The organism is Ensifer sesbaniae (assembly GCF_013283665.1).
GTDB classification, from domain to species: Bacteria; Pseudomonadota; Alphaproteobacteria; order Rhizobiales; family Rhizobiaceae; genus Ensifer; species Ensifer sesbaniae.
Genome location: NZ_JABEKU010000001.1, coordinates 618,512 through 1,066,109, shown reverse-complemented (window position 1 = coordinate 1,066,109; position 447,598 = coordinate 618,512). Strand labels below are relative to the sequence as shown.

417 protein-coding genes, 8 tRNA genes, 6 pseudogenes and 1 riboswitch (2 of these 432 cut by a window edge) are annotated in these 447,598 nt (G+C 62.5%); of the genes and pseudogenes, 154 read left to right on the top strand and 277 right to left on the bottom strand.

Translation table 11 applies throughout. From position 1 onward, the window contains the following. The 3 genes from BHMPCIPO_RS05095 to BHMPCIPO_RS05085 all read right to left on the bottom strand — a co-directional run. Nucleotides 1–865, bottom strand: partial view of a potassium transporter Kup gene (locus tag BHMPCIPO_RS05095; RefSeq protein WP_173515761.1) — the beginning only. The gene continues 1,034 nt to the left of window position 1, outside the view; the window shows 865 of its 1,899 coding nt (coding positions 1–865); the start codon lies at nt 863–865; its stop codon lies beyond the left edge, outside the window. Nucleotides 866–881: 16 nt separating this feature from the next. Then, the gene (locus BHMPCIPO_RS05090; RefSeq protein ID WP_173515760.1) at nt 882–1,859 is read right to left on the bottom strand and encodes a magnesium transporter CorA family protein; all 978 of its coding nucleotides are present in this window, start codon (nt 1,857–1,859) and stop codon (nt 882–884) included. Between the two features lie 548 nt (nt 1,860–2,407). Beyond that, the gene (locus BHMPCIPO_RS05085; RefSeq protein ID WP_173515759.1) at nt 2,408–3,571 is read right to left on the bottom strand and encodes an Mrp/NBP35 family ATP-binding protein; all 1,164 of its coding nucleotides are present in this window, start codon (nt 3,569–3,571) and stop codon (nt 2,408–2,410) included. A gap of 209 nt (nt 3,572–3,780) precedes the next feature. On the opposite strand from BHMPCIPO_RS05085, the gene BHMPCIPO_RS05080 reads away from it, so the two are divergent. Beyond that, complete coding sequence (locus tag BHMPCIPO_RS05080; RefSeq protein ID WP_173515758.1) at nt 3,781–4,137, top strand: hypothetical protein; 357 nt, start codon at nt 3,781–3,783, stop codon at nt 4,135–4,137. On the opposite strand, the gene BHMPCIPO_RS05075 is transcribed toward BHMPCIPO_RS05080, so the two are convergent. The 3 genes from BHMPCIPO_RS05075 to BHMPCIPO_RS05065 all read right to left on the bottom strand — a co-directional run bounded on the left by BHMPCIPO_RS05075 (nt 4,134) and on the right by BHMPCIPO_RS05065 (nt 6,797). Next, nucleotides 4,134–4,907 (bottom strand): LuxR family transcriptional regulator, encoded by a 774-nt coding sequence (locus BHMPCIPO_RS05075; RefSeq protein WP_376741619.1) that lies wholly within the window; start codon nt 4,905–4,907, stop codon nt 4,134–4,136. The genes BHMPCIPO_RS05080 and BHMPCIPO_RS05075 overlap by 4 nt on opposite strands. Nucleotides 4,908–5,049: 142 nt before the next feature. Then, nucleotides 5,050–5,790, bottom strand: a complete 741-nt coding sequence (locus BHMPCIPO_RS05070; protein WP_173515756.1) for a LuxR family transcriptional regulator — start codon at nt 5,788–5,790, stop codon at nt 5,050–5,052. Between the two features lie 191 nt (nt 5,791–5,981). Further along, nucleotides 5,982–6,797 carry an IclR family transcriptional regulator gene (locus BHMPCIPO_RS05065; protein WP_173518086.1) on the bottom strand — a complete coding sequence of 272 codons (816 nt, stop codon included), beginning with the start codon at nt 6,795–6,797 and terminating at the stop codon, nt 5,982–5,984. Between the two features lie 145 nt (nt 6,798–6,942). Between BHMPCIPO_RS05065 and BHMPCIPO_RS05060 the strand changes: the two genes are divergently transcribed. The 6 genes from BHMPCIPO_RS05060 to BHMPCIPO_RS05035 all read left to right on the top strand — a co-directional run bounded on the left by BHMPCIPO_RS05060 (nt 6,943) and on the right by BHMPCIPO_RS05035 (nt 13,202). Then, a complete protein-coding gene (locus tag BHMPCIPO_RS05060; RefSeq protein ID WP_173515755.1) occupies nt 6,943–7,713 on the top strand; it encodes an SDR family NAD(P)-dependent oxidoreductase in 771 nt (256 codons plus the stop codon). Further along, nucleotides 7,713–8,630, top strand: a complete 918-nt coding sequence (locus tag BHMPCIPO_RS05055) for a 2-dehydro-3-deoxygalactonokinase (RefSeq protein ID WP_173515754.1) — start codon at nt 7,713–7,715, stop codon at nt 8,628–8,630. Before BHMPCIPO_RS05060 ends, BHMPCIPO_RS05055 begins: the two co-directional genes overlap by 1 nt. A 15-nt stretch (nt 8,631–8,645) precedes the next feature. Then, entirely contained in the window at nt 8,646–9,281 is a 636-nt protein-coding gene (locus BHMPCIPO_RS05050) for a 2-dehydro-3-deoxy-6-phosphogalactonate aldolase (protein WP_173515753.1), read from the top strand. After that, nucleotides 9,281–10,165: an SMP-30/gluconolactonase/LRE family protein gene (locus tag BHMPCIPO_RS05045; protein WP_173515752.1), complete on the top strand. Its 885-nt coding sequence runs from the start codon at nt 9,281–9,283 to the stop codon at nt 10,163–10,165. Before BHMPCIPO_RS05050 ends, BHMPCIPO_RS05045 begins: the two co-directional genes overlap by 1 nt. A gap of 81 nt (nt 10,166–10,246) precedes the next feature. Then, the gene (locus BHMPCIPO_RS05040) at nt 10,247–11,971 is read left to right on the top strand and encodes an IlvD/Edd family dehydratase (protein WP_173515751.1); all 1,725 of its coding nucleotides are present in this window, start codon (nt 10,247–10,249) and stop codon (nt 11,969–11,971) included. 613 nt (nt 11,972–12,584) lie between these two features. Further along, complete coding sequence (locus BHMPCIPO_RS05035; protein WP_173515750.1) at nt 12,585–13,202, top strand: PRC-barrel domain-containing protein; 618 nt, start codon at nt 12,585–12,587, stop codon at nt 13,200–13,202. 69 nt (nt 13,203–13,271) lie between these two features. On the opposite strand, the gene BHMPCIPO_RS05030 is transcribed toward BHMPCIPO_RS05035, so the two are convergent. After that, nucleotides 13,272–15,317, bottom strand: coding sequence for an oxidoreductase (locus tag BHMPCIPO_RS05030; RefSeq protein ID WP_312033041.1), 2,046 nt, complete (start codon nt 15,315–15,317; stop codon nt 13,272–13,274). Nucleotides 15,318–15,359: 42 nt separating this feature from the next. Further along, the gene (locus BHMPCIPO_RS05025) at nt 15,360–16,907 is read right to left on the bottom strand and encodes a trimethylamine methyltransferase family protein (protein WP_173515748.1); all 1,548 of its coding nucleotides are present in this window, start codon (nt 16,905–16,907) and stop codon (nt 15,360–15,362) included. 91 nt (nt 16,908–16,998) lie between these two features. Between BHMPCIPO_RS05025 and BHMPCIPO_RS05020 the strand changes: the two genes are divergently transcribed. Next, nucleotides 16,999–17,934, top strand: coding sequence for a LysR substrate-binding domain-containing protein (locus BHMPCIPO_RS05020; protein ID WP_173515747.1), 936 nt, complete (start codon nt 16,999–17,001; stop codon nt 17,932–17,934). Nucleotides 17,935–17,944: 10 nt separating this feature from the next. Here the strand turns inward: BHMPCIPO_RS05020 and BHMPCIPO_RS05015 are convergent, their stop codons facing one another. Together BHMPCIPO_RS05015 and BHMPCIPO_RS05010 are read right to left on the bottom strand one after the other, a co-directional pair. Continuing rightward, the gene (locus BHMPCIPO_RS05015; protein ID WP_173515746.1) at nt 17,945–19,294 is read right to left on the bottom strand and encodes a putative bifunctional diguanylate cyclase/phosphodiesterase; all 1,350 of its coding nucleotides are present in this window, start codon (nt 19,292–19,294) and stop codon (nt 17,945–17,947) included. A 266-nt stretch (nt 19,295–19,560) separates the two neighbouring features. Next, complete coding sequence (locus BHMPCIPO_RS05010; protein WP_173515745.1) at nt 19,561–21,285, bottom strand: response regulator; 1,725 nt, start codon at nt 21,283–21,285, stop codon at nt 19,561–19,563. Between the two features lie 376 nt (nt 21,286–21,661). Here BHMPCIPO_RS05010 and mutL point away from each other — a divergent pair, with 376 nt between their 5' ends. Both mutL and BHMPCIPO_RS05000 read left to right on the top strand, forming a co-directional pair. Next, nucleotides 21,662–23,476 (top strand): DNA mismatch repair endonuclease MutL, encoded by a 1,815-nt coding sequence (mutL, locus tag BHMPCIPO_RS05005; RefSeq protein WP_173515744.1) that lies wholly within the window; start codon nt 21,662–21,664, stop codon nt 23,474–23,476. 89 nt (nt 23,477–23,565) lie between these two features. Continuing rightward, nucleotides 23,566–23,799, top strand: coding sequence for a DUF2093 domain-containing protein (locus BHMPCIPO_RS05000; RefSeq protein ID WP_173515743.1), 234 nt, complete (start codon nt 23,566–23,568; stop codon nt 23,797–23,799). 40 nt (nt 23,800–23,839) lie between these two features. Here BHMPCIPO_RS05000 and lpxK read toward each other — a convergent pair whose 3' ends face one another. The 7 genes from lpxK to BHMPCIPO_RS04965 form a co-directional block, all read right to left on the bottom strand. Then, nucleotides 23,840–24,880 carry a tetraacyldisaccharide 4'-kinase gene (gene lpxK / locus BHMPCIPO_RS04995; RefSeq protein ID WP_173515742.1) on the bottom strand — a complete coding sequence of 347 codons (1,041 nt, stop codon included), beginning with the start codon at nt 24,878–24,880 and terminating at the stop codon, nt 23,840–23,842. Between the two features lie 177 nt (nt 24,881–25,057). Continuing rightward, nucleotides 25,058–25,762 carry an HAD family hydrolase gene (locus tag BHMPCIPO_RS04990; RefSeq protein ID WP_173515741.1) on the bottom strand — a complete coding sequence of 235 codons (705 nt, stop codon included), beginning with the start codon at nt 25,760–25,762 and terminating at the stop codon, nt 25,058–25,060. Between the two features lie 25 nt (nt 25,763–25,787). Continuing rightward, a complete protein-coding gene (gene waaA, locus BHMPCIPO_RS04985; protein WP_173515740.1) occupies nt 25,788–27,101 on the bottom strand; it encodes a lipid IV(A) 3-deoxy-D-manno-octulosonic acid transferase in 1,314 nt (437 codons plus the stop codon). Nucleotides 27,102–27,192: 91 nt separating this feature from the next. After that, on the bottom strand, nt 27,193–27,429 hold the full coding sequence (locus tag BHMPCIPO_RS04980; RefSeq protein ID WP_173515739.1) for a DUF4170 domain-containing protein: 237 nt from the start codon (nt 27,427–27,429) through the stop codon (nt 27,193–27,195). Between the two features lie 61 nt (nt 27,430–27,490). After that, complete coding sequence (locus BHMPCIPO_RS04975; RefSeq protein WP_173515738.1) at nt 27,491–28,306, bottom strand: 3'(2'),5'-bisphosphate nucleotidase CysQ; 816 nt, start codon at nt 28,304–28,306, stop codon at nt 27,491–27,493. Nucleotides 28,307–28,450: 144 nt separating this feature from the next. Beyond that, nucleotides 28,451–29,572 carry an IS630 family transposase gene (locus BHMPCIPO_RS04970; protein ID WP_173515064.1) on the bottom strand — a complete coding sequence of 374 codons (1,122 nt, stop codon included), beginning with the start codon at nt 29,570–29,572 and terminating at the stop codon, nt 28,451–28,453. A 56-nt stretch (nt 29,573–29,628) separates the two neighbouring features. Continuing rightward, the gene (locus BHMPCIPO_RS04965) at nt 29,629–30,975 is read right to left on the bottom strand and encodes a TldD/PmbA family protein (protein ID WP_173515737.1); all 1,347 of its coding nucleotides are present in this window, start codon (nt 30,973–30,975) and stop codon (nt 29,629–29,631) included. A 148-nt stretch (nt 30,976–31,123) separates the two neighbouring features. Between BHMPCIPO_RS04965 and BHMPCIPO_RS04960 the strand changes: the two genes are divergently transcribed. Further along, nucleotides 31,124–32,962 (top strand): monovalent cation:proton antiporter-2 (CPA2) family protein, encoded by a 1,839-nt coding sequence (locus tag BHMPCIPO_RS04960; RefSeq protein ID WP_173515736.1) that lies wholly within the window; start codon nt 31,124–31,126, stop codon nt 32,960–32,962. Nucleotides 32,963–33,002: 40 nt separating this feature from the next. Here BHMPCIPO_RS04960 and BHMPCIPO_RS04955 read toward each other — a convergent pair whose 3' ends face one another. The 3 genes from BHMPCIPO_RS04955 to BHMPCIPO_RS04945 all read right to left on the bottom strand — a co-directional run bounded on the left by BHMPCIPO_RS04955 (nt 33,003) and on the right by BHMPCIPO_RS04945 (nt 36,580). Beyond that, nucleotides 33,003–33,881, bottom strand: coding sequence for a patatin-like phospholipase family protein (locus BHMPCIPO_RS04955; RefSeq protein ID WP_173515735.1), 879 nt, complete (start codon nt 33,879–33,881; stop codon nt 33,003–33,005). Nucleotides 33,882–34,069: 188 nt separating this feature from the next. After that, complete coding sequence (gene rsmD / locus BHMPCIPO_RS04950; protein WP_173515734.1) at nt 34,070–34,630, bottom strand: 16S rRNA (guanine(966)-N(2))-methyltransferase RsmD; 561 nt, start codon at nt 34,628–34,630, stop codon at nt 34,070–34,072. A 6-nt stretch (nt 34,631–34,636) separates the two neighbouring features. Continuing rightward, complete coding sequence (locus BHMPCIPO_RS04945; RefSeq protein WP_173515733.1) at nt 34,637–36,580, bottom strand: pseudouridine synthase; 1,944 nt, start codon at nt 36,578–36,580, stop codon at nt 34,637–34,639. A gap of 73 nt (nt 36,581–36,653) precedes the next feature. Here BHMPCIPO_RS04945 and BHMPCIPO_RS04940 point away from each other — a divergent pair, with 73 nt between their 5' ends. Next, nucleotides 36,654–37,103 (top strand): nucleoside deaminase, encoded by a 450-nt coding sequence (locus tag BHMPCIPO_RS04940; RefSeq protein ID WP_173515732.1) that lies wholly within the window; start codon nt 36,654–36,656, stop codon nt 37,101–37,103. A 51-nt stretch (nt 37,104–37,154) separates the two neighbouring features. On the opposite strand, the gene BHMPCIPO_RS04935 is transcribed toward BHMPCIPO_RS04940, so the two are convergent. From BHMPCIPO_RS04935 to BHMPCIPO_RS04915, 5 genes are all read right to left on the bottom strand, one after another. Further along, nucleotides 37,155–37,634, bottom strand: a complete 480-nt coding sequence (locus BHMPCIPO_RS04935) for a GNAT family N-acetyltransferase (protein ID WP_173515731.1) — start codon at nt 37,632–37,634, stop codon at nt 37,155–37,157. A 14-nt stretch (nt 37,635–37,648) separates the two neighbouring features. Then, nucleotides 37,649–38,269, bottom strand: a complete 621-nt coding sequence (locus BHMPCIPO_RS04930) for a hypothetical protein (RefSeq protein ID WP_173515730.1) — start codon at nt 38,267–38,269, stop codon at nt 37,649–37,651. A 127-nt stretch (nt 38,270–38,396) separates the two neighbouring features. Then, nucleotides 38,397–41,306, bottom strand: a complete 2,910-nt coding sequence (ileS, locus tag BHMPCIPO_RS04925) for an isoleucine--tRNA ligase (protein WP_173515729.1) — start codon at nt 41,304–41,306, stop codon at nt 38,397–38,399. A 241-nt stretch (nt 41,307–41,547) separates the two neighbouring features. Continuing rightward, nucleotides 41,548–42,534, bottom strand: a complete 987-nt coding sequence (locus tag BHMPCIPO_RS04920) for a bifunctional riboflavin kinase/FAD synthetase (RefSeq protein WP_173515728.1) — start codon at nt 42,532–42,534, stop codon at nt 41,548–41,550. Between the two features lie 13 nt (nt 42,535–42,547). Next, a complete protein-coding gene (locus tag BHMPCIPO_RS04915; protein WP_173515727.1) occupies nt 42,548–43,396 on the bottom strand; it encodes a TIGR01459 family HAD-type hydrolase in 849 nt (282 codons plus the stop codon). Between the two features lie 237 nt (nt 43,397–43,633). On the opposite strand from BHMPCIPO_RS04915, the gene groES reads away from it, so the two are divergent. The 3 genes from groES (at nt 43,634) to BHMPCIPO_RS04900 (ending at nt 46,725) form a co-directional block, all read left to right on the top strand. Continuing rightward, nucleotides 43,634–43,930: a co-chaperone GroES gene (gene groES, locus BHMPCIPO_RS04910; protein ID WP_012706990.1), complete on the top strand. Its 297-nt coding sequence runs from the start codon at nt 43,634–43,636 to the stop codon at nt 43,928–43,930. Nucleotides 43,931–44,011: 81 nt separating this feature from the next. After that, nucleotides 44,012–45,649, top strand: coding sequence for a chaperonin GroEL (groL, locus tag BHMPCIPO_RS04905; protein WP_066875142.1), 1,638 nt, complete (start codon nt 44,012–44,014; stop codon nt 45,647–45,649). Between the two features lie 626 nt (nt 45,650–46,275). Beyond that, on the top strand, nt 46,276–46,725 hold the full coding sequence (locus tag BHMPCIPO_RS04900) for a hypothetical protein (RefSeq protein ID WP_173515726.1): 450 nt from the start codon (nt 46,276–46,278) through the stop codon (nt 46,723–46,725). A gap of 111 nt (nt 46,726–46,836) precedes the next feature. Here the strand turns inward: BHMPCIPO_RS04900 and BHMPCIPO_RS04895 are convergent, their stop codons facing one another. From BHMPCIPO_RS04895 to hisS, 6 genes are all read right to left on the bottom strand, one after another. Next, nucleotides 46,837–49,635, bottom strand: a complete 2,799-nt coding sequence (locus tag BHMPCIPO_RS04895; protein ID WP_173515725.1) for a bifunctional diguanylate cyclase/phosphodiesterase — start codon at nt 49,633–49,635, stop codon at nt 46,837–46,839. Between the two features lie 208 nt (nt 49,636–49,843). Next, a complete protein-coding gene (locus BHMPCIPO_RS04890) occupies nt 49,844–51,067 on the bottom strand; it encodes an NAD(P)/FAD-dependent oxidoreductase (RefSeq protein ID WP_173515724.1) in 1,224 nt (407 codons plus the stop codon). Nucleotides 51,068–51,156: 89 nt separating this feature from the next. After that, nucleotides 51,157–51,864 (bottom strand): glutathione binding-like protein, encoded by a 708-nt coding sequence (locus tag BHMPCIPO_RS04885; protein WP_173515723.1) that lies wholly within the window; start codon nt 51,862–51,864, stop codon nt 51,157–51,159. A 158-nt stretch (nt 51,865–52,022) separates the two neighbouring features. After that, a complete protein-coding gene (gene hisG, locus BHMPCIPO_RS04880; RefSeq protein ID WP_173515722.1) occupies nt 52,023–52,718 on the bottom strand; it encodes an ATP phosphoribosyltransferase in 696 nt (231 codons plus the stop codon). Further along, nucleotides 52,715–53,857, bottom strand: coding sequence for an ATP phosphoribosyltransferase regulatory subunit (locus BHMPCIPO_RS04875; protein WP_173515721.1), 1,143 nt, complete (start codon nt 53,855–53,857; stop codon nt 52,715–52,717). Before BHMPCIPO_RS04875 ends, hisG begins: the two co-directional genes overlap by 4 nt. 5 nt (nt 53,858–53,862) lie before the next feature. After that, complete coding sequence (gene hisS, locus BHMPCIPO_RS04870; RefSeq protein WP_173515720.1) at nt 53,863–55,374, bottom strand: histidine--tRNA ligase; 1,512 nt, start codon at nt 55,372–55,374, stop codon at nt 53,863–53,865. A gap of 170 nt (nt 55,375–55,544) precedes the next feature. Here hisS and BHMPCIPO_RS04865 point away from each other — a divergent pair, with 170 nt between their 5' ends. Together BHMPCIPO_RS04865 and copM are read left to right on the top strand one after the other, a co-directional pair. Then, complete coding sequence (locus tag BHMPCIPO_RS04865; RefSeq protein WP_173515719.1) at nt 55,545–55,973, top strand: hypothetical protein; 429 nt, start codon at nt 55,545–55,547, stop codon at nt 55,971–55,973. Between the two features lie 212 nt (nt 55,974–56,185). Further along, nucleotides 56,186–56,572 carry a CopM family metallochaperone gene (gene copM, locus BHMPCIPO_RS04860; RefSeq protein WP_173515718.1) on the top strand — a complete coding sequence of 129 codons (387 nt, stop codon included), beginning with the start codon at nt 56,186–56,188 and terminating at the stop codon, nt 56,570–56,572. 73 nt (nt 56,573–56,645) lie between these two features. Here the strand turns inward: copM and BHMPCIPO_RS04855 are convergent, their stop codons facing one another. After that, a complete protein-coding gene (locus tag BHMPCIPO_RS04855) occupies nt 56,646–57,290 on the bottom strand; it encodes a DNA-3-methyladenine glycosylase I (protein WP_173515717.1) in 645 nt (214 codons plus the stop codon). Nucleotides 57,291–57,536: 246 nt separating this feature from the next. Here BHMPCIPO_RS04855 and BHMPCIPO_RS04850 point away from each other — a divergent pair, with 246 nt between their 5' ends. After that, nucleotides 57,537–58,304 (top strand): L,D-transpeptidase, encoded by a 768-nt coding sequence (locus tag BHMPCIPO_RS04850; protein ID WP_173515716.1) that lies wholly within the window; start codon nt 57,537–57,539, stop codon nt 58,302–58,304. 285 nt (nt 58,305–58,589) lie between these two features. After that, nucleotides 58,590–59,285 carry a L,D-transpeptidase gene (locus BHMPCIPO_RS04845; RefSeq protein ID WP_173515715.1) on the top strand — a complete coding sequence of 232 codons (696 nt, stop codon included), beginning with the start codon at nt 58,590–58,592 and terminating at the stop codon, nt 59,283–59,285. Between the two features lie 60 nt (nt 59,286–59,345). Here the strand turns inward: BHMPCIPO_RS04845 and glcF are convergent, their stop codons facing one another. The 4 genes from glcF to BHMPCIPO_RS04825 all read right to left on the bottom strand — a co-directional run bounded on the left by glcF (nt 59,346) and on the right by BHMPCIPO_RS04825 (nt 63,815). Continuing rightward, nucleotides 59,346–60,641, bottom strand: a complete 1,296-nt coding sequence (gene glcF / locus BHMPCIPO_RS04840) for a glycolate oxidase subunit GlcF (protein ID WP_246304265.1) — start codon at nt 60,639–60,641, stop codon at nt 59,346–59,348. A 116-nt stretch (nt 60,642–60,757) separates the two neighbouring features. After that, nucleotides 60,758–61,138: a DUF4870 family protein gene (locus tag BHMPCIPO_RS04835; protein WP_173515713.1), complete on the bottom strand. Its 381-nt coding sequence runs from the start codon at nt 61,136–61,138 to the stop codon at nt 60,758–60,760. Further along, nucleotides 61,138–62,379 carry a glycolate oxidase subunit GlcE gene (gene glcE / locus BHMPCIPO_RS04830; RefSeq protein WP_173515712.1) on the bottom strand — a complete coding sequence of 414 codons (1,242 nt, stop codon included), beginning with the start codon at nt 62,377–62,379 and terminating at the stop codon, nt 61,138–61,140. The genes BHMPCIPO_RS04835 and glcE overlap by 1 nt, the downstream gene beginning before the upstream one ends. Next, nucleotides 62,376–63,815 (bottom strand): FAD-binding oxidoreductase, encoded by a 1,440-nt coding sequence (locus tag BHMPCIPO_RS04825; RefSeq protein WP_173515711.1) that lies wholly within the window; start codon nt 63,813–63,815, stop codon nt 62,376–62,378. Before BHMPCIPO_RS04825 ends, glcE begins: the two co-directional genes overlap by 4 nt. Before the next feature lie 105 nt (nt 63,816–63,920). Between BHMPCIPO_RS04825 and BHMPCIPO_RS04820 the strand changes: the two genes are divergently transcribed. Beyond that, entirely contained in the window at nt 63,921–64,817 is an 897-nt protein-coding gene (locus BHMPCIPO_RS04820; protein ID WP_173515710.1) for a LysR family transcriptional regulator, read from the top strand. Between the two features lie 118 nt (nt 64,818–64,935). Here BHMPCIPO_RS04820 and BHMPCIPO_RS04815 read toward each other — a convergent pair whose 3' ends face one another. Next, nucleotides 64,936–66,210, bottom strand: a complete 1,275-nt coding sequence (locus tag BHMPCIPO_RS04815) for a DUF3422 family protein (protein ID WP_173515709.1) — start codon at nt 66,208–66,210, stop codon at nt 64,936–64,938. A 274-nt stretch (nt 66,211–66,484) separates the two neighbouring features. Here BHMPCIPO_RS04815 and BHMPCIPO_RS04810 point away from each other — a divergent pair, with 274 nt between their 5' ends. The 6 genes from BHMPCIPO_RS04810 (at nt 66,485) to BHMPCIPO_RS04785 (ending at nt 73,039) form a co-directional block, all read left to right on the top strand. Then, entirely contained in the window at nt 66,485–67,273 is a 789-nt protein-coding gene (locus BHMPCIPO_RS04810) for a FadR/GntR family transcriptional regulator (protein ID WP_173515708.1), read from the top strand. 206 nt (nt 67,274–67,479) lie between these two features. Continuing rightward, entirely contained in the window at nt 67,480–67,986 is a 507-nt protein-coding gene (locus BHMPCIPO_RS04805; RefSeq protein ID WP_173515707.1) for an NUDIX hydrolase, read from the top strand. A gap of 238 nt (nt 67,987–68,224) precedes the next feature. After that, a complete protein-coding gene (locus tag BHMPCIPO_RS04800; RefSeq protein ID WP_173515706.1) occupies nt 68,225–69,730 on the top strand; it encodes an inorganic phosphate transporter in 1,506 nt (501 codons plus the stop codon). Nucleotides 69,731–69,741: 11 nt separating this feature from the next. Then, nucleotides 69,742–70,479: a 16S rRNA (uracil(1498)-N(3))-methyltransferase gene (locus BHMPCIPO_RS04795; protein WP_173515705.1), complete on the top strand. Its 738-nt coding sequence runs from the start codon at nt 69,742–69,744 to the stop codon at nt 70,477–70,479. 245 nt (nt 70,480–70,724) lie between these two features. Continuing rightward, nucleotides 70,725–72,098 carry a glutamate--cysteine ligase gene (locus BHMPCIPO_RS04790; RefSeq protein WP_173515704.1) on the top strand — a complete coding sequence of 458 codons (1,374 nt, stop codon included), beginning with the start codon at nt 70,725–70,727 and terminating at the stop codon, nt 72,096–72,098. 113 nt (nt 72,099–72,211) lie between these two features. After that, complete coding sequence (locus BHMPCIPO_RS04785) at nt 72,212–73,039, top strand: DUF937 domain-containing protein (RefSeq protein ID WP_173515703.1); 828 nt, start codon at nt 72,212–72,214, stop codon at nt 73,037–73,039. Between the two features lie 333 nt (nt 73,040–73,372). Here the strand turns inward: BHMPCIPO_RS04785 and BHMPCIPO_RS04780 are convergent, their stop codons facing one another. Then, entirely contained in the window at nt 73,373–73,666 is a 294-nt protein-coding gene (locus BHMPCIPO_RS04780; RefSeq protein WP_173515702.1) for a DUF1127 domain-containing protein, read from the bottom strand. Nucleotides 73,667–73,875: 209 nt separating this feature from the next. Here BHMPCIPO_RS04780 and BHMPCIPO_RS04775 point away from each other — a divergent pair, with 209 nt between their 5' ends. Together BHMPCIPO_RS04775 and BHMPCIPO_RS04770 are read left to right on the top strand one after the other, a co-directional pair. Continuing rightward, entirely contained in the window at nt 73,876–74,826 is a 951-nt protein-coding gene (locus tag BHMPCIPO_RS04775; protein WP_173515701.1) for a LysR substrate-binding domain-containing protein, read from the top strand. Between the two features lie 226 nt (nt 74,827–75,052). Beyond that, a complete protein-coding gene (locus tag BHMPCIPO_RS04770) occupies nt 75,053–75,964 on the top strand; it encodes a hydrogen peroxide-inducible genes activator (protein ID WP_173515700.1) in 912 nt (303 codons plus the stop codon). A gap of 13 nt (nt 75,965–75,977) precedes the next feature. Here the strand turns inward: BHMPCIPO_RS04770 and BHMPCIPO_RS04765 are convergent, their stop codons facing one another. From BHMPCIPO_RS04765 to BHMPCIPO_RS04745, 5 genes and pseudogenes are all read right to left on the bottom strand, one after another. Then, nucleotides 75,978–76,853: a dienelactone hydrolase family protein gene (locus BHMPCIPO_RS04765; RefSeq protein ID WP_173515699.1), complete on the bottom strand. Its 876-nt coding sequence runs from the start codon at nt 76,851–76,853 to the stop codon at nt 75,978–75,980. 113 nt (nt 76,854–76,966) lie between these two features. Next, nucleotides 76,967–77,995, bottom strand: a complete 1,029-nt coding sequence (gene adhP / locus BHMPCIPO_RS04760) for an alcohol dehydrogenase AdhP (RefSeq protein WP_173515698.1) — start codon at nt 77,993–77,995, stop codon at nt 76,967–76,969. Between the two features lie 138 nt (nt 77,996–78,133). Beyond that, nucleotides 78,134–78,550 (bottom strand): MAPEG family protein, encoded by a 417-nt coding sequence (locus tag BHMPCIPO_RS04755; RefSeq protein WP_173515697.1) that lies wholly within the window; start codon nt 78,548–78,550, stop codon nt 78,134–78,136. A gap of 95 nt (nt 78,551–78,645) precedes the next feature. After that, nucleotides 78,646–80,148, bottom strand: coding sequence for an IMP dehydrogenase (guaB, locus tag BHMPCIPO_RS04750; RefSeq protein ID WP_173515696.1), 1,503 nt, complete (start codon nt 80,146–80,148; stop codon nt 78,646–78,648). Between the two features lie 204 nt (nt 80,149–80,352). Then, a pseudogene (locus tag BHMPCIPO_RS04745) lies at nt 80,353–80,601 on the bottom strand (MBL fold metallo-hydrolase); the annotation flags it as partial. Nucleotides 80,602–80,751: 150 nt separating this feature from the next. Between BHMPCIPO_RS04745 and BHMPCIPO_RS04740 the strand changes: the two are divergent. Continuing rightward, a complete protein-coding gene (locus BHMPCIPO_RS04740; RefSeq protein ID WP_173515695.1) occupies nt 80,752–82,161 on the top strand; it encodes a DHA2 family efflux MFS transporter permease subunit in 1,410 nt (469 codons plus the stop codon). 58 nt (nt 82,162–82,219) lie between these two features. Here the strand turns inward: BHMPCIPO_RS04740 and BHMPCIPO_RS04735 are convergent, their stop codons facing one another. Genes BHMPCIPO_RS04735 through BHMPCIPO_RS04725 form a run of 3 tightly spaced genes read right to left on the bottom strand, consistent with a single transcriptional unit; the run spans nt 82,220 to nt 84,919 of the window. Further along, nucleotides 82,220–82,600: a VOC family protein gene (locus tag BHMPCIPO_RS04735; protein ID WP_173515694.1), complete on the bottom strand. Its 381-nt coding sequence runs from the start codon at nt 82,598–82,600 to the stop codon at nt 82,220–82,222. 1 nt (nt 82,601) lies between these two features. Further along, nucleotides 82,602–83,339 carry an RlmE family RNA methyltransferase gene (locus tag BHMPCIPO_RS04730; RefSeq protein WP_173515693.1) on the bottom strand — a complete coding sequence of 246 codons (738 nt, stop codon included), beginning with the start codon at nt 83,337–83,339 and terminating at the stop codon, nt 82,602–82,604. Beyond that, nucleotides 83,336–84,919 carry a Ppx/GppA phosphatase family protein gene (locus BHMPCIPO_RS04725; protein ID WP_173515692.1) on the bottom strand — a complete coding sequence of 528 codons (1,584 nt, stop codon included), beginning with the start codon at nt 84,917–84,919 and terminating at the stop codon, nt 83,336–83,338. The genes BHMPCIPO_RS04730 and BHMPCIPO_RS04725 overlap by 4 nt, the downstream gene beginning before the upstream one ends. A 371-nt stretch (nt 84,920–85,290) precedes the next feature. On the opposite strand from BHMPCIPO_RS04725, the gene BHMPCIPO_RS04720 reads away from it, so the two are divergent. After that, nucleotides 85,291–85,364, top strand: a tRNA-Gln gene (locus BHMPCIPO_RS04720). A gap of 532 nt (nt 85,365–85,896) precedes the next feature. Here BHMPCIPO_RS04720 and BHMPCIPO_RS04715 read toward each other — a convergent pair. From BHMPCIPO_RS04715 to BHMPCIPO_RS04690, 6 genes and pseudogenes are all read right to left on the bottom strand, one after another. Next, nucleotides 85,897–86,688, bottom strand: coding sequence for a hypothetical protein (locus BHMPCIPO_RS04715; protein WP_173515691.1), 792 nt, complete (start codon nt 86,686–86,688; stop codon nt 85,897–85,899). A gap of 117 nt (nt 86,689–86,805) precedes the next feature. Next, on the bottom strand, nt 86,806–88,110 hold the full coding sequence (locus BHMPCIPO_RS04710; RefSeq protein ID WP_173515690.1) for an alpha/beta hydrolase: 1,305 nt from the start codon (nt 88,108–88,110) through the stop codon (nt 86,806–86,808). 182 nt (nt 88,111–88,292) lie between these two features. Then, complete coding sequence (locus BHMPCIPO_RS04705; RefSeq protein ID WP_210266407.1) at nt 88,293–88,874, bottom strand: hypothetical protein; 582 nt, start codon at nt 88,872–88,874, stop codon at nt 88,293–88,295. A 16-nt stretch (nt 88,875–88,890) separates the two neighbouring features. Beyond that, nucleotides 88,891–89,286 carry a hypothetical protein gene (locus BHMPCIPO_RS04700; protein ID WP_173515688.1) on the bottom strand — a complete coding sequence of 132 codons (396 nt, stop codon included), beginning with the start codon at nt 89,284–89,286 and terminating at the stop codon, nt 88,891–88,893. Between the two features lie 31 nt (nt 89,287–89,317). After that, nucleotides 89,318–90,817: a DUF1254 domain-containing protein gene (locus BHMPCIPO_RS04695; protein ID WP_173515687.1), complete on the bottom strand. Its 1,500-nt coding sequence runs from the start codon at nt 90,815–90,817 to the stop codon at nt 89,318–89,320. A gap of 21 nt (nt 90,818–90,838) precedes the next feature. After that, nucleotides 90,839–93,037, bottom strand: a pseudogene (locus tag BHMPCIPO_RS04690) (arylsulfatase); the annotation flags it as partial. Between the two features lies 1 nt (nt 93,038). Here BHMPCIPO_RS04690 and BHMPCIPO_RS04685 point away from each other — a divergent pair. Further along, a pseudogene (locus BHMPCIPO_RS04685) lies at nt 93,039–94,466 on the top strand (alkaline phosphatase family protein); the annotation flags it as partial. Between the two features lie 279 nt (nt 94,467–94,745). Next, a complete protein-coding gene (locus BHMPCIPO_RS04680; RefSeq protein WP_173515686.1) occupies nt 94,746–97,196 on the top strand; it encodes a tetratricopeptide repeat protein in 2,451 nt (816 codons plus the stop codon). 196 nt (nt 97,197–97,392) lie between these two features. Here BHMPCIPO_RS04680 and ggt read toward each other — a convergent pair whose 3' ends face one another. Further along, on the bottom strand, nt 97,393–98,997 hold the full coding sequence (gene ggt, locus BHMPCIPO_RS04675; RefSeq protein ID WP_173515685.1) for a gamma-glutamyltransferase: 1,605 nt from the start codon (nt 98,995–98,997) through the stop codon (nt 97,393–97,395). 215 nt (nt 98,998–99,212) lie between these two features. On the opposite strand from ggt, the gene BHMPCIPO_RS04670 reads away from it, so the two are divergent. Continuing rightward, nucleotides 99,213–99,461, top strand: a complete 249-nt coding sequence (locus tag BHMPCIPO_RS04670) for a hypothetical protein (RefSeq protein ID WP_173515684.1) — start codon at nt 99,213–99,215, stop codon at nt 99,459–99,461. 43 nt (nt 99,462–99,504) lie between these two features. Here BHMPCIPO_RS04670 and BHMPCIPO_RS04665 read toward each other — a convergent pair whose 3' ends face one another. Then, entirely contained in the window at nt 99,505–100,644 is a 1,140-nt protein-coding gene (locus BHMPCIPO_RS04665) for a fumarylacetoacetate hydrolase family protein (protein WP_173515683.1), read from the bottom strand. Between the two features lie 254 nt (nt 100,645–100,898). Between BHMPCIPO_RS04665 and BHMPCIPO_RS04660 the strand changes: the two genes are divergently transcribed. After that, nucleotides 100,899–101,342, top strand: coding sequence for a hypothetical protein (locus tag BHMPCIPO_RS04660; protein ID WP_246304263.1), 444 nt, complete (start codon nt 100,899–100,901; stop codon nt 101,340–101,342). Between the two features lie 82 nt (nt 101,343–101,424). Here the strand turns inward: BHMPCIPO_RS04660 and BHMPCIPO_RS04655 are convergent, their stop codons facing one another. Then, nucleotides 101,425–102,045 carry a TetR/AcrR family transcriptional regulator gene (locus tag BHMPCIPO_RS04655; protein WP_173515681.1) on the bottom strand — a complete coding sequence of 207 codons (621 nt, stop codon included), beginning with the start codon at nt 102,043–102,045 and terminating at the stop codon, nt 101,425–101,427. A 105-nt stretch (nt 102,046–102,150) separates the two neighbouring features. Between BHMPCIPO_RS04655 and BHMPCIPO_RS04650 the strand changes: the two genes are divergently transcribed. Then, a complete protein-coding gene (locus BHMPCIPO_RS04650) occupies nt 102,151–102,891 on the top strand; it encodes an SDR family NAD(P)-dependent oxidoreductase (RefSeq protein WP_312032951.1) in 741 nt (246 codons plus the stop codon). 131 nt (nt 102,892–103,022) lie between these two features. Here the strand turns inward: BHMPCIPO_RS04650 and BHMPCIPO_RS04645 are convergent, their stop codons facing one another. Then, entirely contained in the window at nt 103,023–104,276 is a 1,254-nt protein-coding gene (locus BHMPCIPO_RS04645; RefSeq protein WP_173515679.1) for an NAD(P)/FAD-dependent oxidoreductase, read from the bottom strand. Between the two features lie 310 nt (nt 104,277–104,586). Next, nucleotides 104,587–104,751: a DUF1328 domain-containing protein gene (locus tag BHMPCIPO_RS04640; protein ID WP_173515678.1), complete on the bottom strand. Its 165-nt coding sequence runs from the start codon at nt 104,749–104,751 to the stop codon at nt 104,587–104,589. Nucleotides 104,752–104,978: 227 nt separating this feature from the next. Here BHMPCIPO_RS04640 and BHMPCIPO_RS04635 point away from each other — a divergent pair, with 227 nt between their 5' ends. Then, complete coding sequence (locus BHMPCIPO_RS04635; protein WP_173515677.1) at nt 104,979–105,176, top strand: hypothetical protein; 198 nt, start codon at nt 104,979–104,981, stop codon at nt 105,174–105,176. 235 nt (nt 105,177–105,411) lie between these two features. Here the strand turns inward: BHMPCIPO_RS04635 and BHMPCIPO_RS04630 are convergent, their stop codons facing one another. Both BHMPCIPO_RS04630 and BHMPCIPO_RS04625 read right to left on the bottom strand, forming a co-directional pair. Continuing rightward, on the bottom strand, nt 105,412–105,660 hold the full coding sequence (locus BHMPCIPO_RS04630; protein WP_312032950.1) for a CsbD family protein: 249 nt from the start codon (nt 105,658–105,660) through the stop codon (nt 105,412–105,414). Further along, nucleotides 105,657–105,980, bottom strand: a complete 324-nt coding sequence (locus BHMPCIPO_RS04625; protein ID WP_173515676.1) for a hypothetical protein — start codon at nt 105,978–105,980, stop codon at nt 105,657–105,659. The genes BHMPCIPO_RS04630 and BHMPCIPO_RS04625 overlap by 4 nt, the downstream gene beginning before the upstream one ends. 496 nt (nt 105,981–106,476) lie before the next feature. Between BHMPCIPO_RS04625 and BHMPCIPO_RS04620 the strand changes: the two genes are divergently transcribed. Then, nucleotides 106,477–106,725, top strand: coding sequence for a YMGG-like glycine zipper-containing protein (locus BHMPCIPO_RS04620; protein WP_173515675.1), 249 nt, complete (start codon nt 106,477–106,479; stop codon nt 106,723–106,725). Between the two features lie 51 nt (nt 106,726–106,776). On the opposite strand, the gene BHMPCIPO_RS04615 is transcribed toward BHMPCIPO_RS04620, so the two are convergent. Then, nucleotides 106,777–106,977 carry a NepR family anti-sigma factor gene (locus BHMPCIPO_RS04615; protein ID WP_173515674.1) on the bottom strand — a complete coding sequence of 67 codons (201 nt, stop codon included), beginning with the start codon at nt 106,975–106,977 and terminating at the stop codon, nt 106,777–106,779. A gap of 288 nt (nt 106,978–107,265) precedes the next feature. Here BHMPCIPO_RS04615 and BHMPCIPO_RS04610 point away from each other — a divergent pair, with 288 nt between their 5' ends. Beyond that, nucleotides 107,266–108,063 carry a response regulator gene (locus BHMPCIPO_RS04610; RefSeq protein ID WP_173515673.1) on the top strand — a complete coding sequence of 266 codons (798 nt, stop codon included), beginning with the start codon at nt 107,266–107,268 and terminating at the stop codon, nt 108,061–108,063. 109 nt (nt 108,064–108,172) lie between these two features. On the opposite strand, the gene BHMPCIPO_RS04605 is transcribed toward BHMPCIPO_RS04610, so the two are convergent. The 8 genes from BHMPCIPO_RS04605 to BHMPCIPO_RS04570 form a co-directional block, all read right to left on the bottom strand. Further along, complete coding sequence (locus BHMPCIPO_RS04605) at nt 108,173–109,303, bottom strand: AI-2E family transporter (protein ID WP_376741648.1); 1,131 nt, start codon at nt 109,301–109,303, stop codon at nt 108,173–108,175. 137 nt (nt 109,304–109,440) lie between these two features. Next, entirely contained in the window at nt 109,441–109,611 is a 171-nt protein-coding gene (locus BHMPCIPO_RS04600) for a hypothetical protein (protein WP_173515672.1), read from the bottom strand. 172 nt (nt 109,612–109,783) lie between these two features. After that, entirely contained in the window at nt 109,784–110,131 is a 348-nt protein-coding gene (locus tag BHMPCIPO_RS04595; protein WP_060516475.1) for a RidA family protein, read from the bottom strand. 171 nt (nt 110,132–110,302) lie between these two features. Next, nucleotides 110,303–111,130, bottom strand: a complete 828-nt coding sequence (locus tag BHMPCIPO_RS04590; protein ID WP_173515671.1) for an ABC transporter ATP-binding protein — start codon at nt 111,128–111,130, stop codon at nt 110,303–110,305. Next, on the bottom strand, nt 111,127–111,969 hold the full coding sequence (locus tag BHMPCIPO_RS04585) for an ABC transporter ATP-binding protein (protein ID WP_173515670.1): 843 nt from the start codon (nt 111,967–111,969) through the stop codon (nt 111,127–111,129). Before BHMPCIPO_RS04585 ends, BHMPCIPO_RS04590 begins: the two co-directional genes overlap by 4 nt. A gap of 2 nt (nt 111,970–111,971) precedes the next feature. After that, on the bottom strand, nt 111,972–112,880 hold the full coding sequence (locus BHMPCIPO_RS04580; RefSeq protein WP_173515669.1) for an ABC transporter permease subunit: 909 nt from the start codon (nt 112,878–112,880) through the stop codon (nt 111,972–111,974). Between the two features lie 10 nt (nt 112,881–112,890). Beyond that, entirely contained in the window at nt 112,891–113,895 is a 1,005-nt protein-coding gene (locus BHMPCIPO_RS04575; protein ID WP_173515668.1) for an ABC transporter permease subunit, read from the bottom strand. Between the two features lie 216 nt (nt 113,896–114,111). Further along, entirely contained in the window at nt 114,112–115,707 is a 1,596-nt protein-coding gene (locus tag BHMPCIPO_RS04570) for an ABC transporter substrate-binding protein (protein WP_173515667.1), read from the bottom strand. Nucleotides 115,708–116,354: 647 nt separating this feature from the next. Between BHMPCIPO_RS04570 and BHMPCIPO_RS04565 the strand changes: the two genes are divergently transcribed. Together BHMPCIPO_RS04565 and BHMPCIPO_RS04560 are read left to right on the top strand one after the other, a co-directional pair. Next, nucleotides 116,355–117,068, top strand: coding sequence for a helix-turn-helix transcriptional regulator (locus BHMPCIPO_RS04565; RefSeq protein WP_173515666.1), 714 nt, complete (start codon nt 116,355–116,357; stop codon nt 117,066–117,068). A 73-nt stretch (nt 117,069–117,141) separates the two neighbouring features. Then, a complete protein-coding gene (locus BHMPCIPO_RS04560; RefSeq protein WP_173515665.1) occupies nt 117,142–117,531 on the top strand; it encodes a response regulator in 390 nt (129 codons plus the stop codon). Between the two features lie 91 nt (nt 117,532–117,622). Here the strand turns inward: BHMPCIPO_RS04560 and rirA are convergent, their stop codons facing one another. Then, on the bottom strand, nt 117,623–118,087 hold the full coding sequence (gene rirA, locus BHMPCIPO_RS04555; protein ID WP_173515664.1) for an iron-responsive transcriptional regulator RirA: 465 nt from the start codon (nt 118,085–118,087) through the stop codon (nt 117,623–117,625). A 214-nt stretch (nt 118,088–118,301) separates the two neighbouring features. Between rirA and BHMPCIPO_RS04550 the strand changes: the two genes are divergently transcribed. Further along, nucleotides 118,302–119,321, top strand: coding sequence for a Fe(3+) ABC transporter substrate-binding protein (locus tag BHMPCIPO_RS04550; protein ID WP_376741647.1), 1,020 nt, complete (start codon nt 118,302–118,304; stop codon nt 119,319–119,321). Nucleotides 119,322–119,487: 166 nt separating this feature from the next. Here the strand turns inward: BHMPCIPO_RS04550 and BHMPCIPO_RS04545 are convergent, their stop codons facing one another. Next, complete coding sequence (locus tag BHMPCIPO_RS04545; protein ID WP_173515662.1) at nt 119,488–120,984, bottom strand: CoA-acylating methylmalonate-semialdehyde dehydrogenase; 1,497 nt, start codon at nt 120,982–120,984, stop codon at nt 119,488–119,490. 127 nt (nt 120,985–121,111) lie between these two features. Between BHMPCIPO_RS04545 and BHMPCIPO_RS04540 the strand changes: the two genes are divergently transcribed. Continuing rightward, nucleotides 121,112–121,993 (top strand): LysR family transcriptional regulator, encoded by an 882-nt coding sequence (locus tag BHMPCIPO_RS04540; protein WP_173515661.1) that lies wholly within the window; start codon nt 121,112–121,114, stop codon nt 121,991–121,993. Between the two features lie 176 nt (nt 121,994–122,169). Here the strand turns inward: BHMPCIPO_RS04540 and BHMPCIPO_RS04535 are convergent, their stop codons facing one another. Continuing rightward, complete coding sequence (locus BHMPCIPO_RS04535) at nt 122,170–122,850, bottom strand: peroxiredoxin-like family protein (RefSeq protein ID WP_173518083.1); 681 nt, start codon at nt 122,848–122,850, stop codon at nt 122,170–122,172. Between the two features lie 322 nt (nt 122,851–123,172). Next, nucleotides 123,173–124,933 carry an adenylate/guanylate cyclase domain-containing protein gene (locus BHMPCIPO_RS04530; RefSeq protein WP_173515660.1) on the bottom strand — a complete coding sequence of 587 codons (1,761 nt, stop codon included), beginning with the start codon at nt 124,931–124,933 and terminating at the stop codon, nt 123,173–123,175. A gap of 356 nt (nt 124,934–125,289) precedes the next feature. On the opposite strand from BHMPCIPO_RS04530, the gene BHMPCIPO_RS04525 reads away from it, so the two are divergent. Continuing rightward, complete coding sequence (locus BHMPCIPO_RS04525) at nt 125,290–125,490, top strand: hypothetical protein (protein WP_173514874.1); 201 nt, start codon at nt 125,290–125,292, stop codon at nt 125,488–125,490. Between the two features lie 64 nt (nt 125,491–125,554). Here BHMPCIPO_RS04525 and BHMPCIPO_RS04520 read toward each other — a convergent pair. Further along, nucleotides 125,555–125,631 (bottom strand) — tRNA-His (locus BHMPCIPO_RS04520). Nucleotides 125,632–125,823: 192 nt separating this feature from the next. Further along, nucleotides 125,824–126,273 carry a phasin gene (locus BHMPCIPO_RS04515; protein ID WP_173515659.1) on the bottom strand — a complete coding sequence of 150 codons (450 nt, stop codon included), beginning with the start codon at nt 126,271–126,273 and terminating at the stop codon, nt 125,824–125,826. A 229-nt stretch (nt 126,274–126,502) separates the two neighbouring features. On the opposite strand from BHMPCIPO_RS04515, the gene BHMPCIPO_RS04510 reads away from it, so the two are divergent. Both BHMPCIPO_RS04510 and BHMPCIPO_RS04505 read left to right on the top strand, forming a co-directional pair. Further along, nucleotides 126,503–130,120: a PAS domain S-box protein gene (locus BHMPCIPO_RS04510; protein ID WP_173515658.1), complete on the top strand. Its 3,618-nt coding sequence runs from the start codon at nt 126,503–126,505 to the stop codon at nt 130,118–130,120. Nucleotides 130,121–130,212: 92 nt separating this feature from the next. After that, nucleotides 130,213–131,895 (top strand): ABC transporter permease, encoded by a 1,683-nt coding sequence (locus BHMPCIPO_RS04505; RefSeq protein WP_173515657.1) that lies wholly within the window; start codon nt 130,213–130,215, stop codon nt 131,893–131,895. 299 nt (nt 131,896–132,194) lie between these two features. Here the strand turns inward: BHMPCIPO_RS04505 and BHMPCIPO_RS04500 are convergent, their stop codons facing one another. After that, the gene (locus BHMPCIPO_RS04500; protein WP_173515656.1) at nt 132,195–134,147 is read right to left on the bottom strand and encodes an acetoacetate--CoA ligase; all 1,953 of its coding nucleotides are present in this window, start codon (nt 134,145–134,147) and stop codon (nt 132,195–132,197) included. A gap of 186 nt (nt 134,148–134,333) precedes the next feature. Between BHMPCIPO_RS04500 and BHMPCIPO_RS04495 the strand changes: the two genes are divergently transcribed. Further along, nucleotides 134,334–136,157: an AsmA family protein gene (locus tag BHMPCIPO_RS04495; protein WP_173518082.1), complete on the top strand. Its 1,824-nt coding sequence runs from the start codon at nt 134,334–134,336 to the stop codon at nt 136,155–136,157. Between the two features lie 83 nt (nt 136,158–136,240). On the opposite strand, the gene BHMPCIPO_RS04490 is transcribed toward BHMPCIPO_RS04495, so the two are convergent. From BHMPCIPO_RS04490 to BHMPCIPO_RS04475, 4 genes are all read right to left on the bottom strand, one after another. Beyond that, complete coding sequence (locus BHMPCIPO_RS04490; protein WP_173515655.1) at nt 136,241–137,059, bottom strand: ABC transporter permease subunit; 819 nt, start codon at nt 137,057–137,059, stop codon at nt 136,241–136,243. A gap of 3 nt (nt 137,060–137,062) precedes the next feature. Then, a complete protein-coding gene (locus BHMPCIPO_RS04485) occupies nt 137,063–137,974 on the bottom strand; it encodes an ABC transporter permease subunit (RefSeq protein ID WP_173515654.1) in 912 nt (303 codons plus the stop codon). A 4-nt stretch (nt 137,975–137,978) separates the two neighbouring features. Continuing rightward, a complete protein-coding gene (locus tag BHMPCIPO_RS04480) occupies nt 137,979–139,121 on the bottom strand; it encodes an ABC transporter ATP-binding protein (RefSeq protein ID WP_173515653.1) in 1,143 nt (380 codons plus the stop codon). Between the two features lie 104 nt (nt 139,122–139,225). Beyond that, the gene (locus tag BHMPCIPO_RS04475; RefSeq protein WP_173515652.1) at nt 139,226–140,320 is read right to left on the bottom strand and encodes a polyamine ABC transporter substrate-binding protein; all 1,095 of its coding nucleotides are present in this window, start codon (nt 140,318–140,320) and stop codon (nt 139,226–139,228) included. A 336-nt stretch (nt 140,321–140,656) separates the two neighbouring features. Here BHMPCIPO_RS04475 and BHMPCIPO_RS04470 point away from each other — a divergent pair, with 336 nt between their 5' ends. Beyond that, nucleotides 140,657–141,640: a fatty acid desaturase family protein gene (locus tag BHMPCIPO_RS04470; RefSeq protein WP_173515651.1), complete on the top strand. Its 984-nt coding sequence runs from the start codon at nt 140,657–140,659 to the stop codon at nt 141,638–141,640. Here BHMPCIPO_RS04470 and BHMPCIPO_RS04465 read toward each other — a convergent pair. Further along, nucleotides 141,634–143,043, bottom strand: a complete 1,410-nt coding sequence (locus BHMPCIPO_RS04465) for a helix-turn-helix domain-containing protein (protein ID WP_173515650.1) — start codon at nt 143,041–143,043, stop codon at nt 141,634–141,636. The two genes, BHMPCIPO_RS04470 and BHMPCIPO_RS04465, sit on opposite strands and share 7 nt — an antisense overlap. A 227-nt stretch (nt 143,044–143,270) precedes the next feature. On the opposite strand from BHMPCIPO_RS04465, the gene aceA reads away from it, so the two are divergent. The 3 genes from aceA (at nt 143,271) to BHMPCIPO_RS04450 (ending at nt 146,269) form a co-directional block, all read left to right on the top strand. Beyond that, nucleotides 143,271–144,560, top strand: coding sequence for an isocitrate lyase (aceA, locus tag BHMPCIPO_RS04460; RefSeq protein ID WP_173515649.1), 1,290 nt, complete (start codon nt 143,271–143,273; stop codon nt 144,558–144,560). Between the two features lie 82 nt (nt 144,561–144,642). Then, nucleotides 144,643–144,882, top strand: a complete 240-nt coding sequence (locus BHMPCIPO_RS04455; RefSeq protein ID WP_173515648.1) for an SMc00767 family acetate metabolism repressor — start codon at nt 144,643–144,645, stop codon at nt 144,880–144,882. A 277-nt stretch (nt 144,883–145,159) separates the two neighbouring features. After that, the gene (locus BHMPCIPO_RS04450) at nt 145,160–146,269 is read left to right on the top strand and encodes a LuxR C-terminal-related transcriptional regulator (protein ID WP_173515647.1); all 1,110 of its coding nucleotides are present in this window, start codon (nt 145,160–145,162) and stop codon (nt 146,267–146,269) included. A 67-nt stretch (nt 146,270–146,336) separates the two neighbouring features. On the opposite strand, the gene BHMPCIPO_RS04445 is transcribed toward BHMPCIPO_RS04450, so the two are convergent. Beyond that, nucleotides 146,337–147,206, bottom strand: a complete 870-nt coding sequence (locus tag BHMPCIPO_RS04445; protein WP_173515646.1) for a LysR family transcriptional regulator — start codon at nt 147,204–147,206, stop codon at nt 146,337–146,339. Between the two features lie 104 nt (nt 147,207–147,310). On the opposite strand from BHMPCIPO_RS04445, the gene BHMPCIPO_RS04440 reads away from it, so the two are divergent. Beyond that, the gene (locus BHMPCIPO_RS04440; protein WP_173515645.1) at nt 147,311–147,499 is read left to right on the top strand and encodes a hypothetical protein; all 189 of its coding nucleotides are present in this window, start codon (nt 147,311–147,313) and stop codon (nt 147,497–147,499) included. Nucleotides 147,500–147,593: 94 nt separating this feature from the next. Here the strand turns inward: BHMPCIPO_RS04440 and BHMPCIPO_RS04435 are convergent, their stop codons facing one another. From BHMPCIPO_RS04435 to BHMPCIPO_RS04425, 3 genes are all read right to left on the bottom strand, one after another. Then, entirely contained in the window at nt 147,594–150,116 is a 2,523-nt protein-coding gene (locus BHMPCIPO_RS04435; RefSeq protein ID WP_173515644.1) for a methyl-accepting chemotaxis protein, read from the bottom strand. 454 nt (nt 150,117–150,570) lie between these two features. Then, a complete protein-coding gene (locus tag BHMPCIPO_RS04430) occupies nt 150,571–150,717 on the bottom strand; it encodes a hypothetical protein (RefSeq protein WP_173515643.1) in 147 nt (48 codons plus the stop codon). 235 nt (nt 150,718–150,952) lie between these two features. Then, the gene (locus BHMPCIPO_RS04425; protein WP_173515642.1) at nt 150,953–152,137 is read right to left on the bottom strand and encodes a BaiN/RdsA family NAD(P)/FAD-dependent oxidoreductase; all 1,185 of its coding nucleotides are present in this window, start codon (nt 152,135–152,137) and stop codon (nt 150,953–150,955) included. A gap of 124 nt (nt 152,138–152,261) precedes the next feature. Between BHMPCIPO_RS04425 and BHMPCIPO_RS04420 the strand changes: the two genes are divergently transcribed. The 5 genes from BHMPCIPO_RS04420 (at nt 152,262) to edd (ending at nt 159,291) form a co-directional block, all read left to right on the top strand. Beyond that, nucleotides 152,262–153,698, top strand: a complete 1,437-nt coding sequence (locus tag BHMPCIPO_RS04420) for a glutamine synthetase family protein (protein ID WP_173515641.1) — start codon at nt 152,262–152,264, stop codon at nt 153,696–153,698. A 15-nt stretch (nt 153,699–153,713) separates the two neighbouring features. Continuing rightward, nucleotides 153,714–155,000, top strand: a complete 1,287-nt coding sequence (locus tag BHMPCIPO_RS04415; protein WP_173515640.1) for an NAD(P)/FAD-dependent oxidoreductase — start codon at nt 153,714–153,716, stop codon at nt 154,998–155,000. Nucleotides 155,001–155,095: 95 nt separating this feature from the next. Next, nucleotides 155,096–156,571: a glucose-6-phosphate dehydrogenase gene (gene zwf / locus BHMPCIPO_RS04410; protein ID WP_173515639.1), complete on the top strand. Its 1,476-nt coding sequence runs from the start codon at nt 155,096–155,098 to the stop codon at nt 156,569–156,571. Between the two features lie 7 nt (nt 156,572–156,578). Beyond that, the gene (pgl, locus tag BHMPCIPO_RS04405; RefSeq protein WP_173515638.1) at nt 156,579–157,277 is read left to right on the top strand and encodes a 6-phosphogluconolactonase; all 699 of its coding nucleotides are present in this window, start codon (nt 156,579–156,581) and stop codon (nt 157,275–157,277) included. Between the two features lie 193 nt (nt 157,278–157,470). Next, nucleotides 157,471–159,291: a phosphogluconate dehydratase gene (gene edd, locus BHMPCIPO_RS04400; RefSeq protein ID WP_173515637.1), complete on the top strand. Its 1,821-nt coding sequence runs from the start codon at nt 157,471–157,473 to the stop codon at nt 159,289–159,291. 144 nt (nt 159,292–159,435) lie between these two features. Here the strand turns inward: edd and BHMPCIPO_RS04395 are convergent, their stop codons facing one another. From BHMPCIPO_RS04395 to BHMPCIPO_RS04370, 6 genes are all read right to left on the bottom strand, one after another. After that, nucleotides 159,436–159,846, bottom strand: a complete 411-nt coding sequence (locus tag BHMPCIPO_RS04395; RefSeq protein ID WP_173515636.1) for a hypothetical protein — start codon at nt 159,844–159,846, stop codon at nt 159,436–159,438. A gap of 135 nt (nt 159,847–159,981) precedes the next feature. Then, entirely contained in the window at nt 159,982–161,070 is a 1,089-nt protein-coding gene (locus BHMPCIPO_RS04390) for an ABC transporter ATP-binding protein (RefSeq protein ID WP_173515635.1), read from the bottom strand. Between the two features lie 53 nt (nt 161,071–161,123). Then, nucleotides 161,124–162,776, bottom strand: a complete 1,653-nt coding sequence (bglA, locus tag BHMPCIPO_RS04385) for a beta-galactosidase BglA (protein WP_376741646.1) — start codon at nt 162,774–162,776, stop codon at nt 161,124–161,126. A 27-nt stretch (nt 162,777–162,803) separates the two neighbouring features. Next, complete coding sequence (locus BHMPCIPO_RS04380; protein ID WP_173515633.1) at nt 162,804–163,949, bottom strand: carbohydrate ABC transporter permease; 1,146 nt, start codon at nt 163,947–163,949, stop codon at nt 162,804–162,806. Nucleotide 163,950: 1 nt separating this feature from the next. Further along, on the bottom strand, nt 163,951–164,964 hold the full coding sequence (locus BHMPCIPO_RS04375; RefSeq protein WP_376741617.1) for a carbohydrate ABC transporter permease: 1,014 nt from the start codon (nt 164,962–164,964) through the stop codon (nt 163,951–163,953). Nucleotides 164,965–165,153: 189 nt separating this feature from the next. Next, on the bottom strand, nt 165,154–166,512 hold the full coding sequence (locus BHMPCIPO_RS04370; RefSeq protein WP_173515632.1) for an ABC transporter substrate-binding protein: 1,359 nt from the start codon (nt 166,510–166,512) through the stop codon (nt 165,154–165,156). A gap of 293 nt (nt 166,513–166,805) precedes the next feature. Here BHMPCIPO_RS04370 and BHMPCIPO_RS04365 point away from each other — a divergent pair, with 293 nt between their 5' ends. Further along, complete coding sequence (locus tag BHMPCIPO_RS04365; RefSeq protein WP_173515631.1) at nt 166,806–167,837, top strand: LacI family DNA-binding transcriptional regulator; 1,032 nt, start codon at nt 166,806–166,808, stop codon at nt 167,835–167,837. A gap of 48 nt (nt 167,838–167,885) precedes the next feature. Here BHMPCIPO_RS04365 and folD read toward each other — a convergent pair whose 3' ends face one another. Beyond that, entirely contained in the window at nt 167,886–168,785 is a 900-nt protein-coding gene (gene folD, locus BHMPCIPO_RS04360; RefSeq protein WP_173515630.1) for a bifunctional methylenetetrahydrofolate dehydrogenase/methenyltetrahydrofolate cyclohydrolase FolD, read from the bottom strand. Between the two features lie 250 nt (nt 168,786–169,035). Continuing rightward, nucleotides 169,036–171,039 carry a GumC family protein gene (locus tag BHMPCIPO_RS04355; RefSeq protein WP_173515629.1) on the bottom strand — a complete coding sequence of 668 codons (2,004 nt, stop codon included), beginning with the start codon at nt 171,037–171,039 and terminating at the stop codon, nt 169,036–169,038. Nucleotides 171,040–171,303: 264 nt separating this feature from the next. On the opposite strand from BHMPCIPO_RS04355, the gene BHMPCIPO_RS04350 reads away from it, so the two are divergent. Then, complete coding sequence (locus tag BHMPCIPO_RS04350; RefSeq protein ID WP_173515628.1) at nt 171,304–172,569, top strand: lipopolysaccharide biosynthesis protein; 1,266 nt, start codon at nt 171,304–171,306, stop codon at nt 172,567–172,569. Nucleotides 172,570–172,581: 12 nt separating this feature from the next. Here BHMPCIPO_RS04350 and BHMPCIPO_RS04345 read toward each other — a convergent pair whose 3' ends face one another. From BHMPCIPO_RS04345 to BHMPCIPO_RS04335, 3 genes are read right to left on the bottom strand one after another with little or no spacing between them, the layout of a single operon-like run. Further along, nucleotides 172,582–173,475, bottom strand: a complete 894-nt coding sequence (locus tag BHMPCIPO_RS04345; protein ID WP_312032949.1) for a DUF6492 family protein — start codon at nt 173,473–173,475, stop codon at nt 172,582–172,584. Next, complete coding sequence (locus BHMPCIPO_RS04340) at nt 173,472–174,287, bottom strand: WecB/TagA/CpsF family glycosyltransferase (RefSeq protein WP_312032948.1); 816 nt, start codon at nt 174,285–174,287, stop codon at nt 173,472–173,474. Before BHMPCIPO_RS04340 ends, BHMPCIPO_RS04345 begins: the two co-directional genes overlap by 4 nt. Next, nucleotides 174,284–175,522, bottom strand: a complete 1,239-nt coding sequence (locus tag BHMPCIPO_RS04335; protein WP_173515627.1) for a glycosyltransferase family 4 protein — start codon at nt 175,520–175,522, stop codon at nt 174,284–174,286. Before BHMPCIPO_RS04335 ends, BHMPCIPO_RS04340 begins: the two co-directional genes overlap by 4 nt. A 155-nt stretch (nt 175,523–175,677) precedes the next feature. Here BHMPCIPO_RS04335 and BHMPCIPO_RS04330 point away from each other — a divergent pair, with 155 nt between their 5' ends. Continuing rightward, nucleotides 175,678–176,667, top strand: coding sequence for a glycosyltransferase family 2 protein (locus BHMPCIPO_RS04330; protein ID WP_173515626.1), 990 nt, complete (start codon nt 175,678–175,680; stop codon nt 176,665–176,667). Between the two features lie 124 nt (nt 176,668–176,791). Here BHMPCIPO_RS04330 and BHMPCIPO_RS04325 read toward each other — a convergent pair whose 3' ends face one another. The 23 genes from BHMPCIPO_RS04325 to BHMPCIPO_RS04215 form a co-directional block, all read right to left on the bottom strand. After that, nucleotides 176,792–177,358 (bottom strand): hypothetical protein, encoded by a 567-nt coding sequence (locus BHMPCIPO_RS04325; protein ID WP_173515625.1) that lies wholly within the window; start codon nt 177,356–177,358, stop codon nt 176,792–176,794. Further along, complete coding sequence (locus BHMPCIPO_RS04320; RefSeq protein WP_173515624.1) at nt 177,358–177,726, bottom strand: hypothetical protein; 369 nt, start codon at nt 177,724–177,726, stop codon at nt 177,358–177,360. The genes BHMPCIPO_RS04325 and BHMPCIPO_RS04320 overlap by 1 nt, the downstream gene beginning before the upstream one ends. A gap of 125 nt (nt 177,727–177,851) precedes the next feature. Further along, on the bottom strand, nt 177,852–178,400 hold the full coding sequence (locus BHMPCIPO_RS04315) for a rod-binding protein (protein ID WP_173515623.1): 549 nt from the start codon (nt 178,398–178,400) through the stop codon (nt 177,852–177,854). Nucleotides 178,401–178,502: 102 nt separating this feature from the next. After that, the gene (locus BHMPCIPO_RS04310; protein ID WP_173515622.1) at nt 178,503–178,916 is read right to left on the bottom strand and encodes a hypothetical protein; all 414 of its coding nucleotides are present in this window, start codon (nt 178,914–178,916) and stop codon (nt 178,503–178,505) included. 3 nt (nt 178,917–178,919) lie between these two features. After that, nucleotides 178,920–179,672, bottom strand: a complete 753-nt coding sequence (fliR, locus tag BHMPCIPO_RS04305) for a flagellar biosynthetic protein FliR (protein WP_173515621.1) — start codon at nt 179,670–179,672, stop codon at nt 178,920–178,922. After that, complete coding sequence (flhA, locus tag BHMPCIPO_RS04300) at nt 179,669–181,756, bottom strand: flagellar biosynthesis protein FlhA (RefSeq protein ID WP_173515620.1); 2,088 nt, start codon at nt 181,754–181,756, stop codon at nt 179,669–179,671. Before flhA ends, fliR begins: the two co-directional genes overlap by 4 nt. Before the next feature lie 134 nt (nt 181,757–181,890). Next, nucleotides 181,891–182,157, bottom strand: coding sequence for a flagellar biosynthesis protein FliQ (gene fliQ, locus BHMPCIPO_RS04295; protein ID WP_043624946.1), 267 nt, complete (start codon nt 182,155–182,157; stop codon nt 181,891–181,893). Between the two features lie 7 nt (nt 182,158–182,164). Next, nucleotides 182,165–182,575 (bottom strand): flagellar hook assembly protein FlgD, encoded by a 411-nt coding sequence (gene flgD, locus BHMPCIPO_RS04290; RefSeq protein ID WP_173515619.1) that lies wholly within the window; start codon nt 182,573–182,575, stop codon nt 182,165–182,167. Continuing rightward, entirely contained in the window at nt 182,566–183,015 is a 450-nt protein-coding gene (gene flbT / locus BHMPCIPO_RS04285; RefSeq protein WP_173515618.1) for a flagellar biosynthesis repressor FlbT, read from the bottom strand. Before flbT ends, flgD begins: the two co-directional genes overlap by 10 nt. Next, the gene (flaF, locus tag BHMPCIPO_RS04280; protein ID WP_034800744.1) at nt 183,012–183,359 is read right to left on the bottom strand and encodes a flagellar biosynthesis regulator FlaF; all 348 of its coding nucleotides are present in this window, start codon (nt 183,357–183,359) and stop codon (nt 183,012–183,014) included. Before flaF ends, flbT begins: the two co-directional genes overlap by 4 nt. A 34-nt stretch (nt 183,360–183,393) precedes the next feature. Further along, a complete protein-coding gene (locus tag BHMPCIPO_RS04275; RefSeq protein WP_173515617.1) occupies nt 183,394–184,452 on the bottom strand; it encodes a flagellar hook-associated family protein in 1,059 nt (352 codons plus the stop codon). Nucleotides 184,453–184,454: 2 nt separating this feature from the next. Continuing rightward, a complete protein-coding gene (gene flgK, locus BHMPCIPO_RS04270) occupies nt 184,455–185,903 on the bottom strand; it encodes a flagellar hook-associated protein FlgK (RefSeq protein ID WP_173515616.1) in 1,449 nt (482 codons plus the stop codon). A gap of 23 nt (nt 185,904–185,926) precedes the next feature. Continuing rightward, nucleotides 185,927–187,159, bottom strand: coding sequence for a flagellar hook protein FlgE (locus BHMPCIPO_RS04265; protein WP_173515615.1), 1,233 nt, complete (start codon nt 187,157–187,159; stop codon nt 185,927–185,929). A 91-nt stretch (nt 187,160–187,250) separates the two neighbouring features. After that, complete coding sequence (rem, locus tag BHMPCIPO_RS04260; protein ID WP_173515614.1) at nt 187,251–187,922, bottom strand: transcriptional activator Rem; 672 nt, start codon at nt 187,920–187,922, stop codon at nt 187,251–187,253. A gap of 270 nt (nt 187,923–188,192) precedes the next feature. Further along, nucleotides 188,193–188,744, bottom strand: a complete 552-nt coding sequence (locus BHMPCIPO_RS04255) for a transglycosylase SLT domain-containing protein (RefSeq protein ID WP_173518078.1) — start codon at nt 188,742–188,744, stop codon at nt 188,193–188,195. Next, entirely contained in the window at nt 188,695–190,143 is a 1,449-nt protein-coding gene (gene fliK / locus BHMPCIPO_RS04250) for a flagellar hook-length control protein FliK (RefSeq protein WP_173515613.1), read from the bottom strand. Before fliK ends, BHMPCIPO_RS04255 begins: the two co-directional genes overlap by 50 nt. Then, nucleotides 190,140–191,441 (bottom strand): chemotaxis protein MotC, encoded by a 1,302-nt coding sequence (gene motC, locus BHMPCIPO_RS04245; protein ID WP_173515612.1) that lies wholly within the window; start codon nt 191,439–191,441, stop codon nt 190,140–190,142. Before motC ends, fliK begins: the two co-directional genes overlap by 4 nt. A 5-nt stretch (nt 191,442–191,446) precedes the next feature. Then, nucleotides 191,447–192,679 (bottom strand): MotB family protein, encoded by a 1,233-nt coding sequence (locus tag BHMPCIPO_RS04240; protein ID WP_173515611.1) that lies wholly within the window; start codon nt 192,677–192,679, stop codon nt 191,447–191,449. Beyond that, a complete protein-coding gene (locus BHMPCIPO_RS04235) occupies nt 192,676–193,329 on the bottom strand; it encodes a hypothetical protein (protein ID WP_173515610.1) in 654 nt (217 codons plus the stop codon). The genes BHMPCIPO_RS04240 and BHMPCIPO_RS04235 overlap by 4 nt, the downstream gene beginning before the upstream one ends. Before the next feature lie 442 nt (nt 193,330–193,771). After that, complete coding sequence (locus BHMPCIPO_RS04230; protein ID WP_173515609.1) at nt 193,772–194,734, bottom strand: flagellin N-terminal helical domain-containing protein; 963 nt, start codon at nt 194,732–194,734, stop codon at nt 193,772–193,774. Nucleotides 194,735–195,090: 356 nt separating this feature from the next. Then, complete coding sequence (locus BHMPCIPO_RS04225; protein WP_173515608.1) at nt 195,091–196,032, bottom strand: flagellin N-terminal helical domain-containing protein; 942 nt, start codon at nt 196,030–196,032, stop codon at nt 195,091–195,093. Nucleotides 196,033–196,305: 273 nt separating this feature from the next. Further along, nucleotides 196,306–197,247: a flagellin N-terminal helical domain-containing protein gene (locus BHMPCIPO_RS04220; RefSeq protein ID WP_173515607.1), complete on the bottom strand. Its 942-nt coding sequence runs from the start codon at nt 197,245–197,247 to the stop codon at nt 196,306–196,308. 290 nt (nt 197,248–197,537) lie between these two features. Beyond that, nucleotides 197,538–198,479 carry a flagellin N-terminal helical domain-containing protein gene (locus BHMPCIPO_RS04215; protein ID WP_173515606.1) on the bottom strand — a complete coding sequence of 314 codons (942 nt, stop codon included), beginning with the start codon at nt 198,477–198,479 and terminating at the stop codon, nt 197,538–197,540. 404 nt (nt 198,480–198,883) lie between these two features. On the opposite strand from BHMPCIPO_RS04215, the gene BHMPCIPO_RS04210 reads away from it, so the two are divergent. Continuing rightward, nucleotides 198,884–200,797 carry an O-linked N-acetylglucosamine transferase, SPINDLY family protein gene (locus BHMPCIPO_RS04210; protein WP_247958109.1) on the top strand — a complete coding sequence of 638 codons (1,914 nt, stop codon included), beginning with the start codon at nt 198,884–198,886 and terminating at the stop codon, nt 200,795–200,797. Nucleotides 200,798–200,900: 103 nt separating this feature from the next. On the opposite strand, the gene fliP is transcribed toward BHMPCIPO_RS04210, so the two are convergent. The 14 genes from fliP to BHMPCIPO_RS04140 form a co-directional block, all read right to left on the bottom strand. Further along, the gene (gene fliP / locus BHMPCIPO_RS04205; protein WP_173515604.1) at nt 200,901–201,638 is read right to left on the bottom strand and encodes a flagellar type III secretion system pore protein FliP; all 738 of its coding nucleotides are present in this window, start codon (nt 201,636–201,638) and stop codon (nt 200,901–200,903) included. A gap of 8 nt (nt 201,639–201,646) precedes the next feature. Beyond that, nucleotides 201,647–202,144, bottom strand: a complete 498-nt coding sequence (locus BHMPCIPO_RS04200; protein ID WP_173515603.1) for a flagellar basal body-associated FliL family protein — start codon at nt 202,142–202,144, stop codon at nt 201,647–201,649. Nucleotides 202,145–202,162: 18 nt separating this feature from the next. Further along, entirely contained in the window at nt 202,163–202,873 is a 711-nt protein-coding gene (gene flgH / locus BHMPCIPO_RS04195) for a flagellar basal body L-ring protein FlgH (RefSeq protein WP_173515602.1), read from the bottom strand. After that, entirely contained in the window at nt 202,870–203,409 is a 540-nt protein-coding gene (locus BHMPCIPO_RS04190; RefSeq protein ID WP_173515601.1) for a MotE family protein, read from the bottom strand. The genes flgH and BHMPCIPO_RS04190 overlap by 4 nt, the downstream gene beginning before the upstream one ends. Beyond that, entirely contained in the window at nt 203,406–204,521 is a 1,116-nt protein-coding gene (locus BHMPCIPO_RS04185; protein ID WP_173515600.1) for a flagellar basal body P-ring protein FlgI, read from the bottom strand. Before BHMPCIPO_RS04185 ends, BHMPCIPO_RS04190 begins: the two co-directional genes overlap by 4 nt. Next, nucleotides 204,518–204,976: a flagellar basal body P-ring formation chaperone FlgA gene (gene flgA, locus BHMPCIPO_RS04180; RefSeq protein WP_246304370.1), complete on the bottom strand. Its 459-nt coding sequence runs from the start codon at nt 204,974–204,976 to the stop codon at nt 204,518–204,520. The genes BHMPCIPO_RS04185 and flgA overlap by 4 nt, the downstream gene beginning before the upstream one ends. Nucleotides 204,977–205,047: 71 nt before the next feature. Continuing rightward, nucleotides 205,048–205,836, bottom strand: a complete 789-nt coding sequence (gene flgG, locus BHMPCIPO_RS04175) for a flagellar basal-body rod protein FlgG (protein WP_173515598.1) — start codon at nt 205,834–205,836, stop codon at nt 205,048–205,050. Nucleotides 205,837–205,847: 11 nt separating this feature from the next. Continuing rightward, on the bottom strand, nt 205,848–206,189 hold the full coding sequence (fliE, locus tag BHMPCIPO_RS04170; protein WP_173515597.1) for a flagellar hook-basal body complex protein FliE: 342 nt from the start codon (nt 206,187–206,189) through the stop codon (nt 205,848–205,850). Continuing rightward, complete coding sequence (gene flgC / locus BHMPCIPO_RS04165; protein ID WP_173515596.1) at nt 206,189–206,608, bottom strand: flagellar basal body rod protein FlgC; 420 nt, start codon at nt 206,606–206,608, stop codon at nt 206,189–206,191. Before flgC ends, fliE begins: the two co-directional genes overlap by 1 nt. Before the next feature lie 5 nt (nt 206,609–206,613). Beyond that, nucleotides 206,614–206,994 carry a flagellar basal body rod protein FlgB gene (gene flgB, locus BHMPCIPO_RS04160; RefSeq protein ID WP_173518077.1) on the bottom strand — a complete coding sequence of 127 codons (381 nt, stop codon included), beginning with the start codon at nt 206,992–206,994 and terminating at the stop codon, nt 206,614–206,616. A 170-nt stretch (nt 206,995–207,164) separates the two neighbouring features. Beyond that, nucleotides 207,165–207,722 carry a flagellar protein gene (locus tag BHMPCIPO_RS04155; protein ID WP_173515595.1) on the bottom strand — a complete coding sequence of 186 codons (558 nt, stop codon included), beginning with the start codon at nt 207,720–207,722 and terminating at the stop codon, nt 207,165–207,167. After that, nucleotides 207,722–209,113: a flagellar protein export ATPase FliI gene (gene fliI / locus BHMPCIPO_RS04150; RefSeq protein WP_173515594.1), complete on the bottom strand. Its 1,392-nt coding sequence runs from the start codon at nt 209,111–209,113 to the stop codon at nt 207,722–207,724. Before fliI ends, BHMPCIPO_RS04155 begins: the two co-directional genes overlap by 1 nt. A gap of 18 nt (nt 209,114–209,131) precedes the next feature. Continuing rightward, nucleotides 209,132–209,857 (bottom strand): flagellar basal-body rod protein FlgF, encoded by a 726-nt coding sequence (gene flgF / locus BHMPCIPO_RS04145; protein ID WP_173515593.1) that lies wholly within the window; start codon nt 209,855–209,857, stop codon nt 209,132–209,134. Between the two features lie 2 nt (nt 209,858–209,859). Beyond that, the gene (locus BHMPCIPO_RS04140; RefSeq protein ID WP_173518076.1) at nt 209,860–210,639 is read right to left on the bottom strand and encodes a DUF1217 domain-containing protein; all 780 of its coding nucleotides are present in this window, start codon (nt 210,637–210,639) and stop codon (nt 209,860–209,862) included. 183 nt (nt 210,640–210,822) lie between these two features. Between BHMPCIPO_RS04140 and motA the strand changes: the two genes are divergently transcribed. From motA to BHMPCIPO_RS04110, 6 genes are all read left to right on the top strand, one after another. Beyond that, entirely contained in the window at nt 210,823–211,701 is an 879-nt protein-coding gene (gene motA / locus BHMPCIPO_RS04135; protein ID WP_173515592.1) for a flagellar motor stator protein MotA, read from the top strand. A gap of 4 nt (nt 211,702–211,705) precedes the next feature. Beyond that, nucleotides 211,706–212,641: a FliM/FliN family flagellar motor switch protein gene (locus BHMPCIPO_RS04130; RefSeq protein ID WP_173515591.1), complete on the top strand. Its 936-nt coding sequence runs from the start codon at nt 211,706–211,708 to the stop codon at nt 212,639–212,641. Nucleotides 212,642–212,701: 60 nt separating this feature from the next. Next, nucleotides 212,702–213,307 carry a flagellar motor switch protein FliN gene (gene fliN / locus BHMPCIPO_RS04125; RefSeq protein ID WP_173515590.1) on the top strand — a complete coding sequence of 202 codons (606 nt, stop codon included), beginning with the start codon at nt 212,702–212,704 and terminating at the stop codon, nt 213,305–213,307. Nucleotides 213,308–213,449: 142 nt separating this feature from the next. Next, on the top strand, nt 213,450–214,481 hold the full coding sequence (gene fliG / locus BHMPCIPO_RS04120; protein ID WP_173515589.1) for a flagellar motor switch protein FliG: 1,032 nt from the start codon (nt 213,450–213,452) through the stop codon (nt 214,479–214,481). 259 nt (nt 214,482–214,740) lie between these two features. Then, complete coding sequence (gene flhB / locus BHMPCIPO_RS04115) at nt 214,741–215,817, top strand: flagellar biosynthesis protein FlhB (RefSeq protein ID WP_173515588.1); 1,077 nt, start codon at nt 214,741–214,743, stop codon at nt 215,815–215,817. A 5-nt stretch (nt 215,818–215,822) separates the two neighbouring features. After that, on the top strand, nt 215,823–216,263 hold the full coding sequence (locus BHMPCIPO_RS04110; protein ID WP_173515587.1) for a BspJ family T4SS effector nucleomodulin: 441 nt from the start codon (nt 215,823–215,825) through the stop codon (nt 216,261–216,263). A gap of 91 nt (nt 216,264–216,354) precedes the next feature. On the opposite strand, the gene visR is transcribed toward BHMPCIPO_RS04110, so the two are convergent. The 20 genes from visR to BHMPCIPO_RS04010 form a co-directional block, all read right to left on the bottom strand. After that, the gene (gene visR / locus BHMPCIPO_RS04105) at nt 216,355–217,095 is read right to left on the bottom strand and encodes a transcriptional regulator VisR (protein WP_173515586.1); all 741 of its coding nucleotides are present in this window, start codon (nt 217,093–217,095) and stop codon (nt 216,355–216,357) included. A 12-nt stretch (nt 217,096–217,107) separates the two neighbouring features. Continuing rightward, nucleotides 217,108–217,848: a transcriptional regulator VisN gene (gene visN, locus BHMPCIPO_RS04100; protein WP_173515585.1), complete on the bottom strand. Its 741-nt coding sequence runs from the start codon at nt 217,846–217,848 to the stop codon at nt 217,108–217,110. An 827-nt stretch (nt 217,849–218,675) separates the two neighbouring features. Next, nucleotides 218,676–220,346, bottom strand: coding sequence for a flagellar basal-body MS-ring/collar protein FliF (fliF, locus tag BHMPCIPO_RS04095; RefSeq protein WP_173515584.1), 1,671 nt, complete (start codon nt 220,344–220,346; stop codon nt 218,676–218,678). A gap of 361 nt (nt 220,347–220,707) precedes the next feature. Then, on the bottom strand, nt 220,708–221,100 hold the full coding sequence (cheT, locus tag BHMPCIPO_RS04090) for a chemotaxis protein CheT (RefSeq protein ID WP_173515583.1): 393 nt from the start codon (nt 221,098–221,100) through the stop codon (nt 220,708–220,710). 74 nt (nt 221,101–221,174) lie between these two features. After that, nucleotides 221,175–221,729 (bottom strand): chemoreceptor glutamine deamidase CheD, encoded by a 555-nt coding sequence (gene cheD / locus BHMPCIPO_RS04085; protein ID WP_173515582.1) that lies wholly within the window; start codon nt 221,727–221,729, stop codon nt 221,175–221,177. Then, nucleotides 221,726–222,115: a response regulator gene (locus BHMPCIPO_RS04080; protein ID WP_034851752.1), complete on the bottom strand. Its 390-nt coding sequence runs from the start codon at nt 222,113–222,115 to the stop codon at nt 221,726–221,728. The genes cheD and BHMPCIPO_RS04080 overlap by 4 nt, the downstream gene beginning before the upstream one ends. Next, complete coding sequence (locus BHMPCIPO_RS04075; RefSeq protein WP_173515581.1) at nt 222,115–223,176, bottom strand: protein-glutamate methylesterase/protein-glutamine glutaminase; 1,062 nt, start codon at nt 223,174–223,176, stop codon at nt 222,115–222,117. The genes BHMPCIPO_RS04080 and BHMPCIPO_RS04075 overlap by 1 nt, the downstream gene beginning before the upstream one ends. Continuing rightward, nucleotides 223,173–224,081, bottom strand: a complete 909-nt coding sequence (gene cheR / locus BHMPCIPO_RS04070) for a protein-glutamate O-methyltransferase CheR (RefSeq protein ID WP_173515580.1) — start codon at nt 224,079–224,081, stop codon at nt 223,173–223,175. Before cheR ends, BHMPCIPO_RS04075 begins: the two co-directional genes overlap by 4 nt. Then, nucleotides 224,078–224,548: a chemotaxis protein CheW gene (locus BHMPCIPO_RS04065; RefSeq protein ID WP_173515579.1), complete on the bottom strand. Its 471-nt coding sequence runs from the start codon at nt 224,546–224,548 to the stop codon at nt 224,078–224,080. Before BHMPCIPO_RS04065 ends, cheR begins: the two co-directional genes overlap by 4 nt. 5 nt (nt 224,549–224,553) lie before the next feature. Further along, nucleotides 224,554–226,842, bottom strand: coding sequence for a chemotaxis protein CheA (locus BHMPCIPO_RS04060; RefSeq protein ID WP_173515578.1), 2,289 nt, complete (start codon nt 226,840–226,842; stop codon nt 224,554–224,556). Nucleotides 226,843–226,861: 19 nt separating this feature from the next. Next, complete coding sequence (locus BHMPCIPO_RS04055; protein ID WP_025425897.1) at nt 226,862–227,227, bottom strand: response regulator; 366 nt, start codon at nt 227,225–227,227, stop codon at nt 226,862–226,864. Between the two features lie 3 nt (nt 227,228–227,230). Continuing rightward, nucleotides 227,231–227,524: an STAS domain-containing protein gene (locus BHMPCIPO_RS04050; protein ID WP_173515577.1), complete on the bottom strand. Its 294-nt coding sequence runs from the start codon at nt 227,522–227,524 to the stop codon at nt 227,231–227,233. Nucleotides 227,525–227,565: 41 nt separating this feature from the next. Beyond that, entirely contained in the window at nt 227,566–229,179 is a 1,614-nt protein-coding gene (locus BHMPCIPO_RS04045; RefSeq protein ID WP_173515576.1) for a globin-coupled sensor protein, read from the bottom strand. Between the two features lie 689 nt (nt 229,180–229,868). Further along, nucleotides 229,869–231,257 carry an FGGY-family carbohydrate kinase gene (locus BHMPCIPO_RS04040; RefSeq protein ID WP_173515575.1) on the bottom strand — a complete coding sequence of 463 codons (1,389 nt, stop codon included), beginning with the start codon at nt 231,255–231,257 and terminating at the stop codon, nt 229,869–229,871. Nucleotides 231,258–231,261: 4 nt separating this feature from the next. Beyond that, entirely contained in the window at nt 231,262–231,576 is a 315-nt protein-coding gene (rhaM, locus tag BHMPCIPO_RS04035) for an L-rhamnose mutarotase (protein ID WP_173515574.1), read from the bottom strand. A 7-nt stretch (nt 231,577–231,583) separates the two neighbouring features. After that, on the bottom strand, nt 231,584–232,588 hold the full coding sequence (locus BHMPCIPO_RS04030) for an ABC transporter permease (RefSeq protein WP_173515573.1): 1,005 nt from the start codon (nt 232,586–232,588) through the stop codon (nt 231,584–231,586). Continuing rightward, nucleotides 232,588–233,568, bottom strand: coding sequence for an ABC transporter permease (locus tag BHMPCIPO_RS04025; RefSeq protein WP_173515572.1), 981 nt, complete (start codon nt 233,566–233,568; stop codon nt 232,588–232,590). The genes BHMPCIPO_RS04030 and BHMPCIPO_RS04025 overlap by 1 nt, the downstream gene beginning before the upstream one ends. Continuing rightward, entirely contained in the window at nt 233,565–235,061 is a 1,497-nt protein-coding gene (locus tag BHMPCIPO_RS04020) for a sugar ABC transporter ATP-binding protein (protein ID WP_173518075.1), read from the bottom strand. The genes BHMPCIPO_RS04025 and BHMPCIPO_RS04020 overlap by 4 nt, the downstream gene beginning before the upstream one ends. 283 nt (nt 235,062–235,344) lie before the next feature. Continuing rightward, nucleotides 235,345–236,334: a rhamnose ABC transporter substrate-binding protein gene (rhaS, locus tag BHMPCIPO_RS04015; protein ID WP_173515571.1), complete on the bottom strand. Its 990-nt coding sequence runs from the start codon at nt 236,332–236,334 to the stop codon at nt 235,345–235,347. A gap of 118 nt (nt 236,335–236,452) precedes the next feature. Continuing rightward, a complete protein-coding gene (locus BHMPCIPO_RS04010) occupies nt 236,453–237,265 on the bottom strand; it encodes a DeoR/GlpR family DNA-binding transcription regulator (RefSeq protein WP_173515570.1) in 813 nt (270 codons plus the stop codon). A 202-nt stretch (nt 237,266–237,467) separates the two neighbouring features. Between BHMPCIPO_RS04010 and BHMPCIPO_RS04005 the strand changes: the two genes are divergently transcribed. From BHMPCIPO_RS04005 to BHMPCIPO_RS03975, 7 genes are all read left to right on the top strand, one after another. Continuing rightward, complete coding sequence (locus BHMPCIPO_RS04005; protein ID WP_173515569.1) at nt 237,468–239,567, top strand: bifunctional rhamnulose-1-phosphate aldolase/short-chain dehydrogenase; 2,100 nt, start codon at nt 237,468–237,470, stop codon at nt 239,565–239,567. 14 nt (nt 239,568–239,581) lie between these two features. After that, nucleotides 239,582–240,877: an L-rhamnose catabolism isomerase gene (gene rhaI / locus BHMPCIPO_RS04000; protein WP_173515568.1), complete on the top strand. Its 1,296-nt coding sequence runs from the start codon at nt 239,582–239,584 to the stop codon at nt 240,875–240,877. 150 nt (nt 240,878–241,027) lie between these two features. After that, entirely contained in the window at nt 241,028–241,282 is a 255-nt protein-coding gene (locus tag BHMPCIPO_RS03995) for a GlsB/YeaQ/YmgE family stress response membrane protein (RefSeq protein ID WP_173515567.1), read from the top strand. Between the two features lie 125 nt (nt 241,283–241,407). Beyond that, entirely contained in the window at nt 241,408–241,596 is a 189-nt protein-coding gene (locus tag BHMPCIPO_RS03990; RefSeq protein WP_173515566.1) for a hypothetical protein, read from the top strand. Between the two features lie 85 nt (nt 241,597–241,681). Then, complete coding sequence (locus BHMPCIPO_RS03985; RefSeq protein ID WP_173515565.1) at nt 241,682–242,143, top strand: YbaK/EbsC family protein; 462 nt, start codon at nt 241,682–241,684, stop codon at nt 242,141–242,143. A 10-nt stretch (nt 242,144–242,153) separates the two neighbouring features. Then, nucleotides 242,154–242,351, top strand: a complete 198-nt coding sequence (locus BHMPCIPO_RS33785) for a DUF930 domain-containing protein (RefSeq protein ID WP_173515564.1) — start codon at nt 242,154–242,156, stop codon at nt 242,349–242,351. A 549-nt stretch (nt 242,352–242,900) separates the two neighbouring features. Further along, the gene (locus BHMPCIPO_RS03975) at nt 242,901–244,148 is read left to right on the top strand and encodes a glycosyltransferase family 2 protein (RefSeq protein WP_173515563.1); all 1,248 of its coding nucleotides are present in this window, start codon (nt 242,901–242,903) and stop codon (nt 244,146–244,148) included. 831 nt (nt 244,149–244,979) lie between these two features. Here BHMPCIPO_RS03975 and BHMPCIPO_RS03970 read toward each other — a convergent pair. The 10 genes from BHMPCIPO_RS03970 to BHMPCIPO_RS03925 form a co-directional block, all read right to left on the bottom strand. Then, nucleotides 244,980–245,055 (bottom strand) — tRNA-Phe (locus BHMPCIPO_RS03970). Nucleotides 245,056–245,396: 341 nt separating this feature from the next. Beyond that, nucleotides 245,397–245,606 (bottom strand): DNA gyrase inhibitor YacG, encoded by a 210-nt coding sequence (gene yacG, locus BHMPCIPO_RS03965; protein WP_173515562.1) that lies wholly within the window; start codon nt 245,604–245,606, stop codon nt 245,397–245,399. A 5-nt stretch (nt 245,607–245,611) separates the two neighbouring features. Beyond that, nucleotides 245,612–246,232, bottom strand: coding sequence for a Maf-like protein (locus BHMPCIPO_RS03960; RefSeq protein WP_173515561.1), 621 nt, complete (start codon nt 246,230–246,232; stop codon nt 245,612–245,614). A gap of 150 nt (nt 246,233–246,382) precedes the next feature. Beyond that, nucleotides 246,383–246,601, bottom strand: a complete 219-nt coding sequence (infA, locus tag BHMPCIPO_RS03955) for a translation initiation factor IF-1 (protein ID WP_004435948.1) — start codon at nt 246,599–246,601, stop codon at nt 246,383–246,385. A gap of 271 nt (nt 246,602–246,872) precedes the next feature. Then, a complete protein-coding gene (locus tag BHMPCIPO_RS03950) occupies nt 246,873–247,340 on the bottom strand; it encodes an arsenate-mycothiol transferase ArsC (protein WP_173515560.1) in 468 nt (155 codons plus the stop codon). Nucleotides 247,341–247,354: 14 nt separating this feature from the next. Beyond that, a complete protein-coding gene (locus BHMPCIPO_RS03945) occupies nt 247,355–247,831 on the bottom strand; it encodes a UPF0262 family protein (protein ID WP_173515559.1) in 477 nt (158 codons plus the stop codon). Then, nucleotides 247,828–249,132, bottom strand: coding sequence for a histidinol dehydrogenase (gene hisD / locus BHMPCIPO_RS03940; RefSeq protein ID WP_173515558.1), 1,305 nt, complete (start codon nt 249,130–249,132; stop codon nt 247,828–247,830). Before hisD ends, BHMPCIPO_RS03945 begins: the two co-directional genes overlap by 4 nt. Before the next feature lie 148 nt (nt 249,133–249,280). After that, on the bottom strand, nt 249,281–249,721 hold the full coding sequence (locus BHMPCIPO_RS03935) for a DUF2948 family protein (RefSeq protein ID WP_173515557.1): 441 nt from the start codon (nt 249,719–249,721) through the stop codon (nt 249,281–249,283). A 105-nt stretch (nt 249,722–249,826) separates the two neighbouring features. Then, a complete protein-coding gene (murA, locus tag BHMPCIPO_RS03930; protein WP_173515556.1) occupies nt 249,827–251,119 on the bottom strand; it encodes a UDP-N-acetylglucosamine 1-carboxyvinyltransferase in 1,293 nt (430 codons plus the stop codon). Between the two features lie 252 nt (nt 251,120–251,371). Continuing rightward, a complete protein-coding gene (locus tag BHMPCIPO_RS03925; RefSeq protein WP_376741616.1) occupies nt 251,372–251,623 on the bottom strand; it encodes a hypothetical protein in 252 nt (83 codons plus the stop codon). Between the two features lie 151 nt (nt 251,624–251,774). Between BHMPCIPO_RS03925 and BHMPCIPO_RS03920 the strand changes: the two genes are divergently transcribed. Further along, nucleotides 251,775–251,849: transfer RNA gene (locus BHMPCIPO_RS03920), tRNA-Thr, on the top strand. Nucleotides 251,850–252,341: 492 nt separating this feature from the next. Here BHMPCIPO_RS03920 and pncB read toward each other — a convergent pair. From pncB to BHMPCIPO_RS03905, 3 genes are all read right to left on the bottom strand, one after another. Continuing rightward, nucleotides 252,342–253,646, bottom strand: coding sequence for a nicotinate phosphoribosyltransferase (gene pncB, locus BHMPCIPO_RS03915; protein ID WP_173515555.1), 1,305 nt, complete (start codon nt 253,644–253,646; stop codon nt 252,342–252,344). Between the two features lie 37 nt (nt 253,647–253,683). Next, entirely contained in the window at nt 253,684–254,283 is a 600-nt protein-coding gene (gene pncA, locus BHMPCIPO_RS03910; RefSeq protein WP_173515554.1) for a bifunctional nicotinamidase/pyrazinamidase, read from the bottom strand. A gap of 176 nt (nt 254,284–254,459) precedes the next feature. Beyond that, nucleotides 254,460–255,641 carry a polysaccharide biosynthesis/export family protein gene (locus BHMPCIPO_RS03905; RefSeq protein ID WP_173515553.1) on the bottom strand — a complete coding sequence of 394 codons (1,182 nt, stop codon included), beginning with the start codon at nt 255,639–255,641 and terminating at the stop codon, nt 254,460–254,462. Between the two features lie 407 nt (nt 255,642–256,048). On the opposite strand from BHMPCIPO_RS03905, the gene BHMPCIPO_RS03900 reads away from it, so the two are divergent. From BHMPCIPO_RS03900 to BHMPCIPO_RS03880, 5 genes are all read left to right on the top strand, one after another. Then, nucleotides 256,049–263,557, top strand: a complete 7,509-nt coding sequence (locus tag BHMPCIPO_RS03900; RefSeq protein ID WP_173515552.1) for a type I polyketide synthase — start codon at nt 256,049–256,051, stop codon at nt 263,555–263,557. Next, entirely contained in the window at nt 263,554–264,969 is a 1,416-nt protein-coding gene (locus BHMPCIPO_RS03895; protein WP_173515551.1) for an aminotransferase class I/II-fold pyridoxal phosphate-dependent enzyme, read from the top strand. Before BHMPCIPO_RS03900 ends, BHMPCIPO_RS03895 begins: the two co-directional genes overlap by 4 nt. A gap of 95 nt (nt 264,970–265,064) precedes the next feature. Next, nucleotides 265,065–265,904, top strand: a complete 840-nt coding sequence (locus BHMPCIPO_RS03890) for an SDR family oxidoreductase (protein ID WP_173515550.1) — start codon at nt 265,065–265,067, stop codon at nt 265,902–265,904. A gap of 97 nt (nt 265,905–266,001) precedes the next feature. After that, nucleotides 266,002–267,594, top strand: coding sequence for an LTA synthase family protein (locus BHMPCIPO_RS03885; RefSeq protein ID WP_173515549.1), 1,593 nt, complete (start codon nt 266,002–266,004; stop codon nt 267,592–267,594). Nucleotides 267,595–267,625: 31 nt separating this feature from the next. Further along, nucleotides 267,626–268,936 carry a capsule polysaccharide biogenesis protein gene (locus BHMPCIPO_RS03880; RefSeq protein ID WP_173515548.1) on the top strand — a complete coding sequence of 437 codons (1,311 nt, stop codon included), beginning with the start codon at nt 267,626–267,628 and terminating at the stop codon, nt 268,934–268,936. Here the strand turns inward: BHMPCIPO_RS03880 and BHMPCIPO_RS03875 are convergent. Further along, nucleotides 268,920–270,104: an MFS transporter gene (locus BHMPCIPO_RS03875; RefSeq protein ID WP_173515547.1), complete on the bottom strand. Its 1,185-nt coding sequence runs from the start codon at nt 270,102–270,104 to the stop codon at nt 268,920–268,922. The genes BHMPCIPO_RS03880 and BHMPCIPO_RS03875 overlap by 17 nt on opposite strands. A gap of 48 nt (nt 270,105–270,152) precedes the next feature. On the opposite strand from BHMPCIPO_RS03875, the gene BHMPCIPO_RS03870 reads away from it, so the two are divergent. Further along, on the top strand, nt 270,153–270,677 hold the full coding sequence (locus BHMPCIPO_RS03870; RefSeq protein WP_173515546.1) for an Lrp/AsnC family transcriptional regulator: 525 nt from the start codon (nt 270,153–270,155) through the stop codon (nt 270,675–270,677). Between the two features lie 52 nt (nt 270,678–270,729). On the opposite strand, the gene BHMPCIPO_RS03865 is transcribed toward BHMPCIPO_RS03870, so the two are convergent. The 8 genes from BHMPCIPO_RS03865 to BHMPCIPO_RS03830 form a co-directional block, all read right to left on the bottom strand. Continuing rightward, complete coding sequence (locus tag BHMPCIPO_RS03865; RefSeq protein ID WP_173515545.1) at nt 270,730–271,740, bottom strand: KpsF/GutQ family sugar-phosphate isomerase; 1,011 nt, start codon at nt 271,738–271,740, stop codon at nt 270,730–270,732. A 145-nt stretch (nt 271,741–271,885) separates the two neighbouring features. Next, entirely contained in the window at nt 271,886–272,341 is a 456-nt protein-coding gene (locus BHMPCIPO_RS03860) for an RrF2 family transcriptional regulator (protein WP_173515544.1), read from the bottom strand. A gap of 237 nt (nt 272,342–272,578) precedes the next feature. Then, entirely contained in the window at nt 272,579–272,791 is a 213-nt protein-coding gene (locus BHMPCIPO_RS03855; protein WP_173515543.1) for a hypothetical protein, read from the bottom strand. A 548-nt stretch (nt 272,792–273,339) separates the two neighbouring features. Beyond that, entirely contained in the window at nt 273,340–275,880 is a 2,541-nt protein-coding gene (gene secD / locus BHMPCIPO_RS03850) for a protein translocase subunit SecD (protein ID WP_173515542.1), read from the bottom strand. 110 nt (nt 275,881–275,990) lie between these two features. Further along, entirely contained in the window at nt 275,991–276,398 is a 408-nt protein-coding gene (locus BHMPCIPO_RS32755) for a hypothetical protein (protein WP_246304262.1), read from the bottom strand. 165 nt (nt 276,399–276,563) lie between these two features. Further along, nucleotides 276,564–278,171: a 5-guanidino-2-oxopentanoate decarboxylase gene (locus tag BHMPCIPO_RS03840; protein WP_173515541.1), complete on the bottom strand. Its 1,608-nt coding sequence runs from the start codon at nt 278,169–278,171 to the stop codon at nt 276,564–276,566. Then, on the bottom strand, nt 278,168–279,358 hold the full coding sequence (locus tag BHMPCIPO_RS03835) for a pyridoxal phosphate-dependent aminotransferase (RefSeq protein WP_173515540.1): 1,191 nt from the start codon (nt 279,356–279,358) through the stop codon (nt 278,168–278,170). The genes BHMPCIPO_RS03840 and BHMPCIPO_RS03835 overlap by 4 nt, the downstream gene beginning before the upstream one ends. A gap of 17 nt (nt 279,359–279,375) precedes the next feature. Further along, nucleotides 279,376–279,999: a TetR/AcrR family transcriptional regulator gene (locus BHMPCIPO_RS03830; RefSeq protein WP_173515539.1), complete on the bottom strand. Its 624-nt coding sequence runs from the start codon at nt 279,997–279,999 to the stop codon at nt 279,376–279,378. Nucleotides 280,000–280,273: 274 nt separating this feature from the next. Here BHMPCIPO_RS03830 and BHMPCIPO_RS03825 point away from each other — a divergent pair, with 274 nt between their 5' ends. The 8 genes from BHMPCIPO_RS03825 to BHMPCIPO_RS03790 all read left to right on the top strand — a co-directional run bounded on the left by BHMPCIPO_RS03825 (nt 280,274) and on the right by BHMPCIPO_RS03790 (nt 288,134). Then, nucleotides 280,274–281,047, top strand: coding sequence for an ABC transporter ATP-binding protein (locus tag BHMPCIPO_RS03825; protein WP_173515538.1), 774 nt, complete (start codon nt 280,274–280,276; stop codon nt 281,045–281,047). Between the two features lie 36 nt (nt 281,048–281,083). After that, nucleotides 281,084–281,866, top strand: a complete 783-nt coding sequence (locus BHMPCIPO_RS03820) for a transporter substrate-binding domain-containing protein (RefSeq protein ID WP_173515537.1) — start codon at nt 281,084–281,086, stop codon at nt 281,864–281,866. A gap of 101 nt (nt 281,867–281,967) precedes the next feature. Next, nucleotides 281,968–282,693, top strand: a complete 726-nt coding sequence (locus BHMPCIPO_RS03815) for an ABC transporter permease (RefSeq protein WP_173515536.1) — start codon at nt 281,968–281,970, stop codon at nt 282,691–282,693. Continuing rightward, the gene (locus BHMPCIPO_RS03810) at nt 282,690–283,514 is read left to right on the top strand and encodes an ABC transporter permease (protein WP_173515535.1); all 825 of its coding nucleotides are present in this window, start codon (nt 282,690–282,692) and stop codon (nt 283,512–283,514) included. Before BHMPCIPO_RS03815 ends, BHMPCIPO_RS03810 begins: the two co-directional genes overlap by 4 nt. Before the next feature lies 1 nt (nt 283,515). Next, nucleotides 283,516–284,685: a M20 aminoacylase family protein gene (locus BHMPCIPO_RS03805; protein ID WP_173515534.1), complete on the top strand. Its 1,170-nt coding sequence runs from the start codon at nt 283,516–283,518 to the stop codon at nt 284,683–284,685. A gap of 269 nt (nt 284,686–284,954) precedes the next feature. Next, nucleotides 284,955–286,385 (top strand): cytochrome ubiquinol oxidase subunit I, encoded by a 1,431-nt coding sequence (locus tag BHMPCIPO_RS03800; protein ID WP_173515533.1) that lies wholly within the window; start codon nt 284,955–284,957, stop codon nt 286,383–286,385. Then, nucleotides 286,375–287,379 carry a cytochrome d ubiquinol oxidase subunit II gene (cydB, locus tag BHMPCIPO_RS03795; protein ID WP_173515532.1) on the top strand — a complete coding sequence of 335 codons (1,005 nt, stop codon included), beginning with the start codon at nt 286,375–286,377 and terminating at the stop codon, nt 287,377–287,379. Before BHMPCIPO_RS03800 ends, cydB begins: the two co-directional genes overlap by 11 nt. Nucleotides 287,380–287,825: 446 nt before the next feature. Further along, entirely contained in the window at nt 287,826–288,134 is a 309-nt protein-coding gene (locus BHMPCIPO_RS03790; protein WP_173515531.1) for a chorismate mutase family protein, read from the top strand. A gap of 32 nt (nt 288,135–288,166) precedes the next feature. Here the strand turns inward: BHMPCIPO_RS03790 and BHMPCIPO_RS03785 are convergent, their stop codons facing one another. Both BHMPCIPO_RS03785 and mscL read right to left on the bottom strand, forming a co-directional pair. Next, nucleotides 288,167–289,333, bottom strand: a complete 1,167-nt coding sequence (locus BHMPCIPO_RS03785; RefSeq protein ID WP_173515530.1) for a pyridoxal phosphate-dependent aminotransferase — start codon at nt 289,331–289,333, stop codon at nt 288,167–288,169. A 208-nt stretch (nt 289,334–289,541) separates the two neighbouring features. Next, nucleotides 289,542–289,970, bottom strand: coding sequence for a large conductance mechanosensitive channel protein MscL (gene mscL / locus BHMPCIPO_RS03780; RefSeq protein WP_173515529.1), 429 nt, complete (start codon nt 289,968–289,970; stop codon nt 289,542–289,544). A gap of 262 nt (nt 289,971–290,232) precedes the next feature. Between mscL and BHMPCIPO_RS03775 the strand changes: the two genes are divergently transcribed. Continuing rightward, nucleotides 290,233–293,736 carry a PAS domain-containing hybrid sensor histidine kinase/response regulator gene (locus BHMPCIPO_RS03775; RefSeq protein ID WP_173515528.1) on the top strand — a complete coding sequence of 1,168 codons (3,504 nt, stop codon included), beginning with the start codon at nt 290,233–290,235 and terminating at the stop codon, nt 293,734–293,736. A gap of 62 nt (nt 293,737–293,798) precedes the next feature. On the opposite strand, the gene BHMPCIPO_RS03770 is transcribed toward BHMPCIPO_RS03775, so the two are convergent. Both BHMPCIPO_RS03770 and BHMPCIPO_RS03765 read right to left on the bottom strand, forming a co-directional pair. After that, nucleotides 293,799–294,452 carry a response regulator transcription factor gene (locus BHMPCIPO_RS03770; protein WP_173515527.1) on the bottom strand — a complete coding sequence of 218 codons (654 nt, stop codon included), beginning with the start codon at nt 294,450–294,452 and terminating at the stop codon, nt 293,799–293,801. 81 nt (nt 294,453–294,533) lie between these two features. Then, a complete protein-coding gene (locus BHMPCIPO_RS03765) occupies nt 294,534–294,953 on the bottom strand; it encodes a hypothetical protein (protein WP_173515526.1) in 420 nt (139 codons plus the stop codon). A 161-nt stretch (nt 294,954–295,114) separates the two neighbouring features. Here BHMPCIPO_RS03765 and BHMPCIPO_RS03760 point away from each other — a divergent pair, with 161 nt between their 5' ends. Together BHMPCIPO_RS03760 and BHMPCIPO_RS03755 are read left to right on the top strand one after the other, a co-directional pair. Further along, entirely contained in the window at nt 295,115–295,462 is a 348-nt protein-coding gene (locus tag BHMPCIPO_RS03760; protein ID WP_173515525.1) for a DUF952 domain-containing protein, read from the top strand. Further along, the gene (locus tag BHMPCIPO_RS03755; RefSeq protein ID WP_173515524.1) at nt 295,459–296,544 is read left to right on the top strand and encodes a quinone-dependent dihydroorotate dehydrogenase; all 1,086 of its coding nucleotides are present in this window, start codon (nt 295,459–295,461) and stop codon (nt 296,542–296,544) included. The genes BHMPCIPO_RS03760 and BHMPCIPO_RS03755 overlap by 4 nt, the downstream gene beginning before the upstream one ends. On the opposite strand, the gene BHMPCIPO_RS03750 is transcribed toward BHMPCIPO_RS03755, so the two are convergent. The 3 genes from BHMPCIPO_RS03750 to BHMPCIPO_RS03740 form a co-directional block, all read right to left on the bottom strand. Then, nucleotides 296,520–297,875: an MATE family efflux transporter gene (locus BHMPCIPO_RS03750; RefSeq protein ID WP_173515523.1), complete on the bottom strand. Its 1,356-nt coding sequence runs from the start codon at nt 297,873–297,875 to the stop codon at nt 296,520–296,522. The two genes, BHMPCIPO_RS03755 and BHMPCIPO_RS03750, sit on opposite strands and share 25 nt — an antisense overlap. A 319-nt stretch (nt 297,876–298,194) precedes the next feature. Beyond that, nucleotides 298,195–298,698: a CAP domain-containing protein gene (locus BHMPCIPO_RS03745; RefSeq protein ID WP_173515522.1), complete on the bottom strand. Its 504-nt coding sequence runs from the start codon at nt 298,696–298,698 to the stop codon at nt 298,195–298,197. 2 nt (nt 298,699–298,700) lie between these two features. Next, entirely contained in the window at nt 298,701–298,967 is a 267-nt protein-coding gene (locus tag BHMPCIPO_RS03740; RefSeq protein ID WP_173515521.1) for a DUF6460 domain-containing protein, read from the bottom strand. Between the two features lie 162 nt (nt 298,968–299,129). Between BHMPCIPO_RS03740 and BHMPCIPO_RS03735 the strand changes: the two genes are divergently transcribed. Together BHMPCIPO_RS03735 and BHMPCIPO_RS03730 are read left to right on the top strand one after the other, a co-directional pair. Next, nucleotides 299,130–300,068 carry a class I SAM-dependent methyltransferase gene (locus tag BHMPCIPO_RS03735; RefSeq protein ID WP_173518073.1) on the top strand — a complete coding sequence of 313 codons (939 nt, stop codon included), beginning with the start codon at nt 299,130–299,132 and terminating at the stop codon, nt 300,066–300,068. Between the two features lie 106 nt (nt 300,069–300,174). Then, nucleotides 300,175–300,810, top strand: a complete 636-nt coding sequence (locus BHMPCIPO_RS03730) for a YitT family protein (protein ID WP_173515520.1) — start codon at nt 300,175–300,177, stop codon at nt 300,808–300,810. A 14-nt stretch (nt 300,811–300,824) separates the two neighbouring features. Here the strand turns inward: BHMPCIPO_RS03730 and BHMPCIPO_RS03725 are convergent, their stop codons facing one another. Beyond that, nucleotides 300,825–301,292, bottom strand: a complete 468-nt coding sequence (locus tag BHMPCIPO_RS03725; RefSeq protein WP_173515519.1) for a carboxymuconolactone decarboxylase family protein — start codon at nt 301,290–301,292, stop codon at nt 300,825–300,827. A gap of 41 nt (nt 301,293–301,333) precedes the next feature. Next, nucleotides 301,334–301,489, bottom strand: a pseudogene (locus tag BHMPCIPO_RS03720) (transcriptional regulator); the annotation flags it as partial. A gap of 71 nt (nt 301,490–301,560) precedes the next feature. On the opposite strand from BHMPCIPO_RS03720, the gene BHMPCIPO_RS03715 reads away from it, so the two are divergent. Together BHMPCIPO_RS03715 and pdeM are read left to right on the top strand one after the other, a co-directional pair. Further along, a complete protein-coding gene (locus tag BHMPCIPO_RS03715) occupies nt 301,561–304,113 on the top strand; it encodes a ligase-associated DNA damage response DEXH box helicase (RefSeq protein ID WP_173515518.1) in 2,553 nt (850 codons plus the stop codon). Between the two features lie 291 nt (nt 304,114–304,404). Then, nucleotides 304,405–305,130, top strand: coding sequence for a ligase-associated DNA damage response endonuclease PdeM (gene pdeM, locus BHMPCIPO_RS03710; RefSeq protein ID WP_173515517.1), 726 nt, complete (start codon nt 304,405–304,407; stop codon nt 305,128–305,130). Between the two features lie 48 nt (nt 305,131–305,178). Here the strand turns inward: pdeM and BHMPCIPO_RS03705 are convergent, their stop codons facing one another. The 4 genes from BHMPCIPO_RS03705 to BHMPCIPO_RS03690 all read right to left on the bottom strand — a co-directional run bounded on the left by BHMPCIPO_RS03705 (nt 305,179) and on the right by BHMPCIPO_RS03690 (nt 311,503). Beyond that, on the bottom strand, nt 305,179–305,415 hold the full coding sequence (locus tag BHMPCIPO_RS03705; protein ID WP_065774359.1) for an Lrp/AsnC ligand binding domain-containing protein: 237 nt from the start codon (nt 305,413–305,415) through the stop codon (nt 305,179–305,181). 198 nt (nt 305,416–305,613) lie between these two features. Then, nucleotides 305,614–306,414, bottom strand: coding sequence for a TIGR02186 family protein (locus tag BHMPCIPO_RS03700; protein WP_173515516.1), 801 nt, complete (start codon nt 306,412–306,414; stop codon nt 305,614–305,616). Further along, entirely contained in the window at nt 306,414–307,340 is a 927-nt protein-coding gene (locus BHMPCIPO_RS03695; protein ID WP_173515515.1) for a sulfite exporter TauE/SafE family protein, read from the bottom strand. Before BHMPCIPO_RS03695 ends, BHMPCIPO_RS03700 begins: the two co-directional genes overlap by 1 nt. 338 nt (nt 307,341–307,678) lie before the next feature. Continuing rightward, nucleotides 307,679–311,503 (bottom strand): peptidoglycan-binding protein, encoded by a 3,825-nt coding sequence (locus BHMPCIPO_RS03690; protein ID WP_173515514.1) that lies wholly within the window; start codon nt 311,501–311,503, stop codon nt 307,679–307,681. Nucleotides 311,504–312,025: 522 nt separating this feature from the next. Between BHMPCIPO_RS03690 and BHMPCIPO_RS03685 the strand changes: the two genes are divergently transcribed. From BHMPCIPO_RS03685 to BHMPCIPO_RS03670, 4 genes are all read left to right on the top strand, one after another. Then, on the top strand, nt 312,026–313,822 hold the full coding sequence (locus tag BHMPCIPO_RS03685) for an acyl-CoA dehydrogenase C-terminal domain-containing protein (RefSeq protein ID WP_173515513.1): 1,797 nt from the start codon (nt 312,026–312,028) through the stop codon (nt 313,820–313,822). Nucleotides 313,823–313,893: 71 nt separating this feature from the next. Next, a complete protein-coding gene (locus BHMPCIPO_RS03680) occupies nt 313,894–315,102 on the top strand; it encodes an acetyl-CoA C-acetyltransferase (protein ID WP_173515512.1) in 1,209 nt (402 codons plus the stop codon). A 2-nt stretch (nt 315,103–315,104) separates the two neighbouring features. Then, the gene (locus BHMPCIPO_RS03675) at nt 315,105–315,518 is read left to right on the top strand and encodes a YbaY family lipoprotein (RefSeq protein ID WP_173515511.1); all 414 of its coding nucleotides are present in this window, start codon (nt 315,105–315,107) and stop codon (nt 315,516–315,518) included. Nucleotides 315,519–315,529: 11 nt separating this feature from the next. Then, nucleotides 315,530–317,746: an FAD-dependent oxidoreductase gene (locus BHMPCIPO_RS03670; protein WP_173515510.1), complete on the top strand. Its 2,217-nt coding sequence runs from the start codon at nt 315,530–315,532 to the stop codon at nt 317,744–317,746. Nucleotides 317,747–317,886: 140 nt separating this feature from the next. Here BHMPCIPO_RS03670 and BHMPCIPO_RS03665 read toward each other — a convergent pair whose 3' ends face one another. Then, nucleotides 317,887–318,810: a DMT family transporter gene (locus BHMPCIPO_RS03665; RefSeq protein WP_173515509.1), complete on the bottom strand. Its 924-nt coding sequence runs from the start codon at nt 318,808–318,810 to the stop codon at nt 317,887–317,889. Nucleotides 318,811–319,025: 215 nt separating this feature from the next. Between BHMPCIPO_RS03665 and BHMPCIPO_RS03660 the strand changes: the two genes are divergently transcribed. After that, a complete protein-coding gene (locus BHMPCIPO_RS03660) occupies nt 319,026–319,607 on the top strand; it encodes a LysE family translocator (RefSeq protein ID WP_173515508.1) in 582 nt (193 codons plus the stop codon). A 67-nt stretch (nt 319,608–319,674) separates the two neighbouring features. On the opposite strand, the gene BHMPCIPO_RS03655 is transcribed toward BHMPCIPO_RS03660, so the two are convergent. Next, the gene (locus BHMPCIPO_RS03655; protein ID WP_173515507.1) at nt 319,675–320,148 is read right to left on the bottom strand and encodes an SRPBCC family protein; all 474 of its coding nucleotides are present in this window, start codon (nt 320,146–320,148) and stop codon (nt 319,675–319,677) included. Nucleotides 320,149–320,282: 134 nt separating this feature from the next. Here BHMPCIPO_RS03655 and BHMPCIPO_RS03650 point away from each other — a divergent pair, with 134 nt between their 5' ends. The 4 genes from BHMPCIPO_RS03650 to BHMPCIPO_RS03635 all read left to right on the top strand — a co-directional run bounded on the left by BHMPCIPO_RS03650 (nt 320,283) and on the right by BHMPCIPO_RS03635 (nt 323,091). Beyond that, on the top strand, nt 320,283–320,792 hold the full coding sequence (locus BHMPCIPO_RS03650; protein WP_173515506.1) for a winged helix-turn-helix transcriptional regulator: 510 nt from the start codon (nt 320,283–320,285) through the stop codon (nt 320,790–320,792). 226 nt (nt 320,793–321,018) lie between these two features. Further along, complete coding sequence (locus tag BHMPCIPO_RS03645) at nt 321,019–321,672, top strand: S24 family peptidase (RefSeq protein WP_173515505.1); 654 nt, start codon at nt 321,019–321,021, stop codon at nt 321,670–321,672. A gap of 13 nt (nt 321,673–321,685) precedes the next feature. Beyond that, entirely contained in the window at nt 321,686–322,540 is an 855-nt protein-coding gene (locus BHMPCIPO_RS03640) for a thermonuclease family protein (RefSeq protein ID WP_173515504.1), read from the top strand. Between the two features lie 140 nt (nt 322,541–322,680). Next, nucleotides 322,681–323,091, top strand: coding sequence for a tellurite resistance TerB family protein (locus BHMPCIPO_RS03635; RefSeq protein WP_173515503.1), 411 nt, complete (start codon nt 322,681–322,683; stop codon nt 323,089–323,091). A gap of 41 nt (nt 323,092–323,132) precedes the next feature. On the opposite strand, the gene BHMPCIPO_RS03630 is transcribed toward BHMPCIPO_RS03635, so the two are convergent. From BHMPCIPO_RS03630 to BHMPCIPO_RS03620, 3 genes are all read right to left on the bottom strand, one after another. After that, nucleotides 323,133–323,966, bottom strand: coding sequence for a transporter substrate-binding domain-containing protein (locus BHMPCIPO_RS03630; protein WP_173515502.1), 834 nt, complete (start codon nt 323,964–323,966; stop codon nt 323,133–323,135). Between the two features lie 141 nt (nt 323,967–324,107). Continuing rightward, nucleotides 324,108–324,182: transfer RNA gene (locus BHMPCIPO_RS03625), tRNA-Gly, on the bottom strand. A gap of 81 nt (nt 324,183–324,263) precedes the next feature. Further along, complete coding sequence (locus tag BHMPCIPO_RS03620; protein ID WP_173515501.1) at nt 324,264–325,361, bottom strand: 2'-deoxycytidine 5'-triphosphate deaminase; 1,098 nt, start codon at nt 325,359–325,361, stop codon at nt 324,264–324,266. 74 nt (nt 325,362–325,435) lie between these two features. Continuing rightward, a riboswitch (SAM riboswitch) is annotated at nt 325,436–325,514 on the top strand. A gap of 44 nt (nt 325,515–325,558) precedes the next feature. Between BHMPCIPO_RS03620 and BHMPCIPO_RS03615 the strand changes: the two genes are divergently transcribed. After that, nucleotides 325,559–326,743 (top strand): O-succinylhomoserine sulfhydrylase, encoded by a 1,185-nt coding sequence (locus BHMPCIPO_RS03615; RefSeq protein WP_173515500.1) that lies wholly within the window; start codon nt 325,559–325,561, stop codon nt 326,741–326,743. Between the two features lie 223 nt (nt 326,744–326,966). Next, nucleotides 326,967–327,359, top strand: coding sequence for a Co2+/Mg2+ efflux facilitator ApaG/CorD (apaG, locus tag BHMPCIPO_RS03610; RefSeq protein WP_065773477.1), 393 nt, complete (start codon nt 326,967–326,969; stop codon nt 327,357–327,359). A gap of 109 nt (nt 327,360–327,468) precedes the next feature. Here the strand turns inward: apaG and BHMPCIPO_RS03605 are convergent, their stop codons facing one another. The 3 genes from BHMPCIPO_RS03605 to BHMPCIPO_RS03595 all read right to left on the bottom strand — a co-directional run bounded on the left by BHMPCIPO_RS03605 (nt 327,469) and on the right by BHMPCIPO_RS03595 (nt 330,973). Next, on the bottom strand, nt 327,469–328,467 hold the full coding sequence (locus BHMPCIPO_RS03605) for an Hsp33 family molecular chaperone (protein WP_173515499.1): 999 nt from the start codon (nt 328,465–328,467) through the stop codon (nt 327,469–327,471). A gap of 285 nt (nt 328,468–328,752) precedes the next feature. Continuing rightward, on the bottom strand, nt 328,753–329,670 hold the full coding sequence (gene argF / locus BHMPCIPO_RS03600; protein ID WP_173515498.1) for an ornithine carbamoyltransferase: 918 nt from the start codon (nt 329,668–329,670) through the stop codon (nt 328,753–328,755). Between the two features lie 103 nt (nt 329,671–329,773). After that, nucleotides 329,774–330,973 (bottom strand): aspartate aminotransferase family protein, encoded by a 1,200-nt coding sequence (locus BHMPCIPO_RS03595; RefSeq protein WP_173515497.1) that lies wholly within the window; start codon nt 330,971–330,973, stop codon nt 329,774–329,776. 421 nt (nt 330,974–331,394) lie between these two features. On the opposite strand from BHMPCIPO_RS03595, the gene BHMPCIPO_RS03590 reads away from it, so the two are divergent. Further along, nucleotides 331,395–331,916, top strand: a complete 522-nt coding sequence (locus BHMPCIPO_RS03590; protein WP_173515496.1) for a GcrA family cell cycle regulator — start codon at nt 331,395–331,397, stop codon at nt 331,914–331,916. Between the two features lie 66 nt (nt 331,917–331,982). Here BHMPCIPO_RS03590 and phoB read toward each other — a convergent pair whose 3' ends face one another. The 7 genes from phoB to phoR all read right to left on the bottom strand — a co-directional run bounded on the left by phoB (nt 331,983) and on the right by phoR (nt 339,907). Further along, a complete protein-coding gene (gene phoB / locus BHMPCIPO_RS03585; protein ID WP_057248102.1) occupies nt 331,983–332,666 on the bottom strand; it encodes a phosphate regulon transcriptional regulator PhoB in 684 nt (227 codons plus the stop codon). Nucleotides 332,667–332,866: 200 nt separating this feature from the next. Then, on the bottom strand, nt 332,867–333,580 hold the full coding sequence (phoU, locus tag BHMPCIPO_RS03580; protein WP_173518072.1) for a phosphate signaling complex protein PhoU: 714 nt from the start codon (nt 333,578–333,580) through the stop codon (nt 332,867–332,869). A gap of 50 nt (nt 333,581–333,630) precedes the next feature. Next, nucleotides 333,631–334,446, bottom strand: coding sequence for a phosphate ABC transporter ATP-binding protein PstB (gene pstB, locus BHMPCIPO_RS03575; RefSeq protein WP_104662739.1), 816 nt, complete (start codon nt 334,444–334,446; stop codon nt 333,631–333,633). A gap of 13 nt (nt 334,447–334,459) precedes the next feature. After that, nucleotides 334,460–335,782: a phosphate ABC transporter permease PstA gene (gene pstA / locus BHMPCIPO_RS03570; RefSeq protein WP_173515495.1), complete on the bottom strand. Its 1,323-nt coding sequence runs from the start codon at nt 335,780–335,782 to the stop codon at nt 334,460–334,462. Continuing rightward, the gene (gene pstC, locus BHMPCIPO_RS03565) at nt 335,779–337,263 is read right to left on the bottom strand and encodes a phosphate ABC transporter permease subunit PstC (protein WP_173515494.1); all 1,485 of its coding nucleotides are present in this window, start codon (nt 337,261–337,263) and stop codon (nt 335,779–335,781) included. The genes pstA and pstC overlap by 4 nt, the downstream gene beginning before the upstream one ends. Nucleotides 337,264–337,360: 97 nt before the next feature. Further along, the gene (locus tag BHMPCIPO_RS03560; RefSeq protein WP_173515493.1) at nt 337,361–338,395 is read right to left on the bottom strand and encodes a substrate-binding domain-containing protein; all 1,035 of its coding nucleotides are present in this window, start codon (nt 338,393–338,395) and stop codon (nt 337,361–337,363) included. A gap of 195 nt (nt 338,396–338,590) precedes the next feature. After that, complete coding sequence (gene phoR / locus BHMPCIPO_RS03555) at nt 338,591–339,907, bottom strand: phosphate regulon sensor histidine kinase PhoR (RefSeq protein ID WP_210266399.1); 1,317 nt, start codon at nt 339,905–339,907, stop codon at nt 338,591–338,593. Between the two features lie 184 nt (nt 339,908–340,091). Between phoR and ppk2 the strand changes: the two genes are divergently transcribed. Then, a complete protein-coding gene (ppk2, locus tag BHMPCIPO_RS03550; protein WP_173515491.1) occupies nt 340,092–340,985 on the top strand; it encodes a polyphosphate kinase 2 in 894 nt (297 codons plus the stop codon). Nucleotides 340,986–341,093: 108 nt separating this feature from the next. Here the strand turns inward: ppk2 and BHMPCIPO_RS03545 are convergent, their stop codons facing one another. After that, complete coding sequence (locus BHMPCIPO_RS03545) at nt 341,094–342,296, bottom strand: biotin transporter BioY (protein ID WP_173515490.1); 1,203 nt, start codon at nt 342,294–342,296, stop codon at nt 341,094–341,096. 341 nt (nt 342,297–342,637) lie between these two features. On the opposite strand from BHMPCIPO_RS03545, the gene BHMPCIPO_RS03540 reads away from it, so the two are divergent. Further along, nucleotides 342,638–343,648, top strand: coding sequence for an NAD(P)H-dependent flavin oxidoreductase (locus BHMPCIPO_RS03540; RefSeq protein ID WP_173515489.1), 1,011 nt, complete (start codon nt 342,638–342,640; stop codon nt 343,646–343,648). A 76-nt stretch (nt 343,649–343,724) separates the two neighbouring features. Further along, nucleotides 343,725–343,800 (top strand) — tRNA-Thr (locus BHMPCIPO_RS03535). Between the two features lie 138 nt (nt 343,801–343,938). On the opposite strand, the gene BHMPCIPO_RS03530 is transcribed toward BHMPCIPO_RS03535, so the two are convergent. From BHMPCIPO_RS03530 to BHMPCIPO_RS03515, 4 genes are all read right to left on the bottom strand, one after another. Further along, nucleotides 343,939–344,190 (bottom strand): hypothetical protein, encoded by a 252-nt coding sequence (locus tag BHMPCIPO_RS03530; protein WP_173515488.1) that lies wholly within the window; start codon nt 344,188–344,190, stop codon nt 343,939–343,941. After that, entirely contained in the window at nt 344,187–344,603 is a 417-nt protein-coding gene (locus BHMPCIPO_RS03525) for a hypothetical protein (protein ID WP_173515487.1), read from the bottom strand. Before BHMPCIPO_RS03525 ends, BHMPCIPO_RS03530 begins: the two co-directional genes overlap by 4 nt. A 775-nt stretch (nt 344,604–345,378) precedes the next feature. Continuing rightward, nucleotides 345,379–345,966 (bottom strand): hypothetical protein, encoded by a 588-nt coding sequence (locus tag BHMPCIPO_RS03520; RefSeq protein ID WP_173515486.1) that lies wholly within the window; start codon nt 345,964–345,966, stop codon nt 345,379–345,381. Between the two features lie 7 nt (nt 345,967–345,973). Beyond that, the gene (locus BHMPCIPO_RS03515) at nt 345,974–346,192 is read right to left on the bottom strand and encodes a hypothetical protein (RefSeq protein WP_173515485.1); all 219 of its coding nucleotides are present in this window, start codon (nt 346,190–346,192) and stop codon (nt 345,974–345,976) included. Between the two features lie 113 nt (nt 346,193–346,305). On the opposite strand from BHMPCIPO_RS03515, the gene BHMPCIPO_RS03510 reads away from it, so the two are divergent. From BHMPCIPO_RS03510 to BHMPCIPO_RS03495, 4 genes are all read left to right on the top strand, one after another. After that, nucleotides 346,306–346,584 (top strand): hypothetical protein, encoded by a 279-nt coding sequence (locus BHMPCIPO_RS03510; RefSeq protein ID WP_173515484.1) that lies wholly within the window; start codon nt 346,306–346,308, stop codon nt 346,582–346,584. Nucleotides 346,585–346,688: 104 nt separating this feature from the next. Beyond that, nucleotides 346,689–346,979: a hypothetical protein gene (locus tag BHMPCIPO_RS03505; RefSeq protein ID WP_173515483.1), complete on the top strand. Its 291-nt coding sequence runs from the start codon at nt 346,689–346,691 to the stop codon at nt 346,977–346,979. 17 nt (nt 346,980–346,996) lie between these two features. Further along, nucleotides 346,997–347,635, top strand: a complete 639-nt coding sequence (locus BHMPCIPO_RS03500; protein WP_173515482.1) for a hypothetical protein — start codon at nt 346,997–346,999, stop codon at nt 347,633–347,635. Between the two features lie 159 nt (nt 347,636–347,794). After that, complete coding sequence (locus BHMPCIPO_RS03495; RefSeq protein WP_312032943.1) at nt 347,795–348,238, top strand: ribonuclease E inhibitor RraB; 444 nt, start codon at nt 347,795–347,797, stop codon at nt 348,236–348,238. 2 nt (nt 348,239–348,240) lie between these two features. Here the strand turns inward: BHMPCIPO_RS03495 and BHMPCIPO_RS03490 are convergent, their stop codons facing one another. From BHMPCIPO_RS03490 to BHMPCIPO_RS03480, 3 genes are all read right to left on the bottom strand, one after another. Continuing rightward, complete coding sequence (locus BHMPCIPO_RS03490; protein WP_312033040.1) at nt 348,241–348,393, bottom strand: ATP dependent DNA ligase; 153 nt, start codon at nt 348,391–348,393, stop codon at nt 348,241–348,243. Continuing rightward, on the bottom strand, nt 348,384–348,809 hold the full coding sequence (locus BHMPCIPO_RS33780; protein ID WP_173518070.1) for a thermonuclease family protein: 426 nt from the start codon (nt 348,807–348,809) through the stop codon (nt 348,384–348,386). Before BHMPCIPO_RS33780 ends, BHMPCIPO_RS03490 begins: the two co-directional genes overlap by 10 nt. An 859-nt stretch (nt 348,810–349,668) precedes the next feature. Beyond that, nucleotides 349,669–349,857, bottom strand: a complete 189-nt coding sequence (locus tag BHMPCIPO_RS03480) for a DUF1059 domain-containing protein (protein ID WP_173515480.1) — start codon at nt 349,855–349,857, stop codon at nt 349,669–349,671. A gap of 77 nt (nt 349,858–349,934) precedes the next feature. Between BHMPCIPO_RS03480 and BHMPCIPO_RS33775 the strand changes: the two genes are divergently transcribed. From BHMPCIPO_RS33775 to BHMPCIPO_RS03465, 3 genes are all read left to right on the top strand, one after another. Further along, nucleotides 349,935–350,561 (top strand): hypothetical protein, encoded by a 627-nt coding sequence (locus BHMPCIPO_RS33775; RefSeq protein ID WP_173515479.1) that lies wholly within the window; start codon nt 349,935–349,937, stop codon nt 350,559–350,561. A gap of 421 nt (nt 350,562–350,982) precedes the next feature. After that, a complete protein-coding gene (locus BHMPCIPO_RS03470; protein WP_173515478.1) occupies nt 350,983–351,321 on the top strand; it encodes a hypothetical protein in 339 nt (112 codons plus the stop codon). A gap of 815 nt (nt 351,322–352,136) precedes the next feature. Continuing rightward, nucleotides 352,137–352,409: a DUF5334 family protein gene (locus tag BHMPCIPO_RS03465; RefSeq protein ID WP_246304258.1), complete on the top strand. Its 273-nt coding sequence runs from the start codon at nt 352,137–352,139 to the stop codon at nt 352,407–352,409. 96 nt (nt 352,410–352,505) lie between these two features. On the opposite strand, the gene nadS is transcribed toward BHMPCIPO_RS03465, so the two are convergent. Together nadS and BHMPCIPO_RS03455 are read right to left on the bottom strand one after the other, a co-directional pair. Next, nucleotides 352,506–352,799, bottom strand: coding sequence for a NadS family protein (nadS, locus tag BHMPCIPO_RS03460; RefSeq protein ID WP_173515477.1), 294 nt, complete (start codon nt 352,797–352,799; stop codon nt 352,506–352,508). A 12-nt stretch (nt 352,800–352,811) separates the two neighbouring features. Then, complete coding sequence (locus BHMPCIPO_RS03455; RefSeq protein WP_173515476.1) at nt 352,812–353,282, bottom strand: type II toxin-antitoxin system RelE/ParE family toxin; 471 nt, start codon at nt 353,280–353,282, stop codon at nt 352,812–352,814. 436 nt (nt 353,283–353,718) lie between these two features. On the opposite strand from BHMPCIPO_RS03455, the gene BHMPCIPO_RS03450 reads away from it, so the two are divergent. Continuing rightward, complete coding sequence (locus BHMPCIPO_RS03450; RefSeq protein ID WP_173515475.1) at nt 353,719–354,024, top strand: DUF982 domain-containing protein; 306 nt, start codon at nt 353,719–353,721, stop codon at nt 354,022–354,024. Nucleotides 354,025–354,051: 27 nt separating this feature from the next. On the opposite strand, the gene BHMPCIPO_RS03445 is transcribed toward BHMPCIPO_RS03450, so the two are convergent. The 7 genes from BHMPCIPO_RS03445 to BHMPCIPO_RS03415 all read right to left on the bottom strand — a co-directional run bounded on the left by BHMPCIPO_RS03445 (nt 354,052) and on the right by BHMPCIPO_RS03415 (nt 358,203). Beyond that, complete coding sequence (locus BHMPCIPO_RS03445) at nt 354,052–354,390, bottom strand: DUF1515 family protein (protein WP_173515474.1); 339 nt, start codon at nt 354,388–354,390, stop codon at nt 354,052–354,054. A gap of 80 nt (nt 354,391–354,470) precedes the next feature. Next, the gene (locus BHMPCIPO_RS03440) at nt 354,471–354,644 is read right to left on the bottom strand and encodes a hypothetical protein (RefSeq protein WP_173515473.1); all 174 of its coding nucleotides are present in this window, start codon (nt 354,642–354,644) and stop codon (nt 354,471–354,473) included. Continuing rightward, nucleotides 354,645–354,956, bottom strand: a complete 312-nt coding sequence (locus BHMPCIPO_RS03435) for a cell wall anchor protein (RefSeq protein ID WP_173515472.1) — start codon at nt 354,954–354,956, stop codon at nt 354,645–354,647. A 28-nt stretch (nt 354,957–354,984) separates the two neighbouring features. Further along, nucleotides 354,985–355,509, bottom strand: a complete 525-nt coding sequence (locus BHMPCIPO_RS03430; protein WP_173515471.1) for a peptidoglycan recognition protein family protein — start codon at nt 355,507–355,509, stop codon at nt 354,985–354,987. Nucleotides 355,510–355,886: 377 nt separating this feature from the next. Next, nucleotides 355,887–356,090, bottom strand: coding sequence for a hypothetical protein (locus BHMPCIPO_RS03425; RefSeq protein ID WP_173515470.1), 204 nt, complete (start codon nt 356,088–356,090; stop codon nt 355,887–355,889). Between the two features lie 59 nt (nt 356,091–356,149). After that, nucleotides 356,150–356,629: a hypothetical protein gene (locus BHMPCIPO_RS03420; RefSeq protein ID WP_173515469.1), complete on the bottom strand. Its 480-nt coding sequence runs from the start codon at nt 356,627–356,629 to the stop codon at nt 356,150–356,152. After that, on the bottom strand, nt 356,629–358,203 hold the full coding sequence (locus tag BHMPCIPO_RS03415; RefSeq protein ID WP_173515468.1) for a hypothetical protein: 1,575 nt from the start codon (nt 358,201–358,203) through the stop codon (nt 356,629–356,631). The genes BHMPCIPO_RS03420 and BHMPCIPO_RS03415 overlap by 1 nt, the downstream gene beginning before the upstream one ends. A gap of 128 nt (nt 358,204–358,331) precedes the next feature. Here BHMPCIPO_RS03415 and BHMPCIPO_RS03410 point away from each other — a divergent pair, with 128 nt between their 5' ends. The 3 genes from BHMPCIPO_RS03410 (at nt 358,332) to BHMPCIPO_RS03400 (ending at nt 359,506) form a co-directional block, all read left to right on the top strand. Next, the gene (locus BHMPCIPO_RS03410) at nt 358,332–358,796 is read left to right on the top strand and encodes a hypothetical protein (protein ID WP_173515467.1); all 465 of its coding nucleotides are present in this window, start codon (nt 358,332–358,334) and stop codon (nt 358,794–358,796) included. Next, on the top strand, nt 358,780–358,935 hold the full coding sequence (locus BHMPCIPO_RS03405) for a hypothetical protein (protein ID WP_173515466.1): 156 nt from the start codon (nt 358,780–358,782) through the stop codon (nt 358,933–358,935). The genes BHMPCIPO_RS03410 and BHMPCIPO_RS03405 overlap by 17 nt, the downstream gene beginning before the upstream one ends. A 202-nt stretch (nt 358,936–359,137) precedes the next feature. Continuing rightward, complete coding sequence (locus BHMPCIPO_RS03400; protein WP_173515465.1) at nt 359,138–359,506, top strand: hypothetical protein; 369 nt, start codon at nt 359,138–359,140, stop codon at nt 359,504–359,506. Here the strand turns inward: BHMPCIPO_RS03400 and BHMPCIPO_RS03395 are convergent. The 17 genes from BHMPCIPO_RS03395 to BHMPCIPO_RS03315 all read right to left on the bottom strand — a co-directional run bounded on the left by BHMPCIPO_RS03395 (nt 359,471) and on the right by BHMPCIPO_RS03315 (nt 375,858). After that, nucleotides 359,471–361,495 (bottom strand): hypothetical protein, encoded by a 2,025-nt coding sequence (locus tag BHMPCIPO_RS03395; protein ID WP_173515464.1) that lies wholly within the window; start codon nt 361,493–361,495, stop codon nt 359,471–359,473. The two genes, BHMPCIPO_RS03400 and BHMPCIPO_RS03395, sit on opposite strands and share 36 nt — an antisense overlap. A 3-nt stretch (nt 361,496–361,498) precedes the next feature. Then, nucleotides 361,499–363,793, bottom strand: coding sequence for a hypothetical protein (locus BHMPCIPO_RS03390; protein ID WP_173515463.1), 2,295 nt, complete (start codon nt 363,791–363,793; stop codon nt 361,499–361,501). A gap of 137 nt (nt 363,794–363,930) precedes the next feature. Next, nucleotides 363,931–364,203, bottom strand: coding sequence for a hypothetical protein (locus tag BHMPCIPO_RS03385; RefSeq protein WP_246304256.1), 273 nt, complete (start codon nt 364,201–364,203; stop codon nt 363,931–363,933). Further along, on the bottom strand, nt 364,200–365,792 hold the full coding sequence (locus BHMPCIPO_RS03380) for a tail fiber domain-containing protein (protein WP_173515462.1): 1,593 nt from the start codon (nt 365,790–365,792) through the stop codon (nt 364,200–364,202). Before BHMPCIPO_RS03380 ends, BHMPCIPO_RS03385 begins: the two co-directional genes overlap by 4 nt. A 3-nt stretch (nt 365,793–365,795) precedes the next feature. Beyond that, complete coding sequence (locus BHMPCIPO_RS03375) at nt 365,796–366,092, bottom strand: GNAT family N-acetyltransferase (protein ID WP_376741615.1); 297 nt, start codon at nt 366,090–366,092, stop codon at nt 365,796–365,798. Between the two features lie 143 nt (nt 366,093–366,235). Continuing rightward, on the bottom strand, nt 366,236–367,852 hold the full coding sequence (locus tag BHMPCIPO_RS03370) for a hypothetical protein (RefSeq protein WP_173515460.1): 1,617 nt from the start codon (nt 367,850–367,852) through the stop codon (nt 366,236–366,238). Continuing rightward, nucleotides 367,852–368,451, bottom strand: coding sequence for a phage adaptor protein (locus tag BHMPCIPO_RS03365; RefSeq protein WP_173515459.1), 600 nt, complete (start codon nt 368,449–368,451; stop codon nt 367,852–367,854). Before BHMPCIPO_RS03365 ends, BHMPCIPO_RS03370 begins: the two co-directional genes overlap by 1 nt. After that, complete coding sequence (locus tag BHMPCIPO_RS03360; RefSeq protein ID WP_173515458.1) at nt 368,448–369,050, bottom strand: phage adaptor protein; 603 nt, start codon at nt 369,048–369,050, stop codon at nt 368,448–368,450. Before BHMPCIPO_RS03360 ends, BHMPCIPO_RS03365 begins: the two co-directional genes overlap by 4 nt. Then, nucleotides 369,047–369,220, bottom strand: coding sequence for a hypothetical protein (locus BHMPCIPO_RS03355; RefSeq protein ID WP_173515457.1), 174 nt, complete (start codon nt 369,218–369,220; stop codon nt 369,047–369,049). Before BHMPCIPO_RS03355 ends, BHMPCIPO_RS03360 begins: the two co-directional genes overlap by 4 nt. After that, complete coding sequence (locus BHMPCIPO_RS03350; protein ID WP_173515456.1) at nt 369,217–369,540, bottom strand: hypothetical protein; 324 nt, start codon at nt 369,538–369,540, stop codon at nt 369,217–369,219. Before BHMPCIPO_RS03350 ends, BHMPCIPO_RS03355 begins: the two co-directional genes overlap by 4 nt. Then, nucleotides 369,537–369,737, bottom strand: coding sequence for a hypothetical protein (locus BHMPCIPO_RS03345; protein WP_173515455.1), 201 nt, complete (start codon nt 369,735–369,737; stop codon nt 369,537–369,539). Before BHMPCIPO_RS03345 ends, BHMPCIPO_RS03350 begins: the two co-directional genes overlap by 4 nt. Before the next feature lie 73 nt (nt 369,738–369,810). Next, nucleotides 369,811–370,806, bottom strand: a complete 996-nt coding sequence (locus BHMPCIPO_RS03340) for a DUF5309 domain-containing protein (RefSeq protein WP_173515454.1) — start codon at nt 370,804–370,806, stop codon at nt 369,811–369,813. Between the two features lie 24 nt (nt 370,807–370,830). Then, entirely contained in the window at nt 370,831–371,802 is a 972-nt protein-coding gene (locus BHMPCIPO_RS03335) for a hypothetical protein (protein ID WP_173515453.1), read from the bottom strand. Between the two features lie 34 nt (nt 371,803–371,836). After that, nucleotides 371,837–372,076, bottom strand: coding sequence for a hypothetical protein (locus BHMPCIPO_RS03330; protein WP_173515452.1), 240 nt, complete (start codon nt 372,074–372,076; stop codon nt 371,837–371,839). Beyond that, nucleotides 372,073–374,130, bottom strand: a complete 2,058-nt coding sequence (locus tag BHMPCIPO_RS03325) for a portal protein (RefSeq protein WP_173515451.1) — start codon at nt 374,128–374,130, stop codon at nt 372,073–372,075. The genes BHMPCIPO_RS03330 and BHMPCIPO_RS03325 overlap by 4 nt, the downstream gene beginning before the upstream one ends. Further along, nucleotides 374,130–375,581 carry a terminase large subunit domain-containing protein gene (locus BHMPCIPO_RS03320; RefSeq protein ID WP_173515450.1) on the bottom strand — a complete coding sequence of 484 codons (1,452 nt, stop codon included), beginning with the start codon at nt 375,579–375,581 and terminating at the stop codon, nt 374,130–374,132. The genes BHMPCIPO_RS03325 and BHMPCIPO_RS03320 overlap by 1 nt, the downstream gene beginning before the upstream one ends. After that, a complete protein-coding gene (locus tag BHMPCIPO_RS03315; RefSeq protein WP_173515449.1) occupies nt 375,469–375,858 on the bottom strand; it encodes a hypothetical protein in 390 nt (129 codons plus the stop codon). The genes BHMPCIPO_RS03320 and BHMPCIPO_RS03315 overlap by 113 nt, the downstream gene beginning before the upstream one ends. Before the next feature lie 341 nt (nt 375,859–376,199). Between BHMPCIPO_RS03315 and BHMPCIPO_RS33770 the strand changes: the two genes are divergently transcribed. The 3 genes from BHMPCIPO_RS33770 (at nt 376,200) to BHMPCIPO_RS03300 (ending at nt 378,111) form a co-directional block, all read left to right on the top strand. Further along, entirely contained in the window at nt 376,200–376,334 is a 135-nt protein-coding gene (locus BHMPCIPO_RS33770; RefSeq protein ID WP_210266398.1) for a YHYH domain-containing protein, read from the top strand. A 122-nt stretch (nt 376,335–376,456) separates the two neighbouring features. Continuing rightward, complete coding sequence (locus BHMPCIPO_RS03305) at nt 376,457–376,699, top strand: hypothetical protein (RefSeq protein WP_173515448.1); 243 nt, start codon at nt 376,457–376,459, stop codon at nt 376,697–376,699. A gap of 530 nt (nt 376,700–377,229) precedes the next feature. Beyond that, entirely contained in the window at nt 377,230–378,111 is an 882-nt protein-coding gene (locus BHMPCIPO_RS03300; RefSeq protein WP_173515447.1) for a hypothetical protein, read from the top strand. A 147-nt stretch (nt 378,112–378,258) separates the two neighbouring features. Here the strand turns inward: BHMPCIPO_RS03300 and BHMPCIPO_RS03295 are convergent, their stop codons facing one another. The 8 genes and pseudogenes from BHMPCIPO_RS03295 to BHMPCIPO_RS03265 all read right to left on the bottom strand — a co-directional run bounded on the left by BHMPCIPO_RS03295 (nt 378,259) and on the right by BHMPCIPO_RS03265 (nt 381,474). Then, nucleotides 378,259–378,579 (bottom strand): hypothetical protein, encoded by a 321-nt coding sequence (locus tag BHMPCIPO_RS03295; RefSeq protein WP_173515446.1) that lies wholly within the window; start codon nt 378,577–378,579, stop codon nt 378,259–378,261. A 175-nt stretch (nt 378,580–378,754) separates the two neighbouring features. After that, nucleotides 378,755–379,357, bottom strand: a complete 603-nt coding sequence (locus tag BHMPCIPO_RS03290; RefSeq protein WP_173515445.1) for a ribonuclease H family protein — start codon at nt 379,355–379,357, stop codon at nt 378,755–378,757. Next, nucleotides 379,350–379,643 (bottom strand): hypothetical protein, encoded by a 294-nt coding sequence (locus BHMPCIPO_RS03285; RefSeq protein ID WP_173515444.1) that lies wholly within the window; start codon nt 379,641–379,643, stop codon nt 379,350–379,352. The genes BHMPCIPO_RS03290 and BHMPCIPO_RS03285 overlap by 8 nt, the downstream gene beginning before the upstream one ends. After that, nucleotides 379,640–379,792 (bottom strand): DUF6074 family protein, encoded by a 153-nt coding sequence (locus BHMPCIPO_RS32740; RefSeq protein WP_246304449.1) that lies wholly within the window; start codon nt 379,790–379,792, stop codon nt 379,640–379,642. The genes BHMPCIPO_RS03285 and BHMPCIPO_RS32740 overlap by 4 nt, the downstream gene beginning before the upstream one ends. Nucleotides 379,793–379,833: 41 nt before the next feature. Beyond that, nucleotides 379,834–379,887 (bottom strand): annotated as a pseudogene (locus BHMPCIPO_RS32735) (DUF6074 family protein); the annotation flags it as partial. Beyond that, nucleotides 379,884–380,669 (bottom strand): hypothetical protein, encoded by a 786-nt coding sequence (locus tag BHMPCIPO_RS03275; protein WP_173515443.1) that lies wholly within the window; start codon nt 380,667–380,669, stop codon nt 379,884–379,886. The gene BHMPCIPO_RS03275 and the pseudogene BHMPCIPO_RS32735, both read right to left, overlap by 4 nt. A 169-nt stretch (nt 380,670–380,838) precedes the next feature. Further along, nucleotides 380,839–381,159, bottom strand: coding sequence for a winged helix domain-containing protein (locus BHMPCIPO_RS03270; RefSeq protein WP_173515442.1), 321 nt, complete (start codon nt 381,157–381,159; stop codon nt 380,839–380,841). Nucleotides 381,160–381,270: 111 nt separating this feature from the next. After that, nucleotides 381,271–381,474 (bottom strand): DNA-binding protein, encoded by a 204-nt coding sequence (locus tag BHMPCIPO_RS03265; RefSeq protein ID WP_173515441.1) that lies wholly within the window; start codon nt 381,472–381,474, stop codon nt 381,271–381,273. A 164-nt stretch (nt 381,475–381,638) separates the two neighbouring features. Here BHMPCIPO_RS03265 and BHMPCIPO_RS03260 point away from each other — a divergent pair, with 164 nt between their 5' ends. After that, nucleotides 381,639–382,367 carry a hypothetical protein gene (locus BHMPCIPO_RS03260; RefSeq protein WP_173515440.1) on the top strand — a complete coding sequence of 243 codons (729 nt, stop codon included), beginning with the start codon at nt 381,639–381,641 and terminating at the stop codon, nt 382,365–382,367. Nucleotides 382,368–382,379: 12 nt separating this feature from the next. On the opposite strand, the gene BHMPCIPO_RS03255 is transcribed toward BHMPCIPO_RS03260, so the two are convergent. Continuing rightward, a complete protein-coding gene (locus BHMPCIPO_RS03255) occupies nt 382,380–383,660 on the bottom strand; it encodes a tyrosine-type recombinase/integrase (protein WP_173515439.1) in 1,281 nt (426 codons plus the stop codon). Nucleotides 383,661–383,791: 131 nt separating this feature from the next. On the opposite strand from BHMPCIPO_RS03255, the gene BHMPCIPO_RS03250 reads away from it, so the two are divergent. Beyond that, a tRNA-Ser gene (locus tag BHMPCIPO_RS03250) sits at nt 383,792–383,871 on the top strand. A gap of 67 nt (nt 383,872–383,938) precedes the next feature. Here BHMPCIPO_RS03250 and BHMPCIPO_RS03245 read toward each other — a convergent pair. From BHMPCIPO_RS03245 to BHMPCIPO_RS32730, 3 genes are all read right to left on the bottom strand, one after another. Next, entirely contained in the window at nt 383,939–384,466 is a 528-nt protein-coding gene (locus BHMPCIPO_RS03245) for a hypothetical protein (RefSeq protein ID WP_173515438.1), read from the bottom strand. 462 nt (nt 384,467–384,928) lie between these two features. Next, nucleotides 384,929–385,174 carry a hypothetical protein gene (locus BHMPCIPO_RS03240; protein WP_173515437.1) on the bottom strand — a complete coding sequence of 82 codons (246 nt, stop codon included), beginning with the start codon at nt 385,172–385,174 and terminating at the stop codon, nt 384,929–384,931. A 43-nt stretch (nt 385,175–385,217) separates the two neighbouring features. Further along, on the bottom strand, nt 385,218–385,952 hold the full coding sequence (locus tag BHMPCIPO_RS32730; protein ID WP_246304255.1) for a thermonuclease family protein: 735 nt from the start codon (nt 385,950–385,952) through the stop codon (nt 385,218–385,220). 355 nt (nt 385,953–386,307) lie between these two features. On the opposite strand from BHMPCIPO_RS32730, the gene BHMPCIPO_RS03230 reads away from it, so the two are divergent. Beyond that, a complete protein-coding gene (locus BHMPCIPO_RS03230; RefSeq protein WP_173515436.1) occupies nt 386,308–387,000 on the top strand; it encodes a class I SAM-dependent methyltransferase in 693 nt (230 codons plus the stop codon). A 118-nt stretch (nt 387,001–387,118) separates the two neighbouring features. On the opposite strand, the gene BHMPCIPO_RS03225 is transcribed toward BHMPCIPO_RS03230, so the two are convergent. Together BHMPCIPO_RS03225 and BHMPCIPO_RS03220 are read right to left on the bottom strand one after the other, a co-directional pair. Further along, nucleotides 387,119–387,469 carry an EF-hand domain-containing protein gene (locus BHMPCIPO_RS03225; RefSeq protein ID WP_173515435.1) on the bottom strand — a complete coding sequence of 117 codons (351 nt, stop codon included), beginning with the start codon at nt 387,467–387,469 and terminating at the stop codon, nt 387,119–387,121. Between the two features lie 17 nt (nt 387,470–387,486). Continuing rightward, complete coding sequence (locus BHMPCIPO_RS03220) at nt 387,487–387,738, bottom strand: YMGG-like glycine zipper-containing protein (RefSeq protein WP_065372299.1); 252 nt, start codon at nt 387,736–387,738, stop codon at nt 387,487–387,489. A 521-nt stretch (nt 387,739–388,259) separates the two neighbouring features. Here BHMPCIPO_RS03220 and ampC point away from each other — a divergent pair. Then, complete coding sequence (gene ampC, locus BHMPCIPO_RS03215; protein WP_173515434.1) at nt 388,260–389,432, top strand: class C beta-lactamase; 1,173 nt, start codon at nt 388,260–388,262, stop codon at nt 389,430–389,432. Nucleotides 389,433–389,619: 187 nt separating this feature from the next. Next, nucleotides 389,620–390,897: an alpha/beta hydrolase gene (locus tag BHMPCIPO_RS03210; protein WP_173515433.1), complete on the top strand. Its 1,278-nt coding sequence runs from the start codon at nt 389,620–389,622 to the stop codon at nt 390,895–390,897. A gap of 33 nt (nt 390,898–390,930) precedes the next feature. On the opposite strand, the gene BHMPCIPO_RS03205 is transcribed toward BHMPCIPO_RS03210, so the two are convergent. From BHMPCIPO_RS03205 to BHMPCIPO_RS03170, 8 genes are all read right to left on the bottom strand, one after another. After that, complete coding sequence (locus tag BHMPCIPO_RS03205; RefSeq protein ID WP_173515432.1) at nt 390,931–391,623, bottom strand: response regulator; 693 nt, start codon at nt 391,621–391,623, stop codon at nt 390,931–390,933. Continuing rightward, nucleotides 391,620–394,316, bottom strand: a complete 2,697-nt coding sequence (locus tag BHMPCIPO_RS03200) for a DUF4118 domain-containing protein (protein ID WP_173515431.1) — start codon at nt 394,314–394,316, stop codon at nt 391,620–391,622. The genes BHMPCIPO_RS03205 and BHMPCIPO_RS03200 overlap by 4 nt, the downstream gene beginning before the upstream one ends. A gap of 35 nt (nt 394,317–394,351) precedes the next feature. Beyond that, nucleotides 394,352–394,921 (bottom strand): potassium-transporting ATPase subunit KdpC, encoded by a 570-nt coding sequence (gene kdpC, locus BHMPCIPO_RS03195; protein WP_173515430.1) that lies wholly within the window; start codon nt 394,919–394,921, stop codon nt 394,352–394,354. A 2-nt stretch (nt 394,922–394,923) separates the two neighbouring features. Next, complete coding sequence (gene kdpB, locus BHMPCIPO_RS03190) at nt 394,924–397,041, bottom strand: potassium-transporting ATPase subunit KdpB (protein WP_173515429.1); 2,118 nt, start codon at nt 397,039–397,041, stop codon at nt 394,924–394,926. A gap of 13 nt (nt 397,042–397,054) precedes the next feature. Then, a complete protein-coding gene (gene kdpA / locus BHMPCIPO_RS03185; RefSeq protein WP_173515428.1) occupies nt 397,055–398,764 on the bottom strand; it encodes a potassium-transporting ATPase subunit KdpA in 1,710 nt (569 codons plus the stop codon). Nucleotides 398,765–398,848: 84 nt separating this feature from the next. Then, nucleotides 398,849–398,935: a K(+)-transporting ATPase subunit F gene (gene kdpF, locus BHMPCIPO_RS03180; RefSeq protein ID WP_057248082.1), complete on the bottom strand. Its 87-nt coding sequence runs from the start codon at nt 398,933–398,935 to the stop codon at nt 398,849–398,851. A 340-nt stretch (nt 398,936–399,275) separates the two neighbouring features. Next, nucleotides 399,276–400,436 (bottom strand): AI-2E family transporter, encoded by a 1,161-nt coding sequence (locus BHMPCIPO_RS03175; protein WP_173515427.1) that lies wholly within the window; start codon nt 400,434–400,436, stop codon nt 399,276–399,278. A 290-nt stretch (nt 400,437–400,726) separates the two neighbouring features. Next, nucleotides 400,727–401,950 (bottom strand): MFS transporter, encoded by a 1,224-nt coding sequence (locus BHMPCIPO_RS03170; protein WP_173515426.1) that lies wholly within the window; start codon nt 401,948–401,950, stop codon nt 400,727–400,729. 338 nt (nt 401,951–402,288) lie between these two features. On the opposite strand from BHMPCIPO_RS03170, the gene BHMPCIPO_RS03165 reads away from it, so the two are divergent. The 4 genes from BHMPCIPO_RS03165 (at nt 402,289) to BHMPCIPO_RS03150 (ending at nt 406,743) form a co-directional block, all read left to right on the top strand. Beyond that, a complete protein-coding gene (locus BHMPCIPO_RS03165; RefSeq protein ID WP_173515425.1) occupies nt 402,289–403,989 on the top strand; it encodes a long-chain fatty acid--CoA ligase in 1,701 nt (566 codons plus the stop codon). A 139-nt stretch (nt 403,990–404,128) separates the two neighbouring features. Then, nucleotides 404,129–405,754, top strand: coding sequence for a glucose-6-phosphate isomerase (gene pgi / locus BHMPCIPO_RS03160; protein WP_173515424.1), 1,626 nt, complete (start codon nt 404,129–404,131; stop codon nt 405,752–405,754). Nucleotides 405,755–405,969: 215 nt separating this feature from the next. After that, nucleotides 405,970–406,524, top strand: a complete 555-nt coding sequence (locus BHMPCIPO_RS03155; RefSeq protein ID WP_173515423.1) for a DUF2975 domain-containing protein — start codon at nt 405,970–405,972, stop codon at nt 406,522–406,524. 3 nt (nt 406,525–406,527) lie between these two features. Then, nucleotides 406,528–406,743 (top strand): helix-turn-helix domain-containing protein, encoded by a 216-nt coding sequence (locus BHMPCIPO_RS03150; protein ID WP_173515422.1) that lies wholly within the window; start codon nt 406,528–406,530, stop codon nt 406,741–406,743. A 6-nt stretch (nt 406,744–406,749) separates the two neighbouring features. Here the strand turns inward: BHMPCIPO_RS03150 and BHMPCIPO_RS03145 are convergent, their stop codons facing one another. From BHMPCIPO_RS03145 to BHMPCIPO_RS03115, 7 genes are all read right to left on the bottom strand, one after another. Further along, nucleotides 406,750–407,676, bottom strand: coding sequence for a carbohydrate kinase family protein (locus tag BHMPCIPO_RS03145; RefSeq protein ID WP_173515421.1), 927 nt, complete (start codon nt 407,674–407,676; stop codon nt 406,750–406,752). Between the two features lie 89 nt (nt 407,677–407,765). Further along, nucleotides 407,766–408,458, bottom strand: coding sequence for an orotate phosphoribosyltransferase (locus tag BHMPCIPO_RS03140; RefSeq protein WP_173515420.1), 693 nt, complete (start codon nt 408,456–408,458; stop codon nt 407,766–407,768). A 26-nt stretch (nt 408,459–408,484) separates the two neighbouring features. Next, nucleotides 408,485–409,522: a dihydroorotase gene (gene pyrC, locus BHMPCIPO_RS03135; protein WP_173515419.1), complete on the bottom strand. Its 1,038-nt coding sequence runs from the start codon at nt 409,520–409,522 to the stop codon at nt 408,485–408,487. Between the two features lie 183 nt (nt 409,523–409,705). Beyond that, nucleotides 409,706–410,326: a nucleoside triphosphate hydrolase gene (locus BHMPCIPO_RS03130; RefSeq protein WP_173515418.1), complete on the bottom strand. Its 621-nt coding sequence runs from the start codon at nt 410,324–410,326 to the stop codon at nt 409,706–409,708. Then, nucleotides 410,323–411,105 carry an ATP-binding cassette domain-containing protein gene (locus BHMPCIPO_RS03125; RefSeq protein WP_173515417.1) on the bottom strand — a complete coding sequence of 261 codons (783 nt, stop codon included), beginning with the start codon at nt 411,103–411,105 and terminating at the stop codon, nt 410,323–410,325. The genes BHMPCIPO_RS03130 and BHMPCIPO_RS03125 overlap by 4 nt, the downstream gene beginning before the upstream one ends. Beyond that, nucleotides 411,105–412,190, bottom strand: coding sequence for an ABC transporter permease (locus BHMPCIPO_RS03120; RefSeq protein ID WP_173515416.1), 1,086 nt, complete (start codon nt 412,188–412,190; stop codon nt 411,105–411,107). Before BHMPCIPO_RS03120 ends, BHMPCIPO_RS03125 begins: the two co-directional genes overlap by 1 nt. A gap of 247 nt (nt 412,191–412,437) precedes the next feature. After that, entirely contained in the window at nt 412,438–413,463 is a 1,026-nt protein-coding gene (locus BHMPCIPO_RS03115) for a sugar ABC transporter substrate-binding protein (RefSeq protein WP_173515415.1), read from the bottom strand. Nucleotides 413,464–413,815: 352 nt separating this feature from the next. On the opposite strand from BHMPCIPO_RS03115, the gene BHMPCIPO_RS03110 reads away from it, so the two are divergent. Both BHMPCIPO_RS03110 and BHMPCIPO_RS03105 read left to right on the top strand, forming a co-directional pair. Next, entirely contained in the window at nt 413,816–415,048 is a 1,233-nt protein-coding gene (locus tag BHMPCIPO_RS03110; protein WP_173515414.1) for an ROK family transcriptional regulator, read from the top strand. Continuing rightward, nucleotides 415,048–415,476 carry an RbsD/FucU family protein gene (locus BHMPCIPO_RS03105; protein WP_173515413.1) on the top strand — a complete coding sequence of 143 codons (429 nt, stop codon included), beginning with the start codon at nt 415,048–415,050 and terminating at the stop codon, nt 415,474–415,476. Before BHMPCIPO_RS03110 ends, BHMPCIPO_RS03105 begins: the two co-directional genes overlap by 1 nt. Nucleotides 415,477–415,534: 58 nt before the next feature. On the opposite strand, the gene BHMPCIPO_RS03100 is transcribed toward BHMPCIPO_RS03105, so the two are convergent. Beyond that, nucleotides 415,535–415,957 carry a DoxX family protein gene (locus BHMPCIPO_RS03100; protein WP_246304254.1) on the bottom strand — a complete coding sequence of 141 codons (423 nt, stop codon included), beginning with the start codon at nt 415,955–415,957 and terminating at the stop codon, nt 415,535–415,537. Between the two features lie 263 nt (nt 415,958–416,220). Between BHMPCIPO_RS03100 and BHMPCIPO_RS03095 the strand changes: the two genes are divergently transcribed. Both BHMPCIPO_RS03095 and BHMPCIPO_RS03090 read left to right on the top strand, forming a co-directional pair. Further along, on the top strand, nt 416,221–416,925 hold the full coding sequence (locus tag BHMPCIPO_RS03095) for a Crp/Fnr family transcriptional regulator (RefSeq protein WP_173515411.1): 705 nt from the start codon (nt 416,221–416,223) through the stop codon (nt 416,923–416,925). 5 nt (nt 416,926–416,930) lie between these two features. Then, the gene (locus BHMPCIPO_RS03090) at nt 416,931–418,784 is read left to right on the top strand and encodes a CHASE2 domain-containing protein (protein WP_173515410.1); all 1,854 of its coding nucleotides are present in this window, start codon (nt 416,931–416,933) and stop codon (nt 418,782–418,784) included. Nucleotides 418,785–418,853: 69 nt separating this feature from the next. Here the strand turns inward: BHMPCIPO_RS03090 and BHMPCIPO_RS03085 are convergent, their stop codons facing one another. Beyond that, nucleotides 418,854–419,477 carry a FecR family protein gene (locus BHMPCIPO_RS03085; protein WP_173518065.1) on the bottom strand — a complete coding sequence of 208 codons (624 nt, stop codon included), beginning with the start codon at nt 419,475–419,477 and terminating at the stop codon, nt 418,854–418,856. 214 nt (nt 419,478–419,691) lie between these two features. Here BHMPCIPO_RS03085 and BHMPCIPO_RS33620 point away from each other — a divergent pair. Then, nucleotides 419,692–420,237: pseudogene (locus tag BHMPCIPO_RS33620) on the top strand (SEL1-like repeat protein); the annotation flags it as partial. Continuing rightward, nucleotides 420,214–420,552 (top strand): tetratricopeptide repeat protein, encoded by a 339-nt coding sequence (locus BHMPCIPO_RS33615; protein ID WP_312033039.1) that lies wholly within the window; start codon nt 420,214–420,216, stop codon nt 420,550–420,552. The pseudogene BHMPCIPO_RS33620 and the gene BHMPCIPO_RS33615, both read left to right, overlap by 24 nt. 87 nt (nt 420,553–420,639) lie before the next feature. Here BHMPCIPO_RS33615 and BHMPCIPO_RS03075 read toward each other — a convergent pair whose 3' ends face one another. After that, the gene (locus tag BHMPCIPO_RS03075) at nt 420,640–421,674 is read right to left on the bottom strand and encodes a proline racemase family protein (protein ID WP_173515408.1); all 1,035 of its coding nucleotides are present in this window, start codon (nt 421,672–421,674) and stop codon (nt 420,640–420,642) included. A gap of 197 nt (nt 421,675–421,871) precedes the next feature. On the opposite strand from BHMPCIPO_RS03075, the gene spdA reads away from it, so the two are divergent. The 6 genes from spdA to BHMPCIPO_RS03045 all read left to right on the top strand — a co-directional run bounded on the left by spdA (nt 421,872) and on the right by BHMPCIPO_RS03045 (nt 429,485). Further along, entirely contained in the window at nt 421,872–422,678 is an 807-nt protein-coding gene (gene spdA, locus BHMPCIPO_RS03070; RefSeq protein WP_173515407.1) for a 2', 3'cyclic nucleotide phosphodiesterase SpdA, read from the top strand. Between the two features lie 39 nt (nt 422,679–422,717). Beyond that, nucleotides 422,718–423,026 (top strand): YkgJ family cysteine cluster protein, encoded by a 309-nt coding sequence (locus BHMPCIPO_RS03065; RefSeq protein ID WP_173515406.1) that lies wholly within the window; start codon nt 422,718–422,720, stop codon nt 423,024–423,026. Nucleotides 423,027–423,318: 292 nt separating this feature from the next. After that, the gene (gene putA, locus BHMPCIPO_RS03060) at nt 423,319–427,026 is read left to right on the top strand and encodes a trifunctional transcriptional regulator/proline dehydrogenase/L-glutamate gamma-semialdehyde dehydrogenase (RefSeq protein ID WP_173515405.1); all 3,708 of its coding nucleotides are present in this window, start codon (nt 423,319–423,321) and stop codon (nt 427,024–427,026) included. A gap of 155 nt (nt 427,027–427,181) precedes the next feature. Beyond that, a complete protein-coding gene (locus tag BHMPCIPO_RS03055) occupies nt 427,182–427,766 on the top strand; it encodes an IMPACT family protein (RefSeq protein WP_173515404.1) in 585 nt (194 codons plus the stop codon). A gap of 261 nt (nt 427,767–428,027) precedes the next feature. After that, nucleotides 428,028–429,014 carry an aldo/keto reductase gene (locus BHMPCIPO_RS03050; protein ID WP_173515403.1) on the top strand — a complete coding sequence of 329 codons (987 nt, stop codon included), beginning with the start codon at nt 428,028–428,030 and terminating at the stop codon, nt 429,012–429,014. 39 nt (nt 429,015–429,053) lie between these two features. Continuing rightward, entirely contained in the window at nt 429,054–429,485 is a 432-nt protein-coding gene (locus BHMPCIPO_RS03045; RefSeq protein ID WP_173515402.1) for a DUF1810 domain-containing protein, read from the top strand. Nucleotides 429,486–430,066: 581 nt separating this feature from the next. Here BHMPCIPO_RS03045 and BHMPCIPO_RS03040 read toward each other — a convergent pair. From BHMPCIPO_RS03040 to BHMPCIPO_RS03030, 3 genes are all read right to left on the bottom strand, one after another. After that, nucleotides 430,067–430,143: transfer RNA gene (locus tag BHMPCIPO_RS03040), tRNA-Arg, on the bottom strand. Nucleotides 430,144–430,480: 337 nt separating this feature from the next. Next, complete coding sequence (locus tag BHMPCIPO_RS03035; protein ID WP_173515401.1) at nt 430,481–431,962, bottom strand: sensor histidine kinase; 1,482 nt, start codon at nt 431,960–431,962, stop codon at nt 430,481–430,483. Nucleotides 431,963–432,415: 453 nt separating this feature from the next. After that, the gene (locus BHMPCIPO_RS03030) at nt 432,416–434,416 is read right to left on the bottom strand and encodes a methyl-accepting chemotaxis protein (RefSeq protein WP_173515400.1); all 2,001 of its coding nucleotides are present in this window, start codon (nt 434,414–434,416) and stop codon (nt 432,416–432,418) included. Between the two features lie 395 nt (nt 434,417–434,811). Between BHMPCIPO_RS03030 and rpmH the strand changes: the two genes are divergently transcribed. The 6 genes from rpmH (at nt 434,812) to BHMPCIPO_RS03000 (ending at nt 439,651) form a co-directional block, all read left to right on the top strand. After that, nucleotides 434,812–434,946 (top strand): 50S ribosomal protein L34, encoded by a 135-nt coding sequence (gene rpmH / locus BHMPCIPO_RS03025; RefSeq protein ID WP_077962533.1) that lies wholly within the window; start codon nt 434,812–434,814, stop codon nt 434,944–434,946. Nucleotides 434,947–434,966: 20 nt separating this feature from the next. Further along, complete coding sequence (rnpA, locus tag BHMPCIPO_RS03020) at nt 434,967–435,365, top strand: ribonuclease P protein component (protein WP_173515399.1); 399 nt, start codon at nt 434,967–434,969, stop codon at nt 435,363–435,365. Then, entirely contained in the window at nt 435,365–437,152 is a 1,788-nt protein-coding gene (gene yidC / locus BHMPCIPO_RS03015; protein ID WP_173515398.1) for a membrane protein insertase YidC, read from the top strand. Before rnpA ends, yidC begins: the two co-directional genes overlap by 1 nt. A gap of 157 nt (nt 437,153–437,309) precedes the next feature. Then, on the top strand, nt 437,310–438,242 hold the full coding sequence (locus BHMPCIPO_RS03010; RefSeq protein WP_173515397.1) for a DMT family transporter: 933 nt from the start codon (nt 437,310–437,312) through the stop codon (nt 438,240–438,242). A 56-nt stretch (nt 438,243–438,298) separates the two neighbouring features. Beyond that, a complete protein-coding gene (gene yihA / locus BHMPCIPO_RS03005) occupies nt 438,299–438,952 on the top strand; it encodes a ribosome biogenesis GTP-binding protein YihA/YsxC (RefSeq protein WP_173515396.1) in 654 nt (217 codons plus the stop codon). 159 nt (nt 438,953–439,111) lie between these two features. Then, a complete protein-coding gene (locus BHMPCIPO_RS03000; protein ID WP_173515395.1) occupies nt 439,112–439,651 on the top strand; it encodes a DUF1269 domain-containing protein in 540 nt (179 codons plus the stop codon). 33 nt (nt 439,652–439,684) lie between these two features. Here BHMPCIPO_RS03000 and msrB read toward each other — a convergent pair whose 3' ends face one another. Both msrB and BHMPCIPO_RS02990 read right to left on the bottom strand, forming a co-directional pair. Continuing rightward, nucleotides 439,685–440,188, bottom strand: coding sequence for a peptide-methionine (R)-S-oxide reductase MsrB (gene msrB / locus BHMPCIPO_RS02995; RefSeq protein WP_173515394.1), 504 nt, complete (start codon nt 440,186–440,188; stop codon nt 439,685–439,687). Between the two features lie 28 nt (nt 440,189–440,216). Beyond that, a complete protein-coding gene (locus tag BHMPCIPO_RS02990) occupies nt 440,217–440,939 on the bottom strand; it encodes an anti-sigma factor (RefSeq protein ID WP_173515393.1) in 723 nt (240 codons plus the stop codon). A gap of 383 nt (nt 440,940–441,322) precedes the next feature. Here BHMPCIPO_RS02990 and argB point away from each other — a divergent pair, with 383 nt between their 5' ends. Continuing rightward, nucleotides 441,323–442,210, top strand: a complete 888-nt coding sequence (argB, locus tag BHMPCIPO_RS02985; protein ID WP_173515392.1) for an acetylglutamate kinase — start codon at nt 441,323–441,325, stop codon at nt 442,208–442,210. Nucleotides 442,211–442,296: 86 nt separating this feature from the next. Here the strand turns inward: argB and BHMPCIPO_RS02980 are convergent, their stop codons facing one another. The 4 genes from BHMPCIPO_RS02980 to BHMPCIPO_RS02965 all read right to left on the bottom strand — a co-directional run bounded on the left by BHMPCIPO_RS02980 (nt 442,297) and on the right by BHMPCIPO_RS02965 (nt 446,136). After that, a complete protein-coding gene (locus tag BHMPCIPO_RS02980) occupies nt 442,297–443,064 on the bottom strand; it encodes an isocitrate lyase/PEP mutase family protein (RefSeq protein ID WP_173515391.1) in 768 nt (255 codons plus the stop codon). Nucleotides 443,065–443,143: 79 nt separating this feature from the next. After that, a complete protein-coding gene (locus tag BHMPCIPO_RS02975) occupies nt 443,144–444,199 on the bottom strand; it encodes a bifunctional transcriptional activator/DNA repair enzyme AdaA (RefSeq protein WP_173515390.1) in 1,056 nt (351 codons plus the stop codon). Nucleotides 444,200–444,275: 76 nt separating this feature from the next. Next, the gene (locus BHMPCIPO_RS02970) at nt 444,276–445,190 is read right to left on the bottom strand and encodes an EamA family transporter (protein ID WP_173515389.1); all 915 of its coding nucleotides are present in this window, start codon (nt 445,188–445,190) and stop codon (nt 444,276–444,278) included. A gap of 154 nt (nt 445,191–445,344) precedes the next feature. After that, on the bottom strand, nt 445,345–446,136 hold the full coding sequence (locus tag BHMPCIPO_RS02965) for a sterol desaturase family protein (protein ID WP_173515388.1): 792 nt from the start codon (nt 446,134–446,136) through the stop codon (nt 445,345–445,347). A gap of 154 nt (nt 446,137–446,290) precedes the next feature. Here BHMPCIPO_RS02965 and BHMPCIPO_RS02960 point away from each other — a divergent pair, with 154 nt between their 5' ends. Beyond that, nucleotides 446,291–447,004, top strand: a complete 714-nt coding sequence (locus tag BHMPCIPO_RS02960; protein WP_173515387.1) for a pyrimidine 5'-nucleotidase — start codon at nt 446,291–446,293, stop codon at nt 447,002–447,004. Between the two features lie 185 nt (nt 447,005–447,189). Continuing rightward, nucleotides 447,190–447,598: the 5' portion of an EF-hand domain-containing protein gene (locus BHMPCIPO_RS02955; RefSeq protein WP_173515386.1), read on the top strand. Its footprint extends 113 nt past the window's final position; the window shows 409 of its 522 coding nt (coding positions 1–409); it begins with the start codon at nt 447,190–447,192; its stop codon lies beyond the right edge, outside the window.

The window sequence follows — 447,598 nt, the reverse complement described above, 5'->3', positions numbered from 1 at the left end:
GGAACATCAGGAAGAACGGGTCGGACATGCCTTCGGGGTTCTTGAGTACGAAGGCACCCTGGCCAAGGTAGTTGAGGGTCAGCGCCGGGAAGACGATGACGAACCACGCCCACTGGATCGGGCGGCGACCGAAATGCCCGAGGTCGGCGTAGAGCGCCTCGGCACCCGTCACCGTCAGGAAAACGGCGCCCAGAACGATGATGCCGACATAGCCCTCGGTGAGCATGAAGCTCACGGCATAGTAGGGATTGAACGCCTTGAAGATCGACATGTCATCGGCGATGTGGAGCAGTCCGACAGCACCCATGGCCAGGAACCAGACGAGGGTGATCGGCCCGAAGAAGTTGGAGACCGCCGCAGTCCCCTTGGACTGCACGGCGAAGAGCAGCAGCAGGATGACCACCGCAATCGGAACCACGTATTCCGATAGCGCCGGCGTCACCAGCTTCAGACCTTCGACGGCCGAAAGAACCGACAGGGCCGGCGTGATCATCGCATCGCCGATGAAGAGCGCTGCGCCGGCAATTCCCATGAAGAAGAGGATCGACGCGTGGCCGCTGGCGGACTTCATCAGAAGGGCGAGCAGCGACAGCGTGCCGCCCTCGCCCTGGTTGTCGGCGCGCAGCAGGAACAGCACGTATTTGATCGTGACGATGATCGTCAGCGTCCAGATCATCAGCGAGATCAGGCCGATGATCTCCACGTCGGTCACGCCGTCGTGGGAAACCGGGCGCAGCGCTTCGCGAAAGGCATAGAGCGGGCTGGTGCCGATATCGCCATAGACGACACCGATCGAGCCAAGCCCGAGGATCAGCAAGCGACGCAGATCCTTCGGCTCGTGGGAGGGGGCATGCGGTTGGGTCATGCAAACCTACTGGCCATCAAAGCCAGCCTTTCCAGCGGAAAAAGAAGAAGGGGATCACAGCCGATACTACCATTGCTGCAAGCGCCCAGGGATAGCCGAGCTGCCACTCCAGTTCGGGCATGACACGGAAGTTCATGCCGTAGACCGAGGCGACCAGGGTCGGCGGCAAGAGGACGACCGATGCGATCGAGAAAATCTTGATGATGGCGTTCTGCTCGACGTTGATCAGGCCCAGCGACGCATCGAGCAGGAAGGTGATATTGCCGGAAATGAAACTTGCGTGTTCGGAAAGCGACTGGATATCGCGTGAGATCGAACGGCAGAGTTCGCGCGTGTCCTTGTCTTCCTGCACGACGGGAACGGTGTAGACGAAGGTCAGCAAGCGCGAGAGCGAGGCGAGGCTGTCGCGAGTCTTGGCGACAAGGCGATGATGGCCGGCGACATCGCGCAAGCGCGCTTCGAGATAATGCGGCGGCCGGCGCTTGCCTGCCGCCTTGTCGCTGAAGACGTCGATCGACAGGTCGTCGATCTTCGTGACCGCCTGTTCGAGAATCTCGGCGGTCCGGTCGGCGATCGTTTCCAGAAGCCGGGTCAGGACGACCGCTCCGTCGCGGCAACCGCCCGGGAAGCGATGCATCGATGTCTTGAAGAGGGTAAAGGACCGGGGCTCGGCGTAGCGGATGGTCACAAGCCGGCCACCGGACAGGATGAAGCCGACATCCGTCAGGCCAGGCACCTCCGTATCCGAACGGAACACCAGCGACGCCGTCATGAACACGGCATCGTCTTCGACATAGAGGCGGCTCGAAGGTTCGATATCCTTCAGATCGTCGCGCGTCGGAATGGAAATGCCGAGAAGCTTCTCCATCATCAGGTCTTCTGCCTTGCTGGGCTCGAACAGATCCAGCCAGATGATATCGGGACGCAATTTCTCGGGTGGTTCTGCCGACGCCAGGACGACGGTAGTCCCATCGGCGCAATAGCCGGTGATCATGCGACCGTCCTCGTGATGCGAACCTGACAGCGCCGCCCGTCAGCCAACATGCTCAAACGTCGCCGTAGCACAGTGAGCGGCGTCAAATTTTCATCCTTGAATCCATTCCGATTTGAGGATTCATGCAGTGTGCCGAACCGCGAAGGCGAAAGGTCGTGCGCCACAAAATACCCACAATAGAGATCCATCGGATGGAGAGTTCCGCCAGTCAGGACAAAGTCTTCAACTCAGTCATCGCGCGAGGCCAAAATCTCCGGCGAGAGGGCGACAAGTTGGGCACCTTCGCAAGTGCGGCAAGGCATATGGCGCAACGCAAACGCAAAATCAATGCCCCCTTGCAATCCGGCACACGGGGCGTGTGCCGCCATATCGGCTCCACCCTACCGCATGTTTGCTTAAATCAAAATCGAATCAAGGGCAAAACGATTCGGCGCCCGGCGTGACGTCATGGCTGACATGCAAAGTCGCAGTAGCACCTTGAATTGCGGCCCGCGCCGAGCCCGAGAGAACCGCGGTCGGGAAGGACCGGCCGACCTCGCCGCAATCCGTCACTCGAAGACGATGGTCGGCGCTGCGCGGCTCTTGTCCTGCTGCGTGGCGGATATCTGGTCCCAGACCTTGGTCGCGATATCGCGATAGATGCGAGCGACTTCGCCGGTCGGGTCGGACGCGACGAGCGGCGTCCCGGCATCCGATGTTTCGCGAATTCCCATGGTCAGCGGCACTTCGCCAAGGAATGGGACGCCGATGCGCTCGGCTTCCTTGCGGGCACCGCCATGGCCGAAGATATCGTAGCGTTTGCCGGTGTCGGGCGCGATGAAATAGCTCATGTTCTCGACGATGCCGAGAACCGGAACCTCCACCTTGCGGAACATGGTAAGGCCCTTGCGGGCATCGACCAGCGCCAGGTCCTGCGGCGTCGAGACGATGACGGCGCCGGCGAGCGGCACCTGCTGCGCCATGGTGAGCTGGGCGTCCCCGGTGCCAGGCGGCATGTCGACGACCAGCACATCCAGATCGCCCCAGGCGACTTCGCGCAGCATCTGCAGCAGGGCCGACTGGATCATCGGCCCGCGCCAGATCATCGCCACTTCCTCGTCGACGAGGAAGCCCATCGACATGACCTTGAGGCCATAGTTCTCCATCGGACGGATGAGGCGTCCTTCGATCTGCTGCGGCCTTCCGGAAATCTTCAGGAGGCGCGGCATCGAGGGGCCATAGATGTCGGCGTCGAGCAGGCCAACCTTGAGGCCGTTCGCCTTCAGCGCCAGCGCCAGATTGACCGAGGTCGTCGACTTGCCGACGCCGCCCTTGCCGGAGGCAACCGCAATGATGGCGCCGACACCCGGGATGCCGGCCTTGGCCGGCGGGCCACCGGCGGGACGTTGCGCATGGGAATGGCCGGCATGAGGCGCTGCCGAGGGCTGCGGACGCTGCACCGGCGCACCGGCAGGCGCCGCCTTGCGGTCGGCGGTCAACGCCACCATTGCCGCCGTGATCCCCGGGATGTCGCGCACGACGCGTTCGGCTGCGGCCCGCATCGGCTCCAATTCCTTGGCGCGGTCGGCCGGCACGGTGATCGAGAAATAGGCCTTGCCATCGGAGATGAAGACATCAGACACGAGCCCGAGATCGACGATGTTGCCTTCCATGTCCGGGCCACGCACCGTGCGCAGCTTCTCAAGCACCACTTCTTTCGTGACTTCCGGCATCGCGCCCTCTCATTCTTTTGTTATCCCTTAGATAGTCGAGGCGGGGCGCTTCGCCAATGCGACATAACGGAAAAAGGAAGGGCCACCACCCGCCCCGGTGTCCGTACATCCGGGATCACCTTGAGGCGGGCAGTGGCCCTTTCGGTCGCGACCTTCGTGGGCGCTGTCTTCTTTTTAGTCCCCTCTGGACACGCCAATAGAAAAGCAGGATGCGTGCCAGATTCACATCAGACGAAAACAGCGATAAATTTCAAATAGATGAGCGAATTTCCGACGAAGGAGGCGGCCAGGGCATCTGCTCAGTTTCTGAGCAACCGGCTGCAGATCGTCCACGGATGAAGCAGGTCGGCGGCGATCGCAGAAGGCTTAGGGCGCATCGCGCTCTTTCCGATGCGCTCCTTGCACTTCAAGCTCTTGATGTTTTTCGCGCCGCTATCGCAAATCCGCTGCGCACTTCTGCGCAACAGGCTGCGGAATTTCAGCGGCTACGATGGACGATCCCCTTCGTGAACGCGGGACAGGGAGCGCACGAGAAAAGGAGCGGCCTTCGGCACCGGCAGGGTTAGCTGATATAGCCCTTCTTCATCGCCTTCACGACCGCCTGCGTGCGGTTCACGGCGTCGAGCTTCTTCGTCACGTGATTGAGATAGTGATTGACCGTGTGTTCGGAGAGCCCGAGGATGCCGGCGATCTCAGAGCTGGTCTTTCCGGCGGCGGTCCAACTCAGGCACTGGATCTCGCGCTCCGACAGCGCCGCGCCGCTGCTCTTCCACACAGAGCCGATCTCGGCGAGGCGATTGTAGACATGGATCGCAATCATCTGCAGTTCCATGGTCACCGTCATCGGCAATTCGACCAGCGGCCCCATCAGGATGACCGCGCCGCGGCCGCCCTCGGCGTCATGAACCGGGAAATAGCTCGCCTGGAAGATGCCGTTCTCGCGCAGCATCGTGATGTATTCGGACGCGGTTTCCGGTTTTCCGCTCTCGCCTTCCCAGGCTTCGAGCGTCACCTGGAACGGCGTCGTCGTCTCGCGCAGGCGACGCACGCCGGTACTGAAGCGCAGCATCGACAGGCTGTCATATTTGTTCAGCAGTTCCGCCGGCATGTTGGAGATGACGGTGCTCGCGGCCAGGCGCTCCACATCGATCGAGGGGATCGAGCAGATCAGAAAGGTCTTGAAGCCGAAGACCTGCGTAATCCGCCGCATATAGCGGATGATATCGAACTGGGTCTCAAGCGTTGCGATCTCGGACGCGAAATCGCCGCCCCGGGGCAGATCTGCGTCAGTCATCCCGGCCGTCATCGTATCCTGCATTCGCGCGTTCCATGGCATTCATCAATTATCAAATAGACCGAGCGGCCCGCCAATGCCAACAGATGATCGAGAATCGCTGCCTCCCCGGCCCAAAAGTCTGTGTATTTCCTTCGCGAAGCGCAGACGGGCCGTCCGCTTCAGGGGCGGCCGGCACCGATCATCAATTGATGAGACCGGCGCGCATGGCCTTCGCGACGGTCTGGACGCGGTTGACCGAGTCCAGCTTGCGCGTCGCGCGGTTGAGGTAGTGGTTGACGGTATACTCGGACAGCGCCAGGATTTTCGCCATCTCGCTGGTGGTCTTGCCGGCGGCCGCCCAACGCAGGCACTCCACCTCGCGGCGCGAGAGGCTGCCCGCCCCGCGGCGATCGCGCTCACGAATTTCGATGTACTTGCTGTAGAGCACGCCGGCCCACAGATTGAGCTCCTGCAACTCGTCGTTCGAGACGACGGGGCGATCGCCGCCGAAGGCGATCGCCGCGCGATGACCGTTCGCGTCATGCACCGGCAGATAGAGGCCGCGCGGCATGTTCGCCTGCTCGAAAACGCAAATGGCGGCATCGCCCTTGCCATCTGAGCGGCGACGCGCCAGTTGATGCGCGTCATAGGTGAAGGGAATGGTGCTGCGGCGCAGGCGCTGGATCACCGGACTGCCATTGATCAGGCCGGCGCTGTCATAGCCCTGCAGAAACGCTGTCGGATAATTGGTCATAAGTGCGTTGGCCGATAGGCTGCTGGAGCCCGTGTCCGGGACCGCAAGCACCAGAAAGCCCCGGAAACCGTAAGCATCCGCGACCTGGGCGATCACTCGCCGAAAGTCCTCTTCGCAACAGATCGGCCCCCGGATGCTCCGCCCATCAGGAAGCGTCAACGACGACAAATTCGCGCTGAAATCGATCATCTTCCGCCCTTCTCCGCATCCGGCGGCCAGAAAGGGGCCGCTGACGCCGCATGAAGATTATGTCAAAAATTCTACAAGTACCAAAACCACACCAGACTAAGACCATCCACGAACCCGAGTCTGATATATTAAAGTTATCGAGCTTGACGCGTCGCGTCCAGTCGATGTTTCTAATTTACCGTAAAGTGAATTCAAGGTCCACTGCGCCCGGGTCCGAGCCGGATCGCAGCCTCTTCGGCGATCGCCCGAGCCGCTTCACGCACAGGTGTTGCCCAGGCCACCAGTTGCTCCATGCTGACCCGGTAGGCCGGCCCCGTCACCGAAATTCCGGCGGCAAGTTCACTACCGGGAATAGCGATGGGTGCAGCCACGCAACGAATCTCTGCTTCATGCTCTTCGCGATCGAAGGCATGCCCGTCGCGCCGGATTTCTTCGACTTCCGCGAGCAGTGTCGCCGCCGAACGATGCGTGTGCGAGGTGAAGGGGTGAAACTCGGTCCTCGCCAGCAAATGCTCCAGTTCCGGCTGCCCCAGCAAGGACAACGCCGCCTTGCCGATGCCGGTACAATAGGCCGGTGAGGCCTTGCCGATCTGCGAGCTCATGCGTACCGTCTGCCGGCTCTCGACCTTGTCGACATAGACGATCTCCGTTTCGCGCAGGATGCCGAGATGCACGGTCTCGCCGGTCAATTCGTGCAGGCGCTGCAGATGCGGTTCGGCGACGTCGCGAAAGCGGTTGGTAGACCAGGAACGATAGGCAAGCGTCAGCAGCCGAAGGCCGGGCTCGTAGGACAGATCGCGGCGCTGAATCAGCAGCCCTTCTTCGACGAGGTGGCTGAGCAGCCGATGCAATGTGCCACGCGGCTGGCCGGACCGGGCAAGAATATCGGTAAAGCGCTGCGGGCCGTCTGCGGTAACCACTGCTTCCAGCACCGCGATCGCCTTGCCGAGCGTGCCCGTGCCGGCCTCCCCACGCCCCTCAGGCGCTGCCATCGTCTCGTTTGTCATCGTCATTCGCTTGTCTCACGTGGCTGCCGCCGTCGCGCGCCTGATCTTGACAAGATAGACGCTTCGACACGATAATTCCATATACTAAAATCAAGTTCCGAATAATGGAACTACTATAATCGACCTTCACGGGGGAATGCGGGACATGCCGGCACCCAAGGTACAGTTTCACGACTTGCATGACCGCTGCGTGCTGGTAACCGGCGGCGGCTCGGGTATCGGCGCCGCCCTGGTCGAGGGTTTCGTGCGCCAGGGTGCGCAGGTCGCCTTCGTCGATATCGACGAGCGGGCAGGCGCCGATCTCTGCGAACGGCTCGACGATCAAACCGGCTACAAGCCGCATTTCATTCCCGGTGACCTGCGCGATATCGAAGCGGTGCGCCATACGGCGGAAGCGGCGGCAGAATCGCTCGGTGCAATCCATGTGCTCGTCAACAATGCGGCGCGCGATGATCGCCAGGCATTGGAAGCCGTAACCGAAGAGAGCTGGGACGAAAGCCAGGCGGTCAACCTCAGGCACTTCTTCTTCATGAGCCAGGCGGTGGCGCCGCACATGCGGCAAGCCGGCGGCGGCTCGATCGTCAATTTCTCGTCGATCGCCTTTCTGCTCAACATGGGCGAAATTCCAGCCTATGCGACGGCGAAGGCCGGCATCGTCGGCCTGACCAAATCGCTCGCCGGCAGGCTCGGGCCCGACAATGTCCGCGTCAACGCAATCCTGCCCGGCATGATCGTCACCGAACGGCAGAAGCGGCTGTGGCTCAGCGACGTGGCAATCGCCAAGATGCAGGAAAGGCAGTGCCTGAAGCGCAGCCTGACCGCCGACGATCTCGTCGGGCCCTGCCTTTACCTCGCGTCGGACTGCTCCTCGGGCATGACCGCACAAACAATGATCATCGATGGAGGCGCACTTTGATGACGGCAGCCTATTATGCCGCAGTCGACTGGGGAACCACGAGTTTCCGGCTGTGGATCATCGGCGAGGACGGCTCTGTGCTTGCCGAACGCCGCAGCGGCGAAGGCATGACGACCGCCAACAAGAGCGGTTTCCACGCCGTCCTGGAACGGCACCTTGCTGCAGTCGACGCGCCCGGCCACCTGCCCGCGATCATCTGCGGCATGGCCGGCGCCAAACAGGGCTGGGTCGAGGCCGGCTATCTCGATACCCCGGCGGCCCTTACCGACATCGCCGCCCATGCGGTGGCGGTGCCGGATCTAGATCGGGACATCCGCATCCTGCCGGGTCTCGCGCAACGCGACAGGCGGCACCCGGACGTCATGCGCGGCGAGGAAACGCAATTGCTCGGCGCCGCCAGCGAACTCGGCCGCGGCCGCCACCTCGTCTGCATGCCGGGGACGCACAGCAAATGGGTTCGCCTCGAAGACGGCGCAGTTAGCGGCTTTTCCACCTTCATGACCGGCGAATTGTTCGACGTGATCTCGAAACATTCGATCCTCAGCCACTCGATCGCCGACGCGCATGCCTTTTCTGGTGATCATCCCGCTTTCGCGGCGGCAGTCGCGGAGGCCCGCACTAATCCCGCGCTTGCGACCAGCCTGATCTTCGGCGCGCGTGCCGGACAATTGCTGCACGGTGCCAGTGCGACCGACGCCAAGGCGTTGCTGTCGGGCACGCTGATCGGCCTCGAGATCGCCGGCGCACTGGCCTCAGCCGAGACGATCGACGGCATCTGCCTCGTCGCCTCCGGTTCACTCGGTACACTTTATCAAGCCGCGCTCGAAAGCCTCGACCGCCCGCTCAGGGTCGTCGATGCCGACACGGCGGTCCGCGCCGGCCTCTCGACCGCCGCCCAGGCGATCTGGCCCCTCTGAACGAAAGACAAGCTCATGAACCGCATTCCCTTTCCGCCGATGAAATATCCGCTGATCGCGATCCTGCGTGGCCTCAAGCCCGAGGAAACCGAAGGCGTCGTCGGCGCGCTGATCGAAACCGGCTTCACCGCAATCGAGATCCCGCTGAACTCCCCCGATCCGTTCCACTCGATCGAAACTGCGGTGAAAATGGCGCCGGAGAATTGCCTGATCGGCGCCGGCACGGTGCTGACGACGACGCAGGTGGAGCAGCTTGCCGATGTCGGCGGGCGGCTGATGGTGAGCCCGAACGTCGAGCCAGCGGTCATTTCCCTTGCGGCAGAAAAGGGCATGGTGACCATGCCCGGCGTACTCACCCCGACCGAAGCGCTTTCGGCGGCGGCAGCCGGCGCGACCGGCCTCAAGTTCTTCCCGGCAAGCGTGCTCGGGCCATCGGGCATTACCGCGATCCGCGCGATCCTGCCGCCCGACCTCGAGATTGCCGCCGTCGGTGGCGTTTCCGACGCGAATTTCGGGGACTACGCCAAGGCCGGCATCCGCAGCTTCGGCCTCGGCTCCAGCCTTTACAAGCCGGGCATGAACGCCGCCAACGTCCGCGAACGCGCCGTCGCAACCATCAAGGCCTATGACACCGTCTATGGAGCACGCTGATGAGCGATACCATTCCTTTTTCCGGCAGCATCCTTTGCGAGGCGACTTCGATCCTCGGCGAAGGCCCAACCTACGACCCGGCCAGCGGAACCGCCTGGTGGTTCAACATCAAGGGCCAGGAACTGCACGAACTGCATCTCGAAACCGGCCGCAAGGCCGTGCACGACCTGCCATTCCTCGGCAGCGTGCTTGCCGTCATCGATCCGTCGCGGCAACTGATCGCCTCCGACCAGGGCCTGTTCGTCAGGGACACGAAGACCGGCGTCCTCAGCTTGCTCACCACGCTTGAGGACAAGCCCGGCAATCGCTCGAACGACGGCCGCGTCCATGTTTCCGGTTCGCTGTGGATCGGCACCATGGGACGCAGCGCCGAGAAGGGCGCCGGCGCGATCTATCACGTGGCCGGTACGACGGTGACGAAGCTCTACGACCGGATCACCATTCCGAACAGCATCTGCTTTTCGCCCGATGGAACCGTCGCTTATTTCGTCGACACCGACGTCAACCACCTGATGCGCGTCGATATCGACGCGGAGACCGGACTGCCGAAGGGGGAACCCAGCCTGCTTGTCGACAGCAGCGGCGAAGCCGGTGGCATTGACGGCTCCGTGTGCGATGCCGACGGCCTGATATGGAACGCCCGCTGGGGCAGCGGCACGGTCGACGTCTACCGGCCCGACGGTGCGCGGTTCGCGCGTTATGCGGTGCCGACGGCGCAGCCGAGTTGCACGGCCTTTATCGGGTCGAGGGCCGATCGCATGCTGGTGACATCCGCCTGGCAGGACATGGACGACGCCACGCGCGCCATCGACCCCCATGCCGGCAAGACCTTCGATCTCGGCATCAGCGTCAAGGGTCGGTTTGAACCGTCCTTCCGACTCTGAACGGAACCTCTTGGCGAAGCGCCAATAAAAAGTCATACAATTCAGCCACGCGTTTCATCGCATGGTGAGGAGGGAGCTCGCATGAGCGACAAGAAGAAAGAACTGCGCAGCCGCCACTGGTACGGCGGCACCCACAAGGATGGCTTCATCCATCGTTCCTGGATGAAGAACCAGGGATTTCCGGACCATGTTTTCGACGGCCGCCCGATCATCGGCATCTGCAATACCTGGTCGGAACTGACGCCCTGCAACAGCCACCTGCGCATTTTGGCAGAGGGTGTGAAACGCGGCGTCTGGGAGGCCGGCGGCTTTCCGGTCGAGTTCCCGGTGTCCTCGCTCGGCGAGACGCAGATGCGGCCGACCGCGATGCTCTTCCGCAACCTGCTCGCCATGGACGTCGAAGAAGCGATCCGCGCCTACGGCATCGACGGCGTGGTGCTGCTCGGCGGCTGCGACAAGACCACGCCCGGCCAGCTGATGGGGGCAGCCTCCGTCGACCTGCCGACGATCGTCGTCTCCTCTGGTCCGATGCTGAACGGCAAGTGGAAGGGCAAGGACATCGGCTCCGGCACGGATGTGTGGAAATTCTCCGAGGCCGTACGCGCCGGTGAAATGAGCATGCAGGAATTCATGGCGGCCGAAAGCGGCATGTCGCGCTCGCCGGGCGTCTGCATGACCATGGGCACGGCCACCACCATGGCCTCGGTCGTCGAGGCGATGGGCCTGTCGTTGCCGACCAATGCGGCGCTGCCCGCCGTCGACGCCCGCCGCATGGCGCTGTCGCACATGACGGGAAAACGCATCGTCGAGATGGTGCATGAGGATTTGCGCCTGTCGAAGGTGCTGACCAAGAAGAATTTCGAGAACGGCATCGTCGCCAACGCCGCTGTCGGTGGATCGACCAATGCCGTCGTTCACATGCTGGCGATTGCCGGCCGTGCCGGCGTCGATCTCTGTCTCGAGGACTTCGACCGCGTCGGAAGCCAGGTGCCGTGCATCGTCAATTGCATGCCGTCGGGCAAGTATCTGATCGAGGATCTCGCCTATGCGGGCGGCCTGCCGGCAGTCATGAACCGCATCCAGCATCTGCTGCATGCCGATGCGCCGACGGTCTTCGGCGTTCCGATCAGCAAGTATTGGGAAGACGCCGAGGTCTATAACGACGACGTCATCCGTCCGCTCGACAATCCGCTCAGGGCCGCTGCCGGCATCCGCGTGCTCAAGGGTAACCTCGCGCCGAACGGTGCCGTCATCAAGCCATCGGCTGCGAGCGAGCATCTGCTCGTGCACGAGGGCCCTGCCTATGTCTTCGAGACCATTGAGGACCTGAAGGCAAAGATCGACGATCCGGATCTGCCGGTGACCGAGGACACTATCCTCGTGCTCAAGGGCTGCGGACCGAAAGGCTATCCGGGAATGGCCGAAGTCGGCAACATGCCGATCCCGCGGCGACTGGTGGAAAAAGGCGTGCGCGACATGGTGCGCGTTTCGGACGCTCGCATGTCCGGCACCGCCTTCGGCACCGTCGTCCTGCACGTCAGTCCGGAATCGAACGCGGGCGGGCCGCTCGCCATCGTCAAGACCGGCGACCGTATCCGCCTCGACGCAATGAAGGGCGAGCTCAACCTGATGATCAGCGACGAGGAGTTTGCGACGCGCATGGCCGCCTGGCAGGCGCCGTCGCAGAAGTGGACGCGCGGCTATTACAAGCTTTACCAGGACACGGTGCTGCAGGCTGACAAGGGCGCGGACCTGGATTTCCTCGTCGGTGGCAGCGGCAGCGAGGTCCTGCGCGAAAGCCACTGACCGAAATGCGTCAAAAGGACCATTGTTCAGATACCCCGCCGCTCCGGCGGGGTATTGTTATCCGGCAACCGGATGGGAGTTTCCTTGTATTCCGTCGGGTCCAGAGTCGAACGAGCTGCCAAAATAAACAGCTCTGAAGGGCAACAATCAGAACGGCGCCAGCCGTCAGCACGACGAACGCGCCAAGGCCCGCCTTCAATGACCAGGACAGACAGGAGGGAGACCGAAAGAAAGCGCCGCGGCAGCAACATGGTGACTTTCGCCCAGAATCCCCAGCACGAAGCAGCTGCGCTCCCTATCCTGTCGTCCCCGAAGTATCCGCAAGAACAATCAAGAATCAACGAACGAACAGAAGATCATCATAAACTTCTAAAATACATTTATGCTGAGTATAGGATCCCCTTCCCTGCAAAAACATCCGGTATTCCCCCATCAAGCTCCAAGGGATATGGAAGATTGATCGCAAGTTCTGCCTTACCCGGTGGGACTTGGACTGTTTTTCCGGAACCGTTTGGGCACTTAGGCGTTGAAGTCGTATCACCGGTGCGGTGGAACTGGCGGCAGCGGCCAGGCCCGTGCCTTGATCGGAAACGTCAAGGAAAGGCAGTTTGACATGACTAAGAAACTCGTAACAACCGTCGCGGCTGGCGCGCTCTTCGCGGGTCTTGCTGTCGCCCCGGTAGCTTACACCCAGGATACGACACAGCCTCAGCCCGACCAGACGCAGACCATGAAGCCCAAACAGCCGGCACCGACTACGGAAGCTCCGGCTAACGAGGCTCAGACGACGATGCCTCCGGCATCAGGTGAAAAACCTGCCGACGTCGCGAAGTCCGATACCACCTACCTGACGGAGCAGGCGAGCGACCAGATCGCAGCCAGCACCTATATCGGTCAGAGCGTTTACAACGCCGCTGACGAAAGCATCGGCGAGATCAACGACCTGATCATCAAGAAGGATGGTGGCGTTGAGGCAGCCGTCATCGGTGTCGGCGGCTTCCTGGGGCTCGGTGAAAAGGACGTAGCGGTTCCCTTCGATCGCATTGCGATTGCGGAACAGCCGAATACGGACGCCCTGAAGCTGACGACAACGGAAACCGCAGATACGTTGAAGGCGGCCCCGGAGTTCAAGAGCAAGGCGCAGAAGATCGCCGAGCAGAACGCCAACCAGCCGCTTGACACCTCGACGACCTCTTCGACGGGCACGACACCGGCTCAGCCGCAGCAGTAAAGAGTATCAGGCTGTTCGATGCGCCTATAGTAGAGGGGGCGGCGGTTAGCGCCGCCGCTCTGTCTGCAGTCAGACGAGCACCCCATAGCGAAGGGCGTCATAGATGCCCGCGTGAATATTGCGACTGGAAACGGCGTCGCCGATCCGGAACATGTCGAAGCCGGCTTGCGGATTTCGCAGCGGGATCGGGTTCTCGCCGCGAAGCAACGCCTTGTAGTCGACTGCGCCCAGATTGCGCGAGAGCGGCTTCAGCTCGCGATAAAGTTCATCCATCGGCATTGTGCCGTGCTCGACCACGACCTGGGCCACGTGCCTTTCGACGGCTGCCCTCCCCGAGAAATCCGACCCAAGCGTCGCAATCAACCCGTTGCCATCGCGCCGGACGGACTTCAGCCGCGTGTTGATCGTCACCCGGACATTGTGCTCGGCGAAAGCCGCCGCATAGGGGACATGGTTCATGCCGCCGATCTCCGGCGCGAACATGCGTTCGGGCGAAACGATTTCGAGCTCGACACCGGCGCGCGCGATAAGTTCAGCGGCGGTCATGCCACTATGGGCGCCGTTGTCGTCATAAAGCAAAACCGGCCCTTCCGGCTTCACCACACCGGCAATGATATCCCAGCTCGACACGACGAGATCGTCGCCCGCGTCCAGCACGGGATTTTGCGCAATGCCGCCGGTCGCAACCACAACGAGATCAGGGCCACGCTGCTCTATATCGTCCACCCCGGCAAAGACGTTGTAGTGGATCGGAACGCCGAGCCGCTCCAATTCGGCCAGCCGCCAGTCGACGATGCCGATCAGTTCGCGGCGCCGCGGATTGCGCTGCGCCAGCAGTATCTGCCCGCCGGCTTCTCCCGTCGCCTCCAGCACCTCGACCTGATGGCCACGCTCGGCAAGCACCCGGGCGGCTTCGAGCCCGGCCGGACCGGCACCGACAACGACCGCCTTGCGCTTCGGTCCGTCGCTCTTCCTGATGACGTGCGGTACGATCGCCTCGCGACCCGTCGCGGCATTGTGGATGCAGAGCGCCCCGCCGCCCTCATAGATGCGATCGAGACAGTAGGTTGCACCGACGCAGGGACGGATCTCCGCCTCCCTGCCCTCTTCAATCTTCCTGACGATATGCGGATCCGCGATATGCGCACGGGTCATGCCGACCATGTCGAGTTTGCCTTCGGCGATCGCGTGGCGGGCGGTCGCGACGTCGGCGATCCGGGCAGCATGGAAAACCGGAAACTTCGTCGCGGCGCGAACTTCGCCGGCGAAATCGAGATGCGGCGAAGCGGCCATGCCCTGGATCGGGATGACCTTGGTCAGCGGCGCATCATGATCGATATGGCCGCGGATGATGTTGAGGAAATCAACCTTGCCGGAAGCCGCGAGCCGCCGGGCGATCTCCACGCCCTCCTCCTTCGAAAGCCCCTTCTCCCAATCCTCGTCCGCAACCATGCGGATGCCGACGATGAAATCCGCCCCGACAGAAGCGCGAATGGCGTCGAGCACCATGTCGGTGAAGCGCAGGCGGTTGTCGAGCGAACCGCCGAACTCATCCTCGCGGTGGTTCGTGGCTGGCGACCAGAAGCCGTCGATCAGGTGGCCATAGGCCTCGAGCTCGATGCCGTCGAGACCGGCGGCCTGCATGCGAGCGGCGGCGGTCGCATAGTCGCCGACGATGCGCTCGATATCCCAGTCCTCGATTTCCTTGGGAAAGGAACGATGCGCCGCCTCGCGTACCGGCGATGCGGAAAGCACCGGCAGCCAGTCACCCTTGTTCCAGCCGGTGCGGCGTCCAAGATGGGTGAGCTGGATCATCACGGCGCAATCATGCTCATGACATTCGTCGGCGATCTTCTTCAGCCACGGCACGATCTCATCCGAATAGGCATGGAGATTGCCGAAGGCCGGCGGGGAATCCTCCGAGACGATCGCCGAGCCCGCGGTCATCGTCAGCGCCAAGCCGCCCTTGGCCTTTTCCAGGTGATAAAGCCGGTAGCGGTCCTTTGGCATGCCATCTTCGGAATAGGCCGGCTCATGGGCCGTCGACATGATCCGGTTCTTGAGCGTCAGATGCTTGAGGCGATAGGGCTGCAGCAGCGGGTCTTTCGACGATATCATTTCCTGTTCCTTGAAGGGCGTCCGAGCATGCCGGCTGCATCAATACCAGGCATCCGCCATGCTCTGCTTGCGGCGCGTGACATAGTCGTTCAGCGCCTCGTCGAGCGCCACGTCCAGCGGCGGCGCTTCGTATTCGGCGAGCGTCTTCTTCCAGGCGCGGTTCGCGCGCGTCGCCATGTCCGTCTCGCCTTGCTCGACCCATTTCTCGAACGGTTCGTTGTCGGAGAGCGCCGAATCCCAGAAGGCGGTCTGGTAGTTGCGCATGGTGTGGTCGCAGCCGAGGAAGTGACTGCCGGGACCGACCTGCAGGAAGGCGTCCATGGCCAGCGTGTTATCGTCGACGACCACGCCTGCGAGATAGGAATGCAGCGCGCCGCAGAAGTCCGTGTCCATGACGAACTTCTCGTAGGACATCGCCAGCAGGCCATCGACGAAGCCAGCCGAATGCAGGATGAAGTTCGCGCCGCAATGCACCGCCGACAGCATCGACATCGCGCCTTCCTGCATCGCCTGCGCGTCGGGCAGCTTGGAGTTAGAGAAGTTGCCGGCGCATCGCAGCGGCAGGCCCAGCCGGCGTGCGAGCTGACCAACGACCATGCTGCCGATCGCCGGCTCTGGCGTGCCAAAGGTCGGCGAACCCGAGCGCAGCGACATCGATGACAGGAAATTGCCGAAAATGACGGGCGCGCCCTTGCGTTCGAGCTGGGTCAGCGCGCAGCCGGCGAGCGTCTCGGCATAGGACTGGGCGATGGCGCCGGCATTGGTGACGGGCCCCATGGCGCCGCCGAGAATAAAGGGCACGATGACCGCAGCCTGGTTTGCACGCGCATAGGCGCGCAGCGACTTCGTCATCGTCCCATCCCAGACCAGCGGCGAATTGACGTTGACGTTGCCGAGGATGACGCAGTTCCGGTCGACGAAATCACGGCCGAAGAGAATGCGCGCCATTTCGATCGAATCCTCGGCCCGCTCTTCCGCAGTGATCGAGCCCATGAAGGCGCGGTCGGAATATTTGATGTGGCTGTAGACCATGTCGAGATGGCGCTTGTTGACCGGCACATCGACCGGCTCGCAGATCGTGCCGCCGGAGTGGTGCAGCCAGGGGCTCGACTGCGCCAGCTTGATCAAGTTGCGGAAGTCCTCGATCGTGCCGTAGCGCCGGCCCTTGTCGAGATCCATGACGAAAGGCGACCCATAGGCCGGCGAGAAGACGACGTTGTTGCCGCCGATCTCGACATTGCGGGCGGGATTGCGGGCGTGCTGGGTGAACTGCCTCGGTGCGGAGGCGACGATCTCCTTGAGCATGCCCGGCTCGAAGATGACCCGCACGCCATCAACCGTTGCACCAGCGCGCTTCCAATGGACGAGTGCGTCAGGGTCGTCGCGGAACTCGATGCCGACTTCGGCCAGGATGCGATCGGCGATCGCCTCGATCCTGACGAGGCTCTCTTCGCCAAGGATATCGTAGGTCGGAATATTCCGGACGATATAGGGAACGCCGAGACTCTGGCCTGCGCCCTCGCGTCGTTGCCTCGAACCCCGGTTCCGTCTCGGTGCCGCCTCGCCTGCTGCCGGTGCCGTATCCATTTTGCATCCTCCCATCACTTGAGGTGATGCTATTGGCGAAAAATTCCGTTGTAACGCTGGAAAAATTCGAGCCATGCGATAAGCATGATTTATGGAAAACCTACGCCGCCTGCTTCCCTCCGCCGCCAGCCTCATCGTTTTCGAGGCGGCCGGCCGTCATCAGAACTTCACCCGTGCCGCAAACGAACTCGGCATGACCCAGGCCGCGGTGTCCTATGCCATTCGCGGCCTCGAGGAACAGTTGGGCGTGCCGCTCTTCCATCGCGTGCATCGGGCTGTCGAACTGACCGAGGCCGGCGAGAAGTTTCACGCCGATGTGTCCGTCGGCCTGTCGCGCATCCAGAAGTCGGCCGAGGACATCCGCGCCAAGGGCCGCGAAACCAACGTGACGCTTGCAGCTTCTACCGCCTTTGCCTCGATGTGGATGCTGCCGCGCCTCAACCGCATGCGCGAGGACCTGCCGGAGATCGATCTCAGAATCCAGACCAGCGTGCGCGATCTCGATCTCGAGGAAGAGCCGATCCCGCTCGGCATTCGCGGCGGCGACCCCGGCCACTGGCCGCGCTATCATGTCGCCCAGCTCGCCGAAGAGGTGGTCAACGCCGTCGCAACGCCCGCCTATATCGAGGAGCACGGGCTGCCGAAGACGGCAGCCGACCTGCAGCGGCACAACCTCATTCATCTCGAGGAGCCGGTGCGGCGCGCCTGCGACTGGACCGAATGGTTCGCGAGCGCCGGCCTCACCTATCCCAAGCAGGCACGCCGCCTGACGATCAACGACTATGTTCTGGTCATTCAGGCCGTGCTCGCCGGCGAAGGTGTGGCGCTCGGCTGGGAACACCTGATCAACCCGCAGATCCGTTCCGGCGCGCTGATGCCGGTCGCCGGACACGTGCTCAAGACCGGCCTCGCCTTCTATGTCGTCTGGCCGCGGTCGCGCGAGCTCAACGCTCAAGCGAAACGGGTCCGCGACTGGTTATTGGAAGAAGGGCGGCGGGACCGCGCGGCATCGGGAGCCGGTGAATAAATAGAGCGGTTCAGGCCTGGGCCGAAACGTCGCGATAACGATCGGAAAGGTACCGCATCGTCGCCACGGCATCGGCCGGTTTTCCATAAAAATAGCCCTGCCCGAGACCGCAACCGAGCGCCTTCAGCTTCAGTGCCTCGGAAAAGTCCTCGATGCCTTCGGCGACGACCTCCAGCTCCAGGCCCTCACACATCGCGACGATCGCCTTGATGATGTGCTCCGAGGCGCGGTCGGCGGAAATGCGCGAGACGAAGGCGCGATCGATCTTGACCTTGTCGAAGGAAAAATCGCGCAAGCGGCCCAGGCTCGATTGCCCGGTGCCGAAGTCGTCGAGCGAGACGCGCACGCCGGTGGCACGCAGTTCCGCAACGATCTTCTGGGCGATGTCGGCATCGGCCATGACAGCCGTCTCCGTGATCTCCAATTCAAGTCGCCGCGGGTCGAGGCCGATCTGATGGATGATCGAAAGCAATCGGTGACTGGTCGCCGGGTCCATGAGTTGCGCCGAGGAGAGATTGAAGGAAAGGAAGAGCTCCTTCGGCCAGGAGAGGGCCGCATGCGCCGCCTTGCGCAACAGCACTTCTGCCAGAGATTCGATAAAGCCGCGCTCCTCGGCCAACGGCACGAACACCGCCGGCGAAACATAGCCGAGGTCGGCATCGCACCAGCGCGCCAGCGCTTCGAACCCGACGACCGCGTCGTTGCGCAGATCGACGATCGGCTGGAAATGCACGTCGACCTCATTGGCGATGATGGCATTGCGCAGCGCCTGCTCGAGCTGCGTCGCGCGTTTCATCTCCTGGGCGATTTCCTGCGAATAGACGGTGATCTGGCCGCGGCCGCGACGCTTCGAACGATAGAGCGCAGTATCGGCGCTCTTCAACAGATCCTCGAACACTTCCCCGGCAAAGGGATAGACCGCAAAGCCGAAGGACGCGGAGAGACGCACGTGGCGGTCGCCGAGATCGAAGGGCGCCGACAGCACCTCCTTCAACATCTGCCCGACCTTCTCCGCCCCCTTGCGCTCGAAGACGAGCGGCAGGACGAAGGCGAATTCGTCGCTTTCCGAACGGGTGATCGTCGCCCCCTCGGGTGCGCAGGCTTTCAGCCGATAGGCCACCTGGCAGAGGATCTCGTCACCGGCCGCCGGTCCGAACAGATCGTTGATCGGCTTGAAGCCATCGATATTGGCAAGACCAATGGTGAAGGGCGCGGGATCGCTGGCGCGCTCCCTGGCGAGATCAAGTACGGTCTGGCGCAGGCACCGGGCATTGCCGAGCCCCGTCAGCAGATCGATGTTGCCCGTCACGGCGGGCGTCTCGATACCGATGCGGTGATAGGGTGTCTCGACGGCCGTCATAACCGCGTCTCCGCAGCCCGATCGGCGGACTGCACCCGATGCTTCGCGACCCGCGAAGACCCACGCCACGGCGCGAACCGGCCATGTCGTTCCGACACGGTCCGGACATGTGCAACGGGATGGGCGCAATGCATTCGGGCGAGGCTCTACACTTTAACGGCAATTCGGCGCAGACGATCGCAATCGGCGGTTAACAATCCGATATCGCCCTGCTCCCAGATCTGCCATTAGCCTCCCCAATTCTAGCGAATTGACACGTCTTTCTTTCAACCTGCCGTTCGCATCGCCTTTGCCGGCATGAATTTTCTAAGCACCGCCTCGATCATGTCCGGGCTCACCGGCTTCATGATGTGGTCGTCCATGCCCGACGCCTTGCATTGCTGCAGGTCGATATCCAGCGCCTGCGCCGTGACCCCGATGATCGGCGTTTTCTGCCCCCTGGTACTTTCAGCCGACCTTATCGCGACCGTGGCGTCGAAGCCGTTCATGACCGGCATCGAGACATCCATCAGCACCAGAGCGGGCTGCAGTTCGTGCCAGAGTTCGACGGCTTCGCGGCCGTTGGTGGCGATCCGATGCGAGACGCCGAGGCCCTCCAGGATCTGCGTGAATACGAACTGGTTGATCTGGTTGTCTTCGGCAACGAGCACGTCGACTTGCGGTGCCGGCGGGGGCGCGGCGATCCCCTCGCCCTCAAACGACAGCGACCAATCCGGCTGCGGCGTCGGAGAAACCGCCGTCCGCTCGGAGCAGACGCGGAAGATTTCCGCCAGCACCGCGGCACCGTCCTGCTCAGCCGAAAGCGGGAGGATCGGGCAGTGACGCCAGGCCGCAGCGATTTGCGGTTTCTCGGAAAATGCCAGGTCGAGCAGCAGGACATCGAGCTTGATTCCGGCGTCCTCGACCGCACGGGCGAAGGCGCTGAGCTCATCGGCATCGCGAACGGCGCAGGCGTCGAGCCCCGAGCCGCGCAGGCGCGCGACGAGCCGGTCTTCCATTGCCCGATCGGCCGTGGCGACCAGGACACGAAGGCCGCGGGCGGGCAAGGTCTCGATCATCGACCCTGCTTCCACAAGCTGCTGGACGTTCAGCGCCCGGAAGGGATCATAGAAATTCTGTGCCGCTGCGAAGATGCTGTAGTCGCGGATCTGCAGGCCGACCTCGGCCCGGGGCTCATCGCTGCTCTGATGCAGGACGGCGATATCGGTCACGTCGTTCATGCACGTGACGACGAAGTGGCGGCCGGGCATGCCGACACGGTACTTGCGCGTCAACACCCAGAGATCACTGCCATCGGCGCGCACGATGTGCTCGGCCTGCGAGTAAGGCTTGCCGGTTTCGAGCACCATGCGGTCCGACTGTTCGAAACGTTCGGCAAGCTCGCTTTCGACCAGATCCCAGGCGGAACGGCCGAGGATGGCATCCTGCTGCAGATCATGGATCAGGCAGAAGGCTTTGTTGACGGCGATATAGTTGAGATTGCGGTCCTTGACGCAGATCGGATTGGGCTGGGCGTCGAGGATCTGTTCGGTCAGCTCGACACGCTCCAAATCCGTCTGGAGCTGTTCGTCGCGTTTCTTCTGATCGGAAACGTCGCTGATCGACAGGATGCCGATGCCGCTCGACAGGCGGCGCTTGCGCATCGAAACCCAGCGCGTCCGGCCGGCGCGCTCGACGCTCTCGTAGCGTTCGCGCCAGTGCAGCGCCATATGCTCGGCGATCCAGTCCTCGCGATTGGTGCGCCGACGGCTGCTTTCCGGAACGGTTCCGGGTCGGACGCCGGTATCGTAGACGGCACCGAGAAAATCTCGAAGGCGCGTGCCGGGCATCAGGATTTCCGCCGGCACCGGAAAATATTGCAGCATCGTGCGGCTGGCAAAGAGAATGGTGTCGTCCCGGCTGCAGACAAGCACGGCGATGCCGAGCGCGTCGCAACTCGACTCCAGAATGATCCGGTTGATGTCCGCGCCGTTCGACGCCCCATCGCTCATTGCGCTGTCCTCACTCGCCCACCGCACGCTTCAATCGCCTTCGATCTGAGGAAACATGCAGCCATTCACAGTGCTACAGCGACCTCGGCGCACCCAAGGGGCGCGCGGCGCTGTAGCGGCGGTTTCATTTCGGGACATGCTGGGTGGCCTTGGCAGGCGTCTCTTCGCGCGGAGGGAGTACGGCGTCCAGCTACGCCGCAATGCTCGAAAGACAAAACCCGTGATCATTCAGGTTGTTGTGGAAAATCGCAGCAGAGTGTTAAGGGGCGATTAAACCCTCACTCATTTTTCCGGGGCGACGATCGCGTGCGTTCGGGGCCGGGGAGGAGGTGCCATTCCCCCTTCCGTTTCCCGAGCGAATCCGGGAAAATGGGACATGGTCATCAAGCAGCTTTCAGAAACTCTCATCAACCAGATCGCCGCCGGCGAAGTGATCGAACGCCCAGCCAGCGCCGCCAAGGAGCTGATCGAGAACGCGCTCGACGCGGGCGCCACGCGCATCGAAATCGCGACCGCCGGCGGCGGCAAGACGCTGTTGCGCGTGACCGACAATGGCTCGGGCATGACGCCGAACGACCTCGAACTTGCGGTCCGCCGGCACTGTACGTCGAAGCTCGACGACAGCCTGTTCGACATCCGCACGCTCGGCTTTCGCGGCGAGGCGCTGCCTTCGATCGGCTCGGTCGCCCGCCTGTCGATCACGACGCGCACGGCCGGCGCCAGCGAAGGCGCGGTCATCGCCGTCACCGGCGGCAAGACCGAGCCGGTTCGCCCTTCGCCGGCCAATACCGGCACGGTCGTGGAGGTCCGCGACCTCTTCTTCGCGACGCCGGCGCGACTGAAGTTCATGAAGTCCGAGAAGGCGGAAGCGGCCGCGATCTCCGAGATCGTACGCCGCATGGCGATCGCCTTCCCGGCGGTCCGCTTCGTGCTCTCGGGCAGCGACCGCTCGACGCTCGAATTCCCGGCGACCGGCGACGATCGCCTGGCGCGCATGGCCCAGGTGCTCGGCAAGGATTTCCGCGACAACGCGATCGAAATCGATGCCGAGCGCGAAGATGTCGGGCTCACCGGTTTTGCCGGCGTGCCGACCTACAATCGCGGCAACTCGCTGCAGCAATATGTCTTCGTCAATGGCCGCCCGGTGCAGGACAAGCTGCTGCTGTCGGCGATCCGCGCCGCCTATTCCGAGACGATCCCGAGCGGCCGCTACCCCGTCGCGGTACTGTCGATCACGCTCGATCCGGCGCTGGTCGACGTCAACGTGCATCCGGCCAAATCCGATGTGCGCTTCCGCGACCCCGGCCTCATCCGCGGGCTGATCATCGGCGCGATCCGCGAGGCACTGACGCGCGAAGGCGACCGGGCGGCAACCACCGGGGCACGCGGCATGATGCAGGCTTTCCGCGCCGGGACCTATCGCCCGCAACCCTGGACCCCCGAGACGTCCCCGTCCCGACCGGCACAATTCGATGCCATGCTGCGTGGCCTCGGCGAAGCGCCGCAGGCGAGCTTCGCCGCCTTTGCGGCGCCATCTGCACGAACGGCCGCCCCACCTGAGCATGAGGTGCCGGCATCGCAACAGGATACGCCGGCACCGACGCCGCAATCCTTCCCGCTCGGCGCGGTACGGGCGCAGCTCCACGAAAACTACATCGTCGCCCAGACGAATGACGGTCTCGTCATCGTCGACCAGCATGCCGCCCATGAGCGGCTGGTGTTCGAGGCGATGCGAACCGCGCTGCATTCGCGGCCCGTCGCGGCACAGGCCCTGCTGATCCCGGAAATCGTCGATCTGGCCGAAGACGATTGCGACCGGCTGATGGCCCATGCGGCGGAGTTTGCCCGCCTTGGTCTTGCCATCGAGCGCTTCGGCCCCGGGGCAATCGCCGTGCGCGAGACGCCGGCGATGCTCGGCGAAATGGACGCCGTCGGCCTGGTACGCCAGCTTGCCGACGAGCTTGCCGAATGGGACACTGCCAACGGGCTTACAAGCCGGCTCGAATATCTTGCGGCGACGATGGCCTGCCATGGATCGGTCCGCTCCGGCCGACGCATGCGTACCGAGGAAATGAACGCCTTGCTGCGGCAGATGGAGGCGACGCCCGGCTCCGGTCAATGCAACCATGGGCGGCCGACCTACATCGAGCTCAAGCTTTCCGATATTGAACGGCTGTTCGGCCGAAGCTGATCGCGCACGGCCGCGAAATGCGGCTGGCATTTTGCCTGATGGCGAGCTAGACCAGAGAACAGACCACAAGGACGTTACAGGCAACGAACATGATGAACCGGTTTGAAGGAAGCACGTCGCGCGAGGCGAAGATCCGTTATCTCGACGGCGACTTTCAGATCGTCCTCGCTGGCTCGCATGTGATCTGCGCGATGACCGGCAGAACCATTCCCGTCGACGAGTTGCGCTACTGGAGCGTCGCCCGGCAGGAAGCCTATGTCGATGCGGAAGCCTCCGTCGAGGCGGAAAAACGCGCCGGCGCATTGCCGAACCAGCGCCGCTAAGGCGACGTCGTCAGGTCTCTTCCCCGGATACGAATAGCCGTTACTTGACTGCGCCTTCGCGCAGCTTGCGGGCGCGCGCGGCGGAAAGCGCCGTCTCGATGATTTTTGACGGCGCCATGGGATCATCGAAACGCACGTCGATCTCGATCACCCGGCTGGCCGCGGCCAGCTCGGCGGCGCGGCCATGGCCGGGCTCGAGCCGAACCATGTCCTTGGCGGTGGTGACCAGCGTGCAGCCCAAAGCCGCCGCCCGATCGAGCAGATCGGCAATCTCGTCGTCGGAAAAATGATGGTGATCCGGAAAGCTGCGGGTTTCCTCGACGACGGCCCCGGTCTCACGCACCGTGCGATAGAATTTCTCCGGATCGGCGATACCGGCCCAGGCGAGGACCTTGACGCCCTTCAGCGACCCGTCGTCGAGCCTCACCACATCGGCCTCGTAGATCTGCTTGCCGGCGCGGGCTGCACGGCGGATCAGGGCATCGGCCTCCGTGCCGTCGCCGATTTTCAGGAGTGCCGTCGCATGGCGCAACTGGATGGGAAGCGGCGCCCGCACGGGGCCGGCCGGCACCAGATAGCCGTTGCCGATGCCGCGGCGCGAGTCGATCACCAGAAGCGCGAAGTCGAAAGCGAGACGCGCGCTCTGAAAACCGTCGTCCATGATGATGATGTCGGCACCTTCCTTCACCAGGCGGCGAGCCCCATCGACACGGCGGCGGCAGACGACGGTCAACGCCTCGCGCGCCAGAAGCAAGGGTTCATCGCCAACGTCGCGGGCGCGGTGATGCTCAATATCGACGATCGTGGTCACGTCGAGAGAGCCGCCGTAGCCGCGGCTCAAGAAGCCGGGCTTCAACCCTTTCTGACGGATGACGCGGGCAAGGGCGATCGCCGTCGGCGTCTTGCCGGCGCCGCCGACAGTGAAGTTGCCGATGCAGATGATCGGCACGGGAACCGATGCACGGCGCGCGCGGTCCATGCGCATGCCGGCAATCCGCCCGTAGAGCCATGAAAACGGCCACAAGGCGCGGGCACGCCAATCCGCCTTGGTCCACCAGAATGGCGGCGCTTCCGATACCATCTTCTTTCCGTGGCCCCCAGCCGGTGTCGTCCATCCGCTTTGGGAGGACGCATGTCTTCTTGCCGTCGCAAGCCGACGGATTGCCCCAAAAAACGTCAGAATGTGAAAAAACGCAAGCTATGGATGGGATGCAGCCGGCTTCAGCCGGCCCGCCTCATGCGTTTGCTGGCATTTCGGCTAGAGCACGGCCTCAAGCTCGGTGATGTCGGCGAGGCAATGGTCCGAGGCTGCGGCGAGCGATTGGCGTGAACCGGTTCCGGTCAGCACCGCGACCGTCATGCCGACGCTGGCACTGCGGCCCATGTGCATGTCGTGATTGTTGTCGCCGACGACAACGACCTGATGCGGCTCAAGGCCCGTTGCGGCGCAAAAACCGAGCACCATGCCGGGCTCCGGCTTGACGCCGTAGCCGCTGTCATAACCCGCCACATAATGCAGGTATCCATCAAAGCCGAAGCGCCTTGCGGTCTCGCGGATCGATTTTTCGTTGTCGCTGGAGGCGACTCCAAGACGATAGCCCTTGGCATGCAGACCGGCGAAGAAGGTGCCAAGATCAGTGACGGGGACGGCATATTCCGCCGAGCGCGCGAACAGGCTGTCGAACAGGGTTGTGAGATCCTCCACCGTGAAAGGCGCGCCCGCGCCCACGAAACCGGTCGCGATCTCGACCGTGTTGCCGGCCGCAAGCAGGCTGTCGGGCAGCACATGGCCGGTATCGGCATCCATGCCGCCCGCTTTCAGCAACGTGCGAGCCAGCGCCTCGTCACCCTTTGCCGCAATCCGCGCCAGCTCATAGTTCACCGGCACCCAGCTCTTGGCGTAGTCGAGCAGGGTTCCATCCTTGTCGAACAGGATACCGGCGATGGCTTTGGATGCGGTCATGATGAGAGGTCGCCTCCTGCTTGTGTCAGCTTTCGGTCGGGGGATTGAGCCGCGCCTTGACGATGAGCGGATTGATGTAGGGCTCTAGCCCCTTCATCGTCGCCGACAGGGCACCACGCATCTCTTGCACGGTTTCGAGGCCGGCATCGATCATCGAGCGACGCATGTCGTCGTTGGCGAGCAGATAGTTGACGCCCTTCGCCAGCATCTCGACGTCGCGCACGATCTTGGCGCTGCCGTTCTTCGCCAGCGTCTGATAGGTCTCGCGAAAATTCTGGACGTTGCCGCCGGACAGGATCGCACAGCCGAGCATCGCCGGCTCCAGCGGGTTCTGGCCGCCTTCGGCAAAGAGCGAGCGGCCGACAAAGGCGACTTCGGTCAGGCGAAGGTAGAGGCCCATTTCGCCGATGGTGTCACCGAGGAAGATGTCGACATCCGGCGTCAGCGGATCGCGCCGCGTGCGGCGGGCGACCTTCAGGCCCTTGGCCGTCAGCGCCGCCTCGATCGCATCGCTACGCTCGGGATGGCGCGGCACGACGATCGTCAGGAGGCCGGTCCGTTCCTTCAGCGCGCGATGCACGACGCCGGCAGCGTTCTCCTCGCCGTCGAAGGTCGAGATCGCGGCCCAGGTCTTGCGCGTGCCAATCTGCTGCTCGTATTCGCGGAGCGCCTGCGGATCATGCGGCGGGGCATCGGTGTCGACTTTCAGGTTGCCGGAGACCATGACCGGCAGGGCGCCGAGCGTGCGGAAGCGCTCCGCATCGACGTCGGATTGGGCGATCACCAGCGCCAGGTTTTCAAACAGCGCGTCAGCCAGCCCCGGCCGCCGCTTCCACCGGGTGAAGGTGCGATCGGACAGGCGACCGTTCACCAGAACCTGCGGAATGTGGCGCCGGCCCAGCTCCAGGATGGTCATCGGCCAGATTTCGGACTCGGCGATGATTGCGAGATCCGGCTCCCAATAGTTCAGGAAACGGCTGACCGCCGGCTTGAAATCGAGCGGCACATATTGGTGGATGACGCTCGTTCCCAGGCGCTGGGCGACGACACGTGCCGAGGTCATCGTTCCCGTCGTCAGTACGACGTTGATGCCGCGCCGACGGATTTCCTTGATCAGCGGGATGACCGCATTGGTCTCGCCGACGCTGGCGGCGTGAAACCAGACGAGCGGGCCCTGCGGTCGTGGTGCGCTGGCATGGCCGTAGCGCTCGCGACGGCGCGCCGGGTCCTCCTTGCCCTTCGCCGCGCGAATGGCAAGGTAGGACCAAACGAGGGGATAGATCGCCGAGCCGATCCAGCGGTAGCTGGAGAGCGCCAGGCGCGCGCGAAAGCTGCTCATGACGAGACACCTTCCTCAGCCGTCTCGGCCGGGAGAAACTCAGGGGCGACTGGCATGCAGGTTTGCGCCGCGCATCCCCACCTCATCGGCATCAGCCGTTTTCCGGGTCGAGCAGACGATGCATGTGGACGATGAAATAACGCATGTGAGCGTTGTCGACGGTCATCTGCGCCTTGGATTTCCAGGCGGCAAGCGCGCTTTCATAGTCCGGATAGATGCCGACGATATCGAGCTTGTCCAGGTCACGGAAGTGGACGTCCGTCAGCGTGGTGAGTTCACCGCCAAAGACGAGGTGCAGACGTTGTTTCTTCTCGGATTCGTGAGCCATCGGAATTCCATTTTTTCTTTTTTGGGTGTGGGCGTTGATTTGAGGCATTCGGCCCCAAAGGTCAATGGGGCTCCATCGATCGCGATGCGGCGATCAGGCCCGGCAAGAGCGGCTTTGCCGCCGCGCAAAGCACCCCGTGAACGACGGTGGAGCGGTTGTAGGACAAGGGCTGGTCGTCGAGATCGACGAGCGCGCCGCCGGCCCGGGCAAGGATGAGATCGGCCGCAGCCAGATCCCAATCATGGGAATTCTTCTTCACCAGCGTACCGTCGATCCGACCGTCGGCAACCATGGCCAGCCGATAGGCAAGCGACGGCACATGCGGCACGCGCGCGACGGTCTTGCGGTAGAGGGGCGGAAGCTTGCCGACCGTGTCTTCGGCCGCCGCCAGATGCAGCATTTCCCCGGACTTTGCCTCACGCACCGAGATCGCGGCACCGTTCTTCAGCGCGCTACCGCCGGCGACAGCCTCGAAGAGTTCGTCAAGCGCCGGGGCATAGAGGACGCCGGCGACGGGCTGTCCCCGATGGACCACGGCGACACTGACGCACCAAAGCTCCTTGCCGGCGATGAAGGCACGCGTGCCGTCGATCGGATCGACGACGAAGACCGTTTCGCGGATCAGGCGGCTGGCGTCATCGTCGGTCTCTTCCGACAGCCAGCCGTAGCCGGGCCTCGCCGCAAGCAGCCGCGTCTTCAGTACGTCGTTGGCCGCGAGATCCGCTTCGCTGACCGGCGAGCGGCCTTCGTTCTTCCACCGGACATCGGGAGCTTTGCCAAAATAACCGAGTGCCGTTTCGCCGGCGACGACCGCGGCGGCGCGGATCAACTCGAGATCCGGCTTCCAGTCCGCGCCCGATGGTGCTGTGTCAGACATTCAAGACCCCGTCAGCCCGCCTCTCCATACCATGAGGCGGGATCGGCGCGGAGCACCCGCACCGTTTTTCCTTCGGCTTCCAGATCAGTTCAGTGAACCAATGTGCTGATCCAGCCATTTGAAATGACGCAATCGCACGGCGCTCTAGTGTCCTGATTCAGAAGTTTCTGCCGATTTGTTTTGCACATCGGCGATTTGCAGGGTTGCCAGGCAAAAGCGTTTGATGGTGGCGAGGATATCGTCTGCCGATTTGGTCCATCGGAACGGTTTGGGATCGGTGTTGACGGCGTCGATATAGGCGGTGATTGCCGCCTCCAATTCAGCGGTGGAGCGGTGCACGCCGCGCCGGATTTGCTTTTCGGTCAGGTTGGCAAAGAAGCGCTCGACCTGGTTGAGCCATGACGCCGCCGTCGGGGTGAAATGAATGTGCCAGCGGGGCCGCTTGAGAAAGAAGCTGCGGATGGCGCTGGTCTTGTGGGTGGCGTAGTTGTCCATGACGATGTGGATATCAAGGTCTGGCGGCACGTTGGCTTCGATTTCGCGCAGGAATCTCAGGAATTCCTGCGCGCGGTGACGCTTGAAGCAGCGACCGATGATCTTGCCGGTGGCAGCGTCGAGCGCGGCGAAGAGCGAAAGTGTTCCATGCCGGGTGTAGTCGTGGCTGCGCCGCTCGATCTGGCCGGGCCGCATCGGCAACACCGGCTGGCTGCGATCGAGTGCCTGGATCTGGCTCTTCTCATCGACGCAGAGCACCAGCGCCCGCTCGGGCGGGTTGAGATAAAGGCCGACAATGTCGCGCACCTTCTCGACGAATAGCGCATCCGAAGACAGCTTGAAACTTTCGGCGCGATGCGGCTGCAGCCCGAAGGCCGTCCAGATGCGATGGATCGTCGAGGGCGCATGTCCGACCGCCCGTGCCATCGAACGCAGGCTCCAGTGGGTGGCGTCCGGCGGTGTCGTCTCCAGCGTCAACCGGATCGTCTCGGCGATCTCTTCGTCGCCGATCTGGCGCGGCGCGCCGGGACGCGGCTCGTCGTAAAGCCCATCGAGCCGCTGCTCGGCGAAACGCCGTCGCCATTTGGCCACCGTGTTCGGCATCGTGCCAAGCCGCGTGGCAATCTCCTTGTTCTCAACGCCGTCCGCGGCCATCAGCACGATCTGGGCCCGCCGCGCCAGGCCCTGCGCCGTGCCGCGGCGGCGAACCAATGTCTCCAGTTCACCGCGCTCCTCACCCGTCAAGACAATCGCAACCGCCGCTTTGCCCATCGATCATCCCCTTCTCAAACAGGGAAAATGATCGCACAAATTTATCGATCAGGACACTAGAGACCCGCAAGCGTCATGCCCTCGATGGCAAGCGTCGGCGCCGCAACACCGAATTTGCGATCGATGTCGTCTGCGGGCGTCAACGCCATGAACATGTCCTTGAGATTGGACGCGATCGTGACCTCGGAGACGGCATACGAGAGTTCGCCGTTCTCGATCCAGAAGCCGGAGGCGCCGCGGCTGTATTCGCCGGTCACCATGTTCACGCCCTGGCCGATCAGTTCGGTGACGTAGAAGCCGGTGCCGACATCGCGGATCAGATCCTCACGCGAGATCGAACCCGGCTCGAGCGCCAGGTTGGTCGAGGCCGGATTGACCGTCGGGCCGCCGCGCACACCGCGGCCGTTGGTCTTGAGGCCGAGTTCGGCGGCGGCCGATGTCGACAGGAACCAGTGCTTCAGCACGCCATCTTCGACCATCGCGAGCTTCGAGCCGCTGACGCCCTCGCCGTCGAAGGGGCGCGAGGAGGCGCCGCGCACGATCAGCGGATCGTCGGTGACGGAAAGGCCCGCCTTCATGATCTGCTTGCCCATCCGGTCACGCAGGAAGCTCGTCTTGCGGGCGACCGATGCGCCGTTGATGGCGCCTGCCAGATGGCCGACGAAGCCCCGCGCCATGCGCGGATCGAAGACGACGGTGACATTCTTGGCCGTCGGCACTTGGCGCGGATTGAGGCGTGCCACCGCGCGCTCGCCGGCAAGGCGGCCAATCTCCTCGGCCGGCCGCAGATCGCCAACATAGAGGCGGCTGTCGAAATCGTAGTCGCGCTCCATCTTCGTGCCTTCGCCGGCAATCGCACTGACGGAGCAACCGAAACGCGTCGCCATGTAGGAACCGGAGAAACCATGCGAGGTGACGAGCACCAGACCGCCCATGCCGGCCGAGGCGCCGGCGCCGCTGGAATTGGTGACGCCCGAGACCGAAAGTGCCGCCTCTTCGGCGGCCAATGCCGCCTCCGTCAATGATTCCGTGGAAACCGCGGTCGGGTCGAAGAGATCGAGGTCCGGATAGGACTTTGCCAATTGGTCCGCATCGGCGAGCGAGGCGAAAGGATCCTCCGGCGAGGCCTTGGCCATGGCGACGGCGCGCTCGGCGAGCAGCTTCAGATCGAAGCCCGGATTGGCCGAGACGCTGGCGACGCGCCGCCCGACGAAAACGCGAAGGGAGAAATCATCGCTTTCGGAGGCTTCGGTCGCTTCGACCTTGCCGAGGCGTACGGAGACGGAGCGGGAGCGCCCGCGTACCACCACCGCATCCGCCGCATCCGCGCCGGCCTTGCGGGCGAGGTCCACGAGTTCCGAGGCGCGTTTTTCGAGGTCGGCAGAATCGATCGTGTCTGACATGATGTAGCCTTTCATTCCTGCCCCATTTATTGTGCAGTGACGCAGGCATCAAGGGCATCGGCCCGATTCCCGCCCATACACCGCAAATGACCGCTCTCGAAAGCTCCCCCGTCGGGGGCCGGGTGCTCCAATAGTGAAAGCCGCAGGCATGGCAACGACACCGATCATCTACTCTCAAGCGCTGATGCTGCTTGGCGGCGCAGTGTTGGCCGCACCAATCTTCAAGCGGCTCGGCCTCGGCACCATCCTCGGCTATCTCTGCGCCGGCGTGCTCATCGGTCCGGTCGCCCAGAGCATCACCGAGGGCGAGCAGATCATCCTGCATGTCTCGGAACTCGGCGTCGTGTTCCTGTTGTTCATCATCGGCCTCGAACTGAAACCGTCGCGCCTCTGGCAGATGCGGCGCGATATCTTCGGCCTCGGCACGGCGCAGGTGGTGCTGACCGGCATCGTGCTCTCGTCCATCATCTATGCCTTCGGGCTCCTCGGCCAGGGCGGCAGCATCATTGCCGGCTTCGGCCTGGCCCTGTCGTCGACCGCCTTTGCGATGCAGATCCTCGACGAAGGCAACGACCGCAACACGCGCTACGGTCAGCGATCATTCTCCATTCTTCTGCTGCAGGATCTGGCGATCGTGCCGCTGCTGGCGCTGATCCCGCTTCTGGCGGCGCAGGCGCCCGAGGATACGACGCCGCCGCTCGAGGATTTCGCAATCGCCACAACCGCGATCATCGTTCTCTTCGCTGCCGGCCGCTACCTCGTGAATCCCCTGTTCCAGATCATCGGCCGCACGGGCGCCCGCGACGTCATGATCGCGGCCGCCCTGCTCGTCGTCATGGGCGCGGCGACCATGATGCAGCTCGCCGGACTTTCGATGGCCATGGGAGCCTTCCTCGCGGGCGTGCTCTTGGCGGAATCCTCCTATCGCCATGAACTCGAAGCGGATATCGAACCGTTTCGCGGTATCCTGCAGGCACTCTTTTTCATGGCGGTCGGCCTGTCGCTGGAACTCGGCGTCATCGTCGAGCGCTACCAGTTGATCATCGCTGCGGTGCCGCTCTTGATGGCGTTGAAGAGCCTCGTGCTCTACTGGCTCTGCCGGCTCACCGGAGCGCACCACAACGACGCGGTGCGCATCAGCCTGCTCCTGCCGCAGGGCGGCGAATTCGGCTTCGTGCTGTTCACGGCAGCAGCCAGCGCCGGTGTCTTCTCCGATGGCGACGCCTCGCTGCTCGTCGCGATCGTGACGCTGTCGATGGCGCTGACGCCGCTGGCTTCGATGCTGGCGCCGAAGCTGATGCGCGAGCAGGACGAACTGGACGAGGAGATCGACGAAGACTTCGAGGGCGCCGGCGCCGACGTGTTGATGATCGGCTTCTCCCGCTTCGGCCAGATCGCCGCGCAGATCCTGCTCGCCGGCGGCCGCGACGTGACGATCATCGACCATTCCGCCGCCCGCGTGCGCCAGGCCGCGACCTTCGGCTTCCGCATTTACTTCGGCGACGGCACCCGGCTCGACGTGCTGCGCGCCGCTGGCATCGAGCGGGCAAAGATCGTCGCCGTCTGCACGCAGAAGAAGGAAACGACCGACCACATCATCGACCTCGTGCAGTCGGAGTATCCGAACGCCCGCATCTTCGCCCGCTCCTACGACCGGCTGCATACGCTGGAGCTGCGCGCCAAAGGCGTCGACTACGAACTGCGCGAAACCTTCGAGTCCGGCCTGCTGTTCGGCCGCAAGTCGCTGGAGGCGCTGGGAGTCGGTGACGACGAGGCGATCGCGATCATGGACGATATCCGCAAGCGCGACGAAGCACGTCTCGTGCTGCAGGAGGCCGAAGGCATTACCGCCGGTCGCGACATGCTGCATTCGCGTCCCGTCAGGCCAGAACCGCTGGTCAAGCCGAAGCGCGAGGTCGATCACTCCCAGGAGACGGGCGAACGGATCCTGCCGGGGCTTCCTGCGGACGAGCGCGAGAGCGCGTAGTCGCGCCTGTACCGACCGTGCGGCCGTCAATGGTCGGAGCTCAGCCGAGCTTCGGTGCTCGCATCCGTTCGTCGAGGGCCCGCTTCAACTGATCCTTGATCGCGACGGTTCCGTTCAGCACGTCCTTGGCCCGCAGGAAATCCATTACCCGGTAGCGGCCGACATCCGGGCGCAGCAGGATATCCGGCGCGCCCTCCTTGAGCTTCATCGCGATGATCGATTGCATCATCAGCTGGCTCGCGCCGAACAGGCTGTCGATGCGGCTCGGGATCGTCTTGCCATCGCCATCAGGACCACCGACGACATCGACGGCGATGACGATGTCGGCCAGGCCGCGCAAATGATCGAAGGGGATGGGGTTGTAGATACCGCCGTCGATCATCACGCGCCCGCCGATCTTCACCGGGATGAAGATCGCAGGCAGGGCCGCGGAGGCCGCCAGCGCCTGCCACAGATCACCCCTTTCGCAGACATGCTCGGTCTGGCCGTAATAGTCGGTGGCGACCACCTTGAGCGGAATGCCGAGATCCGAGAACTTCGGCGGAATGGCCTCCGGCAGAAACGCCCTGAGAACGCGCTCGACATTGAATTGCCCGAAGCGAAAACCGTTCGCAACCGCCTCGGAAAGGCTCGACGGCCGCAACTGCCAGAGCCGATTGACGACCTCGCGGCGATGGCCGACGGTCGAAAGCGTGTGGGCCCTGATCTCTTCACCGCGCATGCCGGCGGCCATGCCGGCGCCCATGATCGCACCGATGGAGGAGCCGGCGATCGCTACCGGGCGAATGCCCAGTTCATCCAGGGTTTCGATGACGTGAATATGCGCAAGCCCCCGTGCGCCACCGCCACCCAGCGCCAGCGCGACCGTCGGCTGGCTGGCCGCCTGCGCCGCCCCCTTCATCGAAAGATCCTGCTTCATCGGCATGTTCTCCGCTTCTGCATCTTTTCCTAAGTCGAAATCGATTTGAGGGCAAAATTATGCAGCAGACCGAAACCTTACAGCGACCATGGGTGCGTCACAGAAGACGCGCGGCGCTATAAGCGGGATAAGGAAGCTTGCATGGTCGGCGACAGCCTATCTTCGCAAGGAAATCGAAAATATGACGGTCAGGCGCCGCGGAAGCGATAGAAATGCATGCGGGTATCGCCGAAGACTCTGACGTCGAGACGCTCGAAAACGGCCGCAGGCGCCGGCTGGACGTCCGCCCGCTCTTCGAGGATCACCAGTGCATCGGGGACGAGCCAGTTGCCGACGGCGGCAGATTCCAGCGCCTTCTCGCCGAGGCCCTTCGCATAGGGCGGATCGGCGAAGACGAGATGGAACGGCTCCATCGTGCCGACGGCGCCGAGGTTCGTCGCGTCACGCCGGAAAACCTTCGCCCGTCCTTGCAGGCCGAGCGTCTCGATGTTCGTCTGCAGCAGTCCCCTGCCCTCGACGCCCTGTTCGACGAAGAGTGCCTGACGGCACCCCCGTGAAAGGGCCTCGAAGCCAACAGCGCCAGTGCCCGCGAAAAGGTCGAGCACACGGGTGCCGTCGAGCGCTTCCGGATAGGAATGGCTCAGGATGTTGAACAGGCTTTCGCGCGTCCGGTCCGTGGTCGGGCGGATATCGTTGGACTTGGGCGTGGCCAGGCTGCGGCCACGAAACTCTCCACCGACGATACGCACGACCCGTTAGTTCCCCTTGCCGCGCGGCTTGCCACCGCCAGGACGGGCGCCACCAGGCCGACCGCCGGGCTTGCCCCCAGGCTTGCCGCCGCGGGGTGCGCCAGACCGTGCGCCGAAGGACTTGCCACCTGCCGGCTTACCACCGGAGGGTTTTCCCCCAAACGGCTTTCCACGCGGCTTGTCGCCGAAGGGACGATCGCCCTCGGCACGCGGTGCGCGCGGCCGGTCGGAACGAACGCGTTCACCACCTTCTGCCCGGGCCGGACGGTCGCCACGCGGCGAGCGCGGCTTGTCGAAGCGGCTGCGCTCACCACCTTCGGCTCTGGCCGGACGGTCGCCGCGCGGCCGATCACCACCCTCGCGGCGCGGCGGGCGATCGCCGTGATCGCGCGAATTGCGCTCGCCGCCTTCGACCGAACGGCGGCGACCGAAGCCGCCATCCCTGCCCTCATCGCGATGACGAACCGGTTCTGCGGCGCTGATCCACTCGCCGTCCTCGTCGCGGCTCTTGACGAATGGGCGGGCCGGCTTGTCGGCGCGTGCAAAATCCCTGGCGCCGCCCTTGCGGTCGGGATCGAATTTGCTCGTTGTCTTCGTTGCCAGTCCGTCCTTGTTGCGGCCATAGCGCTTGGTCTTCGGCGCGCCTTCCGGACGCTCGCGACGGACGGGCTTCTCGGTGGCTTCGCCGTCAACGGATTTCGGCTTCTTCTCGGCCAGCGGACGGGCGCCAGGCGCCATCCAGACATTGGCGGTGCGCGCACGCGTAGCCGGCGCACGTTTCGGCCGATCTTCGAACTTGCTGTCACGGTCGTCACGATCACGGCCGCCACGCTTGCCGTCACGGCGATCGTCGCGGCGCGTGTCGAGCCGTGCCAGAGCACGTTCGCGCTTGTCCTCCGGTTTTTCCCAACGGCTGCTCTTGCGCTGCTCGGGTTCGTCCTCTTCGTGCAGGTCCCGCGCGGTCGTGGCCGCCTGGTCGTTGTAGAGCGGCGCGTCGAAATTCGCCTTGGCATCCTCGATCAGGCGCGGTCCAAGCTGGTCACGCAACGTGCGGCCACGGATTTCCTGGACATGTCCCTCCGGCAATTCGCCGAGCTGGAAGGGGCCATAGGAAATGCGGATGAGGCGGTTGACGTCGAGACCGAGTGCGCCAAGCACGTTCTTGATTTCGCGGTTCTTGCCCTCGCGCAGCCCCATTGTGATCCAGACGTTCGAACCCTGGACCCGGTCCAGCGTCGCCTCGATCGCGCCGTAGAGCACACCGTCGACGGCGATGCCGTCCTTCAACCGGTCAAGCGCCGCCTGATCGACGTCGCCGTGGGCGCGCACGCGATAGCGGCGCAGCCATCCCGTCGAAGGCAGCTCGAGCACGCGGGCCAGACCACCGTCGTTGGTCAAGAGCAACAGGCCTTCGGTGTTGATGTCGAGGCGGCCGATCGACAGGACGCGCGGCAGCTCGTCGGGCAGGTTGTCGAATACGGTCGGGCGTCCTTCCGGATCGGCATTGGTGGTCACCAGGCCGGCCGGCTTGTGATAGAGCCAGAGGCGGGTGCGCTCGATGCCGCGGATCGGCTGGCCATCGACTTCGATCGCATCGGCAAGCGTCGCGTTGACGACCGGCGTGTCGAGAATGACGCCGTTGAGCTTGATGCGACCTTCCATGATCATGCGCTCGACATCGCGGCGCGAGGCGACACCGGCACGTGCCAGGATCTTGGAGATGCGCTGCGGTTCGTCGATACCTGGAGCAGCCGCGTTCGGGCGCTCCCTGGCCGGACGCGAAGCGCCAGACTTGGCGCCGGAAGCCTTCGGCCCGGAGGTCTTGGCGCCAAACGTCTTCGAGCCGGCAACCTTTTTCGGTGCTCCAGCCTTCTTGTCGGCGAAATGCGGTTTCTTGTCCCGGCCGGCGGACTTGCCGCCAGGCCGCGTGGGCTTGTCTTTGGATGTCATTTGTGTTGCCTGCCTTTTGCGGCTGTCCTATCAGGTCGCGGCCCGTGGGTTAAGAGAAATTATTGTTTGAGCGATGACTGATACGACACGCTTCATGGATGCGGCCCTTGAGGAGGCCAGGAAGGCGGCGGAGCGCGGCGAGGTGCCGATCGGCGCCGTGGTCGTTTTCGATGGTCAGATCATCTCCCGCGCCGGCAATCGCACCCGCGAATTCAACGACGTGACCGCACATGCAGAGATCGTCGCCATCCGCGAGGCCGCAGCAGTGCTCAAGGACGAGCGGCTGACGGGCGCCGATCTCTACGTCACCCTCGAACCCTGCACCATGTGCGCCGCGGCGATTTCGTTCGCCCGCATCCGCCGCCTCTACTACGGCGCGGACGACCCGAAGGGCGGCGCGGTCGACAGCGGCGTGCGCTTCTTCGGTTCGCCCACCTGCCATCACGTGCCTGACGTCTATTCGGGCCTCGCCGAGCGCCAGGCTGCCGAGATCCTCAGGGACTTCTTCGCCGGCAAGCGGTGAGACCAGTCCGGGCTCTCACGAGTTCGCGTTTTCAGTTTTTTTGAAATCGCCTCAGTCGGCCGCGAAGCTTTCGAGGGCCGCGCCGGCCAGCCGGTAACGCGTCCATTCGGACATCGGCTCGGCGCCAACCGATTCGTAGACCCGGATCGCCGGCTCGTTCCAGTCGAGCACGCTCCATTCGAAGCGGCCGCAGCCTTCCTCGACGGCAATTTTCGCGAGGTGCTTCAGCAGCATCTTGCCGGCACCCGAGCCGCGGCAATCCGGCGTGACGTAGAGGTCCTCGAGGTAGAGGCCCTTGCGCGCCTGCCAGGTCGAGTAATTGTAGAACCACATGGCGAAGCCTGCGGGCTTGCCGTCCTTCTCGCAGATCACGGCACGGGTGATGGCGCCCGGGCCGAAGAGCGAGGCCTGCAGCATCTCGACTGTCGCCTCGACGGCGTCAGGCTCCTTCTCGTAGACGGCAAGTTCGGTGATGAAGCGCAGGATGGTCTCCGCGTCTTCCGGGCGAGCATCGCGAATGGTGATCGTCATGGCTTATGCGCAGCTTAGAAGGGCCAGTACCACTTGGTACCAGAATTCTTGATCTGCGCCTCCTTCTTGCGGCGGCGCTCCTTGTCCTTCTCCGGCTCGCCGAGATCGGTCTCGGTGCCCTCCGGCAGGCGGCGGTATTCTAGCGGCGGATCGCTCAGGAAACGGCGCTTGTCGGAATAGGCGCCCATCTCGATCTTGCGCGCCTCACGATAGGCCTCCTGCTGCTCCTTGGCCGAGAGCCGGCGGCCGTTGGCGCTGGCCTTGGCGAGCGGCGAAACGTAGTTCGGGTTGTTCTTGTTCGCGTCGGCTTCTTCGCGCAGACGATTGCGAACTTCCTCCGGAGACTCGACCCATTCCGGGTTGGCCTCACGGCTGGCGAGAGACTTCTGCGGCTCGACGAGAGCGGTCTGCTGCGCCGACGGCGGCAGAACGAGACCTGGGCGCGGCTGATACTTGACCGGATCACGCTTCGGCGGGCCGAAGCTGGCGACGCTGCCGAGGTCGTCCATGAGTTGTTCGCCAGCGGTCTTGTCCGTGCCGTAGGTGGGGCCGCCGATGCAGCCCGAAAGCACGAGGCCGCTCGTCAAAATGGCGGCCACGCTGGCAAACACTCGCAACTCTCGCGTCATTTCCATGAGATTCCTTCCAGCCGGCCACCGGTCCGCGCGGCCACTCAAGCGCCCATGGCGGAGAAATCCGCCAAATTTCGGGCAGGTTTTACCGGATGAACGCAACGAGTGCAATTCATCCGGTAACAATGCGTTAAGCCTTGAAACCAAGTTCACGCAGGGCCGCGGCGTCACGGGCCGACACGTCCGGGTAGAGCGGGTCGGAACCGACATCGGTCGTGATCCGCCAGGAACGGGCGCATTTCTGACCTTCGGCGAGCTTCGGCACGACGCTCACCTTGGCCACGTCGGCGAGGCGGAATGCATCCGCAGGGCCTTCGGTGGCTTCGATCACGATGGCCGAGGTGATGCAGATCTCGGCGAAGTCCTGACCTTCCAGCGCCTTCAAAAGCTCCGGATCGGCGACGTGGACGACCGGTGCCGCTTCCAGCGACGAACCGATGCGCTTGTCCTTGCGCTCGATCTCGAGCGCGCCGGTGACGACGGTGCGGACCGCACGGATCTTGTCCCACTTGGCTTCGAGCGCATCGTTCTTCCATTCCGCCGGGATCGCCGGGAACTGTTCGAGGTGCACCGAAACCGCATCGGGCTTGCGCGACAGCCAGGCTTCTTCCGTGGTGAAGGGCAGCATCGGCGCCAGCCACAGCACGAGGCAGTCGAAGAGCTTGCGGATGACCGCGAGCGCCGACCGACGACGCAGGCTCGACGGCGCGTCGCAATAGAGCGCGTCCTTGCGAACGTCGAAGTAGAAGGCCGAGAGTTCGACGTTCGAGAAATCGATCAGCGCGCGAGCGATCTTCTTGAAGTCGAAAGCATCGTAGCCTTCGCGCACGAGCTGATCGAGCTCCGCCAGGCGATGTAGCATCAACCTTTCGAGTTCCGGCATTTCGGCATAGGCGATCTCCTCGCCCTTGTCGTGGGCGAGCGTGCCGAGCATCCAGCGGATCGTGTTGCGCAGCTTGCGATAGGCGTCGATGTTGGTCTGGATGATCGTCTTGCCGAGACGCTGATCTTCCCAATAGTCCGTCGTCATCACCCACAAGCGCAGGATGTCGGCGCCGGCATCCTTCATCACCTCCTGCGGCGTGACGGTGTTGCCCTTGGACTTCGACATCTTCTCGCCCTTCTCATCCATGGTGAAACCATGGGTGACGACGGCGTTGTAGGGCGCGCGGCCGCGCGTCGCACAGGCCTCGAGCAGCGAGGAATGGAACCAGCCGCGATGCTGGTCCGACCCTTCGAGATAGACGTCGGCCGGCCACTTCAGGTCCGGGCGGTCTTCGAGCGTGAAGGTATGGGTCGAACCGGAATCGAACCACACGTCGAGGATGTCCATGACCTGGTGCCACTTGGCGTGGTCGTGATCCTTGCCCAGGAAGCGGTCCTTGGCGCCCTCGGCAAACCAGGCATCGGCACCTTCCTTCTCGAAGGCTTCGAGGATGCGGGCGTTGACGGCCTCGTCGATCAGGATCTCGCCCTGGTCGTCAGCGAAGATCGCGATCGGCACGCCCCAGGCGCGCTGGCGCGAGAGAACCCAGTCCGGGCGTCCCTCGATCATCGCGCGCAGGCGGTTCTGGCCGGCGCCGGGAACGAAACGGGTATCGTCGATCGCCGAGAGCGCACGCGAGCGCAGCGTCGTGCCATCGCCGAACGCCTTGTCCATGTAGACGAACCATTGCGGCGTGTTGCGGAAAATAACCGGCTTCTTCGAACGCCAGGAATGCGGATAGGAGTGCTTCAGACGACCGCGCGCGAACAGCGCGTGACGGGCGATCAGCGCCTTGATGACGCGATCGTTGGCGTCGCCCTTCTTGCCCTTGTCGTCGATGACGCGGCCGGCGCCGCCTTCGGCGTCGGGGCCGAAGCCATGGGCGTCCGCGGTGAAGTAGCCGGCGTCGTCGACCGTGAACGGGATCGCCGAGGAAATGCCGCGGGCTTCGAGCGCACGGGCGCTGTCCATCCAGGCGTCAAAGTCCTCGCGGCCGTGGCCCGGGGCCGTGTGCACGAAACCGGTGCCGGCATCGTCGGTGACGTGGTCGCCGTCGAGCAGCGGCACCTTGAAGGCGTAGCCGCCGCCGAGACCATGCAGCGGATGGGCGCAGGTCACGGACGACAGTTCATCGGCTTCGAGATCGCGAACGAAATTGAAGGTGAGCTTCGCCTTGGCCGCGGATTCGTCCGCAAGGCGCTTGGCGAAGATCAGCTTCTCGCCCGGCTGTGGGCCGAAGTCGTTCTCGGCGGTCGCGACTTCATAGAGGCCGTAGGCGTAGCGCGAGGAATAGGCAATGGCGCGGTTGCCCGGGATGGTCCAGGGCGTGGTCGTCCAGATCACGACGAAGGCGCCGGAGAGCGCGTCCGGACCTTCGGTGACCGGGAACTTCACCCAGATCATGTCGCTTTCGACATCGGCATATTCGACTTCGGCTTCGGCAAGCGCGGTGCGCTCGACGACCGACCACATGACCGGCTTCGAGCCGCGATAGAGCTGGCCGAGCTTGGCGATCTTCATCAGTTCGCCGGCGATGCGCGCTTCGGCGTGGAAGTTCATCGTCGTGTAGGGATTGTCGAAGTCGCCCTCGATGCCGAGGCGCTTGAACTCCTCGGCCTGGACCTGGATCCAACCGGAGGCGAAGTCACGGCATTCCTTGCGGAACTCGTTGACCGGGACCTCGTCCTTGTTCTGGCCCTTCTCGCGGTACTTCTCTTCGATCTTCCACTCGATCGGCAGACCGTGGCAGTCCCAGCCGGGCACGTAGTTGGCGTCGAAGCCGCGCATCTGGAACGAGCGGTTGATGACGTCCTTGAGGATCTTGTTGAGTGCGTGGCCGATATGGATGTTGCCGTTGGCATAGGGAGGGCCGTCGTGCAGCACGAACTTGTCGCGGCCGGCGGCCGAGGCGCGCAGCTTCTTGTAGAGGCCCATCTTCTGCCAGCGGGCCACCGTTTCCGGCTCCTTCTGCGGCAGGCCAGCGCGCATCGGGAACTCCGTCTGCGGCAGGTAGAGGGTCGAGGAATAGTCGATCTTTTCAGCGGTGTCGGTCATGGTCTTTGCAATCGCTTCTTCGCGCGAAGGGTCGCGCATACGCAATGGGCTCGGTATCGAGAGATGACTGGGGCGTCGGAAACGCCGAAATCCCGGACCTTCCGGCTGACTAAAGCGCGCGGAAGGCCGGGCCAATAATTCGCTGATCGATGATCAATCGACGGTGCCGGGTCATAGTGGCCGGTTGTTTAAGGCGTTTTCCGCCTTTTGAAAAGGTCCGCCACGACACCAATGCCGAAATTTATCGGGCGAAGTTGAGCCTGCGGTCGATGTCGCCGAGCGGCTGCACACCGGAGAGCAGCGCGCGCGCCTCGGCCTCGTCCTGACGGATCTGCGCCACCAGCGGATCGAGCCCGTCGAACTTCAGCTCGTCGCGCAGGTGGCCGAAGAAGGTGACCGTACAGATCTCGCCATAGAGATCGCCCGAAAAGTCGAAGACGAAGGTTTCGAGCAAGGGCTCGCCATCGCTGTCGACCGTCGGGCGGCGCCCGAAGCTTGCGACACCGTCATAGAGCGAACCGTCGGCCCGGCGGAAGCGCACCGCGTAGATGCCCGGCCTGAGTTCCACCTCGGGCGCGAGCCGCATATTGGCGGTGGGAAAGCCAAGATCGCGGCCGAGCTTCTTGCCGCCGATCACTTCCGCCTCGACGAGGTAGCGATAGCCGAGCATGCCGGCAGCCTGCGAGACATCGCCTTCGCCGAGCAGCGAGCGGATATAGCTCGACGAGATGACTGATGCATTTTCGTCGCGGAAGGCATCGACGAGCGTCACGCCAAAACCGTTGTCACCGCCGGCGGCCATCAGGAAGGCGGGGCCGCCCTCGCGACCCTTGCCGAAATGGAAGTCGAAGCCGGTGACGACATGCGAGGCGTGCAGCCATTCGAGCAGGATGCGGTGAATGAAATCCGATGCCGAAAGCTGAGAGAAGGTGCGATCGAACGGATATTCGATGACGGCGCCGAACCCCATGCCTTCGAGGATACGGGCCTTCAACGGCGCCGGCGTCAGCCGGAAGACCGGGGTTTCCGGACGGAACACGGTCCGCGGATGCGGCTCGAAGGTCAGGACCAGCGCCGGCACACCGCGCGCTTTCGCCTCTTCCAGTGCTCGATTGAGCACCGACTGATGACCGCGGTGCACGCCGTCGAAGTTACCGATCGCGACGACGCCGCCGCGCAGATGCTCCGGAAGCGGATCACGGGTCTCGTTGCGATGAAAAACCGTCATCTCCGTCTTCCCGTCAGGCGAGCCGCGGCATCCAATACTTCGGCGAGGCGCCCTCCTTCTTCAGGAAGGCGGCGAGCTTCGCCTCGTCGGTCCGGCTTTCGTTCATGTATTCCTGGGCGTGGATGCCGGCGCTGATGTAGAGCAGATCGAAGCCAGCATCCTGGGCACCCTTGACGTCCGTCGGCATGCCGTCGCCAATGGCGATCACGCGCGACAGGTCAAGCGCGCCGCGCACGGCCTTCGCCTCGGTCAGCGCCGCACGGTAGATGGCGATATAGGGCTTGCCGGCGATCCGGGCCTCGCCGCCCAACTCCTCATAGAGCTTGGCGATTGCGCCGGCGCAAGGGATCAGCCTGTGGCCGCGCTCGACGACGAGATCGGGATTGGCACAGATGAACGGGATCTTGCGCTTGGCGAGGCCCGTCAGCGTCGCACGGTAATGCTCCGGCGTTTCGGTCTCGTCGTCATAGAAGCCGGCGCAGACGACCGTCTCAGCGTCTTCCGACGACACGATCTGCGTTCCGAGACCTTCGAGCAGCGGCAAGTCGCGCTCGGCGCCGATGAAGAAGATCTTCTTGTCGGCGGCGGCGATCAGCGCCCGCGTCACGTCACCCGAGGTCACGATCCGGTCATAGGCTTCGTCGGGAACGCCGAGACCGCGGATCTGGATTTTCACACCCGGATGCGGACGGGGCGAATTGGTGATCAGCACCACCGTCAGGCCGGCGGCGCGCGCCTCGGCCAACGCCTCGCAGGCGGAAGCGAAGGCCTGCACGCCATTGTGAAGAACACCCCAGACATCGCACAGCACGACGTCGTAGCGTCCGGCGATTTCCCGAAAACTGTTGATCCTTGCGGCCATCCTGGCTTCCTGCAAACACGGTTTCCGGCTTGCATGGCAAGGAAGGCACAAGAATACAAGTGTCGCCGTTGGAAAAAGGGAACCCTTCCCGGGCAAAAAATCTAAGGGCCAATCCTTGACTCGTTCCAGACCGAGCCTTATCTCGGCGTCGCTGGCACTCGACAAAAGAGAGTGCTAACACTCATCCGTCGGATCGGTCAGCGATCCGTAATGTCATTTGATCGAGGGATTAGACTAATGGCAAGCACCAATTTCCGCCCGCTGCACGACCGCGTCGTCGTTCGTCGCGTCGAGTCTGAAGAGAAGACCAAGGGCGGCATCATCATTCCGGACACCGCCAAGGAAAAGCCCCAAGAAGGCGAAATCGTGGCAGTCGGCTCGGGTGCTCGTGACGAAAGCGGCAAGGTTGTTCCGCTCGACGTCAAGGCTGGCGACCGTGTCCTGTTCGGCAAGTGGTCGGGCACCGAAGTCAAGATCAACGGCGAAGACCTTCTGATCATGAAGGAAGCCGACATCATGGGCATCATCGGCTGATCGGCCGATACCCGCCTTCCCAATTCTTCCCCCGTTTGAAACCGGGCCTTGCCCGGAATTTCGACAACAGGAGCTTTCAAAATGGCAGCTAAAGAAGTCAAGTTCGGCCGCACCGCGCGTGAAAAGATGCTGCGCGGCGTCGACATCCTCGCCGACGCAGTGAAGGTAACGCTCGGCCCGAAGGGTCGTAACGTCGTTATCGACAAGTCCTTCGGCGCACCGCGCATCACCAAGGACGGCGTTTCGGTCGCCAAGGAAATCGAACTCGAAGACAAGTTCGAGAACATGGGCGCCCAGATGGTCCGCGAAGTCGCTTCGAAGACCAACGACATCGCAGGCGACGGCACCACCACCGCTACCGTTCTCGCCCAGGCAATCGTTCGCGAAGGCGCCAAGGCCGTTGCCGCCGGCATGAACCCGATGGACCTGAAGCGCGGCATCGACCTCGCCGTTGCAGAAGTCGTCAAGGACCTGCTCGCCAAGGCCAAGAAGATCAACACCTCGGACGAAGTTGCCCAGGTCGGCACGATCTCCGCAAACGGTGAAAAGCAGATCGGTCTCGACATTGCCGAAGCAATGCAGAAGGTCGGCAACGAAGGCGTCATCACGGTTGAAGAAGCCAAGACCGCCGAAACCGAACTCGAAGTCGTCGAAGGCATGCAGTTCGACCGCGGCTACCTGTCGCCCTACTTCGTCACCAACCCGGAAAAGATGGTCGCCGACCTCGAAGACGCCTTCATTCTCCTCCACGAGAAGAAGCTCTCGAACCTCCAGGCCATGCTCCCGGTTCTCGAAGCCGTCGTTCAGACCGGCAAGCCGCTCCTCATCATCGCTGAAGACGTCGAAGGCGAAGCTCTCGCAACGCTCGTCGTCAACAAGCTGCGCGGCGGCCTGAAGATCGCTGCCGTCAAGGCTCCGGGCTTCGGCGATCGCCGCAAGGCCATGCTCGAAGACATCGCCATCCTGACGGGCGGCACGGTCATCTCCGAAGACCTCGGCATCAAGCTCGAAAACGTCACGCTCGACATGCTCGGCCGTGCGAAGAAGGTTTCGATCTCCAAGGAAAACACGACGATCGTCGACGGCGCCGGCCAGAAGGCCGACATCGAAGGCCGCGTTGCCCAGATCAAGGCCCAGATCGAAGAAACCACTTCCGACTACGACCGCGAGAAGCTGCAGGAGCGTCTTGCCAAGCTCGCTGGCGGCGTTGCCGTCATCCGCGTCGGCGGTGCAACGGAAGTCGAAGTCAAGGAAAAGAAGGACCGCATCGACGACGCCCTCAACGCGACGCGCGCTGCCGTTCAGGAAGGCATCGTACCGGGCGGCGGCGTTGCCCTACTGCGCTCTTCCGTCAAGATCACGGCCAAGGGCGAAAACGACGACCAGGAAGCTGGTGTCAACATCGTTCGCCGCGCTCTCCAGGCTCCGGCTCGCCAGATCGCTGAAAATGCTGGTGACGAAGCTTCGATCGTTGTCGGCAAGATCCTTGAGAAGAACACCGACGACTTCGGCTACAACGCTCAGACCGGTGAATATGGCGACATGATTGCCATGGGCATCATCGACCCGGTCAAGGTCGTTCGCACCGCTCTGCAGGACGCAGCTTCGGTTGCCTCGCTGCTGATCACCACCGAAGCCATGATCGCCGAGCTGCCTAAGAAGGACGCTCCGGCAATGCCGGGCGGCATGGGCGGCATGGGCGGCATGGACATGATGTGATAAGGCGTAAGCCTTTCACAGCATCGTCCATAAAGCTTCGCCCATGCACTTAAAGCGGTTCAGCGCGTCAAGCGCGCTGAACGGGCGGCATGGACATGATGTGATAAAGGCGTAAGCCTTTCACGGCATTGATCCATCTGGATCGGAAAGGCGGCCCTCGGGTCGCCTTTCTTGTTTTTTATCAATACCATTGTTCGGCGAAGAACCCTTCAGCCGAGCTGCGGGCACAAAAACTCTACCGGTTGTAGTCGGGCTTCAAAAAACCGTTGAAGTCGAAAAAAAACGAACTATAACAGCGCCCCAAGTGAACGGAGATTCACAGGAGACTGGATAGCGGATCAAGGCGGGCGGCCAATCGCTTAAGCTTTTTCGTATTAACCGTGTATCCGGAATCTCTTCGAGAAAATCACGATTAGCATAAGTATTTAATCGCAAATTTAGCCGCCCTCTCCAGCGAAATCACTTCGTCGGAGAGCTTCATACTATCTCGCGACCTTCGAGTGGTGAAGCGCCCACGGTCAGTGGCGTGCGCTTCCCTATTGGTCGATGGCGGGCGTGATTTGCACAATGGGACGTGTTTTCTTGAGGCGTCGATGAGGCGCTCAAGAATGCTGCTGGGGTAGACCGTGTTCAAGATCACGAGAGCAAATTCCGTTCCCCTCGGCTCTCCGGGACGGCCGGACCTCGATCTGCCGCACCATGAGTTCCTGCAACAGTTCTGCGCGTCGGAGGGATGGTCGGGCGACTTGTCCACCGGCCTGTTCCGGCTTGGTGAAAAGGCTGCCGCCATCCACGGCCTTCGCGACGGCGAATGCGGCCTGCTCAACTTCGTGCGCTGCTACGATCCGGCCGACCGCAACCACGTGCTCGAGCTTTTCGAGCAGGCGGCGACAAGCTGCTCCTCCTTCTGCTTTTCGACAACGATCGCGCTCGAAGAACACGGCCAGAAACAGCCCCTGTTCTGCATCGGCGAATCCTCAGGCCTCGAACAGCGTTATTCCGGCACGATCACGGGCATCTTCTTCTTCCCGCGCTTTCTGGTGGAAGGTGCCGGCCGGACCTTGCTGCGGCAATAGCGCAGGCCTTGGCCCTGCCGACGGTTGGCGTCGACAAGGCGTGAAATCCCCGCAAAATCGGTGCGCGATCAGCGCTCGCCGCAGGCGCGACCTTGGCGATGTGCCGCCCGATCAGGCGGCGGCCGCCTCGTCGTCGCCGCTGAACAGAAGCGTTATCGGGGCCGGGCGTCCGAGCAGGTAACCCTGTGCCTCGTCGCAGCCTTCCGCCTGCAGGATATCGAGCTGCTTCTGCGTCTCGACACCCTCGGCAAGAACCGGCACGGACAGGCTCTGACCGAGCGCCAGGATGGCGCGAACGATCGCCTTGGCCTGCGGACTGCCCTCAACCTCCCACATGAAGCTCTTGTCGAGCTTGATCTTGTCGAAGGGGAACGACCGCAACGTTTCGAGCGAGGAGTATCCAGTGCCGAAATCGTCGATCGCGATCGTGACGCCGAGCTCCTTGATCTGACGCAGCGTCAGCAGCGCGCGCTCCTTGTCGTCGATGATCGTCGATTCCGTGATTTCGAGCTCCAGCCGGTTCGGGTCGAGCCCGGTTTCGGCAAGCACGTCCTGCACCAGGCTGACGATGTCGCCATTGGCGAGTTGGACCGGCGACAGGTTGACGGCAATCTTGTGGATGCTCGCCCAGCCCGCGGCCTCGCGGCAGGCTTCACGCAGCACCCATTCGCCGATCGGCAGGATCGCGCCGCACTCCTCTGCGAGCGGGATGAACTCGTTCGGCGGTACCATTCCGCGTTCGGGATGATGCCAGCGGAGCAGCACTTCGTAGCCGATGACGGTGCCGGTCATCACCGACTTCTGCACCTGGTAGTGCAAGGCAAGCTGCTTCTTGTCGACGGCATCCCAGAGATCGTTGGCGAGCGCACGGCGCTGGCGCGCAGCCTCGTCCATCGAGACCTCGTAGAAGCAGACCGTCTGGTTGAGCGCGGCCTTCGCCCGGTACATCGCAAGGTCGGCATTGTTGATCAGCGTATCTGCCGTCTCCGCATCCTGAGGATAGATGGCGACACCCATGCTGCCGCCGGACTTCAGCTCGAAATCGCCGAAGCGCATTTCCTCGTGCAGGCTCTTTTCGATACGGCGCAGGAAGTCGTTGAGCTCGGCCAGTTCCTCGAAACGCTTCACCGCAGCGAACTCGTCGCCGCCGAGGCGCGCTACGAACTCGCCCTCCTGCAGCAGCCCCTTCACGCGCTGGGCAATCGTCACCAGAACGAAATCGCCGGCGGCATGGCCATGCAGGTCGTTGACTTCCTTGAACTTGTTGAGGTCGATGCCGATGACGGCAACCTGGCGGTTGAACCAGGCCGCCGCATCCAGCTCTTCTTCGAGGTAGCTGTTGAACTGGAGCCGGTTCGGCAAGCCGGTCAGGCTATCGTGACGGGCGAGGAAGGTGATCTGCTCTTCGGTGTCCAACCGCTCGGTGATGTCCTCGTAGGTACTGACCCAGCCGCCATCGGGAAGGGTGCGATGCTTGGTCAGGATCGAGCGGCCGTTCGCCAGCTTTTCGACGATGTCGCCCCCGCCCTTGCCGACCATTTCGATCCGGTGCTTCTGATAGACTTCCTCGGCCTTGGCCCGCGCAATTTCGGGCTCGGCGTAAATGCGGGCGAAGACGATGTCGAGAATCTCGCGGAAGGTAAGCCCTTTGCCGGCGAGCGTCTCGGAAAAGCCGAAGATCTCGCGGCAGCGCCGGTTCGATAGCAGCAGCCGATCACCATTGTCGAACAGGCAGATACCTTGCGACATGTTTTCGAGTGCGACATCGAGGTTGTTGCTGACCTCGGCGATGCGATCGGCATCGGCCTTCGCCTTGGTGGTGTCCTTGACGATCTTGATGAAGCCGGCATGCTTGCCGTCTTCGTCAAGGAACGGGTCGATCACTACATGGGCCCAGAAGCGTGAGCCGTCCTTGCGATAGCGCCAGCCCTCGCTCTCAAACTTGCCCTCGGCCACCGCAGCCTCGAGCGCGCGGCGCGGCAGGCCGTTGCGCTGATCGCCTTCGGAATAGAAGCAGGCGAAATTCTTGCCGATGATGTCCTCGGCCGCATAGCCCTTGTTGGCCTCGGCACCGGCATTCCAGCTCGCCACACGGCCATCGACGTCGAGCATATAGATGGCGTAGTCCTTCACGCTGCGGACGAAGCGCGTGAATTCCCGTTCGGCGGCGGCGGCGGAGAGCTCGGCATGATGGGCAAAGCCGGCCGCAACCAGCACCAGGGACAGAAGGAAGAAGGCGGTTCCGGCAATGACGAAGGCGAGCAGATGCGGCTGGATCATGCCTTCAAGGGGCGTAGTGATAAGACCGACTTCGATCGTCACGGCGCCCATGGCGGTGAAATGCAAAGCGACGATGCCGAGCGTCATCAGGAGCGTCGCGGTGATCTTCGCCTTCTGCGGCTTGCGGACACAGGCAATCGTCCGCAACGCACCGATGTCGAACAGCGAGCCGAGCATGATCGAAGCGACAACGAGCGTGGCGTCCCAGCGCAGGTTGCCGGGCACGTCGAGGGCCGCCATGCCGAGGAAATGCATGCAGGCAACGCCGGCGCCGAGCACCAGACCACCGGCAATCCAGGCCAGTCGATCCTGTAGACGGGTCGCGATCAGTAGCGCCGTCGTGGTCAGCACGATCGCGATAGCCAACGACAGGGCGGTCAGATCCATCTGATAGCCGAGGACGACACCGGGATCGTAGGCCAGCATGGCGATGAAATGCGTGGCCCAGATACCGAAGCCGCTGGCAATGCCTGCCGCCACCGCCCAGATCGTCCGCGCCTTGCCGGATGATCCCCGGGCGCGCTGCAACAGCGTCACCGCACCGTAGCTGGACAGGAAGCATATGAGCGCCGCCAACGCGACCAGCTTCGGATTATGCTCCACAACGAGGCATGTAAGGACCTTGAACATCGCAATCGCCTAAATCAAAAACCGCTGGGGAAACGAGACCTCCCGCCTCCCGTTAAGCGACCTCTGTTGGCGTCTGGTGACTTAAGGAATTGATAAATCGCAAGTCGGCCCCGCAATTGCGAGGAAAAACAGTCCTTTCGTCGTTAACGAAAACTGAACTGGACCGCCTCAAGGCTGTTCCGGATGCGGACCGCCGCCAAGCGTGGCCCTACGCCTGAGACAGCAGCGCCTTGAGGTCCGATTGTGGGTCGGCAATGACGGCCCGATCAGGGTTGATGCCGGCTTCAAGCAGCTTCTTGCCGGTCACATAGGCCTTGGCGTCATTGATCGCGTCGACCGCGATCAAGCGCCCCTGCTTGAAGTACCAGACCGACACGCTGCCCTCGCGCTGACCGGGTCTGACGATCGTTTCGTCATGGCCGAGACCGAGGCCGGCGATCTGCAGCTTGACGTCGTACTGATCCGACCAGAACCACGGCTTGGGGTCATAGGGGTGTTCGCTGCCGGCGAGGATTGCCGCCACGGCTTCCGCCTGGTCGACAGCATTCTGCACCGATTCCAAGCGGATACGCTGGCCGTCCCAGGGCATGACGGCGCAATCGCCCATGGCGAAAATCGCCGGGTCGGCGGTTCGCCCGAAGGCGTCGACGACGATGCCGCCCGCAGTCTCGAGCCCGGCGTCGTGTGCCAGGCGATCATTGGCAGTGACGCCAATGCCGACGATGACGACATCGACCGGCAAGACCGATCCGTCGGAGAGTTCCGCCGCGGTCACCCGGCCATTTTTTCCGACGAGGCGATTGAGGCCGGTTCCCTCGCGAACATCGACGCCGCGCGAGCGGTGGATTTCGCGGACGATGCCCGAGGTCGCGGAGGAAGCGACGCGCTGTAGGATGCGGTCGGCCATTTCGATGACCGTGACTTCGAGCCCTGAGGTTCGGGCGACGGCCGCCGCCTCGAGACCGATGTAACCGCCGCCGACGACGAGGGCACGCCGGCCGGGCGTCATCTCCTCGGCAAGGCGATCCGCATCCTTGAAGTCGCGCACGACGAACACGCCTTCGAGATCGCCGCCGACCGAAGCCGGCAGCCGGCGCGGCGTCGCGCCGGTGGCAAAGGCCAGCACCTCGTATTCGAGCGAGGTCCCGTCGCTGAGCGTCACGAGCTTGCCGGCACGATCGAGTCTGGTCACGGTCGTTTCGAGGCGGATGTCGACATTGTGTTCGCCGTACCAGGCCTCCGGCCGGTAGAGCAGCCGGTCGAGGCTCAATTCGCGCAGCAGATACTTCTTGGAAAGCGGCGGACGTTGGTAGGGCAGGCTCGCTTCGGCGGCGACGATGGTGATCGGCCGCTCGTCCTTCAGGGCACGCAGCTTGGCAACCAGGGCAAAGGCGGCCTGACCGCCACCGACAACAACAAGCCTTCCCGACACGCTTCTCACCTGCTTCTTATTCGTCTGTACAGCAAGGCCTAGCCCTGCGCCCGAGCTTCGTCAACTCGAGCACAAGGCGATGGTTGTTGTTATTCCTTGCGCGGCACTTCCATGCCCTTCAGAGCCGCCGGGCGCGACAGGCCGCGCTCGACCCAGGCCATCACGTTCGGAAAGCTCTTGTAATCGAGAACCTCGGCACCGCCATAGAACCTGCGTGCGCCTTCGACCCACGGGTAGGTGGCGATGTCGGCGATCGTGTAATCGTCACCCATCAGCCATTGCCGTCTCTCAAGGCGCGCTTCGAGCACGCCGAGAAGACGCTTCGATTCGTCGCGGTAGCGCTCGACGGGATAGGAATTGTTGGCGACCTTGTCGGCGGCAAACTTGAAGAAATGGCCGAACTGGCCGAGCATCGGGCCGATGCCACCCATCTGGAACATCACCCAGCAGATGGTCTCGTAACGACCGGCCGCATCGGCCGGCAGCAGCTTGCCGGTCTTTTCCGCCAGATAGATCAGGATCGCGCCGGACTCGAAGAGGCCGATCGGCTTTCCGTCCGGACCATTGGGATCAATGATCGCCGGGATGCGACCATTCGGGTTGAGCGAGACGAACTCCGGCGATTTCTGCTCGTTGGCATCGAAGGCGATCCGGTGCGGCTCATAGGCGAGGCCCAACTCTTCGAGCGCGATCGAGACTTTCACGCCATTCGGCGTCGGCAGCGAATAAAGCTGGATGATATCGGGGTTTTTCGCCGGCCAGCGCTTGGTGATCGGGAAGGCGGAAAGATCGGCCATGAAGGTCTCCTGGAACGGAATGGCGGGAGGAACGGCGGAGATGCCGTCGGCGCGACTTACATAGGAACGGAGGGGGCGCTTTTTGAGGACCCTACTTTAATGCACGTTTTTCGAGCCCAGGAAGATTGCGGTGGGTCCGCCCTGCCCCGTTCGCAGCGTCAGAGCACGCCGCGAACCGCCGCAATAACCCGTGCCACGACCGGGTCTCCGTCATGGCCGGCCTTGCGCGCCCGCACTAGGCAGGCCTCGGAACGCAGGATCACGCCGTCAGTCAGGATCTTCAGATGGTTCGCCTTCAGCGTCGAGCCCGTCGAGGTGATATCGACGATGATGTCGGCCGAACCCGACGCCGGCGCGCCTTCGGTGGCGCCGAGGCTTTCGACGATGCGATAGAGCTGGATACCGTGGCTTCCCGAAAAATGGTTCTGCGTCAGCCGCCAGTATTTGGTGGCGATCGCTAGGCGGCGGCCATGGCGCGCGCGGAAGTCCGCAGCAACGTCGCCGAGATCGGCCATGGTGTCGACGTCGTACCAGATCTCCGGCACCGCGACGACGACATCGGCATGACCGAAGCCGAGGCGGGCACAGAACTCGACGCGGGCGTCGGCATTGGCGAGCCCTTCGCGCACGAGATCCTCGCCGGTGACGCCGAAATCGATCGAGCCGCTGCCGAGTTCGCGGGATATTTCGGAGGCCGAGAGGAACGCGATCTCCACATCGTCCGCGCCCTCGACCCGGCCGCGATAGGAGCGATCATTGCCGACGGCGACGATCTTCATGCCGGCCCGTTCGAAGATCGCCGAGGCGTCATCCTTCATCCGCCCCTTGGACGGCAGCGCGATGGTGATGGTCATTGTGCGCCTCCCTCAGAGGCAATCGCCTTTTCGATGCGGTCGAGCCAGAGCGAGAAACCGACGGCCGGAATGTGTTCACGGGCGCCGAGCAGCGTCAGCAGCCGGTCGAAGCGGCCTCCGCCGGCCAGCACCGCCTGGATACCGTCGACTTCCACCTCGAAGACGAGACCGGTGTAATAATCGAGCGGGCGACCGAAGGCGGCGCGATAGCGGATCGCGCCGATGTCGGCACCGGTCTTGGAAAGCGCGGCGACACGGGCATCAAAGCGGACGAGCGCCTCATCGAGCTTGAGGCCGGATTTCTTGGCGAAGGCGAAGAGCGCGGCCGGAGCATCGGCGAGCGGCACGTCGAGCGCCAGGAACGCGCCGACCTGATCCAGCGTCTTGCGATCGAGCTGCGTGTTCGCCAGTTCCATCTTCTCCTTCAGCCGCCGGGCGATGTCCTCGGGCGAGCGGCTGGCATTGGTGGAGTAGCCGGTCGCTTCCATCGTCTCGCCGATATGGGCGACGAGGCGGGCTTCATCTTCAAGCAGTCCGTCCATCGACAGGCGTACCACTTCAGGACCGAAGACACCGACTGTCCGGGGATGGGCGAGCTCCGTGAGCAGCTTCTGCAGATGCTTCTGGTCGCCGAAGGCATGGATCAGCCGCTTCTGCCAGCCGGCCGGCAGGCCGCAGGCGCCGACGACGGCTTCGAACACCGCCTGGTCGCCCAGCGTCACGTTGAGGCGCCGTCCCGGCAAGCGGTTGGCGACGACACGCATCGCATCACCGACAGCGCGCGCATCGGCGGCAGCGGTATCGGTGTCGCCGAGATCCTCGATGCCGGCCTGGTAGAATTCGTTGCCGCCCTCGCGGCGCTGGCGGAAGACCTCGCCGAGATAGGCGTAGCGCTTCGGCGTGCCGGTCACCGCCTCGATGTGGCGCAGGCAGACGGGAATGGTGAATTCCGGGCGCAGGCAGAGGCTTTCGCCAGTCTCGCTCTCGGTCATGAAGATGCGACGCCGCAGATCCTCGCCGGCCATGGCGAGGAATGGCTCGGCCGGCTGGATCACCGGTGTGTCGACACGCAGCGTGCCGAGGCTCTCGAATTCGGCAAGCAGCGCGTCGGCGAAGGCGGGCAGGTTGATCAGGGCCATGACCGTCAGCCTCTTGCCCGATCCTCGGCCTGCGCCGCCAGCATCTCGCGCACCTTTCCTACCAGTTCGGCGGTCGGAACGGAAACCTGGGCCACGCGCGCTTCGCGCCAGGCCGCATTGTCCTCGATCTCACCCGACAGGCGCTTGCCTTCGATCAGATCCTTGATCTGTACCAGACCGGCGGCGCGCTCGTCGCCCCCCTGGATGATCGCCAGCGGCGAGCCGCGACGGTCGGCATATTTCAGCTGATCGCCAAAATTCTTCTTGTTGCCCTGGTACATTTCAGCGCGGATGCCGGCGTGGCGAAGCTGCTGCACGAAGCGCTGGTAGTGGCCCATGCTCTCTATGTCGCGGTCCATGACGCAGACGACGACCGGGGCGAGCACTTCCGATGCGCCGAGCTTGCCAAGGTTCTTGAGCGCCGTCATCAGGCGGGAAACGCCGATCGAGAAGCCGGTCGCCGGAACGGGCTGGCCCATGAAGCGCGAGACGAGGCCATCATAACGACCGCCGCCGCCAACCGAACCGAAGACGACCTTCTCGCCCTTCTCGTTGGTGACTGCAAACTGCAGCTCGGCCTCGAAGACCGGGCCGGTGTAATATTCGAGACCGCGCACGACCGAGGGATCGATCTTGATGCGGTCGGCCTCATAGCCGGCGCTTAAGACCAGGCTGCGGATCGTGTTCAGTTCCTCGACGCCTTCGCCGCCCTTTGACGTACCCGCAACGAGATCCGCGAGTTCGGCAGCACTTTCGGCATAGTCCTTGATGCCGACGAAGAAGAGCACCTTGTCGATCTGTTCGGCATTGAGGCCGGCACCCTTGGTGAAGTCGCCGCTTTCATCCTTGCGGCCTTCGCCGAGCAGGAGCCGCACACCTTCCGTCCCGAACTTGTCGAGCTTGTCGATGGCGCGCAGCACCGTCAGGCGGGCATTGGCCTTGTCGTCGCCGCCAAGACCGATCGCCTCCATGACGCCATCGAGCACCTTGCGATTGTTGACGCGGATCACGTAGTCGCCGCGCGCGATGCCGAGCGCTTCCATGGTGTCGGCCATCATCATGCACATTTCGGCATCCGCCTGGACGCCGGCGGCACCAACCGTATCGGCGTCGAACTGCATGAACTGGCGGAAGCGGCCGGGGCCCGGCTTCTCGTTGCGGAAGACGTAACCGGCACGGTAGGTGCGGAACGGCAGCTGAATCTCGTTGAAGTTCTCGGCAACGTGGCGGGCGAGCGGCGCCGTCAGGTCGTAGCGCAGCGACATCCACTGGTCGTCATCGTCCGTCAGCGAGAAGACGCCTTCGTTCGGACGATCGCTGTCCGGCAGGAACTTGCCGAGCGCGTCGGTGTATTCGAACAGCGGCGTTTCGACCGGATCGAAACCATAATGCTCGTAGACCGCGCGGATCTTGCCGATCATTTCGTCGGTCGCGCGGATATCGGCGGCGGAGCGATCGACGAAGCCTCGCGGCAGGCGCGCCTTGAGCTTCTGCGGTTTCTTCTGTTTCTCGGTCATGGGAGCATTCCGGACTGTCAGTGTGTTGGCTGCTTTCCCTATCGGATCAAGGCAGGGGCGGCAAGGGTTTGGACCGCGCAAAGCGCGCGCCGTTCCGGTCGCAGCGGGCTATGCGGAGCACACGGTGGGAGACGTGGCGCGGGGCAGAGCGAAGAGAGGAAATGGGTATCATGTTGAGATTCATGACACCTGGTTGCGGGGCTATCCGGCCCGGACATCTGGGCGCACATGACATTTGGATACGGCACCTCGACGAAGGGACCTACCTCAAGGAAGCCTGGCGCTGCGATCTCGCGACCGGCATTTTCCAGCTTGGCCAGCGCACCGCCGCCTTACTCGGCACCTCCGCTCCTTCCTGCGGCGTCATCGATATGGTGCGCGCCTATGACCGAAAGGATCGCCCAACCGTGCTCAACATCCTCGAACAGGCGACCGCCTCGTCATCCTCGTTCTGCTTTACCGCCATGGTGCGGGCGCCGACGTCGCAAGCGGCGCAGCTCTTCTGCGTCGGCCGGTCCGTGCTCGACACACCAGGCGGCGAGGATCTGCTGCAAGGCGTCTTCGCCTTTCCGCGTGAGCGCGTGATGCTCTGCGCTTGAGCGCAGAGCCTGAAAGCGCTGACACCCCTTCCCCACGGCGCCGCGCGTCCTATCAGACGCGCAAAAGTCGCTGTAGGACTTTGATTTGCATGTCTTCGTCCTCAAATCGAGGTCGATTTAAGGAGACATGCAGTAGGTTGAAAATGGCTCCAAGGATCACGCCTCGGCGGCGCTCCCCAAAGGCCGATCGATTGCAGAAGGAAGGAAACACCATGTCGCTGAAACCGTTGACGATGGCCCTCGCGCTCACCGCCTGCCTCGCCTTCCCGGCGGCGGCCGAAGACACGAGCCACGGCAGCATTCATCACGGCTCCACGGAATCCCAGAGCCTGGCGGGCGATGCCTCACCTTCGAGCAAGGCCTTTGCCCAAGCCAATGCCCGCATGCACAAGGATATGGACATCGCCTATACCGGCAAGACGGATATCGACTTCGTGCGCGGCATGATCGCCCACCACCAGGGTGCCATCGACATGGCCAAGATCGAGCTCGAATACGGCAAGGATGAAACGATCCGCAAACTGGCGGAAGAGATCATCAAGGCGCAGGAAGGCGAGATCAAGTTGATGAAGGAATGGCTCGCAAAGAACGGCGGCTGAGCGACAACGCCAGCCGGGTTTTAACACCAGTCAGCCGGGTTCGGGTTACCGGGGTCGGGTCGCGCCCCGCCCCTTACGCCACCCGGCCCAGAGGCCTGACAAGCTTGGCTCGCATCTCCTCCACGACCGCGCGGCAATGACAGCCCTCGATGTGGTCGTTGACGAGGCCCATGGCCTGCATGAAGGCGTAGATCGTCGTCGGGCCGACGAAGGTCCAGCCGCGCTTCTTCAGGTCCTTCGAGACCCGGATCGAGGCCGCCGTCGTCGGATTGGCGACGATCGCCTCATAGGTCACCTTTGCCGGGCGCTCGGCTGCCGGTGGTTCGTGTGACCAGAAATAGCCCGCGAGCGAACCAAATTCCTGCCTGAGATCCTGGGCGCGACGGGCATTGTTGATGGTCGAAACGATCTTGCCACGATGGCGCACGATACCGGTGTCGGCGAGGCAGCGTTCGATATCCGTCTCATCGAATGTCGCGACCTTGTCGAAATCGAAGCCGGCAAAGGCCGCGCGGAATGCCTCGCGCTTGCGCAGGATCGTGAGCCACGACAGGCCGGACTGGAAGCCTTCGAGGCAGATCTTCTCGAACAGGCGACGATCGTCGAGGACCGGGCGTCCCCATTCGTCGTCGTGGTAGCGACGATAGTCGTCGAGGTTGCCCTGCCAGGCGCAGCGCTGAAGTCCATCCTCACCGATCACTATGCCTTTGGCCGTCATGCCCGCTCCATCCTGTTCATTTCCCTGCCTTTTACCATTTGCAAACCAGATTCCTAAAGCGACGGATAACCCTACCCAAAGCTTTATCGGCACCTTCGCCTTTTAATGAAGCGCCGTTTACCATTCGGTGGCTCCCCGGTGACACGATCGCGCCATTGCCAAGGCGCATAGCCCGCTCGAGCGTCCGGTTCTTCGGCTGTCTGCGCCCCTTTGATGAATTTCGGCGAAAGGTAGCGAGTCCGTCCGATGTTGAAAAACCTTCTTATAGCCGCCTCCGTTCTGACCCTTTTTGCCGGCCCGGCCGCGGCCCAGGACCGGTACCAGAACCGGCCTCCGGTCGTCGTCAGCCCCGATCTCACCGCCCCCTGGGTGATGCAGCTCGGCGGGCAACAGGCCCGCACGCGGCAGGTCATGTACCGGCAGCAGATTCCGGCGGCCACCCGAAAACAGTATTATCAGGGACAACTCGCGCGGCCGCAGGCCAAGCGCCGCGTCGTCAACCCGCTGATCCAGCCGGCCAATGCCATGCGCGCCCAGCGCCCGGTCAAGCCGAAGTTCGACCCGCAATTCCTGCCGCAGACGGTCTCCTATGAGACCAAGGAAAAGCCGGGCACGATCGTCATCGATACCAACAACCGCTTTCTCTATCTGGTGACCGGCAACGGCGAGGCACGGCGCTATGGCGTCGGCGTCGGCAAGCCGGGCTTCGAATGGGCCGGCGCTCACAAGGTCAGCCGCAAGGCGGAATGGCCGAGCTGGACACCGCCGCAGGAGATGATCACCCGCGAAGCGGCCAAGGGCCACTACCTGCCGGCGCGCATGGACGGCGGCCCGGAAAACCCGCTTGGCGCGCGCGCCATGTATCTCGGCTCGACGCTCTACCGGATCCACGGCACCAATGCGCCCTGGACGATCGGCTATGCCGTTTCCTCCGGCTGCATCCGCATGCGCAACGAAGACGTCGTCGACCTCTACGAGCGCGTGAAGGTGGGCACGAAGGTTATCGTCATATAGTTGAAGCATAGCATAGAATATTTCTCGACCCTCGCACGTGTTGCTGTTGCCTGCTGCATGTTTCCTTAAATCGTCTCCGATTTGAGGACATAAACATGCAGCAACTTAAAAGTGCTGCAGCGACCTTTGCGCGTCCAATACGACGCGCGGCGCTGCACGCGTGATTTTCAGGCAACAGCAGCATGAACAGATATAAGTCCGGCGATCCGCCGGCTGTATCGCAGGCTTGAACTTCGCCGCATTTTGCATAGCCTGCCTGCAACGAGGGTTCAGAGGGAATCGTATATGAAGCGTCTTGCCAGCAAAGCGGTCGCGATCGCTATCGCGACCAGCACTATTCTTGCCGCCACCAGCGCCTCGGCTTTCACGCCGACGCCAGCCACAGGTCCCAAGGTCAAGTCATCCGACGTTGTACTCGTGGCCACGCCCAAAAGGCCGGCAAAACAATACTGGCGCACCAAGGTTCGCTTCCGCACCGACGAGGCCCCCGGCACGATCATCGTCGATACCAACAACAAATACCTTTACTACATCGACGGCCCGAACCGCGCGACGCGCTATGGCATCGGCGTCGGCCGCGACGGCTTCGGCTGGTCGGGTGTCGTGAAGGTCGGCCGCAAGGCCGAATGGCCGACCTGGACGCCGCCGGCCGAAATGCGTCGTCGCGAAGCCGCCAAGGGCCGTATCCTGCCGATCACCCAGGAAGGCGGCATCGACAACCCGCTCGGCGCCCGCGCCATGTATCTCTACAAGGGCGGCCGCGACACGATCTTCCGCATCCATGGCACCAACCAACCCTGGACGATCGGCCAGAACATGTCGTCGGGCTGCATCCGCATGATGAACGAGGACGTGGAGCACCTCTACGACCGTGCCGACATCGGCACCAAGGTCATCGTCATCGGTCCCGGCAGCAAGCCGGGCGACACCTATTTCGACGATCGCGGCGTGGATATCTTCCGCCAGATCTTCGGCGGCTGATAGCTATTCGGGCACCCATCAAAAGGCCGGTTCCTCGCGGAGCCGGCCTTTTCTTTTGCCTTAGAGCCCTTGTGGCTTTGCCCCGCCATAGGCCCAGTCGAGCAGTTCGACCGTATGCAGGATGGGGATCGCGGTCCCGCTGGCGATCTGGGTGATGCAGCCGATATTGCCGGTGGCAATCGCATCCGGCTTCGTCGCCTCAATGTTCTTGACCTTGCGCGCCTTCAGCTTCGCCGAGATTTCCGGCTGCAGGATGTTGTAGGTGCCGGCCGAGCCGCAGCAGAGGTGCCCTTCGGCCGGATCGCGAACGACGAAGCCGGCGCGCTTCAAAAGCTGCTTCGGCACAATGGTGATCTTCTGGCCGTGCTGCATCGAGCAGGCGGAATGATAGGCAAGCGTCATGCCCCTCGCATCCTGTTCCGGCAGGTCGAGGGTAGACAGATACTCGGTGATGTCCTTGGCCAGCGCCGAGACCCGGGCCGCCTTTTCCGCATAGTCAGGATCGAGCCGCAGCATGTGGCCGTAGTCCTTGATCGTCGTCCCGCAGCCCGAAGCGGTAATGACGATGGCATCGAGCCCGCCCTCGTCGGCGACCTTCAGCCAGGCGTCGACGTTGCGGCGCGCCGCCGCGAGCGCCTGGTTCTCGCGGCCCATGTGGTGCACTAGGGCGCCACAACAGCCTTCGCCGGCCGAGACAACCACTTCGACGCCAAAGCGCGTCAGCAGCCTGATCGTCGCCTCGTTGATCTCAGGCTTCAGCACCGGCTGGGCGCAGCCGGACAACAGCGCGACCCGACCGATACGCTTGCCCTTCGGTGCGTGGGTGCCGGGCACGGCCGAAGCGGAAGGCTCAGGCACGGCCCCCGGCGCCAGATCCAGCATAACGCCAAAGGTTTTCAGCAAGGGCGTGCGCTTCATGAGAGCCGCAAACGGCCGGGCAAGGCCGGCCGCCTTCAGCGACAGGCGGAAGCGCTGAGGATAAGGCAGCACCGCCGCAAGCACGGAACGCGCCAGCCTATCCCTGAACGGGCGGCGATAGGTGTTCTCGATATGAACGCGCGCGTGGTCGACGAGATGCATGTAGTCGACGCCGGAGGGACAAGTGGTCGTGCAGGCGAGACAGGAGAGACAGCGGTCGATGTGGGTGACCGTTTCCTTGTCGGCTGCCCGACCGTTCTCCAGCATGTCCTTGATGAGGTAGATACGCCCGCGCGGGCTATCGAGTTCGTCGCCCAGCGTCACATAGGTCGGACAGGTGGCGGTGCAGAAGCCGCAATGCACGCATTTGCGCAGGATGGCTTCGGATTCGGCCACATGCGGGTCGGTAAGCTGCGCGGGTGTAAAATTGGTCTGCAAACGCGAACTCCACTCTGCGGTTCTGCAGGACCGCACAAGATGCGTGCTTCGGTCACCGCAGCATTCTGATTTCAGCATCCTTCGACCGGATCCGGTCTCAGGGATTGCGCCGTGGCCTACACCATCCAGCTTTCGGGATTGGTGATCGGCTCCTGGCGCGCCGCCCGTTGCAGGCCGACGACGCAGCGCACGACGATCCAGACGGCGGTGGCGATGAAGCCGAGAATACCAACCAACAGCGCCGTCAGCAGCAACGAGATCAACCCGAACAAGAGAGCGATCCAGAAGGTTCGGATCGCCCATTCATAATGCGTCTGGACCCAGGACATGCCCTTGCCGCGATTGAGATAAGCCATCACCACGCCGATGATCGGGGTGATCCCGACCGCAAAACCCACGAGATAAAGGACGTAAATCACCTGGACGTTGATCTTGCCCGGCTCCAGCCAGCGATCGGTTTCCCGGGAAAACGGTGTCTGCGGACCATTGTCGCTCATCATTTCCTCCCATGTTCCATCGTCGCTGTCTCAGACACCGCAGCCATGCGGCCGGGATTGAAAATCCGGTGCGGGTCGAAGCTCGCGCGGACGCGCTCGCTCAATTGTGCCACGGCCAAGGGTTGTGGTTCAAACGCCGGGATGGCGGCACGGTAGCCGTCTTCGGCCCTGACGAGCGTTGCATGGCCGCCACCAAGAACCTTGATGTAACGGCGCACCAGTTCCGCTTCGGGGTCGGCCTCCATGCGCAGCCAGACGAGACCGCCCTGCCAGTCATAGAAGGCATCGACGCCGGTCTGCAGCCTGAGCGCCGCCACCAGTTGATGGCCGAGCGACGGGGCGACGGACACACGCCAGAGCGGCTTCTTCGTGCCGTCGGCATAGGGTTTGACGTCGCGGATCTCCGCCCAGAGCTTCGATGTCTGCGGCCCGTCGAGCCGCGTCACCGCGCCGAAGCGCCCGACCGCGTTCGCCAGCTTTTCGGCCCGGAGCGCGACCGATGCCTCCAGTCCTTCGAGCCTGAGCACCGTCGCGGCACCGTCCGGAAGGCCACCTTCGAGGAACCGCCCGCGCACGCTCTCCGGCAGATGCGCGGCACCGGAGACCTCGACCGTTTGCGCCATCGCCTCGGCCATGACCGCAGCGGCTTCGGCATCGTTGAGACCGGAGACGACGATGGTCTCGGACGCCGGCGGCAGCGGCAGGACGCGGAAGGTCACTTCGGTCAGGATGCCGAGCGTGCCGTGCGAACCCGCTTGCAGCTTGACCAGATCCAGGCCGGTGACGTTCTTCATCACCCGGCCGCCGGCCTTGATCGCCTCGCCGCGGCCGTTGACGAAGCGAACGCCGAGCAGGCTGTCGCGGGCGGCACCGGCGACATAGCGCCTGGGACCCGACACGTTGGCGGCAAAGACCCCGCCGATCGTCGGCTCTCCCGACGAAGCAAAGATCGGCCGATGATCCACCGGTTCGAAGGCGAGCATCTGTCGGTTTTCCGCCAGCGCCTCTTCGATTTCGCGCATCGGCGTTCCCGCAAGCGCAGTGATCGTCATCTCGGCCGGATTGTAGCTGACAATGCCGGAAAGGCGGCGCGTCGACAGCACCCGGTCGGCACGCACGGGATTGCCGAGACCCGAGCGCGTGTTGCCGCCGATGACTGCGAGCGAAGCCTTGTCGGCCGCCACCGCCCGGACGACGGTCGCAATCCCCTCTTCGCTTGCCGGTTCGAAATGCACGATCATGCGGCGGGACGCCCTTCGAGCGGGAAGACCTTGGACGGGTTCAGGATCCAATGCGGATCGAAGGCGGCCCGCGCCGCCATCTGCTGGTCGAGGTCGGCCTGGTTGTACTGGTGCAGCATGAGGTCCCGTTTTTCGATGCCGACGCCGTGCTCGCCCGTCAGGCAGCCACCGGCGTCAACGCAGAGCTTGAGGATATCGTTGCCGGCGGCTTCGGCGCGCGCCGCATCCTCCGGGTCGTTGATGTTATAGAGGATCAGCGGGTGCATGTTGCCGTCGCCGGCGTGGAAGACATTGGCGACCCGCAGGCCGTAGCGCGCGACGATCTCGCCGGTGCGGGCGAGCACATGCGAGAGCTGGCTGAGCGGCACGGTGCCGTCCATGCAGATATAGTCGGCGATGCGACCGGTGGCGCCGAAGGCGGATTTCCGCCCCTTCCAGATCGCTGCCGCTTCCATTGCCGACTGGCACTCCTTGATCGTCGCGACGCCATGACGGCGTGCGACCGCGACGATGCTGGCGAGCATCGCATCCATTTCCGGCTCGGAACCTTCGACCTCGATGATCAGCAGCGCTTCGACGTCGAGCGGGTAGCCGGCATGGGCGAAGGCTTCGCAGATCTCGATCGCCGGCTTATCCATGAACTCGATCGCAACCGGGATGATGCCGGAGCCGATGACGTCGGCGACACAGGCGCCGGCCGCTTCCGACGAGGCGAAACCGAAGAGCACGGGACGGGCGCCTTCCGGCTTGGCGATCAGCCGCACCGTCGCCTCGGTGACGATGCCGAGTTGGCCCTCCGAGCCGCAGACGAGGCCGAGCAGATCGTAGCCGGCCGCATCCAGCGCCTTGCCGCCGAGCTCGATGACGGTGCCATCGAACAGCACCATCCTCACACCGAGCAGATTGTTGGTGGTGACGCCGTATTTCAGGCAATGGGCACCGCCGGAATTCATGCCGATATTGCCGCCGATCGTGCAGGCAAGCTGCGAACTCGGGTCGGGCGCATAGAAGAAACCGTCGGCGGAGACGGCCTCGGAGATATTGAGATTGGTGACGCCCGCCTGGATGGTGGCGGTGCGGTTGAAGAGGTCGATATCGAGAATGCGCGACATCTTGGACAGACCGATGACGACCGCATCCTCCTGCGGGATGGCGCCGCCCGAAAGCGAGGTGCCGGCGCCGCGCGGCACGACCGGAATGCCGTAGCGGCTGCAATATTTGAGAAGGGCTGCGACCTGCTCCGTCGTCTCCGGCAGCGCAACGGCGAGCGGCATGCGACGATAGGCGATGAAGGCGTCGGTCTCGAAGGGCTTCAGCCCGCGCTCGTCACTGATCAGACAGCCCTCGGGCAAGAGATCGGCGAGGTCGGCGACGATCTCGCGACGCCGAGTGATAACAGCCTGTTTCGGTTGCAGAAAACCGATCGTCTCCGCCATCAGCTCCTCCGGCCGCTTATCAATTGGTTCATTTTCTTTACCACTAGGAGAGAACCCTCGCAAATGCTATGAGCTTTTCCGTTTTGGAAACAATGGCAACGATTGATGACGAATTTAGGCGATCTTGAGATTTTTGCACGGGTCGTTTCCACAGGCAGCATGTCGGCTGCCGGGAGGGTGCTGGGCTTTTCCCCAGCGGTCATCTCGAAGCGCATCAAGAGGCTCGAGGATCGGCTCGGCACACGGCTTTTGCAGCGCACGACGCGCCAGATCTCGCTGACGGAAGCAGGCCAGGGATTCTACGACCGGGTACTCGGCATTCTCTCGGGCATCGAGGAGGCCGAGGCCTATGCCTCCGGGCGTTCGTCGCATGCGCTCGGCGTGCTCCGGATTTCGGCGCCGACCTCCTTCGGCCGGATGCACATCGCGCCGCATCTGACGAAGTTCATGAAGGATCATCCGGACCTGAAGCTGCACATCGTGCTGACGGACGAATTCACGGATATCGTCGCCGAAGGCTTCGACATGGCAGTCAGGATCGGCGAGCTGGTGGATTCATCCCTGGTGGCAAGGAAGCTTGCGCCGGTGCGTCGGCTGCTCTGCGCCTCGCCGGAATACATCGCCCGCAACGGCGCGCCGAAGGAGATCGGCGATCTCGCCAACCATCTCTGCCTGCCGGCGCACAACAACGACAACTGGAAGCTCGAAGGACCGGAGGGGGCGTTAGTCTGGCACCCGGAGGGGCCGCTCGTGACAAACTCCTCCGAGATCGTGCGCGCCGCCGTCATCGCCGGCGCCGGCATTGCGCTCCGCTCCACCTGGGATATCGGCCCGGAATTGCGCAGCGGGCAATTGGTGCAGGTGCTGCCGCAATGGGAAGGCTCGAAGCACCTGACGCTCTCGGCCGTCTATCCGAGCCGCCAGTTCCTGCCAGCCAAGGTGCGGCTGTTCATCGACTACCTGGCCGGACTTTACGGGCCGATCCCCTATTGGGAGCAATAGTTCCTGGGCTGGTTTTTGCTTCTCGCAATTCCAGCAAAACCGCGGCACACTTTTGCTGGAATTGCTTTTTTCTCGCAATTCCGAACGCAAAACCGCGGCACACTTTTGCTGGAATTGCTTACTTGTGCTCGCTGTCCTCGTGATGGCGGCGGATGCGGCGCACAATCAGCCAGACGCCGGCAACGGCGAAGGGAACGGCAAGGCCGGTGAGCAGGCCCGGATCGATCGGCAGCTCGTGGCTGACGGCCTTGGCGAGATAACCGAACAGCCCGACGACGTAGTAGGAAATGGCGGCGACCGACAGGCCTTCGACCGTTTGCTGCAGGCGCAGCTGCAGCTTGGCGCGCCGGTCCATCGAATTCAGCAGTGCGCTGTTCTGCCGCTCGAGTTCGACATCGACCCAGCTTCTGAGAAGAGCCGTGGCGCGGGCAAGCTTGCGCGACAGGTTGGCCTGGCGCTCTTCGACCGACTGACAGGTGCGCATCGCCGGCGCCAAGCGCCGTTCGAGGAAGGTGCCGATCGTCTCGTAGCCCGGCACCGGGGTCTCGGCGAGCGTGCGAATACGCTCCTGCACGATGCCGTAATAGGCGCGGCTGGCGCCGAAGCGGTAGAGGCTGAGTGCCGCACCCGCCTCGAGATCGGCGGCAAGCCGGGTGATCTCGGCCAGCATGTCGTCGGCCTCCTCGCGCACATTTTCCTTCATGCGCTGGGTGATCCCGGTCAAGCCGTCCTCGGTCCGGCGGATCTCCGGCGACAGCGACTGGGCGAGCGGCAGGCCCATCATCGCCAGAGTTCGGTAGGTCTCGATGTCGAGCAGGCGCTGGACGAGCGCGCCGGTGCCCGCCTCCGTCATGCCGCGGTCGATGACCAGGATCTGGGTCAGGCCGTCGCCGTTCTGGCGGAAATCGGTGACGATCACCGCCTGGCCGTTCTTGGTTTCGCTGTAGCAGAGGCTCGTCGGATCGAAGAGCCCGATCGCCTCGCGGCTCTCCGGCGTATCCGGCCGGATTTCCAGCCGGATACCCGAGATCAGCGAGCCAGGCGGCGAAAATCCGTCGCCAAACGGGTGGATCGGCACCTCGCCGCCAAACTTCTCCGGCGGCGGTGCATCCCAGAAATAGGTGGAGAATTCCGTGTGCCGCTCCCAGCGCAGCGTGCCCTGCCCCCAGGATATCGCATGATGGTTCGCGTCCCGCCCCGGCGGCGCAATCCCGCGTGCCCGCGACAACTCCGAGAGCACGGCGTGATCGACGATCGAGCCGCCATCGGTCAGGAAGGCGAGTTGGAAGATCACCCGCGGCGTGGTTACCAGCGCATAGGGGCGCGAATGGACCTCACCCAAGGCCAAGGCGCGCATCGGCGCCACCGGAAATGCAAAACTACCCTTTGCCATGAAGCGCTCTTGTCCCCCTCACGCGTTCATCACGACTTTCTTATCAATCGAACGAGCAAAAGAAAAAGGACGCATTGCCGCAGTTTGACTTTTGTCAGCCGCACAAAGTGGACAAGCAAATTGACCACTTGGTGCCAGCTGCCTAGATTGCGGCACAGTGCGGGGTGAGGAACCTGGGTGCGGCTTTCCGCCCCCTCCCGCTCTAACCTATGAGAATCACGATGAATTTTTGGCCAAAGAGACCGAACTTCACCGGGATCCGGGAGACCAAGACGTGACCGACGACCAGATCGACCTCTTCGCCCGCATCAGCCACAGCCGCACGGCCGACGAAGTCGTGCAGCAGATCGAGCTGCTGATTCTCGAAGGCGTGCTGCGCGACGGCGACCGGCTGCCGGGCGAAAGGGAGCTTTCCAAGCGCTTCGACGTGTCCAGGCCGATCCTGCGCGAGGCGCTCAAGGAGCTCGAAGGACGCGGGCTCGTCGAGAGCCGCCACGGCGGCGGCACTTTCGTCGCCGACGTGGTCGGGCAGATTTTCTCCAAGCCGCTGATCGACCTCATCGCCCGCCACCACAAGGCGACGCAGGACTATCTCGAATACAGACGCGAGCTCGAAGGACTGACGGCGGAACTGGCCGCCACCCGGGCCACGGATTTCGACCGCGATATTCTGACGAGGATCATCGAGCGCATGCGCACGGCGCACGCCGCCGGCGACTTCGACGCGGAACTCGAGGCCGATATCGAGCTCCACCAGGCAATCGGCGAAAGCGCCCACAACATCATCCTGATGCACACGCTGCGCGCCTGCTATCGGCTGCTCCAGCAAGGCATTTTCTTCCACCGCAACTCGGTTTTCGATGCGCCGGGCGCCCGCGACCGGCTGCTTGCCCAGCACGAGGCGATCTACGATGCGATCATGGCGCGGGATCCGGCAAAGGCGAAGGCCGCGTCGCAGAACCATATCGACTTCGTTGCCGCCGCGACCCGCGAGGCGGAACGCACCGGCGAATGGAACCGTATCGCCCGCCTGCGCCTGCAGCAGCGCGACCGCGCGAGCTGATGGACCAGTCCTACGCACGGTTGCCGGCGCTTGGTAAAGCGCCGCGAAATCACCATATCCTGTCGTATCTGGACCACAGTTCAGCGGAAAGCTGACCGCATATCCGGCTGCCCGCTGGCGGCAACATTTACACGCAACAGGACGCTGCCATACTGGCTTTGACAGAAAACAAAAACACTGATTCGCCGAGAGGAGCGCAGACGACCTTGAACTTCTTGAACAGACTCGCATCCGATGTCCAGTTGATGCTGCGCCGCCCGGCGCGCATGCAATATGCTGCGCTCTGCTATCGGATCCGCAAGAAGACCAAGGCCCTCGAAATTCTCATGATTACCAGCCGCGACACCGGTCGCTGGGTCATTCCCAAGGGATGGCCGATGCAGGGCAAGCGCGCCCACGAAGTGGCCGAGCGCGAGGCCTACGAGGAGGCTGGCGTCAAAGGCCATGTGCAAAAGTCGACGATCGGGTTCTATCTTTACCAAAAGCGCATGGACCACGGCCTGAAGATCTCGGTCAAGGTGCAGGTTCATGCCCTCGAAGTCGACGACCTCTGCAAGCACTTCCCCGAGGAAGGCCGCAGGCAGCTCGAATGGGTCGACTACAAGGAAGCCGCTTCGCGAGTGGCCGAGCCGTCGCTGAAAGACCTCATTCTCGCCTTTGGCGAACGCACGGTCGCGTCGTCTGCGCCGATGCCGAAGGCGGCGAACGGCTAACCTTCCAGGTAACCCCTACTGCATGTCTCCTTAAATCGAACGCGATTTGAGGACGAAGACATGCAGCAAATCAAAGTCTACAGCGCCCTTTGCGCGTCTTAAAAGACGCGCTGCGCTGTAGGGCATCCAATGCCCCTCAACGCGGGTCCCGGACGCGCGGGCGCCGATGTCCATCAAATCCACTTGAATGCATGTTGCAGTGGCCTTAGTGGCCATGATGACAATGGAGTTCCAGGCAGTGGCACAGCCGCGCATACGCCTCGCAAAACAGACGATCGACAAAGATCTCGACAAGCTCAGCCTTGCCGAAGAGGCATCGCAGCATGTCCGCCGCAGCCTGGCGGCGCCGGCACTCGCCGGCCTCTTTCTGCTGCTCAGCATGGCCTTTGCCGCGAGCTTCGTGACAAGTTCCGCGACCGCGCCGATCATCATCGCCGCGGCTGCCATCGCCGGCTACATGGCCATGAACATCGGTGCGAACGACGTGACCAACAACGTCGGCGCTGCCGTCGGCGCCAAGGCGATGTCGATGACGACCGCACTTGCCATCGCCGCCGTCTTTGAAATTGCCGGCGCAATGCTTGCCGGGCGGGAGGTGGCGCTAACGATCGAAGCCGGCATCGTCTATGGAGAAGGCGTGCTCGGTCCGCAGGCGATCGTCTGGATCATGATGGCGGCGCTGGCCTCTTCGGCGGCCTGGATCAACATCGCCACCTATTCCGGCGCGCCGGTTTCGACCACGCACTCGATCATCGGCGGCATCGTCGGAGCGGGCATCGCGGCTGCCGGTTTTTCCAGCGTCCAATGGTGGTCGCTCGCCGGCATCACGCTCAGCTGGTCGGTCTCGCCGCTGCTGGGAGGCACGATTGCCGCCACTTTCCTCGCCTTCCTCAAGGAATTCATCATCTATCGCGAGGACAAGATCGCCGCCGCAAGGCGGTGGATGCCGGTCATTCTTGGTGTCACCGCGGGCTCCTTTACCGCATATCTCGCGGAGATCGCCCTGGTCCAGGTGGCCTCAATCTCCTTGCCAACGGGACTCGGCCTGGGCGCCGTCATCGGCACCATCATCTATTTTCTGACCAAGCCTTGGATCTACAGACAGTCCGAGGGGCTGGACAACCGCAACCAGTCGCTTCGCAAGCTGTTCCGTGCGCCGCTCATTCTGGCCGCGGCGCTGCTCTCCTTCGCCCACGGCGCCAACGACGTCTCCAACGCGATCGGCCCCTTGTCCGCGATCGTTTCGGCCTTGGACGGGGTCATTGCGACGGAGAAATCGCCGGCTCCCCTGTGGGAACTGGCGATCGGCGCGCTCGGCATCTCGATCGGTCTGCTGCTCTATGGACCGAAGCTCATTCGCGTCGTCGGTGAGGAGATCACCAAGCTCAATCCGATGCGCGCCTTTTGCGTCGCGCTCGCCACCGCCGTCACGGTGCTGCTGGCATCGGCGCTCGGACTGCCGATCAGCTCTACGCACACGGCCGTCGGCGCCGTCTTCGGCGTCGGTTTCTTCCGCGAATGGTACATCCGCAATTCCAAACGCCGCATGCAGTTTGTCCGGGAGCGGACAGGACAGACCGACTTCATGGAAACGGCGGAAACCAACTTCGCCGAAGTCCGACGCCGGCGCCTCGTACGCCGCTCGCACTTCCTGACGATCGTCGGCGCCTGGATCATCACCGTTCCCGCCTCGGCAGCGCTATCGGCCGTCCTCTACTTCATTCTCTCCGGCATTTTCATGTGAAGGCACTCCCTATGCGCGCCAATTTTCGCATGCAGCGACTGTTCGTCGAACATCCCCTTGACACGGGCTCCGCCCATGAGGCGACCAAGGAGCAGTTCAACTATCTGGTGAATGTGCTGCGCTATGAAGAGGGTTCCTCGATCCTCGTCTTCAACGGACGTGACGGCGAGTGGCGTGCGGAACTCTCCTTCGCCAGCAGGAAGAAGCTGGTGCTGACCGCCATCGAACAGACCCGGCCGCAGCCGGAACCCTGCGATCTCGTCTATCTTTTCGCACCCCTCAAGGTCGGCAGGCTCGACTATCTCGTGCAGAAGGCCGTCGAAATGGGCGCAGGCGTGCTGCAGCCCGTCATGACGCAGCATGTGCAAGGCAAGCTCGGCAATATCGATCGGGTCCGCGCCAATGTCATCGAGGCGGCCGAACAATGTGGTGTGCTCGGCATTCCCGATGTCGAGGAGCCGCGCCGGCTGGAGGACGTGCTTTCCGCCTGGCCCGGCGACCGGCGCATCATTTTCTGTGACGAAGGCAGCGACAGCCAGAACCCGTTGCCGATCCTCTCGGCCGTCGAGGAAAAGAAACTCGCTCTGCTGATCGGTCCCGAAGGCGGTTTCTCGGAAGGTGAGCGGACGCTGCTACGCAGCCTCGACTTTGTCAGCAGCATTCCGCTTGGACCGCGAATCCTCAGGGCCGATACCGCCGCAGTCGCGGCCATGGCGGTCATCCAGGCGACGGTCGGCGACTGGCGATAGCCGGTCGTTCCGGAGCAGACCAGATACCGCTCGTTCCCCTAAAAGAAGTGGGATCTCTCAAGACAAGGTAGGGTTGGATCGACGATAGCTCGATCCAGGGAGCTTGCTCCAGCGCAAGCAATCGTCCTACTTTTTTTGATGAGATCTTGAAAGAAATTGACTTGCACCGCACCTGATTACGGTTCAAGCAGCCTCCACCAACTCCCGCGATCCAGCGAGAGCCGTCCAAACAAAAGAAGACGCTCATGGCCCGAGATACCACCGACCAGACGCCGGTAACCTCTATCGCTGACCTGACCGCCTACCTGGCAGCAGGTTCGAAACCGGTGGAGCGGTTCCGGATCGGCACGGAGCACGAAAAGTTCGCCTTCTTTAAGGCGGACAACAGCCCCGTCCCCTATTTCGGCGAGGCCAGCATCCAGGCGCTCCTGAACGGCATGGCCGCCAAGAGCGGCTGGGAGCCGATCGTCGACGAAGGCAACATCATCGGCCTCGCCGAACAATCGGGCAACGGCGCGATTTCGCTCGAGCCGGGCGGCCAGTTCGAGCTTTCCGGTGCGCCGCTCGAAAACCTGCACCAGACCTGCAAGGAATCGAACCAGCACCTCGCCGCACTGCGCGAAATCGCCGAGCCGCTCGGCATCCGTTTCCTCGGCATCGGCGGCAGCCCGAAGTGGACCTTCGCCGAGACGCCGCGCATGCCGAAATCGCGCTATGGCATCATGAGCCGCTATATGCCCAAGGTCGGCACCAAGGGCCTCGACATGATGTATCGCACCTGCACGATCCAGGTGAACCTCGACTTCTCCTCGGAAGAGGACATGCGCCGCAAGATGCAGGTGTCTCTGAAGCTGCAGCCGCTGGCGACCGCGCTCTTCGCAAGCTCACCGTTTACCGACGGCAAGCCGAACGGGCTCTTGTCCTGGCGCGGCGACATCTGGCGCGACACCGACAATCAACGTGCCGGCCTGCTGCCATCCGCCTTCGGCCCGGATTTCGGCTTTGCCGACTATGTCGAATGGGCGCTCGACGTGCCGATGTACTTCGTCGTGCGCGACGGCCACTACCATGACTGTACCCACGTCACCTTCCGCCAGTTCATGGGCGGTGCGCTCAAGGGCGAGATTGCCGAGTGGCAGCCGAACATGGGTGACTGGACGAACCATCTGTCGACACTGTTCCCCGACGTTCGGCTCAAGCGCTTCCTCGAAATGCGCGGCGCCGATGGCGGTCCGTGGCGGCGGATCTGCGCGCTGCCGGCCTTCTGGGTCGGCCTGCTCTACGACCGCGAAGCGCTCGCTGCCGCCGAGACCCTGACGCGCGACTGGACCTTCGAGGAGGTAAGCGCGATGCGTGACGCGGTGCCCGTGCAGGCGCTTGCGACCAGGTTCCGTACGGGCAATCTCTACGACATCGCCCGCGAGGTCATCGCCATTTCGCGCGGCGGCCTCAAGCGTCGCAACCGGCTGAACGGCGAAGGCATCGACGAAAGCCAGTTCCTGGCGCCGCTTGACGAGGTTCTCGCGAAGAAGGCGACACTCGCCGAAGACCTGTTGGCACTCTACAACGGTCGCTGGAACGGCTCGGTCGAACCGGTTTTCGCCGAGTACCAATATTGAGGCGCCCGCCGGGCGCTCTCAAAAAGCGGTTTCCAGCCCCCGATTTCCCGTTATAGTGCAAGGATATGCGTCGCTTGCAGCGCCGCGCGTCGAGATGCCGAAGGGGAACTGGCATGGCACCGCTTTTTGACATGTTCGCACAGGCGCAGAACGGCAAGGCCATCGAACTGATGGCTCAACAATTCGGCCTCGCCCAGGAGCAGATGACGAAGGCGACGGCGGCGTTGCTGCCGGCCTTTTCGGCCGCCTTCAAGCGCAACACGGCCAATCCTTATGATTTCGGCGCGCTGCTGACGGCGCTCGGCAGCGGCAACTATGCCAAATACTTCGAAGACATGAGCCAGGCTTTCACGCCGCAGGGCATGGTCGACGGCAATGGTGTTCTCGGACAGTTGTTCGGTTCGAAGGAAATGTCGCGCGCGATCGCCGCGCAGGCCGCCCAGGTCACCGGCATCAGCCAGGAGATCTACAAGCAGATGCTGCCGGTCATGGCCGATACGCTGATGGGCGGGCTGTTCAAGCAGACGACCGGGCAATTCGCCGCCGCAAGCGACGCCTTCGCCAACAACCCGATGGCAGCGGCGATGCGCCAGTGGATGGAAGCGGCCGGCTTTGCCAAGAAGCCGGAGCCGCAACCGAACCCCTTCGACAACCCCTTCACGCAGGCGATGCAGGGCTTCTTCGGCATGGCCAAGAAGGAAGAGAAGCCGAAGACGCCGGACGTCTTTGCCGACAACCCTTTCGTCAAGGCGTTTCAGGATATGATGCAGGCGGGCGCCACCGGCGCGCAGAAGCCGGCACCGGACAATCCGGCGCTTGCCCAGTTCTCCCAGGTAATGAACAGCATGTTCGACACCGGGCTGGAAATGCAGAAGGAATACCAGAAGAACGTCGAGGCTCTGTTCGACGTCTACAAGACCGGGCCCGGCACAAAGAGCTGAAACGCCCCTTCCCTGTCCATGTCCCGTCGGCCGGCGCAAGCTTCTGCGCCTGAGCACGCGCGCCCCTGAGCAAAAGAAAAAGGCCCGGTACATGTCTTGGTCATGTACCGGGCCAAGCGGCAGGGTCTATTGGCTCTACCCTGCGGGGAAAGTTTGGGCGCGCGACCTCTGGCGATCGGCAGCACCGAACTTGAAATTCGCAGCATGATCCGCGGCGGCGGCAGGCTTTCGCGGATCATGCTCGACTGGCACACCCTAAGCGGCGGGATGCGCCGTGAAGCGGACCGAGGATGCGCGGCTTCCCGCCTTCACCCCGCTTCAACTCGTCAACGGTCAGTCGTGGCGGATCCCCTTGTAGAAGAGGCTCGCCCGGTTTCGCGAGGCGCGGGTCAGATAGCTCGCCGGATTGTCGAAAAAGGGCGAGGTGATCGCCTCGCGCACATCTTCTCGCTTCAGCCCCATATCGAGGAGCTGGCGGTCATCCAGGTCGTTCAGACGGCCGATCGCATGTCGGTTTCGCAGTTGGCGCCATACGGACGTCAGCATCCCTGCGACGCCGACGGCGCGGGAGGCATGGGACTGCTTTCCTGCAACGAGGTCGAGATCGAGGACGTGAGTCGTGCGCATGACGGTACTCCTTTTTTCAGGCACGAAGAGGCCCATCCCCTGCGGGGAGGTCAAACGCAGGGGCGGGCCAAAGAGCTTGGGAATCGCCGGCGAAATTGCCGGCCGGGGATCGATGAAATTGCCACTAATAGATCGCAAATCCTTATTGATCAGTCCAACGAATGTTTTTAATGATATTCATCAAACAATCTTATGGATGCTTCACGGCCATGTCCGCACCGCTCGATATCGACCAGCTCCAGACCTTTGTCGCGATCGCCGACACGGGTAGCTTCACCAAGGCGGCCGACCGGGTCTTCAAGACCCAATCCGCCGTGTCGATGCAGATGCGCCGCCTGGAAGAGCGCATCGGCAAGCCGCTTTTCATGAAGGACGGGCGCGGCAACCGGCTGACCGTCGAGGGCGACCGGCTGCTCAATTTCGCTCGCCGGATGATCCGCCTCAACAACGAAGCGATCGCTTCCTTCGACGACAATCGCCTCGAAGGCACGCTGCGCATCGGCACGCCCGACGATTACGCCGACCGCTATATGCCCGAGATCGTCATGCGCTTCGCCAAGACGCATCCGAATGTCGAGCTCTATATCGTCTGCGAACCCTCCGTGGATCTCGCCGAGAAGATGGCCAAGGGCGACCTCGACATTGCGCTGGTCACGCACAATCCGCGCGCCCGCGCTTCCGATGTCGTCCGCACCGAGCCGCTCTGCTGGGTTAGCTCGATCAACCATCCTCTGCCGGAGAACGCACCGATCCCGCTCGCCGTCGGGCGACGTGACTGCCTGTGGCGGCAGGCCGCCTGCGCGGCGCTCGATGCGACCGGGCGGGAATATCAGATCCTGTTCACGAGCTGGTCTTCGACGGTGGTCGCTGCCGCGGTGCTGGCCGGCATGGCCGTATCGGTCCTGCCGGAATCAGCACTCCGTCCGGGCATGAAGGTACTGACGCTCGCCGACGGCTTCCCGGCGCTGGCGCCGGTGCAGATCGGCATCATGAAGCGTCCGGGTCTGTCGCCCTCGCTTTCGAATGCGATCAGCAACCACATCACCGCCTGCCTCGACAATATCACGCCGATCAGCACCAATGACGATATCGATGCCGATATCAAGGGCTTCCCACGCTATCCCCGCCTGCGGCAGAGCCACATGCTGCCCGGCTGGTAAGAACGGCGAGAAACAAAAAGAAAGGCCACGCGATCGGAGGAGCGAGTGGCCTTTTTCTCTGCGGCTGTCCACGGCAGCGCACCCTGCGGCCTGTTCCGTGGCCGCGCCCATCATATCCGCTTCGCGGGTCCGGAGCGCGGCCCGGCCACCTTGGCGCACCCGCTTTTTATCGCCGACGATAATCTCCGATTGCATTTGAACTCAAATTTGATAGGGGATTCCTATCATGCTTACACTCCGACAGATGCGCTACTTCGAGGCGCTTGCCTCCGTTCGCCACTTCGGCAAGGCCGCCGAACTCGTTCACGTCAGCCAGCCGGCGCTCTCCGCCCAGATCATGGAAATGGAAACCCACCTCGGCGTGAAACTGGTGGAGCGCAGCCGCAGCGGTGTTTTCCTCACCCGCAAGGGCGAGGAAGTGCTGGCCCGCGCCCGCGCCATCCTCGCCGAGGTGGATCTGCTCGAGCAGAGCGCGCGCGCCAGCGCCGGGACGCTCGAAGGACGGATCCGCATCGGCGTCATCCCGACGCTTGCCCCCTACCTCGTGCCGCGACTGGTGCCGCATCTGCGCAGCGTCTATCCGGCAATCGAGATCGAATTGAAGGAATCGGTGACATCGCGGCTGGTTGGCGATCTCGGCGAAGGTCTGCTCGACGCGGTCGTTGCGGCGCTGCCGATCGACGCGGAAGGACTTGCGACGAAGCCGCTCTTCTCCGACCGGTTCTACATGGCGATGGCCGACGATGAGCGCAACATCCTGATGTCGCCGCTGACCGAAGACCAGGTCGACGTCGAACAGTTGCTGCTGCTGGAGGAAGGCCACTGCCTGCGCGACCAGGCACTGGCCGTCTGCAGCACGGCCGGCAAGCGGCGCCTTGTCAGCTTCGGTGCCACGTCGATGACGACGCTCCTGCAGATGGTCGCCAACGGCATGGGCATGACGCTGATCCCCGAAATTGCCATTGCGACCGAGGCCGCGCGCAACTCGATCCGCATCGTGCCGTTCGCGGCCCCCGAACCGGCCCGCGAGATCGGCCTCGTCTGGCGCCGCAGCAGCCCGCGCGAGCGCGACATGGAGGCGCTCGCGGCGGCCATCAGCGGCTGCGCCGACGATATCATCCGGGCGGCGGCCGCCTGAGCGAAACCAATACTCAGGCGAGCTTGGCCTTCAGGAACTCGACCGTCCGGCCCCAGGCGAGATCGGCCGCAGCCTTGTCATAGCGCGCCGCCGAGGTGTCGTTATTGAATGCATGGTTGACGCCGTCATAGACGTAGATCGTCGCGTCCTTGCCATTGTCGTTGAGTGCCTTGCGATAGGCGTCGATGCCGGCATTGATACGCTCGTCGAGCCTGGCATAGTGCAGCAGCAGGGCGGCTTTGATCTTCGGTACTTCCTCCGCCTTGGGCTGGGCGCCGTAGTAGGCAACGCCGGCCTTGAGATCGGGCGAGCCGACGGCGAGCCGATTGACGAGGCCTCCTCCCCAGCAGAAGCCGATGGCACCGACGTTCCCTGTCGATTGCTGATGCCCTTGCAGGAAAGCCACGGTCGCCACTGCATTCGCCGTCGTTGCTGCCGCATCCAGCGCGCCGATCATCTCGCGCGCCTTGTCCTCGTCCGTCGGCGTCCCGCCCGACGGCGACAGGAAGTCGGGGGCGAGCGCCAGGAAGCCTTCGAGCGCCACGCGCCGCGCAATGTCGCGGATATGCGGATTGAGCCCGCGGTTTTCATGAATGACGATCACCGCCGGCAGCTTGCCTCTCATTTGCGCCGGGCGAACGAGATAGCCTTTCATGTCGCCGGCCGCACCGGGATAGGTAATGTCCTCGCCGGCGACCCGTGTGTCGGTCGCAGCAATGATCTCCGCCTTGGCGCCGTTGGCAGCAAGCAGCGGCGCGATCGCCGCTGCCGCGGCGGCAGAGCCGGCCAGCCCGGTCAGCTTTTCCATGAAGCGACGGCGATCGAGGGTCAGATGCGTGTATTCGTCATAGGCGTCGATCATCGCTTGCGTAATTCTCAGTTCCTGCATGTCGGCCTCCTTCGGTTTCGTTCTCCCGTGGCGGCAGACAGAACCGCCCGCGACAGAATAGGTGCGCGGACGGAGTGGAACAGACAAACTTGCGTTACCAATCGTGAACGGCCTCAGCCGTTGAGGTCGAGCACGATCCGGCCGTCTATCTTGCCTTCTTCCATGCGCGCAAAGATCGCGTTGATGTTCTCGATCTTGTCCCAGCTGAAATGCGAGGCGACCTTGCCTTCGCCGGCGAACTCCAGCGACTCCTCGAGGTCCTGGCGTGTGCCGACGATGGAACCGCGGATGGTGATGCGCTTCAGCACCGTATCGAAGATCGGCAGGCACATCTGGCCCGGCGGCAGGCCGACCAGCGCCATGGTTCCCTTGGAGCGCAGCATATTAAACGCCTGCTCCATCGCCTTGGGCGCCACCGCCGTCACCAGCGCTCCATGCACGCCGCCGGTCGCCTTTTGGACCTGATCGACTGCATCCTTGTCGCGCGCGTCGACGACGAGATCGGCACCAAGCTTTCTCGCCAGCGCCAGCTTCTCCGGAAAGATATCGACGGCGGCGACATGCATGCCCATCGCCTTGGCGTATTGCACCGCCATGTGGCCGAGCCCACCGATGCCGGAGATCAACGCCCATTCGCCAGGACGCACTTCGGTCTCCTTCAGGCCCTTGTAGACGGTGACGCCGGCGCAGAGGATCGGCGCGGCCGGTCCGAATTCAAGCTTTGCCGGCAGGCGCCCGACGAAATCCGGATCGGCAAGGCCATATTGGGCAAAGGTGCCGTTGACGGAGTAGCCTGTGTTCTGCTGGCTGCCGCAGAGCGTCTCCCAGCCGGTGCGGCAGGGCGTGCAGCCGCCGCAGGCCGTGTGCAGCCACGGCACGCCGACGCGGTCGCCTTCCTTCAGGCGCGCGACGCCGCTGCCGAGCTTGGCGACATAGCCGACGCCTTCGTGTCCGGGGATGAAGGGCGGCTTCGGCTTGACCGGCCAGTCGCCGTTGGCCGCGTGCAGGTCCGTATGGCAGACGCCGGTCGCCTCGTATTTGATCAGCACCTGGCCGGGGCCCGGCTCCGGTATCGGCACCTCCTCGATTGCCAGCGGCTTGCCGAATTCGCGCACCACGGCGGCTTTCATCGTTGCGGTCATCTCGTCCTCCGATACGTTGTCGTCCAACGTCGGCAGACTACCCGCAAGAGCAGCACCGGGTACTTGATGCGTATCAGTGCGCGAAGATCACTTTGGCAAACTGTCTCAGATCTGCGCCAGTCGAAACGTAAGTCGGGATCAGCTCATCGCCATCCAGACGGCAAGCCACACCCACAGGGCGAAGAGCGTCGCGACGCCCGCCATGAACAGCGGGCGGCGATAACGGATGCGGTTGCTGGTGACATGCACGAAGGCGTGCGCATAGCGCAGCACGACGAAAAGCCAGGCAAGCCCCAGCGAGACGATGTTGTCGGCCTCGGTGATGTAGAGCAGCACGCAGCAGAAGTAGAAGAGAACCGGCAGTTCGAACTGGTTGGCGATGCTGTTCTTCACCACCAGGCTTTCGCCCGGCTCATCGCGGTTCTCGCGAAACTGGGCCGCGTGCACCTTGCCGGCGCGGACAAGCCTCATCCGACGGAAGGAGAGGAGAGCGTAGAGGCAGAAGACGAGAAGAACATGGACCACGATCGGCCAGAAGATCTCGAAACCCGTCATGCACCGCTCCCTGAAATAGGCTTTCTGAAAAAACTTGATCTGAAAAGGCGAAGGGCGCCGCGAGATCTCGCGGCGCCCTTCGGATGTAGTCGCGATCAGTGCGCGCCCGGATAGTTCGGGCTCTCGCGGGTGATCGTCACGTCATGGGCGTGGCTTTCGCGAAGGCCGGCGCCGGAGATACGCACGAACTGGGCGCGCTCCTGGTATTCCTTGATGGTCGGGCCGCCGACATAGCCCATGGACGCCTTGAGGCCGCCGGCGAGCTGGTGCAGCACGCCTGCAACCGGGCCCTTGTAGGGAACCTGGCCTTCGATGCCTTCCGGAACCAGCTTCAGCGTATCGCGCACTTCCGCCTGGAAGTAGCGGTCCGCCGAGCCGCGGGCCATGGCGCCGACGGACCCCATGCCGCGATAGGCCTTGAACGAACGGCCCTGATAGAGGAACACTTCGCCCGGGCTTTCATCGGTGCCGGCAAGCAGCGAGCCGATCATGACGGCCGAAGCGCCGGCGGCGATCGCCTTGGCGAGGTCGCCGGAGAACTTGATGCCGCCGTCGGCGATGACGGGAATGCCGGCCGCCTGTGCGGCTTCGACGGCGCTCATGATCGCGGCGAGCTGCGGAACACCGACACCGGCAACGATGCGGGTGGTGCAGATCGAGCCCGGGCCGATACCGACCTTGACCGCATCCGCACCGGCATCGATCAACGCCTTGGTGCCGGCGGCGGTGGCGACGTTGCCGGCCATGATGCGAACCGAGTTCGAGAGCTTCTTGACGCGACCAACGGCATCGAGAACGCGCTGCGAATGGCCGTGGGCGGTGTCGACGACGATCAGGTCGACGCCGGCATCGATCAGCCGCTCGGCGCGTTCGTAGCCGTCATCGCCGACCGAAATGGCGGCGGCGGCGCGAAGGCGACCTTGCGCGTCCTTCGAGGCGTTCGGATTGAGCTGCGCCTTCTCGATGTCCTTGACAGTGATCAGACCGACGCAGCGGCCGGCGGCGTCGACGACCAGCAGCTTCTCGATGCGGTGCTTGTGAAGAAGCCGCTTCGCCTCCTGCTGGTCGACGCTTTCCTTGACCGTGACCAGATTCTCATGGGTCATCAGCTCATGGATCTTCTGGTTCGGATCCGACGCGAAGCGAACGTCGCGGTTGGTGAGGATGCCGACGAGGCGGCCCTGTTTCTGGCCGCCGGCGCCACCGTTCTCGACGACCGGGATGCCGGAAATGCCGTGCTGCTTCATCAGGCCCAACGCGTCGGCGAGCGTGGCTTCGGGGCCGATCGTCACCGGATTGACGACCATGCCGCTTTCGAACTTCTTGACCTGACGGACCTCTTCGGCCTGTTCGGCCGGCGTCAGGTTGCGGTGGATGACGCCGATGCCGCCGGCCTGTGCCATGGCGATCGCGAGGCGGCCCTCGGTCACCGTGTCCATCGCCGACGACAGGATCGGCAGGTTGAGGTCGATGTCCTGCGCAATGGTGGTCGCGATGTTGGTCTGACCCGGCATGACTTCGGAATGTCCGGGCAGGAGCAGAACGTCGTCGAAGGTCAAAGCCTCCAGACCAGTTGCCGTTTCGATGATGCGCGCCATGGCCAATTCCCTTCAATAAACGAAAACCCCCGGGGACGGGCTGCGATTTGTCCACCGGGTGACTTCAAAGCGTGTCTTGGAAGTTGGCGAGGGCTCGTAACACGGATATGTCAGGATGAAAATAGCCAAAGCCGGGAAATGTCCCGCCTGCGGCCGATATTTGTTGCAGGGCAGCAATTTCGCGAGACGCGGCCCGGGAGTCGCTCAGATATCGAGCCGATAGCTGACGGGCACGAAGCGACAGCCCTCGCCCTGTTTCTCGACGAAGCCGACGGCCGGGAAAGGCATGCGGTAGCCGATGAAGGGCCGCTCGCCGGCGATCCTGTCGAAAGCCCTGCGGCGCGTCTCTGCCGCCTTCGCCTTGCCCATGTCGAAACGCGCTTCCCAATCCGGGCGCTGCAGCGACAGCACGTAATGGTTGGCGGTATCGGCCGTCAGCATCATGCCCTTGCCCCATGGACGACCGGGCCAGAAGTAGCGTCTTGACAGCAAAAGCCAGCCGGGATCACAGGCTTTTGATCCGCAATCACCGGTTTTTCCCGACAAAAGCCATCACCGGCATTAGCTTCTCGCCATCGCTGACTGTCTCCGAAGCACCATTCCATGAACCGTATCGTCCCGATGATCCTCGCCGTCGCTCTCTTCATGGAGCAGATGGATTCCACCGTAATCTCCACGTCGCTGCCGGCCATCGCCCGCGACATCGGCGTCGGGCCGATCACCCTCAAGCTGGCGCTGACGGCCTATATGGTGGCGCTGGCGATCTTCATTCCCTTAAGCGGCTGGATGGCCGACCGCTTCGGCGCCAAGAAGATTTTTCGCGCGGCGATCCTCGTCTTCATCGCCGGCTCTGTTCTCTGCGCCATCTCCAACAGCCTCGTCGCCTTCGTCTTCTCGCGCTTTCTGCAGGGCATGGGCGGCGCGATGATGACGCCGGTCGCCCGCTTGGTGCTGGTGCGCGGCACGCCCCGCAGCGAACTCGTCTCGGCCATGGCGCTTCTCACGATCCCGGCGCTTGTCGGACCGCTCGCCGGGCCGCCGCTCGGCGGCTTCATCACCACCTATTTCTCCTGGCACTGGATCTTCCTGATCAACGTGCCTGTCGGCATCGCCGGCTATATCCTCTCCGGCATCTACCTGCCGACCATGGAGCCGCGGGATCCGCCACCGGTCGATGTGCTCGGTTTCGTGCTCGGCGGAATTGCCGCGTCCGGCATCGTCTTCGGTCTCTCCGTGATCAGCCTGCCGGCTCTACCGCCTGCCGTCGGCATCGCTTCGGTGGCGGTCGGCACGCTTTCAGCGCTGCTCTATATCCGTCATGCGCGGCGCCATCCGGCGCCGGTTCTCGATCTCAATCTCTTCAAAGACAGCGCGTTTCGCGCCGCCTCGATCGGCGGCACGATCTTTCGCATCTCGGTCGGCGCGGTGCCCTTCCTGATGCCCCTGATGCTGCAGGTCGGCTTCGGACTCAATCCGTTCCAGTCCGGCCTCATCACCTTCATCGGCGCGGTCGGCGCGATCACCACCAAGTTCTACGCGCGGCGCGTGCTCGCCTTCGCCGGCTTCCGCACGACACTGATCCTCGCCGCAATCCTCGCCGCGATCACCACCTTCGCCAACGGCTTCTTCACGCCGGCCACGCCCTACCTGCTGATGATCACCATCTTGCTGATTGCAGGCTTTGCCCGTTCGTTCTTCTTTACCAGCGTCAATGCGCTCTCCTTCGCGGACATCGACGACGCGGATGCCAGCAAGGCGACTTCGATGAGCGCGGTGCTGCAGCAGATCAGCCTGGCGCTCGGCGTCGCCGTTGCCGGCGCGATCCTCGAAATCGAGACCAAGCTCAGCGGAGCTCCGCTGCAGCTCGACGATTTCCACACCGCCTTCATGATCATCGCCGGCGCCAACCTGATCGCGGCGATCCCGTTCCTCACCATGGCGAAGAACGCCGGCGCCTCGGTTTCCGGGCACCGGCTGCCGGTGCGCGAAGTCGAGTCGGCCGCGGGCAAGTAAGGAAATATCGGAACTTCAAGTGGCGACTTCGTGCGAAGCAAGGCGCCTCTTGTGACAGCTATTCCGGACGCTCGCAGACGGCGGCGATCTTGTTGCCGTCGAGATCGCGAACCCAGGTGCCGTAAAAATTCGCATGGAACGGACGCGGCCCCGGCGCGCCCTCGTCGGTGCCGCCATTGGCAAGGGCTGCCGCGTGGAAGGCATCGACGGCCGAGCGCGACTCGGCGTCAAGCGCGATGCTCACACCATTGCCATAGGTGGCCGGCTCGCGATTGAAGGGCGTCACCACCCAGAAACGGATGCGGTCGCCCTCGGAGCCATAACCGATCTCGGTCTCATCCTGCCGCTGGCGGCGGTAGCCGAGCGCCGGCAGCACCGCATCATAGAAGGAGCCGGCGCGCTCGAGATCGTTTGTGCCGACGGTCACGTAGAGCAGCATGCTATTCAGCCGCCTCGTCTTCGGTTTCCGTCTCGCTGCCGGTCTTCTGGCGTCCCTTGAAGCCCTTGGCGAGCAGGAACATTTCGACCGATTCGGCGCGCGACGACGCCGGTTTCACATGGATGACCTGGCGGAAATTCTGCTTGAGCATGTTGAGCAGGTCGCGCTCCGTTCCGCCCTGGAAGGTCTTCGCCAGAAAATGCCCACCCTCGGCGAGCACGTCGACCGCGAAATAGGCGGCGACCTCGCAGAGATGCATGGTACGCAGGTGGTCGGTCTGGCGATGGCCTGTCGTCGGCGCCGCCATGTCGGAGATGACCAGGTCCGGGGTGCCGCCGATCGCTTCCTTGAGTTTGCCTGGCGCTTCCGGGTCGAGGAAATCCATCTGCAGGATTCGCACACCCGGGATCGGATCCACTTCGAGGAAATCGATCGCGGCGACGCGCGGATCGGCATCGGTCGAATTGGTGACCTTGGCGGCAATCTGCGACCAGCTTCCGGGGGCAGCACCAAGGTCGATGATGCGGCGGGCGCCGTTCAGGATCTTGTGCTTCTCGTCGATCTCCAGGAGCTTGAAGGCCGCGCGGGCGCGATAGCCCTCGAGCTGGGCGCGCTGCACGTAGGGATCGTTGATGTGGCGCTCCAGCCAGCGGCGGGATGATGCCTTGAGCTTGCCCTTCTTGACCTTCTGGCCAAGCTTGCGGCCGCTGCGGTTGCCGCCAACTGGGGGTTTCGTCATGCCTTGTTTCCTTCCTGGCTGCCGGCATTGGCGCCGCGCTGGTGACGGCGCGGCCGCGCGCGGCGCCAGGCTCCGTCATCCGCCATCATATCGGTCAGCAGCCCCTCGCGCAGGCCGCGGTCGGCAACACGCATGCGCGTCGACGGCCAGCGGCGGCGGATAGCCTCGAGAATTGCGCAGCCTGCAAGCACTAGGTCGGCGCGATCCGGACCGATGCAGGGATTGGCGGCGCGCGCATTGAAGTCCCAGGAGAGCAGGCGCGCCTGCATGGCCGAAACCTCGTCGTCGGTGAGCCACAGGCCATCGACGCGGCGGCGATCGTAGCGCGGCAGGTCGAGATGCACGCCGGCAAGCGTGGTGACCGTGCCCGACGTGCCGATCAGGTGGAAGCCACTGCCGCAAGCGCCGTTTGCCAGCGCCTCGACCGGTGGGCTTTCGAAGCGGGCAAGCATGCCCTCAACCTCTTTCACCATCGCCTCGAAGCTTACCGGCGTCACATGCTGGCCACCATGGCGCTCCGAGAGCGTGACGACGCCAACCGGCAGCGAGGTCCAATGGGTGATGTGGTTGGCGAGCCGGTTCGAGCGCGAATCACCGATCCGGATGACGGCAATCTCCGACGAACCACCGCCGATATCGAAGAGCACCACCGAACGCGTCTCGCGGTCGACGAGCGACGAGCAGCCGGAGACGGCAAGCCGCGCCTCGGTTTCGCGGTTGATGATCTCCAGTTCCAGCCCGGTTTCGCGCGCCACCCGCTCGAGGAAGCTCTCGCCGTTTTCGGCGGCACGCGCCGCTTCCGTCGCGATCAATCGGCTGCGGCGAATCGTGCGGGCGCCGAGCTTCGAGGCGCAGATCTTCAACGCCTCGACCGCGCGCTCCATCGCCTCGTCCGACAACCGGCCGCTGGCACCGAGCCCCTCACCCAGGCGAACGATGCGCGAAAAGGCATCGACCACCCGGAATTGGCCCGGGCGCGTCGGCTGCGCGATCAGCAGGCGGCAATTGTTGGTGCCGAGGTCGAGCGCAGCATAAAGCGGTGCCGGCGGTTCGCTGGCGGCAACATAGGGCGTGCGCGGCTGATCGGCGCGCTGGCCCGGCCGCGGCTGTGACGTCGCCTGCCCATTGGAAGCGGAGGCCGCGGACCGCGCATTGCCGCCATCGGCAGTCCTTTGCTGTACCGGCTGGCGCTCGCCGCTCGTCAGCGGACGACCCTGGAGGCCACGACGATGCCGCGCCTTCTTGCCGCGCTTGTGGCCCTTGCGCTCACCGAGCGACGGCTCGACGAGTTGCGCGCTGCCCCCCTGTTGCGCGGACGCGCCTGTGGCCTGTTGTTTTGCGGATTTCGAACGACGACGCCGTTTGCGCTTGCGCGCCGGTTCCGCATCGTTCTGTCCTGCGGGACGCCCTGCCATGCCGGCAGTGCCGGACTGGCTGGCAATTGCAGACGGCGAAGCAGACGACTTGCGTCGTTTCCGCTTGCCCTTGCCGTTGCGCGGACCGAGCTTCGATCCATCACTGCGGCCTGCTGCCGACGCCCCGGATTCGGACGGCTTTTCGCCGTGATCGGGGTCTTTCACTTGTCTCAACCATGGCGCCGCGCAAGCCCTTGGGCCGCTCAAGGCGCTCTCTCGATTTTTCGTTGGCGCGACTGTACCAGCGCAAACCCCATTCGCCAAACTGTTTTTGACTGCGTCGCCAAGGGCTAAGCCCGGATGCGGCCAACTCTGCGGACACCGTTACGCTCAGGCCCTCTGCCTCGGCTCGCTCATCGCTGCCGCTCGGCCACAAATGCGCGGCATCACCGCGCACCTTCGCCCCCCAAATCGGTGCAAAAATCCTGCCGCCTCATCGAGATCGCATTTTTTTGCCAAAAGGTATTTGCATTGGCCGCCGTTTTGTTTATAAGCCCGCCACACCGACGCGACGGGCAGCGCCCGACAGCGCACCTTGGGGAATAGGTTAACGGTAGACCAGCGGACTCTGACTCCGTTAGTCCTGGTTCGAATCCAGGTTCCCCAGCCAATTTTCGCTAAATCCCCTTAATTCCTTGATTTTCCAGTCGTGCCTGACCCCGCTTTGGCATCCTTGGCGACCTGATGCCCAGGAAAACCGGACACATGGCCGCCCGATGCCATGGTATGAAATTGGCGCCAAAGACGACCTTTAGCTCCGCTGCTCTCGACGGTGATAGCAGGTGGGGGGAGCGGAAGTTCAGCCACGTGGTCTGTGACGGCTGCCATACGCACCAACAGCGGACGTGCGTTTTCTGGCCCACCTGTTCACCCAAACCAACGGCCATCTTTCGAACAGCCTTGCCCATGGCGTTCACGAAAGCGGCGAAGGCACGATCGATGACGAGATGACATCGATCCAGAAACGATCCACCAACCCGTCGTGTACGGGAGCCTTCCGGAGAAGTACTCGTCCGAGCCGGTCCGGAATTTACCGCCCCTCCGTGCCGTGTCCACCTAAGCACCGCCCCTGACGGCGTGGTCGCCCGGAGGACGGCCTCGAGCTGATCAAGGGCTATGCTCGGAATTCGCCGCCTTGTTCCCTAAAACCGCACGACAAGCCCCAGCATCGGCCCTTGCTGCACGACGTCAAACACAAATCCATCCTTGCTGTAGTCCACACCCAGAGCGCGGTAGCCGGCGACGGCCGAGATAGTCTCGCTAAAGCGGTACCCGATCGCCGCGGCGACGTCCCAGTCGAGGTCTGCGCCGCCGGCGCCAACGAGCCCCCAGCCGGTTAGGTAGATTTCCGGCGTGATCGCATAGGTGCCCTTGAAGCCGGCCAAGCCGTCGACCCAGGTTGCGTCATCGGTCCTAGATACCCCATCGAGAATGCCGCCGCTGAAGGACAGTTCACTTTCGACGGACCACACGCGTAGGCCACCGACGATATCGAGCCGCGCGGAGCTGTCTTCAAAGACCGCGTAACCGGCGCCGAGCAGGCCGGCGAAGGTCTCCGTCTTCAGTTCGACATCCTCTGCAAGAATGCCCCTCGGTGTGCCGGACTGACCGGAAATCTTGGTGTAGATCACATCGCCGAAGATGCTGTAGGGACCATAGCGCGCCTCGCCGATCGCCATCGCCCCGAAATCGAGGTGATCGAAGATATCGCTGAAACTGGCGTCGACATGGGCTTCCGGCAGCCCAAACTGTGCAACGTCCCCCGACAATCCCGCCGCCCAAAAATAGGGCGCGAATGAAAACGTCCAGCCGCTTTCCGTCGTCGTCTCCTGAACCGCCGGCGTCATCGGAGATCGAATGTCCGCGGCCATGACGCCGCTGGCGATGAGGCAGCTTCCGATGGAGACTAGAGTTCGAATGATGCAAGATTTCATTATATCCCCCGATAATGTTCGCTGCTTACGACCTATCTCGATTCGCCTGCCAATAAGATCATGATTGAAGGCCGTAATTTGGCAAAACACTTTTTGACGCGTATTCGAATATCGCATCTACCGGCTGCAATATCCGCCCCTCGACTGACTCATGTTACTGCAGTCAGGATTGGTACTACTTTGCTTTGCTTGTCCGGAAGGTCCGACCAGCGCCCCGGCATGGCGGCCATAGTTTTCCCTGGTGTTCTGGTCGATGACGGCGACGGGAGCAGCAACGACGAGACCGGCGGCGGTCCCGACCGTATGTGCCGCGCCGGCGGTCATGGTCACGATCGTGTCGCCAAGACCTGTGCGGCTGTCAGTCAGAGTCTGCCCGGTCGAGAGGGGCGCGCCGATCAGTTGGACGATCTCCGGTGACTCCGCGAACTTGGTGTGGTGCAGCCTGTCGCCTTCCTTGAGCTTGGTGAGGTCAATGACAGTGATGTCGTTTGCCGCGAGTTCCTCCTTGTAGGGGGACTGCTCCGGATCGATCGCACCCAGGCGGGGAACATTGCCCCAGACGCGCCGCGACACCGCCAACGCCCGGTCGTCGCGCGAGACGAAGAGCGTGAAGCGCGGGCGCTGTTTGCCCATGTCGGCAATCTGGGAACGAAAGACGTCGACATCGACATCAGGGGCGGCCAGCATGACATTCTTGAACTTGGCCGGCAGCCCGCCGTTGCGGATGGCCATCTGGCGCAAGGATTCCAGCGCCAGCCAGTTTCCCATCGAGTGGGCCAGGATCGAGACCTCCTTGACCTCGGGATCGCGTGCCAGATACTGGAACATATTCTCGACCGCATTGCGCGTGTAATTGGTGCTTTCACGATCATAGCCATAGTCGAGCAGATGCCCGCGCGACGGCCATGTCGCCAGCAGAGGGACGGTGTGCGCCCTCGAATCGTGCATGATCTGGGCAAAACGGAAGACGGCATCCTCGAAGTGGTTGTTGAAGCCGTGGATGAAGACGAGCACGCTGCGGTTCTGGCTCTTGCGCACGGAACTGCTCAGCCACTTCTCGGCCGCCGTTTTGTCGAGCTGCTCGGCCTTGATCGCAGCAAAATCCGTTTCCGGATTGGGCGGGAGCCTGCGCGGCCAGGCGACTTCGCCGACCTTGCGGCGATTGGCGGGCGGAATCGATACCGTGATCTCCGCAAAGGCCGCCGCCGGCGCACGCTCACCGCTGAACATTTCGCCCGGGTTTTCAGATCGGTCGCGCATGGTCGCAACCAGCATGTCCACTTGGCTGGTCGACGGCGCGGCTGCCACCGGCTGCAGTACACCCCTCGGGCGGCTTGCGCATGCCACGAGCAGCGCCGCGAACACGATTAAAGCGACCGGCAATTGCCAACCGTTCGATCTGAAAAATCGCTCTAGGGGCATCGGTAGCCCACGATGTTTCCGGACGCATCCCGGATTTGCACGCACCCCGGCGGGGGCAAAGGCGAAGCCTTTTGCATCAGGTTCGGTGCTGGTGTCCCATGACTTGATGCGCAACGTATATTGCCATTTGCCGGGGAATTGTTCATCCCTGCCTCCTCTTCGCAATTCGGGTCCGCACCGGCTCAACGCCACCCCGGTCCCCGGAACCCGACACCCACGCCGTGGTAGCCGAAGCCAACGCCGCCGCCCACGCCGATCCAGTCTATGAACAGTGCGGTTTGCTCGCCTGCGGCCGGCAGTTTTCCCTCGATGAGTTTGTAGCCATACACGAGGTCGCGGCCGTCGATCTTCGGATCGCTGATTTCGATGACGGCTGCGGTATTGTTGGGCTGGCCCGGCTCGTAGACCGACAGCGTAGCATTTGGCGGATCGTTCTTGAAATTGTCCGCACCCGCCTTCGACGTCCATTCCTCCATGTAGAGGTCCAACTTGATATGGCCGGCAATCCGCTCCGGCCGATCGGCAAAGTAGAGGGTGTTGGAGTCGACGTTCACGAGCCGGATGGTCTTTGCTTGCTCATCGTGCTTGAAGCCCTCCGAGAGCTGCACGAACATGAGCATTGGCTTGGCTTCCGCTTCGTCCGCGCGGGCAGTGGCGAGCAAGCCCAGTTGAGATACCAGACCTGCCACGGCGGTGATGGCCCCCGCCAAGATCACGCCGCGACGTAAGGAATTCGTGCTTTCGTTAAGCCCATTGTTCTGCATGACTGCGGCTCCTTCGTTATTTCCCAGTTGCAAGGCGGTTTTCGCGGAGGCTTGCGACACACCAGATTGCCAGCACCAGATGGCCGATAAGCCCCACCCACAAACCGATGCCGGCCAAGCCAGGCCCGAAGCGCGCATAGGCCAGCAGGGCCGCAGCGACCACATCGTAGATCAGCATTGCAAGGATGAGGCCCGAAGTGACGCTGCTTTGCGTGTCCTCTGCGGCTCGCCAGCAGGCTACGGCTAAGGCGATCAGGGCTGCGCCTACGAAGCGGCCGATGATCTCCGAAAGCGCGCTGTCGAGTGGCTGCCCGAAAAGGACCAGCGTTGGGATATTCGGGACGAGCAGGAATGCCAGCCCCACCACACCCTCGCCGATTGCGGTTACACGCAGCAGCAGGCGTACCGTCATGAGGATACCTCACATTCCCGGTGCATGTTGGTCACGGCACTCTCTTGATCGGCGGATTCACATAAGCGCCGTTGAGTGCCTCCTCCTTGGGCCAGTAGTTTCGGATGATGATGTTGAACTCGCCCGTGGGTGGAGCCGGCAACCAGTTGGCTTCCTTGTCCTTCCCGGGCGAATCCTTCTGGATGTAGATTTCGAGCGAACCGTCCGGGCCGTAGTTCAGCGCCATCCAGGGCGCGATGTCGTAGCGATTGAGCGGATTGGGGACATAGTTCGGCCCCTGGTAAAGCGAGACGGACCAGGTCGCATTGGTCGGGGGAAGCTGCCCCTTGTCGAAGCGCAGAACGTATTTGTTGGCGCTGTCGAGGCGATTGCCGTCGCCGTCGACAAAGGCAAGCGGGTAGATCGTGTCTTCCTGCAGATCAGCGCCAAGACCTGCCATGGCAATGCCAGTGCGCGTCTCGTAGTCCGTGCCGTAACGGCCCAGATTGGGCGGCCTGATCCAGCCGTTCACATTCTTCATCTTGGTGGTGCCCTCGTTCATGAGGACCTGTACCTCCTTGACCGCGCGCTTGAGGCCACGCGCAACAGCCGGGTCGATCTGTTCGATGTCGAACTTCACACCGGAAACGATCCCCAGCTTGGCGAGCTTCCACACGGCATTTGCATCGGCAGGGCGGGGAGGATTATCCTTCATCACCATGGCCAGCCGGTTGAAGAAGGTTCCGGCGTCCATGTTCGCCACCTGGATCGGCGGGGTGGGCGTGAGGGCAACCGAGCCGTCGACCGGCACATTGGCTGGCGGTGAATACGGTGTGCCCCACGCGCTGAGCGGCGTGAGCTTGTATTCTGCCTGCAGCGCGTTGACCGCGGCAAAATCATCAGGCCCGTTCGCCTGGGTCTGCCCGAGGGCCCAGGCGTAGCGGGTCGACGAGCGGAAGGTCTCCTTGATGCCGACGGGTGAAGTACCATTCCAGTTTGGGCCGGCGATGAGGAAGCTGCCGGGCGCGGTGCCGGTCGTGCGTTTGCCGATCGAGGCGAACACGTCCGTCCACATGTTCATGACCGAGAACACGTAGTAGCGGCCGTGCGTGTCCGGAACCGACAGGACAATCGGTTCTTTCTCGAGGTCGAGCCAACCCGTCGTCCACAGCGAATTGAGGCTGATCCTCACGACATTGGTGAAATACGGGCTGACATAGTGCGGCATCTTGGCAAGCTGGTTGATCGGGGCAGCCGTGCCCTCGCCATTCGGCGCCGGCGCCGCTGTCAGCACCGCCCGGGTGACGTCCATGACGACCAGCGGATAGCCGAAGACGTAGGATTCCAGGCCGACGTAATAGGCAGCCTCCTCGCGGGCGTCGTCGGTCAGGTCCGAGAACTCGCCCAGCAGTGCATTCCTGATTTTCTCAGGCAGGCCCTCGGCAGCCGCCAACCGCGGCCCCAAGATCGCGGCGATGCCCACCGCCAGTGCGGCAGAACCCAGATCGCGACGGCGCAGTAGCGGGGTCACAACCCAATTGTGGCTGTTCATGTCTGCCTCCCGAAAACGCTCTCACTGCTGCGTGGACTCTAACTTGAATGTCAGCTTGTCGATCTTGCCGGTGAACTTGAATGGCGTGTCGTAGCGGTACTCGAGCAGCGCCACGCCGGTGCGTGTGTCCTGACCGATGTCAAAGGTTTCGTCCTCGGGAAACGTGATCGGAATTCCGTGCTCCAGGGAGTTCGTGGCCACTTCCTTGCCGTCGACCGTCAGGACGCCCGTACCGCCCGTACCAAGTTCGGTGCCGGCCGCCTTGTAGTCGAAGACGATCGTGTGGTTGCCAGGCTCGAGTTCCGGCCCCTCCCATGTCGTCCGCTTAAGGTCGAGCAGGTTGTAGAGGAACACGACCTTGCCTCGGCCGAAGCCGAACTCGCCCTTGCTGAGGAACAGGCCGTAACCGCCGAAGCGCCCGCCTTGGGTGACGATCATGCCCTCCGCGCCACCCTCGGGTATCTCGACCTCAGCCGTGATCGTGTAGGACTTGTTCAGGGTGCTGGGCGCTGCACTGGCCGGTACGCCGCTCAATTCCCCAGAATACGTGAACTCCGCCCGTCCAGCCGTAAGGCTCGGCCGAGGGGTGTTCCAGCGTGCGAGCGTCGAGTTGTCGAGCGGCAGGACGTTGTACTTCTTCGCTTCCGAATAGAAGAGCTCCTGCATCTCCTTGAGCTTGTCCGGCATCTTGGCGGCGAGGTCAGTAGACTGAGTGGGATCCTCTTGGATGTTGTAGAGTTCCCAATTGTAGCCAGTGATCACGTCGGGAGGTGTCTTGGTGCTGAGTTCCCACGGGAGCGTTGCCGGCGTCGTGGCTGCCACCCACCCCTCATGATAGATGGCACGGTTGCCGAGCATCTCGAAGTATTGGGTTGTGTGGTTGGTCGGGGCGGTCGCATTCGCCTTCTCCCACGTATAGGCCATGCTGACGCCTTCGATCGGTTCCTGCTTGATGCCGTTGATCACCTCCGGCGCGGGAATGCCGGTCGCCTCGAGGATGGTCGGCACGATGTCGATGAAGTGGTGGAACTGCGTGCGGATACCGCCGGCATCCTTGATGTGTCCGGGCCAGGACATGACCATGCCTTGAGCGGTCCCGCCGAAGTGCGATGGCACCTGCTTCACCCACTTGAACGGTGTGTCCATCGCCCAGGCCCAGCCGGCGGCGAAATGCGGGAAAGTCCGTTCCGATCCCCAGAAGGGATACCAGAGAAACTGATCCTTGACCGGCACGGGAACCCCGTTGAAGGTGGTGAACTCGTTCGGCGTGCCGTTGACCATGCCCTCGGCGCTCGCGCCGTTGTCGCCGCCGATGTAGATGATCAGGGTGTTGTCGAGTTCGCCGAGGTCCTCGACCGCCTGGATGAGCCTTCCGATTTCATTGTCGGCGTAGGCGAGGTAGGCGGCGTAGACATCCGCCTGCTTGATGAAGAGTTTCTTCTCCGCGAAACTGAGGGAATCCCATTGCGGCAGCCCATCCGGCCAAGGCGTCAGCTTGGCGTTTTCCGGCATGATGCCGAGCCGCTTCTGGTTGGCGAAAATTTTCTCGCGTACCTTGTTCCATCCGTCATCGAACAGATGCATGTCGCTGATCTTCTTGATCCACTCCGGCGTTGGATGGTGCGGTGCATGGGTGGCACCCGGCACGTAGTAGACGAGCCAGGGCTTGTCGGGCGCGATCGCGTTCAATTGTTTGATGTAACCGATTGCCTCGTCGGCCATGGCCGTTTCCAGGTTCCAGCCGGGATTTCCTTCGAAGGGAAAGATCGCTGTCGTATTGCGGAAGAGGTTCGGTTGCCACTGGCTGGCGTCGCCGCCGACGAAGCCGTAGAAATATTCGAAGCCCATTCCATTCGGCCACTGATGGAACGGCCCGGCCTGACTCGACTGATAGGAGGGGGTGTTGTGATCCTTGCCGAACCACGACGTGGCGTATCCATTCTCCTTGAGGATCGTGCCGATCGTGCCTTTTTCGATGGGAATGATCGAATCGTAGCCGGGATACCCCGTCGCGATTTCACCGACGACCCCATAACCAACCGAATGATGGTTGCGCCCGGTGATCAGCGCCGCACGAGACGGTGAGCAAAGCGATGTCGAGTGGAAATTCGTGAATCGAAGTCCCTCGTTGGCGATCCGGTCCATCGCTGGCGTCGGAATGACGCCGCCGAAGGTGCTCGGCGCGCCGAAGCCCTGGTCATCGGTCATGATCAGCAGCACCGTCTATATCAACGGCGACAACGGCACGAGTGCCGAAGGCGGCCCTCTCGGGACCCCCAATGAGGTCGCCTTCTTCAACGGCATCAACAAGATGCCAGTCGACGTGCAGATGAAGTGGTACGACGTCTGGGGCACCGAGCAGACCTACAACCATATGTCGGCAGGCTGGTCCTGGGCCTTCGACACGCCCTTCACCTGGTTCAAGCAGAACGCGTCGAGGCTCGGCGGCGTCCGGCAGAGCATGGCGGTCTCCTGGCCGGCCCGCATCAAGGACAAGGGCGGGCTGCGCGAGCAATTCATGCACGTGATCGACGTGGTGCCCACCATTCTCGATGCGACTGGTATTCCCGCCCCGGATACAGTGGATGGCATCAAGCAGGCGCCGATCGAGGGCACAAGCTTCGCCTACACCTTCGATAAGGAGAACGCCAAGGAGCCCACCCGACACAAGACCCAGTATTTCGAGATGATGGGTCAGTGGGCGCTCTATAACGACGGCTGGCTGCTCAGCACCAAAGTTAACCGCGCACCGTGGGAGGCATACGGTCCGGCGAATCCCGACCCGCTGAACAACCAGGTGCTCGAACTCTACGATCTCACCAAGGATTTCAGCCAGTCCCAGAACATCGCCGACCAGCACCCTGACAAGGTCAAGGAGATGAAGGATCTCTTCATTGCAGAGGCGAAGAAATACCAGGTCTTCCCGATGGACGCCTCGGTGGCGGCCCGCATCGTGGCGCCGCGCCCGAACATCACTGCCGGCCGCACGGAGTTCACCTACATCCATCCGATGACCGGGCTGCCGCAGGGCGACTCGCCAGCCATCCTCAACAGCTCCTATTCCTTCACTGCGGATATCGATGTGCCGGAAGGGGGCGCCGAGGGAATGATCGTGACTTCGGGCGGACGCTTCGCCGGCTACGGCTTCTACCTGCTCAAGGGCAAGCCGGTGTTCCTTTGGAACCTCGTCGACCTGAAGCGCGTCAAGTGGGAGGGCCCGGGCGCACTGACGCCCGGCCAACACACCCTCGAGTTCGACTTCAAGTATGACGGGCTCGGCACCGGCACGCTCGCCTACAACGACATGAGCGGACTCGGCCGGTCCGGCACCGGCTCGCTCAAGGTGGACGGCAAGGTCGTCGCGACCCAGACGATGGAGCGCACCCTGCCGATGATCCTGCAGTGGGACGAAAGCTTCGATGTCGGCTCGGACACGCTCACCGGTGTCAACGACGCCGACTACCAGCCGCCGTTTACCCTGACCGCCAAGCTCAACAAGCTGACGCTGAAGGTCGATCGGCCCAAGCTGACCGAGGAAGACATCAAGAAGCTCAAGGCGGCCCAGGGGGCCGCGAGCGACGGCGCCGCCGGACAGGCCGTGGCGGTCGACGGCAACCCGGTCCACCACGTGCAGGCGGGGCCGCAATAGTCCGAGCGACGGGCAATGCTCCCGAACCGGCTGCGGGCCTGGGGTCAGCCTCGGGCCCGCAGACCACGAGAAGACGGGATGGCCAGCGCCAGTGTATTTTCGATCGCTGTCCATCGAGCTTCATCGGTGGCCGAGCGCGAAACCCTTGACTTGCCCCTTGTCAAGGCCGCGGCTTGCTCATCAAATCGACATCACGGGAACAGGAAGCGCGATTGGAAGCGGGTGTTCAAAGACTGACGGGCAGGAAGCGGCACTTGATTGTAATGGGAACCCGGGCCGATGTCGAAAGCCAGCCGTAAGCACGAGCCGGTCGCCCGCTCACATCCGCAGTCGGCTGGCGTGCAGCGTCGCTTCAAGCAGGCGCGCGCCCTCCGGGCCAAACTTGCGATCCTGGCGATGGTCTTGGGCGGCGTCGCGATGGCCTTCTGGCTTGTCAACGATGGCATCTGGCCATCGCGTGTGTCGCGCGAGACGGGCGGCTCGTCCTCTGCCGCGACGTTCGTCGGGAGCGAGACCTGCGCCGGGTGCCACGGCGCGGAAGCGAATCTCTGGCGTGGTTCGCAGCATAAGCTCGCGATGGACCACGCGACCGACGGTTCCGTGCGGGGCGACTTCAACGACGTGCGTTTCGATCATTACGGGGTACAATCACGCTTCTTCCGCAAGGGTGGAAAATTCCTCGTCGAAACCGACGGACCGGACGGCAAGCCGGCGACCTTCGAAGTCAAATACACGTTCGGTATCGATCCCCTGCAGCAATACCTGATCGAGTTCCCGGACGGCCGGATTCAGGCGCTTTCGATTGCCTGGGACAGCCGCCCAAGGGAGCAAGGCGGACAGCGCTGGTTTCATCTCTATCCGGGCGAGCCAATCCGTCACGACGACATTCTGCACTGGACCAAGCCCAATCAGAACTGGAACTATATGTGCGCCGAATGCCACTCGACTGGCGTGCGCAAGAACTACGATGCCGCAAGTGATCGCTTCGCAACGTCTTGGTCCGAAATCAGCGTCGGCTGCGAGGCCTGCCACGGCAAGGGCTCCGGCCACGTCGCCTGGGCGCGCGACCGCCAAAGCTGGTGGCCGTTCGGCAAGACGGAAAGCCCGGACAAGGGACTAGGGGTCCGCTTCGACGAACGGGCGAGCGTCGGCTGGTCACACGATACCGGGACGGGAAAGCCGCGGCGCAGTGCATCGCCACCGCTGCTGCGCAAGGAGGTGGAAACCTGCGGCCTGTGTCATGCGAGGCGCGGCCAATTCTCCGAGGATTGGGTGCCCGGAACGTGGCTGTCCGACACTCACAGGATTTCGCCGATCGATCGCAGCCTGTTTGAGGCCGACGGCCAGATGCGCGACGTCGAGGAGACCTACAACTACGGTCCCTTCAAGCAGAGCAAGATGTTCGCCGGAGGCGTCACTTGCAGCGACTGCCATGACCCGCACAGCGCCGCGCTGCGCCTTCCGGGGGACGGCGTCTGCGGACAGTGCCACGCATCGGAGACGTACGAGACCGCTGCCCATCGCCACCACGACAAGGCGAACCCGCCGCTGGCATGCGCATCCTGCCACATGCCAGAACGCACCTATATGGTGATCGACCAGCGGCATGATCACAGCTTCCGCATCCCGCGACCGGATCTGTCAGCCAAACTCGGCACCCCCAACGCCTGCAACGACTGCCATCGGGAGGAATCGGCGCAATGGGCAGCCGCGGCGGTCGAGCGCTGGTTCGGGCCGCAGCGCAAGGGATTTCAGAATTATGCTGAAGCATTCCATGCAGCGTGGACCGATCGTCCCGATGCGGACAAGCTTCTCGCCCCCGTCGCCAGCGACCCGGCCGCATCGCCCTTCGTTCACGCCAGCGCACTGACCGAGTTGAGCGCGTACTTGTCCGCCCTCAACGTCGATCTTGCGCGATCCGGGCTTTCCGATCGTGACCCGATGGTGCGCCTCGGTGGGCTCGATATGCTCGAAGGCGTGCCCGCTGATCAGCTCTGGCCGCTGGTGTCGCCGCTTCTGTCCGACCCGGTCCGCGGCGTGCGCCTCAGGGCGGTGTCGCTGCTGGCGGCGGTTCCGGCTGCAAGCCAGCCTTCAGCCGATCGCGATAGCTTCGAGCGGGCGGTGGCCGAGTTCATCGCCGCCCAGCGCACCAATGCCGATCGCCCTGAGGCACGCAGCGCGCTGGGGACCTTCCTAGCCCAGCGCGGGCTCGTTGCGGAGGCGCAAGCCGAATACAAGGCTGCGCTGCGCTTGAGTCCGCAATTCACGCCGGCAGCAGTCAATCTCGCCGACCTCTACAGGCAACTCGGACGGGACGCCGACAGCGAGCAAGTGTTGCGCGCTGCACTCGCCGACTTCCCGAAGGACGCGGACGTTCATCATGCGCTCGGCTTGACGCTCGTGCGCCTCAACCGGTTCGACGAGGCACTTGCGGAACTGCGTCAGGCGGCCGAACTCGCGCCCGACCAGGCACGATATGCCTATGCATACGCGATCGCCTTGCATTCGGCCGGGCGCGCCGGCGACGCGATTGCCGTGCTGCAGGCGAGTCTGGCGCGTCATCCTCATGATCGGGACACTTTGCTGGCGCTGACGACGCTCAGTCGCGATAGCCGCGATCTCGTCGCCGCGCTCGACTATGCCGAACGGTTGCTCCGGCTCACCCCGAACGATCAGGATCTCGCTCGCTTCGTTCAGGAGCTTCGGCGATTGAAGAACTCCGGGCAATGAGGCTTGGGCAACAGCCGAGGATCCCAGCACCGGAATTTCCTGTCGGCATCGACGAGCGGCACCAATGGGTCGAAACGCGTCGATCGCAGCTTCCGAGGTAAGGTCTGGAGGTGGCGCAAACCTGCAACTCGGCGGCATCTATGCATGTCCGCTGTCGCACCTTGTCGCGTGATGTCCCAACGGCTGGCCGGCAAGTCTAGAAAGCCAACGCGCAGCCGTCCTTGCGCGGGTCCGAGCCCGCCTGCAAGACGCCGTTGATCGAATCGATCAGGATCGCCTGCCCGCCGCCATGCGGCATCTCGGCGACCATGACCTCATGGCCGAGTGCCGCGAGCCCTTTCAGCACGTCCTCGCGGATGCCGCGTTCAGCCTCGAAGCGGCCCATCTGGTGGAAGCCGCGGGCGCAGTCGATCGCCTCCTGCACATTCATGCCGAAATCGACGATGTTGGTCAGCACATGGCTCTGCCCGACCGGCTGGAAGCCGCCGCCCATCACCCCGAAAGACAGCCACGGCCGGCCATCCTTCATCGCCATCGCCGGGATGATGGTGTGCAGCGGGCGTTTGCGCGGTCCCACGCAATTGGGGTGCGCAGGATCGACGCGGAAACCGATGCCGCGGTTATGCAGCAATACGCCGGTCTTCGGGCTGCTGATGCCGGTGCCGTACGACCAGAACAGCGAATTGATGAAGGAGCAGGCATTGCCCTTTTCGTCGACCACGCTGATGTAGACGGTGTCGCGATAGGTGGTGGCACCCGCTGGACCGGCGACCGGCATGGCCTTTTTCAGGTCGATGCGGCTGCGCAGCTCGTCGGCAAAGGCAGCGGAAAGCAGCTTTTCCACCGGCACGTCGGCAAAGTCGGGATCGGCGACATATTTGTCGCGCGCCTGGAAAGCGAGCCTTGTGGCCTCGGCTTCAATGTGGAAACGCTCGACGCCGACCGGATCGTATCTCCCCAGATCGGAGCCCTTCAGGATATTGAGCATCAGCAAGGTGGTGATGCCGACGCCGCTTGGCGGGATTTCCAGAAGTTCTATTCCGCGATAGGTCGTGGATATCGGATCGACCCAGAAGGCCTCTTGCGCGGCGAAGTCGTCGAGCGCGTGCATGCCGCCGAGGCTGCTGAGGTAGCCCACCATGTCCTCGGCGACCCAGCCTGAATAGAAGCCGTCACGGCCCTTGGCGGCGATCTCACGCAGAGCCTTCGCGTGCTCGGGCTGGCGAAACAGTTCGCCCGCCCTCGGGGCGCGACCATCCTTCAGCCACATGCGCGCACTGTTGGCGTCCGCTTTGAGCTTGTCTTCGTTGCGGCTCCAATCGACGGCAACCCGTTCGGTGACCGCAAAACCCTCCTCCGCATGGCGAATGGCGGGCTGCAGCAGGTCACCCAGCGGCATGGAGCCGAAACGCTGGTTCAGCTTGCTCCAAGCATCGACCGCGCCGGGAATGGTGACCGCATGCACCGAGGTGAGAGGGATCTCCTTCAGTCCCTGCTTCAGCAGGTGTTCGGCGGTGAGGCCCTGGGGCGCACGGCCCGATCCGTTGAGGCCGAAGACCCGATTGCCATTGGCGACATCGGTGCCGGCGGGAGCAAAGAGAACGAAATTGTCGCCGCCGATGCCGGTTGAACCGGGCTCCACCACGCATTGCACGGCGCAGGCGGCAATCGCGGCATCGGCGGCATTGCCGCCGCGGCGCAGGATCTCGATGGCCGTGAGCGTGGCAAGGGCGTGCGAGGTGGCGGCGGCGCCGTGCCGGCCCATGACGACGGAGCGGCCAGGCAGGTGCAGGTCACGCATGGGGCAGGAACTCCAAGAGACGAGAACAACTCAGGCGCACGAGCCTAGGCGCCTGCCGGGCGGATGGAAAGGCCGGAGTTGATGCGTGCTGCGCCGCAACCGATCGCCCGGCGCATGCGCAGAAGCGATTGGCGGACAGCACTTCCGGGCTGCCCAACGCCCCGCAAGAGGCGCATAATCCCATCCCTTCCAAGCGATCAGGCGGAGGACGGCCGATGTTCGATGCTGGCAGAAAGACGGATGCCGAATATGCGATCGAGTACATCCAGGAAAATCCGGAAGCCGGTCTTTGTTGCGAGGATCAGCGCTGGTGGATTACGCCGAACGCGAACGAGACCGATCAGCAGGTCCTGTTCCTCGACGCCGTCGAGGCGGAGCGCCTGAAGGACGATGCACGCCTTCAAGCCGTGCCTGACATCGCCCACCCCGGCCGAGCTCTCTGGATCATGCGGAAGATGACTTAGGGGCGGCGAGCGGACTGCGACCAACGGAGGAAAGCTGGCCGCGCTAGAGCAGCCCCCGTCCAGCAAGGTTGCGCATCAGCGCCGCCGCGCCGAAGCTCCAGGGCGCACATTCCGTCGAAAGCCGGACGGTGTTGGTCAGCCGGCCGAGCTCCGCGTTGGCGATCGTCACGACGTCGCCCAGCTTGTGGGTGAAGCCCTGGCCGGGTTCGTCGCGGTCTTCGACGGGAGCGAAGAGCGTGCCCATGAACAGCATCAGGCCATCGGGATATTGGTGGTGCGGACCGATGGTCTGGGCGACGAGGTCGAGCGGGTCACGGCTGATCTCCGCCATCGAGCTTCGGCCGGTAAGCCGATAGCCGTCCTCCCCTTCGACGAACAGGGTGAGCTCGGCCTTGCGGACATCGTCGATCGTGTAGGTTTCGTCGAAGAGGCGAATGAAGGGGCCGATGGCACAGGAGGCGTTGTTGTCCTTGGCCTTGCCGAGAAGCAGCGCGGAGCGGCCCTCAATGTCGCGCAGGTTGACGTCGTTGCCGAGCGTTGCGCCCTTCACCTGACCGCCGGAGGAGACCGCGAGCACGATCTCCGGCTCCGGATTGTTCCAGTGCGAGGCGGGGTGCAGGCCGACATCGGCACCGGGACCGACCGCCGAAAGCACCTGGGCCTTGGTGAAGACCTCGGCATCCGGGCCGATGCCCACTTCCAGATATTGCGACCAGACGCCCTCCTCCTGGAGTGCTGCCTTGACGCGGGCTGCTTCCGGCGAGCCGGGCTTCAGGTTGCGCAGGCTGTCACCGATGACTGCGGTGACGCGGCTGCGGATCGCCTCGGCACGGGAGGCGTCGCCCGCCGCCCGCTCCTCGATGACGCGCTCGATCATCGAGCGCGCGAAGGTGACGCCACAGGCCTTCACCGCCTGCAGATCCGAGGGGGCAATCAGATGAAGGGTCGATGCCTCCGTCTTCCGCGCGAGGCAGTCCTCAAGCGAGGCGAGTCGGTCACCGGACATGGCGCGCACATGCGCGACCGGATCCGGAAGCTCGAGCAGGTCGCGCATGGTCGGCGTCGTTTTCGAGGTGATATCGAACAGAGCGCCGTCACGGATCGTGACAAGCGACGGCCCGCCGAGATCGGGTCTCCAGACGCGGCCGACAAAAGTGCCCTTGCTAAACGCTGTATCGGTCATGCTGCCTCTTCCTCCATGAGCGCTCTATTTCTTGCAGCCGAGAAGGGGGCTGTAAAGTCGACGGCGGGCGTGAACATCCCTTGGGTTGCAATATCCGGAACATTGCAAATTTTCACGCGTTTACGGTTATGCCACGCGCCCCCGGGCGCCCTTGTCGCTTCGCGACGGCGCGAAATCCGTTGCCCACGACTGCCGGGGAAGGTTCAGGAGCAGTCGCCTGTGGCCAGGAGGACGCCAAGAAGAGGATGAACGCAATGAACAAGCAGGAAGACTTCAAGGACAAGCCGGTAATCGATCCGGTGACCGGGCAGCCTATGCCGCAAACGCAGATGAGCGATGTGCCTCCGGCCCGCTCGGGGCGCAGCAACTGGCCGATCGTCATCATCCTGCTCGCCGGTCTGGTATTGGCGCTGATCGCCTGGCTGCCGGCTGAACTGAGCCGCGATTCGGCCGAAACGGCGGCACCGCCGCCGACGACGGACCAGCCGGCGACTGGCCAGGCAACCCCTGATGCGACGGCGCCGGGCACGGGCACGACGGGCCAGGCCACGCCGCCGGCCGACACCGGCACGGCACCCTCCAGCGGAACGGCGACGCAGCCGGCACCCGAAGCGACGCCGCAGCAGGGTACCCAGACGCCCGAAACGCAGGGCTCTACCCCGGGCACCACGCCCAATATGACGCAGCCCGCACAGTAAACGGCTGACCGTACCGGTGGCTGGAGGGCTCTCCCTCCGGCCAATTCGCGGAGTGGGATCACGCGGCAGATCGAGCGCGCGCTCAATTCGGCTTGATCGATGCCGCGATCATCGCATCCCAGCCCGCGGCTGCGCAGTCGGCGATTGCCAGCAGGGTTTCTCGTGTCGCCCCGTCGCGGGCTTCGATTGACATTCCGTGCTGGAGCGAAGCGACATAGGCCGCGATTGCCGCGCATGGGGTGCCTTCCGGCAGGTCGCCTTCTGCGATGGCGCGCTCAAACCGCCGCTCGAGCGCAACCTGCTTCTGAAGACGACGCATCTTCAGCGCGTCACAGACCTCTGCATCCCCGCCCGCCATCTGCGGCGCCGAGAGCACGACCATGCAGCCGCGCGGTTCGCCGCCGCGGGTGAAGTTGTCGGCGGTTCGTCTCAAGAGGTCGTGTACCGCCGCCTTGGCCGTGGGCGCCGACTCCAGATGATCCCAGATGCCGGCGCCACCCGTCCGGCCATAGAGATCGACCGCTTCGATGAAGAGCCGTGCCTTGCTGCCGAAGGCGGCGTAGAGGCTCGGCGGTTTCAGCCCCATTGCCTGGGTCAGATCCGCAAGCGACGTGTTGTCGTAGCCCTTATCCCAGAACAGCTGCATGGCACGCGCCAGCGCCTCCTCTCGGGAAAAATTGCGTGGACGGCCGCGGCTCGGCATGGGAGCAATTCCTTTCTGTATCGATCAATACATAAATCGCTTGACAGTGCCTGGCAAGTCGTCTCTCCATATATGTATCGATCACTACAAATATGGAGAGACGCAGTGACGAATCTGAAAGACAAGGTGGCCCTGGTGACGGGCGGCAGCCGTGGCATCGGCGCGGCAATCGCAAAACGGCTGGCGGCGGAAGGCGCAACCGTAGCGGTGACCTACAGTCAATCCAAGGCGAAGGCCGAGACGCTGGTGACGGAGATCACGCGGGCCGGCGGCAGCGCGTTGGCAATCAAGGCGGACAATCGCGAGGCGGGCGCCGTCGAGGCCGCCGTCCAGACAGTCGCCGAAAAACACGGCCGCATCGATATCCTCGTCAACAATGCCGGTGTATTCGATGCCGGAACGGTGACGGAGGTGACCACCGACGATTTCGACCGGACAATCGACGTCAATGTGAAGGCCGTGTTCGTTGCGACGCGCGCCGCGGCTGCGCACATGCCCGATGGTGGACGTGTCATCTCGATCGGCAGCAACCTCGCCGCCCGCGTTCCGTGGCCCGGCATGAGCCTTTATGTGCTGAGCAAGAGCGCCCTGGTCGGGTTTACCAAGGCGGTGGCGCGCGATCTCGGGCCGAGGGGGATCACCGTCAACGTTGTCCATCCCGGCTCGACGGATACGGACATGAACCCTGCCGATGGCGAGCACGCCGGTCCGCAGCGCGGGCTGATGGCGATCCCGCGCTTCAACGAAGCAAGCGATGTGGCAGGTGTCGTCGCGTGGCTTGCTGGTCCCGACGGCCGCAGTATCACCGGCGCCGAATTCACCATCGACGGCGGCACCAACGCCTGAACCGACTGGCAAACGAACAAGACCGGAAGCATTGCTCCGGCCTTGTTCAAGCATTGCGCGCAGCCTGCCCGCACAATACTTGAAACGCGCTTCCGGACGGAAAACCGCCCGATACTTCTTGCGGAATTGCTTTAGACCAGGAAGCGTTCCGGGCGGTAGGGCGCGATATCGATCACTGTCTTTTCGCCGGTCATGGCCTCTGCCAGCGCCCGGCCGGTCACGGGCCCGAGTGTCATGCCATGATGCGCATGGCCGAAGGCGAACCACAGGCCCTCGTGGCGCGGCGCCTTGCCGATGACCGGCATCATGTCGGGCGTGCAGGGACGCGCGCCCATCCATGGCTCCTCGTCGCGGCGTTCCGCGAGCGGGAAGAACTCGCGCGCCACTCGCTCGGCCCGCGTCAATTGCACTGGCGTCTTCGGCGCGTCGCGCCAGGCAAATTCGGCGCCGGTGGTGAGGCGCACACCGCGCAGCATCGGCGCGAGGAAATAGCCCCTCTCGGCGTCGAGCACCCAGTTGTTGAGTTGCGCGCCCTCCTGCACGCCGTAGTGCATATGGTAGCCGCGCTTGACCGCCAGCGGGAAATGGTAGCCGAGCTTGCGGGTGACCGTGTCAGCCCAGGGACCGAGCGCCACGACCACCTCGCGCGTCTCCAGCGGTCCCTCGGGTGTCGCGACGCGCCAGCCGGGGCCTTCGAGGATATGCTCCGTGGTTGCCGCGTCGCCGGAAACCAGACGCCCACCCAAGGACTGGAAATAGGCGAGATAGGCCTTGTTGAGGCTGTGCGGGTCGCGGATCGACCAGGGATCGCTCCAGCGCAGGCCGCCAACGAGATCGGCCCTGATCGACGGCTCGATCGTCTTCAGCTCGCTCGTCGAAAGCTTCTGGTGATTGACGCCGAAGCCGGCCGAGAGCTTCTCCGCCTCCTTGTAGGCGGCGTCTCGCTCCTTCTCCGTACGAAACACCTTCATCCAGCCATCCTTGCGGATGAGGTCGCCGGCGCCGGAGGCCTCGATCAGGTCCTGGTGCTCGCTGATCGAATGCTCGATCAACGGCGCATAGAGATGCGCGATGCGCTGGTGCTGGGTAAAGCCCGAATGCCACCAGTAGCGGGCCAAGAACGGCACTAGCCCCGGCAGGGCCCGGAAATGATAGGACGCGTCGATGGTATTGTTCAGCGCGTAGCGGAAGAGCGCCCCGAAGTCGTGCGGGAAGCCATAGGGAAACACCCCCTCGCGCTGGATCAGGCCCGCATTGCCGTAGGAGGTTTCCTCGCCGGCACCGCGACGGTCGAGCAGCACCACCGACTTGCCACGCCGCGCCAGATGGATGGCGGTGGAAATGCCGACGATACCGGCGCCGAGAACCACTACATCAGTCTTCATTTGCGGCTGCCCCATTGTCCGATCAAGTCAAGCCGCCGCCCCACGTCGGTTGCTCGCTCGAATATCGCTGCGGCTCAGGAGGATCCGCAGCAGATGGCTGGAGGAGATTGCCACGATCGAAGAGGCGACCTGATCTTCAGCCAAGTTCCAGCGATTTCACGATGCTCGGTACCCTCAAGGAAAAAGCTGCGGTTTCGGCATCAATAGCCAAGCCGGCCCGTAAGGGCAAGCAAGACCAAGCCGAGAGGTCAGATGCAGCAAGGGCGACGTTGCCGCCGCCCGTTTCGAACCCGCTCAAATTTGCGACCGCTCAGCCTCGACGCACCAGGCCTGCAACCAGCGAAATCACCAGGAAGACGAGGAAAAGGAAGAAAAGGACCTGCGCGATCCCCGCGGAGGCCCCCGCGATGCCACTGAAACCAAGTACACCCGCTATGATTGCCACAACGAGAAAGACAAGTGCATAGTATAACATAGCAATTCTCCTTGCCAGGATTACTGCAGAGCAAACGCCACAACTATCACTTTGTTCCGAATGGCATATGAAATGCGATCTACGCGAACCTTCATCTCAACAGACCATTAACCAATGATTTACCATGATAGACAAAAGAGTCCCGATTCGAGACTGTTTGTACAGGAAACGCCCGGAACCTTCGCGATACTCTGACGTTCCTCCTCCAAGGAATATGCAGGGTCGAAATGAAAATGCCGGCAGCACATATCTGGAAAACTGCGGTTGAAGCGGGTCGGGAGAGAAGGGATATCCAGGACCGGAATCTCCACATCGGCAAGACGATGCGCGAACTATACGTCAGCAGCAGCGAAGATCAGAGCGCAAAACTCGAACATCTTCTCAAAGAACTTCGCCGGCGCGAACGGATGAAAAAGAAGAAATAACCAAACTCTGCAGGTGAATAAGAAGCGACCGTGACCAACACCGGACGTCTGGTCTTATTATATTTTCCCTTACCGTATTCGCACTTGAGCATTACTGGGGAATAATTCACCCTTGACGATATCAAGAATTTCCCCGTAGCCCATCGCGATCCTTCAGATTCGCGCCTTGCGCTTCATGTTTGGACACTTCGCATGTCCTATCGCAAAATCGCTGCGGACTTTCGCGCGGCATGCCTCAGCGCCGAGACATCCATTCGTCGATCTGTCGCTCAGCCTCGTCGCGCGCGACCCCGTAACGGGCTTGAATGCGCCCCGCAAGCTCCTCCCGGCGACCATCGATGACGTCGAGGTCGTCGTTGGTGAGTTCGCCCCAATGCGCCTGAACCTTGCCTTTCAGTTCATGCCATTTGCCTTTAACGATATCCCAGTTCATTGCTTCGCCTTTCGGTTGACGACGCCGCGGCGCGGCGCCCAGCGAATTCAATTGCGGCCCTTCGCATTGCCGCCGTGGCGCGCTGCGACGGCGTAGCTGCCGTCATCTAGCTGCATCTTGACCTGCAGGCGACCCGAAGCGGTAACCTGCCATTCGATCGTCGCCTCCTCCACAAACAGGGCCGGGTCGACCTCGGCACAGGCGCCATAGGCATGCTTGAAGCTCCCGGCGGTCGCCTCGATCGCCGGCGAAAGCAGTTCTCGGCATTCGTCTACAGTTTCGAAGGCTTCGATCGGCGCCGGCACCTCGCGGCAGGCATCCGTGGGCTGCAAGCAGCCGACCAGGACGATGATGGCAGCGATATGTTCCATGGGCATGTTCCCAGCGTCAAACTTGAGAACGGCAAACGGCTATGCATGCCCTCCCGTTCCGCCGACCGAGATCAAATTTTTGTTGGAACCTTTGCCCGCGTAATGCGTTGGCCGCGCCCGCCTCGCGCTTTAGATTCGCAAGAACACCACTCCGGCAGCCGTCACTGCCGCCGACGAGCACGACTGCGCGATACACTACCGCCGCACGATGCGATGCCCGAGCGGAGGCTATGGAACAAAACGCCGCAGTCGTCGTTTTCGCAACGATAACAGGTGCTGCGACTGCGGCCGAGCGATGGAGGAGATGCTGGGAGGCAAAGACACACAACACGGAGCTCGCTCCTTACGAGCAAGTCAAAGCTGGCCAATGACGCGGCACGGGGTGCGACCGACAGATGCCTCATTGTCGTCATTCTGTTCGTCATCAGTCCCGGCAAATCAATTTCGAGCAACCGATTCTATGTTCAACAGAGCAACCTTCAGATAGGAACGCGTCATGAAAAAGTTACTGATCGTAGCAAGCCTCATTCTCCCACTGGCCGCCTGCACGCAAACGGAAAAGGGTGCAGCAATCGGCGCAACCGGTGGCGCCATCATCGGTGGCGCAGCAACAGGCAATGTCAGAGGTGCAGCCGTCGGCGCAGCGATTGGTGGTGTCGCCGGTGCGCTCATCGGACATGCCAACGAGCCGGGCCGCTGCATCTATCGCGACCGCTACGGCCGTCGCTATGAGGCGGCCTGCTGATCGGCATGACAATGGAGAGACGGGCCAAAGCCCGTTTCTCCATAAAGCGGGTTAGGACGCGCGTTCAGCCGTCGCTTCTGCTTTTTCCAGCTTTTCAAGCAGATCGATGAAGAGGTCGGGAACCGGCTCCTGTTCCAAGGCCTGGTATAGCGCCTTCAATCGGGCGCCGATCAATCCATGGGCATCCGGGCCTTCTGCGGCCACATCCAATTCCCTGCCCGGCCCATCCCGTCTTTCGATCCCGTCATCCATGCTCAATATCTACCGCCGCTTGCCGTCTTCCCGTGTCTTCAATCCGCCCGCACGGAAGACCGCTGCAGGGGTTTGCCGGATTTGCTCTAGAGCGCCGTGCGTTCAGATGAACGCACTAAGGTCGCTCTAGCACTTTGTTTCTAGAGCATCTTTCCACTTTCAAGTGATTCCACTTGAAAGTGGGATGCTCTAGGCCGAAAAACGTGTTCAAAACCATTCACGTATTCCGCCGGATCTCCCCTATCCTCAGAAAACAAACGAATCGTTTTGCACCTAAGGAAGTCGTTGATGTCACTTTCAACCCGGATCGCGCCACATCTGCCCTTTTTGCGCCGCTACGCCCGCGCCGTCACCGGTTCGCAGGCTGCGGGTGACGGTTATGTCGCCGCCGTTCTCGAAGCACTCATCGAAGACATCAGCCTCTTTCCGGACACGTCGAACGACCGAATCAGCCTCTACAAGCTATTCTGCTCGCAGTTCGAGAAGATTTCGATCGATCGGACGGAAAACGCCTCGCCGTTTGCCTGGGAGAAACAGGCGGCCGCCAACCTCTCGCTGATCGCGCCTGCCCCGCGCCAGGCCTTTCTGCTCGTCTCGGTCGAAGGCTTCTCGATCGCCGATGCGGCCGAGATCATGGGGTTGAGCCAAGGCGAGTTTTCAAAGCTGTTGACGGCTGCCTCGGAAGATATCTCGCGCCAGGTCGCCACCGATGTGCTGATCATCGAAGACGAACCGCTGATCGCGCTCGACATCGAAGACATGGTAACCAGCCTCGGTCACAAGGTCACCGGCATCGCCCGCACCCATACGGAGGCTATGGATCTCTATCGCAAAACCTCTCCGAAGATGGTGCTCGCCGACATCCAGCTTGCCGATGGCAGCTCGGGTATCGATGCCGTCAACGAAATCCTCACGCAGGCTGCGGTGCCGGTGATCTTCATCACCGCCTTCCCGGAACGGCTGCTCACCGGCAAGCGACCGGAACCGGCCTTCCTCGTCACAAAGCCGTTCAATCCGGACATGGTCAAGGCGCTGATCAGCCAGGCCCTGTTCTTCGACGAGCATGCACGCTCGGCCCGGCGCTGACGTGAACTACTGCGTGTTTCCTTTAATCGTAGCCAATTAAAGGACAAAAACATGCAGCACTTCAAAGTGCTACAGCGTCCTTTGTGCGTTCATATGAACGCACGGCGCTCTAACCGGGAAGCTGTCGTTCCGACGGCTGCTCGCGCATTTCCTCTACGATCGCCATGGCGATCAGCGAGAGCGGAAGCGCCAGCATGGCGCCGACGGCGCCCCACATCCATGTCCAGAAGATGATCGCCAGGAAGACGAGGAACGGGTTGACCTCGAGCCGGTTTCCCAGGATCGCCGGCATCACCAGATTTTCCATGGCAAGATGGACGACGAAGAAGGCGGCGGCCGGAGCGACGATCAGCAGAATCGTCTCGTGGGTCATAAGCCCGCCCACCAGCAATCCAGCGGTCATGGCGGTGACGCCGAGATAGGGAATGAAACTGGAGACGAAGGCGAACAACCCCCAAAGCAGCGGCACGGCAAGCCCACCGATGAGCGCGATCAACATCGTGACGACACCCAGCGCCAGATAGACCAGGCTGGCAATCGAGAAATAACGCGCCAAAGCCTCCTCGATCGCATTCATGATGCGAATGGTGTTCAGGCGGCTTTCCCGGCTGGTAAACGCAAGGATCAGGGCCCGACGCAATTGCAGCCGTCCAAGCAGGAAGAAGCCGAGGGCGGCGAGGAAGATCAGGGTCTGAACCAGCGCCGGCGTCAATCCGGCGACGACGAGACCGAGCATCGGCCCGGCATTCTTGATAACCGTGTCGGCCATCGCATCTTCGCCCGCGCCCCGGGCCAGCGCCAGCCGGCCCCACTCGAACCGCTCGATGAACGGCAGCAGGCGCTCCATGACGCTCTCCGCGAGGCGAGGCGCCTGTTGAGCGAGGTCGCTCAACGGGCCGAGCAATGTGTTGACAATCGCCGAAAGGCCAAGGGCGAAGAACACCGCCAGAAGCAGGCCGCCCATGATGGGTGGCAAGCCGAACCGCGCCAGGCTATCGGCAGCGCGCCCCAGCACGATGCCGATGACGATCGCCAGCGCAACCGGCATCAGGATCGTTTCCATGGTATAGACGGCGGCCGAACAGGCAATCACGAAGAGGCCAACAATGCTCCAGGCCACGAGGATTTCGATTGCATCGCGCTTTGGGGCCGCTGAGGGCGCTGCTGTTACGACCGCGATTTCCTCGTCGATGAGGCGCTTCGACCTCTGCCGGGACGCGACCTGCCGCAACATTTCCACCATCACGCCTCGCTTTCTCTCATCCACCCGGATAGCGCCTCCCTGTGACGCGCGATGCGCGACCGCCTGCCAGAGCCCTATGCCCTGACGGTCCAGCACTCATCGCAGAGAAGGACAGTCGTCGCCTTGGCGCCCGATCAATGATGCTCCGGCGGGAAGACGTGCAGGGTCAGCGACAGCAGGCCGAGACCCAGAATGATGATGAGCAAGGTATAGGCGACACCTGCTGCGGTGTGCGGAACGAGACCAAACCCGATCAGGATGCCTGCGAGGAGAAGGACACAGATCCGTGGCAGCCAATAGAGCATAGACAGTCCTCCCAATTGAGTTGGCCTGGTTTTTCGGCCGGTTTCTTGGATCGGACAGTTAACGTGCGGGCACGTCGATTGGTTCCGCTGGCGCGCTCATGCTACGCAACGAAAAACGCCGCCGGACCCGGGGCCGGCGGCGCGGAAAAACGCGACGATCGTACCGCGGGCCTTAGGCGGCAGCAGCGACGACGATAACTTCGACGAGATATTCCGGGGTCGCGAGCTTGGCTTCGCCGGTGGCGCGCGCCGGGGTATGACCCTGCGGAGCCCAGGCGTCCCAGACCGAGTTCATCTTCGGGAAGTCGGCCATGTCGGCGAGCCAGATGGTGGCCGACAGGATACGGGTCTTGTCGGTGCCCGCGAGCGCCAGAAGACGGTCGACTTCGGCAAGCGCCTGCTTCGTCTGCGTCACGACATCGTCACCGGCATTGCCGACCTGGCCGGCGAGGTAAACGGTGTTGTTGTAGACCACGGCCTGGCTCATACGGGGGCCGGTTTCGAAACGCTTGATTTCCATGATCGTGTTCCTGAGGTTGGGCCGAACGGGTCCGTCCGGCCGAAAAGCGGCTGCCCGCCGCCGAAAGGCGAGAAGTGAAGGCGGCGCGACACCTCTACACGATCGCGTCCCCGAGTCAAAGAAGCCGGACAGTGGCTGCCCGGCTTCGGTGTTTCATTTCGTGGGCGAGGTTCAGGCGGCCCGTTTCTTGGCAAGCCGGGCCTTGATGCTCGCCACATCCGCACGCGGCGTCGCGGCAAACAGGGTCTTGGTGTAGCTGTGCTTCGGATCCGCAAAGACCTCGTCGCGGCTGCCATATTCCACGGCCTCGCCGAAATACATCACCATGACGTCGTCGGCGATGTAGCGCACGACCGAAAGATCGTGGCTGATGAAGACGTAGGTCAGCTTGAACTCGTCCTGCAGATCGGCGAGCAGGTTCAAGACCTGTGCCTGAACCGACAGGTCGAGCGCCGACACCGGTTCGTCCAGCACCAGCAGCTTCGGATTCAGCATCAGCGCGCGCGCAATGGCGATGCGCTGGCGCTGACCGCCCGAAAACATGTGCGGGTAGCGGTTGAAGTGCAGTTCGGTGAGACCGACCTTCTTCAGCATCGTCATCGCCCGATCCCGACGCTCGTCGGCGGGCGTATCGGTGTTGATGACCAGCGGCTCCATCAGGATGTCGCCGATCTTCTGGCGCGGATTGAGCGAGCCATAGGGGTTCTGGAAGACGATCTGCACCTTGCGGCGCATCTCCGGCGTCATGTCGCCCTTGGCAATGTCGATCTTCTTGCCCTCGATCAGCAGTTCGCCCGAGGTTGCCGGATCGATCAGGGTGAGAATGCGCCCAAGCGTCGACTTGCCGCAACCGCTCTCGCCGACGATCGCCAGGGTCTTGCCCTGTTCGACGCTGAAGCTCACGCCCTTGAGCGCGTGAACGGTCTTCGCCTTCTTCAAGAGACCGCCGGGGATATGGTAGTCGCGCACCAGATTGCGCGCTTCGAGAATCACGCTCATTGGGCAGCTCCCTCATCGACGAAGAGTTCGGAAATCGTCGGCAGACGATCGCCGGTTGCGTTGTCAGGCAGAGCCGCCAGGAGTGCGCGCGTGTAGTTGCTCTTCGGATTCTCGAAGAGAGTCAGCACGTCGGCTTCTTCCATCTTGCGGCCCTTGTACTGGACGACCACCCGGTCGGCGGTTTCCGCAACCACGCCCATGTTATGCGTGATCATGATCAGACCCATCTTGTGCTCGGCCTGCAGCTTCATCAGGAGGTCGAGGATCTGCTTCTGGATCGTCACGTCGAGCGCGGTGGTCGGCTCGTCGGCGATCAGAAGCTTCGGGTTGCAGGCGATCGCGATCGCGATCATCACGCGCTGGCACTGACCGCCCGACATCTGGTGCGGGTAGTGGTTGAGCCGCTCGGCCGGATCCGGGATGCCGACCGCCTCGAACAGCTCGATCGCCCGCTTGCGCCGGGCGGCCTTGTCGAGGCCCATATGGACGCGCAGCACTTCCTCGATCTGGAAGCCGACCGTGAAGCACGGGTTGAGGCTGGCGATCGGCTCCTGGAAGATCATGGCAATGTCCTTGCCGACGATCTTGCGCCGCTCATTCGCCGACATGCCGAGCAGGTCGCGGCCGTTGAAGGCCAACTTGTCGGCCGTGACTTTCGCCGTCCACGGCAGAAGTCCCATGGCGGCCAGCATCGACACGGACTTGCCCGAGCCGGATTCGCCGACGATCGCCAGAACTTCGCCCTCGTGGACCTTCATCGACACGCCGTTGACGGCGCGGAAGGGACCGGAGGCCGTCTGGAATTCGACGACCAGATTTTCGATTTCGAGAAGCGCCATGATCAGGACCTCTTCAGCTTGGGATCGAGCGCATCGCGCAGGCCGTCACCCATCAGGTTGATCGCCAGCACCGTGACCAGGATCGCGATGCCCGGCAGCGTGACCACCCACCAGTGGCTGCTGATGAACTCGCGTGCTTCGGCGAGCATCGTGCCCCATTCCGGTGTCGGCGGCTGGGCGCCCATGCCGAGGAAGCCGAGGGCCGCAGCATCGAGAATGGCGCTCGAGAAGGAGAGCGTCGCCTGGACGATCAACGGCGCCATGCAGTTCGGCAGGATCGTCTTGAACATCAGGCGACCATGGCCGGCACCGGCAACCTTGGCGGCAACGACATAGTCACGGGTCTTTTCGCTCATGACGGCAGCGCGCGTCAGGCGCACGAAGTGCGGTTGGAAGACGAGCGCAATGGCGATCATGGCGTTGACGAGGCCCGGGCCGAGCACCGCGACGAGCACAAGGGCCAGCAGCAGCGACGGGAAGGCAAGGATGATGTCCATCACGCGCATGATGACGGTATCGACCCAGCCACGGAAGTAGCCGGCGATGACGCCGAGCGCGATGCCGCCGACGAGCGACAGCGTCGTCACGATGACGCCGACGAACAGCGAGAAGCGAGTGCCGTAAATCAGGCGGGACAGCATGTCGCGACCGACGGCGTCGGTGCCGAGCAGGTAGTCGGCGCGGCCGGCCTCCTGCCAGACGGGCGGGACCAGCACCGCATCGCGGTACTGTGCCACCGGATCATGCGGGGCGATCCACGGCGCGAAGACGGCGAGCAGAACGAGGAACAGGAAGAACACGAGGCCGATGACGGCGCCGCGGTTCTCGGCGAAGTAATACCAGAACTCGGCCAGTCGCGCCCGGCGGGACGGATCGGTCGAAACGGCGCTTGTTGCAGCAGCTTGAGACATGACGCCCTCCTTAGTGCCGGATGCGCGGATTGATGAGACCGTAGAGCAGGTCGACGATGAGGTTGACCAGCATGATCACCGCGGCGATGACCAGCAGGCCGCCCTGGATGACGGCGTAGTCACGACGCGACACCGAATCCACCATCCACTTGCCGATGCCCGGCCAGGAGAAGATCGTTTCGGTCAGGATCGCGCCGGCGAGCATGACGCCCACCTGCAGGCCGATGGTGGTGACCACCGGGATCATCGCATTGCGCAGCGCATGAACGCCGACGACACGGAAAGTCGAAAGCCCCTTGGCGCGCGCCGTGCGCACGTAATCTTCAGAGAGCACTTCGAGCATCGCCGAACGCGTCTGACGCGCGATGACCGCAAGCGGAATGGTGCCGAGCACGATCGTCGGCAGGACCAGGTGGCTGACCGCAGACTTGAAGGCACCGGCCTGGCCGGACAGCAGCGAGTCTACCAGCATGAAGCCCGTAACCGGCGGGAAGAAGTACATCAGCGAGATGCGGCCCGAGACCGGCGTCCACTGCAGCATGCCGGAGACCAGCATGATCAGCAGCAGGCCCCACCAGAAGATCGGCATGGAAAAGCCGACGAGCGCGGTGCCCATCATCGCCTGATCGATGGCCGAGCCGCGCTTGATCGCCGCGACCACGCCGGCGGGAATGCCGAGAATGACCGCAAAGAGGATCGCGCAGAGCGAAAGCTCGACGGTTGCCGGGAACAGCTCGAAGAACTGGTCGATGACCGGCTTCTTGGTCACGATCGAGGTGCCGAAGTCCCCCTGAAGCACGCCCCAGAGATAATCGAGGTACTGGACCACGATCGGCCGGTCGAAACCGAGTTGATGAGAAATTTCCGCATGTCGCTCCGGCGACATGACGCGCTCGCCCGAAAGCAGCGCTACGGGATCGCCCGGAAGCAGGCGAATGAAGGAGAAGGCGATGATGGAGACCCCGATGAATGTCGGAATCAGGACAGCCAATCGCCCCATGAGAAATCGGAACATGTTAAACCCCGCGCCACGTTGCCGCGGCATTGTATCCCACCGCTGGCACCACTGCATGTCTGCTTAAATCCTACCGGATCCTAGGGCAAAAACACGCAGCAACTCAAATTGTCACAGCGACCTTTGCGCGCCTGATCAGACGCGCGGCGCTGTGGTAGATGCAAAGAGGGGCGCTTGCCCTATGACAAACGCCCCCTTAACGATCAGTTAACTAAATTACTCGACGATGTCCACGCCGTCGAAGGCAAAATCGCCGAGCGGGCTCTGAACGAAGCCTTCGACATTCTTGCGCATCGGAACGACGGAGAGCGAGTGGTCGATCGTCGCCCACGGCGCTTCGCGCTTGAAGACGGCCTGCGCCTCTTCATAGAGCTTGGTGCGCTCGGCGATGTCGGAGGTTTCCTTCGCCTTCTTCACGAGCTTGTCGAATTCCTCGTTGCACCACTGCGCGCGGTTGTTGCCGCCGACGGCATTGCAGCCGAGAAGCGTGTCGAGGAAGTTGTCCGGATCGCCGTTGTCGCCGGTCCAGCCGAGGATGACGGCACCGTCACGATCCTTGGCCTTGGACTTGTCGAGGTATTCGGCCCACTCGTAGGAAACGATCTCGACCTTGACGCCGACTTTGGCGAAGTCGGACTGCATCAGCTCGGCCGCGCGGCGAGCGTTCAGCATGTACGGACGCGAAACCGGCATGGCCCAGAGCTTCATGGACAGGTCCTTGACGCCTGCGTCCTCGAGCATCTTCTTGGCTACTTCCGGCTCGTAGGTGTCGTCTTCGAGCTTGTCGTTGTAGGACCACATCGTCGGCGGGATCGGGTTGACGGCCGGCTGGGCAGCGCCCTGGAAGACGGCGTCGACGATTGCCTGCTTGTTGATCGCCTTGTTCAGCGCCTTGCGGACTTCGACCTTGTCGAACGGAGCCTGGGTCGTGTTGTAGGCGAGGTAGGCGACGTTGAGGCCGGCCTGTTCCATGACCTTCAGGTTCGGGTCTGCCTTCATCTTTTCAACGTCGGCAGCGTTCGGGTACGGCATCAGGTGGCATTCGCCGGCCTGGAGCTTCTGGAAGCGAACCGAAGCGTCGGTGGTGATCGCGAAGACGAGGTCGTCGATCTTCTGCTTGCCACCCCAGTAATCCGGGTTCGCCTTGTAGCGGATGACGGCGTCCTGCTGGTAGGCGACGAAGGCGAACGGACCGGTGCCGAGCGGCATCTGGTTCATCTGTTCCATCTTGCCATCGGCCTGCAGCTTGTCGGCATATTCCTTCGACAGGATCGAAGCGAAGGGCATCGCGATGTTGGCGAGGAACGGCGCTTCCTTGCGCGTCAGGGTGAACTTGACGGTCAGGTCGTCGACCTTTTCGACCGACTTGATGACTTCCGGGAAGCCCATGCCGGCTGCGTATTCCCACGAAGCGCCAGCGATGTACTTGTTCCACGGGTTGTCGGCCTTGAGCTGACGTTCATAGGAGAAGACGACGTCGTCTGCATTGAGGTCGCGGGTCGGCGTGAAGAACTCAGTCGTCTGGAACTTGACGCCCGGACGCAGCTTGAAGGTGTATTCGAGACCGTCGTCGGAGATCTTCCAGCTCTCGGCGAGGCCCGGCTCAACTTCGGTCGTGCCCTTCTTGAACTCGAGCAGGCGGTTGTAGACCGTGTGCGCAGCCGCGTCGAAGGTCGTGCCGGCGGTGTACAGACCCGGGTCAAAACCCTCAGGCGAACCTTCCGAGCAATAGACGAACGTCTTCGACCAGGCAGAGCCGGCCATCAGCGTGGCAAGCGCCGTCGCTGCAAAGAGAGTAGTGAGCTTTTTCATGAGCTTTGCTTCCCAGATTTGTTTTTGTTCTCGTGTTTTCCTGACGCGGAACGCCGTTGCCCCCCGGTCAAGGCCGGATGGAACGACATTTGGCGTCGCATTGCAATAAGTCGCCGCATAAATTTGTCTATGCGAAAAATTCGTCCGCAGGTAGAGCCGGGATATCTGTCCACTGTTTTAGAATCGGCTGACGAATCAGTGCAGCGCGACGCTTTTCGGACCAAGGTTTCCGCCTGCTTCCGCAGGGTTTGTCACACGCCTCGTCCGTCCCTCCACCGGGGTTAGTCTCACCCCGGATGCCCATTTCTATTCTACCGCGAACGGCGGGCTGGCGAAATACGCGATCATTCACCGCACGAGGCTCGATTCGGTCCCTACAGCTTTCCGTCAATCCCAAGATACTATGGTAGAAATCACCAACGGGATTGTGCAATAAAATGTATACAAACTCGGGGGAGACAATCGACGTGCCCAGACGTCCTTGGGAGGGACCGGCAGCCGCCTTTTACAGATCGCCGTCTTTCGGCAGGGCTGCCGAGGGACGGGCATGACGCTTGCTGCCAGCAATGCCACAGCCGATCTTTGCCGGTTGATTGCGCCGGCGCGCCGGATAGACTGCCGCGCGACGACAAGGGGATAGCCATTCCGTGGCGGCTTTGCTGGAAAATCACAGGCGGTACGACCTTCGCGACGACCTCGAGAAAGCGCTGAACCGCGTCGACTTCTTCCGCATCTTCCACACGATGGCACTCCGGTTCGGCTTCAGCCATTTCGGCATTCTCCAACTCGGCAACGAGAACGACGCGTGCATGCTGTCCAGCCGCCTGGTGCTGCATGATCTGCCGTCCGGTCTCGCCGAGGAATACGACAAGCGCCACCGCTTCGGTGACTCTCTTTTCTACAAGACTCTGCACCGGTCGGCGATTTCCTCCGTCTGGCGGACGGACGACCCGGGTTGCGACGCCGGCCAGAATTTGCTCGTGCAACTTGGCTTCGAGCTGCTCCTCAGCGTGCCCGTGCATGCGGCCGCGACCGGCGCCCGCTATGCGGTGCTCTTTCTCGGCGATGGCGACGACATCGGCCGCGCCGAACATTTCGAGCTTGCCTATGACGCGGTCTCAGCCTTCGACTATTTCTATCGCGTCGCCCTGGCCAACAAGACCGGCATGGGCCTGACTCCGCGGGAAACCGAAATTCTCAAATGGATCTCGCACGGGAAGACGGCAAGCGAGATCGCCCTCATCGTTTCCGTGTCGGAGCACACCGTAAATTCCCACACAGCAACGATCCTGAAGAAGCTAGACGTCGTCAACCGCACCCAGATGGTGGCGAAGGCGATCCGAGAACAGATCATCCAGTGACAGCCGGTGCGTGGTATTGCATTACGCAACGCCCCACGAACAGGACGCCCGCAAGTCAGCAAGGGTATCGGTCATGACGCGAAACGCCCACATCCTGCTCGTTGACGACGATCCGACGGAAAACCTGATCCTGCGTGCGCTGATCCGCAAGGTAAGCAACATCCAGATCGAACTGCATTATTGCCGGACGATGGAAGACGCGCTGGAGTTCCTGCGCTCGGGCAAACCGGTGTCGATGATCCTGCTGGACAACCGGCTTCACCCGCAACTCGATTTCCGCGAGACCGTGCCGGCGCTCCGGCACCAGGGTTACATCGGGCCAATCGGGGTGATTTCGGCGTCCCTCGCCGATCCGTATTTTCAGAATCTGGAGGAATACGGTGCGGATTTCCGCATCGACAAGGCGGAAATCGACCCGACTGCGATCGATTTCATTTTGCGCGAGTATCTACCGCAGACGTGAGAGGCGGCGAACCTCCACTACAGCGCCGCGCGTCTTAGACGCGCAACGGTCGCTGCAGCACTTTGATTTGCTGCACATGGGTATGGGATCGTCAGGCGGCCGTCGTCTGCGGACGCTTCGTCTCTTCGAGGCCGAGCAGGAAGTTGATCTGCGGACGCGCCTTGACGAGGTCGTCGATCGTATAGCCCTGCAGCACCTCGAAGAAGGCGTTGAGCGCCTTGCGGAGTGCCGCGTTCAGGCCGCAGCTATCGACGAGCGGACAGTCGATCTCGCCCGCCTCGAAACACTCCGCCATCGCGAAGCTGTCTTCCGTCACCTTGACGACATCGAACAGGGTAATGGCCGATGCGGGCTTAGGCAGGCGCACGCCGCCATTGCGGCCACGAACGGTCTCGACCAGGCCGGCCTTGGTCAACGGCTGCAAAATCTTGAAGAGAAACAACTCGGAAACGCCATAGGCCCTGGCGATTTCGGGAATGCGGCTGAGCTTTTCTCCGTTCGCAGCGCAGTACATCAACATGCGAACCGCGTAGTTCGTTTGTTTCGTCAGACGCATCATTCACTCCGGCATTCGAGAGGTTCACGAGTTCATCATATAGGACGGATCGTAGTTTGGAACAATTCCAAAAACCTTGAAAAATCACTTCTTCTTGAGTGTTAGCGGTTTCCCGATTGACTGTTTGCGGCGTCGACGTCAGAAAGATGAGCGATTTTGTTAACTTAGCTCAAACAAGAAAATGGAGGAAGCGATGTCCGTTTCAAGAGCAGCGATGGGCGTTTTGTCCCTGACGGCAACCCTGCTTACGACGAGCGCCGCCTGGGCCGACGGTGAGGTCAATATCTACTCCTACCGGCAGCCCGATCTGATCAAGCCGCTGCTCGATACCTTCACCAAGGAAACCGGCATCACCACCAATGTGCTCTTCCTCGACAAGGGTCTCGTCGAGCGCATCCAGGCCGAAGGCGCCAACTCGCCGGCCGACGTGATCCTGACCGTCGACATCAGCCGCCTGACGGAAGCCAAGGACGCAGGCGTCACGCAGCCGGTCGTCAACGCGACGATCAACAAGGACATCCCGGCACATTTCCGCGATCCTGACGGCAACTGGTTCGGGCTCACCACACGCGGCCGCGTCGTCTACGCCTCCAAGGATCGCGTCGCCCAGAACGACATCACCTATGAGGAGCTTGCCGATCCGAAGTGGAAGGGCAAGATCTGCACCCGCGACGGCCAGCACTCCTACAACATCGGCCTTTTCGCCTCGATGATCGCCCACCACGGCGAGGCCGAGACCGAGAAGTGGCTGACCGGCCTCAAGAACAATCTCGCCAAGAAGCCCGACGGCGGCGACCGCGACCAGGCCAAGGCGATCTTTGCCGGCGAATGCGACCTGGCGCTCGGCAACAGCTATTACGTCGGCCTGATGATGACCAACGAACGGGAGCCGGAACAGAAGGAGTGGGCGGCTGCCATCAAGGTGCTCTTCCCGAACGCCAAGGACCGCGGCACCCACGTCAACATCTCGGGCATGGCGCTCGCCAAGAATTCCCCGAACAAGGAAAACGCGCTGAAGCTGATGGAATTCTTCTCGGAAGGCGAAGCCCAGAAGATCTACGCCGAGCAGGTGTTCGAATATCCGGTTCTGCCGGGCGCCGAACCGTCTGACGTCGTGAAGTCCTTCGGCACGATCAAGCCGGACGAACTGCCGCTCGCCGAGATCGCAGCCAACCGCAAGAAGGCGTCGGAGTTGGTCGACAGGGTCGGCTACAACGACGGTCCGCAGGAATGATCGCGAGCTAAGGTCGAGTTTTCGAGTTACCGACAGCGGGCCCCGGCCCGCTGTTTTCGGTTGGTGCCGTAGCGGTCGTGGATAGCCAGCAGCATTTGCCATGCGCCGGATCCAACAAAAAGGGCCTCCCGAAGGAGGCCCCGAGGCGGGAGGATATCGTGTCCCGTTACTTCATCGTCGGTATGACGAATTCGGCTCCACCCTTGATGCCCGAGGGCCAGCGCTCGGTGATGGTCTTCGTCCTGGTCCAGAACTTGATCGAGTCCGTACCATGCTGGTTCAGGTCGCCGAAGGACGAAGACTTCCAGCCGCCGAAGGAGTGGTAGGCGAGCGGAACCGGGATCGGCACGTTGACGCCAACCATGCCAATGTTGATGCGCGAGGCGAAGTCGCGGGCAGCGTCGCCGTCACGGGTGTAGATCGCGACGCCGTTGCCGTATTCGTGCTTCATCGGCAGATCGAGGGCTTCCTCGTAGTTCTTGGCGCGAACGACCGAGAGAACCGGTCCGAAGATTTCCGTCTTGTAGATGTCCATGTCGGGCGTGACATGGTCGAACAGGCAGCCGCCGATGAAATGGCCGTTCTCATAGCCCTGGAGCTTGAAGTCGCGGCCGTCGACGACCAGTTTCGCGCCCTGCTCGATACCGCTATCGATCAGGTTCCGGATGCGCTGCTCGGCTTCCTTGGTGACGACCGGGCCCATGTCGGCCTTCTCGTCGGTGTAGGGGCCGATGCGCAGGCTTTCGACCATCGGGGTCAGCTTCTGGATCAGGCGGTCGGCGGTTTCTTCACCGACCGGGACGGCAACCGAGATCGCCATGCAGCGCTCGCCGGCCGAGCCGTAGCCAGCGCCTATCAGCGCGTTGGCGGCCTGGTCGAGGTCGGCGTCGGGCATGATGATCATATGGTTCTTGGCGCCGCCGAAGCACTGGGCGCGCTTGCCGTTCATCGCCGCCGTGCCATAGACATAGCGGGCGATCGGCGTCGAGCCGACGAAGGAGACGGCGGCGATATCCGGATGGGTGAGGATCGCGTCGACCGCGCCCTTGTCGCCGTTGACGACATTGAGGATGCCTGCCGGCAGGCCCGCTTCGATCATCAGTTCAGCGAGGCGGATCGGAACGGACGGGTCACGCTCGGACGGCTTCAGGATGAAGGCGTTGCCGCAGGCGATCGCCGGGGCGAACATCCACATCGGGATCATCGCCGGGAAGTTGAACGGCGTGATGCCGGCGCCGATGCCGACGGCCTGGCGGATCGAGTACATGTCGATGCCGGGGCCCGCGCCTTCGGTGAATTCGCTCTTCTGCAGGTGCGGAATGCCGATGACGAATTCGCAGACTTCAAGGCCGCGGACGAGGTCGCCCTTGGCGTCCTCGATGGTCTTGCCGTGTTCGCGCGAAAGGATTTCGGCAAGCTCGTTCATGTGCGCGTTCAGGAGTTCGACGAACTTCATGAAGACGCGGGCGCGACGCTGCGGGTTGGTGGCCGCCCACTTCGGCTGCGCCGCCTTGGCGCTCTCGACCGCTGCCGCCAGTTCCGCGTCGCTGGCGAGCGCTACCGTACCCTGTACTTCGCCGGTTGCCGGATTGAAGATGTTGCTGACGCGGCCGCTCTTGCCGGCAACGCGCTTACCATCGATGAAATGACCGATTTCGTACATGGTGGTTCCTCCAGACCTTGATTGTGGCGGCATGATCGCACTACGATTTCAACAAATCAATTTCCTATATTCAGCAACCGTTGTGCAGAAATTAAAGTCCACGGCTGCGCACCGAGGTTTCGACACTATGAACTGGGACGATGTCAGAATGTTTCTAGCCGTCGCGCGCACCGGACAGATCCTGGCGGCGTCGAAAAGGCTCGGCGTCAACCATGCCACTCTCAGCCGCCGGGTGACCGCGCTCGAGGAAACGCTGAAGACGCGGCTTCTGGTGCGCCGGCCGAACGGCTGCGAACTGACGGCCGAGGGAGAGATCTTCCTGACGGCAGCCGAGCGGATGGAAACCGAGATGCTGGCAGCGCAGTCGCAGATCGGCCGGATCGATACGGCAATCGCCGGCACCGTTCGCATCGGCGCACCCGACGGTTTCGGCGTGTCTTTCCTGGCGCCGCGCCTCGGTCGGCTGACGGCTCGCTATCCGGAGCTGAAACTGCAGCTCGTGCCGGTGCCGCGTTCCTTCTCGCTGTCGCAGCGCGAGGCCGATATCGCGATCACCATCGAGCGGCCGGAACAGGGGCGTCTCGTCTCCTCCAAGCTCACGGATTACACGCTCGGCCTCTACGCCTCGTCAGCCTATCTCGAAAAGCACGGTACGCCACGGACGATCGACGACCTCAGGGAGCATCGCCGCATCGGCTATGTCGAGGACCTGATCTTCACGCCATCGCTGAATTTTTCTGCCGAGATCATGCGAAGCTGGGATGCCTCTTTCGAAATCTCCAGCGCCACCGGCCAGACGGAGGCGGTGCGCTCCAGCGCCGGCATCGGCATCCTGCACAATTACATCGCCCGCCACACGCCGGAGCTCAAACGCGTGCTGCCGGAGACGACCATCCGCCGCGCCTACTGGACCACCTACCACGAAAGCGCCCGCGACCTCGTGCGCGTGCGCACGGTGGTCGCCTTCCTGCAGGAACTGGTAATGGCGGAGCACCAGATCTTCATCTGATGCACCTCAACGGAGAAATCCGCGGACCAATCGTGCGCTACAGCGCCGTGCGTCCTCGGACGCGCAAAGGCCGCCGTAGCACTTTGAAGTGCTGCATGTTTTTGTCCTTAGAGCGGATACGATTCAAGGAAACATGCAGTAGCGACCCGGCGGCCTCGTCGAGCGAATTGTCGCTATCAATGTGCGACTTGCGAAGCGGCCGCCAACAACTCCTCGGGATTGAGCGCCTGGCACATGTTTTGGCCCTGGTCCTCAACTTCCGTAAAGCTCCAGCGCACCACACCTTCACGATCGAGCAGAAAATGGCCGACAAGCTGCATATGGCCGGGTGTCCTCACCTGCTGATCGGCGTCCGTGATTTCGTATCCGTCCTTTTCGCTCAGGAGGTCGCCGGCCGTCGCCGGGTCCATCGGTTCGGGCAATTCGCTCGGCAGATCGACCCGCATCGTCTTGACGAGGTCCATCCCGACCCTGCGTGGCCAGTCGGTCTCGTCCTCCGTGAACTCGATGAGAGGTAAGCCGAAGGCACGGTGTGACGCCCGCTCCGGGTCGGACGCAGCAAGAAGGCCGGGTATCGGATGATAGCGGAAATAGAGCCGCGCGCGTTCGACCGGGGTGTTCACCACCGCCAGGGAATCCACGCCTTTTTCGCGCAGCGCCGGGTTGAACTGCGCCATCGCCGCGACATGGCGCCGGCAGAAGGGACACAGCAGGCCCCGATACAACCCGACCAATAACGGACGACGGCCGCGAAAATCATCGAGTGCGATCTTCCCCTCGCGTGAGATCGCATCCAGCACAAAGTTCGGAGCCTGGTCGCCCAATCGTAACGGATGGTCCAGATATTGTGGAGACATGGTCAACCTCCTCGCCCGAAGGACCAGAAAAAGAGGCCGCACGGCAAGCTCTGCGATGTTGAGCGCGGCGTAAACGCCCTGCTCCAGCGCAAAATGCACTCGGCCCCGTCATGGTGCGGGGTCGAGATCAAGCGTCGCCCGATCTGACCTCCCGTCCAAGCGCATAGCCATAATCAAGCTGAGAATGGCCCCACATTGGCTCACGAGCAAGCAGCAAACGGCGTTTCATGGTCCGTGCACGGCACGCGCTTCCCGGCACGCGCCCTTCCCTCCAGGAGCGATGGACAGAGCGTGCCAGAATGCAGGTCGTCCCGCGTCGCATCTAAAGCGAAATCCCGGCTTCCCGTAGTCCGTCCACCAACCGGCCCAGAACGCCCGGATCCTTGTAGGGCATGGCACGCCTGAGGTGATCTATCGAGAAATTCGGATTGACCTCGAACACCTCATGCCAATAACGCCGCGCCTCCTCATGGCGCCCGGTGCGGCCGTAGAGACAGGCGAGATAGAAACGCGTCATGTCCGAACGTGGAGCCAGTGCCAGTCGACGCTTGAAGGCAATCTCGGCCTCGTCGAAGCGGCCGAGATTGAGCAGGGTCCGCCCAAGGAAGTGCAGCGAAAGGTCGAATTGCGGATCGAGCCGGTGGGCCCGCGTGTAATAGGGCAGCGCGTCCTCGAACCGGCTCTGGAAATCCCGGATCGAGCCGAGAGCCGTGTGACCACCGGCGGAATTGGGGTCGAGCTTGAGCATGCGCTGCGCCGCGACTTCCGCCTCGTCGTAACGCCGTGCCCAGCAGAGCGCGAGCGACAGGGCATGATGGCCATGCGCCTCGTTCTCGTCGGTTTCGACAGCCTTTTCGGCGAGCTCGAGGGCACGCGAAATATTGTCGAATGTCCCGCCGTTCCACCGGTTGATGTAGTCGGTCAAGGCGACGATCGAGAGCGACGCATAGGCAGCGGCAAGGCCCGGATCGATGGAGATGGCGCGCTCGAGCATGCTGCGCGCCTCGGCGGAAGATTGCACGTCGAACCGCAGGATGGCCTGGCGGGATCGGACGAGCAGGTCATAGGCTTCCGGGTCGACCTTGCTGCGAGTCTCGCGCCGCTCCTCTTCGCCGGCCGTCAGCTTTACCTTGAGCGCAGTGACGATGGTGCGGGTCACTTCGTCCTGAACCTCGAAGATGTCTTCCATTCCGCGGTCGTAGCGTTCGGCCCAGAGATGACCGCCTGTCGTTCCGTCGATCATCTGGGCGTTGATCCGGATCCGATTGGCGGCACGGCGAACGCTGCCTTCAAGCACGTAGCGAACGCCGAGATCGCGGCTGACCTGACGGATATCCGGTGACTTGCCCTTATAGGCGAAGGAGGAATTGCGGGCGATGACGAAGAGGCCTGAAACCTTGGAAAGATCGGTGATGATGTCCTCGGTGATGCCGTCGGCGAAATAGCCCTGTTCCGGATCGCCGGACATGTTGTCGAACGGCAGTACGGCGATCGATGGCCGGCTCGGGAGCTGCGGCGGCGCTTCGGGGACAACCTTCACCGGCGCGTCATATTCGTCCGGCGACCAGCTCCAGATGTGCACGGGGCGCTCGATGTTCTTGACCTCGTGCTGGCCACTGTCGACGAAATCGAGGTCGATGCGGCCATGCACATATTCGTGCACCCCATCCGAGATCGCCACGCCGCCCGGTTTGGCGAGCGCTTCTATCCGGGCCGCGACGTTGACGCCATCGCCATAGAGGTCGCTGTCGGCGACCATGATATCGCCCATGTTGACCCCGACGCGCAGCACGATTGCCTGATCCGCCGGTACGTCCCGGTTTGCCGCCGTCATCGCTTGCTGAAGTGCTGCGGCGCATTCGACGGCATTGACGGCACTGGAGAATTCGACGAGCACACCGTCGCCCGTCGTCTTGAAGACACGGCCTTGATGGGTGGCGACAAGTGGCTCCAGAACCTCCTTCCAGCGCGCCATGAGCTGTGTGTAGGTGTTTTTCTCGTCACGCTCCATCAGCCGGCTATAACCGACGACGTCAGCAGCCAGGATCGCAGCGAGCCTGCGTGTGATGGATTCGTTGGCCATGGATTGCAGCGCCTTCCGAGAATCCGTTGTCGAAATTTTACCGACGGATGGCGCCAATGTCTATTCGGACGGAAGGCGTCAGCGGCCGCTGATTTCACGCCTGAGGAAGACAGTCGCCATCGCCTCTGTACGCGACGGGCAATTCGCGCAACCGGACCGGCTTTCATCTCCGGCTGACTGCGGTAGCGTCACCGATCGACCCGTTTTGGGTATCGCAGCGCAGGAACAGAGCGCCGTCTCCCAGCGTTTCTGCTCAATGGGAGACTCCCGTGCGATGGTTCGGGGCAATTGCCCACGAGCGCGCGGGATCGCGCGGAAGCGATTCGTACGTGGAGTCGAGCAAGGAGGATGGAACGATGCTTGTCGCTGTAACGGGCAGGCCAATCCTGCCCGGTGAATTCATCAAGATCGACGACGTCTTCAGCGATGCGATACGGGAAAGAAATCTCCCGCGCCGCTCAGCCGAGGCCACTGCACTGGCCGCCCGACTGATCGAGCTCTACCAGAATGGCGTCGATGACGTGACGGCGTTGAGAGCGATGGCCAAGCTGTTCTGAGCGCGCGATGCTCGCGCCGGCGGCTTCGACAAAATGCTTCAACATCCGTGAGATAGGGAAGAAATGGTACGGTTGAGTGGGGTCGAACCACTGACCTCAGGTGCCACAAACCTGCGCTCTAACCAACTGAGCTACAACCGCACGGCTGGCGACGTCGTGTCGCTTGGCGGCTCACATACGGAGACTTCCGTCGATTTGCAAGCCTTAACTTGAGATTATCCTGCAAAAAGACCGGATGGCAACCCATCCGGTCTTTTTGAATTTCGGCGCACCCGTAGATCCAGGGGGCAACAGCGGCCTGTCGCCACCGGCTAGGCAACGCAATCGGTCGGCTCAGGCCTTCTTGAAGGAGGACATTGCCTTTTCGGCAGCTTCCTTGCCCGGCTTTGCGACGTTCTCGGCGACCTTCTTGGTCGCTTCCTGCATGGTCTTCGCCTGCTCGACGGCGAGTTCGGCCTGCTTGCGGATGAAGCTCGTCTGCAGTTCGACGAGTTCGGAGAGCGACTTCACGCCGAGCAGCGCTTCCATGTGCGAAAGCGAGTTTTCGGCATTGGTGCGCAGCGCATCGATCGCCTTGAGGCCGAGTTCGACGGTGCCGGTCTGAGCGCTTTCAAGCGTGGCTTCGACGGTCTTCGTCGCTTCTTCGGCGGCCGTCTTCATCTTGGCATAGGCTTCCTTCGACTGGGCGGCACCCTTTTCCGCGAAATCGCGGAAGCTGTCGGTGAACTTCGCCGGGTCGAACGAGGAAAGGGAAAATACGTCGTCGGTCTTCTTGGTAGCCATGAAAGCGCTCCTTGGTGTCAGGCCCTCTTTTGAGGCGCCGTTGCTTGATGCGCACTATATAATCGATCTCCTTGTGCATTGCAATAAAATTGTGCAGCGCACAAAATCCGAGGCATTAACCTTTCGCCGTGAAAGCCGGGACGAAGGTCGGGGCCTCGCTGGACCCTCGCGGGCGGGCCGGGTATTAATAGAGTGTTAACCCGTAAGCGATCCGTCAATAGGCCAGTCCATGCCCGCGAGACAGTATCCCTTCATCGACATCGCCGTGCATGCGCGGGTGCGAGAGCATTTCGCCCGCGGCGATGCGGCGATCCTGTTTTCGCGGGATTTCGAACGCATCCTCTGGGCAAACGACCAGGGCGCCGCGTTCTTCGGCGCCGGATCGATCTATGATTTCATCGATGCGGGGCCGGACCAGAACGATCTTTCGCTGCGCCAGCTGCGCGCCGCGGCCGCGCAGCTCGTACGCGTCGGCGATCGCCGCCAGCTTTCGATACGGAAGTTCTCGGGCTTTCGCGGTACGCCGCTCAATGTCGCCGTCGAGATGATCCGCGTTCGGCCGGACGAGGATGCCGTGCTCTTTACCGCGCCGCATACGGGCGCGCCGCTTTCGATCGAGGATCGGGCCGCCCGAATGATCGCCGGCCTGGACGGCCCCGATACCCACATGGCGGTGCTCGATGGTGAAGGCGCCATTGTCGCGCACTCCCTGGGTTTTCCCGATCTCGGCATGTCGGACGAGACGCGCAGGCAACTCGTTGTCGCCGTTTCGCGCGACAATGACTGGCTGATCAAACGCCCGGTGGCTACCCGGAAGGGGCACTTGCCGGCGGCCGTGGGCAAGATTGCCGACGATCCGCCGTTGCATCTGCTCTTTGCTGTCGAGACCATCCTCGGCACCCTCGACCCCGAGGACGTTTCGCCCGCGGCCGAGCAGGCGTCCATGCTGCCCCCAGTCCAGGATCAGGATCGGGACGCAAGCGAGATTGCATCCGGCGCCGAACCGGCAACCGATGAAATGATCGACGAACCGGCTGCAAGTCTAGCGCCTGTCGCGCCATTGGAACCGGCCTACGAACCCAAGGCATCGGACGTTGAAGCGCAGGTCGACGACGGTGCCCAAGTCACGGACGAAGCTGGCATTCCAGCGGACGACGTCATCGAACCGGAACCGTCCAGCACCGGCGACGAGGCTAAGGCGGCACAGCCCGGTGACGAGAGCGATGCCGAGGAACGAAGTGTCGAGCCCCCCGAGATTTCTGCCGACGGAGCTGAGGAACGCCGCGCCGAAGGCGAAACGGGCGAAATCGGCGAGGTGGAAATCGCTCCGACGGAACAGGCGGACTTCGTCTTTACGCCTGGCGGCCGTGCGGTGCGTTTCGTCTGGAAAATCGATGCCGAGGGTCGCTTCAGCGAAATTTCCGAGGAATTCGCGACCGCGGTGGGGCCGCGCGCGGCCGACGTGATCGGCATGAGCTTCACCGATGTTGCGGTGCGTTACGATCTCGATCGCGACCACAAGATCGGCACGCTGCTGCAGCGCCGCGACACCTGGTCCGGCAAGACGATCTTCTGGCCCGTTCAAGGCACGAGCCTCAAGGTTCCGGTCGATCTTGCCGCTTTGCCCACCTATTCCCGCTCGCGCGAATTCGACGGCTTCCGCGGGTTCGGCATCGTACGCCTTGCCGATGCCGTCGAGGACGAGAACGCCAACGGCCTGGCGCTCGGCCCCGAGGTAAGGGTGGACGGGCCCGTGGCCTCATCTCTGCCGGAAGAGGCCGGGAGCGAAGGACCAACCGGCGAGATCGAGGCCGAAAGCCAGGTTGCCGCAGAGCATGCCACGGATGAGGGCGGCGCTGCCGAACCCGAAGGCCTGCCGCTTTTCTCGGTCGCGCCGGCAGCAGCGGATCTTCCGCCTGAAGAGGAAAGCCCTATTGACGAGCCTGCGTCGCCCCCGGGTCCTTCCCAAGGCGAGCGCCCGGCGCTGCGCATCGTGGAGACACCGGGCCGCCGGACTTCCGACAAGATCGTCGAACTCGAGCAGCACCGGGCGGCGAGCGGGCTGACGCGCGGCGAACAGGCGGCCTTTCGCGAGATCGCCCGCCAACTGGGCGAGAATTTCGGCAAGCCGGCCGAAGAAGCAGAAGCGGCGCCGGAAAACGGCAAAACAGTCAGCGCGACAACGGCCGAGCCCCTGCCCCCGAGCGAGGACGATAACACGGCTTCAATGCAGCCGTCAGGCGAGCCGGAGATCGAAGACGCTGTACCCGTCGAGGAGGACGGAAGCGAAACCGCGCTCGACGCGAAGACACCCGACGACGCGGCCGGCGAAATCGAAGTCCAGCAGCAGACGGCCGATATCGGTCTCAGCGGCGAGATCCTCGACAGCCTGCCGATCGGCATGCTCGTCCATCGCGGCGACCAATTGCTGCACGCCAATCCGGAGTTCCTGCGCCTCACCGCCTATGACGACCTCGACGCGTTCGCGCAGGAAGGCGGCATAGACGCGCTGTTTGCCAATGGCGAAGAGGCAATCGACGGCGAGCCCGACGGCACCATGACGCTGATCCGCAAGGACGGCCAATTGCGGCCGGTCACCGCCCGCCTGCACTCGATCCGCTGGGACGGCAAGGGCGCCCTGATGCTGGCACTGACACCGGCGAGCGCGCCGAGCACCGAAGCGGCCAAGGGTGACGAGGCGGTCGCAGGGGGCGAGCAGATCGAGAGCCTGAAGACGGAAATCGACGAGCTCAAGTCCATTCTGGAAACAGCCACCGATGGCGTGGTCGTTCTCGGCCATGACGGCGATATCCGCTCGGTGAACCGTTCGGCCAGCGCCCTCTTCAACTATGACGAGGGCGAGATCCGCGGCAAACCCTTCGCGGCGCTTTTCGCCCATGAGAGCCAGAAGGCGGTCATCGACTATCTGCACGGTCTTTCCGGTCATGGCGTGGCGAGTGTGCTGAATGACGGTCGCGAAGTGATCGGGCGGGAGGCCAATGGCGGCTTCATCCCGCTGTTCATGACCATCGGCAGGCTTTCGGCTTCCAACGGCTTCTGCGCCGTGATCCGCGACATCACCCAGTGGAAGCGGACGGAAGAAGAGCTCCGGAACGCCAAGCGCGCGGCGGAAACGGCAAACGCCCACAAGACCGAGTTCCTTGCCCGCGTCAGCCACGAGATCCGCACGCCGCTCAACGCGATCATCGGCTTCTCCGACATGATGGCAAGCGAGCATTTCGGCCCGGTCGGCCATCCGCGCTATATCGAATATGCCGGCGATATCGGCCGGTCGGGCCGGCACGTGCTCGATATCGTCAACGATCTCCTGGATATCTCGAAAATCGAAGCCGGAGAGATGGAACTCGACTTCGGCGCCGTCGAGATCAACGAGGCGATTTCCGAGGCCGTGTCTCTCGTCCAGCCCCAGGCCAACAGCCAGCGCGTCATCATCCGTACCTCGCTTTCGGCGGCCGTGCCGAACGTCGTCGCCGACGGCCGCTCGATCAAGCAGATCGCGCTCAACATCCTGGCGAATGCCATCCGCTTCACGCCGTCGGGCGGTCAGATCGTCGTATCGACCTCCTACGAGGCGAATGGCAGCGTCATCCTGCGGATCCGCGATACCGGCGTCGGCATGACGCGCAGCGAACTGGACCAGGCGATGAAACCGTTCCGGCAGGTAACGACGGGCGGACGCAAGCGCGGCGACGGCACCGGGCTCGGCCTGCCACTGACGAAGGCCATGGCGGAAGCGAACCGGGCGCATTTCTCGATCACCTCCGCGCCGAACGATGGCACGCTGGTGGAAATCTCCTTCCCGTCACAACGCGTCTTGGCGAACTGAGACCGGATGTTATAAGGAAATGTTGACTTGCGGCGGCCAGTTTGCTGGCCGCTGGTTAGCTATTCCTGCCGTCTCGCTTCGGAATCGATCGATTGCAGTCCACCTCTCACAGCACAAAGCGGCGTCTTGCACGTGCAGGAACCGGTCTTTCCCATCCTCTCCTGGCGACCTGGGCCGGCCTGACGTCGGTGATCGTGCTGATGCCGATCATCGCGATCGCGTGGCTTGCCGTATCGGGTGGCGGCAGCAACTGGCCGCACCTCATGGAAAACGTCATTCCACGCGCGACCGGGCGAACGCTGCTCCTCGTTTCGCTGACGGGTGCCAGCACTGCGTTCGTCGGCATCCTCACCGCCTGGCTGGTGGCAAGTTGCGAGTTTCCGCTCCGCCGGTTTCTCTCCGCAGCCCTCGTGCTGCCACTCGCCATCCCAGCCTATCTGGCTGCCTATGCCTTCGGTGAACTCCTCACCTTCACCGGGCCGGTGCAAAGCCTGGTCCGCTTCATCTTCGGCTTCAAGACGAGCCGCGACTATTGGTTTCCGGATATCCGCTCGCTCGGCGGCGCGGTGCTGGTGTTGAGTTCGGTGCTCTATCCATACATCTATCTCGCTTGCCGCTCGATGTTCCTGATGCAGGGACGGGCGGCTGCGGACGTCGCGCGCACCCTCGGCGCCGGTCCGCTCAAGGTGTTCTTCCGCATCCAGATCCCGATGGCCCGCCCGGCGATCATGATCGGCCTGACGCTGGTGGCGATGGAGACCTTGAACGATATCGGTGCCGTCGAATTCCTCGGCGTGCAGACCCTGACCTTCTCGATCTTCGATACCTGGCTGAACCGCGGCAGCCTTGCGGGCGCCGCACAGATCGCCTGCATCATGCTGGTCTTCGTCATCGGGTTGATGATGATCGAACGGGCCGCACGGCGCCGCCAGCGCTTCTCCAGCCAGAAGACCACCTCGGCCGTCCACGATGCCGTCCGGCTGTCTTTGACCGGCTGGAAGAAATGGTCGGCGATGCTTGCCTGCCTGCTGCCAGTTCTCTCCGGTTTCGCCGTGCCGTTCTTCATCCTCGGCAACTTTGCCCTGAAGCGGATCGACCAGTTTGTGGAGCCTCGTCTGCTGAACGCGCTCTTCCACAGCATCCTGGTTTCGGGCGCGACGGCGATCGCCACGGTGCTGCTCGGCTTCGTACTGGCCTATGCGGCGCGCACCGGGCACTCCCGGGTCTCCGACACGGCGGGGCGGCTTGCCTCCTTCGGCTACGGTGTGCCCGGCACGGTGCTGGCGATCGGCGTGCTCTTTCCGCTCGCCGCTCTCGACAATGCGATCGATGCCGGCATGCGGGAAACCTTCGGCATCTCCACCGGACTGATGATGACCGGCACCGGCTTTGCCATCATCTATGCCTGCAGCGTGCGCTTTCTGACCATGGCGGAAGGCACACTCGAAGCCGGCTTCCATAAGCTCTCTCCGCATCTCGACATGGCCGCGCGCGCACTCGGGCGCACGGGCGGACAGACCCTGCGCACCGTGCTGCTGCCGATGATGCGTCCGGCCGTTCTGACTGCGGCCCTGCTCGTCTTCATCGAAACGATGAAGGAGCTTTCGGCCACGATCATGCTGCGGCCCTTCAACTTCAACACGCTGGCCACCCTCGTCTACGAGGACGCCTCGCGGGCGAAGGTCGAGGATGCCTCGGTTGCCGCCATGATCATCGTCATCGCCGGCATGATCCCGGTCATCGCGGTGTCGCGGTCGCTCGAAGGCCGATCCTGATCGACCGGGGGCATTGGCTCCACTCGTTTCTGACGGCCGAAGCGGCATAAAAAAAAGGTGGCTGGGAGGCCACCTCGATAGTCGAATGCTAAACCAACAAGTGCTCGAAAAGGGATGACATCATGTCTGCGGCGGCATCGCTGCCGAACGCCGACCTACATCGACCGGGCCCAAGTTGACATGACAATGCGCCCCGAATTCTTAACAAGACCTTACCAGGCGACTGCGCAATTTTAGTGATTTTTCAGCAAGTCTGAAGGCTTGGTTAACTCGGGGAGCGCCAACAAGTTAACGCACCCTCAATTCTTAAGGGCCTCGAGACCGGCAAAAAGGTCGAGCGCCTCGGGGTTGGCGAGCGCCTCCTTGTTCTTCACCGGACGGCCATGCACGACATCACGGACGGCAAGCTCGACGATCTTGCCCGACTTGGTGCGGGGGATGTCGGTGACCGCGATCACCTTCGCCGGCACGTGGCGCGGCGACGCGCCGACGCGGATACGGTTCTTGATCGCCTTGATCAGATCGTCGGTTAGCGTGATCCCGGATGCGAGGCGGACGAACAGAACGACGCGGACGTCGTCTTCCCAATCCTGCCCGATGCAGAGGGCCTCGACGACCTCTTCCATCTGCTCGACCTGATTGTAGATCTCCGCGGTGCCGATGCGCACGCCGCCGGGGTTCAAAGTCGCGTCGGAGCGGCCGTGAATAATGATACCGCCGTGTTCGGTCCATTCGGCAAAGTCGCCATGGCACCAGACGTTGTCGAAGCGCTCGAAATAGGCGGCGCGATACTTGGCGCCTTCCGGGTCGTTCCAAAACATCACCGGCATCGACGGGAACGCCTTGGTGCAGACGAGCTCGCCCTTTTCACCGCGCACGGACTGCCCCTCGTCGTTCCAGACGTCGACGGCCAATCCGAGGCCTGGCCCCTGGATCTCGCCGCGCCAGACCGGCTTCAGGGGATTGCCGAGCACGAAGCAGGAGACGATATCCGTGCCTCCGGATATCGAAGCGAGCTGCACGTCCGACTTAATCCCTTCGTAGACGAAGGAGAAGCCTTCCGGCGACAAGGGCGAACCGGTGGAGGTGAGCAGCCTCAGGGTCGAGAGGTCATGGGTCTTGGCCGGCACGAAGCCGCCCTTGCGGACCGCATCGATATACTTGGCCGAGGTGCCGAACACCGCGAACTTCTCGGCCGCGGCATAGTCGAAGAGCACGTTGCCGTCGGGGTAGAAGGGCGAGCCGTCGAAGAGACAAAGCGTGGCGCCGACCGCCAAGCCCGAGGCCAGCCAGTTCCACATCATCCAGCCACAGGTGGTGAAGTAGAAGAGCTTTTCGCCGCGGCGAAGGCCGCAGTGGAAACGGTGTTCCTTCAGATGCTGCAGCAAGGTGCCGCCGGCCGAATGCACGATGCACTTCGGTACACCCGTCGTGCCTGACGAAAACAGCACATAGAGCGGATGGCTGAAGGGAAGCCGCTCGAACGTCAGGACCTTCGCCTCGAAGGGCGCGATGAAGTCTCCGAGAGTCGTACCGCCTGCGATCGAGGCGGCAAGCGCCGCGCTGTCGCCGGCGTAGGGTACGATCAACGCCGGCACGGCAAGGCTGGCCGAGACCGCGCGCACCTTCGCGTCGACGTCCTGGCGCTTGCCGTTATACCAATAGCCGTCGCAGGCGATGAACAGCTTCGGCGCGATCTGGCCGAATCGATCGAGAACGCCCTGCTCGCCGAAATCGGGAGAGCAGGAGGACCAGATCGCCCCGATCGAGGCGGTCGCCAGCATCAGCGCGACGGTTTCCGGCATGTTCGGCATCATCGCCGCGACGCGGTCACCCGGGCCAATCCCTTGCGCTTTCAGCGCCTGCTGCAGTCGCGACACCAAAGCGCGCAGCTCGTTCCACGACAGGCGGTAAGCGACCTTGTCCTCGCCGCGGAACACAAGCGCATCGCCATCGCCGGTTTCACGAAGCAGGTTCTCGGCGAAGTTCAGCTTCGCTTCAGGGAAAAAACGAGCGTCGAGCATCCGGTCGCCATTGACGAGGGCGGTCGCGCCACGCTCGCCGATGACGTTGCAATGCTCCCATACTGCGGTCCAGAAATCACCACGCTCGGCCACCGACCATGCATGGAACGCGTCATAATCCGCAAAGGTCCTGCCGAAACGTTCGCTGCACCAGGCGATGAATTCGGCCATGGGACTATGCTCACGGATCTCGGGACTGGGAACCCACAACGGCTGCTCTGCTTGCATGCTTTTCCTCCACTCCTGCTCCATGCTCTCTATACCATGCTGCATCGCAAAATAAACAGTACCCGCAGTCGCCTCGGCATCGAGCCGGCGACATTTACCTGTCTGTTTCCTGTCCGCCACATTTGATTTCTGAGGGCCGAAGGCCTATCCAACATGCGTGACCCAAGCGACGGCGACCAGGCGGACATGACACGGAAATTCCTGCATATGATGCGCGACGCACGCCTGCGCTCGCGGCTCCGCCGTCGCCACTTCCTCTGGGCAGCGGCGATCGGAGTGGGGCTTGCTGCCGCCTACAACGCCGCGCTGCCTCTGCTGATTTCCACCGCCGACGTGCGCCCAAGGGTGGAGCACATGCTCGACGCCTGGTCAGGTGGGAAAAGCCGGATAACAGGCAATCCCGAGATCAGCTTCTGGCCGGAACCGACCCTCACGCTCCACTCGGCGACGATCGAGACGGCAGATGGTACATCGCGCAAGCTCGCGAATATCGGCAGAATAACCGCTTCCTTCAGCCTGCTTTCGGCCATCGACGGCGATCCGGAACTCGAGGACATCCGCTTGATCGAGCCGGTCGTCACGCTGGAAAGACGGACGGATGGCACGCTCAACTGGCAACGCCCACACTGGTTGGCTGCGCCGGAAAGGCCGACCTCCAGCGACGATACGCCCTTTGGTGACGTCACGGTCGAAAACGGGCGCCTGCAGGTCATCGACCTTATCACCAACCAGACCCGGGAATTTTCCGGCATCGCCGGAACGGTCAAGTGGCCCTCCTTCACCGAGCCTCTGGGCGCCGAGTTCTCGGGCAGCCTTGGCGGACAGCTGGTGACCTGGACGCTCGACTGCAACGAGCCGCTTGCCCTGCTCGCCGGCCGCAACACGACGCTCAGGACATCGCTGAGCTCAACTCCATTGAACCTCTCCTTCGAAGGCATCGGCAGCCTCTCGAAGGCACCGATCAGTTCGGGGCGGCTCCAGCTTTCGACGGCATCCCTGCAAACGCTGGCGGCCTGGTATCAGGGCAAGGCTGGCCGCGCCCTGCCCGACAGCAGCCTCAACCTCAGCGCCAATGTCACGACAGGCGATCGCTCCCTGAAGTTCGACGATCTGCAGCTTGCTCTGGGCGGCGCCAATGCGACCGGTGTTCTCGACGTCTCCACACCGACCAACGATACGCCCCGGATAGAAGGCACGCTCGCCTTCGATCGTATCGGCCTCAACGGCCTGCAGCCACTCATCGATCAATTGCCGGTAGAGCCTGACGACGTCACCAAGCAGCTCCGTGACGCTTTCGTGCGGACCTGGCGCGCCGACCTCCGCCTATCGGCGCAGGAGGCATCGATAGGCCCTCTCCGGCTGATGGATGTCGCCGCCGGCGTCATCATCGATCATGGGCACGCTTCCATCGACATCGCTGACAGCACCTATGCCAATGGTCGGCTCAGCGGCCGGATCGCGATCTCGGAAGCAGGATTGGCAAAGGGCGGCAAGCTCGAACTGGTCCTGAAGAACGCCGACCTCGCCGCAGCGCTTGCGGACTTCGGGTTTACAGGCCCGATCCCGACCGGCCGAGGCAACGTCAACTTCGACCTGGAGACCGAGCATCCGTTCTGGACCGAGGAGGCGGCGGAAGCCTCGGGCCGCATCAGGCTCTCGCTCGCCAACGGCAGCCTCTCCGGCTTCGACGCAAACGCCTTCGCAGACCTAGTCAGGGCGGGAGAGTTCTTCTCGCTGGCTCAGGCGAGCGACGGCAGCTTCGCCTTCCAGACCGCCGATATCGAAGCCAGTTTCGGCGAGGGGTCGGCGCGGCTGAACCAGGCGCTCTTCACCGGCCACACCGGCAGTCTCTCGGTCAATGGAGTCATTCCCTATCGCACCGGCAGCCTGGCGCTCGCCGGCACCTTCATCGACACGCTCAACGCTGGACAAAGGCTGCGCTTCTTCGTCGGCGGATCCTGGCCAAATGCAGTTATCTCGCCCTTGTCGGTCCTTGGCGAACCCAATTGAAAACGGCCGGTGTCAGGGACACCGGCCGTTCGCGTGCAGTTCACAACAAAAGCCGCTCACGCTAGGCGCGGGGCTGCTCCCGCTCAGGATTGGGCAAAGGCGGCTCGCTCGTCTCGCTCGCGCTGCGCCTCACGCTGCTTGGTAACGATGGAAGCAACGACGACCCCGATCGCGACGACGCCAATGAGGATGGTGCAGATTGCGTTGATTTCCGGCGTCACGCCGAGCCGCACCTGGCTGTAGATCTTCATCGGCAGCGTCGTGGCGCCCGGTCCCGTGGTGAAGCTCGAAATCACGAGATCATCCAGCGACAGCGTAAAGGCCAGCACCCAGCCGGAAAACACCGCCGGTGCAATGACCGGCAGCGTGATCGCAAAGAAGGTCCGGACCGGGGTAGCGCCGAGATCGAGTGCGGCCTCTTCGATCGACCGATCGAAGCTGAGCAACCGCGACTGCACGACGACGGCGACGAAGCACATGGTAAAGGTGATATGCGCCAGCGTGATCGTCCAAAAGCCGCGATCGAGGCCGATGGCGACGAAGAGCAGCAGGAGCGACAGCCCGGTGATCACCTCGGGCATGACGAGCGGCGCATAGACCATGCCGGAGAACAGCATGCGGCCGCGAAACCGGGTGTAGCGGACGAGCGCCAGCGCCGCGAGCGTTCCGAGCACCGTTGCACAGGTCGCAGAGATCAACGCGACGCGGATCGTCACCCAGGCGGCATCGAGCAGCGCCTGATTGTGCAAGAGCTGCGCATACCATTTGGTCGAAAAGCCGGCCCACACCGTGACGAGTTTCGACTCGTTGAAGGAGAAGATCACCAGAAGCACGATCGGCAGGTACAGGAACCCGAAGCCGAGCACGATCGAGGCGATGTTGAAGCGTGACCAGGTGCCCATGTCCTACCTCCCTTCGCTGTCGGCTTTCGCCTGCGCGTTCTGGAAGTAAACGATCGGCAGCACCAGGATCAGAAGCAGGATCGTCGCCACGGCGGAGGATACCGGCCAGTCGCGGTTGGCGTTGAACTCGTTCCAGAGCGTCTTGCCGATCATCAGCGTTTCCGAGCCGCCGAGCAGGTCGGGGATGACGAATTCGCCAACCGCCGGAATGAAGACGAGCAGGCAGCCGGCGACCACACCCGCCAGCGACAGTGGGAAAGTCACGCGCCAGAAAGCGGTGAACGGCGTGCAGCCAAGGTCGAGCGCGGCCTCCGTCAGCGTGTGGTCCATCTTCTCCAGCGAAGAATAGATCGGCAGCACCATGAAGGGCAGATAGGAATAGACGATGCCGATGTAGATCGCCCAGTTGGTGTTGAGAATGATCAAGGGCTGGTCGATCACGCCGGTCGCCAGGAGGAACTGGTTGAGCAGGCCCTCGGGCTTCAGGATCGCGATCCACGCATAAACGCGGATCAGGAAGCTCGTCCAGAACGGCAGGATCACCAGCATCAAGAGCGTCGGGCGGACGGTCTTCGGCGCCTTCGCCATGCCATAGGCGATCGGATAGGCGATCAGCAGCGTCAGGAGCGTCGAAATCGCCGCGATGATGACGCTCGACACATAGGCGTTGAAGTAGAGAACGTCTTCGGTGAGCCAGACGTAGTTGTCGAAACTGAACTCCCGCGCTTTCTCGACAATGCCCGACAGGCCGCCGAAGAGGTCGAAAACCGGCGTATAGGGCGGCATCGCCACTGCCGTCTGCGACAGCGAGATGCGGAAGACGATGAAGAAGGGGATCAGGAAGAAGAACAGCAGCCAGGCATAGGGGATGATGATGACGAGGCGGCTGAAGAGAGCGGATGCGACGCGCGTCATGGTCTCAATCCTTCAGAACGACGCCGGCGTCTTCGCCGAAGGAAACCCAGACTTCCTGATCGTAACCGAGCGGGTCCTCGACGGCACGCACCGCATTCAACGACGATGCCTTGATCACCCGTCCGTCCTTCAGGCGCACATGAAAGACGGTCATGTCGCCAAGATAGCCGATATCCCAGATCTCACCCTGGACGGCGTTGACGGGCGCATTTGCCGGCGGCTGCCGGCTGACGCGGATCTTTTCCGGACGGACGGCGACCGCGGACCTGGCGCCGGCAGCCGGTCTTTCGGGAGACGCCATGCGGATGGGGAAGCCATTGGCGCCTTCGAGCCGCACATAGCCGCCCTCGGCTCCAGAAACCGCTCCCTCGAAAATGTTGACGTCGCCGATGAAGTCCGCAACGAAGCGGGAATTCGGCGCCTCGTAAATCTCGGCCGGGGTCGCGACCTGGATGACCTTGCCGTGGCTCATGACCGCGATGCGGTCAGCCATGGTCATCGCCTCCTCCTGGTCGTGCGTCACGACGACGAAGGTGAGGCCGAGTTCCTGCTGCAAATCCATCAGTTCGAACTGGGTTTCCTCGCGCAGCTTCTTGTCGAGCGCGCCGAGCGGCTCGTCGAGCAAAAGCACTTTCGGCCGCTTGGCGAGCGAGCGGGCGAGCGCGACGCGCTGACGCTGACCGCCGGAAAGTTGATGTGGTTTGCGCTGGGAAAACTTTTCGAGCTTCACCAGCTTCAGCATCTGCGCCACGCGCGCGGCGATATCCGCCTTCGGCATGCCATCCTGCTTCAGGCCGAAAGCGATGTTGTTCTCGACGGTCATGTGTGGAAAGAGCGCATAGGACTGGAACATCATGTTGACCGGGCGACGGTAAGGCGGAATGCCGGCGAGGCTCTGCCCGTCGAGAATGATCTCGCCTGAGGTCGGCTGCTCGAAGCCGGCGAGCATGCGCAGGAGGGTTGACTTTCCGCAGCCGGAAGCGCCGAGGAGCGCAAAGAACTCGCGTGTGTAGATGTCCAGCGAGAGGTCGTCGACGGCGGTGAAGTCGCCGAACCGCTTTGTCACGTTCTTGACGGAAATGAATGGCTTGGAAGCGGGATCCGCCCAGGGGGCAAAGGACCGCCGGATACTGCCGAGAGACTTCATCATCAATCCCCGAATGATACAGCCGATCGGGCGCTCTTGTTTTCCCCGGCGCCCATTAAGAAAATTGCCCGGATCTTGAGGTCCGGGCAATTCGTTTTCCGCTCTTACTGGCCGGTTACGACCTTTGTCCAGAGTCGGGTCAATACCCTCTGTTCTTTCGCCTCGAAGGGCGTCACCGTGAACAGTTTCTGCATCACCTCATCCGAGGGGTAGATGGCGGTGTCTTCCAAAACGGCCTTGTCGAGGAACTGCTGCGAGGCCTTGTTGCCGTTGGCGTAGAAGACATAATTCGATGCTTTGGCGACCACTTCCGGCTTCATCATGTAGTTGAGGAAGGCGTGGGCTTCCTCGACGTGCTGCGCATCGGCGGGGATCGCGAACATGTCGAACCACATCTGCGCGCCCTGCGACGGGATCGCGTAGTCGACGGTCACGCCGGCCTTCGCCTCCGCCGCACGGTCACGGGCCTGGAAGACGTCACCGGAGAAGCCAACTGCGAGGCAGATGTCGCCGTTGGCGAGCGCGTTGATGTATTCCGAGGAGTGGAACTTGCGCACATAGGGGCGGATGCTTGCCAGGAGATCGGCCGCCTTTTCCAGATCGGCGGCCTCATGGCTGTCCGGATTGAGGCCGAGATAGGCGAGCGCCGAAGGCATGACGTCGGTCGGGGAATCGAGGATGTGGATGCCGCAATCCTTGAACTTCGCTGCCAGTTCCGGATTGAAGATGACGTCCCAATTGGGCTTCGCGTCCGTGCCCAGGATCGCCTTCATCTTGTCGACATTGTAGCCGATGCCGGTCGTGCCCCACATGTAGTCGACGGCGTATTCGTTGCCCGGATCGTACTTCGCCGTACGCTCCATGATCACGTCCCACATGTTGGAAAGGTTCGGCAGCTTCGACTTGTCGAGCTTCTGGAACACGCCGGCGGCGATCTGCCGCTGCAGGAAGGTTGCCGTCGGCACGACGACGTCGTAGCCCGAGCCGCCCGCCAGCAGCTTCGTCTCCAGGATCTCGTTGGAATCGAAGACGTCATAGACGACCTTAATGCCGGTCTCCTTGGTGAAGTCTTCCAGAATGCTGCTGTCGATGTAATCCGACCAGTTGTAGACGTTGACCACGCGCTCCTGCGCCGAGGCCAGCATGGTCGAACCGGCCAGCACGACTGCCGCCAGGGTTGTGACGATGAGCTTGGACATACAACTCCCCTCTTGGTTTTCATTTCGGGGCCCCGGCATGCGGAGGCACCGTCCAATCCGTTTCGCTCAGGCGGCGAGGTTAGGCATGTTTCTCGATAACCTCAAGCGCTTTCGTGGCGATAAAAGAGCGCGCCGCGCCAGTCGGCATTTTTCACAAGTCGAGGAAAATCGGGCACTTATGCCGAACCGCCGTGCCGCAGCTCAAACCTGCCGGTACCGCCTGCCACAGTTAACCATGTCGGATGCTCGACATGGACGAGCCGAGGTTTACAATTGATTAACCATGATTGCCGTGCGAATTTTCCGCCGGTTGTGCATCAAGCGGTGGGTATTGCGATGGGCGAGAAGATCATTGGCGAGAGCACCCCGGACGGGCGAAGCCGCAGGATCGATCCCAGGGAGTTGAAACGCCTGTCGGTGCTCGAGCCGCGAAAGGCGTTGGGCGCCATCGCTTTCGATTGGGCGATGATCGCAGCGGCGATCGCCGTCAGCGAATATGCCGGCAATCCTCTCGTCTATCTGATCGCCGTGGTGCTGATTGCGGGACGCATGCATGCGCTCGGTTGCATGATCCACGAGGCGGCGCATTACCGCATCATCCCCAACCGAAAACTCAGCGACGGGATGAGCGACCTGCTGCTCGCCTGGCCCGTGCTCGCAACCGTCGACGGCTATCGCCAGAACCATCTCGCCCACCACCAGCATGCCAATACCGACGAGGATCCGGATTGGACCGCGAAGCTCGGCATGCCACAATTCACCTTCCCGCAGAAGGCTGCCCGCGGCATCGTTCAGTTGCTCGGCTACCTCATCGCGGTCAATTCGCTGCGTGACATGCTGCATATGGCCAAGCGGATGGGAAAGAACGACCGCTCGACGCTCCGGTACAAGCTGCTACGCATCGGCTTCTATGTGGCCGCTACGGCGGTCTTCACGCTGCTCGGCATCTGGCGGGAAGTGGCGCTCTATTGGGTGGTTCCGTTCCTTACCTTCTTCTGCCTGTTCCTCTACATACGCAGCGTCGCGGAGCATTTCGGCAGCATGGACTATGGCGACGAATTGACGAGTTCACGGACCGTCTATCCGCATGCCTGGGAGAAGCTGTTCTTCGCCCCCCACAACATCAACTATCACCTCGAACACCATCTCTATCCGGGCGTGCCCTTCTACAATCTGCCGGAACTGCACGCGATCCTGATGCGCAACAAGGCCTATGCGGACAAGGCGCACATTACGCGCGGCTACACCACCGGACTGCCAGTGGAATGCTTCGCGCCGAACGCACCGCTGCTGCCGAACCGGCATCCCGTCAGCTACTGAAAATCGAAGACGCTGAGCCCTGTTGCCATCTCATCGAGCCCAAGCGGTCGCGTGACCGGCGGTTCGGCGCGTGCGAGACAGCCCTGCCGCTCGCAGAGCCGGCAGGCGGCACCAACCGCGACCGCCGGCGGCAGCGCCGAAGCGTAGACGACCTCGTCGGCGAAGGATGCCTCGCAACCGAGAAGCAGGGCGGTGCGCCTGACCCGCTCCTGGAAGGCCGCCTGCGGGCCGTCCAGCGTGCGCGCCACCGTCAGAAACGCAGCGCCATCCGGCATTTCGACCCGGTCGACCAGAACCTGCCCCGGCACCGAAAAGGCGGCATGAATATTGAGCTTCGGACAGCCTCCACCGAACTTCGCCTGCGGGAAGCCGGCTGCGCCGGCCCGCCGCAGGCGGTGGCCGGCATTGTCGATCTCCATCAGGAAGAACGGCACGCCTTGCGCTCCGGGCCGCTGCAGCATGGTCAGCCGATTGGCGACCTGCTCGAAGGAGACCTGGAAGCGGGCACGCAACACATCGACATCATATTTCGCGCGCTGGGCGGCGGCGAAGAAGGCGGCATAGGGCATCATCAGCGCATGCGCGCCGTAGCGCGCAAGCTCGAAGCGGGCGATGCGGCGCGCCTCTGCAGTCGAGAAACGCAAGGGCTCGAGCTCGGCGATGATCGCTTCGTGGCAGGCGATCGACACCGCCTCCATGGCGATCTCGCGCAGTTGGTCATAGGGCGACAGCCGCTCGGAGATGAAGAGGCGCATGGAATGCCGATCGAAACGGCGGCGCAGATTGGGCATCGCATGTACCGGCAGGCTGCGAACGACCAAGCCATGTTCCTTCTTCAGCCAGTTCTTGAGCGCGCCCATGAGATCATCACCGGGCGACAGCGCCGCGTGAAAGGTTTCCGCCGCCGCCTCTATCGCAGCAAAATGGTTGGGCCTGGCCTCGAAGGTTTCCCGAACCTCGTCCATCGGCAGCCGCGTACCCGAAAGGGCCTCCATATGCCCCTGCCCCGCCAGCAGATCGGCAAGATCCTTGAGGCGCGCGGCCTGCTCGCGATAGGCGCGATAGAGCTTGACGACACCGCCCGCGGCATTGGGAGCGGCCTCCGCCACCTCGATCAGCTCCTGCTCCCCCGGCAGCTCGGCTGATAGCAGCGGATCGGCGAAGACTTCGCGCAACTGTGCGAGACTGCCGCCGGTTTCCCCCTGCAGTTCGTCGAGATCGACCTTGTAGACCGAGGCGAGTTTCAGGAGCAGTTGCACCGTCAGCGGCCGCTGATTGCGCTCGATCAGATTGAGGTAGGACGGCGAGATGCCGAGCGCCTCGGCCATGGCCGTCTGCGTCAGCGACAGGCCATTGCGAATACGCCTGACCCGCGCACCGGCGAAGATCTTGTTCTCGGCCATTTGTAACTACCTTTACAATCGCGAAGCACATAACATTTTACATCTTTTACAAGTTTACTTCGCGCTTCTGTCAAAGGCAAGACAAGATAACCCTTTTGGCCTCGCCATTTCAATGTTTCCAATAGCCGAATGCCGCAGCGCAATGTAAAAACTGTCACATGAACTCGAAACATGAAGCACCGTACGACGAAAGTCGAATGGATGTGAAATTTTGACAGGAGGATGTAATGACTGAATTTTACAAGCTTGTTCCGAGCGCACCGCAAGGCCGCTTCGATGGCGTCGACCGCCCCTATAGCGCAGAGACCGTGAAGCGGCTGCGCGGGTCGGTCGAGATCCGTTATTCGCTGGCCGAAATGGGCGCGAACCGCTTGTGGAAACTCATTCACGAGGAAGACTTCGTCAATGCGCTTGGGGCGCTCTCCGGCAATCAGGCCATGCAGATGGTCCGCGCCGGCCTGAAGGCGATCTACCTCTCCGGCTGGCAGGTCGCCGCCGACGCCAACACCGCCTCGGCCATGTATCCCGACCAGTCGCTCTATCCGGCCAATGCGGCGCCGGAACTCGCCAAGCGCATCAACCGCACGCTGCAGCGCGCCGACCAGATCGAAACCTCCGAAGGCAAGGGCCTTTCGGTCGATACCTGGTTCGCACCGATCGTCGCCGACGCCGAAGCCGGCTTCGGCGGCCCGCTCAACGCCTTCGAGATCATGAAGGCCTTCATCGAGGCCGGTGCTGCCGGCGTCCACTATGAGGACCAGCTCGCTTCCGAAAAGAAGTGCGGTCACTTGGGCGGCAAGGTGCTGATCCCGACGGCGGCCCATATCCGCAACCTGAACGCCGCGCGGCTTGCCGCCGACGTCATGGGTACGCCGACGCTCGTCATCGCCCGTACCGATGCGGAAGCGGCAAAGCTGCTCACCTCGGATATCGACGAGCGCGATCGGCCCTTCGTCGATTATGACGCCGGCCGCACGGTCGAGGGCTTCTACCAGGTGAAGAACGGCCTCGAGCCCTGCATCGCCCGCGCGGTCGCCTATGCGCCGCATTGCGACCTGATCTGGTGCGAAACCTCGAAGCCGGATCTGGAGCAGGCCCGCAAGTTCGCCGAGGGTGTGCACAAGGCGCATCCGGGGAAGCTGCTCGCCTACAATTGCTCGCCGTCGTTCAATTGGAAGAAGAACCTCGACGACGCGACGATCGCCAAGTTCCAGCGCGAACTCGGCGCGATGGGCTACAAGTTCCAGTTTATCACGCTCGCCGGCTTCCATCAGTTGAACTTCGGCATGTTCGAGCTGGCGCGCGGCTACAAGGCGAGGCAGATGGCCGCCTATTCCGAGCTGCAGGAAGCGGAATTCGCGGCAGAAGCCAATGGCTACACCGCGACGAAGCACCAGCGTGAGGTGGGCACCGGCTATTTCGACGCCGTCTCGCTGGCGATCACCGGCGGCCAGTCCTCGACAACCGCCATGAAGGAATCGACCGAGCACGACCAGTTCCGCCCGGCCGCAGAGTGAAAGACCGGCGGGAGCGTGGCAATCCCTGCCCGCCGCGCTCCTGCCGCCAGAACCATAGCCTCGAACCTCAAGGAGAAGTTCAATGACAGTCCAGACACGCGTCAAGGAACGGGCCGAGGAACAGTCTTCGGCGATGACCCCGGACCAGCAGGCAGCGATCCGCATGGTTGCCAACGACCTGCACCGCCTCAACCAGTCCGTCATGAAGGCCGTCGATGCCGGCGTATCTGTCGAGCTCGTTCGCTCGGCTCGCCACCACGGCGGCGAAGGCAACTGGGGCGATCTCCTGATCCCTGTCATCGTAACCCAGGGCAAGCCATGACACTCATTGCGATGACGCTTGCGATGGCCCTGCTTTCGTCGGCTTCATTTCAGCCGGCGGCGGCAATCAGAGCGGCGAAAGCAATCCAAGGTTGATAGCCGCAATATCATGGCGAAGATGCGATGGCGCCAGAGATCGGAATGGCCGGCGGGAATGCCGGCCATTCGGCGTTGCGGCGCTGAATCGTGTTCCAACAACTTCTTCGTTATGCCATTTCAAGTTGATCGCGGTGCGCTGCGGCTTATATTAGCCCAGCCTATCTTAGGTTGGGGCGAGCATGTATCGATCGACGAAAGCTGCCGATACGGCCGAATTGACGGAGCTCATCTACGGCGCCGCCTTTGGTGACTGTGGCTGGCAGGACCTTCTTGACCGGCTGACGACGACAATGCCGGACGGGCGCTCGGCGCTCCATTATCACGATCTCACGTCGCCAACGACATGCGTGCCCTATGTCTCCGGCTTTACGCCGGATGCCATCGATCAATTCAACAACCACTTCGCGGCGATCAATCCCTGGATACCGAAGTCGGTGCTGGTGCCGGTAGGGCGCGGTCTTGCCGGCGAACATATCGTCTCGCGCGCGGACCTGGTGAAATCGGAGTTCTACAATGACTGGCTGAAGGGCCAGACCGGCTGCGAAACCACCGTGGGCGTGACCATCGTACGCAGTCCGACACGCACATTGCTCGTATCGACCTGCACCTCATCGACGGACGAAGAGCTCAACCGGCGGGCGGCCGATCAATACACCCTTCTTGCGCCCCACCTGAAGCGCGCCTTCGACTTCCTGCGCCGGCGCGACCTGATGATGGCCGAACAGCATGAAGGCCGGACGCTGCTCGATACGATCGGCATCGGCGTCATCTATGTCGGCGACAATCTGCGCATCCGATCGATGAACGACAACGCCGAACGGATGGCGGCGAAGGGCTCTCCGTTTCGCGTGACGATCAACGGGCGCCTGGTCATGGACGAACCGGAAACCAATGCAGCACTCGAGCTTCTGGCCTCGCCGGTCGGCACTCCGGCTCAGCCGCAGGTTCGTCTCGTCAGGGCCGCGGAGGATGGCGCCTTTCGGATCACGCTGGTCCGGCGGAGCGCCAGCATCTTCACCGAGCTCCTCGACGGACCCACGGTCGCCGTGCTGATCGAGCCGGCGACCTCGCTCGTTTTTGACCAGCGCCTCAGCCACCTGAGAGACAGCTATGGCCTTACGCCGGCCGAACTCCGCATCGCTTCCGGCGTCGCTGCCGGTCTGACGCTGAAGGAAATGTCGCGGGCCAACGGCGTCAGCTACGAGACGATCCGCACGCAGCTCAAGAGCATCTATGCCAAGACCCGGGTCAATTCGCAGGCCGCCCTCGTCAAGCTCCTGATGCGCTGACCAAAGGCGCCGTCATCCAATTTGGCAATCCTGCAGCGCCGGCAGGACGCAAGCCGGCCCCACGCGCTCAGCCGCGTCGCGGCCTCTTTCCGGCAAAGACGTCGGCATGGCTGCGCAACAGCTTCGTCATGCGGTCGACCACAGTGCGGATTTCCTTTCGGTGCCGGTCCTCGTTGTTCATCACGATCCATTGGCGGTGCCTCAGCGCGGGAATCTCCTCGCCTGCCCGCTCCAGCATCGGATCGAGGTCACCGACGAAGCAGGGCAGGACAGCGCAACCGGCGCCTGCCCGGGCGAGATCCAAGAGCGAACGCGGCCGTGTGATGGTCGCGACAATCCTGCCTTCTGCCTGTTGGTGGGGCCAGCGAAGATAGGCCGAGATTGCCTCCTCCTCACCCACTGCCACCCACCGGGTGTTGGCAGCCGCCGGTGCGTTCTTCTGGCGATAGGCGGCATAGGCGACGTCACCGACCGGGCTCGCCGCCAGATAGGTTTCCTCGGGCTCGAAGGCCCGGATGCCGATGTCGGTCTCGCGATAGGCGAGGCTGGCGCGGGTCTCGCCGACGGTCATCGCCAGGCTGAAACCATCCCTCTCGCTGCAAAGCGCCGGGAAATTCTCCGCGAGCAGCCAGGCAATCCAGGTGCCGACGGTGATGCGGACGGTCGCGCCTTCACCCTCGCGCCGCCAGCTCTCGACCCGGCGCGCCGCCGCCTCCATCTCCTGAAGCTGCTCGAAAAGGAGCTCGCCGTCGCCGGTGAGCTCGTAACCGGTCTGGCTGCGCAGGAACAGGGAGCGGCCCGTCCGCTCCTCGAGTTCCAGCATCCGCCGCCCGATCGTGGCAGGGCTCGAACCGAGCGCCTGTGCGGCGCCGGTAAGGCCACCGGTGCGCGCCACGCTCATGAAACAGCGGTAGATGTCCCAATCCAGGTTTTTCATTGCTGAAAAACATAGGCCGATTTCCGCTGTATGTAAAACTGCTTTGGATGCATAAAAGGAGTGATGCCCATCAAACGAGGAGCATCACCATGGAAATGATGGCAATGGTCTATATCGCCGACATGGCCCTGAAAAACCGGCGTTGGGACGAAGACTTCGATCCGAAGCCGCCGGGACTTCTTCGGCGCATGTTTGACGCCTTGGCCGCCAAGATTGCCGAGCGGCGCAGGAGACGCCTCGGCCCCGAAAAAAAGAGCACCGCAGAGCTTTGCGGCCACGCGGTGCAATGTTAGCCCCTGCCCTTGTTATGTCGCACGGCGATATCGATTGCCGTGCGTCCGTCCGAAGGCGGACGTCCGCCGTCGGCGAATTCGATTGCCGGCCGCCTCAGGCGGCCCGGTAGCCGTAGTCGTCCGCCTCCGGCTCCAGCCGGAACTGCTCGACGAGCATCATCAATGTGTCCGCCTGGTGCGCGAGCGACCGGCTCGTGGCCGTCGCCTCCTCGACCATCGAAGCGTTCTGCTGCGTCATCTGGTCCATCTGGTTGACCGAGCCGTTGACCTCGTTGAGCGCTACGGCCTGATCGCGGCTTGCGGTCGCGATCATCTCGACATGCTGGCTGACGGTGACGATCTGCGCGCTGATCGATGCCAGCACTTCGCCCGTTTCCTTGACCAGGTGCGAGCCGGCATTGACCTCGTTCGTCGACTTGTTGATGAGCCCCTTGATCTCGCGCGCGGCTTCCGCCGAGCGCTGCGCCAGTTCACGCACTTCCTGGGCAACAACGGCAAAGCCCTTGCCCGCTTCACCCGCACGCGCCGCCTCGATACCGGCGTTCAGCGCCAAGAGATTGGTCTGGAAGGCGATGTCGTCGATCACCTCGATGATCTGTTCGATCTGGCGCGAGGCTTCTTCGATGCGCCCCATGGCGGCAATCGCGTTTGTGACGACGGTCGCCGAGCTGTCGGCGCTCCGCTTCGTCTGGATCACGGCATGGTTGGCTTCCCCGGCACGCTCGGCCGAGGAGCGAACGGTCGCGGTGATCTGGTCGACGGCGGCAGCCGTTTCTTCGAGCGATGCGGCCTGGGCTTCCGTCCGCTTCGACAGCGAGTCCGCGGCATGGTGCATGCTGGAGCCGCTTTCCTGGATCGCCTGCGCATTGGCGCGGATCTGCGACAGCGTGTCCTGTAGGCGGATCAACGAGCCATTGAAGTCCTCGCGCAACTGTTCGAGGCGACCATGGAAGGGAACCTCGATCTGGCGCGAGAGATCGCCCTGCGCCAGGCGGCCGAGGCCGGCTGCAAGCTCGCTGACGGCCAGATCGATCTGGCGATCGAGTTCGCGCTTCTCCTGGTCGTTACGGCTGCGCTCGATTTCGGCACGGGCGCGCTGCTCTTCGCTCTCGGCCTCGATGCGGACCTTGGAAAGCGCGTTCTCCTTGAACACGCCAAGCGCCCGCGCCATGTCGCCGATTTCGTCGCGGCGCGCATCGCCGTCGATCGCTGTGTCGAGACGGCCGTCTGCGAGGCGACGCATGGCAGCAGTGATCTGGCCGATCGGCTTCTTCAGCGTCAGCGTCAGGGCAATGCCGGCAAGCAGCGCGATGACGACACCGGCGACGGTTGCCGCCACCGAGATCTGGTTTGCTTCCTGGCGTTCCGTTCCGGCGGCGACCTTCTGCCGCTCGGCAAAGCTGGTGAGATCGCCCCAGATCTGGTCGATCGACTGGCCAGCGGCGTCGAAATCGGCGGTCCGCTTGACGGTGATCTCGACGAGCGCTGCGGCATCCTTCTTCATCGCGGTTAGGATCGGCATCAGCGTATCGGCGATCTTATCGAAGGAAGCACCGTCGCTGGCAACGCCACGCAGCGTTGCCATGTTCTGCTGAACGGCAAGCGACTTATCGAGCAGCTTCTGGCGGTTTTCTTCGTTGGTCTGGCCCATGAAGGTGGCGGCGGAAATCTGGATGTCCGTGATCGACCCGCCGAGCCGGCGGGTCGCGGTCAGCACCGATTCCGTAGTGACGATCTGCTCGTCGAGTTCGGCGAAGATTCGCGTCGCGTCCCGCATCTTGCCGACCGATGCCGCCTCAAGGCGGAAGCTCGCGTTGCGGAAACGGTCGACATATTTGGAGATGCCGGCGAGCGTCTCCGGGCCGGCCGGCGCCTTCAGCAGCGCGCCGATCTCGCTCGAGGCAGAGGTGATCGTTTCCATCAGCGACTTCTCGTCCTTCGGCAGCAGGCGGAAAATGTCGCGCTCGGTGCGGCCGATCATCGGGAAGCGCTCCCTGACCGCCTTCAGCTTGTCCTCGACGGAGATCGCCTTGCTGGCTTCGGTGCCGAATTCGTTGAAGAAGCGGCTGGCGCGCATCAGCTTCTCGGCTTCGCGCAGCATGGTCTTGGCAGCGTTTTCGCTTTTTCGCACGGCATATTGCAGCCGGTTCGACTCCTCGTTGATCTTGGAGCGCTCGATGAGCAGAGCATCGAGGTTCGCCGCCATCGCCGCGCGCAGTTCCTGCTCACCGACATGCAGCTTCCAGAGACCGTCGATGCGCGCCTCGATGTCGTTTGTCGCGGCGATTGCGGCGGTCAGTTCGTCCTGGCCGCTCTGACCGGCGACCTGGGCGGCCGTCGCCGCAAGCACGTCCTTCTGGGCCGAAATCTTCGACTGGACGGCTTCCCTGGTTTCCTCGGTCGTGGAATGCAGGAAGGCGTTCATGCCCGCATAGACATCCTTGAAACCGCTCAATGTCTGCAGCACGCTGTTCGAAATCTCCATGCGCCCCTGAAGCAGGCCCGACGCATAAAGGCCGGTGATACCGACGGCACAGATGCTGACGACGAAGGGCAGGATGAAAAAGAGCACCTTCGTCTGGATCTTGAAACGGGCAAGAATTCTATCAATGAACATGGAAAACACCTTGGCTCGCAGCTCGCGTTCGCCTCCCCCGGCGGCTCGAGACGTCTTCGCATTCAACGACTGGCGTGAAGGCGTAGACGATCGAGAGCCACCCGATGCGCAAACAGGCTGATGTTTTTCGGAAAATCATACGGCGCACGCCGTCAGTCCGTCGGCAATCATTGCGGATCCACGTCGCCGCCCCTACAGCGCCGCGCGTCTTTTAAGACGCGCAAGGTCGCTGTAGGACTTTGATTTGCTGCATGTCTTTGTCCTTAAATCGAGGTCGATTTAAGGAGACATGCAGTAGGCAACGCGAACCTGACGAAACTCACTTCGTCGTACTATTTAATTTGAACGATTAAAATTTGTATAAGCGCGATCGCCTGCGGCAGAAAATCCGAAGGAGCGCGGGGCGCCTCAACTGCGCCCGAGGAACCGGCCGTCTAAAGCCGGTCGCCTGAGATCAGAACCAAAGGGCCGGAAGAGCTGCGAGGGCGGCAACGGCGAAAAAAGCGATCAGTGCGAGGCGCGTGATTGCGGCCTTCTGCTGACGGCTTTCGTCGGTGCGGGCGATCGCTATGGCACGGGGACGGCGGCTTGGTTGGTTCATGGCATCCTGTCCTTGTCACATCGACCGGCAACCATCGACCCGGATGAACCGGCTTGCCAGTCACACATATATTGCAGCCATGCCGTGGCGGAGGAAAGTCAAAAAATGGGAAACAGTGTTATTTCCGTTTATGTGACAATCCGATCTCACCAACCGCCGGCTGTGCCGACAAAAACAGAGGTTCGATCAGACCCGTTAACAATCGCTGAAGCACGGCCCGCCAAAAGCGGGGAAATCACACGTCCTGCCCGGCGGCAAAGCCCGAGGCCCAGGCCCATTGGAAATTGTAGCCGCCGAGCCAGCCGGTCACATCGACACATTCGCCGATGAAGTAGAGACCCGGCACCGCCTTCGCCTGCATCGTCTTGGAATCGAGCCCATTGGTATCGACGCCGCCGAGCGTGACTTCGGCGGTACGATAGCCTTCCGAACCGGCGGGCTTGATCGTCCAGGCCTGGATCGAGGACGAAAGCTGGTCGATCGTCTTGTCCGAGAGGTCGGCCAACTGGCGCCCGGTCAGCTTCGCGCCCTCGACGAAAAACTGCGCAAGCCGGCGCGGCAGGATATCACCGAGCGCCGTCTGCACCGCCTGCTTGCCGTGGGTGCGCCGGATTTCCTTGAGGATTGAAGCGATGTCGATGTCGGGCATCAGCCGCAGCACGATCTCCAGTCCTTCGCGCCAATAGGACGAGATCTGCAGGATCGCCGGGCCGCTGAGGCCGCGATGGGTGATCAGCACTGCCTCCCGAAAAGCTGTCTTGCCGCACCGGGCTTCGGCGTCGGCAGCGACGCCCGACAGTTCGCCGATCGTTTCGAGCTGCGCCGGATCGAGGGTCAGGGGCACGAGGCCCGGCCGCGTTTCGACGATGCCAAGCCCGAACTGCTCGGCGATCCGGTAGGCGAACCCGGTCGCTCCCATCTTCGGGATCGACTTGCCGCCACTGGCGATGACGAGCGATTGCGCGTCGATAGGCCCCTCATCCGTCATGACGCGGAAGCCCGCGCCATGACGTTCGACGCTTTCGATCGTTGTCTCCAGCCGCAACTCGGCGTGCACGTCGCGCATTTCTGCGAGCAGCATCCTGATGATGTCCTTGGCCGAATGGTCACAGAAGAGCTGGCCAAGCGTCTTTTCGTGCCAGGCGATGCCGTGCCTTTCGACCAGGGCAAGGAAATCACGCGGCGTGTATCGCGCCAGTGCCGACTTCGAGAAATGGGGATTTGCCGAAAGGAAGTTCTTCGGCCCCGCATGGATGTTGGTAAAATTGCAGCGACCACCGCCGGAGATGCGGATCTTTTCGCCGGGCGCCCTGGCATGGTCGAGCACGAGCACGCGGCGCCCGCGCTTGCCCCCCTCGATGGCGCACATCATGCCCGCGGCACCGGCGCCGATGATGACCACATCCTTCTTTTCAGCCACGAAACACCCCAGCTCTTTTGTCTTTCCTTCCCGATGGCGGAGACGAAAGTCAATGACGAAGCCCATCTAGCCAATTGCCAATCTGCGGTTATGATGCGCTATCCGAAGCCAAAACCGGTGATTTATGCCCTCCAAGAGAAGTGCTGCCCAACAAACAACGAAAATCAGCAAGACCTCGAAAATCCCCCCCGCCCTGCATTCCCTCCGCGGCGTGAAGACCTGGAAGGAAGCCACGGACTGGCTCAAGATCCGCGGCATCGAAGACATCGAGTGCATCACGCCCGACCTCGCCGGCGTGCCGCGCGGCAAGATGATGCCGACCTCGAAATTCACTTCCAACACTTCGCTGGCACTGCCCTCGGCGATCTACCGCCACACGATTTCGGGCGAATATCCTGATGAAACCGGGCAGTTCCGCTATGATTCCCGCGATAGCGACATCAAGCTCGTACCCGATCTCTCGACCCTTTCAGTCGTGCCCTGGGAAACCGACCCGACGGCGCAGGTGATCTGCGACATCGTCGGCTCGCAGGGCGAACAGATCAGCTACACACCGCGCGCCGTGCTGAAGCGCGTGGTCGATCTCTACAGGCAGAAGGGTTGGAAGCCGGTGGTGGCACCGGAAATCGAGTTCTATCTCGTCGCCCAGAACGACGACCCGGACTATCCGCTGCATCCGCCGAAAGGCCGCTCGGGCCGCTCCATCCTTGGCGGCCAGGGCTATTCGATCGCCGGCATCAACGAGTTCGACGAACTGATCGACGACATCTACCACTTCTCCGAAAAGCAGGGCCTCGAGATCGATACGCTGATCCACGAGGAGGGCCCGGCCCAGCTCGAGATCAACCTTCGCCATGGCGACCCGATCGAGCTTGCCGACCAGGTCTTCCTGTTCAAGCGCACGATCCGCGAGGCGGCGCTGAAGCACGGCATCTATGCGACCTTCATGGCCAAGCCGATGCAGGGCCAACCGGGTTCGGCGATGCACATCCACCAGTCGGTTGTCGAGATCAACACCGGCCGGAATCTGTTCTCGAACCCGGATGGTTCGGCATCGAAGGAGTTCTTCCACTTCATCGGCGGCATGCAGCACTACGTGCCGCGCACGCTGGTCATGATGGCGCCCTACGTGAATTCCTATCGCCGGCTGACGCCCGACATGTCCGCGCCGGTCAACACCGCCTGGGGCTACGACAACCGCACGACGGCTTTCCGCATTCCGGTGTCGGAACCGATCGCCCGCCGCATCGAGAACCGGCTGCCGAGCTCGGATGCCAACCCCTACCTGGCGCTCGCCGCCTCGCTCGCCTGCGGTTATCTCGGCATCATCGAACAGCGCGAGCCGACGGCACCGACCGAGGACACGGCGAACGAAGGTGAGATCCTCCTGCCGCGTGGCCTGCTCGAAGCCGTCGCCCTGCTGGAATCGGCTCCATCGCTTGCGGAGGTGCTAAGCCCCGAGTTCATCGCCATCTATGCCGGCGTCAAGCGCGGCGAGTTCGAGACCTTCATGCAGGTCATCAGCCCCTGGGAACGCGAATTCCTGCTTCTCAACGTCTGACCTCAGAGGTTCTCCATGCCCTGGCAAAGCCCGATCTCGCCCGGTTATTCCTGGTATGAGGCAACCGTTCCGGACCGACCTGAGTATCCCGTCATGCCGGGATCGCGAAAGGCCGACGTCGCGATCGTCGGCGGCGGCTATACCGGGCTGCAGGCGGCCTACAACCTGGTGCGCCAGGGCGTCGACGTGACCGTGATCGACGCCTGCTGCTTCGGCGACGGTGCCTCTGGCCGCAATGGCGGCCAGTTAGGCACCGGGCAACGCGCCTGGGCGGACGAGACCGAGGAAAGCCTCGGTCATGAGCGGGCACAGGCACTCTTCGACATGGCCGAGAATGCCAAGCGCTATGTGCTCGACTTCGCCAGCGCGCACGAAATAGACATCGAATTCGTGCCAGGCCAGCTCTCGGTGGGTCACAAGCAGAGTCTCGAAAAGGACTACCGCGACCATGCGGAAGCCATGGCAACGCGCTTCGGCTATCCGCACCTGTCCTTCATGGGCCGCGAGGAAACCGCAAGCCGGCTCGGATCGAGCCATTACCATTTCGGCATCCGCGACGCCGGGACCGGCCATATCCACCCGATGAAGCTGCTGGTGGGTCTCGCAAGACAGGCCGCCCTTGCCGGCGCCAATCTCTTCGAGCAGACGAAAGCCCTGAGGATCGATCGCAGCCGCGGTGCGATCGTCATCACCACGGACCGTGGCACAATCACCGCCGATCGCGTGCTCGTCGCCTGCAACGCCTATATCGGCAACCTGGAGCCGGTGAGCGCCAGCCACGTCATGCCGATCCGCTCCTTCATCGGCGCAACGACGGTGCTTTCCGACCACCCGACTGTCATTCCCGGCGGTGAATCGGTCGATGATTCGCGCTTCGTCGTGCGCTATTTCCGCAAGTCGCGGGACGGGCGGCTGCTTTTCGGCGGTCGCGAGGCCTACACCGCCGATAACCCGCGCGACATCTCGACCCACATCCGCCGACAGATCAGCGAGATCTATCCGGAACTGGCCAATATCGAGATCACCCATGCCTGGGGCGGCTCCGTCGGCATCACCATGCCGCGCACGCCCTTCTGCCGCGAGGTCATGCCCGGCGTCACCTCGATCGGCGGCTATTCCGGCCACGGCGTGATGCTTTCCAACTATTGCGGCAAGCTCTATGCGGATCTCGCGCTCGGCAAGGACACCGAGCTCGATCTCTTGAAAGCCCTGAAAATCCCGGCTTTTCCCGGTGGTGGGCGGTTCCGCTCCTCCCTTCTCTTCCTCGCGTTAAGCTGGTACGCATTACGCGACAGGTTCTGAAAAGCGCTTCCGTGGCATTTTATTGCACCGCACTCTAGCGCTTTTAAATCGATTAGATTATATGTGCCCGTGACCTGAACAGATCGAGATATCCCATGAGCAGCCAGATCATTCCCGTCGAACCATTTGATTACGTGGTGTTCGGGGGCACCGGCGATCTTGCGGAGCGCAAGCTGTTGCCGGCGCTCTATCATCGCCAGTTGGAAGGCCAGATCACCGAGCCGACCCGTATCATCGGCGCCTCGCGCGCAGCGCTCAGCCATGAGGATTATCGCAAGTTTGCCGTCGATGCGCTGAAGGAGCACCTGAAGGCGGACGAATACAAGGAAGAGGAAGTCGCGAAGTTCGCTGCCCGCGTGTTCTACGTGTCCGTCGACGCCAAGTCGGACCAGGGCTGGGATGCGCTGAAGAAGATCCTCGAAGAGGGCAAGGAGCGCATCCGCGCCTTCTACCTCGCAGTCGGCCCGGCGATCTTCGGTGACATTTCCGAACGCATCCGCGATCACAAGCTGATCACCAAAAACACCCGCATCGTCGTCGAAAAGCCGATCGGCCGCGACCTCGCCTCGGCGACCGAACTCAACGACACGATCGGCAAGGTCTTCCGCGAAGAGCAGATCTTCCGCATCGACCACTATCTCGGCAAGGAGACGGTGCAGAACCTGATGGCGCTGCGCTTCGCCAATGCGCTCTACGAGCCGCTGTGGAACTCCGCCCATATCGACCATGTGCAGATCACCGTGTCGGAAGCCGTCGGCCTCGAAAACCGCGCCGGCTACTACGACAAGGCGGGCGCGCTGCGCGACATGGTGCAGAACCACATCCTGCAACTCGTCTGCTTCGTCGCCATGGAAGCGCCGACCTCGATGGACGCGGAAGCGGTCCGCGACGAAAAGCTCAAGGTTCTCCGCGCGCTGAAGCCGATCACCTCGGCGAATGTCGAGCAGGTGACGGTGCGCGGCCAGTACCGCGCCGGTGCTTCGGCCGGCGGTCCGGTCAAGGGCTACCTCGAGGAGCTCGAAGGCGGCATCTCGAACACCGAGACCTTCGTGGCGATCAAGGCCGAGGTCAGCAACTGGCGCTGGGCCGGCGTACCCTTCTACATCCGCACCGGCAAACGTCTCGCCGGCCGCATGTCGGAGATCGTCATCACCTTCAAGCAGATCCCGCACTCGATCTTCGACAACAATGCCGGCCGCATCTCGGCCAACCAATTGGTCATCCGCCTGCAGCCGAACGAAGGCGTGAAGCAGTCGCTGATGATCAAGGACCCTGGCCCGGGCGGCATGCGCCTGCGCAACGTTTCGCTCGACATGAGCTTCGCCGAGGCGTTTGCCGTGCGCAACGCTGACGCCTATGAGCGGTTGCTCTTCGACGTCATCCGCAACAACCAGACACTGTTCGTGCGCCGCGACGAAGTCGAGGCTGCGTGGAAGTGGGTCGACCCGATCCTGAAGGCCTGGGAGGAAACCGGGCAGCAGGTCCAGGGCTACACCGCCGGCACTTGGGGTCCGAGCCAGTCGATCGCGCTGATAGAGCGTGACGGCCGCACCTGGAACGATGCGATATAGGTGCCCGATGACGACGCAGCTTCATACCTTCGAGAACGGCACGGCACTGGCGGAAGGCCTGGCTGAAGCCGTAAGCAGTGCACTTTCTGCCGGCATCGCGACGCGCGGCGCCGCGAGCATCGCGGTTTCCGGCGGCTCGACGCCCAAGGCTTTCTTCCAGGCGCTGTCCAGGAAGGACATCGCCTGGGACAAGGTAACGGTAACGCTCGTTGACGAACGTTTCGTGCCGCCGGAAAGTGACCGTTCGAACCACGGCCTGGTTGCCACCAACCTGCTTCAGGGCAAGGCAGCCAAGGCCAAGTTCCTGCCCCTTTACCACGCGGCTCCGACCGCTGAAGCTGCCGCGGAACTTGCAAGCCGGGAAACGGCCGCAATCGGCGCACCGTTCGACGTGGCCATTCTCGGGATGGGAACGGACGGGCATACGGCGTCGTTCTTCCCCGGTGGGTCGCAACTCGCGCGCGCCATCGACCCGGCAACGCCGCGCGGGGTGATCACGATGGAGGCGGAAGGCGCCGGCGAACCCCGCCTGACCTTCACCTTTGCCAGCCTTCAGGATGCGCGGCTGCTGGTGCTGCACATCGAGGGCGAAGGCAAGAAGACCGTTCTCGCCAAGGCGGAAGAAGCCGGCGACGAGAAGGATATGCCGATCCGCGCGATGCTGCGCCGTGCCGCATCGCCGGTGCAGATTTACTGGGCGCCGTAGATCGAATGCTGTTGGGTCGAACAGGCCCAATATCAAAGTGGAGACACGTTCAGCCTGTGGTGCGCCCCACCGGAACGGACACGTGTTTCTGAGAACTGCCGGGACGCGACGTGCGCTCTCCCAAGCCCGCCGCGCTCCGGACCGATGACTGGATGAAGATGAGGAGTCCCAAGGCTCCGGAACAGGATTTGCCATGTCCGCCGATTCCCGCATTGCCTCGATCACCGCTCGCATCGTCGAGCGTTCGAAACCGCACCGCGAACCCTATCTCGACCGCATCCGCCTTGCAGCGTCGAGCGGCCCGCACCGCAGCGTCCTCGGCTGCGGTAACCTTGCGCACGGATTTGCCGTCTGTTCCCCCGCCGAGAAGGTAGCGCTTGCGGGCGACCGCGTGCCCAATCTCGGCATCATCACCTCCTATAATGACATGCTCTCGGCGCACCAGCCGTTCGAGACCTATCCGGCGCTGATCCGCGAAGCCGCCCGCGAGGCGGGTGGCGTCGCCCAGGTTGCCGGCGGCGTGCCGGCCATGTGCGATGGCGTCACGCAGGGGCAGCCGGGCATGGAGCTGTCGCTCTTCTCGCGCGACCTGATCGCCATGGCCGCAGGCGTCGGCCTGTCGCACAACATGTTCGATTCCACCGTCTATCTCGGCGTCTGCGACAAGATCGTACCGGGCCTCGTCATCGCGGCGCTGACCTTCGGCCACCTGCCGGCCGTCTTCGTGCCCGCCGGTCCGATGACTTCGGGCCTGCCGAACGACGAGAAGGCGCGCGTACGCCAGCTCTTTGCCGAAGGCAAGGTCGGCCGTGACGAGCTTCTCGAAGCGGAATCAAAGTCCTATCACGGACCAGGCACCTGCACCTTCTACGGCACGGCCAATTCCAACCAGATGCTGATGGAGATCATGGGCTTCCATCTGCCGGGCGCCTCCTTCATCAATCCCGGCACGCCGCTGCGCGACGCGCTGACGAAGGAAGCGGCCAAGCGGGCGCTGGCGATCACCGCCATGGGCAACGAGTTCACGCCCGCCGGCGAAATGATCGACGAGCGCTCGATCGTCAACGGCGTCGTCGGCCTGCATGCGACCGGCGGCTCGACCAATCATACGATGCATCTCGTCGCCATGGCGCGTGCCGCCGGCATCGTGCTCACCTGGCAGGATATCTCCGAGCTTTCCGACATCGTGCCGCTTCTGGCGCGCGTCTATCCGAACGGGCTTGCCGACGTGAACCACTTCCATGCCGCCGGCGGCATGGGCTTCTTGATCAGCCAGCTGCTGAGCGCCGGCCTGCTGCACGACGACGTGCGCACCGTTTTCGGCCAGGGGCTCGACGCCTACAAGATCGACGTCCGGCTCGGCCCCAATGGTGGCGTCGTACGCGTGCCGACACCGAAGGAAAGTGCCGATCCGAAGGTGCTGGCGACCATCGACCAGCCCTTCCAGCACACGGGCGGCCTGAAGATGCTGACCGGCAATCTCGGCAAGGCGGTCATCAAGATCTCCGCCGTCAAGCCGGATCGCCACGTCATCGAGGCCCCGGCGAAAATCTTCCACGATCAGGCCGAACTCAACGCCGCCTTCAAGGCCGGCAAGCTCGAGGGCGATTTCGTCGCCGTCGTGCGCTTCCAGGGTCCGAAGGCCAATGGCATGCCGGAACTGCACAAACTGACGACCGTGCTCGGCATCCTGCAGGATCGCGGCCAGCGCGTCGCCATCCTCACCGACGGGCGCATGTCCGGCGCCTCCGGCAAGGTGCCTGCAGCAATCCACGTGACACCGGAAGCCAAGGATGGCGGCCCGATCGCCCGCATCCAGGAAGGCGATATCGTCCGCATCGACGCCGTCACCGGAACGATCGAGGTCCTGGTCGAGGACATCGCGCTGAAGACGCGCGTGCCCGCGCATGTCGATCTCTCGGACAACGAATTCGGCATGGGTCGCGAGCTTTTCGCGCCGTTCCGGGCGATTGCAGGTGCTGCCGACCAGGGCGCCAGCGTTCTCTTCAACTGAGACGTAAAGAGCGCCGCCTCCTGATCCGGGGCGGTGCTTTTCAGGAAAGCCGATAGGGTCGCTGCATGGCTATGGTCCGATCCGGTGGCGAGGAACACAACCATCCATTGAGTTCTGCGGGACAGTCAAGCCCGAGGTCACTGGTTAACGGTAGATGTCGAGCGTCCGGTTGCGATGGTTCGGATGCGTGCTGTAGACGAAGATGCGATTGAGATCGCGGTCGGTCAGCAGCCGGAGAAACCGCGCTTCGATGAGATTGTTGGCATGCACGCGCTTCAACAAGCAGCCGACCATCTGGATGCGGGCACTCGGGATATCGAGATAAAAGTTCTGCGGCAGTTGATACTGCGTCAGAATACTGAGGACGGCACCGCTCTTCGACAGCTTGATGATTTCGCAGCGCCGCGAGCTCAACTGCGTCATGCCCTTCTCGGTATACTCGATGCGCGCCTCGTTCCGTGTGTCCTCCATGGGAAAGTTCGCTTCCCGATCGTACATGAACGACTCTTCCTTGTTCAGGAAGTGCCGCTGCATTACAGGCGCCGCGCCTCTCATCGATATGCCTTTCTTATCCCCTTTTGAGACAGGGTAGCGGCAGAGATTTAACAGAGGGTTTGATCTGCAGGTTGCATTGAAAAAACCCGCCCGATTTCCCGGGCGGGTCGAAAAGCCCGAGGTCGGTATCGTCACTCAGGCGCGATAGCTGCGGCCTTCGGCATCGAAGAGGTGCAGCTTGGCCTTGTCGGCGGTGAAGCGCACCTTGTCGCCGCGATGAACCGGCAGGATGCCGGGGATCTTGGCGATGATCGGCTCCTTGTCCACGAGCCCTTCGATGTAGAGCAGCGTCACTTCGCCGAGCGCCTCGACGATGGAGACCGTGCCTTCAAACAGGAAGGCCTCGCCAGTCGTGACCTGCAGGTCTTCCGGCCGTACGCCGAAGCTCGCCGTCTTGCCGTTTTGCAACGAGTCCGTCGGGATATCCAGCGTCACGCTCTTGCCGCCGGTCAGCTTCACCGTCGTTTGCGCGCCGGTGGCGGTAACGGTTGATGGAATGATGTTCATCGCCGGCGAGCCGATGAAGCGGGCAACGAAGAGATTGGCCGGACGCTCATAGAGCTCCAGCGGTGCGCCGACCTGCTCGATGTGGCCCTGTGACAGCACCACGATGCGATCGGCGAGCGTCATCGCCTCGACCTGATCGTGGGTGACGTAGATCATCGTCGTATCCGACATCTGCTCGCTGAGCTTGGCGATCTCGATGCGGGTGGCGACGCGAAGCGCCGCGTCCAGGTTCGAGAGCGGCTCGTCGAACAGGAAGACCTTGGGGTTGCGGCAGATCGCGCGGCCGATGGCGACGCGCTGGCGCTGGCCGCCGGACAGTGCCTTCGGCAACCGGTCGAGATATTTGGTGAGCTGCAGGATTTCGGCGGCGTTGCGCACGCGGCGGTCGATCTCCTCCTTCGTCTCCTTGGCAATCCGCATGCCGAAAGCCATGTTGTCGTAGACCGTCATGTGCGGGTAGAGCGCGTAGGACTGGAACACCATGGCGATGCCGCGCTTCGACGGCGGCACGGTGTTGACGCGCTCGCCGTCGATGAACATGTCACCGCCGGTAATCTCTTCGAGACCGGCGATCATGCGCAACAGCGTCGACTTTCCACATCCGGAGGGGCCGACGAAGACGATGAACTCGCCCTGCTTGATGTCGAGATTGATGCCATGAATGACATCGACCGCGCCGTAGGACTTGCGGATATCTTTAAGCAGCAGACCTGTCATCACACCCTCCCCTTCGGTTCTTCCCGTCTATCCTTGCTCTCATAATTCGGTCCTCAGACCAGCCGCGCGAAAAACGCGCCCCAGGCCGGCAGTTTCACAGTTTTGTCCTGGACCTCCGCGACGAAGCCGTGTCCTTCCAACGCGGCAACCGGCTCGTTCGGCAGGGCGGCCGTCGCCGGTGCGCCGCTCATGTTGAACAGGCAGAAGAGCTTCTCGTTGCCGTAGCTGCGCACGAAGGCGAGAACCTCTCCATCGGTGCTGAGGAACGCGATCTCGCCCTTGGCGAAAGCCGGATGGGCTCTTCTGAACTGCAAGAACCGGCGGTAATGTTCGAGAACGGACGCCTGGTCTCCCTGCTGCACCGATACGGCGCGGGCGAGATGTTCCGCCGGCACCGGCAGCCAGGGTTTTGCGCTGCCGAAGCCGCCGTTGACCTTCGCACCGTCCCAGACCATCGGCGTACGGCAGCCGTCGCGGCCCTTGAAATCGGGCCAGAACTGGATGCCATAGGGATCCTTCAGATCCTCATAGGCAAGTTCGGCTTCCGTCAGCGCGAGTTCCTCGCCCTGATAGATGCAGACCGATCCCCGGAGCGACATCAGCAGGCTCGCGAGCAGCTTCGCATGGGCGTCGCGATCGGCAACACCATCGCCCCAGCGGCTGACATGGCGCACGACATCGTGGTTGGAGAAGGCCCAGCAGGCCCAGCCCTCGGGTGCTGCCTTCTCGAAATTGCGGAGAACCTCGGCAACGGTGGCCGGCGTCAGCGGATCCGGCGCCAGGAACTCGAAGGCGTAGCACATATGCATCTTGTCGCCGCCGGAGGTGTATTCTCCGGCAATCTCGAGGCCGCGCTGGCTGTCGCCGACTTCGCCGACCGCCGCAATCGCCGGAAACTCGTCCATGACCGCGCGGAAGCGCTTCAGGAATTCCAGGTTCTCCGGCTGGTTCTTGTCGTAGAGATGTTCCTGATAGTTGTAGGGGTTCACGGCCGGGGCAGTCTGGGCATTGCGGCGCTCGGGCGCCAGCGCCGGATTGTCGCGCAGCTTCTTGTCGTGGAAGTAGAAGTTGATGGTGTCGAGGCGGAAACCGTCGACGCCGCGCTCCAGCCAGAAACGCTCGACGCCGAGCAGCGCCTCCTGAACTTCCGGATTGTGCAGGTTGAGGTCCGGCTGCGAGGTCAGGAAGTTGTGCAGGTAGTATTGCAGGCGGGTCGGATCCCAGGCCCAGGCCGAACCGCCGAAGATCGACAGCCAATTGTTGGGCGGGGTGCCATCCGGCTTCGAATCCGCCCAGACGTACCAGTCGGCCTTGGCGTTCGTCCGGCTCGACCGGCTTTCGACGAACCAGGGATGCTGGTCGGAGGTGTGCGACAGCACGAGATCGATCATCACCCGGATGCCGAGGCGGTGTGCCTCCGATATCACGGCGTCGAAATCGGCAAGGCTGCCGAAGATCGGATCGATGTCCGTATAGTTGGAGACGTCGTAACCGAAGTCCTTCATCGGCGAGGTGAAGAACGGAGAAATCCATATGGCATCGGCACCGAGTGCTGCGATGTGCGGCAGCCGGGCAACGATACCCTTGAGGTCACCGATGCCGTCGCCGTTCGAGTCCTGGTAGGAGCGCGGATAGATCTGGTAGATCACCGCGCCGCGCCACCAGTCCCGGTCAGGCTGCAAAGTGGATTGGCTCATTTCGGTCATGCTCATTTTGGTCGAAAGTCCCTTTTGTCAGCCGCCCTTGACCGATCCCGCCAGCAGACCGCGCACGAGATAGCGCTGCAGGCTGAAGAAGACGATCAGCGGAACGACGATGGTGATGAAGGCGGAAGCCGTCAGGATTTCCCAATTGCCGCCGCGTGAACCGAGCAAGTTGACGAGCCGACCGGTCAGAACCAGTTCGTCAGGCCCCGCGCCCAGGAACACCATCGCGACCAAGAGGTCGTTCCAGGTCCACAGGAACTGGAAGATCGCAAAGGAGGCGAGCGCCGGGAAGGACAGCGGCAGGATGATCTTGACGAAGATATCGAAATCGCTGGCGCCGTCGACGCGGGCGGATTCCATGATTTCGCGCGGCAGGCCGGCCATGTAGTTGCGAAGCAGATAGATCGCGAGCGGCAGACCGAAGCCGGTATGCGCAAGCCAGATGCCGACATAGGTCTTGGCCGGCACACCGAAAAACGCACCCACGCCGTTGTAGAGCTTCAGCAGCGGAATCAGCGACATCTGCAGCGGCACGACCAGCAGGCCGACGACGACGGCGATCAGGATCGCCCGGCCGGGAAACGGCATCCAGGCGAGCGCATAAGCGGCGAAGGCAGCGATCATGATCGGGATGATCGTCGCGGGAACGGCAACGGTCAGCGAGTTGATGAAGGACCGGCCGATGTTTTCGGCGCCCAGCACCTCGGCATAATTGTCGAAGGTGAAACGTGGCGGCGACGACGCGGTCACGAAGATACGCTGGCCGCGTGAACCCTCTATTTTCTTGTCGGAGACGATCTCGAAACTGCCGTCAGCCTGAACGGTCAGCTTTTCGCCGTCGTTGAGTTCGGCGGTTTCGCCGGCCTTGAAGGCGGTCGGCTCGCGGCTCGAAAAACCGAAAGCGGAGATCTGACCGGTCTGTCCGTCGAGCAGGTTACCGGAAATCACGAACTTGCCGTCGCGCTCCACCTGGGTGTCCGGGCCGGGCGCCCGGACGACGATGTTCTGCGACGATGTCGAAAGCGCCGTCCACCAGCCGGACACGGCAAGCTGATCCTTGTCGCGCAGCGACGAGATCAACAGGCCGGCGGTCGGCAGCGTCCAGAGCGCAACGATCAGCAGCACCGAGAGGTGGACGACCCACATGAGGGGGGAGCGTGTCGCTGGATTCATCTCAATGCCCCTTCATTTCCTTGGCCGCGTTGCGGATGTTCCAGACCATGATCGGAATGACGAGGATCATGATGACGACGGCGATCGCCGCGCCACGGCCGAAGTCACCGCCCCCGCGGAACATCCAGTCGAACATGAGGTTGGCGAGCACCTGGCTCTGCCATTGGCCATTGGTCATGGCGAGAACGATATCGAAGACCTTCAAAACCAGAATGGTGATGGTCGTCCAGACGACGGCGATCGTGCCCCAGATCTGCGGCACCATGATCTTGAAGAAGATCTGCCAGCCATTGGCGCCGTCGATGACGGCCGCTTCGATCGTTTCTTCGGGAATGCCGCGAAGCGCCGCGGACAGGATGACCATGGCGAAACCGGTCTGGATCCAGACAAGGATCGCCATCAGGAAGAAATTGTTCCAGAAGGGCAGCGTGATCCAGGCCTGCGGGGCGCCGCCGAAGGCGACGACGATGGCGTTCAGCAGACCGATCTGCTCGGCACCCTCGGGGCGAAAATCGTAGATGAATTTCCAGATGACCGCGGCGCCGACGAAGGAGATCGCCATCGGCATGAAGATCAGCGTCTTGGCGATATTGCCCCACCAGATACGATCGGTCAGCGCAGCGATGATAAGACCGAAAAAGGTTGCGAGCGCGGGGACCACCAGCAGCCAGAGGAAGTTGTTGTAGATCGACTGGCGGAACTCGCCGTCGTTGATCATCCAGGCATAATTGCTGGCGCCGACGAAGTTCTGTCCCGCGCGATCATGAACGCTGTACCAGAGCGACATGAAGACGGGATAGATAAGATACACTGTCAGCGCAAGGAGCGCCGGCCCCAGGAACAGCCACGGGCGGATGGCGTTGGTGATACGCAGGTTTCGCGACGCAATCGCGCCGGATTTCCCCTTCGACGGGAAGATCAGGTCGAGAATGAAACTGGTTCCCCAGAAATAGGCGGCACAGCCGATGACCCCGCCCAGCATGAATCCTGCAGCCTTCACAAGCTGAAACAACATGACATGTCCCTCCCCCTCGGTGCACGATCACGTGCAGGGCTGGCGATTGTCGCCGTTCTCATTGGGGCCCGCCACTTCTCATGGTTGAGAGCGGGAAGCGAACGGAAAACCGCATACATTTTCCCCGTCCCGCACTGGCGTGCCCGGGTCGGCAACGGGCGGCATTTCTGCCGCCCGTCATCGGTTGTGTTACTTGATGGCGTCCCAGGCTTTCTGGACGCCGTCGGCGACGTCGGCGGACGACTTGCCGCCGACGAAATCGACCATGCCGGTCCAGAACGCGCCCGCGCCGATCTTGCCCGGCATCAGGTCGGAACCGTCGAAGCGGAAGGTGGTGGCGTTCAAGAGGATCTCGCCCTGCTTCTTCAGCGGCGGGTTGCCGTAGGTCTCGACGTTGACGCTCTTGTAGGGCGTCAGGAAGCTCGTCTGCGCCATCCAGACTTCATGCGCGATCGGCGTCTTCAGGAAGTCGATGAAGGCGCGTGCGGCCGGCGAATCCTTGGTGATCATCGCCAGCGTGCCGGCGCCGAGCACCGGATTGCCGAGGTCCTTCTTGCTCTCGTATGGCGGCATGTAGAAGAAGTCGGCGTCTTCGCCGATCACCGTTCCCTCCGGGAAGAAGGACGGGATGAACGATGCCTGGTGGTGCAGGTAGCACTTCGGCGGCGAGGCGAAGAGGCCCTTCGGGCTGTCGCGGAAGTCGGTGGAGGCAACGGCTGCGGCACCGCCATCGACGAACTTGTCGTTCTTGGCGAACCAGCCGAATTCGTCGAGCGCGCCGACGACGGCGGGATCGGTGAACGGGATCTCGTTCTTGACCCACTTGTCATAGACGTCGGCCGGCTGCGTGCGCAGCATCAGGTCTTCCACCCAGTCCGTCGCCGGCCAGCCGGTCGCGCCGCCGGAACCGAGGCCGATGCACCAGGGCTTGCCGCCGTCGGCGGCGATCTTCTCGGTCAGCGCCTTCAGCTCTTCCATGGTCTTCGGCACTTCGTAGCCGGCGTCCTCGAAGTTTTCCGGCACGTACCAGACGAGCGACTTCACGTCGATCTTGTAGGGAAACCCATAGAGCGCGGCGTTGCCGTCCTTGCCCTTGTAGGTCGAGAGATCGACCCAGGACTGGCCGGCGGCGTAGTTGTCGAGCAGCCACTTCTGGGTGTCGTCGCCAAGCGGCGTCAGGTAGCCCTTGGAGGCGAGATCGGCGATCAGACCCGGCTGCGGGAGGATCGAGATTTCGGAGGGGCTGCCGGCCTGTGTGTCGATGACGATCTGTTGCTCATAGTTTTCCGAGGACGAATACTTGATTTCCGCGCCGGTCGCCTCGGTGAAGTAGGCGTAGACGCTCTTGAACAGAGCCTCGTCCTCGCCGCGCCACGGACCGAAGATGGTCAACGTCTGACCCTTGAGGTCGTGGCCCTTCTTGAATTCCTCGAAGCTTGCCCAGTTGAACTTGTTATCTTCACCCGGCTTGAACTTGAGGTCCGCGGCGCCGGCGGTTCCTGCAAACAGGGCAAACGCCGCCACGCCCAACAGCAATGATCTCTTCACGTCCTTCTCCTCCCAAGATGAACCCGGATCCCGCCGGGCAGACGACAATGCGCAAAAATTCAAAGCGCTTTGAGTTCGCTAACAAACCATTGCGACACTCCAGGAGTCAAGAGCTTTCCCATCCCTGTCCCCGATGCGACGAATTTGTGCTTTGCGGTAACATTTTGCACCGCGCAATGGTTGAATTCCGCTTTGTTGCTCGAAAAACGGATGCTACACAAATCCTCGGCGCTGGGAACCAAACACCAAAAATCATACGGATATCCAAAGCGCTTTGGGAGGAAATCCTGACCATGGCGGTCAATCTCAAGCAACTTGCGGAACTGCTCGGCCTGTCGCAGACGACGGTCAGCCGGGCACTGAACGGCTATCCGGAGGTCAATGCCGAGACCCGCCGGCGCGTGCTCCAGGCCGCGCGCGAGACTGGCTACAGGCCCAACCGCGCCGCCCAGCGGCTGGCCACAGGCAAGGCCTATTCCATCGGCATGGTCATGCCGATCGCACCCGGCATCGATTCCGACGTGCATTTCGGCGAGTTCCTGGCGGGCCTTGCGGAAGAGGCGGTCAAGCACGACTTCCACTTCGTGCTCAATCCGAGCGCACCGGAAGACGAAGAAGTGACGTTCCGGCGGCTGGCGGCGAGCGGCAATGTCGATGCCCTGTTTCTTGCCTATATGCGCGCCAACGACCCGCGGATCGCCATGCTGAAGTCGCTGTCGATCCCCTTTCTCGTCCATGGCCGCTCGATCGGCGAAAGCCGGGACTATCCCTTCCTCGACATCGACAATACGGCCGCCTTCTACGACGCGGCGCGGCTGCTCATCCAGCTCGGGCATCAGCGGATCGCGCTGATCAACGGCCCGGAATATCTGACCTTCTCCATCCGCCGTCAGAAGGGAATGCTCAGGGCACTCTCCGAACACGGCCTCACGCTCGACGAAGCGCTGGTCCAGCATTCCTTGATGACGGACGAACACGGCTATCGCAGCATGCAGCGCTTTCTGCAGCATTCACAGCCGCCAACGGCAGTTCTGTGTTCAAGTACGGTGTTGGCCCTCGGCGCCGTCCGGGCGATCAATCAGGCGGGATTGAAGATCGGCGAGGACATTTCGCTGATCGCGCATGACGACGTGTTGCCGATGCTGAAGCCCGAGAATTTCAGCGTACCGCTGACGACGACGCGCTCGTCGCTCCGCGCCGCCGGAGCCCGGATCGCCACACGGCTGATCGGCGGCATCCTGAAGCGTGGCGAGTATCCGGAACAGGAACTCTGGCGCGCCGAGCTCATCGTGCGCGCGTCGACCGGGCCGGCCCCGCAAAAATGAAAACGCGCCGCAATCGCGACGCGCCTCGATTTTCTCTGTAAAGCAGAATCAGAAGCGTGGCGGCTTGCGGCCAGCCTTGCGATAGGCGGCAATCACCGTATTCGCCATCAGCATGGCAATCGTCATCGGGCCGACACCGCCCGGAACCGGCGTGATCACGCTCGCCACCTCGGCGGCCTCGGCGAAGGCCACGTCGCCAACCAGCTTGGATTTGCCCTCGCCCCTTTCCGGCGCAGGCACCCGGTTGATGCCGACATCGATGACCGTCGCGCCGGGCTTCACCCAGTCGGCCTTCACCATTTCGGGACGCCCGACGGCGGCAACGAGGATATCGGCATTGCGGCAGACGGCCGCCAGGTCCTTGGTGCGCGAATGGGCCGTCGTCACGGTCGCATTGGCAGCGAGAAGCAAGGCTGACATCGGCTTGCCGAAGAGGTTCGAACGACCGATGACGACGGCATTTAACCCCGAGAGGTCCTCGCCGTGGGTCTGGCGCACGAAGACCATGGCACCGGCCGGCGTACAGGAGACGAGACCGCCTTCGAGATCGCCGGTCGCGAGTTTGCCGGCGTTGACGACGTGGAGGCCGTCGACATCCTTCTCCGGCAGGATCGACTGGATGATCGGCTCGGACTTCAGGTGCTTCGGCAGCGGCAACTGCACGAGAATGCCGTGAATGGAAGGATCCGCATTGAGCTCCGCAACCAGGGCGGCGAGCTCTTCCTGCGTGGTTGCCTCCGGCAGGGTGTGCTGGATCGACAGAAATCCGCACTCCTTGGCCATCTTGCTCTTCGATGAAACATAGGCGTGGCTTGCCGGATCGTCGCCGACGATCACGACGGCAAGACCCGTGCGAACACCGGCATCCGTCTCGAGCGCCTTGGTCGCGGCCTTCACAGTCTCGATGACCGAAGCGGCGACTTTTTTGCCATCAATCACGGTCGTCACAGCATGTTCCTCCTGGCTTCCTGTTCACGGGGCACACTCTAGTTCGCCCGGGAAAAGGCGATGGCCTCAAAGCGCCCTATGCTGTCCCAAACGCATAAATGCAAGAGGCGATGGAGCGCTTGGCGTTCGTTTCGCTCCGCCTGGCGACATTTCCTTTCACAGGTGAGAGGCGAGTTTCGTTTCGCTCAAAGGCATGAGAGCACGCTCTCGGCACGTTTGCGAAGTGATTGAGCCCATGCTCCAGGATGTCCTAGCCACGCGCCAGTTTCTGGCGGGAGTAATGCTCGACGCGGGACCTCAGCGCGCGAAGGTCTTCCTGCACCTTGGCAATATCGCTCTCGGCTTCTGCATACGGCAGTGAGCGCAGCGTAGAGCCGCCCGCTTCGCCGCGACGGGCGGCGGCATAAGCCGCCGTCAGCGATTGCGCATGATGCGCCGCTGGGCTGAACTGCGGCGGAAGATCGGACTTGGCGGACGCCGGCTCGGACAGCGGCTGTGTGCGTTGCGAGGGCTCGGGATCACCCTCCGGCTCCGGTGGCTCCGGATCCTGATCGCGCTGCGGCCCTGCACCAGGGCCGGCAAACAAACCGCGCATGCTGCGGTAGATGCCGAGCAGCACTCCGAGGCCGAAGCCGGCGAAGAAGCCAGCCATCGTGGCGGCAATCACGATGATCTTGCGCGAGGGGCCTTTTGCCTGCAACGCCGGCTCGGCCCTGGAGATCACCCGGATGTTCTTCGCCGTCAGCTTTTCCTCTTCGCGCGTTTCGCCGGCGCGCTTCAGGAAGGATTCGTAAATTTCGCGGGTTGCCGCGGCTTTCCGCTGCAGCTCACGCAGTTCGACGAATTCCGCGGAGGAATCGATCTGCCGCGCCTTCTGCACGGCAAGCTGCCGCATCAGGTCCTGTTCGGTGCGCTGGGCGCGATCGAGCTCGGTTCCGGCCGCGGCCGCAATGCGGCGCAGTTCATTGGCGATTTCGGAGCGCGAGGCTTCGAGCGCCTGCTGGGCTGCGATCCGTTGCGGATGGCGTGGCCCGAGGCTGGCATCAAGCGCGCTCAGCTGCGCCCTGGTCGCGGCATATTGCTTGCGCAGTTCGGACAGTGCCAGCGAGTTGATTTCCTCCGGATAGGCGCCGGTCAGAACGTCGTTCAGCTGCACCTTGCCGGAGGCTTCCGCCTTCGCTTTTGCTTCGGCGATGCGGTTGCGGGCGGCGGCCACCTGGTCGCTGAGGCTCAGCAGCTGCTTGTCGGCGATCAACTCGCCGCCGGCGCCGACGATGTCGTTGGTCGCCTTATAGTCCTCGACTGCCTTCTCGGCCGCATCGAGCTCGGCCTTCAATTCCTTGATGCGGGCGTCCAGCGCCACCGTCGTCTTCTGGAAGAAGCCGGATTGCGCTGCGGTTTCCTCGCCAAGGAAGGTTTCGACCAGCCGGTTGGTGATCAGCGCCGACTTCTCGGGATCACGCGTCTGTGCCTCGACCGTGACGATGAAGGTCTTCGGGTCGCGCCAGACCTGGATCGCTTCGCTCAGCTTCTTCAGCATACGGGCGGATGCGTCGCCGCCGCTCTTGCCTGCAAATTCCGCATCCTTCTCGAGGTCGAGGCCGGCTGCGACCTTCTCCATGACGGTGCGTGAGCGCAGCACTTCCAGTTGGCTGTCGACGAGCGCGAGAATGCCTTCGGTCGCCAATGATTGTTTCGACAGATCGGAATCGGTGAGCCGCACCTCGCGCGGATCGATGTAGAGCTTGCTTTCGGAGACGTAGACGCTGGGCGTCGAAAGCGCGAGCAGTATGCCGCCCACGGCACCGAGCGCAGTCGTTGCAATGATGATCTTGCGAAGCTGCCAGACGGAGCGCAGGACCGTCTCGATATCGACGAGAGGACGGTCACCCGGTGCGTCAGCGGCGGGCGCGGCCGTCGCCTGGGTATTGTCCGATCGGCTGTCGACCAACCATCGTACCAGCCTGTCACCCATGCCGCTCAAGGCGCGGCGATGCTTGGCCGATCCCTTGCTTCCCTTCAGAGCTTTCCCGCCGCTGGTCGGCTGCGCCGCGGAACGGTTCGTGTCCCGCGCGCCGGCCCGGCCGCTCGGGCCATCGGCTGAGGGCAGGCGACTGCGCAAAGAAGAATTGGCCGCGGACGCGCCGGCCGCACGAGGCTTTTGCGCGCGCGGGGAACCGCGCGTGTCCTCGGCTACGAAGTCGAGCAACGATGCACGCGGAACCGGGCGTTTCTCGTCGTCGATGTCGAACATGACTGATCCCGCGGCTGCCGAGACGGCGAATTCCGAATAGTGAAGCCAAGCTAAGCAAACATGGAAAACAAATGGTTAATTTCGGCAGATCAGCGGGTGCAACCAGGCCGATCTCACGCCTTATTAAGCTTTCCCGGCTATGACCGTCGACGGAGAGCCGTTCCAGTAGAAGGCACTGCAGGCCCTGCATCGGAACTGCGTAAAAACAAAGAGATAGAGCGCGTCCATCGCCCCCGAGGAAAACGCGCTATTGGAACGTCGGCCGTGCCTCATCGCGTCAAAGCGCTTTACCTCCGCCACCGGGCGCTGATCCACGCCTACCTCTCCATGACCGGAGGTTCGGCCGGGCGGCTCGTGCTGTCGCTCGTCTACTTCATCGCCGTCGCGAACACGCTTGCCATCGCCGATTTTGGTCTTTTTGCCACGGCATCGGCAGCCGGCATCATGATCTCGCGCGTGCTGGCCTTCGGCTTCATGTCGCCGCTCTATCGGGTCGCGACTGTAAAGCCCCTGCTGGTCGGAACCTACAGCGCCGGCTTCCTCGTCGGCGCGGTGATCTCGCTGCCGCTGATTGCCGCCATTTGTGCGGTTACCTTTGTCGCCCTGTTTTCCCAGGACATGACGGCGAGCGCCTTTTCTGCCTTCATGCTGGCCGAAATCATCTGCTGGCGCGGATTGGAAACCGCCGTCATCGTGCTGAACGGCCTCGGCCGCTTCGGCCGTGGGGCGTTGCTCGTAGTGATCGGCACGGCGATCCGCACCGGCGCCGCATCGCTCTTAGCTCTCCTATCCTGGAAGACGCTTGAGGCATGGTCCTATTTCTACCTGGCCGCCAATGCGCTTGGCCTCGCCGTGGCGCTTTTATGGTTCTACCCTCGCGTCCGGCTGCGCTGGAAGCCCAGGCTCTATTTTCGGCGCTGGGCGGATTCCGTCTCGGTCGCCGGTGCCGAGGTGCTGTTCTACATCCAGTCGGAATTCGACAAGATCGCCGTGCTTGCCATCGGCGGTCCGGCAGTCTCCGGCCTTTATGCCATCCTGATGCGGCTTGCCGACCTGACGGCGCTGCCGGTCAGGTCGTTCAATACCCTGCTCGTCCAGCGCATCATGCGCACGCCCGAGGCGATCGCGCGCTGGCGGACCAGATTGTCGATCGAACTTCTGGTGGCCTTGGCTTCGCTCGCGGCAATCGCGATCATGGCTCTCTATCTATGGATCTTCCCGAACGGCCTCGGCCACAACGTCTCTGCCGCCGCTCCGATCGTCGCGATGGTCCTTCTCGTTCCCTCGTTCCGCAACCTGATCGAATATCACTCCGAACTGCTCTATGCGACGGGCCGGACGGTGCGGCGCATGCTCAACCTGCTGATCGCCGGTGTGGTCAAGGTGGCCCTGCTGGTGCTGCTGCTGCGGACAACGACGGACGTTGCAGCATGGGCGCCGACGCTCAACGCGATCTTCTTGGCGCTCTACGCCCTGTCTTTCGCGCTGACCTACACGGCACTCAGGAAACCGGCCGAACGCGTCATCTGACGCCGCCGAACTTCAGGCGGCGAGTTCGACGACCGCCCGGCGGATGTCGTCGAGGTCGTGCCCGACGAAGGATTGAACGCCGATGCCGATCTGGTGGGGCGCCATGTCCTTCAGGAAATCCCTGAGGCCGGCAAGGTCCTGCCGGTAACTGTCCTCGAACCAGAGCACGTGGCAGAGCGCGGCATCGGAGGGCACATGCCCCTCCCCGGCGAGCACCTCGTCGACGAAGCGGCCATAGATCGTGCATTCGGAGAAGGCACGCGTGCGTGTCATCGCCCGCACCCAGTTCCGCCCGTGCCGCGCCTCGATATGGTCCAGCAGTTTCCGGCACGTGTCCGTGCGCCAGCCGATCAGCGTGTTGATGTAGTCGTTGGCCGGCAGCCGATAGGGACCAATGCCGAGAAGGCGGTCGGAATGGGCGAGCCACGCGAGATGGTTGGAACGCATATGCGCGTCGATCGCTCCATCCTTGCGGTAGAGCGTCAACCGATCCGCGTGCCAGAGGCTGGCGGGATCGAAGGGACGCAGGAAGACGACATCGGAGTCGACCGCAAACATCGTTGCCTCGTCGATATGGCGCGCGAGCGCCAGACGACGAAGCTGTTGTGCGTGCCAGCCACGCAGCGGCAGGCCGAAAGGACTAAGCCACACTTTCCTGCGGCCGGCGGACAAGGGATCCGTGACCGGATGCAACCACCAGGGCAACAGATCGCGCTCGCTGACGACCACCCGCCGCGCCCCTTCCAGTTGCCGGAAGAGCGCGACGTCGAAGTCGGCGACCAGCAGATAGTGCTTCCAGTCGCCCTGGAGCTTGCGGTCCATGCTTTCGCACATGAGCCGGCACCGCTCGAAATCGTTCGCATAGGACGCTGTGACAACCGCAGTGCGCATGGTCTGACCGTTCACGATGTTCCCGTTCGAAGGCTGGTGTCGGCGATCGTATCGCGCGAACGTCCCGATAATTTGTGCCAGAGGACATGGCACAGGAAAAGCGGGTTTCCGAGAACGTAGCGGCGCCACATGCGCCGCGGTTCCATCGCCAGGCGAAAGAACCATTCCAGCCGCAGCCGGCGCAGGAATTTCGGCGCCCGCGGAAACTCCTGCGCAACGAAATCAAAAAGCGCACCGACGGTGATGACGAGCCGGGCATCCTGGGGGCCGACATGGGCATCGACCCATTTCTCCTGGCCCGGACTGCCCATCGCGACCAACAGGATATCGGCCTTCGACGCGCGGACTTCAGCGAGAATCTCCCGCGACCGTTCGCGGTCGAAGAAGCCATCCGAAACCGGCACGAACTCGTGCCACGGCGCATGCGCGCGAAAGTTCTCGGCGGCGCGCGCGAGCACTTTCGGCCGCGCACCGATCATCGCGATGCGCAGCGGCCTCTCGACATAGGTCAGCAATGCCGGCACGAAGTCCGTGCCATTCAGATTGGCAGGAAACATGCGGCCGTAAAAAAGATAGGAAGCGATATCGACACCGTGCCCATCCGGAAAGACCACTTGGCGCGCCAGCGCCGCCCGGTACTCCGCGTCACGCATCATCAGGTTGGCATTGTTCGCATTGAGGAAGGCGAGGACCGTTTGCCCGCTCGGCCGCGAAAGCGCTTCGGCAGCGAAGGCGAACGCCTTCGCCCAACCGAGATCGACGACCGGCATTCCGAGGATCAGACGCCGCGACAGAGAAACGTTGTTTAGGGCAACGGTCTTCGTCACGACCGCCCCCCTTCATGGACCGTCAAGTCCGGCGGTGGCGACGGCCCCTCCGCGGCGCTCGCAGGCGCAAAGCCCACCAGCACATTGCGCATCACCCGCATCAGTCTCACTTTCTGGGCACGATGGAAGGCCGAGCCGTCGAGACGTTGACGGTCGCCGGCACGCGCTCTTGCGACCTTGTCGACCAGAAGCCGCGCGAATTCCGAGGGATCGTCGGCCGCGGAGCAATTGTCGGGAACCGCATCGATGCCACGCAACGACGCCTGCGTTGCCACGCAGGGCATGCCGAGTTCAAAGGTCTCGAGGCTCTTCAGCTGCACGCCGGTGCCGCCGCGGCTGATGAGCGGGATGACCGCGCTTTCGGTTATGAAGGCTCGCGCCTCCGGCACCCGCCCGACGAAACGGACGCCCGGGTGAGAGACCGAAGGCACGCCATCCAACTGACCGGCGATCGCGATCGACATGTCCTCCGGCAGATGCGGTACAACCTCGGTGAGGAACCAGTCGAGGCCCAGCCTGTTCGGCCGCCAGCTCCACGTGCCGATCAGGCCGAGATCGTGACCGGGGTGTTGATCCGGTTCGCCGGCCGGGGCCATCGGCGTGCCCCAACCCGTTACCAGCGGCAGAACGAAGGCCCGCTCACTGACGGCGCGGCCGAAGCCGAAACGATCCGCCTCGGCAAAAGTCCAGACGGCGACCGCATTGTGCGCCAGGTGCTGCTCGTAGTGTTCGAGATATTGCGCTTCGCGCCGGAAGAGAAAGCGCTCGATGGTTCCCTTTGCCCGCTCGGCGTTCTCGAAAGCGGAATCCGCCTCGACATTGTGCGCGACATAGATCGACGGATAGGGTCGGAAGACCTGCGCGAATGCAGCCGGCAATTGCACCGAGTTGAGCACCAGCCCATCGAACGGGGCGAGGCTGTAGAGGATCGACTGAATCCGGTTTGCCGATACCGTGAGCATCTTGCCGGATGAAACCGACGTGCGGTTGAGGAAGGCGGTCGCGAGCCAGCGCAGCTTCTGAAGCGTGCCGACCCGGGCATTGGTGACCTCGAGCTCGCCGAGGAGATGCATCTCGCAATCGTGCGCGGGCGTGCGTCCCGGCTGGAGAAAACCAATGACGGTGACCCGGTGACCGAGCGCACGCAGACCGTCAAGCACGGCCCGGTTGGCGATGTCGAATCCGGACGCCGGATTGGCGACGGGAACGAGCGAAGAAACCAGGACAAGATGCATTTTGCCACACGTCATGAATGGAGCTGGGCACTTCCTTAGCAGCATGAGGTGAAAGAGCACTTAAAGCCCCCTTTCAAAATCCGCCGGACGGGTTCAGCATCTGTTTAGGAAGATTTGTTGTATTGACCGTCAATTTTGCTTGCACAGGTTTCGCCATGACGTCGACCGGCCAGGACATTTCCGTCTATTTCCGGACAGAACTGGAAGATGCCGGCGACATCGAAATCGTCGTCGTGCTGCCGACGTTCCGCCGGCCCGAACACGTCGTCAAGACGCTGAAAACCATTGTTTCCCAGAGGCCTGACGTCTCCTTTGCCACCGTCGTGGTGGAGAACGACGATGAAGGCTTGGCCGGCGCTCAGGCCGCCAAGGACTTTTTCCTGGGCCATCCATCCGAATCGATCGTCATCGTCGCGCACCAGCGCGGCAACTGCCATGCCTACAATGCCGGCTGGTCGATGGCGCTCGAGACCTATCCGAATCTCAAGGCGATCGCGATCATCGATGACGACGAGATTGCGGCACCCGAGTGGCTCGATTGCCTCATCACGGTACAGGAAACGACGGGGGCGGACATGGTCGGGGGGCCGCAACTCCCGGTCTTCGAGGGTGACGGGGGGCAGAAATGGAAGCGCCATCCGGTTTTCACGCCCCACTATGATACGACCGGGCCGGTGCCGATCCTCTATTCCTCCGGCAACGTGCTCATTACCCGGCCCGTGCTCGACACCATGCCGCGGCCGTTCCTGGACCCGGCATTCAATTTCATCGGCGGCGGCGACGCGGATTTCTACAGCCGGAGCAAGGAACAGGGATTCTGCTTCGCCTGGGCTGCCGATGCCTGGGTCGCCGAGACCGTGCCGGCACGCCGAACCAGCGCATCCTGGATTCGCGCGCGCAGCCTGCGCAACGGCGCGATCTCGACGATGCTCGAACATCGGCGCGACCCGAGCTTCCGCGGGCGAATGAAAACCTTCGGCAAATCCTTGGCACTGCTCGGTGCATCGGTCCCGCGCGGCCTCGAGCTTTGGAGCAAGAGCGGCTTGGCAGGCGCCGGGCTCTACCACTTCTATGTGGCACTCGGCCGGTTGATGGCAGAGTTCGGCCTCGTCAACGAACAGTACCGCAACCCTGAGAAAAACTGACGGAAGCAGGGTTCCGAACAGCGTTTGCAGGAAAGCCCGGAACGGCTTCCCTCCAGAATTCGTAACGTCAAAAGGAAATGATCGAGATCGGAAAGCGAGCGGCCAAGCGCCCGCTTTTCTCCGGTCAATGCGTGCTGCTTGCCTTGACGGCGCCTTCCGGCAGCTTGTCGCTGGCAACATTGCCGTTCTTGTCGACGATCGGAACCGGCTTCTGCCGCGGCACGTTCTGGCTGTTGGCGACGCGCTTGACGTCGTCCTTGGTGAGGTATTCGAGCTGCTCGACAAGTACCTCGGTAATGACCTCTTCGCCGAGCTTCTTGTTCAGGCCATCCTTCACCGTGGTCTTGAAAGTCGGCAGATCGAAGGTGCCGGTATCGGCAACGTCGATGAACTTCGAGCCGACGAGCAGATCGTAGAGCTCGTCGGTGACCATCTGCCGGAGCGGGGCACGAAGATTGTTGATCCCCGCCTTGGTCGCCGAGAAGGAAAGCTTGGTGAGGAAATAGCCCTGGACGGAGCCTTCCCTGATGACCGGAATGGTGATCATCTCACCGGGAACATATTGCTCTGATGCGCGCCGGGCGGCCTCGCCGTCCGGGACGGCGGGCGCCGAGGCGCTCTGCATCGAGAAATAGACCGATCCAAGCGTGACCGCGCAGACCCAGACCCCGGTGAGAATGAGCTTCAGCATCAGAAATCGCTATAGCGGAACTGCGCTTCGGAATAGATGCCGTCCGCATCGGCATCCTGTGCGGCGGTCTTCAGGAGATCGACGACGGAACGCACCGCTTCGAGATGCGCTTCCACCTTCTGCGAGTTGATCGCCAGCTTGTCGCGAAGATGACGGGCGTGCGAGGCGAAAGTCGACGAGGTCTCTCCCGGCTGCATGTCGCGATGCAACATCGTCAGTTCGTAGAGGCAACGGCTCTTGTGCGCGTTCGACGTCTTGATGTCGAATTCCGGGTCGATGCCGATTCGGCTGTTCTCGTTGTCGAGGATCATTTCCAGTCGCCCGAGCACGTTCTGGATCCGGACGTCATTGGATGCCACAGCTTCCATCAATCAACTCCCAATTGGATCACGATGATTTGGGTCGGATCGGCCCAAATCATAAACATGATCGATTCCTATGAATTAGAGCGGGATGCGGGCGAAAAGCCGCATACACTTTTCCTCATTCCGCTCTAGGCCCGCTTGTTCTTGTCGTCGGTCGCAAAGCCGGTCAGCGTCTTGCGCTCGTATTCCTGCACGAGGCTTGCGGCGAGGTTCCGGCTGTTGCCGTCGAGCGAGGCCTGGACCCGGTCTGTCGCGCTGCCGCTCGCCAACTGATCGGCGATGCCGATCCCGCCGTTCTTCGACAGGACGTCACCGATCTGTTCGGCCATCATGCTTTTCCAGATGTCGCCGGCCGTCCCCTTGCCGAAGACGTTTTCGCTGTCCGTCGGCAACATCGATTTCACGAAGTTCTGCAGCACCATGGCCTCGAACTTGCGATAGGTTTCGGGAATCTTCTTCTGCTCGACACGATTGTTGATGTCGCCGAGCCCGGTCGACCCTTCGGAAGAATTGAGGATATTGACGGCGGCGGCAAACCCGTTGCCATTCTCCGCAAGGCTCGTCGCCTTGAACGCGGCGCGATTAGCCTTCAACCGCGCCTGCGCTTCCTGCACTTCGGTCGGGTCGGCGGCGCGCACGACATCCATCACCAAGTCGCTGGGCGGAGAGATGGCCATGACGAATCCCCTCAAGATCGAGCCTGCATCGACCGGCGGCGATGCACAAAGCAATAGTCGGACCGGCATCGCTCCACCGTCGGAGCATCCCCGGATGGCGTACTATCGCCCGTCAACCTTACCGGAAGCTGGCGCCTGTCCGGTAAGGTGTTGATCGATCAGGTCATAGATGGAGTTGTCGGCCTCTTCGCGCTCTTCGGATTGCCGCGCTTCCTTCATGTTTTCCTCAAGCCGATCGGCCTTTGCCCGCTCCCTCAGCATCCGCGCTTCGTGCGTCTGCTGGATGCCGAGTAGCATCTGGTCCTTCTGCACGAGGCGCCCGACCTGCGAGGAATAGTGCCCGGAAAACATGCGGTGCATCGGGTGGGCCGAGCCCATGGCGTCGACGACCACGTCGATCGTCTCGGCCAGCACTTCGCGCTGCCGCACCATCTCGACATAGTCGGCCTCGGCCATCTGTTCGAGATGGCGCTGGACGGCGACCAGGCGCTTGAGCTTCTGCGAACGCGTCTTCATTCGCTATCCTCCCTGCATCACCGGCGCGAAACCGTCGCCGAACAGGCGCAGCATCGCGGCGATGCCGAGGTAGAGCAGGAACAGGCCACCCATGATCAGATAGGGCTGCGAGATGAAGTAGATCGGGATCTGCGGCGCAAGCTTGTTCACCATGCCGATCGCCACGTTGAAGAGCAGACCGTAGATGACGAAGGGGCTCGCGAGCCTCAACATGATCATGAAGGTCTGCGCCAGAGAATCCGTGAGCGTGATCAGCACGCCCTGCGGATCGAAGGCGGTGCCGATCGGCATGGCGCGATAGGATTGCACGATCGCTTCGATCATCACGTGATGGAAATCGAGCATGAAGAGCACCATCAGCCCGGCGAAACTGATGAGGCTGGTCAACTGGTTCTCGGGCGTGTCCTCGATCACGTCCGACGAGGGCGGCGGACTGAAACCCATCAACATGGTGATCGCCGTGCCGGCGAACTGCAGCCCGAGCACGTAATAGCGCGCAACGAGCCCCATGACGGCGCCGACGGCCGTCTCCGCGGCGATCAGGTAGATATAGGTGTGTCCCTTGCCGGTCACCTGCGGATAGATGTCCGTCCACATGACCGGAAGGATCGCCATGGACACGGCAACCGCGATGAACAGCCGGACCTGCATCGGAATACGGGCAGAAGAAAACCCGGGCATGATCATGATGCAGCCGCCGATCCGGCAGAAGGCCGCGAACAGCGCCAGCACCGTGCCCTCCGGGTCGGTGATCATGAAATCGAGCCGATGATCTTGATCTCGAGGCCCTTGGCAAGCTCGACATGCGAGAGCACGGGCAAAGTGGCAAAGAGACGCTCGATGATCATGCGAACATAAGAGCGGGATTCGGGCGAACTTACCAGTACGAAGGGCATGCCGCGATCGAGATGTTCACGGATAACTTTGGTCGCCTGTTCGCTGAACTCTTCCAGATGGCGCGGGTCGATGTCGAACTCGACGACTTCGCCCTTGGCGTCGCGCTTCAGTGCCTGGTGGAAGACCATGTCCCACTTGTTGCCGAGCCTGAGCACGCGCAGCACGCCGTTGTCGGCAAGATCGCCGCAGAGCTGCTGCGACATGCGCACGCGCACGTGCTCGACGATCTGCTCGGTCTTGCGCACATGCGGCGCAAGCTCGGCGACGGCTTCGAGGATCAGGTGCAGGTTGCGGATCGAGACGCGCTCGGCAAGCAGCAGCTTCAACACGGCCTGAAGGCCGGAATAGGACATGTGCGAAGTGCAGATTTCGTCGGCAAGCTTGCGGTATTCCGGATCGAGACGCTCGATCAGCACCTTCACGTCCTTGTAGGAAAGCAGGTGCGGCAGGTTGTTGCGGATGACTTCGCTCAAATGCGTCAGCACAACCGAGACGTTGTCGATCGGATGGAAGCCCTCGCGCTTCAAGTCTTCGGTGAAGGTTTCGAGGATCGAGACCGCCGGCATGCCGAAGGCGGGTTCGCGGATCTCGTCGCCCGGCACGCTCGGCCGGCGGCCGCCGCCGGTCACCACAAGCACTTCGCCGACGCGCACGGTATTCGACGCGATCGTCGTGCCGTGGATACGGATATGGTAAGCCTTGTCCGGAATGCTGATGTCGTCGGAAACCTTGATCTCCGGAATGACGAGGCCGTACTGCCCGGCGAATTTGCGACGCATCTTGCCGACGCGGAAGGCCAGCTCCTGGTGCGCGCCGAGCAGGCGGGTCGAGACCTGCTTGCCGAGAAGAAGTTCGATCTCGGCGGTCTTCAGCACCGATTTGACGGAATCCGCCTCACCTTGCTTGGTCTGCTGCGCTTTGGCGGCCTCCTCGGCACGGCGGGCAGCGTTCGCCGCTTCCATCTGGCGCGGTACGAGCCAGCTCAGGAACGCCATGCCGCCGCCGAGCACGGCGAAAGGCAGGAAAGGCAGGCCGGGAACGACGGACAGGAGAATGATGAGGCCGGAGGCAACCATCAGCGCGCGCGGATAACCGCCGAGCTGGCCGACGACCGCCTGATCGGTCGAGCCGGCCGTGCCGCCGCGCGAAACGAGCAGGCCGGCGGCGAGCGATACGATCAGGGCGGGGATCTGCGAGACGAGACCGTCACCGACAGACAGCTTGACGAAGACGTCGGCCGCTTCGCCGATCGGCATGCCGTGGCGGAGATAACCGATGATGATGCCGCCGAAGATGTTGATCGCCGTGATGATGAGGCCGGCGATCGCGTCACCGCGCACGAATTTCGAGGCACCGTCCATCGCGCCGTAAAAGGAACTCTCCTCCTCCAGCTCGCGGCGGCGGCGCTGCGCTTCCTTCTCGTCGATCAGGCCTGCCGAGAGGTCGGCGTCGATCGACATCTGCTTGCCGGGGATCGCATCGAGGGTGAAGCGCGCGCCGACTTCGGCGATACGCGTCGCACCCTTGGTGATGACGATGAAATTCACGGTGATGAGGATCAGGAAGACGATCAGACCGATGACGAAGTCGCCGGACATGACGAGGCTGGCAAAGCCGGAAATGACGCCGCCGGCAGCACCGTGCCCTTCATGACCGTGCGAAAGAATCACGCGGGTCGTGGCGATGTTCAGCGCCAGCCGCACCATGGTCGAGATCAGCAGGATCGTCGGAAAGGACGAGAATTCGAGCGGGCGCTGAATCCACAGCGCCACCATCAGGATCAGCACGGAAAAGGCAATCGAGAAGGCCAGCCCCAGGTCGATCATGAAGGTCGGGATCGGCAGGAAGAGGATCGACAGGATCGCCACGATCCCGAGCGCGAAGCCGACGTCCCGGCCCTTCGGTGCCACTTTCGGGATGATCAGCGCTGCCTGTTGTGCCATGTCTCGTCCGTCTCATCATGAGAACAAGGCAGCATTCACACGCGCTGCCCCACTATGGGAACGGAGATAACGGCCCAAGCTTGCGCGAGGGTTTCACGGGGCGAGATGTTGGGATCGCCTCGCGCCTTGCACGGTCAGAAGCCGGACTGGATGCGGGAGAAGATGATATCGGTGAAGATGGAGATCTGGGCGCCGATGAAGGGTGCGGACACCGCGACGGTAATCATGACCGCAAGGATCTTCGGGACGAAGGTAAGGGTCATTTCCTGGACCTGGGTCAACGCCTGAATGAAGGCGATGACGACGCCGACGATCATGGCGGCGAGAACGGCGGGGCCCGAGGCCACGATCACGGTCCAGATCGCGGCCTGTACGATATCGAGGGCATCCGCCTCATTCATGGATGTGTCACTTCACCTTGACGCCCGGGCCGATAATGAGCTCCTTGCCACTATCGAGCACCGCAATGATTCCGTCGGAGTATAGTTTCACTTCCTTAACCACGCCAGTGGTCTTGCCGTCCTCGCTGGTGACGGTACGGCCGATGACGGCATCCGCTTCGCTGAGCGAGGTGCGCTGCAGAAGACTTTCGAGGTTCTTGTTCGTCTTGATCGTCTGCTCCACCTGCGAGAAGGTTGCAAGCTGGGCGATCTGCTGTGTCGCATCCATCGGCTGCGTCGGATCCTGATTCTTCATCTGGGCGACGAGCAGCTTCAGGAAGCTCTCATAGTTGAGCGATGCCTTGGCGGCGTCGCCGCCCGAATCCTGGCCGGAAACGATCGGCGTGTAGCTGTTGTTGTTGACGCCGCTTACCGCCATGGTGCGATTTCCTTGCGAATCTGCTCGACCGTCGCCGGCGTGATTTCCTGCGTGTTGAGGATGCGGTCTTCGATCGGGTACAGGCCGCGGATCGCCTTCAGGGCCTCGAAGGCGCGGCCGTTGGTGACGAGACCGTCGACACGCTTCAGCTCGGCCAGGACCTCTTCGTTCTTGAAGCAGTTGAGCAGCATGACGATCGACTTGCGGAACATGGCGGTCGACTGTTCCGCGCCTTCCGGATTGATGAGGATCATCTGCGCGATGAAGTAGAGCTGCTTCAGCGGCGTGGTTGCATCTTCCGGCTGCAGCACGTGGTTTTCGAGCAGGAAGGTGACATCATTCAGGAATTCGACCGCAACCTTGCGATCCACGCGAAGCACCGCGCCGTTAACAAAGATCCGTTCGCCCGACTTCAGCGAAATACGCAGTGTGCTCTTCATTTCAGTCCATCCCTGATGATGGTGGTAATGTCAATTATGCCCTGGAAGTTGGAGGATTCGCGTTTGCGGATCTTCTCCGTCTCGTTGAGTATCCAGATGGCGATCGAAATCAGATTGGCGCGCAACTCTTCGTTGAGCTGGTTTTCCGGAGCGCGCAGGTCCTCGATGAAACGGATCCACAGGCGCCGGGTGAAGTAGATGGCCTCGATGGCCTCTCTCGAATACCCTTTCTGCTGTTTCGCTGCTTCCATGAGCGCGATCGAGCGATCGAGTACCTGCCGTTCTCGATTTTTGGAGTCGGCAACGCCGTCCTCCATGATCTCGGCATAGGAAAACTGGTACATTCAGACATCCTTCATGTTTGTCCGGTTCCCCATATTAGAGGAAATTAAGCAAGCTCATCTGCTGCAGTCGCGACGTTAGTGTATAGGACGTTTCCAACTGCACCTTCAGCGTGTTGATCCGGGTCGATGTCTCGATCGGATCGACGCCCTCGATGTCGGCGACATGCGTGTTGACGAGCTTGAGCTGCGCTTCGATGGAGGTGTTCGCCTTCTTGACACGCGCCTCGGAGATACCAAGCGAGCTACGCTCGGCGTTCAGGCCGGCGATGCCCTGCTCCGCATAGTCGAGCGCGGCGACGCCGATGGCCGCGCGCACCTCGGGCGTTACATTCTGGTCCATCAGTTCGGCGGAGATCACGCTTGCCAGCGCGAACATCCGGAAGCCGCTGGTATTGGCGTTGGTCGAGCTTTCGACGACTTCGCTGGCGCTGATCCGGCTCGTCATGTTCTGGTTCGAAGCGTCGGACCAGTTGGCATCCCAGCCCGGTCCGGTAAACATCGGTTCGACCGTGTTCTTGATGAAGTCCTGCATCTGCGTGACGGAGAACTGGTCCATGCCGGTCAGGGGCGGAACCTGGGCGGCCATGAAGCTCGAGAGGGCGTTGTCGAAAGCCGTCTTGGCGGCCGACGGCGGTGTCGTGCTGTAGTCGGCAACCGGCTTGGCATCGGTGTTGATGCCCGAGAACAGGAACTCGCCGTTGAAGGACGTATTGGCGGCAGCGGTAAAGGTCTGCAGCGCGCCCATGATCTCGGTCTTCTGGATCTTCAACTGGCTGGCAGCATCGTTGCCCTTGTAGGTGACGAGCGTGTCGCGCACCTTTTCCGCGGCCTTCGCCATGGTCTCGAGCGCACCCTGCGAACCGGAGAGGCGCTGGGTCACCACCGAGTTCGTGGTCTTCATCGAGTTCAGCCGGTCCAGTTCGCGCTGTAGGTTGAGCGAGCGCGACGCCGTCGCGCCAAGCGCCAGGCCAACGTCATAATGGCGTCCGGTGGTCTGCTCCTGGGTGAGTTTGAGCAGCTCCGACTGATTCTGCTGGATCGTCAGGCGCATAGCGCTCTGGATCGCCAGATTAGAAACGTAGGACGTCTTCATGATTACCTCACGGCTTCCATAAGGGCTGCCATCATGGCATCCACTGTGCTGACCAGCTTGGCCGATGCTTTGTATGACTGTTCGAGATCGAGCAGCAGCGACAGCTCTTCGTCGATGCTGACCCCCGTCTCTTTGCTGAGTGCTTCCTGGGTGCGGGCCAGCATTGCCTGCTTGTTGTCGTCCGCGGTCGAGGCGGTCTTGCGCGTCTGCTCGAGCCAGCCTACCGAGCCGGTCGCGAAGTTCAAAAGGCTGCTGTTGCTGTCGAGGCCGGTGGACGGGTCGAACGACATGTTCTCGCCCATCTTGTTGATGAACCCATCGAGCAGATCGGTATAGCCGGGGCTCGGGTTTGCGGCGCCGCCCGGGTTCGAGACCACACCGTTGAAGCCGCCGTCACGCAGCAGCAGCGGGTTCGCCTTTGCCATGGCGTTGACGGTGATCTTCGACGCCAGTCCGGGGACGACGGTGCCCGCGGCCGGAATGCCGGCGCTGCCCCAGGTGAACAGGCCGGGCTGATAGGCTATCGCCGGCGGATTGCCTTCCTTGAAGAGCTCCACCAGGCCGCGCGCGATTTCGTCCAGCTGCGACTGAAACTTCGGCGCGATGTCGTCGCGCAACTGCACCAAGCTTGCGAGCTTGCCTTTGGCGGTGGTATCGGCGCCGCTTCCGGCTGCGATCGGCACCCCGTCGACGAAAATCTTGTTTCCGGTGACGGTGGCGTCATAGGTCGTGGTCGGAGCGAACGTGACCTGACGCGGAATGTTCTCGAAAAGCACCGTGCCGTCGGTGGTGAAGATCACCGTGTCGTTGTTGCCGCGCGTGACGGTGGAGATGCCGATGATCTCCGACACCTGCTTCAGGATCTTGTCGCGCTGGTCGAGCGCGTCGCTGGCGTCACCGCCTTGGGCCCTCGCCGACTTGACGGCGTTGTTGGCCTTCTCGAAATCCGCCAGCAAGCTATTCAGCTTGTCGACTTCAATCGCGATCTCCTTGTCGGCATCCTTGCGCAGATCCTGCACCGTGGTGGAGGTCTTGTTGAGCGAGTCGGCGAGATCCTGCGCGTCGGAGACCGCCGTGGCGGCGATCGTCTTGTTCCCCGGCGTCGCGGCAAAGGTCTGCAGGCTGTTGCGGAAATCGGAGAGCAGCTTGGACGGCGCAGTCTCGTAGTCGTTGCCGCCGAGCGCCGACTTCAGGAGTTCCAGCCCATCGCGAAGCCGGGCCTGGCCCGAGGCTTCGCCAATGCTGGCGATGCTCTGCTTGAGCAGGGCCTCGTTCTGGGCCCGGTAAATGGATACGACCTGCGCCCCGTTCGGCGTGCTGCCCAAGAGGGCGAGACGACGCGAATAATCCGCATTGCCCGCATTCGCGATGTTCTTCGACACGATCGCGGTCTGCTGCGCCGTGTTGCTGAAGGCCTGCTGTGCGATGGATATTGCGGAGGACAGCGACATGACGCGGACCGTATCTCTTTCAATTACCGTTTCAGGTTGACCAGCACGTCAAGCAGGTCCGAGGCGGTCTGGAATACCTTGGAGTTTGCCGTGTAGTTGCGCTGCGCCTCGATCATCGAGGTCAGTTCGTTGGCGATGTCGACGTTGGAGTTTTCGAGCGCCTTGGACTGGATGCTGCCGAAGGCGCCGGAGCCGGCAAAACCGGTGACGATGACGCCGGAATCGGTGCCCTGCGAGTAGACATTGCCCGACTCCGGCAGGAGTTTGTCCGGGCTCTGCACGGTCGCAAGCGCGATACGGAACTTCGGAATCAGGTTGCCGTCGCCGTACTTGACGTAGACGATGCCGTCCTTGTCGATCTCGAAGCCCGACATCTTGCTCGGCTTGCTGCCGTCGATGCCGCCGCCGCTGCTGGTGAAGTCGCCGCCGAGCTGGGTCGTCTTCGTCGTGTCGATCGTCAGGGCGTTCAGGTCGGCGCCCGTGCCAGGAAGACCCGTGATAGCGGTCGTCGTCAGCGTCGCAGGCGTTGCCGAAATGCGCTTGCCGGCCGCATCGAAGGTCATGGTCTGCGTGCCGAGCACACCGGCTACCGGAGGACCTGCCGAATAGGTGTCGCGGTCACGGACTTCGAGCGACCAGGCGTTCACACCGGTCTTCTTGTAGACGAAATCGAGGATGCGGGTGTTGCCCTGACTGTCATAGACGACGAGCGACGTTTTCGATTCATCGCCGACCGCCGCGCCCGACGGAAGGTTTGCTTCCATCGCGCCCTTGGTCGAGCCGGAGGCGACCAGGCCTTCGTCCTTGAGCTTGACTTCGGTCAAGCCATCGAAGCCGTTGACGACGACCGTCGGGTCGGCGCCGGCCTTGTATTCGTAACCCATCAGCTTGTAGCCGGCGGTGTTGACGAGGTTGCCGTCCTTGTCCGGCACGAAGGAGCCGGCACGCGTGAGGAAATTCTGGCCGCCACTGCCCTGGACGATGAAAAAGCCGCCGCCATTGATGGCGAGGTCACTTGCCGAGGTCGTGTAGCTCGTGCCGCCCTGCTGCGAGATGCTGTAGCGCACCTGCGTCTCGACGCCGCCGGAATTGTAGTTGCCGCCGCCCGAAGGCAGGATCATCGACGAAAACTCGGTGGAGGCGCGCTTGTAGCCCGTCGTGTTCGCATTCGCGATGTTTTCGGCAACGGTGCCCAGACGGTTGGACTGGGCGTTCATACCGGACACGCCCGTTCTCATGCTGCCATAGAGACTCATATCGGATCCTCATTTCCTCGTTGCGGCGACACTAGGAAGCGGGCCTTGCGTGAACCTGTCTTGGCTCGGCGCCCGCTCTCCGGCACGGCGCTCAATTCCAATCGATGCAGTAGCCAAGGAAACGCTTGGAATCGATCGGGTCGAAACCGAGCTTCTTGCGCAGTTTCTTGCGCAGCTTGCTGATGTGACTCTCGACGACGTTCTCTTCCACGTCCTCGTCGAAGATCCCGTAGATCGCGTTGAAGATCTGCGATTTGGATACGCGGCGGCCGCGGTTCGCGACCAAATATTCGAGAATGCGCCGTTCGCGGCGGGGCAAAGCGAAGACTTCACCGTTGATCTCCGGATCACGGCCGTCGGCAAAAACACGGATCGGACCGATGTCGGTGTAGTTGGTGATTGCCTTCAGGCGCCGGCGGATCGCAGCGACGCGAGCAAGAATTTCACGGGGGTGAACCGGCTTGCGCACGACGTCATCGACGCCGCAATCGAAGAGCGCAAGCGTGTTTTCGAGCGAGGGGGTGTCGCTGACGGCGATGACCGGAGCCATGGAGCGATCGCGGATGGCGCGAGGCAAGGTGAAGGTGGCGTCGCCCTGACCGATGAGGAACGCCTCGACGGCATCGATATCCGAATCAGCCGCCGCATTTACCCACTCGCCAAACTCCCTGGGGTCGAAACCCGTCGAGGGAATTCCTTCACGCCCGAAGAGCGACGTATAGCCGTCCTTAACGAGCTCTCTTTCATCAACCACTACGATCATTCGTCCGCCTCCGAATCAGTATGGCACCGCACTGATCGAGAGGTACGAATCGAGGGATTCATGAACAACTAGAGGAAGTTACTGGGTGGAATTAATAATTGATTAACCATGTTTTGCCGATTTGATCTATATCTAGTAGCACCCCGCCAATGTTGGCACTAAAATGATGTGGAAAAGTTAACGGACCACGACAAATCCACTTGCCGCCACATTGTCCACGCATTGTCGCCACAATGCGGCATTGGCATCAAGAATACAATCAAAGGTTGCTTATTGGCAGAACTGAGTGGCGTTCGGCGTCCACTTTCCGTAGCCCGTCGCGACGAGATTCGCGATCACCCGACAGACGTATTTCTTCTGCGCCGGATCGTTGTTCGGACCCGCATGGTAGCGAGCAACAGCCATGGTCCAAGTCTCATGCTTGGCGTGCAGGTTGGCCAGGAAGCGCGCGGCATATTCGACATTCTTGTGCGGGTCAAGCATCTCCTGCGGCGAGCTGAAGTGCTCGCCATGGAAGTAGTAGTTGATCTGCATGCAGCCAAGATCGATGAGCTTGGCGCCCTGCGCACGGGCATTGCCGAACTGCGTGAGAACATCCTGTTCGCTGGTGCCGAAATAGGCCTTGCCTTCGATGTTCATAGCATAGGGCTGCAGGGAGCCTTTGCGGCCCGTTTCGGTCAACCCGACGGAGTAGAGGATTCCGGCAGGGATGCCGTACTTCGCCGCCGCGCTGACGATCTCGCGTTCACAGATGCCGGCGTTGGCGAAGGCACTACATGTAGACGTGACCAGCGCGAGAGCGCTCAGTGCCGGCAGCCGCATCGTCCGTCCCGCCATTGCCAACCCACCTTTCCGCCATCGAAGCCTGGCCGTCTTCCTGTCGCTGCTGGCGCCCCTGACCGTTCCCGTCGGCCCGCTCGCGTCCCTGCTGCCCGGGTTGGGCCTGGGCCTGGGTCTGCGAGCCGCCGCCCGACGACGTGTCGCCGCCCGAATTGAACACGATATTGACCTGATCGACCGAGAAGCCCTGGGCGCGCAGGGCCTTCACCATCTCGCTCTGGTCGTCGCACAACTGTCTGAACGCTTCGCCGGTCTCGACCTTCAGCTCGACCTGCAATTCGTCGTCCTTGAGCTTCAGCGTGGCGGTGACGAGACCGAGTTCGATCGGATGAAGCTGGATCTTCAACGTGTTCAGCGTCTTGCCCGCCTGGGTCCATGCGCCCGGCTGGCCGAGTGCCGCGCTCGGCTGCAAGGCGCTGGTGCCGGCTTCGCCTGCGATTGCGTCCGCCACGGCGCTCGTGTTCGGATTCATCGAGATGCCCAGATAGCGTCGAGCCTCGAGCACCGTGACGTTCTCAGCCTTGGCAGCCTGCGAACGGGTGCCGTCGAACGCCGCCTCTCCATCCTTCGAAAGGCTCATGGTTACCGCCTGCCCCTTGCCGTCGGCCCGGGCGAAACGGAAGAGCCGATCCGGCTCGCCCTCGCCTGCCGCAGCTTCGGGCTTCGCGCCGTGCTCGCCAGTTCCCGCGACATGCGTGCCGGCAGCTTCTCCCGCACCACCCGCTGCCTGACGGCCGGTCCTGCCCGTTTCGCCGGGCGCCTGCCCGATTGCCTGGCCGCCGCCAAGCAGCGTCAACAGGTCGTCCATATCCGTCTTCGGCGTCGACGTGGTTTCCCCGGCCTCGCCGTCTGTCGTGTCTGCGTCGGCCCCAGCCGTCGCCTCGCCGTTTGCCTGCGCCTTTGCCAGCCGGTCCGCAAGGTCCGCGATACGCGCTGCGAGCTCGTCCGGGACGGTCGCGTTGCTCATACCAATCGGATCAGCATTCGCCTTGGCCGGATCGGCCTTGCCCGCCACGCGCCTTGCGCTGACGTCACGTTCAGCGGTTGGAAAACGACCATGGGGCGTGTGTTCGCCAAGTGCCTGCTCGTCGCGACCGATGGCAATGCTGCGCGTGGCTGCACCGTGCCGGCCGGTGGTCTTGGCAATGTTGTCCTTGTCGATCAAGCCTCCGGTCTCCGCGTCATCGCCGGCGGCGGTGTCGCCGAAGCCGTTGCCCGCGCTGGCCTGATCATTCGCCTTCTGCCGTCCAGCGTTCGCCACGGCATCCTCGAAGGCCCTGCCCAAGGCGCCACCCACCTGCTCCTTGCCGCCGGCACGCCCATTGCCCTTGCCGGCCGGGGCCGGGGGCAGACCGCGCAGGCTATCGTCCAGAGCCCTCATTTCCCTTCTCCCTTCAGAAGGGCATCGATCTCTTCGATCTTTGACCTCCCCTTCACCACGAACCCGTCGTGTTCGGGATCGCCGGCCGCACCGGCGTCGACTTCCGCCGCCCTTTCGGTTGCCGCCACCGGGAGCGGCGCATTGCCGAAGGGGCTCAGGCCGCTGCCGGTCTCCTCGCCCGTTTCCGAGCCATCGGCTTCGATCGGTCTATCGGGTTTAGACGCAAACGCTTGCGCGAGGCTTTCGGCATCCGGTGGCCGCACCACCGCATCTGCAATCGCCTTTGCAGCGTCACGCAGCGCGCGGTCGCGTGGCGAAAGCTCCGCGTCCGGTATTGCCGCTATGCTTGCCGTTGCGGCAAAAACATCATTCGAGGGAACGGACGCCAGTCCGGCATAAAAACCGGCAAGCACTTTCGGTTGCGCTGCCCCGTCCGCCCCGAGCGCTTCGGCCCGCTCGGAAGCCAGCTTCGCCAGGGCCTGCTTGCCGGCGATCGCCGCGCGACGGGCGACACGCAGATAGACCTCGCGCTGGCGCGGCGCGTCCATGAAGTCGAGGATCTCGGAAATCCGTCCCTGGGCCTCGCCGTCGAAATGCGCGACGGCAAGCTCGACGAAGACGTCGGCGAACTGGCTGGCATAGGGAGACGTCAGGTAGCGGCGCGCATAGGTCAGCGCGTAGTGGAAGCCCTTGTCCGGCGCGTTGGCCTGCACCGCAAGGAACACGGAGCGGCGCAAGGCCGCCTCCTCGATGATCGTGCCCGGAGCCGTCAAGCGCGCCCAGTCGTAATATTTCATCGCCGCAATCGGATCCTGCTGCGACGTCGCATTGCCAAGAATGAGATAGAGATACGGACCGATGCGGGCGCTTCGATATTCAGGAGCGGCCTTTGACAGGTTCTCGACGATCAGCCCGCCTTTGCCGTTCAGATATTGCCGCAGCGCATCGGTGACGCGGGAATCGAAATTGCCGGCCACGTCATGATCCGAAAGGTATTTCAGCGTCTCCGGATTACCGCCGCTCATCGCATAGACAAGAGCCGCATCGACGTTGCGCGGATCACGAAATACCGACGGGTCGGCGGCGCGCAGCCGCTTGTCGATCGCGCCGAGCATGAAACGCTGCATCTCGATCGCGGAGTGATCGCCGAGCACCACGGAGTCCTGCACATATTGCAGCGACCGGATCATCTTGAAGGGCGCGAGTTCCTCGATATCGTTCGCGCGTGCGGTCCCAATTGCAAACGGGGTCGCCAGCACGCAGCAGGTCATCAGGATCGATCGCAGGCGTCTCAGCATCGTGTTTAACCCGGAGCCGATTGCAGCAGGATCTCGATGCGCCGGTTGCCCGGGGCATAAGGGTCACCGGGGATCTGCAGCCGCCGGTCGGCAAAGCCGCTGATCTGGCTGACGCGGTCTTCCTTCAGACCGCCGCGAACGAGCATGTAATAGGCACTTTGGGCGCGCGCAGCGGAGAGCCGCCAGTTGTCATAGGTGCCGTCCTTGAACGGGCGACCGTCGGTGTGGCCGCGGATCGCGACGGCACCCGGGCGCTCGGCGAGCAGATGGCCGATCTTTTCCATCGCCAGCACCAGTTCCTTCTGCGGCACGGCCGAACCGACGGCGAACATCTGCGCATCCGTGCGCTCGCTGATCGTAACCATGAGGCCGCCCTCGGCCGGGGTTACGACCAGGCCTTCCGCCAGTTGCCCGGCCTCGCCGGCAAGCTCTTTCTTGAGCTCGGCCTGAAGTTCTTCGGCCTGCTTCTCAGCGTTCGCCTCGGCGGTCTCGGTCTTCGGCTTGTCGCCGGCATCGCTCTCGGCCGTTTTGCCGGTGCCGTCAGCCTTCGCCTGCTCGGCCTGTTTTTCACTCTCGGTCTTGTCGACCGCCGGCGCGCCACCCGCCTGCATCGCCTTCGCAGCGGCGAGTTCGACGTCGCTCTTGGTCGTATTGCCCGCGTCCGACACCTCGACCTGCTTGGTCCAGAAGTCCGGATCGAACGGATCACGATAGGCTTCGCCGCCGTCGGCTCCGGTTGCCGGCCCGGATTGCGCCGCGCCGCCCTCGCCCTTGACGCTGATATTGGCCTGCTGGCCGACCTCGCGGGCGATTTCGGAGAGCACCGAATAGGGGTTCTCGAAGAAGTCGGCGTCGGAATACTTGGTTTCTTCGCCCGAGGTCGCCGTCAACTGGTCGCCGGTCTTGGCCGACCCGCCGGACTTTTCCTGCTCGCCATCGACCTTGGAGCGCTGCTGCGTCTCCTCGCCCTGCGCGTCCTTCGCCGGATCCTTCAGGCCGCGCTCGGCAGGCTTCTGGTCGGTCAATTGCACCGGATTGAAATAGGAGGCGATCGCCGCCTTCGTTTCCTCATTGGCCGCGTTGATCAGCCACATGACGAGGAAGAAGGCCATCATTGCCGTCATGAAGTCGGCATAGGCAATCTTCCACGCGCCGCCGTGATGCCCGTCATGGCCGCCGTTGTGACGCTTGACGATGATGATCTCATGCTTGCCGTTGTGATGGTTTTCGTCGCTCATGCGAGAACTTTCCGGACAGTATCGGCCCAGGCGGCCATGCGCGTCACCAGGATCGTACCGTCCATTTCGACAGCGAGATCGATGTCATCGGTTTCGACGTGGCGGAACAACGGCATGCCCTCCCCGAGCTGGCGCTTCAGCGCCTCGAAGAGTGGGGTCGGGCCCTTGACGACGAGGGTGCAACCTTCGCCGGCCTCCAGGCCCTGCTTCATCATCTGCGCCATGTCGGCGACGGCGCGCTGCAGGAGGGCGTCCTCCATGACCGGCGCCAGGACCCGGGCGGTCTGATCTCCGAGCGCCCTGACCAGACTGTCGGCCATGTCGGCAAAACGCTCGGCGAGGCGACTGGCCGTTTCCACTTCGAGGCGCTGGGTCAATGCCGCGAGTTCAGCCGCATGGGCCGCCTGCAGGTCGGCAATCTGGCGCTCATGTTCGAACACAAGTTCGGCCGTCGCCTCGGCGCGGCCCTCTGCGAAGGCCCGTCGGCGCTCCGCGTCAATGTCGATCTCCGGCATGGATGGCCTCGCGCCGGGGCGATCGCCATCGGCATAGTCGCTATCCAGGTCAGGAAAATACTTCGGAGGCATCAGCGACAGCTCGACCTTCGGCGCGCTGAAATCCTTGAGGTAACGGGAGAGCATCGCACTCATGACCGATCACTCGCGGCAGCACAGCGATGCGACAATGCCCGTCTGATCGCGAGGCGGCACCTACTGGCGCGGACTTCCATTGCTGCTGGCACTGCTGACATGTCTCCCTCGGGTCCGGCCGCGGATACGGAGAACCCAACATTCTTGACGTACATCGGCGAGTTCCGGACACATGGTCCCCGGAGCGATCCGACGCAGGCGGCGGCGCAAGATTCATTTTGGCCGGCAGTCATCCGACAGGACTGCGAGAGAAGGCTATTCGGTCAAACTTGTGCGAAAATGAATGTGTTGGACCGCGCCAGGGCAATTAGCGCGGTCCAACCGTTTCCACCGGGTGCCGTGACCGACGACGTGGCAGAACTCAATTTTTGCCGTCACCAAGCTTCGGGTGACAGAAGCAGTTTGGTGGATCCGTCAGTCGCAGCCGGTCCACGGATGCGCCTTACTGCTGGAACAGGCGCAGGATGTTCTCGGAATTCGTGTTGGCGATCGAGAGCGCCTGGATGCCGAGTTGCTGCTGCGTCTGCAGGGCCTTCAACCGCGTCGATTCCTCGTTCATGTCCGCGTCGACCAGACGGCCGACACCCTTGTCGATCGTATCCATGAGGTTGGCGATGAAGCTTTCCTGCATGTCGATGCGCTTGGTGATGGCGCCGAGCGTGGAGCCGGCATCCGTCAACTGGCCGAGGATGTGGTCGACGACGCGGATCATGTCGTCCATCTCGGCGTCGGTGGTCGACGACGTCAGCTTGATTTCATCCGACGTTCCCGTGGTTGGGCCAATCAGATGGAAGATTCTGACGCCCGTTGTTCCGGCCGGCGAGGTCAGCAGGGCAGCATCATAGCTTCTGGTCAGGAGGCCACGGCTGGCATTGGCCGTGTCGATCAGCATGGATTGTGCGGTGTCGAAGTCGAGGGTCGTGACGGACACGTTGCCGTTCGCATCACGGTTGAACGACGCAACGATCGACTTGGTGCCGACGGAGGCGGCATTCGCGTTGTAGAGCCAGTTCTCGCTCGAGAAGGATGCGGACTGAGCCGCAGCCAGGAGCTGGTTCTTGAGTTCGGTGATTTCCTTATCGATCTTAAGCTTGTCAACGCCCGGCTCGCGCGCGGCAACCAGCTTGCGCTTGATCTCGCTGACGACGTCGATCGACGAATTCATCGCCGCGTAGGCCGTATCGATCTTGGCTGCACCGAGGCCGAGTGCGTCTTCGACGGTCGACAGCGCGGCATTGTCGGACCGCATGGTGGTGGCGATCGACCAGTAGGCGGCATTGTCCGCGGCGGTCTGCACGCGGTAGCCGGAGGAAATCCGGTCCTGGACCTCGGCCATATCGGTATTGATGGAACGCAAGGTCTGAAGCGCCGCCATGGCGGCGGTATTGGTCATGATGCTGGTCATTGGTCACCTGCCCGGAATGAATTTCTGAAGACATTCCGGAGTGCAGAACCGGCAGCGATGGGACTGGCATCATGCGAATCGCCCCTGTTTTGCCCTGGAGGCGACCCTTCGCTCTTAACCAATATGTAATGATTGCATGGTTAACAAATGGTTAATGCCGTTAGTGACTTGGTAACGAAGGTGAACGAAAATAAGGAAATACGGATGAAGAGTTAAAGCGGATCGCACCATCCGCAAATGCGCCTGGAAAGCGGGAACGCGAAACGAAAAAGCCGCACAGCCCCGATGGCTGTGCGGCCTTTTGCGCTGTGTGCGAGGAGAGGGGCGAAGGTCGCCCGACTTTCCCTGGCGTTCGCTTAGCGGAACAGCGACAGGATGTTCTGCGAGTTGGTGTTGGCGATCGTGAGCGCCTGGATGCCGAGCTGCTGCTGCGTCTGCAGAGCCTTCAGGCGGGTCGACTCTTCGTTCATGTCGGCGTCGACGAGGCGGCCCACGCCCTTCTCGATCGAGTCCGAGAGGTCCTGAACGAAGTTCTGCTGCAACTCGACACGGCTGTTAAGCGCACCGAGGTCGGCGGCAGCGTCGGTCATCTGCAGGAGCGTTGCGTCGACGCCGGAGATGGCTTCGGCAAGAGCGCCCATGGTCATGTTGGTGATGTCCATCGTCAGGACGCTGTAGGCAGCCGTGACCGTCGAGCCGGTTGCGTCCTTGTACTCCATGTAGCTGGACAGCAGACCCGTTCCGGTCGTGACGTAGGAGCCGGAAGCGTTGACTTCGATCAGCGAGCTCTTGTTCGTGTCGAACTGCAGCGTCGTCAGGCTGACGTTGCCCTGGGCGTCACGGTTGAACGAACCGACGATCGACTTGGTGGCAGCGGTGTTGTTGGCGTCGTTGTAGACCCAGTTTTCGCCGGAGAACGAAGCCGACTTAGCAATGCTGATGAGCTGATTCTGCAGCTCCTTGATTTCCTTCTGGATCTTGCTCTTGTCGACGCCCGGCTCGCTGGCGGCAACCAGCTTCTTCTTGATCTCGTCGACAACGTCCTTGGAGTTTTCCATGGCCGTGTAGGCAACGTCGGTCTTGGCAGCGCCGAGGCCGAGGGCGTCCTGAACGGTCGAGAGAGCCTTGTTGTCCGAACGCATGGTGGTTGCGATCGACCAGTAAGCGGCGTTGTCGGCGGCGCTACCGACGCGCAGGCCCGACGAAATGCGGTCCTGGGTGGTTTCCATCTGCGAGTTGATCGAACGCAGGGTCTGAAGCGCGGCCATTGCGGCGGTGTTCGTCATGATGCTGGTCATTGGCTGAGTGCCCCTTGTTGGCTGATTTGGAATGGAAGGGACATTCCGGGAGCTACCGGGAAGCAGCGGTCAGCCTCATGCCTGTTAACGTTCATTAACCCGCCGTTTCGTTGGCCACAGAAAACACCATCGTGGTTAACAAAGACTGAAGCGGAGCCGATATTTCGATAGAAGCTGCCGGATTCGACCAAAAGGAAACCGCGCCTCCTGCGAAGCGCGGTTTCGATTTGCTGCGGTCGGGCGCGGGCCGAAACCCGCGCCGCCTGGCCTTGATTAACGGAACAGCGACAGGATGTTCTGCGAGTTCGAGTTGGCGATCGTGAGCGCCTGGATGCCGAGCTGCTGCTGCGTCTGCAGAGCCTTCAGACGGGTCGACTCTTCGTTCATGTCGGCGTCGACGAGCTTGCCGATGCCCTTCTCGATCGAGTCCGAGAGGTCCTCAACGAAATTCTTCTGCAGTTCGACGCGGCTGTTGAGCGCACCGAGGTCGGCGGCAGCGTCGGTCATCTGCAAGAGCGTTGCGTCAACGCCCGAGATGGCTCCGGCCAGATCACCGGTCGTCATGTTGGTGATGTCCATGGTCAGGACGCTGTAGGTAGCCGTCACCGTCGAGCCGGTTGCGTCCTTGTACTCCATGTTGCTGGACAGCAGACCCGTGCCGTTCGTGACGTAGGAGCCGGAAGCGTTGACTTCGATCAGCGAGCTCTTGTTCGTGTCGAACTGCAGCGTCGTCAGGCTGACGTTGCCCTGGGCGTCACGGTTGAACGAACCGACGATCGACTTGGTGGCAGCGGTGTTGTTGGCGTCGTTGTAGACCCAGTTTTCGCCGGAGAACGAAGCCGACTTAGCAATGCTGATGAGCTGATTCTGCAGCTCCTTGATTTCCTTCTGGATCTTGCTCTTGTCGACGCCCGGCTCGCTGGCGGCAACCAGCTTCTTCTTGATCTCGTCGACAACGTCCTTGGAGTTTTCCATGGCCGTGTAGGCAACGTCGGTCTTGGCAGCGCCGAGGCCGAGGGCGTCCTGAACGGTCGAGAGAGCCTTGTTGTCCGAACGCATGGTGGTTGCGATCGACCAGTAAGCGGCGTTGTCGGCGGCGCTACCGACGCGCAGGCCCGACGAAATGCGGTCCTGGGTGGTTTCCATCTGCGAGTTGATCGAACGCAGGGTCTGAAGCGCGGCCATTGCGGCGGTGTTCGTCATGATGCTGGTCATTGGCTGAGTGCCCCTTGTTGGCAATACTCGTGAAAAGGGACATTCCGGGAGCTACCGGGAAGCAGCGGTCAGCTTCATGCCTGTTAACCGGTTAATATCGTTGGTTAACCCGCTCCTTCGATGGACACAGCAAACACCATTGTGGTTAACGCCGGCCTAAGACGCCGCGATTATTTTCCCAACGTTCCAGCATCCGATAGATGCACGACAAAAAACCGCGCCTCTTTGGAAGCGCGGTTTCGATTTTCTGCAGTCGGGTGCGGGCCGAAACCCGCGCCGTCTGGCCTTGATTAACGGAACAGCGACAGGATGTTCTGCGAGTTCGAGTTGGCGATCGTGAGCGCCTGGATGCCGAGCTGCTGCTGCGTCTGCAGAGCCTTCAGACGGGTCGACTCTTCGTTCATGTCGGCGTCGACGAGCTTGCCGATGCCCTTCTCGATCGAGTCCGAGAGGTCCTCAACGAAATTCTTCTGCAGTTCGACGCGGCTGTTGAGCGCACCGAGGTCGGCGGCAGCGTCGGTCATCTGCAAGAGCGTTGCGTCAACGCCCGAGATGGCTCCGGCCAGATCACCGGTCGTCATGTTGGTGATGTCCATGGTCAGGACGCTGTAGGTAGCCGTCACCGTCGAGCCGGTTGCGTCCTTGTACTCCATGTTGCTGGACAGCAGACCCGTGCCGTTCGTGACGTAGGAGCCGGAAGCGTTGACTTCGATCAGCGAGCTCTTGTTCGTGTCGAACTGCAGCGTCGTCAGGCTGACGTTGCCCTGGGCGTCACGGTTGAACGAACCGACGATCGACTTGGTGGCAGCGGTGTTGTTGGCGTCGTTGTAGACCCAGTTTTCGCCGGAGAACGAAGCCGACTTAGCAATGCTGATGAGCTGATTCTGCAGCTCCTTGATTTCCTTCTGGATCTTGCTCTTGTCGACGCCCGGCTCGCTGGCGGCAACCAGCTTCTTCTTGATCTCGTCGACAACGTCCTTGGAGTTTTCCATGGCCGTGTAGGCAACGTCGGTCTTGGCAGCGCCGAGGCCGAGGGCGTCCTGAACGGTCGAGAGAGCCTTGTTGTCCGAACGCATGGTGGTTGCGATCGACCAGTAAGCGGCGTTGTCGGCGGCGCTACCGACGCGCAGGCCCGACGAAATGCGGTCCTGGGTGGTTTCCATCTGCGAGTTGATCGAACGCAGGGTAGCAAGAGCGCCCATTGCAGCGGAATTGGTCATGATGCTCGTCATTAGAGTGTCCCTTTTTTACTTAAGACGATTGGGGGACATACCGGACTGTTTACACTACCGGTGATGGCGGATCGGCTTCATGCCTCTCGGTTCCAACGACAATCTCGGAAGAAACCAAACCCGTCATGTGAGGCCGAATATCGAGTCCAATGCTTGCGAATTCCTTAAATGACCGAGCCGGGTCGGCGAGAGATAGTTTATACTTAACAACGCTTTAAGTCAGCTTACCGGGCTGAGGCCAGAGCCTGCGCGATGGCTCTCCCTGAGACAGACACAACGGCTTCATAGGGGCCGTCGGCGTCATGCCTGAGGCAAGGTTTCGCCTCTACGATACCCGTAAGACCTGCTTTGCGACATCGGGGTGTCTCGCCCCGAGCCGGCCTGTACACTCGACGGAGCTCCTAGTGAACGCCCAAGCCATCTTCTCGACCGCTTCCCGGCAATACCAGAAAGGCCAGTACACGGACGCGCTCGACCAGCTCAACATCCTGATGAACATCAACCGGGATACGAAGACCTATGTGCTGCTTGCCAAGGTGCTCCTGAAACTCGGTTTCAAGCCCGAGGCGGCGCGCGCCTACCAGCTCGCCGGAGAGGCCGGCGGTTCGCGGTCGCAGGACTATCTGACCGAGGCGATGAAGCTCTATTTCGTCAACGGGCACGAGGACGAAGCGCTGGCCATCGGCCTTCCGCTGCTAGAGAAAGCCAAGACGGATCCGGAGATCGCATTCATCATTGCTTCGATCTTCCTCAAGCGCGACCAGAAGGAGATACTCGGCCTGTTCAAGGCGCCGCTGTCGACCAGCAGCAACCGTCATCATCAGGCGCTGGCCTTCAAGCTGCTGACCGCCGACGTCGGCGACCTGCAGGACCGCGAGGCAGTCGCCAATCTCTTCAAGACGCATCCCAAGAACACGACGCTGCGTTCCGCCTATCTCGTCTATGCCCGCGAAGCCAATGACTACGCGGAGGTCGAGAAGCATGATCGCGATATCCAGCGGTCACTCAAACTCGGCCAGTACGACATTCTCGCCGCAGAAGCGCCCTACTATCACGTCACCTGGTGCGGCGACGAAAAGCTCAATTACATCGCCGGAGCCATGCAGCGCGCCCTTCCGGAGGAACTGGCAAAGGCACGCCGGAGCCGGCCGCATAGCTGGGGTGAGCGCATCCGTATCGGCTATGTCTCGTCCGACTTCTGGCACGACCACGCGACCATGAAGCTCCTCGCGGCCGTGCTGATGGCACATGATCGCTCGCGTTTCGATATCACTCTCTTCTGCCACACATCGCCCGACAACGTCGCGCGCGATAACGGGTCCCGCGAAAAGTGGGGCAAGATCATTTCCATCAACGAGCTTAGCGACGACCAGGCGGCGGAGGTCATCCGTGCCGAGAACATCGACATTCTCGTCGACCTGAAGGGACACACGCTCGAAAGCCGGGTGAACATCTTCAACCGGCAGACGGCTCCCGTCCAGGTGAGCTGGCTCGGCTTTCCCGGGACGACGGTCAACGTCGACCTCGACTATATCATCGGCGACCCGCACGTGCTGCCGGACGGCAGCGAACCGCATTACTACGAGAAATACTGCAGGCTTCCAGACACCTACCAGCCGAACGATCCGATCAACCGTCCGCTTCCGCAGCCTATGTCGCGTCGCCAGCTCGGCCTTCCCGAAGACGCGTTCGTCTTCGCCTCGTTCAACGCCAACCGCAAGATCTCGTTGCAGACGATCAACCTATGGATCGAGATCCTTCGGCAGACGCCGGACAGCGTGCTGTGGCTGATGTGCAGCCGCCCGGACGCGCGCGCAAACATCATCGCAAAATTCAAGAGCGCCGGCATCAACCCCAAGCGCATCATCATATGCCCCAAGGTCGTCTATCAGGACCATATCAGCCGCATCCCCGTCGCGGACATCGGCCTCGACACCTATCCCTACAACGGCCACACGACAACGTCAGAGCAGCTCTGGGCCGGCCTTCCGGTCTTGACCTTCAAGGGTACCAACTTCGCCTCACGCGTGAGCGAGAGCCTGCTCAACGCCATCGGCGTGCCGGAACTCGTCGCCGCGGGACCGGAAGACTATGTTCGCGAGGCGGTCGCGCTCTACAACAACCGCGGCAAGATCGCCGACTACCGCAGAACACTGGAGGAAAACCGGTTCCGCATGCCGCTGTTCGATTCCGAACGCTTCTGCCGCCACCTGGAACAGGGCTACGAAATGATGGCTGATCGCGCGAGAAAAGGTCTGGCGCCCGGTCATATCGACGTTCCGGCCCTGCCGGCGCGGACCGGTTCGTTCGAGCGCTAAGCAGTCCGACACTTATCCGGACGAGGAAAGGCAGTGCCAAGGCGCTGCCTTTTTGTTTGCGCCTTTTCCAAGCGCGCCAAACGTTCGATGACGGATCTTTAATTTAGCTGAAGGAGCGCACCAGGCTGCCGACGAGCAGGTTCCATCCGTCGATCAGCACGAAGAACAGGATCTTGAAGGGCAAGGAGATCGCCGTTGGCGGCAGCATCATCATGCCCATGGCCATGGTGATGGTGGCAACGATCAGGTCGATCACCAGAAACGGCAGCATGATCAGGAAGCCGATCTCGAAGCCGCGACGGATTTCCGAGATCATGAAGGCCGGCACGACCGCCCTGAGGTCGACCTTGTCGTCGTCGACGACCGTCTGGCCCTTTTCCTTGGCGATATCGATGAAGAGCTGCAGATCCTTGTCGCGGGTGTTGGCGAGCATGAACTCGCGGAACGGCTCGCTGATCCGTGGGATCGCCTCGCTCTCGGTGATCTGGTTCTTCATCAGCGGATCGATGCCGTCGCGCCATGCGCGATCGAAGGTCGGCCCCATGACATAGAAGGTCATGAACAGTGCCAGCGAAACCATGATCATGTTCGATGGCGTGGTCGCGAGACCCATGCCCGTGCGCAGGATCGCAAACGCGATCACGAAGCGCGGAAAGCTGGTGACCATGATCAGGATGCCCGGGGCCACCGACAGTACGGTCAGAAGACCAAAGGTGCGGATGATCCACGAGGCTGCCGACCCTTCGATCGGCGTATTCAGGATATCAGAGGGAAAACTCTGGGCGCCGGCAATACCGGACATCGCCGTCATGGCGACTATGAAGGCGACAAGCCGGACCATTTACCGAATCATTGGATGACGAAAGTTCTGAACATCACATTGGTTACGCGCCCATCGGAGCGCAGGTCAACCCGCTCCTGGATGTCATCCCGGAGATATTGAAAGCCGCGCGGCCCCTGGATCTGCTGCAGGGAAACCGTCTTCAGATAGGCGGCGATATCCTGGTGGATCTGCTCCGCCAGCTTGGGATCGGGCACGCCGTCGAACTGCAGCGCCACCTCGAGCCGTACCCAGTTTTCCGAGGGATAGGCAAGGTTGGTGGTGATCGGCTCGAGCTGGACGACGCCGTTCGCTTCGGTCGCAACCTTCGGCAGACCCTCTTCGCCCGTAGCGTTGGCGGCCGGTTCCCTGGTCGCCTCCACCTCTGCCTTCGGCGGAGGCGGTGCGAGCAGGCCGCCGACCAGCCAACCGCCGCCGCCGGCGACGAGTGTCAGCACGGCAACGATCGCGATGGTCATCACCTTCGACGACGGCTTCGGAGCGCTGGCGGAATCGAATTCTTCCATCTTGCCGTTCCCTGCCGATCAGATCGGCGAAAATAGATCCATGAACTGCTGGCCGTAGGGCGGCTGCTGCACCTCGGTCAGGCGACCGCGGCCGCCATAGGAAATGCGCGCCTCGGCGATGCGGTCGTAGGAGATGACGTTGTCGGCATCGACATCCCGCGGCCGGACGATACCGGCGACATTGAGGATACGCAGTTCGTGGTTGACGCGGACCTCCTGCGAACCGCTGATCAAGAGGTTGCCGTTTTCGAGAACCCCGGTCACGACTGCTGCGACGAGCACCCTCAGCTTTTCCGAACGCTCCGTCGTGCCGTCGCCCTCGGTCTTGGTGTTCGAGCCATACTTCAGCTCGCCCTCCCAGCCAAAATCGCTGGCCTCCGACTTGCCGTTTGCGCCGACGTTGAAACCACTGCTGTTCTTGCGGCTACGATCGGTCTTGTTGTCGAAAGTGGCCCCTTCGTTGATCTTGATATCGACCGTCAGAATGTCACCGACATTGATGGCGCGCGCGTCCTTGAACAGGGCCGCCTGCTGGTCGTTCCACAGCGAATAGCCGTTCACCACCTGGCGCGGCTGCTTCGGATACATGGCGAGCTGCGGGGTCTGGGAGTATTGCAGGCCGCTGCCGATCGGGCTCATCGAAGGCGCCCGACCGATCTCGTTGAGCGCCTGGTTCTGACACCCGGCAAGGAGACCCGCCGTCAGCACGGCCGTTAGACGCATTTTCATGATGGTTCCTTCGAGGTGTTCGGATCGCTGGCGCTCGAGATGATGTTGGTAAGGGTTGCCGCCTTTTCGTCCGTCATTTCGCTGAGGATCAGCGACGACTGGCGTGCCGGCAGTTGCATGACGATCGCCGCCGCAATCTCCGGATTGACCATTTCCAGCTTGCCGGCAGCCGCATCCGGCTTCATCGTCTTGTAGATGTCGACAAGGCCGAGTTGGGCCTGTTTCAGAAAATCATTGCGGCGTTTCAGCCAGTCCTCGTATTCGTCGCGCCGCTTCTCCAGCGTCGCGATGCGTTCGTCGATGCTTGCCTGCAGGGTCTCGAGATCCTTGCGCTGCAGCACGTAGCGCTGGTCACGGGCGGCATCGGCAATGTTGGTGCAGAACTGCTGAATCTCGTTCTGCGTCCCGTCGGCCGGCGGAGGCGCGGTGACGTCCTGGGCGAAGGCGCCGGGCATCGTCAGCATCGAGGCTGCGGCCGCGCCGGCGAGTAACAGGTTGCGGACCTTGCCGAGAGTTGGGTTAATGTTTGCCGTCATTGCAGCACTAGCTCCGCCTGGAGGGCCCCGGCCGTTTTGATGCTTTGCAGGATGGCGATGATGCCGTCCGGCTTGACACCGATGTTGTTGAGACCGGCGACGAGGGAGCGGAGGCTCGATCCGTTGAGGATCGCCACCGTGCCGCCGTCGGACTGCGCGTTGATGGTCGTGTTCGGTTCCACCTCCGTTCGCCCGCGCGAGAATGGCAGCGGCTGGACGACAGTCGGCGTCTCGCTGACCTCGACGGTCAGGGTGCCGTAGCTCACGGCTACCTCATTGATGCGAACGTCCTGGCCGATCACGATTGTGCCGGTGCGTTCGTTGATGACAACGCGGGCCGGGACGTCCGTCTCGATCACGATGTTTTCGATATCGGCCATCAGCCGGGCGAGGTCCGCCATCTTCGGCTTTTCGACGAGCACGGCCTGGGAATCACGCGCCTCGGCAATGCGGCCGCCATATCGCTGGGCGGCATATTTGTTGATCGCCGCCGCCATGCCGACGGCCGTCGAGAAATCCGGGTTGCGCAGTTGCAGGACGAGGTTGAAGCCATCCTTGAACTTGGACGGCAGCTCGCGCTCGATGATCGCGCCGTTGGGCACGCGCCCGGCCGTCGTCACACCCTGGTTGAGGGTTGCCGCATCACCCTGCGCGGAGAAGCCCGTTACGACGACGGAGCCTTGCGCGACCGCGTAGATCTGACCGTCCGCGCCGGACAGCGAGGTCATCACCAGGGTACCGCCGCGAAGCGAGGTGGAATCGCCGAGCGAGCCGACAGTCACGTCGACGCGGCTGCCGGGGCTTGCAAACGGCGGCAGCGTCGCCGTCACCAGAACCGCAGCAACGTTGCGCGTGCGGGAATCGCCGCCCTGGGTGGAGATGCCGAGGTTCTGCAGCATCGCGCGGATCGACTGATCGGTGAACGGCGAGGCTCGCAGGGTGTCACCGGTCCCCTGGAGGCCGACGACGAGACCGTAACCGATGAGCTGGTTGTCGCGCCCCGCCTGAAGCGACGCGACGTCCTTGATCCTGGACGCGCCGAAAGCCGGCGTCAGTGCCGCGGAGATCGCGACGGCCAGCGTCAGGAACCATTTGCAGGCAAGCATTTTCATTTCGCCACCACATGGACAGTGCCGTCAGCCATCACCGTTCCGGAAACGATGACGCCGGTATCGATGTTGCGCGCCCGGATCAGTTCACCGACCGCGGCATCCTGGAGCGGCGATCCGGCGGCGCTGATGGTCAGGCCGCCATTGCTGAAGACGAGGCGCACGGTGGAACCGCGCGCGACGGCATATTGCTCACGCAGCGCGTTTGCGAGGATCACCCGGCCGGGCAGGAGCGTGCGCTTGGTGACCTTGCCCTCGATTTCGCTGAGGGTCCTGACGTAGCCGTCCGCGAGATCGGGGTTGGTCACGTCGACAACCTCGACGCGGCTGCGGTCGAGCGTTTCGCCCGGATAAATGGTCCGCGTCGGGATCACTGCAGTCAACCGTTCTGCGAGGCTCGCCGAAGGCAACAGGAAAGCGGCGGCAAGCAAGGTGCCGGCCGCCAGACGAAGCGCCATCGATGCGCTGCCGTCTTTCGAAACCTTGATGTCTGCGGTTCGGCGAAACATCATGTTTGCCCCCTCTTTCGTTACCTGAGGTTCTTGCTCACCGTGGCCGCCATTTCATCGGCCGCCTGAATGATCTTGGAGTTCATCTCGTAGGCGCGCTGCGCCGAGATCAGGTCGGTAATTTCCTTGACCGGATCGACGTTGGACGCTTCGAGGTATTTCTGCTTGATCTGGGCGAAGCCCGGGTCCGCCGGGGTGCCGACGATCGCGTCGCCGGAAGCCGGGGTCTCCTTGAAGAGGTTGTCGCCCTGCGGCTCGAGGCCGGCCTCGTTGACGAAGTTGGCGATCGTCAACTGACCGATTTCCTGCATTGCGGGATCGTTGCCGATACGCACCATCACCTGGCCGGAACTGGTGAAGGCGATTTCCGTCGCGTCCTGCGGAACCGTGATGCCGGGAACGACCGTGTAGCCGTCGATAGTCACGAGTTGGCCCTGGGCATTCTTGTTGAACGCGCCCGAGCGCGTATAGACCGTCTCGCCATCAGGCGTTTCGACCTGGAACCAGCCGCGACCCATCAGTGCCAGGTCATAGTCATTGCCGGTGTTGACCAGGCTGCCCTGGATATGCAGGTTGCGCACGGCCGCCGTCTGGACGCCGAGACCGATGATCGCGCCTTCCGGAACGATTGCCTGGTTGGAGCGGTTCGGCACGCCCTGGGCACGCTCGGTCTGATAAAGCAGATCGGAGAATTCGGCGCGCGCACGCTTGTAACCGGTCGTGTTGATGTTCGCGATGTTGTTCGCGATTACCTCGAGGTTCAGCTGCTGGGCGTTCATGCCGGTGGCGGCAATGGAAAGGGCCTTCATGTCTCGTTCCTTCAGATCTGCATGCGCGCGATTTCGAGATAGGCGGTGACCACCTTGTCGCGGATGGCGATCGCCGTCTGGAGCGACTGCTCGGCATTCATGACGGCATCGACAACTTCACGGGTGTTTGCCTGACCGCGAATGCCATCGAGCGATGCGCCCTCGGCCTTTTTCATCGCGTTGATGGTATCGGTTGCCATATCCCCGAGGACCGAGGCGAAGCTTTGCCCCTGCGGCACGCCCGGCGTGGCCGCCGGCATGCTGAAGATCGACGACGAGGAAGATGTGGAACGGGTGCCGTCGGTCTCTTTGGTGACCGAGAACGCGCCGAGGGATTTGACTGCATCGATCATTATTGCGAGGCTCTCAACAGGTCGATTGTCTGTGAAATCAGGTCACGGGACTGCTTGATGGTCTGGAGGTTGGCCTCATAGGCGCGGTTGGCTTCGCGCATGTCGGCCATCTCGACCAGGATGTTCACGTTCGGCATCTTGACCATGCCCTTGTCGTCGGCGGCCGGATTGCCCGGATCGAACTCGATGTTGAAATCCGAATCATCCGTGCCCTGCCGCTCGATCTCGACCAGCGAGGCGCCGCTTGCGCGATCCACTTCGGCTGCGAAGCTGATGGTCTTGCGGCGGTAGGGCTCCGAACCCGGGGTGTCGCCGGTCGAGCGGGCGTTGGCGATATTCTCGGAGACGATGCGCAGACGGGTCGATTCCGCCTGGAGGCCGGAGGCCGATACCTTGAGGGCCGAGGTCAATGGATCCATGGTTCTTACTTCCGTACCGTCATCAGCATCATGCGGTGAAACGCCTTCACAAGCCCGGCGCTGAGCTCGTAGTCGCGCTTGATCTCGCCGGTCTTCATCATTTCCTGCTCGATCGCGACGCTGTTGCCGGATTGCTGGATCTGCACGCCGTCGACCATGCCGACTTCGGCCACCTGCGAGGCTTCGAGGCCATCGGTGAAATGCGCCTTGTGGGTCGCGGCCATCTGCATGCCGGTATCCTGCAGCACGCTTTCGAACGGCTTGACGTCCTTCGCCTTGTAGTGCGGCGTGTTCGCATTGGCGATGTTGCCGGCCACCACGTTCTGGCGAACGGTCAGCCACTGGGCCTGCCGGGACGCGAGGTCGAAAAGCTGAATTTGCATCAGAAGCTCCATGCTTGGTGATGCGAACCTAGGCCGGTAATCTTGCGTGGGACTTTCGTCGGAAGCGGCTGCGATCGGGATGCCTGCATCCCACGGGCGGCCGGCGGGCGAACGGCAGCACGTCGCGCATCCGAGGAGATGCGCGACCATCATCCTGACGATGCGCTGGCAAATCAGTCGGCTTGGTAGACTTCGCCTGACGAGGTGATCATCACCCAATGGCCGTCGCGCTGCTCGAGCGTGGCGAGCCGGGTATTGTCGGGCAGAACCGAGCCGATGCGCACGATGTACATGCCGCTCGCATCCTCGATCAGCGCCCGGCCATTGGCGACATGCATCAGCTTGAAACCCGACTTGCCGGGAAAGGGCTGCGTCAGCCCCTCTTCCGCAGCCGACCCTTCGGGAGCCGGACCAGCACCGATGCCGGGCACCGTCGCCGTCGTCAGCTGATCGACCGCGGCAAGCGTCTCGCCGTCGGCATCGGGCATCGCCAGCGGCGAGACCGAGACGACGTTGCGGGCGGCGCGCTCCGGCAGATCGCGCGTGGAACCCTGCCAGAGCGGCGGCATGGTGAACTTATCCTGATGGAAGAAGGCGTACCAGGGAAAGAAGGTCGCGAAAGCGGCAAGCGCGACGCCGGTCGCGGCCAGGAACTTGTCGGTCATCGGCATGCGGCTGCTTCGCTTGCGCTGATGCACCTTTTCATCCGCATCGTAATCGGTCACCGCCATCACCTCGCCCTCGCGCCCGGTTGATTGCCCATCGCCGCCGCCTTCAATGCATTCGCAAGATCGGCAAAGGCGTCCTGCGCCGGGCGCTCACCGGCGGTCTGCGTCAGCACGTCGTAGATGACCGGCACCTGCTTGATCGCCATGTCGAGGTCAGGATCGCCACCGGGGCGGTAACCGCCGATCAGGCGAAGATCGCGGGTTTCCTCGAAGCGGTGGATCAGCGCCTTCAGACGCGCCACCAGCTTTTCCTGATCCGGCGTCCAGGCCTTGCGCGCCAGACGCGAGATCGAGGCGAGCGGATTGATCGGGGGATAACGCCCCTCTTCCGCAAGGCTGCGTTCGAGAACGATGTGACCGTCGAGAATGCCACGCGTCGAGTCGGCGACCGGGTCGTTGTGGTTGTCGCCGTCGACGAGGATGGAGATGATCGCCGTGATCGTGCCCGTGCCTTCAGTGCCGGGTCCGGCACGCTCCAGCAGGCGCGGCAGTTCGGTGAAGACGGAGGCCGGGTAGCCGCGGGCGATCGGGGGCTCGCCGGAAGCCGTCGCCACTTCGCGGATCGCATGTGCGAAACGCGTCACGCTGTCGACGATCAGCAGCACGTTGTCGCCATTGTCGCGGTAGTGCTCGGCGATGGTGACGGCGGTCAGCGGCGCCATCTTGCGCAGCATCGGGCTTTCGTCGCTGGTCGCCACCACCGCGACCGACTTTGCGAGATTGTCGCCGAGCGTATCTTCGATGAATTCGCGCACTTCACGGCCGCGCTCGCCGACCAGCGCGATCACCACCTTGTCGAAGGCGTCTGCTCGCGCCAGCATGGACAGCAGCGTCGACTTGCCGACGCCGGAACCGGCGAAGATGCCGAGACGCTGGCCGAGGCAGAGGGGCGAAAAGATGTCGATCGCCCTGACGCCGGTGACAAAGCCCTTCTCCACCCGCTTGCGGCTCATCGACGGCGGCGCGGTGTTGGAGATCGAGCGGCGCACCTCGCCCTGCAGCAGCGGCCCGAGACCGTCGATCGGCTCGCCGAGCGCATTGATGGTGCGGCCGCACCATTGGTCTGTCGGCGCGACGCGGAAAGCGCCCTTGCGGATCACGGTGTCGTGGATACCGATGGGATCACCCGGCTCGATCGGGCAGACGACCACCCGCTCGGGCTCGACCCGCACCACTTCGCCGAGATGGGTTCCGGTGACGCTCTTGTGGGCGACGAAATCACCGAGCCGCACATGCCGCGACAGGCCGGTTACCGTGTAGTGACCGGGCGAGATCGTCTGCACGTGACCGCCGGGAGCGATCGAGAATTCGGGCTTTGCATAGCGCTCGACGAGGCCGGCAAGTGCTGCCAGAGAGGTCGATCCCGCGCTTGTCTTCAGGCCTTCGCGTTGCATGCCGGTACCCGTCAGAAATTAGCGACTGCCGCCGAGCGTCTTGACCGCTTCCTCGAGCGATCCTTCGCTATCACGCAACAGGGCGGTGATGTTGTCGAAGGCGCGCGTGACCATGATCAGCTGCGACATTTCCTGGACGGCATTGACGTTGGACTCCTCGACGAAACCCTGCATCACGCCGACATCGAAGCGGTCGACCACCGGCTCCGGCTGCATCGCCGGCTGCACGGCGCTGTTGTCGAGACGGACGAAGCCGTTGCTGAAATCGGCCTGGTAGAGGCCGAGCGAGGCGACCGCGACGCCGTTCTGGTGAAGCGCACCATCGGCGCCAACCGTGATTTCCCCGCTATTGCCGTTGAGCTGGATCGGCGCACCACCGGCGTCGAGTACCGGATAGCCGCGGATCGTCACGAGTTCTCCGGCGTCCGTCAGCGTGAAGCGCCCGTCGCGCGTGAGCGCCGGGCCGGCCGGCGTCTCGATCTGAAACCAGGCGTCGCCCTTGACGGCGAAGTCGAGCGCCGAGCCGGTCCGCGTCAGCGAGCCGTTGCTGGTGTTCAGGAACTCCTCGCCCTTGCTGACATAGGCAACCTTGGTCGGCTTCGTATCGCCGAGCATCTGGTTGAACTTCACCTCGGTACCGCGGAAGCCGACGGTGCTGGCATTCGCGATGTTGTCGGCGAGCGTGTTGAGGCGCTTTTCGAGCGCCATCTGCGACGAAATCGCGACGTAAAGACCGGTCTGCACGTTCAGCGTCCCCCGAGTTTCAGGCTGTTGATGGACAGGAGAAGATCGGAAGAGATGCCGTAGCCGCTCGAAGAACCGAAGACTGCGAGCGGATCATAACCGTCCGTTGAATTTTTGGTTTCCCAGAGCGCCGTGAACCGGTCGAGAAACTCGGTCACCTTGCTCGGGTTCTGGAAATCCTTGAAATCGATCGCCTCTTCATAGGCCTCGGCCTGCCGATCGACATCGGTCGCGGCGAATTCGTCGGGCAGTTGCAGGGCGGTGCGTACTACCTGGGCCAGCGCCTCGTCGGCGATGATGGCATAACCACTGCTGATCGTCGGCGCCATGCGCGCAAAGTAAAGGGCGAGCCGTACGCCGGCATTCTCCTCACCGGCATTCTGCTCCAGCGTCTGGCGGGCATATTTGTCGGCAACGCCCTTCTGCGCCCGGTCGAAGGATGTGGCGGCCGCACCGTGGGCGGCAAAGTTCAGCGATTCGACGAGTTGCTTGTAGCGGTGGTCGGTCAGCTTGTTGGCGAAGGCGTCGTCATTGTCGATGCCTTCGGTCAGTACCTTGCGCATGAAAGCCTTGGCATAGGCCATGTCTTCGAGACCGTGGGCCTTCATGGCGTAGTTATAGAGCCTGGTATCGGCAAAGAAATCGTCGATCGTTTTCACGTCACCGATCTTCGACAGGTAGTATTCCGTCTCGCGCGCCACATCCGGCTGCTCGGCAACACGGGCCAGCGACTTCATCAAGTCGGCCGTTATCAGCTTGTAGCTCGTATAGGTCGTGGTCACGATCGGTTCGCCCCTGCCGGAATGACTGAGACAGAGCATGCGCCCTGCCTTGGCAAATCCTGACCGGATAGCCTTGCGCGAACCTGTTCCAGCGAAAGGCTCCGCCGCCCGTACCGGCCAGCCTCACGCAAGGATGAAACCGTATCCCGTTAGCGGAAAATAAGATCGCGACAGGTATCGAAAATGAACATCATCATCGGGCTTCTTGTGACGTTCGGCTGCATTCTCGGCGGCTATCTGGCGATGGGCGGCCACATGGAGGTCCTCAACCAGCCCTTCGAACTGTTGATCATCGGCGGGGCCGGCGTCGGCGGCTTCATCATGGCCAATTCGATGAAGGTGGTGAAGGATACCGGCAAGGCACTCGGCGAAGCCTTTCGCCACAGGGTACCGAAGGAGCGCGAATATCTCGACACGCTCGGCGTTCTCTATTCGCTGATGCGGGACCTGCGCACCAAGTCGCGCAACGAGATCGAAAGCCACATCGACAACCCGGAAGAATCCTCGATCTTCCAGTCGGCGCCGACGGTTCTGAAGAACAAGGAACTGACGGCCTTCATCTGCGACTATGTGCGCCTGATCATCATCGGCAACGCCCGTTCGCACGAGATCGAAGCGCTGATGGACGAGGAAATCCAGACCATCACCCACGACAAGATGAAGTGCTACCACGCGCTGACGACGATGGGCGATGCCTTCCCGGCCATCGGCATCGTCGCCGCGGTTCTCGGCGTCATCAAGGCCATGGGCGCGATCAGCGAGGCGCCGGAAGTTCTCGGCGCCAAGATCGCAGCCGCACTCGTCGGCACGCTGCTCGGCGTGTTCCTGTCCTATTCGATCGTGGCGCCGGTTGTCGCCAACATCAAATCGGTGCGCGAAAAGCAGAACCGGCTCTATGTCATCGTCAAGCAGACGCTGCTTGCCTACATGAATGGCTCGGTACCGCAGGTCGCTCTCGAATACGGCCGCAAGACCATCTCGGCCTATGAGCGTCCGTCGATCGACGCGGTCGAGCAGGAAATGATGAACCCCGGCGGTGGCAGCGAAAGCAAGGCGGCCTGATCCCATGAGTTCCAACGTTCACGCATTCGACCGGAAACTCCTGGCGCGCATGACCGGCGCGCTCGGTGACGACCGGGTGATCGGCCGGCTGGCGCTCGAACTCGGCCAGGTCTTCGGCGAATTCCTGCCCGACATCTGCCGGGCGGAAACGGGCCTCGACATCACGATCGGCTATGCCGGTTTCCGGACGGGACTCCGGCAGGAGTTGATCGCCGGCCTCGGCACCGGCGTGGTGATCAGTGACGTGTCGTTGCGCAACTGGTGCGCGGATTTCCAGATCGGCTGCGACAGCCCGATCATCATCACTCTCGTCGAGGCGCTGCTCGGCGCCGAGCCAGCCGGGATCGAGGAGCCGCAGCCGCGTGCGCTCTCGCAGATCGAGATCGATGTCGCGGTGCCGCTTTTCGAAAAGATCGCCGACGTGCTGCGCACCGCCGTCAATGCGCCGGGTGGTTTCGAACCGATCGTCGAACGTCCGCTCAACAGCGCTTCGCGTCCCAAGCCCGATCCGATGATCGAGGACATCCATGCGGGCGCCATCGACATGACGATCGGCTTCGGCCCGGTCATGTCCACCTTCTCCGTCATCGTTCCACAGAGCGTGCTCCTGAAGACCACCATCGTCTTCCCGAAGGGCAGCGGTCAGCAGCGCAACGCAAAGGCCGAATGGACCGAGCAGCTCGAGGAACAGGTGCGCCGCTCCGCCGTCACGATCGAGGCGCGGATCCGGCTCGAAAGCCTGACGCTCGAAACGATCAGCCGGCTGCAGGCGGGCGACGTCATTCCCTTCCACGACGCCCAGGATGTTCGCGTCGACGTCAACGCCAACGGCCGCGACCTCTATGTCTGCGAATTCGGACGGTCGGGATCGAAATACACGGTCAGGGTCAAGGACACCCACGGCTCGGAACAGGACATCCTTCGCCACATCATGAGTTAAATCGGCCTGCCGCGCGCTCGCAGCATGCCTGAGGCAAGCTTCAACTGGAATAGTTCTCACATGGCACCCAAGAAAGCACCTATCAACGAGGCAGACGTCGCGGTCGGAGACATGGAACTCGACCAGGCGATCAATGACCTGCGCGGTGTCCTCAAGCAGGATTCGGATGCGCCGGCAGCCTTCGGCTCGGATTTCGGCAGCGAACCCACGGGCGCGGCAACCGATTTCGGCAGCGAATTCGGCACCCCGGCCGGCGGCCTCGACGCGTTCGGCGGCAACTTCGGCTCCAGCGACTTCGGCGCCGATCTCAGCGGCGGTTCCGTTTCGGGCGACTTCGGCGGCGCGGATTTCGGCACGACGTCCTTCGATGGCGCTGAAGCGGCGATCGACACGCCGCCCGGCAGCGGCATGACGGCCAATCTCGACCTGATCATGGATATCCCGATCGATGTCCAGATCGTGCTCGGCACGAGCCGCATGCAGGTTTCCGGTCTCATGGGCTTGAGCGAAGGTGCAACGATCGCGCTGGATCGCCGGATTGGCGAGCCTGTCGAGATCATGGTCAACGGCCGGGTGATCGGCCGCGGTGAAATTACCGTTCTCGAAGGCGACGATACGCGCTTCGGCGTCAAGCTCATCGAGATCAAGGGCAGCAAGAAGTCATAGAGCCAAGAGCGGGATGAGGAAAAGTGTTTACGGTTTTCCGCCCGCATCCCGCTCTAACTTATGAGAATCGATCACGTTTATGATTTTGGGTCGATCCGACCCAAAATCATCGTGATCTTGTGACCGGGCGAAGGATGAATCCATGATGGATTTCGAAAGTTTCGAGGCTCAGGCGCTATCAAGGCCGCTGAGCCAGACGGACAAGGCAGCGGCCGTCCTGCTTGCCATGGGCAAGGGCGTCGCAAGCAAGCTCTTGAAGTTCTTCACCCAGAGCGAGTTGCAGTCGATCATCGCCGCGGCGCAGTCGCTGCGCGCCATTCCGCCGCATGAGCTCGAAGCGCTCGTCAACGAATTCGAAGACCTCTTCACCGAGGGCGCCGGGCTGATGGACAATGCCAAGGCGATCGAAAGCATCCTCGAAGAAGGCCTGACCCCGGACGAGGTCGACGGCCTGCTCGGCCGCCGCGCCACGTTCCAGTCCTACGAGGCCAGCATCTGGGACCGCCTGCAGGAATGCGACCCGGTCGCCGTTTCGGTACAGCTTGCCAAGGAACATCCGCAGACGATCGCCTACGTTCTGTCGATGATGCCGTCGGGCTTCGGCGCCAAGGTGCTGCTGCAGCTTTCCGAAGAACAGCGCCCGGACATCCTCAAGCGCGCCGTCAACATGAAGGACGTCAACCCGAAGGCAGCCGCGATCATCGAGAAGCGCGTCATGGAAATGATCGGCGAGATGGAAGCGGAACGCAATTCGGCCGGCCCGGCCAAGATCGCCGAGGTGATGAACGAACTCGACAAGCCGCAGGTGGACACCCTGCTCGCGTCGCTCGAATCGCTCAGCACCGCTTCCGCCAACAAGGTGCGTCCGAAGATCTTCCTGTTCGACGACGTGCTCTACATGCCGCAGCGCAGCCGCGTACAGCTCTTCAACGACGTGTCGACCGACATCATCACGATGGCGCTGCGCGGTTCGACGGCCGAATTGCGCGAATCGGTACTCGCCTCGATCGGCGCACGCCAGCGCCGCATGATCGAATCCGATCTCGCCATGGGCGATGCCGGCATCAACCCGCGCGACATCGCGATCGCACGGCGTTCGATCACCCAGGAGGCCATCCGCCTGGCAGCCAGCGGCCAGCTCGAGCTCAAGGAGAAGGACGCGCAAGCAGCCTGATCGCACAGCGCGCAGACGGCCTGACCCCCCTTTCGCCACGGTATTTCCTGTTGAGCCCCTGCATATGCCGGGGCTCAACGCTTGTCTGCCCTGCGTTTCGGGTTCACTACTGCATGGCTTCCGAGATCGGAATCGATTGAGGGATAATGATGCGGCAGCTCAACGTGGTGCAGCAGGCTTCTTGCGCCTGAACAGGCGCGCGGCGCTGATGGAAAACGCGAACGAGGCTGCGCTGGTGTAACCGGAGCCTTCCTGCTTCATGTCTGATGATCAGGATAAAGACAGCAAAACAGAGGCCCCGTCCGAGAAGAAGATCTCCGACGCCGCCGAGAAGGGTAATGTGCCTTTCTCTCGCGAGGCGACAATGTTCGCCTCGACGCTGGCGATCTACATCTTCTTCGTCTTCTTCCTCGCCGACGGCGTCAGCACCATGGCGGAGGCGCTCAAGGACATCTTCGAGCAGCCCGAAGCGTGGCGGCTGGAAAATTCGACCGACGTGGTGGCGCTCATCACCCATCTCGCATGGAAATCGACCGCGCTGCTCGTCCCGGCCTTCGTGCTGCTCATCATCTTCGGCGTCGGTTCCTCGATCTTCCAGAACCTGCCGCGGCCGGTCCTGGACCGCATCCAGCCGAAGCTCAATCGCATTTCACCGATGGCTGGGTTCAAGCGCATCTTCGGCGTGCAGGGACTGGTCGAGTTCGGCAAGTCCCTGTTCAAGATCATCATCGTCTCCGTCGTCGTCGTGCTGGTGCTGTGGAACGACTACTTTGCGACGCTCGACCTGATGTTCTCCGATCCGGTCACGATATTTTCGACGATGACGAGCGACCTCAACGAGATCATGATCGTCATCCTGTTTGCCACCGCAGTTCTGGCGATCGCCGACCTCTTCTGGTCGCGCCATCATTGGTACACCGAACTGATGATGACCAAGCAGGAAGTGAAGGAGGAAATGAAGCAGGCCCAGGGCGATCCAATCGTCAAATCGCGCCTGCGCTCGATGCAGCGTGATCGGGCGCGCAAGCGGATGATCTCGTCCGTACCACGCGCCACGCTGGTCATCGCCAACCCGACCCACTACGCCGTCGCCTTGCGCTATGTCCGCGAGGAAAACGACGCGCCCGTCGTCGTGGCGATGGGCCAGGATCTGGTTGCCCTGAAAATCCGTGAAATTGCGGAGAAAAATGGCGTGCCCGTCTTCGAGGACCCGCCACTCGCACGCTCCATGTTTGCACAAGTCTCGGTCGATAGTGTGATTCCACCCGTGTTTTACAAGGCTGTTGCCGAGCTCATTCACAGGGTGCATGCGTCGCAACCAAAACGGATGACATAACTCCGATGAAAAAGTGCGAATTCTCCGAGAAACGGGAACAGATCGTCGCTGAAGCAATCCGCCCCGTGGCGACCGAACTGCGGCTCATCGACGCCGCCGATTTCATCGCACTCTTGCGGTTCGAATCCTACGCAAGCCTCGCCGATCTCGTCGAATCGGCGGCAGAACTTTACTTTCTGCCCGGCACGGTCAACTTCGGCCTCGGCGGCAACTACAATCTGGATTGGGATTGCGAGCCGGAAATCGTCCTCGACCTGGAGCTCAAGCCCCGCGGCGTCACCATCTATGCGCGCCTGTCGCTCGGCAACGAGACGGCCGGTATCGAGATCAGCCATATCAGCTTCCAGAACCCGTCCGCCGACCCGGACGAGAACACGGCATTCCTGGCCCGAAGCCTGGCGGACGCAAAGTTCATCAAGTCCTACGAATTGCCGCTCGCAAGCTGAGAGAACCGCGCCAGAGCCCCCTCAACTTGCCGAGGGCGCCAGCGCTTAATGCCCTTGTGGGAGGCGCAGCGCCCGATCCCGCCGAGCGCTCTTAGCTGATGTAACCAAGGCGAATGGCCTTGGCGATCGCCTGGATGCGATTGACCGAGTCGAGCTTCGTGGTCGCCGCCCCCAGATAGGCGTTGACCGTGTGGACGGAGAGGCCCATGCGCTCGGCGATCTCTTCGCTGATATGGCCGTCGCCTGCCATCTGCAGGCAGGCGATCTCGCGGTCGCTCAGGGTTTCGGCCGGTGCCATGCGCTTTTCGTCGGCAGCCAGCAGGTCGGTCATGATCATGCAACTGCGGCCGTGCAGATCCACCACCTGTTCCGTCGAGGCATCGACGTAGCTGCCAGCAAATATCACGTAGCCGTTGCCCTGGGCGCCGAGCCTGACGGGAAAGGCGATGCCCGAATAGGCGAGCTTGCGCGCTTTCAAGCGGTACGCAAAGGGCGCGAGTTCCGAGACCTCGACCGCCTGGTGTTCCCCTGCCCCATTCCAGAGCACCGGCAGCAGCGACTGATCGAGATGGGTAACCAGTTCCTCGCCATAGGCGGTGATGAGATCATGCGCGTTCGCTTCGGCCGAAATGCCCCAATTGTCGAGCACGCAGGTCAGCTTTCGGGCGGTGCCCTTGCCGTTGAGGCGCAGCACGGCGAAGTGCTTGGCATTGATCTGCCGCTGCATGGCTTGAAGACGCGTGACCAGGGTTGCGGCACGGGCGGCGCGGTTGCCCTGTCTGGCGAGCTTGTGGTCGTCGTCAATCCGCCCACCACCGAGAAAATGCGTCATCGCGCCCGTTCCTTACACAAGATTGTTGCGCACCGCGTAGGCGATCGCCTCCGATCGCGTCCTGGTCGCGGTCTTGCGCATGACACTGGTGATGTAGTTGTTGATGGTGTTGCGCGAAATTCCGAGGATCACCGCGATCTCTTCGCTGGTCTTGCCCTCGGCGATCCAGAAGAGGCATTCGAGCTCGCGTTCGGTCAACTCGAAATCCCGGTCGTGCCGGACCTCTGTGCGCGTGGTGAAGCTTGCGAGGTAGCCCGCAAGCAGCGTGACGTCGCGCAGGCTCTCCTGCGACAGGATCACGTCTTCCGGTACGAGTAGCATCAGCGAGAAGCGCAGGCGTCCGACATTGAAGGTGATCGCGCAGTATTCGCGGCTGATGCCGCGCGGCAGGTCGATATCATCGGGCAATGCGTAGAAGCACGGCTGCAGCACCGCCAGACATTTCTCCAGCTCGGTCGTCTTGGCGTGGAGCGACGTGACGACGCCGGAGAGGCGTCGGACGACATCAAAGGGCCAATCGGAGCAGACCACGAAATCGAGCCCGTTGTCCTGCGAGATGTCGTAACGCGCCAGCATATAGTGGCTCGCGCCGACATACTCCGTCAGCGCCGAGAGACCGCTGCCGAGGCCGCCCCGCCCGGCGACTTCCCCCAGCCTTCGCAAAAGCTGCTCGCGCGAGAACCCGCCGCCGCGCGCACGTGTCGGTGCCGTCGGCAAAGGCCAGACAGCGATGTCTGCTTGCGAAATGTCCATGAATTCAGCCCCCGTACCGGATTCACATCCCGGAACTGCACTTGCACTGTCGCCGCCAACAGCCGGCCGAAGCCGATTATTACCACCAGTCGCAGATCAGGACGCGAATCAACTGCTAAAAATGTACATGGCCACGAGAAAAATACCACCGCCCCGTCCTGGCTACTTACTTCACGTCCGGCGCTCGGGCCAAGCACGCCTCGCACGTTCGGGCCAGCTACGTTCATTGCCGGCGCCAAAGCGCAACCAATTGACAGAAAACGCATTTCCGTTCGAAAACTTGGCTTTCCGCCACGATTGCCGCAATTCCGGATAGGACCTACCGGCGTCATTGTGCCCGGAAAACAGGCGTTTGTTGCCGATATCCGAAAATTAGAACCTCGAGAAATTATACTTTGTTTTCACGGCTGTTGCTGAAATGCACCAGGAGATTTTCGGATTTTCTCATTTTACCGATATATAAATTGTGAAATTGTCAGAATAAATCCTGATTTTCGATAAAGTTATATTTCGATTTGACTATGTATAGAGGGAATCCGGTACAGTACATGAGCGCAGCTGATGCACGCCATGGGCCCGCGCCGAATCTATAAATTAAGATATCGTTAAAATATTACCATTCGCGGCATCCGGCGGGACTCAGCGACCTCGCTTCGAAACTTGAAGCAAATTTCGCGACGATGACGACGGAGGCGCCCGGACTCTCATAATATTTGGCCCGAACATGAACGCCGCCGCGAAGGATGCCGTGGTGGCGCCCACAAACACGAATCCCGCCACCAGGGCGGGATTCGTGTTTGATTGCGGCGGCCATGGCTGCGGCGGGATCAGGCGGCCTTGTCGAGGGCCCATTTGCGCAGGATCTTCGCCGCGCGTTCTTCGCTGATCTCGACCATCCGGGCCAGGCGCCTTTCCGGCCCTTCCTTGACGCGGCGGTTGAAGCCACCGTCCTCGCCCATGTTGAGCAGGTCGTCGGTGCTGTCGAAGCCGAAGTCCGACCCGAAGCCTTCCATGAGCGCCCCGCCGGCACCGGCATTGGCCGGAGAGAAGTCGGGCAATTCGAGACCGGCGGCTTCGCCTTCGAGCTGGCCGGCGGTGCTGCCGAACCCGAGCTGGCGGGCGAGCGGCCGCATGCCCCAGACAACCAGAGCGGCCACCACGATAAAGGCAAGGGCATTGATGATGCCGCCGAGATTGCGGGTCAGCGTTTCCATCACGCCGGGGCCGGCGACGGCCTGGTCGAGCAACTGCGTTTCGACGAAGTCCATGGCCGTCAGGGTAACGACGTCACCGCGGCTCGTATCGAGGCCGGCGGCGGACGCAACGATCTTCTGCATGTCCTGCAGATAGGCGTCGATCTTCGCCTGATCGGCCGGTTCGCCAACCATCGCGGCCAGACGGCCCCGGTTGACGACGACCGCGACGGAGAGGCGTTCGATCGTGTAGCTGTTCTTGACGGTGGCGATCGTCTTGCTGTTGATCTCGTAGTTGGTCTGCTCTTCCTTCTTCTCGGCCTCGTCGCTGGACTTCGGGCCGGCGCCGCCGCTGGGGGCAGCCTGCGGAATGTTTTGCTGGACGGTCGCGGCATTGTCCGGCTGCTGCTGGCTGGACTTCTGTTCTTCCTTGGTCACGCGCGTGGAGCGCTCAACCCGCGATTCCGGATCGAAGACCGTTTCCTGGATCTGCTGCGTATCGGTGTTCAGCCGCGCAGTGACGCTCGAACGGAAATTGTCCATTCCGAGGAAGGGCGCCAGCGCATTGTCGATCTTCTTCTCAAGTTCGGTCTGGACGTTCTGGACAACGCCGAGCGACTGGTTGAGAGCGCTGTTGGCCGGGTCGTCACCGGAGGCGAGCAACTGTCCCGTCGAATCGAGCACCGTCACGTCATCGACGTCGAGCCCGGGCACGGAAGAGGCGACGAGATGGCGGATCGAGGCGGCGGCGCTGCGGCCCACGGTTGCGCTGGCACGGATCATGACCGAGGCAGTGGGGTTCTGGTCAGCCTTGCGGAAACTGCCGCGCTCCGGCATCACGATGTGGACGCGGGCGGCGGCGATGCCCGAGATCTGCTGGATCGTGCGGCCGATTTCGCCTTCGAGGGCACGTACCCGCGTCACTTCCTGCATGAAGGAGGTGAGGCCGAGCGAGCCGACATTGTCGAAGAGTTCGTAACCGGCATTGGCGCTGCTCGGCAGGCCGCGCTCGGCAAGCAGCAGGCGCGCCTTGCTCGTCATGCCGACGGGAACCTGGAGGCTGGCGCCATCGGAGCCGACATTGAAGTCGATATTGGCCTCGGCCAGCGCAATGCTGATCTGGGTGACATCGCTGCGTTCGAGCCCGACATAAAGCGTTTCGAACGAGGGTCTGTTGACGTAAATGCCCGCCCCGAGCACCAGGCCGACCGCGACAACGCCGGCTGCCGCCAGCGCGATCAGCTTGCCCTGCCCGAGATTGCTCAGGTTCTTCGTGACCGTGGAGAGTTGATCCAACAGACTCATTCTGTTTCCGCACCCAGTATCGCAGGACATTCGGACCGGTCATCGGCCGAGCGCCCTGCGCAGTTCCAACATTCGGGTTTGCTGGGTATCGACATGCTTCGTATCGACTTCCAATGCGCGCGAATCTACCAGCCCCGGTCGGGACCGTAGGAAACGAAACTTGCGCGAACTTGGCTTGATCCGGCTTGATGGCCGATCGGATGGCGGCGCCGGCGGAGTTGTCCACCGGCCTAACAAGAGCCCAGGGCGACGGATATCCGGGACAAGCAGCCTTGCCAGGCCATGAGTTATCGCGCCATTAAATGCCTGATTCTAAAGACTTATCGTCCGGGCGCGGCGTCAGCAGGGCTCCCGACGAGCGTCAGAACGCCTCGAAATCACCGGCTGCCTTGGTCAATGGCTGGGAGTGGCCGTGGCGCAACATGCCGTTGCCAAGTGCCTTCTTCATATCGGCAAGCTTGACGAGGCTGACCGCGGTGGTCACGTCGACCAACCAGTTGTCAGGGATCGACGCCGTTATGGTGTCGATGAATTCCGCGAGGCCACGCGTCTTCTGCACGGCGAGGTCGATGCCCTGGAGCACCATCATCTTGTCCGGGTTTGCGAGCGCATCAACGCCCTCGTCACCCAGAAGCTGCGGTTCGACCCGTTCGATCAGATAGGCGACGTCGTGCAGTTCGGTGACGATTCGCATCAGCACTTCGGGCAGTGCTTCTTCCACGTGCGGCATGTGGCCCTGGTAGTCAGTCTGCATCGGTATGTCTCACGTGGCTCGGAGCTTCGGTAGAAGGTCGTATTTGCGGCCTGCGAGGCGCCTGCCTCGCGGGATCAGAAGAATTCAATCGAGCTTTCGGCCGGCTTCGGCGCGACGATCGGGCGTTCCTCCATCTGTACGGTGCGCTGCGTCTCGACGCCGGTCAGGGCATATTGCCGGGCCCGGCCGCTGGACGGCCAATATTCGAGCTTGCGGCCGTGCTCGCCGCCGGTGCTCTCGCCAACGATGCGGATGCCTTCGTCGAGCAAGAATTGCCGTGCGAAGGCGGCATTCTGTTCGCCGACATTGGAGAAACGCGCAATCGTCTTGGCGCCGCCAAAGATCTTGGCTTCGAGACGATCTCGACGTGCGCCCTGCTTCAGCAGTCCATTGATCAGGAGTTCCATGAGATGGACCCCGTAGCGCGTGGCGTCGCCGCCGGAAGCGGGCGACGTCGCGGAACCAGGCAGCAGGAAATGGTTCATGCCGCCGACGCCGACCACGGGATCGCGCATGCATGCAGCCACGCAGGAGCCGAGAATAGTCGACAGTACGATATTCGGATCGTTGAAGACCTTGTACTCGCCCTGGATGACATGCACGCGCTTGCCGGCGGCTTCCATGTTCATTTGAGCGCCCCGAATACCGCCTCGATCGCAGCCTTCATCTTTTCGATGGTGAAGGGCTTGGCGAGTACGTTGTTGGCACCGAGGGCCGCCGCCTTCTGGACCAGCGCGCGATCGCCCTGGGCCGTCAGGATGATAAAGGCCGCCTTCTTGGTCGTCGGGTTGGAACGGACCGCCTGCAAGAGGCCAAGACCGTCCATCTTCGGCATGTTGAAGTCGGAGATCACCAGATGATGCGGGTTCTGGGCCATGATCTTCATGCCCTGCTCCCCGTCACCGGCAGCGGTGATCTGCTTGAAACCGAGCTGCTGCAGGGCATCACCCAGCAGCAGGCGGCTCGTCACCTGATCGTCGACGATCAGAACTTTGATTTTTTCGGCGATGGACATTATTCGCTTCCTTCCTTGCGGAGCGCCGCAGCTTTCAGGACCTCCTCCCCGATGGAACCGAGGGGAAGCTGGGTTTCAACGGCGCCCAATTCATAGGCGACTCTCGGCATGCCGTAGACGACGCATGTCTTTTCGTTTTGTCCGAAGGTCTTTGCTCCGGCATGCCGCATTTTCAGGAGACCGGAGGCGCCATCGCGCCCCATGCCGGTCAGAATGACGCCGATCGCGTTGCGGCCGGCGAGTTCGGCAACGGAATCGAACAGCACATCCACCGACGGGCGATGGCCGTTGACCGGATCGCGTTCGACCAGGCGGCAGCAAGGTGCCGTCGCATTCGCGACCTGCAGATGGCGCTCGCCGCCGGGCGCCAGGTAAACCTTGCCGATTTCGAGCCGCGCGCCATCCGTCGCCTCCTGCACCGTCGGCGCGCACAGGCGGTTCAGCCGCTCGGCAAAGCTCCTGGTGAAGGTGTGCGGCATGTGCTGCGTGATGACGGTCGGCGGGCAATTGGCCGGGAACTTCTGCAACACCGTGATCAACGCCTCCACGCCGCCGGTCGAAGCACCGATGGCGATGACCTTGCGACCGGCCCGGTATTCCGAAGCCGTGTTCGCATTGGCGGCAGCAGGCGAGCCCGCGATCTTGTTACCGGTGATGATGAACTTGCGCTGCGAACGAGCGGCCGCCTTTACCTTGTCGACTAGGCCGGCGAAGGGATGCGGGTCGCCCGGATGCGGCTTGCCGACGCAATCGAAGGCGCCGATTTCGAGCGCGGCGATCGTCGCTTCCGCGCCCTTGTGCGTCAGCGTCGAGACCATGATGACCGGCATTGGCCTCAGCCGCATGATCTTGTCGAGGAATTCGAGGCCGTTCATGTTCGGCATTTCGATGTCGAGCGTGACGACGTCGGGGTCGAGCTGCTTGATCGCCTGGCGCGCTTCCATGGCATCGGCCGCCTGGCCGACGACGGTCACGTCGGGGTCGGCATTCAGGACAGCGGTAATCAGGCCACGCATGGTGGCCGAGTCGTCGACGACGAGAACACGAGCGGGAGCTGTCATGCCCGTCCTCCATGAAACTTGCCGGTATGGCGGTAGGTGGTGATGCCGATGTTGTCGAAGTGCGACTTGGCGTCACCCGACACCCGCTCGGAATGGCCGATATAAAGATGACCGTCAGTGTTCAGCATGCCGGCGAAGCGCGACCAGATCTTCATCTGCGTCGGCTCGTCGAAATAGATGACGACGTTGCGGCAGAAGATGACGTCGAACGGACCCTTGAACGGCCACTGCGCCATCAGGTTCAACTCGTTGAAGGTGATCAGCCGCTTGACGCGGTCATCGATCTGCCACTTGAAGCGGCCGCCGACATTGACCTCGGAGAACCATTGCTTGCGCATCGCCGGGTTGACCGTTTCGAGCGCCGTCGCGTCGTAGGCGCCGGCGCGGGCGAGCGCCAGGATCTTCGGATCGATGTCGGTCGCGAGGATGCGGAAGTCGTAGTCGGCCGCGTTCGGTAGCAGCGACAGAACGGTCAGCGCGATCGAATAGGGCTCCTGCCCGTCGGAGCAGGCGGCCGACCAGATGCGCACGCGACCGCCGGCCTTGGCGCGTGCGATCAGTTCCGGCAACACCTCGGTCTTCAGGTGCTCGAAGTGGTGGTTCTCGCGAAAGAACCGCGTGAAGTTGGTGGTCAGATGCGAAAGCATGTCGCGGCGCGCGGCGGCACCGGCAGGTGAAGCAACCAGTTGGCAATAATCACGGAAGCCCCTGAGCCCGAGATTGCGGATATGCTTCGACAGCCGCGAATAGACCAGCGACGCCTTGCTCTCGTTGAGATAGATACCGGCATCCGCATAGATCATCGCGGCGATCTCGTTGAGGTCACGACGGGTCAACGGATACTCGCCGCTTGCCAGGCACTCGTCCGGCGACAGCTTCTGTTCGAATGCGACCTGGTTCCTCATGCCGCTTCCCTTTCTTCCTGTGGGAAGATGGCTTCCAGCTCGATGAGGCAGATCATCCGGCCTTCGATCGCGAGCACGCCGCGGGCGAAGCTCTTCTCAAACTCCGAGGACACGACATCCGGCGTCGGCTGGATCTTGTCGTTGGTGATCGTCAGGATGTCGGAGACCGCGTCCACCAGAAGGCCGACGACCTGGCTCTTCACCTGCGCGACGATGATGACGTGGCGGACCGTCGGATCGGCCGGCGTCATGCCGAGACGGGCCGAAAGATCGACGATCGGCAGCACGGCGCCACGCAGATTGATCACGCCGAGCACATAGGACGGCGCATGCGGCATCGGCGTCGCGGGTGTCCAGCCACGGATCTCGCGCACCGACATGATGTTCACGCAGAATTCCTGAGCGCCGACGCGGAAAGCGATCAGCTCCCGTCCATCCGTCGTCAGATTTTTTGCGGCATAGGTCATTGTCATTATCCGACTGCAGCAAGTGACATTTCAGGCTTCAGCGACTGCCCGCGCGAGGCGGCGACGATCGCATCGACATCGAGGATGAGCGCCACGCGGCCGTCGCCGAGAATGGTCGCGGCGGCGATGCCCGGCACGTGGGTGTAGTTGGCTTCGAGGCTCTTGATCACCACCTGGCGCTGCCCTTGGATCGCATCGACCATCAGGGCGCGCTGGCCGCCGCCTTCCGATTCCACCAGAAGTGCGACGCCCTCGACCGGGTTCGCCTGGATGGCGCGGAAGTTGAGGATGCGGCCGACGTCGACGAGGGGGCAGAAGGAGTTGCGGATCGAGATCAGCCGCTGGTTGGCGCCGAAGGAGTGGATCGCCGACGCTTCCGGCTGCAGGGTCTCGACGATCGCGGTCAGCGGCACGACGAGCGTCTGGTTGGCGACGGTGACCACCATGCCGTCGAGTACGGCGAGCGTCAGCGGCAGGCTCATGGTGAAGACCGAGCCGTGGCCCGGTTTCGAGGAAATGTTGATGCGGCCGCCAAGCGCCTGGATCGAACGCTTGACCACGTCCATGCCGACGCCGCGGCCGGAGATGTCGGAGATCTTGTCCGCCGTCGAGAAGCCGGCGTGGAAGATCAGGTTGTCGATCTCTTCGTCCGAAAGATTGGCATCGGCGGCGATCAGATCGTTGTCGATCGCCTTCTGGCGCACCTTCTCGCGGTTGATGCCGGCGCCGTCGTCGGCAAGTTCGATGACGATGCGGCCGGAGCGGTGCTTCGCCGTCAGGCGGACCGTACCTTCGGCGCTCTTGCCGGCGGCAAGGCGCTTCTCCGGCGTTTCGAGGCCGTGGTCGACCGCGTTGCGGATCATGTGGGTCAGCGGCTCGGCAAGCTTGTCGATAACCGTCTTGTCGACTTCGGTGTTTTCACCCTCGGTGATGAGGCGGACCGACTTGCCGGTCATGTCGGCGATTTCGCGGACGATGCGCGACATGCGCTGGAACACCGGCTTCACCGGCTGCGCACGGATCGCCATCACCGAGTCCTGGATCTCGCGGGTGAGCTGCTGCAGCTCTTCGAGGCCCATGTTGATCGAGGACGTGCCGTTGGTGTCGTTCTCGACGACGCTTTGCGAGAGCATCGCCTGGTTGATGACGAGCTCGCCGACGAGGTTGATCAGCCGATCGACACGGTCGAGATCGACGCGGATCGTCGGCGTGGCGGCCGATGCGGCGGCCTGTTGGCCGGCAGCGCCCTGAGCAGCGGCACTGGCGGCGGGTGCTGCCTTCTCGGCCGGGGCGCGGGCTGCGGATTGCGCCATCTGCAGCACGTTGCTGGCAGTCCCCGCAACCGAAACCGCGGCGTTGCCGAGCTGCTGGGACGCGAGCTGTTCTTCCTCCTCGACGACACCGACCGATACCGCCGGCTCGTCATCGAGGATCGACAGATCGAAGGGCACTGGCTGCATCGGCAGCTCTTCGTCGGACGACGCAGCTTCGTCCGACGCGAGGGAAATCTCCAGGTCGCAATCCCACTCGGCGAATTCGAAGACGGCACGGATCGCGTCCTCGCCCTTGTCGGTCGCGAGTTGGATCTTCCAGAAGAAGTAGGCGCTCTCCGGACTCAGCCGATCGAGTGTCGGCAGCGCTTCCATGTCGCAATGGATGCTCATATCGCCAAGGCGGGAGAGGTCGCGCAGAAGCAGCGTTGCCTCATTGCCCTTGGCATAGAGATCGGACTTCGGCCTGAAGACGATCTCGTAGGTCGGCGTTTCCATCAGCGGCGGTTCTTCGGCCGCTTCGAAGTCGTCGAAGGAGAAAGCGACCGGCTGGAAGCCTTCCTCGTTGACCGGCGGCGCGGCCACGGCGGCAACGGGTTTGGCGACCACTTCGACCGGCGCTGCGGATGCTTGCGGCACTTCGCCGTTCGCCAGAGCTTCGAGTTCCTTGATGAGCTGTCGGCTGCGCGCCTCGTCGACGCTGCCGCCATCGCGAGCGGCATTGGTGAGATCGGCCAGCACGTCGGCCGACTTCAGCATGACCTTCAGAACTTCCGGCCCGGGATCCAGCCGGTTGGAACGAACGCAATCAAGGGTCGTCTCGAACACATGCGCGAACGAGACGAGGTCGTCGAGCCCAAAGGCACCGGCACCACCCTTGATCGAGTGCACCGCGCGGAACACCGCATTGACCGTTTCCGGGTCGCGGTCGCCGTCATTGAGCTTCAGCAGACCCGATTCCAGCTCGGCGAGTTGCTCCTCGCATTCCTGGAAGAAGATCTCTTTGATTTCGTTCATATCCATTGGAGGCTATCCCCGGACTTCAGGCCGTTACGCGCTCGATTGCGTCGATGAGTTTCGTCGGGTCGAACGGCTTGACGATCCAGCCGGTTGCGCCCGCCTGACGCGCACGGTTCTTCTTTTCGGCATCACTTTCGGTGGTCAGCACCAGGATCGGAATGGCGCGGTAACGATCGTTCTTGCGCACGCCTTCGATGAACCCGAAGCCGTCCAAACGCGGCATGTTGATGTCGGTGACGATCACATCGGGATTGGCTTCCTCGAGAACCTCGAGGCCCTCGACGCCATCCTCGGCCTGGATCGTTTCGAACCCGGCATTGTTCAACGTGACCAGCAGCATGTTTCGGATCGTCCGGGAGTCGTCGACCGTCAGAACTCGCTTCTTCATTTCTCAAATCTCCTTGGCCACCAGATGGTCGATCTCGACCCCGATGAGCTGTGTCGTTTTCTCGAAAGCGTCCGACACCTTGCTGAAGGTGAAAGACAAATGATCCTCTTCCCAGGTCTTGGCGCCGGCCATCAGCACCTGAACGCAAAGCGTCCCCACCCGCTCGACCGCCGAAGCGTCGATCGCGACGTCGCTGCCCTTGAGAGCGAGCAGCTTCTCATGCAGCGTCGTCGCCTCGTTAAGATCCAACACCGGAGCGAGGCTGAGCGTCTTTTGAGCGGTCTTGTTGCTGGCCATTCCTGTCTTCCTCGACTGCTAACCCTGTGCTGTTCTCGAAATCAGCGCTGCCATCCGGCGAGCTGCCGCTGCGGTCCGTCGTCGAACAGCGCAACCGTCGGCTCCTCGGCAATCACGCCCGGAGTCGGCCTGTGCGGCTCGCGACCGGCGGCTGACGAAACGGGATGACGCCGCTCCAGGCGGAACCGGCGGATCGTTTCGCCAAGCTCGACGATGACGGTGTGGAGATCGTCCGACGAACGGGTGGCTTCGCTGGCCAGGGCGGCGCTTGCTTGCACGCGCTCGGAGATCGTGCCGATCTCGGCAGCGACGCCCCTGAGATCACCGACCTGCTGCTCCGCTTCGCGGGCGATGCCGGAAACCGCCGAATTAATCGACGTGACCTGCTCGACGATGCTGCTGATCGCGTCCTGGGTTCGGCCGACGATCTCGACGCCGGTCTCGACCTGGGCCTTGGTGCCGGAGACGAGCTGCTTGATTTCACGGGCCGCCTCACCGGAGCGCTGCGCCAGGGCACGCACTTCCTGGGCGACGACGGCAAAGCCGCGACCGCTGTCGCCGGCCCGCGCCGCTTCGATGCCGGCATTGAGCGCCAGCAGGTTGGTCTGGAAGGCGATCTCGTCGATGACGCCGATGATCTGGCCGATCTTTTCGGCCGAAGCTTCGATATCGGCCATGGCGGTGATCGCCTGGCCGGCGATCTCGCCGCTGCGCTCGACGGCGATACGAGTTTCGTTGGCCTTCGTTTCCGTCGCGCTGATGCGGCCGGAGCCGGATGCCATGCGGCCCGCCATGTCCGAGAGCGCCGCAAGTTGCCCGGACAGCGCATTGGCTTCGGCGCCCGCCTTGTCCGAGAAAGCGGCTGCGTTTCCACGCATGTGATCGACCAGGGCCTCGGCAGAACGATTGTGGCGATCGGATGCCTGCAGGCTCTGCTGAATCTGTTCCAGTGCCGTATTGAGGCTGGCAACGATCGGCTGGTAGGCCTCCGCTGCCGCTTCCGGCAGCCGCGCGCCGAGATCGCCCTGACTCAAGCTCTCGGCAAAGTCGCCGAAGAGCGCCTTGACTTCCTGTTCGTCGGCGCTGCGCTGCTCGGTCAATTGCCGCTGGTGCTGCTGGCGAAGGGCATTGAAACGGAGCGAGACGCCGATCTCTGTGTCGACGAAGACCGTACGCACGAGCGCGGCGACGAGGTCGCAGAGCTCACGACGACGTGCCTTGCCCATCGGCAGGAAGGATCTCGGCCAGGCCTCTTCGATGAGACCGACGAGGAGATGTTCGAGCACGACCGCATGGCTTGCCATCTGCCAGCGCGGATCGAGACCCATGCGGCTGGCCGTATCGGCGAGCACCTTGACGCGCTCGGCATAGAGCCCGTCGAAACGCGCGTCTGTCAGCACATTCCAGTGCGACGATTGCAGGTCTTGAAGACGATCGATCTGGCGATCGCTGTCGAAATGGCGGGCAGCATCGGGATAGGTCTGCAGGCGCTGGAAAAGGTCACGAAGCGCCTGGTCGATGCGGGGGGAAAGCTTCTGTCTGTGGTCCCGGACGCGGTTGCAGCTCTCGTCGTCGAGCCCGGCAAAACGCAGGCGCTCCAGCAGGCTGCCTGCCTGGCCTTTCCTTGCCTGTTCTGACGACGCTTCCTGCCTCAACGCTGATCCCCGGGTATTTGCGCGTTCGGAATTTGCCTGGGAGGATCAAGGGGAGCTACGGTCCACCAGACGTGCACGCCACATTGATGAGATCAGCCCCCGCCGGCGGCGTCTGCCATCGTTCATCCCGCAAGTAAATTCGGTGAAGATTGGATACCGGACCGGAACCGGTACGGCGGGGCGGCATCATGCCTTGAGGAGACTTGTGAATTATCCCATTCCGACGTGTGGGACCATGTTTATGGTTAATTCCTTGCTTGAAGGTTAACGGTCCCTCGCCTCAAATCGGATTCACTAAAGTTCGCGGGGGTGTTTTAGCGGGTCGTTCTTGCGCTGCAACAAAACTGTAATATAGCCGCCGAACTACAACAGGTTCTCAATCACAAGAGTTTAGAATTGCACTTGCACTTGCGCTCGCGTATCGAAGCGAAAGTGGAGTGGGCGCTGCATGCGCGAGGAAACCTTCGCACCAAGCAAAGCGACATCATGACGATGCGCTTACGGGAAACGAACAATGATTGTTCTTGGAATCGGCGCCGCTCTCACCGCAATCCTGACAATGACGGCAGTATCGATCGTGCTCAACATCGAACACAACCGATCGGCAAAGCGCAGTTCCGTGTTCTGATAGGACCAAGGTCCGTCTCTTACTGGCACAACCAAGCATGTCTATGGCCGAGGGCGCTGCTCTACAGCCGCTTTTCTTTGCCTGCATGGTCCAGTGCCGCCTTTCGCCACGCCCTTGCATAATTTGCGAAACTCTCGGGAACCTCGCCCGCGAGTGGCTGAACGCCGGTCCTGACCTTGGACCCCGCGACCAGGCTTGCCGCGCCAAGGCTCGTACCCGTAACATTCTGGGGATCGGCGAAGACCGGCCGACCGGTCGCCGCTGCCAGCATGCGCAGATAGGCCGTATTGACCGCAAACGGTCCCTCGACGACGATCTCTCCGCGCGCTCCGATCAGATCGAGGCAGGTGGCCGTCATCAACGCCAGGTGAAACGACACGACGGCAAAACGCTCGGCGGGGCCAAGCGCCTTCTCGCCGGTCGTCCAGATCGCCTTCGAAGCCGGAAAGGGACCGGAGCCCTCGGGTATCGACGGCAGCAGCATATGGCCGCCTTTGGCGACGGCCGCCTCCACCTCCGGCGATGCGGGAACTGCCCCTTCCCCCAATAGAAGCTGGAACGCCCGGCCGCCCATGAAGCGGGCCGAGGGCACGGGATCGCCAAGCGCATTGACGTTGATGAGCGTGTCGCGATGTTCGTCGAGTGGCTTCGGCTCCGCGCCGACCGCCAGCATGACGACCCAGGTGCCAGTGGAGACCACCGTGAAGGGCGAGGCACGCGTCAGCAGATGCGGGAGCAGAGAGGCGTTGGAGTCATGGATTCCGCAATAGACTGAAGTCTCGGCAGCAATCCCGGTCGCGGCGCAGAGTTCCGGCCGCAAGGTGCCAGCGATATCGCTTGCCTTCAGCACCGGCGCGAAAAGCGGCCGCCAGCCCTGGCGCTCGACCAGGGACGAGAAGGTCCCGGCTCGCGGGTTCCAGAGATCCGTATGGCAGCCGAGCGAGGTCAGTTCGTTGCAGAGCACGCCCGTCAGGCGATAGGTCCAGTATTGCGCGTAGGTGAGGATCGAGGAGACCCGCGCAAAATCATCCGGAAAGGTCTTCTGCTGCCAGAAGAGCTGCGCACCGACATTGAGGCCCATCGGCAGGCGCGCGGAACCGGTCTCGGAAAACGGCGGCCGCACCGCATCATATTCAGCGGCAAGGCCGTCGGGACCGACATATTCGTAATCCAACACCGGCAGCGCCAGATCGCCGGCCGCATCGAGCACGACAGCCGTCGCGCCATGGGTGGTGATCGAGATTGCCTCGAAGGCGTGCTCGGCATTCAGTGCCGCCAGACTGTCGAGCACGAAGGCCCAGAGATGCTCGATATCGAAATGCGGATAGGGACCGTCGGTGAGCACCGCATTCGCCGTCTTGCGGACGGCGATCTCCTCGAAACGGTCGAGATCGACAGCCGCGACCTTGGCATTGGTCTTGCCGATATCGATGACGCCAACGACCCGCATCACATCAATCCATATGAAAGACGGTCTTGAGCGGTACGGCCACCGGCTCGTTGTCGGCTTTGGTTTCCATGATATCGGCCATGTAGGCCCACCATTTCCGCATGATCGGATGGGACGGCAGGTCGGCCATGCGGTGATCGTCGGTCCGCCAGAGCACGCCGAAGAGCAGGTTCGTCTCCTCGTCCAGATGGATGGAATAATCGGAGACGCCGGCCTCCTTCAAGAGTGCCGCCAGCTCCGGCCAGATGGCGTCGTGCCGCGCCTTATATTCGGCCGCCATGCCCGGGTTCAGCCGCATGCGGAACGCATATTTTTCCATTGTAACCTCAATGCGCAAGACGGTGGCGGGCGCGCCGCCAGAGGATCGGAAGTGCGATCACCGAGATCAGCAGCAGGCCGATGAAGATCGACATGACAATGCCAGGCACGTTGAGCAGGCCGAAGCCGAAGGTCACCATGCCCATGATCAGCGCCGCGAGCACGACGCCGGGAATGGTTCCGGAGCCGCCGAGAATGTTGACGCCGCCGAGCACGACCATCGTCACCACTTCGAGCTCCCAGCCGAGCGCAATCGACGGGCGGGTGGAGCCGAGGCGCGAGGTCAGGCAGATCGAGGCGAGCCCCGCCATCAGCCCGGTCAACAGGAATAGGATGAACTTGATGCGCCCGACCCGGATGCCGGAGAAGAGCGCCGCCGTCTGGTTGTTGCCGATGGCATAGACCGCACGGCCGAAATTGGTCTTGTGCAGCACGACGCCGTAGACGACAGCAAGGACCACGAAGAGCGTGAACTCGAAGGAGAACACCCACCAGACATATCCCTGGCCGAACCAGGAGAAGCTGTCGGGATAGCCGGTAAAAGCCTGATCTCCCAGGATGATGAAGGAGAGCCCGCGGAAAAGGCTCATGGTGCCGATGGTCACGACGATGGACGGCAGCCCGAGACCGGTGATCAAAAGGCCGTTGATGGCGCCGCAAAGGAGGCCGACGGAGAGGCCGATCGCCACCAGCGCCGGCGTATCGAAACCGAGCTGGACGGCATAGCCCATCGCCGTCGAGGCGAGCGCGATGACCGAGGCCACCGAGAGATCGATCTCGCCCGCGATGATCACCAGAGCCATGGCAAAGGCGATCATCGCCTTTTCGGTGAAGTTGAAGGTCGCGTCCGAAAGGTTCCAGGGATCGAGGAAATAGGGCGATGCCAGCGAGTTGCCGAGGAAGATCAGGCAGGCGACGACGAACAGCAGGCTTTCCCAGCTCTTCAACAGGCGCGCGCCGCGGCCTTCCAGCCGATCGGGGATGTTGCGGGGGGTAAGGTGGGTCTCGGCCATCAGACAGCCTCCGCCTTTCTCAAGATGACACGTCCCTTGCGCCGTTCGGCGCGAGCGTTGACGGCGACGGCAATGATGATGACCATGCCCGAAATCGCCATCTGTGCGAAGGGCGAGATGTTGATGACCGGCAGGGCATTCTTGATCACGCCAAGAAACAGCGCGCCGAGCACGGCGCCCGCGACAGAGCCGATACCGCCGGCGATCGATATGCCGCCGATGACGCAGGCCGCGATTATGTCGAGCTCGAAGCCGGCAGCGATGTCGACATAGGCGACGGCGTAGCGCGACACCCAGAGGTAACCGGAAAGCCCGGCGAGCGCACCCGAAAGGCAATAGGCCGAGAAGCGGGTTCGGCCGACGTCGATGCCGGTATAGACGGCCGCATGCGGATTACCGCCGACGGCATAGAAGGCGCGCCCGAGCGCCGTCCGGCTCATCAGCAGGAAGATGAGCCCGATCATGACCAGCGATAGCCAGGAGAGAACCGGAAATCCGACAAGCTCGTCACGCGGCAGCGCCTTGAACGCGTCGCTCATCTGATGGGCATTGATCCACTTGCCGCCGCTCAAGAGGAAGATCAGGCCGCGATAGATGGTGAGGGTGCCAAGCGTGACGACGATCGGCGGAATGTCGAGCTTCCAGACGAGCGCTCCGTTGATCATGCCGAGCGCGGTGCCGAGCGTGATCGCTGCAAGGATGATCAGCGGGATCGGCAGGCCCGGAAAGGCGGCGTTCAGCATCGCTGCCACCATGCCCGAAAGCGCCAGGTTGGCGGCCATCGAAAGGTCGATGCATCGCGTCAGGATCACGGCCATCTGGCCAAGCGCCAGAATGATCAGGATCGACGTGTCGTTGTAGACGCGCGCGAGATTGGCGGGCGCCACGAAGGGGGGAAAGCGCAAGGTGATCAGCGCGAGCAGAACGGTGATCGCGCCGACGAGCAGGAGCTCACGATTCTTGAGAAACTTCGCCATCACGCGGCCTCCCGAATGCCGGCGGCAGCGCGAACCAGCTTTTCCGCCGTCAGTTCGGCGCGCTCGAACCGCCCGGCGATCCGGCCCTCGCGCATGACGATGACGCGGTCGGACATGCCCATGATTTCGGGGATTTCCGACGAGACCATGATGACGCTGAGGCCTTCGGACGCCAGTTCGCTCATGAAGGCATGGACCGCCGCCTTGGAACCGATATCGATGCCCTTGGTCGGCTCGTCGAGAATGATCACCTTCGGCCTCGTCGCCAGCCACTTGGCGATGACGACCTTCTGCTGGTTGCCGCCTGACAGCGTCCCGACATCCTGGTCGAGCGAAGCGGCGCGCAGATCGAGACGCGAGGTGTATTCGCGGGCAAGCGCGAACTCGTTGGCAAGTTTCAGGAAACCCGAGCGCGAGGTGCGCGACAGCGACGGCAATGTGACGTTCTGGAAGATCGGCAATCCGATGATCGCACCCTGCCGGCCGCGCTCTTCGGGCACATAGACGATGCCGCTGCGGATCGCTTCGGACGGGCTGCGGATCACCAGCACCTCGCCGTCGAGCCGAACCGCACCGGCGGAGGGCCGGGTGACGCCGATCAGCGATTGCATGAACTCCGAGCGGCCGGCGCCGACGAGGCCGTAGAATCCGAGGATTTCGCCACGGCGAAGCTCGAAGTTGATGTCCTCGAATTCGGTCGGGTGGCGGTAGCCCGAGACGGTCAGGATCGGCTCGCCGATCGCCACTTCCTTTTTCGGGTAGACCGAGCCGACGGCGCGGCCGACCATGAGGCGCACCAGCTTGTCCTGGCTGACATCGGCGATCAGCCCCTCGTCCACCATGGTTCCGTCACGGAAGACAGTATATCGATCGGCAATGCGGAAGATCTCGTCGAACTTGTGGCTGATGAAGAGGATCGCCTTGCCGTCGGCCTTAAGCCGCTCGACGAGAGCATAGAGTTCATGGATTTCCTTGTGCGACAGCGCGGCCGTCGGCTCGTCCATGATGACGACCTGGGCGTCGACGGAAAGGGCGCGGGCGATCGCGACGAGGTGTTTCCTGGCAATGCCGAGATCACGAAGCCGGATCGTCGGATCGAAATCGGCACCGGCTCGCGCCAGCAGTGCGCGCGCATCGGCATTAAGCTTCTTCCAGTCGATCAGCCCGAAACGGTTGCGCGGGGCGTGGCCGAGGAAGATGTTCTCGGCAACCGAAAGCTCATCGAAGAGCACGGTTTCCTGGTGGATGGCGGTGACGCCGGCGCGGGCCGCGGCAAGCGCCGTCGGGAAATGCACCTCCTGATCGCCGACGGAGATCGTGCCCTGGTCCGGCTGATATATACCGGTCAGGATCTTCACCAGCGTCGATTTGCCGGCGCCGTTTTCACCGATCAGGGCGGTCACCGATCCCGGATAGAGCGACAGCGAAACGTCGGAGAGCGCCTTGACGCCAGGGAAGGACTTCGAGATCCCCTTGAGCGCGATGGCGGGCTTTATCCGCGATGTGAGCGTATCCTGGAGCAAGAGTCAGTCCACCAATCCAGTCGTTTCGATAACGCAAGGGCTGCGGCAGTTTGGGCTGCCCCTCACCCTAACCCTCTCCCCGCAGGCAGGGAGAGGGGACGAGAACACCGCGGCCATCAACTCCCGATTTGAACGGGAGCGAGCGGTTGCCGCTTGTCCCTTTTCCCCGCGAGCGGGGAGAAGGTGCCGGCAGGCGGATGAGGGGCAGCCCTCACCGCGCGGATGAGGGGCAGCGTCGCTTTGATCGTTCGCCAGATCAGAAGATCTTGGCGAATTCCTCGACATTCTTGGCGTCGTAGACGAACGGATCGGCCATGGCGCCTTCATTGTTGTCATCGAGCTTGACCGTGCCCATGCGGCCCATCTTCAACTCGGCACCAGGCTTGGCCTCCGCACCGTTGATCAGGTCGTAGGAAAGCATCGTCGCGGAATAGCCGAGGTCGATCGGATTCCAGATCGCAAAGGACTTGGAGGCGCCCGACTTCACGTGGCCGGCCATTTCCGAGGGAAGGCCGAGGCCGGTGACGTTGATCTGGCCGATCTTGCCGGCGTCGGTGACGGCCTGCGCCGCTGCGACGATGCCGACGGAGGTCGGCGCAATGATCGCCTTCAGGTTCGGATAGGACTGGATGAGCCCTTGCGTCTCGCGATAGGACTTGTCGGCAAGGTCGTCGCCATAGACGGTGGCAACGACGTTGATGCCCTTGTAGTTGCCCTGGACCTTCTTCATCTCCGCGATCCAGGTGTTCTGGTTGGTCGCGGTTGCCGAAGCGGACAGCACAGCGACGTCGCCGCCCTCAGGCAGGTTGTCGGCGGCAAGCTTGATGATCATGTTGCCGATCAGCGCATTCGAGGACGGGTTGAGATGCATCATCCGGCCTTCCTTGGCGACACCGGAATCCCAGGAGATCACCTTGATGCCGCGGTCCATCGCCTTCTTCAGCGCCGGCACCAGGGCGTCGGTGTCGTTGGCGGAGACGGCGATCGCATCAACCTTCTGGGCGATCAGCGAATTGATCACTTCGATCTGGCCTTCCGCCGTCGTCGAGGTCGGGCCGGTGTAGATCACCTCGACATCGCCCAATTCCTTGGCCGCTTCCTGGGCGCCCTTGTTGGCAGCCTCGAAGAAGCCGATGCCCAGCGCCTTGACGACAAGGGCGATCTTCTTGTTTTCCGCATGTGCGGCATTGGCCATCAGCGCCAGCGAAACAGCGGCCGTGACCATCAGTGATTTCAGGATCTTCATGCTCATTTCCTCCCATTGACCGGTGCGCGAAACACGCATCCGGCGCGACTTCCTCCGTTCGGCAACGACCCGGCCCCTCATTGACCGTGACCGTCACCTTCCCCTCACCTCGCCCGCCTCAGGCGGACGAGGACATGTTCTCCGCATCCATGCCGGCCCTGCTGCTGGCAACGATCAGCCTCACGCCGGCATTTTCAAGCATCGCGGCATGCCTGTCCTCGATGCCCGAATCCGTGATCACCGTGGCGATCCGCTTCAGCCCGCAGAGGATGAGGCTGGAGCGCTTGTGAAATTTCGACGAGTCGACCAGCACGACGAGTTCGTCGGCCTGGTCGATGAGCTTCTGTTCCGCCTGGATCAGAAGCGGATCGGCCTCCATCAGGCCGAGCGGCCCCAGCCCTTGAGCGCCCATGAACATGCGGCGCGCATAGAAGTTGCGCGTCACGTCGTTATCGAAGGGACTGAGGATGATGTTCTGTTCGCGGTAGATCGTGCCGCCCGACAGCATCACCGTGTTCTTCGAGTGCTTCAGCAGATGCTCGGCGATCGGGAAGGAATTGGTGAACACCTGCATGCGGCGATTGCTGAGGAAATGCACCATCTGGAAGGTGGTGGTTCCGCCATTGATGATGATCGGCTCGCCATCCTCGCAGAGCGCCACCGCCTCCTTGGCAATCGCCTGCTTCTCGCGGGCATGCAGCCCCTCGTTGACCTTGAACGGACGGCCGGCAAGCCCGACGAACTGCGGCGGATTGATCGCCTCGGCGCCGCCGCGCACGCGGCGCAGCTTCTTCTGCACGTGAAGCGCCGCGATGTCGCGCCGGATCGTCGCCTCGGAACTATCGGTCAGATCGACCAGTTCCTGGACGGTGACGACGGGTTTTTCCTGAACCGCCGACAGAATGATCCGGTGTCTTTCTTTTTCGTGCATGCGCTCCTCCGATACCAGCAATGCTTCCATCACGATCGACCATTGTCAATCACAATCAATCATATTTTTTCATTGTGCAGTGCACTATGCGCGGACTTGATCGTTTTTGATTGACTTTAACGCTCAAGTCCTATGATCTGATGCCAACCACATCTCTGCGCGGCCGCCAAGCCGCGCGGCATCAGACCGGGAGGAATTCGAGATGCTCGACAAGCAGCAGGGCGCACGACTTGCAAACCTTTGGGACGAGGCAAAGGCTGCCGGCATGAGCGAATCCGAGCGTTTGCTCTACCGCTCCAACCTGCTCGGTTCCGACAAGCGCATCACCAATTACGGCGGCGGCAACACCTCGGCCAAGGTGATGGAGAAGGATCCGCTCGGCGGCGGCACGGTCGAAGTTCTCTGGGTCAAGGGTTCGGGCGGCGACGTCGGCACGATCAAGCTCGACGGCTTCGCGACGCTCTACATGGACAAGCTCAACGCGCTGAAGTCGATCTATCGTGGCATCGCGTTCGAAGACGAGATGGTCGGCTACCTGCCGCACTGCACCTTCAACCTCAACCCACGCGCCGCCTCCATCGATACCCCGCTGCACGCCTATGTGCCGAAGAAGCATGTCGATCACATGCATCCCGACGCGATCATCGCGATCGCCGCATCGCAGAACAGCCGCGAGCTGACCGCGAAGATCTTCGGTGACGACATCGGCTGGCTGCCCTGGAAGCGTCCGGGTTACGAGCTCGGCCTGTGGCTGGAGAAGTTCTGCCTGGAAAACCCCAAGGCACGCGGCGTGGTGCTCGAAAGCCACGGCCTCTTCACCTGGGGCGACACGGCCAAGGAAGCCTATGAGACGACGATCGAGATCATCAACAAGGCGATCGCCTGGTTCGAAGCCGAAAACACCAAGCCCGCCTTCGGCGGCGCGGTGAAGCCGGTGCTCGACGACGACGCCCGCGCCGATGTCGCCCGCAAGCTGCTGCCTGTCATCCGCGGGCTGATCAGCGCCGACGAGCGCAAGGTTGGCCATTTCGACGACAGCCAGGCGGTGCTCGACTTCGTTACCGCGCGCGACCTGAGGCCGCTCGCGGCGCTGGGTACGAGCTGCCCCGACCATTTCCTGCGCACCAAGATCCGGCCGCTGGTGATCGATTTCGATCCGGCCAATCCCGATATCGACAGGACGCTTTCCGCGCTGCCTGAGGCGATCGCCGCCTATCGCGCCGACTATGCGGCCTATTACGAGCGCTGCAAGCATGCCGACAGCCCTGCCATGCGTGACCCGAACGCGGTCGTCTACCTCGTGCCCGGCGTCGGCATGATCACCTTTGCCAAGGACAAGGCAACCGCCCGCATCTCCGGCGAATTCTACGTCAACGCCATCAACGTCATGCGCGGTGCCTCCGGCGTCTCCACCTATGTCGGCCTGCCGGAACAGGAGGCCTTCGACATCGAATACTGGCTGCTCGAAGAAGCCAAGCTCCAGCGCATGCCGAAACCGAAGAGCCTTGCGGGCCGCATCGCGCTCGTCACCGGCGGCGCCGGCGGCATCGGCAAGGCCACGGCCAACCGGCTGATGCAGGAAGGCGCCTGCGTGGTGCTGGCCGATATCGACGAGGCTGCGCTCGCCGGCGCGACGAGCGAGCTTTCCGCACGCTACGGCACGGATTTCGTGCGCTCCGTCAGCATGAACGTCACCAGCGAAGAAGCCGTCGAGAACGGCTTCCGCGACACGCTGCTCGCCTTCGGCGGCCTCGACATCCTCGTTTCCAATGCCGGCCTTGCTTCCTCCGCCGCAGTCGAGGACACGACACTGGCGCTCTGGAACAAGAACATCGAGATCCTGACAACCGGCTATTTCCTCGTCTCGCGCGAGGCCTTCCGCATCTTCCGCCAGCAGAAGGCCGGCGGCAACGTCGTCTTCGTCGCCTCCAAGAACGGCCTTGCCGCCTCGCCCGGAGCCTCGGCCTATTGCACCGCCAAGGCGGCCGAGATCCATCTCGCCCGCTGCCTGGCGCTCGAGGGCGCGGCAGCGCAGATCCGCGTCAATGTCGTCAATCCGGACGCGGTGCTGCGCGGCTCGAAGATCTGGACGGGCGAATGGAAGGAGCAGCGCGCCGCCGCCTACAAGATGGATGTCGACGACCTGGAAGCGCATTATCGCGAGCGTTCGATGCTGAAACTCAGCGTCTTCCCGGAGGACATCGCCGAGGCGATCTATTTCCTTGCCTCCGACATGTCGGCGAAATCGACAGGCAACATCATCAATGTCGACGCGGGCAACGCCCAGTCGTTCACGCGTTGATCGAGGAGAGCGCCATGACGACCACCATGATCAGCCAGGCAACGGTCGAGGCGGAGAACGACAGCCGTCTTGCGGCACTTCGCCGGGACTATGAGAGCCTCGGCGAGCGGCTCGACCGGCGCGGTTTCGCGATCGACGAGATCAAGCGCAAGGTCGCCGCCTATGGCGTCGCCGTCCCCTCCTGGGGCGTCGGCACCGGCGGCACGCGCTTTGCCCGCTTCCCCGGCAAGGGCGAGCCGCGCAACATCTTCGACAAGCTCGAGGATTGCGCGGTCATCCAGCAATTGACCAGGGCGACGCCGACTGTCTCGCTGCATATCCCCTGGGACAAGGTCAGCGACATCTCGGAACTGAAGCAGAAAGGCACGTCGCTCGGCCTCGGCTTCGACGCGATGAACTCCAATACCTTCTCCGACGCGCCTGGCCAGGAACATTCCTACAAGTTCGGTTCGCTGTCGCATACGGACGCCGCCACGCGCCGCCAGGCGGTGGAACACAATCTCGAATGCATCGAGATTGGCCGGCAGCTCGGTTCGAAGGCGCTGACCGTCTGGGTCGGCGACGGCTCGAACTTTCCCGGCCAGAGCAATTTCACCCGCGCCTTCGAGCGTTATCTCGATGCGATGAAATCGGTCTATGCGGCATTGCCTGATGACTGGCGCGTCTTTACCGAACACAAGATGTTCGAGCCGGCCTTCTATTCGACCGTCGTCCAGGACTGGGGCACCAATTACCTGATCGCCCAGGAGCTCGGCCCCAAGGCCTTCTGCCTCGTCGACCTCGGCCACCATGCGCCCAACGTCAATATCGAAATGATCGTTGCCCGCCTCATCCAGTTCGGCAAGCTCGGCGGCTTCCATTTCAACGATTCGAAGTACGGCGACGACGATCTCGACACGGGCGTGATCGATCCCTACCGCCTGTTCCTCGTCTTCAACGAGCTGGTGGATGCGGAAACGCGCGGCGCCAAGGGCTTCAGGCCCGCGCATATGCTCGACCAGAGCCACAATGTCACCGATCCGATCGAGAGCCTGATGACGAGCGCGACCGAGGTCTGCCGCGCCTATGCGCAGGCGCTGATCGTCGACCGCAAGGCGCTCGAAGGCTGCCAGGAAGACAACGACGCCCTGATGGCGAGCGAAACGCTGAAGACCGCCTTCCGCACCGACGTCGAGCCGATCCTTGCAATGGCGCGACTTGAGAATGGCGGGGCGGTGGCGCCCGTCGCGGCCTATCGCCACAGCGGCTACCGCGCGAAAGTCGCGGCTGAGCGCCCGGCCGTTGCCGGCGGCGGTGGCGGCATCGTCTGATACCATCGAGCGGCGCCGTGCCCGCGGGGACCGGCGCTGCCGCCTGGGCCCGACCGCTCAAAAAATCGCCGTGCGATGAAATTGCCCCCTATCTGATTTCGATTCCTGATCTATCTTTCCAATCGAGATCCAATGGAAAGGGGACAATTCATGGGCATTGAAAGCATTCTCGTCTTCCTGATCGTCGGCGCAGTGGCCGGCTGGCTCGCCGGCCTCATCGTCAAGGGCGGCGGGTTCGGCCTCATCGGCAATATGGTCGTCGGCATCATCGGCGCTTTCATCGCCGGCTTCCTCTTTCCGGCGATCGGCATCAGCCTCGGTAGCGGCATTCTCTCCGCAATCCTGCACGCGACGATCGGCGCGATCATTCTCCTTGTGCTGATCCGCATCGTCAAACAGGCGTGATCCAGACCGGCGCGGTCATCCTTTTGCGCCTGCGTTCCATCTGGACGCGCGAAGGGGGCTGTAGCACTGTAATCTGCTGGACGGGTCACCGGACGGAAATCGCATATTGCCAGAGGGAGGCAAGCATGAACGCGCTTTACACCGACAAGATCGAAACGGCGCTCAAGTCTTTCATCGCAGATCATCCAGGCATGCAGACGCGAGACCAGGCGATCATCGCAATCCTCGAGAACTGGTTCACCAGCCACGGCTACCTTCCGCCGCAGCAGGAAGGTCTTCGCCCGGAAGACCTTGACGCCTCCAACGACGATTGAGAGATTTGCGCGCCCGGCGCAGAACATGATCTTCGCCCCGCGGCCGATCGCGCTAGATTTTTTTTGATAACGTGAACCGTTCGCCATGAGCCTTGCCTCCGTCAAAGACTTCTTTTCCCAGCACGCCCCCGACATCGACGTCATCGAGCTGCAACAGAGCACCGCCACGGTTGCGCTTGCGGCTGAGGGCCACGGTGTCGAGCCGGCGCAGATCGCAAAGACGCTGGCGCTGCGTGTCGGCGACGAAGTGATCCTGATCGTCACGCGCGGCGACGCCCGCCTCGACAACAAGAAGTACAAGGCCCGCTTCGGCACCAAGGCCCGCATGCTCGGCTTCGACGAAGTGGAAGCGGAGACCGGGCATCCGGTCGGCGGCGTCTGCCCCTTCGGCCTTGCCAAGCCGCACAGCATCTATTGCGATGAGTCCCTGAAGGCCTACGACATCGTCGTGCCGGCGGCCGGCGCCACCAATGCGGCCGTGCATATCAGCCCCGCCCGGATCGTCGAACTGACGGGCGCCGAGTGGATCGACGTTTCCGAAGCGTGATCCCCGCCCATTGGAATGGCCACAATGCTTAGCTGAAACCGCAGGCGCGTCCGGGAGTGATTTGCCGGGTCCACGCATCAACGCCGACAAGTCAACCTTCAAACCGGACAAGGTCATCGCCGCGATCTTCCGCAGCAAGGGGGAGTGGTACAAACTGAAGTTCAGGTGCCGTACCGACGCGGAGCACCTACAGCGCCGCGCATCTTAATGTACCGCACGAGAGCTGGGACCAGTTCCACTTCTTCCCCTGACGGGCGCGCCGCCCGAACTTCCGGCCGTTGTTAGAGAACGGCCATCAGAAACAGCAGCGAGCCGAGCGACAGCGCGGCCATGATGCTCATCAGCATCTTCATCATATGCGCTGCCATTTCGTACATCCTCGTCTCTGCTCCCTCAGGAATGAACGAATGCGTCTGCTTTTGGGGGGGCGCTCGATGACACGGGGTTCGAGCGTCGTTGTACAGCCATCGAGACTGCCCCCAGCATGGTTAACAAATCGCTAACAGGGGTTCTGCTCGCCCTCTGTAACCGTCGTCCGCTGCCCGACCTCCATTCAAGATAAGGCTCACGCAAGATCGAAGCGGAATAAGGGAACGTCGGTAGGCCCTCCACGCATTGCCCCTTGCGCCTGGAGGTGTCCAGCTCCTGCCGATGCATCGCCAGCCACTGCTGTATTCGTGCCGGCGGCGCAAGCAAACGCGATGCGAACGGTCTGCCGAGAGCCCGATGTCGCATGTGACTGACAATGGAGAGGCGAGTGAGCCAGGTTAAGCTGAGCATCTGCATTCCCACCTATAACCGCGCGCCCTTCCTCGAAAAGGCGCTCGACTACTTCGTCGAACTCTACCAATTCTCCTGCAAGTACGAGATCGTCATCTCCGACAATGCCTCGACCGACAGCACCCGGGAGATCGTCGATCGCTTTATCGCCAAGGGGCTGCCAATCCGCTATTTCCGCCAGTCGGAGAATTTCGGCGCGATTTCCAACGTCATCAGCGCCGTCAGCCGCGCGGTCGGTGAGTACGCCCTCTACCTCGCTGACGACGACGTGCTCATCAACGATGGCTTGCGCGAGGCGATCCGCTATCTGGACCTCAATCCCGAAGTGACCGCCTGCTTTGCGCCCTGGTACACGCATGACGAGATCGACGGACGTGACGGAGCACCATTCTACTCGGTCGACAGGGATACGAAATTCAAGAAACGGGAATTCGAGCCGGTTTTCGATTTTCTCATCGACCGACACGTCTTTCCCGAGATCGGCATTTACCGGACCTCGGCTCTGCGCTCCGCTTGGGCACCCCGGCACTTCGCCTATTGGGCCTTCGCCTATCTCGCGCATTTTCTGGAACTGGGCGCCGTCGCCTTCCTGAAGAAGCCGTTCTATCGTCAGGTGGTACGGTCCAAGATCATCCGCGATCGGCCGCAGGCTGGCCACGCTGAAACGCTGACCGGCTGGGACACCTATCGCGGCGGCCTTGAATACTTCCTCTATAGCGGCGCCAAACGCGGCGCTGTGAAGCTGACTGCCGATCGCCGCGCCTACCTCGACGCGCAGATCAAGGACTTCACCATGGTCCGCATGAGCGTCGCCTTGCGCATGTGGATGATGAAGAAGGACTACGTTCGCGCCTATGAACTCTACACGCGGCTGATGCTGGGCGGTTTCGAGCACCATCCCGACGTGCAGCAGGTACGAGGGGCGCTGCCCCTCCTGGTCGCTCTTCAAACCGTCACGTGGCACACGAACGCGATCGCGGAAATCGATCGGCTCGTCCTTCACGGCGTGGACGACCATAGCGCGATCGAGGCACTGTTGCGCGAGCTTGGCCTACGCTCCGATATCGCCGTCGTTCCGCCAACGCCACAAATGACAGCGGACGAGATTGCCCGCACCGCCGTGTTCATTACTGCCGACAGCGACCGCAAGCATTACCTGCGCAACGGTCATCCGCCGAACCTGGTGGTCAGCGAAGGCGATATCCTCAGTCATGTTCTGATCTGAAACGAAAGGGCGCCACGGCGCCCTTTCCTGTTTTCATGGATGTCACCGCCTGAGAGGCTGACCGGCGGTCGATAGCCTAACGGCAATTCGGCCCATCGGCATCCTCTCACGTGCCCTTCCTACTTGCGCATGATGCCCTTGTAGTAGGAACCGTTTCTCGGCGGCGGGCGGTTTACCGTTTTTCCAGGCGGATTGTACTTCTCACGCCCTTGTAGTAGCTGCCTCCTGCGAGAGCGGGAACAGGCGCGCCGGTGGCGATCGTTGCTGCGACGAGCGTTGCTAAAGAGAGCCTGGCAAATTTACGCATTTCTAATCCTCGGTTGACCCTGCCACGACCCTGTTTTTATTGCGGTTTCGTGGCATCGATGACGCGGCGAAGACATTCGCCGCTCAGGTCCTCCCGGGCGTGAGAATAGGCGGAAGCTGCGACGGACGTGTAACGCAGGTGACAGCCGCCCATTCTCGTCTGCGGTAAAAAGGAGGATCGATGCCAGGTTCAGCGAACGGCCGGACCCATTTCGCAAGCCTACTCAACGCTCGGCTGGCATGCCCTCGTCATCGCGCTCCCTTCGCGCAGACGCGACCACTCAACGGAAACAGTTGCAGGATGCTCCGACGCCACTTCGATGGTGGCCATCAGCGTCGAAAGTCGATTGCTACGAACATTCGCTTCCAGGCCGATTTGGGAAACGAGGTGGCAACGAACGGGTTCCAGCGCACGCGGCCATCTCTTGTCCTGAACCAATCTCTGGCTTCCTTGAAAATCTTCTGGACGGACCGCGTCATTGACGCTTCAAGCGTCCATGGAAACCAGATTTTCGAGAAGAAAAATGGTGCCCGGAGGCGGATTTGAACCACCGACACGCGGATTTTCAATCCGCTGCTCTACCAACTGAGCTATCCGGGCATCCTGCCGTTTCTGGCAGCGGTCCCTTGCGGAACCATCGGGGCGCTTCTGTTTGCCCCGGAAGCGAGCGGGGTTATAGCATCTTGTTCGGCGGTGTCCAGCGCCAAATGAAAGTTTTTTGACCGAAATCCTGTGGACAGTTGATAAAACCAAAAAGACAAAGAGATTCAGGCAGATCGTGTTCGCTCCCCTCGTACGCTCCGCGAGAGAAGCCGTCTTCGGAGACCGAAAATGGCGGCCGCATTCACCTGCCGGCGCGCAGGATCTTTCGGGCGTCCTTCACGGCAAAGAGGTGTGCGGAGGGGAAGGCCGGGCCTACGCCCCGGCCGCAGCGCTACGCCTCAGCGGTCGTCGTCGTCGGCCTTCGACTCGTCGTCGGCAACCGGAATGGCATAGGAGCCGGAGAGCCAGCGGTTGAGGTCGACGTTGCGGCAGCGATCGGAGCAGAAGGGATAGTGCTCCCGATGCGACGGCCGCCCGCATTCCGGACAGGGTCGAGGCGCCCGCAGGGGCGCGACGTTCGAACCGCTCTTCTTCGTCTCCTCGGTCACCGGTTTCAGCCTTCCAGCCAACGATTGTGCACGTCATAGCCTTCGCCGACAAGCAGACTGACGGTTTCGTAGAGCGGCAGGCCGACGACGTTGCTGTAGGAACCGACGAGTTTTACCACGAAGCTGCCGGCAATGCCCTGGATGCCGTAGCCGCCCGCCTTGCCGCGCCATTGGCCCGAGGCGAGATAGCTTTCGATATCGAAACCGGACAGGCGCTTGAAGCGCACCTTGGTGTCGACCACCTTCTGCCTGAGCGTCTTGTCCGGGGTGATCAGGCACACGCCGGTATAGACGCGATGGCTGCGGCCGGAGAGAAGGTGCAGGGCGCTGGAGGCTTCGCTGACGAGTTCCGGCTTCGGCAGGATACGCCGACCGACGCAGACGACCGTATCGGCCGCCAGGATATAACTTCCGTCCCAGCCGGGCTCGCCCTTGATCGCGGCAAGTGCCGCCCGCGCCTTCTCAGCCGACAGGCGCCTTGCGAGCGAACGCGGATGTTCGGCACGCTTCGGCGTCTCGTCGAGATCCATCGGCATCAGGCGCGCGGGCTCGATGCCCGCCTGCGCCAGAATTTCGACGCGACGCGGCGAGCCGGACGCCAGTATCAGTTTCTTGGCCACTGTCATCGGAACGAGCCGTCACTCCAGAGCAATTCCAGCAAAAATGCGTTAGGCGGTTTTGCGTCTGGAATTGCAATCCAACCGAAGGTTAGAGCGTTTTCGCGATTCGAAGAAGAAAGCGGAAATGCTCCAGGAATTGCGTAGAGCCGGAGCGGCTTACTTGAAGCGGTAGGTGATACGGCCCTTGGTGAGGTCGTACGGGGTCATTTCAACGAGAACCTTGTCGCCGGCCAGCACGCGGATACGGTTTTTGCGCATACGGCCCGCCGTGTGAGCAATGATCTCATGCTCGTTTTCGAGCTTCACACGGAAGGTCGCATTGGGAAGCAATTCCGTGACCACGCCCGGAAATTCAAGGACTTCTTCTTTCGCCATGTAGGACTGTTCTTTCCATCTTTGCTTAGGGATACGTCAGGCATCCCGAAAAATTCGCCGGAAACTACACAATCGACGAGGATTTGTGAACCGTCTAACACCGGCTTTTGCGCTTTTGTGACGGCTACGGCGCCGCGCGTCCTATCAGAGGCGCGGAGGTCGCTATAGCACTTTGAACCGCTGCATGTCTTTAGCCTCAAATCGCTTGGGATCTAAGAAGACATGCAAAAGAGCCGTCGTCGGAAACCAGCTACGGATTTCGATGAAGCTCCTAAGTTTTCCCTCGCCTGTGCGAGCCGACCAACCGATGCTTGATCAGCGTCGAAAGGTGATCGCGTACGGCGCGGTACGCATCGACGATCTGCTCGCGGGTGCCGACGGCCACCGTCGGGTCCGGCGTCGGCCAGTAGACCACGTCGACGGCCATCGAGCGAGTCAATTCGAGCGCCTTGTGGTGCGCCTCGGGCGCCAAGGTGACGATAAGGTCGAAGTAATCGTCTTCGAGTTCGTCCAGCGTGTGGGGCTGGTGACGGCCAAGGCTCAGGCCGACCTCGGCCATGACCACGTCGACAAAGGGATCGCGTTCGCCGTGCCGGACACCGGCGGAGGCGACATAGGTGCCCGCTGGCAGCGCCGCCTTGGCAAGCGCCTCGGCCATCGGGGAGCGGATAGCATTCATGCCGCACATGAAGAGGACCGAGCGGGGCGTTTTCAACTGCGGTGCCTCGGTTCCCGTCATGCCGGTTCCCGCCTCTACCCGCGCCAATAGAGCACGCAGACGAGCGTGAACAGGCGGCGGGCGGTGTCGAAGTCCAGCCGGATCTTGCCGGACAGGCGATCCATCAGGGTCTGCGAACCCTCGTTGTGGATGCCGCGGCGCCCCATGTCGATCGCCTCGATCTGACTTGGCGTCGCCGAGCGGATCGCCTCATAATAACTTTCGCAGATCATGAAGTAGTCCTTCACGATCCGGCGGAACGGCGTCAGCGACAGGATGTGGGTGGCGACGTCGCCACCTTTTTCGGTCGAGATCGCGAAGACCAGCTTCGCATCGACGAGCGAGAGATTGAGCCTGTAGGGTCCGCCAGGATGGCCGACGGGTTCGAACAGGTTCTCTTCGAGCAGATCGAAGATCGCAACCGCGCGCTCGTGCTCCACGTCAGGCGTCGAGCGGCCGATGGTCTCGTCCAGAACGACATCGCAGAGGCGCAGGTTGCGGTCCGCCTTCATCCAGCGTCCCCGAGATTGAGGCGGATGGCGACGGAGCGCGCATGGGCCTCAAGGCCCTCGGATTTGGCAAGCACGATCGCCGCCGGCCCCAGGATCCGCAACTGCTCCGGATCAAGCCGCAGGATCGACGTGCGCTTCATGTAGTCGAGCACGCCGAGGCCGGAGGAAAAGCGCGCCGAGCGCGCCGTCGGCAACACATGGTTGGAGCCGCCGACGTAATCGCCGATGACCTCCGGCGTGTGACGGCCGACGAAGATCGCGCCGGCATTGCGGATCTTGGCGATCATCGGCTCGGGATCGGCGAGCGCCAGTTCGAGATGTTCGGCGGCGATGCGGTTGGCCAGCGGCACGGCCTTTTCGAGATCGGGAACGAGAATGACGGCGCCGAAGTCGCGCCAGCTCGCAGATGCGGTATCGGCGCGCGGCAGCGTCTTCAGTTGCCGCTCGACCGCATCCTCGACCGCCTGGCCGAAGGCCGGATCGTCGGTAATCAGGATCGACTGGGCGCCGACATCGTGCTCGGCCTGAGCGAGGAGATCGGCGGCGATCCAGTCGGGATCGTTGTCGCCGTCGGCGATCACGAGCACTTCGGACGGGCCGGCGATCATGTCGATGCCGACTGTGCCGAAGACCTGGCGCTTGGCGGCGGCCACATAGGCATTGCCCGGGCCGACGATCTTGGCGACCGGCGCGATCGTCTCGGTGCCATAGGCAAGGGCGGCAACGGCCTGCGCGCCACCAATACGGTAGATTTCCTCAACGCCGGCAAGCCTCGCTGCGGCAAGCACCGCCGGATTGATCTCACCGCCGGTTGCCGGCACCACCATGACGATGCGGGGAACGCCCGCCACCTTCGCCGGCAGCGCATTCATCAGCACCGAGCTCGGATAGCTCGCCGTACCGCCAGGCACATAGAGGCCGACGGCATCGACCGCCGTCCAGCGCGAACCGAGGCCGACGCCCATGGCGTCCTCGTAGATATCATCCTTCGGGCGCTGGCGGGCATGGTGCGCCTCGATACGGGTGGCTGCGACCTTGAGCGCGCCCAGAACCTCCGGCTCGACCGCCTGGATCGCCGCATCGATCTCGGCGGCGCTGACGGCCATCGGCGTTACGGCGAAATCGACGCCGTCGAAACGCTTGGAGTATTCGGCAAGCGCCGCGTTACCGCGCGCGCGCACGTCGTCGATGATCGCCTTGACCACCGCATTGACGTCCTCGGACACCTCACGCTTGGTCGTCAGGAATGACGCGAACTTTTGTTCGAAGTCATCATCGAGAAAATTGAGCCTGATTGCCAAAGGGGACGTCCTTGTATGCCAGTGTCGTTCGGGTCTACAGCGCCGCGCGTCTTTGTAAGGCGCGCTAGGGTCGCTGTAACACTTTAAAGCTGCTGCATAATTTTGCCCTTAAATCGATGCCGATTTAAGGAATTATGCAGTAGCGGGCTCAAGCACCTTCGGGATGCTTGGGCTTGAAAGCGGTTTCCCACGCCCCGCCGGTATCCGCAAGCTGCGTTTCGATGCATTCGACGTCAAGCGCGATCGACGCATCGCCGGCAAGAACCAGTTCGAGCGTGCCTTCCGGCCCCTCGCCGCTGACCGTGAACTTGAGCGCCAGCAGGTCGAGCACCGTTTCATCGTCGCGCCGGTCAAAGCCGACCGAGCGGACCGCATTCACCCGCTTGAACAGGAGCAGCGCGCGCCGACGCTCGAAAGAGCGCCGCTTGCCGTCGGCCGTCTCCCAGACGAAGCGGTTGACGACGAGCGAGAACTGCTTGCGGCGGGCGTCGTATTCGAGACCCGATACCTTGAACACGGCGTCCTGGACATGGGCGGAGACGACAGCGAGATCTTCCTCGTCGAGCGCCAGCAGCTTCAGACCATTCATGCCGTCCATTCCTTTCGTTTCGCCGCACATCTTCCGTGCCACAATTGAAATGGACATAGGATGTTGCGCCTGAAACCGCAACGGTATCAGGCGCAACCGATCAAATCAGTCGCTAACGCGCTCGACATGCGCGCCGCAACGGGTGAGCTTTTCCTCGAGCCGTTCAAAGCCGCGATCGAGATGATAGACACGCGAGACCATGGTTTCGCCTTCGGCAGCAAGACCGGCGATGACGAGCGAGACCGATGCACGAAGGTCTGTCGCCATGACCGGCGCGCCCTTCAGCCGGCTGACGCCCTCGATCTTGGCCGTCTGGCCGGAGAGCGAGATCTTGGCGCCGAGGCGGGCCAGTTCCTGCACGTGCATGAAGCGGTTTTCGAAGATCGTTTCAGTGATATGCGAGGTGCCATTCGCCTTGGTCATCAGGCCCATGAACTGCGCCTGCAAGTCGGTCGGGAAACCCGGGAAGGGATCGGTGACGATATCGACCGGCTTGATGCCGGCGCCGTTGCGCACGACGCGGATGCCGCTGTTGGTCTCGGTGATCTCGGCACCGGCCCGACGGATCGCTTCCAATGCAGTGTCGAGCAGCGCCATATTGGTGTCTTCGAGGATGACGTCACCGCCAGTCATGGCAACGGCCATGGCATAGGTTCCGGTCTCGATCCGGTCCGGCAGCACGCGGTGGCGGGCGCCGGAAAGCGAACGCACACCTTCGATGGTGATCGTCGGTGTGCCCTGGCCGGTGATCTTGGCGCCCATGGCGTTCAAGCAGTTGGCGAGGTCGACGACTTCCGGCTCGCGCGCGGCGTTGCCGAGCACCGTCGTGCCGTTTGCAAGCGTCGCGGCCATCATCAGCACGTGGGTGGCGCCGACCGATACCTTCGGGAAAGTGTAGCGCGCGCCGATCAGGCCGCCTTCCGGCGCCGTCGCGTTGACATAGCCGCCGTCGATCTCGATGTTGGCGCTGAGCGCCGTCAGCCCCTCGATAAACAGATCGACCGGGCGCGTGCCGATGGCGCAGCCGCCCGGCAGCGAAACGCGTGCCTTGCCTTCACGGGCGAGCAGCGGGCCGATCACCCAGAAGCTTGCACGCATCTTCGAGACCAGTTCGTAAGGGGCGGTCGTATCGACGATGTTGCGGCAGGTGAAATGGATGGTGCGGGCATAGCTCTCGCTCTGGCGTTCGCGGCGGCCATTGACGGAGATGTCGACGCCATGGTTGCCGAGGATGCGGATCAGTTGCTCGACATCGGCAAGATGCGGCACGTTTTCGAGCGTCAGCGTGTCGTCGGTCAGAAGCGACGCGATCATCAGCGGCAGGGCCGCATTCTTGGCGCCGGAAATCGGGATGACGCCGTTAAGCTGGTTGCCGCCTACAATCCTGATGCGATCCATGAGGCCTCTCGAACGGGCTTGGCCCGCCTTTCCAAAAATTTACTGTGTTGTCTGAAGGCGCCTCTTTAGTGGAGACGCCGCGAAATTAGAAGTGCCTTGAACGCCGCGCGCCCATTCGGACGCGAAGGTCGCCATAACCGTGAAGTCGCTACCCTCGGCCAACCCGACCGAGGACATTTATGCAATTGGACGCCAGACGGCTGAGCCGCCCGCAAACGGGAAGGAGCCGGCGAATGCCGCCCCTCCTTCGTACTAATCTTGGGATTCGTCCGTTTTTGCGGCAGGAAGGCCGCTTGCCTCATCGGCGGCGCCGGAACGGCGCGCCCGCATCTGCTGCTTGCGGCGCTGGAGATTGTCGCGCAAGTTCCTGGCAAGACGCGCCTTTTTCAGGTCCGCCTCGGTCGTATCCTTTTTCTTCTTCTGGCGCGTCTTGCCTTCGGCCTGCAACGCATCGGGCGCCGGTCGGCTTTTTTCGCCATCTTTGTCGTCTATCTGCATGGTCATGCATTAGCGCAAAACCAGGGCCTTCGGAAGCGGCGGGGACTTTTCTCACAGGTCTTCACGAAAAACTTTGAAAACCGGCTTGCACTCCCCGCTCAGCTATGGCAATAGCCCCCTCGCTTGATGCGGCTGACACACGAACCGGCCGCCAGATGCTGCTATAGCTCAGGGGTAGAGCACTCCCTTGGTAAGGGAGAGGCCGAGAGTTCAAATCTCTCTAGCAGCACCAGTTTTCTCTCAAGACATTCAAACGCTTAACTCCTGTACGTCCACTGCAAAGCCTAAATCGGTCTTCACGATTGAACCGGCTGCTCGGGCGCATCGGGAGGTTAGATGAAACTGTGCGAGCAAGGGAGAGGCCGGGTCCAGGCCATGAACTGAGGCGCCATCCCGCCCAGCTGACGCCGGGAACGTATCTCCCGACACCGCGTTACCGTTTCAAAGGCAGTCACGCGGAGACTTTCAAATGAAGGGCATCATTCTCTGGCTCATGGGCGTGCCGCTGATCGTCATCATTCTTCTCTACATCTTCGTGTTTTAGAGAGATGAAACGCAACGGCAGGTTGGCGCCTTAACGCAACCTTAAGATTCCACTGCCAGATTTGACATCGCGATGATGGACAGTCGCAACATCTTTGATCCCCTTTTGAAACCGGCGTTTGCCGGTTTCTTTTTGAGCGATGGAAAGCCGGAAAGCCGCTCACACGGAATCGCTTCGCGGCTAGACCCTGACGGCCTGTTCGACGAAATCTTCCGAGCCGAAGAACTTGAGGTAGCGCTTAACCTCGGCCGGGTCGCCGGTGGCCTTGCGCGGATTGTCGGAGAGCTTGACCGCCGGGCGGCCGTCGGCCTCGCTGACCTTGCAGACGATCGAGATCGGATTGAGGCCGCTGATTTCCGTCGGGGCACAACCGGCGAAATCGTTGGTGAGATTGGTGCCCCAGCCGAAGCTCATGCGCACGCGTCCCTCGAAATGGCGATAGGTCTCGATGATCGTGTCGACGTCCAGGCCATCGGAGAAGATCAGGAGCTTCTCACGTGGGTCCTTGCCCATCTTCTTCCACCAGGCGAGAATCTTCTCACCACCCTCGATCGGCGGCGCGCTGTCCGGTCGGAAGCCCGTCCAGTCCGCGACCCATTTGGGCGCATTGCGCAGGAATGCCGCCGTTCCGAAGGCATCCGGCAGCACGATCAAAAGGTTACCGCCATAAAGCTGATTCCAGTCCTGCAGCACCTTGTAGGGTGCGGCGGCCAGTTCCTTGTCGTTGCGGGCAAGGGCTGCCGCCACCATCGGCAGTTCATGCGCGTTGGTGCCGAGCGCTTCCAGATCCGTATCCATGGCAAGCAGCACGTTGCTGGAACCCGAAAAGGAGCTTCCGATCCCTTCCTTCAGCGCCTCGACGCACCACCGTTGCCAAAGAAAACTGTGCCGGCGCCGCGTGCCGAAATCGGAAATGCGCAAGTTCGGATATTGCCGGAGGCGCTCGACCTTGGACCACATCTTCGCCTTGGCGCGGGCATAGAGCACATCGAGCGTAAAGGGCCCGAGGCCCTTCATCGCCGAGCGCGAACGCAACTCGTTGATGATCGCAAGCGCCGGGATCTCCCACATGGTGGTCTCGGCCCAGCGGCCGCTGAACGTCAGCTCGAACTGGCCATCGCTGCGTTTCAGCTCGTATTCCGGCAGGCGGAAGTTGGCAAGCCAGGCAAGAAATTCCGGCGAGAAGATCTGCTTGCGACCGTAGAACGTGTTACCGGCGAGCCAGATCATCTCCTTCTTGGAGAAGCGCAGTTCGCGCGCATGATCAAGCTGGTCGCGCAGTTCCTGCTCGTCGATCTCGTCGGCAAGCCGCACCGTCTTCGTGCGATTGATCAGCGAGAAGGTCGCATCGACATCCGGATAAAGCTGCCAGATCATCTGCAGCATCAGCAGCTTGTAGAAGTCCGTGTCCAGCAGGCTGCGCACGATCGGGTCGAGCTTCCAGGCATGATTGTAGACACGCCTGGCGATATCGGTCTTCGTCATTGGTGAAATCGCTCCTTCATCAAGGCGAGGCTCGACACTAGTCCAGCTCGACACCGGCATCGCGCATGCGCGTGACCATTGCTTGAAGCGAACCGTTGAGGTCGATGCCTCGACAGGCGTCGAGAATGACAGACGTCGAGAAACCCTGCGCAACCGCATCGAGCGCAGAAAAGGCCACGCAGAAATCCGTCGCCAGCCCGCACAGCGTCACCTTCTTGATGCCGCGATCCCTGAGATAACCCGCAAGACCCGTCGGCGTCCGGCGGTCGTTTTCGAAAAAGGCCGAATAACTGTCGATCTGAGGCCGGAAGCCCTTGCGGATCAGGAGTTCGGCCCGAGTCCATTCGAGCATCGGGTGGAAATCGGCACCGGCGCTTCCCTGGATGCAGTGATCCGGCCAGAGCGTCTGCGCTCCGTAGGGCATGGCGATCATCTCGAAGGGTGCCTTGCCGGGATGGCTGGAGGCAAAACTCGAATGGCCGGCGGGATGCCAGTCCTGGGTCAGCACCACATGCTCGAAACGGCCAATCAGGCCATTGACCATAGGCACGATCTCATCGCCGCCTGCGACGGGAAGCGCTCCCCCCGGGCAGAAATCGTTCTGCATGTCCACGACGATCAACGCGTTATCCGCCATAATTCATCCCTGCCTGCCTATGCCCATCGATCACCAAAATCGATTTAAGTCCAAGATCAATCACAGAATTTGAGCGACGACAAGTCGCTTCCGTAGGGTTTGGAAATCAGGGCGATAGATAAGCAAAGGGGCGCCGACCTTGCGGCCGACGCCCCGGATAAAGCCATTGACCGGGATCAATTGCCGTTGATGTTGTCGGCGATCGCGAAACCGGAATTGGCAATGCCGACCGGCTGCGCAATGAAGTTGAGGAACTTCGAGAAGTCGACCGACGGATGGCGCGAGGCATAAATGACGTCGCGGTTCTTGATCGGGAAGGTCTGGCCGACGATCAGGCTATCCGGCTTGCTCATGTCGAAGCGGTAGACGATTGGATAGCGGCCCATGCTGTCGGTCTTCATGCCCTTGCGCAGCATCTCATTGAAGCGTTGCTGGCCGAGCAGGCTCATGACGACGTCAGGCTCTTCGTAACGGAAGATGAAATAGCCCTTCATATCGAGCGTATAGTCCGCGCCGCCGCCAGCAAGACCCATCGCCTCGAGCAGGTTCAGGTCGTTGGCGCCAAACTCGACGCGCTGGTTGGCCTTGACCGCACCGAGGATGGTGAAGCGACGCGGATCCCGCGTGACGAAGATCTGGTCGCCCGGCTTGACGTGGATGTTTTCCGACGGATGTTCGATGATGGACTTCAGGAGGACCGTACCGGTCTTCTTGCCGCGCACCAGCGTGACATAGGTCTCATAGGGTTGCGCGACGGGACCGCCCGCCTTGGCGATGACCTCGTTGATCGTCTCGTCGACGAGGCTGAGTGGTACAACCGACGATTTGCCGACGGCCCCGGAAACCGTGACGTTGCGCGATGCGGTGCTCATGCTGGTGACGATGACGTCCGGCTCGACCGCCTTCTGCTTCAGCGCCTCCAGGATCTCCTGGCGCGCCTGCTCCAGCGTCAGGCCGGCGAAGCTGACCGGACCGACATAGGGGATCGCGGCCTTGCCGTCCGGCTGGACGACGAGATCGATGCTTGTCTGCTTGGACTCCGACGTTGAGAAGAGCCCATCGCTGCCGGCTTCGAAGATCGAGACCCTGAGTTGGTCGCCGACGCCGATCACGACTCGGCCGACGCCGCCGCCAATGCCGAAGCGGCGGTTAAGCGTCGAAGAAACATAGTCGGAAACGAGGCGCGCGGAGCGGCCGTCCACATCGACGATATCGAAGACGGTCGCATTCTGGCGGCCGATCTCGGCGCCCGAATGGCCGGCATCCTTGACGATCGCTCCGGCCAGCGGCCCTTCACCCGGAACAGCCTGGCATCCCACGAGGGCGGTACAAAGCAGAAGGGCACTGACTCGTTTCAACTACGACACTCCAAATTCGACACAGCCATGATTTTACTCACAGTTCCGCGCCGCATCCTCTCCCGACCGGGAATTCGCCGGTCTCTGAAAAGCACAATCGCCGTCCCACAACAAGTCACCCGAAGACCAAGACGGCCAAAATATTTGGGGCCGCGTCTTTCTGGTCATACCTTCTCTACCTTGAGCGTGGTTTATCGCCCTATCCGCCTTGGACTGGCGTTGACAGCGTGTATATCTTCAGTCTTTAGGGTTGAAAGCTAGGGACTTTAAGTTAAAAGCTGACTAATGAGGCGGAACGAATATAGCTGGGGAAAGCCCCGCAGCATGACGATTGGCGATTGCATTTCGTCCCTCGACACGCAATCGCAGATGCAACTTTAACGGCAGTTTAGAGCGTTCGATCATATATGGCTGTTGAGATTATTGGGCGTGCATGCCTCGCCCCTGGAGCAGAATCGCCTTCGGCGTTGTTCAAACTTCTTCGTCAGGGCAAGTGCACCGTCACCAGCATTCCATCGGATCGCTGGGACGTTGCGCGATTCTGGCATCCGGTCATGGGCACGCAGGGCAAGACCTATTCCTTCGCCGCCGGCGTCCTGGACCAGCTCTATGATTTCGACCCTGCCGTGTTCGGCATGTCGCAGCGCGAAGCCATGTATATGGATCCGCAGCAGCGCGTATTGCTGCAACTCGCCTGGCGCGCGCTCGAAGATGCCAACATTTCGACCACCTCGCTGCAGGGTGAGAATGTCGGCGTCTACATCGGCGCATCGAGCCTCGACCACGCCAACCTGACGGTCGAAGATCCGGCGGCCGCCGGCCCTTACTTCATGACCGGCAACACGCTGTCGATCGTATCGAACCGCATCTCGCACATCTTCGGGCTCAGCGGCCCGAGCATGACGGTCGATACCGCCTGCTCTTCCTCGCTGGTCGCGCTGGACCAAGCGATGCGGGCATTGACATTGGGCGAGATCGACACGGCGATCGTCGGTGGCGTCAATATTCTCGCCCATCCCCTGCCCTTCGTTGGCTTTGCGCAGGCGCGCATGCTTTCGCCGGAAGGGCTCTGCCGCGCCTACGACAACGACGGCGCCGGCTATGTGCGCGCCGAAGGCGGCGTTGTCTTCATCCTGCGCCGCTCGGACCGGGCCCGCCGCGAGAAAGACCGCAGCTACGCGCGGATCGTCGCGACCGGGGTGAATTCGGCCGGCCGCACCAACGGCATTTCGCTCCCCTCCCGCGAGGCGCAGGCCAATCTGCTCAGGGCAATCTACGAAGGCAACGGCATCGACGCCAACCAGGTCGCCTTCGTCGAAGGCCACGGCACCGGCACCAAGGTCGGCGATCCCGCCGAAGTCTGGTCGATCGGAACGGTCATCGGCGCGAAGCGCCGGGCACCGGTGCCGATTGGGTCGATCAAGTCGAACATCGGCCACACCGAGCCCGCTTCCGGCCTCTTCGGCATGCTGAAGGCCGTGATGGCGCTCGAAAACAACTATCTGCCGGCCTCGCTGCACTTCGACACGCCGAACGAGCACATCGACTTCGACGGTCTCAACGTGCGCGTCACGGCAAACCCGATCGAGCTCCTGCGGGGAAAACGCGCCCGGCTCGCCGGCATCAATTCCTTCGGCTTCGGCGGTGCCAACGCACATGTCGTCATCAGCGATCCGGAACCGGCCGCCGACGAAGGGACGTCGAACCCGTCGTCTTCCGGCCATGTCTTCCTGGCAAGCGCCCACACGGCATCGAGCCTGGAAGCGCTTCTCAGCGATTACAAGACGGCTTTCGCACATGCTTCCAAGGGTGAGGCGCGCGCAATGATCGCCGCATCGGGTGCAAACCGCACCCATATGCGCCATCGCTTCGCCGCCCGCAGCGACCAGCCCGAAGATATCGTCCGCGCGATCGCCAGCCACCTGGAAAAACCGGGTTCCGGTATCGGCGAGGTCGGCGAAGCCGTCGTCCGCGACGCGAAGGTCGCCTTCGTCTTCTCCGGCAACGGCTCGCAATGGGCCGGCATGGGTGTCGAAGCCTTCCGTGAAAACCTGCATTTCCGCCAGTGTTTCACGTCCGTCAGCGCGCTGTTCAAATTCCACTCCGACATCGCATTGACCGATCTCCTCACCGATCCCGATCTCGACAAGAAGCTTGCCGACACGAAGATCGCGCAGCCGCTGCTCTTCGCGGTCCAGGCTGCCCTCTCCGATTCGCTTGTCGCCATGGGCATCAAGCCGGTCGCGGTGTTCGGCCATTCCGTCGGTGAAATCGCAGCCGCCTACGCCGCCGGCGCGCTGTCGCTCGTCGACGCCGTTTCGATCGTGGCGAAGCGCTCGCTGCATCAGGACCTGCTTGCCGGCAGCGGCACCATGGCCGCCGTTATGCTCGGCGAGGAAGCCGCTCGCGCCTTTGCCGAGGCGCGCGGTCTCGACGACCTCTGCGTCGCCGCGGTCAATGCGCATAACTCCGTGACGATATCGGGACCAGCAGACCAGATCTCGACCTTCCGCGACGCTGCACGCAAGGCGAAGATCCCGGTCCAGATCCTCGACATCAACTATCCCTTCCACCACCCGATCATCGATCGGGCGAAGGACGCCTTCCTCTCCGACATTCCGGACATCGCACCGCGCCGCACCGAGCTCGCTTACCTCTCGACGGTCACGGGCGCCGCCCTCGAGGGCACGCAGCTCGACCCGGACTACTGGTGGAAGAACGTGCGCGAGCCGGTCCGCTTCCAGGCGGCGGCCGAGGCCGCAATCGAGATGGGTTGCCGCCTGTTCATCGAAATTTCGCCGCGCCCGATCCTGTCGTCCTATGTGAAGGAGACGATCAAGCAGGCCGCGGCCCCGGGCATGGTCGTGCCGACCCTCCTGCGGGACGTCGGCGAAACCGGCCAGGATCCGATCTCGGCGGCGATGGCGCGTGCCGTCGCGCACGGCGCGGTCGTCGACACGGCCCGTGTCTTCGGCAAGCGCAACGCATCGATCGCGCTGCCCAGCCTGCCGTTCGAGCCCGTCGAACTGCGCCCCGCAGCTACGACCGACGCCACCGACCTCTTCGGCCGGACTGCCAAGCCCTACCGCCTGACCGGCTGGCGCAGCGACCCGAACAGCGGCAGCTGGAAGAACCACGTCGACGCCCATCTCTTCCCCGACCTCGCCGAACACGTGGTCGACGGCAAGGCGATCCTGCCGGGCAGCGGCTTCATCGAAATCGCCGTTGCGGCCGCGCAGCAGTTCTACGGTAGCGACGAGGTCGAGATCACCAATCTGGAGATCGTTCGTCCGCTGGAGCTCAGCGATACGAAGATCATGGAACTGTCGACGGTGCTTTCGCCGGAGACCGGCGACATCGAGATCCGCTCGCGCGAACGTCTTTCGGAAGACGATTGGGCCGTGCATGCAGTTGCCCGCTGCCGCAAGCCATTGCCGGCCGAGGAGCGCGCCTATCCGTCGCTCGCCGGCTTGGCGAAGACCGCAACGGTCGCGCCTGGGCGCGCCTATGAGACGGCGAAACAGTTCGGCCTCGACTACGGCCCGCGCTTCCAGCTGCTGGCCAAGGCGGTCGCCTATGGCGATCGGCTGGTCGATGTCGAGCTGAAGTCGCCTGATGCGGCCGGCCACCCGCTCATCACCTACGCCTTGAACCCGATCTCCGTCGATGCGACTTTCCACGGTCTCGTCGCCCTCTTCGATCGTTTCACCGGCGACAAGAGCGGCGCCCCCTATATCCCCGTTCGCTTCGGTTCGGTGCGGGTCGTCAACGGCAGCCAGCCGATCGCGCGCGCGATGATCGAGATCGAGCGCGTCAGCGCCAATTCGATCAAGGCGAAATTCCACTTCTTCGACAAGTCGGGCGCACCGGTCGCGCATTTCGAGGATTGCCGCTTCCGCCGGACCTATCTGCGCAAGCACAAGACGCTCGATGCGCTGTCCTTCCACTACGAGGCCGTGCAATCCGAAGCGGCACTGCCGGGCCTGCAGACCAAGTCGCCGGCGCCGATCAAGATCGCCATGCCTGCTGCCCGCGAAGCCGGCGTCGACAACACGACGTTGCTCTTCAATGCGGCCATCTATCGCGCCTGCCAGGAGATTGCCCTCAAGCTCGCCAAGGGCCGATCGACCATCCAAGGCAACAGCCTTCCTGGCGATTTTGCCTTCCAGTGTTTCCTGACGAGCTGCCTCTATGTGCTGGAAGACGCCGGTCTCTGCGAGCACAAGGACGGCATCTGGACTGTTGCTCAAGACTTCAATTTGCCAGGCGTCCCGGAGATCCTGCGCGAACTCTACGGTGAGCGGTCCGACCGCGCCGTCGAGGCGGTGTTGATCAACAATGCCTATGCGGAGGCCCTTGCGCGCCTCGATGCTCTCCAGGCCGGCGACGAGGCTGCCCTTGGCGCCAACTTCATCAGCGATGCCACGCTCGATCATCAGGCCGTCCACTCGGAAGCGAGCCGGGAACGGATGGCATTCGTGCTCGAAGCGCTCGAGAAAGCTCTCACCGCACAACCTGCGGGCGCTCGCCTTCGCATCGTCGAACTCGGCAGCGTTTCGTCCGCCTTCACCCGCCGCCTGGCGACGCTCGCCGAAAAGCACGGCGCAAGCCTCACTGTCTTCGAAGCGCGGGACAACGCCCAGCGTGGCCTTGAGCTCGCCTTCGAGAACGATGCCCATGTGCGCATTCTCAAGAAGAGCGAACTCGCGACGCTGACGTCCTTCGACCTCGTCATCAGCGCTTCCGATGGGCTCTACAGCCTGATCGAGGACGACGTGGCGGTGCGCACCGCACTTCGCTCGGCGCTGCGCGACACCGGCGGATTGATAGCGGCCGTCAGCGCGCCGTCGCTGTTCAACGATTTCGCCCTCGGACTTTCCGAAGGATGGTTCGCCCGCAGCCAGACTGCGGAATTCCCGATCGGCAATCTTGCGGCCGTGCCGCACTGGCAGAAGTGCCTCGGCGATCTCGATCTGCGCGACGTCAATATCGCCGACCGCGAATGCGCGAGCGGCAATGTCATCCTGCTCGAAGCGCGCGGTGCCGCCGCGGCTTCCGTGACTGCCGAAGCACCGGTGACCGGCGCCTATCTGCTGCTGCAGATCGCGGGCGACAAGGGCAATGCGCCTTCGGCACCGGCTATTCCGGTCGATCTCAGCGGCGACATCGCAGCCGACAAGGCAGCACTCCTCAGCGGCTTCGAGGCCCTTGGCGAACAGCCGCTGCGGGCAATCTTCCTTGCGTCGCCGACCGCTCAACCCCGGGCGGACGATTCCGCTTCGCTGCAGACTCAGATCCTTGCTCTCGGCGCCTTCGCCGAAGCCTTGCGCCAGCATGTCGGCGGAGCCGAACCGACCGGCGATAGCCGCCCGCGGCTCGTGCTCGTCGCGCCGGGCGGAGCGCCGATCGCGAGCCGGGCAACGGGCGCAACGGTTGCAAGCGACGGCGTCAATGCCGGTCTCTGGGCCTTCGCCCGCGTGCTTCAGAACGAATACGAGTTCCTCGATGTGCACGCGCTCGATATCGACGGTTCTCCGACCACGATCGAGCAGATCGCGGCAGCGTCTCCGCTGCTCGGCAGCGCCAGCGCCAACCGTGAGTGGCTGCTCGAGGGAGAAGAGGCGGCGCTTTCCGAAATCCGCGCCGTGCCGGGTCCGATCGACAATGCGCACGCGGCAATCGATAGCTTCCAGGCTGCAACGATCCGCCAGCGCGTCAACTCGCAGGTGGGGAGCATCGACTGGGAGGAAAGCGACATTCCCGCCGCAGGTCCGGGTGAAGTCGTCGTCGCGGTTGCGGCGACCGGCCTCAACTTCCGCGATGTGATGTGGGCGATGGGTCTGCTGCCGGAAGAAGCGCTCGAAGACGGTTTCGCAGGCGCGACGATCGGCATGGAACTCTCCGGCCACGTGATTGCCGTCGGTGCAGGCGTCGACGACCTCGTCGTCGGCGACGCCGTCATGGCGATCGCATCCTCAGCCTTCTCGACCCATGCCGTCGTCTCGCGCGCGGGCGTCGCCAGGCTGCCGCAGTCGGTAAGTCCGGTTGCCGCGGCAACGGTCCCAGTCGCGTTCCTCACGGCCTACTACGCCATGGTCGAACTTGGCCGCATCCAGCCGGATGAGACGATCCTCATCCACGGTGCTGCCGGCGGTGTCGGCCTTGCCGCACTGCAGGTGGCCAAGCTCAAGGGCGCCAAGGTCATCGCCACGGCGGGCACGCGCGAGAAGCGCCGTTTCCTGTCGATGCTCGGCGCCGATCATGTCTTCGATTCCCGCTCGCTCGGCTTTGTCAACGACGTTCGCGCGGTCACGGACGGAGAGGGTGTCGACCTCGTCCTGAACTCGCTCTTTGCCGAAGCCATGGAACAGAGCCTGGCGCTGGTGAAGCCCTTCGGCCGCTTCCTCGAACTCGGCAAGCGCGACTATTATGCCGACAGCAAGATCGGCCTTAGGCCCTTCCGCCGCAATGTCAGCTATTTCGGCATCGACGCCGACCAGTTACTGGTTAACCAGCCGAAGCTCACCAAGCGGATCTTCACCGAAATCGGTGCATTGTTCGAAGAGGGCAAGCTGACGCCGCTTCCCTACCGTGCCTTCGACTTCGACGAAATCGGCAACGCCTTCCGGCTGATGCAGAATGCCGGCCATATCGGCAAGATCGTCGTGCTGCCTCCGGTTGCGGGCAAGCATCGCGTCGCCAAGCGCCCGCATGGCGGCGTGAAGGTCGATCCGAACGGCATGCATCTCGTCGTCGGCGGCATCGGTGGCTTTGGTCTCGCTGCTGCCAACTGGCTCGTCGAAAAGGGAGCGACGAAGATTGCGCTCTGCTCGCGCCGCGGGCAGGCGGATGCCGAAACGACGGCGATGATCGAAGCCTGGGCGAAGGCCGGTGTCTCAGCCACCGTGCACGCCTGTGACGTCACCGATCCGGCGGCGACAGAGCGTCTCCTGAAAGAGTTGCGCGCGATTGCACCGCTCCGCTCGATCGTCCACGCCGCGATGGTGCTCGACGACGCGCTGATCAGCAATCTCAATCGCGAGCGCAACCGCCCGGTCATCGACACGAAGGCCAAGGGTGCCGCTGTCCTCGATCGGCTCACCAACGAGGACAAGCTCGACAACTTCATCCTGTTCTCGTCGGCGACGACACTCGTCGGCAACCCCGGTCAGGCCAACTACGTCGCCGCCAACGGCTATCTCGAAGGCCTCGCCCGCGCCCGTCGCGCCCGCGGCCTTGCGGGTCTTGCCGTCGGCTTCGGTGCGATCGCCGACAAGGGTTACCTGGTCCAGAACACGGATGTGAACGATCTGCTTGCCAAGCGCATCGGCAAGACGGCGCTGAAGGCACAGACGGCCCTCGACATGGTCGAGAGCCACCTGGCCTTCGATCCGGGCACCGTCGATGCGGCGGTGGTGATGATCTCGGAGATCGACTGGTCGGCCGCGCGCAACCTGCCGGTCGCGCGCAACGCCCTCTTCGAAGTCATCCTTCGCAGCGCCGACCAGCACGCCACCGGCGGCGAAGGCGCCCAGATGGATCTCGTGGCGATGATCGAAGGCAAGTCGCCGCAGGAAGCCGAGGACATTCTCTTCGACCTCGTCGCCGGAGAGATCGCTGCGATCCTGCGCGTGTCGAAGGATACGGTCACGCGCGCCAAGGTGCTGAAGGAAATCGGCCTCGACAGCCTGATGGCGGTCGAACTCGGCATGAGCTTCCAGCAGAACACCGGCTTCGACATGCCGCTTAGCGGCGTCGCGGACAACACGACAGTTGGCGATGTCGCCCGCAAGCTCTATGAAAAGGTGAGCAAGCGCGACCAGAGCGACGATGCCGAGCCCGCCGACGACAAGATCGTCAGCGAACTCGCGCAGCGCCATGTCGGAACGGCGAAGGAAAAAGCACAGAGCCAATGAGCACGAACGGAAACGGCCCAGGCGCATCCAAGATGACCAGCAGCCTCAAGGAGAACCTGCTGGACCGGATGAGAAACACGCATCAATCCTCCGAGCGCAACCGCATGGCGCGCTCGGAGCGGGAGATGCCGCCGCCGGCGCGCCGGCAGCAGGCCCGTTTCGAAGACCTGCCGGAATACAAGCAGGTGATGACTCAGAAGTTCGCCAGTGAACAGCTCGGTATCGCCAATCCGTTCTATCGCGCGCATCAGACCGCCGCCGGGGCGACCACCGTCATCGACGGCCGCAAGCTGATCAACTTCGCCTCCTACGACTATCTCGGCCTCAACCGCCATGCGGAGGTTCTGGCAAAGGCAAAGGACACGATCGGCACCTTTGGGATCTCCGCCTCGGCGAGCCGTCTCGTCGCCGGCGAGCGGCCCGTGCATGTGGCGCTCGAAGAGAAGATCGCAAGCTTCTACGGCGTCGATGCCGCCGTCTGTTTTGTCAGCGGCTATCTGACCAACGTCGCCGCCATCAGCTGCCTGATGGGCCCGAAGGATCTCGTCGTCCATGACGAATTCATCCACAACAGCGCTCTTGCCGGCATCAAGCTCTCTGGCGCGACCCGGCGGCTATTCAAGCACAACGATGTCGCCGATCTCGAGCACGTGCTGCGCACCGTCGCCGGCGACTATCGCCGCATCATGGTCATCGTCGAGGGCATCTATTCGATGGACGGCGATGTCGCCGACCTGCCGGCTCTTCTGAAGCTGCGGGCCGAGTACGGGTTCTGGCTGATGGTCGACGAGGCGCACTCGCTCGGCGTCCTCGGCAAGACCGGCCGCGGGCTTGCCGAGCATTTCGGCGTCGATCCGCACGAGATCGACATCTGGATGGGCACGCTTTCAAAGACCACGTCGAGCTGCGGCGGCTACATCGCCGGCAGCGAGGCGCTGGTCGAGGTGCTGAAGGCATCCGCCGGCGGCTTCGTCTACAGCGTCGGGCTTGCGCCCGTGCTGGCGGCGGCCGCGACCGCGAGCCTGGACGTGCTGGAGCGCGAACCGGGGCGGACGGCGGCACTGCGCCGCAATGGCGCTCTCTTCCTGAAGCTTGCCAAGGAAGCGGGCCTCGACACCGGTCTCTCCAGCGGCTTCTCCGTCGTGCCGGTTATCGTCGGCGATTCCCTGCGGGCCGTTCAGCTGTCGAACGACCTGCTTGCCGAAGGGGTCAATGCACTGCCGATCATCCATCCGGCGGTGCCCGAGGGGCTTGCGCGCCTGCGCTTCTTCATCACGAGCGACCATACGGAAGAGCAGATCCGCCGGACCGTAACGCTGACGGCGGAACGGCTGACGGACCTCACCGAGCGCAATTTCGGACTGGGCGGCATCGACATCGATCAGATGATGAAGGCACTCTCGGCGCGCTGACCCGAGATCAGCATCGCCACCGCATTGTTTTCGCGCAATTCCGGACGCAAAGCGCTTCGGACTTTCCTGGAATTGCTCTTGAGCGGGATATCAGCATGACGCATGTGATCATCACCGGTGGCTCGAGCGGGATCGGATTTGCAGTTGCATCGATCTACGCGGCTCGGGGCGCCCGCGTCTCGCTGATCGCGCGCTCTCTCGACCTTTTGGAACGGGCGCACGCGGACCTCGCCCAATTGAGCGGGGGCGTCGCCGACAATATCGGGATCGAGGCTGCGGATGTCGCCTCGGAAGACGAGCTCACAGCTGCGGTCCGGCGATGTGAAGCTGCCTTCGGAGCGTGCGACATCCTCATCACATCGGCCGGCATCGTCGAGCCAGGACGCTTCGAGGAGCTCGACAGCGCTTCATTCCGGCGCCAGATCGAAACCAATTTCTCCGGCACGGTGCATGCGGTCCGTGCGGTTTATGACGGCATGAAGCGACGTGGCCATGGCCGGATCATGATGATTTCATCCGGCGCGGGCCTCATCGGCATCTATGGCTATTCCGCCTATTGCGCCTCGAAGTTCGCGCTCCACGGCTTCGCTCAGGCGCTGCGGTCGGAAGCCCATGCCCACGGCGTCGGCGTCTCCGTGTGTTTTCCGCCGGATACGGAGACACCGCAGTTTCAGCGCGAGTTCGCAAGCCGGCCCGCGGAAGCGGCCAAAATCATGGGCACGGTCCGTCCCTGGCCGGCGGATGCCGTGGCGAAGACGATCGCCAGGGGGATCGATCGTGGGCGGTTCGAAGTCTATTTCGGCACCACGCTCTTTCTGCTCGGTCGCTTCGCGCCCGCCATCCGCCCCTTGCTCAACTGGTGGTTCGACAGGGCAATCGCGCGTGGCGGCAACACCGCGGTGCATAATGGTGGAGTGTCGGAGCGACGGACCTGACAGCGCTTGTACGACCAAGCGATAAGATTTAAGTGTCGGGCGGATGCTGTGCCGCATGAAGCGGCGTCGGCCGGCATGAAGACATGAAGGTTTCCGCTTGGCGTTGCTTCCCTTTCAACTGCACGACTACCCCATAACACTGACGCTTAGTTGTTATCTGCTGTCCTGTGCAGTGATCTTCTTCACCGACCGATTTGCGCTTCCGAAGCGGGAGCGGCGCGCCCATCCCTCGCCCTTCGGGCGGACACAGGACGTGGTCGACGCACTTGCGCGCCTGCCGGTCATTGCGCTGGTCTTTGCCGGCTTCTTTGCCGGCTCGTGGCGACCGCTTTATGCCGCAGCCGGCACGATGAGCTTCTTCATCATCTTCACCGGCATTTCCCGCGCCAAGTTCAAGTTTATCCGCGAACCGCTGATCTTCTCGGATATCGCGCTCGTCGTCGACGTGTTCAAATACAAGACGATATTCTACGCAAGCTCTTTGAACGTCGTCTTCTGGACCGTCGCCTTCCTCTATGTCTTCGGCGTGTCCGGCCTCTATATGTATTTCGAGCCGGCCATCCTGCCGGACCGGGGCAAACTGTTCTGGATCCTGCTGATGCTCGGGATCGCCTACGGTCCATGGCTCCTATTGTTCTACGGCCCGGTCAACCGGCCCACGGCAGCGCTGGTGCAAAGGCTGCTGAAGGTGCTCGACGTCAAGATGAACACGGTGCGTTTCGGCACCTTCGGCTCGGTCGTCTTCCGCTTCATCGTCTGGCTCGGCGTCCGGCGGGAGAAGATCGTCGCGGAACTTTCGGAGATCGTCAGAGCCGCCGTGCACGACCTCATCGGCGATGACGGCTCACCGCTGATCGTCGTCTGGCAGTCCGAATCCTTCATCGACATGCGGCACTTCGGCGTCGAGACCTTGAAGATGCCGACGCTGGACCGGCTGCGGCGCGAGGCGGTGCAATGGGGCCGGCTGAGCAGCGTTTTCGAAGGCGGCTATACGCTGCGCACGGAGTTCGCGGTCATCAGCGGCCTCGTGCCTGACGACATCCACGTCGACGCCAGCTACCCCTATCTCAGGGCCTCGCATTATGCCGACGTGGTCTGGCCCGGAAAGATGAAGCGTGCCGGTTGGAACACGCATTTCATCCATCCCTATGACCGCACCTTCTTCCTCCGGCACAAGGCAATGCCGCAGCTCGGCTTTTCGAAGCTGACAATGCTCGACGGTTTCGACCATCGACCCGAGAGAGACGGGCCATACGTCTCCGATGAGAAACTCGCGGCCAAGGTGATCGACGCATGCGATAAGCTGCCGGAGGACGAAAGCGGCTTCGTCTTCGTCGCATCCATGGCCAATCACGGCCCATGGGAGCCGGGTCGCGTCGGTGATCTTACCAAGCCCGTCGATATCTATCTGGCCATTCTGGAACAATCCGACGCGGCGCTGAACACGCTGAGCGAGCACCTCGACAAGCTGGATCGCCCGGTCTGGCTGGTCTTCTACGGCGACCATGCGCCGCTGCTCAAGTCCTTTGCCGACCCCTTCCCCGACCCGCGCACCGACTACCTGATCGTGCCGCTTGCCAAGGCAAAGTCGTCCTCCCATAAGCCGGTGGAGCCGAGCAACGTCGAAGCCTGGAATCTGATCGAGGCCCTGCTCAACCACGCCAACCTCAGAAAGGATACGCTGCGGTAGCGGCGGTGGTGGACGGATGGAAAGCGCTTCGATGACATCGGCTGGAGCGGTCGATCGGCCAAAGCGACGGGTGTTCCTGTTCCTGCAGGGCCCGTCCTCGCCGATCTTCCGCAAGATCGCCGATCGGCTCGAAGCACGCGGGCACACCTGCCTGAAGATCAACCTCAATGTCGGCGACCAGATCATCTGGGGCCGCAAGGGTGCCTCCAACTATCGCGGCACGGCAGCCGACTGGCCGGCCTATCTCGAGGCGTTCATCGCACGCCATGGCGTCACCGATATGCTGCTGCTCGGCGAGGAACGCGCCTACCACCAGGCGGCAACCAAGGTCGCGCGCCGCAGAGGTGTCGCAGTCGCTATCGTCGAAATGGGATACCTTCGGCCGGACTGGCTGACGCTCGAGCGCGACGGCATGTCCTCGAATTCGCATTTCCCCTCCGACCCCGCACGGATTCTTGCGGCGGCAGCGGGCGTGCCAGAGCCGGACTGGCGCAAGCATTACAGCCAGACGTTCCTGGCGGATGCGAGCTACGACCTGCTCTACAATCTGCCAAACGTCTTTCTCTGGTTCCTCTTTCCGCACTATCGGCGCCACGCGATCTTCCATCCGCTTGCCGAATATGCGGGCTGGATCCGCCGGCTTCTGTCCGAAAAGAAACGCAACGCCGAAGCCGAGGCGACCGTTGCCAGACTACTTTCGGAAAACGCCCCCTATTTCGTCTATCCGCTGCAGCTCGAAACCGATTTCCAGCTCAGGGCACATTCGCCATATCTCAGCCAGAAGGACGCGATTGCCGAGGTCCTCGGTTCCTTCGCAGCCTTCGCTGCCAATGACGCGCGCCTCGTCTTCAAGGTGCATCCGCTCGACAATGATCTGATCCCCTGGCGCAGGATCGTCGAAGAACGAGCGGCCGCCCTCGGCCTGAACGGCCGCGTCTTCTATCTCGACGGCGGCAATCTCGATACGCTTGGAGAGGCAAGCGCAGGCATGGTCACGGTCAATTCGACTGCGGGCCTGCACGCGCTGAAGCAGGGCCGGCCGGTGAAGGTGCTCGGCACAGCGGTGTTCGACGTCGCAGGGCTGACCGACCAGCAGCCGCTCGACGCTTTCTGGCGCGCACCGCAGACGCCGCAAGCGGAATTGGCCAACGCGATGTTCCGTCTGCTCGCAGCCTCAATCCAGGTACGCGGCAATCTCTATTCGCGCGCGGGAACCGATGCCGGCGCCGACGCGATTGCCGAGCGGCTGCACGAAAACAGCCTCAATCAGCCAGGCGCTTTCGTCGACCCGCCGCCGCGCCGAAAGCCGGAAAAGCGGCCGAGGATCACCCCTCCCCTGTGAAGAAAGCGGTGGCGACGGCGAAAGCGGCCAACAGCATCAAGCAGGCGGCGGCCAAAGGCAGCACGAAGAAAGCTGCCCGGGCATAGATGGCACCGAAGCCTATCGTGCCGACAAAGAGGGCGAGATAGGTGACCCCGCTGTTCAGCCCCATGATCGCGCCGCGCCTGGCTGGATCGAGCCTCGTGAGCCGCATGATGAGCACGTTCAATCCGAAATGATTGGCAAGCCCCCAAAGGAAGACGACGGCCAGCATGCCGGCATAGGAACCGCTCGCCACGGCCATCGCAACATAAACGCCCCCCACTGCCAGGAAGATCAACGGCAACAATCGACCCGCGCCAAAGCGATCGATCAGGCGGTCGAGGAACGCGGCGGCGCCAAACCCGAAGCCGTAGGAAACGGCGATGAGACCGTTGGCGGTGACAGGCAGGCCGAGTGCGGCATGCAGATGCTCGCCGATATAGGCGTAGACGCCGTAGAAGGCGGCCATGAAGGCGGCGCAGGCGACCAGAAGCGGCGCGACGCCGCGAACATTTAGCGCTGCCAGCGGCGATGTCACTCTGCCGGTGGCGCCCTCCTGCACGGCCGCAAACTTGACGACGGCGCAGGCGATCATCGTCGCGACGGCGACAATGACATAGACCATGCGCCAACCGGCAAGATCGGCAATCGCTGCCGATAGCGGCACGCCTGCCACCATGCTGAGCGTCCAGCCGGTCAGCACCAGGCCGATCGTCTCGCTCTCACGCCCGGCCGGCGCAATGACCGAGGCCAGCGTATAGATCGATGGCAGTGCAATGCCTGCGGCGAGACCGACGACGAGCTGTGCGGCGACAAGGAACGCAAGCGACGGCGCAAGCGCACTGCCGCCGAGCCCCGTCGCCAGAAGCAGGAGGGCCGCAGCCAACATGCGGCGCGGGCCGTAACGGTCGATGAAGCGGCCAAGAAAGACCGCACTTACGGCCGTGCCAAGGCCAAAAGCGGCGGAGGCCGTCATGACGCCGGGAACGTCGGCGCCGAGGCTTCGCGCCACTTCCGGCGCGATCGGCCCAAGCGCGAGCGAGTTGGAACCGATGACGCCGATGCAGATGGTGAGCACATAGGCAAAGGGCGAGATACGCGCCCTGTCCATGGATCGATCAGAAATGGATTGATTGATGTTCGTCATTCCCTCATGTTTACAGAATGAAATTCAGCAGCAAGAGGAAAGATCGGAATGGATCAAAATACAGATGACGTTCGGCGGAAGCGTCCGCTGGAGCGCGACCTCGACGCGATGGACCGAAAGCTATTAGGCGTTCTGGTCGAGGACGCGACGACGAGCTACGTCGAGCTTGGCGAACGGGTGGGACTTTCGCCGCCGGCGGCGCATGAACGCGTGAAGCGCCTCAGGCGTTCGGGAGCGATCCGCCGTGTCGCGGCGCTGATCGATCCCGAGGCCGTCGGCAAGACGTTGCTCGCCTTCGTCCATGTCGACACGACCGGTTGGGGGAAGACGCAGGCACTGCTTGCCATCGAGGAATACCCGGAGGTGGAAGAGATCCACTCGGTCGCCGGCGACACCTGCATGCTGCTCAAGGTCCGCACCGAAAACACGCACGCGCTCGAGGGGCTGCTGGCGCGCCTCTACGACACGCCAGGCGTCAAGGCGACGCGAAGCTACGTAGTGCTTTCAACCTATCTGGAGCGACCGGTGCAGCCGGCCACGACGAGCGACTGGCCCGCCGTGGTGAAAGACTAAGGCAGCCTCCGCGAGGCGCACGGCGATCGCAGCCTCTTGCTACCGCAAGCGCTCAGACGACACCGGCGCGCAGCAGGTCGTGAATATGCAGGATGCTGACGGGCGCTCCGCCATCGTCGACGACGAACAGCACCGTGACCTTGTGCTGCTGCATGAACTCCATGGCGCCGCTCGCAAGCACGTCGCCGCGGATCACGCGCGGATTGCGCGACATCACCGCTTCGACCGGCTGCAAGAGCAGATCGCCCGACATATGGCGGCGCAGGTCGCCATCGGTGATCACCCCGATCAACTTGCCGCTGTCCTCGACGATGCCGACGACGCCAAAACCCTTCGACGACATCTCGATGAGGGCCTCGCTCATCGGGCGCCCCGTCTGGAGCAGCGGCATCTGCGCACCCTCGTGCGCCAGCTCGCGGACCAGCCGCAATTGCGCGCCGAGCTTGCCGCCGGGATGGAAAGTCTTGAAGTCTTCCGCCGAAAAACCGCGACGTTCCAGAAGCGCAATCGCCAGGGCATCGCCGACGGCGAGCTGCAGCATGGCGGACGTCGTCGGCGCGAGACCGTGCGGGCAGGCCTCCTGCACCTTGGGCAGCACAATCGGCACTTCGGAGTTCCGCGCGAGCACGCTGTCGCGGTTCGCACAGATCGAGACGATCGGCACGTTGAAGCGCTTGGCGTAGGTGAGCATGTTGGCGAGCTCGGCCGTCTCTCCCGACCAGGAGAGCAGGATCAGCACATCCTGGGAGGTGACCATGCCGAGGTCGCCGTGGCTCGCTTCCGTCGGATGCACGAAGTAGGCGGAAGTGCCGGTCGATGCCAGGGTCGCGGCGATCTTGCGGCCGATATGGCCGCTCTTGCCGACGCCGGAAACGACGACGCGTCCCTGGCTTTCGCCGATCAGCTCGACGGCATCGACGACGCTGCGGGCAAAGACTTCGTCGGTGCCGAACTGGTCTGCCAGCGCCTTGATGCCGGTCATCGCGGTCGTCAGCGTCCGGCCGATCGACTCCAAAGCCGCAACCGCGGTGCGCTCACGCGCCGATGCTTGTCTCAAACCCATGATGACCCCGATTCTGCGAAGACCTAAGCGGCAGGCTGCAACGCTGCCCGCCAGACCATTGACGGCAGATAAGCGCTTTTTCTTGGCAAACCAAGCCTTGGAAGCAGACTTCGGGGGAAAACTGGCGCGATCGGCGACGTTTTCGTCAGCCGGCCCGCTTTTCTTCCAGCGTTTCGAGCGGCATCGACTTGTCAGCCGCGAATTCCTCGAGCGTCATCGAGTCGAGGATCGCGGCGACGGCGTCACGCACCGTGGTCATCGACACCCGCACCTGACAGGTCTCAGGATCGTTGCAATCCTCGCAGACCTCATAGGCCGTGCGACTGGCGCAGCGGATCGGCGCAAGCGGTCCATCGAGCGTCCGGATCACATGCCCGATGCGAATTTCGGAAGCGGGCCGCGACAGTGAGTAACCGCCGCCGGGACCTTTCTTCGAGCGAAGCATGCCGGCATTGCGCAGTTCGAGCAGAATCGTATCCAGGAACTTCTTCGGGATGTTGTTGCGCTGTGCGATCTCGGTGATGAAGGCGGTCTCCCCCGGCTCCAGCCGTGCAAGATCGACCAAAGCCTTCAGTCCGTATTTTCCCTTCTTCGTCAGCATTCCGGCACGCTTTCCCTGCGGCTCCCACGAACGGGAATCATCCGCGCAAATGCAAATATATGTTGGCATAGCACAAGAAACGTACTGCCAACATATAATTATAGTGGGGAATTGGCCGAAGTCGCGGCTGCCGACATCTCTCGCCGAGACTGATACGATGCAGAATGCTTCAGGAAAAACGTTCGCTCCCGGAGAGGGATGCGGGAGGAAAGCCGAAAACGGCCTTCCTCACCCGTGTCAGGCGGCTGCGCTGTGACCGCGCCGTTCCGCCGATACGGCCTGGTGGGCCAGCAACTGGCGGATGGCGGCGCGCGCCTCGTCAGCCGAGCGGAAGCGCTTCGCGTCCAGATCCCAGACGTGATACTTCACCGCCAGGAACTTGAACCGGTCCGCATCGGGAACGACGACTCCGACGGCTTCGCCGCCATATTCGATAACCTGCTTGCTCATACAAATAACGCTCCTTCCACACCCGGAGGTGCGGACACTTCAATTTCGGCAAAGATGAATCGAGGGCTGGACGATCACATTCGGCAAAGATTGCGAATGAGACGTTTTTTCTCTGTTGCGCGACAAAGGGGACGCGTGCCGCAGAAGGCGGCGGTCGAGACGTTTCCGAACATGTCACTCTCCTTTGGCTGGCCCGGCATCAGCATGCCGGTGCGTTTGATGAACAACCGTGAGGCGGACTCCCCGCGTCACGTATTGGCAGACTAGAATAATCTACCAATTCCGTCAATTAAAAAGATGAAGAAGTGAAAAATAATTCTCACCCTTCAAATTTTATGGGTTCCGGACGCAAAATCCATTCCCCAACCCCGAAACCGGAGACCCCTGCTATGTAGTAGCGAAGAATCAGTCTGCAAGGCACGGTGGGATAAAGACAGCACATTCGGACAAAAAAGGGGCGACCCGCCGGGCCGCCCCTTCACGTATTATATCTGCGGCTCGGGATCAGGCGGCTTGCGCCCGCATCCCAATCCGGCCTTGCAGGCCGCTCACGCGGCCGGTGCGCCCGGCTGTGGCGTGGTCGTGCCGGTGCGGGACCCTTCGCGATCCTTCCACCAACGATTGAGGAAGAGCAGGATCGGGCCGCCGATATAGATCGACGACGTCGTCGCAACGATCACGCCGAAAATCATCGGCCAGGCGAAGCTCTTGACCGCGTCGCCGCCCCAGATCGCCATCGGCACCAGCGACAGCGCCGTCGCCATCGAGGTGAAGATGCATCGCGCGATCACCTGGTTGATGCTCATGTCGATGAGATCGGAGAACGGCATCGACTTGTACTTGCGGAGGTTCTCGCGCATGCGGTCATAGACCACGACCTTGTCGTTCACCGAATAGCCGATCATCGTCAGCAAGGCGGCAATGGCGGTCAGGTTGAAGTCGATACCGGTGAGCGCAAAGAAGCCGATCGTCTTGGTGATGTCGAGCAGCAGAACCGCGATCGCGCCAACAGCAAAGTGCCACTCGAAGCGGAACCAGATGTAGAGCAGGATCGCCACCATCGCGAGACCGACGGCGAGGAAGCCCGAACGGGCAAGCTCGCTACTGACCGTCGGACCGACGACCTCGGTGCGCTCCAGGGTCGCCCCCGGGACGGCCTTCGTCACGGAATCCTTGATCTGGTTCAGGGCCACTGTCTGCTCCTGCTCACCGCCCGGCTGGCGCTGAACGCGGATCAATACGGATTGGCCGCCACCGAAGTCCTGCAGAGCCACTTCGCCGAGGTTGAGAGCTTCGAGGCTGTGGCGCAGCGTCGGTAGATCGATCTTCTCCTTCGACATCGCTTCGACCTGAATACCGCCGATGAAATCGATACCGTAGTTGAGGCCCGGCGTGAAGAACAGCACCACCGAGCTCACCGACAGGAAAGCCGACATGCCGATGGCGACAAAACGCCCCTTCATGAAGGAGAAGGTCGGAAGGCGCGGAACCCGTCCAAAGAGCGACGGAATCTCGAGCTTCTTCATCTTGCGGCGAACGACAACCTCGCGCATCAGCAGACGGACGACGGTGATCGAGGTGAACATCGAGATGATGATACCGAGCATCATCGTCACGGCGAAGCCCTTCACCGGACCGGAGCCGAAGGCGAACAGCAACACAGTGCCCGCAAGCGTCGTGACGTTGGAGTCGATGATGGTTGCATAGGCCTTGTTGAAGCCGATATCGAGCGCCTTCATGGCGCCGGCGCCACCTTCCGTCTCTTCGCGAATACGCGCGTTGATCAGGATGTTGGCGTCCACCGCCATGCCGATCCCGAGAATGATACCGGCGATACCGGGCAGCGTCAGCGTCGAGCCGAGCATCGCCAGGACGGCGATCGTCAGGATCGTGTGCAGCACCAGACCGACATTGGCGATGATGCCCCATGCACCGTAAAGCACGACCATCAGGGTGACGACGAGGGCAAAGCCGGCAAGGCCGGTATAGACACCCATGCGGATCGAGTCGCTGCCGAGGTTCGGACCGACGGAGCGCTCTTCGATAACGGTCAGCGGTGCCGGCAGTGCGCCGGAGCGCAGGAGCGCCGAGAGAACGGTCGCTTCCTGGGCGGTGAAGTTGCCGCTGATCTGGCCGTTGCCGCCAATGATCGGCTCGCGGATTACCGGCGCCGTCAGGACCTTGCCGTCGAGCACGATTGCAAACGGCCGACCGACATTGGCCTGGGTGATTTCCGCGAACTGGCGCGCGCCGAGCGAATCAAAGGTGAAGGAAACGATCGGCTCGTTGGTGCGCTGGTCGAAACCGGCCTTGGCGTCGGCCAGGCGCTCGCCCGAAATCGCAACGCGGCTTTCGACTGCGTATTTGTTGGCATCGTGCGCACCCGGCAGAATGTCGACGCCGCGGGGCGCCGGCTGGTTGGGATCCACGGTCTGATCGACCATGTGGAAGCTCATCTGCGCCGTCGAGCCGAGAAGCTGGCGCAACGCCGTCGGATCTTCGAGACCCGGGAGCTGGACGAGGATGCGGTTGGAGCCGACGCGCTGGATCAGGGGTTCGGCAACGCCGACGGTGTCGACGCGCTGGCGGATGATTTCCAGGCTCTGCTCGACTGCCTTGGTGGTGCGGTCGGCGAGGCCGGCCTCGGTCATCGCGACCGTGATGGTGTCGCCGTCCTCGGTCACCTCGATATCGGAGGCCGAGCCGCCGAAGCCGAGCGTGCCAACCGGGGCGGCCAATTCCCTAAGCTTCGGCAGAACCTTCTCGCGGTCGGCCGGGTCTTCGATCTTCACCGTCACGGTATCGCCGGCGATGCGGGCCGACGAAGCCGGAACGCGCTCGGCGCGGAGCGCCCTGCGCGTATCGTCGAGCAGGGTTTCGAGGCGAGCCTTGCGCAGGCCGGCGGAATCGACTTCGAGGACGAGATGCGAGCCGCCCTTGAGGTCGAGGCCGAGCGTCACCGGCTTGACCGGCAGCCAGGCGGCGAACTGTTCACGTTGTGCCGGCGTCAGCACGTTGGGAAGCGCCGCGATACATCCGAAGATGATCACGACGACATAGACGAGAATCGCCCATTTCGATGTACGCATGTTGTGGTTCCAGAAGAGCCTGCACGGGCACAGGGCGCGTCGTCAGGACTTTGTTTCATCAAAGCGGTGCTGCGGTCGAACCGCCAGCCAGCCGGAATAGCTTGATGGGATCAGGCGCGCGGAGGCGCGCGAATATGGAGGCCATGGCTCGGCGCACTGCCGACGGAGAGCGCGGTGCGGCGCAGGAATCGGCCGCCCGAAAGCTCCGGAAATGCAAGCTCGGCGAACGCCGGCAGCAGCGCCGGCAGGCCATCGTCCGCCGCGGACTTGGCGTCCTTGCGGTCGGCCGTAAAGCGAAGGTCGGATAGCGGTGTCGCCCGCGAAATCTGCCGCGCCGCAGGGCGATCGGTCGAGCCGGTATCGGTGACATTGCCGGCCTGGGCGCTGGACGACGAGCGGAACGGGATGCTCTGTCCGACTGAGATGACCTGCATGGCGAAGGAAGCACAAAACAGCCACAGCACGGCGAGAAGCCGGCCGGCCTGCATGTTCTTGCTGCCACCACCCGTGCGGTCCATCGAGGACGCGGTCCCTTTCCTTGGCCACTGAACGCCAGCGAGACGAAAATTCAGCCCGAACATCCAACCCTAACGAAAGAACGTGGCCGGAATCGAACATGGGCGCCCTTAACACCATTGCGGGCCGGAAAAGTCAAATCCGGCCCATTAGTCAGCACGGCGCCGTCAGACGGACAGGCCGGTCGTTCGCCGTTCGTGGATCTCGATGAGCGACGGTCCCTGGCGCTTCGCCGCATCGGCGAGTGCCTGTGAAAGGTCGGCGATGGAGCCAAGCCGCTGTCCTTCCACACCATAGGCCTTGGCCGCCATCAGGAAGTCCGGAGCCGAAGGCTTGACGCCCTCCGGCGTAACGCCGGCATCGACCATGTAGGACTCGATCTCCTGGTAGCCGTCATTGTTCCAGACGAGGAAGATCACCTTCGCCTCTGCATCCACCGCCGATCCGATCTCGGCCAGCGAGAACTGGAAGCCGCCGTCGCCGACAAGGCACACCACCGGCCGTGACGGATCGGCGACCGCAGCGCCCACCGCCGCCGGCGGGGCGTAGCCGAGCGAGCCGTAGCCGGTCGCGGAATTGAACCAGCTTCGCTGGCGCGGCGCGTCGCAATAAAGATTGCCCGCATAGACGGCCTGGGTCGAGTCACCGACAACGGTGCAATCGGGCAGTGCCCTGTAAACCGCGTCGATGACGGCGATCCCGGCCCGCATCTTCGGCGACAGTTCCTTCAGCGCCGCCCGTCGCGCAGTTTCGGCGCGCGCCACGCCATCCTTCGCGGTGTGGCCGGGCAGGAAGGCGAGGATCCCGGCCGTGGCCGCCTTGGCGCCGGAGAGGATGGAGAGGGCCGCATGCGGCCCGCGCGCAAGCTGCGCTGCGTCGATGTCGGTACGGATGAGATTGCGCAAGGCTGGGAAACCGCCATCGGCATACATGTCGTAGTCGGTCTGGCCCATTTCGGTGCCGAGCGCCAGAACGAGGTCAGCCTCCTTGAGCAGCGCCCGCACCGCCTTCAGGCTGGGGCTGGCGGGAACGCGCAAGGGACTTCCGGCCAGCATGCCACGGGCGTTGACCGTGGTGACGACGGGCGCCCCGATCTTCTCGGCAAGTTCCTTGACTTCGACCTCCGCCGTCAACGCACCGCCGCCGCAGATGATCACCGGCCGCGAAGCATCGGCACAGAGGATTGCGGCACGTTGCAGCGTCTCGCTGTCGGAGCGCGGGCGCGTCGCCGTTGCAGGTCGCACAGCCTGCGGCGCGATCTTCGCCGCCATCACGTCGGTCGGGATTTCGATATGCACCGGCCCCGGCCGGCCGGAGACCAGCACCGAGAAGGCACGGTCGACGACGAAGGGCAGGTCTTGCGGGTTGAGCAGCGTGTGCGAATAGAGCGCCAGCGTCTTCATCATGCCGTGCTGGTCGGGCAGTTCATGCAGCAGCCCGCGACCGTGGCCGAGCGAATCGCGGCGATTGACGCCGGAGATCACCAGCATCGGGATCGAATCCTGGCGGGCCTGCGCCATCGCCGTGATCGTGTTCGTGAGCCCCGGTCCGGTGATCACGAGGGCAACGCCCGGCTTGCCGCTGACGCGGGCATAGCCGTCGGCCATGAAGCCCGCGCCCTGCTCATGGCGCGGGGTCACGTGGCGGATCTTCGATGCCGCCAGTCCACGATAGAGCTCGACCGTGTGCACGCCGGGAATGCCGAAAACCACCTCGACGCCATTGGCCTCGAGCAGATCGACTAGGACTTCGCCAACCGTCTTTTCCATGGTCATGCACGGCGCTCCTTGCGCAGGCTGCAACGCTCGGCGAGCGCGGTGATACGCCGGCAAGCCTCGCCGATAGCGCCATCGGGCACGGTGAGGCTGACGCGCAGATAGTTCTGCGCCTGATCGCCAAAGGATGATCCGGGCATGACGGCAACCCCTTCCTGTTCGAGCAGCGCCCAGGCAAACGCGTCGCCGTCGAGGCCGGTTCCGGAAACGTCGATCAAAATGAACATGCCGGCTTCCGGCGCGAAGACGTCGATGCCGGGCGCCGCGGCGAGTCCGGCCACGATCCGTGCGGCACGGGCTTTATAGGATTCGCGCATGCGGCGGGCGGTATCGATGTCATGCGACAGCGCATAGGCCGTCATGTCGGCGATGAAGGGCTGGGTGCCAAACAGCATCGTTTCCGAAACCGGCAGCAGCCGGTTGGCAAACTCGACGGGACCGACCGCCCAACCGCTGCGGAAACCCGGTGCGGCATGGGACTTGGAAATCGACGAGACGACGACGGTACGCTCGGCGAGATCCGGATTGTCGAAGGGCGAGGCGAATACCGCGTCGAACACCAGTTCCTCATAGACCTCGTCGCAGACGATCCAGAGATCGTGACGGCGCGCGACTTCGCCGATCGCGGCAATTTCAGCGGCCGTCAACACGGCACCGGTCGGATTGTGCGGCGTGTTGAGCAAGAGCACCCGGCTTTCCGGCGTGATCGCCTTTTCAAGGTCGGCCGCCTGCATGTGGAAGCCGAATTCCGGCCTCAGCGGCACCAGCACCGGATGGGCGCCCGTGGAGCGGATCACGCCTTCGTACGTGGCATAGAGCGGGTCGCCGACGAGCACGGCGTCGCCCGCTTCCGCCAGCCCCAGCATGACGGCGAAGAGCGCCGTCTGGGTACCGGGGAAGCACAGCACGTTCTCGGCCGTTACATCAGCGCGGCGACGGCGGTACTTTTCGGCAAGCGCGGCCACGACGGCGGGCTCGCCGCGACCGTTGGAATAGCGATAGCGACCGGCATTCATCGACCGCTGGCATTCGTCGAGCAATGCGCGGTCCGGCGGAAGATCCGGCTCGCCGATGGTCAGTTCGATGATGTCGGCACCACTCGCCTTCAACTGGCGGGCACGAATATGCAGCGACCATTTTCCCGAACCAAGATCGGCAAGACGTTCGGTGATGGACGCGTAGCGCATGGTGCTTTCTCCCGTTTTCATGGTTTTGCAGTTCCGATCGACGTGCCGAGCAGCGCCTCGACCGAAGACATGGCGATGGCGACCAGTTCGCCCTCGCGAAAGAGATCGCCGGCAAGGCATCCCTCGACCCAGAGACCGTCGACCAGCCCGTTGATGGCGATGGCGAGCGCCCGGCAGGTTTCTGCATCGGCCGGCTTGCCCTTCGCAGCCAGGAAGTCGGCGAGCAGTTCCTGCAGCGTATTGCGGAAGGTGAGATAGCCTTCGCGATGGATCTCGGCAAGCTCCGGATCGACGCGCACCTGACTGATGAAGGCGGCCCACAGCGAAATGCTGCGGCTGTCGGCCACCGGCTCGGTCAGGTTGATGGCGATGAAATCGCGAAGCCTCGTTTCCGGATCGCCCTCGACCTTGCTCGCCTTGTCGGTCAGCGAGGCAATGACGGCGCGATAGGCCTCGGCGACCATCTGATCCTTCGATTCGAAATAGTGGCGCACCAGCCCGGCGGTCACGCCGGCGCGGATCGCGATCTGCCGAACCGTCGCGCCCTTGAGGCCGAATTCGGAGATGCAGTCGAGCGTTGCCTCGATCAGTTCCTGGCGGCGCTCGCCCTCCGGAGCGCGGTGAAAACTGCGCCTGTTCATGCCGCGGTCCGCCTGAAAAAATGCCCTGGCGCGGACGGCAATGGCATCGGCCGGAACGGGGGCATGGGCGGCTCCTTCGGGAATTCGAGACTGATGGCAGACGTCAAAAAATCGACGACGCCTGTTATTATACGCTTGAACAATAGCGGCACAAGTGCAACCATGCCGGCCAACAAAGACCCGCGATAGGCCGAAGATGCCGCGTGGAAAACGACAGGGGAACTGTTCTCATGCTGACAGAAAAAGCTCGCAGAGCCGCTGGAGCGGCGCGCCGATGACGGATGCGGCCCAGGCAATCGCGGTCACTGACCTGCACAAGCGTTTCGGGCCATTGGAAGTGCTGAAGGGTGTTTCGCTGACGGCGAAACAGGGCGACGTGATCGCCATTATCGGCGGCAGCGGCTCCGGCAAATCCACATTCCTGCGCTGTATCAACCTCCTGGAACTCCCGTCCGCCGGCAGCGTCAGCGTACATGGCGAAAAGATCCGGATGAAATCCGACGGGCGCGGCGGCTTGGTGCCGGAAGACCGCAAGCAGGTCCAGCGCATCCGCAGCCAGCTCGGCATGGTCTTCCAAAGCTTCAATCTCTGGCAGCACATGACCATCCTCGAAAACGTCATCGAGGCGCCGATCCATGTGCTCGGCACGCCGAGGGCCGAAGCGGTTGCCACCGCCGAAACGCTGCTCAAGCGCGTCGGCCTCTACGAGAAGCGCGACGCTTATCCCGCCTTTCTCTCCGGCGGCCAGCAGCAGCGCGCGGCGATCGCCCGCGCGCTCGCGATCCAGCCGCTCGTCATGCTCTTCGACGAACCAACCTCGGCGCTCGATCCCGAACTCGTCGGCGAAGTGCTTTCGGTCATCGGCGACCTCGCGCGCGAGAGGCGCACGATGATCCTGGTGACCCACGAGATGAAGTTCGCGCGCGATGTCGCCAACCACATCGTCTTCCTCCACAACGGCGTGATCGAGGAACAGGGCCCGCCAGAGGTCATCTTCGGTTCGCCGAGATCGGAAAGGCTCAAGAAGTTCATCAGTTCCATTCACTGAATTCCGGAATGCTAAACAACCAAAAAGGGGAACAGCATGAAGAAGGCATTGAAAGTCCTGGCCGTAGCGGCGGTAATCGCCGTCGGTAGCGGTGTCGCGGCTTCCGCGGAAGCACTTAAGGTCGGCGTTGCCGCCGAGCCCTACCCGCCGTTCACGGCGCCCGATGCCAGCGGCAAATGGGAAGGCTGGGAAGTCGAGTTCATGAATGCGATGTGTGCCGAGGCGAAACTCGAATGCGTGCTGACGCCGGTCGCCTGGGATGGCATCATTCCGGCACTGACCTCGAAGAAGATCGACATGATCATCAGCTCGATGTCGATCACCGACGAGCGCCTGAAAACGATCGATTTCTCCGACAAATACTACAACACGCCGACCGGCATCATCGGCACCAAAGGCGAAGACATCAAGCCGACGCCGGAGGGCCTGAACGGTAAGGCGCTCGGCGTCCAGGTCTCGACGGTCCACCAGGCCTATGCCGCCAAGCACTTCGCGCCGGCAGGCGTCGAGGTCAAGGAATACCAGACGCAGGATGAAGCCAACAACGACCTCGCCGCCGGCCGTCTCGACGCCGTCCAGGCCGACGCCATCGCGCTCAAGGCGTTCCTCGCGACCGACCAGGGCAAGGAATGCTGCGACTACAAGGGCGACGTCGCCGAAGACGTTGCCGTGATCGGCCCGGGTGTGGGCGTCGGCCTGCGCAAGGGCGAAACCGAACTCAAGGACAAGGTCAACGCCGCGATCAAGGCGATCCGTGACAACGGCACCTACGACACGTTCTCGAAGAAGTATTTCGACTTCGATATCTACGGCGAATAAGGCGCGATCGGCCGGCGATCAAAAAGCTACAGCGCTTTGCGTGTCTGACAGGGCACGCGGCGCTACGGCGACCGCCGGCCGGCGCCATCGGAGCTCGACGTATGGCTGCGGATTCCCTCGTCAATTGGGGCCTGCTCTCGCTTTCAGCACCCGGCTGGGGCGGCGTGTTGCTGCAAGGCTTCCTCAATTCCATCCAGATCGCCGTCGGCGGTTTCACCCTCGGCCTGGCGCTCGGCGTGGGCGGCGCCTTCGGCAAGCTCTATGGCGGCCCGGTCTTACGCGACTTGCTCGAGTGCTACACCACGATCGTCCGCGCCGTGCCGGAACTGGTGCTGATCCTGCTGCTCTACTATGCCGGCACCGACCTTCTCAATCAGGTGCTCGCGCTCTTTGCGATCGGCCCGGTCGACATCAGCGGCCTTATGGCCGGCATCTTCGTGATCGGCGTCGTCCAGGGCGCCTATTCGACCGAGGTACTACGCGGCGCGATCAAGGCGGTGCCCGCCGGGCAGATCGAGGCGGCGCGCGCCTATGGCATGTCACCGACCAAGGTCTTGCGCCGCATCACGCTGCCCGCGATGCTGCCCTATGCCATTCCCGGCCTTTCCAATCTCTGGCTGATCGCCACCAAGGACACGGCCCTTCTCGCCGTCGTCGGCTTCAGTGAGCTGACGCTGGTCACACGCCAGGCGGCCGGCACGACCAAGGCCTATCTCCTGTTCTTCCTTGCCGCCGGCGCGCTCTATCTGGCGCTGACGCTCATTTCCAACGTCTTTATCGGCATGATCGAACGCCATGCCCGACGCGGTTTTGCGGAGAGCCGATGACCGACGAAACCACCCACGCCGTTGCCTTCACGCCCGAAGACCTGCCGACGGCCAGGAGCTTCTTTCTGCCGCATCGCATCGTCATGATGCTGGTCTTCGCCGCCTTTGTCGTCGCCGTTGCCGTCTTCATGCGCTGGGACTGGCTGCCGCGTTACCTGCCGCGGCTCGGCTGGGGCATTCTCGTCAGCCTGGTGATGCTGTTCAGCACCGCTATCCTCGGCTTCCTGCTGGCGGTGCCGATCGGCCTCGTCCAGGTGACCGGCCCCTGGTTCCTGAAATTGCCGGCCAAGGCCTTCTGCACCGTGATCCGCGGCACGCCGCTCCTGTTGCAGCTCTGGCTGCTCTATTACGGGCTCGGCTCGTTGTTCCCGCAGTTTCCGGCGATCCGGCAATCCTTCCTCTGGCCCTATTTGCGCGAGGCCTGGCCCTATGGCGTGGCGGCGCTGACGATCTCGTTTGCCGCCTATGAGGGCGAGGTCATGCGTGGCGCCTTTGGCGGCGTTCCGCATGGCGAACTGGAGGCGGCCAAGGCCTATGGCATGGGCCGCTGGACGATGTTCCGCCGCATCTGGCTGCCGCGCGCCATCCATCGGGCGCTGCCGACGCTGAACGGGGAAACCGTGCTGCAGCTCAAATCGACGCCGCTCGTCGCCACCGTAACCGTCGTCGACGTCTATGCGGTCATCTCCAAGGTCAGGCAGGAAACCTTCCTCACCTACGAGCCGCTGCTTCTGCTGGCGCTCATCTACATGTGCCTCACCGGCATTCTGGTGGTGGCCTTCCGCACGTTTGAAAATCGCATCCCAACCCGCGGTGCCTGACATGAAGCTTTCGTCCTCGATCACCAATGCCGTGCCGGAACTGGTCGCCATCCGCCACGATCTCCACGCCCATCCGGAGCTTGGACTGGAGGAGAAGCGCACCTCGGCCTTCATCGCCGGACATCTGGATAGCCTCGGCTACGAGGTGACGACGGGTCTCGCGCAAACCGGCGTCGTCGGCACGCTCCGCAACGGCACGGGCACCCGCTCGATCGGCATTCGCGCCGATATCGACGCGCTGCCGATCCTGGAAGAAACCGGCCTCGATTATGCCAGCAGGACGGCGGGCCTGATGCATGCCTGCGGCCACGACGGTCACACGACGATGCTGCTCGGCGCGGCGCGAGCGCTTGCGGAACGGCGCAATTTCGACGGCACGATCCATTTGATCTTCCAGCCGGCCGAGGAGAATTTCGGCGGCGCCAAGATCATGATGGACGAGGGCCTGTTTGAGAAATTCCCCTGCGACGCCGTGTTCGCGCTTCACAACGAGCCGGGCCTGCCCTTCGGTCAGTTTGCCCTCCGGGAAGGCCCTATCATGGCGGCCGTCGACGAGGCGCGCATCACCGTTCACGGCCGCGGCGGCCATGGCGCGGAACCGCAGGAAACGGCCGATCCCATTGTCTGCGGTGCCTCGATCGTCATGGCGCTGCAGTCGATCGTCTCGCGCAACATCCATCCGATGGACCCCTCCGTCGTCACCGTCGGCGCCTTCCATGCAGGCTCGGCCAGCAACATCATCCCGGAGCGTGCCGAGATCGTCGTCGGCATCCGCTCCTTCGATCCCACTGTCCGCGATGAACTCGAACGGCGCATCCGCATGATCGCCGAAGCGCAGGCCACCAGCTTCGGCATGCGCGCGACAGTCGACTACCAGCGCAGTTACGACGCGACGATTAACCACAAGGCCGAGACCGATTTCGTGCGCGATCTCGCGGTCCGTTTTGCCGGGGCCGACAAGGTGATCGACCTCGCCCGTCCCTTCATGGGAAGCGAGGATTTCGCCTATATGCTGCAGGAGCGGCCGGGGAGCTATTTCTTCCTCGGCTCGAAGGTCAGCGACGACGACAAGCCGCTGCACCACCCGGGCTACAACTTTAACGACGACCTGCTGCCGATTGGCGCCGCCTTCTGGACCGAACTCGCGGAAGCCTATCTCCCGGTCCGCTGAGACGCACCCGTTCTCCGCCAATATGCCGCAGCGCAACATTGCCGCAGTGTGACAACGTGGCGAGCGCGCTGTCATTGACGTTTGGCAAATTTGGCTCAGATTCAATCATATGCTGAATAGCCGGTGCAACCCAAGGATTTGCCTCGGCCATAGGCTAGGAAAAGCCCTCTGATCGGAGCCCGATCAAGGACGATCATGCAGCAGCCAGAGCGCTAAGGCCTCGCGTTACGAGTAACGCGCGTTGCCGTATGTCTGAAAGGATTGCGCCCGTGTTTGAGAGTTTCGACGCGACCTTGCTCGCTCGTTTTCAGTTCGCCTTCACCGTTTCCTTCCACATCATCTTCCCTGCTTTTTCCATCGGGCTCGCGAGCTACCTCGCGGTACTGGAGGGGTTGTGGCTCCTGAAGAAGGACGAGGTCTATCTTGAGCTCTTCCACTTCTGGAAGACGATCTTTGCCGTCGCCTTCGGCATGGGTGTCGTCTCCGGCATCGTCATGTCCTATCAGTTCGGCACCAATTGGAGCGTCTTTTCCGACAAGGCCGGGCCGATCATCGGGCCGCTGATGGGCTATGAGGTGCTGACGGCCTTCTTCCTCGAAGCCGGCTTCCTCGGTGTTATGCTCTTCGGGCTCAACCGCGTCGGGCCGAAGCTGCATTTCTTCGCTACCCTCATGGTCGCCGCTGGCACGCTAATTTCGGCCACCTGGATCCTTTCGGCGAATTCCTGGATGCAGACGCCGGCCGGTTTCGCGATGAACGATGCGGGCCAGTTCATCCCGGTCGACTGGTGGAAGATCGTCTTCAACCCTTCCTTCCCCTATCGCCTCGTGCACATGGTGCTCGCCGCTTACCTCACGACCGCCTTCGTCGTCGGCGCCTGCGGCGCCTGGCACCTCATCCGCAGGACGGCGCCGCGCCGCGCACGAATAATGTTCTCGATGGCGATGTGGATGGCGGCGATCGTCGCACCCATTCAGATCTTCGCCGGCGACATGCACGGCCTCAACACGCTGGAACATCAGCCGGCCAAGGTAATGGCGATGGAAGGCCACTATCAGAGCCATCCGGATGGCGCGCCGCTGATCCTCTTCGGCATTCCGAATTCGACGGATAAACGCGTCGACTATGCAATCGAGGTTCCAAAGCTCTCGAGCCTGATCCTGAAGCACGATCTCAACGCGCCGCTCGCCGGTCTCGACACGATCCCGGAGGAGCTTCACCCGCCGGTCAGCGTCGTGTTCTGGTCCTTCCGGGTGATGGTCGGCCTTGGCTTCGCCATGCTCGGCATCGGTCTCTGGTCGCTCTGGTGTCGCTATCGCGGCACGCTGGACAGCAATGTCTGGCTGCATCGTGCTGCGATCGTCATGGGGCCGGCCGGATTCGTCACCGTGCTTGCCGGCTGGGTCACCACCGAGGTCGGGCGACAACCCTACACGGTCTATGGTCACCTGCTGACGGCGAATTCGGTGGCGCCGATCGCGGCACCCGCGGTCGCCGCCTCGCTGATCGCCTTCATCGCCGTCTATTTCTTCGTCTTCGGCGCCGGCGCCTTCTACATCCTGAGACTGATGGCGCGCCTGCCGCGTGATCCCATGCCGGATCTCGACGAAGGGCCGTTGCGCAGTTCCGGCATCATGCCCGGTCTCGCCACCCATGGCGCCACGCACGCCAATATCCAGGGAGGTCGTCATGGAGTTTGATCTGCCGTTCATCTGGGCCGCCATCATCGCCTTTGCGGTGCTTGCCTATGTCATTCTCGACGGCTTCGACCTCGGCGTCGGCATCCTCTTCCCGTTCTTCCCGGAGAAGGACGACCGCGACGTGATGATGAATTCCGTCGCCCCGGTGTGGGACGGCAACGAAACCTGGCTGGTGCTCGGTGGCGGCGGCCTGATGGCGGTGTTTCCGCTGGCCTATGCGACAATCCTGCCGGCACTTTACGCCCCGATCATAGCCATGGTCATCGGCCTCATCTTCCGCGGCGTCGCCTTCGAATATCGCTGGCGCACCAGGCGCGCCGAATATCTCTGGAACTGGGCTTTCTCAGGCGGTTCGATGCTTGCCGCCTTCGCGCAGGGCATCACGCTCGGCGCGCTCGTCCAAGGCATCCCCGTCGAGAACCGCGCCTATGTCGGCGGCTGGTGGGACTGGCTGACGCCGTTCTCGATTATGACCGGCGTCGCCGTCGTCGTCGGCTACGCCCTGCTCGGCGCCACCTGGCTGGTCATGAAGACCCATGGCCGCCTCGCCGACCGCGCACGAGACCTCGCGCTCAAATGCTCGTTCGGCACCATCGCCGCCATGGGCATCGTCAGCCTGTGGACACCGTTCCTAGAACCGCAATATCTGGAGCGCTGGTTCGGCTTCCCGACGGCGATCTTCAGCGTCATCGTGCCGGCGCTCGTTCTCGGCTGCCTCTATGCACTGGTCACGGGCATCCGCAACCGGCACGACAGCCGACCCTTCATCGCAGCCCTCGGTCTCTTCGTGCTCGGCTATGCCGGCATCGGCATCAGCTTCTACCCCTATATGGTGCCGCCATCGCTGACGATCTGGGATGCAGCGGCGCCTGAGGAAAGCCTCTCCTTCCTGCTTACCGGCGCGCTCGTCCTGGTGCCCGTCATCCTCGCCTATACCGGCTATTCCTATTGGGTGTTCCGCGGCAAGGTCGATCCGGAGGAGGGTTACCATTGACTGATGAAACCGGAACCGGCCGCAAACTTCTCTGGTTCGTCGGCCTGTGGTGTGCCGGGGTGGCGGCGGTCGCCGTGGTCGGCCTCGCGATCAAGCTGATGATCGGTCCGTGATCGATTTCTAATGCTGGCGGAAAACCGCAGACAGTTTTCCTCGGCCCGCGCTAAAAAGCCTCGCTCAAGCTTGGCCGGCTAACTTCTCTCAACACGTCAGCAGGCGATCACCGCAGACGGAGACAGGACCGCACCCTCCTCCCCTGCCCAGAGATCGCCTGCTGAGGTGACCATCGTCACCGGTCGCTTGCTGCGACCCTGTTGCCCCTTCTCAGAGAGCTCGCCGTTTGTTAGCAGTGCGCCGCAAGAGCGCCCCGCTTGATTGAGCCGAGGGACGCTCGAACATCCTGAACGAACAGGAACAGCTGCGCTTCAGGCAATCGGACGAGACAGATGCAAAAGACCCCCGCGCAATGCACCACCATGGCCGACGTGCGTGCCGAGATCGACCGGCTCGACCAGGCACTGATGACGCTGTTTGCCGAGCGCTGGGGCTATATCGACCGGGCGGCCGAGATCAAACGGCCGCTGAAGTTGAGGGCCGATATTCCGGCGCGGGTGATGGAAGTGCGTGAGAACGCCCGCAAGAATGCTGCGCGCTTCAATCTCGACCCTGACTTCTACGAGGACATCTGGGCGCGGTTGATCGGCCATGCGATTGCCCATGAGCAGAAGCTGCTGGGCGAGACGGACGACGAATAATCGCCGCGCCTCTTCGGCCATGCATCCGGGCGTCAGCCGCCAAGAATATAACGCTGCAGGCGGTCCGCCGCTTCCTTCACCTGGGCCGGATCGCGCAGGAAACAGGCGCGCATGAACAGCGAGCCGCCATCGCCGAATGCGGTACCCGGCGCGAGGCCGACGCCGGTCTTGTCGACGATGTCGATCGCAGCGGCGCGGGAATCCGTGACACCGTCGATTTTGAGGAACGCATAGAGCGCCCCGTCCGGCTTCAGCGTTTCGACCCGGTTGGTGGCGATCAGTGCGTCGCAGAAGACGTCACGGTTGCTGGTCGCCTTGGCGACATTCGCGTCCAGGAAGGCATCGCCCTCGTCGAGCGCCACGACGGCGCCGCGCTGCATGAATTGGGCGACGCCTGACGTCGAATACTGCACCAGGTTCTCCAGCACCTGCCCCATCTCCGGCGGCGCGACGATCCAGCCCACCCGCCAGCCGGTCATCGACCAGTTCTTCGAGAAGGAGTTGACGAAGAGGATGCGGTCGCCCTCCTCCATAACGTCCAGGAAGGACGGCGCACGGGCGCCGGCATAATAATAGAGGGCGTAGATCTCGTCGGCGATGATCCAGAGGCCATGCTTGCGTGTCAGTGCCAGAATCGCCGCCAGCTCTTCCTTGCTCGCGGTCCAGCCCGTGGGGTTCGATGGCGTATTGATGAACAGCGCCCTGGTCTTCGGCCCGATCGCCGCTTGCAGCCGATCGAGATCGAGCTGCCACTTTCCGTGTTCAAAGCGCAGTTCGACGGAGACCGGGCGGACGCCGGAGAGATCGGCGGCCGCGGCAAAGTTCGGCCAGGCCGGCGTCAAGAGCACCATCTCGTCTCCCGGCGAAGCAATCGCCTCGATCGAGAGTTTGATCGCCTGCATGCCGGAGCCGACGATGTAGAAATGCTCCGGCGACAGCGCTTTGTGGAAGCGCCTCTGATAGTAGCGCGAAAGTGCTTCGCGCAGCGGCGGGATGCCGCGCTGCCAAGTGTAGAAGGTTTCGCCGGCGGAAAGCGCCTCGCGGGCCGCATCACTGATGAAGGCAGGCGTCGGCAGATCGCCTTCGCCGACCCAAAGCGGGATCAGGCCCTCGCGCCCACGGGCGTAGTTCACCACCTCGACGATGCCGCTTTCGGGCGCCGCAAGTGCGCGGGGGCTGATAGTGTTCAGGATGGTCATCGGCGGGCTCCGGACGCACAACGGTCCCGAGGCGGTCGCCCGAGAGCATCGTGAAAGATTCCAATGGATTAGAGCGGAAACCGGCCGCTCCAGGCTGTCCATTGCTTCTAGCCGCTTTCGCTTCTGCGATCACGCGACTTTATCTGACCGGTTTATCGATTTCTGTGATGTTTCGCGGCCTCGGCAAACCGAGGCCGCTACAAATGGCTCAGGCGCGCTGTTTCAACAGGTCGCGGATTTCGGAGAGGAGCTGAATGTCTTCCGGCGGCGGAGCAGCCGGCGCTGCTTCCTTCTGCTTTTCAAGCGACGAGCGCATGCGGTTCACGGCCTTGATCATCAGGAAGATGATCCAGGCGAGGATCAGGAAGTTGATGAGGACGGTGATGAAGTTGCCATAGGCAAAGACCGCGCCCTGCTGACGGGCAGCAGCGAGAGAGGTCGCCGTCACGTTGGCCGAGAGCGGCAGGAAGTAATTGGAGAAATCGAAACCGCCGCCGGTGAGCGCACCGACAATGGGCATCACGAGGTCTTCGACGACCGACGTCACGATCTTGTTGAAGGCGGCGCCGATGATGACACCGACCGCGAGATCCATCACGTTCCCGCGGGCAATAAACTCCTTGAACTCATTCAGCATACGTCTCTCCGTATTATCCCCGTTGAAAACGACCACCGGCGCTGTCCCGCGCTGCAACCGTTTACGGAAACTAAACCAAAGCGAGCAGCGAGAAAACCTTTCTTTGCCTTTGGTCAAGCCGCGCCCGCGAAAAGAAGGATCAAACTCCCTTCCGCATCCGGCAGACCATTTTCTCTTGCAGTGCCTTGGACTTAAGACTCATGCGCGGGGCAATTCTCAACCTCACGGACTTGGCCTATGCTTCCAGTCGGAGGAGTGAGGCATGCTTTCGGGTTCGGTCATCTTTGCCTCGGCCTTCGCCTATCTGCTGCTGCTGTTTGCAGTCGCGAGCTATGGCGACCGGCGGGCCAGGAGAAAAAGCGCTGCGCTGAAAGGCAGGCCGCTCGTCTATGCGCTCAGCCTTGCGATCTATTGCACGTCCTGGACCTATTTCGGCGGCATCGGGCTTGCGGCCGAGCGCGGGCTCGAGTTCACCGGCATCTACATCGGCCCCATCCTGATGTTCACGCTGGGCATGCCGCTGATCCGCAAGATCATCCGCCTTGCCAAGACCGAGAAGCTGACCTCCGTCGCCGACTTCATCGCCGCGCGCTACGGCAAGAACCCGGCGGTGGCGGCGATCGTCGCGCTGATCTCGCTGGTCGGCGCCATCCCCTATATCGCATTGCAGCTCAAGGCGATTTCGAGCTCCGTCGCAGCGATGATCGACACCAGTGACTATGGCATCGGCGCGGGGCAGAGTTTCATCGACCTGCCCCTGCTCGTGACCCTGTTCCTCGCCTGCTTCGCCATCGTCTTCGGCACGCGCCATACGGACGCTACCGAACACCAGGATGGGCTGATCCTGGCGATCGCGATGGAATCGCTGGTCAAACTCGTCGCCCTCGTCACCGCCGGCTTCTACATCGTTTTCGTCATCTTCAACGGTCCGGCGCATCTCTGGTCACTGGCCACCGAGAGCCCGGCTGTGCAGTCGGCGCTTTCCTATGAGACCCCGACCGCCCGGTGGATCCTTTTGATCGTTACCTCCGCCTTTGCGATCATCATGCTGCCGCGGCAATTCCATGTGACCGTCGTGGAAAACCGAACCGACGGGGAACTGCGTACCGCCGGCATCCTCTTTCCGCTCTATCTGATCGGCATCAATCTCTTCGTGCTGCCGATCGCGATTGCCGGCATCCTCACCTTCTCGGGCTCCGGCAACGCGGATCTTTACCTTCTCACCCTGCCGCTCGCCAACGGCCTGCCGCTTCTGACGCTCATCACCTTCATCGGCGGCTTCTCGGCAGCGACGGCCATGGTCATCGTCGCCTCCGTGGCGCTGTCGATCATGATCTCGAACGACATCGTCATGCCGGTATTCCTGCGCCGCAATCTCAGCCAGCGTGGCGGCCTGCAGGAAGATCTCGCCGGGACGCTGCTCAACATCCGCCGCTCGGCGATCTTCGTCGTGCTGCTGCTTGGCTATGGCTACTACCGCTCCGCCGACATCAGCGCCGGGCTTGCGTCGCTCGGGCTCTTGTCCTTCGTCGCTATCTCCCAGATGGCGCCGGCCATGCTCGGCGGCCTCGTCTGGCGCCAGGCCAATGCGCGCGGCGCGATCACCGGCATGGTCTCCGGCTTCTTCGTCTGGGCCTATCTTTTGTTCCTGCCGAGCCTCGGCGGACCGGACAATTCCCAAGTCGCGGCAACGGTGCTGAGCTTCCTGCTGCCATTTACCGACCTGTTCTCGGGCCCAGGCGCCGATCCGCTGGTCAATGCCACGACGCTGAGCTTCCTCGTCAACTGCAGCGCCTATGTGCTGGCCTCGCTGACCCGGACGCCGAAGCCGATCGAGCGTTTCCAAGCCGGCATCTTCATCACCCGGCGGTCGCGCACCGAAGGCACCTTCCGCGGCCGCAAGACCAAGGTGACGGTGCGCGATCTCAAGGCGACGATCGGCCGCTACATGGGCACCGAGCGCATGCAGCGCTCCTTCCACACTTACGAACGCCAATCCGGCCGCTGGCTGGACGACAACGCGCCGGCGGACATGGCGGTCGTGCATTTTTCCGAGCAACTGCTCGGCAGCGCCATCGGCTCGTCCTCGGCGCGGCTCGTGCTCTCGCTCGTCCTGCAGCGCGGCGACGATACGTCATCCGACACGGCCTGGCTGCTCGATCAGGCAAGCGAGGCACTGCAATACAATCAGGACATGCTGCAGACCGCGCTCTCGCAGATGGACCAGGGCATTGCCGTCTTCGACAACGCCAACAACCTGATCATCTGGAACCGGCGCTTCCGCCAGTTGCTCGACCTGCCGGAAGCCGCCGGCCAGGTGGGCTTTCCGCTTGCCGATATCGTTTCGATCCTCACCAGGCGCGGCGATATCCGCAAGGACCAGGAAAAAGGATTGATCGCCAACTTCCTGACGCTCGACAAGCCCTTCCTGCTCGAACTTGGCAATGGCGAACGCATCATCGAAGTGCGCACCAACGCGATGCCCGACAAGGGCATCGTCACCACCTACACCGACATCACCCAGCGCGTTGCCGCCGACATGGCGCTGAAGCAGGCGAACGAGACGCTGGAACTGCGTGTTGCCGAGCGAACCGGCGAACTCACCCGCGTGAACCGGGAACTCGCCGAAGCCCGCGCAGCGGCGGAAGAGGCCAATATCGGCAAGACGCGGTTCTTCGCGGCCGCCGGCCACGATATCCTCCAACCGCTCAACGCCGCCCGCCTCTATTCGTCCTCGCTGGTCGAGCGACTTGGCGACTCCGACGACAGCACACTCGTCGAAAACATCGATTCCTCGCTCGAATCGGTCGAGGCCATTCTCGGTGCCGTGCTCGACATCTCTCGCCTCGACACCGGCGCGATGAAGCCGCGGCTGCAATCCGTACCGCTCAACGACCTGCTCCGCCGTATCGAGACCGACTTCGCCCCGATCGCGCGCGCCAAGGATCTCGAACTGGTGGTCATGCCGACCTCGCTCAGCGTGCGCAGCGATCCGAACCTGCTTCGCCGCGTGGTGCAGAACCTCGTTTCCAATGCGATCAAATACACGCTCACCGGCAAGGTGCTGGTCGGCGTGCGTAGGCATGGCGCGATGGCGACGATCGAGGTGCATGATTCCGGCATCGGCATCCCATCCTCCAAATTCCGCACCGTCTTCAAGGAATTCGCCCGGCTCGACGAAGGCGCGCGCACCGCTTCCGGTCTCGGCCTCGGCCTATCGATCGTCGACCGCATCTCGCGCGTGCTCAATCATCCGGTCAGCCTGCAATCGACGCCCGGTAAGGGCACCGGTTTCAAGGTGACCTTGCCGCTCGACGCAAGCGCCGGCGAACACGTCCCGGTCCGCGCGACCGTTGCCAACAAGGCGAGCGAGGCGCTCAACGGCCTGCGCGTCCTCTGCATCGACAACGAACCGCGCATCCTCGAGGGCATGAAAGTGCTGCTTTCGGGCTGGGGCTGCGCCGTTACGACGGCGGAATCGGTTGCCGCCTGCGCCGAGATAGTCGGACAGCCGGCCGAAAAGCCGCACGCGATCATCGCCGATTATCATCTCGACGACGGCACCGGCATCGAAGCGATCGCGAAAATCCGGCTTTCCGCCGGCGAAGCGATCCCGGCCTTGCTGGTGACGGCCGACCGTTCGCCGGAAGTGCGCGCCGCAGCCGAGCGCGACGGCATTTCGATCCAGAACAAACCGGTGCGGCCGGCGGCGATGCGGGCGTGGCTGACGCAGCTTTCGACGGCGGCGCGAGCGGCTGCGGAATAGACGGCTTCGGCGCCGTTGTGCACGCACGCAATCGAAGGACCGCCGTCCGCCCTGTTGACGCCTCAGGCGGCGGCGACGGTGCCGATCTTCGAAAGCTGGATCACCGCCTGGGTGCGGCTGTCGACATTGAGCTTCAGCAGGATCGCCGAGACATGGGCCTTGATGGTCGCCTCGGAGACGCCGAGCTCATAGGCGATCTGCTTGTTGAGCAGACCCTCGCCCAACATGCTGAGAACCCGTGACTGCTGCGGTGTCAGCGTCTGCAGCCGCTGGAGCAGATCGGCGACTTCCGGTTCGTATTCCTGGGCCTGGTCGTAACCGGCCGGCACGAAGACCTCACCGGCCATCACCTTCTCGATGCCCTCGCGGATCTCGTCGATACCGGCCGATTTCGACAGGAAACCGGAGGCGCCGAGGTCGAGCGCGCGGTGGATCGTCGCCGGGTCATCATGGCCGGAAACCACCATGACCGGCAGGCTCGGAAACTCGGCGCGAAGCGCAATCAGGCCGGAAAGGCCGCTGACACCGGGCATGGTCAGGTCCAGCAGCAGGAGATCGGCATCCGGACAATCGGCTGCGGCCTTGCGCGCGGCCGCGAAATCGCCCGCCTCGACGATGGAGGGCGCTGCCCCCTCCATGCCGCTCAGCGCCTGGCGCATGGCGCCCCGAAACAGCGGATGATCGTCCGCGATGATGATGGTCATGTCCGGCGTCATGTCGCTCCCTCCCAAGAGCCCAGTCTGCGACCCGCACGCCTCCACGCGCCGATCCGCATCCCGCATGGCCGATCCGGTCTCTCAGGTCTTCTGCGGCTCCGTCGCGGGGTCGCTGCCTTCGAGATCCTTCACGATATCCATGAACTTACGCATCATTCTTTCCATGATGCCCATTGTCCGGTCAATCTCTTCGTCGGTCGGAAGGTTCGGTTTCGCGATGCTTTCACCGGATTTGACCGCCTTTTCCAAGGTCTCCACCCGTTTGGTCAGGAGGTCGATCTCCAGTTCCAGCGCGGAGCGTTCGTCCGCTGCCATGCGGCAGACGAGTTCGCCGTTCCTTTCCTGGCAGAGCGACACTTCACCGGTTTGCGTATCGAGCCGGGCAATCCCGGTCTCGGATTTCTGCATGCTGTAGCGGCCGGGCGCCGGATCCTGCGCCAAGGCGATGCCGGCGGATGCCAGGCCGGCGCCGATCAGAAGTGCGACAGTAGCTTTTCTCATGACGTCCTCTCCGTTGCGGTCCTTGCCAGATGACGTCCGGCACATGAACGGGAAGAGCGAAATCGATCTTCACCACCGATTATGCGCGAATCGACGCCCTTCTGCGATGGACAATCGCCGATATTTGCGGCAAGGCCACGACAGACGATTACGAGGGCACAATGGGTTCCATCATCTACAAGATCGTTCCGGCCTCGCTGTGGCAGGAAGCCAAGCGTAGCGGACGCTTCGACGGCGCACCCGTCGACCTCGCCGACGGCTTCATCCATTTCTCCACCGCCGAACAGGCCGTGGAAACGGCAGCGCGGCATTTCGAGGGACAGGAAGGCCTGCTCTTGGTCGCGGTCGACGGCGACGCGCTCGGCGAAGAACTGGTCTACGAACCCTCGCGCGGCGGCGCCCTCTTCCCGCATCTCTATGCCCCTCTCTTCCTCTCCGCCGTGGTCTGGGAAAAACCCCTGCCGCTTGGCGCCGATGGCCTGCATATCTTCCCGGAACTTGACGCATGAATCCGCTTACCAATCTCGCCCGCCGCGGCCTCCTCCTGTTCGATCCCGAGACCGCGCACGGCTTGTCGATCAAGGCGCTGAGGTCCGGGCTCGTGCCGAGCTGTCCGGCCAAGGCCGACAAACGGCTTTCTCAGACGGTCGCCGGCATCGACTTCCCGAATCCGATCGGCATGGCGGCCGGCTATGACAAGAATGCCGAGGTGCCGGAGGCGCTCCTGAAGATCGGCTTCGGCTTCACCGAGATCGGCACCGTCACGCCGAAGCCGCAAGCCGGCAACGACAAGCCGCGCATCTTCCGACTGGTCGAGGACGAAGCCGTCATCAACCGCCTCGGCTTCAACAACGAGGGCCACGGCGCGGCGTTGGCACGGCTCAAGACCTGCTCGCGCGCGGCGCTGATCGGCGTCAATATTGGCGCCAACAAGGATAGCGCCGACCGTGTTGCCGACTATGTGAACGGCATTCACACCTTCTATTCCGTCGCCCGCTACTTCACCGCCAACATCTCCTCGCCGAACACGCCGGGCCTGCGCGACCTTCAGGCACGCGAGAGCCTCGCCGCTCTGCTGATCGCCGTGCTCGCCGCCCGCGACGAGGAAGCCCGCAGCAGCAACCGCTACGTTCCGGTGTTCCTGAAGATCGCGCCCGACCTGACCGAGGAGGGCATGGACGACATTGCGGCCGAAGTTCTCGCCCACAATCTCGACGGCCTGATCGTCTCCAACACGACGCTGTCGCGCGACGGTCTGAAGGACCAGCATCAGGCGAAAGAAGCCGGCGGGCTCTCCGGCAAGCCGCTCTTCGAAAAATCGACAGCGGTCCTTGCCCGGATGCGCAAGCGCGTCGGGCCAAATCTGCCGATCATCGGGGTCGGCGGCGTCGGTTCGGCCGAGACTGCGGCGGAAAAAATCCGCGCCGGCGCCGATCTGGTCCAGCTCTATTCCTGCATGGTCTATGAAGGCCCTGCGCTGCCGGGCCGCATCGTGCGCGGCCTTTCCGATCTCTGCGACCGGGAGCGGCTCAGTTCGATCCGCGATATCCGCGACAGCCGTCTCGACTACTGGGCCGGCCGGAAAGTCTGACGCGCCTTTGTAGGAATTCTCGATAGCAGGAACAGGCCGCGCATCAGCAGGAAGAGGTTGAGGCCGGCCCAGAGCCCGTGATTGCCGAAGGCGGGCACCAACACGGCCAGCGCCGCGACGTAGCCGACGAAAGCCGCGACCATCATGTTGCGCATCTCGCGCGACCAGGTGGCACCGATGAAGACGCCGTCCATCAGGAAGGCGAGCGCGCCGGTCATCGCCGTCACCGCTGCCCAGGGCAGATATTCGTAGGCGACGGCGCGAACGTCGGTGGCCGTCGTCAGGAGATCGATGAGCCGGTCACCGAAGAGCAGGAAGGCCGCCGTCGTCAGGAGCGCGAGCCCCAGCGACCAGGCGGCCGTCAGCCACAAGGCGCGGTCGAAGGCGGGGCGATAGCGGGCGCCGATCGAGCGGCCGATCAACTGTTCGGCAGCATTGGCCAGGCCGTCGAGGTAATAGCCGGCGACCAGGAAGATCGTCATCAGCACCGCGTTTGCCGCAAGCGTCACCGGCCCGAAGGCGGTGCCGATGCGCGTCATCAGCGTGAACGCGGCGAGCAGAACGAAGGAGCGGATCATGATGTCGCGGTTGAGGCCGAAGAGCGGCTTCAAGCGTTCGCGATCGAAGATCAGCGCCCAGCTCGGTGCGTCCTCACGATCGAAGCGACCATAGACGATGGCAAAGCCGGCGAGAGCGCCGATCACCTCGCCGGTAACGGTTGCCAGCGCGACACCCATCACGCCCCAGCCGAGAACGAGGCCGAGCAGGATAGACAGGACGATGTTGACCCCGTTGATCAGCGTCTGCAGCATCAGACCGATCGTGCCTTCACCACGACCGAGCACGAAGCCGAGAATGGCATAGTTGGCAAGTGCGGCCGGCGCCGAAATGATTCGACAGAGAAAATAGGTGCTGGTTACGGCCGCCACCTCCGGCTCCGGCCCCATCAGCCAGAGACCGCCGGACAACAGCAGCGGCGAGATGAGAAGACTGACCGTGCCGCAAATGAACGCGATGGTCAGCGAGCGCCAGAACACCGCCTGCTGCTCGCGCCGGTCGCCACGGCCATAGGCCTGAGCGACGAGACCGGTGGTCGCGGCGCGCAGGAAATTGAAGGTGGTGAAGATCAGGTCGAACATCACGGCGCCAACCGCGAGCCCCGCAAGCAGCGTCGCCTGCCCCATGCGCCCGACGACGGCGGTATCGACGAGACCGAGCAAAGGCGTCGTCAGGAAGCCGAGCGTCATCGGCAGCGCAATCGCCAGGATCAGCCGATGAGTAACATGAAAGGCGCCGGCAGTGTCGCGCGGCATGGCGGAGGAAGCGGTCATCGAACGGTCCGGCGTGAGGGGAAGGTGGTGACCGTTGTAGGGAAAGTGCGTAGGCGGATGCAAGGTGCCATGTGTTGTTGATCCGCAAGGAGTGTCGGCGCCTGCGAAAGCCCCTCACCCTAGCCCTCTCCCCGCAGGCGGGGAGAGGGGACTTGGCAAACGCAACATTATGTCCCGGTCGCTATCGGCGCAGCTGTCCAGTCAGCAGTTGCTATGGACTAGAAAGGGCGCGGCAAGTCCCCCTTCTCCCCGTCGTAACGGGGAGGTCCCGGCAGGGGTATGAGGGGCGGCCCGAGATGCAAACGCTTGTGAACGCAGGTCAGCCCGACAGCACCATCGCCCAGAAGGGGCGGTTGTCGGAGGCGGCGTTCTGGGCGACGGCTACGCCGAGGCCGCGATAGTTGCCGAGCATGTTTTCGAGATGCTTCGGCGACTTGTACCAGGCGTCATAGGCGCGTTCGGCATCGTCCTGGCCCATGGCGATGTTTTCGGCCGCCGGCAGGGTTACGCCCTGGCCCTTCATGCGATCGTAGAAACTGTCGTTCCAGCCGATGAGATGCTCCATCTTGCCGACCTTGGCCATGCGCACCGCCTGATTCATCGCTGCCAGCGAGGCCGCGTGGTCGGCCACGAGCTCGGTCAACCCCTTGCCCTTGCGCAGCTGGTTGACATAGCCGAGGCTTGCTTCGGTCTGGTCGCTGCCGGTGCCGCTTTCAGGCGTCAGCACCTTCGACGTCGTGCAGCCGGCCATCGCGCCGAGCGAAAGGATGACGGTTGCGCGCAGCAGGCCGCGGCGTTCGATCAGAAGAAACCGGTCCTGCATCATCAGCGCCGGTAGCTCAGAACACGCAGGATCACGAAGGCCGGCACGACGATCGCGGCACCCAGCAGCAGATAGTCGCCCACCCGGCCAAGCGCGGCAAAGCCGGTGTACCAGAGGTCGAGCAAGAAGTTGCGGACCGCGAAGTAGATATCGGTCGGATACCAGCCGAAGACGGTCATGACGAAGCCGACGAGGATCGACACCACGACGAGCTTGACCAGCACGCGCAGCGGCGTGTCACCCAAGAATCTGTTCATTCCGTCCGACATACGCGAACTTCTCCTGTTTGTCTTCACATAAGCCGCGATCGGCAGCGTCGCAAGTCATTGGATCCGGCAGGCATGGCCCAAGCTTCCGTTTGCGCCAGATTCCGCTTGTGTTTTGCGGCTTCCGGCGTCAGAAGCGCTGATCGCAACCAATATCTCACATTGATGACGCTCAACCAGCTCTCCTCCGGCGACCTGATCGCCGACCGCCGCGCCGACTACGCAAAAATGCTTGCCGATGGCGGCGAGCCCGGAAGCGCGGCCGAACTCATGGCACAGGCGCTGGAACGGGCGCCGGACTGGGCAGCCGGCTGGTTTCGGCTGGCGGACTATGAGGAGAAATCGGGCCGGAAAGAGGCGGCAATCGACGCACTCAGAAAAACGCTGGAGCTCAGCCCCGAGGACATCTTTGGCGCTGGCCTCAAGCTGGCGCTTCTCGGCGCCGCCGCGATGCCGGAACAGCCGCCGAGCCTCTATGTCGAACGGCTCTTCGACGATTATGCCGACCGCTTCGACAAGGCGCTGGTGGAGAAGCTCGACTATACCGTGCCGCAGAAGCTCGTGGCGCTGATCCAAAGCCACACCGGAGGCCTCATCTTCGAGCATGTGACGGATCTCGGCTGCGGCACCGGCCTCTTCGGCGAACGCATCCGGGATCAGTCGCAATTTCTCGAAGGTTTCGACATCTCCATCAACATGCTCGCCAAGGCCGAGGCGAAATCCACCTATGATCGGCTGGCGCGCGCCGATCTTTCACTTCCGCCGGAGACCTCCGGCATCTTCGGCAACTTCGCTCCCGCCCGAGCCGATCTCGTCAGCGCCGCCGACGTTCTCATGTATCTCGGCAATCTCGACAGCGTCTTCGACATTACCGTCCGACTGCTTGCCGCCGACGGCTACTTCGCCTTTTCCGTCGAGGATGCGGGCGATGGCGTGGATTTCCTGCTGCGGCCCTCGCTACGCTATGCCCATAGCGAAGCCTATATCCGCGGCCTCTGCGCGGCGCATGGCCTGGATCTCAGGGCCATCGAGTGCACGGTCATCCGCATGGATGCCGGCGAACCGGTTTTCGGCATCCTGTTCCTCGCACGCAAGCCTGCGTAAAACGCAAGGCAGGGTCGCAAAAATAAGTCAGCATTACTGACATATTTTTCTTGATTGTTGTTGTGCGTTGCAGCATTGCTGTAGTCATCGCAATCGAGGTTTTGCCATGGCTCAGATCAGCAGCGTTTTCGGCCTCTGGAACACCAGCCCGACCCGGCACACGCCGGTCGAGGACCTGCAGGGAATCTTCACCGGCAGCCTGATCGCCGCCCTCGGCCTCTACTTCCTCGCAAGCGCCGGCTTCTTGACCGGCAGCACGGCGGGCGTCGCCTTCCTGCTGCACTACGCGTTCGGCATCAATTTTGGCCTGGCTTTCTTCCTGCTCAACCTGCCGTTCTTCTATCTCTCCTTGAAGCGGCTTGGTCCTGCCTTTACGGTCAAGACCTTCATTGCAATCGGCCTCACCTCGTTCCTCACCGACGTCCAGTCGCGCCTCTTCCAGATCGGCACGATCCAGCCTGCCTGGGCGGCATTGCTCGGCGGCCTGCTTCTCGGTTACGGCCTGCTGGCGCTCTATCGCCATCGCGCCAGCCTCGGCGGCGTCGGCATTCTCGGTATCTACCTGCAGGAGCGTTTCGGCATCCGCGCCGGTCTCGTGCAGCTTGCGATCGACATGGTCGTTCTCGTCGCCGCCTTCGGCGTGACGTCGCCTACCGTCGTCGCCTGGTCGGTGCTCGGCGCGGTCGTCTTGAACCTGTTCGTGGCCATCAACCACCGCGCCGATCGCTACATCGCGCTTTAAGAGCGTCGCGAGGACTAAGCGGCCTTTGCCGGCGCGTCGACCGGATGCTGGGAGCGGAAGCCGACGGCGATCCGGTTCCAGGTGTTGATCACGCCGATCGCGACCGTAATCTTGGTGATTTCGGCCTCGGTGAAATGTTCCTTCAACGGCTCGAAGTCTTCGTCCGGCGCACGCGTCTGGGCTATGTTGGTAAGTGCTTCGGTACAGGCGAGCACGGCGCGCTCGCGCGCATCGTAGATCGGCGATTCACGCCAGGTACAGATCAGGTGAATCCACTGCTCGCTGAGGCCGCTATGGCGCGCCTCCTTCACATGCATGTCGACGCAGTAGGCGCAGCCGTTTATCTGCGACGCCCGCAGCATGATCAGGTGGATGAGGCGAGGCTCCAGGCCGGAGTCCTTGACGACGTACTTGTCCAGCGCGGCAACGGCCCTGTACGCATCCGGGGCAGCTTCGACGAAATTGAACGCGGTTGCATGCACTTCTCCTTGGGTTGAAGAGAACTGCTGGGGTGGCAGCGATCTCAAGCGCCGATGGCTGACCGGCGTTCGTTGATCGCAAGGAACGCATTGGTTCTTGCGGCAATGCTGCCGTCATCCTTGGCGTTCAAATCATCCAGGATGCTGGCGATGGTCACGCGCCGGAGTTCGGCGCGATAGGCCTGCTCGGCCTTCAGCATATTGGTAGGAGTCAACTCGGTTACTGGTGGCCTCGCCTGCAGGCTTCTCTTTTGGTGGATTTGATCTACCTTTGTTCTCCGTGAACAGGATCGATTCCCCAGTGCTGCAGGGCGATGCCCTTACCCTGCCCGCCCCCTTTCTACGCTGGTTCGGCGAAAAGGGCTGGCGGCCGCGCGCCCACCAGCTCGAGCTGCTCGCACGCGCCGAGGCAGGCGAAAGCACGCTGCTGATCGCGCCGACGGGCGCCGGCAAGACGCTGGCCGGTTTCCTGCCGTCGCTCGTCGATCTCACCCGCCGCGGCAGGATCCCGCCCGGCTCCGCCTTCGTCGGCATTCACACGCTCTATATCTCACCCCTGAAGGCGCTTGCCGTCGACATCGAGCGCAACCTGATGAAGCCGGTCGGCGAAATGGGCCTGCCGGTCCGCATCGAAAACCGCACCGGCGACACGCCGACCGCCAAGCGGCAGCGGCAGAAGCTCAATCCACCGGACATCCTGCTGACGACACCGGAACAATTGGCGCTGTTGCTCGCCAATGGCGAGGCGACGCGTTTCTTTCGAGACCTGCGCTATGTCGTCTTCGACGAATTGCATTCGCTCGTCACCTCGAAGCGTGGCCATCTTCTGTCCCTCGGCCTCGCGCGGCTTCGCCGGCTGGCGCCGCGGCTGCAGACGATCGGGCTTTCGGCGACGGTCGCCGATCCCATGGATCTGCAGCGCTGGCTGGCGCCACAGGCGCCGGATAAGAACGACCATGCCGGCCTGGTCCTGGTCGAAGGCGGCGCCAAGCCGCAGATATCCATCCTCAAGACGGAGGAACACGTGCCCTGGGCGGGACACTCGGCGCGCTATGCCATCGCCGACGTCTACGCCGCGATCAAGGAGCACGGCACCACCCTGCTCTTCGTCAACACCCGCAGCCAGGCGGAGCTTCTGTTTCAGGAGCTCTGGACGATCAACGACGATAATCTGCCGATCGCGCTGCATCACGGTTCGCTCGATGTCGCCCAACGCCGCAAGGTCGAGGCGGCGATGGCGGAGAACCGGCTGCGCGCCGTCGTCGCCACTTCGACGCTCGACCTCGGCATCGACTGGGGCGACGTCGATCTCGTCGTGCATGTCGGCGCACCAAAGGGCGCAAGCCGCCTTGCCCAGCGCATCGGCCGCGCCAACCACCGCATGGACGAACCGTCGAAGGCGATCCTGGTGCCGGCCAACCGCTTCGAGGTGATGGAATGCCAGGCGGCGCTCGACGCCAACTATATCGGCGCGCAGGACACGCCGCCGGTCGGCAAGGGCGCGCTCGACGTGCTTGCCCAGCATGTGCTCGGCATGGCCTGCGCCGCACCTTTCGACCCGCTGTCGCTTTACGACGAGATCACCACCGCCTCGCCCTATATGACGCTTGCCTGGGAGACCTTCGAACGGGTGATCGACTTCGTCGCGACCGGCGGCTACGCGCTGAAAACCTATGAGCGCTATGCCCGCATCCGCAAGACCAAGGACGGGCTCTATCGTGTCTCCAATCCGCTGGTGGCGCAGCAGTACCGGCTGAACGTCGGCACCATCGTCGAGTCGCCGATGCTGAACGTGCGTTTGGTCAAGCGCAATCAGCGCGGCTCGCTCGGCCGCGGCGGCATGTCGCTCGGCAAGGTCGAAGAGTATTTCCTCGAAATGCTCTCCCAAGGCGACACCTTCATGTTCTCCGGCAAGGTGCTGCGCTTCGAAGGCATCCGCGAGAACGAATGCCTCGTCAGCCAGGCCTTTACCTTTGACCCGAAGGTGCCGAGCTATGCCGGCGGCAAGTTTCCGCTCTCGACCTATTTAGCGCAGCAAGTGCGCAAGATGCTCGCCGACCCGGCACGCCGGGCAGCGCTGCCGGAACAGGTGCGCGACTGGCTGTCCCTGCAGAAGGACGCCTCGATGCTGCCGCGCGAGGACGAACTCCTGATCGAAACCTTCCCACGCGGCAGCCGCCACTACATGGTCGCCTATGCCTTCGAAGGACGACTGGCCCACCAGACGCTCGGCATGCTGCTCACCCGGCGCCTCGACCGCGCCGGGCTGAAGCCGCTCGGCTTCGTGGCAACGGACTACTCTCTGGCGGTCTGGGCGCTCGACGACCTCGGCGCCACCTTCGAGCTTCGCCGCGGCGCACTTGCCGAGCTCTTCGATGAGGACATGCTGGGCGACGACCTCGAGGCCTGGCTGAACGAATCCTTTCTCCTCAAACGCACCTTCCGCAATTGCGCCGTCATCGCCGGCCTGATCGACCAGCGTCATCCCGGCAAGGAAAAGACCGGCCGGCAGGTGACGGTTTCCGCCGACCTCATTTATGACGTACTGCACGCGCACGAGCCGGACCACCTGCTGCTCGAGGCGACCCGCAACGATGCGGCAACGGGCCTTTTGGACATCGCCCGGCTGGGGGATATGCTGAAGCGAATCAAGGGCCATATCACCCATCGACGGCTTGACCGGATCTCGCCATTGGCGGTGCCCGTCATGCTGGAGATCGGCAAGGAAATGGTTCAGGGCGAGGCCCAGGACTTCCTGCTTTCGGAGGCCGCCGACGACCTGATCAACGAGGCGATGGGCGTCGGACATGATGTGGATCGATAGGAAGATCGTTTTGAGAAACAGCAGTCTGTCGCGTTGGGCGGGTTACCCCCCTCTGGACGCTCTGTCGCGTCCGGCGGCATACCCCCCTCTGGCCTGCCGGCCATCTCCCCCACAAGGGGGGAGATTACGTGCAGCACGCTCCGCATATCCATCCGGAGTTTCGCCGACCGCATGCGATTTCTTGTTGAAGCGAGTGGCCAGCCGCGAGTCAATCTCCCCCCTTGTGGGGGAGATGGCCGGCAGGCCAGAGGGGGGTATTCTCCTCACCATGCAACGTGCGAGACCGTGACCATGCACCGCCTCGCTCACACCCTATCGGCTCCGGCGACAGCCCCCCTCCTCCAGGCGCAGACGGTCATCAACGGCGTCGCGGCGATCTGCGATCCGCTCGGCGGTCTCTATCTGCCGGAGACGGGCACGCTCGTCGTTTCCGACCTTCACCTGGAAAAAGGCTCCGCCTTCGCCCGTCGCGGCATGCTGTTGCCGCCCTACGATACGCTTGCGACCCTGCGCGTTCTGGAGGCAGCGATCGCCCGTCACGACCCGAAGCTCGTCATCAGCCTCGGCGACAATTTTCACGATCGCGTCGGCTCGGCGGTGATGCCGGATACCTTCCGGCACATGATCGCGTCGATGGCACATGGACGCGAATGGGTCTGGATCAACGGCAATCACGACCCGGACGGCGCCTTTGGGCTCCCGGGCGCCTCGATGGACGAGCTCAGCCATGCGGGCCTCGTCTTCCGGCACGAGCCGAGGCGCGGCGAAGCCGTCGGCGAAATCGCCGGCCATCTGCACCCGGCAGCAACGGTGGTGAGACGCGACAGGGCCGTGCGCCGCGCCTGCTTTGCGACGGATGGCGCGCGCATGCTGATGCCCGCCTTCGGCGTCACGACCGGCGGGCTCGACCTCAGGCATCGGGCCATGACCGGCCTTTTCGATCGCAGCAAGCTTGTCGCCCATATGCTCGGGCGCGATCGGATCTATTCGGTCCGCTTTGCCAAGCTCATTGCCTGACGTTTGAGGAAAGCCTGCGGTTGCGTCCGCACGCCGCCGCGGCCCTGGTCAGAACGCGTTGAAGGTCAGCGTCGTCAGCGAGCGCGAGATGCCCGGCACCGTGGCAATGTTGTCGTTGATGAACTTGCCGATGTCCTGGCCTTCTTCGATGTAGATCTTGATGATCAGGTCGTAGTCGCCGCTCGTCGAATACATTTCCGAAACGATTTCCTTGCGGTAGATCTCGTCAGCGACCTCGTAGGTCTTGCCGGGAGCGCACTGCAACTGGACAAAAATCGGTTTCATCGGGCTTCCTCTGCCTGTGTCGCGTCGCTTGCCGCCACAAGCGCAAGCACCGCTTTCTCGAACCCTGCGCCCTTCGGCGCGGCGCTTCAGATCAACATCTTAGGGATGTCCCGGTACTTTATCCCTGAAACATCCTACCGCCCCTTCTTTAAACGCGCGCCGGGAAAAAGGAAACGCAAGGCCACCTCCTGCCCCAAACTATTCCTTGCGGAAGATGAGGCTCGCGCCCCAGCCGGTAACGACCGCGAGCAGCACGGCAACGAGGCCGTAGAAAAGCGGTTGCTGATGCGCTGCCTGGGTAATGAACTGTTCCAGGCCAGTCTTGACGACACGTAGCGGCAGCGCCTTGGCGGCAACGAAGACGCCATCGCGAAAGAGATAGGCACGCACCACATGGACACCGTTCGGGACGTTGGCCGGTAGGCGTACCGAAGCCTTGAACAGGCTGGCACTGATGAATTGCACGCCGCCCGGATCGCGTTCATAGACGCCGCTCGTCTCACGGATGCGGCGGAAAGCGTTGCGGAACTCGCCGAGATTGCTGCCGTCGCCGACGAAGCCGAGCGGCACCAGCCGCATGTGATCGACGCCGATGCCCATATTGCCCATCTCACCGGGCGGCGCGATCGTCTCGATATCGCGCGTCGACGACAGCGAATAGGATTCCGGCACCAGCTCGAAGGTCATGGAGCTGGTGTTCACCCAGATGCCGAAGACGCGCTCCTTCTTGCGCACTGTCGCATTGTCCTTCGGGCCTTCGAGGGTCACGATGATGTTGTACCTGCCCTGGGCCAGTAGCCCCTGGTCGAAGCCGTCGACAGCGCCGAAGATCGTCAGATCCGCGCCGCGAAAATCCGAGGTGATGGCGATCTCGTCGCTGGAGATGCCGATTTCCAGCTTTTCCGTCAGGTCGGCGTTTTCATCCTGAAGCGCGGCATCGGCCGGCGCCGCCAGGGCAAAGGCGAAAAGAACGAGGGCTGTGCGAGCGAAGCGGATCATCAGAAACCGAACCCCGCTGATACGACCGAATAGATGTCCTTCGGCGGGATGACGAGCTCGATCGCCAGACGAATGCCGACGGCAAGAACGAGGAGCGCCAGCAGCGCACGCAATTGTTCGCCGCGCAGCTTCTGGCCGACGCGCACGCCATATTGCGCACCGATGACGCCGGCGATCATCAGGACGAAGGCGAGCACGATATCGACGGTATAGTTGGTCGATGCCTGGACGATGACCGTATAGGCGGAGACGAAGATGATCTGGAACAGCGACGTGCCGACGACGACGTTGGTCGGGATGCGCAGGAGATAGATCATCGCCGGCACCATGATGAAACCGCCGCCGACGCCCATGACCGAGGTCAGGATACCGATGCAGAAGCCGAGGCCGATCACCGGAATGACGCTCAGATAGATCTTCGACTTCTTGAAGCGCACCTTCAGCGGCAGGCCGTGCACCCAGTTGTGCTGGCCGGGGCGGCGCAGGGTCGTCGCCTGGTTCTTGGCGGCCTTGCGCATGGCGGCGATGCTCTCCCAGAGCATCAGCCCGCCGACGGTACCGAGCAGAACGACGTAAAGCAGCGAGATCACCAGATCGAGCTGGCCGAGGCGGCGCAGCAGCGAAAACAGCCAGACGCCGACCGTCGCTCCGGCAAGACCGCCGCATAGGAGCACCGTGCCGAGCTTGATGTCGATGGTGCCGCGCCGAAAATGCGTGATCGCGCCCGAGATCGACGAGGCCACCACCTGGTTGGCGCCGGTCGCCACCGCCACGACGGGCGGAATATTATAGAACATCAGGAGCGGCGTGATCAGGAAGCCGCCGCCGACGCCGAACATGCCGGAAAGAAAGCCGACGGCTGCGCCCATACCGAGAATGATGAGTATGTTCACCGACAACTCTGCGATGGGCAGATAGATCGTCACGCCGGGTCCTCGATATGCCAATGGCCCGCAAGGCGGGCAAACCGGTTAATGTGGCAAGCAACTCACCACGAATGAGGGATTATTCGAAAGGCCGGCACCTCTCCCGAGGGCGAGGCGGCCTCCGTCATGCACTCCTGCAGCGTTGCGCTCCACCAGGACGTGCCAAGGTCACGGTCGGACCTTGATTGCTGCATCAGTTCTTTCCTAGCCTGATTCCGATTAAGGAATTATGCAGCAGGCCTGACATTTCAACCTTTTCAGCCACATGGCAGAGGACTTCGCCACCCGCAACCCGTGTCGCCCGGCTCTGCGGCTTTATTACGGCGCAAGCCCAAGGTTCAGGAATTGCGCTTCAGCAATTCCTTGACCAGCTGTTCGGTGATTTCGCCCGTCGGTTCCTGGCCGACCGACTTCTGGAAGGCCTTGATGGCAGCCACGGTCTTCTTGCCCATCTGGCCGTCCGGCTTGCCGGCATCGAAACCGTTGTTGTTCAGGATTGCCTGGATGTTGCGGACCGCCTTGGTCATGTCGACGCTGGCGGTCTTGTTGGCCGGGCCAACCCAGGCATCCGGAACATCGACCGTGTTAGCCTTGGCGTCGACCGGCTGCGCCTTCCAGGCCTCGGCCTTTGCCTTGGCGCTTTCGAGCTGCTCAGGCTTCATCGCCTTGGCAACTTCGTCACGCTTGGCGGCGGCATCCATATCGCCTTCACGGGCGGCGGCCGAGAACCACTTGTAGGATTCGGTCAGGTCCTGCGGCACGCCGTTGCCCCGCGCATAGAGAACGGCGAGGTTGAACTGGCTGTCGCGAATACCGAGTTCGGCAGCCTTTGCGAACCACTTCGTTGCCTCGGCAAAGTTAGGCGAACCATCGCGGCCGCTCGCCAGCATCACCGCAAGGTTGTGCATGGCGCTGGCGTTGCCCTGGCCAGCGGCGGAAAGATAGAGCGCCTTGGCCTTCGCGGCGTCACGCGTTACGCCCATGCCTTTTTCATACATGCTTGCGAGACGGTACTGCGCAGGAACGACGCCGGCGTCTGCGGCGCGCTGATACCATTTGGCGGCTTCCGCCATGTTTTCAGGTACACTGCGGCCCTCGCTGAAGCGGGCGCCGATTTCGAAGAAGGCAAGCGGGTCGCCGCCCTTGGCGGCCGTCACCAGAGCCGCCGGGCCGAAACCCTCCGGCAGCACGATCTCGCTCGGTGCAGCCGTCGTCACCAGTGCCGTCACCGCCGCGCCATCGGCCGGCGAACTGACAACAGCAGCGCCATCGGCGGGTGCGTTGCCGACCGACGTCGGCTGGAATTCGGAGGCCGGCGAAGCAGTTTTCGTTTCTGCGGCCGGCACAAGCATCGGTGCTTTTTCTTCGGCCGGCGTCGCAATGGTGGTCGTCGGCACGGCGGTTGCCGGTACCGAGATCGAAGTTTCGGGTACCTTCGCTGGTGCTTCGACGGAATCGAGAGGCGCAGCGACAGCGGTCTCGGATGCCGTGACGGGGGTCGCAGCCGGGGTCACGGCCGCCGTCTGCGGCAGGAGGTCATCTACGATCTTGTTTTCGCGCGATTCCGGCACCGCCCGCTGCTCGATGATCGCCGCCGGCTCCACCGGTGCGGTCTCGTGCTTCTTCAGGATGTTGCTGACCAGCGGGTAAGACATGATTGCCAGCAGCACCGCACCGACGGCCATCAGGATCGGCCGGCGATGGCGAGCGAAAGCGCCGCCGATGACGGAGGTCTTGCCGCCTTGACCCACCCTGTTCAGGGTGTCGGCTTCTTCGACCGCGAGCTGGGCGGCACGGCGGGCGGCGGCGATGAAATCCGACTTGTCGCCATCGGCAGGCTGAACGCCCGCCTTGCTCATCTGGCCGGCACGCACGCGTTCCAGGATCTTCTTGACGTCGGGAACGCCGGAACCCGGCTCCAGGAGTTGATTGGCCTCTTCGGGCGCAAGCATTTCGGAGGGATCGATCGACGGCGTCGGCTCGACGATCTGCCGGGCCTGCTCCGGTGCCTGCTCGGACCGCTTGCCGGAGAAACGCCGGGTGAGACCGGCAATCAAGCCGGTGCGGGCTGCCGCGGCCGGTTCGCGCACGTCTTCGACTTCAACGGTCGAGACCTGCTGTTCATCGGCAAAAGCCGTTGCCGGCTCGCCGGTCTGCGCGGCCACAGCCTGATCTTCGGCCTGCAAGGCGCGGACGTTGCGCTGCAGATCCTCGTAACGGTCGTCGAGATCGTTGCCGCCGAAGGGATCGTCGAATTCCGGCTGTGCGGCCGTGGACATCTGTGCAGGTTCGCGCAGCACCGGCGTTCCAGCCCGTGCCGGCATTGCCGGCTCGCGATTTTCGATGCGCTCCAGCTTGTCGGCGATCTGCACGAGGGTCTCGTGCAGCGCCTCGAAGGTGCGCGCCGTGCGCTCTTCGCTGGATCGGCTCAGGTCTTCGAGCGTGCGAAGATCCTTGGCAAGCGCCGAGATGGCGGCCAGATCTCCGCCGGCGCCTCGGGGAGAGCCGTTCTTGGCATAGGCTTCCATCACAGCTTCGGCCGCCTGGCGGGCGGCCTCGACGATGTATTCGTCGCTGGTCGAGAGGTAATCCTCGAGCGCACTCATGCGGTTTTCAAAATCGGCGGGCATTGCGCTTGCAGCGACATCGGCGCGCGGCTGGCTGACCAGCGTCGACAGATTGGCGATCTGCGCTTCGAGGTTCTGCAGGGCGGCGCGATCGTCGAACGGAGCAGCGTGGGTCTCTTCCAGACGCTGCGCGATGCCGACCAGCCGATCTTCCAGGCGGTCGAAGCGCGGGTCGGATGCCGGTTGTCCGCCATGGGCATCAAGTTCGTCGATCCGGCGTGCCAGATAGTCGAGCCGTTCGGCCAGTGCGTCGTTGACGCTGCCCTGATCCAGGGCCTCGATCTTGCGCGAAATGTCCGACAGGTAATCGCCGAGATCCGCCTGCGCGGTCCTGTTGCTGCGCTCCATCAGCAGCGCAAGCTGGTCGAGACGTTCCTCCAGCCGGGCGGCAGCCTTTTCGCTGGCGAGGTCCTCGACCCGGGCCGTCAAGGCCTCCAGGCGTGCGCCGAGCCCGGAATCGCTCGGGCGCGACAGGTTGTCGATCTGGCGCGACAGGTCGCCGAGCCGGCTTTCCAGCCGATTGACGAAACCACCGTCGAGACCGGTCGTCGTGCGGCTGTTGGCAGCGATGGCGCGGCTGATCTCGTCGAGCCGGCTGTCGAGATCGGCAAACTGCGAGACGAGACGACGGTCGTCGGGCTGGATCTGGCGGCCCAGCATTTCGATCGCCTGGGCAACGGCGATCAGCTTGTCTTCCAGCGCGTCGACGGCGGAGCTGTTCTTCAGCGAGCCGATCTGCGACTTGATCTCGTCCAGCCGATAGGCAAGCGCCACCAGTTCGTCGTCACGGTTCTGGTCAAACGCGATCAACCGGTCCTCGACGCCGTTCCAGCGGCTCTCCATGCGGCGCATGCTGTCTTCACGCGCCAGGCCGTCGATCATGGCGCGCAGTTCATCGAAGTCGCCGCGCAGCGCGTCGGCCTGGGCCGGGGAAGCCTGGCGGCCGAGCTGCTGGATGCTGTCGGCGAGGCGCTGCATGTCGCCGCGCACGTCTTCGGCGAAGCTGTGATCCTGCGCCTGGGCCTTGATGCCGCGAATTTCGGACCGCAGCGAATTCATCTCGCGCGTCAGCCCGTCGGTGATGTCGCGCTTGAGATCCTGGCGCAGACCGACCAGCGCTTCGGCAATATCGTTGACGGCCGACGACGGACGCTGCGGCTGGCTGTGAAGCGGTTGCCGGCTCGGCTCGTCGACGAAGCGGTCGGAGATGGGGCGCTCAGGGGTATAACGTTCCGGCTCGCGCTGCGGCAGCCGGTCGCGAAAGGACGGGCGCTCGCGCGAAGCGCTGAGGCTGCGCTGGCGCTGCATGATTTCGGCGACGGCATCGCGGGGCGTTACCGGTTCTCTGGCTGGTTCGCGGGCCGGCAGGCGCTCGCGCTCGGGCGGCCTCGGCGCCGCGTCGCGGGCCGCGCCGCTCATCAGGCCTTCGATCCGCGCCTCGAGTCCTTCGATGGTGCGGTTCAAGGCGTCGAGCGACGGCCGCTCGCCATAGGACTGGCTGCCTGCGCGCTGAGGATTTGATCGCGATCCATTCATGGTGTTCTTCGCCCCTGTCGTCGGCCATCTCGAAAGTCGTCACGGAAGAAAACAGCTTTCTTCACCCCTGTGGCGCTTCCGACGTGGGCAAAGCTACAACGACACGACGCCAGGACTCGTTGCGACTTCGACCATCTCAACACGCACCTTTCATGAAACGTGGTAAACAAGCCGTTAATCTGCCCCGATTTTTTAACGATTTGGCAGGATCGGCCGCGAGCGCGGGTCTCCGCCCCGCTTTCCGCTCCCCGGTGCTCGCGACGAAACTTCGCAACCCGCAATTTTTGACGTTTACGCAAACGTCAAAATTTTGTAGCATCCTACCAACGATGCGAGACCGCCTAGGGCATCCCGCTTTCACGTGCCATCACTGGAAGCGGAAAGATGCTCTAGAATCAAAGTGCTAGGGCGTCCCTTCTACGTTCGTCCGAACGCACGGCGCCCTAGAGGAGGGCGGCGCATCCGGCATCTGCAACCGGGCGTCGACGACGAGACGCCCGAAGCACCAAAGGCGAGGAAAGAATGCCCATCTACAAGGCTCCAGTCGACGACACCCTTTTCATCCTGAACGACGTGCTCGGCATCGAACGCTACAACAACCTTCCGGGCTTCGCCGACGCGACGCCCGACATGATCGAAGCAATCGTTGGTGAAGCCGCCAAGCTCGCCGAAGAGGTTCTGTTCCCGATCAATCTCTCCGGCGACCAGGAAGGCTGCAAGCGCCACGACGACGCATCGGTCAGCGTGCCGAAGGGGTTCAAGGAAGCCTTCAATCTCTATCGTGAAGGCGGCTGGCTCGGCCTTGCCGTTCCCGAGGAATTCGGCGGCCAGGGCCTGCCCTATACGCTGCACACCGCCGTCGGCGAATACATGTCCTCGGCCAATATGGCGCTGACCATGTATCCGGGCCTCACCCAGGGCGCGATCGCCGCGATCCTCGTTCACGGTTCGGACGAACAGAAGCAGACCTATCTGCCGAAGATGGTGACCGGCACCTGGACCGGCACGATGAACCTGACCGAACCGCATTGCGGCACCGACCTCGGCCTGCTGCGCACCAAGGCAGTGCCCGCTGGTAACGGCACCTACAAGATTTCCGGCCAGAAGATCTTCATCTCCGCCGGCGAACACGACATGTCGGAAAACATCATCCACCTGGTGCTTGCCCGCATCGAGGGCGCACCGGAAGGCGTGAAGGGCATCTCGCTGTTCATCGTGCCGAAGTTCAAGCTGAATGCCGACGGCGAACCGGGTGAACGCAACGGCGTTTCCTGCGGCGCGATCGAACACAAGATGGGCATCCACGGCAACGCCACCTGCGTCATGAACTATGACGAAGCCGAGGGCTATCTGATCGGCGCAGAGAACAAGGGCCTCAACGCCATGTTCGTGATGATGAACGAGGCCCGCCTCGGCGTCGGCATGCAAGGCCTCTCGATCGCGGAAGTCGCCTACCAGAACGCCGCCAACTATGCCCGCGACCGCATCCAGGGCCGCTCGCTTTCCGGCCCGAAGGCACCGGACAAGAAGGCCGACCCGATCATCGTGCATCCGGACGTCCGCCGCACGCTGATGACGATCAGGGCCTTCAACGAAGCCGGCCGCGCCTTCACGTTGTGGACCGCGCTGAAGTCCGACATCGCCCACCGTTCCGACAACGAAACCGATCGCCAGACGGCCGATGACATCCTCGGTCTGATGACGCCGATCCTGAAGGGGGTCCTGACCGACAAGGGCTTCGACCACGCCGTCATGGCGCAGCAGATGTTCGGCGGCCACGGCTACATCGAAGAACACGGCATGAGCCAGTATGTCCGCGATGCCCGTATCGCCATGATCTACGAAGGCGCCAACGGCATCCAGGCGCTCGACCTCGTCGGCCGCAAGCTGGCCTTGAACGGCGGCCGTGCGGTCATGGCGCTGTTCAAAGAGATCGGCGACTTCTGCGAGGAAAACCGCAGCAACGAGAAGCTCGCCGCCTATACCAAGGCGCTGAAGAAGGGCCTCAACGACCTGCAGGCCGCCACCATGTGGTTCATGCAGAACGCCATGGCCAAGCCCGACAATGCCGGCGCCGGCTCGACCGACTACATGCACCTCTTCGGCCTCGTCGTGCTTGGCTACATGTGGGCGAAGATCGCCAAGACCGCGCAGGAAAAACTTGCCTCTGGCGAAACGGCGCGCGCAGACTATCTGAAGAACAAGCTGATCACCGCGACGTTCTTCATGGAAAGGATCCTGCCGGAAACGGCCCTGCGCAAAGCCCGCATCGAAACCGGTGCCGACACGCTGATGGCGCTCGACGCGGCCGCTTTCTAATCTCGCCGCGGACTCGATCTAAAATGTTTTGACTGGCGGCACTTCCGGTGCTGCCGAAAGGGAGATGAGACATGACGAAAGTCTTCGTTTACGACCACGTGCGCACGCCGCGCGGCCGTGGCAAGAAGGACGGATCGCTGCACGAAGTGCCCTCCGTGCGCCTCGCCGCCAAGATGCTGGAAGCGGTGCGTGACCGCAACGACCTCGATACGTCGACCGTGGACGACATCATCATGGGCTGCGTCGATCCGGTGATGGATGCCGGTTCGGTGATCCCGAAGGCCGCCGCCTTCGAAGCCGGCTATTCGACCCGCGCCCCCGGCATGCAGATCTCGCGCTTTTGCGCCTCCGGTCTCGACGCCGTCAACTTCGGCGCTGCCAAGATCGCCCAGGGTGCCGACGACATCGTCATTGCCGGTGGCGTCGAGAGCATGTCGCGCGTCGGCCTGGGCATGTCCGGCGGTTCCTGGTTCATGGACCCCTCGGTCAACCTGCCGGCCTATTTCATGCCGCAGGGCGTTTCCGCCGATCTGATCGCCACCAAATACGGCTTCAGCCGCGACGACGTCGATGCCTATGCAGTGGAGAGCCAGAAACGCGCCGCACATTCCTGGGAAAAGGGTTACTTCAATAAGTCCGTCGTGCCGGTCAAGGATCAGAACGGCCTGACGATCCTCGACCGTGACGAGCACATGCGTCCCGGCACCGACATGCAGGCGCTCGCCGCGCTCAACCCGTCGTTCCAGATGCCGGGCGAGATGGGCGGCTTCGAGGCCGTCGCCATCCAGGCGCATCCGGAAATCGAGAAGATCAACTACGTGCACCATGCCGGCAACTCCTCCGGCATCGTCGACGGTGCCGCAGCCGTGCTGCTCGGCTCCAAGGCCGGCGGCGAGAGCATGGGCCTGAAGCCTCGCGCCCGCATCCGCGCCTTCGCCAATATCGGCTCCGACCCGGCGCTGATGCTGACCGGCCCGGTCGACGTCACCGAAAAGCTCCTGAAGCGCGCCGACATGAAACTGTCGGACATCGATCTCTTCGAGCTCAACGAAGCCTTCGCCGCAGTCGTGCTGCGCTACATGCAGGCCTTCGACATCCCGCACGACAAGATCAACGTCAACGGCGGCGCGATCGCCATGGGCCATCCGCTCGGCGCCACCGGCGCGATGATCCTCGGCACCGTGCTCGACGAACTGGAACGCCGCGATCTCAACACCGCGCTCGTGACACTGTGCATCGGCGCCGGCATGGGCACGGCCACGGTCATCGAAAGGGTCTGACGATGGACGGGATGCGCCGCACGCTTCTCGGACTGATGGGCCTGGGGCTGCTTGCAGCCGCCGGCTGCGTCTCCGACGAGGAAGAGGGCGGCGATAGCTTCACGCTCACCGGTGCGATCACCAATGTCGCCAGCGGACCGGTTCCGGCCGGTACCGTCACCATAAGGCTCGAGGACCAGGGCGTGGCGGACGCCGCCGCCAAGCTGATCGCCGAGACATCGGTCGTCAGCGACGGCAAGGCTACCCGCGTACCCTTCGTGCTGCAGGTGCCGAAGCCCGAGCTCGACAAGGCCGTCGACGCGGGCTTCACCATCCGCGTCGAGCGCGACGGACGGCTGATCGCCACCAACACCAGCAAACAACGTTACAGCGGCGGATCGAACATCTCGCTGCGCATCGAACCCATTCTCTACTGAGGGGGAGAACCATGACGCAATACACCAATTTCAAGATGGAGACCGACGCCGACGGCATCGCGCTCGTCACCTGGGACATGCCTGAGAAGTCGATGAACGTCTTCACTCAGGAGGTAATGGAAGAGCTCAACGCCATCGTCGACGCAACCACCGCCGACGCTGCGGTCAAGGGCGTCGTCTTCACGTCTGGCAAGTCGAGCTTCTCCGGCGGCGCGGACCTGTCGATGATCAAGTCGATGTTCACGTTCCAGCAGGAGGAGAAGAAGAAGGATCCGGATAACGCCGCCCAGAAGCTCTTCGACCTGGTCGGCCGCATGACCGGGCTCTTCCGCAAGCTCGAAACCTCGGGCAAGCCCTGGGTCTCGGCGATCAACGGCACCTGCATGGGCGGCGCCTTCGAGCTGTCGCTCGCCTGCCACGGCCGCGTCGCATCCAATTCGAAATCGGTGAAGATCGCGCTTCCCGAGGTCAAGGTCGGCATCTTCCCGGGCGCCGGCGGCACCCAGCGCGTGCCGCGCCTCACCAACGCGCAGGATGCGCTGCAAATGATGACGACAGGCTCGTCGTTGACGGCGGCGCGCGCCAAGGCGCTCGGCCTCGTGCACGAAGTCGTCGACGCCGACAAGCTGGTCGACGCCGCCAAGGCGATGATCAAGAACGGCCTGAAGCCGGTGCAGCCCTGGGACGAGAAGGGCTACAAGGTTCCGGGCGGCGGTATCTGGACGCCGGCTTCGGCCCAACTCTGGCCGGCTGCCTCCGGCATTCTGCGCCGCGAGACCTACGGCAACTATCCGGGCGCCATCGCCATCCTGAAATGCGTCTATGAAGGCCTGCAGGTGCCGTTCGATACGGCGCTCAAGATCGAGCAGCGCTACTTCACCGAGATTCTTCAGACGACCGAAGCCTTCTCGATGATCCGCTCGCTGTTCATCTCGATGCAGGAGCTCGGCAAGGGCGCCCGCCGCCCGGCCGGCGTGCCGAAGTCGGAGTTCAAGCATGTGGGCGTCGTCGGCGCCGGCTTCATGGGCGCCTCGATCGCCTATGTGACGGCCGCCGCCGGCATCCCCGTCACGCTGATCGACCGCGACATGGAAGCGGCCGAAAAGGGCAAGGCCCACTCGGAGGGCCTGGTCAAGGATTCGATCGGCAAGGGCCGTCTGACCAAGGAAGAGGGCGAAGCGCTGCTTGCCCGCATCGCGCCGTCGGCCGACTACAACGACCTCAAGAGCGCCGGCCTCGTCGTCGAGGCGGTGTTCGAGGATCGCCAGGTCAAGAAGGACGTGATCGAGAAGGTGGAAGCGGTGATTGCCGAAGACGCGATCTTTGCCTCCAACACCTCGACGCTGCCGATCACCGGCCTTGCCAAGAACTCCAAGCGCCCCGGCCAGTTCATCGGCATCCACTTCTTCTCGCCGGTCGAGAAGATGATGCTGACGGAAGTGATCCTCGGCAAGGAAACCGGCGACAAGGCGCTCGCCACGGCGCTCGACTATGTCGCCGCGATCAAGAAGACGCCGATCGTCGTCAACGACACCCGCGGCTTCTATGTCAACCGCTGCGTCTTCCGCTATATCCACGAAGCCTATGACATGCTGATCGAAGGCGTGCCGCCGGCGATGATCGAGAATGCCGCCAAGATGGCCGGCATGCCGGTTGGTCCGCTGTCGCTCAACGACGAGGTGGCGATCGATCTCAGCCAGAAGATCCTGAAGGCCACCGTCGCCGACCTTGGCGAAAAGGCCGTCGATCCCAAGCACATGGCGCTGATCAACAAGATGGTCGACGAGCTCGACCGTCGCGGCCGCAAGAACGGCAAAGGCTTCTACGAGTACCCGGCGAAGCCCGCCAAGAAGTACCTGTGGCCGGAGCTGAAGACGCTCTATCCGCAGAAGGACGCCGACAAGATCGATGTCGAGGTACTGAAGCAGCGCTTCCTGGCGACGATCGCACTCGAAGCCGCCCGCACCATGGAAGAAGGCATCGTCACCGACCCGCGCGAATCGGATGTCGGCTCGATCCTCGGCTTCGGCTTCGCGCCCTATACCGGCGGTACGCTCTCCTACATCGACGGCATGGGCGTAAAGGCCTTCGTCAAGATGTGCGAGAAGCTTGCCAAGGACTATGGCGACCATTTCAAGCCGACGGCGCTCCTGAAGGAGATGGCCGAACGCGGCGAGACCTTCTACGGCCGCTACGACCCCTATGGCGAGAAGAAGCAGGCGGCGTAAGCCAAGTTCACCGAAGGAAGCAGGCCCCCTCGCGGGGCCTGCTTTCGTTTCAGGCCCCGGCTTTCCCGCCTGACATGCGTCGTTGCTTACGTCCGTCCAGGCGAAGGTCTCCGCATCTAGGAGGAAACGGTGGAGCGCCGCTACACGACCTCTGAGGCGGTCTGATCGACAGTACGTCCGTCTAGGGATGCACCGGCGCGACGATGCGCCAAGCGTTCGCCGACGATGATCAGCAGGCCGGCCGCGAAGATCAGGCCGGCGCCGGCAAAGACGTTGACGGCCGGGACGTCACCCCAGATCAGGAAGCCCAAGCCGAAGGCCCAGACGAGTGAGGTGTATTCGAAGGGCGCGATGACCGAGATCGGCGCCCGACGCATGCCCTCGAACAGCGCGAACTGGCCAATGCCGGCAATGACGCCGGTGCCCGCCATCAGGGCGACGTCGAAGAGCGCCGGCGGCGTCCAGAAGAAGCCGACGGCAAGCCCGGTCATCGCGATGAAGAAGACGTTGGAGATGGTCATCTGCACCAAGGTCGTTTCCTGGAGCGCGGTCTTGCGCAGCATGACGGTGCCGATCGCCCAGAAGACGGCGGCGGTGAGCGCCAGGAACACGGGCAGCGACAGCTTCATGCCGGTGCCGAGCGGATCACAGGCGATGAGCACGCCGACGAAGCCGACGAAAACGGCGAACCAGCGGATCGGCGGGACGTCCTCGTTCAGCATCGGCACGGCGAGCAGCGTCACGATGATCGGCGCGGCATAGTAGAGCGTCGTCATCTCCGCGAGGCCGAGATCGCGCGCCGCGTTGAAATAGGAGAGCCAGGCGGCGAGCAGCAGCAGGTTGCGCACGAAGAGCGGCTTGATCACCGGGGACGCGACGGCGCTGCGCACCAGCTTGCCGCGGCCAATGACCAGGCAAAGCACGAGGATGGTGATGCTGCGGGTAAACAGGATCTGCCAGACCGAATAGCCGTCGACGAGCCATTTGACCGACGCGTCCTGCAACGAGAACAGGAAATAGGAAAACGTCGTCATGACGATGCCTGACAGGACGGTCTTGTTCATGGAAGCCTCGATCGCGCCGGCGGGAAGAAGAGCGGCAGCGACGGTCTGATAGCGCGACCGGGATACACGCGGAAGGGGTGTTCCGCGGCCGGTTGTAGCGATTTCTTGGGATGGTTTCCTGGAAGGATCGGAGCGCGCTTGATGGAGATCAAGACCGGGCGCTTGCGCGGTTGCTACAAGACGGCGATAACGGCCACGAAACCAGGTCCAACGATATGCAACCGCTCGCCTTCGCCCTTGCCGCCCTGATCCTGCTCGCAACGCCGGGCCCGACGAACACGCTGCTCTGGCTCTCCGGCGCCTCAGTCGGGCTCCGCCGTTCGCTGCCGTTGCTGATCGGCGAGCTCGGCGGCTATCTCGCCGTCATCATTCCGGCCGTGGCGCTTCTGGCGCCATTCCTCGCCGCCCATCCGCAGCTCGGCCTTGCGCTCAGGCTCGTCGCCGCCTGCTGGGTTCTCTACCTCGCCTATGCGCTCTGGACCACCGATGCCGAGCGCAGCGAAGGTGTCGTCATCTCCATCCGTCAGGTCTTCGTCACGACGCTGCTCAATCCGAAGGCGCTGATCGTCGCGCTGGTGCTGCTGCCGCAAACCGGACTGGCAGCCGTCTGGCACTGGATCGCGGGCTTCTCACTGCTGATCGTCGCCGTCGGAGCGAGCTGGATCGGCGCCGGCGCCATGCTGGTACAGATGTCGAAAGGTTTGTCGACATCCCATCTGCCGCGCCGGATTGCCGCCGTCTGCCTCACGTTCTTTTCCATGGGAATTGCCGGCAGCGCGATCGCGGCCATGCATTGAAGCATCAACGGAAGACCGGATCGCGCTTCAGGAATACCTCAGTTTCCCTGCGAAAACCTGACAGCCGTCAGGCCGCCGCAGCCGTCTCGCCGACTTCCTTGGCCAGCGCGTCGATCAACCGTTCCCAGCCCTCACGTCGGTATTCGAGTTTGTCGAGCCCATCGAGGAAGGCGGCCTGCTCGGTAAAGACAAGGCGCGATCCACGACCCTCAGGCCGGATATCGACCGTGGCGATGGAGGCGGAAATCCTCCTGTCGTTCTCTGTCATCGTATAGGCGAAGATGATCCGGCGGTTCTCGACGATGTCGAGATAGACAGTGTCGTCGCAGTAGATCGTCTCGCCGTCCTGGCTGAAGCGACCGCTTTCGCGGCCGCCGACACGGAAGTCGTGGCTGAATTCGGCCACCGGCCAGCCGTCAGCAGTGACGAACCAACGTTCCTTTGCAGCCGGCTCGGAGAACGCCCTGAACACCTGCTCCGGCGTCGCCTTGAAGCTGCGCTCGATGGTAAAGCTCGAATGTTCAATCGATCGCTCGGTCATGTTTCTCGTTTCCTCTGACCCGGTAGCCGGTGGCCTTGTTTAACTGATTTCACATTAAAACCGCTATAATTTTGAAAGCAGTTGCACGCTAACTCCACTGATGCGATAATGCAAGCGGTCTTGAAGAGGTGCCAATGAAGGACGACATTCGCTCGGGTTGCCCGATCAATCTTTCGCTCGAAGTGTTCGGCGACAAATGGAGCCTGCTCATCATTCGTGACATGATCTTCGGCGGTAAACGGCACTTCCGAGAATTGCTGCGATCCCAAGAGGGCATCTCGTCGAACATCCTTGCGGACCGGCTGAAGATGCTGGTCGAGCAGGGCATGCTGACCAAGGCCGACGACCCCAGCCACAAGCAGAAGGCCATTTACAGCCTGACGGAGATGACGATCGCGCTGGTACCGATCATGGCCCAGCTCGGCGCCTGGGGACGGCGCTACCTGCCGGTCAGCGAAGAGCTCAGCATCCGCGCCGAACTGATGGAAAATGGCGGCCCCGAGCTCTGGGATCGCTTCATGGACGAGCTTCGGCACGACCATCTCGGTGCGCCTCTCGATGGACCGCCGCGGGTGCGCGCCATGCTGCAGGCCGCCTATGAAGAGGTGGTGGCAAGGATAGCGCGAGAAAAGGCCACGGCGTGACCGCGATCGAACGGCAGACACTCGGGTTTCATGCGCGCCAACAAAGCGTTCCCTCCGATGAAAGCCTGTCCCGTCCGTCGAGCAAAGCAAAGGGCACGCCGCCCCCAAGGCAAATGACGGAGAAAGGACTATTTTCCTTCGGATTCTTTACCGGAACCCAGGCTTTCGGTAGTGTGGTGCAGAACAAACCAGCAAGCGGCCGCCCCGTTCGGCCCGGATCCTTCGCATGTTGTCTCACGGCACGATCTGGCACGCCATCGATGCATTGGCCGAGCGCAATCAGCTCTCGCCTTCGGGTCTCGCCCGCCGCGCCGGGCTCGACCCCACCTCCTTCAACAAATCCAAGCGCCACTCTGCCGACGGGCGGGAACGCTGGCCATCGACGGAATCGATTGCCAAGGTGCTCGAGGCGACCGGCGCGACGATGGACCAGTTCACCAGCCTGTTGAGCCCGGATGGCACGCAAGCCCCTGCCCCGGCGACGGCGAGTGCGGCGATCCCGCTGATCGGCTTTGCCCAGGCGGGCGCGGGCGGCTTCTTCGACGACGGCGGTTTCCCGGCCGGCCAAGGCTGGGATGTGATCGATTTCCCGACGGCCGCGGAACGCCGGACCGGCATCTACGCGCTCGAGGTCCAGGGCGACAGCATGATGCCGCTTTACCGCGACGGCGACACCCTGATCGTCGATCCGGGCGCGCAGGTTCGGCGCGGTGACCGTGTGGTGGTCAAGACGCGCGAAGGCGAGGTCATGGCCAAGGTCCTGACACGCCAGACGCCGCGCACGATCGAGCTCCTTTCCCTCAACCCGGAGCACCCGAACAGGAGCTTCGAGATCAGCCAGATCGAATGGATCGCCCGGATCATCTGGGCCAGCCAATAGGACGTTCTTCCTGATGCGGCAGCATTTATACACCCTTGCCGGCGGCATCGCCGCGATCGCGCTTTTCACCGGCATCCTCTATGCGGGTGCGGCCGCCATCCGTGACCGCGAGAGTGCCGCCACGCCGGACCTCGTTCTCGAAACGCCCGACATGGCGGAAATCGAGCCGGCCCCGGATCAGGCGGAAACGGGCGAAGACGTGCCACTCGATCCCGGCACGTCCTCTGGCGGCGCTTCCGTGCCAGACGCCTCTGCGACCGGCGAGCAACCGCAGACCCCGACGACGGAAAAAACCGCACGCGCCATCGAGCCGCAACAGTTCGGCCTCCCCGACACGGTCACCAGCGCACCGCTCGAACGGGCCGAGCCGCGCGCACCCTTATCGGAACCGGAGAAGCAAGCGAAGGCCGCCGCCGGGCCGACTATCCTCTATCGCCCCGTGGCGGTCGCCGCTGGCGTGATCCAGTTCGATAAGCTGACGGTGCAGATCGATGGCATCGAGCCCGAGCAGGCGGAGAGAACCTGCGAAACCGGGGGGAAGAGCTGGCCCTGCGGCATCGTCGCACGCACTGCCTTCCGGAACTTTCTGCGCGCCCGTGCGGTGAGCTGCGACATGCCCGAGGGAGGCGCCGGCCCATCGGCCACGGCTTCCTGCTCGCTCGGCGGGCAGGACCTCGCGGCCTGGCTGGTCGATAATGGCTGGGCAACGCCCGTACCCGGCTCGCCGCTCGAGAAACGGGCCGACGCCGCACGCCAGGCAAAGCTCGGCTTCCATGGCGACGATCCGCGCGACTTCAGCCAAACGCCGATGACATCAGATGATCCAACCCTCGGCACCGGGATGGAGGAGCCGCAGCCGGACTTGTAAACGGACGCGGCAATTCCCAGTTCTCAATTGTCCGGATCGTCTCGCTTTTCATTGGGATGATCCGGCTCCTTGAAACTCCGCAATCCGGGTGGAAACCGCTTCACGCCTTTCTTGGAATTGCTCTACCGTCGGAAAGCCCCATGCTGCCAAGCCTCAGTCACCACGAAGCTCTCGTCTATGTCATGGTGATGATGTCGGCGGTCGACCGCGAGATGAGCGACGACGAATTCGCCCGCATCGGTCGGCTCGTGCAGTTCCTGCCCGTTTTCGACGGGTTCGACGGGGACCGGCTCGTCCATATCGGCCACGAATGCTCCGCCCAGCTCGCGGCTCCCGAAGGGCTGGACATCGTCCTGGAGATCGTGCGTGAGGCGCTTCCGGAAAAATTCCACGAGACGGCCTATGCACTCGCCGTCGAAATCTCCGCGGCGGACCAGCGGATTCGCAACGAAGAGATTCGGCTGCTGCAATTGCTGCGCGATCGCCTGGGTCTCGACAAGCTCACCTGCGCGGCAATCGAGCGCGGTGCGCTTGCCCGCTTCCGCCGGTAGCCCTGTCATTCGTTGGCGGTCACGCCAAGCCCACCTGGCACTCAGTAAATGCCGTTCGGGAAGTAGCGCAGGTAGATTTCCTCGAGCCGGCCGCTGCGCGACAGCGCCAGCAACGCGTGGTCGATAGCCTGGGTCAGGGCCGGTTCGGATTTGCGGTTCATGATCGTCAGGCCTTCGCCGAGAAAGCGCTGCGAGAAATAGGCGCCATCGACGAGCGCGCAGCAGCCGCCGGCTGTTGTGCCTGGGACCCAGAAGGAAAGCTGCAAGCCGTCGGAAAAGACCGCCGGCACCTCACCCTTCTGCAGCGCGGCCAGCATGGCGTCGCGATCCGGGAAGACCTTGGCCTCGATCCTCGGGAAGAACGCCTTGAACATGGCCTCATGCGTCGTACCCGCCACGACACCGACGGATTTTTTCCTGAGATCCTGCGGACGCGCCACGGCGCCGGCCGCCTTGGAATTGACGGCGAAGCGCGCCGGAAGTCGCATGAAGGCGCGCGAGAAGCCGAAACGCTGGCGCAGTTCCGGGCCGACGGCGATGCCGGCGGCAACAGCTTCGCCCTGCCCCTCTTCCAGCGCCGGCAGAAGTTCCGCATAGGTCACGGCCTGGATCTGGCATTTGGCTTCGATGTCGAGTTCGCGGCAGATCTCGCGCACGAGATCGACGTGAAAACCGGAGAGCTTGCCGGACTGGTCGATGAAGTTGAACGGGGGAAAGTCCACGGTCGTCAGAAAGCGCAAGCGTGCAAGGCCCGTGAGATCGGGCTTGGCGATACGCTCGCGCGCATCGAACAGAATGGGCAGGTCCTTGGGCTGTGCCGCGAGCGGCGTTGCGATCAAGGACGCGCAAAGGGCAAACAGGCTAAGAAATCTCATGGGCAGCGGGCCGGCACGTCTCATGTGGCAGGGGCGGCCCTTAGAACCGCTTGATGATTCATCGCGTACCAAGTTATCCGTCGCGATCGCAACTGGCCATAGCCTCTAGAAGTGCGAGGCAACACAAAGATCAGCGAGAATTGGAGCGGGTGATCGGGATCGAACCGACGACATCAAGCTTGGGAAGCTGGCGTTCTACCACTGAACTACACCCGCGAGACTTGCGAAATTTCCCGAACCGGGACGATCTGTCAAGGACCCTTGCGCGATGTCGCATGAGGTCCCGTGCAAAATCCCCTATTCGGCGCGGAAATGCTTCGAAAGCTTCAGGCCCTGCGCCTGGTAGTTGGAGCCGACACCGAGGCCGTAGAGGCCGTCAGGACGTTCCAGCATGTGTTCATAGATCAGCCGGCCGACGATCTGCCCATGCTCAAGAATGAACGGCACCTCGTGGCTGCGGACCTCCAGAACGGCGCGACTGCCGCTGCCGCCGGCAGACGCATGGCCGAAGCCCGGATCGAAAAAGCCGGCGTAGTGCACGCGGAATTCGCCCACCAGCGGATCGAACGGCGTCATCTCGGCCGCATAAAGCGGCGGCACATGCACCGCTTCGCGCGAGACGAGGATGTAGAACTCGTCCGGATCGAGGATCAGCTCGTCGCGTCCGCGGCTGTAGAGCGGCTCCCAGAAGTCGAAGATCGCGTGCTGCGCCTTCTTGTCGACGTCGATGACCGCCGTGTGGTGCTTGCCGCGGTAGCCGATCAGGCCGTCCGGGCCGGTTCCCTTGAGGTCGATCGACAGTGCAATGCCGCCGCCGCTGACATTCGGACGCTCGCTCGCCACGAGAACGTCGCTCTCGTGCAACGCCAGCAACTCCTGCTCCGACAGCAGCGACTGGCCCATGCGGAAGCGGATCTGCGACAGGCGCGAACCGCGGCGCACGACGATCGGGAAGGTGCGCGGGCTGATTTCGAGATAGAGCGGACCGCTGTAGCCGGCCGGGATCTTGTCGAATTCCTGGGCGCGGTCGGTGATGACGCGGGTGAAGATGTCGAGGCGGCCGGTCGAGCTTTTCGGATTGGCCGAGGCCGACATGCCCGCAGGCAGCGCCAGACTCTCCATCAGCGGCACGATGTAGACGCAGCCGGTTTCCAGCACCGCGCCGTCGGTCAGATCGACCACATGCAGCTTCAGCCGGTCAAGCTTGTCGGCGACGAGGTGGGACGGGCCGGGCATGAAGCTCGCGCGGACGCGAAAGGCCTTGGCGCCCAGGCGCAGGTCGAGGCTTGCCGGCTGGATCTGATCGGCATCCAGCGGCCTCTCGCTCTTCAGGCGTCCCGTTTCGAACAGCGCGGCGATCGCGCGGTCGGCCAAAATCCCAGTGTCGCGGCCCATTGCAGTCCTCTTTCCAGTTGCGAGACAAAACCAAACTCCGGGAATTGACGCAAGCGCACCCAAGCAGTATTGGAGCTTTATCCCGTGGTGATTTGGCCGGTCGGCTTGCAGCCACGTTAAACAAGTAGCTAAAAAGGCCGGGTGTCAAACCGGCCCTTCACGCGGCCGGTTTTTTTGTTTTTGAAAGTGATCGTCACATGAGCAAAAACTGGCGCCCGGCAACGCAACTGGTTCATGGCGGAACCACCCGCTCGCAGCACGGCGAAACCTCCGAAGCGATCTTCCTGACCCAGGGCTTCGTCTACGAAACGTCGGAAGCGGCCGAAGCCCGCTTCAAGGGCGAGACCGAGGGCTTCATCTATGCCCGCTACGGCAGCCCAACCAACGACATGTTCGAAAAGCGCATGTGCATGCTGGAAGGCGCCGAAGACGCGCGCGCCACGGCCTCGGGCATGGCTGCCGTTTCCGCGGCGATCCTCTGCCAGTTGAAGGCCGGCGATCATATCGTTGCCGCGCGCGCGCTCTTCGGCTCCTGCCGCTGGGTCGTCGAAACGCTCGCGCCGAAATACGGCATCGAATGCACGCTGGTCGACGGCCGCGATCTGGCGAACTGGGAAAAGGCGATCCAGAAGAACACCAAGGTCTTCTTCCTCGAAAGCCCGACCAACCCGACACTCGAAGTGATCGACATCGCCGGCGTCGCCAGGCTCGCCAACCAGATCGGCGCCAAGGTCGTCGTCGACAACGTATTCGCGACCCCGCTCTTCCAGAAACCGTTGGAACTCGGCGCGCATATCGTCGTCTATTCCGCAACGAAGCATATCGACGGCCAGGGCCGCTGCCTCGGCGGCGTCGTGCTTTCCGACAAGGAATGGATCGACGAGAACCTGCACGACTACTTCCGCCACACCGGCCCGGCCATGTCGCCGTTCAATGCCTGGACGCTGCTGAAGGGCATCGAGACCCTGCCGCTGCGCGTACGCCAGCAGACGGAAACCGCACGCCGCGTCGCCGACTTCCTGGCAGAGCAGCCGCAGGTGGCCAAGGTCATCTATCCCGGCCGCAAGGATCACCCGCAGGCGGACATCATTGCCAAGCAGATGACTGGCGGCTCCACCCTCGTCGCCTTTGAACTGAAGGGCGGCAAGGAGGCAGCCTTCGCGCTGCAGAATGCGCTCGAGATCGTTCGCATCTCCAACAACCTCGGCGATTCCAAGAGCCTGATCACCCATCCGGCAACGACGACGCACAAGAACCTCACCGACGAGGCCCGCGAAGAACTTGGCATTTCCGCCGGCACGGTGCGCTTCTCCGCCGGGATCGAAGACAGCGAGGACGTTGTCGAGGATTTCGCCCGCGCGCTGAAGGCCGTCAAGGCCTGACGCCCCACCGAAACCTACGGCCGTCGCAGCAGGCGGCGGCCGTCGATCCCTCGCGGCGCCCCCCCCGCGTTACGCCGTGGCAGCGGGAACGAGAGGGCTCAAACACCCGATCATGATGCCGCAAGCCATTGCCCCAGAATGGCTATGCACAATCTTGCCGTTATTCTTGACGAAACCATCTTGCTGTAGAATACCCTGAAAGACCTGAAGCAAGGTGTTGCCCATGTATCGCGCTTTGACCCGCGACATAGAAGTTACGGTGGAGCCGTACTATCTCGAAGAGCAGTCGGATCCTGATGACGGCCGCTATGTCTGGGGCTATCGCATCGTCATTTCCAACCATTCCGACGCAGCCGTGCGGCTGATGACCCGCTACTGGCATATCACGGACGAGAACGGACAGGTCGATGAGGTCAGCGGTCCCGGCGTGATCGGCGAGCAGCCGCTGCTCAATCCCGGCGATACCTACGAATATTCGTCCGGCTGCCCGCTGGATACGCCATCGGGCGTGATGTTCGGCCACTACAGCATGGAATCGGAAGGCGGAGAGACCTTCAACGTGGCCATCCCCGCCTTCTCGCTCGATTCACCCGGGCTCGTGCGTACCCTGAACTAAAGCATGTCGCGCCAAAACGTGCAGCGATCCTGCGATAACGACATGCGAAATATCAAGGGCTTAAAGCGCAAGGGGCGATTCTGAAGGATCGCGACGCGCTTGTCCGGAGTCACGCCTGCTCCTGCGGCTGCACTTCGCTTGCTTCGAAACGGTAGGTCGTCGAGCAGAATTCGCAGGTGACCTTTACGACACCATCCTCGATGGTGCTTTCGAGATCATCCGCTTCCAGATTGGCGAGCACCGAACGGAGCTTCTCGCGCGAGCAACTGCAACGGTCATAAACCGCCTGCGGTTCATAGACGCGCACGCCGCGCTCGTGGAACAGCCGGTAGAGCAAGCGTTCGGTTCCGACCGTCGGGTCCGTCAGCTCGTCGGTGTCGATCGTCTCGACCATCACCTTGGCTTCCGCCCAGTGATCGTCGTCCTTGACGACGCTTTCGCCGTTATCGCCGTCGCCGCCGGAGAGATCAGGCTGGCGCATGCGCTCGGGCGCTTCCGGCAGGAACTGCGCGACCATGCCGCCGGCGCGCCAGCGATGGCGCGGCTTGCCGTTCTCATCGCGATCGAGCAGCTCGGCGACGCCGAGCCTGACCTTGGTCGGGATCTGCTCCGATTGGCGGAAGTAGACGCCGGCGATTTCTTCCAGCGTGGCACCGTCAAGTGCGACGATGCCCTGGTAGCGCTGGGTATGAGCGCCCTGATCGATGGTAAAGGCGAGCACGCCCTTGCCGAGCAATTCATGCGGAAGGGTGCGGCCATCCTTTTCGGCGGCGGCCAGCGCATCCGCATCGTAGCGGGCATAGGCGCGCACGCGGTCCGGCGTCGAGAAGTCGGCGACGACTAGATCGACCGGACCGTCCCCCTTCGTCTGGACGATCAGCTTGCCTTCGAACTTAAGCGAGGTGCCGAGAAGCACCGTCAACACAACGGTTTCGGCAACGAGCCGCGCGACCGGAAGCGGATAGTTGTGGCGCTCCAGAATTGCGTCCAGCATCGGGCCGAGCTGCACGGCGCGGCCGCGCACATCGAGACCTTCCACCTGGAAAGGCACGACGTGATCGTCACCGGCAAAGTCGAATTCACCAAGCCCTGGTGTCATGTCAGTCATGTCTTGCTCCTTGCATCAGCCAACTGCGTTACGCCCGGGACATTCCTATCCCCCCGGCGCAACGTGCCCGCTGTCTCAATTGATCCCGCGATGAACGGATTGTCCATCGGGGGTGTGCCGTTCGCCAACGCGCCGCGCACAACCCCGTTGCAGTCGGCGCTTCACTGCTGTCAGGAGCGCCCCACATGCCGCCTAGATCGTGTCGCACAGCGGCGATGTCAATAGCGCGCGCTCCCGCAGCAGCCACCGAAGCGCTGCGCCAGCGCGCACCTGCCGGCAAGGGGCTTAGACGAGCCCCATGCACCAGGCGATGATCGACTTCTGCGCATGCAGGCGGTTTTCGGCCTCATCGAAGACGACCGACTGCGGGCCGTCGATCACCTCGTCGGTCACCTCCTCGCCGCGATGGGCCGGCAGGCAATGCATGAACAGCGCATCGGAGGCCGCGTGCTTCATCAGCGCTTCATTGACCTGAAAAGGCTGGAAGACGTTGTGGCCGCGGGCACGATGCTCCTGGTTCATCGACACCCAGGTGTCGGTGACGACGCAATTGGCGTTGGCGACCGCCTGCTCGGCATCGTGACACAGCAGGACCTCGCCGCCGTTGTTGCGGGCCCAGTTCAGGATCTTGTCCTGCGGCTCGGAGCCCAGCGGCACAGCCATGTTCATGCGATAGCCGAAACGGGCGGAGCCTTCGATCAGCGAATGCAGGACGTTGTTGCCGTCGCCGGTCCAGGCGATCGTCTTGCCCTTCACCGGTCCGCGGTGCTCTTCAAAGGTCATGATGTCGGCCATGATCTGGCAGGGATGGGTATCGTCGGTCAGGCCGTTGATGACGGGCACCGTCGCATGCTCCGCCAATTCCAGCAGCCGCCGGTGGTCAGTGGTGCGGATCATGATCGCGTCGACATAGCGCGACAGGACCTTGGCAGTATCGCCGATGGTTTCGGCGCGGCCGAGCTGCATCTCCGTGCCCGACAGGAACAGGGTTTCGCCGCCGAGCTGACGCATGCCGACATCGAAGGACACGCGTGTGCGGGTGGACGGCTTTTCGAAGATCATCGCCAGCATCTTGCCGGCGAGCGGCTTCTCCGCGGTTCCGGCCTTGGTCGCCGCCTTTCGGACGCGGGCGTCGTCAATGATCGTCCGGAGATCGGCGGCCGTCACGGCCGAAAGATCGAGAAAATGTCTGGTGCCTGCCATCGTACTCGGTTCCTGTCTGAAAAATCGATCCCTGGTGCGCACGCATTCCGCGTGAACGCACGAAGATCATTCTAACACCCTGTGTCGGCGTCGGTCCTATCCGTCAAGCAGCGGCGTTGCCGCCGGCCTTCCGCACTGCTTCGGCAGCGCGCTCGATGCGTGCGAGGCCTTCGCGTGCCTCCTCCGCCGTCACCGTCAGCGGCGGCAGCAAACGCAGCACATTGTCGCCGGCCGGCACGGCCAGGAGCTTCTCGGCGCGGATTTCCTTCAAGAGATCGGCCGAAGGACCCTTCACCTTGATGCCCAGCATCAGGCCGTCGCCGCGGATGTCCTCGATGACGTCCGGGTAGCGGTCTTTCAGCGAGGCAAGTCCCTGGCGGAAGACGAGCGCGACATCGCGCACATGGGTGAGGAAGCCGTCAGCGAGGATGACGTCGAGCACGGCATTGCCGACGGCCATCGCCAGCGGGTTGCCGCCATAGGTGGAGCCATGCGTGCCCGCCACCATGCCGGCGGCCGCCTCTTCCGTCGCCAGGCAGGCGCCGAGCGGGAAGCCGCCGCCGATGCCCTTGGCAACGGCCATGATATCCGGGCGGATACCCGCCCATTCATGGGCAAAGAGCTTGCCGGTGCGGCCGACGCCGGTCTGCACCTCATCGAGGATCAGGAGCAGGCCGAACTCGTCGCAGAGCGCGCGCAGTTCCTGCAGGAATTCCTTCGTCGCCGGACGAATGCCGCCCTCGCCCTGGATCGGCTCGATCAGGATCGCGGCGGTCTCTTCTGTGATCGCATTCTTGACGGCCGCAATGTCGCCGAACGGAACCTGGTAGAAGCCAGGGGCCTTTGGTCCGAAGCCTTCAATGTACTTCTGCTGGCCACCGGCGGCGATCGTCGCGATCGTGCGGCCGTGGAAGGCACCCTCGAAGGTGATGATGTGAAACTTCTCCGGCTGGCCGTTGGCGAAGTGGTAGCGCCGCGCCGTCTTGATCGCGCATTCCAGCGCTTCCGCACCGGAATTGGTGAAGAAAACCCGATCGGCGAAAGTGACGGCGGCCAGGCGGCGCCCAAGGCTTTCCTGCCCCGGAACCTCGTAAAGGTTGGAAAGGTGCCAGACCTTCTCGGCCTGCGCCTTCAGCGCCTCGACGAGATGCGGATGCGCGTGGCCGAGCGAGTTCACGGCAACGCCGGCGGCGAAATCGAGGTAGCGCGAGCCGTCTTCGGCGATCAACCAGACGCCCTCTCCTCGCTCGAAACGCAACGGCGCGCGCATGTAGGTATCGTAAAGCGGCGTGGTTGCAGTCATGCGAGGCTCTCCTTCACTCCAATCGGCATCGATCCCGCAGCTTCATGCGGCCCGATAAAAATCAAAAATGCCGCCTTTCGGCGGCGCAGGCACTATTCCCATTTCGCACCGCAATGTCAACAAAACCAAGCCTTGCAGCGCGATGGCGAGACCCGTTTCCCTGCGACGAAAAAATCGTCCGGAAGGGCTTGCAAAAATGCAACGCTGATCGAGCAAGTTGGGGAAAACTACGAATTCGATTCGGCGCGATTCCCCGGACTCTTGCCACGGAGTCCGGCGGTCAGTACGTTAACATTCAATTACTAGACGCATGCGGCGGACCTAGTCACCAAAAGAGTTATCGCGTTTGCAACCTCGGGGTTCAGCCGGGGTGCGGTGAGGGATTCTGCCATCCCCAACGCTGAGAACGGAGAGTGCAGAGATGAACTGGACTGACGAGCGGGTGGAGAAACTGAAGAAGCTTTGGTCCGAGGGCCTGAGCGCAAGCCAGATCGCGGCGCAGCTCGGCGGCGTCAGCCGTAACGCCGTCATCGGCAAGGTTCATCGCCTGAGCCTTCCCGGACGCGCCAAGGCTGGCGGCAGCACCACTGCGGCGGCCCGCCCGAAGCGGCCGACCTCGGCCCCGCGCGCCCCGAACTACGCCTCGCGTGTTTCGACCCGCACCGTTGCCCGTCCGTCCGGCGCCACCGTCCTCAAGGAAGAGATCGAGGTGGATCTCGTGGCCGAGCAGGACTTCAGCATCAGCACCGATGTGGTCGTGCCGATGTCGCGCCGCCTCGAGCTGACCCAGCTCACCGAACGCACCTGCAAGTGGCCGATCGGCGATCCGCTGAAGGAAGAATTCCACTTCTGCGGCAATGACTCGCCGGAGTCCTCGCCCTATTGCAACTTCCATGCACGGCTTGCCTACCAGCCGTCGGCCGAGCGTCGGCGGATGCGCTGAGGCTGCGCACAGGAACAAAAAAAGGGGCTGAGCGGCCCCTTTTTTATTGCCTGTTGTTCGCCCCGCTCAGCTTTCGAGCGAGTAGCCGGCGCCGCGGACCGTGCGGATGACGTCCGGCATGGTCGAGAAATTCAACGCCTTGCGCAGGCGGCCGACATGCACGTCGACGGTCCGCTCGTCGACGTAGATGTCATGGCCCCAGACGCCGTCCAGCAATTGCGAGCGTGAGAAGACCCGGCCCGGAGAGGACATCAGGAACTCGAGCAGGCGGAACTCCGTCGGCCCCAGGCGAACTTCGCGGCTGCGGCGATGGACGCGATGGGTTTCCCGGTCGAGCTCGATGTCGCCGCAGCGCAGCAGCGTCGAGAGCACTTCGGGTTTCGCCCGGCGAAGCATCGCCTTGACGCGAGCCATCAGCTCCGGCGTCGAGAAGGGCTTGACCACATAGTCGTCGGCACCGGTCGCGAGACCACGGACGCGCTCGCTTTCCTCGCCCCGCGCCGTCAGCATGATGATCGGCAGCCGCTCCGTCTCGGGACGCTGGCGCAGCCGACGGCAAAGCTCGATGCCGGAGACGCCGGGCAGCATCCAATCGAGGATCAGAAGGTCGGGCAGGCGTTCCTGGAGCCGGATCTCCGCCTCGTCCCCCCTGAGGATCGTATCGACGTCGAAGCCTTCCGCTTCCAGATTGTAACGCAACAGGACGCTCAGCGCCTCTTCGTCTTCGACCACGGCGATTTTTGGCAACATCAGGTAACGTCTCCTTACCGCGAGCGCCGTGCGGCTCAATGGCCGGACCGGTGCTCAGACACTCTAAACTGGAGCAGTTCCGCCATTTTCAAAGGCGGTGCGAAAGCCGCATGCTTCAGATACAGGCATTCGGGGCCGCGACCGGAGCCGCGACCAGATGATATTCACGGGGCATGCATTGCGAACGGCGCGTCTAACGCTCAGTCGTTGACCGAGCCCAACGTCGACGTATTGTCATCCTTCGGGCGCTCGCCTTCCGGCTGGGCACCCGTCGCCATGTAATAGATCGTCTCGGCGATGTTGGTCGCGTGGTCGCCGATGCGCTCGATGTTCTTGGCGCAGAACAGAAGATGCGTGCAGGGCGTGATGTTGCGCGGATCTTCCATCATGTAGGTCAGCAGCTCGCGGAACAGCGAGGTGTAGATCGCATCGATCTCCTCGTCCCGCTCGCGAATGCTGTTGGCCTTTTCCGGCGAGCGCGAGGCATAAACGTCGAGCACTTCCTTGAGCTGCACCAGGGCGAGCTCGGCGAGATGCTCGAGACCGCGGGCGAGCTTGCGCGGAATGCCGGAACCGGCGACCGCGATCACGCGCTTGGCGGTATTCTTGCCGAGATCGCCGACACGCTCGAGGTCGGCGGCGATGCGGATCGAGCCCATGATCTCGCGAAGGTCGGCGGCGACCGGCTGGCGCTTGGCGATCGTGACGATCGCCTTTTCGCCGATCTGGCGCTCGGCATCGTCGAGAATGGTGTCGTCCGAGATCACCTTCTGCGCCAGAGCCAGGTCGGAATTGACCAGGGCGCGAACGGATTCTGCGACCATCTGCTCGGCGAGACCGCCCATTTCTGAGATGCGGCGCGTCAGGTACTTCAGTTCTTCGTCATAGGCGGACATGATATGCATGGACATGATCGTCGATCCTTGCGGGCGCTTTCCAGTTACTGTTGCAGCCGTCATTGGCCTCAGCCGAAGCGGCCCATGATGTAATCCTGGGTGCGCTGGTCATCCGGGTTGGTGAACATCTTGTCGGTGTCGTTCTCCTCGACGAGATTGCCGAGGTGGAACATGGCGGTGCGCTGCGAAACGCGGGCAGCCTGCTGCATCGAGTGGGTCACGATGACGATCGTGAAGTTCGTGCGCAGTTCGTGGATGAGCTCCTCGACCTTGGCCGTCGCGATCGGATCAAGTGCCGAACAGGGCTCGTCCATCAGGATGACTTCCGGGCTGACGGCAACGGCGCGCGCGATGCAAAGGCGCTGCTGCTGGCCACCGGAAAGGCCGGTGCCCGGTTCGTGCAGGCGATCCTTCACTTCGTTGAACAGGCCGGCCTTCTGCAGGCTGGTTTCGACGATCTCGTCGAAATCCGCCTTGGTGCGGGCAAGCCCATGGATGCGCGGACCGTAGGCGACGTTGTCGTAGATCGACTTCGGGAACGGGTTCGGCTTCTGGAAGACCATGCCGACGCGGGCGCGCAGCTCGACCACATCGATGGTCGGATCGTAGATGTCGTCCTCATCGAGGGTGATCTTGCCGGTGACGCGGCAGTTCTCGATGGTGTCGTTCATGCGGTTCAGCGTGCGCAGGAAGGTCGACTTGCCGCAACCGGACGGGCCGATCAGAGCCGTTACCGTGTTCTCGCGGATGTTGAGGTTGACGTCGAAAAGCGCCCGCTTCTCGCCGTAGTAGACCGACACATCCTTACCGATCATCTTGTAGGGCACAGTGTTCATTTTCTGATCCAAGGCCTTCTCGACTGCTGCTTCTGACATGATGTTCATAGTAATTACCTCACTACCAACGGCGCTCAAAGCGACGTCGCAACAGAATGGCGCCAAGGTTCATGATGACGAGGAAGATGAGAAGAATGATGATCGCGCCGGAGGTGCGCTCGACGAAGGCGCGTTCCGCCTCGTTGGCCCACATGTAGATCTGCACCGGCAGCGCCGTCGACGGCTCCATCGGCGAACCGGGATAGTCGACGACGAAGGCGACCATGCCGATCAACAGGAGCGGCGCGGTTTCGCCGAGCGCGTGGGCAAGGCCGATGATCGTACCGGTCAGAATGCCCGGCATCGCCAGCGGCAGAACGTGATGGAAGATGGTCTGCATCTTTGAGGCGCCGAGACCGAGTGCCGCCGAGCGGATGGACGGCGGAACCGCCTTCAGGGCCGCGCGGGTGGCGATGATGATCGTCGGCAGCGTCATCAGTGTCAGCACGAAGCCGCCGACGACGGCCGCCGAACGCGGCATGCCGGCAAAGTTGATGAAGACGGCGAGGCCCAACAGACCGTAGACGATCGACGGAACGGCCGCGAGGTTGTTGATGTTGACCTCGATCAGGTCGGTGAGCCGGTTCTTCGGCGCGAACTCTTCGAGATAGATCGAGGCGGCAACGCCGATCGGCAGCGACAGCACGAGCACGATCAGCATCATGTAGAACGAGCCGAGGGCGGCAACGCCGACGCCCGCCGCTTCAGGACGGCTGGATGCGCCGAAGGTGAAGATGCCGGTGTTGAAGCTCTTTTTCAGGACGCCGGCCTCGGCAAGCTGGTTCATCCAGGTGACCTGCTGGTCCTTGACCTTGCGCTTGCTCTCTTCGACCTTGAGGTCGATCTGCCCCTTGTAGGCGGAGTCGATGTTGGCTTCCGCCAGCAGGGTGACCGGAACGGTCTTGCCGATGATGGACGGATCCGCCACGACCAGGTCGCGCAGCAGCGTACGGGAGCTTGCAGAGACCATGTCGGTCGCCTGCTTGACCAGCGGCCGCTTGCTCGCATCGATGCCGAGCTGCTTGACGAGCGCCTCGCGCACCAGCAGCGGATAGTTGGCGGTCATCAGCACCTTGCCGTCGGTCGTGCGTTCGCCTTTGGGGTCGATGACCTTTTCGGTGAATTCGATCGGCAGCGTGATCGTCGTCTGCTGGAACGCGGTGTAGCCGTTGGAAATGACGGTCCACAGCAGCAGCGCCAGGAAGAAGAGACCGATGCTGATGGCGGCAATGCCGTAGGCGCGGAACCGGCGCTCGGCGGCATAACGGCGCTTGATGCCGATATCGCGCTTTGCGGATGCGGGACGGGCGGAGATCCGGACGGTCGGGGAAGCGATGTCGGTCATTCGTACTGTTCCCGGTATTTGCGCACGATGTAGAGCGCGTAAATGTTGAGGCCGAGCGTGATGACGAAGAGCGTGATGCCCAATGCGAAGGCGACCAGCGTCTGCGGCGAGGTGAACTCGAGGTCGCCCGTCAACTGGTTGACGATCTTCACGGTCACGGTCGTCATCGGCTCGAAGGGGTTGATCTGCATGCGGGCGGCGACACCGGCCGCCAGCACCACGATCATCGTTTCGCCGACGGCGCGAGACGCGGTCAGAAGCAGCGCGCCGACAATGCCCGGAAGGGCTGCCGGAAGGATGACCTTCTTCACCGTTTCCGAGCGGGTGGCGCCGAGACCCAGCGACCCGTCACGCAGTGCGCGCGGCACCTGGGTGATGATGTCGTCGGAGAGCGACGACACGAACGGGATCAGCATGATGCCCATGACGATGCCGGCGGTGACCACGCTCTGCGCCTGGATGAAGTTCTGGTAGTTGCCGGTGGCAAGACCGTTCAGCTGCGCCGAGATGTCACGCAGGAACGGACCGACGGTCACCAGCGCGAAGAAACCGTAGACGATGGTCGGGATGCCGGCGAGCACTTCGAGCAGCGGCTTTGCGGTCGAACGCAAGCGCGGGTTCGCATATTCCGCCATGTAGATGGCCGCGAAAAGGCCGATCGGCACCGCAAACAGCATGGCGACGAAGGCGATGTAGAGCGTGCCTGCGAGAAGCGGGAGAAGGCCGAACTGGCCGGAGGCGCCACCGCTGCCGGCAGCGGCGAAGCGCGGATCCCAAACGGTGCCGAAGAAGAACTCGAACGGCGAGACCATGGTGAAGAAGCGACCGGCTTCCGACAGCATCGAGGCAACGATACCGACCGTCGTCAGGATGGCGATCGAAGATGCGACGATCAGCGAGCCGAGAATGACCCGTTCGACCTGGTTGCGCGCGCGGAAGCGGGTGGCGACGTTGCGGATGGCGTAGATGCCGCCGGCGATTGCGACCAGCAGAACGGCGGCCGTCATGAGCCAGCGATTGGCAACGGTCATCGCGTTGAAATGCTGGGCGACGGTGACCATGTAGGGCTCGCCTTCGCCGGCAAGGGCAACGCCCTTGGATGCGAGCGTCGAGCGAAGATTGGCGCTACCGTTTTCGAGCGCCGAAAGCTCCTCGCCGCTCAAGCGCAGCAGGCCGCCGGCAACGGATTTGACCTGGCCGAGCGCGAGCTGAACCGCGGCCCCGCCCTGACTCTGGACGGTGTCCGGCAGGGCGGCGCGCGTGCTTCCGTCGATATAGATGGGTGCCGCAATCAGCCAGGTGCCGAGAACGAGCGCCGCTGGCAGCATCGCCCAGATGGCGACGTAGCTACCGTGGTAGCCCGGCAAGGAATGGAGGTTGGAGAGCTTGCCGCCAGACTGCGCCAGCGACCGTGCGCGACCGGCAAAATAGGCAATGAAACCAATAACAACAATTAGCAAAAGAAGGAGCGAAGTACTCATCGGCACGTCTCCCCGGCATCGCCCGTCCATGAGCCGCCGGCAAATCGAATGAAGGCATGCCCCGGCGCGAAAAAGGTCGCGCCGGGGCTTGTCGTTATCAGAGCATGTTGCCGGCTTCGAAGCCCTTGCGAATTTCTTCGCGCTCGGCGTCCGGAGCAGCAACCAGGCCGTACTCGGCGAGCGGGCCGTCCGGGCCGATCATCTGGTCGTCGATGAAGAACTCAACATATTCCTTGAGGCCCGGAATGACGCCGAGGTGAGCCTTCTTGACGTAGAAGAACAGCGGGCGGGAAACCGGATACTCGCCGGAAGCGATCGTTTCGGTCGAGGGTACGATGCCGTTGACGGTCGCGACCTTCAGCTTGTCGGCGTTGTTTTCGTAGAAGGACAGGCCGAAGACGCCGATGCCGTTCTTGTTGGCAGCGATACGGGCGAGCGTTTCGGTGTAGTCGCCGTCGATGTCGACGGCCATGCCGTCCTTACGGACTGCGACGCACTTGCTGTGCTGCTGCTTTTCGTCGGAAACGGCAGCCTTGATGACGTCAACGGCGCCAGCTTCCTTGCAACCTGCAGCGAGGATCTTCTCTTCGAAGACTTCGCGGGTGCCGTGCTTTTCGCCCGGGATGAAAGCGGCGATATCAACGTCCGGAAGCGCGGAGTTGACTTCCGACCACTTCTTGTAGGGGTTGGCAACGATCTTGCCGTCGACGACGACTTCAGCAGCGAGCGCCTTGTAGAGATCGACCGGCTTCAGGGCGAGGTCGGCATTGCCGGCGTCGGTTGCGAAGACGATGCCGTCATAACCGATCTTGACTTCCTGGATTTCGGTCACGCCGGCGGCCTTGCAGGCCTCGACTTCCTTGTCCTTGATCTTGCGCGAGGAGTTGGCGATGTCGATGGTGTCCGGGCCGACGCCCTTGCAGAATTCCTTCAGGCCGGCGGAGGAGCCGCCGGATTCAACGACCGGGGTCTTGAAATCGGGGAAGGTCTCGCCGAACGTCTCGGCGACGATCTTAGCGTAGGGAAGAACGGTCGAGGAACCAGCGACCTGAACCTGGTCACGGGCGGCGGCTGCGCCGGCAAATGCGGCAGACGCTACCAGCGCCGCGACAGTGAGTTTAAGAGCTTTCATAAAAGTTCTCCCAGAATGGGCTTGTGTTGGTGTGCGCCAAGCGTTGCAGCGCTCTTCGCCGTCTTATCGGCTGCCCCTAGTTAGCCGCCGATAGCCACACCTTTTATGTCAGTTTGACGAAACATTTATGACAGCTCATGCCATTGAAAACACTAAGATAAAATGAACGTACCCAGGCTTTCCCGCGCCAATATGTCAGAACCGGACCGTAAAAGTCGTACCTTTGCCGATCTCTGAATGGATCAGCAGCCGAGCACGGTGGCGGGTGAGGATGTGCTTGACAATGGCGAGGCCCAATCCGGTGCCCTTTTTCGATCGACTGGCCTCGACATTGACCCGGTAAAACCGCTCGGTAATGCGCGGTACATGCTCGGCGGGAATGCCCGGCCCGTAGTCCTTCACGATCACTTCCGCCTGGGCGTCCTCTTCGCCGCCGCGCAGGATTATGTCGACCTTCTTGCCCTCCTGGCCATACTTGCAGGCGTTTTCGATCAGGTTCTCGAAGACCTCGATGAGTTCGTCGCGGTCACCCTGCACGACGACGGGCCTGTCCGGCACCACGAGAGAGACCGTGACATCGAGGTCCTTCGCCAACGGCAGCAGGCTGTCGCGGACATGGCCAAGCAAGGGCGCGAGGTCCACCGGATCGTCGGGCGCGATATGCGAGCGCAGTTCCAGTCGCGAAAGCGACAGGAGATCATCGACGAGGCGGCTCATGCGCGTGACCTGCTCGTGCATGATGCCGAAGAATTTCTCCTGCGCCTTCAGGTCGTTGCGCGCCGGGCCCTGGAGGGTCTCGATGAAACCGCGCAGCGATGCCAGCGGCGTCCGCAACTCGTGGCTGGCATTGGCGACGAAGTCCGAACGCATGCGGTCTATGCGGCGTGCCTGCGAGATATCGCGGTAGGTCAGCAGGAATATCCGCCTGCCCGCCCCGTCGCCGGGAACCTCGGCCGGTGCAACGCGCACGATATAGACCGCATCCGACGGCAAGCGTTCGGTATGTTCGATCTGGTTGGCCTTTCCGGTCGCCATCGTCTCGCGAACCATGTCGAGAATGCCCGGCGAGCGCACCTTTGCGGCCAGATAGGTGTTTGGCGGTATGGTGCCGAAGGCCTTTTCCGCAGCGATGTTCTGGAAGACCACCGTCTCGTCGGCGGCCACCACCAGCACCGGCATGTCGAGCGCATTCAGCGCGGGCGCCAGCGGATCGCTGGTCGGGCCAGCCGCAACCACAGCCTTGGTGGGGCTCAAGATCACCGAGGCCGGCGCGCTACGATTCAGCAAAGCTGCAACCAGAACGATCCAAAACGGCAAAACGATGAGAAAGTGGATGCCGGCGATGGTCGCAAGGATTGCCAGCAGCAGAGTAAGGCTCAGCAGCCAGCGCTCTGCTTTCAGCCGCGGAACCAGGTCCCGCCAGAACGCTTTCGAACCGTCCACCGCGACATCCTCATGAATCACTTTCTCTACCTCCCGGACCAAAATGGCCGAGGAATAGCGATCCTTCATGACATGATTTTCACGACCGGCTTGAATCCGCAATGCAATTGTGGCCTCCTCCAAGGAAATCGAGCCCCGGGCACCGCGTCTTTTCGGCGCTGTCCGGAGCTCCGAGAGTTTGAAAACGCGCATGATCCCGCCGATGATCGAAGCCGGTTTTCGGAGCCGTGCGCCAGGCCGAAGGGGCGAGCAGATGGCGTTAGCGGAGACGGAAAAGGCGGAAAGCCGCGCAGTGGAGTTGCAGATCGGCGGCAAGAGCCGCATCTTCGACATCGACAATCCCGAGTTGCCGAAGTGGATCGACGACGCGGCCTTCTCTTCCGACGATTATCCCTACAAGAAGAAACTCGACGAGGAAGAATATTTGGCGACGCTGGAGAAACTCCAGATCGAACTCGTCAAGGTTCAGCTCTGGCAGCAGAAGACCGGAAAACGCATCATGGCGCTGTTCGAGGGCCGCGACGCGGCCGGCAAGGGCGGCGCGATCCATGCGACGATGGATAACCTGAACCCGCGCTGGGCCCGTATCGTAGCGCTGACGAAGCCGACGGAGACCGAACACGGGCAATGGTATTTCCAGCGCTATGTCGCGACCATGCCGACGGCAGGCGAATTCGTGCTGTTCGACCGTTCCTGGTACAACCGCGCCGGCGTCGAGCCGGTCATGGGCTTCTGCACGCCCGAGCAGCACAAGCAGTTCCTGAAGCAGGTGCCGCGCTTCGAGAAGATGATCGTGCATGAGGATATCCAGTTCTTCAAATTCTGGATCAACATCGGCCGCGAGATGCAGCTCAAGCGCTTCCACGATCGCCGCCACGATCCGCTGAAGATCTGGAAGCTCTCACCGATGGACATCGCCGCCCTCAACAAATGGGACGACTACACGGCAAAGCGTGACGAGATGCTGAAGGCGACGCACACGGACCACGCACCCTGGACCGTGGTGCGCGGCAACGACAAGCGGCGCGCACGCCTCAATCTCATCCGCCATATCCTTTGCGCGCTCGACTATGACGGCAAGGACAAGGATGCGATCGGCGCGGTCGACGACAAGATCGTCGGATCCGGCCCGGGCTTTCTGAAGTAGCGCTCAAACGTCGGTGACCGGACGCCATGCCCGGATCGGCGGCGAAAACGGTCGCCCGTCCGGCGCCCAGCGGTTCGTAGGCGCCCCAGGGCCCTCGACCGGGGAAGCTTATTGGCCCGGAAGAACGCGAATGGCGTAAAGGTTGAGGCTCTTGCCTTCGCCGCTGATATCGCTGTTGATCACGATCCGGCCGGCGGAATTCGGCGCAAGGCTGCGATCGAAGGTGATCTTGAACAGCATGTCGAGCCGCTCGTCATGCACCGTGAAGCGATGACGGCCGCATTCGCCGAGCGAAGAGAAATTGCACTCGACGGCGAACTCGGTCGTCTTGCCCGGCTGCGCCTGCACTGTCAGCGCCATAGTCGAGGTTTTACCGGAAAGCTGCGCCAGGACTGCCGCCGGGATCTCGATGGTGATGTCGCCTTCCGTTTCGGCGGAAGAAGAGGTGAGCTGGATACGCTTGCCGCCATCGTCATCCACCGGTTCGGCCTTGGCGCGTGAGCCGGCTGTGACCGCGCCGGCGTTTGTCGGCGCGAAAACCTCCACCCAATCGCCGGTGAAGCCCTGCTGAGCGCCGAGAGTTTGCAGACCCGCCGCCCCGTCGAAATCTTCCGATGCCACCGACGCCGGCGGATTGGCGACGTTGGTGTCGCGTTCGGCCGCGGATTTCAGGAGGTCATTGGTCTGCACCCACCAGGCGGCAGCACCCGCGGCGGCGGCGAGGGTGACGACGACCATGGTGAACGACAGAAAGCGGCTGCGCTTGCGGCGCCGCCTTCGATCGGTATCGCCGCGAACTTCCGGCGCGGCGGCGGTGACCTCCGCGCCCTTTGCCATTGTATCTGCAGCCGCATGCGTCGAAACGACCGGGCCGTCACGTTCGGCGCGAAGTCCACCGAGACCACCGTCTCCCGCCGTGGAACGGGGCGCATCGGCCGCAAAGCCAGGCTCGCGGCGATCCGCCTGAGGAGACTGTGGTTGGGTTTGAGGCCGGGATTGCGGCTCGACACGCGGCTGCTCCGGTCCGCGTGCGCGGACATTTTCGTCGACGCTGGTGACGGGCGGAGTGGCGGCGGGAGGCACCGGCGGCCGTGCCCGCAGGGCCGCCCGCTCCTCCGTTTCGATCGCATGGATCACCGCCTCCAGCCGATGGCGCTGCTGGGCGATGACGTTGACGTCGTCAATTCCCTGCTTCTGCAATCCGGCTTCCAGCGCCTGACGGGCCGACTGGTAGATGCGGGCACGTGTTTCCGCGCTGGCGCGGTCGGAGCGCTCCAGCGCGTTTCTGATTGCAGTCTCAAGTCCGCTCACATCAAGTCCTCTGTGTAGGCAGGGCTTTGGGCCTGCCGGCGCACTCCGGCCGATCGGCCCCTCGAACTGTCCCCAAGGGCCCCAACGGTTAAATCTGGAGGCACGCCGTTGGTTTTGTTAACAATTGCGTAACCGCTGCTTTCGGAATCCGCAAGTCCGGCGGCCAAGTCGACCGACCAAGCCCGGGGAAAACGCGACAACTTCGCGGGCGTTCGCAAGGATAGGCCCGCGCCGCCAGCGCGAAAACCACCTCTTTGCAAGCGACGAACTTGCTGCTATCTATTTTGACGTTTACGCAAACGTCAAAAATTTGATGCGCCAATCGAGGGATGGAGAAACCGATGCCGCTTCCGCCAATTCTTTCCGGAACGACGAGACTGCCTGTCGTTGGCGCCCCTCTGTTCATCATCTCGAATCCGCAGTTGACGATTGCGCAATGCAAGGCCGGCGTGATCGGCGCCTTCCCGGCGCTCAACGCGCGCCCGCAATCGCAACTCGACGAATGGCTCGCCGAGATCACCGAGACGCTCGCCGATCACGACGCCAGGAACCCGACGCGGCGCGCAGCACCCTTCGCCGTCAACCAGATCGTGCACAAGTCCAATGCGCGGCTCGAGCAGGACCTGATGCTCTGCATCAAGTACAAGGTTCCCGTCGTGATCTCCTCGCTCGGCGCCGTGCCCGAGGTCAACGCCGCTATCCATTCCTATGGCGGCATCGTGCTGCATGACGTCATCAACAACCGCCACGCCAATTCGGCGATCCGCAAGGGCGCCGACGGCCTGATCGCGGTTGCCGCCGGTGCCGGCGGGCATGCCGGCACGCTTTCCCCGTTTGCGCTCGTCCAGGAGATCCGCTCGTGGTTCGACGGGCCGCTGCTCCTCTCGGGCGCAATCGCCACCGGCGGCGCCATCCTGGCGGCGCAGGCGATGGGTGCCGACATGGCCTATATCGGCTCGCCGTTCATCGCGACGGAAGAGGCGCGCGCCACCGACGCCTACAAGCAGATGATCGTCGACAGCAACGCCACCGACATCGTCTATTCCAATTACTTCACAGGCATTCACGGCAACTACCTCAAGCCGTCGATCGCCGCTGCCGGCATGGATCCGGACAATCTGCCGGAGGCGGACCCGTCGAAGATGGACTTCGGCGCCGCGACCGAAGGGGCCAAGGCCTGGAAGGACATCTGGGGCTGCGGCCAGGGCATCGGCGCAGTCAAGGAAGTGACCTCCGTCGCCCGTCTCGTTGATCGGCTCGAGCGCGAATACGACGCGGCACGCACCCGCCTTGGCCTGAACGCCATGCCTGTCGCAGCCACCAACAAGGAATTTTCAAGTTCTCGAAACTGATGGCTTGAAATCTTGACGCTTTGCGTTTATCAGCGCCTCACATTCGTTCCGCGGTCTGCTGCGGAACCGCCTCCGGGCCGCTTTAGCTCAGTCGGTAGAGCACATCATTCGTAATGATGGGGTCACGTGTTCGAGTCACGTAAGCGGCACCATTCTTCTCAAGCACTTAGCAGACCGATCAACTAGACCTGCTACCTCCGACCAGCGTCGGGGTAACACTCTGGGTAACGGAAACGAAAAAGCCCGCTCGGTCGGATCCAGCGGGCCTAACGCGACGGGCTGCTGATTTTTCAGACGGGGTCGCCGCAAATCAGCACGAAACTATGCTCGTGTTCGATGACCGAACGCCAACTCCGGCCAGGATTCGCCCTGCGCATGGTAGCTGCCAGCTGCTCCGCGAGGTAGCTCGCCACCTCCTGCGGGTCGGCCGTTTCGATCCAGTTTTGCAGATCGAATGCGACCTGTTCCGACTGAGCCGCCACCGGGGGCGCCACTAGAACCGCGATCCCGCCGAGTACGGATCTCCTATTGAGCAAAGTCATTGGGCGACCTCCTTGTTACGGGCGCCCATGCCGCCAAACTGCTTGAAGGCATTTGCCTTCGCCTCAGCGAGCCGCCAATGCGCAATGACTTCCTCGCGTGTCTCGTCTCGAAACTCGGCAGGGCAATTGTCGTAGGAGCGTAGAATGTCTTCCAGAGTGGTGTCTTTGTATCGACGATAGCTACCCCGACCGGTTGGAACGACAGGGTTTGCTGTCCGACCCAGCCCGTCGACTGCAAAGCCGCAACAGTACTCCATCTTCTGCGACGGATAGATCACCGCATGGCAATTCAGGTCGTAATCGTTCAGGGCACGAGAAAGCTCGTGGGCCAGACGGTTCACTATTGCGGCGGGCAGTTCTTCTTGGACTTTAGGCAAGCCTTCGGCGGCTGCCTGAACTGTTGTGTTCGGCATCGTTCGCTTCCTCATTTGCGTTAATCGATACTTAAGGTATTATATGATACCCAAGGTATCGTCAATACCTGGGGTATCGTTTTGGAGGCTAGATGATAACGAGTGAACAGGTCCGAGCGGCACGGGCGCTTCTTCGGTGGGAACAAAAGCATCTAGCCGAGGCTTCGTCAGTCTCTCTTCCAACCATTAAGCGCCTTGAGGGGCAATCTGGTGCCCTGAAAGCCCAAGACCGCACGGTCGAAGCAATTAGGCAGACATTGGAAGAGGCAGGCATCGCATTTCTTGACGACGGCCAGATGGCAGACGGCGGCCTGGGAGTGAGATTCGCAAAATGAGTATTTGGAATCAAACTCTCATCGTCGTCGGAGCGGTGAGCAGCATCCTGACAATCATCAGCTTCTTCCTGCCTATAAAGTCGGCTTCATCGAAGTATGTTCACGCCGTTTACGTAGCGTTGGTTGCTGGGGTAGTCTCTATTGCGACCTCCCAATCGCTGCAGATTTCGAGACTTAACGATATCGCGCGCACTGCTGACAAACTCGTAGAAGACCGCGAAATGCACTTCACGCATCGAGGTTACGTTCAAGCTTCCCTTGCGTTTCTGGAAAAGAACAGAGACCTATATCCGGATACATACCTCAGAGCCCTGAGCTTGTGTGCGCAATTCTCTTGCGACAAGCCAGATGGAGACGCCCACATCGTCGACCTAGCTTTCACTATGTCAGGCCTTATCCGTGGCCTCGGCACCATGTCGAACTAGCTGGCATTCAGTTCCTTACTGCTGATCCCAACTGACCTCCATGCGTCCACCAAGCGTCACAACGGCCCGATTTATTTGTCGGAAGTTTGGAGACTTGTTGCGATGTCCTCGGGTCTGAAAATAGCGCTTTGTGCGGCTTTCCTCATCGAGGTCGCGCATCGTCCATTTGATCTCATAGCAACGACTGCGAACCTGATCTAAGGAAACAACGCCGGTGATCTTGTACGGCTTCTTGTTGCGTTTCCAGCCGTAATACCTAGCCACGGCTTGAATATTCTCCCAAGCCACGTCAGGGAATGTTGCGCAAATCTCTTCTCGTGTCGCGGATGGATAGAGCTTTCGAAGCTTCTGCTTGTCGAGAGGACCCCATTGGCGCCGACGCTTGGCCAGCCCAAGAACCTGGCATCGGTTCTGGATAGCTCTCGCCGTGCGATTGTAAAGGATCTGCCGAAGGGCAAAGTAGTCCGGATAGAATAGCCGGCACACTAAGTCCTCTTCTGCGCTCCAGACACGCTGCCCGAAGAGCGTAAATCCGGTTCGCAGGATCCTTGCTCGGACCCGCTCGGCAGCGGCGGCATTCCTTGCATGAAATGCCAGCGTCATAGCCCTGCTATGCCTTCTTCACTCTCATGGTCCTGTAGGCGTTGAACGTGCCAGCCTTATCGGTGAACAGCGCCGTTACGACATCCGGTAACGCGTTCAACTCTCGAAGCTGCGTCGCCAGTTCGGCGAACTGAAGCTTCATCTTATCGACCTCAGCAGCCTTGACTTTCTCAATCTTCGCCTCGATTTCTGCCTTCTGTTTCAGCAGTTCTGTAAGCTCCGACATGACTCCTCCATAGGGTGGCATCGAGAGGCCTTCATCTCAGTGCCTTGCCGTTTGCCTGGCGAATCACAAAATCATCTTTTCCAAGTTATCCACAGCCTCAGAGGCGGATCACAATGTCGCTAACCACCGCTTTCGTCTCCGAACTCGTCTGGGCGGCTAATCAGGTCGATCAGTTGACCGAGTTCGAGAAGCGTCGGCTGCTTGAGCGCGCTATGGTGACGATCCGAGAGCTTCGAAACCAGGTTGGAGACCTGACCGGAGGCGCCACGCCGGATCCAGTGAGCTACTTGCAGTCTACCGCCAACGCCATGCAAGACTCTGAACGGGTATCAACGGCAATGCTCGACGCCGCGGGAATGATCCGGACTCTACGAATTATCCTGCACGGCTGATGGCGCAAACCCTCGTCCTATCATCCTGCAAGCCCTTCGGTCAGTTTACTCTTGCGTGTTTCTCACGCCAGATGCACTTATAGTGCGTAGGCAGAGGAAAATCGATGAAGTTCAATTTTCGCGCGAGAGCGCGCTTGATGTCACGGCTATTTGTCCGGCTGGCTTGGACGACTACGCAACAGAAATGGACGACCTCATTTGTGCTCGCCGGTATGGTATTGGCGACAATGGTTACGCCTGGGCTGGGCATCGCCGTCTTCGGAACCGCGTTCGCCGGATGGTGGCTCGCCGTTTTCCTGGCGACGGTGTTCTTTGGCCTTCTAGGGAATCGCGTAGGCGTCGGGCGTGAGAAGGCGAGGATTTTGCGTGACCAAGCGGCTGCACGGCGGGATTAACACGAAGCAATGCGCTGATGATGTGGCAATGGCTCTCTCAACTGCAAGGCGCGCAGGCCAGCCTGATTGGCTCCTTCGCTGGTTTTGTTTTCGGCGTTTTTGCTCTGATCATAGGGGCATGGGTAAACTTCTCTCTGAATCGGAAGCGGGATGCCTTATTGCGGTCGGAGGAAGCGGACGCCGTCGCCTCGGCCTTGCTTAGCGAGATGATACTGTTGCGCGCCGAATTGGGAAGGGTTGCCAACATCGTGGCATATAGGGTCAGATCGAACGAACGGTTCGACAAGCATTTTCTTGAGCATGTCCAGCTACCAGACCCGATTCTCTTCACGGCATTCGCGAGTAAGCTAGGTATTCTCGACCCTAAAATTTGCTTTGCGATTACCGACTTCTATTCAAAGCTGCAACTCGTTCGCTCTTGGTTGCCGCTACTTGTCGAAAACGAGGAGCGGCGCTTTTCCTACAATCCGTTAGCTGTCCTTGAACCGGCGGTAGAAGCCATTGACGGACTGGAGGAGACGCTGGCGACCATATCGACAAAATTGAAAGTCGCTCCGCCGGTACGCGCATTCGATATTGGTAAAGCGCGAGACACGATGGAGTACGAGAAAGAAAGGGTTGAGAATCAAATTATCACCTTCGCGGACGAGATTTAGACTGCACCTCTCGCCTCGGAAGCTGCTAGGCCATGGGTGCGCCGCGGCGCGATCAATTCACTCATCAGTGGGGCTACGGGCTAATTTATCTTGCGCCGGTTTCGAGGCCGGCAGCAAGTATCTCGGTAGACGGAGCCCAATTGTGCCGGAGGTCTGAGCGTGGTGACGGGGCTGGCGGGGGAACTGAAGGGGCTGCAAATGGTGGAAATGCTTCAAGGCATTCTGTTCGGTGTCGTTACCGCGACTATTCTAGACACGATTGGGGTGAATGAGGCTCGGCTGCAGGCTGAGAGAGCGGCTGACGCTGACGTGCTCGCCAGCCTACACCAAAATGGCGACTGCGCTTCCGCACTTCGCTCAATCGACCTTCGCTTCGTTGGCTCTGAGCCAGGAATATCAGAGCTCTCCGCAAGCTCTGCAGACCTCGGCTTGGCTGTCATCCAGTCAGCGCAAATGCCGGACGGTGTAACAGCTATAGACTTGTCGGCGCAGTCGGATGCCCTGCCTTCCTCAATTGATCGCTTGACTTTGAAGGCGCTGAAAATCGAAACACGGTTCAATTTACGATATGACGGCTGGGGCACAGTCGCAACGAAGTGCTAATCTCATTCGTGATTGCTGATTTCGTACACCTCGGAGGGCCCCTCCATTTCACGCACGCCTTTGAATGAGGGGTGTCGAAGCTTTTCGTCTTGCGTCCAGGCGCGATACTCAATGTCGGCGACCAGCAGCGGTTCGGCAAAGACCTCTAACCGCACCACGACTGCTTGAACCCAATCCAACGGTGCGCCAGTCCCTCATCGACAAGTTGGCCGCCGAGCGATTGACCGCCGCGGTAGACTTCGCGCAGTTTCCGGCCGTATTTGTCCTCGTCACGTAAGCCGGCCTTGAGACCGAAGGCGCCGGCATTCAGAAGCGACTGTAAACGGATTTTGGCTTGCTCACCCAGCGCCTTCTCTTCGGCGCAACGCGGCTCGCTGATCTCGGGCGTGTCAATATCCGCGATGCGGTACTTCACGCCATCAAGCCAAAAGGTGTCACCGTCGACGACGCACGTTGTCCGCACGCTCGTTGTGCATATGGGGAAGGATGCGGAAATGGTGTCTTCCGGCGGGACGGTCGCCCAGCCATAGGCTCCGCCTATCACGATGCCAGCGAGAGGCAACACAAACACCCAAGGGGATAAACCCCTTCTAGGTGCCGCCGTGCGTTTGGTCGGATTGAATTTGGTGGACCTCCCCAGGGCCTCACGCGACGCTCGCGGCTTGCCTGTCCCTTTTGAAGGCAGGTCTTTACCAAACACGGAATTGGCGACAAGTATCGCGCCAAGTAGCACGCCACCTATCAGCAGCGCGAAGGGCGAGCGACTTCCGCCACCACCTCCACCTCCCCATAGCCTACGACGGCGCGCCTCGGCGTCATTTGGAAATAGAAGCAGAAGTGGGCCGAGCACCAAAGCACGGCGACTTAACTGGTATGGCTCGCGCACATCTGGTCCCCTCAAACCAAAACTGCAGATCCCCGCTTTTTGTATACCCCTGCGCCGGACGATAGCACACGTTAAAATTTAGAGAAGCCTAAATAAGCCTTGACTGTAGCTTGTATTATGAGACGCTGAAATGTCTAGGTTGTGGTGCGCGGGGGAACCAATGAGCGTCTACAGGATGAGGCACACGCCACTGGAGCGGGATTGTATGCCGAGCGCATGGTGGCTGAGCCGCTTTACTGAAGAAGAGCGTGCGGCCGAACTGAAGCACTGCTACCATGCCATTAAACTGCGAGAGGAAGCCTCAGAAGCATGGTGTAATGCTTGGCTGCAGCAGGCGGTTACAAGATGCATCCACTGCGGCAATCCGATGAGTTCATGGACCGCCACGGACCCTGAAAATCCTTTATGCGACATCTGTCTCTGACGGTGTCACGCTGTCGTCACGATCGGTCGCCAAGAGGAATTCATCTCGTCATTGACCACGGATGTACTGGCAATGGCTGCAGGAAGGGTCGGGTCAGCCCGGCCTTTCTTGTTGTTAGCCTCACGACTGGCAGATGATCTTCGCGACCTCTTCGCGGTCTTCCTTAGACCACCGTTCGGGGCTTTCACCGTGAGCGGTCGCGCCGTGAAGCTCAATGTGCTTCCACAGTTCGGCTTCGGTCTCGGCTGTGAATGATCCTGGACAGGCTTCCATGCCGGGGAAGTCCTTGCACCGGTAAGTGTATGCCATCGCGTCACCCTCCCATTTTCCCTCGCAGGATATCATGTGGTGGCCCTCAATGCCGAACGGCCCGCGCGAAATCGATCGTGGAAGGCATCAGCATCAATCATCGGATCGAACGTGGCGGAGCCGCCGCCCACGAAGCCGAGATCATCGACGTTCTGGCGGAAGAGCTTTGGAAAGTACCGGAGGCGATAGCGAAGGATCTGGTTGGGATCGACGCCACGAAACGAGACGACGCCGAGGCAGTAATCACGAGCGCGTTGCTCTCGGCTTTGACCAGCCGCTTCGAATGCGCGTTCTTTATGCCGGAGTATCACGGCATGGGGCCGTCGAGCTACCAGTCGTCACGTGAGGGCGCGTCGAGCGTCGGAGGAAAATCAAAGCGACCGTGGAACCTCCTCCCCGGGGCCGCCGTTTTACAGACGGGCTCCAGCACTCCCTTACTCCTGCTGGGGCCACGAGCACAGCACACCCTGCATTTGGCCCCATTGTCGCCTTTCGGGGCCATTTTTTTTGCCATCGGGGTCATGTGCGCCGCCGCTGGCATCGGGTTGGTAAGGCTCGGTCATGGGTCATACAGCTCACGTCCGGCGGCCTTGCATATCTTTCGCCAAACGCTTCCGCCAAGTAGCGGTATCCGGAGCAGTTCGGCCGATGGCACATTCTTCAAATCTTCAGCCGTCTCATATCCGAAGATTTTGAGCTCCTGAAGGAGCCATGGGTGCAAGTTCAAGTCTTCGAGCTTCGTCATGCCCGCATAAGAACAGACCCTGTCGCAGGGCGCAATTGTCGGATTCGACATGGTGCGACCCGCACTCGAAGACCGTTTTCCTTGGCCCCAGGTGCCGGCGGGGCCCGGGCCCGGACCTAAGTCCGGCATGCTCAGGCAAAGGTCTTAGCCGCGTTGCTCAATCCGAATTCACCCGCCATGGTAGTTGCGCACCAATGAGCACCGGACAGCCCTCCGTCATTGGCGCCAAGTGACCCCAGAGCGCGACCCCAGCCCCAAGCGACCCAGCGCTCTGGGGCCTGCCCTCAGGGCGATGTTCCACAACAGCCGAGCGCGCGGCGGTTCATCTGAGGTTCAGGCTCGGTCGCCCAAAGTAAGCATCACATAGGGAGGAGTCTGCTATGAAGAAGCTCTTGTCCGCTTTCGCAGCGATTGGCTTGGCTGCAACTTTCGCCCTGCCGGTAAACGCCGCACCGCTGTTCGTGCCGAAACCCGAACAAGTGCAGACCGGCACTGTCGAACAGGTCCACTGGCGCCATCATCGTCATTGGCGCGCAGATCGTCGATGGGATCGCCGCTGGGATAGACGGCATGCTCGACATGACTGCCGCTACTACGGCAGGTGCTACCCCCGCCATTACGGGTACTATGGTGGATACCGTGACCGCGGCTATTACGGTTATCGCGACTATTACCGCTACCAGCGTCGATCTGGCGTCACCGTCTATTTTGACTTCTAGCCGGTAACGCTCGCGTGCTTAACACCGCCCTTGAGAACCCCGGGGCGGAGTCTCGATTGCGTCGTGATATGTGGAGGTTGCCAAGACCACGCGGTACCAGCTCGGCGCGCTCAAATATAGCAGCAACGCTAATTTAGCATTTCAGACTCGACTCTTCATTAAGTTGTGCCATGATCCCCGAGGGAATTGGGGGAAGTACAATTGAAATCTGTTATATTTTCGCGGCTTAGCCTAGCCGTGGTGATGGCGTTTGCCTTATCGAGCTGCACGACGACACAGGCAGAATTTCGCAAAGATCCCACGCGCGTGACCAAGTCCGCGCTCTGTCGGACCTTCATAACGAACACCGATCTAGCCTTTACACACGAACTGACTGGCGAGCTGGCACGTCGCCGCATCGACCCAATCGAATGCATGAACATGGTGCAGCAGGAGAACCAAGCTGCAGCCGCCGTTGTCGCCGTTGCATTGGTGGGAACCGCCATCGCCGTCTGCGCGAACAATGACTGCGGTAGCGGCTATTATCCCACCCCAACGTATCCCGGGAATTGCCAATACTCATGGCAGCGAGACGCGGCTGGCAACCGTTGCGGCAGAAGAAGCGCTTCGTCGCGGCCAGGAGGTTGGTGATGCAGCGTGGGAAAGTCATCGATCGGATTGTGTTGGCTCTGGCGCTTATATTCATGTCTGCAAACATGGCAGCCGCGCACGGCGGTGGATGCAGGAAGAGTTCACCGCCTGGTCAATGCTGCCACATGGACAAGAAAGCTGGCTCCGTACACTGCCACTGAGATCGAGCCCCAAGGGAGGACTGAATGAACCGCATGATTTTGCTCGTATTGGCCACTGTACTTTCCGGGCCTGCTTACGGTTGGGACGGGACCGACACGGAAACAGGCGCGTCGATTGAGATCGGAAAAGGGAACTTAGTCCGAGAAGGACGGGATATCGAAATCTACGACTCCGAGGCCGGCAGCTATCGCGACGTGACGATCGAAGACATTAATCGCTACGGGTCGGGCGTCGAGATCGAGGTTTATGACAGCGAAAGTGGCGAGTATCGCACCTTTGAAATGGAAGATGACTGATGTTAGGCGCTGCCAGCCCAAATGCATAAGGCGGCCACTGTGGCCGCCTCGATACACCAATCTATACTGCACAAACGCCGTTTGCAGCGAAAACTGTTAGCCTGTTTGCAGCACGCGCTCGGCGGTTTCGGGCGCTTCTTCGATTATCCGAAGAAGCATGCGCGCTGAGCCTTCAGGCTTTCGCCTTCCTTGCTCCCAGTTTTGTACTGTTGCCAAAGGAAAACCAAAGGCAGCAGCAAACTCCCGTTGGCTCATCTTCAGGTTTTCTCTGATGGCTTTTACATCGACTTGGTCAGGGACCTTGACGATACGGACTCTGGCCTTCGACTCATCACCACCGGCGTACTCTAGCGCTTCTTTCAGCCCTTCAAGTATCTTGGAACCGGACATCTGCATTTCCCTTCAAGCGAGTTGACCCGAAATTGTGTCCTCCCATTTGAGGCGGTACTGATCTGTAAGTTCGCGAACCAGTTTTGCCATCTCGATTTCCTCCCGTTTGCTTAGTCTCAGCCTCTCGCCCTTCGCATAAACAGCAAGAATAAACAGAGGCATGTTCAAGTCGTGATAGAAGTAGCAAATCCGAACGCCTTTGCTTCGGCCTTTGCCTTGGCCCTTCCAACGAAGCTTCCGTATTCCTCCCGTCTCCGGAATTACATCACCGCTCTCAGGATTGACCGCGAGGAAGTCGAATAGCTGGTTCGCCTCTTCCTCACTTAGGAGCCGCTTCAGATCCCTCTGCGCGCTCTTGAGTTCAGCAATTGTAATCGGGTAGGCCGCGCCCCCGCGTTCAAGTCGGACTACTTTCAACACAGACCCTACCCTCTCCTTGTTTCCAAGATTCAGATCGCCCCGTGCCCTGTATATATACGCCATTGGCGTACATGTCAACGTAATGCCTTAAAAGATTTAAAGTTTCGTTAACCTCCGCTGACGGCATCAATGCCGAGATGAGAGGTCCACGCTGTCTAGGTGGCATGGTGGTCCGACGATTGGTTGATCGACCCTAACGTTCATCGCCGATACTGACCGCCCTCCCGCTGCCCCGCCTCAATCCGCTGCAGGATCTCGCGAGTAACGCGCATGTCGACCGCCAGACTGTTCAACGTGTCCTCGATCGGCAGCAAGGTCGGCTCACCCGAAAAGCGCTTTCGTTCCGAAGCTCCTCTACCGCATTCGCATACTCCGTACGACGAATTTACTAGCCCCGCCCCCGCGACGACTGCTGTATCGACGTTGAAGGGTGTGGCCTGTCGCAGTATAATTTTATGTTATTTTTTTTCAGACCGTTAGCATACGGAAGGAGGACATCATGCGCCTTCCTGAGATACCTTGGGCGGTCCCGTTATCTGTTCGTCTGCAGTCAGGATCGAACCGTATTTTCGCCTCTGTCTACGACGCACTGGACTTTCTGGAACATGAGTGGCCGATACGGCACGGACAAGGATATAAGCGAGCCGTCATGACGTGCCGCGGTGCATTGAACCACTCTGTTCCAGCAGCGGCCGCGCGCGAGGCCTTCATCGGCGCGTGCTTTGAGGCTGGTATGGCGACGTCGGCCGTTGCTACCCACCATCATGTGCGCTCACGATCTCCTGGCAACAAGCCATTAGCCTGACAACGCCATGGTTCGCCCCTGCCGGCGCTACTGAACTCCGATCTTAACCGATAGCCACTTCCAGAATGTCGTGATGGCGGCTCCGGCCGATCCGGCCAAGAAAACGACGAGCATCTGCATGCCTATGAAGCGCTCGCGCCAACGCTTGATATCGGAGATGATCGGCGCCGCGTCTGCCATCTGTTGCTTCAGGCTTTCGACCTCGGCGCGGCTGCGTGCTGCTTCCTGCCTTACCTGCTCGAGCTCGGCGTAAATCCGCGCCCTGCCCTGCTTGCTTTCGTCCTGTCCTCGTTCGACCGCATCAGCGAGAGCATCAAGCTTGCCTTCGAGCCTGCCAATTGCACGCTCTGAATTCCCGTCAATCATCTTGCCCCTCGTGTCAGCAAAGCTGTTCGTGCTGAAAAAGATGGACCGGCCCCCGAGGATGAGAGCCGGCCCGATGATGCTTACTGCTGATTCTTCGGCGCCAGATAGGTCAGGACCGCCGGGAGGCCGATAGTGAGCGCGTAGAGCGCGAGATAGCCGTACCAGGGCGTGCCTTCAGGCATGAAGGGAACGCCTGCCGAGCCAGCGAGAGCGCCGCCGACGCCTGCGCCGAGTGCTTTCGAGATGCCGCCCATTTACTGAGCCTCCTTGAGAGCGAGAGAGATGGTCGCATAGGCCGTTGCCGCGACGACGAGAGCGTTGGCCGCGGTGACGCTACCAGGATCGGCGCAGATGACGCGCACGCCGTTGTAGGCCGCCGCTTCCTTGGCAATGGTCGAAGCCTTGATATTGCCGGAGACCGAGGCCGCCACGAAAGCGGCGTGGGCCGTCTCGAGCAAAGCGCAGGTCTTCGGCAGGCTCGTCTTGATCGCAGTGTCGATCGAGCCGGTGGTGGTGCAAGCGGACAGCACAAAGGCCGCCGCCGATACGATGATCAGCGAACGCATGTTCGATTCCTTCGATGTTGGAGGTTGGTTAGAGGCGGGCTTTGACTTCGGCGCGCATCTTGTCGCCGCATGCTTTGGCGCCGATCACGTCCGGCGCGAACGGAAGCCGGGTGAAATCCCACTTGCCGGCCTGCTTGATGCCCAGGTTCGGCTGGACCTCGGCATGGGAAAGGATCGTCTTCGACGTGACCGGGATTTTGTAGAACTCGGCCAAGTGCGCGATGACGTCCATGGCGCGGTGCCACTGTGTTTCCGTCATCGGGAACTTGCCGGCATGAAACGGGCTTTCGACTGCGCCGGCCATACAGGCAAGCGAGACGCCGATCGAACCGGTATTGCAGCCGCGCGTATGGGCCGCATAGTCGTCGTCGGCGGTGTTCACGTTGTCGGCGATTTCATGGTCGCCGCGGACGACGTTGCCCGATCCCTCGACGATGAAGTGATAGTGCTCCTTGTCGAGCTCGGATGCTCGATAGGCGCCGGCGCTCCAATGCGCGATGATGCGCGTCATCTTCACCGGCTGGAGCCATTCCAGCGGCAGTCGATAGGTCATCTTGAAATTACCTTTCAGTGGGCCAAGTTGAAGATTCAATTCTAAAGCGAGCGGAGGCAGCCGTGGATTGCACCGACAGCTTTGAAATTCAGTGTCCGAAGTGCGGGATGCGGGAGCGCCTTACATTCTCCGAGATGGAGACGAGAGAGGTGGTCCAGTGCGCTGCGTGCGGAGCAATCCGCCGCATGGGAAAAGAGGACCTGCTGGAGATCTGTCGCGATGCAACGAAGATGACGCGGGAAAGGCTTTGAAGGATTGAAAAAGGCCCCAGAATCCCACGAGGATGATCTGGAGCCTTCCGTCTGAGCGTTCGAATTCACAGACACCGCACTCTATGCCGGAAAAGCCTTTGCGAACGCAACCTCTAGCACAGTGGCTTAATGCCGCGATGTCGCCCGCCAATATCGGGCAAGCTGTGGATCGTGCTCCAGATGCTCCTGCCAAGCGGCCTCGGGAACCTGACCGGACCTATAGGCTTCAATCAACAAGCGCTGTTCGTCGTTTAACTGCGGCTCTTCGGCAGGGTGCAGTTGGAACAGCCCGAGGACAGCCAGACCGATATCTCTCATGTGGATGGACATTTGAAACCTCAATTCGCCGTCTCGTGGTAAACGCGTGGGTGCCTATGATGTTTCAGACATTAGAGGCTGACTGCAGCCATCCACATAGCGTCAATCTGAACGTCAGAGAGGCCGAGCGCGGCGCCTACGGTCGCGATCAGCGGGTGTATGCGATTGAAGGTGGTCGCGTATTCCCATTCGACCAGAGCCTTGTCCTTGTCGGGACCAGCCGACATGCCGCCGATCGTGGCCGTAACGACCGATGGTGCGATGCCAGCATTAAGCAGCCCCAGACGAAGCTGCCGCGCTGTAAGCGGAGGCATGGAGGCACGCATCTTCTCATCGGTCGGGGTCGCATACGGTGCTATAGGCCCAAACCCGCCAGAGGTCGCGCTATCCCAGAACTCGGCCTCGTGTTCATACTGCCGGATCGCATGAACGCTCATCCCGAACGGGTGCGGTTCATCGAACTCCGCGAACTTGACGTTGGCGGTCAGCGTTTCGTGTGCTGCATCGGACCATCGAAGGTCGGATACGGTTTCGATCGTCAGATTGTTCATCAGGAAATCCTTAGTGCGAGAGATGCGGAACCGTTGGTGATGACGCCCATGGCTCGCCACGTCCCCGTATCGATGCCGATCACCGCGCTATTTGCCGAGTTCGACCAGTAGAGGTCTGTGCCAGCGACGGTTGAGCCTGGGTTGATCGTGCCGGCCGTCTTCTTGAGCGCGAATGCATATGTGCCGATCGAGCCTTGGGTGAGACCGGCATAGAGACTGCCAATCTGCGCCGCGGTGGGCTGGGCGCCATCGCGCCAAACAGTGGAATCAACAGATACAGTGGTCGCTCCAACAGAGATGCCAGTTCCCGCCCCGACCGCGAACGAGCGGTTGGCCGTCAGATCGCCGCCGCCGGTAAGCCCGTTCCCAGCAGTCAACGTGCGCGATGTTTGAACAAGCCCTGTCAGTTGCACGCCATCAATGGTGTCAGCGTCAAGACCAGAACCGGCGCCGTCATTGCCGGAGTGCCAAACTTCGTAACTCGAGGCGCCTACCTGATAACGGAGGCCATCGACGCCGCCGTCGTTGGTGAGGATAAGCGATGTGTCCGATGCCGGTAAGTCGTTGACGAGCTTGAAGCCTACCGTCGTTCCAGCGCCGTCGGTATGTTGGATGTAGCCCTGTCGTGTCGTGGTTTTGTAGAACGTCAGGTACGGATCTGACGCCGTGTCGGGCGATGCAATGCGGATCGCTTCACCGCCCGTATTGATGGTGTGAAGCCCGCTCTGCGTGATCGTGGTAAAGCCATCATAGGCGCCAGAGATGCGAGCGTCCGGAACCGTGCCGGCATTCAGGTTTGATGCGTTCTGATAATAGGATCCCTGCTGGCCGTCGAGCAGGTCGGCGTCGAGACCCGAGCCGGCGCCATCGTTGCCGGCCGACCAGATTTCGTTGCCGTTCCAAGTGAAGGTTGCGCTGATGATGTTCAGCGTTCCGCCACCGTTCGCCCCACTGCCGCCTGATGCCACGATGCGCGTGTCGTAGTCGACAGCCGTTGCACCGGAGTGGAGGTCGAGGAAAGGCGTTCCCGCGACACCGTCAGTTCGGCCCAGCTCGACACCGATGTTGCCAGTCCCGTTCAACGTCAATGCCGTGCCGGCCGCGGTAATCGTGACAGCAGACGTGAACGTCTTTCCGGCCATCGACGTTGGAAGACGGGCATCCGCGACCGTACCAGTCGTCAAATTGCTCGCATTGTTGGCGCCGATCGTCGCGCGCATGGTTGCTGCATCGATATCATCGAGGATGGTCCGGGCGAACGGTGTCAGTGCAGTTGTCGCGTAGGCATCGGCGCCGGTTGTGTAGAGCATCTGATCGGCAGTTGTTGTCAGTGCCGAGATGGACTGAAGGCCTGCGTCATAGGCTTGCACGTTCGTGCCGATCGCCACGCCCAGAGCCGTACGCGCGGCACTCGCCGAGGTCGCGCCGGTACCGCCGGCCGTGATCGGACGTGCGGCGTTCGCATCCGCAGTCAGATCGTCGACGAACGTGTTGTACGGGACGCTCTGAATGGTCGTGTTCGGCGTGCCTTTGGTGCCGGCCGGAGGGCTGTATACGCCACCTGTTCTTGGCATTGGCATTCTCCATAGAAAAAGGCCCCCGAGCGGGAGCCTTGCAAGTTCTGCGGGTTCGTATTTTAGATTCGTCTCGACAACTTATCGGCGATTTGCTTCATTCCCCCCATCATTGCCTGGGGGAAATTATGAAACTTAAACTTGCTGCGGTTCTCGCTGCCGTCGTGGGCCTTTCTGGCTGCGTCAGCCAGGATGAAATGGCGCTCTCAAAGAACGTCTATAAGATCGACGTCGACGCGCGCGGACTGATCCCGATCGCCATCGCCAAAGGGCAAACACAGCAACGAGTTGCTGAATCGACCCTCGCCAAGGGATACACCCACTACATCATCCAGCAGGCAGGTTCCCAGAGCGGATCGATCTACGCCGGCAACACCCCGGTGTATGGGAACACAACCGTCAACGTCTACGGCAACACCGCCTACGCTAACACCACCTACACTGGCGGCCACCCGATCAACATTCCGACCTATCAGAACTCCATTATCGTCGCGATGTTCAAGGCTCCGAACGTCCCGGCCGGAGCGCTCGACGCCGCCGAAGTTCTCGCGTCCTCCAAACCGAAGAAGAAGAAAAATGCCCCTTTCACCTGATCTCGAAGATGACATTGAACGAGGCGTGCAGATGATCATGGCCGAATACGGCGTGAGCCGCGAGGACGCTATCAAGCGCATCCTTCGCGACTGGCTGACGGGTGGAGGCTATATCCCGCTCGACTCCACCGAAGATTGATCCACTCTCGGTCTTCTTCTATCTTGCTGCCATGACCAAGCCGATGAACCAATTCGCACTTATTGGACCTCCCCCGATCACACTCGGGCGCCTGGAGGGCGCACCGACATTGATCGGAGTTGGAAATGCATCACAAGCGACGGAAACCAAAGAACGCGCGAGCCGGCTGCCTTTTGTGCAAGCCGCATAAAGCGAATGGCGCATGTCCGAGACATCAGAATATGAAGCTCGGCAACCTTCGGCGATATCAGGCTGGTACACATCAGCTTCGTTGCGAGGGTCTTCGGTAGGTTACCCCCAGGAACCCGAGGCACTCCCCTCGGGTTCTTCATTTCTCGTGTTTCTCGTGTATGTTGTAGCGATGATCCGGATCGTTCAAATCGCCTGCATCGCAGTGACCGCGTTGGTGCTCTTCGCCTTCCGCGAGAGTTTCCTCTCGCTGAAGGCTTGGTTCGGTCCAGACTTCCCGATTGGTTTTCTCTGCGGCGCAGCTTTGGTCGCCATTCTCTGGGCGGTCAATGAGCGTTTCGGCGCCTCATCGGGGCCCGGTCGAACTTCCAAGCAGGATTGATTTAGCGAGATCCTCGACCAGTTTCGGGTTTTGTCCGCGACGCTGCGCCTGCGCCAGAGCATCCACCAGCGCATCCCGATTGCTGACCATCGCCTCTGCCAACGAAGCATTCGCCGCCTCGCGCCGGCCGCCCAGGATCGCATTGGCAATCTTGTCAGCGGTGCGGATTCCGGCAGCGCGCACGGCACCAGCCGCACCGCCAGCTGCGTAGGCATTCCGGGCGAGGTTCGGATCTCCCGTTCCGCCTAGATCGGCGATGTGCTGCAGGCGCCGTGCCGTTTCCGAATTGCTCGTGATCGCCTGGCGGGTGCGGGCAAAGGTTAGTTCGTTGTCGAGTACGCTGAATAGCTTGTCCGCCTTTTCCTGGCCGAACAGTTGAGCGAGACGCGCACGGTTCCAGTCCCCCTCAGACTTCACCAGCTTATTAAGGCGGGCGATATCGTTGGCATTGCTGCCGAGGATGCGATCGACTTCGGCGCGGGCGCCCTGAGAAAGCCGAAACGGGACCGCAGACGGCCCGATCTGCTCACCCTGAGGAAGCGCGCCCTCGGCGATTTCGCGCTCGAGTTCTGCCGGCCGTGGCGCGGTCCTGCCATGATCAAGCACGGACTGACCGCGCGTCAGCGCTTCTCGCTGGCGGGCAAGTTCGGCATAGGCCGCGTCGACTTCCTTCAACCGCGGCACCGCGCGCGTCAGGGAATCGTCGATCATCTGTCGGGCTTCCGTCAGCGCCGCGATCACCTTCGTGTCGGTCTCGGTACCGAGCATGCCGTCGATGGCTTGGCGCGTCTGGAACGCCACGCGAGGATCATTCGAGACCCTGTCTGTGCCGGTGGTGTTGAGCATTCCTCGAACCTGCCGCAAAGCGCGCTGCGCGTCGCCCCGCAGCGTGTGGATCTGTCGGTCAAGGTCGTCGGCAATCGGCAGGAAGTCATGCGGGCGGACGTTCTGGAAAAGCCTCTGGTATTCCGGCCCCAAAACACGCTGGTTTGCCTGAATGCCCTCGTCGACGAATGACGGGACAACCTTTCGCCCCATCGTCTCGTCGACAACGTTGGCGATGCGCGCATTTGCGCCGGTTTGGCGCGCTTCGAGCGCCGAACGCATGACGTCCTGCCCTCGGCCAGGCATCGCCGCCAGCGCAGCTGCTTTGCCCTGGGTGTTCGGACCCAGGTCAGCGATCATGCCTTCTGGTCCGAGCTGGTCGAGGCGCAAGCGAACACCCGCCTCGTCGAGACCGTCGCCGGCAATCGCCTTCGCGATCTGATTGACGGTACTGAGCTTCGTGCCGGCCGCCTGCGCTGCCCGGGCGGTCCGATAAAGGTCCATGACTTTGCGGGCACCGGCGCCGACAACCTTACCCACGGTTGGCCCAAGAACTCCCATGCCAAAGCCAGAGGCAGCGCCCCATCCGGCGTCTTCAAGGTCGCCGCCAGACCGAACGGCCGCGTCGGTTCCGCCCACGACACCGCCACTGAGCCCAGACAACAAGCTTCGCACCCCAATGCCTGCACTGCCCCCACCGAATGCGGCCGGGGCAGCCGCCACCATCGGCAAGGTACCAGCAACGGCGCCAGTGATGCCGGCGGCGGTCGAGATCCGTGGGTGTGCCTCCTGGGCAGCTTCCGTGAGCGCCTGGGCTTCCTTCAGGTTCTCATCGTAGCTCTTGCCATTTATCGCAGACGAGAGAGCTGCGGCGCCGCGCTGGGTGGCGCCGAGCAGAACCGGGCCTGCGATTGGCATGCCGTCGAGATAGCTCGTCGTCGCGGCGCCGAAGGCACCACTGCCACCGGCCGCGCGCTCCTCTCGATCGAGGAGAGCCGCGCCCTCCTCGAAAGATAGGTGACGACCGGACGGCGTTCCTGGGTCCGTCGCGGGAGCTGCCGCTTGCAAACGCTTGATTTCAGCAGCAAGCCGGGTCGCGGCCTGCACGTCGCCGGCTTGGTCGGCGTTGCGCAGCGCGATGCCGAGTTGTTCGAGTGTGGCCACGTCTCAGCCCCCATACTTCTTGACGAGGTCGTCGATGCTCGGCTCGCCACCATGATTGCTCTTCGGGCCTGACACCGAGTTCCGGATGTTCCCGATCATGCGTTTCAACTCGTCGACCGAGCTTTTCGCGCGAGCGCCGGGGTTGCCAGCGATCGACGTGAAAAGCTGATCCGGCAGGTTCATGATCCCGCCTTCCTTGAACGGGTCGATGACCGGGTCATAGATCATCCGTTCCATAAGGCTGAGGTCGGGGCCGTTGAGAACGCCCAGATTGAACAGCTCTTTCAGTTGAAGCATCACGCCCTGACGAACCGAATTGAGCTGATCCTTGCTCTTTCCCGGCATGGCTTCGATACCGGTTTTCTCGACCAACTCGGAATAGCGGTCCAGTTCGGTGTTCAGTGCCTTGTAAGCCTGGTCCACGGCGGCGGCACGGTTCTTTTGAGCCTCCGGTACCTTCGGCTCGGTGAGCTGGATATTTCCGTTCCGAACCGCCTGCCCCGGCGGCAGAGCGGCCGGATCATTCTGCGAACGCTGATCAGGTTGGGCCTGAGGTACGGCCTGCGGTGGCATCTGAGGATTGGCCTGGTTGCCCTGCGGTACGGTCTGACCGCCATTCGGCGTGATCGGCTGAACGGTACCGCCGGCCTGCGACGAAGTCCCGAAGACACCCTGTGGCGTCAGGAAGATGAGTTCACCGTTCGGGCCCGTGATCGTCTTACCGGCGCCGAGTTGCTGCGCCTGTTCGGGCGTCAACTGCTTGCTGTCCATCAGACCGTTGAGAGCCTGGGCTTCGACCGAATTACCGCTGAAACGGAACTCGCCACCAGCGCCCGAGGCACCAGGCGGCGTGATCCATTCCTTGGTGTTCGGATCGTAGACGTTCCCCGCCCCCGCATTGATGAGCGGCTGCCGCTTGCCGTCCTCAAGCTCCTTCTGGGCCTTCTGCAGATTGATGCGATACAGCGGGTCATTCTGAGCCGCCTGACGCTCATACTCCTGCCGACGGCGCCAGGTCTCCTCTTCTCGCGCCGCTTCCTGGTCGCCAAGCTGCTGTTGAAGCATCATCCGGGCGGTCGCCTTCATTTCCGGGGTGGCGAAGTCGTTCGACAAGATTTCGTAGAGACGCGGATCGACACCGCCCTGCCCCGTGGTGGCCTCAGGCTGCGGAACCTCGCCGGCAGCGCGCGCCTGGGCAATCTGGGCCTCGCTGGCAGGGGTGCCACCATTGAGCGCACTCATGATGCCGCCGCTGGCGTTCGCCAGCTGCTGGGAGCGCTGGAACTCGGCGGGCAACGCCGTAGTCTGCGGCGCCGCTGCTGGCTGCTGGCGACCCGGGAAACGAGCAGCGTACTCGGGAGTTTGCTCGAAAGCCGCAACCTCGTCGGAGAGAGACGCCCCGGCCTGATTGCCCGCCGCGGCCGACTGCATGCGGGGATCAACGAAGGGAGACACGAACGGGCTCGTTGCTGGCATATTGCCGCCAGCCATCGCCGTCACCGCCTCGGCAGCATTGCGCGGTGCATTCGCATCGACTGTAGCTCGAGCATTTCCGGCCGGCCTCGTCTGGGCATCCGGTGAGAATGCCGGCTGACGACTTTCGACAGACAGGCCGGTGTCGTCATAGTAGGCCATCGGCTCGCCAACGGTGGCGCCGCCCTTCCCCAGCAACGCAAGCGCCTTCTGGCGATGCCCTGCCATCTGGTTGTTGACCTTATCCGCCACGGTACCGGGTGCGCCGCCGTTGTTGGCGTCCGATGCGCCGTAGCGCCCCACGCTGCCAGCGTTGATGGCCGAATAGATGTCCATCATGCCCATGCCAGGCTTCACGCCGGCCTTGCGCAGGTAGCTGACGACGGCACCGTTCTCGCCGAGTTGCGAGCCGACAGGGTTGTTCCAATCGACGCCGTGCTCTTTCGCCTGCGGCTCTCCGAACTGCAGGAACCCCTGGTGCTGTCCCCATTGGGTGGTCGGGCCCTTCTTCGTCGGGTCGAAGGTGCCGGCGGTCTCGTAAGAGATGGCGGTTGCGAGGTCGACCGGATCGATACCGAGGGCGTTCGCAGACGAAATGATGCCGTTGCGGATCTCGTCATTGCCGACGGTGGCGACGGGCATGTTCCCCTTGCTGTCGACCTTCGGCATGTTGCCGCCCATGGCCCCGGGCTTGACGCCGGTTGTGGTCGCCGAGCGCGCGGGCGTGCCAAGGATCGAGTTGTAGAGCGTCGACGCAGCGTCGGTGCCCGCCTGTTGCGCCTTGTCGGTGCGGTAGCGGCTGATGCCCACGCCGATGCCGCTCAACAGCGCACCGATGCCCTCGGCGGCCGTCTTCGGCTGAGAACCCATGATCTGGCGGGCAATGGCGTCCTGGATATCGCGCTTGCGTGCGAGCGACTGCGCAGTCTCGCCAGTGTCGCCACCAAACAGAAATCCGACCATCAGTTGAGCCCTCCATTTCGGCCCATCGTGAAGAAGTTGGCGAGGCCGGTCAGGGCCGACGGTTTCGCGCCGCCTGGGGCAACAGGGAACGCGGCGTTCCGCTTGGCGGCACCGGCTGCAATCCCGGTCATCAGTGCCCCGATGCCTTCGGCTGTGTTCTGGGGCATCGGCTGCCCCATGATCTTGGCTTGCAGCTGCTCGGCCAGTTGCTGCCGGTTCTGGGTAGTGTCCGGTTTGCGCATACCGGCATAGAACGAGAACGGGTTGCTCATGCGGCCCTCCTCTTTCCAGCGGAGAACAAGAGGCCGTAGTCGACGCGGCGAAGGCCATCGTCGCCCTTGATGACGACGTCCGGGCGGACCTTCTCGACCTCCTGCGCCATGACACCGATGCGCTTCGGAGCGTCCTTGCCCTCGCCCTTGTACCGGTACTCATAGAGACCGCCGACCTGCTTGATGTCCTTTTTCGCGCGCTCATCCGACAGCGAGGCAAGGCCCGCGACGCCGCCGAGGATCGACCCGATACCAGCCTGTTTCGCGTTGTAGGCGTTGACGCGGTTGGCATAGTCCTGCTGCACCAGGCCGGCATAATCGACGTTCGGGATGCTCACACCTTGCGTCGGCACGAAGTTCGGATTGTTGACCTGGGCGCCCGAAAGCAGGCTCGAAATCTCGTTGATCGGCTGATTCCGCGCTGCGTAAAGCTCGTTCAGGTACTGCGATCGAGCGTTGTTCTGGGCCGTCAGTTGCGCCTGCTGCGCGTTGAAGGACTGATCTTTCAGGGCGTTGTTCGCAGCCGTCGTCGTGTTCTGGTTCTGGAACATCTGCTGCTTGGCGTCATTGCCGAACCCGGCAGCCGCCAAGGCCTGCTGGAAGTTTTGCGCCTGAGCGGAATTGTTCGCCTCCAACTGCGCCGCATTCTGACCAAACTGCTGGGCCTGCGCGGCATTGGACAACTGCATGTTGTTGGCGTTCTGGCCGTACTGCTGGGCCTGAGCTTGGTTGGTGAAACCGGCCGCCGCAAGCGCCTGATTGAAGTTCTGAGACTGGGCCGCATTCTGGAACGTCGCCTGATCGCGAGCGAGACCAGCAAGACGCGATTGCTCCTGTCCAGCATTGAGGATCGCGCCGAGGCGGGCGTCGTTCTCCTGTCGGGTTGCCGAGTCTATCGCTCGGTTATAGGCCTCGGAACCCGGCTGCAGGCCCTGGTTCGCCAACTGCGTTTCCAGAGCGGCGCGGCTGCGTTCGAGCTGCGGGTTCATCCGCTCCATCAGCGCGTTTTCATAGCGCGACGTGTCGGCGCTGTAGTCGTAAGACTTGGTGATGTCGCCCGCGTCACCCAGCGAGGTCTGTATCTGGCCCGCGTTCGCAACATCCCTCTGGATATTGCCAGCACCAGCAATCGACGACTGCACGTTGCCGGTGTTGGGCAGGGAAGTTTGCAGCGTCGGTCCAGCACCATAGCCAGTGTACTGGGGCAAACCGATTTTCGAGGGATCACCGGCGGCCGGCGCCTTGGAAGTATCGACCGGACGCCCCAGCAGATCGTTCAGCTTCGCAGACTGACCTGCCGCCAAGGTCGCGAGGTTCAACTCGGCCTTGTCGCTCTGGTTCTTGATTGCCTGCTGACCGGCGGAGAGCGTCTGTGTCGCCGTATAGGTCGGTAGATCATAGATCTTGCCATTCGTCGGATCGGTCCACTGCTTCGTCCCGGTCTGGCTGTATGTCAGCGCGCCATCGGGCGTCACCTGGTTGACGTTACCGAGCGTCTGGTTCGCAATCGCCGTGCCGATGTTGGTCCCGGTCTGTGCGGCCGCGGTCTCTTTCGGGTCCGGTGCCTTCGGTGCTTTGGGCTTGCCCATGATTTACCTCCGATTGACGGGATGCGCCCGCCATTCGTCATCAGTTAAAGTGAACAGGATTTCCGCTTCATCCCGGCCACGCAGCCGGGGAATCCGGTGAGCCGTGAAGCCGAAGCGCTCGGCGATTTCGATCATGACGGCGTTGCGCTCAGAGACGCGCAAAACGACCATCTGGCAGCCAATCTGATCGAACGGATAGCCGAACATGGCCTTGAGCATCGGCCGGGTCAGCCAGCGCCGGCTGGTCGATGCTGACGACAGTTCAATGACGCCGGCTTCAGGCGCGAAATTGTGGAACACGACACCTGCGACGAGCCGATCACCGTCGATTAGTCCAAGCGTCGTGAAATTCTCCCATCCGCGTTCGCAGCCGGGAATATGGCTGGCAACAAAGGACGCGACGGCCCTATTGATCTCCGGCGCCCTCTCGCCGCCCCAGACCATCATGCACTGGCCTCGCCCGCGGCCACCTGCAGCGTCGCGAGGTCTATTTCGAGGTCGAGTTTCACCGCGCCGCCCGAGGTGATGACACAGCCGACCGCGAGCATGTCACCGGTTGCGCGAACGTTCTGACGGGAATCGTAGCGTACCAACTGCGAAACCCCATCCCAAACCGCCACGTCCCAGAGACCAACGTCCCATTCCGACGAATTGGTGTTGCCCTCGGTGACGTCAGAGAATGATGGCGTGGACCGGTCCATATCAGCGCGGGCGAACAGCCTCACCTTGGGCTTGGACTTGCCCAGGAAATACATGTGAGCGAGTGACGCTTGTGCCCGCTGACCGAACTGGCCGGCCGGAGAGAACTGCGAAAGATAGGTGGCGCTGAAGGTCAGCCCGTCATCGGTCCCGGTGATATCGCCTTGCCAGAAATAACCGTCGATGGAGCCGAAGAACAAGCCGCCCTGAAGCGTGGCATAGCAGAGCGCTTTCCAGTTACTGATGGTCGACCATCGCCCCGTCAGGACATTGAGAACGAAAGTGGTATCGGTGACGACGGAATTTTCGGGGAAGGAGACAAAGACGAGGTTCTGCTCGGGCCACTGTGTCAGCGTCCAGCCGCCGCCCGTCGCGTTCGCCGCCTTCTTCCATTCGTCCTCGATCGGCCGGGATACCGAGACCAGGCTCAATGCCTGCCGATCGCGTTGGAACACCTGCGAAATCGGCGTGAGGCCGTCGCTCGTCGCAACGAGGACGTCACCGCCTGCCCGGATCCAGGCGTTCTTTCCGAGCGGCTTGCCGATCTGATAGACGCCCTTCAAGCCGAACGAGGACGCGCTGGACGGATCGTCGCCGGCATAAACCGCGACCTCGCCCTCGGTCGAGATGAAAGCGCACATATCCGAGAGACCGTCGCCGCTTTCGAGCGACCAAGAGAAGCCCATCAACAGAGAACCACCCCTTTTCATGACGCCGCCGAGCGGGAACACGACCGCGGCACCGCCGATCGCGTTGACGGGCAGATAGTAGGCATCGAGCGTTGCGTTCTTCAGGAAGAACTGACGGTTCTTGAACAGCCAGCCGTAATTGAGCTGCGCCATCGTCGTCGAATCTGAAAACGTGATGGCCGGAGAGGTCGACCAAGTGCTGCCGTTGTAGATCTGCCGATCGTTGACCCCGTTGAAGCAAATGAGGTTGGAGGTGCCGGCGTTGGTATGCTGGAAGGTGCACCAGTCCCCGCCCGCGAAGCCGCTTACTGCTGCCGCAGTGGTAGCCGGTGGAACTGCCGGTGATGACATGTCGTAGATGGCGCTATCGGTGGCAACGAACAGCTTTTCGGTCGTGCCATACTTGTACTTGAAAGCGCTCTTGATATCGCCGCCATCAGCCGCAAGCCCCTTCTTGACCGATCCGCCACGGATCTTGCAGCCGGTGAGCGTTGGCAGGAAATTGCGCATGACGAGAGCGGAGCCGGGTTGCTGGCTTGCAACGTCGGCGGTGGTGACCAGACCGAGCTTCGGCGCGGGATAGGTAATCGGCGCCGAAACCTGCTGTTTCCCGATGCTGACATTGCCTCGGTTGCTCTGCCCGATACGGGCGGGCGTGACAGCTATCTTCATCAGGCACCTCGGTCGGCGTTGATTTCCTGCAGGAGATCCGCCTCGAACTCGGCGAGGTTGTCCTCGTAGGGAAGGCCCTTCTGTCGCTTCCAGCGCCAGATGACGCCCTTCACGAGCAGGCGCTCCGGAAACAGGGGCGTGTCGTCGTCGGCGGTCAGCGTGGCTTGAGGCCCGTCCGGGTCGTGCAAAACCCAGTCCTTCGACAGGTAATCGATCACGGCGCCCACGGCGGACGCGGCCGGCGAAAACAGGATCTGCTGTCCGCGAACGAAGAAATACGGCTGTGCCGACGGGATGCCCACGATGACGGCCCACTGCGAACTGTTGGTGATCGGCCGGCAGAAATCGCCCGCCGCCGTCCGCACCGCACCACCGGGCGTCATGCGCTGGTAGTCGCTCGGCAGGTTCTCCGGCGAGGCGGAAGCCGTGTGCGTCGACAGCATACGCTGCCAATCGGCGCGGCGTGCAATCTCGTCGCCGGCCTCCTGCGCGAGCGCGACCATCGTCTGGGCGTTCGGATCGTTCGAGCCATAGACGCTTTCGAACCGATCGAGCGAAACGACGTCGCAAACCTCGTTGATGGCGGAAAGCAAGGTCATGGGGTCGGGCCTCCAACAACGACCTGGGCATTGCCCCAGCGCGAGCGCTCGTCGCCGATCTTGAGACCGGAGAGGGCCACCATCTTAAGCTGGGTGGCACCGCTCACCTTGTCGGCGTCGCGTTCCCAGATCGCGATTTCCTCGACGAGGGCATAGAGGTACGCGTCGGCGGCCTTCTCGAGCAGCCAGTTCGACGGGTTCGTTCGGGTAAGAGCCGGGATCCTGCCGTAATAGGTGACGGTCAGATTGCCGTCGCCGACGGGACGGACGTTGATAGTGCTTCCCACGATGGCATAACCGGCAGGAATGCCAGCTCGGGCCATATAGCTGTCGGTGAGCTGCTGCAGAGCCACGGCGCGGATCGGAATGCCGTTCGCGTTTTTCACCTCGCGCGCCTCGAGGAAATCGGGCGGCAGCGTCCCCGTACCATTCGTCACCGTGACCGTGTCCACGACCTCCATATCGGCCACCCGGAGGAACCGGTTGAGCTTCAGCTCGGCCAGACCGAGGAACCGCGGGAACAAGTGCGCGATATCGTTGCGGCCGCTGTACTCGCCAGCATCGACGAGCAGCGAGGCATAATCAGGGATGGTGCTCATAGGGGAACCTTCCGTGCGCGCTCGGCGTCGGCGAACATGCGGGACCGATCAATCAGACGAGCGATGTGCTCATTCGCTTCCCGATGGCCTTCGGGGCTCTCCTCGGCGCTGGGCCGGTTCGCCTCGATGGCCTTCACCTGCCCTTTGACGCGGTCATATTCGACGCTCATAGGTGGCCGTCCTTTGTCCGCCAGGCGCGATTGTCGGAGCTGTTGAGGAATCGCTTAACGAAACGGTCGTCGCCCTCGCTGTGGGCCTGCACGAGGCCGCTGTTATGGGCTATGTTCAGCGGGATCGAGGCGACCCGGTGCCAGTCGCCGCGCCAGGCTTTTTCGGCGCTGTTGCGGACTTCCCGGTTTTCGCTGATCAGGTTGTCGACGGGGTAGTCGACGCGGAAAACGTCCTTCTCCCCGTCGAACAGATGCCAGACCGAGCGGCCCGTCATCATGTCGTGATCGTAGAGCGTCCACGCTCCGTCACGAATGATCATTTGGAATCGCCCGGGAGCGGGTCATTCCGCTTTGCCTTGCCTTCCTCGATGAGCTGCTTCGCGAAATCGAGGGGAAGGTCGAGTTCGCCGCCCTTCGGCAGTCGTTCGCCGTCCTCGTCCCAGACGTCGCGCAACAGCTTGACGGGAACGAGCTTCTTTTCCTTTGCGGCACCAGCCGGCTTGTTCTGATCGGTCATTTCCACTTGCTCCTGATATGGAAAAGGCGAGCCGAAGCCCGCCCTTTCTCAGATGACGTTGAAACCGTCGCGGTTAGCTCGCGGCGGTCAGGCCGAAGAGGTCGGCAGCGACGCCGAGACCCTTCTCGTTGTGGACCTTGAGGGTGCCCTCACCGATGAGGACGCCCTTGTCAGCGTCGCCCGTCTTCGCGACATCCTTGTCTTCCTGGATCTTGCGGAGCCAGAGGAACGACAACATGTCGGGGTCGATGAAGAAGGCGTTGCGAGCTTGCGCGGCGGCGCCGGCCTGCACCCGGTTCGGGTGGATCATCACCGTACCGAACGGGCCTTCGTAGTAATCGGCCGTCGCAACGATGGTGTTGCGCTCGCCACCCTTGGAAACGGCGTACCGGAACGGCGCGACGTTGCTGTCGGACATGAAGGTGACGAACACGCTCTTGACGTAGGGCGAGACCGAGACGTGACGGAAGTTCGCCCCGCTCTGGTAGCCCTGCTGCATGACGCTGTCCAAGATGGCCTTGGTGAACGCACGCTGCGTGCCGTCGGTCGGCGCGACCGTGAGGCCCGTCGTTCCATTGAAGCCTCCGTTGGCGCCGCCGGCACCGCGGGAGACGTTCGTCTCGATCCAGGTATTCAGCGAGCCGAATTCGCGGGTGGCGCCGCCAACGGAAGCGTTGGTATCGACGATGGCGAATTCGACGTCCTTGCGGATTTCAACGCCCTTCTTCAGCTTCTGGTACTTCCGCTTCTGGACGTTGCCGGCCTCGGAAACGACTTCCTGGGTAGCCGAGATGATCCAGTCCTTGCGCAGGATCTGGGTGTAGTTGCCCAGGCGCTCCGGCGGGGTGATCGCGCCGAAGGTGTATTCGTCACCTTCAGTCTTGATGTTGGCCCCCGGAGCGGCGAGCTCGTCGGTCTCCCATTCGGGGTGCACCGATTTCGCGGTGCCCTTCTCGATCAGGGAGTAGATCGGGGTATCTTCCGGCGTGATGCGCGACACCACGTCGGAAAGTTCTTCGCGGTTGCCCACGGCCTGATTGGTCGTGAACGTGTTTGCCAATGCGGCCATTTCCGTGTTCCTTCGATTGAGGGGTTAGTCGAAGTCGATCGCCATTGCGTCCTTGATCGACCCGCTTTTCGACAACCGCTGCATCGCTTCCTTGCTCTTGCGAACCTGCTGGTTGGCAGCACCGTTCGGGCGCGGGCTCGGCGTGGCCGGAGGCGCTGCCGTGACCTTGGTAAGCGCCTTGGCGCGGGCCTGTTCGGCCTTCATGCCGATCTGGGCATAGTATGCCAGGCCGAAAAGCCGGTGATCGCTGACGCCCTTCAGCTCGGCGTCGGAGAAGCCGAGTTCACGTGCCGCCGAAAACGCCTGATCGAAAAAAGCCTTGCGGCCTTCATCCTTTGTCGTCTGCGGGAACACCTGAGCCAGCTTTTCGCTCTCGGCCTGAAGCGTCTCTTCGGTCACCGACGAGGCAAGCTCGCCGGCAACTGCCGTCGAGTCGTTCGCCAGTTCGATGATCTGGCTGATGTTTGCCAAACCGTCGTCATACAGCGCCTTCTGGCGGGTGTACTCGGCGGGGTTCTGATACGCCAACTGACGTGACGGCTCAGGCGGCAAACGTTCCGCCAGATAGGAAGCGATACCCTTGACCGTGTTGGTCACGCGGGTTGTCATGGCGTCAAGATTTCGGCTCCTGTTGCCGAGATCCTGCGTCTTGTGTCGGTAATCGCGATCCCGCATGTACCCAAGCTTCAGCTCGGACAACGGCACCTGTTCGCCACCCTTCAGGGTGACGATCTGGCTGTCGGCTTCGTTGGCCCCTTCGCCGTTATCGGCATCGGTCTGCTCGTCGCCTTCGGTGTTGTCTGCGGTATCGCCGGTCTCTTGGCCCTCATCCGTGGCCTCACCGGTCGCATTCGTCGACTGCCCCTCTTCCTCTTCCTGCTCGTTGGCCTCAGGGGGCTCGGCAAAGTCGAGGTTTGCGGCGTCGTCGATGGTGAGTGCGGGGCGACCGCTATCACTCTCCCCGACGAACGGGGAGTTGGTGGCTGCGTCTGTCATGTTGCTTGCTGCCTTCTAAGGTTTGGCCCGGGCCCTATGCCGGGGCGCCCTTCCCGTCAGCCTTGGCTTGTTCCTCGGCGAGGAACTTGAGCTTGCTACGGAATTTCCTGATAGCCCGCGCTTCGGCCGCATAGGCGGCGCGGGTCTCATCGTCGGTGACCGGTGCGTTGATGCAGCCGTTGATGGCTGCTGCTTCCAGATCGTCCATGACGGCGTGAAACAGCGGATTGTCGAGCATCGCGCGGGCGGCCGCTTGCTTCTCTTCCTGCTTCATCCTGGCTGGCCTCCGATCTGGGGCTGCGGGATGCGCTGACCGACCAGCGCTTGCGCCATCGCCTGATCACGCTTGAGCTTGATCTCCTGATCGATCTGGTAGCGCTTGATATCGCTGTCGGCCTGGATCTTCGCCATGTCGACTTGCGTCTGTGCGGCCAGTTTCTGCCGATCGGTCTCGGCGTCGAGCTTAGCCTTCTCCATGTCGGCCTGGGCCTGAATCTGGACTTTCTGCATTTCCGGGTCTGGCTTGTTCGCCTCTGCTTTGAGGCGGTTATCAAGCTCTTCCTGGTCGGGCTTGGTGAAATACAGATCCGGAGACTTGAGACCGGCAGCCTCGACCGTTTTCGCGATCGAGTTATAGAGGTTGTCGGGCGACACATACGGGTTGTTGACCGGCCCGAGCGATGAGAGCAGCTTCTCCTGCAATTGCTGGATCATCTGCACCATCATCATGTCACGTTCGCGCGTGCCGGCGCCAAGACCGGTGTTCACCGTGGCGTCCATGGCCGCATTCCAGTGCCGCGGATCGAAGGTCACCCACTGACCACGAAGGCGCACCGTGCGCGGCTGGTCCTGATGCTTGATGGTCAGCTTCAGCAGGCCCTGGAACACGCGCTTCAGGCCTTGCGCGAAGGTGCGAACCATCAGCTCGGTCTGGCCGATGCCGGCGGCCTCGATCATCGACGAGGCCTTGGCGGTCATGTTCTGCAGCGCATCCGGAGCTAGGCCGCTCGAGGCTTCAGAAATGCCGGTGCGGTCGGTGGCTTCCTGATCGAGGTAGCCGAGCATGTTGAAAGACTTGTCAGCGACCAGCGGCACCTGGTTGTAGCCGACGGCATCCCTCACACTGACGCTCTGGCTCACCCGGATCGGCTGGCCGAATTTCGGGTTAAGCACCGCCTCGGGGTTCTCGATCGTGCCTTCCTGAACGATGGGCTGAAGATTGTTCTGCCAGTAGAGGTTATCAAGCGTCTGGCGCAGCAACACGGTCTTGATGCGCTGGATCTCTGCCATATCGTCGGTGATTGAATTGCCTTCGCGCTGGTGCGGCCGGCGCTCGGTGATCAGATCGGCAAAGGGCGCTTCGTCCCATTCCTCATTTTCGAGGAGGTTCTTCTCAGCGGTACCGCCTGCAAAGACCATGCGGCGCAATTCGGCGATTCCATCGTCGTCGGCATCGATCCGGACATACAGCTCGTAGTAATCGACCTCCTGGGCCGCCTTATCCGCCTGGTCGTCGGCGTCGACAACATCGCGGCGCCGCGCGAACTCCTCAGATTCCTTCTCGTTGTCCTTGGTCGTCGCTGGCAGCGCGTCGATTACGGCCCGATCGTAGCCCATCGCGACCAGGTCGGAACGGCGCATCTTCATGCTAAGACCGGTGCAAAGGCTGTCGTCGATCGACATCGCGTCGGGATGGATGAGGAATTCCTCAAGCGGCACCGCGGCGAGCCGTGTGCAGCCCTTTTCGATCACGCGCCTGATCTTCAGGTCGTAAACCGGGATCTGCTGCGGGCCCTGTTCCGTTTCCACCGTGGCAATCGACTGCGCCTGTTCCAGCACCTCGACCGAATCGTCGCCGACGAGCTGCACCATGGCGGCCTCATCAAGGCCGGTGTGTCGCGAGACCTCTACAATGCGCTTCTTGTCGTACCACCAGCGAATGACGCCGTTGCGCAGCTTCAGCGCATCATGCGCGGCGTCCTGCACGGCGTCGTAACCATCGCTCTCCGGAAAGACGATGTAGTTGATGTAGTCTGTGGCCTGTTCGGCGCCGGCCTCGTCACCCTGGTTCACCGGCTCGTATTCGACGACCTTGTCGTTGCCGAGAATGGTCCGGATGAGCGACGGCAACACCTTCTTGATGGCAGAGCGCACGTCGCGCGAGACGACTTTCGACCGGTTCGGATCGGCCGGCACGTCTTTCATCTCGCCATCGTAATATTCCATCGCCTTGACACGGTCGGTGGAAAGCTGGTCGCGGAAGCTCTCGCAGTCCTTCACCAGTTGCGTCACCTGCGAGGCGACTTGTGCATTTGTCAGTGCAGGCATCAAACAACCTTCCGATCTGTGAAGGCCCAGGCCTTGTTGTCAGGTTTCACCTTCGCAAAGCGCTTCATCATCAGCGCGTAGCGGGACGCTGAAATCACGTCGTCGCGCTCTTTCACGATCTTCCCGTCTTTCCGGTGATAGAGCCGGAACTCTTCGAAGAACTCGCCACAGGTCGAAAACACCTTGAAGCGGCCCGTCTGCATCCGCTGCAGCATGTCCGAGATGCCCGCCTCGACGCCGTTCGAGCCGTCGTCGAAGGTGGCGCGCTCGGGCAGCATGTTGAGCCCCTGAGCCCGATACTGCACAGCCAGTTGCTCACCGCTGCCCTTGTCATGCTGCAGGCCATCATGCGGCCATGACCACGGCAGCCAGGCGCCCCACGGTTTCAGCGCTGCGGCGTGAATGATCGGCGTCGCCTCACGCTCCCGATAGACCTTCGTCACATAGAACACGTCGGCGTCGCGATCCCAGGCGCAACCAGCGGCGCCGAATGGGTGATCCCACCCGAAATCAAGGCCACCGATCTGGACCCAGTGTTTCGGGATCTCGAATGGCGCGACGGTGATGCTCTCCTCCGAGACCGGGAAGATGCGACCAGAGCCGAGCGACGGAACGCCCTTTGTGCGGGCCTCGCGTTCGTGCGCTGGATAGCTGGCGATGATGCGGGCCCGCTCCTCCGGGCTGTAGTGTTCCGCATCGTCGATCGTCATGGTGACGGTCGTGCGGTATTTGGCACCCTCGTCGTCACCCGGCATGATGAACCTCGCGACGACCGTGCTCATGCCCTTCAAGGGCGTGAACGTGACAGCGACAGCGCCGCCGGTCGCGTTGGTTCGCGTGATGCCCTCTAGATAAACGTCCTCGGGCGGCTCTTCGTCGAACCAGACGAAATCAACCGTGTTTGCCTGCCACTTACCGCGGCCCTGCTCATATGCCTTGAACAGGACCGTTGAGACGCCGCCCGAGACATGCCGAACCGTGACGCTATCCAGCGCGCCAGACACGCCGCTGCGGCGCGTGGTGTCGACAATGGCAGCCTTCGGAATATAGCCAGTGCCCCAATCCTCTTCGTTCATCGGCGGACCGATGAGAAGTCGTTGCACGCCATCGCGGGTCAGTTCGTACGATTCAGAACCGGCAAGCATGATCACCGGGCGGTCGAAGCGCCGGCCTTCCCACCAGTCTGGATACTGACCGGTCAAATGCATCGCTGCTTCTGCGGCACCGGCCAGCGTCTTGCCGAGCTGGTTGCCGGCCACGAAAAGGCGCTCACGATACGCAGCGCCCGCCTTGTGGAACTCGATCTGCTTCTTGTAGGGGCGATAGAACCGAAGGCGGCTAGTGCGCTGTCGGCGTTCGATCTCCATCGCTATTTCCATCCTCTCCATGAGCAGAGAGGAAAGGTTGGATGGTGGCGTCGAGCTTCCGGATGCGGTCGAGGAGCTGCTCATCCGTCATCTCGCCGATCTGGTTGATGTTGACATTCAAATCCTTCGGCATCAGCGAGGCGACAACCTTCAGGAAGTCCTGGGGGCGTTTCTCAATGACGGTGTGGATCGCAGCAGCGCCTTTGCTTTCCCAAGCTGCGAGCATGTCTTCGATGAACATCTCACCGAGTTTGTTGCGGGCACCTTTCGGGCGGCCAGGATTCCCAGGCTTGAACTGATGCTCGACGGGCGGGTTTCCCTTTCCCGTTTTCTTCCCGTTGTTTCGGGTCCCGTCTGTCATGCTTCATTGCCTCTGGCGACAGCCCGCGGGGCTGACCTGCGGTGATAAAATCACAACTTCTGAAATATCCTCGAACGAGCGTAGAACGGTCCCGGTACGGATCAGGTCCGTGCATCCTTCTCTAACCCAAACGGGTGAGGAACATAAGCGAACAGCTTGGTCGGACCTACCGCATAAACGATGCCGCTCCAAGGAGATAGGCGCGTGCATTTCCAGCACTTTCGTCAGTCATTCGCTATGACCTCGTTAACCCATCCAACCGGCCAAATCTGTAACTTCTAATTTAGTCTCGACTTCACTTGTGCGCCGTGTTTAAGTTGCATAGCAATGGAGGGACCATCATGAAGTTGATTAAGCTCGCAGCGGCTGCGCTCATCTTTTTCGGTAGCGCAACCTACGTTTCTGCTCACAGTGGGGGGACTGACGAGAACGGTTGTCACACCAACCACAAGACAGGCGGTTACCACTGTCATTGACACCTGACCGAGGCCTCCCTCGGGGGCAGCATCCCGAGGGAGGCCTCAGGTATCTCAGAACGATTGATCGTTTCTCCGGCCTCGACTACATTAGCAACCTGTGATTGACCAAGGGGAGGACGATGCACAAGATATGGCTCATAGCCCTTGCAGCACTAGCCGGCTGCAACTCCAGCTCGGCGAGCGATTGGAAGGAAATTCAAACCAACAGTAAAGAATCTCGCTTCGAGCGCGCCAAGGCTATTTGCAATGGGCGCGCCGCGGAGACGCAGGTCATTGCGGGGCGTCTCTGGATGGCCGGTGCCATTGCTGCGGACAGCACCTTCAAAGCATGCATGGCGGAGCAAGGCTTCTCCCCGAAGTAAGCCGCCGCACGAAAGCCGTGGCAAAAGTGCCGGCAGCCCGTTCATCTCCGGTTTTGGTTGCAGTGATACAATTCCCGAGTCGCATGCATCCAAGAGGAGTGAAGCATGAGCCGAAACACCGTCCTCGGAATTATCCTTGCCGTGGTCGTCATCATCCTCGTCGTTCTTCTAATGCCAAAGAAGGAAGCGACCACGGAGACCGCAACACCGCCGGAGACCACGACTGAGCCGACGACATCTCAACCGTCGACGACCACGCCTTCAACAACGACACCGTCCACGACAGCACCGTCCACCTCGGAGCCTTCAACCACTCAACCGTCGACAAGCACCCCCTCGACAACGACCCCCTCAACCACACAGCCGTCCACGACCCAGCCTTCAACTACGGCGCCAGCTCAATAGCGGCCTCGTCCCGCGGCCGCCACACTGCCTAGGTGCAGTGGGTGGTCGCGCTTGCGCCAAGCTTCCAGTCAGAGGGATTTGCTTCTACTCTCGACATCCAACCCTACAAAACTTGGAGTCCTGCGTTGCCCCTGGATATTTTGAGCAATCACAAGGCGTTGTTGGCTCAAATCGATTGCTCAACAATTCTGCAAAAAATACAAGCCTTTGGCTCTTTGGACATCAAGTCCATCAGCGATAGAGATCTGCAGGACAGCATTCTCGACGTTCTGACGGGCGGAACGAGGAGAGCGACCTTGACTCGACATTCAGTGACGATTCCTGCCGGCGCGAGGCTGTTTCGTGCCAGGTCGGCGGAGCCAGGCGAACATCACATCCCTTTCAGTTGTGGCAAAATCAGTACAGATGCTTGGGCGCCCGAAGCAAAATATGTGAAATCTGCGGGACGGCTTCACAAAGCAGGCGAGCCGTTGTTCTATTCTACTTTGGGACACCCACTCACCACTCTGAACGAGATACGCTTACCTCAGAACGAGTATGCAATCGTATTCGAATTTGTAACGCAACGCCCCTTAACGGCCACCAGTTTCGGGTTCACCGAGATGCAACCTGGATACTCCTCGGACGAACTTGCAAAAATCAACTTGGTAGAGGACTTTTTGTACGCGGAGTTCAGCAGAGATGTACCGAAGGGCATGGAGCACCGTTACCGTGTCTCCGAGCATATCGCCAAGGACTACTTCGACCTTCCCGGGCAGGACGCATGGTGCTTTCCGTCTGTTCAAGACCGGCAACAGTGGAACGTTGTGTTCCGACCTAAACAGTCAACAGAGTGTCTCGATCTAGTGGGGGGCATGGTTTATCGACGGCGGGATGGTGCAGATTCTATTGTTGCGGTTTGCCGATTGATGGACGGCAAATTCATCTACGAGAGGCTGGGGGGCCCTATGCACCGGGACTACTTTCCGAACGTATCTTTGCCCAGTGCTCCCCCACTGCACGGATAATCCCGGCTCTACGTCCCCCTCAAATCACCAAACAGAAAACCCGCCTTTGCTGGCGGGTGTTTTGGCGGCGTCCGGTCACAGTTCCGACGTTGGAAAGACTCTACCGGGGTTTCGCGTGGAAAGTCAATTCATTTCGGGTACGAAACATTACTTGTACCCAAAGCACTTGGCGCATGCGACCAGATCCTGTTCCAAAACCGGAGCCACGTCCCGTTCGCTGATCTCAAACTTTATGCCGATCTGCTTGGCCGTGAGGCCCTGAGCGCAGTAGGCAGTCAAACGGGCGGATACGAGCGCTCCGAGAACGGCGACAGCGCCCTTCAACTCCTCCATGGCTTCGAGACGCTTCTCGGGGATGCCCTTCCAGCCGGCGCCGATAGCTCCGTTAAGATCAGGCGACGACGCCGACGCGGTACCCGCCTGCTCCCATAGCCGGGCGTAGTGGGAGCCTGCATGATAGAGGTACATCCCAGGCCCTCCCCGGCCGTATCGCCACTCGAAGGTACCTGGCAGCGCTCGCACGCTCTGCTTGGTCGTCCGGTTCGACGACACGCGCACTGATACCTTGCTAACCTGCGTTCCGTCGAAGCCAGGGGCACGCAACTTCTGTGCTGATGATGTTTGCTTCAAGCGTTGGGTCCTTTCAGGCCAGAAGTTGACGGTACTCAGCGGTCAGGAAATCGAAAGGCAGGCCGTCCTGGGAAGCTTGGCCGCACGCAAGTGCCATCCCCATATTCGACAACTCATCCGCGCGTTCATTACCGGCGATGCCTGCGTGTCCCTTGCACCAGCGGATAGTGATCTGATCAGAGCCCGAGAGAGCTGCATCGATCGACCGCCACAGCTCGGCATTGAGGAGGATTCGGTTCTTCGGATCAGCATTAGGGCCGCCGCGCTGCCACCCGTTCTTTTTCCAGCCGTGGCGCCACTCGTTAGCTCCTTTGACGCAATACATACTGTCGCACCAGATGGTCACCGGCCCATTCAGCGCCTTCGCAGCCCCGATGCCCTTCAGGAGCCCTGTAAGTTCCATCCGGTTGTTTGTAGTGTCGGCGTCCCCGCCACGTTCCGAATACAACTCTATGCCGTCCCTGAAGACCGCCACGCCCCAGCCACCGGGGCCGGGGTTAGGCTCACATGCGCCATCTGCAAACACGTGGAGACCTGACGCAAAGGCCGCGTGGTCTATCTCATAGGCTGGTGCGGCTGCTGGGCGAGATTTCTTGAACTTCCGCCATTTAGTCATCGGAGACCTCGCTGCGCTTCTTGATGAGGGCCCTACGCTCCGGCGTCATGCGGACGTAAGCGGGGCGCCAATTCATGGGTTTCTGCCAAATCCTCTCCGGAGGATCGATGCGGTACCAATGACCGTCGGTATCGAGGAAGTAGTTCACGTCTTCGGGCGAGTGGTGCCCCGCCATGTCATCGAAGAGCAGATTGCAGATGAGACCATCTGCCTTAGCTTCGTGCATCGGCCGCCAAGGGTTCTCGCGATCATGCGCTACGCGCGCTTTGCGTTCAGCTATCGTCATGCTGCACCTTCAAGGTTCTTGGCAATCTCGTCACGGACAGCCTGCCAAAATTTCAAAATGGGCTCGTGCTGGTCGATGGCGGCGATGCCGAGTTTGGCGAGGTTGTTGAGTAGACCCGCGGTGATCTGCACCCGATACGCGCGCGCCATTTTTGAGTCTTCATCCCCCTCAGGGTCGCCGCGACCGACCGAATTTTTCCAATCCGCCGAGTAAGGGGAAAGACAATGATCTGCGTTTCGCTCATGCCGCGGTCCTCGCATCGCCGCCCAAAATGCTCATTGCTCTTTGCCGCGAGAGAGTTCCGCCCATTAGGAATAGCTTCAGGGTGCGCCTGACAACGCCGGCATGCCGCACATCGGCGCAAATCGCGTCCAAAATGCTCTCTGCCTCGTCATCGTTTGCCGGTATAGGGAAGGGCTGCGTTGCATCGTCACCGAGTGACGCAAGAGCGTACTGATTAGTGTAGTAAAGAGGTTCCTCCTCTTCATAGCTAACACCTTCTACGGTATCCTCTACGTAATTCCCTGCAGTTTTTTCAGTGCTGTCACTGTAAATCCTGCAGTGCAGATCATGCTCCAGCCCTGCAATTCTTGCAGTGGGCAAATTGCAGGGCTCGCTGGAAGCAGCACGCCGCCTGCGCTCCTCTTTTTTGTCGGCTTCAAACTGCTTGAGGACTTCACGAGTGATTGTGATGTGGTCGAGAACGCGGTTCTTTCCGGTATTTACAATCTGGTATCGGACTGATCCAGAACTGGTCTTACCGAACTCCCTGAAATAACCCTCGGTCACGAGTTGACGCCGAGCCTTGATGATCGTGTGTTCTGTAAGCGCGGTAAGCGCTCTAAGGTGCACGATTGACAGGTACGGAGCTGCGTGGATGTCGCTCATGAAGTCGAGGTAAGCGCGCACGACTTTCAAACATGCTTGGCCGAGACGTGGATCTGCGTTGACCGTGTTTTCCAGGTCGAACTTCCACGTCGCGAGGCTCGTGTCTTTCGACTTCTTCGTCTTTCTCGTTCTCGTCACGCCACGGCACCTCGCCTAAAATCACCAGCGAGTTTGCAAGCTTCACAAGCCTGCAGTGCCTTCAGGTCGAACTTCGCCTTCAGGATATTAACCACGTGCGGAGGCACCGGATCTTGTTCGGAGAGCCACCTTGCGGCGACCCTCACTTTCTCAGTCTGGACATCTCCATTCATGCGGCTGTCCTCGCGTTGACTTCAATGACTTTGACTTCGCTCTCCAGGCGGAAACGGCCATGCGAACCCGCGAAGACGCCGGCATGCGGCTCGTAAGTCGTTGAGATCACAAATCCTTTCTTTCGAAGAGCGTAGAGATAATGACCTACGCGAGGTGCAGGGCTCTCAAATGTGGTGACGCCGGCCTTGCCGGCATCAATCAGCGTCTGCAGCATCCAAGCTATTCGGCCGATGAGGGTGATCGGCATCCCTTCCGGCTCACCGTTGTTCAAACGCTGTACACGGAGGGAATACTGTGGTTTAGAAACTTGCGGCATCAACGGTCCTTATCGTTGGTGTGGAGGGGCCGCTGCGAAGCGGCATCTGATCGAGCGGCAGAGGGTCCAGGCGCCAACCACGCCCTCTGCCGCTTTTCTGTTTGCGCCTACTCATGCGGACACCTTGGCGCGCTCTCGTTCCCAAGCCGTCAAATCATCCACCCTGAAAAATTTTCGACGATTGATGACCATGGGCTTGGGAAAGCCCAGAACTTTGTTCTTCTGCCAGCGGTAGAAGGTAATGGGCGCTATGGAATAGCGTGCTAGGACCTGGCTGCTTGTGAGGTACGTGGTGGAGGTATTTGAAGTTTCCATTCTCGCTCCTTGAATGTCCGGTTGATCAAAAAACTTCCATCAGTTTTTGGGAAGTTGCGCTGCGAACCACACCAATGTAATAGAAGATACAATCACGACCATATCAAAGGCAAGCACCATGAGCGCGAGCCGGTGGCTTATTGGCGAAACTTGGGGACAAGGGCATGGCTCGCGGAGAACTAAAGACCATCAAATTTCAAATGATGCTCTCCGAATCCGAAGCAAAGACGCTTGATGAATGGGCGGAACACCACGGATTCAAGTCGAGGGCGGAAGTCATTCGCCGGATGTGCCAATTAGCCTTACTTACCGATGAGCGCGCATCTAGTATCGCTCGGAAGCTCAGAAATCTTGATTTTTTGGCAACGAGATTCTTAAAACAGGTCGAAACGGCGAAAACTGGATTCAGCAACAAACGCAGCAGAATGACCGATCGACTAGCAGAGTCGGCCGAGTTTTATTCTGAGGAGATTTTCGACCAGATCGGTGAGATTAACATTGACCTTGACCTTATCCTAGGAACGACGCTGGAAATGCGCTCCAGAAGACCACTCGATGAGGTGGTTGACCAGTTACGTCAAGACCGCATCCGGATACAGGAGACTTCTGAAGCCTTCAGGGTGGCGCGACAGAACAAGCGGGAAGAAAGAAAACGATTGCAGGGGGTCGATTTTGTCGAACTCCAGAACCGGATGGAGGCCATCATAAGGCGCAGTCCTGACCTAGATCTGGCGCAACAAGCGGCGCACGAAGAAGTCAATCGTTGGCTCGACAGCGCGAAGGCGAAGAAAGAGGAAATTGAGAAGCGCGAGCAAGAGCGGGATGTCTATCTCGCCGAACGACGCAAGCAGCAGGCGGCCCGAACACAAGACGAGTCAGATGGCGACGTCTGAAGCTGATCATCTCTAGGAACGTGCCGCGATAAGCTTCACCTGCTCTGCCCAGTCCGCCAGAGCAAGCCTCTTCTCGTCCGAGTACTCATAGCGGTTGTAGATCTTGGCAACGCCTTTAATCGTTCCACTTTGATGGTTCAGCACCGCCTCGACAACGTGCACCGGGATCCCTAGCCTGGCCATGCCACTAGCAGCAGTGCGGCGCAAATCGTGCAGCGTCCACCCATCCAGCTTTACGTCTTCAGGTTTCAGCCCAGCGGCTGCGGCCTCTTTATGGGCTATCGCCAACATCTCGCGATCGATCGCCTTCTTACCCCTCGAAAAGCCACTGACAGGCGTCTCTCCGGTCGTTGAGAACAAGTACGTTTCGCCGACCTTTGGCAATCCAGCGATCACCTCCAGTACGAGCGAAGACAGAGGGACGAGATGCTCCTTCCCGTTCTTGGAGCGCTCCGGCGGGATAGTCCAGAGTTGATCATTGCCGGTAAGTTCGAACTCGGCCTTGGGAGCGTGCGCGAGCTCGTTACGACGCTGCGCCGTCAGCAGTAACAATTTGACGAGTGGACCGAAGGGCCATCCGACCTTTTCGCAGGCGAGCCACACCAGCCTGATCTCCCGGTCTGTCAGAACGCGTTCCCGGCTGGCGCCCTGCTTGGCTGTCGAGCCCTTGGGAACGGGCGAAGCGTCCACAATGTCACGATCAACAGCCCAATTGAAAAACTTGCTTAGAATGGCGCGCACCCGCGCCGCAGATTCCGGGGCTCCTGAGTCCGCGATATCATCCAGCAGCTTCACGACGTCGCGCTTGGTGATTGTTCGGATGTCTCTGTCCTTCCACCCGGGTCGAATGCGCTTGTCGATAAACGAGATGGTATTTGTCTGTGTGCTCTCGCGGTTCTTCTTCTTCACGTGACGCTTTACAAACTCGTCGAGAACGTCACCTACAAGATCCACGTTCACCGGCTCTGGCGCCTGGGCCTTCTCCTCCTCGCGCACCTCGGCAGGGTCTCTGCCGTCCGAGACAATGCGAGATGCTTCCTGGGCCTTTTCCCTGGCCTTCGCTAACGTGAAGGTCGCGTCTTCGCCGAGCACGAATGGTCCGATTGTCAATTTCCGCGGTCGGCCAGCATGGCGATACCGGAAAGCCCAACTCATCGCGCCGCTGGGCTGAACAACAAGATAGAGCCCTGGCTGCCCGGCATCGGGAATTTCCGTCCTGATGCTGTAGCCCTTCGCTGCGGCCGATTTTGCGATTGCTTCGAGTTTCTTCTGGTTGAGGACCGACTTTGCCATCGGAGCTTTCTTTAGGGTAACATGGGGTAACAGAATTCGGTGGCTGGCACTGATAGGAAGTGGTGTTATCACAACCCGTCAAACACAGCCAAGACCCTGATTTCCAAGGAACACAAGAGAGCTGAATGATTGCCATTGATTGGTATTGAAAGGCCGTTTTACATCATTCGTAATGATGGGGTCACGTGTTCGAGTCACGTAAGCGGCACCATTCTTCTTCTGGAAAACACAACGATTTCAAATCGTTAGACCATTACCAGTTTTCTCAATCCACCTTTTTAGCCACCTTTCTCTTTTCGCTGCCAGCCTTCCTCGTCACGTCGTTTTACCCTCGCGGTCTTTCTCTTTGCCGGCTTGCGTCTGGGCGCCGGCTTTGCTCGTGCTGCCCTCAATTCGGCTTCCCGCTGCTTTCGTAGCACTTGATAGAGGTGTTCGAGATCCCGATAAGCCTCGAATATCTCGGATTCTCCCCGGTTTTCCTGGGTTCGTTGATCAAGAAGACGCGAGGCGGTCACCTGCAGCGGTCCCTTGACCATCTTACGCAGCGCGAGCTGGCGCTGCCCCTCGAAAGACTCGTAGTCGCGTATTTGTTCGGGCTTCAGGTGTAGAGCCATTGCCACCGACTGATCCGAGACGAATCGCTGGGTCTTATCGTGATACTCGATTGCGGCCTTCAGGACTTCGTTGCACTGGTCGATTATATCGTCTGGACGTCCGGCACCTCGAACAACGCGGATGATATTCGCAGCGAGTTCGCGCAGCCTATAGTCCAAAGCCTCCTGCAGCCAATTCTCGTCGATAGGCATGGCGTTGCCCGAGCGTTTTCCCGCTGTAGGGAGGCTTTCGAGTTGAAAGAGTTTGGCAATGAGAGATGGGAGGCGTATAATACTTTTTGCCGGTAGCGTCTGGCCCGCGTCAAGTGATGACAAAGCTTGATGCGCCCTAATGGGTTTGAAAAAGGCCCATCGGAGAAACCACCCGCTACCGGTTGTTGGAAGGTCGGATTCATCCGGCCTTTTTTGTTGCCTGCGGTCGCCCCACATAAGGGGCATGTCTAAAGGTGAAGCCGAACTCGAAGCCGCTCGTCGGCGTTAGAACGAACTCTATCCGGGTCGCCCGATCAAGCGGGTCGGCGATACGCTGGAGGCGTCGTATTACCTGGGCGCCATGAGGTTCGTCTGGGAGAACGGCCAACCGCTGACGGATCAGGAGATCGCGTCCGTTGAGGCGATGACGCCACCCGGGTGTTTTTCCTGAATCGCCCGCGGTCAATCGCGAACGAAACGCACCTTGTCCTGGCCGGCCAACAGGAAGCTTTTGAAAGCCGCTTCCCTTACGGCTTTTTTCACGCCTTGGATGTGCTTAGGGTTCTTTGGGTTCTCCCAAAATTGTGGGAGACGGGCGCTCTTCGGCAGCTGATCGCCTATGGCCACTTCGATCTCTCCGAAGGAGAGAATAATCTCTCTCAGCCGTTCTCTGGCAAGCTGCAACGTAAGCCCCTCGTATTTCGACATCTGCCCCTCCTTCGGTTTCCTCCAGGATCTCCCAGTCTCCGTTTCAGCCGCACCACGACTGCTTGAACCCAATCCAACGGTGCGCAAGCCCCTCGTCGACGAGCTGGGCGCCGAGCGATTGACCGCCGCGGTAGACTTCGCGCAGTTTCTGGCCGTATTTATCCTCGTCACGCATCCCCGCTTTGAGACCGAATGCGCCGGCATTGAGAAGCGCTTGTAGACGGATCGTGGCCTGCTCACCCAGCGCCTTCTCTTCGGCGCAACGTGGCTCGCTAATCTCAGGCGTGTCTATGTCAGAGATCCGGTACTTTATACCGTCGAGCCAGAACGTATCACCATTCACGACGCACGTTGTCCGCGCGCCCGATGCGCACAGGGGGAAGGATGCGGAAATGGTGTCTTCCGGCGGCACGGTCGCCCAGCCGTAGGCTCCACCTATCACGATGCCAGCGAGAGGCAATACAAGCACCCATGGCGATAAACCCCTTCTCGGCGCCGCCGTGCGCTTGGTCGGATTGAATTTGGCGGACGTCCCCACGGCCTCATGCGACGCCCGCGGCGTGCCTGTCCCTTTTGAAGGCAGATCTTTGCGAAAGATGGATTTGGCGACAACTATCGCGCAAACTATCACGCCACTTATCAGCAGCGAGAAGGGCGAGCTACTTCCACCACCTCCCCATAGCCTGCCACGACGGCGCGCCTCGGCATCATTTGGAAGTAAAAGCAGAAGTGGGCCGAGCGCCAAAGCTCGGCGACTTAACCGGTATGGCTCGCGCATATCTGGTCCCCTCAAACCAAAACTGCAGATCTGCGCCAGACGATAACACACGTTAAAATTTAGAGAAGACTAAATAAGGCTTGACGACAACTTGCGCTGTGAGAGCATCCCCCTCATGGTTGTGCAGCATGGGGGAAGCATGAACGTGCACGCTGCTGAACAAACAAAGCAATATGAAGTATTGGGCACCCAGCGTTTCACCTGGGTGGGTTGGACAAGCGTCTGGCTCTTCATCTAGTTCCAGCATGTCGCGAAACCAGCCCAACGCCGTTCCTGTATCCGCACCGATTGAATCTGAGCGAAAGTTGAATTAGTCGGGGTTCATCCATCCTCAACGGAGAGGCGACGAACCGACATGAACTTTGTTGAGCAGCTCGCTCGGAACTTCCTGCGCAAGCGGGGCTACTCCGTCTCGCACGGTGGTGGCGAGGACTATCGAGGCGACTACCGCCTGATGCAGTATTCAAGCTACGAGCAGTATGTCTCGGTTCAAACGGAGGGAAACAAGCGCAAGATCGACCAGGTCTGGGCCGACGAGGCGACGATCGACGTGATCTGTGACTATGTTCGCAAGGCCATCCCAAATGCGAAGCGGGGCCTCTGCCACGGTTCCAGGAATGGCACCGAGGTCAAATGGTTCGCGGATCGCCTCGGAATCGACGTCATCGGCACGGATATCTCGGACACGGCGTCCCGGTTCGGGCTCACCCAGTGGGATTTCCATGACGAAAATCCGGATTGGAAGAAAGCCTTCGACTTCGTCTACACGAATTCCCACGATCATGCCCACGACCCGCAAAAGGCTTTCACGACCTGGGTGGGCCAACTGGCGGATGGAGGGAAGCTCCTCGTCGAGCACACGCTCGGACACGCACCGGCAAGCGTCAGCACGCTGGATCCCTTCGGCATCGACCCCAAGGTTCTTCCTTACGCCGTCCTGGAGTTCGGTGAGGGCAAGTATGCCGTGACGAAGGTGATCAGGCCGGCCCATCAAAAGGGCGGCGGCCCGATCTGGGTGTTCGTGATCGAGGCGATCCCGCTCGGCTGATCAGCGCGATCCGATCTCCCGGTTCTGGACGAGCTCCGCCGCCGGCCAACCGGCAGCCGGCCGCTCGTCCGAACGCGCAGGCGCCCTTCGCGCGCCGCGGCGCGCCAGTCGAGAAGCGCTACTTCAGATTGCCGTCGCCGCTTCGATCCGCCATCTTGAAGTCCGCCATCACCCGGTCCAGAAATTCGTTGCGGGTGATCTTGCCGTCGCCGCTTGCGTCGGTGGCGGCAAACTGCTGGGCATTCAGCGCCTGCTTCGTCTCGTCGGAGGTGAGGTTGCCGTCCTTGTTCCTGTCCAGATTGACGAAGGCCGTCGTCATGAAGGCCTCGTATTCGGACCGGTCGACCGCACCGTCCTTGTTGCGATCGAGCGCATCCATCTGCCCCTGGCTCATTGTTGCAGCTTGCTGCGCCACAGCGAGACCAGCCGGACAGACCACAAGCACACCCAAAAGAACGAGTTTTCTCATCCCTCACCCTTCCGCGATCAATAGTAGCGGCACGTCAGAGCATTGCCGGCCGCAGCGCCCAACGTAGCACCGCCGCCAACAGCCCAGAGCTGGCCAGTACCTGAACCGATCGTCGAGCCGATCAGGCCGCCGACGATTGCGCCGCCGACCGTTCCGGCAATGCAGCCGAATTCGTTGCCAGTCGAACCGCTCTTCGACACGTAGGCAGATTGGCACCCCGACAAGGCTAGAGCGCCGGCGAGAATGATGGTTACGGTCTGCTTGCTCATTTTATCCTCCAATATGGCCGTCTTTCTGGAATAGAGATCGGGCGGAGGCGCCATTGAGTGGCGTCGAATGCAAATAGCTTCCGAGTATGCTCCCCGGATGGGAGAGACTCTTCTGTTCAATCAGAAGCAGCTCACGAATAAAACACACGGTCCGGAGACGAAGACCTCCAAACGGCGGGCGAATACTACCCCGAGCGGCCAGCAATGACAATGTTGCGCGTGGTATTAGCTTTGTGTCGCAAATAACCCCTGACGCGATCGGGGCACTGCACTCAACAAAGGAATGCCCCTTAGCCCTAGATTTATTTATATCTCCTGCGAGATATCGTCGTTTGTGGCGTGGCGATGCGCGGTCTAGGTCTGGCTTGCCCCTGGCTGAGGTTCAGTGCTTTCACCCGCATATCTCCGGACGAGCTTTGGTCGATGGCCCAATCAGCAGGCTGGCCCGATGGACTTTCGCCCGATGGACCTGGGCCGGGCCAAGCATGGGCATCCCTGCCTCGCAAGAGAGAGTACACGCAATGGATAGAATGACGACAATCAAATTAGGGCTTACTACTACAATCCTCTTTTCGTTCGCCGCGACCGCCTTCGCCGGGAACGGCGAGCAGGCCCGGATTGCCGCCGCCGTGGACAAGGCGATCCGACCGATCATGCGCGAATACAATGTGCCGGGCATGGCGATTGCAGTGACCGTTGACGGCCAGCACACCTTCGTCAACTACGGCGTCGCGTCCAAGGAAACGAAGGCGCCGGTTACGGAGGACACGCTGTTCGAGCTCGGCTCGATCAGCAAGACCTTTGCCGGCACGCTCGCCTCCTATGCGCAGGCGCTCGGCAAGCTGTCCTTCGAAGACCATCCCGGCCAGTACATGCCCGAGCTCCGCGGCAGCGCCATCGACAAGGCGACCCTCCTCAATCTCGCCACCTATACGGCCGGCGGCCTGCCCTTGCAGTTTCCCGATCAGGTCAAGAGCGACGGCGACATGCTGACTTACTTCAGCAACTGGAAACCAGACGCCGAGCCAGGGAAGAAGCGTCGCTACTCCAACCCGAGCATCGGCCTCTTCGGCCATGCCGCCGGCCTGGCGATGGGCGGCAGCTTCGCCAACGCTTTGGAGACAGAGCTATTTCCCAAACTCGACCTCAAGCACAGCTATGTCACCGTGCCGGCCAGCGCGATGGGCAGCTACGCCTGGGGCTACGGCAAGGCCGACAAGCCGATCCGGGTCAGCCCGGGCATGTTCGACGCCGAAGCCTACGGCGTGAAATCGTCCGCGGCAGACATGATCCGCTTTGTCGACGCCAATATCCGGCCGGAGAAATTCGACGGACCCGTTCGCCAGGCGATAGAGGGAACGCATATCGGCTACTTCGATACCGGCAAGATGATTCAAGGCCTCGGCTGGGAACAGTATCCCTACCCGGTTTCGCTCGAGCGGCTGCTCGACGGCAACTCCCGAACCATGGCCCTGGATGCCAAGCCGGTGACGGCGTTGGTTCCTCCGAAGCGTCCCGATGATGCGACGCTTTACAACAAGACCGGATCCACCAACGGCTTCGGCGGCTATGTCGCCTTCGTGCCGGAAAAGAAGATCGGCGTCGTCATGCTGGCGAACCGGAACTTCCCGAATCCGGAGCGCATCAAGGCGGTGCATGCGATTCTGAAGACGGTGGCCACTCTGGCGGAATAGGCGGCGAAGCATCCATCAAAGGCAGCCCCTTGTTGCGGCAACTCGCAACAACGAGTACCTGCATTCATCAACAACCCAGCGGCGAAACTTCAATCGCACCCGCTTGCATATTAGCGCCGGGTGTTGTCATCTGCGTTTCGCAAAAGCGCGATCAGATGCAGCGAAGTTCAGGCGTATTGGGGATGCTATGTTCGAGTGGGTGGGGTTTCAAGGTTCGCTGCAGCACGTGCGTGCACGGGGAGGACGGGCGATCTTCGTCGTGGCGGCCTTGGCATTGCTTGCCGGTTGCGGCGGTCATGCCAAAGGCGTGATGGCACCGGTGACGCTGACCGCGCCGGTACCCGGGACCTCGACCGTCGACATGCTCGTCGCGACCACGCGCCAGCCCTCCGGCGATCCGGCAACGCTGTTTTCCGGCGAGCGTGACGCAAACACCTTCCTGACCGACGTTGCGGTGTCGATCCCGCCGGACACGGCGCGCAAGGCCGGCACGGTGCAATGGCCACGCAAGCTGCCGCCGGATCCCAAGAAGGATTTCACGGTCACACGCGTTCGCGAACTCACGTCGCTTGATGAAGCCAAGTCCTGGTTCCAGCAGCACGATGTCGGCGGACAGGCCTTCGTCTTCGTGCACGGCTTCAACAACCGCTACGAGGATTCCGTCTACCGGCTTGCGCAGATCATCCACGACTCCGACGTCCAGGCGACGCCGGTGCTGTTTACCTGGCCGTCGCGAGCCAATGTGTTCGATTACAATTACGACAAGGAGAGCACGAACTATTCGCGCTCAGCCCTTGAAGACATCCTGAAAAAGCTCGCCGACGCGCCCAAAGTCAAAGGCATCACCATCCTCGCGCATTCGATGGGCACCTGGCTGACCATGGAAACGCTCAGGCAAATGGGCATCCGCGACGGCAATGTGCCCTCCAAGATCGAAAACGTCATCCTCGCTTCGCCCGACATCGATCTCGACGTCTTCGCCAAGCAGTTCGTCGAGATGGGCCAGAAGCGACCGAAATTCACGATCTTCGTTTCGCAGGACGATCGCGCGCTCGCGCTCTCCAGCTTCATTTCCGGCGACGTTTCCCGCCTCGGCGCGATCGATCCGTCTGCCGAGCCCTATCGCACCCAACTGGAACGGGCCGGCATCACCGCGATCGACCTGACCAAGGTCAAGACCGAGGACGGCCTGCACCACGGAAAGTTCGCGGAAAGCCCGCAGATCGTCCAACTCATCGGTACCCGGCTGGCAACCGGGCAGACACTCACCGATTCCGATATTTCCGTCGGAACCGGCATCGCAGCGGTCGTTGCCGGCACGGCCAGAAACGTCGGCAATGTCGCGGCAGTCACCGTATCGGCCCCGGTATCGATCCTCGAGAATCCGCAGCCGACGCCCAAGAAGAAGAAAGTCGTCGGCGAAACGCTCGCGACCGACATGCCGACGCCGGTAAAGATCAAGTGATGGTCGCGGCTGCCGCTTGCAGGCAGCCTGCTGTTAACCGTCGTCGCCGACGAAGCGATAGCCGACACCCGGCTCGGTGCGGATGATCTTCGGGTCGGCCGCGTCGCGCTCAATCTTGCCGCGCAACTGGCCGATGAAGACGCGCAGATAATGCAGGTCCTCGCCGTGCGCGACGCCCCAGACCGACGTTAGAAGCGTCCTGTGGGTGACGACGCGGCCGGCATGGTGCGCCAACATGACCAGCAGGTCATATTCCTTCGGCGTCAGGCGCACTGGCTCGCCATCCTTCGTCACCACGCGCTTGATCGTGTCGATCGACACGCCGTCGGCGGAGAGTTGTGTCTGGCCGCCGTCCATTTGCACCCGATGGCGGAGCGCCGCGCGGATGCGCGCGGTCAATTCGCCGATGCCGAAGGGCTTTTCGATATAGTCATCGGCGCCGAGATCGAGCGCGGCAATCTTTTCACTCTCCCGGTCGCGTGCCGAGAGAATGATGATCGGCACCTGCGACCAGCCGCGCAAGTTCGCGATGACCTCCTTGCCGTCCATGTCCGGCAGGCCGAGATCGAGGATGACGACATCGGGTGCGCTCGTCGCCGCCGCCTTCAGCGCCTCGGCGCCAGTCAATGCTTCCAGAATGTCATAGCCGGCGGCACTCAATGCGGGTTTCAGGAAACGCTGGATCTGGGGTTCGTCGTCGACGACGAGGATACGCTCCACGCTCATGCACGGTCCTTTTCGGAGATTTCAGGCTTGGCGGCGGGGAAGCGCATGGAAATGCGCGTGCCGCGGCGGCGCAGCGCCGGGCTTTCCGCCTTGATCTGGCCGCCCATGGCCTCGACGAAGCCCTTGGCGATCGAAAGCCCCAGCCCCGTCCCCGGCGTGCGGCCATCCACCTTGCCGCGGCGGAAGAATTTTTCGAAGACCTGCTCGAGATCCTTCGGCGCAATGCCCTTGCCGAGGTCCGTCACCGACAGCACGATTTCGTCGCCGTCCGGGCGGGCATAGATGCTGACCGGTTCGTCACCGCCATATTTGTTGGCGTTGTCGAGCAGGTTGAACAGCACCTGCCCGAGAAGCACGCTGTCGCCGCGCATCAATGGAAGATCCGGTGCGATGCTGGTCTCGATCTCGCGCTCGGGAAAATACTTGCGGGCACGATCGACGGCAGCGCGAACTGCGTCGGCGACATCGACCCAGTCGCGCTTGGCGTTGACCGTGCCGGCCTCGATGCGGGTCATGTCGAGCAGGTTGGCGACGAACCGCGTCAGGCGTTCGCCCTCCTCCTCGATCGATTTCAGCAAATCGTCACGGCTTTCCGGCGACATGCGGTCGCCGAGTTGCCTCAGGCTGGTGACGGCCCCGGTGATGGTGGCAAGCGGCGTCCTGAGGTCATGCGAAATGGACGACAGGAGGGCCGCACGAAAGCGTTCGCCTTCGAGCTTCGCCGCCTGGTCCAGGCTTTCGCGCGACAGGCGTGCCCGGTCGACGGCGATCGCCGTCTGGTCGAGGATTGCCGCCAGTGCTCGCTCCTCGTTGATCTCCAGCGGCTTGTCCTCCTGGACGAAGCCGCAGACGCCGACAACGCCGTGCGGGCTCGTCAGCGGGCGGAAGTGAAACGGGCTGTTCGGCAGCGTCCCGGTACCGTTGCCGGCCGGTTCCTGCTTATCCATCGCCCAGCGCGCGGCCATGATATCGGCGACATCCAGCTCCGTGTCCGGTGGCCAGGCGGCCTTCAGCTGCAGGTCCCCCTCCTCTGGCAACAGTAGCGCAGCGCTGCGTCGCAACGTCGTCTGCATCTGCGTCACCGCCGCCCAGAGCACATCGTCCACCTTGGCAGTGCCCGAAAGCTTGCGAGAAAAATCGTAAAGCGCCTGGGTCGCGGCGGCGCGCCGGCGCGCGGCCTTTGCTTGTTCGCGCACCCGAGAGGCGAGGCTCCCGGCAAGGGCGGCGGCCACCAAGAAGATGAACAGCGCGAAGACCTCGTGCGGCTCGGCAATGGTGAAGGTGCCGACCGGTTCGATGAAGAAGAAGTTGTAGGCCAGAACCGAAAACAGCGCCGCGGCGATCGCCGATATGTGACCGGCATAGGTCGCCGACGCCAGCACGGCGAGCAGATAGAGCAGCGAGATGTTCGGCAGGATGATGAAGCGTTCGATCAAGAGGCCGAGGGCCGTTGCAGCCGCCACCGCGCCGGCGGCAATGGCGATGGCGCGCCCGGTCCCGGGCGGCAGAGACTTCTTCGCGGCCGGCCGCGGCTTCGGCGCCGCCGGCTCGCGGTCGGTCACGAGGTGGATGCCGATGCCCGATACCCGCTCTGCCAAGGCGTCGGGGAGCGACCGGCGGAAGTACCGCATCGGAAAGGATTGGCGGCGCGCGCCGATGACGATCTGCGTCGCATGTTCGCGGCGCGCGAGTTTCAGGATTTCCTCGACGAAGTCGTTGCCGACGATGCGGCGCGTCTCGGCGCCGAGCTGTTCGGCAAGACGGAAGGTCTCGTCCAGCCGGCGCACGTCCTCGCCATCGCCGCTTTCACGATCGGCACGTTCGATGAAGACGACGATCCAGGGAGCGTTCAATCCCTCGGCGAGCCGGCTGGCGGTGCGGACCACTTTTTCCGACAGGGGATCGGGACCGATGCAGACAAGCAGGCGCTCGCCGCTCGCCCACACACCTTCGATCGCATTCTGCTTGAGGTAGTCGACCATCTGGTCGTCGACCCGGTCGGCCGTACGCCGGAGCGCCAGTTCACGCAACGCCGTCAAGTTGCCGAGGCGGAAAAAGCGATCGACCGCGCGCTTGGCGCTCTCGGGCAGATAGACCTTGCCCTCTTTCAGCCGCTCGATCAGTTCGGCGGGCGGCAGATCGACCAGCAGCACCTCGTCAGCGCGCTTCAGCACCGTATCCGGCACCCGCTCGCGCACCGGCACGCCGGCGATCTGCGCGACGACATCGGAGAGGCTTTCGAGATGCTGGATGTTCAGCGCAGTCCAGACATCGATGCCCGCGGCAATCAGTTCCTCAATATCCTGATAGCGCTTCGGATGACGGCTTTCCGCGGGGTTGCTGTGGGCGAGTTCGTCGACGACGATGATCTTGGGACGTCGGGCAAGGGCCGCGTCCAGGTCGAATTCGGAAAGCACTCGGCCACGATGGTTCACATCGCGGCGCGGCAGGGTTTCCAGTCCCTCGATCAGGGCGGCGGTCTCGCCGCGCCCGTGGGTTTCGACCAGCCCGATGACGATATCGACGCCGTCTTTCTTGAGACGCCGGGCCCGGGTCAGCATCGCATAGGTCTTGCCGACGCCGGGCGCGGCGCCAAGGAAAACCGTCAGTTTTCCCCGGCGATCCTGCGCGGCAAGGGCCAGAAGTGCGTCTGGGTCCGGGCGACTTTTGGCGTCACGTTGACTGTCGGGCATTCGTCATCTCGGGCATGCGTTCACAAGCCTTGGCCTCATGTTCGAGGCGCATCGAGGGCCAGGTTCAGTTCTAGCACATTGATGCGCGGCTCGCCTACGATCCCGAACAGACGACCTTCCGTCGCCCTTTCGACCAACGCGGTGACATCCGCCTCGCTGAGGCCGCGCGCATTGGCGACGCGAGCGATCTGCGCCCGGGCAAAGGCCGGCGTGACATGCGGGTCGAGGCCGGAACCCGATGTCGTCACCGCGTCTGCGGGGATCTCGCCGGCAAAGCCGGCGGTCTTCAGGCGTTCGACGTCGGTAGCAACGCGATCCCTCAGCTTGACCGAAGTCGTGCCGAGGTTGGAGCCGCTCGATGCGCCGGCATTATAGGCCTCCGGGCCGGTCGCAGACGGGCGCGGCCAGAAGTACCTGTCGGAGGTGAAGTTCTGGCCGATCAGCTTGGAACCGATCAGGGTACCGTCCTTCTCGATGAGGCTGCCGTTTGCCTGTAGCGGCATCAGCACCTGCGCGGCGCCGGTGATGGCGAAGGGGTAGGCAAGCCCGGTGATGGCGGTGAGCAGCACGATCATGACTATGGCGGGACGAACTTGGTTCAGCATGGTTACACCAGATTGAGTGCGTTGACGGCGAGATCGACGAGCTTGATGCCTGCGAAGGGCAGAAGGATGCCGCCGAGACCGTATACGAGCAGGTTCCGGCGCAAGAGCGCCGCGGCACCGACCGGACGATACGTGACGCCTTTCAGCGCCAGAGGGATCAGCGCGACGATGATCAGCGCATTGAAGATGACTGCCGACAGGATCGCCGATTGGGGCGAGCCGAGGCCCATGACGTTGAGCGCGGCCAGCGCCGGATAGGTGGTGATGAACAGCGCCGGGATGATGGCGAAGTACTTCGCCACGTCGTTGGCGATGGAGAAGGTCGTTAGCGAGCCGCGGGTCATCAAGAGCTGCTTGCCGATCTCGACGATCTCGATGAGCTTTGTGGGGCTCGAATCGAGGTCCACCATGTTGGCGGCCTCGCGCGCGGCCTGCGTGCCGGTCTGCATGGCGACGCCGACATCGGCCTGGGCAAGCGCCGGCGCGTCATTGGTGCCGTCGCCGCACATGGCGATCAGGCGGCCGCCCTGTTGCTCCTTGCGGATATAGGCGAGTTTGTCCTCGGGCGTCGCTTCGGCGAGGAAATCGTCAACGCCGGCTTCGGAGGCAATGGCGGCAGCCGTCACCGGGTTGTCGCCGGTCACCATCACGGTGCGGATGCCCATGGCACGAAGGGCTGCGAAGCGTTCCTTGATGCCGGGCTTCACCACGTCCTTCAGATGAATGACGCCGAGCAGGCGCGGACCGTCGGCAACGGCGAGCGGCGTACCGCCAGTGCGCGCCACCTGGTCGACCGCGCGACGAAACTCGCTCGGCACATTCTCGTCGCGGATGCCGGTAAACTTCAGGATCGAATCGACGGCGCCCTTGCGCAGCCGACGGCCACCGAAATCGACGCCCGAGAGCCTCGTTTCCGCGGCGAAGGGGATGACCGCATCGATCCGGGTTGCGCCCACCTGGCTTGCGCCACCGCCGACGGCAAGCGCCACGACCTCACCCTTGCCTGCATCGGGCAGCGAAACGGCCGGCGCCTGGCGACCGAACTCACCGGTCGCAAGCGCCGCGATCGAGCGGCCCTCCGGCGTCTCGTCGGCAAGGCTGGCGAGCAGCGCCGCATCGGCGAGTTCCGCCTCGCTGACGCCGGGAACCGGCATGAAGTCGGCGGCCATGCGGTTGCCGAAGGTGATCGTGCCCGTCTTGTCGAGCAGCAGCGTATCGACGTCGCCGGCAGCCTCCACCGCACGGCCGGAGGTGGCGATGACGTTGAAGCGAACCAGTCGGTCCATGCCGGCGATGCCGATCGCCGAAAGCAAGCCGCCGATGGTGGTCGGGATCAGCGTCACGAGCAGGGCCGCAAGCACGGTGACCGAGAGCACGGTGCCGGAGTAGCCGGCAAGGCCCCAAAGGGTGACGACGGCGACGAGGAAGATCAGCGTCAGGCCCGAAAGCAGGATCGACAGCGCAATCTCGTTCGGGGTCTTCTGGCGCTGTGCGCCTTCGATCAGCGCGATCATGCGGTCGACGAAAGTGTTGCCGGGCGCGACGCCGATGCGGACCTTGATCCAGTCGGACAGAACCTGCGTGCCGCCGGTGACGGCCGAACGGTCGCCGCCGGATTCGCGGATGACAGGCGCGGATTCACCGGTGATGGCGCTTTCATTGACGGAGGCGACGCCTTCGATGACCTCGCCATCGCCGGGGATCAGTTCGCCGGCCTCGACCAGTACGAGGTCGCCGACCTTCAGCGAAGTCGCCGGGATCGACTGGGTTTCGCGGCCCTCGGCCGATACGAGCTTGCGCGCCGTCAGCTCGGACTTGGTGCGCCGCAGACTGTCGGCCTGGGCCTTTCCGCGCCCTTCGGCGACGGCTTCGGCGAAGGTGGCGAAAAGCACGGTGAACCACAGCCAGGCGGCGATCTGCCCGGAGAAGGGCGGGCTGCCGGTGCCGGTCATAAGATCGCGGACAAAGAGGCCGGTGACCACGGCGGCAACCACCTCGGTGACGAAGATCACCGGATTGCGCACGAGCTGGCGCGGGTCGAGCTTGACGAAGGCCGCCTTGACCGCCGGCAGAAGGATCGCCGGATCCAGAAGACTAGGAGCGACTGGTTTGGAAGACATGTGTCGAATTCCTTTAGAAGGTCTGGCCGGCAAGCATTGAGAAATGCTCGACGATGGGACCGAGAGCGAGCGCCGGGAAGAACTGCAGCCCGCCGAGAATGAGGATGATGCCGACGAGCAGGCCGACGAATAGCGGCGTGTCGGTCGGGAAGGTGCCCTTGGAGGCCGGCACGCGCGTCTTGACGGCGATCGAGCCGGCAATCGCCATGACGGGAACCGCATAGGCAAAGCGGCCGAGCAGCATCGCGAACCCAAGCGTGGTGTTGTACCAGGGCGTGTTGCCGGTGAGCCCGCCGAAGGCCGAGCCGTTGTTACCGGCTGCCGATGTGAAGCCATAGAGGATTTCCGACAGGCCGTGCGGACCCGCAGTGCCGACGCTCGCCACGGCGAACGGCAACATTGCCGAGACGGCCGTGAAGCCGAGGATCGTCACCGGCAGGATGAGGACCGCGAACATCGCATATTTCATCTCGCGGGCTTCGATCTTCTTGCCGAGCAGCTCCGGCGTACGGCCGACCATCAGGCCGGCAACGAAGACGGCGAGGATCGCAAAGACGACCATACCGTAGAGACCGGAGCCGACGCCGCCGGGCAGGACTTCGCCGAGCTGCATCAGGAACATCGGCACGAGGCCGCCGAGGCCAGTCAGCGAACCGTGCATGCCGTTGACGCCGCCATCCGACAGGCCGGTCGTGACAGCCGCATAAAGCGCGGTCATCGCCTGGCCGAAGCGGACTTCCTTGCCTTCCATATTACCTTGCGCGGCATCGAGACCGAGCGCGGTCAGGATCGGGTTGCCCTGGGCTTCCGCCCAGTAGACGACCGCTACGCCTGATATCAGCAGGACCGCGGTAACGGCGATGAAGGCCCAGCCTTGGCGGCGGTTACCGACCATCTGGCCGAAGGTGTAGACCAGCGCCGCCGAGATCGACAGCATCGAGAAGATGTTGAGGTAGTTGGAGAGCGCCGTCGGGTTCTCGAACGGATGCGCGGCATTGACGTTGAAGAAGCCGCCGCCGTTGGTGCCGAGCTGCTTGATCGCTTCCTGACTTGCGACCGGCCCGAGCGAGATCGTCTGCTTGGCGCCCTCGAGCGTCGTTGCGCTGAGGTCGGCATGGAAGGTCTGCGGCAGACCGGTCCAGACCATGGCGAGGGCCATGACCACGGCGATCGGCAGCAGCACGTAGAGGGTCGAGCGAGTGAGATCGACCCAGAAATTGCCGACGGTCGCCGCGTTCGAGCGGGCAAAAGCGCGAGTGACGGCGAGCGCCATGGCGATGCCGGTCGCGGCGGAGACGAAGTTATGCACCGTGAGCCCGGCCATCTGGCTGAAGTGGCTGAGCGTGGTTTCGCCGCCATAGTTCTGCCAGTTGGTGTTGGTGACGAAGCTGACCGCCGTGTTGAAGGCGAGGTCGGACGGCATGCCGGCGAAGCCCTGCGGGTTCATCGGCAGGTAGGCCTGCAATCTTAGGATCGCAAAGAGCGATGCGAAGCCGGCAAGGCTGAAGGCGAGCATCGACATCGTATAGGCGAGCCAGCCCTGCTCCTTGTTCGGGTCGACGCCGGCGGCGAGATAGAGACCGCGCTCGACAGGGCCGAGGATGGGCGAAAAGACGTTGCGCTCGCCGGAGAAGACCCGCGCCATGTAAAGCCCCAGCGGCTTGATGACGATCAGGACGGCGATGAAGAGGAGGCTGATCTGCAGCCACCCGATGATAGACATGGGATTTCTCCGCTCAGGAAATGTGCGGTGCAAAGGCGATCCGGCCCTGGAAGAGTTGACCCGAACCAAAACCTTCGACCGGAGTCAGAACCGTTCCGGGCGAACGAGGGTGACGACGAGGTAGGCCGCAAGCGCGACGGCGACGGCGAGGCCGATCAGGGCTTCGAACATGGCGCCCTCCCTAGAGGCGGCTCAGCGCGCGCGCATAAAGCGCAAACACGACAAAGCCGCCGATGCCGGCGGCGAGGAAAAGAACATCGGACATGCAAATTCTCCGGACTGTTGAGGTCCGGATCTTGCATCCGCTGCAGGTCAATTATCGATTGCGATGGTCGGAAGGGCGCGTAAGGAAAAGATAAAGACGCCCGCTGAAGCCTGCCAAGAACCGTGTGAGGCGGCTTTCCGTGCGCGACCGCGCTTTCGCGGGAGGTCGGATCATCTCACGGCGTCAATGAAACGATGGATCGCGATACGGCTGCGCGCGGCGGCCTCTGGCTCGTCCTCGGGGGCCTTAACCCTTGACGATGTGATTCACGGTCGCTTCGGGCGACGTGGTGACTTCGCGCATCCACTCGCGCCAGATCGCGACCAACAGCGCCATCAGCACCGGGCCGACGAAGAGGCCGAGGAAGCCCATGGTCTTCACGCCACCGACGAGACCGAAGAAGGTTGGCAGGAAGGGAAGCTTGATCGGCCCGCCGACGAGGCGCGGGCGCAGCGTCTTGTCGACGATGAAGAGCTCGGTCGTGCCCCAGGCAAGCAGCGCGACGCCGTGAATCGGCGAACCGCTGGCGACGAGGTAGACCGAAACCAGCGTGAAGCAGAGCGGCGCGCCGCCGGGGACCAGGGCCATCAGGCCGGTGATGATGCCAAGCGTGACCGGCGACGGAACGCCGGCCAGCCAATAGGCGACGCCGAGCACGATGCCCTCGCCGATCGCGATGATGCCCATGCCTGTGACCGTCGAGCTGATCGTCAGCGGCACGACGCGCGACAGCCTCTCCCAGCGCATCGGGAAGATGCGCTCGCCAAGGCGGTCGAGCTGGCCGGAGAAGGACTGCCCGTCGCGGTAGACGAAGAACAGCGTGATCAGCATGAAGAGCAGCGTCAGGAAGGCGTGGAACGTCGAGGCACCGACGACCAGAACGCCGCGGTAGATGTTGCCGATGTTGGAGCCGCTGACGAGCTGAACGAGCTCCCCGAGGGCACCAGGATGGCCGATATGCTTCACCCACTGTTCACCGAGCCAGACGCCGGCAATCGGAATGCTGGTCAGCCAGGCGGGCACCAGTGCACCATTGGCATTGGTCTCGACCGCCCAGACAACCCAGTCGCGCACTTCATCGACCGCATAGACGGCGGCGATCGAGATCGGCACCACGATGAAGGAAATGACGCAGACGATGGCGATGGTTGCGGCCAGCGTGCGGTTACCGTTCACGGCGGCGAGCAGCCGGCGATAGATCGGCCAGCTGGCAAAACCGATGACGACGGCCGCCAGCACGGGCACCACGAAACCGTGGAAGAAATAGACGCCGGCAAGCAGGACGAAGACCAGCATCCAGCGGGCAGCGGTCATGGGGCCGACGAGGGCATGGCGCGAAATGGCTGTGTGCCCGAGGAGCCTCGGCTCGACAGGAAAATTCTCTCGTTCGCGATTGCCCAATTGCACCAATGATCCTCCGTCCTTCGACGAGCTTACAACAAACCCACGGCCTTGACAGCCTACCTTCAGCGCCGCCCGTCTTATGAAGACGCGCAAAGGTCGCTGCAGCACTTTGAGGGCTGCATGTTTTTTCCCTCTAATCGGCTAGGATTAAAGCAAACATACAGTAACGCCCCGCGTCGCCGCTTTGCCCCTGCTTTACGGTAGTTTCAGGGCCACAAGCGACGCTACCGGCGGGACATGACAGAAAAATTTAGGAGGGTTCAAGCTCGATGACCTTCTTTCGCCAAAGCCGGTCATTCCGTCGCAGGCTGTGCCGCCATGCGAGCCGGCTGCGTGCGATCGACGAAGACGGATGCGAGGAAGATGGCGAAGCCGGCAACGCCGAGAACGGCGCCGACGAGGCCGGTGGATGTCCAGCCGTAGCCGGCGGCAATCGAGGCGCCGCCGAGCCAGGCGCCAAGCGCATTGGCGAGATTGAAGGCGGAATGGCTGAGGGCGGCGGCGAGCGTCTGTGCCTCCCCGGCGACATCCATCAGCCGCGTCTGTACACCGGGCACGACGGCGAAGCCGCCGCCGATGAAGAGCACGTTGACGATCGCGATCCAGGGATTGCCCATGGTGAAATAGAAAAGCACATAGGCGAAGATATTGAAGGCGATGGCGATGCCGATCGCCGGCAGCAGCGCCCAATCGGCAAGCCGCGCGCCGACGATGTTGCCGAGGATCATGCCGGCCCCGAAGACCGAAAGCATGACCGGCACATTGGCAAGAGAAACGCCCGCGACTTCCGTGAGCGCCGGCGTGATGTAGCTGAAGACGGCGAACATGCCGCCGCAGCCGATGGCACAAATGCCGAGCATCAGCCAGACCTGCAGCTTGCCGAGCGCGCCCAGTTCGCGAAGCGGCGTCGCCTTCGGGTTGACCTTGTCCCGCGGCACATGGACGAAGGTCAGCGCCACAGTCAGAAGGCTGATGCCGCCGACGATCGCGAAGGCGGAGCGCCAGCCGAGCGCCTGGCCGAACCACGCGACAAGCGGCGTGCCGAAGAGGGTTGCGATCGTCAGCCCCATCATCACCCGTCCGACGGCGCGCGCCCGCTGGTTCGGCGCCGCGAGACCCGCAGCCACCAGGGCGGCAACGCCGAAATAGGCACCATGCGGAAGACCGGCGAAGAAGCGCGCCGCAATCAGCGTGTAGAAATCCGGCGCGACCGCGCTGGCAAAGTTGCCGACTGCGAAAATCAGCATCAGCGCCAGCAGCACGCTGAAGCGCGAGAAGCGGGCGGCGAGCACGGCAATCAACGGCGCACCGACGACGACGCCGAGCGCATAGGCGCTGATCACCGCCCCGGCCCGCGGCACCGAGACGGCGATGTCCCCGGCAACCTGCGGCAAGAGACCCATGATCGCGAATTCGCCGGTGCCGATGCCGAAACCGCCGACGGCGAGCGCCACTTCGGCGGCAGAAACGCCCGCGCGGCGCGGTTCGACGGCGGAAGAATAGGCTTCGTCACACATGGGAATGGCCTGTGTCGTCCGGCCCGAGCGGACCGGAGATAAAACTGGGGGATATGTCGGCGGGCGTTGGATCGGACCAACAGGGATATGCTGCAATGCAATACAGGGTTTTGCCTTCGCAGGCAAAGCTTTTGCGGCTCTCGTCATACTTTTTCGAGAGCGCCGGCAGTGCCTGTTAACCGTAAGTCAAGTTGACGTTTACGTCAAAGTCATATAATCCCGAATCTCAGCTTGAAGCGGTGTCTCAAAAGCATCATCTTCATCGGCATGAGAAGGTCGGGAGGGATTTTCTCAGGCCGCGAACAGGCCAGCCTGTGGCGACCAGAGGGAGAGAGGTCATGGTGGAAGTCAGCGCACAACAATCGGGGACCAGCCCAGGCAAGATCTGGCTCAAATCCTATCCACCCGGCATTGCCGCCGAGATCGGCCCACTGCCCTATAAATCGATCGGCGAGTTCTTCGACCACGCCGTCGCCCGCTATTCGACCCGCCCAGCCTTCACCTGCATGGGCAAGACGCTGAGTTTTGCCGATCTCAATGCCGAATCCGCCAAGGTCGGCGCCTGGCTGCAATCTCTCGGCCTCGCCAAGGGCGACCGCGTCGCGGTGATGATGCCGAACATCCTGCAGAACCCCGTCATCGTCTACGGCATTCTCCGAGCGGGCTTTACCGTCGTGAACGTCAACCCGCTCTATACGCCGCGCGAATTGCAGCACCAGCTCGTCGATTCCGGCGCCAAGGCGATCTTCGTTCTGGAGAACTTTGCGCACACGGTGCAGCAGGTAGCCGACAAGACCTCCGTCAAGCACGTCGTCGTCGCTACGATGGGCGACATGCTGGGCCTCAAGGGCGCGATCGTCAATCTCGTGGTCCGCCGCGTCAAGAAGCTGGTTCCTGCCTGGTCGATCCCCGGCCACCTCTCGTTCAAGGCCGTGCTTGCCAAGGGCGGCCGCAGCACGATGAAGAAGCCAAACGTCGCGCCTGGTGACGTCGCCTTCCTGCAATATACCGGCGGCACGACGGGAGTCTCGAAGGGCGCGACGCTCACCCATTCTAACCTCTTGTCGAACATGGCGCAGATGGAAATCTGGTTCCAGACGGCGTTCCGCTCGCGGGCACGGCCAGACAATCTCGTCTTCATGTGCGCGCTGCCGCTCTACCACATCTTCGCACTGACGGTGAATTCGCTGATGGGCCTTGCCACCGGCGGCAACAACATCCTGATCCCCAATCCGCGCGACATCCCGGGCTTCGTCAAGGAACTCGGCAAATACAAGACCAACATCTTCCCGGGCCTCAACACGCTGTTCAACGCGCTGATGAACAATGCGGAGTTCCAGAAGCTCGATTTCTCGTCGCTGATGCTGACCTTCGGCGGCGGCATGGCGATCCAGCGCCCGGTGGCGGAGCGCTGGAAGCAGATGACCGGTTGCTCGATCGCCGAAGGTTACGGCCTGTCGGAGACGTCGCCGGTGGCAACGGCCAACATCCTCGACGCGACCGAGTTCACCGGCACGATCGGCATGCCGATCCCCTCCACCGAGGTCGAGATCCGCGACGACCAGGGCAACCCCTTGCCGATCGGCGAAGTCGGCGAAATCTGCATCCGCGGCCCGCAGGTGATGGCGGGCTACTGGCAGCGCCCGGACGAGACCGCCAAGGCGATCTCGCCGGACGGCTTCTTCCGCTCGGGCGACATCGGCTTCATGAATGCAGCCGGCCTCGTGAAGATCGTCGACCGCAAGAAGGACATGATCCTCGTCTCCGGCTTCAACGTCTTCCCGAACGAGATCGAGGAAGTGGCGATGACCCATCCGGGCGTTCTCGAATGCGCGGCGATCGGCGTTCCGGACGAGCATTCCGGCGAGGCCGTCAAGCTCTTCGTCGTCAAGAAGGATCCGGCCCTGACGGAGGAGGAGGTCAAGCGCCACTGCGCCGCCAACCTCACCAACTACAAGCGCCCGCGCTACGTCGAATTCCGCACGGAACTGCCGAAGACCAATGTCGGCAAGATCCTGCGAAAAGACCTGCGCGGCTGAGTTAGTCCAAAATTCAAACGATTTAAAAAATCCTGAAAACCGCCGTTTCGGCGGTTTTACGGGCTTGATTTGGGCGGCTTAAAGCGAATAGCTACGCAGGCGATTGTCCGACACCCCTGTCCGACCAAGGAGCCCCGCGATGAAAGCGCTTGTCGATCAACTCAAAGCAACCGCCGCTGAGACCAACGCAACCGATATCCGCGCCGCCTTCGCCAGCGACGCCGAACGCTTCCAGCGCTTCAGCACCACGCTCGGCGACCTGCTGTTCGATTATTCGAAATGCGCCGTCAACGACAGGGTGCTCGACGGCCTCGAGGCGCTCGCCAACGCCGCCAAGGTCGAGGAGAAGCGGGACGCCATGTTCCGCGGCGACATCATCAACATCACCGAAGAGCGCGCCGTGCTGCACACGGCGCTGCGCAACCGCGGCAACCGCCCGATCCTCGTCGACGGCAAGGATGTGATGCCCGACGTCAACGGCGTGCTCGATGCCATGGGCGCCTTTGCCGACGGCATCCGCTCGGGCGCGCTCAAGGGCGCGACCGGCAAGAAGATCACCGACGTCATCAATATCGGCATCGGCGGCTCCGACCTCGGCCCGGTCATGGCGACGCTGGCGCTTGCCCCCTTCCATGACGGCCCCCGCCTTCACTTCGTTTCCAACATCGACGGCGCCCACATCGCCGACACGCTGAAGCTGATCGATCCGGAAACCTCGCTCTTCATCGTCGCCTCGAAGACCTTCACGACGATCGAGACGATGACCAATGCCCAGACGGCCCGCGCCTTCATCGCCGGCAAGCTTGGCGAAGCGGCCGTCGGCTACCACTTTGCCGCCGTCTCGACGGCACTCGACAAGGTCGCCGCCTTCGGCATCGACAAGGCCCGCGTCTTCGGCTTCTGGGACTGGGTCGGCGGGCGCTACTCGATCTGGTCGGCGATCGGCCTGCCGCTGATGATCGCCATCGGCAAGGAGAATTTCGGCCGCTTCCTCGATGGCGGACACGCGATCGACGAGCATTTCCGCACCGCGCCGATCCGTGAGAATATTCCGGTTCTGCTCGGCCTCCTCGGCTTCTATCACCGCAACGTGCTCGGTTATCCGTCGCGGGCGATCCTGCCCTATGACCAGCGCCTGTCGCGCTTCCCGGCCTACCTGCAGCAGCTCGACATGGAATCGAACGGCAAGGCGGTGACGCTCGACAGCACCCCGGTCGAATATTCGACCGGTCCGGTCGTCTGGGGCGAACCTGGCACCAATGGCCAGCATGCCTTCTATCAGCTCATCCATCAGGGCACGGACATCATTCCGGCGGAATTCATGATCGCCGCGAACGGCCATGAAAAGAACCTGCGGCATCAGCACGAGCTCCTGATCGCCAACTGCCTGGCGCAGTCCGAGGCGCTGATGAAGGGTCGCACGCTCGCCGAGGCCAAGGCGCAGCTCAACGCCAAGGGCATGGCCGACGCCAAGGCCGACAGGATTGCCCCGCACCGGGTCTTCACCGGCAACCGCCCGTCGCTGACGATCGTCTACGACCAGCTCGATCCCTTCGCGCTCGGTCGCCTGATCGCGCTCTATGAACACCGCGTCTTCGTCGAAGGCGCGCTCTTCAACATCAACTCCTTCGACCAATGGGGCGTCGAGCTCGGCAAGGAGCTGGCAACCGGCCTGCTGCCGGTCGTCGAAGGCAAGGAAAGTGCGGCCAGCCACGATTCTTCGACTGCGGGTCTGGTAGCAGCCCTGCTGAAGGCCGCTCGCTAAGGCGCAATTCCAAGCGATTCCACCCGGAACCGCACCGCTTCAAATAATGAGGCCCGAGGCGCAGATCGCGCCTCGGGCCTCATTCTTTAACGCAGGTCGGCACCAGCCCTTTTTCGCGTAATCGAACAGATATGGCACGACACAAAACTCACAATTGACGAGAATTACTTATTGTCTTACGATAAAAATACAAGCAAAACGATAAAGGAATTTTCATGACGGACTCTGCCGAGAGGCTGCGCAAGCTCAGCCGCTTCATGAAGCTCATGATCCTATTGGGTGGCGCGTTGTTTTGTTCGGCCGTCGTCTATATGCACTGGCAGATCTTTTTCGACCGACAGGGCTTCGAGCAGGGCATTCGCGATATCGTCCTCCCCCGCGTCGGGGCGATTACCCTTTCCTACCGCGCCATCGCCACGGTCATTTTCCTGACTGCCATCAACAATGCGCTCGTCATTGCCGGCCTCGCCTTTGCCTGGCAGCTGTTCGACAGTTTCCAGCGCGGCGAGATTCTCTCCGGCCGCAACGGCGTGCTGTTGCGGCGGGTGGGGCTGACTGCGCTTGCGGGAGCGTTATGCCTAACGGTCAGCAACGGGATCGGTATCCTGGCCGTCACCTACGACAACCCGGGCGCCACGGGACATGCGGTGATCTTCGACATCAATGGCGGCACGATGATCGTGCTGCTGATGGCCGGCCTGGTCGTCGGGCTTGGCCACGTCGTGGCCATCGCATCGGGTGTCGAAGCGGAGAACAGGAGCTTCGTCTAGCGCATGCCGATCGTGGTCAATCTCGATGTCATGCTGGCGAAACGGAAAGTCCGCTCACGCGACCTCGCCGAGCAGGTAGGGATCACCGAGCAGAACATCTCGCTGTTGAAATCGGGCAAGGTGAAAGGCGTGCGCTTCGATACGCTGGAGAAGATCTGCGCCGCGCTCGACTGCCAGCCGGGCGATATCCTGGAATATCGCCCGGACCGGGAAGAATAAGAAAGCTCAGAGGCCGATTTCGTGCTTCCACGGCGGGTTTGCGCCGGCGCGCGAGACGGTGACCGCGGCCGCCTTGGCGCCGAGCGCCAGCGCATTGCGGACCGCGGTTTCGCTGAGATCGGTAACGTCGGCCTTAGTCAGGAGACCGCTGAGCTTCAGCGACGCCAGTACGCCGGCATCGAAGGTATCGCCGGCACCGACCGTATCGACCACCGTCACCTTTTCGCCGGCGACCTCGACCTTGTGGCGCGCCGTGTAGCCGACGGCGCCGTCGGCGCCCTTGGTAATCAGCACCAGCTTCGGTCCGCGTTTCAGCCATTCGGCAGCGAGGTCGTCGTGGCTCCCTTCCATGCCAAACCAGGCGAGATCCTCGTCGGAGAACTTGACGATATCGGACATCGCCGCCATGCGGTTCATGCGCGCCAGATGGGCGTCTCTGTCCTTGATGAAACCGGGACGGATGTTCGGGTCGAAGGAGATCACCCGCTTCTCGTGCTCGCGCGTCATCAGCGCCTCGTAGGTCGAGCCGCAGGGCTCGGGGATCAGGCTGATCGCGCCGAAGTGCAGCGCCTCGCAGAAGTCACCCAGCGCCGGCAGGTGTTCGCGCGTGATCATGCGCCCGGCGGTGTTCTCGTCGAAGAAGGCGTAGCTGGCGTGGCCGTTGACCAGCTTGACGAAGGCGAGCGTCGTGTGCAGCGAGAGCGTTGCGCAGGGGCCGAAATCGACATTCGCCGCCTTCAAAGTCTCGCGCAGGATATCGCCGAACATGTCGTCGGAAAGGCCGGTGAAGAAACCGGTGGGAATGCCGAGGCGACCGAGCGCGATGGCGGTATTGAAGATCGCGCCGCCGGCATAGGGCGCAAAGGCGCTCTCGCCCGCGGTCGTGTCCCGCGGCAACATGTCGATCAGCGCTTCACCGCAACATACGATCATCGGCTTTTCCTCCTCAGACACTTCAATCGATTTAAAAAGACTAGCTCAGGCGTTGCGGGGCCCCGGCGACGCCGGGGCCGCGTCGAACTTTACGCCAGCGCGCTCACGCCGCCGTTGCGACCCGACCAGACGAGCGGCGCATTGAGGAAGGCCTCGACCTCACCAAGCGTCTTCTCGTCGAACAGCGCCTGCTCGCGGGCAACCGCAAGGACGTTGCGCCAGGTGGCGATCCAATGCAGGTCGACGCCCTTGCCCTTCATCTCGCCAACCGCCTCCGGGAAGATGTCGTAGTAGAACAGCGCAATGCCGTGGTCGACGATGCCGCCCGCCGCGCGAATGGCGTCGATAAACTTGAACATCGACCCGCCGGCCGTCGTCAGGTCCTCGATGACGAGCACGCGCGCGCCTTCCGGCATATGGCCTTCAATCTGGGCGTTGCGGCCGTGGCCCTTCGGCGCCTTGCGAACGTAGATCATCGGCAGGCCGAGGCGCTCGGCGAGCATGGCGGCAAAGGGAATGCCGGCGGTTTCGCCACCGGCGACCACGTCGAACTTCTCGAAACCGGCCTCACGCAAGATGGTCGCTGCGGCAAAATCCATCACCGCCGATCGGATGCGCGGATAGGAGATCAGCTTGCGGCAGTCGATATAGACGGGGCTCGCCATGCCGGACGAGAGCTTATAGGGCTCATCGGCGCGGAAGTGCACGGCCTTGATCTCCCAGAGCATCTTGGCGACCAGCTCGGCCATCACGGACTTGTCGGTGAACGCGTTGGAAAACATCAAACTCTCCTTCAAAACTAAAGCGATCAGACGACGGTCCAATGGAGCGGGAACATCGGATCGAACACGGTAACCAGACCGGCGCCGGTCTCGATCTTCTTCGGGTAGGTGACGGCGTCAGCCTGTTTGCGCAGCGTGATCGTTTCGTCGTTGACCGGCAGGCCATACCAGGCAGGACCGTTCAGCGAGGCAAAGGCTTCGAGCTTGTCGAGCGCGCCCTCCTCCTCGAACACATGCGCCAGGCAGCTCATGGTGTTGATCGAGGTGTAGATGCCGGCGCAGCCGCAGGCGCATTCCTTCAGCGGGTCGACATGCGGTGCGGAGTCGGTGCCGAGGAAGAAGCGCTTGTCGCCGGAGACCGCGGCGGCGCGCAGTGCCAGGCGGTGGTTTTCGCGCTTGGCGACCGGCAGGCAGTAGTAGTGCGGCTTGATCCCGCCGACGAGGATGGCGTTGCGGTTGATGATCAGGTGGTGGGTGGTGATCGAGCCGGCGAGGTTCGCCTTCGATGCCTTGATGTAATCGATGCCGTCCTTGGTGGTGACGTGCTCCATCGTCACCTTCAGTTCCGGCAGCCGCTTGCGCAGCGGATCAAGTACGGTCTCGATGAACACGGCCTCGCGGTCGAAGATATCGACATCGGATGTCGTGACCTCGCCGTGCACGCAGAGCGGCACGCCGATCTTCGCCATGCGCTCCAGCACCGGCATCGCCTTGTCGATGTTGCGAACACCGCTGTGCGAGTTCGTCGTGGCACCGGCGGGGTAGAGCTTGACCGCCTTGACGAGGCCGCTCTTGTGGCCGGCCTCCACGTCGTCGGGATCCGTGCCTTCGGTGAGATAGAGCGTCATCAGCGGCTCGAACCGGTCGCCCGCGGGAAGCGCGGCCAGGATGCGCTCGCGATAGGCCGCGGCATCCGCGGCCGTCACGACTGGCGGCACCAGGTTGGGCATGATGATCGCGCGGGCGAAATGGCGGCTTGTATCGGCGATGACGCCCTTCAGCATGTCGCCATCTCGCAGGTGAAGGTGCCAATCATCCGGGCGGCGGATAACGAGGTCTTGCATGGTCAGCGTTCTCCTAGGTCAGAGCAGGCGCAGACGGAAAACCGCCGCTCCAGGCTCGCGCCCGATCCACGCGCGCAGCTTTGCAGCCGGCAGGTGCGGGTCGCGGGCGGTTACTCATGTGGTGGAACCGCGTCTCGATATCACCAATGCGCCCGGAAACACAATCCGCAATCCGACCATCGCTCAGAAATCCGTCAGCACCAGATCCGCAGGCCGCTGACGGTCGACCACGCGATGCGCGTTCGGGATGTCGTTGCCTAGGGCTTTGCGCTTCGCCGCCTCCTCATCATAGCCGTGATCGTACCAACGCTTCAAAAGCCGTCGCTCCAATTCCTCGATGCCGGGATTGATGAAGATCGAGAAATCGAAGGCATTTTCAAGCCGGTTCCACGGCGCCTCGTCGAGCAGCAGATAGTTGCCCTCCACCAGGATGATGCGCGTCTCCGGCGCAACGATCCGGGCGGAAGCGATCGCGATCTCGCGCGAGCGGTCGAAGACCGGAACCAGCACTTCGCCGTCATTGGCGCGGACCGCCGCAATCGTCGACAGGAAGGCCCTGACATCGAAGGTTTCCGGCGCGCCCTTGCGGGGGAGCAGGCCCTTTTCCTCCAGGACCGCATTGTCCATGTGGAAGCCGTCCATCGGCAGCACGGCCGCCTTCTCGCCGCCGGCAACCAGGGTCTCGGCGAGCGCGTCCGAAAGCGTCGACTTACCGGCCCCGGGCGGGCCGGCAATGGCGACGACGAAACGGGCGGCGCCGGCCGCCCGTTTCAGGATCTCGTTTGCGACCGGCTGGACGTTCATGCCGCCAGCGCCTCGCGCGGCGGCTCCTTCGCCCCGGTCATGAAGGCGACCGCATCCGACATCGTATGCTCCTTCGGATTGATGACGCAGAGCCGCTTGCCGAGGCGGTGGACATGGATGCGGTCTGCCACTTCGAACACATGCGGCATGTTGTGCGAAATCAGCACGATCGGCAGGCCGCGGGCGCGCACGTCGAGGATCAGTTCCAGCACCCGCCGGCTTTCCTTGACGCCGAGCGCTGCAGTCGGCTCGTCCATGATCACCACCTTGGATCCGAAGGCGGCGGCGCGGGCCACGGCAACGCCCTGGCGCTGGCCACCGGAGAGCGTTTCCACCGCCTGGTTGATGTTCTGGATGGTCATCAGCCCGAGCTCGGAAAGCTTTGCCCGCGCCATCTTTTCCATCGCCGAGCGGTCGAGCGTGCGGAACAGCTTGCCCATGATGCCGGGTTTGCGGATCTCGCGGCCGAGGAACATGTTGTCGGCGATCGACAACGCCGGCGACAGCGCCAGGTTCTGGTAGACGGTCTCGATGCCGGCGGCGCGCGCATCCATCGGCGAGCGGAAGTGCACCGTCTGTCCCTCGAGCTTGATTTCGCCTTCGTCGGGCGTGATCGCGCCGGAGATGGCCTTGATCATCGAGGACTTGCCGGCGCCGTTGTCGCCGATCACGGCGAGGATTTCGCCGGGGTAAAGATCGAAGTCGGCATGGTCGAGAGCGGTAACGCGACCGTAACGCTTGACGAGACCGCGGGCGGTGAGAATGGGTTCCTGTGTCATCACGCAGCTACCTTTCTGATCCACTGGTCGATGGCGACGGCGGAGATGATCAGCACGCCGGTGAGGAAGACCTTCCATTGCGGGTCCGCGCCCATCATGTTGAGGCCCATGGAGACGACGCCGACGATCATCGCGCCGATCAGCGTGCCGAGGATCGAGCCGCGGCCGCCGAAGAGCGAGATGCCGCCGATCACCGCAGCGGTGATGGCCTGGAGGTTGTAGTCGGTGACTGCGGCGGACGGCGAGATCGAGCCGTTGCGGCCGATCGAAACCCAGGCCGCGAGTGCGGCGATCAGGCCCGCCAGCGTATAGGCACTGAGCAGCACGCGGCCGGTGCGGATACCCGAGAGTTTCGCCGCTTCCGGATCGTCGCCGACGGCATAGAGGTGGCGGCCCCAGGCGGTATGGTTCAGGGCGTACCAGAGGCCGAAGACGAGGGCGACCATGGTGATGACGCCGAGCGTCAGCACCGCGGAACCAACCTTGAAGCTGACCCCGAAGACATGCAGCATCCGGGTGACGGCGGCGACGTCGGCCTCGCGGATCGTCTCGTTCGCCGAGTAGATGAAGTTCGTCGACATGATCACGTACCAGGTGCCGAGCGTGACGATGAAGGGCGGCAGCTTGAGACGCGAGACGAGGAGGCCGTTCAGGAAGCCACAGGCGCTGCCGACGCCGAGGCCGATCAGGATCGCGAGCGGTGCCGGAAGCCCGTAGGTCACCGCACAATTGCCCATGATGACGGCCGAAAGCACCATGATCACGCCGATCGAAAGATCGATGCCGGCCGTCAGGATCACCAGGGTCTGCGCCGCGCCGAGGATGCCGACGATGGCGATCTGCTGCAGGATGAGGGTCAGCGTGTAGGACGAGAAGAACTTCCCGCCGATGGCAATACCGAAGATCAGGATCGCAGCGACCAGCACGATGAACGGCACGGCGGCCGGGGTCGAATGCAGGAAATGCTGGATCTTCTGGATCGCGGTCTTGTCATGCGTGTCGAATGACGCGACCTGCGTCGAACTGTTGACCAGGACTTTTTCGAATTCCTGGGATGGCTGTGCGGCTGTGTTGGGCTCGCCCATGGACCTTCCTCCCGTGAACCCCGCTTCCCAAGGGGTTGAGATCAAAAGTATTACAGCGACTTTTCACACGTCCGAACCGGTGCGTGGCGCTGTGGCGCGTGGCCCGCCCATCAACGTCGCGGGCATTTGCACGCTCGCAAGAAGCTGCGCGGTTTTCATCGCCTTGTCAAAGACATCGGCGCTTACGCGAAGGGCGGCCGGGGCCGCCCTTCCGTTGCTGGCTCATGCGTCCGAAGAGCGGAGGCGATCAGCCCCAGCACTTCTCCGTGCCGACCTTGGTGTCGATCGATTCGACGCCGGCAGCCGGCTTGTCGGTAACGAGCGAAACGCCGGTGTCGAAGAAGTCCTTGCCTTCGGTCGGCTTCGGCTTCTCGCCGGTATCGGCGAACTTCTTGATCGCCTCGATGCCGAGTGCGGCCATCATCAGCGGGTACTGCTGCGAGGTGGCACCGATGACGCCTTCGGCGACCGACTTGACGCCCGGGCAACCGCCGTCGACCGAGACGATCAGCACGTCCTTTTCCTTGCCGACGGCCTTCAGCGCCTGATAGGCGCCGACGGCGGCCGGCTCGTTGATCGTGTGGATCACGTTGATGTCGGGATCCTTCTGCAGAAGGTTTTCCATCGCCTTGCGGCCACCTTCTTCGTTGCCGTTGGTGACGTCATGGCCGACGATGCGCGAATCGTCTTCATCGCCGATCTTGTTCGGATCCTTCGGGTCGATGCCGAAGCCCATCATGAAGCCCTGGTCGCGCAGAACGTCGACGGTCGGCTGCGAGGGCGTCAGGTCGAGGAAGCCGACTTTCGCGGACTTCGCACCGTCACCCATGGTGGCGGCGGCCCACTGGCCGATCAGCTTGCCGGCGAGCAGGTTGTCGGTGGCAAAGGTTGCATCGGCGGCAGTCGCCGGATCCAAGGGCGTGTCGAGCGCGATCACCAGAAGACCGGCGTCCTGCGCCTTCTTCACCTGGTCGACGATCGCCTTAGTGTCGGAAGCAGCAATCAGGATACCCTTGGCGCCATCGGCGATGCAGGATTCGATCGCAGCCACCTGGCTGTCATGGTCGCCGTCGATCTTGCCGGCATAGGCCTTCAGCGTCACGCCAAGTTCCTTGGCCTTGGCGGTCGCGCCTTCCTTCATCTTGACGAAGAACGGGTTGGTGTCGGTCTTGGTAATCAGGCAGGCGCCGACATCGGCAGCCTCGGCCGGCGCGGCAAAGACGACTCCGAGCGACAGCGCGCCGAAGGCAGCAGAAAGAATTGTCTTCTTCATGAAATCCTCCCAAGGATTGAAAAATCGTGCCGGCGGACCGGCCCAGGCCACGCCGACGCAGCATTCTCCTCCGCTGCAATTGGCGCTTCCGAGACAAAAACAAACACTAATTTTCCGGGGTGTCAATAAATAAATCAAATTGAATTATTATTTCGATGTGTCATTCTTTGGAGTGACGACGCTCCGCTGGAGGATTGGAGCGACCATCAAATTGACAGAGCCGCGACAAGTGGAAACAACAGACCTGCGCCAAGCGGGCACCAGAGCGGGGATGAGGAAAAGTGTTTACGGTTTTCCGCTCGCACCTCGCTCTAACATATGAAAATCGATGCCAACGGGAGGAGACGGTGGCATGTCACTGACAGACGGTCCCGATCGTGGACCGACGCAACCTGAAGTCATCGACCCGAGCGGCGGCGCTAATCAAACGCGCGTTCGCGCTTACAACGAGCGCCTGGTAATGTCGCTGGTCAGGCGTCACGGCGGCCTCTCCAAAGCCGACATCGCCCGGCGTTCCGGTCTTTCGGCGCAGACCGTTTCGGTGATCATGCGCGCCCTTGAAAGCGATGGCCTGCTGATCAAGGGCGACCCCGTGCGGGGCAAGGTCGGACAACCCTCGACGCCGATGCGTCTCAATCCTGACGCGGTCTTTTCCTTCGGCGTAAAGATCGGCCGGCGCAGCGCCGATCTCGTGCTGATGGATTTCGTCGGCACCATCCGGTTGCATCTGCACCATGTGCATGCCTATCCATTGCCGGGCGATCTCGTCGACTTCATCGTTTCAGGCATGGCGAAGCTTGAACAGCAGCTCAACCCCGACCAGCGCAAGCGCATCGCCGGCATCGGAATCGCGACACCCTTCGAGCTCTGGAACTGGGCGGAAGAAGTTGGGGCACCGCCCGAAGAAATGGACAAGTGGCGCGACGTCGATTTGCAGGCAGCGGTCGCGGCGCGCACGACTTATCCGGTCTTCCTGCAGAACGACGGCACCAGCGCCTGCGGCGCCGAACTCGCCTTCGGCGTCGGCGCCAGCTATCCGGATTTCGTCTATTTCTACATCGGCTCGTTCATCGGCGGCGGCATCGTCCTCAACTCGGCGCTGTTTTCGGGCCGGACCGGCACCGCCGGCGCCGTGGGACCGCTACCGGTCTCGGGCAAGGACGGCAAGACCATTCAGCTCCTCAAGATCGCCTCGGTCTTCGTGCTCGAGAACCTGCTGCGCGAACGCGGCGTCGATCCGAGGCCGCTCTGGTACTCGGCCGACGACTGGATCGACTTCGGCGAACCGCTCGACATCTGGATCGACGACTGCGGGGCGGCGCTCGCCCAGGCGGTCGTGTCCGCCGTCTCGATCATCGACTTCTCCGCCGTCGTAATCGACGGCGGCTTCCCGCCCTGGGTCCGGACCAGGTTGCTCGCCGCCACGCGCAAGGCACTCTACGAGCTCGACCTTCAGGGCGTGACTATTCCGGAGCTGGTGGAGGGCCTGGTCGGCAGCCATGCACGCGCCATCGGTGGCGCCAGCCTGCCGCTCTTCTCCCGTTACCTGCTCGACACCAACGTCCTCTTCAAGGAGCTCAGCTAATGCTGAAAGGAATAAACCCGATCCTCAGTCCCGAGTTGCTCGCAACGCTCCGGGCGATGGGACACGGCGATGAAATCGCCCTGGTCGACGGCAACTATCCGGGCCAGGAACATGCGCGCCGTCTGGTCCGCCTCGACGGGCACCCGCTGATCCCGGTGCTCGATGCCATCCTCAGCGTTTTGCCGATCGACGATTTCGTTCCGGAGGCAATCTTCCGCGCCACGGTCAAGCAGGACAAGGACGCGCTCGACCCGGTGCACCGCGAGATCATCGAATGCTGCAGCCGACACGAGCCGGACCGCCAAGTCGTTCCCTTGCTCGGCGCAGATTTCTATCCGCGGGTCAGGGCGGCCCATACGGTGGTCCAGACCAGCGAGCCCCGGCTTTACGGCAACGTCATCCTGCGCAAGGGCGTGATCTACCCCTGAAACGCGAAAAGCCCGCCGGCGACCGACGGGCTTTCTGTCATTGCAGTGATGCTCGCTATCAGGCGCCGCGCTTGTCGATCGACAGAGCGCCCGGGCCGAAGGCTGCGAGCACGAGGAAACCGCCGGCGATCGCGATGTTCTTCATCATCATCAGGCCGTTGAAGACGGTCAGCAGGCCGTTGGCTTCCGGCGGGAAAGTCGGGATGTTGATCGCGCCGCTGTGGAAGGCGAAGGCCGTGACCAGGCTGAAGGCCGCCAGCAGATAGGCGGCAATCTTCGTCTGGAAGCCGACGAGAACGGCGAGACCGGATACCAGCTCGAAGAGGCCAGCGAGGTAAGCGAGTGCGGTCGGTGCCGGCCAGCCGGCGCCGGTGATCATCTGGGCCGTACCCGACGGATCCATCAGCTTGCTGAAACCGGACATGATGAACATGATAGAGAGCAGGACGCGTCCAACGAGGACGACAACATTCTGAGGCATGCGAGGCTCCTGTGAGAAACGGGTGTTGGCAACAGAAGTATCAGCATTTTCAAATTCATCTAGCCGCTCCGCGGGCGACAGATCGTTCACGAAAATGAAACGACCAGCCGGCATCGTCAACCTTCGAGCCCGGCATTCTCTCGTTTATCCGCGGGCGAACTAGGAACTACATAGTCGGCGTATCGTTCTTTTCTATTGCAAGGACGAAGCGGCTGGGCGAAGAATTTCGGCGCGGCAGGGGACGCCGCGCGCGGGGTCATGTCATGAACGAAATCAACCGGAGCCCGACATTCTGGCGCTCGTTTCCGATCTTTGAAGAGTTCGACAAGAGTACCATTGCCGAACTCGCCGACATCGCGACCTACAGGAAGTGGCCGGCCGGCACGGTCATCTTCCAGCGTGGCGACGAAGGCAACTACATGATCGTCGTCATCTCCGGACGCATCAAGCTTTCGCTGATCACTCCACAGGGCCGCGAGCTGATGCTGCGCCAACACGAAGCCGGCGCGATCTTTGGCGAGATGGCGGTGCTTGACGGTCAGGCGCGCTCCGCCGATGCCACGGCGATGACCGCCTCCGAGGGCTACGTGATCGGCAAGAAGGCCTTTCTCGATATCGTCACCAATCGGCCGGAGGCCGCCGAGGCCGTCATCCGCTTCCTCTGCGCGCAATTGCGCGACACGACGGAACGGCTGGAGACCATCGCGCTCTACGATCTCAACGCCCGCGTCGCGCGCTTCTTCCTCGCCACGCTCCGACAGATCCATGGCAACGAATTGCCGGAAAGCGCCAATCTCCGGCTGACCATGAGCCAGACGGACATCGCCGGTGTGCTCGGCGCGAGCCGGCCGAAGGTCAACCGCGCCATCCAATGGCTGGAGGAAAGCGGCGCGATCAAGCGGAGCGACGGCATCATCGCCTGCAAGGTCGGTCGCCTGCAGAGCATTGCCGATCCGGAGGAGGACTAGACCGCATGGCCGCCGAGCCGCGCCGGCAATTCCGCCTCACTCCGCTTGCCGGCGGGTTCCTGACGAGCTTGCTGGTTGCCGTCGCCCTCTATCTTTTTGCCGAACCGGTGTTCGAAACGCAGCGCGAGCTGTTCTTCGACAACCTGACACAATGGATTCCCGCGCCGCAGTCGCCTGACATCGTTGTCGTCGACATCGACCGCCAGGCCAACCAATCGCGCCCCTGGGACCGGACGGCAACCGCCGAGCTTCTGTCGCGGCTTGCGACGGCCGGCGCCAAGGCCGTGGCGGTCGACTTCGTCTTCAGCGCCAATTGCAACACGGCCGGCGATGGCAATGCGGACCTCGCTTCCGCGCTTGGAGGCGTCCCCGTCGTTCTCGGCTTTCTGATCGCCGATACGGTCCAGGAGCGGCCGCGGCCGGTACCGCCGCTGGCATTGAGCCGGCCCTTTACCCCGCCCGAGCTCTGGTTCCTCGACGGCGCCGAAACCTCCTGTGCCGCGTTCATGGACCGTGCGAAGGCGGCAGCGGCTTCGTTTCTCGTTGGTGACGAAGACGCGCGGATCCGCCGCGTGCAGGCCTATGCCATCCTCGGCAATGACGCCTTTCCGACATTGGCGATCGAAGCGACACGGCTGATGCGCGGAGCCGGCACGCCGATCCTCGGTGGCGAGCCCGCCTGGCTGCGCATCGACGGGCAGGTGATCGCGCTCGACGAAACCGGCAGCCTGCGCTTCGCCGCCAGTGCCGCGGACCGGCTCGCCGCCCGCACCGTTTCCGCCGCCGACGTGTTGTCCGGCAAGGCGGCACCGGACCGCTTCGCCGGCAAGCTCGTGCTCATCGGCAGCAGCCTGCCGAACCTCGGGGGCTTGCGACCGAGCGCCTCGATGCCGCTCGAACCCTCGGTGCAGATCCACGCGGATATCGCCAACGCGATCCTGACGGGCTTCATACCGAAGCGCGGTGATCGACTTCCGCCCGCCGAGGCCGGCGTCGCGTTTCTCGCCAGCCTCGCCGTTGCCTTCGCCGCCGCTCGCCTTCGGCCGCTGGTATCGGCAGCCCTTGGCCTCGGTGCGGTCGCCGCCGTCGTCGCGGCGGCGGCGGTCATCTATGGCGCCAGCGGCTGGCTTGTCGATGCGGTCGGCATTTCGGTCGCCCTCGCCGTCGTTCTGGCGGTGACGAGCGTCCTGCAATTTGCTCGGGTGCGGCGAGCCGAAGCGGCGGCGCGGCAGAAATTCTCGCAATACCTGCCGCAATCGGTCGTCGCCCGCTACATCGACAATCCCGGGCTTGCACGGGTCGCCGGCGAGGAACGGCAGGTGACGGCGCTCTTCACCGATATCGAGAGCTTTTCCTCCCTGTCGCAGAGGCTGAAGCCGCGGGACCTCATTGCCTTGCTCGACATCTACTTTGCCGAGGTCAATGCGCTGGTGGCGGCGCATGGCGGCATGGTTGACAAGGTGGTGGGCGATGCGGTGCACGCGTTTTTCAATGCGCCCGAGGATCTCCCCGAACATGTCGACCGGGCCATCGATTGCGCCAAGGCGATCCACGCACTGACGGAAGAGATGCGCCGGCGTCCGCAGTTCGCGGCCAACTCTTTCGGCAGGACCCGGATCGGCGTCGAGACCGGACCGGCCGTTGTCGGCGAAGTCGGCGCCGGCGGCAAGCTCGACTACACGGCCCATGGCGATGCGATCAATCTGGCCGCGCGCCTGCAGGAGGCGAACAAATTCCTCGGCACCGCTATCTGCGTCGGGCCCGGTGCCGCAGCAGAAAGCAGGCGGCCGCTTCGTCCCCTCGGCAGCCACGAGATTCGCGGCTTTTCGACGATGGAATTGTTCACGGTCGCGGACTGAGGCGACCGCTGATCGCGCGTCTCAGAACGGCTCCGGGAATAGCGAACCGGTTTTCGGGATAGCGTCAACTCAACGTGTCAGGCCGACGCTGGCATAGGCTTCCTTGATCCGCGGCTCGCCCCAGTTGACGGGCTCGCTCGGCGCTTCTCCGCGGCGATGAAACTCGACCCCCTGCCCCGCTGCGACGATCCGGGTCACGCCGCCACGCGCGACCGAAACGCTTCCGTGTTCGACGAAGACGGCAAATGCGGCTCGGCTCGGTCCGCAGAAGAATTTGGTGCCGCGCACACCGATCATGCCGAAGGCCGTGCGGACCGCAACATCGACCTTCGGCAGCCCCTCGGGCCGATCGAAGACCATGCGCCCTGTTCCGAGTTCGAGCGTACCACCCTGACCGGCGATGAAGCTATCGACGAGCAGCTCGGTCTCGGCGCCGAGCAGCACGCGCGTGTCTGTGCCGAGGTGCAAGGTCGCGTAGCTCTCGGCACTCGTGTGCACGCGGTCGTTCTCGTAAAGCTGGCTACCGACCGTCAGCGGGTCGTCCTTTTCCGCCTGCTTCCGTCGCACGTCGCCGCGGACCTCCGTTGCCTCGCCAAGTGACGGGCTTGCCCAGGAGGGGGCGACGCCGCCGCCGGCCGCCGTCAGCAACAGGCCACCAACGACAACGCGTCGGCTCACCAGCATCTTGCGCATCGGCGCTGCCCGGTTTTCCATTGCCCCTCTCCCGTTTGAGCGTTGCGATATTCGAGGATAGCCCCGGCATTTCCGGATGCAAGCCGGCTCGCGCGCGGTCTCTCGATGATCGTCCGGCAGTTCGCCAGAGCTTTCGTTGTCGGGCTGTTACCCCCGGAACAGCCCGACCCGACAGGCGCGGATAAGTTCGCCGTCAAGAGAAGGGAGAGCCCTCATGGAAAAGCGCAGCACATCGGGTACCGGCATCATCAACGCACTGCTGCTGGCGGTCGTCAGCCTGCTGGCTGTCGCCGCGATCGCGCTTCCGTCGGCGCGTGCTGGCGAGCTCTCCGCCGCCGACGTCTGCGACCGCGAGGCCGGCAGCATCTTCGACCTGCAGCGCAATCAGGCCTTCCCGGCCGTTGCCACCGAGGACATCAGGATCGGCGTAGCGCTTTCGGCCTGCCGCGAGGCCTATAACCAGAAGAGCGGCGCTCGCGCCGAATTCCAACTGGCCCGCGTACTCGACAAGGCCGGCCAGAAGGCCCAGTCACTACGTATTCTCGGCGAGGCCGCCGAACACGGCCACGCGCTGGCGATGACCAACTATGCCGTTCTCCTGGGCGAGCAAGGCGACACGACAGCCGAATTCGCGCTGAACCAGAAGGCCGCTGCTGCCGGCAATATTCTCGCCGCCTACAATCTCGGCGTTTCCTATCGTGACGGTATGGGCACGCCGGTCAACGGCAAGCTGGCGATCGAGTGGTTCGAACGGGCATCGCTCGCCGGCGATGACGTCGCCGCCTTCAACCTCGCGGTCATGCTGGACGAAGGCAAGCTGGTGCCGGAAGACAACGGCAAGGCCGCCAAATTCTACCGGTTGGCGGCCGACCGCGGCAATGTCGATGCCATGGTCAATCTCGGCCTGATGCTCGGGAACGGCGAAGGGATCGCCAAGGACATTCCGGCAGCCCGCAACATGTTCCGCAAGGCTGCCAACGAAGGCGACACGTTTGCCGAACGGAAGCTTGCGGAGCTCGACGGCAACGACGCCTTCCAGACCGCCATGCTCGGCAAGACCAGCCGCATCAAGTAATCCAACACGCCTCCCAAGGGCCACGTGGGCCGGAGACATCAAGGTCTTCGGCCCGCGTTTTCGTTTGAGAGGAGGAGATTGGGCTGGTCAGCGGATTTCGCCGGCCTGCGGTCCCCAGGTATCGGTGAGCGCAAAGCCGTCGGCCAGCGGATCGAACGGATCGAGCGCCACCTGATGCAGGCCGAAGGTCCAGCCGCGGCCGGCAATCGTCGGGATGATCGCTTCGCGGCCGGCAACGGTCGTGACACCTTCGAGGCCCACCTCAAATTCCGACCCGATAATCGAGCGCGACTTAAGGACGTCGCCGACCTTGACCTTGCCGCGCGCATGCAGCGTCGCGAGGTTGGCAGAGCTGCCCGTGCCGCAGGGCGAGCGGTCGACTCGGCCCGGCCACATGGTGGTGCAGGTGCGGATCGTGCCGTCGGGCTCGACATCGCGGAACATCACATAGGCGACGCCCTTGATCTCAGGGATTTCCGGATGGACGACGGGGATCGTGCGGTTGACGATATCCTTCAGCACCATACCGGCCTCGACGATCTCGCGGGCATTCGCCTTGTCGATCGTGGTGCCGATCTGGCTGACGTCGACCAGGGCGTAGAAGATGCCGCCATAGCAGAGATCGAGCTTGATCTTGCCCCATTTCGGCGTGTCGACCTCGACGTCGAGCTCATGCACGAAGGACGGAACCATCGTCAGCTTCACCTTCTCGCAGCGGCCGTCGCGGCAGGTCGCGGTTGCCTTGACGAGGCCGGAGGCCGTGTCGAGCATTACCACCGTCTCCGGCTCCTTCATCTCGATGATGCCGGATTCGAGTAGGGCGGTGGTGACGCAGATCGAATTCGAGCCGGACATGGCGTGCGCCTGGTCGGCCTGGAGAATGATGAAACCGGCATCGGCTTCCGGTCGCTTCGGCGGCACCAGCAGGTTGACCGAGCCGATCGAGCCGGAGCGCGGCTCGAGGCAGAGGAACCGGCGCAGGCTGTCGTCCACCGTGTTGATGTGGTTGAGCTGCTCGGCGATCGAGTTTCCCGGGATCTTCGGCACGCCGCCGATCGCGACCTTGCCGATTTCACCCTCGCAATGAACGTCCAGCAACTGGATCGTGCGCTTCCACCGCATGCCGTTTCTCCAACTCGCTTGCCATCACCTATTGGCGATCATGGCTGATATATCAGACGCGCTTGCATTAGCGCTTTCCGGGAGGCGCCGCAAGGAAAACCGCCGGCGCGCTTCAGAGTCGCCCCGAAGTTGCCGCTTGACGCGTGACACACCGCGCGACAGCTTGAGCCACCCGAGACGCAACCTTCTGGATCTCCATGACAAAGCTGATCATCTTTACCGACCTGCACATGGTGCCCGAAGGCACGACGATCATCGGTCTCGATCCCTACCAACGCCTTGCCGCCGGCATCGAACACGTCAACCGCTACCATGCGGATGCCGACCGGGTGATCTTCACCGGCGACCTCACCCACTACGCCGATCGCGCTTCCTATGAACGGCTGAAGCGGCTCATCGATCGGCTCGTGCCGCCGGTCGCCATCACCGTCGGCAACCATGACCGGCGCGAGGTTTTTCTCGAAGCCTTCCCCGATGCCGTGGCGGATGAGAACGGTTTCGTGCAGCAGGCGATCGATTTCCCGGACTGCCGCGCCATCCTGCTCGATACGCTCTTTGCTCCGCCCTATGATTATCCCACCAGCCATGCGGGGCTGCTCTGTGCCAGACGTCTTGCCTGGCTCGACCGGCAGCTTGCCGACGCCGGTGACAAGCCGGCGCTGCTGTTCATGCATCACCCGCCACACAGGACGGGCTTTACCGGCATGGACATGATCCGGCTCGCCAATGAGACCGAGTTCTACGATCTCGTCAAAAAGCATCCCAACGTCCGCCATATCTTCGCCGGTCACGTGCACCGCACGATCAGCGGCTCCTCCCGCGGCATTCCCTTCTCGATCTTCAAGAGCCCGGTGCACCAGCAGCCGATGCCCTTCGACGCACCCGACGCCTCCTTGTCCGTCGATGAACCGGCGGCCTACGGCATCGCCGTGGTGACCGACGATGGCGTGCTGGTCCATACCGAAGATTACGAGATTGCCCGCCGGGACGCTGCCATCGCGTGAGGCCATTTCGGACTGCCGGCCTTCATGCTAGTTTGGCGCATGACCCAAACCACCGACGATAGCTTCGACTGCCAAAGCTGCGGCGCCTGTTGCGCCTATTCGGCCGACTGGCCGCGCTTCTCGCTGGAGACGGACGAGGAGCTCGACCTGATCCCGGCGGAATATGTTTCTGCCGATCTCGGGGGCATGCGCTGCGAGGACGATCGTTGCTGCGCGCTCGGCGGTAAGCTCGGCGACCACGTATCGTGCAAGATCTACGCCATCCGCCCGATCGTCTGCCGCACCTGCATGCCCGGCGACGACGAGTGCCTGATGGCGCGCGAGAGGCATTTCGGCAAAGCGGCGTGATCTGCAGCGCCGCGCGTCCTATCAGACGCGCAACGGTCGCTGTAGCCCTTTGAATGGCTGCATGTTTTCTGTCCCTCAAATCGGCCAGGATTTGAGGAGCCATGCAGTAGGATCATCCGGCAGTTTTGCGAAGATTCCGTATTCTCTACGGCGCCACGTCAGCAGTATGGTGAAACATTCCGACAAAAACGAAATTTGCCGGATGGATGTACGGCGGAAGGAAGCGTATTTTCCGCCCATGATCAGGGGCGCAGCGCGCCCTTGGAAACTGCTTCCCGGAGGATAGCGCTCGATGAGCCAGACACCGCTTCAGAAGATCACGACCGAGACCGGCGCGCCGCAGGCTCCCTTCGCCGAGTTCGCTCCGCCGGTGCGACCGCAGAGCACGCTTCGCCAAGCAATCACCGCCGCCTACCGTCGCCCGGAAACCGAGGCGCTGCCAGCACTCGTCGAAGCGGCGACGCTGCCTGCCGCAACCCGCCAGGCAGCCGCCAAGACCGCGCGCAAGCTGATCGAGGCGCTGCGCGCCAAGCACAAGGGCTCCGGCGTCGAGGGTCTGGTGCAGGAATACTCGCTCTCGAGCCAGGAAGGCGTGGCGCTGATGTGCCTGGCCGAAGCGCTGCTGCGCATTCCGGACACCGCAACGCGTGACGCCCTGATTCGCGACAAAATCGCCGACGGCGACTGGAAGTCGCATATCGGCGGCGGCCGCTCGCTGTTCGTCAACGCCGCCACCTGGGGCCTCGTCGTCACCGGCAAGCTCACCTCGACCGTCAACGACCGCAGCCTTTCCGCCGCGCTGACGCGCCTGATCGCCCGTTGCGGCGAGCCGGTCATCCGCCGCGGCGTCGACATGGCGATGCGCATGATGGGCGAACAGTTCGTGACCGGCGAGACCATCGACGAGGCGCTGCGCCGCTCGCGCGCGCTCGAACAGAAGGGCTTCCGCTACTCCTACGACATGCTCGGCGAAGCGGCGACGACGGCGGCCGACGCGGAGCGCTACTACCGCGACTACGAGACGGCGATACACGCCATCGGCAAGGCATCCGCCGGCCGCGGCATCTATGAAGGTCCCGGCATCTCGATCAAGCTTTCGGCACTGCATCCGCGCTATTCCCGCGCCCAGGCCTCGCGCGTCATGAGCGAGCTGCTGCCGAAGGTGAAAGCGCTTGCCGTCATCGCCAAGAAATACGACATCGGCCTCAACATCGACGCCGAGGAAGCCGACCGCCTCGAACTCTCGCTCGACCTGCTCGAAGAACTATGCCTCGACAAGGACCTCGCCGGCTGGAACGGCATGGGCTTCGTCGTCCAGGCCTACGGCAAGCGCTGCCCCTACGTGCTCGACTTCATCATCGACCTCGCGCGCCGCGCCGGCCGCCGCATCATGGTGCGTCTCGTCAAGGGCGCCTATTGGGACGCCGAGATCAAGCGCGCTCAGCTCGATGGTCTCGAAGACTTCCCGGTCTATACCCGCAAGATCTACACGGACGTCTCCTATATCGCCTGCGCCAAGAAGCTGCTGGCCGCGACCGACGTGATCTTCCCGCAGTTCGCGACCCACAATGCGCAATCGCTGGCGACGATCTACGAGATGGCCGGCAAGGACTTCAAGGTCGGCAAGTACGAGTTCCAGTGCCTGCACGGCATGGGCGAGCCGCTCTATGACGAAGTTGTCGGCAAGGACAATCTCGACCGTCCCTGCCGCATCTATGCGCCCGTCGGCACGCACGAGACCCTGCTTGCCTATCTCGTTCGCCGCCTGCTCGAAAACGGCGCGAACTCCTCCTTCGTCAACCGCATCGCCGACCCGAAGGTCTCGGTCGACGAGCTCATCGCCGATCCGGTCGAGATCGTGCGCGCCATGCCCGTCGTCGGCGCACCGCATGACCAGATCGCGCTCCCCGACAATCTCTTCGGCGAAGCGCGCCGCAATTCCGCCGGTCTCGATCTCTCGAACGAAGCGGGCCTTGCCTCGCTGACCGCGGCGCTGCAGGCGAGTGCCGCCGTCGACTGGAAGGCCGTTCCGCAACTGGCAACGGGCGCCGCTTCCGGCGAAACGCGCGCCGTCGTCAACCCCGGCGACCACCGCGATGTGGTCGGTGCGGTCACGGAAGCTTCGGAGGCCGACGCCCGCCAGGCCGCGACCCTTGCCGCCAAGGCGGCCGCGAGCTGGGCTGCCGTCTCGCCGGCCGAGCGCGCCGCCTGCCTTGTGCGCGCTTCCGACCTGATGCAGGCGCGCATGCCGACCCTGCTCGGCCTCATCGCGCGCGAAGCCGGCAAGTCGCTGCCGAACGCCATTGCCGAAGTGCGCGAGGCGATCGACTTCCTGCGTTACTACGCCGAACAGACGCGCCGCACGCTCGGCCCGGCCCATAAGGCGCTTGGGCCGATCGTCTGCATCAGCCCGTGGAACTTCCCGCTGGCGATCTTCACCGGCCAGATTGCCGCAGCCCTCGTTGCCGGCAACCCGGTGCTGGCCAAGCCCGCCGAGGAAACGCCGCTGATTGCCGCCGAAGGCGTGCGCATCCTGCACGAGGCCGGCATTCCCGCCGCCGCGCTGCAACTGCTCCCCGGCGACGGCCGCATCGGCGCCGCCCTGGTGGCCGCGCCGGAAATCGCCGGCGTGATGTTCACCGGCTCGACCGAGGTCGCGCGCCTGATCCAGGCGCAGCTTGCCGACCGGCTGTCGCCGGCTGGCCGACCGATCCCGCTGATTGCCGAGACAGGTGGCCAGAACGCCATGATCGTCGACAGCTCGGCGCTCGCCGAACAGGTGGTCGGCGACGTCATCGCCTCGGCCTTCGACAGCGCCGGCCAGCGCTGCTCGGCGCTGCGCGTTCTCTGCCTGCAGGAAGACGTGGCCGAGCGCACGCTTTCGATGCTGAAGGGCGCGCTGCATGAACTGAAGATCGGCCGCACCGACCGGCTCTCGGTCGATGTCGGCCCGGTCATCACCGCTGAGGCCAAGGGCATCATCGAGAAGCACATCGACGCCATGCGCGGCCTCGGCCGCAAGGTGGAGCAGATCGGCCTTGCTTCCGAAACCGGCCACGGCACTTTCGTTCCGCCGACGATCATCGAGCTCGACAAGCTCTCGGACCTGAAGCGCGAAGTCTTCGGTCCGGTGCTGCACGTCATCCGCTACCGCCGCGACGATCTCGACCAGCTGATCGACGACATCAATGCCACCGGCTATGGCCTCACCTTCGGCCTGCACACGCGCCTCGACGAGACGATCGCGCATGTGACGGCACGGGTGAAGGCGGGCAACCTCTACGTCAACCGCAACGTCATCGGCGCTGTCGTCGGCGTTCAGCCCTTCGGCGGCCGCGGCCTCTCCGGCACCGGCCCGAAGGCCGGCGGTCCGCTCTATCTTGGCCGCCTCGTCGCCACCGCACCGGTGCCGCCGCAGCACAGCTCGATTCATACAGATCCGGCGCTGCTCGACTTCGCCAAGTGGCTCGACGGCAAGGGCGCCAAAGCCGAAGCCGAAGCCGCCCGCACCGCCGGCAGCAATTCGGCCCTTGGCCTCAACTCCGAGCTTCCGGGACCGGTCGGCGAGCGCAACCTCTATGCCCTGCATCCGCGCGGTCGCGTGCTCCTGGTTCCGGCGACGGAAACCGGCCTCTACCACCAGCTCGCCGCCGCCCTCGCCACCGGCAACACCGTCGTCGTCGATGCCGCTTCCGGTCTGCAGGCCTCGCTGAAGCACCTGCCGGCCAGTGTTTCCGTGCGGCTTTCCTGGTCGAAGGACTGGGCGGCGGACGGCCCCTTCGCCGGCGCCCTTGTCGAGGGTGACGGCGCGCGGGTGCGCGAAGTCTGCAAGGCGATCGCAGGCCTGCCGGGCCCGCTGGTTCTCGTCCAGGCGGCTTCGACCGAAGAGATCGGCAAGAACCCCGACGCCTATTGCCTGAACTGGCTGCTCGAGGAGGTCTCGACCTCGATCAACACCGCTGCCGCCGGCGGCAATGCCAGCCTGATGGCGATCGGCTGATCGGTTCCTGAGATTGTGAAGCGCCCTCTCCCCATCGTGGGAGAGGGAAAGATCTTACTGTCCGCTATGGGACCAGCCGTTGCCCGGATGAAGCCAAACCGTGGTGGCGCCCTTCCCCGCAATCCGTTATCAGCAATGACAAAACGGAAGCGGCCATGTTCACCCTCAAGCGCACAGAAACGGCAACCCAGGACGTCAAGAAGAGCCGCTTTCTGGCAATCGCAGCGCCGGTTGCCGACGAACAGGCAGCGAAGGACTTTCTCGCCTCCCACTCCGACCTAACTGCCAACCACAATTGCTGGGCTTGGCGCATCGGCCAGGCCTATCGCTTCAGCGACGACGGCGAGCCGAGCGGCACGGCCGGCAAGCCGATCCTCGCGGCGATCGACGGCCAGGAACTCGATCGCGTCGCGGTCGTGGTGACGCGCTGGTTCGGCGGCATCCTGCTCGGCAGCGGCGGCCTGGTGCGCGCCTATGGCGGCACAGCGGCGCTCTGCCTCAGGGCTGCGGAAAAGATCGAGATGATCGAAACCGTGCGCGCGACCGTCGCCGTCGATTTTTCCGACATGGCGCTGGTGAAGGCGCGGCTTCTTGCCCGCGACGTGACCATTGCCGGCGAGAGCTTCACGGACAAGGGCCCGGTGCTGACCATCGACCTGCGCAAGGATGAGGCGGAGGCGATCCTCGCGATGGTCGTCGATCTCAGCCGCGGCAAGGCCGTGGTCTCGCTGGACGACTGAGCCCTCGCCGCAGCGCCCTACATCGATACCGAGCCGTCAGCGAAAACTTTATGCGGTTTCCCGCTGCATCTGGCGCTCCAATTTACTCGATCAAGCTCGTCATACCAAAGCGCGTCGCGCTCTTTCGGATTCGCTCCTGGCGCCTTAAGCTTTTGATATTTCGCATGTCGTTATCGCAAATCTGCTGCGCACATTTGCGCGACATGCTTTAGAAGCGCTCCACCTAGCTATGATCGACGACGCACGACAGGAGACAGCACCATGAAGACTCGAGTTCTTGGCAAGACCGGCGCCACCATTTCCGAGATCGGCTTCGGCGCCTGGCAGATCGGCGGCTCCTGGGGCGATGTCAGCGAAGCGGACGGCAAGCGCGCGCTCCATGCCGCACTCGACGCCGGCGTCACCTTCATCGACACGGCCGATGTCTATGGCGACGGTCGGTCCGAAAAGATCATCGCGGCCGTATTGAAGGAACGCGGCGGCGACAAGCCCTTCGTTGCGACCAAAGCCGGCCGCCGGCTCAATCCACATGTCGCGGAAGCTTATACGGGCGAAAACATCGAGGCCTTCATCGATCGCAGCCTCGCCAATCTCGGCGTCGAGACGCTCGACCTCGTGCAGCTCCATTGCCCACCCACTGAGGTCTATTATCGCCCGGAGCTGTTCGGAGCCTTGGGTCGGCTCGTCACCAAGGGCAAGATCCGGCACTACGGCGTATCGGTCGAAAAGGTGGAGGAAGCGCTGAAGGCGATCGAATACCCTGGCGTGGCCACGGTGCAGATCATCTACAACATCTTCCGCCAACGACCGCATGAACTGTTCTTCGCTGAGGCGCGGAAGAAGAATGTCGGCGTCATCGTGCGCGTGCCGCTCGCCTCCGGGCTGCTTTCCGGCAAGATCAGTCGCGAAACCGCCTTTGCGGCCGACGACCATCGCAGCTTCAACCGGCACGGCGAGGCCTTCGATGTCGGCGAGACCTTTGCCGGCGTACCGTTCGAAGCGGCGCTGGAAGCCGTCGAGCAGCTCCGTCCACTGGTGCCCGAGGGCGTGCCGATGGCACAGTTCGCGCTCCGCTGGATCCTCGAGCAGCAGGCGGTTTCGGTCGTCATCCCCGGCGCCCGCAACGAGGCGCAGGCGCAATCCAACGCCGCGGCCAGCGGGCTCGCCGCCATCAACGACGAGACCAAGGCTGCGATCGCCACGGTTTACGAACGGCTGGTGAAGGTTCATGTTCATCATCGCTGGTGATTGATACCGCGCACAACGCCGGTGAGCCAGGGGGCTGCAATGCCTGATCCCTTCGATCTGCAACGGTTCATCGACGCCCAGCACCGCGTCTATGCCGCGGTTCTGGACGAGCTCACCCTCGGCCGCAAACGGACGCACTGGATGTGGTTCGTCTTCCCGCAACTTGCCGGTCTCGGCCATTCGCCGATGGCAGAGCGCTATGCGATATCGGGTCTCGAAGAAGCATCCGCCTATCTCGCACACCCGGTCCTCGGCGCGAGGCTTCGGGAATGCACCGAACGCGTCAATGCGGTTGCGGGAAAATCGGCCCACGACATCTTCTCGAGCCCCGACGACGTGAAATTCCGGTCATCGATGACCTTGTTCGCCGAGGTGGACGAAGCAGGAAGTCTGTTCGAGCAGGCCCTTGAACATTATTTCGCGGGAGAGAAGGATCGGCGCACTTTGGACATCCTGGCGCACCAGCGTTGATATCCGGCGCTCAAGCCTTGGCGGGGCGCCGGTCGGCGGTCAGAGATTCGGTGTTGAGTTGACCAGGAAAAACAGGATCGTGAAGGCACATATCGAGAGGCCCGCGACGATCACCAGCAGTTCTTTCATCATGTAGCGATACATCCGGCACCTCCTTTCCTTCAGTGGCCGCGGTATCTCCTCGAATATAGGAAGTCATTGGGCCAATTCTCAGACACAGGCGTCAAAAGTTCGTGAAGGCGCTTTCCGCTTCTTGTGATCCGGAGTCACCAACCCCCGCAGGCTCCGAGACGGGTTCAACGCCTCCACGAAGTATGCAAATTAGGTTATACTAATATATACTGTTTGTCACCTAACCACTTCGGAGGATTGAACAATTGCTCCTCCCGCCGGTCCACTTGGTGATGGCAAGCATCTGAAACAGCGCGCCGGTTGGGTTGTCTTGCGCTTTCCAGATTTGCACTGGCTTATTTCGGCAGGGACGCTGGCGAGCAAACGTGCTTAGCGGTGGCAGACAACGGTCTACAACGCAAAAATCGACACAGCGAGCGTAGATTGGTGTAAACTATCGAGAAGAAGAATGGCGCACCCGAAGAGATTCGAACTCCTGACCCCCAGATTCGTAGTCTGGTGCTCTATCCAGCTGAGCTACGGGTGCTTTTGCCTGAAGCGGCGGAACCGCTTGCGTGAGCGGTTCTCTAAAGGGTCCTTTCGGGGATTGCAAGCGCCGTTTGGCAAAAAATTTCATTTTTACGACGATGGCCCGACTTGCTGTGGACAGTCACGGTAACGCCGATGCTGCAACGCCCTGAAAATCAGGGCATTGCGCCAGGGAAGCAGGCCCGGAAAAAATCGCGGGCGTCAGACTTTGCCGCGTCTCCGCTTCATTCTGTCTAAGCGCGTCGCAATCTTTCAGATCCGCTGCTTGCGCCTTAGGTTCTTGATGTTTCGCCTGTCGTTATCGCAAACAGCTGCGCACTTTGGCGCGACATGCTTCAGTGACGGAACTTCGAGCGGAAGGCGTCGAGCGGAACCGGCCGGTCGGGCAGCTCGATGCGGAAGAGCGTGCCGGGCGTCGGCTTTTCGACAAGCGCGATCGTGCCGCCATGGGCGAGCACCAGCTCGCGTGCAATCGCGAGACCAAGACCCGTGCCGCCGGAGCGTGCCGAGCCACGGAAGGCGGCGAACAGGTTTTCCCGCGCCTTGGGCGGCATGCCCGGGCCGGTATCGTCGACCGAAATGGTGACGACGCTGCCGACCCGCATGGCGGAAACCGTTACCAGCCGCGGGCGGCCGTCCTCCGGCTCGTGATTGGTCAATGCCTGCACGGCGTTGCGGCAGATATTGTGCACCACCCGGAAGAGCTGCTCGCTGTCCGCATCGACCTCGATGTCGTCCTGCATCTGGATCTGGAAATCGATGCCCGCCTGGGGATCGATTGCCAGCAGTTCGGCGACATCGGAAACGAGCGGTTTCAATGCGACGAAGCGGCGATGCGGCTCTGCCTCGGTCGTCCTGCCGTAGGAGAGCACCTCGCGCGTATAACCGACGGCCCGGTCGATGGTCCGCAGCAGGGTCGGGGCAAACCGCTTGACCACGGGATCGTCGACATCGGCGAGACGATCGGAGATCAGTTGCGCGGAGGACAGGATGTTGCGCATGTCGTGGTTGATCTTCGACACCGCAAGGCCAAGCTCTGCAAGGCTCTTCTGCTGCTTCAGGGTCTTTTGCAGTTCACGCTGCATGCTGGCGAGGTGCTGACCGGCGACGGCAAGTTCGTCGCGTCCCTCCGGCGGCACGAGCACCCGACCGGGATCGGCCGGATCGTTGGAAAATTCCTGCATGTTCGCCGTCATCCGCCGGATCGGCGTGATCAGCATGCGGTTGATGGCGAGGAAGATCAGCGCCGCGGTGATCAGCGAAATGATGAGCGATAGGACAAAGACGTTGCGCGAATAGACGAGCATCGCCTTGCGCAGGCTCGCATCCTTCATCAGCAGCTCGATCGTCGCGTCGCTTTCGCCGAGCGGCCCATAGACACGGATCACCCGATCGCCGCCGAAGAGCAGGGTATCGAAGGCATCGCGGATGGCGCCAAAAGCGGTCGAATTGGCGACGTCGTACTCGCCCTTGATCTCGAGAGGCATGTCGGTCAGCGCGATCATGCGCGACGCATCCTTGCGCCGAATGACGATCGCCTTCGTGCCGGTCGCCATCAGCGTGTCCTTCTGCACGCTGCGCGGCAGCTCGACATTCTGCAGACCGTCGACGACGACGGCAGCGGCGGCAGCCGTGTTCAGCCGATCCTCCAGCCAACGAATGCGCATGGTCGCGACGGACGGCGCGAAGATCAGCACCTCCGCCAGCATGACGAAGACGATGGTCAGCAGGAGCAGCTTACCGGAAAGACCCCGGAAGAACCCCGCACTCGTCTTCAGTGCCTCGCTTGCCGCTACCGGACGCGTCTCTTCCGCCATGCCTTACAAACTTCCCTGCCCGTCAACAAAAACGCCCGCGACCCCGCACAAGTGCCCGAGCCAAGGGGCTTCGCGCCAGGGGCAATAATAGGAGATGGCCGACCGTTTTCCAATCTCGGAGCGGCCGGGCGGGGTGCGACATAGGTGCGGATATCCTTCAGCGTCACGCCCGTTGGCAGCCGCAAGCACCGCATCCCGATCATCTTCCTTCCCGCATCGCCGAAGCGAAATCCTCGGCGCGCTGCCGCCTCGCTCTGGCCTAGCTGCACAGAATCCGCATCGGTGTAAGTCACCCAGGGAACAGTGGCATCGTCGGGGGGGGGGGCGCGGCGACGGGCGCGGGCGGCGATGGAGTAGAACGGCTACTGGCGTTCAGGGCAGTTCAAAACAGCGAGCCCGCGGCACCATACGGTACCGCGGGCTCCGAAAACACTTGGCGAGGCAAGGTGTCGCTTAGAACTCTTCCCAGTCGTCCCTCGCGACAGCCGCAGCGGAGCTGCCGCCAAAGGCGCGGGCGACGTTGCCCATCATGCGACGCGCCGGCGATTCGACGGCGCGGGTGGTTTCGCGCGCCACGGCCATCGGCCTTGCCGCGGTGTTGTCCACCTTGAAGTAGGCGATCAGGTTGGCGAGGTTGTTGGCCTCGGCGGAGAGCTTGTGGGTGGCGGCATTCGCCTCCTCCACCATAGCCGCATTCTGCTGCGTCACCTGGTCCATCTGGTTGACGGCGGTGCTGACTTCGCTCAAGCCCGTCGACTGCTCGCGCGCCGCCGTTGCGATCGAATGGATATGGTCGTTGATCTTCAGGACGCGATCTTCGATCTCACCGAGCGCGGAACCGGTTTCTTGCACCAGCCGGACACCGGTCGCCACTTCGCTGCCGGACTTCGAGATCAGTGTCTTGATGTCCTTGGCCGCACTTGCGGCGCGCTGCGCCAGCTCGCGCACTTCCTGTGCAACGACGGCAAAGCCCTTGCCGGCATCACCGGCACGCGCCGCCTCGACGCCGGCATTCAGTGCCAGAAGGTTGGTCTGGAAGGCGATTTCGTCGATCACGTTGGTGATCTGGCCGATCTCGCTCGACGCCTGCTCGATACGGCCCATGGCGTCGACGGCATTGCGCACGACTGCGGCTGATTGCGCCGCGCTATGCTTGGCCTCATTGACCATGACGGTCGCTTCCTGCGCCCGCTCGGTCGAGTTCTTCACGGCAACGGTGATCTCGTCGAGTGCGGCCGAGGTTTCCTCGAGCGCTGCCGCCTGCTGCTCGGTGCGCTTCGACAGATCGTCGGCGGCCGCCCGCAGTTCGGACGAGTTGCCGTTGATCGTGTCGGTCGTCACGCGAACTTCGCGGAGCGTCTTCTGCAGGGTCGACAGCGTTTCGTTGACGTTCTTCTGCAGCTCGGCGAAGGCACCCTGGAAATGGCCGTTCATGCTCTGGGTCAGGTCGCCGCCCGCCAGGCTGGCGACGACCCGGCGGGTCTCGGCGATGCCGGCATCGACGCTACCGACCAGTTCGTTGACGCTTGCGGCGAACCGGTTGAGATCGTCGTTCTCATAGTCCTTGCCGATGCGCTTGGTGAAATCGCCGGCGGCCGCGGCCGCCACGACGACACCGATGCTCGACTGCAGATCGGCGCTCTTTTCACGCAGCACCGCTTCCTGCGCGTTGAGGTCGCGAACGGCGAGACCGTTCTGCTTGAAGACCTGAACGGCCTCAGCCATTTCGCCGATCTCGTCCCTGCGGCCGGCGAAGGGCACGTCGACCGTGAGATCGCCGCCGGCGAGTTGCTTCATCTTGCCAGTCAGTTCGAGAATCGGGCAGCTCAAATGATTCGTTGCGATATAGAAGGCCGCGCCGAGGCCGGCGAGCATGCCGAGGCCGGCGATACCGAGGATAACGATGACCACCGAGCGCTCGAAGATCGCGACCTCCGCGGTGACGACTTCGAGTGTCTTCAGGTTGATATCGGCGACGGAGTCGATCTGCTCCTGGAAGGCCTTGCGGTTCGCCCGGTTGGCATCGTTGTTGCCCTGCTCGCTGGCGGCCTGGGGCGAGACCTGTTCGCCGAGGCGCGCCGTTTCCGCCCGGAACGTCCTGAACTCGTTGGCGCGATTGACCAGCGTATCAAAGGAGGCTTGCGTGTCGGCGGGGATCAGCAGGCGCCACTCGGCAAGCAGCGTATCGATCTTGTCGAGATTGGTGCGAATGCCCTCGGCAAAGGACTTGGCCTTTTCGACGGTCGGAGCGGCGTAGATGCCGCGCGATTCCATCACCACCGCTGTCACCAGGCGGTTCAGGCGTTCCGCCTTGAAGGCGCGCGCCGCGACATTTTCGTATTGATGGAATTTCTCGTTGTACTTGGCGACCGCCACGAGCGACATTCCGGTCACCGCAACCGCCAGCAGGCTCATGATCCCGACGATCAGATAGATTTTACCGCGTATTTTCATCCCGACCTCCACGAGGCCGCGAAGCCTGTCCGTTTATCGGACATCTCGCCACCCCATTGCACCGGGGAGACCCTAAAATAGCCCTGGTTAACAAAGGTCGTCGCGCCGGCCGGCATTCTGGGGAGCGCCGATTAGCGTTCTGTTTACCAATCTCGGCTAGTTGCACGCCTTTTCGCGCGCGTATGAATCGCCTCGATCGAGCGCGCCAGTCACTTTTGCGATGCCGCTGCCACTGAATCGCCGGCCGCAATTGACTTTGCGGGAATTTTCCTCTTATAAGCCGCGCACGTCCGGTCAAGCCCTCCTGCCCGAGAAGGCGGAGCCGTGCCCGGTAACGTAAACGCTCCTTGCTACACGCAAACCCAAGAAGGGCCGCACACCGCGGTATTAAATAAATGAAGCGTACCTACCAACCGTCCAAGCTTGTCCGCAAGCGTCGCCACGGCTTCCGTTCGCGTATGGCTACCAAGGGTGGCCAGAAGGTCCTCGCAGCCCGCCGGGCTCGTGGCCGCAAGCGTCTTTCGGCTTAAGCCGAAACTGCCCGAAACCAGTGTCCGGGCACATGACGTCAGATAAAGACAAAACGACTGTCGGGCGGCTGAAAAGCCGTCCGCAGTTTTTGGCCGTTCGGGCAGGAGAAAGCCGTAGAGGCCCGCTGTTTCTCCTCGAAGTGCTCGACCGCAACGATCCGGAAGGCGAGGCCCGCGTCGGCTTCACCGTTACCAAGAAACACGGCAATGCCGTCGAGCGAAACCGGATGCGCCGACGCCTGAAAGAGGCGGTGCGGCTTTCCGCCGGGTTTGCAATGAAACCCGGACACGACTATGTGATTGTCGCCCGACGCGATCTCCTGAACGCCCCCTTCGACGCCTTGACCCGGGGGCTTCGCGAGCGCATCGAAAACAAGCCGAAACAGAAGCGGCCGCCGGCCGGTTCCAGGAAACCATGATGGAAAAAAACCGCAACTATTTCGTGGCGATTGGCCTGTCCGTGCTGATCCTCATTGCCTGGCAGTTCCTTTACGTCAATCCGAAGATGGAGAGGGACCGCATCGCCGCGGAACAGGCGCAGCTGGGACAACAGGCCAAGCCCCAGCCCGGTACCCAACCGGCGACATCGGGGCAGGCTCTGCCGGGCAGCGGCGCAATTCCGGGCACTGGTGAAAACCGTGACCAGGCAATTGCCAAATCGGCGCGCGTTGCGATCGACACGCCGGCTGTTTCCGGCTCCATCAACCTGACCGGTGCCCGTTTCGACGACCTCAAGCTCAAGGAATACCGCGAGACGGTCGATCCGAAGAGCCCGGTCATCACTCTCTTCAGCCCGGCCGAGACGACCGACGGTTACTTTGCCGAACTCGGTTATGTCGGCAGCGATGCGACCGGCAGCGTGCCGGGCCCGCAGACCGTCTGGACGCTTTCCGGCGGCGACAAGCTCACCGCTGCGACCCCGGTAACGCTGACCTTCACCAACGAGAAGGGCGTCACCTTCACCCGCACGATCTCGGTCGACGAGCACTACATGTTCCAGGTGGTCGACAGCATCAAGAACGGTGCGGCCGAGCCCTTGACCCTTTCCTCCTATGGCCGCGTGACTCGCTTCAACAAGCCGACGACACCGAGCATCTACGTGCTGCACGAAGGCTTCATCGGCGTCATTGGCGAAAACGGCCTGCAGGAAGTCGGCTATTCGAAGATCGAGGACGACAAGGCTGTCGAGCCGGGCAAGGCGACCGGCGGCTGGCTCGGCATCACCGACAAATACTGGGCGACTGCGATCGTCCCGCCGCAGGCGACCCCTTACGACACCCGCTTTTCGCACTTCACCGATGGTCGCGGCCGCTACCAGAGTGACTATAAGAGCGATGCCGTCACCATCGCCGCGGGCCAGACGTCCGAGGTCAAGAACCTCGTTTTCGCCGGCGCCAAGGAAGTTCCCGTTGTCGACAATTACGAGGTCGCTTACTCGATCCCCAACTTCGACAAGCTGATCGACTGGGGCTGGTTCTACTTCATCACCAAGCCGATGTTCAAAATGATGGATTTCTTCTTCCGTCTGTTCGGCAACTTCGGCATCGCGATCCTGATCACCACGATCGTCGTCAAGGGTCTCTTCTTCCCGCTCGCCAACAAGCAATACGCATCGATGGCGAACATGAAGAAGGTTCAGCCGAAGATGGAAGAACTGAAGAAGAAGTTCGGCGACGACCGCATGGGCCTGCAGCAGGCGATGATGCAGCTCTACAAGGAAGAGAAGATCAATCCGCTGGCGGGCTGCTGGCCGATCCTCATCCAGATCCCGGTGTTCTTCGCGCTCTACAAGGTGATCTACATCACCATCGAGATGCGCCACGCGCCGTTCTTCGGCTGGATCCGCGACCTCTCGGCACCCGATCCGACAACGATCGTCAACCTCTTCGGCCTGCTGCCCTTCGACGGTCCAGCCTTCCTGCATCTCGGCGTCTGGCCGATCATCATGGGCATCACGATGTTCGTGCAGATGCGCATGAACCCGACGCCTCCGGACCCGACCCAGGCAATGCTGTTCACCTGGATGCCCGTGGTCTTCACCTTCATGCTGGCATCCTTCCCGGCCGGCCTAGTGATCTACTGGGCCTGGAACAACACCCTTTCGGTGCTGCAGCAGTCGATCATCATGAAGCGCCAGGGCGTGAAGATCGAGCTCTTGGACAACCTGAAGAGCCTGTTCACAAAGAAGCCCAAGCCGGCGGAATGACGCCAGCCGCCACGACAATCCCAGAGCCCCGGACCCAAGGTCCGGGGCTCTTTCGTTTTGACGCCAGCGCGCGACACGTTATGGCGTTGACGCGGGCGCGCAGGGCAGGCATCAGGCGCTATCGAAATCACTGCGCCTCGCTCCAGGACAATTTGCCATGACCGACCCGTCGGCCACCTCCGCTCCGTTCGCCGCCAGCGAGAAGCTTGGCGCCCTGCTCGTCTTCGGCTCCGCCTTCTTCTGGAGCTTCGGAGGGGCGATCGCCCGGTTCCTGGAGATCCCCGACAGCTGGACGATCGTTTTCTGGCGTTGCCTCTTCGCCGGCCTCTTCCTGCTCGCCTTCATGCTGGTGCGCGACGGACCACGCGGTACGCTTGCGCTTTTCAAGGGCATGGGCTGGCCGGGGGTCGCTGTCGGACTCTGCTTCACCATTGCTTCAACCTCCTTCATCATCGCCATTTCCTACACGACCATCGCCAATGTCGTGCTGCTCGGCGCCGGCGTGCCGCTGTTTGCAGCGCTGATGAGCTGGGTTCTGTTTCGCGAACGGGTCTCGCGTTTCACCTGGGGCGCGATTACCGCCGTCATCGTCGGGGTCGCGATCATGGTGTCGGAGAGCCTGACGGGCAGCGTGTCGCCGATCGGCGATGCGCTGGCACTGCTGATCCCCGTGGTCTTCGCGCTGGCAACCGTCATCACGCGCCGCTACCCGCACGTGCGGATGACGCCGGCCACCTGCTTCGGCTGCTTCGCCGCCAGCGCCATTGCGGCAAGCCAGTCGTCCGGGCTTGCGGTGACTTCGAGCGAGCTCGCCCTGCTCTTCGTCTTCGGCGCCTTCAACCTTGGGCTTGGCATGGCGCTCTTCGTCACCGGCGCCCGGCTGGTGCCTTCGGCGCTGGCGGCGCTGCTCGGCACCGCCGAGACCGTGCTCGGTCCCGCCTGGGTCGCGATCATCCACGGCGAAGTACCGAGCGGCCGGACGATCGTCGGCGGCACCTTCATCTTCCTGGCGCTGCTTGCCTATCTCTTCAGCGAGTTCCGGCGGGCGCAAACCATCCCCATGCGGCCGGTCCGCACGCCGACGCCTTGACATCCACGGCCAAAACCGGGAAGCCATGAGCTTTCTCGATGAAGGACCGACCGCCGATGGCCGAAACCAGAACCAAAGACGACAAGCCGCTGTTCGGCCGGCCGTGGATTTTCATTCGCGGCGTGCCCGCCATGAAATTCCTGCCGCCGGAAGGGCCGGTGGAAATCGCCTTTGCCGGCCGCTCGAACGTCGGCAAGTCGTCACTGATCAATGCCCTGGTCGGCCACAAGGGACTGGCGAGGACCTCGAACACGCCGGGCCGCACGCAAGAGCTCAACTATTTCGTGCCCGACGGATTTTCGGGCGAGGCCGACGATCTGCCGCCGATGGCGCTCGTCGATATGCCCGGCTACGGCTATGCCCAGGCGCCGAAGGAGCAGGTCGACGCCTGGACGAAGCTGGTGTTCGACTATCTGCGCGGCCGCTCGACGCTGAAGCGCGTCTATGTGCTGATCGATGCCCGGCACGGCATCAAGAAGAACGACGAGGAGGTCCTCGGCCTGCTCGACAAGGCGGCCGTCTCCTACCAGATCGTGCTCACCAAGACCGACAAGATCAAGGCCGCCGGCGTGCCGCGGCTGATCGCCGAAACGCTCGACAAGATCAAGAAGCGCCCCGCCGCCTTCCCCGAGGTACTTTCAACCTCCTCAGAAAAGGGCGAGGGCATCGACGAACTGCGCGCCGCGATCGGCACGGCGATCGCCCGCTAAGGCGATCCCAGAAACCGTTCGAAGCGCACCGTGACGTGCGCGCCGCGCAGAGGTCAATCAGCTCAAAGTCTTTGATCTCTGTCACTACCCCGACATGCAATATGCTCTATCTCTGCGTTGCGTCCGGATCGGTGGCGCGGCCAGAGATAGGAGAGACACATGTCCGAATTGATCGTTGTCGGATTCGATTCCCCTGAGGAAGCCGACAGGGTTCTGGTCCGGCTCGCCGGGCTGAAGAAGGAATACCTGATCGACCTCGAGGACGCGGTCGTCGTCGTGCGCGACACGGAAGGCAAGGTTCATCTCAAGCAGAGCCTGAACCTGACGGCTGTCGGCGCAACGTCCGGGCTGCTTTCCGGTTCGCTCTGGGGCGGGCTCGTCGGTCTTCTGTTCCTCAACCCGCTGGCGGGCTTTGCGATCGGCGGCGCGCTCGGCGCCGGTGCCGGCGCCCTTTCCGGATCGCTGACCGACTACGGCATCGACGACGAGTTCATCAAATCGCTCGGCAACACCATCCCGAACAATTCCTCGGCACTGTTCATCCTCGTGCGCAAGGTCCAGCCCGAGAAGGTGCTCGCCGAATTCCCGGATCTGCGCGGCCGTGTCCTGAAGACGTCGCTTTCGCCGGAGCAGGAGAAAAAGCTGCAGGCAGCGCTTTCCGGCGCAGCCGCAGCCTCGCCGCCGGCCGGGTCGTTCTGAACGTCCGACGCTACGCTCCCCCAGCAAGACTGCTTAGCTGGATTTGACCGCCGGTACGAAGGCAAGCGCCAGGCCATTGATGCAATGGCGCTTGCCGGTCGGCGGTGGTCCGTCATCGAAAATATGGCCAAGGTGCCCGCCGCAGCGGCGGCAATGGCACTCCGTGCGGGTCATGAACAGGGACGTATCCGTTCGCGTTGCCACGGCACCGGGCAGTGATTGCCAGAAGCTCGGCCAACCGGTGCCGCTGTCATACTTCGCCTCGGAAGAATAAAGTGGAAGCGCACAGCCGGCACATTGGAAGATGCCCTTGCGCTTCTCGTGGTTGAGCGCGCTGGTGAAGGGACGCTCCGTATCCTCATGCCGCAGGATCCGGTACTGGTCGTCCGTCAGGATCGCCCGCCATTCGTCATCGGTCTTGACGATTTCGAAGGCCTGCGCCGCACTCGCCGAGGCAAAGGACGTGAAGCCACGGGTCGCCGCCGCCGCGGTGAGCACGGTAGTACCTGCCATCAAAAGGACGCGCCGACTGATCATGGACCTCCTTTCGGCCCCGTGCTCGAGGTCAGAACTTTCGCGCCTTGCCGACAGCGATAAATGGCCCCGTCGGCAATCCGGTCGGCGATCCTCCCGGGGCCTCGACGCTGACGGCGAAGACCGATCCGGCGGACATTCTTTCCTGATACAGGGACGGAACGGCGATCTCGCCCTCGCCCGTCTGCGGCAGAACGCCAAGCGAGATCGCAGGATTGTTGCCGTTGACAAGCCAGAGTTCGAGGGATTTCTGCTCAGGCTGCATAGCGGCAATCGGCGTCAATTTCAGATGACCCGTGACCCGGTCGAAGCGGGCGACGAGGTCGATGGCATTGCCCTTGCCTGACAATTCGGCCACCAGCGACGCTTTGGTCGTCGGCGCCTCGAAGAGACCGGCCATGGAAGCACCCATTATCGCGAGGGCCGCGAGCGACGCCAGCGCGAGGTTGCGCCACAGTGCCAGCGACCTCCAGAGCCCTCGGCGTTGCCCCACCGATGCTGGTCTCGACTGCTCGATAAACCGCCGCTCGCTGGCGGAAAGCATTCTGGGAGGCGGCGCGAGCGCTTCGTAGGCTTCATCGAAGGACGATAGATTGCTCTGCCACCGGTCGACCATGGCGGCAAAATTGCGATCGGAGACAAGGCGGGCCTCGACCTTGCGGCGGTCGTCGGCAGACAGGACGCCGAGCACATATTCCCCGGCGATCACTTCGTCGCGGCGGAAATCCCGGCCCTCTGGGGTTGGTGCAGTCATCGCTCCCTACGCTCTCGTACCTTCATGAGGCTACGCCTCAACCAAGACCGCATCGTGTCCAGCGCGTTGTGAAAACCTCCTCCACCTCCCGGCAAGCAGGACTTTCGCCGCACAGTGCCTGCAGTCCTTCGAGCTCCTTCCTGCAGGCATCGATCCGCCTGCCCCGTACGCTCGAAAACCGCCGATTTTTCCGGATCCGCAGCAGGATCAGCCAAATTGTGGGCTTCGTCAATCGCGTTCCCTGCTGGTTTGCACCTGTCGACAAGGTAGGGCACGATGCGGCGCGTACCAGCCTTGTCATTCCGGTTTTATCTTGCTCGCCGATCATTCCATCGGTCCGGAACTTGCGCTAAACAGCAGCCGGTATATTTCGAGGGTCCGCCATGTCCGCCAATGAAAGTGAAATCCAGGCACGCCTGCTCACCCAGGCCCTGCCTTACATGCAGCGTTACGAAAACAAGACGATCGTCGTCAAATATGGCGGCCACGCCATGGGCAACACCGAGCTCGGCCGCGCCTTTGCCAGTGACATCGCACTGTTGAAGCAGTCAGGCGTCAACCCGATCGTCGTGCATGGCGGCGGCCCGCAGATCGGCGCGATGCTGACGAAGATGGGCATCGAATCGAAGTTCGAGGGCGGCCTGCGCGTCACCGACGAGAAGACGGTCGAGATCGTCGAGATGGTGCTTGCCGGCTCGATCAACAAGGAGATCGTCGCGCTCATCAACCAGACGGGCGAGTGGGCGATCGGCCTTTGCGGCAAGGACGGCAACATGGTCTTCGCCGAAAAGGCCCGCAAGACCATCAAGGACCCGGACTCCAATATCGAGCGCGTCCTCGACCTCGGCTTCGTCGGCGAAGTGGTCGAAGTCGACCGCACGCTGATCGACCTGCTCGCCCGCTCGGAAATGATCCCGGTCATCGCGCCGGTGGCACCGGGCCGCGACGGTCACACCTACAACATCAATGCCGACACCTTCGCCGGTGCGATCGCCGGTGCGCTGAACGCCACACGCCTTCTGTTCCTGACGGACGTTCCGGGCGTTCTCGACAAGCAGGGCAACCTGATCAAGGAACTCTCGGTCGCCCAGGCCCGCGCATTGATCGCCGACGGCACGATCTCCGGCGGCATGATCCCGAAGGTCGAGACCTGCATCGACGCGATCAAGGCGGGCGTCCAGGGCGTCGTCATCCTCAATGGCAAGACGGCCCATTCGGTGCTGCTCGAAATCTTCACCGAGCGCGGCGCCGGCACGCTGATCGTGCCGTGAGCAGCTTAAGCGACCTGGTAGCAAACAAAGAAGCGGGAGAGGCTCAAGGCCTTCTCCCGCTTTCCTTTTGAAGGGGCGATATCCGATCAGCCCTTGTAGATCTCCGTCGCCGCAGCCTTCAACTTTTCCATCATCGCCCGGTAGGGGCCGGGGCCATAGCTGATGCGCGCGACGCCGGCGCGGGCGAGCGCCTTCAGATCCGGGGCGGCCGGCCGCATCATGATGTTGACCGGCAGGCTGGAGGCGGCGCAGACCTTGGCGATCAGGTCTTCATCGACCAGCCACGGCACGAAGAAGCCGTTGGCGCCCGCTTCGGCATAGGCCCTGCCGCGCGCGATCGCCTCGTCGACGAGGCCGGCATGCCGCGTCTCGTCGCCTTCCTGCAGGAACAGGTCGGTGCGCGCGTTGATGAACAGCGGGATGCCCCGCCGGTCGGCCATCTCGCGGATGGCACGGATGCGCGCCGCCTGCTTTTCTACCGGATGCATACCGCCCTTGCCGACAATCTGATCTTCGAAGTTGATGCCGATGGCACCGACGTCGAGGATGCGGGAAACGTTGGCAGCGCCGGTTGCCGGATCGTCGGAATAGGCACCCTCGAAGTCCACCGTGACGGGCAGTTCCGTGGAGGCAACGATCAGCCGCGCCACGTCGGCGAGCCAGGCCATCGGCACCTTCTCGCCATCGCCGAACCCATGGGCCGCGGCCACCGACCAGCTCCCGGTCGCAAGCGCCTTGGCGCCGGCTTCGGCCACGGCCTTGGCACTGCCGGCGTCCCAGATGTTGTAGAGCACCACCGGATCGCCCTTCCGGTGCAGGGCAGCAAAGGCGACCGCCTTTTCCTTCTGGTTCATCGTATTTCCTCCACGAAGCCCATGAGCGCGTATTCCTGGAGCGCGGTGACAGCTGCCTTCCGCCCGGAATCGCGCCGTTTCACTGAGTGACTGCCTTGCCTTCGTGCCGGAGCAGCCATTGCTTCCGCCAGAGCCCGCCGCCATATCCCGTCAGTGAACCATCCGAACCGATGCAGCGGTGGCAGGGGATGACAATGGCAATCCGGTTGGAACCGTTGGCCTTGGCCACGGCACGAACGGCCCGGATCGTATCGACCTCGCGGGCAATGTCACCATAGGATCGCGTTTCACCGGCGGGAATTTTTGCGAGCTGCGCCCAAACGTTGCGCTCGAAGGCGGTGCCGCCGGGCGCAAGCGGCGTTTCAAAAGCACATGCCTGGCCAGAGAAATAGGCTTTCAATTCGCTTTCGATCTGGTCGATCGGCGCTGTCCTGCCAGGCACGATGGCCGAACGTGTGTCCTTTTTCAGTTTCTCCAGTTCCGTTGGCAGCGCCTTGCGGTCGTGGAACTCGAGCAGGTGCAGGTGCGTGGCATCGGCGACGGCAACCATGGGCCCCAGCGGCGTTTCGATCCAGTCGGAGAAGAGCAAGGCCCTACCCTGCGCCGCCACCGGTGCGTCACCAAGCAGGTTCTGGAATGCGGCGCGAAAGCCGCTCGGCGATTCGTAACCGGCTTCGAGCTGGGCGTCGATCACCCTTCCGCCGTCTGCGAGCTGGCGGGCGGCGAGCCCCAGGCGGCGATGGCGCGCGAGGTCGAGGAAGGTGATGCCGAGATTGCGCTTGAAAGCGCGCCGGACGGTCGACGGATCGAGCCCGCGGCGAACGAGATCGTCCTCGCTCCAGCGGCGCTCCGGTGCCGCCTCCAGCGCCTGCAGCAGGTCTTCGACGAGCGGATCCTTGGCGCCGTACGTGGCGAGCGGTCGGCAACGCTGACACGGACGGAAGCCCGTCTCCAGGCAGGTCCCGATGGAGCCCACGAAGATCGTGTTCTCGCGCTTCGGTTTGCGGGCGGGGCAGGACAGGCGGCAGAAGACACCTGTCGTCTTGACGCAAACGAAGGCTGCGCCTTCGTATTCGGTGCTTCGCGCAATCAGGGCGTCGTAAAGCGTTTCGTCGGAGGGAAGATCGAACAACATGCCGCCGTTCTACCATGCCTGGATCCGATGGGGCGCCGGTTTTCGGGCGCCTATTTTTTCAGATCAGCACGAGTTTTCAGATCAGTACGAGCATCACGACGCCGAGCACGATCAACAGGCAGCCGAAAAGTTCGAGCCGGTTGATCCATTCGCGGAAGATGAAGAAGGACGAGGCGAAGGTGAAGAGCATTTCCACCTGAGCCACCACCTTGACGACGGCGGCCTGCTGCAGCGTCATCGCCATGAACCAGCCGAAGGAGGCGGAGGCACCGACGAAGCCGACGACGAAGGCCGGTTTCCAGGCGGCGGCGATGCGCGGCAGTTCGTCTCGCTCGCGAAGCACGATCCAGGTCAGCATGATCACGGTCTGCAGCAGGATGACGAAACCGAGCGTATAGCTCGCCTGCATCATATAGTCGGGCGCCGGCAGGCTCGGCGCGAGCGCCAGTGAGGCCGAACGATAGGAAACGGCCGAAAGGCCAAAGAACGTGCCCGAGAGCAGACCGATGCCTGCCGTGCGGCTGAACACCGAGGTTACGAGCGTTCGCGGGCTCAGGGTCGTCCGCGCGACCGAGATCAGCATCACGCCGACCACCGAGATGGCGATCGCCACCAGGGTCCCCTGGCTTGCCTTTTCCCCGAGGAAGATGAGGCCAAACACTGCCGCCTGCGCCGGCTCGGTGCGCGAATAGGCGGTGCCGACGGCAAAATTGCGGAAGGAGAAGAGGTGGACGAGCAGGAAGGTCGCAGCGATCTGCGCCAGCCCGCCGATGACGGCCCAGAGGAAGAAGGTGCCATTTGGTAGCGGGAGCGGACGACCCGCCACTTGCCAGAGCAGAAACAGATAGAGGACGGCGAAGGGCAGGCCGAAGCCGAAGCGCACGAAGGTCGCGCCGGTCGTTCCCATGACGCCTTTCAGATGTTTCTGCATTGCGGAGCGGACATTCTGAAGGAATGCCGCTGCGACGGTGATGAGGACCCAGGTTTCCATGGCTGCGAGGAAGAGCAATTCAGGAAGAGCGTGAAACGGTCGTTCGCCTGAAATTGCGCAATTTCAGAGCGTTGGATCACTTCACTGTTGCAAGGAAGATCGGGCCATCTAACACGCGGGTCCGGCCATTGCCAAGGACTCCGTCTCACGGCGTTCAGTCTGCCTTTTCGACGGCCTCCACGGGAAGATTGACCTGCTTGAAGGTGAGCGGCGGCGCTTCTTCTTCAAACGTCTTCACCCGCTGATCGTAGTGCGGCGAGATCGTTCCCAGCACGCGGTCCCAGAACGAGAAATAGTTGCCGTAGTTGTAGCGGAACGCGGAATGGTGCTGATCGTGGAACGTCGTGCACAACAGCGGCGAAGGGTAACGTGCCGTCGACGCTGCGAAATACTCGAAGCCGCAATGCCCGAACATGCCGTTGAAATGTTCGAACAGCCGGTGCCCGATGAGGATCGCGGGCGGAAACGGGACGATGAAAACGACGACGGCCGAGTAACTCTGCAAGAGGAAGTTGTCGAAGACATCCTCCGAATAGGTGCTCCAGATCGTTGGCGCGACGCTTTTGTGGTGAAGAGCGTGCAGCGGATAGAGCCACTTGGTGTGCAGCAACCGGTGCATGAAATAGAACCAGGTGTCGTAGAGGAACATGCACGACACGAAGAGCGGGACTGCCGCCCACCAATTGAGGGCCCAGGGCGCCGGTGCCCAGCCCTTCTGCTGGGCGTAGAGGCCGATCGTCAGCGGCAGGCAGGCGCTGAACATCGATGCCAGGCTCTGGCGGATTTCGGCGCTGCGCCGCCTGTCGGAGCCGCGCCCTTTCTGGATCTTTCGCTCGTGATTGCGTTCGTTGAACCAGGTCAGGCCGTAGCCAAAGGCAAAATAGGTGACGACGGTGAGCGTATAGAACCCGAACAGGAAAAGCAGATAGATCAATTCGTCCGACATTGGCACCTGCATCCCCGAGCCAAAACCGCGTGCAGGAAGATGCCACGCCGTTTTGACAATTCAAAGTGGAATTCCATGCGCCGGCATTGCTGCCCGAGCAGCGATCTGCATTTTTCTCATTTGCCGTCACCTTTCCCCATGTCATAAGGCGGTCATGAAAAAGCTCGACCGCCTGCCGAACCATTCCGACTTCGCCCATGTCACCGACTGGGTGTTCGACCTCGACAACACACTCTATCCGCACCACGTCAATCTGTTCGCGCAGATCGACCGCAACATGACGGCCTATGTGGCGAAGCTCTTGTCGCTGGACCCGGCCGATGCGAAGAAGCTGCAGAAAGACTACTACCGCGACCACGGCACGACGCTCAAAGGCCTGATGGTCAACCACGGCGTCGACCCGAACGAGTTCCTCGAGCAGGCGCATGCGATCGACTACTCGATCGTTCCGCCGGATCCGGCGCTCGGCGAAGCCATCAGGTCGCTTCCCGGCCGCAAGTTCATCTTCACCAACGGCAGCGTCGCCCATGCGGAGATGACGGCACGGGCGCTCGGGATCCTCGATCATTTCGACGACATCTTCGACATCGTCGCCGCCGATTTCGTACCGAAGCCGGCCGGTGAAACCTATGACAAGTTCATGAGCCTGCATCGGGTCGACACCCGGAATGCCGCGATGTTCGAGGATCTGCCGCGCAACCTCCTGGTGCCGAAGGCGCTCGGGATGACGACGGTGCTGCTGGTGCCGCGCAATCTCGAATACACCTTTGCCGAATCCTGGGAAAAATCGAACGACACGGACGAGCAGATCGACTACGTGACGGAAGATCTCACCAGCTTCCTGCGCCGTCTGGTCACCGATCTCTAGACCGCGGCGGGTTGGAACGGGACGCGGGCGAAAGCCCGCAAGCAGAATTCCCATCCCGCTTCGACACAATTCGGCCGCCGAAAAACCCCTTTTGGCCAATGACTTAAATTACAAAAGTTTAACTGGTGCCGCGCGCGCCTCCGGCTATCCTTTCGATCAGGACAACCCGATCGAAAGGAAGCATGATGTCGAAGAAGACCCTGATCCTCGGTGTGACCGCGCTGGCCGTAGCCGTCACCGGAATGGCCGCCCCCTCCTTTGCAGCGCGCGAAAAGATGACGCCGGAACAGCGGGCCGAGCGCATGATCCAGCGGCTCGACTCCGACAAGGACCAGAAGGTTTCGCTTGCCGAGTTCCAGGCGCGTATCGCCACCAACTTCAAGACCTTCGACGCCGACGGTGATGGCCAGATCAGCGCCGACGAGATGAAGGCAAAGCGCGAAGCCTTCCGCGAGGCGCGCAAAGCCTGGCGTGAAGCCAAGGACAAGAGCGGCACGGAGCGCGAAACGGCACTTGCCAAGCTTAAGGAAGTCCACCCCGGCATGCTGCCGGGCCTGCGGCCGAAAGCCTTCAAGCGTGTCGACACCGACGGCA

What these genes read in the sequence shown, in the direction of transcription:
- BHMPCIPO_RS05090 (WP_173515760.1), bottom strand. Translation starts at nt 1,859, where the DNA reads ATGATCACCGGCTATTGCGCCGATGGGACTACCGTCGTCCTGGCGTCG.
- BHMPCIPO_RS05085 (WP_173515759.1), bottom strand. Translation starts at nt 3,571, where the DNA reads ATGCCGGAAGTCACGAAAGAAGTGGTGCTTGAGAAGCTGCGCACGGTG.
- BHMPCIPO_RS05080 (WP_173515758.1), top strand. Translation starts at nt 3,781, where the DNA reads ATGCGTGCCAGATTCACATCAGACGAAAACAGCGATAAATTTCAAATA.
- BHMPCIPO_RS05075 (WP_376741619.1), bottom strand. Translation starts at nt 4,907, where the DNA reads ATGCCATGGAACGCGCGAATGCAGGATACGATGACGGCCGGGATGACT.
- BHMPCIPO_RS05070 (WP_173515756.1), bottom strand. Translation starts at nt 5,790, where the DNA reads ATGATCGATTTCAGCGCGAATTTGTCGTCGTTGACGCTTCCTGATGGG.
- BHMPCIPO_RS05065 (WP_173518086.1), bottom strand. Translation starts at nt 6,797, where the DNA reads ATGACAAACGAGACGATGGCAGCGCCTGAGGGGCGTGGGGAGGCCGGC.
- BHMPCIPO_RS05060 (WP_173515755.1), top strand. Translation starts at nt 6,943, where the DNA reads ATGCCGGCACCCAAGGTACAGTTTCACGACTTGCATGACCGCTGCGTG.
- BHMPCIPO_RS05055 (WP_173515754.1), top strand. Translation starts at nt 7,713, where the DNA reads ATGACGGCAGCCTATTATGCCGCAGTCGACTGGGGAACCACGAGTTTC.
- BHMPCIPO_RS05050 (WP_173515753.1), top strand. Translation starts at nt 8,646, where the DNA reads ATGAACCGCATTCCCTTTCCGCCGATGAAATATCCGCTGATCGCGATC.
- BHMPCIPO_RS05045 (WP_173515752.1), top strand. Translation starts at nt 9,281, where the DNA reads ATGAGCGATACCATTCCTTTTTCCGGCAGCATCCTTTGCGAGGCGACT.
- BHMPCIPO_RS05040 (WP_173515751.1), top strand. Translation starts at nt 10,247, where the DNA reads ATGAGCGACAAGAAGAAAGAACTGCGCAGCCGCCACTGGTACGGCGGC.
- BHMPCIPO_RS05035 (WP_173515750.1), top strand. Translation starts at nt 12,585, where the DNA reads ATGACTAAGAAACTCGTAACAACCGTCGCGGCTGGCGCGCTCTTCGCG.
- BHMPCIPO_RS05025 (WP_173515748.1), bottom strand. Translation starts at nt 16,907, where the DNA reads ATGGATACGGCACCGGCAGCAGGCGAGGCGGCACCGAGACGGAACCGG.
- BHMPCIPO_RS05020 (WP_173515747.1), top strand. Translation starts at nt 16,999, where the DNA reads ATGGAAAACCTACGCCGCCTGCTTCCCTCCGCCGCCAGCCTCATCGTT.
- BHMPCIPO_RS05015 (WP_173515746.1), bottom strand. Translation starts at nt 19,294, where the DNA reads ATGACGGCCGTCGAGACACCCTATCACCGCATCGGTATCGAGACGCCC.
- BHMPCIPO_RS05010 (WP_173515745.1), bottom strand. Translation starts at nt 21,285, where the DNA reads ATGAGCGATGGGGCGTCGAACGGCGCGGACATCAACCGGATCATTCTG.
- mutL (WP_173515744.1), top strand. Translation starts at nt 21,662, where the DNA reads ATGGTCATCAAGCAGCTTTCAGAAACTCTCATCAACCAGATCGCCGCC.
- BHMPCIPO_RS05000 (WP_173515743.1), top strand. Translation starts at nt 23,566, where the DNA reads ATGATGAACCGGTTTGAAGGAAGCACGTCGCGCGAGGCGAAGATCCGT.
- lpxK (WP_173515742.1), bottom strand. Translation starts at nt 24,880, where the DNA reads ATGGTATCGGAAGCGCCGCCATTCTGGTGGACCAAGGCGGATTGGCGT.
- BHMPCIPO_RS04990 (WP_173515741.1), bottom strand. Translation starts at nt 25,762, where the DNA reads ATGACCGCATCCAAAGCCATCGCCGGTATCCTGTTCGACAAGGATGGA.
- waaA (WP_173515740.1), bottom strand. Translation starts at nt 27,101, where the DNA reads ATGAGCAGCTTTCGCGCGCGCCTGGCGCTCTCCAGCTACCGCTGGATC.
- BHMPCIPO_RS04980 (WP_173515739.1), bottom strand. Translation starts at nt 27,429, where the DNA reads ATGGCTCACGAATCCGAGAAGAAACAACGTCTGCACCTCGTCTTTGGC.
- BHMPCIPO_RS04975 (WP_173515738.1), bottom strand. Translation starts at nt 28,306, where the DNA reads ATGTCTGACACAGCACCATCGGGCGCGGACTGGAAGCCGGATCTCGAG.
- BHMPCIPO_RS04970 (WP_173515064.1), bottom strand. Translation starts at nt 29,572, where the DNA reads ATGGGCAAAGCGGCGGTTGCGATTGTCTTGACGGGTGAGGAGCGCGGT.
- BHMPCIPO_RS04965 (WP_173515737.1), bottom strand. Translation starts at nt 30,975, where the DNA reads ATGTCAGACACGATCGATTCTGCCGACCTCGAAAAACGCGCCTCGGAA.
- BHMPCIPO_RS04960 (WP_173515736.1), top strand. Translation starts at nt 31,124, where the DNA reads ATGGCAACGACACCGATCATCTACTCTCAAGCGCTGATGCTGCTTGGC.
- BHMPCIPO_RS04955 (WP_173515735.1), bottom strand. Translation starts at nt 33,881, where the DNA reads ATGAAGCAGGATCTTTCGATGAAGGGGGCGGCGCAGGCGGCCAGCCAG.
- BHMPCIPO_RS04945 (WP_173515733.1), bottom strand. Translation starts at nt 36,580, where the DNA reads ATGACATCCAAAGACAAGCCCACGCGGCCTGGCGGCAAGTCCGCCGGC.
- BHMPCIPO_RS04940 (WP_173515732.1), top strand. Translation starts at nt 36,654, where the DNA reads ATGACTGATACGACACGCTTCATGGATGCGGCCCTTGAGGAGGCCAGG.
- BHMPCIPO_RS04935 (WP_173515731.1), bottom strand. Translation starts at nt 37,634, where the DNA reads ATGACGATCACCATTCGCGATGCTCGCCCGGAAGACGCGGAGACCATC.
- BHMPCIPO_RS04930 (WP_173515730.1), bottom strand. Translation starts at nt 38,269, where the DNA reads ATGGAAATGACGCGAGAGTTGCGAGTGTTTGCCAGCGTGGCCGCCATT.
- ileS (WP_173515729.1), bottom strand. Translation starts at nt 41,306, where the DNA reads ATGACCGACACCGCTGAAAAGATCGACTATTCCTCGACCCTCTACCTG.
- BHMPCIPO_RS04920 (WP_173515728.1), bottom strand. Translation starts at nt 42,534, where the DNA reads ATGACGGTTTTTCATCGCAACGAGACCCGTGATCCGCTTCCGGAGCAT.
- BHMPCIPO_RS04915 (WP_173515727.1), bottom strand. Translation starts at nt 43,396, where the DNA reads ATGGCCGCAAGGATCAACAGTTTTCGGGAAATCGCCGGACGCTACGAC.
- groES (WP_012706990.1), top strand. Translation starts at nt 43,634, where the DNA reads ATGGCAAGCACCAATTTCCGCCCGCTGCACGACCGCGTCGTCGTTCGT.
- groL (WP_066875142.1), top strand. Translation starts at nt 44,012, where the DNA reads ATGGCAGCTAAAGAAGTCAAGTTCGGCCGCACCGCGCGTGAAAAGATG.
- BHMPCIPO_RS04895 (WP_173515725.1), bottom strand. Translation starts at nt 49,635, where the DNA reads ATGTTCAAGGTCCTTACATGCCTCGTTGTGGAGCATAATCCGAAGCTG.
- BHMPCIPO_RS04885 (WP_173515723.1), bottom strand. Translation starts at nt 51,864, where the DNA reads ATGGCCGATCTTTCCGCCTTCCCGATCACCAAGCGCTGGCCGGCGAAA.
- hisG (WP_173515722.1), bottom strand. Translation starts at nt 52,718, where the DNA reads ATGACCATCACCATCGCGCTGCCGTCCAAGGGGCGGATGAAGGATGAC.
- BHMPCIPO_RS04875 (WP_173515721.1), bottom strand. Translation starts at nt 53,857, where the DNA reads ATGGCCCTGATCAACCTGCCCGCCTTCGCCGACGCGCTGCTTGCCGAA.
- hisS (WP_173515720.1), bottom strand. Translation starts at nt 55,374, where the DNA reads ATGACCGAGAAACAGAAGAAACCGCAGAAGCTCAAGGCGCGCCTGCCG.
- BHMPCIPO_RS04865 (WP_173515719.1), top strand. Translation starts at nt 55,545, where the DNA reads ATGTTGAGATTCATGACACCTGGTTGCGGGGCTATCCGGCCCGGACAT.
- copM (WP_173515718.1), top strand. Translation starts at nt 56,186, where the DNA reads ATGTCGCTGAAACCGTTGACGATGGCCCTCGCGCTCACCGCCTGCCTC.
- BHMPCIPO_RS04855 (WP_173515717.1), bottom strand. Translation starts at nt 57,290, where the DNA reads ATGACGGCCAAAGGCATAGTGATCGGTGAGGATGGACTTCAGCGCTGC.
- BHMPCIPO_RS04850 (WP_173515716.1), top strand. Translation starts at nt 57,537, where the DNA reads ATGTTGAAAAACCTTCTTATAGCCGCCTCCGTTCTGACCCTTTTTGCC.
- BHMPCIPO_RS04845 (WP_173515715.1), top strand. Translation starts at nt 58,590, where the DNA reads ATGAAGCGTCTTGCCAGCAAAGCGGTCGCGATCGCTATCGCGACCAGC.
- BHMPCIPO_RS04835 (WP_173515713.1), bottom strand. Translation starts at nt 61,138, where the DNA reads ATGAGCGACAATGGTCCGCAGACACCGTTTTCCCGGGAAACCGATCGC.
- glcE (WP_173515712.1), bottom strand. Translation starts at nt 62,379, where the DNA reads ATGATCGTGCATTTCGAACCGGCAAGCGAAGAGGGGATTGCGACCGTC.
- BHMPCIPO_RS04825 (WP_173515711.1), bottom strand. Translation starts at nt 63,815, where the DNA reads ATGGCGGAGACGATCGGTTTTCTGCAACCGAAACAGGCTGTTATCACT.
- BHMPCIPO_RS04820 (WP_173515710.1), top strand. Translation starts at nt 63,921, where the DNA reads ATGACGAATTTAGGCGATCTTGAGATTTTTGCACGGGTCGTTTCCACA.
- BHMPCIPO_RS04815 (WP_173515709.1), bottom strand. Translation starts at nt 66,210, where the DNA reads ATGGCAAAGGGTAGTTTTGCATTTCCGGTGGCGCCGATGCGCGCCTTG.
- BHMPCIPO_RS04795 (WP_173515705.1), top strand. Translation starts at nt 69,742, where the DNA reads ATGCGCGCCAATTTTCGCATGCAGCGACTGTTCGTCGAACATCCCCTT.
- BHMPCIPO_RS04790 (WP_173515704.1), top strand. Translation starts at nt 70,725, where the DNA reads ATGGCCCGAGATACCACCGACCAGACGCCGGTAACCTCTATCGCTGAC.
- BHMPCIPO_RS04785 (WP_173515703.1), top strand. Translation starts at nt 72,212, where the DNA reads ATGGCACCGCTTTTTGACATGTTCGCACAGGCGCAGAACGGCAAGGCC.
- BHMPCIPO_RS04780 (WP_173515702.1), bottom strand. Translation starts at nt 73,666, where the DNA reads ATGCGCACGACTCACGTCCTCGATCTCGACCTCGTTGCAGGAAAGCAG.
- BHMPCIPO_RS04775 (WP_173515701.1), top strand. Translation starts at nt 73,876, where the DNA reads ATGTCCGCACCGCTCGATATCGACCAGCTCCAGACCTTTGTCGCGATC.
- BHMPCIPO_RS04770 (WP_173515700.1), top strand. Translation starts at nt 75,053, where the DNA reads ATGCTTACACTCCGACAGATGCGCTACTTCGAGGCGCTTGCCTCCGTT.
- BHMPCIPO_RS04765 (WP_173515699.1), bottom strand. Translation starts at nt 76,853, where the DNA reads ATGCAGGAACTGAGAATTACGCAAGCGATGATCGACGCCTATGACGAA.
- adhP (WP_173515698.1), bottom strand. Translation starts at nt 77,995, where the DNA reads ATGACCGCAACGATGAAAGCCGCCGTGGTGCGCGAATTCGGCAAGCCG.
- BHMPCIPO_RS04755 (WP_173515697.1), bottom strand. Translation starts at nt 78,550, where the DNA reads ATGACGGGTTTCGAGATCTTCTGGCCGATCGTGGTCCATGTTCTTCTC.
- guaB (WP_173515696.1), bottom strand. Translation starts at nt 80,148, where the DNA reads ATGGCGCGCATCATCGAAACGGCAACTGGTCTGGAGGCTTTGACCTTC.
- BHMPCIPO_RS04740 (WP_173515695.1), top strand. Translation starts at nt 80,752, where the DNA reads ATGAACCGTATCGTCCCGATGATCCTCGCCGTCGCTCTCTTCATGGAG.
- BHMPCIPO_RS04735 (WP_173515694.1), bottom strand. Translation starts at nt 82,600, where the DNA reads ATGCTGCTCTACGTGACCGTCGGCACAAACGATCTCGAGCGCGCCGGC.
- BHMPCIPO_RS04730 (WP_173515693.1), bottom strand. Translation starts at nt 83,339, where the DNA reads ATGACGAAACCCCCAGTTGGCGGCAACCGCAGCGGCCGCAAGCTTGGC.
- BHMPCIPO_RS04715 (WP_173515691.1), bottom strand. Translation starts at nt 86,688, where the DNA reads ATGAAATCTTGCATCATTCGAACTCTAGTCTCCATCGGAAGCTGCCTC.
- BHMPCIPO_RS04710 (WP_173515690.1), bottom strand. Translation starts at nt 88,110, where the DNA reads ATGCCCCTAGAGCGATTTTTCAGATCGAACGGTTGGCAATTGCCGGTC.
- BHMPCIPO_RS04705 (WP_210266407.1), bottom strand. Translation starts at nt 88,874, where the DNA reads ATGCAGAACAATGGGCTTAACGAAAGCACGAATTCCTTACGTCGCGGC.
- BHMPCIPO_RS04700 (WP_173515688.1), bottom strand. Translation starts at nt 89,286, where the DNA reads ATGACGGTACGCCTGCTGCTGCGTGTAACCGCAATCGGCGAGGGTGTG.
- BHMPCIPO_RS04695 (WP_173515687.1), bottom strand. Translation starts at nt 90,817, where the DNA reads ATGAACAGCCACAATTGGGTTGTGACCCCGCTACTGCGCCGTCGCGAT.
- BHMPCIPO_RS04680 (WP_173515686.1), top strand. Translation starts at nt 94,746, where the DNA reads ATGTCGAAAGCCAGCCGTAAGCACGAGCCGGTCGCCCGCTCACATCCG.
- ggt (WP_173515685.1), bottom strand. Translation starts at nt 98,997, where the DNA reads ATGCGTGACCTGCACCTGCCTGGCCGCTCCGTCGTCATGGGCCGGCAC.
- BHMPCIPO_RS04670 (WP_173515684.1), top strand. Translation starts at nt 99,213, where the DNA reads ATGTTCGATGCTGGCAGAAAGACGGATGCCGAATATGCGATCGAGTAC.
- BHMPCIPO_RS04665 (WP_173515683.1), bottom strand. Translation starts at nt 100,644, where the DNA reads ATGACCGATACAGCGTTTAGCAAGGGCACTTTTGTCGGCCGCGTCTGG.
- BHMPCIPO_RS04660 (WP_246304263.1), top strand. Translation starts at nt 100,899, where the DNA reads ATGAACAAGCAGGAAGACTTCAAGGACAAGCCGGTAATCGATCCGGTG.
- BHMPCIPO_RS04655 (WP_173515681.1), bottom strand. Translation starts at nt 102,045, where the DNA reads ATGCCGAGCCGCGGCCGTCCACGCAATTTTTCCCGAGAGGAGGCGCTG.
- BHMPCIPO_RS04645 (WP_173515679.1), bottom strand. Translation starts at nt 104,276, where the DNA reads ATGAAGACTGATGTAGTGGTTCTCGGCGCCGGTATCGTCGGCATTTCC.
- BHMPCIPO_RS04640 (WP_173515678.1), bottom strand. Translation starts at nt 104,751, where the DNA reads ATGTTATACTATGCACTTGTCTTTCTCGTTGTGGCAATCATAGCGGGT.
- BHMPCIPO_RS04635 (WP_173515677.1), top strand. Translation starts at nt 104,979, where the DNA reads ATGAAAATGCCGGCAGCACATATCTGGAAAACTGCGGTTGAAGCGGGT.
- BHMPCIPO_RS04625 (WP_173515676.1), bottom strand. Translation starts at nt 105,980, where the DNA reads ATGGAACATATCGCTGCCATCATCGTCCTGGTCGGCTGCTTGCAGCCC.
- BHMPCIPO_RS04620 (WP_173515675.1), top strand. Translation starts at nt 106,477, where the DNA reads ATGAAAAAGTTACTGATCGTAGCAAGCCTCATTCTCCCACTGGCCGCC.
- BHMPCIPO_RS04615 (WP_173515674.1), bottom strand. Translation starts at nt 106,977, where the DNA reads ATGGATGACGGGATCGAAAGACGGGATGGGCCGGGCAGGGAATTGGAT.
- BHMPCIPO_RS04610 (WP_173515673.1), top strand. Translation starts at nt 107,266, where the DNA reads ATGTCACTTTCAACCCGGATCGCGCCACATCTGCCCTTTTTGCGCCGC.
- BHMPCIPO_RS04600 (WP_173515672.1), bottom strand. Translation starts at nt 109,611, where the DNA reads ATGCTCTATTGGCTGCCACGGATCTGTGTCCTTCTCCTCGCAGGCATC.
- BHMPCIPO_RS04595 (WP_060516475.1), bottom strand. Translation starts at nt 110,131, where the DNA reads ATGGAAATCAAGCGTTTCGAAACCGGCCCCCGTATGAGCCAGGCCGTG.
- BHMPCIPO_RS04590 (WP_173515671.1), bottom strand. Translation starts at nt 111,130, where the DNA reads ATGAGCGTGATTCTCGAAGCGCGCAATCTGGTGCGCGACTACCATATC.
- BHMPCIPO_RS04585 (WP_173515670.1), bottom strand. Translation starts at nt 111,969, where the DNA reads ATGGCGCTTCTCGAAATCGAAAATCTGGTCGTCGAATTCCAGACGGCC.
- BHMPCIPO_RS04580 (WP_173515669.1), bottom strand. Translation starts at nt 112,880, where the DNA reads ATGTCTCAAGCTGCTGCAACAAGCGCCGTTTCGACCGATCCGTCCCGC.
- BHMPCIPO_RS04575 (WP_173515668.1), bottom strand. Translation starts at nt 113,895, where the DNA reads ATGTTCCGATTTCTCATGGGGCGATTGGCTGTCCTGATTCCGACATTC.
- BHMPCIPO_RS04570 (WP_173515667.1), bottom strand. Translation starts at nt 115,707, where the DNA reads ATGAAAAAGCTCACTACTCTCTTTGCAGCGACGGCGCTTGCCACGCTG.
- BHMPCIPO_RS04560 (WP_173515665.1), top strand. Translation starts at nt 117,142, where the DNA reads ATGACGCGAAACGCCCACATCCTGCTCGTTGACGACGATCCGACGGAA.
- rirA (WP_173515664.1), bottom strand. Translation starts at nt 118,087, where the DNA reads ATGCGTCTGACGAAACAAACGAACTACGCGGTTCGCATGTTGATGTAC.
- BHMPCIPO_RS04550 (WP_376741647.1), top strand. Translation starts at nt 118,302, where the DNA reads ATGGGCGTTTTGTCCCTGACGGCAACCCTGCTTACGACGAGCGCCGCC.
- BHMPCIPO_RS04545 (WP_173515662.1), bottom strand. Translation starts at nt 120,984, where the DNA reads ATGTACGAAATCGGTCATTTCATCGATGGTAAGCGCGTTGCCGGCAAG.
- BHMPCIPO_RS04540 (WP_173515661.1), top strand. Translation starts at nt 121,112, where the DNA reads ATGAACTGGGACGATGTCAGAATGTTTCTAGCCGTCGCGCGCACCGGA.
- BHMPCIPO_RS04535 (WP_173518083.1), bottom strand. Translation starts at nt 122,850, where the DNA reads ATGTCTCCACAATATCTGGACCATCCGTTACGATTGGGCGACCAGGCT.
- BHMPCIPO_RS04530 (WP_173515660.1), bottom strand. Translation starts at nt 124,933, where the DNA reads ATGGCCAACGAATCCATCACACGCAGGCTCGCTGCGATCCTGGCTGCT.
- BHMPCIPO_RS04525 (WP_173514874.1), top strand. Translation starts at nt 125,290, where the DNA reads ATGCTTGTCGCTGTAACGGGCAGGCCAATCCTGCCCGGTGAATTCATC.
- BHMPCIPO_RS04515 (WP_173515659.1), bottom strand. Translation starts at nt 126,273, where the DNA reads ATGGCTACCAAGAAGACCGACGACGTATTTTCCCTTTCCTCGTTCGAC.
- BHMPCIPO_RS04510 (WP_173515658.1), top strand. Translation starts at nt 126,503, where the DNA reads ATGCCCGCGAGACAGTATCCCTTCATCGACATCGCCGTGCATGCGCGG.
- BHMPCIPO_RS04500 (WP_173515656.1), bottom strand. Translation starts at nt 134,147, where the DNA reads ATGCAAGCAGAGCAGCCGTTGTGGGTTCCCAGTCCCGAGATCCGTGAG.
- BHMPCIPO_RS04495 (WP_173518082.1), top strand. Translation starts at nt 134,334, where the DNA reads ATGACACGGAAATTCCTGCATATGATGCGCGACGCACGCCTGCGCTCG.
- BHMPCIPO_RS04490 (WP_173515655.1), bottom strand. Translation starts at nt 137,059, where the DNA reads ATGGGCACCTGGTCACGCTTCAACATCGCCTCGATCGTGCTCGGCTTC.
- BHMPCIPO_RS04485 (WP_173515654.1), bottom strand. Translation starts at nt 137,974, where the DNA reads ATGACGCGCGTCGCATCCGCTCTCTTCAGCCGCCTCGTCATCATCATC.
- BHMPCIPO_RS04480 (WP_173515653.1), bottom strand. Translation starts at nt 139,121, where the DNA reads ATGAAGTCTCTCGGCAGTATCCGGCGGTCCTTTGCCCCCTGGGCGGAT.
- BHMPCIPO_RS04475 (WP_173515652.1), bottom strand. Translation starts at nt 140,320, where the DNA reads ATGTCCAAGCTCATCGTCACAACCCTGGCGGCAGTCGTGCTGGCCGGT.
- BHMPCIPO_RS04470 (WP_173515651.1), top strand. Translation starts at nt 140,657, where the DNA reads ATGGGCGAGAAGATCATTGGCGAGAGCACCCCGGACGGGCGAAGCCGC.
- BHMPCIPO_RS04465 (WP_173515650.1), bottom strand. Translation starts at nt 143,043, where the DNA reads ATGGCCGAGAACAAGATCTTCGCCGGTGCGCGGGTCAGGCGTATTCGC.
- aceA (WP_173515649.1), top strand. Translation starts at nt 143,271, where the DNA reads ATGACTGAATTTTACAAGCTTGTTCCGAGCGCACCGCAAGGCCGCTTC.
- BHMPCIPO_RS04455 (WP_173515648.1), top strand. Translation starts at nt 144,643, where the DNA reads ATGACAGTCCAGACACGCGTCAAGGAACGGGCCGAGGAACAGTCTTCG.
- BHMPCIPO_RS04450 (WP_173515647.1), top strand. Translation starts at nt 145,160, where the DNA reads ATGTATCGATCGACGAAAGCTGCCGATACGGCCGAATTGACGGAGCTC.
- BHMPCIPO_RS04445 (WP_173515646.1), bottom strand. Translation starts at nt 147,206, where the DNA reads ATGAAAAACCTGGATTGGGACATCTACCGCTGTTTCATGAGCGTGGCG.
- BHMPCIPO_RS04440 (WP_173515645.1), top strand. Translation starts at nt 147,311, where the DNA reads ATGGTCTATATCGCCGACATGGCCCTGAAAAACCGGCGTTGGGACGAA.
- BHMPCIPO_RS04435 (WP_173515644.1), bottom strand. Translation starts at nt 150,116, where the DNA reads ATGTTCATTGATAGAATTCTTGCCCGTTTCAAGATCCAGACGAAGGTG.
- BHMPCIPO_RS04430 (WP_173515643.1), bottom strand. Translation starts at nt 150,717, where the DNA reads ATGAACCAACCAAGCCGCCGTCCCCGTGCCATAGCGATCGCCCGCACC.
- BHMPCIPO_RS04420 (WP_173515641.1), top strand. Translation starts at nt 152,262, where the DNA reads ATGCCCTCCAAGAGAAGTGCTGCCCAACAAACAACGAAAATCAGCAAG.
- BHMPCIPO_RS04415 (WP_173515640.1), top strand. Translation starts at nt 153,714, where the DNA reads ATGCCCTGGCAAAGCCCGATCTCGCCCGGTTATTCCTGGTATGAGGCA.
- zwf (WP_173515639.1), top strand. Translation starts at nt 155,096, where the DNA reads ATGAGCAGCCAGATCATTCCCGTCGAACCATTTGATTACGTGGTGTTC.
- pgl (WP_173515638.1), top strand. Translation starts at nt 156,579, where the DNA reads ATGACGACGCAGCTTCATACCTTCGAGAACGGCACGGCACTGGCGGAA.
- edd (WP_173515637.1), top strand. Translation starts at nt 157,471, where the DNA reads ATGTCCGCCGATTCCCGCATTGCCTCGATCACCGCTCGCATCGTCGAG.
- BHMPCIPO_RS04395 (WP_173515636.1), bottom strand. Translation starts at nt 159,846, where the DNA reads ATGAGAGGCGCGGCGCCTGTAATGCAGCGGCACTTCCTGAACAAGGAA.
- BHMPCIPO_RS04390 (WP_173515635.1), bottom strand. Translation starts at nt 161,070, where the DNA reads ATGACAGGTCTGCTGCTTAAAGATATCCGCAAGTCCTACGGCGCGGTC.
- bglA (WP_376741646.1), bottom strand. Translation starts at nt 162,776, where the DNA reads ATGACCGAAATGAGCCAATCCACTTTGCAGCCTGACCGGGACTGGTGG.
- BHMPCIPO_RS04380 (WP_173515633.1), bottom strand. Translation starts at nt 163,949, where the DNA reads ATGAATCCAGCGACACGCTCCCCCCTCATGTGGGTCGTCCACCTCTCG.
- BHMPCIPO_RS04375 (WP_376741617.1), bottom strand. Translation starts at nt 164,964, where the DNA reads ATGTTGTTTCAGCTTGTGAAGGCTGCAGGATTCATGCTGGGCGGGGTC.
- BHMPCIPO_RS04365 (WP_173515631.1), top strand. Translation starts at nt 166,806, where the DNA reads ATGGCGGTCAATCTCAAGCAACTTGCGGAACTGCTCGGCCTGTCGCAG.
- BHMPCIPO_RS04355 (WP_173515629.1), bottom strand. Translation starts at nt 171,039, where the DNA reads ATGTTCGACATCGACGACGAGAAACGCCCGGTTCCGCGTGCATCGTTG.
- BHMPCIPO_RS04335 (WP_173515627.1), bottom strand. Translation starts at nt 175,522, where the DNA reads ATGCATCTTGTCCTGGTTTCTTCGCTCGTTCCCGTCGCCAATCCGGCG.
- BHMPCIPO_RS04330 (WP_173515626.1), top strand. Translation starts at nt 175,678, where the DNA reads ATGACGTCGACCGGCCAGGACATTTCCGTCTATTTCCGGACAGAACTG.
- BHMPCIPO_RS04325 (WP_173515625.1), bottom strand. Translation starts at nt 177,358, where the DNA reads ATGCTGAAGCTCATTCTCACCGGGGTCTGGGTCTGCGCGGTCACGCTT.
- BHMPCIPO_RS04320 (WP_173515624.1), bottom strand. Translation starts at nt 177,726, where the DNA reads ATGGAAGCTGTGGCATCCAATGACGTCCGGATCCAGAACGTGCTCGGG.
- BHMPCIPO_RS04315 (WP_173515623.1), bottom strand. Translation starts at nt 178,400, where the DNA reads ATGGCCATCTCTCCGCCCAGCGACTTGGTGATGGATGTCGTGCGCGCC.
- BHMPCIPO_RS04310 (WP_173515622.1), bottom strand. Translation starts at nt 178,916, where the DNA reads ATGAAGACGCGTTCGCAGAAGCTCAAGCGCCTGGTCGCCGTCCAGCGC.
- fliR (WP_173515621.1), bottom strand. Translation starts at nt 179,672, where the DNA reads ATGATCACCGACCCGGAGGGCACGGTGCTGGCGCTGTTCGCGGCCTTC.
- flhA (WP_173515620.1), bottom strand. Translation starts at nt 181,756, where the DNA reads ATGGCACAACAGGCAGCGCTGATCATCCCGAAAGTGGCACCGAAGGGC.
- fliQ (WP_043624946.1), bottom strand. Translation starts at nt 182,157, where the DNA reads ATGAATGAGGCGGATGCCCTCGATATCGTACAGGCCGCGATCTGGACC.
- flgD (WP_173515619.1), bottom strand. Translation starts at nt 182,575, where the DNA reads ATGGCGGTAAGCGGCGTCAACAACAACAGCTACACGCCGATCGTTTCC.
- flbT (WP_173515618.1), bottom strand. Translation starts at nt 183,015, where the DNA reads ATGAAGAGCACACTGCGTATTTCGCTGAAGTCGGGCGAACGGATCTTT.
- flaF (WP_034800744.1), bottom strand. Translation starts at nt 183,359, where the DNA reads ATGTACCAGTTTTCCTATGCCGAGATCATGGAGGACGGCGTTGCCGAC.
- BHMPCIPO_RS04275 (WP_173515617.1), bottom strand. Translation starts at nt 184,452, where the DNA reads ATGAAGACGTCCTACGTTTCTAATCTGGCGATCCAGAGCGCTATGCGC.
- flgK (WP_173515616.1), bottom strand. Translation starts at nt 185,903, where the DNA reads ATGTCGCTGTCCTCCGCAATATCCATCGCACAGCAGGCCTTCAGCAAC.
- BHMPCIPO_RS04265 (WP_173515615.1), bottom strand. Translation starts at nt 187,159, where the DNA reads ATGAGTCTCTATGGCAGCATGAGAACGGGCGTGTCCGGTATGAACGCC.
- rem (WP_173515614.1), bottom strand. Translation starts at nt 187,922, where the DNA reads ATGATCGTAGTGGTTGATGAAAGAGAGCTCGTTAAGGACGGCTATACG.
- BHMPCIPO_RS04255 (WP_173518078.1), bottom strand. Translation starts at nt 188,744, where the DNA reads ATGCGGCTGCCGGCACTGAGCGCTCTCGCGCTGGTCACGTCTACATGT.
- fliK (WP_173515613.1), bottom strand. Translation starts at nt 190,143, where the DNA reads ATGAGGGCTCTGGACGATAGCCTGCGCGGTCTGCCCCCGGCCCCGGCC.
- motC (WP_173515612.1), bottom strand. Translation starts at nt 191,441, where the DNA reads ATGCTGAGACGCCTGCGATCGATCCTGATGACCTGCTGCGTGCTGGCG.
- BHMPCIPO_RS04240 (WP_173515611.1), bottom strand. Translation starts at nt 192,679, where the DNA reads ATGAGCGACGAAAACCATCACAACGGCAAGCATGAGATCATCATCGTC.
- BHMPCIPO_RS04235 (WP_173515610.1), bottom strand. Translation starts at nt 193,329, where the DNA reads ATGAGTGCGATGCTCTCCCGTTACCTCAAGGATTTCAGCGCGCCGAAG.
- BHMPCIPO_RS04230 (WP_173515609.1), bottom strand. Translation starts at nt 194,734, where the DNA reads ATGACCAGCATCATGACCAATACCGCCGCCATGGCGGCGCTTCAGACC.
- BHMPCIPO_RS04225 (WP_173515608.1), bottom strand. Translation starts at nt 196,032, where the DNA reads ATGACCAGCATCATGACGAACACCGCCGCAATGGCCGCGCTTCAGACC.
- BHMPCIPO_RS04220 (WP_173515607.1), bottom strand. Translation starts at nt 197,247, where the DNA reads ATGACCAGCATCATGACGAACACCGCCGCAATGGCCGCGCTTCAGACC.
- BHMPCIPO_RS04215 (WP_173515606.1), bottom strand. Translation starts at nt 198,479, where the DNA reads ATGACGAGCATCATGACCAATTCCGCTGCAATGGGCGCTCTTGCTACC.
- fliP (WP_173515604.1), bottom strand. Translation starts at nt 201,638, where the DNA reads ATGGTCCGGCTTGTCGCCTTCATAGTCGCCATGACGGCGATGTCCGGT.
- BHMPCIPO_RS04200 (WP_173515603.1), bottom strand. Translation starts at nt 202,144, where the DNA reads ATGGAAGAATTCGATTCCGCCAGCGCTCCGAAGCCGTCGTCGAAGGTG.
- flgH (WP_173515602.1), bottom strand. Translation starts at nt 202,873, where the DNA reads ATGAAAATGCGTCTAACGGCCGTGCTGACGGCGGGTCTCCTTGCCGGG.
- BHMPCIPO_RS04190 (WP_173515601.1), bottom strand. Translation starts at nt 203,409, where the DNA reads ATGACGGCAAACATTAACCCAACTCTCGGCAAGGTCCGCAACCTGTTA.
- BHMPCIPO_RS04185 (WP_173515600.1), bottom strand. Translation starts at nt 204,521, where the DNA reads ATGAAAATGCTTGCCTGCAAATGGTTCCTGACGCTGGCCGTCGCGATC.
- flgA (WP_246304370.1), bottom strand. Translation starts at nt 204,976, where the DNA reads ATGGCGCTTCGTCTGGCGGCCGGCACCTTGCTTGCCGCCGCTTTCCTG.
- flgG (WP_173515598.1), bottom strand. Translation starts at nt 205,836, where the DNA reads ATGAAGGCCCTTTCCATTGCCGCCACCGGCATGAACGCCCAGCAGCTG.
- fliE (WP_173515597.1), bottom strand. Translation starts at nt 206,189, where the DNA reads ATGATCGATGCAGTCAAATCCCTCGGCGCGTTCTCGGTCACCAAAGAG.
- flgC (WP_173515596.1), bottom strand. Translation starts at nt 206,608, where the DNA reads ATGGATCCATTGACCTCGGCCCTCAAGGTATCGGCCTCCGGCCTCCAG.
- BHMPCIPO_RS04155 (WP_173515595.1), bottom strand. Translation starts at nt 207,722, where the DNA reads ATGGCGGTGACCGATTACGATGCGGATGAAAAGGTGCATCAGCGCAAG.
- fliI (WP_173515594.1), bottom strand. Translation starts at nt 209,113, where the DNA reads ATGCAACGCGAAGGCCTGAAGACAAGCGCGGGATCGACCTCTCTGGCA.
- motA (WP_173515592.1), top strand. Translation starts at nt 210,823, where the DNA reads ATGAACATCATCATCGGGCTTCTTGTGACGTTCGGCTGCATTCTCGGC.
- BHMPCIPO_RS04130 (WP_173515591.1), top strand. Translation starts at nt 211,706, where the DNA reads ATGAGTTCCAACGTTCACGCATTCGACCGGAAACTCCTGGCGCGCATG.
- fliN (WP_173515590.1), top strand. Translation starts at nt 212,702, where the DNA reads ATGGCACCCAAGAAAGCACCTATCAACGAGGCAGACGTCGCGGTCGGA.
- fliG (WP_173515589.1), top strand. Translation starts at nt 213,450, where the DNA reads ATGATGGATTTCGAAAGTTTCGAGGCTCAGGCGCTATCAAGGCCGCTG.
- flhB (WP_173515588.1), top strand. Translation starts at nt 214,741, where the DNA reads ATGTCTGATGATCAGGATAAAGACAGCAAAACAGAGGCCCCGTCCGAG.
- BHMPCIPO_RS04110 (WP_173515587.1), top strand. Translation starts at nt 215,823, where the DNA reads ATGAAAAAGTGCGAATTCTCCGAGAAACGGGAACAGATCGTCGCTGAA.
- visR (WP_173515586.1), bottom strand. Translation starts at nt 217,095, where the DNA reads ATGACGCATTTTCTCGGTGGTGGGCGGATTGACGACGACCACAAGCTC.
- visN (WP_173515585.1), bottom strand. Translation starts at nt 217,848, where the DNA reads ATGGACATTTCGCAAGCAGACATCGCTGTCTGGCCTTTGCCGACGGCA.
- fliF (WP_173515584.1), bottom strand. Translation starts at nt 220,346, where the DNA reads ATGAGTCTGTTGGATCAACTCTCCACGGTCACGAAGAACCTGAGCAAT.
- cheT (WP_173515583.1), bottom strand. Translation starts at nt 221,100, where the DNA reads ATGCAGACTGACTACCAGGGCCACATGCCGCACGTGGAAGAAGCACTG.
- cheD (WP_173515582.1), bottom strand. Translation starts at nt 221,729, where the DNA reads ATGAACATGGAAGCCGCCGGCAAGCGCGTGCATGTCATCCAGGGCGAG.
- BHMPCIPO_RS04080 (WP_034851752.1), bottom strand. Translation starts at nt 222,115, where the DNA reads ATGTCCATCGCCGAAAAAATCAAAGTTCTGATCGTCGACGATCAGGTG.
- BHMPCIPO_RS04075 (WP_173515581.1), bottom strand. Translation starts at nt 223,176, where the DNA reads ATGACAGCTCCCGCTCGTGTTCTCGTCGTCGACGACTCGGCCACCATG.
- cheR (WP_173515580.1), bottom strand. Translation starts at nt 224,081, where the DNA reads ATGAGGAACCAGGTCGCATTCGAACAGAAGCTGTCGCCGGACGAGTGC.
- BHMPCIPO_RS04065 (WP_173515579.1), bottom strand. Translation starts at nt 224,548, where the DNA reads ATGACCTATGCCGCAAAAAATCTGACGACGGATGGACGGGAGCTGATC.
- BHMPCIPO_RS04060 (WP_173515578.1), bottom strand. Translation starts at nt 226,842, where the DNA reads ATGGATATGAACGAAATCAAAGAGATCTTCTTCCAGGAATGCGAGGAG.
- BHMPCIPO_RS04055 (WP_025425897.1), bottom strand. Translation starts at nt 227,227, where the DNA reads ATGAAGAAGCGAGTTCTGACGGTCGACGACTCCCGGACGATCCGAAAC.
- BHMPCIPO_RS04050 (WP_173515577.1), bottom strand. Translation starts at nt 227,524, where the DNA reads ATGGCCAGCAACAAGACCGCTCAAAAGACGCTCAGCCTCGCTCCGGTG.
- BHMPCIPO_RS04040 (WP_173515575.1), bottom strand. Translation starts at nt 231,257, where the DNA reads ATGCGGGTCGTTGGCGTCATCGATATCGGCAAGACCAATGCCAAGGTC.
- rhaM (WP_173515574.1), bottom strand. Translation starts at nt 231,576, where the DNA reads ATGGAAAAATATGCGTTCCGCATGCGGCTGAACCCGGGCATGGCGGCC.
- BHMPCIPO_RS04030 (WP_173515573.1), bottom strand. Translation starts at nt 232,588, where the DNA reads ATGGCCGAGACCCACCTTACCCCCCGCAACATCCCCGATCGGCTGGAA.
- rhaS (WP_173515571.1), bottom strand. Translation starts at nt 236,334, where the DNA reads ATGAAGATCCTGAAATCACTGATGGTCACGGCCGCTGTTTCGCTGGCG.
- BHMPCIPO_RS04010 (WP_173515570.1), bottom strand. Translation starts at nt 237,265, where the DNA reads ATGCACGAAAAAGAAAGACACCGGATCATTCTGTCGGCGGTTCAGGAA.
- BHMPCIPO_RS04005 (WP_173515569.1), top strand. Translation starts at nt 237,468, where the DNA reads ATGCTCGACAAGCAGCAGGGCGCACGACTTGCAAACCTTTGGGACGAG.
- rhaI (WP_173515568.1), top strand. Translation starts at nt 239,582, where the DNA reads ATGACGACCACCATGATCAGCCAGGCAACGGTCGAGGCGGAGAACGAC.
- BHMPCIPO_RS03995 (WP_173515567.1), top strand. Translation starts at nt 241,028, where the DNA reads ATGGGCATTGAAAGCATTCTCGTCTTCCTGATCGTCGGCGCAGTGGCC.
- BHMPCIPO_RS03990 (WP_173515566.1), top strand. Translation starts at nt 241,408, where the DNA reads ATGAACGCGCTTTACACCGACAAGATCGAAACGGCGCTCAAGTCTTTC.
- BHMPCIPO_RS03985 (WP_173515565.1), top strand. Translation starts at nt 241,682, where the DNA reads ATGAGCCTTGCCTCCGTCAAAGACTTCTTTTCCCAGCACGCCCCCGAC.
- BHMPCIPO_RS03960 (WP_173515561.1), bottom strand. Translation starts at nt 246,232, where the DNA reads ATGACAGTGGCCAAGAAACTGATACTGGCGTCCGGCTCGCCGCGTCGC.
- infA (WP_004435948.1), bottom strand. Translation starts at nt 246,601, where the DNA reads ATGGCGAAAGAAGAAGTCCTTGAATTTCCGGGCGTGGTCACGGAATTG.
- BHMPCIPO_RS03950 (WP_173515560.1), bottom strand. Translation starts at nt 247,340, where the DNA reads ATGACGGGAACCGAGGCACCGCAGTTGAAAACGCCCCGCTCGGTCCTC.
- BHMPCIPO_RS03945 (WP_173515559.1), bottom strand. Translation starts at nt 247,831, where the DNA reads ATGAAGGCGGACCGCAACCTGCGCCTCTGCGATGTCGTTCTGGACGAG.
- BHMPCIPO_RS03935 (WP_173515557.1), bottom strand. Translation starts at nt 249,721, where the DNA reads ATGAATGGTCTGAAGCTGCTGGCGCTCGACGAGGAAGATCTCGCTGTC.
- murA (WP_173515556.1), bottom strand. Translation starts at nt 251,119, where the DNA reads ATGGATCGCATCAGGATTGTAGGCGGCAACCAGCTTAACGGCGTCATC.
- BHMPCIPO_RS03925 (WP_376741616.1), bottom strand. Translation starts at nt 251,623, where the DNA reads ATGACCATGCAGATAGACGACAAAGATGGCGAAAAAAGCCGACCGGCG.
- pncB (WP_173515555.1), bottom strand. Translation starts at nt 253,646, where the DNA reads ATGACGAAGACCGATATCGCCAGGCGTGTCTACAATCATGCCTGGAAG.
- pncA (WP_173515554.1), bottom strand. Translation starts at nt 254,283, where the DNA reads ATGGCGGATAACGCGTTGATCGTCGTGGACATGCAGAACGATTTCTGC.
- BHMPCIPO_RS03900 (WP_173515552.1), top strand. Translation starts at nt 256,049, where the DNA reads ATGGCTGTTGAGATTATTGGGCGTGCATGCCTCGCCCCTGGAGCAGAA.
- BHMPCIPO_RS03895 (WP_173515551.1), top strand. Translation starts at nt 263,554, where the DNA reads ATGAGCACGAACGGAAACGGCCCAGGCGCATCCAAGATGACCAGCAGC.
- BHMPCIPO_RS03890 (WP_173515550.1), top strand. Translation starts at nt 265,065, where the DNA reads ATGACGCATGTGATCATCACCGGTGGCTCGAGCGGGATCGGATTTGCA.
- BHMPCIPO_RS03880 (WP_173515548.1), top strand. Translation starts at nt 267,626, where the DNA reads ATGACATCGGCTGGAGCGGTCGATCGGCCAAAGCGACGGGTGTTCCTG.
- BHMPCIPO_RS03875 (WP_173515547.1), bottom strand. Translation starts at nt 270,104, where the DNA reads ATGACGAACATCAATCAATCCATTTCTGATCGATCCATGGACAGGGCG.
- BHMPCIPO_RS03870 (WP_173515546.1), top strand. Translation starts at nt 270,153, where the DNA reads ATGGATCAAAATACAGATGACGTTCGGCGGAAGCGTCCGCTGGAGCGC.
- BHMPCIPO_RS03865 (WP_173515545.1), bottom strand. Translation starts at nt 271,740, where the DNA reads ATGGGTTTGAGACAAGCATCGGCGCGTGAGCGCACCGCGGTTGCGGCT.
- BHMPCIPO_RS03860 (WP_173515544.1), bottom strand. Translation starts at nt 272,341, where the DNA reads ATGCTGACGAAGAAGGGAAAATACGGACTGAAGGCTTTGGTCGATCTT.
- BHMPCIPO_RS03855 (WP_173515543.1), bottom strand. Translation starts at nt 272,791, where the DNA reads ATGAGCAAGCAGGTTATCGAATATGGCGGCGAAGCCGTCGGAGTCGTC.
- secD (WP_173515542.1), bottom strand. Translation starts at nt 275,880, where the DNA reads ATGCGTACATCGAAATGGGCGATTCTCGTCTATGTCGTCGTGATCATC.
- BHMPCIPO_RS32755 (WP_246304262.1), bottom strand. Translation starts at nt 276,398, where the DNA reads ATGGACCGCACGGGTGGTGGCAGCAAGAACATGCAGGCCGGCCGGCTT.
- BHMPCIPO_RS03840 (WP_173515541.1), bottom strand. Translation starts at nt 278,171, where the DNA reads ATGACCATGGAAAAGACGGTTGGCGAAGTCCTAGTCGATCTGCTCGAG.
- BHMPCIPO_RS03835 (WP_173515540.1), bottom strand. Translation starts at nt 279,358, where the DNA reads ATGCGCTACGCGTCCATCACCGAACGTCTTGCCGATCTTGGTTCGGGA.
- BHMPCIPO_RS03830 (WP_173515539.1), bottom strand. Translation starts at nt 279,999, where the DNA reads ATGAACAGGCGCAGTTTTCACCGCGCTCCGGAGGGCGAGCGCCGCCAG.
- BHMPCIPO_RS03825 (WP_173515538.1), top strand. Translation starts at nt 280,274, where the DNA reads ATGACGGATGCGGCCCAGGCAATCGCGGTCACTGACCTGCACAAGCGT.
- BHMPCIPO_RS03820 (WP_173515537.1), top strand. Translation starts at nt 281,084, where the DNA reads ATGAAGAAGGCATTGAAAGTCCTGGCCGTAGCGGCGGTAATCGCCGTC.
- BHMPCIPO_RS03815 (WP_173515536.1), top strand. Translation starts at nt 281,968, where the DNA reads ATGGCTGCGGATTCCCTCGTCAATTGGGGCCTGCTCTCGCTTTCAGCA.
- BHMPCIPO_RS03810 (WP_173515535.1), top strand. Translation starts at nt 282,690, where the DNA reads ATGACCGACGAAACCACCCACGCCGTTGCCTTCACGCCCGAAGACCTG.
- BHMPCIPO_RS03805 (WP_173515534.1), top strand. Translation starts at nt 283,516, where the DNA reads ATGAAGCTTTCGTCCTCGATCACCAATGCCGTGCCGGAACTGGTCGCC.
- cydB (WP_173515532.1), top strand. Translation starts at nt 286,375, where the DNA reads ATGGAGTTTGATCTGCCGTTCATCTGGGCCGCCATCATCGCCTTTGCG.
- BHMPCIPO_RS03790 (WP_173515531.1), top strand. Translation starts at nt 287,826, where the DNA reads ATGCAAAAGACCCCCGCGCAATGCACCACCATGGCCGACGTGCGTGCC.
- BHMPCIPO_RS03785 (WP_173515530.1), bottom strand. Translation starts at nt 289,333, where the DNA reads ATGACCATCCTGAACACTATCAGCCCCCGCGCACTTGCGGCGCCCGAA.
- mscL (WP_173515529.1), bottom strand. Translation starts at nt 289,970, where the DNA reads ATGCTGAATGAGTTCAAGGAGTTTATTGCCCGCGGGAACGTGATGGAT.
- BHMPCIPO_RS03775 (WP_173515528.1), top strand. Translation starts at nt 290,233, where the DNA reads ATGCTTTCGGGTTCGGTCATCTTTGCCTCGGCCTTCGCCTATCTGCTG.
- BHMPCIPO_RS03770 (WP_173515527.1), bottom strand. Translation starts at nt 294,452, where the DNA reads ATGACGCCGGACATGACCATCATCATCGCGGACGATCATCCGCTGTTT.
- BHMPCIPO_RS03765 (WP_173515526.1), bottom strand. Translation starts at nt 294,953, where the DNA reads ATGAGAAAAGCTACTGTCGCACTTCTGATCGGCGCCGGCCTGGCATCC.
- BHMPCIPO_RS03760 (WP_173515525.1), top strand. Translation starts at nt 295,115, where the DNA reads ATGGGTTCCATCATCTACAAGATCGTTCCGGCCTCGCTGTGGCAGGAA.
- BHMPCIPO_RS03755 (WP_173515524.1), top strand. Translation starts at nt 295,459, where the DNA reads ATGAATCCGCTTACCAATCTCGCCCGCCGCGGCCTCCTCCTGTTCGAT.
- BHMPCIPO_RS03750 (WP_173515523.1), bottom strand. Translation starts at nt 297,875, where the DNA reads ATGACCGCTTCCTCCGCCATGCCGCGCGACACTGCCGGCGCCTTTCAT.
- BHMPCIPO_RS03745 (WP_173515522.1), bottom strand. Translation starts at nt 298,698, where the DNA reads ATGCAGGACCGGTTTCTTCTGATCGAACGCCGCGGCCTGCTGCGCGCA.
- BHMPCIPO_RS03740 (WP_173515521.1), bottom strand. Translation starts at nt 298,967, where the DNA reads ATGTCGGACGGAATGAACAGATTCTTGGGTGACACGCCGCTGCGCGTG.
- BHMPCIPO_RS03735 (WP_173518073.1), top strand. Translation starts at nt 299,130, where the DNA reads ATGACGCTCAACCAGCTCTCCTCCGGCGACCTGATCGCCGACCGCCGC.
- BHMPCIPO_RS03730 (WP_173515520.1), top strand. Translation starts at nt 300,175, where the DNA reads ATGGCTCAGATCAGCAGCGTTTTCGGCCTCTGGAACACCAGCCCGACC.
- pdeM (WP_173515517.1), top strand. Translation starts at nt 304,405, where the DNA reads ATGCACCGCCTCGCTCACACCCTATCGGCTCCGGCGACAGCCCCCCTC.
- BHMPCIPO_RS03705 (WP_065774359.1), bottom strand. Translation starts at nt 305,415, where the DNA reads ATGAAACCGATTTTTGTCCAGTTGCAGTGCGCTCCCGGCAAGACCTAC.
- BHMPCIPO_RS03700 (WP_173515516.1), bottom strand. Translation starts at nt 306,414, where the DNA reads ATGATCCGCTTCGCTCGCACAGCCCTCGTTCTTTTCGCCTTTGCCCTG.
- BHMPCIPO_RS03690 (WP_173515514.1), bottom strand. Translation starts at nt 311,503, where the DNA reads ATGAATGGATCGCGATCAAATCCTCAGCGCGCAGGCAGCCAGTCCTAT.
- BHMPCIPO_RS03685 (WP_173515513.1), top strand. Translation starts at nt 312,026, where the DNA reads ATGCCCATCTACAAGGCTCCAGTCGACGACACCCTTTTCATCCTGAAC.
- BHMPCIPO_RS03680 (WP_173515512.1), top strand. Translation starts at nt 313,894, where the DNA reads ATGACGAAAGTCTTCGTTTACGACCACGTGCGCACGCCGCGCGGCCGT.
- BHMPCIPO_RS03675 (WP_173515511.1), top strand. Translation starts at nt 315,105, where the DNA reads ATGGACGGGATGCGCCGCACGCTTCTCGGACTGATGGGCCTGGGGCTG.
- BHMPCIPO_RS03670 (WP_173515510.1), top strand. Translation starts at nt 315,530, where the DNA reads ATGACGCAATACACCAATTTCAAGATGGAGACCGACGCCGACGGCATC.
- BHMPCIPO_RS03665 (WP_173515509.1), bottom strand. Translation starts at nt 318,810, where the DNA reads ATGAACAAGACCGTCCTGTCAGGCATCGTCATGACGACGTTTTCCTAT.
- BHMPCIPO_RS03660 (WP_173515508.1), top strand. Translation starts at nt 319,026, where the DNA reads ATGCAACCGCTCGCCTTCGCCCTTGCCGCCCTGATCCTGCTCGCAACG.
- BHMPCIPO_RS03655 (WP_173515507.1), bottom strand. Translation starts at nt 320,148, where the DNA reads ATGACCGAGCGATCGATTGAACATTCGAGCTTTACCATCGAGCGCAGC.
- BHMPCIPO_RS03650 (WP_173515506.1), top strand. Translation starts at nt 320,283, where the DNA reads ATGAAGGACGACATTCGCTCGGGTTGCCCGATCAATCTTTCGCTCGAA.
- BHMPCIPO_RS03645 (WP_173515505.1), top strand. Translation starts at nt 321,019, where the DNA reads ATGTTGTCTCACGGCACGATCTGGCACGCCATCGATGCATTGGCCGAG.
- BHMPCIPO_RS03640 (WP_173515504.1), top strand. Translation starts at nt 321,686, where the DNA reads ATGCGGCAGCATTTATACACCCTTGCCGGCGGCATCGCCGCGATCGCG.
- BHMPCIPO_RS03635 (WP_173515503.1), top strand. Translation starts at nt 322,681, where the DNA reads ATGCTGCCAAGCCTCAGTCACCACGAAGCTCTCGTCTATGTCATGGTG.
- BHMPCIPO_RS03630 (WP_173515502.1), bottom strand. Translation starts at nt 323,966, where the DNA reads ATGAGATTTCTTAGCCTGTTTGCCCTTTGCGCGTCCTTGATCGCAACG.
- BHMPCIPO_RS03620 (WP_173515501.1), bottom strand. Translation starts at nt 325,361, where the DNA reads ATGGGCCGCGACACTGGGATTTTGGCCGACCGCGCGATCGCCGCGCTG.
- BHMPCIPO_RS03615 (WP_173515500.1), top strand. Translation starts at nt 325,559, where the DNA reads ATGAGCAAAAACTGGCGCCCGGCAACGCAACTGGTTCATGGCGGAACC.
- apaG (WP_065773477.1), top strand. Translation starts at nt 326,967, where the DNA reads ATGTATCGCGCTTTGACCCGCGACATAGAAGTTACGGTGGAGCCGTAC.
- BHMPCIPO_RS03605 (WP_173515499.1), bottom strand. Translation starts at nt 328,467, where the DNA reads ATGACTGACATGACACCAGGGCTTGGTGAATTCGACTTTGCCGGTGAC.
- argF (WP_173515498.1), bottom strand. Translation starts at nt 329,670, where the DNA reads ATGGCAGGCACCAGACATTTTCTCGATCTTTCGGCCGTGACGGCCGCC.
- BHMPCIPO_RS03595 (WP_173515497.1), bottom strand. Translation starts at nt 330,973, where the DNA reads ATGACTGCAACCACGCCGCTTTACGATACCTACATGCGCGCGCCGTTG.
- BHMPCIPO_RS03590 (WP_173515496.1), top strand. Translation starts at nt 331,395, where the DNA reads ATGAACTGGACTGACGAGCGGGTGGAGAAACTGAAGAAGCTTTGGTCC.
- phoB (WP_057248102.1), bottom strand. Translation starts at nt 332,666, where the DNA reads ATGTTGCCAAAAATCGCCGTGGTCGAAGACGAAGAGGCGCTGAGCGTC.
- pstB (WP_104662739.1), bottom strand. Translation starts at nt 334,446, where the DNA reads ATGAACATCATGTCAGAAGCAGCAGTCGAGAAGGCCTTGGATCAGAAA.
- pstA (WP_173515495.1), bottom strand. Translation starts at nt 335,782, where the DNA reads ATGACCGACATCGCTTCCCCGACCGTCCGGATCTCCGCCCGTCCCGCA.
- pstC (WP_173515494.1), bottom strand. Translation starts at nt 337,263, where the DNA reads ATGAGTACTTCGCTCCTTCTTTTGCTAATTGTTGTTATTGGTTTCATT.
- BHMPCIPO_RS03560 (WP_173515493.1), bottom strand. Translation starts at nt 338,395, where the DNA reads ATGAAAGCTCTTAAACTCACTGTCGCGGCGCTGGTAGCGTCTGCCGCA.
- phoR (WP_210266399.1), bottom strand. Translation starts at nt 339,907, where the DNA reads ATGAAGGATCGCTATTCCTCGGCCATTTTGGTCCGGGAGGTAGAGAAA.
- ppk2 (WP_173515491.1), top strand. Translation starts at nt 340,092, where the DNA reads ATGGCGTTAGCGGAGACGGAAAAGGCGGAAAGCCGCGCAGTGGAGTTG.
- BHMPCIPO_RS03540 (WP_173515489.1), top strand. Translation starts at nt 342,638, where the DNA reads ATGCCGCTTCCGCCAATTCTTTCCGGAACGACGAGACTGCCTGTCGTT.
- BHMPCIPO_RS03530 (WP_173515488.1), bottom strand. Translation starts at nt 344,190, where the DNA reads ATGACTTTGCTCAATAGGAGATCCGTACTCGGCGGGATCGCGGTTCTA.
- BHMPCIPO_RS03525 (WP_173515487.1), bottom strand. Translation starts at nt 344,603, where the DNA reads ATGCCGAACACAACAGTTCAGGCAGCCGCCGAAGGCTTGCCTAAAGTC.
- BHMPCIPO_RS03520 (WP_173515486.1), bottom strand. Translation starts at nt 345,966, where the DNA reads ATGACGCTGGCATTTCATGCAAGGAATGCCGCCGCTGCCGAGCGGGTC.
- BHMPCIPO_RS03515 (WP_173515485.1), bottom strand. Translation starts at nt 346,192, where the DNA reads ATGTCGGAGCTTACAGAACTGCTGAAACAGAAGGCAGAAATCGAGGCG.
- BHMPCIPO_RS03510 (WP_173515484.1), top strand. Translation starts at nt 346,306, where the DNA reads ATGTCGCTAACCACCGCTTTCGTCTCCGAACTCGTCTGGGCGGCTAAT.
- BHMPCIPO_RS03505 (WP_173515483.1), top strand. Translation starts at nt 346,689, where the DNA reads ATGAAGTTCAATTTTCGCGCGAGAGCGCGCTTGATGTCACGGCTATTT.
- BHMPCIPO_RS03500 (WP_173515482.1), top strand. Translation starts at nt 346,997, where the DNA reads ATGATGTGGCAATGGCTCTCTCAACTGCAAGGCGCGCAGGCCAGCCTG.
- BHMPCIPO_RS03480 (WP_173515480.1), bottom strand. Translation starts at nt 349,857, where the DNA reads ATGGCATACACTTACCGGTGCAAGGACTTCCCCGGCATGGAAGCCTGT.
- BHMPCIPO_RS03470 (WP_173515478.1), top strand. Translation starts at nt 350,983, where the DNA reads ATGAAGAAGCTCTTGTCCGCTTTCGCAGCGATTGGCTTGGCTGCAACT.
- BHMPCIPO_RS03465 (WP_246304258.1), top strand. Translation starts at nt 352,137, where the DNA reads ATGAACCGCATGATTTTGCTCGTATTGGCCACTGTACTTTCCGGGCCT.
- nadS (WP_173515477.1), bottom strand. Translation starts at nt 352,799, where the DNA reads ATGTCCGGTTCCAAGATACTTGAAGGGCTGAAAGAAGCGCTAGAGTAC.
- BHMPCIPO_RS03455 (WP_173515476.1), bottom strand. Translation starts at nt 353,282, where the DNA reads ATGGCGTATATATACAGGGCACGGGGCGATCTGAATCTTGGAAACAAG.
- BHMPCIPO_RS03450 (WP_173515475.1), top strand. Translation starts at nt 353,719, where the DNA reads ATGCGCCTTCCTGAGATACCTTGGGCGGTCCCGTTATCTGTTCGTCTG.
- BHMPCIPO_RS03445 (WP_173515474.1), bottom strand. Translation starts at nt 354,390, where the DNA reads ATGATTGACGGGAATTCAGAGCGTGCAATTGGCAGGCTCGAAGGCAAG.
- BHMPCIPO_RS03440 (WP_173515473.1), bottom strand. Translation starts at nt 354,644, where the DNA reads ATGGGCGGCATCTCGAAAGCACTCGGCGCAGGCGTCGGCGGCGCTCTC.
- BHMPCIPO_RS03435 (WP_173515472.1), bottom strand. Translation starts at nt 354,956, where the DNA reads ATGCGTTCGCTGATCATCGTATCGGCGGCGGCCTTTGTGCTGTCCGCT.
- BHMPCIPO_RS03430 (WP_173515471.1), bottom strand. Translation starts at nt 355,509, where the DNA reads ATGACCTATCGACTGCCGCTGGAATGGCTCCAGCCGGTGAAGATGACG.
- BHMPCIPO_RS03425 (WP_173515470.1), bottom strand. Translation starts at nt 356,090, where the DNA reads ATGTCCATCCACATGAGAGATATCGGTCTGGCTGTCCTCGGGCTGTTC.
- BHMPCIPO_RS03420 (WP_173515469.1), bottom strand. Translation starts at nt 356,629, where the DNA reads ATGAACAATCTGACGATCGAAACCGTATCCGACCTTCGATGGTCCGAT.
- BHMPCIPO_RS03415 (WP_173515468.1), bottom strand. Translation starts at nt 358,203, where the DNA reads ATGCCAAGAACAGGTGGCGTATACAGCCCTCCGGCCGGCACCAAAGGC.
- BHMPCIPO_RS03410 (WP_173515467.1), top strand. Translation starts at nt 358,332, where the DNA reads ATGAAACTTAAACTTGCTGCGGTTCTCGCTGCCGTCGTGGGCCTTTCT.
- BHMPCIPO_RS03405 (WP_173515466.1), top strand. Translation starts at nt 358,780, where the DNA reads ATGCCCCTTTCACCTGATCTCGAAGATGACATTGAACGAGGCGTGCAG.
- BHMPCIPO_RS03400 (WP_173515465.1), top strand. Translation starts at nt 359,138, where the DNA reads ATGTCCGAGACATCAGAATATGAAGCTCGGCAACCTTCGGCGATATCA.
- BHMPCIPO_RS03385 (WP_246304256.1), bottom strand. Translation starts at nt 364,203, where the DNA reads ATGAGCAACCCGTTCTCGTTCTATGCCGGTATGCGCAAACCGGACACT.
- BHMPCIPO_RS03380 (WP_173515462.1), bottom strand. Translation starts at nt 365,792, where the DNA reads ATGGGCAAGCCCAAAGCACCGAAGGCACCGGACCCGAAAGAGACCGCG.
- BHMPCIPO_RS03370 (WP_173515460.1), bottom strand. Translation starts at nt 367,852, where the DNA reads ATGAAGATAGCTGTCACGCCCGCCCGTATCGGGCAGAGCAACCGAGGC.
- BHMPCIPO_RS03365 (WP_173515459.1), bottom strand. Translation starts at nt 368,451, where the DNA reads ATGACCTTGCTTTCCGCCATCAACGAGGTTTGCGACGTCGTTTCGCTC.
- BHMPCIPO_RS03360 (WP_173515458.1), bottom strand. Translation starts at nt 369,050, where the DNA reads ATGAGCACCATCCCTGATTATGCCTCGCTGCTCGTCGATGCTGGCGAG.
- BHMPCIPO_RS03355 (WP_173515457.1), bottom strand. Translation starts at nt 369,220, where the DNA reads ATGAGCGTCGAATATGACCGCGTCAAAGGGCAGGTGAAGGCCATCGAG.
- BHMPCIPO_RS03350 (WP_173515456.1), bottom strand. Translation starts at nt 369,540, where the DNA reads ATGATCATTCGTGACGGAGCGTGGACGCTCTACGATCACGACATGATG.
- BHMPCIPO_RS03345 (WP_173515455.1), bottom strand. Translation starts at nt 369,737, where the DNA reads ATGACCGATCAGAACAAGCCGGCTGGTGCCGCAAAGGAAAAGAAGCTC.
- BHMPCIPO_RS03340 (WP_173515454.1), bottom strand. Translation starts at nt 370,806, where the DNA reads ATGGCCGCATTGGCAAACACGTTCACGACCAATCAGGCCGTGGGCAAC.
- BHMPCIPO_RS03335 (WP_173515453.1), bottom strand. Translation starts at nt 371,802, where the DNA reads ATGACAGACGCAGCCACCAACTCCCCGTTCGTCGGGGAGAGTGATAGC.
- BHMPCIPO_RS03330 (WP_173515452.1), bottom strand. Translation starts at nt 372,076, where the DNA reads ATGAAGCAGGAAGAGAAGCAAGCGGCCGCCCGCGCGATGCTCGACAAT.
- BHMPCIPO_RS03325 (WP_173515451.1), bottom strand. Translation starts at nt 374,130, where the DNA reads ATGCCTGCACTGACAAATGCACAAGTCGCCTCGCAGGTGACGCAACTG.
- BHMPCIPO_RS03320 (WP_173515450.1), bottom strand. Translation starts at nt 375,581, where the DNA reads ATGAGCAGCTCCTCGACCGCATCCGGAAGCTCGACGCCACCATCCAAC.
- BHMPCIPO_RS03315 (WP_173515449.1), bottom strand. Translation starts at nt 375,858, where the DNA reads ATGACAGACGGGACCCGAAACAACGGGAAGAAAACGGGAAAGGGAAAC.
- BHMPCIPO_RS33770 (WP_210266398.1), top strand. Translation starts at nt 376,200, where the DNA reads ATGAAGTTGATTAAGCTCGCAGCGGCTGCGCTCATCTTTTTCGGTAGC.
- BHMPCIPO_RS03305 (WP_173515448.1), top strand. Translation starts at nt 376,457, where the DNA reads ATGCACAAGATATGGCTCATAGCCCTTGCAGCACTAGCCGGCTGCAAC.
- BHMPCIPO_RS03295 (WP_173515446.1), bottom strand. Translation starts at nt 378,579, where the DNA reads ATGTACCTCTATCATGCAGGCTCCCACTACGCCCGGCTATGGGAGCAG.
- BHMPCIPO_RS03290 (WP_173515445.1), bottom strand. Translation starts at nt 379,357, where the DNA reads ATGACTAAATGGCGGAAGTTCAAGAAATCTCGCCCAGCAGCCGCACCA.
- BHMPCIPO_RS03285 (WP_173515444.1), bottom strand. Translation starts at nt 379,643, where the DNA reads ATGACGATAGCTGAACGCAAAGCGCGCGTAGCGCATGATCGCGAGAAC.
- BHMPCIPO_RS32740 (WP_246304449.1), bottom strand. Translation starts at nt 379,792, where the DNA reads ATGGCGCGCGCGTATCGGGTGCAGATCACCGCGGGTCTACTCAACAAC.
- BHMPCIPO_RS03270 (WP_173515442.1), bottom strand. Translation starts at nt 381,159, where the DNA reads ATGCCGCAAGTTTCTAAACCACAGTATTCCCTCCGTGTACAGCGTTTG.
- BHMPCIPO_RS03265 (WP_173515441.1), bottom strand. Translation starts at nt 381,474, where the DNA reads ATGGAAACTTCAAATACCTCCACCACGTACCTCACAAGCAGCCAGGTC.
- BHMPCIPO_RS03260 (WP_173515440.1), top strand. Translation starts at nt 381,639, where the DNA reads ATGGCTCGCGGAGAACTAAAGACCATCAAATTTCAAATGATGCTCTCC.
- BHMPCIPO_RS03255 (WP_173515439.1), bottom strand. Translation starts at nt 383,660, where the DNA reads ATGGCAAAGTCGGTCCTCAACCAGAAGAAACTCGAAGCAATCGCAAAA.
- BHMPCIPO_RS03245 (WP_173515438.1), bottom strand. Translation starts at nt 384,466, where the DNA reads ATGCCTATCGACGAGAATTGGCTGCAGGAGGCTTTGGACTATAGGCTG.
- BHMPCIPO_RS03240 (WP_173515437.1), bottom strand. Translation starts at nt 385,174, where the DNA reads ATGTCGAAATACGAGGGGCTTACGTTGCAGCTTGCCAGAGAACGGCTG.
- BHMPCIPO_RS32730 (WP_246304255.1), bottom strand. Translation starts at nt 385,952, where the DNA reads ATGCGCGAGCCATACCGGTTAAGTCGCCGAGCTTTGGCGCTCGGCCCA.
- BHMPCIPO_RS03230 (WP_173515436.1), top strand. Translation starts at nt 386,308, where the DNA reads ATGAACTTTGTTGAGCAGCTCGCTCGGAACTTCCTGCGCAAGCGGGGC.
- BHMPCIPO_RS03225 (WP_173515435.1), bottom strand. Translation starts at nt 387,469, where the DNA reads ATGAGAAAACTCGTTCTTTTGGGTGTGCTTGTGGTCTGTCCGGCTGGT.
- BHMPCIPO_RS03220 (WP_065372299.1), bottom strand. Translation starts at nt 387,738, where the DNA reads ATGAGCAAGCAGACCGTAACCATCATTCTCGCCGGCGCTCTAGCCTTG.
- ampC (WP_173515434.1), top strand. Translation starts at nt 388,260, where the DNA reads ATGGATAGAATGACGACAATCAAATTAGGGCTTACTACTACAATCCTC.
- BHMPCIPO_RS03210 (WP_173515433.1), top strand. Translation starts at nt 389,620, where the DNA reads ATGTTCGAGTGGGTGGGGTTTCAAGGTTCGCTGCAGCACGTGCGTGCA.
- BHMPCIPO_RS03205 (WP_173515432.1), bottom strand. Translation starts at nt 391,623, where the DNA reads ATGAGCGTGGAGCGTATCCTCGTCGTCGACGACGAACCCCAGATCCAG.
- BHMPCIPO_RS03200 (WP_173515431.1), bottom strand. Translation starts at nt 394,316, where the DNA reads ATGCCCGACAGTCAACGTGACGCCAAAAGTCGCCCGGACCCAGACGCA.
- kdpC (WP_173515430.1), bottom strand. Translation starts at nt 394,921, where the DNA reads ATGCTGAACCAAGTTCGTCCCGCCATAGTCATGATCGTGCTGCTCACC.
- kdpB (WP_173515429.1), bottom strand. Translation starts at nt 397,041, where the DNA reads ATGTCTTCCAAACCAGTCGCTCCTAGTCTTCTGGATCCGGCGATCCTT.
- kdpA (WP_173515428.1), bottom strand. Translation starts at nt 398,764, where the DNA reads ATGTCTATCATCGGGTGGCTGCAGATCAGCCTCCTCTTCATCGCCGTC.
- kdpF (WP_057248082.1), bottom strand. Translation starts at nt 398,935, where the DNA reads ATGTTCGAAGCCCTGATCGGCCTCGCCGTCGCCGTCGCGCTTGCGGCC.
- BHMPCIPO_RS03170 (WP_173515426.1), bottom strand. Translation starts at nt 401,950, where the DNA reads ATGTGTGACGAAGCCTATTCTTCCGCCGTCGAACCGCGCCGCGCGGGC.
- BHMPCIPO_RS03165 (WP_173515425.1), top strand. Translation starts at nt 402,289, where the DNA reads ATGGTGGAAGTCAGCGCACAACAATCGGGGACCAGCCCAGGCAAGATC.
- pgi (WP_173515424.1), top strand. Translation starts at nt 404,129, where the DNA reads ATGAAAGCGCTTGTCGATCAACTCAAAGCAACCGCCGCTGAGACCAAC.
- BHMPCIPO_RS03155 (WP_173515423.1), top strand. Translation starts at nt 405,970, where the DNA reads ATGACGGACTCTGCCGAGAGGCTGCGCAAGCTCAGCCGCTTCATGAAG.
- BHMPCIPO_RS03150 (WP_173515422.1), top strand. Translation starts at nt 406,528, where the DNA reads ATGCCGATCGTGGTCAATCTCGATGTCATGCTGGCGAAACGGAAAGTC.
- BHMPCIPO_RS03145 (WP_173515421.1), bottom strand. Translation starts at nt 407,676, where the DNA reads ATGATCGTATGTTGCGGTGAAGCGCTGATCGACATGTTGCCGCGGGAC.
- BHMPCIPO_RS03140 (WP_173515420.1), bottom strand. Translation starts at nt 408,458, where the DNA reads ATGTTTTCCAACGCGTTCACCGACAAGTCCGTGATGGCCGAGCTGGTC.
- pyrC (WP_173515419.1), bottom strand. Translation starts at nt 409,522, where the DNA reads ATGCAAGACCTCGTTATCCGCCGCCCGGATGATTGGCACCTTCACCTG.
- BHMPCIPO_RS03130 (WP_173515418.1), bottom strand. Translation starts at nt 410,326, where the DNA reads ATGAACGTCCAGCCGGTCGCAAACGAGATCCTGAAACGGGCGGCCGGC.
- BHMPCIPO_RS03125 (WP_173515417.1), bottom strand. Translation starts at nt 411,105, where the DNA reads ATGACACAGGAACCCATTCTCACCGCCCGCGGTCTCGTCAAGCGTTAC.
- BHMPCIPO_RS03120 (WP_173515416.1), bottom strand. Translation starts at nt 412,190, where the DNA reads ATGGGCGAGCCCAACACAGCCGCACAGCCATCCCAGGAATTCGAAAAA.
- BHMPCIPO_RS03115 (WP_173515415.1), bottom strand. Translation starts at nt 413,463, where the DNA reads ATGAAGAAGACAATTCTTTCTGCTGCCTTCGGCGCGCTGTCGCTCGGA.
- BHMPCIPO_RS03110 (WP_173515414.1), top strand. Translation starts at nt 413,816, where the DNA reads ATGTCACTGACAGACGGTCCCGATCGTGGACCGACGCAACCTGAAGTC.
- BHMPCIPO_RS03105 (WP_173515413.1), top strand. Translation starts at nt 415,048, where the DNA reads ATGCTGAAAGGAATAAACCCGATCCTCAGTCCCGAGTTGCTCGCAACG.
- BHMPCIPO_RS03100 (WP_246304254.1), bottom strand. Translation starts at nt 415,957, where the DNA reads ATGCCTCAGAATGTTGTCGTCCTCGTTGGACGCGTCCTGCTCTCTATC.
- BHMPCIPO_RS03095 (WP_173515411.1), top strand. Translation starts at nt 416,221, where the DNA reads ATGAACGAAATCAACCGGAGCCCGACATTCTGGCGCTCGTTTCCGATC.
- BHMPCIPO_RS03090 (WP_173515410.1), top strand. Translation starts at nt 416,931, where the DNA reads ATGGCCGCCGAGCCGCGCCGGCAATTCCGCCTCACTCCGCTTGCCGGC.
- BHMPCIPO_RS03085 (WP_173518065.1), bottom strand. Translation starts at nt 419,477, where the DNA reads ATGCGCAAGATGCTGGTGAGCCGACGCGTTGTCGTTGGTGGCCTGTTG.
- BHMPCIPO_RS03075 (WP_173515408.1), bottom strand. Translation starts at nt 421,674, where the DNA reads ATGCGGTGGAAGCGCACGATCCAGTTGCTGGACGTTCATTGCGAGGGT.
- spdA (WP_173515407.1), top strand. Translation starts at nt 421,872, where the DNA reads ATGACAAAGCTGATCATCTTTACCGACCTGCACATGGTGCCCGAAGGC.
- BHMPCIPO_RS03065 (WP_173515406.1), top strand. Translation starts at nt 422,718, where the DNA reads ATGACCCAAACCACCGACGATAGCTTCGACTGCCAAAGCTGCGGCGCC.
- putA (WP_173515405.1), top strand. Translation starts at nt 423,319, where the DNA reads ATGAGCCAGACACCGCTTCAGAAGATCACGACCGAGACCGGCGCGCCG.
- BHMPCIPO_RS03055 (WP_173515404.1), top strand. Translation starts at nt 427,182, where the DNA reads ATGTTCACCCTCAAGCGCACAGAAACGGCAACCCAGGACGTCAAGAAG.
- BHMPCIPO_RS03050 (WP_173515403.1), top strand. Translation starts at nt 428,028, where the DNA reads ATGAAGACTCGAGTTCTTGGCAAGACCGGCGCCACCATTTCCGAGATC.
- BHMPCIPO_RS03045 (WP_173515402.1), top strand. Translation starts at nt 429,054, where the DNA reads ATGCCTGATCCCTTCGATCTGCAACGGTTCATCGACGCCCAGCACCGC.
- BHMPCIPO_RS03035 (WP_173515401.1), bottom strand. Translation starts at nt 431,962, where the DNA reads ATGGCGGAAGAGACGCGTCCGGTAGCGGCAAGCGAGGCACTGAAGACG.
- BHMPCIPO_RS03030 (WP_173515400.1), bottom strand. Translation starts at nt 434,416, where the DNA reads ATGAAAATACGCGGTAAAATCTATCTGATCGTCGGGATCATGAGCCTG.
- rpmH (WP_077962533.1), top strand. Translation starts at nt 434,812, where the DNA reads ATGAAGCGTACCTACCAACCGTCCAAGCTTGTCCGCAAGCGTCGCCAC.
- yidC (WP_173515398.1), top strand. Translation starts at nt 435,365, where the DNA reads ATGGAAAAAAACCGCAACTATTTCGTGGCGATTGGCCTGTCCGTGCTG.
- BHMPCIPO_RS03010 (WP_173515397.1), top strand. Translation starts at nt 437,310, where the DNA reads ATGACCGACCCGTCGGCCACCTCCGCTCCGTTCGCCGCCAGCGAGAAG.
- yihA (WP_173515396.1), top strand. Translation starts at nt 438,299, where the DNA reads ATGGCCGAAACCAGAACCAAAGACGACAAGCCGCTGTTCGGCCGGCCG.
- BHMPCIPO_RS03000 (WP_173515395.1), top strand. Translation starts at nt 439,112, where the DNA reads ATGTCCGAATTGATCGTTGTCGGATTCGATTCCCCTGAGGAAGCCGAC.
- msrB (WP_173515394.1), bottom strand. Translation starts at nt 440,188, where the DNA reads ATGATCAGTCGGCGCGTCCTTTTGATGGCAGGTACTACCGTGCTCACC.
- BHMPCIPO_RS02990 (WP_173515393.1), bottom strand. Translation starts at nt 440,939, where the DNA reads ATGACTGCACCAACCCCAGAGGGCCGGGATTTCCGCCGCGACGAAGTG.
- argB (WP_173515392.1), top strand. Translation starts at nt 441,323, where the DNA reads ATGTCCGCCAATGAAAGTGAAATCCAGGCACGCCTGCTCACCCAGGCC.
- BHMPCIPO_RS02980 (WP_173515391.1), bottom strand. Translation starts at nt 443,064, where the DNA reads ATGAACCAGAAGGAAAAGGCGGTCGCCTTTGCTGCCCTGCACCGGAAG.
- BHMPCIPO_RS02975 (WP_173515390.1), bottom strand. Translation starts at nt 444,199, where the DNA reads ATGTTGTTCGATCTTCCCTCCGACGAAACGCTTTACGACGCCCTGATT.
- BHMPCIPO_RS02970 (WP_173515389.1), bottom strand. Translation starts at nt 445,190, where the DNA reads ATGGAAACCTGGGTCCTCATCACCGTCGCAGCGGCATTCCTTCAGAAT.
- BHMPCIPO_RS02965 (WP_173515388.1), bottom strand. Translation starts at nt 446,136, where the DNA reads ATGTCGGACGAATTGATCTATCTGCTTTTCCTGTTCGGGTTCTATACG.
- BHMPCIPO_RS02960 (WP_173515387.1), top strand. Translation starts at nt 446,291, where the DNA reads ATGAAAAAGCTCGACCGCCTGCCGAACCATTCCGACTTCGCCCATGTC.